Origin of the sequence: Vibrio tubiashii ATCC 19109, assembly GCF_000772105.1 — a bacterium.
In the GTDB taxonomy this organism is placed as follows: domain Bacteria; phylum Pseudomonadota; class Gammaproteobacteria; order Enterobacterales; family Vibrionaceae; genus Vibrio; species Vibrio tubiashii.
Genome location: NZ_CP009355.1, coordinates 1,209,003 through 1,670,375 on the forward strand (window position 1 = coordinate 1,209,003; position 461,373 = coordinate 1,670,375).

Genomic DNA, 461,373 nt, shown 5'->3' on the forward strand with positions numbered 1-461,373 from the left:
CAGAACTGCTCACAGCAGATATCGCGCTCACGCGCTTTATCATTCCCTGTGTCGTGTTGATCCCCCTCGTTTACAAAGCCAGAGAGGCGATCCTTGCGGTACCTAAACGCTATCTTCTCGGTATGTTTATAGGTAGCGGCTTACCTTACCTCCTGATCGCTGGTACGGGAATGAAATTCGCTCCAGTCTCTGATGGCAGTGCTCTGATCCCCGGTACACTTCCGCTTTTTGTGTCTGGAATAGCAGTATTGCTTTTTAAGCAGCCACTCAGTACTCACCGACTTTTTGGATTAGCCCTTGTGATTGGCGGCATCGTCACCTTTCTGATGCAAAGTGTTGGTAACGCTCACTCGGATTTACTGCAAGGTCAGATGCTGTTTCTTATCGGCAGTGCAATGTGGGCAACCTTTACTATTTGTGCCCGTGTCTCGAACCTAAATCCGTTAGCGGCCTCTGGACTAATCTCTCTTATGTCCATGTTAGCCCTCTGCGGTCTTGTTTTTGCGGGTGTACTCGACAGCTATCTATATCTGCACAGTCCTATGGAGTGGCCATGGAGAGAGCTAGGTGGGCACATCATGCTGCAAGGCGTTGGGGCAGGTTTAATCGCTGCTTTTACTTACCTTCATGCTATATCAGTCTTAGGGGCTGAGCGCACCGCCGCATTTGGCGCAGCAACCCCAGCGGTTGCAACTCTGCTTGCGATTCCTGTTTTCAATGAGCACCCTTCGCCATTAAGCTGGCTAGCGCTGAGTCTTATTTGTGTAGGGAGTTTAATTGCGAGCAACATACTGATGAAAAAAGACACCTCGCTTCAGTATCAGCCTCCATCATTTAAATCCGGGGCTAAGTGATCTCATTAGGTGGTTATTTTTGATGTTGCGCGGTTAACTCGGTATAGTCCTGCACTTACCTAGCTTTAGTGGAATCAGACATTGAAAACACCTTGTATCGCTGCCTGTAAAAATAACGATGGGATCTGTAGTGGATGCCATCGCACCATGGATGAAATTGTTAACTGGCGTCATCTTTCTGATCAAGAGCGCGATCAAGTAATGGCAAATCTTAGCGGTAAAACCTCCACGCATAACTGCCCTTCATGCCATCAGCCTGCTCAATGTGACATCAGCCAAGGTAAGTCGACTTGCTGGTGTTTTGAGATTGAAAAACGCGATACGTCAGATCTGCCCAAAACCGATACTTGCTTATGCCGCAAATGTTTAGCTAAGCTGCCGACTGCATAAAAGGCAGCTTTGATAGCATATAAATTTGGATAAGTTTTTCTAATCCATGATCAAAATTTTTATCTTGCTTAAGATCACACTTTTCGATTGCCAGACTCGCCAACTCACTCTAATATCTCGCGCCTAATAGTTCCCTTTGTTTACTTTAATGATTAGCTTTGTTTACTCAAAGTTAGTGTTTTTTGCGCTTTGAATTTAGGTGTTGTAGAAATGTCTGCGTCTTCTCAAGTGATTAAGTTAACCTTCCTGATCGCAATTTTGACTGCTGTTGGTCAAATGACTCAAACCATGTATGTGCCTTCTATTGGCCATATGGCGAGTGAGTTTTTGGTGACGCCTGCCGCGCTGCAAGCAGTGATGGCGTGCTACTTGATCCCTTACGGATTCTCGCAGTTTATCTATGGGCCTCTCTCAGACAGACTTGGACGTAAGCCGATCATTGTTGTTGGCCTGCTGATTTATATTGTCGGCACCATCGTTGCTTTGTTCGCTCATAGCTATGACTGGTTTCTAGCCGGTAGCTTTATCCAAGGTCTTGGCATTGGTTGCGGAGGCGCAATGTCACGTACATTGACTCGCGATCTATTTGAAGGCGCAGAGCTGCATAAAATAAACAGCCTAATCAGCATGTGTGTGATTTTCTCACCATTGATTGCACCAGTACTTGGCGGCTACCTGACCGAAGCATTTGGCTGGCGCTCTAGCTACTTGTTCTTGGCTCTGTTTGGTATTGCCGTTGTCATTACTATGATGACCAGCTTTATGGAAACATTGCCGCGTGAAAAACGTCGCTATGAAAAAGTCACTAGCAGTTATCGTTATGTTTTGTCAGATCGTCGCTTCCAAGGCTACTTGATCTGCCTGGTGGCAACCTTCTCAGGTATTGCGATTTTTGAAGCAGCCGCGGGTGTCCTACTCGGCGGGGTTTTACAACTTCCGGCAACAACAGTGAGCCTACTATTTGTACTGCCAATCCCAGGGTATTTGGTAGGTGCCGCCCTATCTAGCTATATTGCCAGCAAACGTAACGAGAAAAGCGCTCTTACGGTAGGACTAGTGGCGATCATGTTAGGGTCATTGGTCATCTTACTGCCTGGTCTGCTTGGACATACTAATGCGCTAAGCTTAATTGGCGGTGCGACCGTTTACTTCTTAGGTGCTGGTATTTTGTTTCCTGCGGCAACCACAGGTGCACTGTCTCCACTGCCTTACCACGCTGGCACAGGTGGCGCGGTACTAGGAGGAATGCAAAACCTAGGCGCAGGTATAGCGACGCTAGGTGCGTCATTAATCCCAGCGCCTGATCAAATGCCACTTGGGGTACTGATGTTAGTGATGTCGGTATTAGCATTAATTGGCTTAATTCGCGTTTACCGAAAAAAAGATCCATCCAACGAGATGCCATTGGCAATTTAAGCTAAATACAAAAAAAGGAGCTCAACGAGCTCCTTTATTGTATCTCCACATTTACCATTTCTTCATTAGTCGCCCAACTAAGTTGGGATGATACGCCCAGCTATAGTCGAACATGGCCATCAACTCTGGGTTACCATACTTAGACAAGCTAATAGCATGAAAACGGTTTTTACGCGCTTTTAATTCGTCCACTTTCGCGATCATTTCATCTGACTGCTTAGGTGCAATAAAGTCAGAAATCACCACTAGATCCGCATTCTTGTATTTATCACCACACATTAAGTCGATCGACTTCATGATCACGGGTCCAATGTCTGTACCACCGTGGAAGTTGTAGCTTAAGAAGTCACTCGCTTCGCGCAATCCGTCTTGCTTAGTCAGTTCATAAGTAATCTGTTCCGTTGAGAACAGCATAACGTAACAGTCACGGTCTTCGGCTAAAGCAATCTGCATTAGCGCGTAAGCCATCGCCTTAGCACACTGCTCAGGAAAGCCTGTCATAGAACCAGATGCGTCGACACAGATAATGAAAGGTCCCTTTTCAACCTCTGCGTCTTTGTTATCAGGCTGCTGCGCACGAACCTTACGTAACGTTCTTGATTTGCCCTGCATGCGATAGTTCATCAAGCGCTTATCGACGAGGTGTTTATAGAACACTACCTCCAGTTCAGGGTATGCCAAAAACATGGTTTCGTTCGGTAGTAGCTTGTTTAGGTCGTCGCTTTCATGAATGCCGACAATATCATCGGTCGCTTCATCGGCCTTCTCTTCCACCATTTGCGGCTCTTCAACAGGAGCGCAATTAAGATCAGGATCGTTTACTTGGCTCGCCATTCGACCTAGCTTTTCACTGATCTCTTGCAGCCCTTTGTTTTTCTTTAAGAACTCTGCATGGCGCTTCATAACAGTAAGATCAGATTGACTCAATTTCGCTGAAGCCATGTCCCAAAGGCGGCCAACACTGCCTTCGTCACCTTCTTCTGTCACTCTATCCATGCTCTTCATGGTTTCCATACGCTGATAGAGATCTTTAAGAAGCTTTTCTTTGTTCGCTTCAAGCTCAGAAACCTGAGCTTGTCGAATCGCGTCAGAGAGGCTTTGATACCATTGGTCACAGAAGTAATGCGGGAACATTGGGTTGCTCAACCCTTTGTTCTTTTCTAGCAGTCGACGTGCTTGTAGGTAAAAAGCAGAGTGCCATTCTAGTTTTCTCAGAACTTCAGGAATTTCTTCGAAAAATCGCGCTTCATCCCAGTGGATCACCTCTTGATACAAAGCGAGCTCCTGCTGAAAACGCTCTGTTTCACACACCTTGGTGATACGCTTTTTCACGCTGCCGCGCCATTTAAGCAGATGGTTTTTCACCGAGGTTTTTACTCCTCGGTTTTCTGCCATCGCCATCACTTGCGAGCGAGCCATTAGGTCATTCACTGCTGTATCAATGATTCCTGATTCAGCAATGGCTAGCGCTAAGTTTAAACCGTCTGCTCCTAACATACTGGCCCCTTAAGAGAAGAACTCGTCTAAGTGCTTAAAGCGGAAAACCGTACGTTCACATTCAGTTTTCGTCGATTCCAACACATGCTGAAGATTCTGCAAGCTCGCTTCCATCGCTCTCGGCAGTTCTTGCTCAATGAAGCCGTGCGGTAAGGCGCCGTGGAAATCAGAGCGAACTTTACGCAAGTGATGCTCAGCAAGTTCTAGCTGCGCCATTGCTTGCTCTGATTTGGTAAACCACTCTTGGAATAGTGACGCGTCTAAACCTTTGTCAGTCACGATAGACACCAACACACCACGATTAGCAATATCTTTGATCACGAGATTGTTGGCAGCATCGACATCGAATCTAAAGCGGCACATGTTGGTGTTTTGGTTAACGTAACCATAGACATCACCATGCCCCTCTTTGATGACACGCTCTAACTCATTCTTAGGAACGTAAACCCAGCGACTATCGCCCTTCTCTGATTCAGTGACAGACATATTGCTTTGCAGCAGGACAAGTTTCACAAGATCAAAGGTACTGCCGACCTTGTAGCTTTTCGCATCAGAGATGTCGTAACTATTGATTTGCTGCTTTTTCAAAAGCCCCGTCGTGGACTCCATCGACAACATCACACTCAGTTCAGATTCGAGTTCATCCTGAATGTCGCTTAACTCTTCACGGCAGAGAGTGATTTGCTGTTCTACATCTTGCTGATCAAACGCATGATTGAGAGCAAACTGCTTAATTACACTACGAACTACGTCGCGTGACTCTGGACTGTTCCACAAGCAGTCTTGCAGTAACAAAAGATCAAGCGGGTTGATGGAATCACGACCATTAAAATAGGCGCTCGCTTTAAGCAGTTTCACCGCTTTCTTCCAACGGCGGTCAGAGACATACATATCGCTGTCTTCAGCTTCGACACCGCTGGCTGCCGTAGCGGCGCTCTCTAGCAGACTCTTCAGCTCGTACAACTTTTCAAAGACTGCATCAGACAGTTCAAGCTGTTCGATTTCAGATTGCCACTGATGGTACTCTTCATCTGTAATCGCCAAGCCTTCTGGTATCTTGGCTTCTTGCGCAGTACCCACCGTCAGCATAGATTTGAAGTTCTGCTTATTTTGAATTCGGTTGACGAACACACGCACCAACATGCGGTCATATAAGGCTTCTAGACCACTATCTTCATCTGGCAACTCGTTAGATGCAGAGACCAACAGCCTCATTGGTACACGTTCAATATCGCTACCGTTTTTAAACGTCTTTTCGTTAACAACCGTTAACAGCGTATTAAGAATTGCCGGACCTGCTTTCCAGATCTCGTCAAGAAAAACCACTTGCGCCGTTGGCAAGTAGCCCTCTGTTAAACGTACATAGCGACCATTATCTTTGAGTTCTTGAATACTAAGCGGACCAAACACTTCTTCTGGTGTAGAGAAGCGGGTCATTAAGTATTCAAAGTAAGAGGAGTTATCAAAAGCTTGGATAAGACGCTTTGCAATAAGACTTTTTGCGATCCCCGGAGGACCTAATAAGAAAACACTTTCACCCGCCAAAGCAGCGAGTAAACAAAGTTTGATGGTTTCTTCGCGCTCATAGACACCGTCAGATAAGGCTTGCGCCAATTTATTGATTCGTTCTGAGAGCAACGCTTTTTGTGAGTGAGACACTCGATTTGGGCTAATCATTTCGCGCTCTCCTAAGGTTAACCTGATGGCATGTATGTATAATTTTATACATTTGTTATCACTCTGTTACAAGTGTAATTTGAAGTTTGGACAAATCTTTATATCAGATGCAGTTTTTGCGTAACTCGTTGAAAACAATGTTTGCACTTTTGAGAGTTCTATCACCTATAGCGTATGGGATTTTGTGAGGTATCGACGAGAATGCGCTTTATCTACGGGGAATGAGGCTGTAAGGTAACTCCTGTCTTAAGCTAGGACTAACAATAAGAATCAAATGGAAAACACAACTAAGACGATCCATTCATGGAAACGCATCTCTCTCATCGAAGAATCAATCCTCCTACCTAACGGTAAAAAAATCGCGCATACGACGATATCTCACCCTGGTGCAGCGGTGATTTTACCTATTGATGAAAATGGTCACATCATTGTTATCAATCAATACCGCCCTTCTCTTAAGAAGTGGTTATTGGAATTACCTGCGGGAACGTTGGAATCAGACGAGCCGATTGAGTCCTGCGCGCACCGAGAGCTTGAAGAAGAGACTGGTTACAGTGCTAAAAGCATGGTATCTCTAGGACAAGTAACGCCTCTTGCGGGTTTTTGTGACGAAATCCAATATCTGTTCGTTGCAAAACAGTTAACCCAAACCAAACGTTACCAATGCGATGAAGATGAAGTCATCGACGTACTCTCATTATCAGTAGAACAACTCGAACAAAAAATCATTGATGGTGAGATCACCGATGCGAAAACTATCGCGTGTTTAAGCAAAGCAAAGCTGTGTGGATATATATAGGAGACAAGATTATGGATTTTCGTTCAGATACGGTAACTAAGCCTACCGAGGCAATGCGCAAAGCAATGGCCGAAGCACTTGTAGGCGATGATGTGTATGGTGACGACCCAACCGTAAACGAACTAGAGCAATGGGCAGCTGAGCGACACGGGTTTGAAGCGGCGCTCTTTACGACTTCTGGCACTCAAGCCAACTTACTCGGTCTTATGGCTCACTGTGAACGCGGCGATGAATATCTATGTGGTCAACAAGCCCACAACTATAAGTACGAAGCTGGAGGCGCTGCGGTGTTAGGTTCTATCCAGCCTCAACCGATCGAAAACAACCCAGATGGCACGTTAGATTTTACGAAACTCAAAGCCGCTATTAAGCCTGACGATTCACACTTTGCCCGCACTAAGTTATTAAGCTTAGAAAACACCATTAACGGCAAGGTGCTACCACTCTCCTACTTGGCAGAAGCAAGAGAATTCGTCAATCAACATAACTTGTCACTTCACCTAGATGGCGCTCGCGTTTACAACGCCGCCGTCGCGCTTGATGTGGACGTCAAAGAGATTGCTCAGCACTTCGATTCGATGACGATTTGTTTATCAAAAGGCTTGTGTGCGCCTATCGGCTCTCTCCTTCTTGGTAGCAAAACCTTTATCGCCAAAGCTCGCAGGCTACGTAAAATGGTAGGTGGCGGTATGCGCCAAGCTGGCATTTTGGCATCAGCAGGTAAACTGGCATTGACTGAACAAGTCACGCAACTGAATGTTGACCATCAAAATGCGAAGAAGTTAGCACTAGGACTAAGCGAATTAGACGGATTCCATGTGAACCCTGATTTCGTTCAAACTAATATCGTCTTTGCTAAATTGGATGACAGTATCCAAATCAACAAGATTGCGGAACAGTTAGCTGAGGATGGAATCACTGTGTCACCGGGTAACCCGATTCGTTTCGTGACTCACAAAGACGTTTCAAGCGCTGATATCGACCTATTACTGAGTAAACTTGCGCAATACATCAAATAATCTCACTTGAGCTTCCCCCTAGGGGAAGCTTTATTCTTTTGCGTAGTCATATTGTTCGAGATGTATCTATGAAACGCACCCTTCTGCTGCTATTAGCTCTCCCTTCTGTCGCATTAGCAAACAACGATTTCGGCAATCCTGAACTTGGAAAAGTCAAAGCACCAAGTTGCGTGTTTTGCCATGGTTCTGATGGCATTGCACCCAACCCTGCTTATCCGCATCTAAAAGGCCAAAATGCCCAATATCTGTATCAATCCATGAAAGATTATCAAGATGGACATCGCTCAGGCGCGTTAGCAGATATGATGAAAGCGCAACTTTCTCGCCTCAATGACCAAGATCTTAAAGATATTGCCGCCTATTTTGCTAGTCAGTAGTACAAGCTATAAAGTCGAATAATGATGAATATCACGATTATTGATACGTTATAACATTACCAAACGATATCATTCGCATTATTACATGCAAGATAAGATGTATTTCATATAAATCCTATAATCGTAAGCCGAAGATCAAGTTTTCTTCTCATGCACTCATTTATAGGGACGAACAATGAAATATAGCCCATTGGCACTAGCCTTCCTGTCAGCAGTGGTTGCTTCAGGGTGTACAACACAAACTTCGAATGAAACGCCATTCGACCTAACGATTTTACATATCAACGATCATCACTCTCATTTAGAACCTTCCACACAGAAACTCAAACTTGCGGGTCAATCGACTTACACTGAAGTGGGTGGATTTCCGGCACTGATCACCGCGCTAAATCAGCGTACAGAAGCAAACGAGAACGTATTAAAGCTTCATGCTGGTGACGCTATCTCTGGCACGCTTTACTACGCGCTATTTAAAGGTGAAGCGGATGCGGCGATGATGAATCACGCTTGCTTTGATGCTTTTGCACTTGGTAATCATGAATTTGATGATAGTGATGCAGGGTTAGCACAGTTCTTAGATTGGATGAATGAAGGTGAGTGCTCAAAAGAGACAGAAGTGCTCGCAGCTAACGTGATTCCTAAGCAAGGCGTCTCTCCTCTCGCAATGAACTCTGCCAACGACTACTTTAAGCCATACACGGTAAAACAATATGGTGAGCATCAGATTGGTATCGTCGGTATTGATATTGCAGACAAGACCATGAACTCATCAAACCCAGACGAAACTACACAGTTCTTAAACGAAGTTGAAACGGCGCAAAAATACATCGATGAATTGGTTGCTAAAGGGGTGTCGAATATCGTTTTATTGACCCACTACCAATACTCGAACGACCTTCAGCTTGCTGAGGCTCTTACTGATGTAGACGTTATCATCGGCGGTGACTCACATACTCTATTGGGCGATTTCGCTGCTGTCGGCTTAAAGAGTGAAGGGGCTTACCCAACACTAATGAAGAACAAAGATGGCGATCAAGTATGTGTCGCTCAAGCTTGGCAATATTCACAAATTCTTGGCGAGCTATCGGTTTCATTTGATGGCAAAGGCAAGGTAGCAGCTTGTAACGGCACGCCACATCTACTGATTGGTTCCGAGTTCAAACGCAAAGACGAAAATGGTAAAAAGCAGACACTTGAAGGAGCTGAATTGGCCGCAGTGTTGGCTGATGTAGAAGCACAACCTAACCTTATTCAAGTTAAACCAGACGCTGCAACACAACAAACCTTATCCACGTTTACACAAAAGCTTGATGTAATGAAGGATCAAGAGATTGCACAATCTTCTGAGCTACTGTGTTACGAGCGTGTTCCTGGTCAGCAAAAACACAATGGCGCAGACGGCTGTGATACACACACTAACCTACACGGATCTCAAGTGGCCGACCTTGTCGCGCAAGCGTTCTTAGCCCAAACCAAACGCGCCGATGTTGCGATTCAAAACGGCGGTGGCGCACGTGCAAACATTCCTCAAGGTAAGTTCACCGTAGCGGGAGCCACAAAAGTGCTGCCATTTAGCAACACCATGGTGAACCTACAAATGACGGGAGCGGAAGTTAAGAAGGTACTTAACCAAGCCGTAGACAAAGCTTACGCAGAGTATGTTGATAACAGCGCTAAAGGCTCAGATGGTGCTTACCCTTACGCTGCCGGTATTCGATATGACGTCGACTTTAACCGACCAGAAGGGCAGCGCGTTCACAATGTAGAGGTCAAAGCTAAAGGCGATGGCAGTTGGTCTAAATTGAGCAATGACAGAGAGCTGATTGTCGTGACCAATGATTACATCGCAGGTGGTAAAGATGGCTACATTGCCTTTGGTGAAGTCTCGGCTGATAAGTCGAAATACGAAAACACATTAAAGCTCTACACAGAGACCTTTATTGACTACGTCCGTGACCTAGCAGCAAACGGTAAGAAGATTGAAGCTGTTGCCGAGCAAGACCGCAGCACTCAAGCATTCACTCCAAAAGCTAACTAAGCGCAAACAAAATGGCCAAGGTAAATACCTTGGCCATTTTTCAATCTCTAAATCAGCACAAACTGATTAGGTACGATAAAGCACTTTCACCACATGCCAACCGAATTTAGTTTTCACTAGATGAGGAACCAGTGTTTCGCCAGAGAAGCAAACTTTGTCGAACTGTGGAACCATCTGACCTTTGCGAAACTCACCTAAGTCACCACCCTTTTTGCCCGATGGGCACGTTGAGTACTTCTTGGCGAGAGTTTGAAATTTAGCGCCTTTCTTAAGCTGCTTGATAATATCTTCCGCTTGCTCTTTATGCTTTACCAGAATGTGCAGAGCGGCTGCTGTATTAGCCATGTTGGTGCCTCTAAAAATGACTGAGTTTGCGCGAATTGTACCCGATTAAAGTGAGATCTTCACCCAAGCCTTTAACTTAGTAAATGACGAATGACTATCTTATCGGCGTTTAGAAACAAATTTGATTTGCATCCATTGATCATCGGGGTAAATCCGTTACCATTTATAAAAATAGTCGCACAAACGAGAAACCCATGGCAAAACCAGTTAGTAAAGCAAATCAGTCGCAAGGCATGCTGATGTTTACTTTGACCAGCAGTAATCAGTTGTTCGCCATTGGTACTCTAAAAGTTAGAGAAATTGTGCCATTTCAACCGACGACACAAATCCCCTACTCACACCACCATGTGATTGGGACCGTCACAATTCGCGATAAAACCATCCCAGTAATTAATATGCCTGCTGCGATTGGTTTTCGTCCAATTCAGCCTGAAGAGTACGACTCGTGCTATCTAATCGTTACAGACTGCTTACGTACTGTGGTTGCTTTTATGGTGCGCTCAATTGAAAAGATCATCGAGTGTGATTGGAAGTCGATCGAATCCGCGCCTAAAAGTGCGGGTTCAAACGTGTTCGTTACCGGTATTACTCGCTTTGAAGAGCAAATCGTTCAGATGTTGGATGTCGAGTTGCTGCTATCAAAAATTTATCCGCAGTATGAATCAACTAACATTCCAATGCTTACCGATATTGAGCGCGAAAGACTTAAAGCGCTGAATATCTTACTGGTGGATGACTCTTCTATCGCCCGTAAGCAACTTTCGGATGCCCTAGACAGCATCAATATCTCGTATCAGATATGCAATAATGGTTTAGATGCGCTTGATCTGATGCGCAGTGAAGCATCAGCTAACCGTCCCGTTGATCTACTCGTTAGTGACATCGAAATGCCAGGCTTAGACGGCTATGAGCTCGCGTTCGAGACTCAAAACGATCCTGAGCTCAAAAATAGTTATGTGATTCTTCATACTTCTCTTTCAAGTGAGATCTGTGTTGACCGGGCACAACAAGTAGGTGCCCATGAAGCACTAGAAAAATTTAATGCGGGTGATTTGATCCAAGCTATGCTACGTGGAGCCGGCAAGCTAGAATCGGGAAATGTTCGAGAAGAAATGCCTGAAGGTGTCTGATTAACATCAACTTTTATGTTGTCGCACCTGCTTAAAGCTGATTGAATGTTTCACTTACAAATGTCAGCATATAATTATGATAAAGTTCATACTAATAATGAATAACTCACTCTAAAGTGATACTGGACAAACATCTAGATTAGAAATCCGCTACTCTTAATGTACAGGGTGTCGAGAAAAGAATATTCCTAAGAAATGACAGACGACGACTTCAAGAAATCGACGGCTAACCTTAAAAAAGCTGTCCCGCTAATGATGAAAAACCACGTAGCCGCCACACCGGCTAACTACGCTTTGTGGTACACCTACGTGGATAACGCGATTCCTCAGCTCAACCGTGAGTTAGATAGTGTCGTGGAAAATTATGGTGTCTGCCCACCTGCTGCCGGCGAACAACTCTACAACAACTATGTCGCGAGCCGTTCTGAGACCGATATGATGGAGCTACGCTCCAATATAGAAATATTGGTCAATGAAGTAGCTAGCTCTATGACGGACACTCTGACAGACACATCTCAATTCTCTAAGCTTATCGACAAGAGCTTTGACAATCTAGAACGTGTCGAGGGCGAGGCTGTTTCGATGGACGAAGTGATGACTGTCGTACGTCAACTTGTCGCTGAATCCAGAGAGATCAGGCATTCAACTCGCTTTCTCAATAATCAGCTAGAAACGGCAACCAAAGAGATCAACCTACTTAAGACTCAACTCGCTGAAGTACAACAAGACGCACTGTTTGATGCACTCACGAGCTTGTACAATCGCCGAGCATTCGATAACGATATCAGTACATTAACCCGCTCTGAGCAGAAAATGTGTTTGATTCTTGCTGACATTGACCACTTCAAGTCGTTTAACGATACCTACGGTCATTTGTTTGGTGATACGGTGATAAAAGGCATTGCGCGCAGGCTTCAATTAAGTTGCCGTGACGGGATACAAGCTTATCGATTTGGTGGCGAAGAGTTTGCACTGATTGTGCCAAACAAAACGCTACGTATTGCCCGCCAGTTTGGTGAGAGCTTGCGACGAGCAGTAGAGAAGCTCTCAATCAAAGATCGCCGCACCGCACAACAGGTTGGAAACATTACTATTTCAATGGGGGTTGCTGAGCTGCAACCGGGTGAATCTGCCGAGTCTCTCATCGAGCGAGCTGATAAGCTTCTTTATGAAGCAAAAGAACTAGGAAGAAATCGCGTGATGCCTATATAGGCTAAAGAGATTGATAAAAAGGCCCTTAGCACACAGTGCAAGGGCCTTTTAGTTTTAACCATCGCTAGTGATTGCACTGATTAGTTCTTGTTGGACAGCCTCTGCTTTATCATTATCAATCTGACACGTACCTGCGGCCTTATGCCCACCGCCACCGTACTTGAGCATCAACTCACCCACATTCGTTTTAGAGCTGCGATCAAAAATAGACTTCCCGGTAGCAAACACCGTGTTTTGCTTTTGAAAACCCCACATTTTATGGATAGAGATATTACATTGAGGGTAAAGCGCATAGATGATAAATCGATTACCCGCGTAGATGACCTCTTCGCCTGTTAAATCGAGAAAGATAAGATTGTCATACACCGTCGCACAACGTTGAATCTGTTCTTTAAACAGGTTTTCGTGCTCACGGTATAACTCGATACGCTCTTTGACATCAGGAAGATCGAGTAGCTCTTCAATCGTATGGCTCTTACAGTACTCAATCAAATCCATCATCAACGCATAATTGGAAATGCGAAACTCTCGAAAGCGGCCAAGGCCAGTTCGCGCATCCATCAGGAAATTCAATAGATTCCAACCCGTCGAATCCAGAACTTCATCTCGATTAAACTGAGCCGAGTCACCCTTATCGACCGCCTCCATCATATCTTCCCATTCGGCTGGAAAAAACTCTCTCCCCCCATAGTGCTCCCAAACCACCCTAGCCGCAGAAGGGGCATCTGGGTCGATAATATGATTTTCATACCTTTCTGGATTGCGCAATAATTCCGATAGGTGGTGATCAAATACAAGATGCGCCTGCTTCACATAAGGCAAGTTAGTTACAATATCATTGGAGGTTATCTCAATGACCCCATCTTGCATGTCTTTTGGGTGAACGAACTTAATGTCGTCGATAAGATCCAATTGCTTTAACAGTACTGCACACACTAGACCATCAAAGTCGCTTCGCGTAACAAGTCGATATTTTTGCTCCGACATCTGGCACTTCCTATGCTTCGTCTTTTTATTAAAGGATACGTAATACGAACGTACTAGGCTGCTACCTATAGCTTTGTTGTATAACTCCTTTTAATTTTAGACATCACTAACCTTTTAACAAACTCTAGACAGAGTTTTTCGTTCCTTGCTCTATACTCGATATGCTACTAATTGATTCAATATAGGTTTTATTATGAAGAAAACGTGTTTTGCTCTAGTTGCTGCCAGTGTTGCCGTTCTAGCAGGTTGTGCCAATGAGCCTGATGAATATGAAGTAAAAGAATACACTTCAATGGCTAATCCAGCCGCAGTGTATTGTGTGCAGCAAGGTGGTGAACTTGAGACAGTGACCGAGAATGAAGAACGTGTCACATACTGCCAACTACCAAATGGCGAACGCGTTGAAGAGTGGGATTACTACCGCCAAAACCATAAAGAGCAATAGACTGGCTCAGCGGGGAAAGAGAGACATTCTGTCGCCCTCTTTCCTCGTAATCCATAGCGCCTCAGAGCTTTGACATACCTTGCCGCTCTGGATCGTATTGTCGATTGAGGCTAGTTAAGCACTGGTCCAATATTCGTAGCTGTTCTACCACTTCCATTGGTGTTGCTGAAGGACTTGTTTTCTCCACTGCATTTTCGATCAGTGCTAAGGTTTTCAAGTCACTGTGCTCAGATAAAAGTTGTTTAAGCTCTTGAATTGCCGCCATCGCGATTTGATAAGGCTGTTGCCTGACTTGCTCCAATGGTCTGGTAAAAGTTCCGCTCTTCACACCCTCTAAATAGACCCGATAAGTCGTGAGCTCATCTAGCCGCAAGAATATTTGACCCAATGGGGTGATGTGGGGATAAGGCACACAAACATGTGCTTCTAAAGACATAGGAATATTGAGTTTCAAGCCACTCTCTGCGCAGCGACTTTTCAACGTACGAAGTAAACCCTGCTCATCCATCAAGGTTTGTATTTCGAATATCCTTTTCAGATGATAATCATTCGAGACAAACTGGACATTCACTTCCTGCCCACTCCTACATAACTGACTTGCTATCAATTTATCTGCGGCATTTTGGATGTTCTCGATAGTGTTGGTGGATGTGTCTTCAAGAATAATGTTCGGAGGCAGTTCACCCTCATAACAAAGCTTAAAGTAATCAAACATAGCCCGAGCTTCGGTTTGCGTTTGCCCATCCGTCGCCCCACCACAGAATATAATCGCGCTCTGCTCAAGCTGAAGGCTTTGGATGGCTGTCGTTAATGCTTCGACCCTTGTTCTGCCCTCAAGCGTTAGCGTATTGTTGAACAAGCGCTTACCTAGGACGAGCACCACATTAATAATGTTCATTATTTATCCATGTCTCAATTATTCCTACTGAGTTACACATAAACTGTACAAGCATTCACTTTGTCGCTAGCTTATCAGAGGTTAATATTTTGTTAACATCCCGCATGCAAGACGTTATCTCCACTTGCGTGCCATACTTGTAAATAAAAGAGCCTGAAACACAGGCCACTACAACAGGAAGTAAAGTATATGCTGTCGATATTTGATATTTTCAAAGTGGGGGTTGGGCCTTCAAGCTCTCATACCAACGGGCCGATGCTCGCAGGTTATCATTTTACGCGCCTTCTCGCTTCATCCATAACCAAAGTCAGCCGTGTCCAAGTCGATCTTTATGGTTCTCTGTCACTGACAGGCAAAGGACACCACACGGACAGAGCCGTGATCTTAGGATTACTAGGCAACAAGCCCGACACAATTAAAATGGCCAGTGCCAAACAAGCACTTGCCACCACTATACAGGAAGGTCATCTGATCCTTGCGGGTGCTCACACCATCGATTTTAGCTATGACAGCGACATCTTATTCCATAGTGATAACCTTCCTCTGCATGAAAATGGCATGACGATTACTGCCTATGACTCACTCGGCAATCAGTTAGCTTTTGAAACCTACTACTCTATTGGCGGTGGATTTATTGCTACAGCCAAAGAGCTCGAAGAAGGTGGTAACGCCAACAGCGTCGATGTTCCATTTCCATTTACAAGCGCAGACGAGATGCTAGAAATGGCCGAAACAAACGGCCTTAGCCTCGGCGGTATGATTCTAAAAAATGAAGTAAACTTTTTTAATGAAGATGAAATCACACGAAAGGCAGAACAAATCTGGAAAGTGATGTCTTTGTGTATGCAGCGTGGCTTCGAGACCGAGGGCATCTTAGAAGGTGGTCTTAACGTCACAAGGCGCGCACCTAACTTACTTAAAAAGTTGGAAGCGAATGCTGCGGTTGAAAACGATCCAATGGAAATCATGGATTGGATCAACCTGTTTGCTTTCGCTGTCAGCGAAGAGAACGCTGCCGGTGGACAAGTGGTGACCTCTCCGACCAACGGTGCAGCCGGCGTTATTCCTGCGGTGCTCATGTATTACCACCGCTTTATCAAAGAACTTGATACAAAACAGCTTAAAGACTTCCTTGCTGTCGCGGGTGCAATTGGCATTTTGTACAAAACCAATGCTTCAATCTCTGGTGCAGAGGTTGGCTGTCAGGGTGAAGTAGGTGTCTCATCATCAATGGCAGCAGCAGGCTTAACCGCGCTTCGTGGTGGTAGCAACGAGCAAATCTGTATTGCAGCAGAAATTGCGATGGAGCATTCTCTTGGCATGACGTGTGATCCAATCGGCGGTCTAGTTCAAGTTCCTTGTATCGAGCGTAATGCAATGGGTGCGATGAAAGCGATCAATGCTTCACGAATGGCGCTTAAACGTACCAGTAAGTGTCTTATCTCGCTCGATAAAGTCATCGCGACCATGTATCAAACCGGTAAAGACATGAATAAGAAGTATCGCGAAACTTCTTTAGGAGGCCTAGCGGTTATCCATATGGCTCCACCTTGCGAGTAAGCGGCGTAAGCTACTAATTATAACTGTGCCTTAACCAATCGAAAAACTCGACAGCCATTGAGTTAGATGGGTTATGGCACAGAATATAGTGGCTCGTTTCACAAGGGACCTTCCACTCTCCAACTTTTATCAGCTCGCCCTGCTTTAGTTGATCTTCGACTAACACATCTTTGACCAACAAAATACCCAAGCCGCAAACCGCAGCTTCCACAGCGAGAAGCGAGTGGTCAAAATGGAGCTTTGGTTTCACCCAGTCATCGCAATAACCGACTTGATTAAACCAGTAGGTCCAATTTTCTCTATACCCCGAGGTTGAGATCTTTTCAGCCTCAGCAATATCAGTTAACTCCATCATGCCGTGTTGCTTTAAGTAACTCGGAGAAGCGACTAGAACCCAATGCTCATCAGTGAGCCGCTCTGTAAGCTGGCTCTCTTTTGGTAACATGCCGTTGATGATTTCAATATCAGCAGTTTGACTTGTATTTGGGTAAGGATTGGATGTAGTGGCAATCTTGATCTCGAGATTTGGGTTAAGACGCTTAAACTCCGATACCCTTGGAATAAGCCACTGATGACAGAAGCTTTGAGCAACATTGAGTGTGAGTAAGTTCCGTCCCTTACGCTCAAAGAGCTGCTCTGTTCCAACCGACAGTGAGTCAAACATCTGTGTTAGAAGAGGCAGATAATATTGCGCATCATCTGTGAGTGTCAGCTTAGAGCCACTGCGTTCGAACAAGGTTGCCTCTAAGTAGTGTTCAAGCTGTTTCACCTGTTGGCTCACCGCAGCGCGAGTGACATTCAATTCTTCAGAGGCCTTGGTCAGGCTTTGCAGCCTCGCGGCAGACTCAAACGCCTTCAATGCATTAAGTGGCGGTAAAAATCGATGCGAGTGTTGTGTGGGAGCGTTATGAGACATAGAGCAAGAGGCATTGATGAGCGCTTTAATTAGACAAGCGCCCATCTTGCCAACAAAATATGACAGTAGCGTTAAGTCACCTTGTCTGCTTTACCTGCTGCTCCAGCAAACTTAGCTAACCATTTATCTAACAGCTTTGGTTTCTCTTCCCTGTCTTCGGCGTCTTCTTTCCTGCGCACCGCATTTCTCACCACCATTGCTCCCAACCAACGGATCGGCTCTGGCGGAAAGTGACCTAATGGACCTTGTGCTAAACCACATTGTGACCAAACATCTTTTCGTTCTAACACCAGAGAGGTAAGAATCTTGGCACCCACTCGGGTCTGAGTAACCCCATTGCCGGAGTAGCCGAAGCCATAGAATATGTTCTTCTGTCCGTCTAAGTTGCCAAAGAAAGGTAAGCCTGTCACAGATCGATCAGAGCCTCCTGTCCAACTGTAGGCAAATTTAGACTGGTTAAGCTCTGGAAAAAGATTAGCAAAAGAGCGCGAGAGCAAATCGACATATTGGCTTTGCTTGTTAAACATAGGGTCAACGCGATTAGCAAACGAGAACTGATTGCCCCCTTTCCCTAGCATTAAACGCCCGTCTCGGGTATCTCGGTAATAATGAACAAAGATCCTTGAATCGACGACAGCAGCCCCCTTTTTCAATCCGCTTTGTTTTAGCTGCTTTTCAATCGGATCGGTGATAACCATATCTGATGAGACGACAACAATACTGCGCTTGAATTGCTTAAAATGCTCCACCATCCAAGCATTTAAGCCCAACACGACCTTATCTGCGTAGATCTTTCCTTGCGGGGTATGCACAACCGCAGGCTCACCGAAATCAACCTTCTCCATCGCACTGTTTTCGTATACCTTGATTCCAAGCTCAATCGCCACCCGACGCAAACCTCGCACGAGCAAGGCCGGTTGCACACTGCCAGCAGCGGGAGAGAAATATCCTTCAAGGTGTTGCTTCGAGCCAGATGATGAACGCAGTTCTTGTTCTGAACAGACATTCCAACTGTTGCAAGCGAGTTGATCCAATTGCTCAACGACAGGCTTCATCTGCCCCTGCTGTGCTGAATTAGTCGCGGTATAGTAAGTACCGCTGCGATAGAGATGCGCGTCTATATTGTGCTCAAGGCAGAACTTCTCAATGTCATACACGGCCTGCTCAGACTCCTCCACCAGCCATCGCGCCTGATCTTCGCCGAATAGACGTTTGAGCGTTGGGTATTTGGTTGACCAAGTCAACATACAGCCACCATTGGCACCAGAAGCACCACTGCCACATAACCCTTTATCTATGACTACGATATCAAGCTCAGGTTGTTGCTGTTTGAGCATAATAGCAGTCCAAAGCCCTGTGTAACCTCCTCCAACGATCGCCACATCGGCTGAAATGTCCGTAGTGATAGTTTGAGTATCGAGCGGCTGCTCCATTTCTAGCGCTTGTTTGAACCAATAAGATAGATGAGATGACATGTTCATTTCCTTCATTTTGTCTCTGAAGAAAATGTATCGCGCCTTGATCCGGACGCACAGCGAGGATTTGTTACGCTGAGCGTTAGCTTTACTAACGCAAAAGGCGCGGAATTCACCGCGCCTTTATCCTAAGGTCTTTTGAGCTAATTTGAATGAATTAAATCTTATCGACCATAGCAAAGGTTGCCGTCAGTATATCGTGACCAAACTTAACGCTACGCTCTGGTGACCAACCGTAAAGCGGGTCTGGGTAATCATTATTATCCTTAAATGGCATCTCAACGGTGTAAGACAAACACTTAAATTGTTCACCCACCCAGTTAGATCCAACGGTCAAGTTCGCTTTGCCTGGTTCATCTTTATCGTAACCATGCTCATCTTGGAATTCTGGTGTAACCGTGTGAAGCACTTGCTTAAATGCTGTTTCTAGATCTGCTAAACGCTCATCATATGATGGGATACCCTCACAGCCAGCGACAAAGTTGAATGGAATCGCTTCGTCGCCATGGATATCTAGGAACATATCAACGCCTGTTTCCAGCATACGCTCTCGTACCAAATAGACTTCCGGGCTGCGTTCCATTGATGGAGATTGCCATTCACGGTTTAGGTTCACGCCAATCGCATTGCAGCGCAAATGCCCACGAATCGCACCATCTGGGTTCATATTTGGCACAACATAAAGCACTGCGTTTTCAAGAAGTGCACGAGCCGTGGTATCGTCTTCATCCAACATGCGTTGAATAAAGCCTTCCATAAACCACTCCGCCATAGTTTCACCAGGGTGCTGGCGAGCGATTAACCAGATTTTCTTTTTACCTTCTTCTGGCTCACCAAATGTCAGTAGGCTCATATCGTTACCATCTAACGTGCTACCAAGTGTTTCAAGTTGACAGTGATGAGCGCTCTGCGCCATGTGAAGCAAGTCAAGATGGCGATCATATGTATAAGGTGCAAAATAAGCGAAATAGATAGAACCACGCTCAGGGATAACGTTGAATGTTAACGTATCACCATCAAACTCGGCAGGAATACGGAACCACTCTTCACGGTCGTAAGATGCGACAACGTCATAGCCGCTCCAACCTTCTGGGTAGGCCGAGTTCTTTAGATCTAGCAATTGAATAGTATGAGATTGCTCTGCTTGAGTCTCTAGGCGAAAGTGAAACCATTGATAAAACTCTGACTGATTGTCATTGGGAATCTTGAGTTGAATCTGATCTTTGTTCTCGATGCTTACGACTTCGATGCTGCCACTATCGAAATTACTAAAAATCTTCATGCTTACATTCCTTATACATTTACGTAGCAATGCAGGAGGCTAGCACAGTTCTTGGAAGTTAAAAATCTCTTTAGAGCACTTTATCGCACGGAATATTTGCCAAAAATATCCCACGCAAACGTTTTGGATCAAACTCATTATAAAAATTTATGCGAAGTTGAGAAAAAATCGTGCATAGAAAAGTAATTCTGCGATAATTGTTTCAATTTATAACATAGCACAAATGATAAAATAATCAGATGTTAACTCTGTGTTATATCAACAAAAAGAGAATATTATGTGGAATAAACTCAATAAATCAATGATGTTCTGCCAAGCAATGTTTGGCTTATCATTCTATGGTGTGATGGTTATCTTGACCCGTTTCTTCTTAGAAGATCTAGGGTATAGCGAAGCAGACACCATGATGGTTGTCGGGGCGTTCTCATCCATCGGCCCACTTTTCGCTATCGCCGGCGGCTTTATTGTCGACAAATTTCTTGGCGCATACCGCTCACTCACCATTGCTTATGGTGCATTTGCTACCGGATACACCTTACTCGTATTGGGCGCGTCAACAACAAATATCCCAATGAGCTTAGCAGGTATCGCACTCGCAAGTTACGCACGTGGCTTAATGTCTCCTTCTTACCCAAGTCTTTACAAACGCACCTTTGCTTCAGAAGAGGACTTCGAGAATGGCTACCCAGTAAACTACTCAGTCAACAACGTTGGCGCATTGTTAGGTCAATACCTGTTCCCAATGTTCGTGCTGGTAATCGGTTTCCACGGAAGCTTCACACTATCAGCAGTCATGGCGGCCTTCGCATTTGCAGTACTTGTTATCTTCAATAAACAACTTGTTGGCGCAGCCGCTGAGATCGATCAAGAGCCAGTCAGCGCTAAAAACTGGGCGGCATTCCTAACGGTTTCAGTTGCAATGGTTGGCTTAGTATTCTTCATGTTCTCTAACATGGATATTGGTCAGAACATCGTTTACGCCATCGGTGCCGCTGCAATCTTGTACTTCATCTCGTTGATGTTTAAGTCAGGCAAGTCAGACGCGCTGAAGATGGGTACCATCCTAATCATGACAGTGCTAACGACATGTTTCTTCGTTTACTACGGTCAGATGATGACATCAATGACCATGGTAACGATCAACACAATGCGTGGTGATCTATTCAACCTAATCCCAATTGCCCCAGAAGCATCCATGGCAATGAACCCGTTATGGTGTATTGTTGCAGGTCCTGTTATTGCTATGACCTTCTCCTCTCTTGAGAAGAAAGGCATCAATTTCTCAACCGCAACTAAGATCGGTTTTGCCTTTATCTTTACAGCGATTGCGTTTGGTATCCTGACCATGGCAGTAATGAACATTGGTGAGGATGTGGTTATCCGCCCTGAAGTCTTCCTAGCGATTCACTTCTTCCAAGCATTCGCAGAAGTTATTGTCGGTAGCCTTGTGGTTGCGTTTATCCTTTCGGTAGCGCCTAAGCACATCGAAGGTTTCTCTGTATCACTATTCTCTGTTGCAATGGCACTAAGTGGTATCGTAGGTGCAGTATTCTCTACCTCTATCGCTTTAGAGAAAGGCCAAGAGATCACGCAAGAAATTGTTCAAACGGTTTATGGCGACTACTTCCAACTACTGACTGTGCTTGCTGTTGTGATGGTAGCGATTGCTCTGGTTGCTTCTGTGATTATTCGTAAGATGCTAGAAGCGGCTCGCGCTGATGAACAACCTGAAATGGTTGAAGCGGAAAGCTAATCGTCGCCACACTAAAATAAAGTAAAAACCCAAGCGTTGAGCTTGGGTTTTTTATTATTTGCTAGCAAAAACTGAAATAAAAGAATTAGTCTCTATCGCGAGCTCTAAATTCGTAACTGACATTAATTACAGGTTGGAAAGCAATTTCACCTTCACTGGTAACAATTTCATTCACTGTTACGTGTGAATTTCTCAACTCGAATGAATTAACATCAACAAGGTCATTACTTGAGTAAGACACAGCTTTACTTAGCTCATATGGAGATTTGTCGTTAATATCCATAATCATGGTTTTACCTGCTGCTAATGCTGCTTCTTTTGAACCCACTGCATCGCCATTCATGGTTTCACTTTGGATTACGGTGTTGTATGCACCACCTAAACCAGCCAAAGCCACTGAACTAAACAACATGACACTTGCTAAACTCACTACTTTAATCATAACTGACTCCTTAGCTACTTATACTTACTTACCTAATAAATGGTTCTAAAAATCGAGCTTTATTCCGCTGCCCGAGTAACCAAATAGTACGTAATAGAAGACCAGATTGAATTAGAAATAATTGCACTTGTTATTCGAATAATTTGAAATAAGTGTAATTCGCTTTCTTACATTAAAAGTGGGGTTAAATTGGTTCACAATATGCAGCTTAGAAAAAAGATATTTAACTCAACACTTTATTAGTTCGATTCGAAAACAAAGAAAGAAAGCCGAGATAACACTTTAGAGTGATTCGTTATAATACAAGTGGAAAATATCATATAAATTTAGTGAACTTTTTGGCATTAATTGGACCTTTTCTATCAGATAACTGTCAATACCAGCCCAACGAAAATCAAGAAGGTGCCTAAACTTCGGGTTAAAGCGAAGCGCTCACCTAATAAAATCACACCGAAAATCATACCAAACACAATACTTAGCTGCCTTAGCGCCACAACATAACTGACATTCTCGGTCATTGTCATCGCGTAAAGCACCAAGCCATAAGTGGTGGCCATCATAATCCCGGCCATTGCGGAAGGCTTCTTGATGCTCCAAGCCTCAGAAAACTCCTTCCATTGACGTGTTGCTAAGACATAAATGGCAATGACTAAGAATATCGTCCAGAACTGGATACCCAAATAGAAAATCGCTGAATGCAGATTAGAGATAATAGATGAGAGCTCAAGGTCAACAATCCCTAAAGCCTCTTTATCCAAAATGGAGTAGCCTGTGGTTCCTACGGCAGCAATCACCGCCCATAACACACCAACATTAAGGTAGTCACTAAAACGTAACTCTCGTAAAGAACTCAAAGGCACTAATAGACAACCAAAGGTGATTAACACGAAGCCTACCCACACAAGCGTGGTTAACTGGTATCCCAGTAAGGCGGTGCCCACGCCAACCATTAGCACTGGAAGTGCACGCGCAATGGGATAAATTACGCCGATATCACCATGCTTATAGGCATTACCTAAACCAATCAGATAGATAAACTGAGCGACACCACTCACGAGTAGCATCCACCAAAACGTTGTTGGAATATTCGTGATACCGACATAATTGAGATACCAGATTACATATGGCGCAAGTACTACCGAAGCGGCAGCACTACTGGATAAGAAAAATGCCGTACCTGAAGACTTGTTACTTTTGCTTAGAAGGTTCCACCCTGCATGCAGAAATGCCGATACGACAACCAAACATATCGCCCATACTGACATAGTCATTCCTTAAACTTAGATAGATAAAAGGCTTCTGGTTACAACGCAGAAGCCTAAATAAAGAAGTGAGATTAACGTTGAAGCTGAGCGACGGACTCAATGCTGATCGCATCATGTCGCCAGTATTCGATATCGCAGTCAATCAACTCGTCGTTTTGATTGTAGTTAACTCGCTCAACGACCATAGCTGGTGTCCCAGACGTCGCTCGCAATGCTTGTGCAGTCTCACCGAGCAATGTGCTGGTACTAATGCGGTAGCGAATCTTTTCGTAAACAACACCATAATGTTCGCGATAAATGTCAGTTAAAGACTTCGACAAATCAAAATCGAGAAGATTTGGAAACAACTCAGGACGAATATAGTTAGTAACATACACCACTGGGCGCTCTTCTAGGTATCGAACTCTATCTACTCGATACACATTAGAAAATGGCTGTAACCCAAGTAAGCTAGCCGCTTGCTTATTGGCAAGAATACCTTTTGCTGCAATCAACTCCGTCTTTGGTGTGCGCTGCTGCGCGGTCGCCATATTGGTAAAGTTGAGAGTCTGCGTCGGATCGTACTTAAGTGGCAGTGGCGAGATAAACCAACCACGTCTGTCTTCTCTATAGATTCGCCCTTCTGCTTCAAGCAAGGATAGCGCCTCTCTGAGCGTGACTCGTGTGGTGTCAAACGACTCTGCAAGCTTCCTTTCTGCTGGCAATTTCTGCCTTGGCGATAACATGCCTGATTCAATTTGCTCAACAATCGAATCTTTAATTTTTACGTACTGCACCCTTGTCCTTACCTTTTACGCCATGCTTGCGTTTTGTTTTCTAACCATTTGCCTAACGTCATGTGTGCTAACTTAGCGACAGCAGCAGAGCTCATGATCATCACTGCCATCGCTGCGGCTGCACCTGTCTGTCCTGCATCATCCATATTTAATACTGACACAGAAGCAGGGATAGTTTCCGTAGAGTAGATAAATACTACCGCAGAAGTGGTGGTTAATGCATTAATAAACAAATAGGTAGCGATATCTAGAGTCGCAGGAACGCAAACTGGTAGCGTCACCTTAAAAAACAACTTGTACTGAGGTAGCTTGACTGAAGCCGCTGTCGCTTCAATCTCACTCGGAATTTGCTTAAGCGCGGTTACCGCTGTCATATGACCTACGGTGTAATAGTGAACCACGGTGTTGATAACAAGAAACGCCATGCCGCCATATAAAACACTGAGTGGGTTATTGGCATCATTAAAATAGAAGATATACCCCAACCCCAGTACCATTCCCGGTACTGCCATTGGAACAACGCTGAGCATTTGCATGGCTTGTCGAACAGGTGCAAACGCCCGCCCTTTCTCAATACAGTACGCACCAACAAAAATAATCGCTGTACCAATAATGGCTGTCCATGTTGCGAGTGTGAGCGAGTTAAAGTATGGAGACCAACCATAGGTACTCATTTCAGCAAAGTTGTAGTTGTTCAGCGTCAGTACCTTATTCCAAGGCCAGAAGGTCACCAATGAGCCATATACTGCCATCCCAAGTACCACAATCACCGCGGCAGAAATCACCAAACAATAGGCAAAACAGATCCCGTCTCTGACTTTATTAGGCTCAGGTTGGTAAGGGACAGAGCGAGTATCAAATAGGCTTTTTTGTTTCTTTTGTACCCAGCGGTCAGCGACAAACGCGAGCAAGGCAGGCATTAACAGTAAAATACTGGTCACCGCACCCATAGAGAAGTTTTGCTGCCCGACGACTTGCTTGAAAATATCTGTCGCCAGAACGTTGTAATTTCCGCCGATCACTTTAGGCACACCAAAATCACACACAACCAGAGTGAACACGACAATCAAGGTACTGATCAGGCCGTACTTAGCAGCCGGAAGAGTGACGACAAAGAAAGTCTTGAACGGTGACGTTTTTAAAGCTCGCGCCGCTTCATACAATCTCGCATCCGAGGTTCTCAATGAGGTGGTAAGTATCATCAGGGCATGAGGGAAGGTCCAAAAGATCAGACCTAGCGAGATGCCCACCAAGCCGTAGACTGAGTGACCACCGAGCAACTCTTTAGCGATACCTTGATTGCCAAACAAAAAGATAAGACTGATTGCAGGAAGCAACGACGGTGCCAAAATAGGAGCTGTACCCAGCATGTGAAACATTCCTTTCATTGGCATGCACGATCTCGTCAGTGCGTAGGCATAACCAAAAGCGAGTACGCCTACAACGGCAGTCACCAGAAGTCCTAATGTAAATGTGTTGCCAACAGAGTACCAAAGGCTGTTATTGGCAAAATAGGTAGCAAAGTTCTCTAACCCAACAAATTCGCCACTGTTGTTCTGAACACTTTTTGTCAGCATCGCCCATAGAGGCATCACAATAAAAATTGCTAGCGCTGAAAATAGGAACGCCAATAAGCCAAATAGGACTAGGTTATCTTTACTGACCCTGTGCAAAAGGGATGAAGGACGAAATGAGCGAGAGTTAACTCCAGAGTTGTACATAGTTCTGCTTTCCATTAGTGATACCTTAAGCCGCAATTGCTTTAGTGCCATTCGGGCTTAACGTTGGGTATGCACGTACCCCCTGTTTTGAGAACTGAATGTATCGAATATCGCCAATACGCAGCTTCTGCTCGGTGACCACTTCGCCAGCGACATCGATAAAGATCGGCGCGGCTTGTTTGTCATGCTGAAGTTCACACTCAAAGCGATAAAACGCACCGAGGAACTCTCTGTCTCGGATCTTCACAGGTAGAGCATTATTAAATTGCTCGGCAAAACGGATGCTTTCTGGGCGTATTGCCAGATCAAAGCAATCCCCTCTCACTACTTGCTTGTTTTCAATAACAGGAGCGGGAATAAGCGACTCAGCGATACGTAGTTGAGTATCAGTCGCTGCGGAGGCAGAAATAAAATTCATGCTGCCAACAAACTCAGCAACAAAACGAGTAGCAGGGTGTTGATAGATCTCTTGTGGCGTGCCCACTTGCTCAATGACGCCATGATTCATCACAACGATTCTGTCAGCCATAGATAGCGCTTCATCTTGGTCATGAGTCACCATTATTGTGGTGATACCCAGTTTGCGTTGAAGTTTGCAAATCTCATCTCTAAGGTGAACACGAACTTTGGCATCAAGCGCCGAGAGAGGTTCATCAAGAAGCAATAACCCTGGGGACAAGGCTAACGCCCTCGCAAGGGCAACACGCTGCTGCTGACCACCAGACAATTGGTTAGGATACTTTTCACCAGAAGTCGGTAAACCAATCATATCAAGCCAATAATCAACCTTTTCTAAGGCTTGTTGATTGGTCATCCCTTGGTTCTTCAATCCGATGGCAATATTCTCTTGCACGGTAAGATTTGGAAATAGCGCATACGATTGAAAAACAATACCAAAATCGCGTTTTTCCGGAGGGAGGAAGGTTGTCTCTTGTCCATCTTGATAGATGCCACCTGAAGTCGGTAGGTCAAGGCCAGCGATAGCTCGTAGTAGGGTCGTTTTGCCGCAGCCAGAAGGGCCAAGAAAACAGACAAACTCGCCCTTCTCTATTGCCAGTGAAATTTGCTTTAACGCAGTGAACTGGCCAAATTGCTTCACTACATTTTCAATTTGTAAGTAAGGTTGGTTAGTTGACATAACACACTCTCCAAATGGTATATACCAACCTTAAATCTGGTTTGTTTCAGCGGCATGACAAATTTATAGAGCAAAGATGACAATAAAATGAATTCACTCGGTCAGCCTATTGTCTGTAACCGAACAATTAGCGAGGTCAATCTACGCCCTAAAGTTCACAACTCAAGAGACATTTTAAAGTATGGAATTTCCCCTTTGTAAAAGCGCTCACCTTGTTTACTCATACCGAATTTGAGATAGATACCCAGTGCTGATTCACGTGCATCACACCAAAAAAGTGTCGCCTGAAAATCTCGAATTTCGCTCAACATGGTTTCCAACATCATTGAGCCTATACCCTGTCCTTGATACTCAGGCAAAACAGCAAATTTGCGTAGTCGAGCTTCATCTTGCTCAACAAAGATCGATGCGACACCGACTAACTGATCTCCGATAAAGCCTCCGTAGTGAAAGCCAAATTCATCTTCTGCCACGCGACAAAACTCCAGACTCTTTGTCGGCCATAACACCGCATGCCTGAGCGCGAGTGTTTGTTCTGCTGTAACTCTTTCTACTCTCATGATGCTTTCCTTGCCCTCCAGTTATCCAGTTATCCAGTTATCCAGTTATCCAGTTATCCAGTTATCCAGTTATCCAGTTATCCAGTTATCCTAATTTGCCCTTAACTTCCCTGAAAAGCAAAAAGGAGAGCAACTCTGCTCTCCTTTGTTATCTCAATAACTAGGGTCTGTTGACCTTTTGCGGTTAAATTTTGTTCGAGATAAAAGCGTTTTAATCGCGGCGAGTGGCGGACGGCTAGTTGTTTGTCGCCTAGTCATTCTAAGCAAAACACCTCTCAACAAAGAGTAAAACGCTTTTAGCCGAACCCTTCGGGCAGCGTTTGTGGCTCCTTTCTGCTGTGTTATCGGCTTATCAGGTAGAGCAACTACAATTCAAAGCCTCTGCCTTGCATAAAGAACCCACAAACTGCTGCAAAAATCAGCTCAAAAGGTCAACAGACCCTAATCAGCTTATGATTTTGGCTCTGATTTAGCGTCAAATTTCGCCGACCAAGCCGCTAGGATATCCGCTCGCTTGCTGCCCATCTGAGCAAAGTCCATCTTAGCCATATTCGCTTCTACATTCGGGAAGTTAGACACAATTGCTTTCACATCTTTGTGACCAACTACTGGGTACATCTCTATATAAAGCTCATTGGCTGCTTTCGAAATAGACCAATCAACTACGCGCTTAGCTGCGTCAGACTCTTTCACTAAGCCAACCGCTTCTGATTCCCAACCAATGCCTTTAGGCGTGATCACCGCTAAAGGAGCACCTTGTGTTTTTAGCTTAGCGCCACGGCTTGCCATTGAAATACCAATCGCAACTTCACCCATGCCTGCTTGTACACATGGTTTAGAACCGGAATGCGTGTAGTGTGCAATGTTCTTATCTAGATCACGCATGTAGTTCCACGCTTTGTCTTCACCCATATTTTGCAACCAAGCTGAGACTTGCATATAGCCAGTCCCTGAAGAAGCTGGGTTAGGCATTGCGATATGACCTTTGTATACAGGTTTAGTCAGATCTTGCCAAGATGTCGGTTTTGGCAGGTTTAGCTGCTTAGCAACCGCTTCGTTAAAACAGACCGCGTTAAAGAATGCGTCGTTACCAAACCAAGCTTGGTTTGATTGCGGGTCATTCAAACTGGCATTTAGCTGATCCAGACCTTTCGGCGTGTATGGCTGTAGAAGACCTTCTTCTTTTAGTAACGCCATCGAAGAACCTGCCAAACCCCAAACAACTTCAGCACGCGGGTTGTTTTTTTCTGCCAGTAGCTTAGCAGTCATGATGCCTGTAGAATCACGAACCCATTTGATTTTGATATCAGGGTTTTCTTTTTCAAAAGCATTTTTGTACTTTGCCAGAATGTCAGTTTCGAAAGCCGTGTAAACCGTCACTTCCTGTGCTGCCATTGCGTTTGTTGCCAGCAGAGAAACAAGTGCAGCTAGCGATCCTTTCATCAAACGGTTTTTCATCATCTTCTCCAATTAAGACTATTACGTTTGTTAAACCTTGCCGAGTTAGCATTGGTCTGTACCAGTTGACGTAATACACCCTAAAAGCGCTTTATTACGATTCAATGAACAAAAAATGGCACTTTTTTAAAGAATTGACGAAAAACTGTGCGCAATTTTGCCGGCGAATTTTTCATATGAAAGTTTTATTAAATTCGACTTTCTGACCTTTACTGTTGTTTTTTCCTCTTGCTAAAGTAAATCCAAATTCTGGTGTAGACCAAAAATAGTTAAAATGGAAATCGAGATGAAAAACGAATACCTACTGCTGACTCCGGGTCCTTTATCGACATCTGAAACCGTTCGCGAAGCCATGCTTAAAGATTGGTGTACTTGGGATGATGACTACAACAAAGACATCGTAGAAGTTATCCGCACTAAGCTGGTGAAACTCGCAACAGAGCAAGATGGCTACACTAGCGTACTGATGCAAGGTAGTGGTACAGCATCTGTAGAAGCGACAATTGGCAGCGCGATTGGCAAAGATGGCAAATTGTTGGTTGTTGACAACGGCGCATACGGCGCACGTATTGCTCAAATTGCTGAGTATCTAAATATCCCATGCCATGTAGTTTCCCCAGGCGAAACATCACAGCCACACTTGAACGAGGTGGAAACTGCATTGGCATCGGATCCTACCATCACCCATGTAGCGATTGTTCACTGCGAAACCACAACAGGCATGCTTAACCCAATTGAAGCTTTTGCGTCGACGGCAAAAGCGCACGGCAAAGTGGTGATTCTCGATGCAATGTCGAGCTTTGGTGGGATTCCTATCGATATCGCAAAGCTCAATATCGACTTTATGATCAGCTCTGCAAACAAATGTATTCAAGGCGTACCGGGTTTTGGCTTTGTAATCGCAAAACAAACTGAGCTAGAAAAATGCAAAGGTCAGGCACGCTCTTTAAGCCTTGATCTATACGACCAATGGCACTGTATGGAAGCGAACCACGGTAAATGGCGTTTCACGTCTCCAACACACACGGTTCGCGCTTTCTACCAAGCTTTGTTAGAGCTTGAGCAAGAAGGCGGTGTCGAAGCGCGTCACAACCGTTACCAGACTAACCAGAAAACACTGGTTGCGGGTATGCGCTCTCTCGGCTTTGAACCACTACTAAATGATGAGCTTCATTCACCAATCATCACCTCTTTCTACTCTCCAACACACAGTGACTACCAGTTCAAAGAGTTCTACACCCGTTTGAAGGAACAAGGTTTTGTGATTTATCCGGGTAAGGTATCGAACGCAGATTGCTTCCGTATCGGCAACATTGGCGAAGTTTACCCTGCGGATATTGAGCGCCTAATCGGTGCGATTGAAAAAGCCATGTACTGGCAAGTTGCTTAAATAGCCTTCAGGAAGAGATAGCGTTATGACTGAAAATGTACAACCGACCCACTTCCGTAGCGAAGGTGATGTCAACACGACACCAGCGCGCCAAGCTTGGAATGCATCGATGGACGACGAACGCACGCAAGCATTGTTGAAGCGAGATTCCGATGTGTTTCTGCATCAGGCTATGTCGACGCCTTGTCTCGATACATTAGAAGCAGCAGAAGGCATCTACATCCAAGATTCGACGGGCAAAAAGTACATGGATTTCCATGGCAATAATGTTCACCAGTTGGGTTACGGACATCCACATGTGATTAAACGTGTGCAAGAGCAAATTGCCAAGTTGCCGTTTTCACCACGCCGTTTTACTAACCAAACTGCAATTGAATGCGCTGAGAAGCTAACGCAAATCTGTGGTGGTGCGTTGAATCGTGTGTTGTTTGCGCCGGGTGGCACATCTGCCGTTGGTATGGCACTGAAACTGGCGCGTCACATCACGGGCAACTACAAGGTCGTCTCTTTATGGGACTCTTTCCATGGTGCGTCACTGGATGCTATCTCTGTTGGTGGTGAAGCCTGCTTCCGTCAAGGTATGGGCCCACTAATGGCAGGCGTAGAACGCATACCACCAGCAGTATCTTACCGAGGCGCCCTTCCATCACCAGACGGCAGCGACGTGCATTACGCCGACTACCTTGAGTACGTGATTGAGAAAGAAGGCGGTGTCGGGGCGTTTATCGCCGAAGCAGTTCGCAACACCGATGTTCAAGTGCCAAGTAAAGCCTACTGGAAACGCATCCGTGAGATCTGTGATAAACATAATGTGATGCTGATTATCGATGACATTCCCAACGGAATGGGTCGCAGCGGCGAATGGTTTACCTATCAAGCTTACGATATTGAGCCAGACATTCTGTGTATTGGTAAAGGTTTAGGCGGAGGCTTAGTGCCTATCGCCGCTATGATCACCAAAGATAAATACAACACTGCTGAGCAAATCTCGATGGGCCATTATACCCATGAGAAAAGCCCAATCGGCTGCGCGGCGGCACTGGCAACCATGGAAGCGATAGAGCAAGACGGCTTGCTAGACAAAGCCAAAGCCGACAGCCAGTTCATGCGTGACAAGCTGCTACAAATGAAAGCCAAATACCCAGTAATTGGCGATGTGCGCGGCATCGGCATGCTTTGGGGTATTGAACTGGTCACCGACCATGAGAGCAAGCAACGCGCCTATGACGAAGCCGAAGCCGTGCTCTACCAATGCCTTAACCATGGTATGAGCTTTAAGGTGTCGCAAGGCAATGTGATCCAGCTTAGCCCACCGCTGATCATCACTCGCGAACAACTGACAGAAGCCTTAGCCATCTTCGAAGAAGCGATCGCCAAAGTGTGCAAAGACCTTAACTACTATTAATCACTCAAATTATCCAAAGTGCCGTAAAAGCAATGACTTGGCACTTTGTCAAACAAAAAGGATTCAACATGAAAAACTCACCAATTCAGGCTGTTATCTTTGACTGGGCTGGCACTATCGTCGATTTTGGCTCATTTGCACCAACTAGCATCTTTGTTGAAGCATTCAAACAAGGCTTTGATTTCGATATCGACCTTGAAGAAGCACGCGAACCAATGGGGCTAGGTAAATGGGACCACATCCAAGCCGTTGGTCGCATCCCTGCAGTAGATAAACGTTGGAATGAGAAGTTTGGTAGCTCAATGACTAGCGAAGACATTGACGCTATCTACGCGGCGTTTATGCCTTTGCAAAAAGCAAAAGTCGCAGACCACGCAGAACCAATCCTGAATGCAATTGAAGTGGTCAACGATCTCAAAGACAAGGGCATTAAGATTGGATCTTGTTCTGGATACCCTCGTCAGGTGATGGACGTACTGGTTCCTGTTGCGGCGGACTACGGCTACAAGCCCGATTATGTAGTCGCAACAGATGATCTTCCTCAGGGTGGTCGTCCTGCACCTTTTATGGCACTCAAGAACGTCATTGAGCTTAACGTGACCGATGTTAATGCCTGTATCAAGGTCGATGATGCTGCACCGGGTATCGACGAAGGTCATAACGCGGGGATGTGGACCGTAGGCCTACTGCTTTCTGGTAACGAAGCGGGGCTGACGTTTGAAGAGTACCAATCGGCAGATGAAGCAACGTTGGATGCCGCACGTGAAAAAGCGCGTGCGAAGCTTATCAAGAGCTCACCACACTACCTAATCGATACCATTGCTGACTTTCCACAAGTGGTTGCCGATATCGAGCGCAGATTAGCAGCGGGTGAACGACCGTAGCGCTGTTAACCTCAAGGTAGCAAAAAGGGCTCAACAGAGCCCTTTTTCAATGTTTGATGTTAAGCGCTATAACACTCGATATTGATAAACAAACTCATGAAGCATTATCGCCCCTTGATCAGTATTCAACCAACAATAAAACAGAATATTGAGTACCAACGTCGTCCAGAATAAGAACTTAAAGCCAATATCATGATACTTGTGATGCATAAATGACTGAGCAAACAAGGCACCAATCCATCCACCCAGTAAGTTGAGCAAATGGAAGGTTATTTCAGGGACACGCCACGTGCCTGTTAGTTTGGCATGTTTATCGAACGCATACACAGTGTAAGTAACTGTGCTAACAGCAAGGTAAAACATACAAGCGACCAAAGGAAAATCGAGAAGAACGACGCTGCCGACTAAAGCACTACAAAACCAAATTGCAATCGCCAATGAGAAGTTAAATACCACGGGCCGTTGAATTTCGATCGCTCGCATCATGCCATTGCTGTCTGCCCCCAACCTAAACACCACTGGTTCACTGACACTTGGAATCTGTGATGCATTCGCTAAATCACTAATATGAAAACGAATCTGGGTATCTTGATTCTCTACCGCAATGTAACCGTATCCTTTGTTCTGATCCCACTGAGCGATCGTTCCTTGAATGGACATAGTTTTCCTCTTCCTAGCAACAACGTTAAATGTATTGATCGTTATAAACTTTCTTTAAATACCTATAGCACACATATTCCACTATGCGCATATTTACGCTATTTTCTCGTATTTTTTTGAAGTGAAACACTCCTGACAGGTTCTGACACACCACTCTCATATTCTTAATTCGAGCCTAAACAACACAAAACAAGGAATTAAACTATGAAAAGTGTCATCGAAATCGTTCGTTTCAAATTACTAGAAAATGCAACATCAGAGCAGCTCGTTTCGGCTAGTGAACAGAGTCAGAAATTTGTATCGTCGTTAAACGGTTTTGAATATCGATCGCTAAGCTTTGACCAAGATTCAGGCACTTGGACGGACGTGGTCTACTGGGATTCGATGGATAACGCAAAAGCGGCTGGTGAGCAATTTATGGCTAGTGAGGATTGTAAACCGCTGATGGCTTTAATTGACCCAGAGTCTGTCATCATGCAACATCAGACAATTATGATGAGTGACCTAGCAGCTAAATACCAATAGCAACGAGTCATTAGTTGGGGTGCCATAGCGGCCCCCAACTTTCCTTTGTTCTACAACTTCTAATGTTAGGAAGACAAGTGAGTAAATCAGAACGGCTTTTTGAACTTCTAACTCTACTGCGCTCAAAGCGTTATGCTGTCACGGCTTCCCACCTTGCCGAGCAAATGGAAGTGAGCGAAAGAACCATCTACAGAGATATCCAATCATTACTCAACTCCGGCGTTCCGATACAAGGAGAAGCTGGTGTTGGCTATTTACTGCATGCTGATTCTCATCTGCCGCCTTTGATGTTCACTGATCAAGAAATGATAGCACTAGAGCTAGGTATGCGAATGGTGCGAGCTTGGTCCGATGATGAACTCGCCACCGCATCGAAATCGGCCTCAACCAAAATACTCTCTGTCCTTCCCGATCGACTGAAGAAACAGATTGAGAGCTTTCCGATATTCGTGCCGGAAATTCACACTTCTACAAAAGATGCGACGCGCAGCAAAATGCTCCGACATGCCACTGATGCCAAATTAAAGATAGAAGTTGATTACAGTGATCAAAACGGAAATAAAACCGTTCGTAAATTGCAGCCACTCGGGCAAATATTTTGGGGAAAGATTTGGACGCTAGTTGCTTGGTGTGAGCTAAGAGATGACTATCGTCACTTTCGAATTGATCGCATAGACAAGCTCAATATCATTGATGAAGTATTCGAGACTTCAGCAGAAAAATGCCTCGAATACTACATTAGACAACACGCTCCAGATGCTTAAATAACGTTACTTCATTAAAGTTGGAGAGATATTCAGAGCCAAACGGCAGCCATTAAGGTCCGACTCAACATCGAACTCTACCAGCTCATTGATATGAGGTTCAATGGAGGAGACCGCGATATCTCTCACGTGAAAGAACACTTTGTCGTCTTCGTTTTCCTGCTTGATAAAGCCGTAGCCATGACCTTCATCTAGATCAACTATTTTTCCCAATACCGACATCTTCACTTCCCTTAATACAAACTTTAGTACTAAGTACTGGTGTTAAGCGTTTTAGGATCACTCGCTAAGCAATCAAAATCTCTTTTAATTGATGCAACGAGCTTACCGTGTAGTGAGGCGAGATTGAATGGTCTTGTTCCATACCGTTGCTATTCAGCCAACAGGTTTCAATACCAAAGTTAAGACCACCCAAGATATCGGAATGCTGGTTATCACCCACCATCAACACCTTACTTTTACAAGGCATACCCATTTTCTCAAGGGCATGGCTAAAAATGGCGGTGTCGGGTTTCGCTACCCCAACTTCTTCAGAAATGATGACATGTTCGAAGTACTGGGTCATCCCGGTTTTTTCAAGTCTGATCGCCTGAAGATCAGTAAAACCGTTGGTGATGATGCCCATTTTTGCTTTGCCATGAATCGCTTCCATCAACTCTTTCGCGCCGGGTAGAACCGTACAAATATCCGCCATGGCTTCAAGGAATGAAGAGTTTAACTCTGACGTCGTCGTTTCTAGCTTGTCTGCCCACTCTTTGAATCGAGTATGCTTTAACTCGTGCGCAGTAATTGCGCCATTTTGATAATCGACCCACAGCGGCTTGTTGACCTTCTGATAGTGTTCAAAGTCGCCTTGCGTGAAGTCAATTCCTTTACGAGAGAACATTAGCTGCATCCCTTTAAAGGCATCAAAATGAAACAGGGTTTCGTCAGCATCAAATAAGATCCAATCGTACTTCATTATTATCTCCTCAAATTCTCGCTGCTAGTGTAAATTGTTTTCTTTTAGATGATAATACCCTCACAAAGAAACTTATTGTTTACTGGAGCTCAACCAATGCAAGCTTTTTCTGCGATTCCTATCTTTGTTTCAGTGGTTGAAAGTGGCAGTTTTTCTACCGCAGCCAGCAAGCTTAACATCACCAAATCGGCGGTAAGCAAGCGAATTACTCAATTAGAAGATGAGCTAGGCATTCGACTCATTAACCGTACCACACGCAAACTTAGCCTAACCGAAGCGGGTCAGCGCTATTACGATTATGTTGTCCAATCTCTCTCACTAGCGCAGCAAGGGATTGATGCGGTCACTGAGCTCCAAGGCAACCCAAGAGGTACACTCAAAGTAACAGCGCCGATGTCATTTGGTATATTACACATTGCCCCACTCATTTCTGACTTTTTAGCCCTCTATCCAGATGTCGAAATTGACCTTAACTTAGAAGATCGCATGGTGGATCTTGTCGCGGAGAGATTTGATGTTGGAATCCGAATCGGTGATTTACCCCTTTCTAACTTGGTTGCAAAGCGTCTAGCGCCCTGTAGAAGCGTCCTTTGCGCGGCACCCAGTTACTTATCTCTGCATGGCTTGCCGAGTAAACCTAGCGATCTCTCCAAGCACAGTTGCTTGCAATACAGCTATTATCGCGGAGGTTCTGAATGGTCACTTCACTCTGCAGGAAACGAGTTCAAAGTCATTCCTAAAGGTCGCTTGGTGGTCAACAATAGTGAAGCGATACGTCGGGCGGTTCTGGGAGGAAGTGGCATTGCAAACCTTCCCACCTTTATTGCAGGGAAAGATATTGCGGCAGGTAACTTACAAGTCGTTTTATCAGACTACGCTTTACCGAGCCACGCCGTCTATGCAGTGTTCCCAGAGAAGAAACACATGCCTCACAAGGTTAGAGCCTTTATTGATTTCATCAACCAACGATTGGGAACAGAAACACCCTATTGGGATGAAGGGTTACTACCTTAGAAAGCCAAATGTGACACTAAGCTCATAATTTTACATTGGTCGACTTTCTCAGTCAGTTAATGATGTAAGACAATTTTTAACGGCTGTCATCCGTTCAGAATAGCCATATACCTGCTGTTCTAGGAGACATTCGAAATGAAACGATTTTTCCCATCTAGTGTCATGCTTATCCCGTTCGTAGTAAAAAACTATTCTGAAGAAGATCATGAGGATAGCCCAGAATTAGAACATGAATATGAGCCAACTCCTGAACTTGAACTGGAAGATTGAGAGGCTCATCAGGTCACTAAAGAGCAATTTTTACTACCCTATTAGCGCACGTTTATAAGGGAACATAAAATGAAAAAGATTGCAGTTATTCTCAGTGGCTCGGGGGTATTCGATGGTGCAGAAATTCACGAATCCGTGCTCGCTTTACACGCAGTAGAAAAGCAAGGTGCTTCATGGCATTGCTTTGCTCCTAATATTGATCAACTCCATGTCATTAATCACAAGACAGGAGAAGAAATGGATGAGCAACGCAATGCTCTTGTCGAAGCGGCACGTATTGCACGCGGCAATATTGAAGATGTCGCGAAGCTTAATGTCGAGGAATATGATGCTTTACTGGTACCTGGTGGGTTCGGTGCAGCCAAAAACCTGACTGATTTTGCCGTGAGTGGCGCTGAGTGCAGCATCAACACCCATGTTGCTTCTGCATGTCGCGCCTTCGCTCAAGCCAACAAACCTGCTGGATACTTATGTATTGCGCCTACTATTATTCCAATGATTTACGGTCAAGGAGTGAAAGGCACGATAGGTAACGACGAAGCAACTGCAGCCGCGTTTAACGCTTTGGGTGGTGAGCACGTCAATTGCGATGTCAGCGATATTGTCGTAGACGAGCAAAACCTAGTGCTATCAACGCCTGCCTATATGCTGGCCGAGAGTATTTCGCAGGCCGCAAGTGGTATCGACAAGCTCGTTGAGCGCTTAGTAAAACTCGCATAGTTACCTTATGTTATGGCCCCTATCCATGTTCTGTGGATAGGGGCTTTTTAGTTTTCATAAAGCAATATGAATCTTATTTAACCCCAATTGCTGTTGAGAAAACGATTGCGCTAACCCACTAATATTTAACAAGTTTATATACGATAAATATGCAACTAGATTGACCTCACATTTCGCAGCCAAACCTACCCCTTTTGGGTGAGTTAATTGTCTAAGATCAAGATTTTTGATGGGATAGTTATGCGAATCTAAATGCAGTTTTTAAATCTATAAGAATATGGAGCAATCCAATGACAAGTGCATTTTTCATCCCTACAGTAAACCTAATGGGCGCAGGCTGCCTAAAAGATGCTGCTGATAGCATCCAATCTCAAGGCTTCAAAAAAGGTCTTATCGTTACAGACAAAATTCTTAGCCAAATTGGTATGGTTAAGCAAGTACAAGACATGTTGTCTGAGCGTGATGTTGAGACTGTAGTATTTGATGGCACTCAACCAAACCCAACAATCAGCAACGTAAATGATGGTTTATCACTACTTGCCGACAACGAGTGTGACTTTGTCATTTCTCTAGGCGGCGGCTCTCCACACGACTGTGCTAAAGGTATCGCTTTGGTCGCTTCAAATGGCGGAAAAATCGGTGACTACGAAGGTGTTGACCAATCAGCGAAGCCAATGCTACCACTTGTCGCAATCAACACTACCGCAGGTACTGCATCTGAAATGACGCGCTTCTGTATCATCACAGACGAAGAGCGCCACATTAAGATGGCTATTGTTGATAAGCACACAACGCCACTGATTTCGGTTAATGATCCTGAACTGATGCTGGCTAAACCTGCATCACTTACAGCCGCGACAGGTATGGACGCATTGACTCACGCTGTAGAAGCCTATGTGTCAATCGCAGCGACACCTATCACTGACGCGGTAGCGATTAAAGCGATCGAGCTAATTCAAGCACACCTACGTAAAGCCGTAGAACATGGTGACGACATCGAAGCTCGCGAACAGATGGCTTATGCCCAGTTCATGGCAGGTATGGCATTTAACAATGCTTCTCTAGGTTATGTTCACGCAATGGCGCACCAGTTAGGCGGATTCTACGACCTACCGCACGGTGTATGTAACGCAATTCTTCTTCCACACGTTCAACGCTACAACGCGCAGGTTTGCCCTGAACGTCTACGAGACGTAGCGAAAGCAATGGGCGTTGAAGTAGAGGGATTGAGCGCTGAGCAAGGAGCTGAAGCCGCTATCGATGCCATCGTGGGTCTTGCTAAAGATGTAGGTATTCCAGCAGGTATCCAAGAGTTAGGTGCTAAATCTGAAGATATTCCAGTACTAGCCGATAATGCTCTAAAAGACGCATGTGGCTTTACTAACCCTAAACAAGCAACACATGAAGAGATCTCTGCGATCTTTGAAGCTGCGATGTAATTCTACTCTTTTCCTTACAGTTCAAGCCTCCTTCGGGAGGCTTTTTTGTACCCTTTAGTTTCAATTTGCGTACTACACTTCTACGACAACGGAGGTGTTCTATGAAATCAACAATTGGGCCTATTCTTCCTTTATTTACCTGTATTGGTCAGGCAGGTGAAAGTGAAATTTACAATGTAAAAGGTAATGATTACCAGGGCTACTGAGCTAAAGTGAGTGACAACGATCCGCTAGTACTGCTTATCCATGATTGGATGGGCTTACCGAGTTCTTGGCGGCCCCTACCCTGTCAATCAAACACTTAAACGACACCTAGCACAAATCTCATCATTGATAGCTATTTAGTCTACGTTCTAATGTACATTCATTCACAGAGTTAAAAAAATTTTAAGTTCGTGTCGAAAATGGCGAAGCGAAAACGTCCTTGAGTAGGAAACAACAAACCAGAAGGAAACTTAAGATGAAATATATGCTTTTGCTTTATGCTGCACCAGATAAAGAGCCAGCATTTGGTACTCCTGAATTTGACAAGATGATGGAAGATTTTGCCCTTACCTCAGAGACGTTCGAAAAAGATGGCGTACTTGTTGGTGGCGAAGGATTGGAGGGGGTAGAAACGGCTACTTCATTGAGAATCCACTCCGGTAAGGTAGAAACCATGGACGGTCCCTTTGCAGAAACACGCGAAAACTTGGGGGGATACTATATTGTTGACGTGCCCGACTTGGACGCCGCATTGAAATGTGCAGCAATCATTCCTGTGGCTAAGTTCGGCACCATCGAGGTTCGTCCTTTGCTGAATTATAGTGAAGCAGATTAACGAATGAATAACGCCTCTTCAAAAGCTATCGCTGTCAGTCATATTATTCATGATCTCTTGCATAAGGACAGAGGACTGCTTTTGGCGGGGCTTATTTCGCGCCTTAATGATTTTCAATTAGCCGAGGATGCCCTACAGGAAGCAACAATATCGGCCTTGAAACACTGGACTCGGTCCGGGCCACCTCATAACCCTAAGGCTTGGCTAATGAGAGTCGGCTTAAATAAGGGAATAGACCAGATTCGTCGGGTACAACGAGAGCAACGTAAAACGGTGGATCTAGCTGACCATTTTACCACTGGCTTAGAGTATGACGTTCATGCAGCCATTCCGGACGAACGTTTACGGCTCATCTTTACCTGCTGTCATCCAGCCTTGGAAGAAAAGTCACGTATCGCGTTGACCCTACGTACGGTCTGCAATTTAACGACCAAGGAAATCGCCGCCGCTTTCCTAGATAACGAAAAAGCTATGGGGCAGCGACTGTATCGCGCAAAAGCCTCGCTTAAAGCCAAAAGCATTCCGTTCTCGACCCCAGATGAAGACAAATGGGATGACAGATTGGAAACGGTGCTTAAAACCATCTATTTGATATTCACCACTGGCTATGTAACAGAAGATACGAGCCCACGCTCCCTATGCCAAGAGGGTATCTTTTTGGCCAGACTTTTGATGACACTACGACCCAATGAACCAGAAGTAGAAGGTATATTGGCATTAATGCTACTTACCGATGCGAGAAACACTGCTCGAATCAATGTTAGTGGTGCTGTAGTGCCTGTTGAAGAACAGGACAGCACATTATGGCAACAAAGCAATATTGAGGAAGCTCAATCCATCCTTTCCAAGGCCATCGAAAAAAGGAGACCTGGTCCTTTTCAGATCAAAGCAGCGATTGCAGACTGTCATATGATGAAGCCCAACCCTGATTGGATTCAGATGTCTTTGCTTTATCAATCACTATGGCGTTTCGAACCTACTCCAGTTGTCGCCTTGAATTGGGCAGTAGTGCTTGCAGAAACAGAGCGTGCGGAACTTGCACTTAAAAGGTTAGACGAGCTAAAAGAAGACCTTAAGGATTACCAACCTTGGTACGCGGCACGAGCGCATATTCTCAGAAAAACAGGAGATAAATCAGAAGCTTGTACTTTTTACAAACTGGCCATTGAAATGTCGCCAAGTACGGCGACCCGCGCTTTTTTAGAGTTGAAATTAGGAGAATTGACACATTGAACGGCGCCTTGCCAATCAGGCTATTAAGTACCATAATTAGGTATTCATTGGTATTGGAGAAAGCATCATGGCCAAAAACACGAGCATTACTCTTGGCGACCACTTTGATGTATTTATAGCAAATCAAGTTCAAAGCGGTCGATACGGCTCAGCAAGCGAGGTTATTCGCTCGGCGCTACGCTTACTTGAGACTCAAGAAACTAAAATGAACACTTTAAGGCAACTACTCGTAGAAGGCGAAGAAAGTGGAACTGCTGACTATGACCTTGATTCGTTTATCAATGAGCTAGATAGCGAAGAAAGAAAGTGAGACCATTTCAACTAACCAGCAAAGCAAAGTCTGATTTGCGTGATATCGCTTTATTTACTTCACGCCGCTGGGGGCGTGAACAACGAAATGTTTATTTAAAACAATTTGATGAATCATTTTGGCTGCTAGCTGAAAACCCTGATATTGGTAAAGCTTGTGACGAAATAAGAAAAGGTTACCGGAAATTCCCACAAAGCAGCCACGTAATATTTTACCGCCAGATCGGCAGTCAAAAAATAGAGATCATCCGTATTTTACACAAAAGCATAGATGTCAACCCAATCTTTGGTGCATAACGCCTTGCTAAGGTGCAGCTAACTACCACTAAACCTAAGCAAAGATAATGTAAACACCAAACTAAACACTTGCTTTGGGAGTGAGGAGTAAAACTGAGCTATAACACTTATTCGCCGGAATTGACACAGAGCCGCCGCCCTTAAAACCTAACCCTCTATTGGGTTATCTCATGATAGTGATACAATCTGCGCATCAGAATTAACGAGAAACCCTATGTTTATCCATCATGTTAACGGCATCGACTGGCTAGTGATTACCGCTTTTGAAGAGCTGAAACCTATATTTATCGAAGACGCTGGTGCGATCCCCTCTTGCTTCTCTATCACCAGTGAATTGAGCCTGATTGATCAAGCCAAGAGTACTTATGGATATTTGCCTTCACTCAATGGCGTCATTACGGATACTGGCACGTTTCAAAGCAAGAACAACGAAGAAGATCTAAACCCTCAGCTTGCCTGCATCGTTGAGGGGCGCGGTCGGGTGTTTATCTATCATGGCGGCTATGTGGCTTTTGTGGATGACGAACAAACCTTTATCACCCGAATGGACTAACAGTTGTTCTGTAAGTTGAAATCGACGAATAGCCCGAGCAAAAAATAAATGTAAGAAGAGTCAGCTTTACGGTCTGACTCTTTTCAATAGGACAGGAGTTATCTGGGGAGAGTTTAAGGATACTGAGGTAAGCTTCGTTCGCTGATTAGCTAGGCTGATGGCCACTCTTTTTCGCAAACTTTTGCATCGCCTCGGCAAACGTTGTTGTTCTGCCTTTAGCCTGAACCTGTACTACCTTATATCCCATCTTTTCTAACGCTTGACGCTCTGCCAAAACGGCTTTGTCATCTTGCTGACTACCTTGAGCAGGTTGATGAATGTAACAACCCTCTAGTTGACCGTCTTCGACCAGTTGGTGATGTCTCAGTGCATCGATATCAAAATTCATAGTACATCTTTAAATTAAATACAGGGAGCGATTGTGGAAGGTTACATGCGCTTTAAGGGCTTAACAACGCTATCTAATCCTTCGATCTTTAGCGCTAAACATAACTTGAGGAGATCACCGAGCTCCCCATTCGGAAAGCCCTTTTTATCAAACCAAAGTAAGTACTCTTCTGGTAAGTCGATAAGCACGCGACCCGCGTACTTACCAAACGGCATTTGCATTCGTGCAAGTTTAATTAGATTTTCTTTTTCAAGCATTGCTAAGGTTTTCTATGGCTGTTCCCAGCCTTGTAGAGTAACACCTAATCGCTCTACCCAATAGTTAATCGCGTCTTTCGCATCATCAAGCGAGTCAATCATTGTAGAAAAGTCTTTGTTTCCCGCCTCTCTATCAATGGCGGCAAACAGTGGTGTACCGTCCTGCGCATCACTAACAAGCAACTCAACACTCGCACTACCCACATTGGTATGCTCGCCAGTGGTGACTTTGGAGATGGTTGAGATGGCTAAACCAAATGGCAGTACGCTGCTCGTAACCGCCAGTACTGGATTCGAAGTTTCAACATTACTCAATGCGATACTCAAACGCAGAGTATTCCCTGTCGGCTCTGAGACAACTTGTTTATGGAGGGAGATTTTCTCAATCAGACGAGCGACCATGTAATCAGTCAGCTCTTGGATTTCTTCTTTATCTAGGGTGCTTTCTTCTGTAACGACAAACACTTGGTCAATCACTACCGAATCATACTCATCCAGCTTTTCGCTTAATCGTTTTGCGTCTCTTAGGCCAATGCGAGCCCATACTAAATCGACACCGCCTTCAGGCCCTGCTCGAAAGTCTTCATAACTGGTAAATTTAGTGGCGCGTTGAACAGGCCCACCAGCACATCCAACCACGAATACGCTCACCACGATTAAAAGCAAGACCTTGAAAGATTTCATGTAAAGCACTCTAGTTTATATTTGAAACCAGAATGCTATACCATATGATATTTAGATGTCCAATTGTATTCTATTCAAATTGGTTATATTGGGATCAAGAAGAATGTACCGTGTGCGCGTACTCAACGATCACTTGATTGCCTTCAATGTAAGCATTTTGAATTTCACCATCGACACTCATGCGACTTTGTAGGTACACCACCTTTGGACCATGTTCATTGGTTTCTTTCAGGCTTGGAACCACATTTTTAGGTTCTAAATGAAGAAGTCGACAAAAATGGCTCACGAAAGACATAGTAAGCGGTGTTTCACCTCTTAAAACGCGAGAAAAGCTGAGCTGATTCATGCCAAGCTTTTTGGCAAATTCCATCTGAGTGAGTCGCATTTTCGATTTTTTCGACATCCAGATTTGGTAGAGCGCCTCTCTATCTTTGTCGGTAAATTCCATCGTGATTCCTTGTATAACATTTTGGGGTGGATTGTCGTTGTTTTGGTACTTGAGGTTGTCAGAGCTTGGTAAGTGAAAGTCAAAGCTTTGTCTGCTAAACGTCAGCTACAGACAGGACGAGACAAAAATAAATCACACCCAAATCATTCATAAAACACATCATTAACACCGCTTAGTTATTTAATTTCAATAGGTTAATAAATTAGTCAATATGTAATTAGCAAGTTAATTTGCGACAAGAAATTCAGATCGAGATTATCATTCCACATTTAAGTTTTGGGCTTAGCTTTTCTGATTGGCGTTAGCTACATTTCGCCTGCTTATACAAAACTCATTACTTTGTAATCTAACAATATATTGCGGCAAGTATAGGCTGCACTTCAGGCAAACTATCCGAAAGGTTAGGACGCAAAGCCACCGGTCTGTCGACATCTTATGTCTATGATAGCGGGGTTGCCATTTAGCGAGTCTCGCTAGATGTTTCGCGTGCCGGAGTGTCATCTTTTTTGTTATCCATAGATAAGGACAAATGATGAACAAACTCCCAAACAAATCACTCATTGCGTTAGCTCTACTTAGTGTGAGCGGTGCTAGCTTCGGCCACGGGTACGTTTCAGCGTACGAAAATGGCGTTGCTGAAGGCCGCGCGGCACTTTGTAAGTTTCCAACCAGTGACACAAACGAAAAGAACACCAACTGTGGTGCGATTCAATATGAACCGCAAAGTGTAGAAGGGCCAGATGGTTTCCCTGAAACAGGCCCACGCGATGGTAAAATTGCCAGCGCTGAAACCTCGCTAGCAGCGGCGTTGGATGAGCAAACCGCTGACCGTTGGGTTAAACGACCTATCAAATCGGGCTCTCAGTACTTTGAGTGGACTTTCACTGCCAATCACGTCACTAAAGACTGGAAATACTACATCACCAAAGCAGATTGGAACCCTAATCAGCCCCTCGCGCGCAGTTCATTTGACCTCACGCCTTTCTGTGTTGTCGATGGGGGAATGGTTCAGCCACCAAAACGTGTTAGCCACCTTTGTAACGTTCCTGAGCGAGAAGGTTATCAAGTGATCCTTGCTGTTTGGGATGTGGGCGATACGGCTGCTTCGTTCTACAATGTTATCGACGTAAAATTCGATGGTGATGGCCCAGTGATTCCTGATTGGAGTCAAGGCGGTCAAATCAACCCTACGCTCGATCTCAGTGTTGGCGATACAGTTTATACCCGTGTGTTTGACAGCAGCGGTGAGAACTCGTCTTACAGCACAGAACTCGTGATTCAAAACAGCGAACAAGGTAAAGCAAACAACTGGTCTTATGCTCTAGCGAGTAAGATTAACCAAGAGCAAAGCCAAATTCGTGCCGGACAGCTTAATGACCAAGGCGAATTTACCCCTGTTTATGGAACCAACCCAGTCTACCTAAAAGCAGGATCAGGACTCAACAGCGTTGAAATCGGCTATAAATTTGAAACACCAGAGCCAGAATACGACCTTGATGTTGTAGGGCTTCAGTCAGAGTACGTAATTGGCGAGTCACCGACAGAGCTTGACCTGACACTAACCGCCACAGGCGACTTAACGGCTGAGTTAACTGTCTACAACCACCATCGCGAACCATTAGCTTCATACTCGAAGGAGCTGAAAGACGGTGAGGTTGAAGGCACGACGATGACTCTATCTAAGTCCGAGCCAGGGCATCATATGTTAGTGGTGGTTACCAAAGACGACCAAGGTAAAGTAATTGACCAAAACACGCTAGATTTCCACCTAGTAGAAGATCAAACGCCACCACCTGGTGACTACGACTTTGTCTTCCCACAAGGCTTAGAAAGCTACACAGCGGGAACTAAAGTATTAGCCAGTGATGGTGCGGTTTATCAGTGTAAAGAGTTCCCATACTCAGGTTACTGTGTACAGTGGTCACCATCGGCGACGCAGTACGAACCAGGCGTTGGTTCTCACTGGCAATCAGCTTGGAACAAGCTGTAAGTCGTTTATATACAAAAAAGAGGATGCCCAGTGCATCCTCTTGTTTATGTTAGGTATGGTTAAAACCAACCTGAGATTAGGCGTTTAAACCAATCAAACAACTTCTTGAACAAACCACCCTCTTCAATATCCTGCTGAGCAACCAATGTTGCGCTTGCGACCTCTTCACCATCAATACTGTAGATCACCTGTCCGACAGTCTCTCCTTGGTTGATTGGTGCAACAAGCTCCCCATTGTATTCAATTTCGGCTTTAAGCTTGTTCGCACCGCCTTTTGGTAGGGTGATCAATACTTGTTTATCGACGCCAACAGGGACAAGGTCTTCACTCCCCATCCACACTTTTGCTTCTGCTAACGTGTCTGTCACTTTAGATGGAGACACAGTGTCAAAGAACCTGAAACCGTAACTCAGCAATTGCTTGCTTTCCGACTCTCGGCTTTTCGTACTGCTAGAACCCATCACGACCGAAATCAAACGCATGTCACCACTGGTCGCGGAAGTCGCTAAGCTGTATCCCGCTCCACTCGTATAACCGGTTTTCATGCCATCAACATTTAGGCTTCTGTCTCTAAGTAGGCCATTTCGATTGTATTGCGTAATTCCGTTATAAGTGTATGAAGTTTCACTATACAGCGAATAGATGTCAGGCAAATCACGAATAATAGCTTGGCTGAGCAGAGCGATATCATGTGGCGTTGAATACAATCCATCGCTATCCAAGCCATGCGGATTAGTGTATCCGGTGTTCTCAAGACCAAGTTTTTGCGACCAGCTATTCATTAAACTAACAAAAGCATCTTCACTGCCCGCTACATGCTCGGCAATAGCCACACTGGCATCATTACCGGATTGAACAATCAAACCACGGTACAAGTCGATGAGTGGGACATCTGTCCCTACTTCGATAAACATTTTTGAAGAATCAGGGAAGTTCTTCGCCCAAGCTTTACGGCTAATACGAACTTGATCGTCGAGAGAAACATTGCCGCTTTTTACTTCCTGTCCTGCAACATAAGCAGTCATCAACTTGGTTAAGCTCGCTGGATTAAGCTTCTTGTCCGCATTTTTCTCCACCAACACGGCACCAGTATGGTAATCAATCAAGATATACCCTTTGGCGCCTAATGTCGGAGGATCCGGGATAATGGTAGGTGCGGCAAATACACCAAATGAAAGAGAAAATGTCGAAAGAAGCGCGGTGAATTTTAGAAAACGCGTGGTCATGATATGCGACGTCTCACTTTAAATGATTGAGTAACGACCTCAGTATAGACAACCTTGCAATAGAATCAGCAGCTTTGACATCAATCGTTACTATTCAGTAGGAATTTTGGTAAATATTTACCCAGTCGCCAGATTTAGATACAAAAAAACCAGCGCCGAGACGCTGGTTCTGTAATCTTTTGGCTTAGTTTTCTATTAAGCAGCTTTTAGCTCTTCGCGTGCTTTCTTTCTTGCCATTAACTTCTCGCGGTAAACAAACCAAACATAGCTTGCGACAAGTGAGAAGAACAAGTACGAGAGTGAGAATACTAGTGGTGAACTAATGAGGTCTTGCGAGATTCCCCAAGATACGCCCGCAACCGTCACTGCGATTTTAGAGAATAGACCACAAAGCAATAGCAGAAGTGCTAGTTGCGGGAAACGACTACTGCGGAATGCAAACCAGTAGCAGCTACCTACCGCAAGAGTAGAAACGTAAAGACCAAGCAAGAATGAATGAATGTGATCTGCCGACGCTACACCCGCGGAAATCGACACCATGAAGATAATGAATAGTTTCATATTTTGCCTCGCTCTTAAAAACTAGAAAAAGCTTCCTTTCATTTCTGCAAACTCATTTTGCGTATATTTTCGCCCATCTAGTTTTAAATTCAAGCAGTATTTTTGTCTATTTATTACACAGATTTCATAGATAACCCAATTGTAAATAATTTGTTAAATGCATATATAATAAGGATTCTTTGTATACTTACACTTAGGGTAATAGCATAAAAGGCTAGCTTTTAAATGTTACAGACAAATAACAATTGTTACAGTTTAAATTATTTCGATATATGTGAATGAGAACACTAAATGTGCAGTCAAATTGACAAACTTATGAGTCCAAAAACTTAGTTTTCGAAAATCGACAAGATACAGGCATGAGGGATAACTTTTTTGTGTGAGCTTAACCACTGTTCACTGCATTGTGTCTCGTCTCATTAGAAGGGCTTTGGTACCTTTGCGTCACAGATTTATACGTATCACATACCATGCCTTCCCAGTACCGAATTAAGAAGATAGTCGAGATCGGCGATACCCTTCACCGCAGTGGCTGTGCGCCATACAAACTTGAGAAATACACTCAGTTTTATGCTCGTAAACATGGGGTGGATGTTATGATCCAGGCAACCCCGACGACCGTTAACTATCAGTTTCCTGATGACAATAATGCGGTAGTGATGAAGCGCCACCAGCCTGCATCAATTAACTTAAGTTTGCTTGCCAATACCATCATCAGAATCAACCAGCCAAGCAGCGAGCCCGTGCCAGAGCCTGTGGGTTACCCTAAGTGGGTCATTGCGCTGGCTAATATGGGCATCCCGCCTGCGTACCTAATGCTCGTTGGCAGCACGCTAGATGCGGTTTTGTTCTCTGTCTTGTTAGGTTTTCTAGTATGGGGCGCTCAACAGATTTGCAAAGCTCGCCGTTCGATTGCCGTTGAGTTTATTGCTGCGCTTATCACTGGGATGCTAGTTGCTTGGTTCGCAAGCACAGGTGCTGCCGTCCCCGTTTGGGCTTTGTGTATCGCTGCCATTGTTCTCTTCGTCCCCGGACTTTCCATCGCAAACTCGCTAGAGTGTCTCGCGTTTAATGATCTCGTTTCAGGCACAAGTCTGTTGGGGCAAAGTGCGCTGACGCTTATCAAGCTGTTTGTCGGTATTGTTATGGGGCTGAATATTGGTGAAGCCGTTTGGGGGCAAGCGGCATCCATTGATTACACTAATGAAGTACCGACTTGGCTGCATATTTCCGGTTTGTTCCTAATCTCAATCTCACTTGGCATCATCTTCAATGCACGCCCTACCGATATATTGCTTGGTTTGCCTGTTGCAGCTCTGGGCATGTGGGGGCCATTTTATCTAGGCTTTGAGAGTGGTTGGGTTGTTGGCACTTGGGTTACGACAGTTCTGATTACTTTGTATGGTACTTGGGTGGCTAAAAAAATGGACCTCACCGGCTCGATATACATCGTACAAGGGATCATCATTCTAGTTCCGGGGAGCCGAGTTCTGGTCAGCGCGAGTCAATCGGTGTTTGAGCAATCGGTCTTGCCCATTCCGAGTATTGGCCTTTCCGCACTGTTTATGTTCTCAGCCATCGTCGCAGGCCAAATCACCGCATACTCTATCTATTCACCTAAGATAGAAAGGTAGCTCGTCGCCAGGTAATAAAAAGCCCTATTCAAACTTCGCTTGTTAAGCGGCTTTTGAATAGGGCTCTTTACCCCTGTGTTTCATGTTGCGCTGATAACTCCCTTTGCCTTTTTTCGCTTTCTCTACCTTGGCTCTGTAGAGCTTACTGGTTACCATCGCTTTAAGGGCGTTGTCTTGCACTTGCCCTCTACCCATCTCGACATCATGGATGAGGACAACCTCTCCAATGTCACCTTTTGCTTTGTTCTTAGCCATACGGCCTCCACAATAAATGATTAAATATTAGCCAGAGAATAGTAAAACGATACAATCTACTAGCCAAACGAATGTTACACTATTTATACGCTAATCAGTAATATTTTCGAAACTATACCTAGCGCAAATTTCTAGTGAAAACACGATATTAAACTGTACAAAGCTCCTTATTTTTATTGACTTAGTTGCACTTCGCTTTAGACTGGATCGCAGCTAGAAAACGGTTCTTGTTTAATTTCGCCGTTTCGTTGGATTACTTGAATATCTACCGCAACGTCGTACGCAATAGCAATCTCCTTTTCCACGCTATCGGTGCCGTATGGCTTTTACAAGGTTTATCAAGGATATACATTATGTCTAACACTGTTACTGGTACAGTTAAATGGTTCAACGAAACTAAAGGCTTTGGTTTCATCCAGCAAGAAAACGGCCCAGACGTTTTCGCACACTTCTCAGCAATCACTGGCGACGGTTTCCGTACTCTAGTTGAAGGCCAAAAAGTTGAGTTCGTAGTATCTCAAGGTCAAAAAGGCCCACAAGCTGAGCAAATTAAAGTACTTTAATTGTCTAGTACTAAAGATTTACAATAGCCAGCATTACGCTGGCTATTTTTTTGACTATAAGTAAGGCTCATGGCTCTTAAACCCACTATTTACAAATTCCGAATTTCTCTTTCCGACACCAATCGCGACTTGTATGACTCTACACAGCTTACTGTCGCACAGCATCCATCAGAAACAGTGCCACGAATGATGGCGCGCATTTTGGCCTTCTGTGTCAAATGGCAGCCGGAACTGACTCTAACAAAAGGCTTATCAACCACTGAAGAGCCGGACCTTTGGGTCAAGTCTCTCGACGACCAAATTCAACTTTGGGTGGATATCGGAGAGCCATCCCTTGATCGCATTAAGAAGTCTTGCCGGTTGGCTAAGAAAGTGGATGTCTTTTCTTTTAACAGTAAGTCCGATGTTTGGTGGGAACAGACCAAAAATAAAGTTCACCAGTATGATGCGAGCATCTACCGCTTTGATTGGAACGGTATCGAAGCGCTGTCAGAAGTTGTCGAACGCAGTATGGATCTATCAGTGATGATCACCGGAGATAGCCTGTTTGTTGACTCAGATAAAGGATCATTTGAGATTTCTCTAGAGAGCTTACAGTCGAATGACTGATTTGGAGCAGCAACTCAAAGCGATAGGCGCTGACGCTCTGCCGTCATTGGTTGCTCTAACTAGAGCTTGGGAGCTGTTTTGTCAGACTCACTCACCTTTGTTTGAAAAAGCGCGACAAAACAAACCGGAAAGCCCAGTTTCCAATCACTTACTTGGCATTCTGACGAAGGCTCATGTCGAAGCGAGCAGTTACGTGCAATCTAACGCTGCGTCTATGCAGGCAATGCATCAAGCATTCCATGACAATTTAGGTCAAGAGCACGCGGGAAAGTTTGAAGAGCAAGGAATGGATCAACTGATCCTTTGCACTCATCTATGGCTGTATGTCCAGGGTTATTTAAGACTCGATTTTAGTCTCGCTAATGATCATGCACAAAACAGTGCTGAGCTAATATCTTCGGTTAATAAACTAGATGTTCAGTCGCTGAGAACAGAGTTTCTGTCGAGCTACTATCACGGCTCAGAGCGCTCCCCTATTCAAGCTTCGGGATCATTTAACCCTATCACTTGGCTTAAGAAGTTATTCAGCTAGTCTAACGGTGACAGCAGCGCGTAGTGATGAACCAAAATCAAAAGGCCCTTGAAATGAGGGCCTTTTTACTATTGCTCAGATTATAGGTAAGTATGAGGGCCAAACACTTCGTAGTGAATTCGGTCGCGGTCAACGCCTAACGCTTCTAGTTGACGTACCACTGATTCCATAAAGCCTACTGGGCCACATAGATAGAAATCTGCGCTGCCAAGAGGGAGCTCCTTCGCAACTAGGTTCAAATCTAGCTCACCAGAAAAGTCGGCACTTGCTTCATTTAAGTACCAAGTGAAACGCTTCCAATTGTTCTGCTGTACAAGCTGCGCAGTTTCATCTTTAAATGTGTGTTGCTTTTGGTCGTTACATGCGTACAGAACACTCACATCTTTCTTACCTTGCGAAGCGAGGGTTTGCATCATCGATTGAATCGGAGTTGCACCCACCCCCGCCGAAATAAGTACCACTGGTTGCTGCTTTTCTTGGTAATAGAAATCACCCGCTGGGGCATAAAGACTCACTTTATCGCCTTCATTGACTTCGTCATGGAGGAAGTTAGACACCAAGCCTTTATGTTCACCAACTTCGCGTTTCACCGAGATTCGGTAATCGTTGCCATTCGGCTTTTGAGACAGAGAGTACTGACGAATTTCGTTATAATCACCTTGGCTAGGCTTTAGCTCAATACCTATGTACTGACCTGGTTGGTAATCCAGTACCTCACCACCATCTTCTGGCTCTAGCACAAAGCTAGTCACTAGCTCTGATTCTGCCTTTTTCGACTTAACGACAAAGCCACGTGCGTTTTGCCACCCACCCACGGCTTGCTTACGTTGTAGATATAGTTCACCCTCGCGATCGATGAATACCTGCGCAAGGAAAAGGTACGCAGCGGTCCACGCCTCTTCCACTTCTGGAGTGAATGCTTCTGTCGCTAGTTCACGCAACGTTTCAATAAGGTGGTGACCGACAATTTGGTAGTGCTCCGCTTGGATGTTAAAACTAGTATGTTTGTGAGCAATACGTTCAACCGCAGAAGTCAGCGCCTCTAGGTTCTCAATGTTTTTTGCATAAGCCGCAACCGCTTCGAAAAGAGCCACACTTTGACGCCCTGTTTTTTGGTGGGTCATGTTAAAGATATCTTTTAGCTCTGGGCTGTGGCTAAACATTCTTTGGTAGAAATGCTGAGTCAACGCAGGGCCTGCAGACTCTAGAAGTGGAATAGTGCTCTTTACGACTTCGATATGTTGGTTGTTAAGCATTAGGACTTACTCCTCAGTAGTTATAGTTTGTTATATTTAAGTTTTTTATACCCTTTAACAGCACGAAGTGTGCCAACTTCAGAATCCCTTTAAACTGCTAGTTTTATTGCTATTTTTTGCTTAGAAAAAGTCATTACGACACTTTTTAAATAGGTCAAATTGACATTAATAGGTTGCAATACCGCATTCAGTGTGATTAATTTAGCAACATCCGATTCAAACTAGGTTTCTCCTGCCCCCGCTGTTGGTAATTTTATGCAAGATATCTCTGTTTCAACCCTCATTGATATGACGATCGGTCTCGCTCGCGGAGACAACGATCAAGATAGATTCAACAACCTACTTGATGCCATTCGTAAATCGATTCAGTGTGACAGTGTCGCGCTTTTGTCACGTCAAGGAGACACATTAGTCCCTCTGGCTCTGCAGGGTTTAACCCGTGACACATTAGGTCGTCGTTTTAAGATAGACGAACATCCACGATTTGCCCGAATCTGTGAGTCGAAAACCGCGGTAAGATTTGACGCCGATAGCGATCTTCCTGATCCGTTTGATAATTTGCTCCTCGATTACGAAGGCGATTTACCGATGCACTCGTGTATGGGCTTACCTTTACTCTATGCCGACAAACTGCTTGGCGTCTTAACTCTTGATAGCTTAACGCCAGGCGTGTTTGAGCAGTTTCCAACTCGCAGCTTAGATGCACTCTCGGCTATTGCGGCTTCTACACTAAAAGTCGCGCTCACGGTAAGCCAACTAGAACAACAGGCAAAACAAACCCAACAACGCTTTGAAGAGCTTAATGAGGACGCTTGGGATCGTGATGGTGGGGATATCATTGGTGACAGCGTCGCGATGCAAGCTTTGAAGGCCGACATTGAGGTCGTCGCTCCATCCAGTTTCAACATTTTGATTCATGGTGAAACTGGTGTAGGTAAAGAGCTTGTCGCCCGAAGCCTGCATCATCTATCACCACGTAAAAAACAGCCCTTAGTGTATGTAAACTGTGCCGCTATTCCCGAAAACTTGGTCGAGAGTGAACTGTTCGGGCACGTTAAAGGAGCCTTCACTGGCGCAGATAAATCTCGTTTAGGCAAGTTTGCGTTAGCCGATGGCGGAACGCTTTTCTTAGACGAAATAGGAGAACTCCCCCTTGCAGCACAAAGCAAGATTCTGCGTGCACTGCAAAACAATGAGATCCAACCAGTCGGGCAAGACAAGGTAGAAACGATCGACGTCCGCGTTTTAGCCGCCACTAACCGAGATCTCAAAGAAGAAGTCTCTGAAGGGCATTTCCGCTCAGACCTCTACCACCGCTTAAGCGTCTACCCGATCACCGTTCCAGCACTTCGTGAAAGAAACGGCGACATTGTTTTGCTCGCTGGCTATTTTCTGGAGCAAGCAAGACGTAAGCTCGGTATTGTCCAGATCAAGCTAGGTAAAGACGCTCAGCTTCTTCTTTCTCGCTACAACTGGCCGGGTAATGTTCGTGAACTTGAACACGTCATCAATCGTGCAGCGCTCAAAGCACGAGCTCGCGGCAAAAACGGTAAACTGATTACGGTATCAATCGAAGATATCGGTGAACTACAGTCTATTGTTTCGGGCAACGATACAGCGCTTGACTCCCCAAATACTAGCATAGAGTTAGACATCTCATTAGGACTGCGCGAAGCCACCGAAGAGTATCAACGTAAAATGATCGTTTCAGCCTTAACCGAGGCTGAGTTTAATTGGGCCAAAGCGGCACGAGCATTAAAGACAGATCGCGCCAATCTGACGCGCTTGGCTAAGCGCCTTGGTATCGAAGTCACCAAGAAACATCAGGTAAAAGTTAGCTGAGCTTTTAGGATTCAAGAATGATCACATCTCGGTTACAATGCGTAACGTAAATGTCATCTGAAGTTAGAATTATATAAATAGGATTGTTATGAAGTTTATCCGCTGGTTTTTAGGACGCGTTATCCTACTGCTCAACTTTGTCTTCTCACCAAAGGGCGTTAAGCGCTCAAGCGAAGCGCAGCAAGAGGTAGATAGCAAAGCACAGTCTCTCGCACTGTATCAGTTCGAAGCGTGTCCATTCTGTGTAAAAGTGCGCCGCGCAATGAAGCGTCAATCGGTAAAATTTGACCTTCGTGATGCAAAGAACGATCAGACGCACCGCTCAGAACTTGAAGCAGGTGGTGGAAAAGTAAAAGTCCCTTGTCTAAGAATTGAAAAAGATGGGGACGTACAATGGATGTATGAGTCTTCGGATATTGTCGCGTACTTGGAGAAAGAGTTCGCATAAACAGAAGGAGTGTCTATGTCACACGTACCATTGAATATTCGCGATATCAAAGCCATTGTTTTTGATTTGGATAATACTCTGGTGAGCTCTGACATGGACTTCCGTTGGCTAAGAGAGAAAATCGGCTGCCCGCTCGATAAAGACTTGCTCTCTTTTGTTGACCAATTGGAATGTGAGCAAACCTCTCAACAAGCCAATGCGCTTATTCTCCAACATGAGTTAGATGACGCCAATTCATCGCACCCTATGCCCGGATGCCAATCTCTGATTGAGTTTATCCATTCTAATCAACTCTTAACTGCGATTATTACTCGAAATTGCGCCCAAGCCGCAGAACAAAAAGTCTCTCACAACGAACTCAATATCCCACGTATCATCACCCGAGAGCATTTCCCACCCAAACCTGCTCCCGATTCACTGGTATCTCTCGCCGACGAGTGGAACTTAGAACGCCATCAAATCCTTTATGTCGGTGATTATCTCTACGACTTGCAAGCTGCCTTTAATGCAGACATGCCCTCTTGTCTATTAACTCATGGCAAGCCTACTGACTTCTCGGCTCACGCCTCTTTAATTGTTGAGCACCTGCACGACTTAGAGAAAGTGTTGTCGGTTCCTCTTTCGAGATAAAGCTAAACGATATGATCGCACACTCAACTGAGTTTTCCAGTTTTATGAGCGTATCTCCATATTAATTGCTGTTAGGGCTTGAAATATCACCAACGCGTAACGATGTAAGGGAAACACGTAGGCTCCTATGCAACCAATTAAAACTATAACTTGGTTGAACAACCGTAGCGAAACATGATTATGACAGCAAAGACACAAGAAACATCCCCTTCGCTGGGGCAACAGCTATTCAAAATGACCTGGCCAATGCTCTTTGGCGTGTTGTCTATTATGAGTTTCCAATTGGTAGATAGTGCGTTCATCGGTCAGTTGGGTATTCTGCCTCTTGCTGCACAAGGTTTTACCCTGCCAATTCAGATGGTGATCATCGGTATTCAGGTTGGTCTGGGTATCGCGACAACCGCTGTGATTGCCAAAGCCATTGGAGCGAATCAAGAGCGCTATGCTAAACAACTCGGTGGCCTCGTGATTGCAATGGGAAGCATTGGTGTCGCACTATTTTCAGTCATTATTTATCTACTGCGTGAACCGATTCTGTCTCTTCTTAGTGCTCCGGATAGTGTTCTTCCTATCATTGATAGCTATTGGATTTACTGGCTAGTCAGTGCTTGGGTGGGGGCCGTGCTCTATTTCCTTTACAGCGTATGTCGTGCTAACGGTAATACCATGTTGCCTGGCACCATGATGATGGTCACCAGCCTTCTCAACTTAATCCTCGATCCTATCTTTATTTTCACTCTAGATATGGGGATCAACGGAGCGGCTATTGCCACCATTCTCGCCTTTGGTATCGGTATTTTGATTGTCGCACCTAAGGTGACGCGTAAGCATTGGATGAGTTTCGATTGGAGCGATTTGAATGTGGTTAAAAGCGTGCGCTCGATTGGTAACATCATGGGCCCAGCAATGATCAGTCAATTGCTGCCGCCACTCTCATCAATGTTAGCCACAAAGCTCCTCGCTAGCTACGGCACAGCAGCCGTTGCAGCATGGGCACTCGGCTCTCGCTATGAATTCTTTGCGATTGTCTCGGTGCTTGCCCTGACCATGTCAATGCCGCCTATGGTTGGTAAGCTACTCGGTGGGAACAATTTAGCCGATATTCGCAAGCTCGTGGTGATTGCGTGTAAATTTGTTATCGGTTTTCAAGTCGTTATCGCGGCAATCACCTTACTCACCTCTGATTGGCTAGCGTTGCTAATGACCAGCGAAGCCGAAGTAGAAACCATCCTAAATTACCACCTGATGATCGTGCCATTTAGCCTGGGACCTTTGGGCATCTGTATGTTGATGGTTTCAATTTCCAACGCACTTGGAAAATCCTATACCGCCCTGACTATCTCAGCTCTGCGTCTGTTTGCCTTTTTCCTACCTTGTTTGTGGTTAGGTGCGCAGCTAGGAGGGATTCAAGGTCTGTTTTGGGGCGCATTCGGCGGTAATATCCTAGCGGGCATATGCGCTTGGTCTATGTATCAAAGAGCATTAGGCCAAATTGAAGCTAGGCTACAATCTGCATAATTTGTCGATTGCAATCTAAAGCATATGTCGATAGTCTAAAAACTCATCACTTAGGAACAATTATGAAATTTACGTTTATCTACCTTTGGCTCCTTCTCCTTAATGCCTGTAGCCGGTAGGTAACTTCCTGTCTGGCTGCGAGAAACGTAGCCAGAACACCTATTTCTCGTAGCCGCAACTCTCAAAGAAAGGATACGAGAAACATGACTGAAGAAACACACGTCGCCCCCTCATCAAGCTCATCCATCTCTCAAGTCGGGATCTTGCTTGCACTGGCAGGTTGCATTCTCTTTTCGATAAAACCCGTTTTGGTCAAAGTTGCCTACCAATATGGTGGCGATGCAACCTCTATTATGACTCTGCGTGCGTTTAGCTCTCTTCCACTCTACCTACTTATGCTCGTTTACCTTTGCAGAAAATCTGAAAACCGAAGTAAAGTTAAACAACATGGCTTTAAAGCTGCCGCTATTGGTGTGATGGGCTACTACGTGGCAAGTTTCCTTGATATTGCCGCTTTGGAGTTTATTACCGCCCAGCTAGAACGATTATTGATCTTCTTGTTTCCTACTTTTGTCGTGCTGATCAGTTGGGCTTTGTATCAACAAAAACCAAGCCGCACAGTCATCATCTCTGCGTTGATTGGTTACCTAGGGATCAGTTTTATTGTTGTGCATGACTTTAATACCCTAGGACAATCGGTGCTTCTTGGCAGCTTGCTCGCTATTGGTTCAGCACTGGTGTTCGCGTTTTATCTCGTATGGAGCAAGCCACTTATCGGTCACCTTGGCAGCTCACTGTTCACCAGTATCGGCATGGGTAGCGCCGGACTGGCTATTTTGGTTCACTTAGGGTTGAGCGGCGCTGATATTGCAACTTGGAGCCGTGAGCTAATCGTAACCGGTGTACTACTTGGCATATTCTGTACCGTGTTGCCTTCGTACTTGGTCGCCGCCGCGATGGCAAGGCTTACACCAACAACCTTGAGCCTAACAAGTAATATAGGCCCAGGAATTACCGCTGGTATGGCGGTAGTGGTACTCGATGAAGTGTTTACGATCTGGCATGCACTGGGGCTTGTTCTTGTCGTCGTGTCGGTTTACACCTTAAACAAGAAGTAATCTCGTACCAAACTTAGCTGAATCATTCGAATCATTTGTCCAATACGCTCAAATTCGTCAGGTGACCTGAGCGACATAACATCGTATGATTCAGCTTATCTATTTTTCAGACACTTATATCATGAGCACCCAAAACCACCACCCTCTTCAAGGCGCTAGTTGGATGCTAAGCGCAGGACTGGCTTTTGCCATCGTGAATAGCTTGGCTCAAGTGGCGAGTATCAATCACGGCCTTTCTTCAACGACGGTTGCCCTGATTCAATATGCAATCGCACTTGTGGTTATTCTGCCCTATTTAAAAACACTAGGTATTAGGCAGTCACTGCGTACGCAGAATCTAGGATTGCATATTTTACGCGTCTTCTTAGCGGTGATAGGGATCCAACTGTGGCTATGGGCACTTGCCTATCCTGTACCGATTTGGCAAGGCATCGCCCTACTGATGACTTCGCCATTATTTGCGACGATTGGCTCTGGCTTGATCCTTAAAGAGAAGGTGGGTGCGGCTCGCTGGGGTGCCACCCTCACTGGCTTTATTGGTGCCATGATCATTTTAGAACCTTGGGCGGACGATTTTAGTTGGGCGACGCTTCTTCCTGTCGGTGCGGCGTTCTTTTGGGCCTGTTACGCGCTGATGGTGAAAAAGCTTTCTTCACAAGACTCTCCATCAACCATGGTTGTATACCTACTCATACTCATTACACCGTTTAACATTTTGCTCGCTCTACCAGACTGGCAACTGCCAACAGGCGGAACATTATGGCTAATATTGATTGGGGCAGGCGCTATGACAGCACTGGCGCAGTGGGCTATTGTTAAAGCATATTCCGTGGCAGATGCTTCGTTTGTTCAACCCTTTGATCACGCTAAACTGCCATTAAATGTATTAGCGGGTTGGATGGTCTTCGGCTGGGTACCACCGGGGAGACTTTGGCTTGGCGCGGCGATCATTATCGCTTCTGTGGCTTTTATTACTCAATGGGAAGCAAAAAAGCCAAAAAAGTTGAAAGAAATTTCAAGCTAGACCGTTCTACTTAGTCATAGCTTTTAACGGAGAAACCTCTATGACACAACCAATCAAATTAACACTTTACCGCTGGGCTGGTAGTTGGGGACCATTCAAAGTCAACATTCCTTGTGGGGAGTGTACTCTGACCAAAGATATCCTTAAGGACACCTTCGAGAATGAACTTGCCGGTATCCCAGTAGAGCTTGAAGTCAAAGATTGGTTATCTCATTGGTGGGAGCCCTTAAAAGTAGGTGCATGGCACGCGCCAATTCTTATGGTCGAAGGCAAAGTGGTAAGCCAAGGGGAAGCGCTAAACCGTGGCGTGCTCGTGCAATCTATTATTCAAGAATGGACTAAGCGCGATACTCTAAAAGGCAACATTGTTTATGGTAAGGCGACTTGCCCTTATTGTGTCAAAGCGAAAAAGATCTTAGATGAAGCTGGCATTGAATACGAATACTACGATGTCGTTAAAGACAGCGCTGCCCTTTATCGAATGATCCCTGAAGTAAAAGCTATCATTGGTGAGAAGACGCCGGTTACCGTTCCTCAAATCTGGCTGGATGGTCATTACATTGGTGGTGCCGACAACCTCTCCGCTTGGATTGAAGAGAAAGGGCTAAGCACAGTGCCAGACAACGTGGTTTCTCTGTAAGCTCTCTACCAAGCAAAAACGACAAAGCCCCGCTGATTGTTGCGGGGCTTTGTTTTGATGAGCCAGACAGCTTCGCTCGCCTCACTCATAAAATCCTTTTCAACTACGCGCTGATTACTTTTTTCATCATACGTTTGATAAAAGAAGTTTTCTTCGCTTTAGGCTTGCCATAAAGAGCATCTTGCATGGCTTGCTTTGCGATCATCTGACCTAGATATGCGTTGCCTAATTCGTGATTCATGATTATCTCCTCAAAGTAAGGAGTGTGATTTTAATCACAATTAAACTAAAAACAAGATCTAAATCACATTAAATTTAGTAACTAAGCGCGCTTTGGCTGATGATAGGTTTTTCCAGCCACTTGGTAAGTATCTTTGCGCTTAACTTCAAACATAACATCAAAGAACCAAGCAACAAAACGAATCACATCATCGCCTTCATCCATTACATGCTCAACAAACTCTTGTTCTTCACCTTGCTCATTAGCCTGTACTGTTACGTGATAGATACGCTTAGCGCCATCGACTTCTGCCAACGCAAATTGCCCGGTTAGTGATTGAGCGGCTTCCGCCACTTCTTGGTCTTCGCTTGCTTTCAGTACTTCGAGTGCTTGCGGCAGGCTCTCTTTGTCACATAGCGACTTGACTAGCGTTTCAAAATCTTTAAGTTCCATTGATCCAGTCTCAACATAGAAATTTGCGGGCATTGTATACCCAACGCGTGATCAAGCAAACTTTTGCTGAGCGATGATAAGCTTTTTCGAAGATATAAGAACCAAACCCATCGTAGTCGCCGAGATGAGATAGAAAACTCCCATGCTCATTTGACTTTGCACCCAATGCTCGACCAAATAGCCTCCAAATGCCCCTGATAAACACATTTGTACTGCCCCTGATAGTGCAGACACTGATCCCGCTTGTCGCTTGTGTGGTTCAAGCAGCATGCTGATCGAAAGCGGTGTTGCAAGCCCTTGTGCAATTGTCAGCAAGGTAAACGCCGACACAAGATTGAACAGAGTGACTTCAGTAACCAGTAGCCAAAGGCCAGCAACCATCATCGTCGAAATAGCCAAAGATAAGATCTGCTTGGTATCTAAATAGCGGTTCACCACATTAAGCAGTAAGCTCCCCATCATTAAACCCGCTGACGGTATGATCATGACCGAGCCATATTCTGCCGCCGTGAGACCAAGCTGATGCTGCAATATAAACGGCATGACAGATAACGACACAACACTCGTTAGGTAGGTCACCCAGTTATAACTTGCACTAGAGATCACCTGCTTATTGGTCATTAAGCTGCCATAGTTCTTAATTACACTCACCAAGTTGAATCGCGTTTTTCCATAGGTCATGGTTTCAGGAAGAACGAAGTACCCCAAAGTAAAGATGGCAATTAGATAGAGCAAAACGAACATAAACACCGCTTCCCACCCCAAGTAGAAAGCAATCCAACCACCCATAACAGGCGCGATGATCGGCATAATAGAAGCCGTAATAGAAATGTAAGATAACGCTTTGGTTAACTGTGAACCTTCGTAGCTATCTCGGAGCACGCTTCGACCAAGAACGGACGCACTACCCGCCCCTAAACCCTGCAAAAATCGCCCAATAATCAGCACGGTTAGGTTATCGGTGAAAGTAACGCACATTACAGTTGCGGCTAAATAGATCCCCTGACCGAGTATAAATACGGGGCGTCGACCAATGGCGTCTGACAAAGGGCCGTAAAAGAGTTGAGATAGGCCAAAAGCGACGAGAAAAACGGTGACCAAAAGTTGTACGTCGGCTTGCCCAACATTCAGGCTGTTACTGATCATCGGCAACGAGGGAAGGTAGATACTGACACCAACTTGTCCGGTCGCGATGATCATCATTGCTAACAAAATAGGTGTTTTTTTCATAGTAGCTCCTCATTAAACCGACAATAAAGCGAGTTTAAATTAGCCACTATTCAATGATAATATACCGATATGGAAAGTGATTAATTCCCAAAAAGAAACAATAAGGTAGCGTTATGGATTGGATTCAAAGTGTGCATAGTTATATTCGTGTCGTTGACGAAGGCAGTTTTAACGGCGCGGCGAGAACGCTCAACACCACTAGCTCAGCAATCAGTAAACGCATCCATTGGTTAGAAGAGCGCATCGGTGTGCAGTTGCTAAAACGTACAACTCGCTCTGTCACGCAAACTGAAGCCGGCGCCTTATTTTATGAACGTGCCAAAGTGCAACTTGATGGCTGGCAATCGATTGTCGACGAAACACGTTCGGTATCTCAGACCCCCGCAGGATTACTGAAGATAGGTGCAACTCTGGCTGTAGGCTCAAAGTTTTTAGTTCAGTACTTGAACGACTTCTTGCAGATGTACCCTGACATTCGCATTCAACTGATCACAACCACGCCCGGTCAATTACCAACATTGAGTTTGGATCTGTTTATCAGCCGTGAAATTGAACAGCTCAACTCGCTGAGTTTTAAAGCCACTCCCCTTTTTGAGCACCGAGCCGGATTCTATGCGTCTCCAAGCTATATTGAGCAGTTTGGTGAGCCGCAAAGCTTTAAAGAGCTTACCCAACACAACATGTTGGTATGGGGAGAGAGAACCCAACGAGAGATCTCCCTGACCAATGGGCATAAGATTTTACTCAATGGCAACTTCGCTACGTCTAATCCAGAAGCTCTTTTTTATGCCGCAAAAAGTGGGATGGGACTGCTACTCACCAACGATGTAATGATCAAAGAAGATCTTAAGCTCGGGGCATTGCAACGTATTCTGCCAGACATAACTGCTGATGAAGCAACAGTTTACGCCTACTACCCAAAACTCGACTATCAACATACACGTACTAAACTGTTTTTGGACTACCTTAAAGAGCGCCTTTCCAACCAAGAGTAAACTTTTTTACAGAACGTGGAGCCTATATTTGGCATTTGCAATAATATGCGACACGTACCATATTTAATGAGTAACTAAATTGATAATTAAGTGATACAAATCACAATAACAGTGAGTTACCAATATGGTTAGGACAACGTCAGTACAGAACTCGTTAAGCGTCGAGACGATTAACGATACGCTCAGCCTCGATGGGCAAGATCTTCTCAACAAAGCTACGTTGGAGCTTCAGCAATACTCGAACTCATTTTGTACATGTATTATTGAGCTTGATCAGTTTACCAACCGTTCAACGCTCCTCGCCTCTTCTAGCGGCGTAAAACTGCAGCGCGATGATTACCTCGCGCCGCTGACTCACAGCACTTGTACTTTTGTGATTAAGTCTAATCAGGACTACATCGTCTGCGATTCGGGTGCCAAAACGCTCCACCCTAATGAGCAATATATTTCTGAACATGACATCGAGTCGTATCTGGCAATCCCCCTTAAAACTAGTAATGGTGAGGTTTTAGGGATCTTGCTGTCCGCCTATACTCACGCTTTAGACCCCAACCTCAGAGAGGAGCTGATATACAACCACAAGCTATTTGCCAATATCGTCACCCACAACCTTAAGTCGAAATGGCTAACGGCACGTTCAGAGACACTGGTTGATCAACTCAGTTATGAAGTATCCCATGACAATCTCACTGGGCTACTTAACAGAAGTTATCTTTCAGACAAGCTTGAGAGGCTAAGCCAGACGCAAAACATTCCCTTTACGCTAGCCTATTTGGACATTGATAACTTCAAATCTATTAATGACTTATATGGAAACTATATTGGCGATCAACTGATAAAGTTTGTTGCCAATACCATCAAGGAAGCAATAAAAGATGAGCAATTCGCCTTTCGAATTGCCGGGGATGAGTTCGCCTTTATTACCCAAGCTAGTGACCCCTTCAAGGTCTGCTACACCATCATTAAGAACCTAGAAAAAGGCTACCAAGATCCTTCGCACAAAATTAAGTTCACAGCGAGCATCGGCTTAGCAAAAAACATCAATCAGAGCCTATCCGCCGACCAAATCATTCTCAATGCCAGTTTAGCGCTGAAGGATTGTAAACAGTCTCGTCATGTACACGTACAATGTTACGATACCCATTTAAGTGCTCAATACTATCGTAAAGCCCTGATCATTGATGCACTCAGGACAGAACTCGCTAAAGAGTCGATTAGTGATAGCGAACTTTATGTCGCGGTGCAGCCAATTGTTGAACGTGACAATAATAATTGGGACTACTTCGAAGTACTCGCTCGTTGGCAAAGCCACGCTCTTGGGACAATTTCGCCGCTGGAGTTTATCGATGCCGCTGAGCAATCTGGGCTTATTGTCGAACTAGGTGAGCACATCGTAGAGCTGGCCTGTAAGGCGAAGCTAGCACTTGAAAAAGGGCTGGGGCATGGCGTTCGTCTGAGTCTCAATTGCTCAGCCCATGAGCTACACAATTCAAATCGTTACTTACAGCATTTACTCGACACCATAAAACACTATGGTTTTAAACCTGATGAGTTCACCATCGAACTGACAGAGACGGTGCTGTTATCTCAGACCGAGGAAGTGAAAAAGATCCTCAACAAGCTGAGATTCCTCGGTTTTAAAGTCGCGCTTGATGACTTTGGTACTGGGTATTCTAGTCTCAACTATATCCATAGTTACCCAATCGACTGCATCAAGATAGACGCGACCTTTATTCGCAATATGCATACCAATGAAACCGCCGAACGAGTGGTATGGCTTATCGTCCAACTTGCCAAACAATTGAATCTCTCTTTGGTTGCGGAAGGTGTTGAGGATCAAGAGGTGCTTGAAAAGCTCTATGACATGGGGTGCAGTCAGATTCAGGGTTACTACTTCTCAAAGCCGGATAAACCACAGAACATCATTAATCAAAGCTTTGAGCGTATAACTCAGCAGCAACAAGTATCTAACGGCTAAGTTCTAGATAGGAAAGTTAGGCTGACGCTTAGAAAGGTACTTCGACCTGCATCATGAAGTCGCCGTCATACTGTTCGTGCCAACGGTAATCGAGTCGCATGCGCGGTGTACCTGCATCCATATCGCCAAAACCGAGGCTCAGCTGCACACCATGGCTCCGGATCCAGTTTTCGGTGTTCATCTCTTTGAGCTGATCTTCCAACTCATTGGGTACCCAAACTCCAACACCAAAGTAGTTGGACGAAGCACTATTTGAAATCAGTGGGTTAGTCTCGTTGCCTAGTAGCCAATCTGACCAGTATGAGGAGTGATCGGTTTTCTCTGCAAGAGTCAGATCTACAAAAGCTTCATTTGTCACAGTGTCATCAATCTCTAGATCAAAGATTGTTGTACATGTTGGACTTGAGCCTTCAAACATTAACGAATGCGCAGACACACCCTCTTGATACAGCTCGCAAGCCGCAGCAAGTGGAGAGAACGATAACATCACACATATCATTCCACGCTTTAACATTCACACCTCAAATATATAGAACGAAGTCCTATTTAATAATACTCCTTTTCGATTAATTTGCGTAATACTTTTACCGTAACAAGATGTGAAACATCTTCGTGCTGTTTGAGGGCATTACGAATATCGGTGCTTCTCACTTTAACTTTTTCAGGGCAACATAACAGCGACCAGCGATTGACGATCTCTTCCGCTTTATAAAATTTAGCAAAGCTAAGCAGGTTATCTGGCCCCATAACAAAGGTTAATTCGCTGTCTGGGTATTTAGCCTCCAGAGCTTCAAGTACGGCATAAGTCGTTACACTGCTTTCCGGAGAATAGAGAGATTCTTCAATCGTAGATCGTTCTACGTTATCCACTTGCAAATCTTCAATAAAAGCGTCAACTAGCTCGCATCGAGCGCTGTATTCCAACATCTGTTTACCCCAAGCGTGAGCAATGCTTGGCAGCAGTAGAACTCGATCAAAATGGGTTAAAGATTCGATCACGCTTTTGTGGCCCAGACTTGGTGGGTTAAAAGCGCTTCCAAATACAGCAATTTTGCTCTTTTTATTCATTTACTCTTTATTGAAAACCGTGATCACAGTTTTCTAATTCCTTGATTGCGGTATGATATAGGCACGTGACTTTAACACGTTCACTTCAGCATAAATATGCCTTGCTGAGGTAGACCTGTTAAGGCTACCAACTTTACTACCCAATTTTAAACTACATTGCTTGCAGGAAGGAAACATAATGGAACAGTTGATTCGCGATGAAATGCGCGTTCTGCCGTCGATCGATCCTCATTTTGAGATAACACGTCGTGTCGACTTTATTAAGCGAAAACTTCAAGAAGCAGGATGCAAATCTCTGGTTCTCGGTATCAGTGGTGGTGTTGATTCAACGACCTGTGGTCGATTAGCGCAGCTAGCCGTTGATCAATTAAATGAAGAGTCTAATGGCGGCTACCAATTTATCGCAGTTCGACTGCCTTATGGCGAGCAGAAAGACGAAGATGAAGCGCAGCTTGCCCTTCAGTTTATTCAGCCGTCTCATTCGATTTCAGTAAATATTAAAGCAGGTGTCGATGGCCTTCACACGGCAAGCCATACAGCACTTGAAGGGACTGGCTTACTGCCTGAAGATAAAGCCAAAGTTGATTTTGTAAAAGGGAATGTTAAAGCCCGTGCGCGAATGGTCGCTCAATACGAAATCGCGGGGTATGTCGGTGGTTTAGTGATTGGTACTGACCATTCTGCCGAAAACATCACTGGCTTCTACACCAAATTTGGCGACGGTGCCTGTGACCTTGCCCCTCTATTTGGTCTAAGCAAACGCCAAGTGCGTGAAGTAGCTGCGACTCTAGGTGCGCCAGAGTTGTTGGTTAAGAAGGTTCCTACTGCGGATTTAGAAGAGTTAGACCCACAAAAAGCGGACGAAGACGCGCTTAACCTTACTTATGAACAGATTGATGATTTCCTAGAAGGCAAGCCGGTATCTGCTGAAGTGACCGAGCGCTTGGTTCACATCTACAAAGTGACGCAGCACAAGCGTCAACCAATCCCGACCATTTACGACTAAAGTAAAAACAAAATAGCCTCTCGATTGAGAGGCTATTTTCTATTCTTTTGCCTAAGGGCGATTCTTGACCGGATTGGCGTAACTGGCCACTAAAAATGGCTGCGCGCCTTGCGGTAATAAATTGAGTTTGTCAGCCAATGTCGCTTTCACATCTTCGCCGACGTCTTCGTTGCCTGCCGCAAGCTGATTAATTGGAAACAGCTTGTAGTTAGCATGTACTTGACGATCAATTTCTTCTGCTAGTGCTTCTGGCGTTTCGAAGTCTTGCTCTATCACATCACCAAATGCTACATGCACATGACCTTTATCGCCCACGATGCCTTGAATAATACTTTCAATATCTTCGAACTCGCCTTTCTCGTAGCTTCCTACCGAATCTTTAGCGTGCAGTTCAATCGCTTTAGCAATATCACAAGGGTCATTCTCATAAGAGATAGCAACAGGCACAATCTTCAAAGATTTAATGTACTCAGGGAATGAAAGCTTTTGTTTGCGCCCTTCCACATGAAACATTTTTAGGATCGCCGGATCAGTAAAGTCGTTGCCATCTTTCGCGCGACCTTCTTTTTGTGCAATCCAAATTGAATGACCAGTTTCTAGCGAGTGCTTGATGTAGCCAGACAATGTCCCTAGTGCCTTCATCATTTCACGAGGGCCTTTTGCCGAGCGCTTAACAATAAAGCTTTTGTTGAGCTTCATTAGCTCAGTCGCACAAGGCTTTTTCAGTAGGTTATCACCAATCGCAATGCGCACGGTTTTATGACCACTTTGGAACAGACCATAGTTAACAAGTGCAGGATCCATTGCGATATCACGGTGATTAGAAACAAAAAGATACGCCTGCTCAGGAGCTAGATTTTCTAGCCCGCTGTACGTAACACCTTTGGTGGTTGTTTTAAGCGTTTGATCAAGATACTTCTTTACTTCTAATTGAATCGTCTCAACTGAGTTCAGTTTTGACCACTTCATCTTAAGGTAGATCTTAACCATTGGAGACATTAAGGTCTTAAACCAGCCTGCATGGTTAGAAAAGCGGTGCTGTAAAATCGCACTGATGAATTCTTCATCGTTAACTAAGCGGTCAATTGCCGCTGGAATTTCGTCATCGTTATAAGGACGAATTTCAATAAATGGGTCTGTGTTTGTCGTCATTATTTTATACATTAGGTAAAAAGCGGGACTATTCTACGCATAGAAACCGTTCTTGGCAGCTATAGTTCTCTCAGATTCGTTAAGGTCAGACCAGACTAATTATTCGAATTTGCGCCATGACTTGCACAAAGTTGGCTTTTTTTCCAAGAAACGTTAATCTTAGCGCCCCGAAATTAGAGATTGCCCCCATGCACCACGCTATATCTTTTCAATCTGAACTGAACGACTTTCTGATTTGTACGCCACGTAAGAAGTCGTTAAAGCATCAACTTATCAGCGTTAAGCAAGGATTGGTGTTAATCAAACTTGGAAAGTTGGAGTATGCCGTGGAAGCAGGTCAGTCGTTCTGGCTCCCGTTTGACACACTTACCTCGCTCACTTACACGCCCAATACCATCGTTAATTCTGTCAGTGTTTCTTCTCGCGTTGTAGCACCGTTTCCTAAACAGGGTGGCTATATCCAAGCAGAGGAACTTCTATCAGCACTGTTGAACCGTTTAGAGCTCCACAATGGTCACCGCGAACGTCAAGTAGATCTGCTTAAGGTTGTACAAATCGAACTCACGACGCTAAAGCCTGAGCTAAAAGAGACTCGATACACAAAGCAGATTAATCAGTGGCGAGCCGATAAAGAGTCCGCGCTTTCCAATGAGCTCAAGTTAGTATTGCGAGTCCGCGAAGCCAACAAGCAGATGCAATCCGGTAAGAAACGCCCAATGGTTGTTGAATCTTTGTTTGAAGGCAATGATGCTTTACTGGCAAGTCTTGAACAAGCAATCCTAGGTCGTGAATTAACATAAAAGTTCTAGAATTTACTGGCTGAATACCCATTTCATAACTATAAATCTATAAGTAACTGCTTTATTTATAGAAGAGGATTGTGAAATGAAATTCAGCCATAAGATTGTGGCCGCTTCGTCTGTCTTGCTTTTAGCGACTGTCACCCTTCTAACCTTGCAACAATATCACACCGTTAAAAACGAAATTAAGACGCAAGTAACCTCAAGCGTTACAGAAATCGTAGACGGCGTTCGAAACACTACCGCCGCAGAAATCAATGGACGTAAAGCCATCGCTGAGTACGCCACCAGCATGCTAGAAGTTGACCTATCTCCCGACGCTGTCACTTCTGTCATTACCCGCCCTATCGTTAAAGACACTTTTTTATTGGCAGGTCTTGGCTTTGAGAGTGATGGTTCAAACATCAACAATGACCCTTCTTGGAATCCCGGGCCTACTTGGGACCCAAGGGTTCGACCTTGGTACATTGACGCTAAAAACTCAGGAAAGCTTGTTATTACCGCCCCTTACGCCGACTCAGCCACAGGCGAGATATTGGTTTCAATCGCCACACCAGTTCGAGAAAACGGACAGTTTATTGGTGCGATTTTTTATGATGTAAGTCTTGCTGCACTGGCTGAAGTCGTGAACAAGGTGCAATTGTTCAATGCGGGCTATGTGTTTATTGTCGCCGGAGATGGCACAACCATTGCCCACCCAACGACTGAGTTAAACGGCAAGCCTATGTCAGACTTCTTGGGCAATGCCCCCATTCAAGATGATCCGCAGCAAGCAATGATTGATGGCAAGGCTTACACGCTCGACTTTTCAAAAGTGCCAGGTGAAGATTGGTACATTGGCGTTGTTCTCGATGAAGAAGTGGCGTATCAATCTTTAGCAGACCTTCGCAACAGCTCGATTATCTACACCATCATAGCCTTGGTTATCAGTATTGTGATTCTGCTTGTACTGATTAAGACCTTGATGCGCCCACTAGATACCTTGGGTGATGCCATTCAGGATGTCGCGACAGGTCAAGGTGATTTAACCAAACGACTCGATACCAACACCGATCAAGAATTCTCGACTCTGGCTTCAGGGTTTAATGAGTTCACAGGAACCTTACAGCAACTGATCACGCAATCGAAAGCGATTGGGGAAGAGATATTACGTGGTTCAGAAATGACCTCAATGGGGCTGCAAGAGTCCGCTTCCGCAATGCAAGACCAATTGCACGAATTAGAGCAGCTCGCTACCGCCATGCATGAAATGGCTACCACCTCTGGGGATGTCGCCAATAATGCTCAAGGTGCCGCAGCAGCCGCTCGTGAAGCCGATGAGGCCACCAGTACAGGTACAGCGGTTGTGAGTGAAACCACTCACGCTATCGACAACTTATCACAAAAAATCGACGAAGCCGTTGAAGAGGTGAAGGTCTTAGAATCAGCGACCGATAATATTGAAACCATCTTGAAGGTAATCAATGATATCGCCGATCAAACCAACCTGCTCGCCCTTAACGCCGCGATTGAGGCAGCCCGTGCAGGTGAATCTGGTCGAGGGTTCGCTGTGGTTGCTGATGAGGTTCGAACCTTGGCGCAACGTACACAGGAATCTACCACTGAGATTCGCAACATGATTGAACAGCTTCAAGCTGGCGCAAGTTCAGTTTCAAATGCGATGAATATGAGCAAGAGCACTGCTACTAACGCAGTTGAGCGAGCTCAAGAGGCGAATGTCGCTTTGGAACGCATCCGTGATGCAATTCAACAGATCAGTGATATGAATATCCAAATCGCTTCTGCTGCAGAAGAGCAAAGCTTGGTTGCCGAGGAAATTAACGGTAATACAGTGAAGATCAAAGACCTTTCAACTCAAGTAGCCGATGCTGCTGAGAATGCCAATATTGCTATGCAAGCACAAACAGAAAACATTCGAGAGCAAGACTCTATCTTGAATAAATTTACCGTTTAGACCAAAGCAATAACCAAAAGGCGCACTCAATTTAAGTGCGCCTTTATTGGCTCTGCTGATCTGTTCTAGAGCTAAATGACCACTAGCATCATTGCTGTGTTTGGCTCTACCACCGCGGTACACTGCCCGTTTTGTGGCGCAAAACTATCAAGTGACAACAAATCCATCCAATCTGAGTTCGCTTTAAACTCTATGGTTTGTGAGCGTTTAGATTTGTTAATAATCACCAAACCTTCTTTGCCGCGGCTAAAGACCAATAGATCGTCTGAAGCCTCAATAATCTTCATTTGAGAGCCATGCATGCGATTGTGAAAATCGATAGCTGCAATCATTTTTTCATCTTTCCAAGCATCAACCCATCGTGGCTGCTTGTCTGAATTAACGATTCCGCTAGTATCGAGATCAGTGTATATCAGTGGTACTCCGCCATCTCTCCCGAGCAAGTAACAATACCCCAGCCACTCTTGGTTTTCACTCATGACCAAATTTGCGAAAACATCGTTGTTAGGAATATCGTGGGTGATGGCAAACGTAATTGCCCGCGATTCAGACAACGCTTGCCCGAAGCAATATGGGTCGACCAAGCTTTTTAAGCTACCATCGATTTGCAGCGCATCATGCATTGTCTGAAATAACGGGAAGTCATAGGCACCCAATCGCGTTTCAGCAAGGTAAGGCTGTAAGAACAACTCATACTCTGGTTGGGTAGCGCCACCGCTGGTAATAATTTCACCGAAGATATGAATATCTTGGCAAATATCTTCCGTCCAAACCTGTTTTAAATGCTCTAAAGTCATGTGTTTAGCGGCATCAATGCGAAACCCTTTGACTCCCATACCTTTAAGCGCTTTAAGATAAGCTTGCTGCTGCTCGATGACGTGTGAGCAAACCCTTAATGTTGGTAAGCCTGGATCAGTAGGACCACCAGTGATACGACCATTTTGCACTTGCCAGCGATCTTCCCAGTCTTCAATTCCAAACGCTTCGACGAAGTCGTCATGATCGAAAATGGGCTCACTTAAATCTCCAAACAAACGTTGGTTCTGATAATAATCAGCAGATTGTTGGTAATCGAGCATATCGGACGCATTCGGGTATTTAAGATCTGTCCTTATCGACGATTCATTTGCCATATGGTTGAACACCACATCGGCATACACACCCACACCATAAGACGATAGAGTCTCAAGCATGCTTTTAAATGTTTCAGTATTACCAAGTTGATTATCGATCACTCGATAATCTTGAGGTTGATAGCGTTGCCACCACTTGGTACCTGTTTCCCTTTTTAATGATTTCATTGGTGGTGAAACGAGTACGTACTTGTAGCCCGCTTGATGGATCTGGCGCGCTCTTTGTTCAACCATTTCATATGGCCAGTCAAACGCGTGTAAGATCACATCAGTTGCGTGAGAGCAGTTCATCACGATTTCCTTTACAAGATTCATAACACGATAACGATACCCAAATACCCTTCATTTCTACTTTTCAGTTCTTATCGCAAAGCTACTTGAGTATCTATAGTGAACACTGATTACCATCCTAACAAAGCATTCGCGCTAAGCTCTTCCCCCTTAATCCATTTTTTTGCGTAGTAGCTTTTAGGCGTAGATTATCCAAATAGTGAGGTATTTAGTAAAATCTCATTGCGGACAGCGCTATACTTTCATCTGAGTTGCACAAGGATTGATGTATGAACAAAATTCGAATTGATATTGTTTCTGATGTCGTTTGCCCATGGTGCATTATTGGCTACAAACGTTTAGAGCACGCGCTTGCCGCTCTGGCAGATGAAGTTGAAGCCGATATACAGTGGCACCCTTTTGAGCTAAATCCAGCAATGGGAGACGAAGGACAAAATCTGCGAGAGCACCTCGCTGAAAAGTATGGCACGACAACAGAAGCCAGTATCTCAGCGCGCGAAACTCTGACCAATCTAGGTAACGAGGTAGGGTTTGAGTTCAACTTCAATGACGACTCTCGAATCTATAACACGCGCAAAGCGCACCAGCTTTTAATGTGGGCACAAAGTGAAGGTAAACAGTTCGACTTAGAGCTTGCTCTGTTTCACGCCTATTTCACCGATGGTAAAGACATTAGCGACTCTCAAGTACTGATTGAATGCGCCACTGAGTTAGGGCTAGAACAAGACGTCGTCACTAGTGTTATAGAAGATGAAAGCTGGGCTGAAGCCGTGGCGTCTACCGAGCAGCAATGGCTTGAAGCGGGCATCAATGCGGTTCCTGCAATCATCATTAATCGAAAGCACCTAATTTCCGGCGCGCAAACCACCGAGTTGCTAATATCGGCCATCAATCAGATTACCCAATCTCAAGAGTAGCGCTCATTTCTCCGCATTATCGCCACAACAAAGGATGTCAAAACCAAGTCAATCTTTCACGTTCTGCAAGATAATATTTGCCTGCCCCAAATGGGCACACTATGCTGTTTGACGTTTTCTACAACCATAATGATAAAGGCAAGGTAATGCGCAGTTCTTACACTTATCCAATCGGTACCCCGGGTCAAAAATGGGGAGACGCGGAGCGAATCGCTTGGCGTGAGCAAACTACGATTAAACGTGAATATCAAAAAGAAGTGGTTCCCAAGATTCAGGCACTTTCAGAGCAGTTTGATGTTGAGCAATATGGCGCTCTCTCTTATGACCAAGAGCGTTACCCGCTTTTCTGTATTAAGTCTAATAACTGGAATGATACGAAGCCAATTGTGTTAGTCACAGGTGGCGTACATGGCTACGAAACCAGTGGTGTTCACGGCGCTTTAAAATTTGCAGCAAACGAGATGGAAAAGTACAGCGAACATTTCAACATTGTGATTGCTCCTTGTGTGAGCCCATGGGGTTATGAAGTGATCAACCGTTGGAACCCATTGGCGCTTGATCCAAACCGCTCTTTCTATCAAGACTCACCCGCTGAAGAATCTGCAAACCTAATGAAGCTCGTTGCATCATTAGGCCGCGATGTGCTAGTTCACATTGATTTGCACGAAACCACAGATAGTGACGAAACCGAATTTCGCCCTGCCCTAGCCGCCCGTGATGGTATCGAATACATTGAAGGTATGATTCCGGATGGTTTTTACACTGTGGGTGACACTGAGAACCCTCAGCCTGAGTTCCAAGCTGCGGTGATTGAGTCCGTAAATAAAGTGACGCACATCGCTCCAGCAGATGATAAAGGCGAGATTATTGGTTCAACTGTGGTTCAGCACGGCGTGATTAACTACCCAATGGTTAAGCTCGGCCTATGTGGCGGTGTAACGACATGCACCTATGGCACAACCACAGAAGTTTATCCAGATAGCCCGAAAGTGACAGATGAAGAGTGTAACGACGCTCAAGTCGCTGCCATCGTCGGTGGCTTGGATTATGTAGTGGCGCAACTACAGTAACCGCCCTTTATACTGCTCCGGGGTCTGCCCGGAGTATTTTTTGAACATGGCAATAAACGGGCTGGCTTGGTTGTAACCTAGCGTAAGCGCAACCTCTTTCACTGAGTGACCTTTGCGCAGTAATTCCATCGAGTGCAAATAGCGTACTCTTAGTCGCCATTCAGTGAAACTCATCCCGAGTTCAGCCTGACAATGCCTTGCCAGTGTTCGCTCTGTGGTGTGGACGCGTTCTGCCCAAACAGACAAGCTAGTGTTATCAATCGGGTTCTCTTCCACCGCTGCAAGAATCTTGGCCAGGTATTTATTGTCTGTAGATGGAAGAAAATGGTGTTGAGTGTCACGCGTGGCGAGTTGATCTAGCAGTACCTGAACCAATCGCTTGTCTTGCTCAGATTCGGCAACATTGATATCTCGTTGACGAAAATCATCGATAATTGCCGATACGATCGGGGTAACTTTGATCAGACTAGTGCAGTCCGGGAAGTTCTCAGTATGGGCTTGAGCAATGTTGAGTGAGCAATAGGAAAGTGGCTTGCGATTAAAGCTAGTATGCATGATCCCAGCAGGTACCCATATTGCTAAGTGAGGCGGCGCTAAAAATCGAGTGTCTTCTGCCTCCATCTCCAAAATGCCACCGCTGATCAGCTGTACCTGTCCCCATGGATGGCTATGCATCCGAGTTTCAGTATTCGAGAGAAACGCTTCGAAATTCATAAATACATCTGATGGTGCCTTATCGATTGATAACGAAGGATGAAGGTGTTTTGCTGACTTTCTCAAACTTGTCTTCCTATAACGCACAATGTCTTTTTAAAGATATATATAATTATATCGACCTGCCAGACTATCTTCTACCGATAATAATGCGATGGTGTTCACATGGTCTACCTACTTCCTTTCTTTACCGTATGCATATGGGGCGGCAACGCTATCGTAAATAAAATGGCAGCTAGCACCATAGAACCCAGTGCAATGAGCTTTTATCGTTGGTTTCTCGCCATTGTCGTACTAACACCATTTTGCTTACCGAAAGTCATTCAGCGTTGGAGTGTAATACGTCCTTACTTGGCTAAACTAGCCTTTCTGGCGATGCTAGGGATGGTTCTCAATCAGTCATTGTCCTATTACGCAGGTCTTACAACAACAGCCTCCAACATGGCGTTGATTACCTCACTGGTTCCATTGATTGCGATTTTTATGAGTGTACCGATTCTATCTAAGCCCATTTCCCCACTTAGTATCGTTGGTGGCGTGATTGCGTTAGCCGGATTGGCTTTTATGCTAGGGAAAGGTGACGTAGCCTTCTTTTTACATCAGGACATTACACCTGGCGACGGCATTATGGTCATCGCTTCTATTTGCTACGCAGCCTACTGCGTGTTGTTAAAGCGGTGGAAGATGCCGTTATCAAACTGGACCATGGTCTATATGCAAGGCTTGCTTGCTCTCATCATGCTCACGCCACTCTGGCTCACTAGCGAGCAGTTATTGCCAAGCCAAGACGCGATACCTTTGATCGCCTATGCAGGCCTCGCGGCCTCTATCGCTGCACCTTGGATGTGGGTTAAGGCGATTGATTTAATTGGCGCAGATTCGAGTGCAATGTTTATGAACTTAATGCCAGTTGTAGCCATAACTCTGGCTGCGACCATGCTGGGCGAGGCTGTACATAGCTACCATATTATGGGCGGATTACTAGTAGTCTCTGGTGTTGTTCTTTCACAGCTAAAACTCAAGCACTTCAGTAGAAAATCATTAGAAAATGTTAATCAGGTATAGGTACTTGAGGGTAAAAGGGTATATGTTTGTAGTATCCGGCTTGCATATGTAGCACACAGCATTCAGGCCAGCCCTATACATAACAACAATACAACCACGTCTTAAATTGGCTAGACCTCATTACCATGATGGAGGTCAGATGATCGAATTGGAGCATATAGAAGAGATATATAATCACGACCAATTTACGTTGCATGAAGTTGTTCTGAATGAGATTGGCTCTTACGTGTTCGTTAAGAATCGCCAAGGTGAATATCTTTATGCTAATCAACTGACCTTAGAGCTGTTTAACACCACGTTAAAAGAGCTTAAAGGTAAAACTGACTACGCATTTTTTGAACCCCACATGTTAGCCGACATACTCAAGACCGATGAGATGGTGTTTAACACCGGTCAGAAGGTGATCAACGAGGAACGCGCCTTGGCTGTGACAGATGGCAGAGTTCGTGTTTACCGAGCCATCAAGCAACCGATCATTCATTCTAAAACGAAGCAGGTCATTGGTCTTATTGGTGTTTCAACCGACATCACCGACATCGTAGAGCTAAGGGAAAAACTTGCTGAACAAGCCTACACGGATGAACTGACCAGACTCTATAACCGCCGTAAAATCTGGCAATGTTTTGAGTCTTCTTATGAAAAGGCAAGGCAACAAGATTCTGCACTATCTTGCATCATCATAGATATTGACCACTTTAAGCGCGTCAACGATTCATTTGGACACGATTTTGGCGACAATGTGATAGTGGAACTTGCCAACATCATTCACAGTAACTTAAGAAAGAGCGATCACTGTGGTCGAGTCGGAGGTGAAGAGTTCTTGATCGTGCTTAACGATACAACAGGAAAAGAAGCCCTTGATGTTGCGGAGCGATTGCGTCATCAATTTCTTGAATCAGAACTCAATATTTTAGAGTCTCCATTTTCTTTAAGCTGTGGTGTTACCCAGTTCTCTCCCAACGACAGTGAGTTTTTAGATTTGTACCGTAGAGCTGACGATGCCCTATACAAAGCCAAACACCTAGGCAGGAATCGAAGTGTCATTGAATAAAAAATGTCAGCCCCTAATTCAGGGGGGCTGATTTAATTCAAATAAAAACTTAACTAACGACTTCGATATCGGTTTCTGGTACACAACAACAAGCCAGTGCAACACCCATATGGCGCTCATGATCTTGCAGGGCTGGCACATCCGGTTGATGCACTTTTCCAGATTCCACTGTTACCTTACATGCGCCGCACAGACCCGCTCGACAACTGTTTGCAATAGGCGCACCTGCGTCTTCTGCTTGTTCAAGCAATGTCTTTTGGTTGTTACCAACAAACACATGACCGTTAACACTCAAAGTAAGCTCTTTCAATGGCTGCTGAGAAGTTTGGCTGACACCAAATGCTTCTTGGTGGTAGTTGTCTTCTGCTAGACCTTTCTTGAGCAATAAATTCTTAGCCTTCTGCATAAAGCCATCAGGCCCACAGACAAAGACTTGTCTTTGTTCAACATCGCGAATTTGCTTTAGGTGTGCGAGAGTAAGGCGACCTTTTAATCCAAACCAATCATCCGGAGCTTGAGACAAGGAAAACAGTACGGTTAAGCCATCATGTTTACGTCGCAACTCATCCAGCTCTTCCTTACATGGGATGTCTTCTACGCTGCTGCATTGATGATAGAAGACTACATCTTCGACTTGATTGTGATCTGAGAGATAACGAAGCATAGAAAGCATCGGCGTGACACCACTACCCGCAGATAATAGTAGCAATGGCTGGCCATGTTTTTCTCCCAAATGGAAACTCCCATCTGGCTGCTCGCACGTCAGAGTATCACCAATGTTAAGATTGTCGCTGAGCCAGTTTGACACACGCCCGCCGTCAATGCGTTTAACAGATATCGCTAACCGCCCAGGGCGAGATGGGCTTGAAGACAATGTGTATCGGCGGGCAACACCTTCACCATCTATCTCAATCGAAATAGGTAGATGCTGACCAGGTTGATAGACTGGCAGTTCACCATGTTGTGGTTCAAGCCAGAAAGTGACAAAATCACGGGCAATTTCTTCTCTTTCAACACACGTCATAAGCAACTGTTTCGGTGTATTGTCTGGGTAGAACTCTTTCTCTTTGTACTCCAAGACTTCAACTGTATCACCTTGATGAATCATACCTTCATTTTTAGCGACTAAGTTTTGTCCAAAGAAAACACCACCACGCTCGTTGGCACGGAACTGGGAAAGCGTATTCAGCGGCTCTTTACTCGTTCTCAACTCACCTCTTTCAACATCTACTGTCGTGAGTATGCAGCGCTCACAAGGTTTTACTGTTTCGAACTCCACCTCTCCAATACGGATGCGCTTCCAACCATCTTCACCAAAAGATTCCGTGCCAGATACGACAAGGTTAGTACGAAACTGCTCCATTGAATGAGCTTCTGGGCTACGACGGTTTAGCTCTGCTAGTGATGCTTCACTGATCACTAACACTGGATAACCATCGGCAAAACTGACGTTGTGGCCTAGCTTTTCTCGTACGCGGTTAGATTGCTCGCCACTAAACAATAGTTCCACACGTTGACCTAGTGCCTGACTGAACCAATCATCAGCTTCATCCGTTGTGGTATAAGCGACAAAGTGATCTTTCCACACTTGGGCTGGCGCTTCTTGCATCTTAAAATCGGCATAGCGGACTCTTAGCGGCGACTGGCCTTGGACGGTAAATATCACCCCATCAGGTAACAAACTTGAACGCACTTTAACCATCTGTAGATATTTTCGAGCTGTCACCATTGATCCGTCGGAAAGGGCGAGCATAAATCGACGGTCAAACATCAGACCTTGCTTTTCCACCCATGCTGTTGAAAGAGACAGTCCACCCACAGATTTCACCGGATAGACATTGATTTGAGAAAGAGTTGGAGCTGACATTGCTTATCCTAAGCTAGAATTATTGTGCAGCCATTATACTTGATTTGATTAGATTTCTTCTACAAAGCGTTAATCCATTGAGTTGTTCTCAGTTTTGATAATCTAGGCCTCTAGTCGTCAGGTTCCGCTTAATGTTAATAGATAAACCGCCGACGAATAGACATACTGGCTAGTATTAAGATAATCCGTTACCCACCATAAACTCAATTCATGCGTTCTAAGGATTCTAATTATGAACAAGCTTGTTATGATTCTTCTTTGTATCTTCCTCCCCCCTGTAGCAGTGTTTTTGGACAAAGGATTAAACAAAGACTTTCTGATTAATTTAATTCTTACATTTTTCTTTTTTATCCCAGGTTCTATCCATGCTCTCTGGTTAACTGTACGCTAAGCGTCTATTTACGCACAGATATCCGACAAATAAGGCTTTCATCAAAAAAAGTGGATGAAATACATAGCGGTTTGCTCTATCATCCTGTCGCCTAAGCGTAAGCGTTTGCCTTCACAGTTTTCGCGCCGTTTAGGCTCCAATCAGACAAACTTCTTATTATGGTGGGAGCAATAATGACAACACTTACGATCACACGTCCTGACGACTGGCATGTTCATCTACGCGATGGTGAAGTTCTAAAGGATACTGTGCGAGATATTAGCCGCTACAATGGCCGCGCGCTAATCATGCCGAATACCATCCCACCTGTTACCAATACCGAAATGGCACTCGCTTACCGCGAACGCATTATGGCAGAGAAGCCAAGCGAGCAGTTTGAACCGCTAATGGCGCTTTACCTAACGGATAACACGACTCCAGATGAAATCCGTAAAGCAAAAGAGTCTGGTGCTGTAGTAGCCGCTAAGCTTTATCCAGCAGGCGCAACTACCAACTCTGACTCAGGTGTCACCAACGCGAAGAATATCTACCACGTTCTTGAAGCAATGCAAGAAGTAGGAATGTTACTGCTGGTTCACGGTGAGGTGACTCATCACGATGTCGATATTTTTGACCGTGAAAAAGAGTTTTTAGATACCGTTCTTGCTCCTATCGTGAACGACTTCCCGAATCTAAAGATTGTTCTTGAGCACATTACCACTGCTGATGCAGCGAAATTTGTTAAAAACGCCAACGACAATGTTGCTGCAACGATTACCGCTCACCACTTACTTTATAACCGTAATCACATGTTGGTTGGTGGCATCAAACCTCATTTCTACTGTCTGCCAATTCTTAAGCGCAACACCCACCAGCAAGCGCTGATTGAAGCAGCGACGAGCGGCAGTAAGAAGTTTTTCCTAGGTACAGACTCAGCGCCGCACGCTAAAGGTATGAAAGAAGCCGCTTGTGGCTGTGCAGGTTCTTACACTGCGCACGCTGCGCTAGAGCTTTACACAGAAGTGTTTGAGCTAGAGGGTCAATTAGAAAATCTTGAAGCATTTGCAAGCCACAACGGTCCGGATTTTTACGGTGTACCTCGTAACCAAGATACAGTAACACTGACCAAAGAAGCTTGGCCTGTTGCAGAAACGATGCCGTTTGGCGGTGATGTCGTTGTGCCTATTCGCGCAGGTGAAGAGATTAAGTGGGCAGTTAAGTAAATACCTAATTTAATCCTATCGACTAACCCCAGTAACAAGATAATAGTTACTGGGGTTTTTATTTAGCATTTTATCAATATAACCTAAACTCAATGTAGCATTCATTTTGAGGTCACTATGCTGATTGAGTTAGATATTCCCACGCTGTCCGTCGTCTGCGTCATATTGTCGTTGACGTATTGTGTTGGGCTCGCTTTGATTCAAACTCTTCAGCCTCGTATTCGCGGGATCAACTTAATTGCGTTGGCACTGATGCTGCTAGGCGTTGGCTTTATGCTGATGAGCTTTGGTAATACGGTCTCTTTGTGGGTTTCCAAGATTCTGGCTAACTCCATTATATCAGTAAGCTTTATTCTTATTTTACATGGAGTCTGCCTTTTAAGGGGGTACGCTGCCTCACTCGCCAACTACGGCTACTACTCTCTCCCTGTGGTGATAACTCTACTCACCTATTGCACTTACTTTTCATCTTCAACAGACGCTCGTATCGCCATAATGGCTGGTTACACTTCCGCGCTTAGCTTTTTGACAATATACGCAAACCAACATGGTGCCAAAGAAGACATTGCCCCTTCAAAACATTTGCTGTCTTTAGGGATGCTCGTTTACGCCGCCTATGGGTTGTTCCGCCTTGGTATGCTTCCTTTTGAAGACAAAATTGATGACTTTATGGTTGCTAACTGGGTTCAGCAACTCGCTTTCCTCACCATAATTGCAATGATCATTTTTATCGGCTTTGCGATTACTTGGATGCTTACAGGAAGATTGGTTGCCACTATTTACGACTCATCACTCAAGGATGAACTCACTCGACTCTATAACCGCAGAGCACTTGAAGAGTTTGCACCCAAGGAAGTGGCACGGGCACAACGCTTTGAACACTCTCTTTCTGTCTTACTGATTGATATAGATAAATTCAAACAAATCAATGATGTGTATGGTCACCAAGCGGGAGACCATGTTCTAAGAACAATAGGCAGAATACTTAGAATAGAAACACGAAAGAATGACTTTTCATTTCGCTATGGTGGAGAGGAGTTTTTAGTATTACTTCCAGAAACCAACAAAAACCAAGCCAAAGTTGTCGCTGAAAAGCTTCGAAACGTTATTGAACGAACAACGATGTTACCCAGTAACCGCGAGTTCTGTACCGCAAGCTTTGGGGTCAGTGAGTTATTAACCAACGAGCATTGGGAGCGGTTAATAGAACGCGCCGATAGAGCACTGTACGATGCCAAAAATCAGGGAAGGAATAGAGTTGTTCTCAGCGAAAATTCATACGATGCCCAAGTATCGTTGAACCATAAATGGAAGTCTTAACGATACTCAGGCACCTATTCAATTAATTACCTTGTGAGCTAAGCTGACAGCTCTTTTCGTACAAGCTCCGCCCCGGCACTTAATGCGTTCAATTTATCGCGAGCAACTTCACGCGACAATGGCGCCATGCCGCAGTTGGTACAAGGATAAAGCTTATCTGCATCAACATACTTTAGAGCTTCACGAAGTGTCTCTGCGACTTCTTCAGCCGTTTCAATGCTATCTGTCGCAACGTCAATCGCCCCAACCATGACCTTTTTGCCGCGAATAAGCTCGAGCAGCTCAATCGGCACGCGAGAGTTATGACACTCTAACGAAATGATATCAATGTTAGACTTCTGCAGCTTTGGAAACACTTCTTCATACTGTCGCCATTCGGTGCCCAACGTCTTCTTCCAATCTGTATTTGCTTTAATGCCGTAGCCGTAACAGATGTGAACCGCCGTTTCACATTTTAGTCCTTCAATGGCTCTTTCTAGACACGCGATGCCCCAATCATTCACATCATCAAAGAAGACGTTAAATGCTGGCTCATCAAATTGGATGATATCGACACCAGCAGCCTCTAACTCTTTCGCTTCTTGATTGAGTATTTTGGCAAATTCCCACGCGAGCTTTTCACGACTCTTGTAATGATCATCATAAAGCGTATCGATCATCGTCATTGGACCTGGTAACGCCCACTTGATCGGCTTATCTGTCTGCTGACGCAAAAACTTAGCGTCTTCAACAAATACAGGCTTTTGACGACTCACAGGCCCTACAACTGTTGGTACGCTGGCATCGTAGCGATCACGAATCTTTACCGTTTGGCGATTTTCGAAGTCAACGCCACTTAAGTGCTCGATAAATGTCGTAACGAAGTGTTGGCGAGTTTGTTCACCATCGCTGACTATATCAACACCCGCATGTTGCTGTTCTTGCAAAGACAAACGAAGCGCATCTTGTTTACCATCTGTTAGTTCTTCACCTTGCAGCTTCCAAGGTGACCAAAGCGTTTCTGGCTGTGCTAACCATGAAGGTTTTGGCAGGCTTCCTGCCGTAGAAGTCGGTAATAGTGTTTTCATGCTTTTATTTCTTCTCATTATTATTAAGCGTAGCTAGCAGACCATTGCTCTAGCACAGTTTGGTATGGCTTGATGAAATGCTCTTGAGCAAATTTACCTTGCTCTATTGCCAATCGACTACGTTCTTCGCGGTCATACACAATTTGTGTTACAGAGTGATCGCTGTTTTTCAAGCTTGGTTGGTACGATTTACCCGCAACAGCATTCGCGTTGTAGATCTCTGGACGATAGATCTTTTGGAACGTTTCCATTGTGCTGATCGTGCTGATCAATTCTAAATTGGTGTAATCGTTGAGCAGATCACCAAAGAAGTAGAACGCAAAAGGAGCAACACTGTTTGGCGGCATGAAGTAACGAACTTGTAGACCCATTTTCTGGAAGTACTGTTCTGTCAGTGAAGACTCATTTGGCTCATATTCATAACCTAGCACTGGGTGTTGGTTTTCAGTGCGATGATAAGTCTTGTTATCCGATACGCTTAAACAGATAACTGGGCGTTTTTTGAAGTTCTGCTTGTAGGTTGATGAATTAACAAAATGCTTGAATAGTTTGCCATGCAGATCACCAAAACCTTCTGGGATGGTGAATTGAGGCTTATCTTTGTTGTGATCAAGGAGCAAAACGCTAAAGTCGTAATCACGAACATAAGAAGAAAAGTTGTTACCGACAATGCCTTCAATACGCTCATTCGTTTTATGATCGACAATGTACGTCTTTAAAACTTCAATCGAAGGAAAGCTTTCAGCGCCAGCTTCTATATCCATATCTACCGAAACGATTTCAAGCTCAACGGAGTAGCGGTCGCCATTAGGGTTATCCCAATGCGCGAGGGCATTGAAATTATTATCAATCATATTAAGCGCATTACGCAGGTTCTGTTGACGACTCTCACCTCTCGCTAAGTTAGCGAAGTTAGTAGTAATACGTGTGCTGTCCGACGGGCTGTAGTTCTCATCAAGGCTGAGGCTCTTGATGCTAAATGTGAATTCTTTGCTCATAACGTTCTGTATCCTATTTCCTTAGATGAAAGCTGATTTATTCCCTACTCTCTACATTTTATTTTTGATTTTTCTAGTCAGCCGTTAACTTTGGCCTTCAACAACCCTGCGATTAAATGGCTTAATTCTGTCTAGATATAAGAGTAGGTTCCTTTATAACGTTGATTCACATTTTAAGAACAATGGTTTTACTTCAAATACATTATGAGAAAAATTCATAATCAAATCTCATGATGGAAATTCATCTCCAACACGAGCACTTAAAACTGATGTGACAAAGCCATACGCGATTATTATCGCTCCCCTTTTCGGCGCTATTAAGTTTAACCGCAACAATTGTTATGTTATAACATTCGAAAAATAAGTAATTATTTTACTTGCTGTGAATCTTAATCGCAGCGCTATCAATAATATCGGGAGTACTTTTCAATGGATGCGGTTATAGCTAAGCCTACCTTAAGAAAAACAACGGAATTTGAGACTCCATGCGTTAGCTTGGGCAAGCAAGCCGCTGTACTGAGTGATATCTACCAAGACAGAGTCAATATAGCCGTCTGGCAACGACGTTTCGACCAAGGCTTTGCCAACGCCGTCAGCCAATATATGACCGCGAATCCAACCATTAGTAAATCTTTGACTGTTTCCCCTGCAAATGCATTTGAGGTTCTTGACTACGCGACTAATGGTGAAGCGCCAAAAGCCCTTCTGGAAGATATGGCTCAGCTTGTTGATATGTTCTGCTACCTGTTTGAGTTGGATGAAGTAGGATTGCGATTTGCCACATTAGGCGGAGCCATGTGTCCGCGATTCCATGTAGACCAGGTCCCTTGTCGCCTTGTGACCACCTATCATGGTGCAGCAACTGAGTGGCTAGCTAACCCGAGTTTAGATCGTTCAAAGCTGGGCCGTGGTAGTAATGGCCTATCAGATTCTCTTTCCGGTCTGTATCAACACGAATCCGATGTTCAACAACTGCATCGCGGCGACGTCGCTTTACTTAAAGGCGGTCGCTGGGAAGGCAATGAAGAGACAGGGTTAGTCCACCGCTCTCCTACCATTGATGCAGACAAGCCTCGATTTATAATGACACTCGACTTTGGTTAAAAGACGATTTAAGAAACGTATACAAAAGGGGCCAACAATGCCCCTATTGGTTTACTTTGATTACTTAATTAAAAAACACCATTTGAGTTTTGGATATCCCCACCACTAATTAATGAGTACACTCTCATTGAAAAATCCAGAGCTTGAATGGAGTCCCAGTGCTCTACAATTCGACCATCTTCAACACGCCATTTATCAATGATGTTCATTCCTTTCTGGTCGTTACCTCGATCTTCTTTGTCAAGTGTGGCATGCGAATGGAAGATGACATAATCGCCATCGACATAGATGTGCTTAACGTCATACGTATAGTCTGGATACTCTTCTACAAACTCTTGTAAGAAACCCACCAACCCAGTCACTTTGTCAGGTAGGTTGCGATTGTGTTGTACGTAAGCGCTATCGTTGTAATGTTCAAGAACATAATCAAAATTATGGTTGTTCATTAAATTTTGCACAAAATCAGTAATCAGCTCAGCATTTGCGCGCTCTTGTGCTGTCCAGTTTGGCTTTTGCAGTTTTTGTAAATCGATCGTTATCTTATCTGTTGATTGTGCGTAAGCGGTTGTACTTAATAGCAAAAGAATCGTTGTTGTCATTGCCTTTAACATAGTTCACTCCTGTTGAAGTCATCTCAAATAGGTATACATTGATAACCATAGTAATTAATAGTAACCTACACAACAAGAAGGTACCAAAAGCTACCCTAGGCACATTTTGATAACCTATGACAAGTTCTGGGAATAAAAAGGAGCAGCAAGATGTCACTTAAAGCTAAGCCAGAAAGAAGAATTTTCTACAACAATGAGGAGTGTGCTGTTCGTAACGTGGTGTCGCAAATTGGTGACAAATGGTCACTACTCATCCTATTTTCCCTAGTAGATGGAGAAGATAGGTTCAACTCATTGAAATCACGGATTGAGGGCATATCCCAAAGGATGCTAACTCAAACGTTAAGAGATTTAGAACGCGAGGGTTACGTGAATAGAACGGTCTATCCTGAAGTTCCGGTAAAAGTAGAATATAGCTTAACAAGTATGGGGCGAGAGCTAGTTAAGCCACTGTATCAGTTAGTTTCTTGGGCCGATGACCACAGACAAGAGATCGAAAGCGCCCGCAAAGCTTATGATGCGAGAAACTAATTTCTAAGTGCAACTTTGCAGATGTCCCTCACCTCACCCTACATAAATTAGAAAATTAAAACCCCTCGACAGAGTTCGGGGGGCTTTTCGTCAGCCCAATCATTATAGACATTTTGGCAACAGTGAAATGACATTTGTGATGTTTATCACATTTATAAATTTAAGCATAATCTCTCCCGTACCAAGAACAGCGGTTCTTAATAAAAACATAATAAAAGCATTCAGAGGAATAAGATTATGAAAACAGCTATCACAACTCTAATTATTGCGGCATTAACATCTACAATGGCTTCAGCAATGCCAGCAAAAGATCAGTCTATCCGAATCAAAACATTCGAAAACCAAGCAGTCGTAACTGTTCTGGAAAATGGCTCTCCCGTTAGCGATGTAAAAGTGAAAGTGAAAGGCAACGGTACCCAATACTTCACCACAGGTGAGAAAGGTACGTTTATGGCAGCAAACTTACTTGACCATGGCCGTTCATTCACATTCGAGATTGAAGACGAGAATGGTGTCGCAGTACGTGAACAACGTTACTTAACATCGTTCTAAGTAAAAAAACATGGATGTCAAAAAGCCCGACGCTCAATCGGGCTTTTGCTTTATTCAAATCAAGATTTAAAATTACGCTCCCATACAGGTGGTGTCCCAATCACCTCTCGCGTAATTTCAATAAATGATGTCGCCAATATTGACTGTTTCCTATGCGTATAAATTGCGTGAATATCACCAAATGACGCCAAGGTATAATCGGGTAGCAGTTGAACGATACCTTGCTCTTCCATGTCTTCAGCCAGCATAAATTGAGCGATTTGAGCATATCCTATTGATGCTTTCACACTGGCAAGTATCAAATCCGCCTCATTGACCCGATAACTATACTTGATCGGATAAACAGACGTTTGTCCCGACTCACGATCGACAAACTGCAGTTTATCGACAACAAAGTGTTTGTTCGCATAAATCACACCAGGCAACTCAGCGAGCTCTTCAGGCGTTTCAGGCATCCCGTATTTTTCAACAAACTCTTTAGATGCAATGATTGCGGACTTGTTCTCGGTGAGATGGCGCGCAATCATCGAAGAGTCTCTCATTGGGCCAATTCGAAAAACAAGATCGAATCCTTCGCTGACCACATCCACCAGCTCATCACTAAGCAGTAACTCAACGGTTGCTTTCGGGAATCGTTGTAAAAAACACTCGACAACTTTTTGCAAATAGGCTCGACCAAACAAAACGGAGCTTGAAACCCGCAAATGCCCAGATGGTTCACTGTGATATGAATGGGTTATGTCTACGGTTTCTTCTAAAGCTTGGCTGACTTTTTCCGCTTGCTCGACCACCCTTTTACCCACACTTGTCAGTGACATCGAACGTGTAGTGCGGTTTATCAGTTTTACACCTAAGTGATCTTCAAGCTGCTTGATTTGCTTTGACAATACCGAGCGATCAACATTGAGTTTTTCGGCTGCTTTAGCGAATGAGCCTGTTCTCGATATTTCCAAAAGAAGGTTCAATCTACTCGCTAAATCCATTCACTTACCTTTATTACCGTAATCAATACTTTAGTCTAAACCATAGCAAGAACTAAAGTTAGCTCTTAGACGCCATAAACCGAGTACATTAAATGAAGATTTCGATTGCTCGTATTGCTTGGTACAAGTGAAAACCACCGACAATATTCATAAAAAACCTAGCCTGAAGCCCAAAACCGACTCCATTCGTTTTTATATCATTAACATTCTAGCTACATTACTGGTATGACCAGCAAGGAGCGAGTTCAATGTCAGACCAACCGAGAGTTACCTGCGACATAGATAACAATAAGATTGCCACTGTTTCACTTAACCGTAGCGATAAAATGAATGCGATTGATATGGAGATGTTTAACGCTGTAAAGCGCACCATTAAACAGCTCAAAAGCAATAGAGACATTAGGGCGGTCATTGTAAAAGCCAATGGTAACGATTTTTGCTCAGGGCTTGACGTTAAATCATTGATGCACGATAAAAAAGGCGCTATCAAACTGTTGTTTAAGTGGTGGCCAACCCGTGCAAATAATGCTCAGTATTTCTCTGTCGGTTGGCGCGACATCCCCTGCCCCGTCATCTTTGCTCTCCACGGTCGCTGTTGGGGTGGCGGCTTACAGTTAGCTAGCGGTGGAGATTTTAGAATTGCCCACCCAAAGACAAAGTTTTCGATTCTCGAAGGAAAATGGGGACTAATTCCCGATATGGGTGGTGCACTAGCATTTCGTGAGTTGATGCGCCAAGACCACACTTTAGAATTGGCGATGACAGCAAAAGAAATTGATGTGAACACGGCACAACAGTATGGTCTGGTCACGAAAATCTCAGATCAGCCTTATGATGAGGCCTATAAGCTTGCATTAGAATGTGCTAACCGCTCTCCGGATGCTATCGCAGCGACGAAGAAACTCTATCACAAGACCTGGTGGTCAAGCCCTGGTTGGGCGCTGTGCCTTGAAACCTGGTATCAAATTAAAGTGATGATTGGTAAAAACCGCGTTATTGCCGCTAAAAGAGAGATGCAATCCCAGCAAGAATCTCAAACTAAAACCGATTTCGCTCCGCGCCAATTTTAGCCACCACTTTCGCTCGTGTTAGGGTCATACCGGCCCTAATCTCGCTCAGCGTAATGAGTCACTTTATCCATTAAAGGCCAAGCGTTCCCAGTAAACGTTCAACCCATGTGATCTCGCCAAACGCGATAAAATCATAGATGGTAAAAAACACCGCGCAGATAATAGCGAGCTTTAGTAAACGAACGAAGATGAACATGATTAACCCTTTTAATGATAGGCAACAAAAAAGCCGCCTGAGGCGACTTAGGAGATTGGAATAAATACGCTTAAGACCTTTCGTCTTAGTGAATTGGCGTGTCTGTTTTTGCGTAAAACTTACCAAAGTACTCTTCAAGTACTTCTGGTGTTAGCTTGCCTTCCGCTTCAAGCTTTTTCAGCTCCGCAGCAATGGCTTTTTGCTCGTCTAACGATGGTAGTGCCACTTCAGGCTCACTGCCCATCTCTTGTGACATCTGCTCTAGCTCTTTTTCGAAATCACTCATGACTTCACTTACCCTATAAATAAAAACTGGGTCTAAGTTTACCGACTTAGACCCAGTAATGCCAGTTTCTGAAGAGGCTATAGCTTGAAGCTACCTACCATAGTATCTAGACGAGCAGACAGTTCTTTAAGCTCTGCACTTGCTGCTGCTAGCTCTTCTGCTGTACCCGTGGTGACTTCATTGATCGCATTGATCTCTTCAATATTCTGATTGATGGTATGAACCACGGTTGACTGTTCTTCCGTCGCGGTAGCAACTTGAGTATTACGATCTGAGATGTCGTGAATACGCTCTGAGATATTAACCAGAACCTCTACCGCCTCATCTGAAGCTGAAACACCTTCGCTCGTGACACTCTTACCTGCTTCCATAGCGGTTACCGCATCTTTCGCATCACTCTGCAATTGATTGATCATCTTCTGAATTTCTTCAGTCGAGTCTGCGGTACGGCTCGCTAGGTTACGAACTTCATCCGCCACCACTGCAAATCCGCGGCCTTGTTCACCCGCTCGCGCAGCCTCAATCGCAGCATTCAGTGCCAGTAAGTTAGTTTGCTCTGAGATATCACGAATAACATCCAAGATAGAACCAATCTCTTGAGTTGTTGAAGCTAACTGCTCGACAACTTGGCCTGTATTCTCGATATCAAGCGCAAGACGGCTAATCGCATCTTTAGCTTGATTCACGACATTTTGACCCACTTCAGTATTATCTGATGCTTGGTTTGCTGTCTCGGCAGCTGTCGCAGCGTTGCTCGCGATCTCACTGATCGTTGCACCCATTTCGTTGATAGCCGTTACTACTTGGATAGTTTGGTCACGCTGAATCTGACTGTTGTCATGGGTGGTATTCGCTTTGCTCGATACACCATCCGCAGCAGATTGAAGGGCATTACTTGTCGAGGCGACTTCTTTCATCGAATCATGAATTTTCTCAATAAAGCCATTAAAGCCTTCTGAAAGCTGACCAATTTCATCTGTGCCTTTTATTTCAATGCGTTGTGACAAGTCACCATCACCTTTACCTAAGTCTGCAAATCGTGATGCGATCTCTCGGATAGGGCGTGCAATGCTATTCGCGAGGAAGATACCCATGAAGATGAAAAGACCGGCAACGATGATGGTGGTAAACATCATTTGCTTTGCAACAGCATTCAGATCAGCAAAGACCTCATCGACTGGGACAACGCCAACCACAAACCAATCCATAGAAGGGACATAGGTACTAGCAACAAACACGTTTTGCCCCTCATAGTCGGTACTAATCAGGTTAAAGCTTGATTTACCCAATAGCGTTGATGATTCACCACCAAAAAGTTTTGCTAACGTCGATTTTGATTTACTACTGTCACGATGAATCTGCACAGTTCCTTGAGCGTCAGATAGAAATACAAATCCAGTATCTTCAATCTTAAAGCCGTTCAAGAGTCCAACCATGTCGTCCATAGACTTAGACAAACCAGACATCGACATACCATTTAACACTTGGTAGTTCGTGAACATTTTCACATCACCATTTGCCTCTTGGAAAATACTGACCGAAGTCTCATTGCCTGATTGCGTAAAGCCAAAGAACCAACCATCTTGCTGTTGATTCAACTGACGTAAGAATCCATTCTGGTTCCAATAGTAAGCAGTATCTCTATTGGCGACCGACGCGTCGTTTAGGTCATATTGGGAACGCACATTGTTCAGTTGCTTAATCAAACGAGCTTCGTCTTCAGGAGCGATATTTGTGGTGTTTATCGCTTCTTTAATAAACTCATTGTTGGCAAGTTGCTTAGCGGCCAGTAATAGTTGGCTAACCTCGTTATCAATCTGGCTACTGATCTGTTCGAGCATTGAAGGCAGCTCAATATCAATCAGTCGGTGCTCAAGTACTTCGCGAGCTTGGCGCTGAGCCATCACTCCAACAATAATGGTCGATGCTAAAACAGCGAAGGTGATCCCTGCGACCACTTTCTGTTTTATGCTAATTGAGTTCAATTTCATTATACCTGCCTTAAAAAGCAATTGTTTATTGATAGATTGGCAAAGCGCTTACGAAAAGAGCTATGACTCCAATTAGCTTAGTATATCGGCTAATTGACAATTTTCTTTACGAATTAATCACCAGATGAATAGTTTTTATTCACCCTCTAAAAACAGTTCATGCGAGGTAAGATTTCAATATTGAAAAGTTGGATTTGAGAATTTCGTCCCCATATTTTAACTAACTGAAATTAAGGAATTTGTTTAAGTTCAATCAAACTACGTTGATGGCATTTTCATCAACCAGATAAATTACCTTTATCTCCAGTGGAACTTTTTAATCTCGCGAGCTACTAAGTGAAAAAATGAGGAGAAACAAGATCATGAATTCACACGCTCTACAACAATTGCGCGAATACCTAAATAGCCAAATCATTGGTCAGAGCGAACTGGTGAACCAACTGCTTGTTGCATTGCTCGCTGACGGTCATATTTTAGTCGAAGGTCCTCCTGGATTAGCAAAAACGCGCGCGGTTAAATCCTTAGCAGATTGCATCGAAGGCGATTTCCATCGAATCCAGTTTACACCCGACCTACTTCCAGCAGATCTGACCGGAACCGACATCTTTCGCCCAGAAACTGGCGAGTTTACCTTTCAATCCGGGCCTATTTTTAACTCATTGGTCTTAGCTGATGAGATCAACCGTGCTCCTGCAAAAGTTCAAGCGGCCATGCTTGAAGCAATGGCTGAGAAACAAATTACAGCCGGTCGCAATACCTACAAACTTCCAGAGCTGTTTTTGGTTATGGCGACACAAAACCCAATAGAGCAAGAAGGTACTTACCCTCTACCAGAAGCTCAATTAGACAGATTCTTAATCCACCTAGATGTAAGCTACCCTGACGCCGAGAGTGAGTTAGAGATTCTGCGCCTGAATAGAGGTGAAGCGAAAGGCGATTTGGGCATTACACCTCCAACCCTTTCTCAAGCCGACATCTTTGCAGCCCGCCAATCGGTGCTAGACATTCATATGGCAGAATCGATCGAGCAATATATCATTCGTTTGGTTATGGCAACCCGAAACCCGAGCCAGTACGATGATTCATTGAATCAGTGGCTTGAGATGGGAGTCAGCCCACGCGCAACGATTGCTCTCGACCGCTGCGCTCGCGCTCACGCTTGGTTAAACGGTCGAGACTTTGTCTCACCTGAAGATGTACAAGCTATGGCGTTTCCCGTTTTGCGTCATAGGCTGTTACTCAGCTATCAAGCGCAAGCGGAAGGTATTCACCCGAATCAAGTCATCAATAAGTTACTCTCGCTCGTTGGTAGTGCTTAGGCTCGTGGATATGCAAAATGCTTTGCCTCCCTATAGCGATGGCGTAGACCTAACACTGGATGAGTTGCTTTACTACAAGCAGCAATGTGTTAAATGGCTCCCACCTGCCAAGAGTTTATGGTCACAGATGCTTGGTCAACACCAAAGCAGACAGCTAGGCCGCGGTATGGATTTTAGCGAGGTGCGTCAATATCAAGCAGGCGACGATATTCGTGCTATCGATTGGCGCGTCACTGCTCGTACCGGAAAGCCGCATACTAAGCTGTTTTCTGAAGAGCGTGAAAAGCCAATCATGCTCTATCTCGACTTATCCGCCTCTATGTTATTTGGTTCTACCTTAATGCTGAAGTCTGTGCAGATGGCTCATATGGCAAGTTTGATCGCTTGGCTTAGTGTCGCTCAGCAAGACAGGATTGGCGCGGTGATCGATACGGGGCACCAACTCATTGAGCTCAAACCAACGTCGCGAAATAAAGGGGCGCTGGCTTTAACTCAGTCTCTGGTGAATTTGCATCAACAACGGTTATCTGTAAAAAAAGAGTCAGATTATGATGTGAGTCATGCCTTGCAATCGCTCGCGCGTGTTTGCCCTAAAGGTAGCGAGATCATACTCTTGAGCGATTTTTCTCGATTCACCCAAACTCATGAGTCCAAACTTAGCCGCCTAAGCCAGCACAATCGCGTTCGAATGATTCAGATTTATGACCCGCTAGAACGAGGGCAAACCGCTTATCGTGGCACTGAGCAAGTCTCCAATAAGCAACAAACTCGCTGGCTTGATTTTTCTTCTAACAAGACACGCCTCGGCATAGAACAGGCGTTCGAACAGCAGCAGACTCAACTACAACACATGGCCCTAAGGATGGGCATCAGTTTCTCTTCGCTCTCTAGCGATGCTGCTTTGACTCAACAATTACATGGATTTTAACTATGAGCTCTGAGACTCAAACATCACTTTTACCTTTAAACCCTATGCATTTACCGGAGCCACCAGCGTGGTTACCACTCGCTTGGGGATGGTGGGCTCTGATTGGTGGCATGCTAACGCTAACCTTAGCAACTTGGTTGATAATTAGATGGAACAAAAAACGCCTAGCGCCTAAGAAGACTGCCTTACGTCTGCTCGCTCAAGATCAAAAACCATCTGAAGCAATTGAGTTGGTTAGACAAGCCGCACTGTGTTACTTCCCTCGAGAAGAGATTGCCCAGTTAACTGGGAAAGATTGGTATCTGTTTCTCGACAGCCAATTGGCCACTCCGCGTTTCAGCGACAACTATGAAGCCTGGCAGCAAGCATTGTATAGCAAGCAACCTATTGCAAATTCTGCAGAGTTGATACTGGATTGCAGTGAATGGGTAAGCCAAGCATTACCACCGAAGAAAAGAAGGGGTCACTCACGTGGCTAATATTAGCTTCGTCTGGTGGTGGGCATTTTTGCTCTTGCCATTACCACTATTGATTTACTTTTTGGTGCCAGCGACGAAATCAACAGCACCAATCCAACTGCCCTATCTACCAGCGTCAGCAAGCAATACTGTCCCAAACAATCGCTTGCCTAAGCTGCTCACTTGTTTGGTATGGCTTACTCTTGTTACGGCATTCGCGCGACCTGTATGGTACGGTGAACCCGTTACGACATCGCCAAAGCACAGAGATCTTATGCTGGTACTTGATCTTTCATACTCTATGAGTCAAAAGGATATGAAAGATGGTCAAGGCGACTATATTGACCGCCTAAGCGCGGTTAAACATGTAGTGAGTGAGTTTGCCAAGCAGCGCAAGGGAGACCGACTTGGCGTGGTGCTCTTTGCTGACCATGCATACCTACAAACCCCTTTAACGCTTGACCGTAATACCATTTCTGAGCAGGTAAACTCGTTAGTATTAAGACTTATCGGCGACAAAACTGCGATTGGCGAAGGTATCGGATTAGCAACAAAAACGTTTATCGACAGCGATGCCCCGCAAAGAGTGATGGTTTTGCTCAGCGATGGTAGCAACACATCGGGTGTACTTGACCCCATTGAAGCCGCACAAATTGCTAAAAAATATAACGCGACTATCTACACCATAGGCGTTGGAGCTGGAGAGATGATGGTCAAAGAGTTCTTTATGACTCGTAAAGTAAACACGGCCCAAGACCTTGATGAGAAAACCCTCAAGGAAATTGCCAACATCACCGGAGGCCAATACTTCCGAGCTCGCAATGCAGAAGAGTTGGCAACCATCTACGACACGATAAACCACCTAGAACCAGTCACTACTGCAACTCAAACTTGGCGACCGCAAACGGAGTGGTTTAGTCTGCCCCTGACCATAGCCCTGTTGGCCTTTTCTCTACTACTCATCATCAGGAGGAATCATGTCTAGCTTTCTTTTCCTCTACCCTATGTGGTTGCTCGCTCTAGTGCCTTGGATAGGCATTGTTGTCTGGCTGTTTAAACGAAATCGTTCGCAAACTCTTATTGCTCCGCACTTAGCCAAAGCGATAGGCATCCAAGCTAAACATGTAAGCAGACTGACGCTAAACACTATTGCCATCAGTGGATTTATTGCCATTGTTGCACTCGCAGGACCAAGTTTTAGTAAGCAAGAACGACCAAGTTTTGCTAACACGACGGCTCGCGTTGTCGTGATGGATATGTCGATGTCGATGTATGCGACAGACATTAAGCCAAATCGACTAACCCAAGCAAGATATAAAGTATCTGACCTACTTGCCAGTTGGCAGGAAGGCAGCACTGGATTGGTCGCCTATGCAGGTGACGCTTATCGCATTAGCCCTATGACTAGCGACTCAAAAACTATCGCAAACCTGATCCCGAACCTTGCACCTGAACTTATGCCCTACCCCGGTGCGAATGCTGCATCGGGAGTAAAACTTGCGATTGAGATGATGACCAATATTGGCCTAGCCAAAGGCGATATTGTTCTCGTTGCGGATGACATCGACGACAAAGAACGCAGCGAAGTGGAAAACCTGCTACAAAACTCTTCTTGGCGCTTGGTTGTTCTAGGTATCGGCTCGCGCGCGGGCGCTCCTATCAAACTTGAAGACGGTACATTGATGACGAAAGACAATGGTCAGCCGGTAGTGGCAAATTCTAACTTTGACAATATGAGAGCGCTTGCCAACTCGACCAATGGTTATTTCGTTCCAATTCAAATTACCAATCAAGATGTTGAGAAGATCTCGCAAATCACATCGCACATCGACTCAACAGGCAGCGTAAGCAAAGAACAAACGATTACTGACCAAGTCAACCAAGGGTATTGGCTTTTACCTCTGCTGATTGTTCCCGCTCTATTGATGTTCCGCAAAGGGCTATTTTTTAGTGCAACATTATTGTTAATGCCATTCCTGTCTCCTAAGCCTGTTATGGCAAACCCTTGGCTTAATGATGACCAACAAGCTATGCAGTATTTTCAGAACAAAGAGTACGGCAAGGCTGCTGAGCTATTTAGTCAACCAGATTGGAAAGGGATAGCAAAGTACCAAGCACAAGATTTTGCAGGTGCTATTGAGTCTTTAAAAGAGACGACAAGTGCGGAAGGACGCTATAACTTGGCAAATGCCTATGCACAAAACCGCCAGTTTGAGAAAGCTGTTGAGCTCTACCAATCGATTCTTCAACAAGACCCGAACAACCAAGACGCTAAGCACAATCTTGATGTCGTGCGCCAAGCGCAGCAACAGCAACAGCAACAGCAACAGCAACAGCAACAGCAACAGCAACAGCAACAGCAACAGCAACAGCAACAGCAACAGCAACAGCAACAGCAACAGCAACAGCAACAAGGTGATTCGAGCGACAATCAGAGTCAACAAAAAAATGACTCTCAGCAGTCACAATCTTCCAATCAAGAAAACGCTCAATCAAGTGATGACAGTTCGGATGATGCGCAATCCGAGGCGAAGCAGCAATCTAATGAGGGAAAGGAGTCCGAACAAAACAAACCCTCTAAGCAAGGTTCAGATGAGCGGTCTAAAGACTCTGAGCAGAAATCGGAACATAAGAGCGACTCATCGAGTCTGAATGAGCAGTTTAGTGATGAATCGCAATCGCAGCAGCCTGAGTCATCCGCTTTAACATCAACCGATGACAATCAGCAACCTATTGAACCTGAGCTTAGAAAACTACAGCAAGTAGAAAGCGCACGCGATCCAAGCCGCCTATTGCGCGCGCAAATGATTCTTCAAGCTCAACAAAAACAGCCTCCACAAGATACAGGTAAGAAATGGTAATGAACAAGCAAAATAGACTGACTGTTGCCCTATTTGCTCTGCTAGTCACTTTAGTCAGCCCGCTGGCTTTGGCAACTAACGTGTTGGCCACGGTAAGTAAAAACAAAGTGGTCAAGAATGAAGTGTTTCAACTTCGCATTGTGGTGGATAAAAAGGTGTCATCGGACGCGCTAGATTTTAGCTCGCTTGAGCAAGATTTTTATCTAGGTCGCCCGAGTTTTGGTAGTTCAGTTAATATCATTAACGGCGATCGTTCTACTCGAAGTGAATGGAACATAACGCTCGCGCCCCAGCGTCTCGGTGTTGCAACTATCCCCGCTTTCACTCTAGATGGCGCATCTTCAAAACCAATTGAAATCCAAGTATCTGTAGATAGTAACGAGCCCAAAATTAGCGACTTGATTGAGGTACAAAGCCAGTTGAGCAAGTCTCAGCTCTACCCAAATGAAAGCGCGACACTGACAACGAGATTAATCGTTAAAGCGGATCCTCGTCGTCTACAGAATCCAAGTGTTATTCCGCCAAAGGCACAAGGGATTTCGCTTGTAGCGCTAGGCGAGCCAAAACAGTACCAAAGTGTGCTAGACGGCGTTGAAGTGACGGTATTGGATCAAAGTTATCGCGTCACTGCCGATGCTGCCGGAGAGTTCACGTTGAGTGGAATCGGATTTAAAGGCAGCGTAGTTTATGGCGACGACCGCACTGGGACCACTAAACTGGTATCCGCCAATACCCCTGCCAAACAGTTCACAATTAAGGTAAAGCCAATCCCCGCTGATTACAAAGGTAAATGGCTTCCTGCAGCATCACTTTCACTGTCGCAGCAATGGCAAGATTCAAATGGCGATCAAATTGATCCTTTTACCAAGTACTCAACTCGCGTTGGAGAGTCCATCACTCGTGAAATAAACCTTGATATTCAAGGTCTAGCCGCTGAGCGTTTTCCTGAAATTAAGGTGAATTACCCACGCTCTGTTAGGGTGTATCAAGAGAAGCCAAAGTTCAGTGAATTATCGAATGGCGTTACACGCATGACCATCAAGCAAGTTATTATCGCCGAGCAAGAAGGTGAGGTTAAGCTTAACGATATCAAGCTAAACTGGTGGAACAGCAACGACAGTTCTGCCCAAGAGTCCGTTTTGAGCGGATTAAGTCTTGATGTCGCCCCGGCTTCTGCACTGAATAATGAGCCAATCAGTTCACCTGCTACGCCTCAACCAACAACCAAAACCCTTACGCTTTATGATGCCGGTTACTGGCCTTATCTCACTGCGACTTTTGCTGTTTTGTGGTTAGCGACTTTTGTGCTTTTACTTAGAAAGCGTCAAAAGTCACCTCAAATTAATACTCAAGTGCCGCAAACAAGCACTACAGCAGATAGGCTTATTAACGCTCTAAAAGCAGATGACAAAGTCAAAGCCAGCTTTTTAGTGAGAACTTGGTTAGATGAGCACTCCTTTATCAGCTCTGATCTTAAGCAGAAGATAGATAAACAAGTCGCTGAGATGAACCAAAGTCAATACTCAAACTCTAGTCAAAACTGGCAATCAAGCGAGCTTATCGCGCTGATAAAACAAGCAAAAAAACGAACTGGTTCAAGTCGACATAAAGACCAGCTGCCACCTTTATAATTGATTCAAACGTAAAAAAGCCGCTTAACCAAGCGGCTTTCTATTAAAGACAAATATTTTTCAGCAAGCTAAATTAGAACTTGTATTTTAGACCGATATTAAAAGCAGTCGTGTCGTATTTGAATTCTTGATCTTCAATTTTCTTCTTGCCGTAGCCGTACATACCGTACTCTGCTGTCATGGCGATTTGTGGAGTGAAGTTCACTTCTACACCTGCTGCGTATTGTAGGCTAACATCATCAAATTTGTTTTCAGCCTTGTCAGATTGAGTCTGGTACGTAGCCGTAACATCTACTTTGTATGGAGAAGAACCAACACCTGCAAGAGCGTACACACTAAACATATCTGTAATCGGAAGAGTACCTTTACCAAATACTGCATATGAAGTTTGCGGTTTACCTTCAATTTCTAGTACCCCACCTTTGTAACCTTGTGTTGTTGTTTCAGATGAAGAAGGAATACCTAAACGACCTTCTACTGCGAAATACTGGTTAAAATCATATCCCGCAACAAGATTCAGCGTAGCTGCTGAATACTTTCCACCAACCATATTTTGGAAGTCTTGTGGTGCGGCACTAGGCACCTTTAAGTCGAAGTTACCCATTTGGAAGTTACCGCCAACGTACAGACCTTCATGAGCTTGTACTGCTGTTGCTGAAAGAGCTAGTGCTACTGCTGCTACAGAAAGAACCTTTTTCATTTTCATTACCTTCTAAGTATTAAATAAAAGTTATCAATAGTTAGCGTTCCCTCGCCTTAGTTCGATGTCGCACTATAGAGACATTTAAATCTTTGTCAAACTAAAAAACGGTGTTTTATTAAAATAATCATCGAAAAAAGCAAACGATAAACCCGACAAATTATTAGCGTTAAAACTCTAAAAATCACACTAAACAATGTCCAAAAACAGAATTTGGCCGCATTTTCCACGGAAATTGGAGGGTTTAATATCGAAAAAATATAAGAAATGAAGGATAGAAATGGAAAGGTGTAGTTATTTATCAGTGAGCACGATACTATAAGCTTTGAGAATGATTCACATCAAACCAATTAAAAAAATGAAACACAAATGGTATTACAAGGTACCTAACTCGAACGCTCATGATTGGAAGAATGGATAATTCTCAAGCAAGTCAGTAACCATATACTGTGATTGTATGCTTTGAGTTGTTCCGAACATTAAGAGGTTAGCTGATGCTTTCAAGTGTGGAGACTGTTCCAGCAACCTGATTACGTCCTTTGTTTTTAGCCTCGTACAGTGATCGGTCTGCCGAATGGTAAAGCTTATCGAAGCTAAACTCGCTTTGATTGAGCTCCATGACCGAGTAACCGATAGAGACTGTGAGTGACTTGTGTACCGTACTTTGCTCATGAGCGATGTTTTCTTGCTCAATTCTATCGCGAATGCTCTCTGACAGGCGGTGAACTTTTTCCGGCTCATGGCTGGAAACTAATAACGCAAACTCCTCTCCACCAATACGGCAGAACACTTCTCGCTCCGATTGAGCGTAACTTTGCAAGATACTACCTATCCGCATCAAAGCAATATCGCCCTGCATATGACCATACTGATTGTTGTACAGGCCAAAGTGGTCGATATCGACAAGGATCAAACCGTAGTAATTGGGTTTATCACAGCATTCAAAACAGATCTCTTCTAGCAATGACTCCAACATTCGACGGTTGCCCAGTCGCGTCAGCGGGTCAAGCTTGGCCATCCTTTCGAGCTGCTCATTGGCTTTCTGTAACTCTCTAGTTCGCGCTTTTACCTCTCGCTCAAGGTTGTCATTAAGCTCGTGGATGGCCTCTTGCGCTCGCGTTCGCAGCAGTACTTCAGTTAAGTTGGAAGAGAACATGCGAATCACTTCCCGCAACTGGTGAGTCAAAGGAGAACGCTTGATCAGATTGTCAGCCGCGATAAAAGCGATAGGTTCACCACTGTTATTGACTAGCATTGTCATCGCAGTCCAGCCGAAACCAACAATATGAAAATCGTGATAAATAGGCACTGATTCTTCAAATACCACTTCATTTGGATTGGTTTGAGCCGCTTTGACAATTGAGCGATCTACAGTTTCAGACCGGTAGTAAGATTCATCAACGATATTACCGCGAATGTCTGTTCCCCAAGTACCTTGCATATGAGTGCAATCTTTGTCTGTGAGAAACACGGCAAAGCGATCGATTCCTAAACGATTAATGGCGAACGTCACCGCCGACTTACAAACTTCACTCACTGTCATGCAACGAGAGAGCTCAACCATGCTGGCATGGAGCATACGTACGTTTTGCTCTTGACGTTTGCGAATGTAAATCTGTGAGAGTAAAGAGCCAAACGACTCTAGCATTTGGCGCTGATAGGAAGTGATAGGAGTACGGTTGATGTAGTTGTCCATCGCAATCCAGCCAATGGTTTCATCACCATCACGTAAGATAAGCATTCCATTCCAACCTTGCCCCACGACACTTCCCGCCGTATATAAAGGCGCTTCCTCTACGATGACTAGATTCTCTTTACCTTCAAGTAAGGCATCAATGTAGGTTTCCTCAAGCTGATGGAGATCATACTGGGTATGATGCTCACTGACGGTTTTGCCCTCTTCATCCGTCCCATAAGTGCCACTAAAGCAACGCTTTTTGATGTCGAGCAGCATAAACACCGCTCGGTCGAATCCTAACTTGTCCCGGATGACTTCTACCGCTAAACGATACAGTTCATCTAAATTGGCTGGATTGGAAATCTCTACCGCCACCTCTTGTACAAGCTTCATGTTGTCGATAAACAACTCTCGCTGCTTAATCACATCTAAATACTTCGCTTCTTTGATATCACGTTGCTTAAACTCTTTGGCGGCTTCAGTCTCTGCACGTACACATTGCCAACGTGATGCGATGACTTGTAAGGAATCTAAATGAAGCGTTTGGTTAAGTTCATTAAGCCTTTCGACTTTTAGGCCTTCAATGATGAGATAGGTGCGCATTTCTGGATGGTTATCGAGCATAAAGACATAGCTGTCTTTGTCCATTATCTCGGTGTATTCCCACTGACAAGTGTTCATGGCTAAAGGAATCAGACCATCTGAAGTATCAAACTGAGATACCCATGCCCAAAATGTTTCCGGATAGGAGGCAATCGTAGTTGGTATGCCACGTTTAAATAGGAATTTCTGACCGGATTCACTAGATCGCTCTGCAAACACACCAATGCTTTCAGGCTCGACCAACTCGTCCAAATATTGAAACAAGGAGTTAGCCAGAAACCGTTGATTTCTAGCCGACAAAATATCTTTGAGAAGCACTCGTGGAAGCATAACCCTAGCCTGAATATATTATTATTGCTATACGGATAAAACGTATCAGCTAGGGGTAGGCAATCAATTATATTTGCAGGCGGTTGTTAAGTGACTCGCAAATAGCTCCAACCAAGTTATCCAACTATGATACCTACTGCATTTTGTATGATCTTGTTTCCATAAATTTCATTTTCGTTACAGCCCAACTTTCGGGTAATAGTTTGAAATGATGAGATGCCAAGCCTATACGATGTGATTTACACTAGTAAAAGATGAAAGGAAAAGGACGATTCTTTTGGCAAAATGGCTTTACATACTGGGCGTTAGCCTGTGCTTTCCAGCATTTGCTGAGGTTGACTTAGTTAAGGTCGATAAGTCGAAAAGACGGATGTACTTAATCGACAATAATCAAGTCGTTAAGGAGTTTCGTATTGCTCTTGGCAAGCGTCCTAAAGGGCACAAAATTCATGAAGGTGATCAACGCACACCTGAAGGTCGATACTACCTAGACTTCATCATTGAAGACTCCGAGTTTCACCGCTCTATCCATATCAGTTATCCAAATGCGAGAGATATCGCCTATGCGAGCTCGTTGAGCTTAGACCCAGGTGGCAACATTAAGATTCATGGTTTAAAAAATGGAGAAACTCGTCCAGCCAACTATGTGCAAAGTTTTGACTGGACAGATGGCTGCATTGCTATTAGCAATCAAGAAATGGACGAATTACTAAAACTGGTCGCTCCTGGCACACCCATTGAGATTTCTTGGTAAAGCTAAGCCTACTCGGCGCGCTGAGCTTTTTCTCTGGTCACCCACCAGCACATCAAAGATCCGATAGTGACCATCACCACACCTTGTAGGAAACTCTGGGTCAGTACTAGTCCAAGAATAAAGGACGAAATCACCGTTGAGAGAACTGGTGTGAAATAAGAGAGCGTCGCAAGCAACACCATATTTCCACCAATAATGGCATAATTCCAAAGCGCATAACCGCTCCCCATGGCGATTCCTGAAATCAGTAGCAACCCACCTGATTCAAGATTAAGCGTCATTCCTGTCTCACTGCTTAACACATACTTAATCCACAGCGTTATCGCCGTCATGATGAAGAACAACGTAATGGCATTCTGCCCGTTCGAAATACGCTTGGTTAAATTACAGTAGATTGCCCATAAAAACGCGCCAACAAAGGCCATAGTATAGGTTGCTGGGTTAGTCGCCACATTCGCCGCAATTTGGGCCATTGAAAGACCTTGATCGCCAGTGATACTCCAAGCAACCCCAAAGAAAGCCAGAGCAATACTTGGGTACACCCAAACACTGGTTTTCTTACCGCTTGTTATCACCGCCAGTAGAACGGTCAACGCAGGCCATAAATAGTTAATCACCAACATTTCAATGGCTTGTTGGCGCGAGTTAGCCATTGCCAGTGCTAACGCGAGACAAATCTCATAAGCAACAAACAATCCGCCACCAATCAGCACATAACGCAACGAGTAGTTACGTACTTTCGGTACACCCATCACCATGATGAGAAATAGTGACGCGACCGTATAGATCGATGCAGCCCCGCCAATTGGACCTAGCATTTCAGTCACCGCTCTAGCAAAGCCCATCACACTACTCCAAAGAAGAATAGCGGCAACGCCAGCGATGGTGAATTTATGAGAACTGTTGAACATTTTGATTTTCTCAAACAAAAAAGCCGAGCTTAGCGCTCGGCTTAAGCAGCAAAACGGGATTTAGATAATTTCCCAACTGTGCGTCATTTCAATGCCTTTACCTAGCATTAGACACACAGAGCAATATTTCTCTAAAGAGTCAGCAGCAACCTTTGCCACCACTTCTGGAGAAAGGTTTTCGCCCGACACTTCAAAATGAATATTCACTTGTGTGAAGATTCGCGGTGCTGTTTCACGGCGCTCTGTGGTCAGTTTTGCGTTACAGGCAGTCACTACTTGACCCGCTTCTTTTAGGCCATCGACAACATCAACTGAACTACAGCCACCCGCTGCCATCAAAACCATTTCCATCGGGCTAGGAGCAGTAGCACCGCCATTGCCATCCATCACGATAGAATGCCCTGATTGCGATTGTCCTAGAAACTTGAATTCTTCAATCCACTTTACTTCCGCTTGCATCTGATTCTCTCTATTTCTTTTTCGCAAAGTTCTTCTTGTCTGTCGGAAATACCACGCCTGTTTGGCGACGAATTTCTTCGAGCAGTTTGGCTACAATTAACGAACGTTGAGTGCAGCTTGAATTCGTTGATTGTTGCTTGAATTGGGAAGCAAATTCAAGTGCTTCGTAATACATTGGGTTAAGCTCTTGTTTAACGCTAAGATCAATACCAATGTCACTACCACGGGTAAACTTAGTCAGCTTCTTCGCGGTTGATATCATTTCCATCAACAATACCCCTTCTTCACCTTGAATCTCACTTGGCAAATAAGAGTCACTCGTTTTCGAGTGCTGAAGAACCACTTCAAACCCATCGTATTCGAGAACAACGCTGCCACTGCCATCAACACCAGAATCAAGAAGCTGAGCGGCAGCTTTAACGGATTTCGGCTCGCCAAACAGCTCAACCGCAGAACTTAAACAGTAAAAGCCAATATCCATAATTGATCCATTGGCAAATTCTGGATTAAACGTATTTGGATTTTCTCCCGCCAAGTACTTTGGATAGCGCGACGAGAATTGGCAGTAAGTGATAAAACCTTTGCGGATCTGACCAATCGAAGACAGCTCATCCTTCAAGCGTTTGAAGTTAGGGATATGCGCTGACATAAAGGCTTCGAATAACAACACATTGTTCTCTTCAGCCACTTTAAACATCTGCTTAGCCAAAGCGAGATTCGATGCCATTGGTTTTTCGACAATCACATGTTTTCCCGCTTTCATCATTTGTATGGCTTGCGGCCCATGTAAGATATTAGGGCTCGCAATATAAACCGCATCAAATAGAGGCGATGCGGCCAATAGATCTAAATCATCAAACAAAGCAGGCGAAGCGTACTTTTCTGCAAATCGCTCTGCACTCTCTAACGAACGCGAATACACCGCGCTTAGTTGGTATTGACCTGTTTTTAAAGCAGCCTCAACAAATTGGTCGGTAATCCAGTTGGTACCAATGATAGCCAGTCTTATCATTCTTAATTCTCCTTTTACGACACTTTGCCAACATGAATACCCAATCTAGACCTATCACATCGAGTTTAAATTTCGAAGCGTTGGCCGTTGTTGTACAGGGAATTAAACCGTCAGAATAACGCGCACAGCAAGCAAAATTAAAACAGCACCTGACAGTCGGTCTATTAGCAAAGCTTTTGAGCGGATTTTATCAATTAATCGCGGACTGGAAAGCAAAAATGTAATCAGGGTGTACCATAAACCATCTACGACTAGCGGAGTCAAGACAATCAAGCCTTTAGCAGCAACGCTATCACCCACAGCGACAAACTGACTAAACAAGGCGATAAAGAAAAGTGCGATCTTTGGGCTAAGCAAAGAAATTAAAAAACCTTCTTTGGCAGACTGCCAGATACTCGTCTGCTCACCGGATTCAAGCCTTGCTGCTACACCGCCTTTCGAGCGCAAAGCATTGTAACCAAGATAAGCCAAATAAGCGGCACCGGCATAGCTAATGGTTTTAAACAGCAAAGGAGATTGCTGCAGCACCACCGCCAAACCAATTAAGGTGATAAACGCATAAATACCAATACCGATTGCATGTGCCCAAGCCGCGGCTAAACCATTTAGTCGCCCTCCGGCGAGGCTATGTTTTGCAACCATCGCAAGGCTCGGCCCAGGAGACATGGCTCCGAGAATACAAATAGTGAATAGAGACAACCATACCGTGAACGTCATACCAGAATCCTTTAAATCATATGTTTCATTACTAGTGAATAACAGCCACGTTAAAGCATGCGGATAATGAATTGAAATCAAAGTTAATCATGACAATCATGATATCAAATCATACCAACGGAGTATGGTGAAGTTTGCATCGCATGAAGCACTTTTTCTCGCATCCATTGATGCGCCTTATCTTGATCGTATTTCGGGTGCCACATTAGCCAATAGAGATGAGCTTCAGTGTCAAAAGGCAAAGGCTTGTATACGAGCTGGGCTTCTTTGGCTAAATTTCGCGCAATGTGTTCTGGCACAACCATAAGATAATCACTACTGTGTAATGCATTAACCGCTGCTGAGAAGAACGGCACCTTGAGCGCAATCCGGCGACGAAATCCGAGCTTATTCAGAGCAATATCTGCATTGGAGTCTTTGTCTCCTCCCCCCGTTACTTTCAAATGAGGATAAGAGACTAACTCTTCACAAGACATACTCGTTGCGGCACTAAGAGGATGCGTAGCACTCATCAAACAGACAGACTTGTCTTGTCCTATTTTTACACTACTCAGGTTTTCTGGCTTCTCTGCCAACATGGTTGAAGCCAAGTGAATGCCCGTTGATTCAAACTGGGTTAGAAAGTCGGGCTGCCATAATCGATAGGCAATATTGACTTTAGGCGCTTGCTCGACAACAACTGACACCACATCAGGTACTATGTATTGAGCGACATAATCACTGGAAGATAGCACAAACTCTTGCTGCCAAATTTGAGGGTCAAATGGCTTATCGGCAAGCAAGGCGTCAAACTCGCCAAGTAGCTCGCACAGTTTATCTTTCATCTCAAGCGCGCGGGGCGTAGGTATTAGTTGGTTCCCATCTCTAACCAATAATGGGTCACCACATATTTCTCGTAGCTGTGATAGCTGCCTGCTCATGGCAGACTGAGTGACATGCAGACGCTCTGCCGCTCGACTAACATGGCACTCTTCGAGCAATACATGCAAAGAGCGCAACAAATTAAGGTTAAGATTGTTCAGCATCATTTTGAGCGCTATGTGTTTAGCGTATTAAAGAATTCATTAAGTACAGTGTGAGTCATCAGATGACGCAACTCTGGAATCTTTTGCAATTCGTCCCGAATGGCATTCAGCCGAGTCATTGAATCAACTTCGACGTACAGCATCATGTCAGTTTCTCCGCTAATCGCATGACACCATTTTACGCCATCAATCTGATAAATCAGATCGGCATAGGTTTCGCAGTACTGAGTCGAGCTCGACATATCAAACTTAAGGGCGAGATAGGCTTTGATCAGTTCTTTGTTCTCAGTTTTCGCCACATCAGCATGATAGCCAAGGATTACTTTTTCATGTTCGAGCTTTTGAATTCTCGCCGTTACTGCCGTGCGTGACAGATTCACTTTTCTAGCGATATCACTCACACTCTCCCGAGCGTTAAGTTTTAGAATGTCTATGATTTGCCGATCAAATTTGTCCATATTTTACTTCCCAATTACGCCAACTTATCCTGTTGGTTGAATGCAATGTGACACAAAATTGCTAGAGATGAAAGCAGTCAAATTGACAGCTCTAAAACCACAAACAGACAATGTGACCGCTATCGGTGACGAATTGACTAATGCATACCTAAGCCGCTTGAGATAACCTTGTTTTAAAACTGAACACGATGCAGGGAGAGCATAATGAGTGAGCTGAAAAAAGAGATAACATTGCTATCTGGCATCGGCCAATTATCGACAACGCTGTTAGGGACAGGGCTGTTTATGGTGCCAGCAATAGCAGCAGGTATCGCGGGGCATGCGTCCCTTTGGGCATGGTTAATCCTATTTGTTGCAATCTGCCCTATTGCACTCACTTTCGCCCAGCTTGGTAAACGTTACCCGAGTGCTGGTGGTACCGCTTACTTTGTCCGTAAGGCATTTAACTCCAAACTTGAAAAAAGCGTCGCATGGTTGTTTCTTAGTGTCGTTCCGGTCGGTGTACCTGCTGCCATTGCGTTAGCGGCTGGATTTTTGCAGCAGCTGATGCCTGAAAGCATCAACTCTCCTTTATTTGCCCAATTGCTCACCGTGACTTTGCTTATTGGCGTGAATCTCGCTGGAACCAAATCTTCAGGCAGGTTACAAACCATTATTGCCTTGTCTATTTTTGCTCTTATCACGGCGTTCTGGTGGAAAGGCGACTTTAGTTCTCAGGATTTAATCTTGCCGCCTCTTAGTGGTGATAGCCTGTGGTCTGTCGGGTTAGCATTAGGTGTCATGTTTTGGTGTTTTGTTGGGATAGAAGCGTTCGCCCATATGGGAGAAGAGTTTAAGAACCCTCAAAGAGACTTCCCTATTGCGATTGTGATTGGCTGTTTTATCGCAGGGGCGACTTACTGGATATGTTCAATCATAGTGTTAAAGATGGGCGCTTACGGTTCGCCTATGTTCGATAGCACATCAATTCCTTGGATCTCTGAAAATCTGTTTGGTCCAGAGTTCAAAGCCTTAATCAGTATCGTGGGTTTTGGGGCATGCTTTGCTAGTGTAAATCTCTACACTCAAAGCTTATCTCGCATGGTATGGGCACAGGCTAAGGAATACAGCCCAAATAGCGCGCTCGCTAGACTATCGATTAAAGGTGTCCCGGCAAATGCGACCTTTGTTGTTGGCGGTGTGGCTCTGGTTTCTTGTGTCGCGGGTGAGTTGTCAGGTTTGGATTTGGAGTTCTTTCTCAAGCTCGCCAATGGAATATTTGTTTTGGTCTACCTTCTAGCGATGCTTGCAGCCTACAAGCTACTCACAGGATTGAGTCGATACCTTGCTGCGGTTTCTTTGCTTCTCTGCTCGGCTGTGTTTGTGTGCCTTGGTTGGTCGATGCTCTACGCTGTCACCGTCTTCGCGCTACTTAGTTTACCGTGGAGAAAGTCACACACGGCGAACGGCTCAAATAACATATGATGCTACTTATACTTGGCCAGTATTTCTCGTTCTCCGCCTTGCTGGCGAAATGCCAACACTTGCTCGGAAAATTCCTCAAGTATCGTGACGAACTGAGATGTTTTGGAAATACACAGCGCAAAAGGTGCTACAGTTAAAGTCACGGGAAGCTCAGTGATCAAGTTGCGTCGATCATGCTTAGATAAGAGAAATTCAGCCACGACTTTATCAACGGCTACAACATCTCCTTTTTTCTTAGCGAGCATTTGTAATGCGATAGAGAGATCTGACTCGATCACTCTAGTGTAAGAGTCTTGGGGGAAATTTTCGTTCCCCCAACCATTTCCGACATAATCTAGAATCACGAATTCCTTCAAGTCTTCAATGCGAGACACTTGCTCTAACTTATCCAGATGCGCATGATTTTTGTAGGTAAATAGGTTGATTGGCGCGCTAAATACAGGCTCTTTTGCAACATTGACGTAATTCAGCCGCTCTGGCGTCGGTACTGTGATAAACGCATCGGCTTGACCGTTGAACACCATCCTTTGCGCACGACTCCACGGATAGCCTTCGTGTGACACTTCAAGATCCATCTGTTTTTCCAGTACTTCTTTTGCTATGTCTACCAGTATCCCTTCCATCTCGCCGGCTGCATTGATATAGGAATATGGCGGGAAGGAGTCATAATAGACAATTCTCAGCGTCTCTTTCCCGTAGGAAAAAAAGCTTAGCAAACACAAAGACAAAACCCATAACCTTTGAACCATAAACTGTCTCCCGCCAGACCAAATACCTAACCAACGAATCTCACTGCTTAGGTATCTACTCTATCAATAGTAGAGCATGGTAATTTGGTCTGCTAACAATTAGCTCAAGGCCGTTCTGACTTAAATTGGCTAGGCTGTTCTGTGTTTCTCTCAATTCTCAGATTCATTGGGCAGAAACTGAACATTGCTAGCTGTTTAAATAGCGTATGAATCCACTTTGTCTAAGCAGATATTTAGAATCGTCTGAGGGCTCACTTTTTTCCATTCGGGGCTTTTTTCTAACGGCTCTGAAGCCAAAACAACATTCGCGCCATCTTGTTTGATAAAAACCGTTGGAGCTTCTTGATCTGAGCTATAACGAACTGCCCAAAACTGATTGCCATCCGAAACACAAATTGAAGCTTTTAACGGCTCCTCAATTTGCTTGTCAGTCATAAGGTTACTGATCATTGATAAAGTGTTTCTAATCGCTTCAACAGGGTTCTGCTTTAAGCCATTTTGCAACATAAGCAGAAAGATTAACTCGCTGTCTGTCGTCCCCATACGTTTCAGAAACAGCGACTCACACAGTTGACGTTCCAACTCAAATTTAACCTGCTCAAAACCTCCAATCTGACCATTGTGGAGAAACATCCAGTTTTCACTGATAAAAGGATGGCAATTAGACCGTGAGACTTGTGTGCCTGTCGATGATCGCACATGTGCCATAAAACGATGAGAACGAATATGATGAGTAAGTGAGCGAAGGTTTTCATCTCCCCATGCAGGAAGCACTTCGTGAAATTGTCCAGGCGTATCTCGCTCAGTGTACCAACCCAGCCCAAAGCCGTCAGCATTCACTCTTGTGACCGCCTTACGTGCCTCTAAACTCTGATGAACCAATGAGTGTTCCGGTTCATAAACCAACTCATCGAGATAAATTGACTCTCCTTGATAGGCTAACCATCGACACATACAAACCCTTCCTCCCTCTAGTTACACCTTAATCAATAACATCATGAATTGAAGATTTCGGCAAGGGTACGGATATTTGGCTCGATTTCATCTAGAGCAACATTACCAAAGCCCAAGACAGCGCCAGACCAATCACGTTGCATTCCGCCATCATGCTGCTCGTAATAAGAAAAAGGACGAATCACAATGCCACGAGCGGACGCACGTGCAGCCCAATCTTGTTCCGCAATATGCCCTCGCCACTTCACAGTGACATGCAGCCCTGCCGCTTGGCTGATCACCTCCAAACTCCCTTGGAAATATCGTTCTATCATCGTCAGCATCATTTGATGTTTTTGTTTGTACAAACGACGCATCTTTCGAATATGACGAATTAGGTCACCTTCGGCAATAAAATCCGCCAGAGCAGCTTGAGTGTGGCTCGGAGAGTCACCACTTAACGCATCTTTTATGCTTAGGGCTTGTTCAACCATAGATTTGGGCAACACCAGATAACCTAAGCGAAGGCCATTGAACATTACTTTACTAAGGGAACCTACGTAGATAACGTGTTGATCATGCCCTGTTTTAGCTGCTAAGCCTTGCAGACTTGGATATGGGCGGTGAGCAAACTGAAATTCACTGTCGTAATCATCCTCAATGATCCAGCCATTACGGTTTTTCGCCCATTCAATTAGCCTTAAGCGCTGATTGATATCTAAGGTCGTGCCAAGCGGATATTGGTTACTTGGGGTGACGTAAATCACCTTGCTACAACTGCCCTCAACTAAGTTCAAATCCAACCCCGATTTAGGTACAACGACCGCAGGGCTCCAATCACAATTAAGCCAGTTGAGAACTTTAGCCATCTGCGCATAACCTGGCTGCTCCATCAAAATGCTGTGATCTTCTTTAACTGTCAGCAAAGCAGCTATGGTTAGGGCTTGCTGTGCTCCCGACGTAATAACTACCCTATCTGGATCGCAGACCACAGAACGGCTCGTCGCCAAGTAGCTTGCAAGCGCTTCTCGCAAACTGCCGTCACCTTGAACATCTTGCCCACCCAGCAGGCTTACACGACTAATATGGCGAGATAATAATCTTTGCCATTTCTGGGTTGGAAACTCACCAAGATCCGGAACTCCGGGCGAAAAAGCACGACTGTAATCAGCAGCTATAACCGGGCGGCTTGGCTTAGTAGATTGATAAGCCGTTGTCACGAACTGGTCTGGCAGTTCAAGCGCAACAAAGTAGCCAGATCCAACTCGGCTCTCCAAATAACCTTCAGCATGCAACTGTTCATACGCATGGATCACCGTATTCCGACTCAGGTTAAGCTCCTCAGCCAGTTTACGTGTCGAAGGAAGCTTGAGCCCCTTTCCCCATAACTGCCCAACGATTTTATCCCTGACTGCGTTAAACAACGCATCTTGCTTAGTACGACTCTCGTTACTTAATTGAAGATCGCCAATATCGATTAACGCCATAAGTGGATCCATCCATCAAATAGAAGTGGCTCTAAATTTAGTACCAATTTAAAGATACATTTTCTGTAAATCAAATATTTGCAGGAGGCAAAGCAATGTTATCAGCAACCAAAAGAACTGAACTTAAGAAAGGGGCTCATAAAGCGGTGACCGAGCAACAAGCCTTGTACGACATTATCGACGAGTCATTAGTGGCTCACATCGCTATCTCAGACTGTGAGCAACCCTATGTCATCCCGATGTTGGCATGGCGCGTAGAAGATACCGTCTATATTCACGGAGCAAACAACAGTCGGCTGATGCGCATTTTAAAAGGTGGGGTCAATACCTGTTTAACATTCACCTTGTTCGATGGCTGGGTTTTAGCAAGAAGCGCATTCCATCATAGCGCCCACTATCGAAGTGCGGTTGTACTTGGTCATTTCACCGCGATAGATGATAAGCACGAGAAAGACCGAATACTGAATCATTTTGTTGAGCAAATAGCCCCCGGAAGAACCAATGACGTCAGACTCAGCAGCGAACGAGAGCTAAACAGCACTATGTTGCTCGCCATCCCTCTAACCGAAGCGTCGGTAAAAGTCAGCAAAGGAGACGTCAATGATGACCTAGGCGATATGGACCTAACCGCTTTTGCTGGCTTCCTACCATATCGAACCGTTGTAGGTCCTTTGAAGGCAATGCCAGATTCCAAACACAGCCAAACGCCAGACTACAGCCAAGCCTATGGTTCACGCTGGCACGACCAACAAGGCAAGTAACATCATACTTAACGCTCATCTAAGCAGTAATGCTGAACATATTGGATGGGCGTTAGTCCTCTGTTTTTCTTAAACATTCGATTGAAGCTTGCAGTGTTCTGATAGCCAAGCCGACGCGCGATCTCATCAATAGCTACACCTTTGGTCAACATTGAGACGGAAATGTTACTCAGCACATATCCGCAGACGGTCGAGAAGTTCATTCCAAGCTTACGCAGCGCTCGCTGAAACTGCTGTGTCGACATACCCAATAAGCCGCTGACGTGCTCAAGTGTCGGTAAACCATGAAAACGACTGTAGTTAAGTACTTCATAAATCACTTTAACTTCATCTTCTGGATCCGGCATATTGAGCAGCTCATCCAAGTCAGAGAAATTCATCGCGAGTCGCCCCTTACGGATACTGGACTGTTGCTTGGTGGCTAAACGAACCTCAGAGTGAAACCAAATCTCAGTACTGGAATGGCTCCAGTCAATGTCACACCCAAAGAACGCTCGATACTTCTCTATGTTCTTGCGAGTCCCTGATAAACGTACTCTTAAAGGGGAGTAATTCGAGCCAAGATAGAGCCTCATAACTTTAACCAACGCGACTGCCATGCGAACGCTATCGTGGACTTTGACTTGAGGACTGACATGTGGGTTTCGGTATGACCACTTAATGATGGATCCACTTAAAGCAGCCGATAAAAACGCACCATTTTGTAAACTATTAAGGCCATAGTTCATACGCCGTATCGTTGAAGCAAAGTCAAAACCTGACAATAACCAGTGACTGATGGCACCTATTCGCGCAATGTCATTGTCTTGCATTAGTTCAAGCACAATATCCGGATTACCCGTCTTGTGTTCAAGTTTGGCAAACCACTGATTAACTTCCGAAAGGGGGATAAGCGTCATCGGATTGTGAAAAACCTCATCCGGTATCCCAAGAGAGCCTTGCTCCAAATCATAACGCTTGTGAGCTTCTAGGTGCATGTTGTAAATACCTATCGCTCGCATAAATCTCACTTTATCCATTTACAGATCAACTCAATATCTTGCGTCATGTGATTTAATCTGTCACAACCCATCGACTTTTTCAATTCTAGATCACAATCAAGCTCTGTTATTACTTTGGAGCCTTGAATGAGTTTACTAAGTGTCCCGTTCGTCGGAACAAATGCCGATACAATTTTGCACGTTGTCGCAACGGTTGTTCTTGTTGCCACCGTTGGCGCTGCATTATTTGGATTTTGGAAATTCCACGAACTACCAATCAATAAAGCCCATAGCAAAGATCATCATCAAATAGGATTGATAACGGCACTCACATGGATTGGTTTTATCTGGCACTGGGTTTGGGTTGTCGCCGTAATTCTCGCCTTCGTTGATATGGAAAAAGCCATCATCAACCTTCGCGATACCTGGCGTCACGCCCCAAAAAGTAACAACTCTGAAGGAGAAGCGTAATGTTAGAAGGTTTAGCCGTCTGGGCATTGTTTATCTATTTGCTTCGCCTTGTTGGAATGCCTTGGAACAAAGTGACTAAGTCATTCGCTTACCTAGGTGGCGCCTCTTGGCTAATGTTTGTGTGGGTTGGCCTGATCAACTTTACCCCAATGGATCTCTCTGGTGGTTCCGTGGTTCAATCACCGCACATACAGCTGCGTCCTGACTCGCCAAATGTGACAGGTAAAGTAGACAAAATCTATATTGAGCCAAACCAACAAGTTTCAAAAGGTCAGCTCATTTACGAAATCGATCCTACCCAATACCAGATTTCGCTCAATCAAGCGCAAGTTGCAGAAGAATCAGCAGACGTGGCTTACCAAGTAGCAAAAGAAGATATCGCGATTGCTCGAGCAACGTATCAATCTATGCAACAAGAGGTGAAGACCACAGAAAGCCGTTTAGCAGCAGCAAAAGTCGATCACAAACTGCAAGTTAAAATGCTTAAGCGTTATCAAGAGCAAAACCGTGTCGTAGAAAATACCATCACCGCAAGTGATATCGACAAACAAGAGACAGCAGTCGAGAAAGCACAACACAATATTTCAACCATCGAGTCCGAACTAAATACCAGAATAGTGGATGCCGATAAAGCTAAACTCGCGATAACTAAGGCCAAGTTGACCGTAAAAAGTAAACAGGCCGATTGGAAGACGGCTCGTGAGAAGCTCGCTAAAGCACAATGGGACTTAGACAGCACCAAGGTATACGCTCCGGCTGACGGTTTCGTTACCAACTTTATACTTCGTGAAGGGCAACGTGTCTCTATGATGCCTAGACTTCAAATGTACACCGATGAAAAATATGTACTTATGCGTGTGAATCATCAGGCCATTAGAAACGTTAAACCGGGCCATGCGGCTGAGTTTGCTTCTTCTGTTTATCCGGGCAAGATCTTCTCAGCTCAGGTTGAAGGCATTGTGGAGGCAACCGGAGAATCTCAAGGAAACTTACTTGGATTTGATCAACCAGTGCGAACAACGACGGGTCAAAACCTTCAAAACAAGCATCACTTTGTTAGGTTGAAAATCGAAGAAACTGATGGCTATGACATTCCTGTTGGCTCTGTTGGCTTAGCTTGGATCAGTGGCGATAAACCGATTGGTTTTATGGCATTCCTAGATGCGATTCGCGGCATCATCATTCGTATGAAGTCCCAGCTCTACTTCTTCTATTCCATTTAAGACCTTAAGACCGCTAGCAATAGCGGTCTTTTTGTTTATTCCATCTGAACAAAGTATTGTTTTTCCGCCACTTTAGAGTACTTTGATAACCAGTTAAGCAAATTACCAAGTTTACGAGGTGCTCAGTGAGCCAGTTTCAAGACCTCTCCGTTTTAATTGAACAAATCGTACAAGCAGAAGAGAGTGAGCAAGTTGCCATTCTTAATGATCTGATCGAAGCTGGATTAGAATCTGGCTCTGTGGCGCTTATTCTCGAAGCCTTCCCTATTGAAGAGAGGGTAACGCTATGGCGAGGGCTTCCGCTTGAGCTGCATATTGAGGTACTCACAGAAGCGCGTGCCGAAGTACGTCATTCAATCATTGATGAGCTGTCTGAAACGGAACTTAAACTCACCTTAGCTAAGCTAGATAACCTCTCTTTAATCGAGTGGGCCGATTCACTGCCTGATGAGATCATTAACGAAGCGCTGCAACTGATCGAAAAAGATGAGCTAGAACTTTACGATCAGGCTAATGAATATGAAGATGATGAACTTGGGCGCTGGGCAGAAAGAAAAGTCGTGACCCTACCCTTCAATATTTCGGTGGAGAAAGCCAAAATACTTATGGAGCGCTACAGCTACGACGCTCCGCAGCACATTTACCTGATCAATAAACGTAAGCAGTTTCGTGGTTTAGTCAGTTACATTGACCTTCTTAGAGCAGAGCCGAACGAAAGACTCAAAAACATCTCAATCGAGAATGTACTGACGCTCAATGCAAAACTAACGCTGGCTGAGAGCATTGAAGCTCTGGAGCACTCCTCTTTATCGGCGATGCCAGTGACCGACGACAAGCAAGTTTTGGTCGGAGAAGTTGATTGGCACTTTGCTCTTACGACTCAAAGGGAAATCTACGAGACCCGCTTAATGGCCGGTACCGGTATGGATGAAGGGGATGACCTATTCGCACCAGTGCTCAAGAGCTCGCAAAAACGTGGCGTCTGGCTTGGTATTAATTTAATGACAGCGATTCTGGCATCAGTGACTATCGGCCTGTTTGAAGATGTGATCGCACAAGTCGTCGCTTTGGCAGTACTGATGCCAATAGTTGCGTCAATGGGAGGAATCGCAGGTAGTCAAACACTGACCTTGATGATTCGTGCCATGGCGCTTAATCAGATCACTTCAGGTAACCGCTGGGCGCTACTAAAAAACGAAATTGGAATAGGCTCTATTAATGGCTTGCTTTGGGCGCTAATCATTGGCGGTCTCGCAGGGTTATGGTTTCAATCAACTATTCTTGGTGCAACCATAGCACTTGCTATTGTGGTCAACATTATCACCGCGGCTCTATTTGGTGTCCTTATCCCTATTATTCTCGACAAACTGAAGCTCGACCCTGCGCTTGCGGGATCGGTCATTCTCACGACAGTGACGGACGTTGTAGGCTTCTTTGCCTTCCTCGGAACAGCGAGCTTAGTGATGTTATAACTTTGGTTAAGTTATTATCATATCATTAGCATTATTGTGGTTATTCGCATTTTGCAATTTCAATATGCAATTGGAATGGCAGAAATGTCCTAAAATCGATTAATTTCAGAGCAATTTGGTGCTATTAAAGTTGGCACATATAGTGCAACAGTAATAGCGACCCTTAATTAAGCCGAGGGTCACCTAGCCAACTGACGTTGTTAGTGAACCCATTTTGTTCACACTTATAGCGGCCAATCTCACTTCTTGAGGTTGGCCTTTTTGTTTTTGGAGAACTGGAGAACTGGAGAACTGGAGAACTGGAGAACTGGAGAACTGGAGAACTGGAGAACTGGAGAACTAATAAAATAGCCATTTGGTTACAATATCAAGGTTAAAGTTTAAAAATTGGCACTTTACTTAGTCTTAACATTCAAAAAAGCTCGTTTAATTATAATAAGTGAACAAAAAGCAAGCAGTTTATCTCCTAAACAAGTCCTACCATCAAACAGTACGTCATTTATATTAACTACAATCCATTAATGTCATTTATTGAAGTAAATTAAACAACTTACCCCCTATCTATCCATTCATACTGATATTTTTTGAAAGTCATAGAAATCATAACCCATTGGTTATTATGATTATTATCAAAACAGACTTGCACGCAATCGATTTAGTTATCAATAAAGCATTGACTATGTGATTTATATCACCATAATACGCGCCGTTTAACTAATTTTTACCTACAATTTGTATTGACAATCTATTTGCGGAGGTTATAAATGGCTGCGGACAATAACTACAGTCTTGGACCCGTACCGGAAACGGCAAGGAAAGGAGTCGCTTCACTTACCATGGTAATGCTTGGGCTCACTTTCTTCTCCGCAAGTATGTGGACAGGTGGTTCTCTTGGTACTGGCCTCTCCTTTAATGATTTCTTCCTCGCTGTTCTCATCGGTAACCTTATTCTCGGTATCTACACCTCTTTTCTTGGTTACATTGGCGCTTCTACTGGTCTCTCTACTCACCTTCTTGCTCGCTTCTCTTTTGGTACTAAAGGCTCATGGCTTCCTTCTGCTCTATTAGGCGGTACTCAAGTCGGTTGGTTTGGCGTCGGTGTTGCGATGTTTGCCATTCCAGTACAAAAAGCGACTGGCATTGATACCAACACATTGATTGTTGTGTCTGGTTTACTGATGACTGCCACGGTTTACTTCGGTATTAAAGCCCTAATGGTATTGTCAGCGATTGCCGTACCTGCTATTGCCATTCTTGGTAGCTACTCGGTATCTATGGCAGTAGATAGCGTTGGTGGTTTCGAACAGCTGCAACTCATTCAGCCTGAAACGCCAATGGACTTTTCTGTTGCTCTTGCCATGGTAGTGGGTTCATTTGTTAGCGCAGGTACGCTGACCGCTGACTTCGTTCGATTTGGTAAAAAACCGGCTAGCGCGGTATTAGTCACTATGGTGGCATTCTTTATTGGTAACTCGCTGATGTTTATGTTTGGCGCAGCAGGTGCCGCAGCGACAGGTCAAGCGGACATCTCTGACGTCATGATCGCTCAGGGCCTGTTACTACCAGCTATCATTGTGCTTGGCTTGAATATTTGGACAACTAACGAGAACGCGCTGTATGCCTCAGGCCTTGGACTCTCTAACATTACAGGTCGTTCTAGTACCACTATGTCGATCATGAACGGCATCATTGGCACCATCTTCGCGCTATGGCTTTACAATAACTTTGTCGGTTGGCTGACGTTTCTTTCGATGGCCATTCCACCGATTGGTGGCGTTATTATCGCAGACTTCCTAATCAACCGTAAACGTTACAAAGATTTTGCAAACGCGCAGTTCCAAACCATTAACTGGGCTGGCATTATCGCTGTCGCAATCGGCGTAGCCGCAGGTAAATTCATTCCTGGAGTAGTACCGCTAAATGCTGTACTTGGTGGAGCACTTTGCTACGCTGTCCTAAACTCAATTCTCAACAAACACGCGCTGAAAACACAAACAGCGTAAGGAAGCATCATGACAACGCTATTGATCAAAAACGCGACGCTACGCAATCAACAAGGTCTAAAACAGATCCTTATTGAGGACGGTCAATTTAAGCAAATTCTCGACAACGATGCAGACCTTGCTTTTGACGGTAATATTCTAGATGCCGAGGGCGGCTTAGCTGTCGCGCCTTTCTGTGAACCGCACATTCACTTAGATACCACTCAAACTGCAGGTGAGCCTAGCTGGAATATCTCAGGTACCTTATTTGAAGGTATCGAACGTTGGGCGGAGCGCAAAGAGCTCCTCTCAATTGAAGATGTAAAAAGCCGCGCGAAACAAACTCTAAAGTGGCAAATCGCTAACGGTATCCAACATGTTCGTACTCATGTAGACGTTTCTGATCCAACCTTAATCGCCTTAAAAGCAATGCTTGAGGTCAAAGAAGAGATGAAAGAGTGGGTCGACATTCAAATTGTCGCGTTCCCGCAAGAAGGTATTCTCTCTTACCCAAATGGCAAAGAACTGCTAGAAGAAGCGGTGCAGTTAGGCGCCGATGTGATCGGTGCGATTCCCCACTTTGAGTTCACTCGCGAGTACGGCGTCGAGTCACTTCACTATGTATTCGAACTCGCTCGTAAGTACGATCGCCTAATCGATGTTCACTGTGACGAAATTGACGATGAGCAATCGCGCTTCGTTGAGACACTGGCTGCCCTAGCACACAAATATGAAATGGGCGATCGAGTGACAGCGAGCCACACTACCGCTATGGGGTCATACAATGGTGCGTATGCGTCTCGCTTGTTCCGACTGTTAAAGATGTCAGGCATCTGCTTTGTGGCTAACCCGTTAGTGAACATTCACCTACAAGGCCGTTTTGACGATTATCCGAAACGCCGTGGCGTAACTCGTGTGAAAGAGATGCTAAACGCTGGTATCAATGTCTGCTTTGGTCATGACGACGTGTTTGACCCTTGGTATCCATTAGGTACAGCAAACATGTTACAAGTACTGCATATGGGTCTACATGTTACTCAGGTCATGGGTTACGATCAGATCAACAATGGTTTGGATTTAATCAGCACTAATTCAGCGCGCACGTTAAACATCCAAGACAAACACGGTATAGAGCAAGGCAAGCCAGGTAGCTTACTAATCCTACCGGCAGAGAATGGCTTTGATGCAGTACGTCGCCAAGTACCTGTGCGTTACTCTGTTCGTAACGGTAAGGTGATTGCTGAAACACAGCCAGCAACGACTCAAATCCATCTTGATAGCCAAGAAGAAGTGACGTTCAAACGCTAAAAGGACATTAGTGTGAAATGCATAAAGGGAAGCCGCTGCTTCCCTTTTTTATTCTAGAACAAGTCATGTTTTATCTAGACAAAAGAAAACCCCACTAAGCTCTCGCCTAGTGGGGTTCTATTCTTACTCGCAGCAATCCGGCTACTAATAGGTGCTCCCTGCATCTATTCCTTGATAGTACGCTGAATCCTTCAGCACTTTCCTTATCATCGCCATCCTAGCGGTGTCCTTGGCAATCCAGCCCGTTAGCTATCCTCGCTAACTCTCATCGCTTTATCCTTAAGCGGTGTCCCTGACTCTATCATCCTGATAGAAATTGCCTTAGTCCGTTAAGCGTCCATTGTCTATCCTTGTGTAACCATCCTAGTTACTAGCGTCCAGCCAATGTCCTTCGCTTTCCATGCCAATTACTCATCCTGAATAATCGAATCTTCGTCCTGAAGATGACCGTTCCTTGGGTCTTTCCTGTTCCGTGTCTGCTCCCTGCTGACAACTTAAGATTATGGCTTCACCATTATTTTCACAACGCTATTTTTCGCTTTTCAGCAATTTCCCGACCGTTCAAGAAACATACATAACCATTATTTTCAGACGCTTACAATGCAAACATCCAAATTTCTCAGCGTTCGTTTCTCATAATGCTCACGGCTTTGTAAGAGATCTCGCACACAGATACGGGACTATTTCCGATTTCAACTCATCAAGCACCATCAATAAAAGGTGACCAAAATCCCACTAATCTGCCACTATTTTAATGTTCACTTCTCCTACCAGCGGTTTTTTCTGGACTATACGACGTTAAACTAGGATATTATGTGGAGATCCAAATCACATAATGTATTTTTCTAGCACTACACCAGTCTTGGTCTATTTGCTAACCATCTCCTAGAGGAAGATTGAATGATTTCAAAATGGGCGCAACGCTTTTACCAAATGGCAGAACTAGTTGGCTCTTGGAGTAAAGATCCCTCCACTCAAGTCGGCGCTGTCATCACAAAACAAAACCGCATCGTTTCAGTTGGTTTTAATGGTTACCCTCACGGTATCTCAGACAGTGCAATGACCGATGATAGAGAAATGAAGTATCTAAAGACGCTTCACGCTGAAGAGAATGCGATCTTATTTGCAAAGCGCGATCTGGATGGATGTGAAATTTGGGTGACTCATTTTCCTTGCCCTAACTGTGCGGCAAAGATCATTCAAACCGGTATTTCTGCCGTTCATTGTCCTGAACAAACGCCTGATTTCTTATCTCGCTGGGGAGACAAAATCAAAGTCAGTCAAGAAATGTTCTTACAGGCGGGCGTTAAAGTTAACTGGCTTCCGTTAGATGATTTAAAAGAAATCGAACAGGCGAATTAAAGCGTCACTTTTAAACGTTCAAAAGTATCGAAAAGCTGTTGCGATTTATATGGTTTCGGAAGATACGCATCCATTCCTGCGTCGAAACAGCTTTGAATTTCTTCAGGTAATACACTCGCGGTTAACGCAATAATTGGCACTTTTTCCTTTCCTTTTTCCTGTTCCCATTGGCGGATTTCTCGCGTCGCGGTTAAACCATCCATAATTGGCATCATGCAGTCCATTAAAATTGCACAGAACCTTTCTTCGGTCTTCACTGCATTGACTGCGTCTAATCCATTGCTCGCAATCACATACTCAATACCAATTTTATTGAGAAAGAAAGAGGCGATTTTTTGGTTCATTAAGTTATCTTCGACGATTAGCACCTTTTTGACATCAAGAGGAAAAAACTCTTGCGGGGACTCACTATCACTCATGTCACTGAGCTGATTCCGACTCAACGCGTCTTCTAAGACTGACCTAAATCGGTGGCCCAATAGCGGCAGGGTAACTGAAGCACCGAGAAGTATGTCTAACTCTGGTTTTGCGTATAAGTGATGGTTCATACCGATGACCTGGGCAGAAGGGTATAAGCTTCTAATCTTAGCGACATCTTTGCGCGCGCTTCGACTGCGTTCAGTGCAATATAGAATGAACGGAACATCATTGCCGTTTGAGGACATTTCCTCAACTGAGTGGTATACCTCTAACTCCACACCGATACGTATACTTTCAGCAACAATCAGCCGTAAATATTGCGAGTCATTAGCCACTAGAACTCCGCGAGCCGATAGATCTAGCCTATCAGCTTGTTCGTCACTAATATTCAACGGCAAGGTAATTGAAAAACGGCTTCCTATCCCGGTTGTTGATTTGACCTCTATCTTTCCCCCCATGAGCTCCACAAGTTGGCTACAGATGGCTAATCCGAGGCCAGTACCTCCAAAGCGACGAGTAATACTGCCATCCTCCTGGGTGAAAGGTTTAAATATATCGCCAAGCTTATCCTCTGAAATACCGATCCCGTTATCTATCACATGACATTGTAGCTCGCCGAAATGGGTGCCCAGTTCAATGGTCACAACACCATTATGAGTAAACTTGATTGCATTGCTGAGCAGGTTCATCACCACTTGTTTGAAGCGGAAATCATCAATATCGATAGAAGCGGGCAGCGTAGGTGAATAGACAACCTGCAACTCTACTTGCTGTTTAAGCGCATTCGAAGAAACCATACTTAGCGTTTCATACACCATATCTCTTAGATCAACGCTACGAATGGATAGCGCCAAATTACCCGATTCGATTTTAGATAGGTCTAAGATGTCGTTGATGAGTAGCAATAGAGCATGAGAAGAGGTGTCCACATCAGTGAGGATCTCTCTCTGCGCCGTAGTGAGGTGACTATCTGAGAGAATCTCTGTCATGCCAATGATGCCATTAAGTGGCGTACGTATTTCATGGGACATGTTGGCAAGAAAAATACTCTTTGCTTTGTTTGCCGCTTCCGCATTCTCTTTAGCTTTGACTAAATTCTTTTTATAGTCTGATTGCTGTTCGATAATATGGTTGAGTTGGTGAGCAAATGATGAAAACTCATCTTTCCCATCTATCGGGATCTGCTCTGCACCATCTTTCTCCTTTAGCTGTCCCATAACACTGATGATCTTGGCCAATTTGGAATTGATCCGGTATATCGTGCTTGTTCCCCAAGCAAACATCACGATAAACACAGAACACCCTGCAATGGCGATTAACCACAGCCCTTGTTTGGCGCTACGAATACTCTGGTTAAGCTCCTGTCTTAATGTGTTTGAAAAAGCCATCAGTTGGCTCTCGACCACTTTATTACGTGTATTGATAATTTCAACAAACTCAGAGGGTGGTATGCGTTCTCCAGAATGATTTAGTAGCGCCTCTTTCACCACAGAACCACGTTGAAATTCTCTACTGGCAAAAATGTCGAGCAAAGCCTCTACTTGATTGGAACTTGCGCCTAAGTTAATAAACTTATCTAGGTACAACTGCTGCCTTTCTCGAATACGAAAGTACTCCTCTGCATAATCAGAATATTGCCACTCTAACCATTTAATTTCTTGTGTTAACCATGCTTCTCTTTCCATCCAAAAGTAAAGCCAACTGAGATCAGATAAGACAATATCCAGACTATGAATCAGGGGTGAAGCCTCATGACTTTCAAGACGATGAATTTCGACAAGGAGATCATGGTAAATGGTGTAGATCAACTGCCCTAGTTCGATGGTAGAAGCTTTGTCTGAAGAAAGTAGTTCAGGCAAAAGATATTGAAGCTCTTCAATGTAGCTATTTGCATGGTTCGAAGTTTGAATTCCATGGTGAACATGTTCAGAGGTATGAGCGGTCTGCGCGATCATCGACATGGTTTGTTGCGCTCTCGTCACCGCAGCGTTGGCACTTTGGCCATTCAATCGACGATTAAACGCAACATATAGGTGATGAGAAAACTCCGTCAGTAAACTTATGCTGTCATTCTTCTCACCCACCAGTTGATAACTGTGGAGCCTGCTCTGAAAGTCCCTAGCTAAATTGGCACTGAAGGCAAGAATAGCGAGCGTAGGTATCAGACACAGAATAAATAGTCTACTTTTAATAGACATATTAGTCAGTAACATCCGGACTCATTCCTTGAATCGACTTTGGCGCGTATAAGGTTTAAGTCTAGATGATCAATTAACTACAAGAGTAAGTAATTGCACGCTTCAATATTTGATGACTAGTATTCATAAAATAAAAACAAATAGTTAGTACAACAACGTCGACAAGAAAGGATATTTTGATCAGGCTAGTTCTCACTACACTTCTACTTGGGATAGCGATTCAAGCAAACGCCACTGGTTTTGCTGTGATTACTCTTAACCCAGATATGAAGGCATTGCGCTCAAATCAGGTAAAACTGCTTTATCGAGGTCGCATGTCCCACGTAAATGGTGCGCCTGTTCGTCTCCTTGATCTTCCCCGTGATTCCGAGAGTCGTGAAGACTTCTACCGTAAACTACTGAATAAGTCTCCGACTCAGATGTCTGCTATTTGGGCACGACTCTCCTTCTCTGGTAAAGCCATCGCACCTGTGGAAGTACCGGAAGAGTCTCTCGAAATCATTCTCCATTGGCTAGAGAACAACGCAAATGGCATTGCGTATGTTCCCGAAGAACTGCTTCCTGAGGACGCCTATGTCATTTATCAGCTCTCAGATTAAACGAACCCACTTGCTTTTGGCGATGGTTTCCGTGTCATGGATTCCCGCAGTAAGCAATGCACAAATTGCACTATCAGATGATTTTCAACTAAGCGGGTTTGGGACCTTTTCTGCCGCCAAAAGTAATAATTCACTGCCGATACTTTCTGGGCGAAACATTACCGATGATTGGTGCTTTGACTGTGATACCACCTTAGGTATTCAAGCTGATTGGCAGATCACACCTAAATTGCGCTCAACGGTTCAAGTTGTCAAAAGACCAGAAGACCATTTTTCTTCACCCGAATTGGAAAGAGCATTGGTGGAATACAATGCTGGGATGTTTCGCGCTAAAATAGGCCGCTTAAGAACCCCAATGTTTATTATGTCTGAGTACTACTATGTCTCTAGCGCCTACCCTTCTTTGCGCTTACCTCCTGAGGTATACGACAACAATCTTGGACTCACTTACTATGAAGGAATCGCCGCGGATTTCTTACACGAATTTGATAATGGCAATCAAATCGTCTTTTCTCCCTATATTGCCATTCCGAGAGAGGAACATTTCGAACAGTACGACTCTTCCTTTTCATTGGATATTTCAAGGGCGCTGGGTTTGAGCTCGGAACTCTTCTATGACGACAATTTACTCCGTATTGCCTACGTCAACTTGGACGCTACAATGACTGGACTGATTGCGTCACCTAAATTCTATAATCTTGATATTTACGCTTTGGGCGTAAGTCATTACTTTGGACAACTTCATGTACAAGCAGAGACCATGCTTGCTGACGAGCTAAGCTCTGATTGGTACATAAGTATTGACTATCAATTCGGCAAGATCACGCCCTATATTCAATACGGACAAGCAAGACTGACCAAGGACACAGAAAGCTACTTGTTCGGTTTTCGCTACGATTGGACACCCCAATTAAACACTTCTATCGAATGGCAACGCTTCTACGGTAGAGAAAACGTGATCAGCGGGCAGTTCACTATGCCGCAAGATCCAACTAAGCCTTTTAGTACCAAAGTCGATCTCTTCTCTATTGGTTTATCGTTTACCTTTTGAGTAGATACAGTGACGAAGATCTATCTGCTAAGACATCATCCATACCGTATTACATAACTTATGTGCTTCAAGTATTTTTCATCACAAATTAAGATTGCTTGTTTAAAAATGTCAATAGGCACTACTACCTACAATCTGCAGTGATATCCGCCATGACTGAGTGTAATAACAGCCCAAATAACCTGAATTAATTTTACTAGCAGAATAAGATGTTAGGCCTTACAATCCTGCCGCATAAAAATTACAAAATTAATACATTTCCTCTATTCACTCCCCCTACAGGTGAAATAGAGTCAGTCCCCAAAAAACGTGAAAGGTCCATACAAACAATGAGTCCAGAGAAACACCTCTTAGATTGGCAAACGAGCCAAACGATTGCGGAAACTATTTCTCCACTTCTAGGTCAACTTTACCGTCACAAAGGCGTCGAAGTTCTACTCTTTGGTAAAACACTGGTTAATGCAGCGACCATCGACATCATTAAAACTCACCGTTTAGCACGTCGCTATACAGGTACTGCTCTTACTCCAGAGCAAACTCTTCCTCTCATCAAAGCACTTGCTGAAATGGAACTTTCTCCATGTCGCATCGATATCGGTCAACTTGCTCATGAATTCTGGCAAGGTCGTGATGACTCTCATGGTGTTAAAGACTTCCTTCACACCTCTCTTCTAGGTGCAATGAATGGCGAAACAGTCTCTGAGCCACGTGACGTTGTATTGTATGGTTTTGGTCGCATCGGCCGCCTATTAACTCGTCTACTTGTTGAAAAATCTGGTCCTGGTTACCCACTTCGTCTGCGCGCTGTTGTTGTACGTGGTGGTAAGAAAGGTGACTTAGAAAAACGCGCTAGCCTGCTGCGCCGTGACTCAGTTCATGGTCAATTCAACGGTAGTATCGTCGTTGATGAAGAGCGCAAGGCGATTATTGCTAACGGTAACTACATTCAGTTTATCTACGCGAACAAACCAGAAGAAGTCGACTACACTAGCTACGGCATCAACAATGCACTGGTCGTTGACAACACAGGCGTATGGCGTGATGCAGAAGGTCTTGGTCAACACTTAGAGTGTAAAGGCGCTGAAAAAGTACTGCTGACTGCACCAGGTAAAGGTGACATCAAGAACGTGGTATTCGGTGTTAACGACAACGTTATCAAAGCCGAAGACAGCATTATTTCTGCGGCAAGCTGTACGACAAATGCAATTACCCCTGTTCTTAAAGTGATTAACGATAAGTTCGGCGTGACATCAGGCCACATTGAAACCGTTCACTCATTTACTAATGACCAAAACCTGATCGACAACTTCCACTCTGGCGAGCGTCGTGGTCGTAGTGCTTCTTTGAACATGGTACTAACCGAAACTGGCGCGGCGAAAGCGGTAGCTAAAGCCCTACCAGAGCTAGCAGGTAAGTTGACGGGTAACGCTATCCGTGTACCAACGCCAAACGTATCAATGGCGATTGCTAATCTAAACCTTAAACAAGGCACAGATAAAGAAGAGCTAAATAACTACCTACGTGAAATGGCACTGACGTCTGAGCTGTCTGCGCAAATTGACTACACAGAATCGACTGAAATTGTATCAACTGACTTAGTGGGCTCTCGCTTTGCAGGTGTTGTTGATGGTGCTGCGACTATCGCTCAAGACAGCCGCTGCGTGCTATACATCTGGTATGACAACGAGTTTGGTTACAGCTGTCAGGTTGTTCACTGTATGGAACAAATGATGGGCGTTCGTTACAAGACTTACCCAACAAAATAAGCGCAGGGATTCATTAATCTGGGTAAGCTCAGATTAATTAGCAGAATATCGCCCCGGAGTTTCCGGGGCAAAACTCCACAACACAATACCTATAATAATCCCCCGTAGTTGCCACTTTCTTTTAGAAAGTGGCTTTTTTGGTTCCACCGTATTTTGTTTACCTGTTCATGTTTGATTCATTTACCTCAGGTTAATCTAGCCATACCAATCGGGATAAATAGGTGAGCAGATAATTGCGCAGGAAAAATCGCTTAGAGCAAGGCATAGATTGCAGCTAGCTAGTTGCCCTACCTTCAAAATCTATAACGCAGCTATCAGCGATTTTAGCCAGCAAGGATGACCAAATATTTATTCTGATTGGTATTATGTCATCGAGAGGTAAAAATTATGAATAGAGTCATTTCTGGTTTTCTGGCATTGTTTATTGGTGTATTCACCCTTCTATTTAGCTTGATCATGGTGATTCCATTGACCATTGCAGCGGTCATCACAGGTAAAAAGATTGAGAAATCTCTTAAGATGAATCGCTCTGCTTCTTCGCAGCAAAATGATCGCTCGGTACTAGAGGGAGAATATGAAGACGTATCAAAATAAGAAGGAAAAACTAGAATATATGATGCGTAAAAAGACAGCTTTAGCATTTTACTTGGCAGCCGCAGCAACAGCTGTCATGGTTGGCTGTACAACCCAGACTCAAGACCCAGCGTTTGATAAAGCTCAGCACCTACCTAGCTATTCTCAAAGTAGTTTTGAACAGTATGTGGCAGAAACTAAACAGTGGCTTGAACACAACCGTCTGTTCATGACAGAAGATAAATCCACCGAACTTAACATGGTGCTACCCAAAGAGTACCGACCAGAAGCCCCCAACGGTCAGGGTGTATTGCTGGTACACGGTTTAGGTGACTCTCCCTACTCTTTCACTGACGTTGCCACCCATCTTGCCAAGCAAGGCTACTTGGTGCGAACTATCTTACTTCCTGGGCATGCGAGTAAAGTTGGCGATCTTCAACTCCCGACACTAGAAGACTGGCAAGGTGTCGTCAGTCATCACATTGCATTACTAAAGAAAGACACCAGCTCAATATGGCTGGGAGGTTATTCTACGGGTGCGAATCTAGTGACCGCCGAAGCGTTAAACGATGAGACTGTCAACGGTTTGCTACTTTTCTCCCCTGCGCTGCAACCTTACTCTGATTCCGTCAAGTATGCCGAACTGGCGAGCTATTTCATAACGTGGGCAGACCAAGATCCCGAAGACAATCCGCTCAGATATAACTCTCTGCCTATGAGTGCAGCTGCAGTTTATTACCAAACCTCCTCTGAGGTGCGCGAGCAACTGTCTACTAAAGAGTATCTGAAGCCAGTATTTATGATGATGAGTGAGGGCGATAAAGTCGTTAGTACTCAATTTGCCATCGATACTTTCAGCCAAAAAATGCCGAATCCTAAAGGACACATCGTCTGGCAGGGCGAAAGTAAGATTTCCGATCCTCGTTCAACTCAGTTATCAATGCATCTGCCAAAACAGCGTATTTCAAATGGCTCGCATATGGGACTGCTCTTCTCGCCACAAAACCCGAGTTATGGTGTAAATGGCAACAATATCATCTGTAGCAATGGTCAAGGTGAAGAGAAAGAAGCTCAATGTCACAACGGTGAGAACGTCTGGTATTCCGCTTGGGGATATACAGAGCCGAACAAAATTCACGCTCGACTCACTTACAACCCCTATTTCGAACAGAGTATGAGAATTATGGATAAAGTAATGAGTTCTCCTTCATCATGAGCACTTTTACTTTCTCCATCCTATGATTGCCCTTCTAGCGATCGTTGGTAATCCGCAGCCTATAAGTTCGCAGAACTCATAAACCACAAAGCTCGTGACTAATGCACGAGCTTTGCTGGACTATAAGATATGAACAATGGACTAGAAGTAGTAGTTAGCTTGTAACCATGTAACCGTATCCGCTTTTTGATCTACGCTACGATGGTTGTGGCTGCTCTTCTTGATCTCAGCCGTATGTTCTACTTTGAAACCAACAGACATTCGATCTGCGACCATTAAACCACCACCTACTTCGATTTGATTGGTGAAATCTCGGCTTTCTGCGTGGTAAGTCGATTTCGGGTTAGCATATAGCCAGTGTCCATCATCAAAGCCGTACATCGCGTATACACCCGCTTGTGCTAGAGCGCTGTCTTTTGCGTAAGCTGGCGCATTCTTGCCATCTTTTGAAGTGGCATAACCCGCTGATAGCATTGGGAATACCATTACATTATCAGTGACTTGGAACTTATAAATTGCACCACCAAGTACTGTTGTATTGTTAGCACCACCCAATACGTCTACAGAGTAACCAAGACCATCGGTAACATGGAAGTAGCGACCACGGTAGTTAAATGCGTCTTTTGACGATGGGCGTTGACCTAATGCGTTTTTGGTATTGTCAAAGCCTAGGTCAAGTTGGAAGATGTTAGCGCCTGCGCCATACATCATGTTCAATTGACCTTTGTCTTGTGAGCCGCTGATACCAACCGTAGAGAAGCTAGCTGTTGGATCACCATAGTTTATCTCTTCCTGAGCAGGTGTTTCATTGGCGAGTGCTCCTAAACTAACGCCAGCAAGTAGTATAGCTAATAGTGATTTTTTCATGGGTCTATCCCCGTTTGTGTTTAAGTTGGGATAATTATCTACCTAGCTTTCAATAAACTTAAATTAGTAACCATTAATATTTTCGATAGATAGAACCAAAATTAGCTACTTAAAGGTGAATTTCGAGTGGATTTTCGTATTAACTATCGAGATAAGAGATATAACAGAGTTACGGCTAGAAATAACTAAGATACAAAAAAACGCTTAGCATCCTTTCTAAGCGTTGATTTAATGAAGTTTACCATGACCCACCAAACTGGACGTGAACCGTTTCTTCTTGCGGTCCAACTGCCACATCGACGCCAGTTGTCAGCCCTAACTGACGTGCAATAAGATACCTAAATCCTGCTCCACCTGTACTATGCCATTTGGCCCTAGATAGGCCTTCATTATCTTCATAAGCGGTTCCAACACCAGTGAAACCAATCAAGGTCCAACGGTCATCAAGATCATAACCAATCTCAACTTCTGTTAACGCAGTATTACTTCCTTGAATCGACATAGCGGCAATTCCTCGCATATCCACATACGGGCGAGCATAGAAGGTGTAATCACCTTCAACCCTTTTAACATCGCCCCTAAGCGCTAAGCCCCAACGTTCTGAGAGCCTGTCATAGCGATGTAGATATGTGTGATACTTGGTATAGTGGTCTTTTGAGCTTGGTTGCCCCATACCGAAATCGACATCATGGAAATTCACCTTAACGCCAGCCTTGGTACCTTGTGTTGGTGCCAAATGATTATTACGACTGTCGTAAGTAAGCTTGAGTGCTAAATCTTGGTCTCGAATTGAATGAGCAAAACTATCCCCGACCACAGCATTCATTTGCGGCAGTGAATTGTTCGTCTGCATATACGTATACGTTCCACCTAAGAAGAAATCACTCTGTCCCAATCGAACATCAATGTCCTGAAAAAAGTACACGGCATCTGAGTTAACTTGTACTTTTACATCGTCCATAAAATTGTAGTTAAGGTTCACATCTGCTTTGAAAAGACCGCCAAGATAACGCACTCGGTCATTTAACCAGTTTCCTGAGTGGAAACCTCCATACAGCTTTGTTCCGTTGTCAGTCGCTAAACCAACCAATCCAGAAACACTTGATGGTGTATCTGCTACTTCTTCCCCCGCTTCCCTTTTCTGCTTTCTTTCCTCAGATTCATGGAAAAACAGCAGAGCACCACCGCCACCTACACCCACTGCGGGATCAGTAATCATCATAGGGATAGGTAGAAACCCTGTTGAGTTGTCTAGAATAAACTGGCTAGCGTCAATTCTTCCATCTTGAGGATCGGTAAACTGATCCATTATCGAAGCATTGGCCATGTATGTACTGCATATCGTAGCGGTGAGCAGCAATGTGCGGCTGACATTAAATGCGGCTTGTTTTTTGGTTTTCATGTGTAACCTATATGTCGGTTCGTACACGCTCCTTATGTACAGATTATTTATTTCGCTCAGCACCCTCTGTACCAAGTATTTTTATTGTTTGCTTAGATCAAAATCGATTAGCAAAACTCAGTACAACCGCATCGGTGTAGTACTTGGTATCAACACTACGCCAGTGGCTACGTGACGTTGTATACTTGATACCAAACTCCCAGTCAGGATTTACCGCATAAGAAAGCCCAGCTTCGGTTGTAGTAATGTTATTGCCACCAGCCAATTGATATTGCGCCGAGGCAAGCGCAGATAACCCACCAACCAAGTGGTATTGTGCTTTCGCTGAGACTGCTGGCATGAGTTCATAACCTTTTTCTTTGGCATAATTCCCACCACGCAGATGGTCGGCTTCAATCTCGATCAAGTGACCATACATACCTAATCCGCCTGAGAGTTTTAAGTCCTCATTCACCTGGTAATGCTTAAGATATGTCGCACCGAGGCTCCACTGTTTAAACGCCATGTATACGTCAGTGCCATCGTTATAGGTTGTATTGCCGATTGACAGGTTATTGTTGGCAACCCCATATCGACGCGTCTCATTAGGCATAAACTGCACTTCTAGTGAGCTCTGTTCATCGATTTGGTATTCATAGTGAACCGCTGAGAAAGGTTGATGACCATCTACGAGTTGTGAGTTGTCTAGTTGTCCGTCGGCATCAATATGTGCAACGGAATCCAATGTGTTAAATCCCACATCAAGTTGGAAGCGATGGCGGTTGCGCCTTTTTAGCTCCCCATTTCCACGCTCCCGACCCTGATCATAGGCAAGAGCTTGATTAGAAATAGACAGACCGAAAACCATTCCCCCGTCTCTGTTAGGTGCAACATTAAACGCAACACCTTCATTCGCATACGGCGAGACAAAATATTGATTCACTAGGAATGCGATACTCGCACCTGCTAGTACATCATCCGCATAGTGACGATTTCCATGAACACGGCTGGCCGCTACAAATGTTGCTCCGGCATAGGCAGGTAGTCCCCACGCAGCCCCATATCGAGTTTGCAGATACGCTGCTCCTGAGAAAGCGCCTGCGGCATGCCCAGAAGGAAATGACTTATAACTTGCACCCGCAAGATCTGAGTTAGGTCTAAAACGCCCGACAGTTTGTTTGGTGACTTCGGTAATGGTTTGCGCAGCAATCAAAGAGAGCGTCAACTGCTTCGCTCCCTCCCAATCATCATTAATCCATGAAGCCAGAAATCCTGCGGCTGGTATTGCAATAACTAAGTCATCCCCAGCCTCTACATACTCATCGTTGATAGATTGGTTAATCGCGTTATAGTCCTGCGCAAAACTCATTGTAGATGCTAGTAGGCTGCTTACTATCGCCCCAGCTAATAGTGTTCGTTTCATAACTCTTACCTAGATTTAGAAGTGATTAGTAACAGCGAAAACCACCGAGTCAGAACGATACTGTGCAGCTGAACTGTTCCATCGGTTGTTCGTGTGAGAATATTTCAGGTCAATATCCCACTCGGGATTGACTTGATAAGTGACTCCACCTTCAGACGAAAATACCTTATCTTTATCAAGCGCTTGATAGTCTACTCGAGCATGAGCAGACCAGTTTTGGCTCAACTGATATTCAAGTTTTGCAGTAACGGAAGGGAGGATGGGAGTAGAGCTCAACGAACTATGAGCACCGCCATTAACACGATCAACCTCTAGCTCGACATAGTATGCATGTAGCCCAACACCAGCAGTAAAATCTACGTTTTCAATAAGTTGGTATGATTTTAAGTAAGAGGCACCGATACTCCACTGACGCAAAGCCACCAATAGGCTGTCATCTTTGCTGTAGGCTTTGTCGCCCAACATAAAGTCATTAGTTGCCAATCCATATCGGCGCGTTTCATTGGGCGACAGCTGGACTTCAATCGCGGATGTTTTATCCAACTGATAGGCATAGGTCGCATTTGAAAATGGTTGATGCTCGTCTACTTGGCTCGAGCCTTTCAGTGCAGAACTCGCCCCAATGTCTCCGATAGAGTCATGAAGGTTAAAACCAATATCTAGAGTAAAAGAGTGACGTCTTACCTTTTGTGTATTCAGCTTAGATCGTTGTCGTTTCGAATCGTAATTTAAAGCGTCGTTAGTCAGACTAAAATTAAGCATCATGCCGTCTTTTAGTGGCGCAACCCCTAGATTGACACCTTCAGGCGTATATTCAGAAACGAAAAACTGATTGGTAAGAAATGCGATACCTGCACCAGCGACGACATCGTCAGCATAGTGTCGGTTGCCATGAATTCGGCTTGCACCCACGTAACTAGCCGCCAGATAAGCAGGAATGCCCCACTTAGCACCATAACGAGATTGCAAGAATGCAGCTCCAGAGAAAGCGGCAGCCGTGTGACCAGAAGGAAACGAGGCATAGTTCGATGCATTTGGCCGAACACGACCAATGGCATACTTTCCTGCTTGAACGATCCCCACTGTGGTAGCCAAAGAATATGTCAGCTGTTTAGCGCCTTCAGCGTCATCGTGGAGCCAAGCTGCAAATAACCCGGTTAAAGGCAACGCAACCTGAATATAGTCACCGGCAACGACATGATCATCGTTAACGTTATCGGTAATCGCATTTCCCGCGTAACTTAGGGAAGAGCAGAGACAGAGTCCCACAGCCATCGATACAATTGATTTTTTCATTTGAGCAACCTTTATCTAGCTCGATCAAACTCAACACTCCGTATTCACAATCTTTGTTAACCTAAAAACGTAAAAATTGTCAGGTAACAAAAGCCACCGCCCTTGGTGAATAGTTTTCTCGCTTTCATTTGTATAATTAATGGTTGTATTTATACGCTCAGGATGAACATTCTTGGAATTAGGTTCTATCGAGAATAGTGATAGGTGGTGATGTACCTATAAGGCAACAACCGTAGATCAATGAATAGATCATGCGTTTTTGAATTTGAGTAATTGAAAACTATCAAACGGCAGAAACAAAAAAGCCCCCTTGCGGGGGCGAGGCGAGGTAATCACAAGGATCACCTCGCGTGTTCGAAAACTAGAACTTGTAACCGACCGTCACTAAGCCTTGAGTCAGCATATCGCTTCCCTTGCCTTTGAACTTTATGTCTTTGTCGGTTGAATCAGTTGCTTGGATACGACCGTCAATATAAACACCATTGTCCAAAACCATGCGAGCACCCAGCGCTCCACGACCTTTAACAACTTTTTCTTCGTTGAAGAATACTTTGCTTGCCTTACTGTCGTAACGAACAGCACCAAATGCAGCATATGGTTTAATTGAAGCGCCTGAGTTTAAATCAAACGTGTAGCCTGCTTCTGCCTCAACAGCTAGCTCATAAGCAGTGCCAGCTTTATTGCCGCCTTTGCTGTTGTGATAGTCTTTGAAACCCGTCGCTGCACCTCTAACGTTAAGAGCAAAGATCTCGTTAAAGTCATAGCCTGCATCGATAACTACCGATGGGTCAGCTTCGACTTTGCCTTGTTTTAGTTGGTACTTACCAACATCTGTACCTAGACCACCACCTACGCGAAAACCAGCGTGATCAGACGCCGCGAAAGAAGATGCAGAAATAACAGCTAATGTAGAAGCTAAAATTAATTTTTTCATGTTGATTACCTCGAATATTTAAAACAAACCTCCTTATTTCTTTCGCCAGTTCCTCTGGCGCGAGGTGAAATCTACACATATTGAATAAAACTGGGAAAATAGGTCGTATGCAAATATCCGATACATAACGTGGATTTAATGGCTAGTTATAAAATGGAGACGAACCATCTAAATAATGAATGGATTCTAATTACACATCGGGAAGGCCACCTCTGATAATCACATTAAATCCGAGGAGTTGATCATGATGTCAGTTACGCAGAAGTACCCATTAATTCAGCGATGTAGATTCGCATTGGCTTATGAATTAGGCATTTTACTTGTTATATCTCCAGCTTTTATAAAGCATTGGCATGAGTTGTTCGGCTTTGATGGAAAAATCATTGCACTACTGCTTATCGCCATAATTTGGAATAGTGTATTTTCAAACCTTTTCAACCTATTTTTAAAACGATTCGATAGTATTAATATTAGATCTAAAAATTACAGGGCTTTGTACACTAGCTGTTATCTTGTGTGTTTAACTGGCATCAGTTTGCCAATCTTCTACACCTTGATTCCACTCAAAGTGCCACAACACATTATTGCCAGTTTTGGATTTAGTGTTTTGGCGTATCTCTATGCTTTTAGCACTAATACGCTATATAGAAAGCACTTGAGTTAAATAGATAAAGCAAAGAATTGAACTTCAGGTAAAAAACTCACGATGCACTTGTGAGTTTTTGCTAAATACCATTTGAAATAACAGACCGTAATCCAACATATTCTAGCCTAGTCACCAATTCCCCACATTCACTTCCTCTGATGCTTCTCAGCAAGCCTTACCGTCAATGATGTTGTTTAATCGACTTTTACCTGCTCTTATCTTGAGCTCACGTCATACGTAGTAGCCCTTCAACTGATGACACTTACCCAAACACTGAACAGCCGTATCAACCTTAAAGTAATGACTTAAGGATCTTATAAGCATGATTTTTCAGCTCTGCGAAAATGAATCCAACAGTTAAGACAAGCTAACCGCTTAGTTCAATCATTTGCCCATGCTGTATCAAGTAAATCGCAATTGAATCAAAACGCACAACAACGAGGTTAACATCATGAAAAAACAATTATTGGCAATGACAATCGCGACAGCTCTTGCTTCTTTCGGTGCATCCGCGACATTTGATCTTGATGGAGCAGACAGATACAAAACAGCGGCTGAGCTGGGTATTATGGAAGGATTAGTTGTAGACCCAGACAAGCAGGTTACCAAAGCTAACGCCTTACAAACTCCGCCATACAACCGTTGGGCATACCAAAACATGCGTATGTTCTACCCTACGGCAGACATTGAACCTGCGGAACAAGCAATAGATTTAGAGCGCAAAATCGACAAGAGCATAAAGAACATCAAGGTAGATAATGGCGCTGGCGACATGCGCACCTTCGACGAATTTATGACTGAAACTTGGGGCGATTCCATCGTCGTAATCAAAGGCGACAAAGTTGTCTATGAAGATTACCGAAACGGTATGACTAAAGACACGCCACACCAAATGATGAGCGTGACAAAATCGTTTGGCGGCTTAATGGCGCTTATGGCTATTGATGCCGGTAAAGTGAATGAGCATGCTCCAATCACTGATTACGTACCAGAACTAAAAGGCGCGACCGCTTTTGATGGTGCGACCGTTCAACAAGTACTTGATATGACAAACTCTATGGATTTCTCTGAAGTCTATGACGACCCTAAATCAGGTATTCGTACCTACGGTGCTGTTCTAGGTTGGACTGAGAAACTTGCGGATGTAAATTATCCGACAAATCTATATGGCTACCTTCAGACACTGCAAATAGACAAAGAGCATAAGCATGGTGAAATATTCCACTATCAAACTCCTAAGACGGATGTAGTGAACTGGATTACAAACCGCGCAAATGGCGAAACCTTCCAAGACGCTATGCAAGAACAGCTATGGTCAAAACTTGGCACTTCAGGAGAGACTTACGTACTACTAGACGACAACGCGACCTTGGTTGCAGGCGGTGGTCTAAATGCAACTCCCGATAACCTAGCGAAGTTTGCCACTATGATGCTGAATGATGGTGTGTTTAATGGTGAACAAGTTGTGCCTAAGGCTGTTGTTGATCAGTTGTCTGCGGGCGGTGACCGGAAAGCTTTCGGCAATGGCCCAGATGCTAGTGACAACATGCCGGCAGGCGAATGGAGTTACCGTGGTCAATGGTGGGTGAAACATACTCCAGGAGCAGAAGCGTTTATGGCTATCGGTATCCACGGCCAGTGGATCTACATCGACCGTGACCGTGATGTGGCGATTGTTAAGCAGTCTTCAGCGCCAGATTCAGTTACCGCTGCACAAGAGCTGTATGATTTAAACGGTCTTGACGCTATCGTCAAACACGTAAGTAAATAACTCTCTACGCTAATTTAGCTTCTCCCAACTTAGTTGGGGGAAGCTAGTTTAAATCCGTAACATGAGAACATTGCACAGAGTTTAGGACGCTCTCTACGAAAAACAGCCTTTTCTCTTCTCAGTCATCACCTAGCTACTCTACAAACAGCAACTCCCTAAAATACTTGCAGGCAGGGCCCAATTTAGCTCCATCTTTCCACAAGAGGTCGACACCATAATATTGATCGGCCTTCATGTAATCAGGCTTAAACTCTACTAAGGTCCCCAGCGCTACTCGCTCTTCTAACATTACCTTTGGTAAAATCGCCCAACCGATGTCTTGCTCTACCATTCGAATCATGTCGTCTTGATCATGAACTAGCCAGACTGACTGAGAAAGCGTACTAACCGGACCTAGAATTGGATGTTCGTGCATGCTGGTACAATGAATCTGCCTCTCAGTTGTCAGAAGGTCGTTGTTCACCACCTCTAGATCTGCAAATTCGCTATCAGGGCTGCATACGCATATCCACGCTACTTGAAGGACACATGCAAACTCAAAATATTCTGGAATTGCTTGCGCTGCCATGTTGAGAGCAAAATCGAGTTCATCATTACCTAACTTTTCAAATAGCTGGTCGTGTTTCTCTTTGACAATCTGAACTTGAGTAAAAGGGTACTTACGCGCGAACTTTTCTAATGCAGTTTCAATTAAGGCAAACGGGACAAGAGGGTCAATACCTATAGTAATATGGTTTTCCACTTCATCTCGAACTTCAGAACTGTAATGTTGAATTCGTTCAGCTTGTCTCATCAACACCTTAGCTTGTTGATAGAGGTGCTCACCTTCTGAAGTCAAAACTGGGTATTTCCCAGATCTATCGAAAAGCGTAATACCAAGATCGAGTTCAAGGTTGTTAATACTCACGCTGACTGTACTTTGGCTTTTGCCAATATGGCGACCTGCAGCTGAAAACGACCCTTTCTCTGCCGCAGCGACAAACGCGGCTAAATATTCTAGGTTTATCATTCGTCTACCTATTAGCTTTATTAATACTTATCAATCTAAACCAAATCGCAACAAAAGCAAAACACACGATGTAAAAGTAGACCTTGCCACTGATAGATATAAGTCATTAACGGATCAATCAGCGACAGCACATATTCGCAATTCAAACATAGTTTTAGCAACTCAAACCTGTACCTAGTTCGCTAACGTTTTTACATTGAAGTCCATCTACATTTTTCACCTCCACCCTTAAAGTTGAGCTTACATTTTTGTATTTTATTTCTACACTGTAGGTTCAAGACAATATTGGGAAGCAAAATGTTAATTACGCCTGAGCGATTGCTATATCTTATCGCGGTAACTGAGCAGGGTTCTTTCTCCGCAGCAGGCCGAAAACTTGGGGTGAGCGCTTCTGCGGTAGCACAAGTGATTCAAAACATGGAGATTGATCTCGATATCAGGCTATTTAATCGAGTCGCCGGACAATCTCCATCGTTAACTGAAGTTGGCCGCGCCATGTATTTGCAAGCTTTAGAAGTCGCACCAAGGTTACAAGCAATGGAGAAACGAGCCCAAGCTTACAGTAATGGCATTGAAGATAAGCTTGATATTGCGCTGTTTGGCTTTACTTTTTTTCCCGAGTACATCCAGGCCATCAACGCTCTCTCTCTAGAGTATCCCGAGCTTTCCGTTAACCTGATAGACGTTGAAGAGACCGAGGAGTTGTCGCCAGATGACACAAATTCGGCTGACATCATTATCTCTCCAACTCAACTAAAGCAACGCCCTGGCTATGAGTCCCATGTCATTGGGCAACTTGAATGGTTATATGTGGCTTCCCCTAGTCATCCTTTGTCAAAAATAAGGGGGGAGTTGTCACAGCACGATTTGCTCTCTCACAAGCAGTTGATTCCCGCTGTCAGCAGCTATGCTGACGAGCACCTTATTGAGTCACTGAGATTTAGCCCAAACCCATTGTATTGTTCGCGCTTTTATCACCTTCAAGCTCTGCTGCTCAGTGGAACTGGCTTTGCGATGTTCCCTCGCCCTCTGGCAGAACCTTTCATAGAGGCAGGTTCTCTAAAAGAGCTTCGCATGGATTTTGACGACCAACAAACACGTTGGCCAATGGAGATATCATGGACTCCCTCACTTGGGCCAGCCGGCCGATGGTTTATAGAGCAATTTGTTGATTTATAAACAATTTTCCTACTCATACAACCTTAAAGGTTACCTTTAAGCTTCTTGTACTCACGTTCTGAATATTTTTCTTATTATGTATTCAACGAAACGAGATAGCACAAGCAAAGGTAGGGCTACTAACTCGTAACGCTCTACCAAGCGCAACCACAAAAGGTATCCATTATGAAAAAATCAATCATCGCAACAGCAATCGCAGCAATGGCAACAGTCAGCGTAGTCAACACAGCAACAGCATGTTCAAGCGTATCAGCAATGACAGAACACGGTACTTTGGTTATGCGCTCAATGGACTGGGATCAAGACCAAAAAGTCGAGGCCATTGCTAAAGTATTTCCTGTAGGCTCAGAACTACAAGCTGACACTCCGTCTTACAAAAACGCAGCACAATGGAAAACTAAGTACCATGTGGTTTCACTCACTGATGACAACATTTTCCACGGCACAGCGTATGACTCTGCCAATGACCAAGGTCTCAACGTACATGGTCAATATCAAGAGGACAGTGGTGCATTCTTGAAGCAACACAAAAACAGTGATGATGGTGCGCCAGCCGTTAACTTAGGCATGCTTACTGTGTTCATCGCATCAAATTACGCAAACGTAGATGAAGCCATCAAAGGCTTAGAAAAGGGTGAATGGCAACCAGCATTCAGCGACCCTCTTATGGCGGGAATGGATGCGGAACACCTAGTGCCTCCACACTTTAATCTACGCGATAGTGATGGCAATGTAGCGCTAATTCAACTTAATGAAGGTGGAGAAATAAAAGTATGGCGCGGTAGTGCAAACGATGATCTTCGATTTGTGACTAACGAGCCGCTATACCAAGAGCATATTGAGTACAAAAAACAGGTAGATGTCGACAATACAGCAAACAATATGCCTGCTGATTACTCATCGCTTAACCGTTATGTCCGAGGCCTACACCATGCTGAGAACCAGTCATTTGAAGGGCTAAACTACAACCAAGCTATGGCAGCACAACGTCTCGCATTTAACAGTGCTGTGGCTATCCCACTGGATATTCAGGTAACGCAGGACCCAAGAGAATCAGGAGAAAGCTTCGGCTTATTCCCAACATTCTTCGCCACTCAGTACAACCTAAATACAGGCGACGTGGTTCATGACAACCTATACGATGGAGCACATATCAAGTTCAACATTAACGATACTAAAGGTATGACAGAAATCAGCTGTGCGAACTTAACGCAACAATCCGCCGCAGGTGAATACGTTCCAAGCTTCGCTCAATGTAACTAGATTCAGTATATCGTTTACCTCGACCGCAGTGCCGTTTCCCATAAAGAGCGGCACTGCTTTTTTAGCTATATCCGCAGGCTCTTTTAGTCTTTCTGGATATATCGAATTTGTTAATCGTTCCTAGTTACCCAACAAAAACGCTCGAGGTGATAATGGTTGCATAAAGTATTTAATGCGACGGAATTTCCATAATGAGTAACATACAATCCACACGAACCACCGCAGACCGGGTGCGTCACGCTCTATTTTTCGAGCTAGGCTTGCTCATGACCATCACCTCTATTTCTACTCTGGTATTCGACAGTAGTGCTACGACAATCGGTGGTACAGCCTTAGCCTTATCAATTCTCGCTATGGTTTGGAACGCAATTTACAACTACTTGTTCGATTCATACTTGGTTAAGTACCAGGGCCATGCAATCAAAAGTACTCAACAACGTGTTGTACACACTCTGCTTTTTGAAGCAGGTTTACTTTTCGTCACAGTACCTATTATTGCATTCGCACTTAACCTGACGTTATGGCAAGCGTTCTTGACCGATATCGGATTTGTCGTTTACGCCCTGTTCTACGCTTGGGGGTTTAACTTGGCTTATGACCGGATGTTTCCAGTGCCATTTTCAGTAGAAAAAACATCGGTCTAAAAACAAGTAGAGTAGTTTTAAAAATGGCAGACTTGGTCTGCCATTTTTTCTACACGATTCGCTTGCACCTCTACCAACTAACCTCAATTCCCCAAGTATAGAAACCACCTTGCTTAAAACCTCTTACCCAAGCTGAAACTGAATGGCACATCGATACCTGGATTAGGCAAAAACATATCCGCATTCGATAGATGACGCCAAGACCAACTTACTTCCCAATCCTTGTTCTCACCAATGTAAGCGCCAATAGTAATGTAGTCATTAAACAGGAAATGCGAGCCTTGCTCTTGATAACCTAGCTGATTTCCTGTCATCAGAGAGGGGCCTGCAGCAACACCAATGTAGGCTTGAAAGTTCTCATTTGGTTCTAAGTTATAGCGAATACTCGGCAAAACCGTCACAACATGCAGCTCGCTGTTTTGCTCAATGTTGGTCGTCAGGTAGGTGTAACCCACGCCCATTCGAAACTCTACATTTGGGTTAGATTCGAACTGTTTAGAATGGAATGTGTAGTTGATGTCGAAGTTGCTGTTCTTTTGGACATCAACGTATTTTCCCGCTTGAGGTCCGTGGCCAATCCCTATATTCAACTGGCGTATTTCATCTGATGCATTAACTTTTGATGCGAAGATACAAAACAGTAATACCGACATGGCATAATAAGTGTACTCTTTAAGAGTTGTCATCATAAGTTCCTTAACATTGATTCTCGAACCCGCACACATTCTTCAGGCGATAGAAACTGACCTGAAAGCCATAAGCTAAGGTATTACAGGGGTTCAAAAAGGAGGTGGTTCCCCCTCCGAACGAATCCAGAATATGATTCACTTAAAGGGGGATTTGCTTAGAGAGATTTATACTTTTTCGTTTTTCAGCAGGTCGTTGATCTTGTCTACCATGTCTAACAGGGCGTGTGCGTGGTTCTGAGTCACTGCTCCACCTTCTGTATCAATTGAGGACATTTGGATAATGGTGACACCTGTGTCCTTGTTGCTGTAGAAGATCTGGCCGCCATAACCCATGTGTGCGAAACCACCTTTACCATTGAACACCATCTGGTGGCTGTACTTCCATTCAGACTCAGTGCCAAACTGGTAGTTCGTTGCTTCTGAGTCACCGTCAACAACATTAGCGACATAGCCTTTTGGAAGAATTCGGTTACCGTTAATCGCGACACCATCATTGCCAATTGTTGAGTAAATCTTCGCTGCATCTCGAGCAGTAAAAGCAAGGTAACCCGAAGCGTGGCCAAAGCCGGTCTGGTCATTCAAACCAATACCGTTGTGCTCAGCACCAACATGCTTGTATAGATAATAACTCACCGCTGAGTTGTAGTTCATACCGGTGACTTCTTCAACAACCCAACCCAGTACGGAAGTCACCGCCGAATTGTAGTGCGTCATATTGCGTGGGTTGTTATGCGGGTCATCAGATTTCAAGTCAGCTAGGAATCCGCGCGCACCACGTAGATCTTTTTCACAACCCTCACCCCAACATTCTGCAACGAAAATACGCTGACCTTCTGAGTTAGGGTCTTGATAGTCTTCGCTAAAGTGCATTGGGACATCCATATTTAAGGCTTGGTGAACAGTCACACCATCAAACGCACTGCCTAATTCAGGAATAATGTCTTTGATCTTGGTTTTGAGTTTCAACTTACCTTCGTCGATTAGGTTCATGATCACCATAGCAACCATGGTTTTACTCGAGCTCATCATAGTATGTTGATCGTCTGGACCTAATTGACGTGGATAGGCTTCAAAAACAATCTTGCCACCTTTCATGACTAATAGCGCATCAGCTCGTGTGTGGTACATATAATCAGAAAGGTTAAGCTCTGGTAAATCACTCCACGGCTTGATACGGAAGTCTTTAAGTAGCTCTTCGCCATTTTCAACTGTCTCTAGCGGCACAGGCGCACCAAGACCTTTACTGATGTACGCTGGATAAGGGTGCACCTTATCAAAGTTCGCGTAAGTATAATGTCTGTTCTCTGGGCTATCCCACTGTGCTGTGGTAATTGACTCAGCATCGTAATTAAGTACTGGCTGAGAAGCTGGTGCATTCAGTAGTGGACCTGCTACCGAATCTGGGCCTAAGTCATCTGCGTTCACAGAAAGGCTACAAGTCAATGCTAGTGCCACCGCTAATACTGTCTTTTTCATAATGTTCTCTCCGAAAATTAATCTGTTTGTCTACACTACTGATGCGACGTATATCTTGCTACGATTCGCATTTCTGTGTCTGGCTATTAAATTATCATTTCAAATTTCCGATATTCAGATACAATCAGGTCATCAATTCCATAAAATGGACAGTGGCAATGGCTGAAATAGAAACAGAAGGGTTCGAATTTTTCGGCGTTGAAGAGACGATATTCCGTAAAATGGTCATCGAGCGAATTGAAGCGCTAATGGTTCAAGAAGGGCTATCTAAGAACTCACTAGCTAAAAAGGCAAATATTGGTCGTTCGGCGTTATATGAGAAGATGGATCGAGAAGCAAGAAGTCATTTCACCATTTTAGACTTTTTCCGAATTGCCAAAGCGCTCGATGTTAGCATACTGCAACTATTCCCGATGACTCAGTTAGAGCGCTTACATGGTGGCCAGCTTCCGGTTTCTGCTAGTACGCTAAAGTTTCTCGATCTTATGCTAGCGGCTCCTAAAGAGGACATTGAGTTTCTATCTAACTTTTATGCGTCTATGAAAAAGCGCGATGACGCCCTAAGTAACCAAAACTAACATCCACGATTCGTACAACCCGCCCTACTCTTTTCCGAAAAATGGAAAATCGCTCTAGTATTCTAAGCCTCATACGCGCTCACTTTGAGCAGAGATTACTGGAGGCAACCATGAAAGCCATTCATAAAGTTTTTCTAACCCCTTTACTGACATTTGCCATCTGCTCGACCGTATTGGCTGCTAAATCGCCAGAACCGACGTCTAGAGCAAACCAAACTGAGCAATATGCGATGGTCATCGCTTCAGGAAAAATGCTCAGTCTTACTCAATGGAAAGTGGAAGTGGATTTTGGTCAAGCACTTGAAATCGGCATTAAAAATAAAGACTTACTGAGAGATGAAGAAGGAAATACCATTTCTTTCAACTCTCCAATGGATGCTCTCAATTATATGAATAGCCAAGGTTGGATATTAGTATCGTCCAATTCCACTGACAATCGGTTCACTGCGGTCATTAAGCGCAAAGTTGTCGTAAACAATTCCAAATAATACCTGGTTACTATTTTTAAATACTATCTAGAGCCTCACGAAAACTTGAGCCTATTTTGGGGTGAAACTGCAGGCCCCTATTTAATCACAGACAATAAGTTAGATCTTCAAACCCAAGGCTCTCATTGCCTATTCAATGGGTACACCACTTAAAGTAGCACTCTATGAAACCAATATTGAACATTTCCTTATTCTGTCTACTCATTCTTGCAAAGCCTTCATATTCTTCCAGTGAGCATAACTGGGGAGTAGCGGCTGCCGTTAGAACAGCCGATATCCCGTTCGATACCCAACAAGAGAATGACAGCGTCAGTACTTTTATTCCGTTGATGTACTTCGAAAATGACCACATAAACTTCACAGGACAAGAGATACAGCTAAAGCTACTGGAGCACTCCAACAAAGTGCGATTAAATGCAATTTCTAAATTACGACATATTGACATCCCTCATGACTACCAAAACTACTTAGGTGGTGTGAGTTTAGATTATGGCATACAAGGCATTTACAACTTTGACAATCATATCAAGCTAAAAGTTGATGTGTTAAACGACATCGAAAATAACAAACACACTAACTTAGCATTGGAAAAAAACTATAGATTTGACAGACTAGAAGTAGAGCCATATCTATCTATTCGATTTAAAGATAGTCAGTTCAATAGCTCATATTATGGGGCAGGCCTTAGCAATCTTAGCTCAAGTCACGACTACTCATTCGGTTTCACGTCCCAATACCGAATGAGTAAATATCTCTATTTGCTCGGCAGCCTTAATCATCGAGTTTTAGATAAGACTGTTCGTAAATCGACGCCAATCAATTCAGAATCAGAAACCGAATTCTATGTGGGGTTTGGTATTTTTGAATTTAATAAGCAGAAAAATAACCAATTGAAGCGCAGCAATAGTAAGTCGTATATAAGAGTCGCTCAAGGTTTTGCTACACCTTCTGATATGTCAAATATCGTAACCTTAAACGTTAAACCGGATGAAAACAACAATCAGCTAACTTCGATTTTTTATGGTCACCATCTAACGGACAACCTTTTTGACTATCCAATTGATGTTTATATAAGCCCTGGTGTTGCCCATCACTGGAGCTCAAGTGTACAAGAAAGCTCTACTGAAATTGTCACTCTGATAAAAGCGTATTATACCCTAAACCACTCCGTCCGTATGAGATTAGGAGCTGGCAATGGATTATCGTATGTTGACAAAGTGCCTTATATAGAACATGCAGAAATGAGTAGGAAGAATAAAGAAGTGAGTCATCTGATGAACTATATCGATCTGTCATATGACTTGAACTTAGGTGATTTGTTCAACAGCAAACAATTAAAAGATGCCTGGTTTGGATACTCACTTCATCACAGAAGTGCCATTTTTGGGACGGCATCTCAGTTTGGCAGGATTACCGGTGGCAGCAACTATAATAGCTTGTATTTACAATTCCATTTCTGAGTTATAGTGCCTGCGCAGTAACCCGAAAAGGTCGTTGACATACAAAATCAGTCAATAGCTAGACTGCCACAGGAACCCACTCGGCAAGCTCTACCAACACAAACGAAACCAAACATCCTCGTTGGCGTAACGCATATCTTTCAGTTCTGAGCCCTAAAAAATAAATTAATAGCGCTAAGAAGCTGTTGTCAAAAATCAGGTTGAACGGCCTGCACGAACTCCCCCATAAAAACATTCAGCCTAGCTAACTAGCTAGGCTGAATTATTGCAACTAGATGACTTGGACTTAAACCAATTAGCTCTCACATTTACCCCAAGTCACTTCTCGTTCACCATTATTTGCTTGCTCAACAACGTCTGCGCACATCGGAGTCGTAAACTCTAACGTATCGGCAAAGTTGTAACCGATTTGTGTGCGAGTATCGTAGTTACTGAACAAGAAATCCCCATTGTCGTGGTTGTAAGTAAACTGTGTCCAAGTTGCGTATGTCTCACCATTTACTGGGTCAATAAGGTCTTGTGGTACCAAGTTTCCGGCGTTGTATGTGCTCAGTAATTTGCCTCGCGTTTGAGCCCATGATGCATCTTCTTTAAACGTAACGTGTTGTGTATTAAATAAGCCACGAAGGTTACGGTCAGCAGAGCTAATAGAGCTTGGAATATCTTTCGCTTTCAAGTCACTAAGGTCTACTTTAGCGACGTATTCTCTGTGGTCTTGCTGAAGAGGAGCATTCGCCATCACACGCAGGTCACTTGATGTATCACCACGGTGCACAACCATCTTGCCGCCTTCGTTCAGTTGCAGAAGTGCAATATCACCGGCTTTATCTTGAATAGAGATGTGTAGGCCGTGTAGAGCACCGTGAAGACCGTCAGCCCAAGCGATTTGCCACTCATTGTTGTGAAATGCTTCAACCGCCTCTTCCGTTGTAGAGTATGTTTCCGTGATGTAACGAATCACATCTAAGAAGCTCACAGCCGGTGCGCCAGTATCTTTGTAGTCTTTAATGAACTCTTTTGAATCCGCCATGTACAGTAACGATGCTGCTAGACCTTCTGAGTTAATTGCATCTGATGCAACACCATGGAACACATCCCACTCCATCTGAGAAATCGCATGGTATTTCGTTGTCCAGCTCATTGCATTCTTGTAGCTTGGCGTTTCTGATGTGTTTTTAACGTCTACTGGGTTCACTTGAGCCACGTTGCCCAACTGATCTCCCCAATCTAAAGAGCGAACCGTTGAAACACCATGGGGTGTATCTAGAGTCAAGCGAGAGCAGGCATTTGCAACGCCCGAAATAGTTGCGATTGAAGCAGCAGTGATTGCAATAGCAGCGATTTTATTCAGTTTAAAGTTTTTCATAGTGAACCCTCATCAAGTCTTGTTTGCTTAGACACCATGTGTGTCGATGAGGTTATTTTGGCTAACATGATAGTTGCCTATCCACCATACTAAGGGTGGAAATACTCCACCCTTAGTAAAAGATGAGGCTAGCATGACTCTTGACCAACTTGAAGCTTTTGTCGCGACGGTAGAACATAATGGATTTAAGCCTGCAGCGAGGGCTCTTGGTAAACATAGCTCAACCATCAGCACATTAGTGGCAACATTAGAAGATATCGTTGGCTTTGATTTGTTCGAACGCCTACCTCGCTCATTGGTTATTACAGATAAAGGGCAAGAGCTCTATAACGAAGCTAAAGCGGTACTGCGTGAAGCAGATATGTTCCAAAGTAAAGCAGATTCTTTACAGCAAGGAATTAAAGGTAAGTTGACCCTAGCAATAGATAACAGTGTAGCAGACGATAAGGTGCTTCAAAGTATTCAAACCGTTAGCGCGCAGTATCCGAGCGTTAAAATAAGACTACTCAGTGGAGACACGTTACAAGTGCGAACGTGGGTATTGAGTGGACGAGCAGACTTCGGGATTTCACTCGCAACCCACACTAACCTTGCAGGGTTAGATGTTCAACGGGCGTACAGCTTTAAAATTGCTGTCATTGTTCCTCTGAGTTGGGATTCAGACACCTATACTTCTCTAACTGCACTGCGTAGTGAATTACAGTTGTGCTATAGCTTCTTTACTGAGCTCGGTATGGAAGATGCGCATATTGTGAGTTATCGAACATTAGAATGCAACGATGGTCGTCAAATGATTGATCTTGTGGAAAAAGGCATCGGGTACGCCATTGTGCCTGAATATCTTGCACAGAAAGCCATTCAAGAGAAAAGAGTAAAGCAGCTGGAATTAGCAGAGCAAAAACCGGCTCTGTGGTATACCAATCAAATTAAGCTAACCGATTCAACACTCGATCCGGTTGGAAAGCGCTTTTTCAAAGAATTTGGGCAAATAGTAGATAAATAAACGCCGCCTGAATATCAGGCGGCGTTTGTTTTGTTTTTGCTAGTGGATACTACTGTGGGCATGCCTCTAGCTTTGGTGATTTAAAACGCTCTCGAATCGATTGGAACACCACGAAGAAGATACATGCAGCAATACAACCGAGGAAAGTCGCGGTAACAATACCGCCAAACGATGCCCAGCCGAGTGCTTGTTGTGCACCGCTACCAATCGCGTCGGCCATCATCAATGGAACCAAACCTACCGCAAAAGAGAACGCTGTCATAAATACTGCTCTTGCACGTAAGCGCATTGCTTCAACGGCTGCGGTCTTCAATGGTAAGCCTTGAACTTCACGCAACTCTTTGGCGTACTCGACAATCAAGATTGCATTTCGAACCGCCATACCAACCAGTAGCACGGCTGAGAGTTGAGTAAATATCGTCACCTCAGCGCCAAGCAATGATACTCCTCCAATAATGCCAATCACCGCTGTTGGAACCATTGCCATGATCGCTGCCGGTATTAACCAGCTCTCATATTGTCCGGCCAGTACTAAATATGTAATCAACAATGCTAGAGCGAGGATAACCACCGCTTGGCTGCCGGCCTCAATCTCCTCTTTGGCAGTACCAGTGAACTCAATGGAGTAACCTTCTGGAAGATCGAGAGCTTGCAAATCCGCGATAACTGCACCCGTTGAGCTTGATGGTAGAACATCAATCGATACCGACTGCATCGCGTTGTATCGGTTGATAAAGTTCGGTACCTTCACTTCTTCAATAGAGAACAGCTCATTGGCAGGACGACTCTGACCATTTCCATAATTGATGTAGACATTGTTCAATGCTTTTTCATTCAATCTATGCTCTGGGCTGTTTTGCATCATCACCTTGTAGTTTCTACCGTTAAGGTTGAACGTATTCACATACTGACCGCCAAAGTGAGCTTGCATACCATCAACTAAATCTGCGTAGCTAATGCCATATTCCAACATACGCTTACGGTCAATGTTTAGCTTGATAGACGGCTTGTTCACCGCGAACTGTGTCATCGCAACGGATACCGATTCCATCTCATTCAACTTTGATAAAATCGCTTGAGTGTCTTGGTTCAACTCTTCAGGAGAACGCCCTTTTTGGTCAACCAGAACAAAGTTCACACCATCGACCATACCAAGTTCAGGGATCACTGGCGGCTTGAATGCAAAGCCCTCAATCTCCATCTCTTGAAGCACTTCATTGGCTTTGTTGGTGATCTCTTCATCAGAGAGTTCACGCTCATCAATCGAATCTAGGTTTAGCAGAATCAAGAAGCTGCTCATATCTGCGTTACCATTGAGAAGGTTGAAGCCAGAAGCTGCGATAGAGTTTTTCACACCATCGATCTTTTGTAGCTCCTCAACAGCAGCTAGGGTATAACGATCTGTCACTTTGAGTGCGGTACCCGGCTCGAACCCACCCACAACAAACACGGCACTGGTATCTTCTGCTGGCAACATACCTTGAGGTAGTTCTTGCCCCTGCTCAACAGCCAACCAAACGCCACCGCCCAATAGGAGTAAAGAGATAAGAGGGAAGCGAACAAAGCATTTGGTTAAGAATGTGAATGAAGAAATCTTGTAGCCGATCATCTTCTCGACGCTTTGAGCCAATTTGCCTTTCTTCGGTGGTTTCATAAATAGAGCACACAAAGCCGGAGTTAGACTCAGAGCAACAACCGTTGACACTAGCACTGAAACACTCAGCACGATGCCAAACTCACTGTAGATAATACCTGTCATGCCACTCATAAAGATCGTAGGAGCAAACACAGAAAGAAGTACCAAAGCAGATGCGATGATCGGAGCGACCACTTTATCAAGAGCCAGTTCAACCGCCTCTTTTACCGCGATGTTAGGGTTGTTATGGAACTCATGTTCTGCCGCTTCAATCACAATGATGGCAGCATCTACCACAATACCGATGGCCATGACCAAGCCCAACATAGAGATGATGTTAATGTCGATACCCAAAGCGTACATGAAAGTGAAGGTACCAATAAGAGAAACAGGAATGGCAGTGACCGTAATCATGGTTAAACGTAGCGACTGCATGAAGATGAGTGTCACCGAGCCCACAATCAAAACGGCAAGCAACAAGGTTTCTAATACGTTATCGATCGCACCGTGAACAAAGCTCGTCGCGTCATAGACATACTCAATTTGATACTCGGTTGGTAGCTCTTTCAATAGGTCTGCTACTGCTGAGCCAACCTCAACAGCATTGGCATCTGGCGTTTTGTAGATAAATACCACCGAACCGTCATTGACTCCAGAGTAAGCATTTGCGGTGTATACCTCTGCGCCTAACTCAATTTTCGCGACATCTTTAAGGAACACTTTTCTCTGAAGAGCGCTACCACGCACAACGATATTCTCAAACTGCTCTTGAGTGGTAAGGCCGCCATCGACAGTTAAGGGATACTCAAGCAAGTCACCCACTAACGAACCCGCTGGGCTGATCTTGTTTTGAGTTGCGATAGCTTGCTGAATAGCATCAACATCAACAGAAAACTGGCGCATTTTATTGGGGTCTAACCATATACGCATCGCGTATTTTTTCTCACCCAAAACATCGATTTTCGACACACCAGAGATACGTTGCAGCGCCTCTTTAAACTCACCGCCCGCGAATGAACTGATCTCTGTATCGGTGGCTTGTCCTTTAGGATCTTGGATAGAAAGACCAATCAGCATGCCGTTCGACAGCTTTTCTACTTTCACACCATTGCGCATGACATCACCAGGCAACTCCGGTAACGCGAGATTCACCCTGTTCTGCACTAACGTCACCGCGTTATCAGCATCGGTGCCATTCTCAAACACAATCTCCAAAGAATAGGTGCCATCGGCACTAGAAGTGGACTTCATGTACTGCATACCAGCTACACCATTTACCTGCTTTTCTATTTCAGGTGCGACTGTCTTGGTGAGTACTTCTGCTGTCGCCCCATCCATCCAGGTATCAACGGCTATAGTCAGCGGCGCAACATCTGGGTATCTCCCCATAGGAGAGAGATACGCAGACACAATGCCGGCTATAGAGATGAATATGGAGATGACAATGGCAAGTTTTGGTCTTCGAATAAAGAACTTAAACATTTGGAACCCCTCGCTATCGATAGTTAGTACTGCAACGTTAAGCGATGGCAAGCAATAATACGATTTAGGTACTATTAACAATTCCGATAGGTCAAAGTTAAGCTTTATTCAACACCATAGAAGAAGAAACCAATAGATAAGTGATAAGCAACGCAATGAGCATTTCAGGCAAGACCCACCCAGGCACAAGAATCATCGGGCCTAATGCCGCACCAAAAGTTTGAGCTGCTAGCGTATAACGCACCACTACCCCACCATTTTTTCCACTCACAATAGTTCCCATCACAAGAGGGACGATCAAGTTCCAAAGCAACTGGAAAAAGAAGGTAGCGATAGTGAAAATGTAACGTTCCTGCCCCGTGAGCATTAAGGAAACCACCAAACATTGTAATCCAATGGCGAAAGGCAAAATCCATTTTTTACGCGAATAAACAGGAGCTAATGTTGCCAGCATCGCTCCCCCAATACTAAACAGGGTTCCGACAGAAAAGAGTAGCCCCTGTTCATCTAGGGTGATGTGGTGTTTTGATGCGGCGGAACCGAGCGTTGACCATACTGCAGAGTGAGTAAGAATCACCATGGCTATCGCACTCAAGCTAATAAAAACCGTATTGTAGTCAACATCGATATCTTTCTGTTCTTCGCCAGCCGAGAAGCTAGGTAACGAGCTCTGTAGGGACGTCAAACCAACCAAGGCGCCTAGGGCTATAAACATCACACTGGAATCGGTACCCTCAATTAAAAACGGCAACAATAAAAACATTCCCGCTGTCGCCGTCATCTGAATAGCTATTGCTCTACCAAACGCTGCATCTGGGTGTTTATCGGCGCTGAGTACTTCATAACACCTAACAATAACGAGACCAGCGCAAATACCCGCAAGGCCACGAACTAGGAAGAACAGAGGTAAAGCCGTGATATAGGCGCTAGCTAAATTGCAGAAACAGAGTAAGCACAACACTATGCGGTCATTAAACGCTACGCCCTTCCTCAATAGTAGAACGTTCAATCCACATGCGACCGCGAAGCCCATCAACTCAACGGTGGCTAATGCATTGACGAGTTTAGAAGAGAGTGCAAAATGCTGGGCGATAGCATTAAGGTAAGAAGGGAGGATCGAAAAAACGCTCGCAGCAATGGCAAGCTTAAAACTTGCAGATAACCAATACGGCATAGCGCCCCTTCTAAAATAAACATTTCTTTAACAATACACGATTCGAATTCCGTTCGTAACAAAGTTAATCATCTATCTAATAACCTAATAGCTACTCATTTCTACATACTGACAGCGTGCTTCAAGATCGGGTTTAGAAAAGAACCCTCACCAACACAAAGGTAACCCCATGAAGCACAGCAAAAAGCTAAGGTGGCTAGCAACCAGCCTAATGATAGTAATACCGAGCGCTAATGCAGCGTGGTTTGGCATTCTTGGCATCGAAGGCGCGAAAACCGTCCGTTCGGATTCCAAACATGACACATTCCAGACTGAAACAATATTGCAGGGGGCAGGATTGGATCTCGGCGGTCTCACGGTCGACAATATTACCGCTGCGAAATGGAACAAAGATGGAAAAATCACTGTCGCCAGAAATTGGAGTTATGGCTACTGGAATGATCACCATGGCCTATCACTTGATCTCATCAAGGGTGACTTTCTTGGTGCAGGTCCGTCTATCGGTTCCATTGGTTATGCCTACAAAGATTGCTGGGATAACTTCTGTTTAAGAGTTAACCCAGCTATTGCTTATCTCTCAAACAAGTCTGCCACCACAGGTAGTAGAGTCGAAGACCAAGGTTTTCAACTAAATACTAAGATGGATTACCGAGTAACTGACCGTCTTAGCTTCGGATTCCACCCTCAGTATGCAGGATGGCTATCGGATGAAAATGGTGGCACGCTAAAGCTAGACTTCAATGTAGGCTTAGATATTACAGGCTCTGGGGACCACAAACTGATGTTAGTCCATGAGCGGTTTGCCGTTAACAATAGAAGCACCGGAATGAAAACGCGCTTTGTTGGTGAAGGTGACCCGATAGCGGGCTATGTCGCTGGTACAGAATCAACCGTAAAACTACGTTACGTCTACAAGTTCTAAGTTCCTCACTCGAATCATACAATGGCTAAGGATAGCCCTTTGTTTAACAAATTGATTTCACAACAACAAAAGTTATCGTATTGTTATCACTTATAAAGTTTGACTCTAATTATATAAATCAAAATAAGCTAGTATTTAAAGCATAAAGCAGTACTTTAAGGCTGAGGTTGAATAGCTTGAATAGAGAGCAAAGAAAATCATGATTGTTACGACGGAAAGATTGCAATACCTGTGGGCCGTTGCTGAAACAGGCTCATTTTCTGCTGCTGGTCGAAAGCTTGGAGTATCCGCGGCTGCAGTGCAACAATCCATTCAAGCATTTGAGTTTGACCTTGAAGCCGAGCTATTTGAACGTCATTCCGGGAAAAAGCCGACCTTATCTTTATTAGGACGCCAAATTTATCTACAAGCGTTAGAAATAATCCCCAAGCTTGAAGGAATTGAAAAACAGGCGCAGGCCGTCAGCTCAGGTGAAGAGCCACAGCTACGCGTTGCCCTGCACGGTATGGTGATGTTTGACTACTTCACACAGGTATTCGTCGAGTTTAAACACAAGTATCCGACCGTAGAATTAGTGTTACTAGATAGCGAACAAGCGGCGTTAACCTGCGATCGTGTTCGTTTGAATGCAGGTAAGCATATCCAGCCTGCCGATATCACTCTGACATTAGGGCGTTTGCGCAGTAACCATGGCGGTGAAGAAGCTATGGTTGATCGTATTCAATGGTGTATTGCAGTCGCGCCTTCGCACCCATTGGCAAAAGTTCGCGGTCAGTTAACTCTCGCAGATCTCCAACCGCATGCGCAGCTCTTTCCGTTACCAGGTCTAGTTAGCACTGAAGAGCTCATAGAAGGCATTCGCTTGGGGCCAAACCTCATTCACTATTCAAGCTTCTATCAGTTACGTGAACTGTTAATTGCTGGTGTCGGTTACGCATTCTATCCGCGTCAATTGGCGACGCCTTTGGTTGAACAAGACTTGTTAACCTTACTGGATCTGGATTTCGATGATGGGAAAATGAACTGGGCCGTGGAGCTTGCTTGGAGTCATGAACTAGGACCAGCAGGACGTTGGTTAGTCGATAAAATAATCGAGGCTAAGCCATCGAACTCATGATTCGAGCAGGCTTCAGCTTACAATAGTGAAGAGAGGCGCTTTGCTCTCAAGTTTACAAATTACATTCTTATACAACTAAAATAGTAATATATATAAACAATAAAGGACTAATAGATGAGCAATGGTCAACGCGATATTACGTTACGTTTTCTAGCAGAACCGGGAGACGTAAACTTTGGGGGGAAAGTCCACGGCGGCGCTGTGATGAAGTGGATCGACTTGGCAGCCTACGCCAACGCGGCGGCGTGGAGTGGCAAATACTGTATTACCGCCTATGCAGGTGGGATTCGCTTTGTGGCACCGATTCACGTCGGTAACCTTGTCGAAGTAAGTGCTAAGGTCATCTATACCGGAAGGAGCTCAATGCATATCGCCATTGATGTTCAAGCAAGTGATCCAAAAGAGATGAACAATCGCTTAACGACTCACTGCATTGTCATTATGGTTGCGGTCGATGAGAACGGCACCCCGACCTCTGTTCCAGAGTGGATTCCAGAAACGCCAGAAGATATTGAATTACGCGACTCAGCAATCCGTCTAATGAACATGCGTAAAGAGATTGGAGAAGAAATGGAAGCGCACGTTAAGTATCTAAAATAGTGAGCTTTCTGCCAAATTGGAGGCCAAGTGCCTCCATTTAAGAATTAGTCACCGTAACGCCACATTTCTGTCATTTTTCCTTCATCTTGATTTGATTAAATCCGCTGACTAAATCAAACATTGCGTATGAAGGAACGTCTCTTGGAACTCAACGAAACCACTTTGAGTGAAACTACATTGTCAAACTTGAAAGCTGTTGAGTACCAGTGGGTTCGTACCATGTATGTTGAAGGCTATGGTGAAGATGAGATCAATCACTATATCCGCACCTGCTTCGGTGGCGACGATACCTTTGCAGACTTATTTCGAAAAGTCGCCCTCTCTCAAGAAAGCATCTATGTGCTTCTGCAATATCTTGGCTGTGCGCCTTCTAGTCGAGAGCTGTAGCTAAAACATCGTGTTGCTTCCCGCAAGTTAATGCAACAAACACCACTGTTGCAATTCAGAACTTATACCTAGTCGCACCAACTCATCCCGTTGATTTCAATCCAATCTAGGCACTTTATACTGGCTCTGTCTTAGCGTTATTCAGGCATAAAAAAACCCGGGACAAAGCCGGGTTATGGTTACAAAAACTGTTAGTAGTGAAATAGTAAGGAATCTAGCTAACAGCCAGCTATGCGTAACGCCAGTTCTGCTCTCGACTTAACTGATCGGCGGCCAAACCAAAAGTGTTAAGCTGAGAAACAAAATGGGCGACCTTGCGGTCGCCCTTATCGTTCTTATTAACCTTTCACACCACCAGCGGTCAATCCTCCGACCAACCAGCGCTGTGCAAGCAAGAATACGATGGTTATTGGTAATGCAGACAATACTGCTGCTGCTGCAAAGTCACCCCATAGATAGTTCTGAGGGTATAGATACTGCTGCATACCAACCGCTAATGTATATGAGTTTACATCAGAAAGTAGTAAAGATGCTACTGGAACTTCACCCACCACACCGATGAACGACAGAATGAACACAACAGCAAGGATAGGCACTGACAATGGTAGTAGTACCAATCTGAATGCTTGCCAAGGCGTCGCGCCATCTAGTGCTGCTGCCTCTTCTAGTGAATTATCAATCGTTTCAAAGTAGCCTTTAATCGTCCATACGTGAAGTGCGATCCCCCCCAAGTAAGAGAAAATCAGACCGCCATGCGTATTCAAACCAAGGAACGGAATGTACTGACCTAGCTTATCGAATAGGGCATAAAGTGCTACGAGCGCTAGAACCGCAGGGAACATTTGGAAAATCATCATCGCTTTAAGGATGGTGTCTTTACCTTTGAAGCGCATGCGAGCAAACGCGTATGCAGAAGTCGTAGACAGCGCAACAATAAGAATCGAGCTAATGCCTGCCACTTTCACTGAGTTCCATAACCAAGTTAATACAGGGAATGGCGGCGGCGTTACACTGCCATCTGCGTTAGTCACCGAAAATCCAAGAGCCAGTTTCCAGTGCTCTAATGACGGATTATCAGGAATAATGCTACCCGTTGCGAAGTTACCTTCACGGAACGAAATTGCGATTACCATCAACAGTGGGAAGATGATTGACGCTAGGAACACCCACATAGCAATATGCGTTGCCCATACACGGTATTTAAGTGATTTACCTTGTACCATTGCCATTGGAATCTCTCCTTAATCCTGAGACAGCTTAGTGAAACGTAGGTTGATTAGGGCAAGCGCACCAACCAATAGGAAGATAAGCGTTGCAATCGCACTTGCTAGACCGAAGTCTTGGCCACCAGCACCTTCAAACGCAATGCGGTAGGTGTAGCTTACAAGTAGGTCTGTGTAACCTGCTGGCTCGGAAGTACCAATCATGTTTGGACCACCTTGAGTCAGAAGCTGAATCAATACGAAGTTGTTAAAGTTGAATGCGAAACTTGCGATAAGCAGCGGTGTAAGCGGCTTAATCATCAAAGGCATGGTGATCTTGCGGAAGTTGTCGATGAAGTTCGCACCATCGATGGCAGATGCTTCATACAAATCTTCTGGAATCGCTTTTAGCAGACCCATACACAGAATCATCATGTAAGGGAAACCTAGCCATACGTTGACAATCAACACCATACTCTTAGCCATGATTGGGTCAGAGAACCAAGCTGGGCTAATGCCAAATAGTGCCTCTAGCATCATGTTGATCTCACCAAAGCTCTGGTTAAACAAACCTTTGAAGATCAGAATCGAGATAAACGCAGGAACCGCATAAGGAAGAATTAGTAGCACTCGGTAAATCGCACGACCTTTCAGCTCTTCCCACTGCACAACACTCGCAAGTACCAGACCGATTACAACGGTTAAACCAACAGTTAATGCAGAGAATAGTACCGTCCAGATAAAGATGCTGATAAATGGTTCTTTAATGCCATCATCTTTCCACACACGCTCAAAGTTGTGGGTACCGATATCAACGATAAAGCCAGGTGAAACGGTTGAGCCAACAAACTGACCCTGTTCGTCGACTGGTTGATAGAAGCCTACTTCCATATTAGGACGCAAGTATTCTTGAGTACGATTGTTAAAGATCGTCTCACCGTCATCTTGAAGAGTGTATAGAGGAACAACCGCAGCGAACTTACGTAGACCGCTCATGCGAATGTCTTCACCCGACGGCAGGTGCAGATCTAAGCCACCTAGCGCACTTTTGTTTTTGATGATGGTTTTGATTTTTTCTTTCTCGCCCGCTACAGAGTCGACTGGAGCTAAGTCCATATCTGACGCAGATAGAGTGGCAAGGTTGAAAGTATCGGTTGCTAGCAGTTGATCGCCTTTCTTAACAGCAAGGCGGTGGCCATTATCTGTTTTGTACAGAGTAAATGGGTAGCTATCGCCGCTTTGGAAAGTACGGTCCATTAAGACCGACTGAGCACGTTCAAAGGAAAGTTGGTTTTTCGCACTGTAGTTTGTGAAGGCAAGACCGACGGTATACGCAAGTGGGAACAGGATGAACAGAATCATGCCCGCAATGCCAGGGTAGATGTAACGGTGTGCGTAGGTCTTTTTACTACCGAAAATAAATAACGCGAGTGCGGTTAAGATTAGGGTCAGAATGGCAAAAGCCATCTCACCGCGAGAATACATAAGAATTGTGGCGTATCCATTAATGATACCCACAGAGCCCAGTAAGCCCCATTTAATGAATACACTTTTACTTGATGGCAAGCTCGTTGTTGTAGACGCCATCGCATCTGTACCTTGAACTGACTGCATAAAAGAACCTGCTAGCGATAATAAAACTTGAAAATGAAGGAGGGGTTACCCCCTCCTTAAAAGGGTAGAACTTAATTATTTAGTCATTTGTTTTTCTGCATCTGCAAGTGCTGCATCTACAGTTTGACGACCATCAACGATGTTGATGATTGCGTTTTTCGCGCTGCCCCAGAACGCGTTCATCTGAGGGATGTTTGGCATGATTTCGCCGTTCATCGCGTTATCCATTGTTGCTGCAATGCGCTTGTCTGCATCTAGCTCACGTTGGAAAGAGTTAAGCGCTACTGCACCTAGTGGCTTGTCATCGTTAACTTTGCGTAGACCGTCGTTAGTCAGTAGGTAGTTCTCGATGAACTCAACCGCTAGATCTTTGTTTGGAGAAGCTGTGCTGATACCCGCCGTTAGTACTCCAACGAATGGCTTAGAAGACTGACCGTTAAACTTAGGTAGAGTTGTTACACCGTAGTTGATACCAGATTTCTCAATGTTACCCCATGCCCAAGGGCCGTTGATTGTCATCGCAGTCTTACCTTGGTTGAACGCAGACTCAGAAACTGAGTAGTCCATGTCTGAAGAGATAACGCCTTTATCAACTAGACCTTTCACAAAGTTCATTGCATCTTTAACGCCGTCGTTTGCGATACCCGCATCTTTCACGTCGTAACCTGCTGCGCCGTATTTGAACGCGTAACCACCGTCAGCTGCCATTAGCGGCCAAGTGAAGTACGGTTCTTTTAGGTTCCACATGATTGCAGATTTACCGTCTTTCTTAAGCTGCGCGTCTAGCTCAGCAACTTCTTCCCAGCTCTTAGGTGGATTAGGCACTAGATCTTTGTTGTAGATTAGCGATAGAGATTCTACTGCTACTGGGTAACCGATAATTTTGCCATCGTATTTAACTGCGTCCCATGCGAAGTCTACAATGCCTTCTTTGATTTCTGCAGATGGCTTGATCTCAGCTAGAAGACCTGCTTCAGCGTAACCACCAAAACGGTCGTGAGCCCAGAACACAATATCAGGACCGTCACCAGTCGCTGCTGTTTGAGGGAATTTGTCTTGAAGCGCATCAGGGTGAGCAACTGTCACTTTAATACCTGTGTCTTCTTCAAATTGTTTACCTACTTCAGCAAGTCCGTTGTAGCCTTTATCGCCGTTGATCCAGATAGTTAATTGACCTTCTTCGATAGCAGCATTTGCACCAAAAGAGCCAAGAGCAACAAGTGTTCCTAGTGCTACTGTGCTTAGGGCATTTTTCATGTTCATATCCTTTTTATATTTGTGTTGTAGGGCTCCACCAGAGGTTTCGCCGTATTTCAGCACTTATTTTCAGCCAAACTGACAAAAGGCTCATCCTCCTACTCCCTACGCCCTCGCTATTATGGACTATTTTCGTGATCATCATCGTTACAGGTTGGTGACCAAAGTCTCAAAACAATCTCTTTGTGTGATCGATTTCAATGTAATCAAACGGAAATATTTGAACTCCGTCTCGCTACGCCTTCTGCGCCCTTTGGTACCTCCTCCCCTCCTACTACCCCTACAAAAAATCGGATTAGGAGGATGTAGCAGAGGGGTGAAAACAGCAAACTACAGCCATCCAAGAGTGGATGGTAAGAACCCTTTCCAGTAACACGTGTTTCATGGTGACTGGTTACAATGCCGCTAGGGTTTGCAAATGAGTGCACAAGTCACGTAGGTATTCAGGAAACTGATTCGTTCGGGGGAGAAGCTTGTGTCACACGGGGGAAAGCAAACCTGAATTTGGCTTGGTGGGTGATGTGAGGAACTCCTTCACCCATATTTTCTTACATTCTGTTATATAGAATCCATTCCTTACCAAATTCCTACTATTATTGCCTGCTCCATAATTCATATAATGATAGGCAGTAAAATATAAAAAATTGATCGAGGGCGAGCTAGATGGCGAGTGTCACGTTAAAAAATGTATGTAAAGCTTACGGTGACGTACTAATTTCCAAGAATGTTGATTTAGAAATCAAAGAAGGTGAGTTTGTTGTCTTTGTTGGTCCATCAGGTTGTGGTAAATCAACACTATTACGTTGTATTGCAGGCCTAGAAGACATCACATCCGGTGATCTCTACATTGGTGATGAGCACATGAATGACGTCGAGCCATCCAAACGTGGTGTTGGTATGGTGTTCCAATCTTACGCTCTTTACCCTCACTTAAACCTATACGACAACATGTCTTTTGGCCTTAAGCTGGCAAAAGCCGACAAAGGTGAAATCAGTAAGCGTGTTGAACATGCCGCTGAAATCCTACAATTGAGCCACCTTCTTGAGCGCCAACCTAAAGCGCTATCGGGTGGTCAGCGTCAGCGTGTTGCAATTGGTCGTACGCTGGTTTCACAACCAAATGTGTTCCTACTGGATGAGCCGCTATCCAACCTTGATGCCGCACTTCGTGTACAAATGCGTTCTGAAATCACTAAGCTTCAGCGCAAGCTTGGCTGTACCATGATTTATGTAACGCACGACCAAGTTGAAGCCATGACCATGGCAGATAAGATCGTTGTACTAGACGCAGGATTTGTCTCTCAAGTTGGTCGCCCACTAGAGCTTTACCACTACCCAGAGAACCGTTTTGTCGCTGGTTTCATTGGCTCACCAAAAATGAACTTTATGAGTGTCTTCATTGAAGCGGCTGAGAAAGATCGTGTCATGGTTCAGCTTGCGAATGGCACTGCGTTTTGGATTCCAGTTGATGGAACAACGGTTACTCGCGGTGAACGTATGTCGCTAGGTATTCGTCCAGAGCACTTGCTACCAGCAAACGAAGGTGATGCGACTATTGAAGGTGAAGTTAACATCGTTGAAAAACTAGGCAATGAAACTCAAGCCTACTTACACATCGATGCAGCCGATGCCGATATGATTTACCGCCAACCTGACACGCTAGATGTCGAACCAGGCGATAAACTGTCTGTTGGTATCCCAGCGCACCGTTGTCACCTATTCCACAGCGATGGCAAAGCATGCCGCCGTCTGTACAAAGAAGCGGGTGTTGATTTCGAATAACCGCTAACTCTGAGACAAAAAGCTCCTTTGATAGGAGCTTTTTTATTGCTCGTTTATCTCTCTTGTAACACTAACTGGTCGCTTGCCATCACACGCGCCCTTTTCAAGATCATAGAGTGGGTTACTTCCATGCAGACTCCAACGATGATCTTCCCTTGCTAGTTTCCGATACTGGGTAGGAGTCACCCCTATGTAAGTCTGGAACGTCTCATAGAATCGACTGCTTGAATTGAATCCCACTGTCAGCGCAATATCTAAGATGGTTCTATCCGTATCGCTTAGCAGTGCTCTTGCGTGATTGATCCGCATCGCTGTAATGTACTGCTTAATCGTCATCTGCATCGTGCGCTGAAAGACATTCATTGCATAGTTGGCATGTAAACCGACATGCTCTGCAATTTTTTTGGTGGTCAACGGCATATTGTGGTGGGTCGCAATAAACTCGAGCATTTGACTGACATAAAATTGTGAATGTTTTGATACCCCTTTTTTCGCCGACCTGTCGGCTTGGGTTGAAACCAACTGCTTCCAACCATCAACGCAAACTCGACGCAGCATCAACCCAATTTCATCAACGGCAAGCTGTTGACGACTTTCGGAATCATCACTCATTTCCCTAGCCCATCTAGCCAATTCAAATTCACTCACCAACGATGTAGAGTCTGACTGTAAGACGCACCCATGGGTAATTTGATTAACAAGATCTCGGCTTAAAGGCCAAGACATAAACTGATGAATAGGAATATTGATAATACCCATATTGTGGCTTTTTCCCGGTTCAGTCAGGCGATGAGGAACAGAAGCCCAAAACAGCCCTACCGCCCCGTTTTCGATGACAATTGGCGTACCATTAACGATGTACTCGACATCGTCGCCAAATGGGATGTTTACCTCAACCTGTCCATGCCAATGATAACCAGGCATGGAATGGGGAGCTCGCGCTTCAACGTCGATCTTTTCATACGATGAATACAACGAAAGCGGGCTGACAAGTACACTGTCATTTGAGTACTCATTTTGCGTAACAAGATGCGTCGCTTCAGTTTCTCGTTTATTCATCATTGATTCCGTTAAAAATGGGATAACGTAGTTTTGCAAATCTCAAACCACATTACTCAGACCTAGCTCATACCAAACCATACTCATCACACGCTGTGATGCCCTCGCTCATTGATATTCTGAATGCCGACATAATCCATCCCGCTTTGTATTCAATATCTCCCAAAAACTAAGATCTTCACTACTGCAATTAAAAATATTAGAAAATAGGAGTTTGCGGTTTTTAAGTGAGACGAATCGTCACAACATACTCGGGTAATGTTGACTCATCCAACCCAATACGTGATAGATGAGGAAAAAGATAATGAATACCCCGAAGATCACCTTCATCGGTGCAGGTTCGACCATTTTTGTTAAGAACATTCTTGGTGACGTATTCCACAAACCAGCCTTAAAGAATGCCCATATTGCACTCATGGACATTGACGGGACGCGTTTAGAAGAATCTTACCTAGTAGTGAGTAAACTGATGCAGTCTGCAGGTGCAACTGGCTCAATTAGCTGCCACTTGGACCAAAGAGAAGCAATGGAAAGTGCCGACTTTGTCGTCATCGCCTTTCAAATTGGAGGCTATGAACCATGTACTGTGACCGATTTTGAAGTGTGTAAACGACACGGATTGGAGCAGACCATCGCCGATACTCTCGGTCCGGGCGGCATCATGCGTTCTTTGCGTACAATTCCACACCTATGGAAAGTTTGTGAAGACATGAGCGAAGTGTGCCCTAATGCCACGATGCTTAACTACGTCAATCCTATGGCGATGAATACCTGGGCCATGTACGAGAAATACCCAAACATCAAACAGGTAGGTTTATGCCATTCTGTACAAGGCACGGCAGAAGAGCTGGCCCGCGATCTTAACCTCGACTACAAAGACCTACGTTACACCTGCGCGGGCATCAATCATATGGCCTACTACTTAACCCTAGAGAAGAAGACAGAACAGGGTGACTATGTCGATATTTACCCAGATCTACTCACTGCTTTTGAGAGTGGTCAAGCGCCTAAACCTGGTCTTCATCACAATGGTCGCTGCACCAACCTAGTTAGATACGAAATGTTTAAGAAGCTCGGTTATTTTGTCACTGAATCTTCTGAACATTTCTCTGAATACACCCCATATTTTATTAAGCCAAACCGCCCAGATTTGATTGAACGTTATAAAGTACCACTCGACGAATACCCAAAACGTTGTGTAGAACAAATTGCTGATTGGAAACAAGATCTAGAAGCCTTTAAGAATGCTGATGAGATTACCGTCAATGAATCTCACGAGTATGCCAGCACGATCATGAATTCCATTTGGACCGGAACGCCAAGTGTAATCTATGGCAATGTGAAAAATGAGGCTCTTATCGATAACTTGCCACAAGGCTGCTGTGTTGAGGTTGCCTGTCTGGTCGATGCTAATGGTGTTCAACCAATCAAAGCGGGCCGACTGCCTAACCATCTAGCCGCATTAATGCAGACCAACATTAATGTGCAGACACTACTGACAGAAGCGATTTTAACTGAAAACCGTGAGCGAATTTATCATGCGGCTATGCTCGACCCACACACAGCAGCTGTCTTGGGGCTAGAAGAGATTTACGCCTTAGTGGACGATCTGATTGAAGCGCACCGCGGTTGGTTACCAGATTGGGTCCATCCAAAAGTCTAACTAAAAATAACAACAGACAATTCTGATAACAAAATAACGTGAACAATATACGCCTCCTACCAAGGAGGCGTAAGGAGCACCCATGAGCATTTCAATGAACACAAAGCTGAGTTACGGCTTTGGGGCATTTGGTAAGGATTTTGCCATTACCATTGTCTATATGTACCTGATGTTTTACTACACGGATGTAGTTGGTATCTCTGCGGCAACAGTGGGGACCATCTTCCTCGTCGCACGAATATGGGATGCGGTCAATGACCCGATTATGGGTTGGATCGTCAACAATACTCGTAGCCGCTGGGGCAAATTTAAACCTTGGATATTAGTTGGTACGATTACCAACTCGATTGTGCTGTTTATGCTGTTTAGCGCCCATCATATCGAAGGCCCATGGCTTATTGCTTATGCCGCCGTCACTTACATTTTATGGGGGATGACCTACACTTTGATGGACATTCCGTTCTGGTCGTTAGTCCCTACTCTGACACTAGACAAACGAGAACGTGAAGATCTCGTCCCTTACCCTAGATTTTTCGCAAGCCTCGCATGGCTTGTTACCGCGGCCATTGCAATGCCGTTCGTTAATTATGTGGGAGGCGACGACAAGGGTTATGGCTTCCAAGTGTTTACTTTACTGCTTATTGGCTGCTTTGTTGTCTCAACTTACATCACGTTAAGAAACGTTAAAGAGCGCTATTCGACCAACAAACTCGACAGTAGTAAGCCCGAAGAGAAAGTAACACTGAACAAACTTCTTAAGCTTATCTACAAGAACGACCAGCTAACCAGTGTCTTGTGTATGGCGCTGTCTTACAACCTTGCCACCAACATCATCACCGCGTTTGCTGTTTACTACTTTACTTATGTCGTCGGCAACGAAGACCTCTTCCCTTACTACATGGCATACGCTGGTATTGCTAACCTAATCACACTAGTTCTATTCCCTAAACTCGCCCAAATGTTTTCTCGCCGAACCCTGTGGGCGTGCGCTTCAAGTTTGCCAATTTTAGGTAGTGCGGTGCTTATCTATGTAGGTATGTACGATAAACAAAGCATTTTGTTGATATCCGCCGCTGGCGTTCTGCTACAAATCGGAACGGCACTGTTTTGGGTACTGAACGTTATCATGGTAGCCGACACCGTAGACTACGGTGAATACAAGCTCGGCCAACGTTGTGAAAGTATCGCTTACTCTGTTCAAACTCTGGTTGTAAAAGCAGGCTCGGCTTTCGCCGCTTTCTTTATCGGTATTGCACTTACTGCTGTCGACTATGTTCCTAACGTCGTGCAAAGCCCAGAAACCGTGTTTGGCATGCAATGCATCATGGTCGGTTTACCCGCCTTCTTTTTTGCTATTGCATTGGTTGTTTACTTCCGCTTCTACAAGCTCAATGGTAAGTATCACCAGAATATCCAAGACCAACTCACCGAAAAGTACCAACATGTTACAGATGGTGAATCAGAGTTAAATGGCAAGCCAAGGGCCACCAACCCTGCTCAAGCTACATAGCTGTATAGCGGGCACTGCCCGCTTTTTTATGCGCAACCTTCCCTACATCCAATAAATCAATAACGAGAAGATTATGAAACGGAACCTATTAGCCTGCGCTATCGTCGGTACGATCGCTGCGTCGGGCGTTACTTATGCCAAACACAATGACAACCTCATAACAAATCCTAGCTTTGAAAATAAAGGGCTAGGCTGGGATTACTGGTTTGCCAATATCAAGAATGATTCAGCATACCAAGGTGAATACCGTGGCAGAATCGCGACAGGTACAACACATAGCATCAGCCAAACCGTAACCATTACTGAAACTGGTTATTATGACTTATCTGCTTATGTTGTCAGTCCTTCTTCAGATGCGTCTTTAATCATCACTAATCTCTATGACGAAGTCTTGTTTAGCAAGCCGGTAAAAAAGAGTAAAAAATATAAGCTAAATACACTTAAACATATTGCACTAGAGAAAGGTGAACAGATTAAAATCTCAGTTACAGGGTCTGATAAAGGGGGCGTGAGTGTCGACAATGTGAGCTTAGCTAAAAACCATAAAAGCAAGCCATTGAGCTTCAATCAAATCATCCAGTTCAATGCAGAAGAACAGTCTGGCCTAACGAACATCAATCGAGAAAATCAGCGCGTTGAGTTTCAAGTGCCATACGGCACAGATTTAACTCAAGTGACCATTGGCAACCTTAAAATATCAGACGCTAGCGCAACCTCAATCAATGAAGGAGACGTACTCGACTTTACTCATCCAATTACAGTCAAGTTAACCGCTAATGACCATAAACCAGAGCACTGGACACTCATCGCTAGAGAACAACCTAAGCAGCTAGTTGTGACCTCTTCGAACGTAAAACTACAAGACTCATTTTCGTGGGCAATGGATAAAACCGATCGGTTTGTCATGACAGGTCACCACGATCTAGTGAACCGAGATGAGAACAATAACGATGGAACGGGAACTGCCGATTACATCCCCTCATATTGGGCGGGATATTTTGACCGAACGGCTTTTTATTCACGCGATTTCCTGCATCAGGCAAGTGGCGCTAAGCTGGCAGGTCTAGACGCAGAGAACTTCTCGATGTTTAAAACCTTCGCTAAGCACTCCACAGAATCAAGAAAGTGGTACACGCTTTGGGCAGTGAACTTTGATGGCACACCTCATACGATCGACTATGTCGACGATTCTTGGTTTGTTAGAGAAGTTCCGGCCCAATTTGAATTTGTCGAAAAAGCGTGGCAGCAGTATCTATGGACCGGAGACAAGCGCTATATTGAAGATGCAGACCTTTGGCAATTCTATACAAAGTTGCTGACTGACTATATCGCTCTTCACGACGACCAAGATCCAAATGGTATCGCAGAGGGTTATGGCGGTATATTCGAAGGCTCAGCAACCTACAATGAACGTGGTGAATTTCCAATTGAAGCGGGCGACGCCATTGGCTCTCAGTATCAAGCGACTCTCGCCTACTCTAAAATGCTTGAAGCTCGTCAAGATTACAGTCAAGCCGCTGTTTGGAATGAGAAAGCACGACAGCTCAAAGATTTCTTTAATCACGAGTGGAGTATCGCAGACCCTAATGACCCGCTCGGAAACTATGTAAACATAGTACAAAAAGACGGTTTGCGTCTTAACGACTTTGGCAAAGAAAACAGCTGGTTTATGCCGATGAAACGCGTTACCAATCCGGGTGAGCGCAATGATAAATATCTCGATTTCATTGCCCAAAAGCTCGGTGATGGTATTGGATCGACTCCTGAAGCACCGAACAACATTGAAGCCTATACCTATATCCCTGAAACTTACTTCCCTTACAATCGTAACGAAGAAGCTTGGAAGTGGATGCAATACATCATGGACAAAAAAGACGAACCCCATGAGCGCCCTACTCAAGGAACCAATGGTGATTATCCTGAGCTATCTTTCACTTTTATTTCCAACACCATCGAAGGACTAATGGGCATTAAGCCTAATGCTTCTGAAGATCGTATCATTACGGCTTCACACCTAACTAATGACATTGAGTGGTTAGAGGCAAAACACTTAATCATGGGCGAACATGAGCTTACCGTGCGACATGAAGGGGTGAATAAAACGAGCTTGACCAACAACTCAACTCACTCCCTTGAGTGGGAAGCTTGGTTCTACGGTGAGTACCCGTCGCTAATAGTGGATGGACAATCAACCACGGCTAGCCACAAACAAATCAACGGACAACTGGTCAGTTACGTCATTGTGAATGTTGAAGGTCAGCAGCAGCGAACCGTGTCGAAGTAACAACCGCCATGAGGCTCTCTCGTTATAGAGAGCCTCATTTTTCATATAGGCTATTCTTTTTTGTCACCACTGCCACTCCGTTTAAACAGTCCTTCCATTAACTCCATTGGCAGTGGGAAAGCGATGGTAGAGCTTTTCTCTCCGGCAATCTCCGTCAGGGTTTGCAAGTAACGCAATAGCATCGCATTGGGTTGAGTCGCCATTTTACTTGCTGCTTCAACAAGCTTTTCAGATGCCTCCATTTCACCAGACGCGTGTATCACTTTCGCCCTTCGAGAGCGCTCTGCTTCCGCTTGTTTGGCAATCGCGCGAATCATACTTTCATTAAGATCCACGTGCTTGATTTCGACATCCGACACCTTAATTCCCCAACCATCCGAACGAGCATCAAGAATCGTCTGGATATCTGTATTGAGCATCTCTCGATTGGCAAGCATCTCATCGAGTTCATGCTGCCCTAATACAGAACGTAAGGTCGTTTGCGCCAATTGAGACGTTGCCGCTAAATAATCCTCTACGTTGATGATTGCTTTTTGTGCATCGACCACTCGAAAATAAATAACTGCATTGACTCTAACCGATACGTTGTCACGACTAATGACATCTTGACTCGGTACGTCCATCACCACTGTTCGCATATCGACTTTGACGATCTGTTGAATCATGGGAATAACAATGATCAAACCCGGCCCCTTGACCATTTGAAAACGCCCGAGGAAAAAGATGACCCCGCGCTCATATTCCCGCAACACGTGGAACATGCTGAATGCAATCAAAAGTACCAACACGACAATCAGCACTGGGGTCAGCATGCCACTAGTGATTATTTGTTCCATCATAGCCACTTCCTTGCTGTTTACTAATTTTCAAACTCAGACCATCAATGGCCTCGACTATGACAATATCTCCACGAGAGAAACTGTCATCACCATGCGCAGCCCAGCGCTCACCCGCTATATGCACATAACCTTCCGCGGTAAAGCTCTTTTCGACAACCGCTTGCTGACCAATCAGGTATTCAGCTCCACTCACCACCTGACTTTGTCTAAGCTGCAATACTCTGCGTAATACAAACACAACAAACGCTGCTGATAGCACCGCTATGGAATAGATAAGATTTAACGAAACTTGTAGCTCTGGTAGATCACTCTCAATGAGGAATATCGAACCTAAGACGAAAGCAATGACACCACCAAAGCCTAAAATGCCAAAACTTGGTATGAGCGATTCAGCCACCAAAAGACCTATGCCTAGTAGAATTAAACCCATTCCAACGTAGTTCACTGGCAGCATCTGAAAAGCATAAGTCGCAATCAGAAGACAAATCGCACCGACGACACCCGCGACGCCAAACCCAGGGCTATAGAACTCTAGCAACAAGCCATAGATACCGATCATCATTAAGATATACGCGATATTCGGATCGGTAATAGTTGAGAGAAACTGATGACGCCAATCCGGTGTCTTATACTCGACCTTTGCTTCTGCAGTTGCTAACGGTGTGCTTGTATCATTTAGGCTAACAGTTAGCCCATCCGATTGGATAAGGAGTTGTTCAGGCGTATCCGCAATGAGATTGATAACATTTTTCTCTAACGCTTCACTCGATGAAAGTGTGGCGGCTTCTCTAACCGCTTTTTCCGCCCATTCTGCATTCCTACCTCGTAGCTGCGCCAGCGATCGTATATAAGCAATAGAATCATTAAGCATTTTCTTTTCCATTGCCGACGGCTGGTTTGGCGCCTCATCGGATTTTTCTGGGCTTGCCCCACCAATGCTTACCGGAGTCGCCGCTCCCAATGTCGTCGCAGGTGCCATTGCTGCAATATGGCAAGCATACAGAATAAATGTACCGGCACTGGCAGCGCGTGCACCTTGAGGGTAGACCAAACACAAAATAGGAACTTTTGAGGCGAGGATCGATTGGTTGATCTCTCTAAGGCTGCTGACTAGGCCACCGGGAGTATCGATTGTCAGCACCAGAGCGGAGATATTCGGGGTTTGGTTTGCTAACGTAATTTCTTCAATCACGTAGTCCCCCACAGCAGGGCCGATTGCTCCGCTGATATTGATAACAGGAACCACCTTGGCCGTACTAGACGCCGGCTCACTTGAGCTAAAAACAGATGGTCCTGACAAAAATACAAAGCAAAATAAAAGTGCTTTGACAATCCGTAAGGGCATCTGACTTTCCCATTTTTCAGTCTATTATCAGTTTAGACTATTTAATTCATCACAATAGTGGCGCATTGTTCTCAACCAAAATAAAAATGGAGAGCCAAAGCTCTCCATTCAAACATTGTAGCGAGACTACTTTTTAATTGGCGTGTAGCCGTACTCTTCAATCAAAGATTTTGCTTGGCTGCTGTTTAAGTAGTGAATAAATGACTTAGAGTCTTCATCAACTTTGTCAGGGTTGTATAGAACAAGGAAAGGGCGAGATAATTCATACTGACCCGTAGCGATTGTTTTGTTGCTCGCTTCTACCCCTTCAAACTGGATTGCTTTGATCGAACTATCCACTGAGCCTGTAGAAACAAAACCAATCGCTTGTTTATTGTGGTTAACAATCGTCTTCACCATGCTGTTGCTGTTTACCACTAGGTTATCTGGGTTGATATCTGACACGAGACGACTATTGATGATTTTCGTCAATCCCATCAAGCTTTCAAAACTGTAACGTGACCCAGAAGAAGCTTCACGCGTGACTACAGCGATTTTTTGATCGTTTCCACCTAGCTGTTTCCAGTTAGTAATCTTTCCTTTATAGATATCAAACAGCTGCTCACGAGTGACATTTTCAATCGGGTTAGATTTATTCACCACCACAGCCAATCCATCAAAAGCAATTGGCTTAACCGTAAGCGATTCATCTTGCTCACTTTCTGTTAGGTAACGAGAGCTCATACCTACATCAGCGACACCTTTCTTAACCAACGTAATACCGGCTGACGAACCGATGCCCTGAACCGCTACGTAGCTGTCTGGGTGAGTGCTGTTGTAGTCTTCTGCGAGCACATCCATGACACGAGCAACCGAAGTCGAGCCTGAAACATTCACCTCTTTAGCCAACGTTGGCACTGAAAACAGTGATGTAGATAAAAGTGCAGCCAACGCAACACGAACCATAATAAACTCCCCACTAATAGATGCGATTGGTTATAACTAAACAGCGCTATGTTATTGCGGTTAGATGACATTTTTGTGAAAGCCTATGCAGACAATGAAATATCTAGTACATACTATGCTTAGGTTAGAGAAGTGTAACCTTTTACACAGATACTCATATTGTTGAAGTGAGAGCGTCATGGGGCTAGTGAGTTTACTACAACGTCAAGTAGAGAGCAGAGCGGAGCTTATCTGTAAGCAACGCAATCAAAGTACGCCTGCTGAATTGGGTAAAGCAAGCTTTGAAACCATGAACAATGGCGTCATTTTTATCAAGCAGCACTTTTTACTTGATTCGAGCCACTGCAATTACATGAATCCAATAGCGAAAGTGGCGTGGAATGGCGAACTCAATCAGTGGCAGCTGTTTATGCCACAAGAAACGGATAGTGAGCAGTGGGTGCCCTACCCATATTTAGCTCAAAGTAGCGACCTAACTGCTATCATGCGCGAAATCGATAAAGACCCGAAAGAGATGTTTTGGCAGGATTAGGAGAGCAAGTGCTCTCCTATCACTATTGTTCTAAAACTTGTAAGTCGAACCAATGTAGAAAGAGCCCATACCCAAGGTATGTTCCGTGGTTTTCTTGGTTAACGAATCTTCTACGTCCGCAGCAAACGCGTCAACTTCATAACCTGCTCTAACCGCCCAACCATCAAACATGGCAGGTGCATACTCAAGGCCGAGTCCTGCACGTACAGCAAACGTACTTGAAGATTTGTTGTTCAAATAGGCTGTCGCACCCGCATTTCGCACATCCCAGCTAACAATACCTGCACCAATTACCCCGTAAGGTCTAAGGCCGTTGTCAAAGGTATAACCTAGGTTAGCCGCCACGATTAGAGACTCACTGTCCATCGTCAGTGCTTTAGTGTTAGACAATTTGGTGTTTGCTGTGCCGTACTTTGTGTACTGAGCTTCAATCGCAGCGATCTTGTTAAACTGATAGCCACCAATCAGTTTGAATGATGCTCCATCTGTTTCAGTTGAAGTTGTGCCATTGGTAACACTTTTGCCAAATCCATCATCGTCGTAGCTCGTATCACCGATACCCGCACCAATATAAAAACCATCAACTTTCTGAGCTGCAAATGTCGGTAGCGCTACAAGCGCTGCAAGTAAAACAACCTTTTTCATAATTCTTACCTAATATTCCCTAATGAATTAAATCGGTTACAAACTATAGGAATATCGAATAAGCGTCTTTATGCGAAATGTATAGAATTGTCTGAGCTTTGTCATACACCAGTCAAATACCTAACATCATTACATTAAAACTGCGAATTGTTCTAATAAGACCAGAGCAACAAAAAAGGCGCTGTAATAGCGCCTTTGGGGTAACTTAAACGAAATGATTTGTTACTCTGCTGAGGTTTCAGCTTCTGTCGTTGTCTTCACTTCTTCAAAGATTTGTGTCGGTTTGGCGACTAGACTGCGGTTTTCCTGATTTACGTCAGTCAGAACCACCTCTAGCACATCGCCTAAGCGGTAAGTCACTTGTTTATCGATTGAAACCGTACCATTTTCACCGTTGCACTCAAGGCGCTCTTTGTTAGCTAAGATGAGGGAGCCTGGAATAAATGCCGCAGCGCCATTTTCAATCAAGCGAATACGCATGCCAGCACGGTTGATATCGAATATCTCACCGTTGAACTTGGTCTCTTTAGCAGGTTCGTCTGCAAGGGTACGTGCATATAGCCAATCACCAACATTGCGCTCAGCCATCTTGTGGTGCTTGCGATGAATCGCTAGTTCTTCACCGACACTATCGTCGGCAGTCTGCACTGGTTCTTTGCCTAAGATGTGCGCTTTAAGCATACGGTGGTTGATCATATCGCCATATTTGCGGATTGGTGATGTCCACGTCGCGTATAGGTCAAGACCCATAGCATAATGCGGTAGAGGCTGGTTACCGATTTCGCTGTATGCTTGAGCTTTGCGGATTCGGTTATCTAGGTAAGACGTTTCTTGACTACCCAACCAACGACGCAGCGCCGCAAACCCTTCTAGAGTCGCGATAGATTCAGCGGTAAACGGCAGTTCACCTTCTGGGTTTACCAGATTAATGACATCTTCAATCTTTTCCGGTTTGAAGCCCGCGTGAGTGTTAAACACACCGGAATTAAAGCTTGATTGCAGCGTTTTGCCTGCACAAATGTTTGCTGTAATCATCGCCTCTTCTACTAGGCGGTTAGCGCTACGACGCATGTCTGCATGAATAGCGACAACATCGTTATCTTCACTCAGTTCAAATCGGTAGTCTGGACGGTCAGGGAAAACGACCGCATGAGTTTCACGCCACTCAGCGCGAGCACGTGAGAAGTCATAGAGGTCACGAACGACCTCAGCGATTTCTTCACTTGGTTGCCAAGCATCTGAACTGCCATTTTCAATCCAATCGGAAACATGGTCGTAAGCCAAGCGAGCATGAGATTTAATGTTGGCAGCGAAGAACTTAATGTCATCACCGATAACACCCTCTTTCGTCACCGTCACACTACAACATAGAGCAGGGCGTGCTTCACCCTCAATCAATGAACATAAGTCATCGGCGAGGTCACGTGGAAGCATTGGAATATTTCTACCCGGTAGATAGATGGTAAAACCACGCTCGCGCGCCACTTTGTCCATATCACTATCAGGTGTGATGTAGGCCGTAGGATCGGCAATCGCAATTGTCAGTTCGAAATCACCAGATTCTGTCTTTTTAGCATGCAGCGCGTCATCCATATCTTTGGTTGACTCACCATCAATGGTCACAAACGGAATGTGTGTCATATCGGTGCGTTCAAGATCAGCGTCGTCTTTTAGCTCCCAGCTATCTAGTCCTGCTGGTTCGCTGTTTGGCAAATCATTTTGCGCCAAGGTTACCCACCAAGGTGCTATCTTGTCGTCTGCATCAGTAATTTTGTCGCTGATTTCGACAAAGAAGCCATTATCACCTTTAAGTGGATGACGAATAAGGTGTGCAATCACCCAATCACCCTCTTTAAGATCATCACTCTTGATGCCTTTACGTGTCTTAGCTTTTAAAGATAACTTTTTAAGTTGAGGATGGTCTGGCGTAACGTTCAGTTTGCCTTTGAATAGTTTAACTCGGCCAATAAAACGGTTAAGCCCTTGTTCAAGTAGCTCTTCTGGTTCAGCTTGCTCGCGATCTTTCTCTGTACGAATGATCGCTTTTACCTTGTCGCCGTGCATACATTTTTTCATGTACGGAGGTGGGATAAAGAAACTTGTCTTACTATCCACTTCAAGGAAACCAAAGCCTTTCTCTGTCGCTTTGATTGTGCCTTCTTTTTTAGGCAGGGTTTCTTGGATTTGCTGCTTAAGTTGAGCCAGTAGAGGGTTATCTTGAAACATCTATCTTGTTTTACCGAGTAAGTAACCGAAAAATTGCGCCCACTATATCACCGAGCCCTTGCCCCTGCTAGCGTAGAAGCATGACAATCTGGTGTTTAACGAACAATTCAATCAGTTAGCAATCACCTAAATTTGTGCATAAATTTCGCACCTAATGCATCTAGATGAACAAGAACTACACAAAAATTCTCATATCAGGAAAAAATTGTGATGAAATTCAATTTTTTCTAGCTTTTTTTGTGCTTTTAGGGAATAATCCGCCCCCTCATATTGGTGGCCCCCTTCTGTTCATAGAATTTTTAGATGAACGGACAGTAAATAACACCAATATCTCTTACGTCCCTAGTGGCTTGATGCGATTTACGACTTTTCCGCATCTGAACGGAATCAGCTCTCAACTGGATTGGTATTGGAATTGGTAGAGCTCGTGGGACCTTTTGTTGACATTATATAGTAGGATCCCAATGACAGATTCTGTAATTCAGTTTAGCGATCTAGCGCTTAACGACTCTATCCTTTCAGCTCTTGATGGTATGGGTTTTGTTTCACCAACTCCAATTCAGGCTGCTGCTATTCCGCACCTATTGGCTGGTAAAGACGCACTAGGTAAAGCTCAAACTGGTACTGGTAAAACTGCAGCTTTCTCTCTACCTCTTTTAAACAAGCTAGACCTTGCACAGCGTAAGCCTCAAGCAATCGTACTTGCTCCAACTCGCGAACTAGCGATCCAAGTAGCGGCTGAAGTTAAGAACTTAGGTCAAAACATCGCTGGTCTTAAAGTTCTTGAGATCTACGGTGGTGCATCGATTGTTGATCAAATGCGCGCACTGAAAAACGGTGCTCACATCGTTGTTGGTACTCCGGGCCGTGTTCAAGACCTTATCAACCGTGATCGTCTACACCTAGACGAAGTACACACATTCGTTCTTGATGAAGCGGATGAGATGCTAAACATGGGCTTCGTTGATGACGTAACTGAAATCATGGAGCACGCACCTGAATCAGCACAACGTGTACTATTCTCTGCGACTATGCCTCCGATGCTTAAGAGCATTGTTGAGCGCTTCCTACGTGATCCAGAAACAGTAGACGTTGCAGGTAAAAACCACACTGTAGACAAAGTAGAACAGCAGTTCTGGGTTGTTAAAGGTGTAGAAAAAGACGAAGCAATGTCTCGTCTTCTAGAAACTGAAGAGACTGATGCGTCAATCGTATTCGTACGTACTCGTCAAGACACTGAGCGTCTAGCCGATTGGCTATGTGCACGCGGCTTCAAAGCTTCTGCACTACACGGTGACATTCCTCAGTCTCTACGTGAACGTACTGTTGATCACATCAAACAAGGTGTTATCGACATTCTAGTTGCAACAGACGTTGTAGCACGTGGTCTTGACGTTCCACGTATCACGCACGTATTCAACTACGACATCCCATTCGATGTTGAGTCTTACATCCACCGTATCGGCCGTACAGGTCGTGCTGGACGTAAAGGTAAAGCGATCCTTCTAGTTCGCACTAACCAACTACGTATGCTTCGCACTATTGAGCGTGTAACTAAGTCATCAATGGAAGAGATCCAACTTCCACACCGTGACAAAGTTGCAGAAGCTCGCGTAGCAAAACTTGGTGCAGAGCTTGAAGCTGATAAAGAACACAAAGCGCTAGAGAAGTTCTCTGAGCTAGTTGAAAAACTACAAGAGTCTCTTGAGCTAGACGCGGCAACACTGGCTGCCATTCTTCTTAAGCGTCAGCAAGGTAAGCGCCCACTATTCTACATTGGCGAAGACCCAATGATTGAAGCGATTGAGCGTGACAAGCAGCGTCGTAAAGAGCGTCGTGAAGGCGGCCGTGATGGTCGTGGTCGTGACCGCAACTTCAACAACCAAGACTGGGATACATACCAGCTGCAAGTTGGTCGTGAGCAAGGCGTTCAGGTTAAAGACATCGTTGGCGCATTGGCAAACGAACTTGGCCTAGTTAAAGGTTCAATCGGTGCGATTAAACTAGCACAAGGCGAAACTTACGTTCAGCTACCAAAAGCAATGTCTTCAGAGACTGCTAACAAGCTACGTAAACTACGCATTCGTCAGAAAGAAGTTGGCGCGGTAGTGTGTGACTTTGATGACTTCCGTGAACCTCGTGGTCGTCGTGATGGCGGTCGCCGTGACGGTGGACGTCGCGATGGTGGCGGTTACCGTGGTAATCGTGATGGAAACCGCGAAGGCGGCTACCGTGGTAACCGTGACGGAAACCGCGAAGGTGGCTACCGTGGCAACCGTGAAGGCGGTCGTGGTAATCGCGAAGGTGGTCGTCGTGATGGTGAGCGTCGCTTTGACCGTAACCGTGGTGGCGATCACCGTGGTAACTACCGTGGCGAACGTGGCCATGGTCGTGGTAACCGCGAAGATTAATCACCTCTGCTAGCAAGCATTAAAAAAGGAGCCAAATTTGGCTCCTTTTTTTGTCCGTTGATTTTGCGCTGCTTCAACCAAACTCTTGATACAAAAAAGCCATTTGGCAGAACCAAATGGCTTTCTTAGTTTAACTCTGATTATTCGCTATCAGGTTTAGGCGGTGTTTTCTTCTTAGGAATAAACACGCTATCACCCACTGCCACATTCTGGTGGAAGCTCTTGTCACGCTTAACTGGTTTCTTAGTTGATTTCTTCGCTTGCGGCTTGGCATTCTTAGTCGCTTTGCCCTTGTTACGAAAATCAGGTTTACGCGGTTTTAAGCCTTTAAACTTGCCTTTTAACCCTTCAAGTTCAGAGAAGCTTAGGTCTTGCTGCAAATAAGCTTCAACACGCTTAAAACTATCCCAGTCTTTTGGACCTACAAGTGAAACCGCATCACCTTTATTGCCAGCACGGCCTGTACGACCTACACGGTGAACATATTCTTCCGTATGTTTTGGCATGTCGAAGTTTACAACATGGGTAACGTTAGCGATATCTAGACCACGAGAAGCGACATCCGTCGTGACCAGTATTTTGAACACAGCACGCTCAAACTGACTCATGATGGTATTGCGTTGAGTCTGGTTTAAGCTACCGCTAAGCGCGATTGCTTTGAGCTTCTTCTCGTTAAGTTTTTCTGTTAGACGCTCTGTATCAACACGCGTTGCAGTAAAGATAATCAGCTGTTTGTATTCTGCTTCTTCTAGAACGCGCTCTAAAATTGCTTCTTTATGATCAAGATGATCACACAGGTAGAACTTCTGAGTGATGTCAGTGTGCTTTTCTGTAGCTGCGCCAATTGCAATACGTTTTGGAGCATCTAACATCTCCATAGCAATATCGTTAACTTCAGCATGGTCTAATGTTGCTGAGAACATCAATGTTTGACGGCGGCGGTGTTTAGCAGCGTTGTGAATACGGCGCAGTTCAGGAGCAAAGCCAAGATCAAGCATACGGTCAGCTTCATCTAACACTAGAGTTTCGAGGCCATCTAGAAATAGAGAGCGATGCTCAAGGTGATCAGCTAAACGTCCAGGTGTAGCGACAATAAACTTAGGGTAACGACGTAGCGCTTTAACCTGATCGTTAAAGTTTTCACCACCAACAATGAGGGTCGCGTCATAAGACAATCCACCTAACATCGAACGCAACTCACCATACACTTGCTTTGCAAGCTCACGGGTAGGAGCAAGAATCACTGCGCGTGGGTCTTTTGCAGAGAATGCTTTGTTTTTTAGCGACTTGTGCAGCATAGGCAATACAAAAGCTAGTGTCTTACCAGAACCTGTCTTTGAAGACGCCAACAGATCTTTGCCAGCAATCGCGACAGGTATCGCGCGCTGCTGAATTTCTGTCGCCTTCTTAAAGTCAAAGTGCTTCAAGTTCTTTAGTAAGCGATTGTCTAAACCTAAATCTTTAAAGTGCAAAGTATTCTCCAATTGGTTACACAGCGTTGTCACCACAGCTCAAATGGCTTCGTACAACACGAATTATTCTAAAAACAGGCTATGATAACTGGATTCACTCTAAGAGGATAGAGATCACAGAAAATATTCTTTTGCCCTTACTTTTACTCTAAATGTCAGCTCTATTTCTCTTACATCTATTGCTCTCACCAATGAGACGTAGCTCAACTAATTTGATAATTACTTAAATTCTTGGGTTTTTTTGACTTTTGCTGGCTTTAGCAAGCGTAGAATTAGGGCTACACTGATTGACGTCACTATACGATAAAAAGGTATAGGACATATTATTGATACTTATTTATGCAAGGAGTTCTCTCATGAACAAAATGTTGATCGCAGCTGCAGCGTCTTCTGTTCTTCTACTAGCGGGTTGTGCGTCTGGTCCAGACGAAGCGACAACGGCGAAAATGGATGAGCTAAGCAATCAAGTAAGCCAACTAAGCCAAGATGTTCAAGCGCTACAATCTGAAGTACGTAAGTCTGGTGACTCTGCTATGGCAGCACAAGAAGAAGCGGCACGTGCAAACGAACGTATCGACAACATTGCTCAGTCTTACACTAAGTAATTTCGTCTTTTAAAAGAAAGGGTCTGCATGCAGACCCTTTCTTTTTTCTTTAATTTATTAATGTCGGAGCGACGATTTCGACTGGTACACCATTTTGCGCCAATATTGCGGCTCTCGCTTTCACATCCGATTGGTCAAACTCCTCTAACCACCAGCTAAGCTCTTGTGGCATCTCTAGCGCTTTTTTTACGCCATCACTGCGAGTTAACGGCTCGTGTGCTTCTAGGAACACACTACGATCTGGTTCAAGCGCAACCTTAATAGGCTCGTTAATCACGGTAACTTTTTCACCCAGCTTAACTTGAGGGAAAAGCCACTCGATATCCTTTGGCTCCATGCGAATACAACCCGAGCTCACTCGAAGGCCAATGCCGAAATCTTTGTTAGTACCATGAATAAGATAATCACCTGCGCCATGAGCTAATCGAAGTGCATACTCACCCAGAGGGTTTTCTGGTCCAGCTGGCACCACAGCAGGCAACTCAATCCCTTTTGCTAAATAGTCTTTACGAATCGAAGCAGGAGGAGTCCAAGTCGGATTTGGACGCTTTTGGCTGACAGAGGTTTCCATTTCAGGTGTGTCACGCCCTACTCGCCCGATACCAACTGGGAATATATGCACTTGGTTAGATTCAGGCTCGAAATAGTAAAGCCGAAGTTCCGCTAGGTTAATCACGATCCCTTCGCGCTCGACGTTCGGCAATATGATTTGAGTCGGGATCGTTAACACATAGTCCGCTTTAGGTAAAAACGGGTCGACGCCTTTATTGGCAGCCATCAAAGACAAGAAGCCGACATCATATTGCTTAGCAATGTTAGCGAGCGTCTCCCCTTCTTCTACCTGATGGTACTGAGTTCGTCCCACGATACTACTGCCTTCGACTGGTAACTCATACGTCGCAGCAAACAGAGGCGAGCTGACACAACACAAGAATGCGAGAAACTTACGCACCATTTAAACTTCCTTGGCTTCTTTATAGAGGCTTAAGGTTATCTCTCTTTCGGTCTTATGATCAACTATCGGTTCTGGATATGACAGATCTTTAGCATTGCCCCACTTATGAGGTTGATGGATGTACTTGTCTGGCACGCTCAACAACTCTGGAATCCAACGCCGAATAAAAGCGCCATCTGGGTCAAATCGCTCTCCCTGCGTAGTGGGATTAAAAATACGAAAATAGGGTTGCCCATCACAGCCTGTCGATGCACACCACTGCCAGCCACCATTATTGGCGGCGTAATCACCATCAATGAGTTTGGACATAAAATAGTGTTCACCAACACGCCAATCTACGTGAAGATCCTTAACTAGAAAGCTTGCCACTATCATTCTCAAGCGGTTGTGCATCCAACCTGTTTGGTTAAGCTGGCGCATTGCTGCGTCGACAATCGGATAACCTGTTAAACCCATTTTCCACGCATCGATAGCAGCAGTAGGATTGAGCCAAACTAAATTGTCTCCCCATGAAGTAAAACTCTTACCTTGCGACAATTTTGGTTCAAAGTAGGCTAAATGCTGATAAAACTCACGCCAAATCAATTCACTTTGCCAAACCTCACGCCCACCACTTAAAGGAAGGGATTGCTGGTACATGACACGTGCCATGCATTGTCTGACCGAGAGTGCTCCAATAGCTAAATAAGGTGAAAGAGTACTCGTGCCGTCAATCGCAGGAAAATCTCGATTGGAGTGATAACTAGTAACCTTGTCACTATCGAATTTTCTTAGCGCTTGGATTATCTGCTCAGTCTCTACCACGTATCTTTCACTCGACTCTCTCGGATAATCAAAATCACACTGACTCGAAAAATCCGCCACATGATTTGATGTCAGCTTACCTCTTATCTGCTGGGGATTTAGCTTTGTGACAGCGACTGGTTGACGATACATCGCTGCCAAGTAGGCGCGTTTAAACGGCGTAAATACCTTAAAGTAGTCACCTTGCTTGTTAACCACGCTACCGGGGTTAAGAATGCATTTATCATCAAAGCTTTTGCACTCTATACCCTCAGTTGCGAGAAGCTCGGACAGTAAGTCGTCTCTGCAGCGTTCATTGAGTTCATACTCTTTGTTGAGATAAACGCCGCTCGCACCTTCTGTCACAGCAACTTCAACTACCAATCTCGCAGCATCTTTAAAAGATTCAGTTTGAGCGTAATAGAGGGAGATGTTTTTCTTACTCAGATCGCTTTTCAGTGCCAACAGTCGGCGATAGATTAAGTCGGCTTGAATGGGAGCAAGGGCGTGCTCCTGCCAGGTTTGTGGTGTTGCAATATAAAGAGCAACCACAGACTCTCCGCTCGAACACGCGCAGTGCAAAGCGGTATTGTCTTCGACACGTAAATCTCGGCGCAACCAGACTAGATTCATCTTTAGGCCTTAGGCTTCAATTAAGTCTGAAAGTAAAACCTCGCCAGAGAAGGATGATTTTATCTTTTCAACAGTGGCAGTTTGCCCTGCGGTAAGAGGTCGCGAGCTATAAATGGCGATGGCAGCATACGCCCCCAGTCCTTCATGCTCAACCAGACCCGACAAGTCTTCAATCCCATCTATAATCACCAAGCTCTTACCCGACTCAGATAGATGTAGCGCCCAAAGGCGCGCATGGATGTTAACGCTGTCGTAATTAATAAACAGGCATTTACCCGATTTGGCAGCTTTGTTCTCTGAATCAATAATCGCATTGAGCCGAGCGACAAAGATAGACTCCATTAAGCCTTTTTGTAGCGCTCGCAGACCAATTTTGACCACAGATAACGCTTTCTCTGCTGGCTTAACAAACTGCTTTCGCACCACATCCAGTGGGTATTCTTTAAACACCGTGGCGACTATTGAATCCGCTTTCCCTTTATTCAGTTCAGCTAACGCTTGTAAGAAAGCACTCACTTCGTCCAATTGTTCACTCGCGAGGTACTCTTCGCCTTTATTAGGCTCATTGGACTCAAGTACATCTTTCACCTTGCCAATCGGAACCCCTTTGCTGAGCCACCCTTGTATCTCTCCGATTAAAGCGATGTGTTCATCGGTATACAAGCGATGGCCTTTTTCAGTCCTTTGAGGTTGCACTAAGCTATAACGTCTCTGCCATGCACGTAAGGTTACTGGTTTAACCCCTGTAATCTCAGAAATCTCACGAATCGCGTACAATTTTTTCTCATAACCCATATCTTAAACGTAACTCCTGTGGGTGAGGTTGCAGAAAAGCTTGGTCTTCCAGATAACTATCTGGATGAGCGGCTAAATAGTGCTTAATTAATGTTAATGGCGCAAGCAAAGGTAACAGCCCAACTCGATAATCCTCTATTACTTGCACCAACTCCTTCTTCTGTGAGCGACTTAGAGCGCGTTTAAAGTAACCTTGTAAATGCATCAGCACGTTAGTGTTGTTTTTTCTACTCGCTCTATGAGTCATCGCCGCCATCAAGCCTTGTCGATACAGTTTATAGAACTCTTCAATGTCATAATCTTTGACATTCGCAACGAGTTTACCTAGTTCTTTGTAAGAGGTTGGATGATGCGCCATTAAGGTCAACTTATAGCGCGAGTGAAACGCAACGATTTTCCCACGCGTCGGCTCATCGCCGATAGAATCATAAAAATCTTTAAGTGTATAAATGCGAGTAATGAAGTTCTCTTTCAAAACCGGATCGTTAAGTCGACCATCTTCTTCAACGGGCAACCAAGGCATGGCTTTTATCAATTCATTGGTGTACAAACCGACCCCAACATTCTCAGCGCTGTTCTTTTTATAGACTTTGACTCGCTCCATTCCACACGTTGGCGATTTAGCACAGACGATGTAACCACATAGCTGTTCGCGCTCAAGCTCTATCACTTTACTCTTCGAGTAATCAACGACAGCCTGCGTATGCTCTTTGGTTGGATCTTTAGTTTCCACCAAGGCAATTCTATCTTCGTTTGACATCAATCGTATGGTTGGTCTGGGTACAGGCATTCCAGAACCTACTTCTGGGCACACAGGGACAAACTCAAAGTAAGGTGTCAGCTCCTTAGTGACAAACTTGCTGATCTTATGCCCCGAGTCAAATCGAACACGCTCACCTAAAACACAAGAACTGATACCAATTTTTATCTGCTGCTGATTCATGATGAACTCCTTTGCCTAGCCGTGCTGTACAAAAACATTTCTTGTATAAGTTTTAGCACAATATTTATATCCTGTACAAAAACATTTCTTGTACAACTCATAAATAAGCTACGTGAGTAACGGCTTTTTAGTTCACTTAATGAAGCAAACGTTTTTACAAATCGATTGCTCATTCACTTTCAACAGTTTTAGTTATCAATGGACAATAAAAGCATCAAACACCCCCCTTTTGTGACATACTTCTCATGGAGCAATCTCAGATATAGCTAGTATTGCCTCAACAGATTTTTCAAAATCAACATAATTAGTAATCAGCAGTTCGAATTACTAATAATTTTTGGAGTAATAACTATGGCAACCCCACACATTAATGCACAACCAGGTGATTTCGCTGAAACAGTACTGATGCCAGGCGACCCACTACGCGCTAAATACATCGCGGAAACTTTCCTCGATGACGTGAAGCAAGTATGTGACGTTCGTAACATGTTCGGCTACACAGGTACTTACAAAGGTAAGAAAGTGTCTGTAATGGGTCACGGTATGGGTATTCCTTCATGCTGCATCTATGTTCACGAACTAATCGCTGAATACGGTGTGAAAAATGTGATTCGTGTTGGTAGCTGTGGTGCAGTACGTGACGACGTTAAACTGATGGACGTTGTTATCGGTATGGGTGCGTCAACTGACTCTAAAGTAAACCGCATTCGCTTCAACGATCACGACTTCGCAGCGATTGCTGACTTCGGTCTTCTAGAAGAGGCTGTTAACCAAGCTCGCGCTCAAGAAGTACCAGTAAAAGTGGGTAATGTATTCTCTGCAGACCTTTTCTACACTCCTGAAGCAGACATCTTTGAGAAGATGGAAAAACTTGGCATCCTAGGTGTAGACATGGAAGCGGCAGGTATCTACGGCGTAGCAGCAGATCTTGGTGCAAAAGCACTTACTATCCTAACAGTCTCTGACCACATCATCCGTGGTGAGAAACTAAGCTCTGAAGAGCGTCAGAAGTCATTCAATGACATGATGAAAGTAGCACTAGAAACTGCAATCAACATCTAATTCCAATCTTTTCGCCACCAAACCGAGTTTGGTGGCCCGAATAATCCCGAGGGGGAGATAGTGACAGCCGGCCAACTGCCAAAGGAAGCGAACGGGTTACAGCTCAACTTTTGTAAAACATTGGCGTGTGACAACTTTGGATTGAGTGATGCACATCGTTACGTTGTGCAGCATGCTAACCCTAAGCGACCTGCGATGGTATGTCGGGAATGTGGCGCTTTCCCCCCCTTACTTAATAACCAAGAAGTTCTCAATGAGCTTCATCGACTTCGTCAACTCCACAGTGACGGGCTTCCTGCTTGTCGAAACGACGATTGCGATAATTTTGGTTTATCTGTTCATACCCACAAACACCTCTACCATGCTTTTGGTTATAGCGGCGATCGCCAACGCTATCGTTGTAAATGCTGCCAATCGACCTTTGTCGACAAATGGTCTGGGGCTAACAAAAAACTACAATTCCAAGAAAACCTCCTTGGTTTACTTTTTATGGGCTATTCGGTACGCGAGATCTGCCGTAAATTAGAAATTAATCCAAAGACGTTTTATGATCACCTCGATCATATCGCGAGCCGATGCCGACGTAAGCTCGCTATGTTTGATGCCCGCTGGGTGAATCACGCTGCAAGCTATGAGCTTGCGTCTTTCTATGTTCCCTTACAGCCTAAAAGTAATAATGGCGTGTTGTGGATGGCAACAGGCGAAGCTCATAGTGGCTACATACTTTGCCAGCACGTTAACTATTCAGCGGGAGAAGAGCCAATCGGGGATGTGGATCATGACCCGTATCAGTACCCTGCGCGTTTTGTCTCAAAAGAGCACTCTTCTGAAGCGAACATGCCCGCTCCTACCCCATCGCCAGTGTTGCGAGAGCGAATTGATCAGCAGTACCAAACCATCTTAGCGAGGGGAAATGTTGAAGACCCAATGGGAAATCTCACAGTATTCAACTACCCATCTAAGGGGGCTTTGATTCGCCCACCTTACACGTCGTATGCGCACTTTTTGCATGTACTCGATTTATGCCAAGATGATCGCCAAGTATCGATCTATTTGCCACAAGATCCTGTTTTGCGTTCTGCAGCGCTAAGTGTCTGTCTGCCACGCATTTTGCGTCAAAATATCGACCTAATGTATGTAGAAGAAGATAAAGGCTGGAATGAAAACAACGCTATCGACAAAGTGGATATTGTCCATATGGGATGGTGGCGAGACCGTTGGGCGATAGCATCAAGCCATGATTCATCGAAAGGCATTTGCTATCTTGCTGGTCAAAATAATAAACCAAAACAATGGTTAAGAAGTGCTTCTATCCGACGCACCCAGTTTTATCAGCAGCGTTTTCAGACCTTGTTCGAAAGTTTTGTCAACGAACCTAGACGCAAGCTACGCCCAGGTGGTCTAATGCCTATGTTGGATATTTTCCGAGCTTGGCATAATTTGTGCTATCAAGATAAGACGGGGAAGACAGCCGCTCAGAATCTGGAACTGACTCAATCACCTTTGACACTGCGCGAGCTCCTTTCATAATTATCAGTATTGTGACGAGTACCGTTAATCGATCGGTGTTTTGGCACTTTTAGTAGAGATTAGCGCATGGCTATTCATATAATATGTTGTGTGCCTACGGTAATAGCCTTAAAGGATTGATTCATTGGATAAAAGCCAGCGACTTCTAGAGGTCGAAATAGATCAGCTAAAAAGCAAGGTCGAATCGGAGCCCGAAAAAGTTTGGGCAATCGCTGAGCAGTGTGCCGCGCGTTCTGCGCAAATCCTCTACCCCGAGGGGGAGATTCAGTGTCTTATTATCATGTCTCGTTGTGCATGGTGTACGATGGAATACCGCAAAGGGCTCAAATACATTAAGGACGCTCACGGTAAACTTAACGCCCTAGACACCGACGATCTACTCCCTGAAATTCTTCATATTCATGCCCTACATTATTGGGGACAAGCGCGATACTATTCTGCCCAACAATATTGGATTAACGCCTTAGAGCAATCCGCTTTGGTTGACGAAGTTGAAATTCAACTCGAGTCCTTGATTGGTCTTGGTAATGTCTGGCGAATTACTCACGAATATAATCTTGCTAAAACCACTCACGAGTTAGCCGTCATCGTAGCGAATAATGCTAGAATCAACTGGCTGGAAGGTAAAGCGCGTATCTTATTAGCTTGGGATCACTACCTACTCAATAACTACGTTGAAATGCTTTCGGTTCTAGATGGTGCCGCCGAAGCCCTTAATGATCATCACGACAATACATGGCAGGCAGAAGTTTGGGACTTCAGAGGCCTAGCTTTACTCGGTTTAGAGCGCGTTGAAGATGCAGAAGAAGCGACGCGTAAAGCCCATGAGCTGGCGATGCAACATGATCTTGTGTGGATGAAAGCCCACTCTTTTATCAGCCGCGCCAGAGTCGAGTTACTGCGTAAGAACCCTCAAAAAGCAGCAGAATTGCTCATACAAGCAGAGCAGTCAGCCGTGACATTTGATAACGGTGAGTTACTTTCACAAATCTGTTTTCAACAATCTCGCGTCGCTGAAGAATCTGGTGACTTCAAAACTGCGTTAGAAGCTTTCCAAAAATATCGTAAGCACTCGACCAGCATGCTCAGGGAGCAAACAGCAAGAGTCAGTAACGATAAAGCGAGAGCGTCAAAACGTCAGCTTGAACAAAGAGCACGTAAGCTCATCAATCGAATTCGTGGTCAGCATGAATTTGACCCTGAAAAGCAGCTTAGCCAAATGGTGTCTGAGACGTACTGGTGGGAACAACTGGTATTGTTCAAGACCGAGCTGAAACGCTCGAATCATGCCGTCATTGTCATCCAACATGAAGACGCCAGTTATCTAGATGTGTGTACAGAACTCGCCCACTCTCTATGTAACAAACAAGACATGTTGTCTCGACTCAGTAGCGAGCGATTAGGGATATTACTCGCTGACAAGGGAGATGAAGCGGTCAACGTTTTTCATGTATTAGCCAAGATGATCGAAATCTACCCATGGCACAGAAAAGGGCTGGACGATGCACTACCCAAAGTGATTTTCCAAGACATTCTGACTTTCCCATTTACCTTAGAACAATTAGAAGATAGCCAGCGACAGGAAGAGCAGCATGGAAGCCTTACTAAATAAAATTTCTGATTCTGGTCTAGACCCCTCTTCGGTATCTGGTGAAGAGGCGATCATCTTTTGGAATCATGTACGCCAACATGTCGCAACCTCTCCACAAGAGACAGCACAGTGCCTGATTATCAGTGCAGAGTTTCGCGTCGAATTAAAACAACTGCAAACCAGCATTGATGAGCTAAAAGAAGCCCTCGGACACCTTACGCTACCAGAAGACGCTGAACTGATCCTTGAAGTACGCAATGGCCTTGCGGATCGTTTGGTTGAAAATGGCGACTTTCATGGCGCTTTAAATGAATACATCAGTTCTTCAACCATCGCGGTCGATAATGGCTATATTGATGCGTATGTCCTTGCCGTACTTGGAATGGGAAACCTTTGTGATGCGTATGGGGACCACAATCGAGCTCTACGCTATTACCAAAAGATAGACAGTATTGACCACGCAATTAGCAGCCGTTCACTCCGCCTACGCTACAAGCTCTACATGCTCTCTTGTTACATCGAACTCAAGCGTAACACAGCAGCGAATGACCTGATTAAAGAATGTGAAGAGCTAAGCATTTTAGTCAGTGACAAAGTACTATCTGGGCAGATATTGCTCTACCAAGCAAAGCTCTACAGGCAGAACAAGCAGATGGACTTAGCCATGCAATCACTTGGCAATGTGCAGTATTCAGTGGGGAACATCCATTCTACTTGGCTCTCTAATATGATCCGCCTAGAGCTAGCCGCCTGTCTTAGTGAGCAGGATAAACCTCACATCGCTAACTGGGTGCTAGAATCAGCAAGACGTCGAATCAAACTCTATGCCTCTCCTATTCTGAACCTTAAGCTGTGTAACTCATTAGCTGAGATATGCGAACAGAAAGACGATTTTAGGGGCGCGTTAGAGTATCAAAAAAGCGCTTATCGTATCGAAAGCGATCTGATGAAAAAGATTCCAATCGGAGAGCTAGGGGCTAGCCAATTACGCCGATTATCGCGCTTTGAGCTGCAATTAAAACTGATTCTTTCAGAACAAGAAAATAGAGAGCTGAAAGAAACTACTGAGAGCCAAAAACATACCGTGGCTCAGCTTCAGCAGGATGTGTTTACCGATCCATTGACCTCACTGCATAACCGTCGTTGGCTAGATGTTAAGCTCAAAGACCTGTTACTCCACGATGTACCTTTTGCTTTGATGGTAGTAGACATTGACCACTTTAAATCGATTAACGATGAACTCAGCCATTTAGTCGGCGATAAAGCGATTGTGAATGTCTCTCACGAACTCGCCGCATATTTCAAGTTTCGTGGTGCTTCATGTGTACGTTTTGGTGGCGAGGAATTCTTGGTCATTTTAGAGCGTGCGACCTTAGAGCAAGCTGAAATGCACGCCGAAAACTATCGTGAACGCATTTTCAATTTCGGTTGGCAAAGTATTCTGGGTGAACGTGGCCTAACTGTCAGTATCGGCATTACGCTTCACCGTGAAGGCGAGAATACCCAAAGAACCTTCTACCGAGCAGATAAAGCACTTTATCGCGCCAAAGCCAATGGACGTAACCAAGTCTGTACTGAGTAGACACAATTCAATTCTTGATTAGCGCCCGTTCTCTTGTACAACGGGCGTTTTTGTTTTCTATCGTGTGCTTAACTGTTTGTCCATCTCATTAGCCCGATCAACTTCAAACAAAATTCATCTAATGTCTTGATTTTGTTTCTATACTTTAAACAGCACACCTCTATTCTGTGCAAAATACTATGACCAAGGAATGTTAGTATGTTTCTAGACTATTTCGCGTTAGGTCTTTTGATCTTCGTTGCGCTGGTTATTTTCTACGGCATTATCGTGATTCACGATATCCCTTATGAGATCGCCCGAGATCGCGAGCATCCACATCAAGATGCCATTCATTACGCAGGTTGGGTGAGTTTGTTTACACTCCATGCCATTTGGCCATTTCTTTGGATATGGGCCACTTTATGGCGCAAAGAAAGAGGTTGGGGATTCAAACGGCTTGAAGAGGAGCAGCACGATATTCATCACCGCGTAGATGAGCTCATTGACCAAGTCAGTCAGTTGCAAAAAGAAGTCGCTGAACTCAAACAGCAGAGCTACTCATCTTCAACGATACAACCTCAGTTTGATCGCAATGAGGAGGAGCAATAATGGATTTATTACTCATTCTAACCTACGCGGCGCTATGCATTACCATCTTCAAAGTCTTCAATATCCCGCTTAATAAATGGACCGTACCAACAGCGGTTCTTGGGGGGGTAGTACTTATCGGAACCCTGATTTTATTGATGAACTACAACCACCCTTTTACCCAAATTGGCAATCAAGTTTATTCCACCACTCCAATTGTCTCTGGTGTGCGAGGACGAGTCATCGATGTTCCCGTCGAAGCGAATAAACCGCTCAAGCAAGGAGAAGTGTTATTCACAATTGACCCTATACCTTATGAGGCCGAGGTAGCCAAGAAAAAAGCGCAGATCAAAGAGGCTAGCCAAGGAGCTCTGGGACTCGACTCTTCCCTTCAAGAAGCCATTGCGACCAAGAACAAGGCCATAGCAGAGCGAGACAAAGCGAAGCGAGAGTTTGACCGCTATCAGCGTGGGTTCGATAAAGGGGCGTTTACTGAGCAGCAACTCGACACTCGACGTCAAGCCTATAAAGCCGCTGAATCTTCGGTTAATGTCGCGAACGCTAAAGTCGAACAAGCCCAATTGGCACTCGATTCAGAAATAGGCGGCGAAAACACAACCGTAGCCCGTCTAATCGAAGAGCTGCGCCAAGCGGAATTCAATTTAGAGCAAACCATAGTGAGAGCGCCAACAGATGGCTTTGCTACCCAACTGGCTTTAAGACCCGGTGTGATGGCAGTTCCGCTTCCACTCGCTCCCGTTATGACCTTTGTTCATACCGAAGAGATTTTCTATACCGCTGCATTTAGGCAAAATTCTCTACAACGTTTACAGCCGGGCTTTGAAGCGGAATTTTTGTTTAGAGCACTACCGGGTAAGGTGTTTAAAGGCGAAGTAGTAGAGATTCTGCCTGCAATTGGTGAAAGCCAGTTTCAAGCTAGAGGCACTCTGTTAGGCACCGAAGCGCTAAGAACAAGTGGCAGAGTGTTCGCGAAACTCAGAATCACTGACGACCTTTCTCCGTATCACCTCCCTTTAGGTACCGCAGTAGAAGTGGCCGTTTATTCTGATCAGTTCACTCATGTTTCGATTATGCGCAAAGTACTGATTCGTATGAAAAGCTGGCAGAACTATCTCTATCTCGACCACTAGAGCCTGTTGACCTAAGCAAAATGACATCACCCGAAACGGGGTTTGCTCTCCAATTGGGTGATGTCTGTCCACCTCTTTAATTGCACTTTTCCATTTGTACACAAGGTACCCAGACGTCTAGCCCGTTATCTTTCCAAGCCATCGCTTAGGGGGTATAATCGGCGCCTCACCGTTACAAGCGTATAAAACTTAATCAAAATAACCGCTTGTGAACTAAGTTCTTTAAAGATTTCGACGAAGGGTTATCTATGAATCTTACGGCTAAAACCGTTGTTGTTATTGCAATTGGTGCTGCGTTATATGGCATTGGTGGTTTACCAATGTTCGGCATCCCAGTTTTTGCTAACACCACACTTAAACCAGCCATGGCAGTCCTAGCACTTTTTTCTGTCCTTTTTGGGCCTGTTGTTGGCTTTTTAGTTGGGTTTATTGGTCACTGGGTCACCGACCTTTTCGCAGGATGGGGCGTTTGGCTAACATGGGTACTAGGCTCAGGTATCGTCGGTCTTGTGCTAGGTTTCTTCCCAACGTTAACCCAAAATCGCCTAGCTGAAGGTCACTTTAATTTAAAAGACTTTTCGCTTTTTGTCGTCCTCGCATTGTTTGGCAATATCATCGGCTATGGATGCTCGGCCTTCCTCGATACAATTCTTTACGCTGAACCCTTCACCAAAGTGTTCACTCAGCTTTCAATCATCGCCGCAGGCAACACCGTACTCATTGCCGTAGTGGGTTACTTTATTCTTAAATCTGTTGCGAAACGCAATAAGCAAAGCCGCAATCTGACTGAGGCTTAATCATCAATGACAATTGAATTTTCTGACTTCTCTTTTAGATATGAGTCACTGGATAAACCGACATTAAAACATATCAATCTAAGGATAGAGAAAGGAGAGAAAATCGTCATTATCGGGCCAAGTGGTAGTGGTAAATCTACCCTTGGTCAATGCTTAAACGGACTGATTCCTCACGCTATCAAAGGCGAAATTTCCGGGAGCTTAACTCTAAACAGTCAAAGTATCTCAGAGCTAGACCTACACCATTACACCGAGCAAATTGGCACCGTATTGCAAGATACTGACAGCCAGTTTGTTGGGCTCAGTGTGGGCGAAGACATAGCCTTTGCCCTGGAAAACCAGCTTGCTTCCAACCTTGAGATGTACCCGCTGGTCCAATCCACTGCCAAAATGGTTGAGCTAGAACATATGCTTGACCGCTCACCTCATGATTTGTCTGGTGGTCAAAAACAACGGGTATCTTTAGCGGGCATTCTAGTTGACGATGTGGATACCTTACTGTTTGATGAGCCTCTCGCAGCTCTTGACCCTAAAACGGGGTGCAAGACAATCGAGATCATTGATCAACTGCATCAAGAGACCGGCAAAACCATCATCATCATCGAGCATCGCCTTGAAGATGTGTTGCATCGTCATGTTGACCGAGTGATCTTGATGGAGCAAGGCGAAATCGTCGCCGATATGTCACCAAACGAAATCCTCTCGTCTTCTCTATTAAACAGTCATGGCATTCGAGAGCCTTTGTATTTATCTGCGCTGAAAGCAGCTCAATGCCCAGTAGATGCAAACCATTGTGCCTCCCTGAGCACGATGCCCGTCGAATCGTACAAACCCTTATTTGCTCAGTGGCAAGCTCACCCTATCAACACAAGTTTGAGCAGCGACACTCTGTTGTCCATTCAGGGATTAACCTATTCTTACGACGGTGAAAAAAATGCGCTTGAAGATGTCTCATTTGACATCAAGCAAGGTGAGTTCGTTTCTATTTTAGGTAAGAATGGCTCAGGTAAGTCAACCATTACTAAACTCATCATGGGCGTACTGAGTCCAGACTCAGGCTCTATCTCTTTTCAAGGCCAAGACATTGCCACTTTATCCATTTTCGAACGCAGTCAGAAGATGGGTGTCGTGATGCAAAACCCGAATCATATGATCTCTCATCATATGATTTTTGACGAAGTGGCATTTGGCCTGCGTAACCAAGGCTTAACAGAGCAAGAAATCGAAAAGAAAGTTCTTGATACTCTAGAGTTATGTGGTCTCAGTAAGTACAGAAACTGGCCAATCGAGGCTCTCAGCTACGGACAGAAAAAGCGAGTTACGATTGCTTCAATTCTCGCGTTAGAACCACAATTACTGATACTGGATGAGCCAACGGCGGGTCAAGATTACCGAAACTACACCTCGATGTTGGATTTCATCGGCAAGCTCAACCAAAAATTGGGTATTACTGTCATCATCATTTCTCATGATATGCATTTAGTACTGGAGTATACCCACCGTTCGATTGTCATTTCAGACAGCAAGCTCGTGGCGGATGCTCCAATGACCGATGTGTTTACCCAACCAGAGCTATTGGATAAGGCTAACCTGACTACCACCAGCCTTTACGATTTGGCCGAAAGTTTAGAGGTGGAAAACAAAAACGCCTTTATGCAGTACTTTATCCAACAAGAGAAGAATGTCGCATGAATGCCTCTAAAATGAAGTTTGGCATTAGCTATGTCGATACCAAGTCTCCGCTGCACGCATTAAACGGAATTACCAAGTTTGCTTTATTCATGGCTTGGGTTACGGTTGTTCTTACTACCTTTGATCTACGCATGATCAGTGTGTTGATTTTAGCTGGTCTTTATCTGCTTAAACTCACTCAAGTGCCTTTTAAGGTATATAAACCTTTATTGATCGGAACGGCGAGTGTTCTACTCCTTAACGCCCTGTTTATGTTTTTGCTTGCCCCGCAACAAGGATCAGAGTTCATCGGCAGCCATAACGTTCTGCTCGCCCTACCCGGTGATTACTCGCTTACCCAAGAGACGTTGTTTTATTTAGTCACAGTAACACTCAAGTACTTCAGTATGTTCCCGATTGCTTTGGTGTTTGTTTTTACTACCCATCCAACCGAGTTTGCTGCCAGCTTAAACAGAATTGGTGTGCCATATAAGATTGCTTATGCGGTGAGTTTGACCCTGCGATACTTACCAGAAGTGAAAAATGATTTCGTCAACATCATGCATGCTCAGCAGGCTCGCGGACTCGATATCTCTAAAAGCACGCCTCTTTTCCAACGTATGCAGAATGTCGCAAAAATCCTCGGACCGTTGATTTTTTCAAGCCTTGATCGCGCCGACCAGATTTCGAATGCAATGACGTTACGAGGGTTTGGTCAACATAAAGCGCGTAGCTGGTATAGCGCTAGACCCCTGCAAAGCTCAGACAAGCTATGTCTAGTCGCAGTGGTGTTGATCGTCTTACTCGCAATCGTGAAACGCTATTTGGAAACAGAGCTTTTTTGGTATCCATTCTAAGAACAGTAACAAAGCCTAGGGTCCGCTCTAGGCTTTTGTTTAACTCAGAGCTAATGCTTTGGTCCAAATAAGCAGCAATACCATCGAAGAGGTCAGCCACACCGCTGTCGCCATCGATAAGGTTTGCACGAGTGAAAAAGTATAGCTGAAATAATAAACCGCGAGTAAATAACTAGCGTACGGCAGTAGCGAATAGAGCCCAAACAGAACAGTAACACGCAAGTCCTCCATGCTTCGCTCACTTCCCACCATATAGTGTGCAATCAATGCAAAGGTAGGAAATAGCGGTACTAATCCCGCAATATAGAAACTCTTCGACTTAGACAGCAATGCGATCATCATCACCGCAGCGGCGCCGAGCAAACACTTTAGAAATAGCGTTATCATGTCCACCCCTAGGCCAGATTCAGAAACAATTCATCGTCCGTCATGTATTTATGTTTAGTGCCTAAGTTTCTTAGGTGCATAAACATAAAGTCAGGAAAGCCAGGGGCAAGCAGGTCATTGGGTTGCCAAACAACGCCACCAACGAAGACATATCGACCTTGCTTCTCATCACTGTGTAGCGCGTTGTTAATTTCGGTAGAAAGCTCAGGACGAACACCTTCAATCACGCAGACAATCTGCCCGCGAGCGACACCAATAACACGCTTCACTAAATTGGCTTTCATCCCACACTTCCATGCTTGTCGCGTGGCCATTTCAAACCCGTGCTTTCGAATACCTTTGTGGACATTAACGATCAAGTTCATAACGTGATGTGCTTATGCTAGGTAAATAAGTTCTAGATTAGTAGTACTGCATTACGATGACGATGCCCTAGATTGGACGCTTTCTCATCAGATGAAAAAACATCGCAACATAAGATCCTAGCCATTTCCGGAAATCTAATCCTTTCTACTATTGCCTATTGAATCAGTTTGCTTCACATTGGCGTAACAAATAAGAAGGGAATAATAATGAGTACAGCAAGCTTTCTTCGCTTAATCTGCCTAGCCGCTATATGGGGTGGCTCGTTTCTATTTATGCGCATCGCCGCCAATACCTTCGGTCCTGCTTTCTTGATTGAATTAAGGGTAGGATTCGCTGCAATCAGTTTGCTGCTAGTCTCGTTGTATTTGAGACGTAAATTAGCGTTTCGCACTCATTTCAAACATTTTATGATCATTGGCCTGTTTAACACCGCGCTACCCTTCTTGCTATTTGCCTATGCGGCGCAGACGCTCAACGCCTCGACGTTGTCAGTGTTGAACTCAACTGCTGTAATATGGGGAGCCGTCATCGGTATCTTTTGGCATAAAACAGTCGTGACGCCTAAAACAAGTCTTGGAATGCTAATTGGGGTTGTAGGTGTCGTTACTTTAGTCGGAGTGGATGCAATCAATATCGGCCTAGATTCAGTCTACCCAATTCTCGCCAGTATCATGGCAACATTTAGCTATGGTATAGCGACAAACTACACTAAAACTGCGCCCAAAATTGCGGCATTTGATAACGCGCATGGCAATATGTGGGCTGCGGTTTTGATCATTCTACCGTTGCTACCTTTACTCCCAATGCGGAGTGACCCAAGCCAAGATGAGATGCTAGCTGTCTTTACTCTTGGCGTGGTTTGTACCGGTGCAGCTTATTTACTCTATTTCAGGCTAGTTGCCGACGAAGGTGCCGCCTCTGCTCTGTCTGTCACCTTCTTAATCCCTGTATTTGGTATTTTGTGGGGAACACTGATCTTAGATGAACCGATAGGCTGGAACACTATCGTTGGCACCACTTTGGTGCTAAGTGGCACCATGATGGTGACAGGGTTCTCACCTCGACAGATGTTTCAACGTCCGAAAGCGGTTGAACAGAGTTAGGGGCTCTTGCTCCTAACTATATAGTTCTAAAGTCATAAATTGACTGTTTGGATCTAGCGTGTAGTCACCAAATGGCTTGCAATAGTGAAAACCGTGCTTCGCATAGAGTGCTCTTGCGGGAGCAAAAAATCCCATTGAGCCCGTTTCCAGACTGACTCTAGTAAAGCCCTCTTGCCGTGCAAAGTCCAATGCATGCTGTAGCAAAAATGAGGCGACACCCTGATTTCTCGCCGCACTCGAAGTCCGCATGGACTTGATTTCAGCATGATTAGCGTCCAAACGTTTAATCGCGGCGCAGCCCATAAGTTTATCGGCTTTCCATCCACTCCAAAATGTTACGCTCTCATCTTGTAGCGAGCTCACATCCAACGCATGCACACTTTCAGGAGGAGATGTCGCATTCATATCGGCAAGGTGCTCTTCTAGCAACTCAAGAATTGCTGGGTGGTCTAACTGACCGGTTTTTATTTCCATGATTACTCCACTCATCATCGTTGCTAATCGCTACAGCAAGAATCAAGCCGACATAAAAACACTCTCGAAACTCGACTCACTCATCAGTGAGTCCATTGTTTGACTGGGATAATCACCCAGTGAATATCGATCATTGTCACATAAATAGAATAAACACAAATTATGATTACAAATTAGTGCGACAAGCAACTCATAATTCTTCACCTCAGACCGATAAATTTATAAACATATTTTTACAAAATGACAGATAAGCCATTTGGTATTGACGGTGTAGGAATCCTGATATGAAAGAAGTTGAATTTCGAACGATAGACCGCTTGTTTATCAAGATGTCCATCAATGACAAGATGTGGGTAATATTTGCCTTGTTCCTAATTGCAGTAGCAGCGATTGCGGGTGGCAGATATTACCAAGAGACAAATGCATTAGAGCAGCAAACAATTCAGGCGGCAGAGCACCAACTTAAAGGGATATTAAGCGTTGGCTCTCCAGAGAGTATTTTGCAACTGCCAAACGTCTCAGCGACGAGTTCGGTAAACAAACCTCAATACAATGATGGTATCGCAACAGTGACCGCGCAGGCTCCAAGCGGTCAAGCCTATCAACTTGTGCTCAACAACAAGAGCCTAGTACAAGCAGCGAAGTCACAAGCACTAACCAGTTTTGCATTAAGCTTCCTTTGGGTGATTCCGTTTGCCATTTTCTGTTATTGGGTGGCCACTTTCCTCGGTGGTGCGCTTTGGGTGCTATACACGACAACGCAACGTATTGGTGAAGGGGATTTAACCTCACGCTTAGGTTTCCATCCTGGGCGAGACGAATTCGGTACGATAGGCTGCGCGCTGGATAAAGCGATGGATACTCTGACCGAACTGGTTGTTACTGTGAAAGAGAATGCGACGACCTTAAGTGAGACTTCATCCTCTTTTGAACAAGAGATGAAACTAAGTGAAACCCAAATTAGCCAGCAATACGCGTCATTAGATTCTGTTGCCACGGCGATGGAAGAGATGACGGCTTCCGCTAAAGAGGTGTCTAACATTTCTCAGCAAGCCACTTCGCAAACAGAGAATGATGCCCAGCATATCGAACAGAGTCACACTCGTGTTCAGTCAGCGATCAGCGAAATCTCTCGACTCTCCGATTACATTGGTAAAGCTTCTGAGTCAGTGGCAAGCCTGACGGAAAATACCACACAGATTAATGAAGTAATTACCACCATTAACGCGATTTCTGAGCAGACCAACCTTCTAGCACTTAATGCAGCAATTGAAGCAGCACGTGCGGGTGAACAAGGTCGCGGGTTTGCGGTTGTAGCCGACGAAGTTCGCACCTTAGCAAGCCGTACCCAATCTGCTACGGTTGAAATTCAATCCATGATTGAAAAGCTGCAATCTGAGACTCACAGTATTGCGTCTATTACGGAACAGACTGTTAGCCAAGCGCAAACGAGCAGTGACTTAGTCGCGGATATCGGCAATGACGTACAGTCTATTTCTGAATCGGCGCGCTCTCTGATGGATATGAGCATTCAGATCTCAACCTCGGCGGAAGAACAAAGCGCTGTAGCAAACGATATTGCGACAGAGCTGAGTGATATTCGCACACAATCCAATACCATCCGCAATGTGGCTGAGCAATCCTCTGCTGGTGTCGCTAACCTAACGCAGGCTTCGGTTTCGCTTGCAGACATATTGAAAAGCTATCGAACTCAATAACTGGTGCTTTACCTAAATAAAGGGCTTCAATGCCCTTTATTTTTGCCTCAATAAAACTCTCAGCTAACTTCGACTCCCTTACCTATACTTAACTTAACTTTTTGGTGGGATAAGGACGGCGAAATGAGCACTTTATTACTGTATGTGCTGCTGTTGACCAACCCAAGCTCAGCGCAACACTCTTCATCACTTCCTCTAAAATGTAAGCTACTGCATACCGAAGACTCGTTTTGGTTCTATAAAGAGCAACTCGTCTACGAAAGCGAACAATTTATCTTGTTGCAAAACTTCAAAGGTAGAACCGTCACTCAGGTGGATATGAAAACAGGCGAACTCATACGGACAACCTACATCGGAGAGCCGTACGACCCTAAATACCAGATTTTGCTAGGAAAGTGCCTCGATGTCAGTCATACCCTAAAAATGTGGCGACTTGATGATGTGCCGTATGAGAACTAGAGAACTGGAGAACTGGAGAACTGGAGAACTGGAGAACTGGAGAACTGGAGATTTGCATCATTTGACTTAAATGAGTCAAGTATATTTGATGTGAAATCTTTTCTGATCACAATTTGATAACATCAATAACACTTTATCCTCTGTTCGATTTAGACTATTTGCTCGACATCAATGGAGAATGAACATGGAAGAGCTACTCGCCGACTACCCTATCGTCACTGAAGTACCTGTTGCATGGGGTGAAATGGATGCCCTTCAACACGTCAATAACGCGGTTTATTTTCGCTACTTCGAAACAGCACGTCTGGACTATTTCAAAAAAATCGAACTGCTGGTCGATCTCAAAACGCATCATATTGGCCCTGTACTAGGGCACACCGATTGTCGCTATAAAATACCTGTGACTTACCCTGATACCTTACTGATTGGCTCTAGAGTATCAGAGCTAAAGGATGACCGCTTTACGATGGAATACCTTGTCGTCAGCAAAAAGGTCGGCAAAGTAACCACCGTTGGAACCGCCACTTGCGTTATGTTTGATTTTAAGAACCAAACCAAAGCGACGATTCCAGAGCACATCAAGCAAGCGATTGTTGCCACGGAAGAGAAATAACACTGAATTCTGGGGGTCGTTTATCTTGGCAAATCAGTGTCACTCAAGGATCGAGTTGTTATATACTGCGCTCCATTGTCAGTTAATCACCCAATTTTCTCCATGAACAAAAGTTTACTTACCAACATCATCGCGCTCGCACTCCTAGCCGGAGGCCATCAGGCGGATAATCAAGTCGCTTTTTATGCCGGTTTATTCGCTTTCTCAGGCGCTATCACCAACTGGTTAGCCATTCATATGTTGTTCGAGAAAGTGCCCGGCTTGTATGGCTCCGGTGTGATTCCAGCTCGTTTCGAAGAGTTTAAAGCGGCGATTAAGAACCTGATGATGGAACAGTTTTTCACTCAAGAAAACATCGATAAGTTTTTGAGCAAAGAAATGGCTGGAGGTAAGTCACTTAACCTTGAGCCAGTGATCGAGAAGATCGACTTTAACCCGACATTCGACTCACTAGTTGACGTCATTGCGAACTCTCAGTTCGGCGGTATGTTGGCGATGTTTGGCGGTACAGAAGCCCTTCAGCCAATGAAGCAGCCGTTTGTCGATAAGATGAAAGAAGCTATTGTTGATATGAGCCAAAGTGACACCATCAAAGAGGCTTTAAAAGAGCAGTTTGAAGCGCCTGCAATGATGGATGAAATACGAACCAACGTGGAAAACATTATCGATCAACGCCTAAGCGAGTTAACGCCTAAACTCGTCAAAGAAATGGTGCAAAAGATGATTAAAGAGCACTTAGGCTGGCTGGTTGTCTGGGGCGGTGTCTTTGGTGGACTGATTGGTGTGGCGTCATCATTTGTCGCGTAAAACACAGTTAGATTCAATAAGGGAAGCGTCGCTTCCCTTTTTTATAGTTTGGAAATCAGGTCAGCATTAACCCCAAAGCTGGTCTTATGCTCTTCAATCACCACTTCACTTCGGGTTTGGATCACACCAGGTAAAGTGCCAAGTTTCGTCGACATAAAGTTTTGATAAGCCTTCATATCTTTAACTCTCACCTTAATCATGGTGTCAAAGTCCCCAGATAGAGAGTAACACTCCTCAATCTCAGGCATATCGGCAACAGCTTGAGCGAATTTTTCAAATATAGAGAAGCTCGTTTGATCCAGTCTGATATGAATAAAAACCTGAACGTCCAAACCCAGTTTTTCAGGGTTTAATTCGGCGTGATAGCCGGTGATATAACCTTCTTTTTCTAAACGTTTTACACGGTCGGAGCAGGGAGAAGTAGTGAGGTTTACTTGCTTAGCAAGTTCAACAATAGGTAGCCGACCTTTGAGGTTCAAGGCGCGAAGAATTTCTCGGTCGATTCGATCTAAATCCATTTATCGCTCATAGTAAGTGACAACAACGTACAGCTATTTTAAGCCAAAAGCGTTACGGCACTGATACCTAGGTGAAGTTGGGATAAAGTTTTTGTGAAGTTATGCGATTTTCACATCTGAAAAAGTTTCTTGCGAGGTAATCACTTCAGACTGGCTGTTACAAACTCGGCAAAAAGCCTGTTTTTCCATTTTGACATAGTGCGCACCTTGGAACAGAGTCGAGAAGAAACACGCCATACTTTTTACTACCGAATCATGTTGAACTTCGCAACGTTTCATCACGATCTTATGTGCTGTGCTTTTTCCGCAGCAGTGGCAGTGCATATGTGGCATTTTCTTCTCTCCTTAAAAAGTTCGCGCTATTGATAATCGACACATTGTGGAAGCGAGAGTTCATTTAATTCAAACATTAGTTTAGAAAACGTGAGGTAAGTTCAATAAATAGCCAGATTAACTGCTTCTATACGAAAAAAGCCCCGAACTTCGGGGCTTTTTACTAAAACATTCGCGAACTAGTCAAGTTCAGTCAGCTGCTTCTTAAACTTAGCGTGCTGTGCTTTCACCGACTCTTCTGGCTCACCTGTCATTAGGCTAATAGCGATAATCGCGATAGCAGAGAAGATGATTCCCGGTACGATTTCGTACACATCGAACCAACCACCTGATAGCTGTTTCCATACTACGATGGTAATACCACCAACAAGAATACCTGCTAGAGCACCATTGCGGTTCATGCGTTCCCAGTACAAGCTAAGTACAAGAGCAGGACCAAACGCAGCACCAAAACCAGCCCACGCGTAAGAAACCAGACCAAGTACAGAGCTGTCAGGTGTCATAGCAAGAACAAGTGCTACAACCGAGATACCGATAACGGCAACACGGCCAACCATGACGATCTCTTCAGAGCTCGCATCTTTCTTAAATACTTGCTTGTAGAAGTCTTCCGCTAGAGCAGACGACGAAACCAGTAGTTGTGAATCTGCGGTACTCATTACAGCCGCCAGAATCGCAGCAAGTAAGATACCGGCAATCACTGGGTGGAATAGCGAGTTAACCAGCAACATGAAGATTTTCTCGCCGTCATCAACGCTCACACCAGAGTTAGTGACATACACAAGACCAACTAGACCAACGAGCATTGCACCGACCATAGATAGCGCGGTCCAAATTACTGCAATTCGGCGTGCAGTTGTTAGATCTTTATTTGAGCGAGATGCTTTGAAACGCGCAAGGATATGAGGCTGACCAAAGTAACCTAAACCCCAAGCAACAAGCGAGATAATCGCAATTGCTGAAAGTGGCTCACCTTTTGAATCATCCCACAGTGTCAGCAGTTCAGGGTTGATCGCAGCTAAGTCATTACCTAGTTGACCAAAACCACCTTCCATCGCTGCAATCGGTACAATTAATAGCGCCGCTGCCATCAGTAGACCTTGAACCAAGTCAGTCCAAGATACCGCAAGGAAACCACCAAATAGCGTGTAAGAAACAACACACACTGTACCGATGATAACTGCCGTTGTGTAATCTAAACCAAATACTGTCTCAAACAATTTACCGCCAGCTACCAAGCCTGAGCTCGTGTAGAAAAGGAAGAATAAAAGAATGAAGAAAGCAGAAATTACCTGAATCAGTTTTGAATTATCGTTGAAACGACGAGATAGGAATTCTGGTAGTGTTAGCGCATCGGTCGTAATACTGTACGTACGTAGACGTTTTGCGTTAATTAGCCAGTTCAACCAAGTACCTACAAGTAGACCACCTGCTAGCCAGAACGCTTCGATACCCGCTGCATAAGCATAGCCTGGCAGACCAAGTAGAAGCCAACCACTCATATCAGAAGCACCTGCTGACAATGCCGCAGGCCAAGGGCCTAGTGAGCGGCCACCCAAGAAGTAATCGCTTGAGCTTTTCGTTCGCTGGTAAGCGATAACACCAATGGCCAGCATTAGTATCAGATACGCAATAAACGTGGTTGTAATAGCAAAGCTATTTTCCATGTGATTTGTCCTCTTTTAAAAGATCGCCTTCCCTGAATGCCCCCGCTAAACGGGGGCAAATCAATGAAGATTAGTGGGTTTCGCTTCCTAGTTCGAGCAAGGTCGCGTTACCACCCACTGCTGTTATATTTATTGTTCTAGTGCGCTCAGTAATAAAACGAAGCGCTAGATGGGGATCGTGTGCCACCGATAGGCTCACAAAATCCGTTTCAGACGTCAGGCTTACAATCGCACCTGAACGTTTGGCGAGTTGTCGGTTGATTGTCCTTTCAACCTCAGTGTTACCAACATAACCAATACTGCGTACATCCGATTCCAACAGTTGATGATAAGCATCAAGCGCAGCAAACTGTACTAGGTTAGTCGGCAACGAAGACTGCAGGTAAGCAGCTTCTAATGATTGACATAGCTCAGCATCATCACTGCATAAGATGATGCTGTTACCCGCGATAAGTGCTGCGCTGATTTGCGCGACTACCGCTAGCTTTGCCTGCTCTCGTGTATCGTCCTGAATCACAAGAGCTACACCACGACCTGCGGTGTACAATTCGTTGGTTTCACCTGTTGGACCAACCAATTGATGCGTCTCAGCAAGCAGTGCTGAAGCCTGTTCAATATGGTAAGAAACAACAGAAGCCAACTCAGGCTGAACTTGTTGTAAAGCCTGTTTAAAAGCGAGCAAACACTCACTCTTAGAATCAAAATTAGTTAAGTTCCAGTTTTCCCATGCAGAGAAAGCGTCAGAAAAACGAGTTACTTGATGAACCATGATTATTCTCCTTGCTCACTCAATTAAGAAAATTGTGTTTGGGTAAAACGGTACAGGTAGTGTGGACCGCCAGCTTTAGGACCCGTGCCAGATAAACCTTGACCGCCAAACGGCTGAACACCAACCACAGCACCAACTTGATCTCGGTTGATGTAACAGTTACCTACGCGAGCGTGCTTTTCGATCCAGCGATAGGTCGTTTCGTTACGACTGTGAATGCCCATCGTCAAACCAAATCCAGTGGTATTGATCTTGTCAACAATCTGGTGCAACTCACTCGCTTTAAAACGAACGATGTGCAAGATAGGTCCAAACTGCTCTTCTTCAAGACAAGAGATATCACCAATTTCAAAAGCAGTAGGAGCAACAAAGTCTCCGTGTTCATGCTCTTCAGACAACGCAAGCTGAGCGACTTTCTTTTCACTGCTGCTCATTCGCTCAATGTGCTGAAGCAGTTTCGTTTTAGCCGTCTGATCGATAACTGGACCAACATCAGTAGAATGAAGATAAGGCTTGCCTACGCTCAATTCCTGCATCGCACCTTGAATAAGGGCAACGATACGATCAGCGATATCTTCCTGAACATAGAGAACGCGCAGTGCACTACAGCGCTGACCCGCGGAAGCGAAAGCAGAACGAATAACATCACGAACCACTTGCTCTGGTAGCGCAGTACTATCAACGATCATCGCATTTTGACCACCAGTTTCAGCGATAAATGGCACTGGCGCTGCATCACGTTCGGCCAAGGTTTGGTTAATTCGCTGTGCGGTTGCGGTTGAGCCTGTAAACGCGACACCTGCAATTGCAGAGTGCGAGGTCAATGCTGAGCCAATTTCTGCGCCACGGCCAGGAAGTAGTTGGATTGTGCCTGCCGGGAAACCTGCATCTAGCATAAGTTCTACAGCGCGAGCTGCGATTAAACTGGTTTGCTCCGCAGGCTTAGCAACAACCGTGTTTCCAGAAACAAGAGCAGCGGTCACTTGTCCAAGGAAAATCGCCAACGGGAAGTTCCAAGGGCTAATACAAACAAAGACACCACGTCCTTGACGAGTAACAACGCGACTTTGACCATCAAAGCCTTTCACTGCCAGTTCGCCAAGTGCATCGACTTGTTTAGCGTAGTAACGACAGAAGTCTACCGCTTCACGAACTTCATCAATGCTGTCATGAATCGTCTTACCTGCCTCTTGATGACAGATAGCAACCAGTTCTGCTAAGTGCTCTTCAAGTAAGTCGGCTAAAGTATCCAGTTTTTCAGCACGTTGAGATTTTGGACTCGATTGCCATGCACTAAATGCTTGCTCTGCACCTTCAATGGCAGCGGAAACATGATCAAGGGTAGCAAAAGCCACCTGACCGACATGGATACGTCTGTCGTAAGGCGCCGTTACCAATTCTGTGTTGATGTTTTCCTTGATCATGCTTTCGGCAAAGAACTCGCCATTAATGATCGGCCCAGCCGTCCAGTTTTTGTTCAAGAAGCTTTCCACTTCATGCTCAAACGGCTTCGCTTCACTTTCAATATCAACGTTGATGCCAAGTGAGTTCTTGCGCTCAGGGAACACGTCAGTTGGCAGTGGGATACTGGCATTGTTTAGCGTTTCAAACGCATTTAGCATATCAACTGGATGCTGGGTCAACGTCTCTACAGGACAGCGTGCATCGACCAATCGATGTACGAAAGAGCTGTTAGCGCCGTTTTCTAGTAATCGACGTACCAGGTAAGGAAGCAGGTCTTTATGGCTACCAACTGGCGCATAAATACGAACTGACTGTTGGTAAGCTTCCATCGCGTGGTTGTACAGGGAATCCCCCATACCGTGCAGACGTTGGAATTCAAAATCTTTGTGTTCTGCCATGACCGCAATTGAAGTCACAGTCTGAGCATTGTGGCTAGCAAACTGTGGGAAGATATTACCGCGAACATTGTCGCTCAGTAGGAAGCGCGCGCAGGCTAGATATGCTACGTCTGTCGCTTCTTTACGAGTATAAACTGGATAGTTAGTGTAACCCGCTTGTTGTGACCACTTGATTTCACTGTCCCAGTAGGCACCTTTTACAAGGCGAAGTGGAATCAGGTCACCCTGTTCTTTTGCTAGACCATTGATCCAAACTAGAACAGGCAAAGCACGTTTCGAGTAGGCTTGAATCACCAGGCCAAACTTACCCCAGCCTTTAACTAGTTCGCTGCGATACACTTTTTCAAACAGTTTTAGAGAAAGCTCAAGTCGGTCAGCTTCTTCTGCATCAATGGTAATTGCAACATCAAGCTCAACCGCACGGCGAAGTAACTGCTGCAGCGTGTCATAGAGCTCAGTCAGTACGCGCTCTTCATTGGCAACTTCGTAACGTGGATGAAGTGCAGATAGCTTGATCGAAACCGATGGCGCTGGGCTAGTATCCAATCCGTAATTGTCACGCCCTACGGCTTCAATCGCCATGAGGTAATCTTTAAAGTACTTGTTAGCGTCAGCGGTTGTTAGTGCCGCTTCACCTAGCATGTCATAAGAATAGGTGAAGCCTTTGTCGCGCATTGGGCGACCATTTTTTTGCGCTTCCGCAATGCTGCGTCCAAGTACAAATTGGTGCCCCATCACTTTCATTGCCTGGTGCATCGCTTTACGGATCACAGGCTCAGACATTTTATTCACTAGACGGTTAACCGCACTCACTGGGCTCTGAGATTCGTTTTCAGAGAGACCAACAACTTTGCCTGTCAACATTAATCCCCATGTCGAGGCGTTAACAAACACAGAGTCTGAATTCTTAAGATGAGATTTCCAATCCGCAACAGTCAATTTGTCTCGAATCAGTGCGTCAGCCGTTGCTGAATCTGGGATACGCATCAACGCTTCTGCCAAACACATCAGCAAGATACCTTCTTGCGTATCAAGGCTGTATTCAAGCAGTAGAGCATCGATCATCTGAATCGACTTTTTATCCGCTCGTATCGCTTCAATAAGTTGGGTCGTCTTGGCCGCAATTTGTTCTTTTTCGCCATCGCTTGGCATTGCTAATGGCAACAATTGATTAAGCCATTGTGATTCATCCACCATGTATAGTGGAGAGATCAACGACCAAAGCTTGTTAAGCGGTTGCTCAACAAACTCAGCATTTAACACGTCAGTCGCTGTAAACATGCGTTTTCCTCAATCTCACACCTGAAATCAGTTCAGGTTTCCTACAATGGCTTGCAGTGTATTTTGAGCCCGAGAAGATTACTTGTCAAAAACTCCGAGTTTTTTGCTAAAAACTCTGATTATTAACAAAACAAATACAGAGTCACATGCAAATAAGCAAAATAATATATGGTTAAAGTTATCTTCTTTAACCAAATTGTTTCTTGTACAGAGACGGCGACATGCCTTGTAGGCGAGAAAAGGTGTGTGTGAAGGCACTTTGGCCGGAGAATCCGGTAAATTCGGCCACTTGACCTAAAGTGAGATGACCTTGCTCTATCAACTGCTTAGCCATATCAATGCGTTTGCCCAATACGTATTGATGGGGAGTGATGCCCATTTGCTCTTTAAACAACGAGTGAAACTGGCTCTCTCCAAGGAACACACTGCCAGCAAGCTGCGTGACGGAGATTTTTTGACTTAGATGTTGCTCGATATAACGATCGATCGCCTCTAAATCAAAACGCGAATCTCGTCGAATACTAGTAAACGCTGACATGTGGCGCTGCAACAGCGCAACAACCGTATCGTTACAGGCTCGGCTTAGCAGAAGGTCATCTGGGCTAGACTGCATTTCCGCTACCAGCATTTGAATCAACTTTTGAATCTGGCTGTCGAGCTGAAAGTAGGTATCCTTTTGATTCAGGTCGTTCAGCCTTTGTAACAACAAAGGATCATCGTCTTTAGGCAACGGCATATTGAGCACTAAGATATCCGATTGATCCAATACGCTACCAAAAGCATGACCCGTCCCAGAAGTCACCACACAGCCTTGACCGGGTCCCACCAAATTACCGTAGCCACTGACTTCGAACTCCGCTTTTCCTTTCAATCCAATCACCACTTGCGTGTAATTATGGTCATGACAATCCATATAAGATGGCAAAGTGACCAATTGCGCAGGCAAAGGCGACAAATCTTTGGCAGCTGATGGTTTATTTTCTGACTTAAAGGGTGAAGACATAGCGGTCCACTAGTGTATTTGGTGGCGGAATGTTCATGGTATACCAAAAGTGATTCAACTCGAAATTCCTATTGATAATTTATCAAATAGGTTGCATTTTGCTCAGTAAGGCTCGTCTCTGACTCGGTTTCCAGTTGTTGAAAAAATCATCATCCAGCCTACTGGAAGAATGATCAAGTGCACATAAATTACGGCTTATGTCACTTCTATCCATTTTACCTCTAATCGATCAAGATTCTTTACTTGCATATTTCTTCAATGCGCCCAAAATGGATTAGGTAATGGATAAGTTTATCTCGATTTATGATAAGCTTAGGTCAGACTCTCTAGAAATGGAGAGGAATAAATGGAAGAAATAGACCTTTGCAAGGCACCTTAGCAATGGACTGTCAAAAGTTTGTCTTTTTCCTATTTTAAGGTACATATCGATTCGAACATGTACTGGGTTTAAATATTTTACTTTGGTAATTTAAACGTTAATTGTTGCAGGGACTTATGATCATACGTCGCATCCCAGCGCTTTTGCTTGCGCTAAGCCCTCTTTGGGTTTCGACTTCGATTTTTGCAGATGAAAATGTACAGGCTGATCCTGTCGCTGAAATCGAGAGTAAATTAGAAAATAAAGAAGCGGAAATGGGTACTATGGCTACAGAGTTCGACTCTGAAGCTGAACGCCTCCAACAACTTCAGAATGATAAGAGTAAACTTAAGCGTAGTGAGCAAGAGCTCAACGCTAAGCGTAATCGAACCAAGTCGGCACTGGACAAACAGTATAACCGTCTTTTAGATGATCCAGACATCGACTTAGTTTCTTTCCAGAAGGCCTATCAGGACGCATGGTCTGAAGTGAAAGAAAACCAGTCTTCTCTGCTTGAGAACCAGCAAGCCATCACAGAAAGTGAAATGCGCCTTTCGCAAATTAAGCAGAAACAGGCACGACTCAACTCTGAGCTTTCTTACCTGCAAGAGCAAAAAGTGGAAGCACGTGTGAAGCGTATTGCCGCAGAGCTCCGTGAAAGCGATGTGCTAGAAACGAGTTTCAAAACGACCTGTTCTTCGACCATGACATTGGGCGAATGTACTAGCCAAGGCCAATACTTAACTAAGCAGAAAGCGGTGAAAGCGTTTAAAGCTAAGTTAATGGATCGATTAACTGAGTCGAACTTAGCCAAGCAAAATGCTAAAGGTGTTCAGCTAAACGTACATGTTCAGGAAAGCCAAATCATCCGTTCTGGTTTTGAAGGTAACAATAGTTACTTCACGCAAATGCAGTCTCAACTTCAAGCTCGACCAGAAGCTTCAGCGGCATGTAAGCTGCTCAATGTTTCTTCTCGCTACTGCTTGAAAGGCGAGCAAGCAGCAAAAACCAAAAAGAACGATAAGAACTGGGTAAACATAACCGTTCGTTCTGATCAGTACGACGATGCAGTTGTTATCAACGGTATCAATTACGGTAGCACTCCAGTAGAAGTTGTTCTTCCACGTGGCCAGCACCAAGTAACCGTATCGAAAAGTGGGTACGAAACCTACAACCGCGAAATCAGTGTGAATGCGAATGACACGGTTTGGGTTAAGCTACGTCCGAGTGGATAACGCTTGAAATTCATGCTGAATTCACAAGATTGAGCTAAAAACGCCATTTTGATCCTAAGTTATTAAAGGATAACTTAAGACAAAGTGGCGTTTTCGTTTAAAATAAGCCAATTAATCAATAATTAGATGTAGAAGAAAGACATGCGCCCAGGTTTACCAGCCCTTTTGTTAGCATTATCTCCGTGTTTGCTTCTCTCTCCTGTGGTAGCAGAAGAAGCGCCGAAGACATTGGTTCAGATTGATGACCAACTCTTCACTACACACGATGAGTTAAAAGCTGCGCTAGAAGCGAAAGAACAGCAGCAAGCGCTGCTAGATAGCAAGAAATCAGAATTGGACTCTCTTGAACAAAAGGCCAAGTCTTTGGATGACGCGTTCACTAACGCGAAAAGTAAGCTAGAAAATGCTTACCAACGCATGATTGACGATCCAAACATTGATCTTGCTGCATCACAAAAAGCTTACCAAGATGCGTGGTCGGCGGTTAAACAGAACCAAAAAGCACGCTTGTCGACTGAGCAAGAGCTGGTAGAAATACGCAATGTCTTTGCAACTCGCCAAGCTGAGCTTGAAGCTATTGAACAAAAGATCGCTAGTTTAGACGAAGACAAGATTCGTGCGAGAGTTGAGCAGCTTAGGGCTGAGCTGAAACAACCGCAGCAGATTTCCGTTAGCTTTACTAACCGATGCCAGCCTTCGCTTACGCTTTCGCAATGTGACCAGCAAACTAAAGAGCTTGCTCTGCAAAAAGCCGTCAAACAGTTTAGAGCTGAAATTGCCGAACAAACTAGCGAAAGTGGTCTGGTTAAGCGCAATATCAATGACACATCTCTTAATATCCATGTGATTAAACATGTGACTAAGCAAGCCGGTTTCTACGATGGTGTCCGTTATCGCACTATCATGGATGTTGAGCTTGAATCACGCCCTAAAGCGAGAGCAGCATGTGACTTATTGCAGGTTGACACTCAGTACTGTTTCGCACCTGGCGCGTCACGAGAGCTGCAAGCTGACCAAGAAATGGCATGGGTAACACTTGCGGTACGTTCTAATCAGTTCAACGACAGTGTTTATATCGATGGCGTTTCCTACGGTAGTACACCCGTTGAAATTATGCTGCCTATCGGTCTTCACGACATTACCGTACAAAAAGAAGGCTACAAAGCTTTTACCCAGCAAGTATCAGTAAAGTCAGACACTGCCATTCGAGCAGTTTTAAAAGAAAAGTCAAACCCACTTCGAGCGGGTAGTAAGTTTGCTGACGGTATGGCAAATGATGGTCAAGCACCTGAAATGATTGCTATTTTACAAGGAAAATACTTCACGGGGGAAAACGCTTCGAAACAAGTATTCCTTGATCATGCTTTCGGCATTGGCGCGACTCCTGTAACGGTGAGTCAATTTGCTACCTTTGTCGAGCACACCAATTACCAAACGGATGCAGAACTTAAAAACACCTGTACTGCACTTGTGAATGGTGAAGTTACTCCTGTATCTAAAGCAAGCTGGCGTGATCCTGGCTTTAAGCAGTACCCGAACTCTCCTGTGGTTTGTGTCAGCCAAAACGATGCCAAGTCGTATGCGAATTGGCTACGCAAGCAGACAGGCGCGGCTTATCGTCTACCTACTGAAGAAGAGTGGGAAGTTGCTGCACGCGCTGGTAGCCAAGATAAATATTGGTGGGGCGACGCCTTCATCTCAGGTGAAGCCAATACCGGTTGGAGTGGTACTCCGTGGTCTAACGCGAGCACATCGCCAGTCAGTGCCTTTAAGCCAAACCAACTTGGTCTCTATGATGTAGTGGGCAACGTTTGGCAATGGACAAGCAGCCCTAAAGGTATCGCAAAAGGTGGCGCTTGGAATTTTTCCCCTGAAATGGCGGCTTCTGATAAGCAACTGTTCTTATCTACCTTTGAAGCGGCAAACTACCTCGGTTTCCGCGTCGTCCGAGACATCAACTAACCAGTCTAAAGGGGGGATTTCCCCCCTTTTTTATTACTATCAAAGAGATATGACAACTAACGAGTCAGGTTGTATTACCTAACTCAGTATCTATTGATACGTCTATACTCAGTGAATCACTGAGTTCATAGAACCTCTTCTACACGTCGACAAGATTATTTCTTGTGTTTGCCAGTCATCGTATGGTGCCTGGCATTTTTTATCGTACAGAATATTTAAGTCTGATATGATATTCGTTCTGTTTTATAAGATTTATATTGATAAGTGAACGAACAACAAGCCTCTCTATTCAATCAACTCCCCGGCTATTGGGGCTGTAAAGACCTCAATTCTGTTTTTGTTTACGCCAACGATGCCTACGCTAAGCTTATCGGCTTTACGCAGTCGAGCCAGTGTAGTGGTTTGTCGGATAGCCAAATGCCAAGCCCAACCTCTCGTTGTGCTGCTGATTTCGTGCGCCAAGACCGATATGTCATAGAGAACAAGGCCCAACTTAAGATCTTAGATATTCACCCCTACCCTGATGGTAGTTGGCGTGCGCACATCTTTACTAAGACCCCTTGGCTAGACGACAGTGGGCAGGTACAAGGCACCATATTTTATGGCCAAGAGTTGTCGAACACAGCGATTTTAGAAGTGAGCCACTGGATATGTCGAGCGACTGGACTCACATCAAATGAAACGTTAGCAGGTGATACGCCACCAACCAGCACCTTAAACAGTAAACTGACCTCTAGAGAATCTGAAGCACTGTTTCTATTGTTGTATGGGAAAAAGCCAAGCTATATCGCGAAAATAATGAAGATATCGATCAAGACATTGGAAAGCTATGTCGTTAGGCTTAGGCACAAATTTGGTGCTCACTCTAAGGCTCATCTGATCGATCTGGCACTTGAGCAAGGCTACGGGTCCTACATCCCAGAAACCTTGTTAAAGACTCAGATTTCCGTTGCTCTTAATGCAGAAAACGCCGCGTAATGCGGCGTTTTGACTATGGAGCAAGGCGATCAATATGCCACGCTTCGTGATCTTTGGAAAACAAGAAACGGTCATGAAGTCGATGTTCGCCTCCTTGCCAGAATTCGATGCTTTCTGGCCTAATACGATAGCCTCCCCAGAAACTTGGTACCGGGATTTCACCTGCTTCAAACTTCTTTTTAAGCTCTAGGAACTTACCTTCTAAAACCCCACGTGCTGAAATGCGGCTGCTTTGTTTACTGGCAATCGCCGCAAGCTGACTGGATTTAGGTCTTGAAGAGAAATACTTCATATTTTCGACGGCACTGAGTTTTTCTGCAACTCCAGTAATATGGACCTGTCTTTCCAGCGGATGCCAAGGAAAATGTAAGCTCACCTTAGCATTGTGCTCGATTTGTTGCGCCTTACGACTACCCAAGTTGGTATAGAATATAAATCCTTGCTCATCGACGTTTTTTAGCAAGACTATTCGTTGGAAAGGCTGACCTGTTTCATCCACCGTTGCCACTGTCATTGCTGTTGGATCTGTTAGCTTGGCATCAATCGCTTGCTTCAACCACAAATTGAATTGAGCAACTGGGTCTGACAACAAATCTTTTCTTCGCAAACCACCTTTTGTGTATTCGCGACGAATATCATCAAGTTCCATCTTTTCTCCTCGGCGAAATTTTTTTGTCGATTGTGCGCTCTTAATGATAAGAACTCAAGCCCAAGGCAACGGATAACGCTACACTCTATAAAAACCATCGATTAAATCTAAGTTAACTATTTTACTAGAATAAATATGACAGCAAATCCTTAACATTTTGGGTCATGAGTAATAAAATCAATAGAATAACTCTATATAATAAGGACTACCCATGAGTAAGAGCGGTTATGACAAGCTTACTCCGAACGAACTGGACTATGTCGACGACAAAACAGCGGCACTCTTACTAAACACACCGAATAGTGCGCGTGTGATGCTGTGGATCATGGTGCTGTTTTTTGTGCTTGCCGCTTTATGGGCATCTTGGGCAGAAATCGACAAGGTCACGGTTGGTCAAGGTAAAGTCGTTCCTTCTTCTCAGATTCAAGTAGTACAAAACTTAGAAGGTGGTCTAGTCAAAGAGATCCTTGTCCGTGAAGGCCAAAAGGTTGAAAAAGGCCAGCAGCTATTGCTTATTGACGATACGCGTTTCCGTTCCGATTACCGTGAGCGTGAACAACAAGTCGCCAACTTAACGGCGAGTGTTTTACAGCTCTCGGCTTCCATTACGAGTGTAGAGCTCAACGAAGATTTTGATGAAACCAACTGGCAAAAGAGTGTACTACTCAACTTTAACAAGTTGGCCTTCCCCCCGATTCTCGAAGAAACACAACCTAATCTAGTCGCTCGCCAACGCGCAGAGTATCGCCAAGATTTAAATAATCTGCGTAACCAGATATCGCTACTTGATCAACAGGTAAAACAGAAGCAACAAGATCTGGTTGAAATCCAAGCTCGCGTTAGAAACTTACGCGAGAGCTATCGCTTTGCCAACAAAGAGCTTGAGATTACTAAGCCGCTTGCTGAAGAAGGTGTCGTACCAAGAATTGAACTGCTCAAACTTCAGCGTCAGGTTAACGATACTCGCCGCGAGATGACTTCTAGCGAACTCAAGGTTCCAGTCCTTAAATCTGCGATTCGCGAAGCCATGCTTAGCCGCATTGATGCGGCGCAGAAGTTCCGCTCAGAGCAACAAGAGAAGCTAAACCAAGCACAAGACAAACTCTCTTCGCTCACAGAATCAACCGTGGGTTTAGAAGACCGAGTCAACCGTACTATCGTCACCTCTCCTGTGACCGGCACGGTCAAAACCCTCAACGTCAACACTGTTGGTGGTGTTATCCAACCGGGTATGGATATTGTTGAAATTGTACCAAGCGAAGACACGCTACTTGTTGAAGCCAAAATCGCGCCTCAAGATATCGCGTTTCTGCGTCCGGACCTTCACACTATCGTTAAGTTTAGTGCTTATGACTTCACTAAATACGGTGGTTTAGAGGGAACGCTCGAACACATAAGCGCCGATACAACCACCGACGAAGAGGGAAATAGCTTCTATCTTGTGCGAGTACGGACTAAAGAGACAAGTCTAGACAAAGACAACTCGCTACCGATTATCCCGGGGATGACCGCATCGGTCGACATCATTACGGGTAAACGCACCATTTTAGAATATCTGCTTAAGCCGATTCTTAGCGCGCAGAACAATGCTCTAAAGGAATAGATTGCATGATGAACAAAGAGTCAGAGAAAACAATTTGAACGTTCGCGTGTTTGCCAACGGCCTGATTGCTTTTGCTGTACTGCTGTTAGCCACAACCACATCGTTTGCTCTTAATACCCAAGAGCAACGCTGGGTCGATGCTGTCCGAAAAACCTACGGTGATCGCGCCGGCCGCCGTGTCGAGACGTGGCGTAAAGAGATGGCGCAGTATAAGTCGATCCCTGAACGGGATAAGCTGACCAAAGTAAATAACTTCTTCAATCAACTCAATTTCGTCAACGATATTCACCTATGGGGCAAAAACGATTACTGGGCGACGCCTTTGGAGTTCCTTGGTAGTAATGCAGGGGACTGTGAAGACTTCACCATCGCTAAGTATTTTTCCCTTCTTGAACTGGGTGTATCAGATAAAAAACTCCGCTTGGTGTATGTTAAAGCCATTGAATTAAATCAGTTTCATATGGTTTTGGCCTATTACTCCAAGCCAAGTGCAGAACCGATTCTGCTCGACAACATCAACCCACAAATTAAACGTGCATCTAAACGCCGAGATCTATTACCTATATACAGTTTCAACGGTAAGAATCTATGGCTGATGAAGTCGAAACAGGGACAACTTGCAGGGAAGTCTTCGAGGCTAAGCCTATGGAATGACCTCCGTGCGCGCGAGAAATCGCTCAAACTAAATAAACCAGTAGTCAATTATGATGAGTAGGCAATATGACTTTATATAAACAACTTGTCGCAGGTATGATTGCGGTCATTTTGATGCTGTTAATCTCGGTGTTTATCATCGAATTTAACACCACTCGAAATAACCTCATTCAACAGCAGCGCTCTGAGGTGAATAACACCATCAATACGGTCGGTCTCGCGTTAGCCCCGTATTTAGAAAACAAGGACCAAGTTGCCGTGGAATCGGTCATCAATGCCTTGTTTGATGGAAGTAGTTATTCTGTGGTGCGTTTGATCTTCCTTGATACTGGAGACGAGATTCTACGCTCGTATCCAATAAAGCCAAACAATGTGCCTAAATGGTTCACTCGCCTCAACCTGTTTGAAAAGATCCACGACCGACGCGTTGTGACGAGCGGATGGATGCAGCTAGCCGAAGTCGAGATTGTCAGCCACCCTGGGGATGCCTACACCCAACTATGGCTTGCATTTGAGCGCTTGGTGATTGCTTTTTGTATAATCATGCTGATTGGTTTGTTCTCTATCTCTTTCATCCTAAAACGCGCGCTTCGCCCTTTGCAGCTTATCGTAAGCAAAATGGAGCAAGTCGCGAACAATCAGTTTGGCGAGCCACTTCCTCGACCAGCAACACAAGACTTAATCTATGTTGTTGATGGCATTAACAGCATGTCCGCCCAACTTGAGAAATCCTTCAAAGCACAAGCAAAAGAAGCTCAGCAACTTCGTGAACGTGCCTACATTGACCCAGTGTCGCAACTTGGTAACCGCGCGTACTACATGAGTCAGCTTAACTCGTGGATTGGCGAAGGTGGTATTGGCGGTGTTGCAATACTGGAAGCTAGCTTCATTCGCGAACTGTATGAAGAGAAAGGCTATGAAGCGGGTGATGGTATGGTTCGAGAGCTCGCAGATCACTTGAAGGTGTCTATGTCATCTCCAGATGTCACTCTAGCGCGTATCTCTACAGAGGAATTTGGTTTTATCTTACCAAATGTCGATGATTCTGAGCTTAAGTTGATTGCCGAGAGCATTGTTACATACGTGCAAGATATCAACGCCGATCCAACAGGTATGGCGACCGCCAACTTGTCGTTGGGTGTGGTTTTCAACAAGGCTTCGACAAACTCGACAGAACTGCTCACCATGCTTGATAACGCTTTGGCCAATGCGAAGTCAAACCCAGAACTTAACTACGGTTATGTGACTGGAGAAGACACTGACAACCTAATGGGTAAACAGCAGTGGAAAACCTTGGTGGAAGAAGCGATCAGCAATGATTGGTTTAGCTTCCGTTTTCAGGCTGCCAATAACAGTTGGGGGCAAGCTTATCACCGCGAAGTTTTCTCTGCGATTGAGAAAGATGGCGAACGCTACAGCGCCAATCAATACCTGTTTGCTTTAGAACAGCTTAATGCTAGCCACCTATTCGACGAATATGTGATTAAGGCGATTGTCGAGCGACTAGAAGCAGGCGAATTTAGTGAACCTGTTGCGATCAACATTGCGCAGAGCAGTATCTCTCAGCCAAGCTTTATCCGTTGGGTGACGCAATTGCTAAACAAACATTCGTCAGTTGCCTCACTGCTGCATTTTGAGATTCCTGAAAACTGCTTTATCAACTCGCCGCACCACACAGCGCTTTTCTGTAATGCGGTACGCGGGGCAGGCGCAGATTTTGGTGTCGATAACTATGGCCGTAACTTCCAATCTTTGGACTACATCAACGAGTTCCGTCCTGCGTATGTGAAGCTAGATTATCTCTATACTCACCACTTGGATGATGAGAAGCAGAAATTTACTCTGACCTCTATTTCGAGAACAGCGCATAACTTGGGCATCAAGACTATCGCTTCACGTGTCGAAACTCAGACTCAGTTAGATTTCTTATCTGAGCACTTTATTGAAGTCTTCCAAGGCTTCATCGTAGATAAATAATAAACAAAAGGTATAGCATGCAGGATCCGCTATTAAATTCACTTATCTACGTCAGTCGATACTACGGGTTAGCGAACTCTCCAGAGGCACTCATAAATGGCTTGCCTCTGTCAGACGGTAAGCTGACACCCTTCCTATTTCCACGTTCGGCGGAACGTGCCGGGTTAGTAGCAAAAGAGAACCGATCTGCTCTCACTGAGATTTCACAGCTTGTGTTACCCGTTGTGTTGATCTTAAAAAGCGGCGATGCCTGTGTTCTCAACAGCATTAATGACGACAAGACAGAAGCGGAAATCGTTACTGGCGAGTCAGGTTTAGTACCGATTTCACTCCCTATCGCCGAACTTGAGCAACTGTATATTGGTCGCTACTTCTTAGTAAAGAAACAGTTCCGTTACGATGAACGCTCTCCAGAAGTGCTTAAAACCCGTGAAGGGCACTGGTTCTGGGGTACGATTTGGCAATCGAAAAAGATCTACCGCGATGTACTTATCGCCTCGATCTTAATCAACCTATTTGCCGTCGCAGCGCCTATGTTTACCCGCTTAGTGTATGACAAGGTGGTGCCTAACCTTGCTTTTGAAACGCTTTGGGTACTGGCAAGTGGTATCTTTGTTATCTTCCTCTTCGACTTAACTCTCAAGTTAATGCGTAGCTACTTTATTGATGTGGCGGGCAAGAAGTCAGACATACTGATTTCATCTAAGCTGTTTAGTAAAGTCATGGGGATTCGTATGGAGGCTCGCCCTGCTTCGGTCGGTGCATTTGCACGCCATCTTCAGGAGTTTGAATCTATCCGCGAGTTCTTCACCTCTGCGACCATTGGTTCATTGATCGATTTGCCTTTTGCGATTCTGTTCTTAGTGCTGATTTGGTTAATGGCAGGTAACTTGGTCATCGTCCCTATCGTCGGTGTGCTGATTTTGGTGATCTACTCTGCCTTGATCCAAGGTCCATTAAGACACACCATCGAAGAGGGCTCACGTTTAGCGTCTCAGAAATACGCCAACCTTATTGAGAGCCTTTCAGGTCTTGAAACGGTCAAGCTTTTTGGTGCACAAAGTCAGTTCCAGTTCCGTTGGGAAGAAGCGGTTGCTCATATGGCGAACTGGAATATTAAGAGCCGCCGTATCACTGATGGTATCCAAAACACTGCGGGATTTGTTCAGCAAGCCTCTAACGTGGGTATGATTATTCTCGGTGTTTATCTGATTTCCGAAGGTGAACTGACTATGGGTGGGCTCATCGCCGCTACCATGCTCAGTGGTCGCGCAATCGGCCCTATGGTTCAGCTATCTTTACTTTCTACTCGCTACAACCAAGCAAAATCATCGATGACCATCATTGAGCAAGTGATGTCCATGCCAGACGAACAAGAGGAAGGTAAACGCTATATTCACCGCCCAATTATTCACGGTAAGATCGAGCTAGATAAGGTCACATTCCACTACCCTGACTCTCCGATTGCCTCTATTCGAGATTTAAGCCTGACGATTAACCCAGGTGAAAAAGTGGCTATTATTGGTCGTATTGGTTCAGGTAAAACCACCCTTGAGCGCTTGATCATGGGTTTATATAAGCCTACTGAGGGCCATGTCCGAATCGATGATACCGATATCGAACAATTGCACCATATTGATATTCGCAGAAACATCGGTTGTGTGCCGCAAGATAGTCAGCTCTTTTATGGCAGCATACGTGACAACATCACGCTAGGTCGTCCTCTTGCTGACGACAGAGATGTACTCGATGCCGCTAACCGAGCGGGTGTCACCGTGTTTACGCAGCAAGACCCCGCCGGACTAGAGCGCCAAGTGGGTGAAGGCGGTATGTTACTCTCTGGAGGTCAACGTCAGGCAGTGGCTATTGCTCGCTCTTTACTGGGTCGTCCGCCCGTCTTACTTTTGGATGAGCCAACTAGTGCGATGGATAACCGCTCTGAAATGCACATCAAGCAGCAGCTTTCGCAATTGAAGTCGAGTGAGACGCTGATTCTAATCACTCATAAAACATCGATGCTCGATGTGGTAGACCGCGTCATTGTGATGGAAAAAGGCTGTGTAATTGCCGATGGTCCTAAGTCTGAAGTTCTAACCAACCTCAAACAAGGCAAGGTTAGAGCGGTTAATTAGTGACTCAGTTTAAACCAATAGAAAAAGCCATTCGGATAACCCGAATGGCTTTTTGTTAGAGTTTTACATTGTAGCGAATGGTATTAGTTAGTTGGGCAATTCGCCGTACCTACTTCTTTCCACACGCCCCATTGGCCTGACTGTGATGGATTATCACCTTGAGTCCACCATTTCGCTTCCCAAACTTTACCCGCCCAAGAAACTTGCTCACCGCCGTTGTATACCGCTGTATCAACCCAAAGATTGCTACATAGCTCTCCACCTGTTGACTTCTTAGCCACGACAACGGTCGCAGAAGCCGTTGATGTTGCTTTTCCATCACTAACCGTCACAGTAAAGGCAAGTGATGTGTCCGCAGTGTATTCTGCCGCAGTAAATGTCACGCTAGACCCGTTTACTGTTGCATTAAGACCTGCTGGTACATCCCAAGTATATGTAAGTGGATCGTTGTCAGCATCCGTTGAAGCAGAGGCATCAACCACAACAACATCACCCGCATTAACATTTGCTGGCGCTGTTACTGCCGCTACCGGCGCTTGGTTCACTGGTGGAACGTCTTTCGAGTTCACGGTAACCACAACCGTATCTGAAGCTGACGCACCTTCATTGTCTGTCACTGTAAGCTTAAAGCTAAGCGTTTCTGTCTGCGTGACTTCAGCCACAGCGAAGCTTGCACTCGCACTGTTCGCTCCAGTAAGTGTCACTGGCGCTCCAGACACTTGTGTCCATTGATAACTCGCAATCGTACCATCTGAGTCTGCTGACGCACTGCCATCCAAGGTCACATTTGCTGGACCAACAACAATCACATCCGCACCAGCGCTTGCTTGAGGCGCACGGTTTACTGGTAGACCACCAGCTAAACCTTCATGCATTGCATTAAGGATATCGCCGTTATCTGCATCAATCTCCCAAGAGAACAAGCCTGCAAGACCTAGACTACGAACATAAGCCCCTTTGGCTTTTACAGAACGGTCATCATCGAATGTGATCAGCTGACCTGTAGTACGGTTCCAAACCCAAGCGGCTTCAGCTTGTGCATCATATCCATACTCAAAGCCGTTAATGCCTGTATTATCAGCACCAAGCATGAAAGACTTCACACCTTTGTAGTCGATTACACCGTCTTCCCACACGCCTTGAGCGGTTGAACCTTTAAGTTTACCGTTCCCGACACCTGTCATTGGATCAGTTGGATCCGATAAGGTGTCTGGCGTCACGCCTTCCCAGCCTCGACCATACATTGCTGCGCCTAGTACTAGCTTGCTCGCAGGTACACCTTGTGCCAATAGAAGCTGAATACCATTGTCAGACGTGTAAGCTGGACCTTTATACGGTTCTCCATTTTCGTCTACACCCGTGCCATCACACTGACCTGGACGCATGAAGCTACCACAGTAAAGCGCCGTTTGATGACCTACAACGTTGTTCCAACCTCCGTAGAAGTCGTAAGTCATAGCGAAAATGTAGTCCATATATTGAACCGCATCAGCATAGTTCACATCTTCAATCTTGTCGTAACCCACACCAATGGCAGAGGTGAGTTCATAAGTTCTGCCTGTCGATGCTTCAAGTTCATCGAGCATTGCTCTTAGCTCTTGCATCAATGCAATATAGGCTGGGCCATCATTGACTGGATCACCCAAATTAGCCGCCGCACCGCCGCCGCCAGGGAATTCCCAGTCAATGTCGACACCATCGTAAAATTTCCATGTGTTTAGGAAACGTTTAACAGAAGCAACAAAGGTGTCGCGGTTGGCTTTAGTGGTAAAATCAAAAAATGGGTCAGAAAGCGTCCACCCCCCGATTGACGGGATGATTTTTAGATCTGGGTTACGCTGCTTAAGCGCCATCAACATAGCGTAGTTGCCCTTGATAGGAGAGCTATATTCATGCCCAGCCTGAGGGAAGCTCTTCTGGTACGCTGCCCAAGGGTCATGAATAACAACTTCATAATCAGGCACTCCCTGACAAGCTGTCATCAAAGCATTGTAACTATTGCCGCCTACCGACTTAACCGATTCATTCGGTCCACAAATTGGTATAAAGCCATAAAGTATATGAGTCAGGTTGTCGGCTGGTAGATTATCGACTGTATAGTCACGGCCATAGATCCCCCACTCTACAAAGTAGGTACCAACAACTGTGTTTGGATCTGTGTTGTAAGATTTATTGTTTGGGTCGATGTTCATCGCTAATGGCTTCAAATGTGAGCCATCGGTATCAGCGACAGTCACCTCAACAGGTGCGCTAACGCTACATCCCGTTGCATCACATGCTTCAATGGTCATCTGATAAAGGCCGCCTTTACCATATTTGAAGCTTGCTGTAGTTTGACTGCCCGCAATTGGGCCTGTTGCAACTTGCACACCATCAAAGTAAACCTTGTATGTGTCACCCGTCGTGCCACTCCACTGATTAAACTTAACGGTAATATCCGCCTCATCGAAATACTTGACCATCTGGTTGTAACCAGACGTCGTCTCCATCGCCAACTGAATCTTAGAAAACTGAAGATTATTGGAGCCATATACATCAACACTTGGAGCCGTTGGTGCCGCTATTGTCGTGCCTGAGATCGCTAATGCGATACCCGCCGCGCACAATGTAATACGATTCATACCTATTTCTCTCATTCCTTGTATGTTCACTCTAAAATCAGAGCTAAATCTGTTCTTTAACGAATTAAAGAACATCACAACCAAGTATTTAAGAGACTTTTTTTTAGGAGAAAAAAATAAAGGCTATTTTCGAGTGACGATAAGAAATCATTTTGTTGTTGCTAAGTTGTTACATTCCAAAGTGGATATCGAGCCAAAATTTATAAATTCAATTCGCGTTAGCATAAATAATATATCAATCAACAATTTACAGACATCAATGCTATAAAGTCATTGATAGCCAACATAGAAAACTACCACAGCTTAGTGAAGCTATGGCAGTTTGGATAACATTTGTTAAATCAGAAAAAGCAGATTATTTGGACTTAAAACGCGCCGTGAAATGACGAAGTACAGGCGGCTCGTAATCAAATGTCAGCCCTTTTAGCTCGTGCGCACGCTCTTTCAAAGCGATGATCGCATCGGCAATATAGTCCATGTGATCATTGGTATAGACACGTCTTGGAATGGTCAGACGCATCAACTCTAGCTCTGATGCTTTTTGTTCGCCAGTTTCAGGGTCTCTACCAAGAAGCAGTGAACCTATTTCGACCGCGCGAATACCCGCCTCTAGATACAAAGCATTACACAGAACCTGCGCAGGGAACTCATCAGCTGGGATATGGGGAAGTATTTTAGCCGCATCAACAAACACTGCGTGTCCACCTGTTGGGTATTGAATTGGAATTCCACCTTCTCTTAGGCGCTCACCGAGATACTCCACCTGGCTGATTCGGTAGTGTAAGTAGTCTTCATCCGCGCCTTCGTACAAACCACGAGCAAGCGCTTCCATATCGCGCCCCGCCATACCTCCATAGGTCACAAAACCCTCCATAGGTACGCAGCGTGTCTGAACCGCTTGAAAAAGTTCTTCATGATCGCGGATACAACAGAGACCGCCGATGTTGACCATAGGGTCTTTCTTCGCTGACATAGTGAGCATGTCACCATATTGGTACATCTCGCGAATAATTTCTAAGATAGATTTATCTTGATAGCCCGCTTCGCGCTGTTTGATGAAATAGGCATTTTCGCAGTAACGCGCAGAATCAATCACAACCGGAATATCGTTTTTGGTTGCAATCTCATACACGGCACGCATGTTTTCCATTGAAACTGGCTGACCACCAGAACTATTACACGTCACGGTGGTGATAATGGCGCAGATGTTTTCTGAGCCGTGCGCCTCAATCGTTGATTGCAATTTGTCTAAATCAAAGTTGCCCTTCCAATCGTAAGGTGTTGTCGTATCAAAAGCGTGTTTATCCACCACGTTGATAGCCTTCCCGCCGTTGAGCTCAATGTGACCAGCCGTAGTGTCAAAGTGATAGTTCGAAATGAAAACTGGCTCTGTTCCCCCGCGAACGGCTTTCATTCGCTCAATGAGTGCAGGAAATAGAATTTGTTCAGCACCACGTCCTTGGTGCGCAGGCACGGTGAGTTTATAACCAAAGAAATGTTCTACCGCTGCGCATAGGTTGTAGTAGTTTCGGCTACCTGCATAAGACTCATCCCCCATCATTAAGCCAGCCCACTGATTATCACTCATCGCTCCGGTACCTGAATCGGTCAGCAAATCAATGTACACATCGTCACTTCTGAGTAAGAAAGGGTTTAATCCCGCTTCATTTAACGCGTCAACTCGATCGTCATACGTCGTCATTTTGATCGGCTCAACCATTTTGATACGGAAAGGTTCTGGAATACGTTTCATCATTAATGTCCTTTAAATAGATCTAGTCCCCCGCTGCAATTAATCGCGGGTAATATTGATTTTGATTAAGATTTTTTAGGCGCTGAAAGCACCTTAAGGTCATTAACGAAGAGTCGTTTCTTTGTTGAGCAGGGAAAGGGTGTAATCAACGTTATACCATGGCGACAACACTAGTCTGCTGTCTAACATATCGGTATATGCCATAGCGTTATCCTCCTGATTCATTGAACACCTAGTTAATATAGTCTAGTTATTATCCAGATTACCGTGAAAGATAGCTCAAATTTATAAACTGGCGTGCCACATTAACGTGAGCACTAATTAAGATTTGATGAATTTTTCAAACTTCTTACATTCGCATCTTGAAATCATGCGGCGAGCTAGGCACTCTCTTTGCAGTTTAAGTGCCTGTTTATTAGGAACCAAAAATGAAAATAAAAACAACATTACTTGCTGCAATCGCTTTAGGTACCAGTGGTCTAGCCGCTGCTGACGTTACTATCTCGATTCCAGACACTATCGACGTCTTAGTGGTGAACGATGCAAAGCCTGAGCTATCAGGCAGCTTCTTTTCATCCAAAACGCTTACGCTACCGAATGGAGAAAGCCAAATCCTGTTCACTTACCAACCGTATTTCGACCAAGGTAAAGATCGTATCATCCTCGAAAGTGATCCGATCATCGGCACATTCAATGTGGCTGACCAAGAACTGGAGTTTGACTTACCGAAGTATCGCAATGAGCACGAAGGTTCAAAGAAGATTCGTAACTTAGAATGGTCTTTAAAAGATGAAAACGGTCAAGCGATCGAGATGAAGCAAGACAAGTTGGTTAAAGACGGGATGCAAATCGGTCGTAACCACAAAATCGAATTGGCTGAGTATAATCGTCGTGGTGGTGTCGCAGCAGTTTCAACAGCGGCGGTTGTGCCAGTTACTTTACCAGCACAGGTTAACGGTAAGCCTGTGAAAGCTGGCGATAACACTGCAGAAGAAATGCTGCATTTCTGGTACAGCAAAGCAGATGCGGAAACCCAAGCTCGCTTCAAAGCATTTGTAAACCAGTAATGATCTGAGTGAGGGCCCGCTGACCTTTTGAGCTGACTTTGCAGTAAAAAGGCGCGCAAACCCTAACAAGCCAGTACTATACAAGTACTGGCTTTTTACTTTCTTGGCCTGTAGAGATCCGGTAACACTCCTGCGCATTCTCTACCAAGCAATCAAATACCTTGCGATCAAGCTGATTGCGATTAACCATCTCTTCAATGATCTTAATCGCTTCCTCTAAAGGTAGGCCTTCTCGATAAGGGCGGGATTGGGTGAGCGCTTGAAAGACATCCGTCACCGCAATTAATCGGCTTGGCTCATCTAATTGATGAGCGGCTAACCCCAACGGATAACCTGAACCATCAAGTCGCTCATGATGATTTGAAGCCCATTCAACTATCTGCTGATTGGTAAACATTCGCTGTATTGCGTGACGTGAATCTGTAGCATGACGACGAATACACGCATACTCCTCATTCGATAGCTGTGCAGGTTTATGCAGTATTGCGCTCGGTGTTTTAAGCTTTCCAATATCGTGGATCAACCCTGATAGATAGAGCATTTTTCGCGCTCGTTCAGAATAACCAAGCTTACGAGCAAAAAACTCGGCGAGCTGAGCAACATGCAATGAGTGCTGATAGGTAAATGAGCTTTTCGCATCGACAATCTGAGCAAACAACTCCGCTACTTCAATCGACTCGTCTAAGCCAATAGGATCTCGATAAAGCGGAGTGAAAGTATAAGACAGGCTCTCTATATATCTCGCTTCCATCGAAAACCAGAAGTCATCGCACTGAACCAACTCACTCATCACTCCGACTTGAGTCGGTTCAAACATAGTACCCGAGTTTGCTTGTAGCTCACCGATAATACTCTTCTTACTTGCTTCAGTGATATTGCCATACGAATCTAACGCATAATTGCCGTGTAGATAATCAAGACGATCAGCTAAAAACAGCAAGGTCGCGTACTGCTTAACATCATCACTCACAGCATGAATGCCTTTTAACTCTTGCCACCAGGTATGATGGAGTAAAACAGGCATGGCAAGCTCTGACAAAGGTCGACAAGCTTTAAGCAGCTCATAACCTTTGACACAGTGTTTGCGAGTATTCCTTGGCGCGAGTGCAGCCAGCAGTTCACCTACTTCAGCACTCTCAGATACTCCACAATCATGAATCAAACCCAATGAGAAGACAGTTTGACATCGTTCTTCATTCCAACCCATCCGCTGAGCACAGCGATAGGCGATATACGCGACTCGGTGTCCATGATAAATATCATCAACACCTACCGCATCGAGGGCATAAGCAATTTCAAATAATACGCGACGTAGATCTACGCTAACATCGTCTTGGGCCACTTCCATACTAACGCTTTAGTCATTTATAAATAATTTTTATGCAAGGCAGGTTAAACGAAAGTACTATCTATAAACCATAAATTATGAATGGTTATTAACAGAATTGTGAACCGTGCAACGTAGTGCGTATTTTTCGTGCTAGAAATCAAACTCTTTTTTCATTTAATTAATCTAGCCATCACCTTTGTAGTTTGTTAGGTTAGTTTAATTAACATATGCAAGGAATAGACTATGTTTACACAGAAAGTGGATGAAGATATTTCCATCGCACTGGTTCAAGAATCCTTTGCAGTCAAATACAGTGAACTGGTCACTGACCAAATTGACTATTTATCCCAATGGCTTGCTTGGCCACCCCATTGCACGAGTGAACAAGACTTTCGTCTATTTGTACAACGCGTGCTGCATGAATACGCAGAAGGAAAAACCATTACTTGTGCCATTGTGTATCGCGGGGAGATCGTTGGAAACTGTAGCTGTTTCAATATCAGCGATGATACTAAATGCCTAGAAATAGGCTATTGGTTATCAAAGCACCACCAAGGCAATGGAATTGTCACTCGCGTTGTCAAACATCTAATCGATTTTGCTTTTAACGAGTTAAACATGGAAAAAGTCCAACTTTCAGCGGCGGTAGAAAACCGAGCAAGTCGGAGTGTTGCTGAAAGGTCAGGGATGGCGCTGGAAGGTGTGATCACCAATCAAGAAAAAATCGGTGAACGGATTCTCGACCACGCTATCTATGGCATTCACAGAAATCGTTAGGGTTGAGTTGACGCTGAGCACAATTTTACTCGTTATCTCATAGATATAGAGTGCTATATGCTAGGATTGCGCTCGTTTTTAAACTCTCGGGATAGATGTTATGCCCAGCTATGCAAAGTTTCTTCTTATTGCCGTTGCGTTAGGTGCCGGTTTCTTTGCCAGTGATATTGTTAAGTGGTATCAATCGACAAATCAACAGGTATCTCTAGACGACTACTGCCTGCTTACGACTAGCCAGTGTCAGCAAGACTCTATCTCTGTTCAGGCGAATAAAGACATCACTCACCCACTCGTCCCTACCCAAGTGACGGTCAACTGGGAAAACGCCGACAGCGATAGTCTGATGATGACTTTAAAAGGGTATGAAATGGAGATGGGCACTGTTGTGTTTAAGATCGACAAATCTGACTCGGGAACCTTTACTGGTGAAGTCGTGTTACCTGTGTGCACAGAAGACGCGATGACTTGGTATGGCACCATCACTGACGGCAAACAATCAATCAATACATCGATAAGGATGGAACGATGAGTAAGAACTGGTCATTAATCCTAGTCGCCGCCTTTGTTCTTGGCTTTGGACTGAAAAGCTATCTCGATCATCAAAGTAGCGAAATTCCTGTCGCACAAGATACATCTAGCATTACGCTGTTTGGTGAAGACAACAAAGCGGTGCCACTTTTCGACCCTCAAGATACACGAGTTAGAGTCGTTTACTTTGGGTTTACTCGTTGTCCAGATGTATGCCCAACGTCTTTGGCCATGCTGGCAGGCGCGCTGAACCAAATTGATCAAAAAACGAAAGAACACTTCCGCCCAGTGTTTATCTCGCTGGATCCTGAACGAGATGCCGCTGCTGACTCATACAAATACGCTCAATACTTTCACCCAATGATTGAGGGGCTTTCAGCGCCTTTAGAGGTCACTACCCCACTTGCTCATCAGTATGGTGTGATTTTCCGTAAAACCGAGTTAGAAAACTCTGAATTGAAATATACGCTGGATCACAGCTCCTATTTCTATTTCCTCAAACCAGATGGCACATTAATCACAAAAGTGCCACACACGCTCACTCCAGCACCGCTGGTTGAAGCCTTTAAAACGATTACATCAAAAGGATAGTCAGGATGAAACTTAAAGCCCTTCTCTTAGCCTCTTTAGCATTAAGCCCTTTTGCTTATGCAGATTCAGATATCATGGCTCATCACACCTACGCACGTGCTACGCCACCCAATGCAGCGACCAGTGCCGTGTTTGGTGAGTTTATGAATCATAGTGATAAAGACCGTTATATCGTCTCCGCTACCACAGATGCGGCAGGTAAAGTTGAACTGCACGATGTGATCAAAGAGGGCGATGTGATGAAAATGCGCCAAGTTGAGCAAATTACCATCCCCGCAAATGGGACTGCGATACTAAAACCTGGCAGCTTACATATTATGCTTTTCAACCTGACGAAACCTTTTGCTGAAGGCGACAACATTGATGTTCAGCTCACCTTTGCCAACGGTGACCAGCAAACCATCACTGCTCCGATTAAGAAAGTAATGAGTGGTATGAAACATCATCACTAAACATTAGTTTAAGCTATTAGAGGTGGGCAAATGTTCACCTCTTTTGCTATGATAGCTGGCGTAAACACAAATAAATCCATAGGAGGATACGATGATTGTACTTAAAACCCACCCGGCAAAATTGGTGAAGTCACTTTAATAACCCACTTCTACCCTTCCTTTGCCCGGTGCTATCTAAACCGGGGTCTAAAGACCCTAGCAAATTTATATAGATACAGATATCTGTATGCTTGGGGCAACTATGAATACCAAAGCAAATACGCCAATGTCTTTAGCGACACTTGGTTGGAACAACCTATTTCAACAGCAACTAACACTAGAAGATTTAGAGCAAGAGTTCACTGCCGCTCGTATCACTGAGCACCACCGCAGTGGGTATAAGCTATTGAGCGAATCTGGTGAGTTGCCATTAGAGATCCATAAATCGCTACCCTCTATGACGGTGGGTGACTGGATTTTGATCGACAGCAATCAACACTTTGTGAAGCTTTTGGACAGACAATCCTTGTTCCATCGCAAAGCAGCAGGTAGCAAAGTCAATGAGCAGCTCATTGCTGCTAATGTCACAACCTTGTTTATTGTTTGCTCACTGAATGAGGATTTTAATCTCAGTCGAATTGAGCGTTACCTCGCGATTGCCCATGAAGCTGATGTTGAGCCTGTCATTGTCCTAACTAAAGCAGACTTAGCCAGCGATGTAGAAGACAAGAAAAGGCAAGTACAGCAGCTAGACCCATTGTTGATGATCGAAACTGTCAATGCGCTTGATAAAACACACTGTGAAAAGCTACTGCCTTGGTGTCAAAGCGGGAAAACCGTCGCCTTCATGGGCTCATCAGGTGTTGGCAAATCGACATTGGTGAACACCTTGCTGCAAGACCAAGTCCAGCTCACAGGCGGTATTAGAGAAGATGACAGTAAAGGTCGCCACACAACAACGAGTCGCTCTATGCACTTTATGCCGACAGGGGCCGTTTTAATCGACACCCCAGGAATGCGTGAATTGCAATTGATTGACTGTGCAGATGGCGTAGCTGAAACCTTCTCTGACGTGGAGTCACTAGCTGCACAATGCCGATTTTCGGATTGCCAACATCAGGACGAACCTAACTGTCGCGTGAGAGAGGCCATCGAGTCAGGTAAATTGGAAGAGAGGCGATTAACGAACTATATGAAACTACTGCGAGAGCAACGTCGCAACAGTGCAACCATTGCTGAAAAACGTGCCTCGTTTAAAAAGCAGACCAAGTTTTATAAAAAAGTTCAAAGTGCGAGCCGTAAACAGAAACACAACAACGACTATTAGGGTCATTCTCACGACTTAGTAAAAGGGGCGCTCGCCCCTTTTTTGTTACCCCATAAGCACAATATTAAAACATAAAATTCACAAAAACCGATTGTAGTTAATTTTTAATGCTAATTTTCAATTAATTCTAGACACAATGTTTCAAGTCGCTAGTATGTCTGTCTCAGTTTGCAATAACTGAAATTACTATAAATTTATAAAACTATTCATTGCAGGGATAACTATGCAACACAACTCTCTTATTGCACGCTTTGCACGTGGCAATCTGGTTTTGCAGATCCTAGCCGGCATCATTCTTGGTGTGGGTTTAGCGACCGTCTCTCCAGAGCACGCAAAAAGCGTCGGTTTACTTGGAAGTCTTTTTGTCGGAGCACTAAAAGCAGTAGCGCCTATTCTTGTTTTCATTTTGGTAGCAGCGTCGATTGCTAACCAAAAGAAAAACCAGCATACCTACATGCGTCCTATTGTGGTTCTTTACCTTTTCGGTACCTTTACTGCCGCTTTAACCGCAGTGGTACTTAGCTTCTTATTCCCAACCACGTTGACGCTTGTTTCTGGTGCTGAAGGAGCAACGCCTCCGCAAGGTATTGCGGAAGTACTTAACACACTACTGTTTAAACTTGTCGACAACCCAGTCAACGCACTAATGAGTGCGAACTACATTGGCATTCTGGCTTGGGCTATTGGTCTAGGTTTAGCACTACACCACGCCTCAGGTACAACAAAGGCAGTGTTTGAAGACTTAAGCCACGGCGTTTCTCAGATCGTACGCTTCATAATCCGCCTAGCACCATTTGGTATCTTTGGCCTTGTTGCTTCAACACTGGCAACGACGGGTTTCGAAGCACTAGCTGGTTACGCTCAATTGCTAGTGGTTCTTTTAAGCTCAATGGCGATCATCGCATTGGTTGTTAACCCAATCATTGTGTTCGTTAAAACAGGTGAGAATCCGTATCCACTGGTTTTGCAGTGTATTCGTGAAAGTGGCGTAACAGCATTCTTTACCCGTTCAAGTGCAGCAAACATCCCGGTGAATATGGCACTGTGTGAAAAGCTAAAACTGGACGAAGATACTTACTCAGTATCCATTCCGTTAGGTGCAACCATTAACATGGCAGGTGCTGCAATTACGATCACGACGCTAACACTTGCCGCTGTCCATACTATGGGCATTGAGGTTGACCTACTCACCGCTTTGCTGCTTAGTATTGTTGCTGCGGTTTCGGCGTGTGGTGCATCTGGTGTTGCGGGTGGCTCTCTACTCTTGATCCCACTTGCTTGTGGACTGTTTGGCATTCCAAATGAAATCGCGATGCAGGTTGTTGCTGTTGGCTTCATCATTGGTGTTGTGCAAGATTCAGCAGAAACCGCACTTAACAGTTCAACTGACGTAGTGTTTACTGCCGCAGTATGTAAAGCGAAGCAAAAACAAGCTCATAAGTAATTGCTAGATGATATCCAATAAAATGGCCTCGTGAGTAACGAGGCCATTTTTTTATTGCTTATCCATTGGCGACTGAGAATAGTCTACTTTGCTTGATGGCTCACTGACTTTAACTTCTTCATCCGAAGGGGAACCTGCTTCTACTTGCAATGTGTTATCTGAAGCCACTGTTCCCAAAGCATCAATATGTTCATCTGTTGGTATAGAGCGCTTATAAAGTTTATTCAGAGCTTTAATGATCGAATGTTTACCGACTTTATTGTCGCTAATCCTTTTAACCATAGGTTTCGCTAAGCTTTGTAAACCAACAACCGTGTCTACCCCGATATTCAAAGCCACCTTATCTCTGAGATTTCTTGCCGGTTCATGGCCCAATTGGCCAGCTAAGAATAGCCAAATATACGCCAAAGCATTGCCATTGGGTTTTTGATCCATCCATGCTTCACCCGCTTTATACATCGCGTCAAGGTGGCCTTTTTCTGCGGCTCGCTCAAGCCAGTAGATGCCGCGCTCAAAATTACTCACCACGCCACGCCCTTGGATATAGTTAAGCCCTAGCTTCATGCGCCCTTCATTACTGCGCAACTCTGCTGCTTTGCGGTAATAGTCTGTTGACTTACTCGGACTTTTGTCTGGGTTATTCGCCGCGATATACCAATCGCCGAGGAAAACTAAAGCATTGATATGATCTTGTGCAGCAGCAGACTCCATGACAGATAACCCTTTCGGCAAATTCACTTCGGTACCTCGACCAGTAAACAGTGCCTGAGCCATTTCAAACTGATGAGGTAAGCTGCCCTCTGAAGCTGAGATGCACACCTGCCAAAACTTTGCTTGTTCCTTAAGCACAAGGTCTTGCTTCATCTTGTTGCTAATCCGAACAACGCCGTACATGCCAGTGACATTGTCGAGTTTTGCCGCCTTTGTATACCAATAAACCGCTTCTTGAGGCCTTGTGCGCTCAGACTCTTTAGCTAGATACAAAATTGTTGGTACATGACCACCTTCGGCTTTCATGATTCTTTCATCATGCTCTTGCTTACGGTTCTTTTCCATCGCTTTACGATAAGCGAGCTCGCGTTCTTTACGCTCCTGTTCGAGACGTTTTTTACGCAAGGATAGGGCTAGCATCCACAAAAACATGCAGAGAAGCAGCAAACCTGTCGCCCCAATGGCGATCCCCATGATATTCATTTGTTGTTCTTTTACTTCCTTTAGGCGATCTACTAATAATAGTATCGGCACAAAAACCAAATGGTTGAGCGCACTATCTTAACTCAGAACACTAATCACCGTTATGTAATCGACATAAGGGTGGTATCTGCTTCACAACGTCAATCATAACTCTACTTCTATCACGCCTATATCTTATTTTAGCGACAAAAATTTTCTTCCATTCGACACCTTCGCTACTACTATTTTAGTCAACGCAATCGAATACACTGAACTCAGGCAAGAGACTTTCACAAGAAATCGAGAAAAATTGACCAAAAACAATAGCGGTGACGATGAGCTTATTTTATAATGCGAATTAATGTTTCAGAGCATCATAAATTCCAATACTAGGGGCAAAAAATGAGACTTATCCCGTTAAATCAAGCAGCACAAGTAGGTAAGTGGGCAGCGGCGCACATTGTTAAACGTATCAACGATTTCAAACCTACTGCAGAGCGTCCTTTTGTTCTAGGTCTACCAACTGGTGGTACACCTTTGGCGACTTACAAAGCGCTTATCGAACTGCATAAAGCTGGTGAAGTTAGCTTTAAGCACGTAGTAACATTTAACATGGATGAGTACATTGGCATCCCTGCGGATCACCCTGAGTCATACCGTTCATTCATGTACAATAACTTCTTCAACCACATTGATATTCAAGAAGAAAACATCAATCTTCTTGACGGTAATGCACAAAACAACGAAGAAGAATGTCAGCGTTACGAAGACAAAATTAAGTCTTACGGCAAGATCAACCTATTTATGGGTGGCGTAGGTAACGACGGTCACATCGCATTTAACGAGCCAGCATCTTCTCTATCTTCACGCACTCGTATTAAAACGCTAACGGAAGATACTCGTATCGCTAACTCTCGTTTCTTTGATGGCGATATCAACCAAGTACCAAAATACGCGCTAACCATTGGTGTAGGTACGCTTCTTGATGCTGAAGAGATCATGATCTTAGTAACAGGTCACAACAAAGCACTAGCTCTTGAAGCGGCAGTAGAAGGTAGCGTAAACCACCTATGGACGGTATCTGCACTTCAGCTACACCCTAAGTCAGTAATCGTATGTGACGAGCCTGCAACTCAAGAATTGAAAGTGAAGACTGTAAAATACTTTACTGAACTTGAAGCAGAGAACATCAAAGGTTTCTAATTCCTTTGCCCAAATTGAAAAATCCGAGCAATGCTCGGATTTTTTTATTCGGTCAATACTAGCTTTCAGGGATCTCTCCTCGCCCTTTCTGTCCTGCACTCGCAACCCAATGTTCATTCGGGTCAAACGCTTCATCACAAAGGTCTATCGAGTAACCCATCTCTAGCACTTCTTTGATGGTGAGATTGTCCGCGACTTGAGTCACTTCACCACGTTCGTTACGTAATTCCATATGCGCATTCCTCTCAATAAGATGATGTCTTCTTATTAAGTATACTCAAGAATTGAGAATTCATATGACGATTAGAGAACTGCTACAAAGTGAACTTCTGTTGCATGGAGCAGAAATTTAATCCTTCAATAAGCGCACTTACATACTCCAAGCTTTCATCTTCAAACTTAACGCCATACTTTACATAGTGGCTAGTTTTTGACACGTTTTTGACTACGGCTTTGAGTACCTCATCAACAGCAGGGCTCTCTTCATCTATACTGTGAATTTTTAGCTCCACCAATGAGCCAACTCTGTAGTTAGTTTTACCTCTATCTACAACAATAAGACATCCTTGCTGGGAAACGTCTCTAATTTGACAAAGATACTTACTGCCCGCAGGCGCAAGTATTCCATCAAGACTAATCTCTAAGCGCGCACTTTCTCTCAGACCAACAACCACTTGAGTAGCCTTCGGTAAGGTGACGAGAAGTAAATCATTTTCCCCACCACTCAAAACGTACTCAATCTTGCTCTTGAAGTAGACTCGCGCCCCTTCTCCTTTTGAAGAGATTACACAGGCTTTTAATAGGTAACCTCGCTGCATAAACTGTGACTTTTCTTTAGGAGATACCGTCGGCATTTCGAGCAGTAGGATATTGTTTGAATGAAGACCTATGTACTTGGTGCGACATTTGAGAATTTTCCCAGTTGGTGTTGTCACTATGCATGCCACCTCACATAAAGGCATCACATTGAGAAAGGCATCTTCTCCATAATGAATCGACCCAGATGGCTCTGCACTTTTATCCATTCGATCTTGAGGTTGATTTTCTGGAGAATTAGCCTGTTGTTGGGGACTATCAGATAGTTGTAACTCTTCTAAGTTTTCGTTTTTCTTTTCAGCTACGTCCACAATCAGCGACTCCTATGCAATTTATCACTTATTTATTTATAGTCGCTCAAACGTAAATTGGAAAACTAGTCTGACCCGTTATATATGCAACTATAATTCTAGCCTGGTCATCCTACTACAAAAATCAAATCTGAAACATTAGCTTCAATCAAAAACTAAGGAATCAAATATGAAATATAGTGATCTTAAAATTTACCACTCCTCATCGACTAAAGTCTAATACACTACGGAAAATATAGACTTACAGAGCGATAACCTCGTCATCACTTCAAACATCACCCTTCGCAAAACATCAAATAAGAAACAGACAGACACAAATCAATCACATAAAGACAAACAACCCTTCACAACCAAATCAAAAACAAAACCACCGCTATTTAGATAATTGTAAGTTAATCAGAAAAAACTGACTTATCTGATGTTATCGTCAGTTTATCTTCCAATAAAAAAGCTCTAGCAGAGGCTAGAGCTTTTTTGGTGTTTGAACCAGCAATGAAGAATTATGGTTGCTGCTTAGTAGGCGCTAAAGCAATTTCGCGAACACAAACGTTTTGCGGTTGGTTATAAGCAAACTCCACAGCGCGCGCCACATCATCGGCAGCCAATACACCGCCCATGTCAACTTTCCAGTCATCGTAACCATCTTTGATCTCTTGAGACGTAGTATGCGATAGCAGTTCAGTCTCCACAGCCCCTGGTGCAATGGTCGTAACGCGAACATTAGACGCGGCCACTTCTTCTCGAACGTTTTCAGAAATCGCGTGAACAGAAAATTTAGTACCACAATATGCAGCGTGATTAGGGAATGTCTTCTTACCTGCGATTGAGCTGATGTTGATAATTGTGCCGCTATTACGCGACATCATTGGCGCTAGCACTGCCTGCATACCGTTCAAAAGACCGATAACATTTACATCGAACATACGCTTCCATTCGCTAGCATCTTGCGTATCGATTTGACCAAGTAACATCACGCCTGCATTGTTCACCAAGCCATCAACTGGACCAAACTTAGCTTCCGCTTTAGCAATTGCCGCTTCAAAAGTTGCTTTATCGGTTACATCGACTTGCTCGCACATTGTGTTCGGAAGTTCTAATGCCTCTAGGCGCTCTACACGACGAGCCAACAGAAGTAGAGGATGACCTTCGTTGCTTAAACGACGAGCAATCGCTTCACCAATACCTGAACTAGCACCTGTGATTACAATAAGTTTTTTCATCTTAATATTTCCTCTGGTTTTGATTGAGATACAGCCTGTTTCGCTGCGATGGAGGTATATTAAGAAAAATGACTTTGTTGATATATATCACTTCAGTTGAAACACTGTTGCCATATTGCAACAATAAAGATTACTCAATTGATGGACTCTTATATGTTGAATCAGGTTAACCTCGCAGATGTACGCTCATTTGTTCTAATTGCTCAGCTTGGCAATTTTACCAAGGCAGCCGAAGCGCTAGATGTGTCGCGTTCGCACGTTTCACGACAAATAAGCAACCTAGAGAAGCAAATGAAGGTAACATTGCTAATCCGCACTACCCGCAGCTTAAAACTCACTGACGCAGGAAAACGATTCTATTTGCAGTGTGAGAAGGCCCTAGCGGGTATTGATCAAGCTATATTAGCCGCCGTCGATGATGTGGAGGAAGTTCAAGGTGAAATTCGGGTTAATTGTGTTGGCGGCTATCTAGGGGAAGAACTGATTGCACAGATCACTTGCGACTTCATGATGCAGTACCCAAATACACAGGTTAATCTTGACTTTAGCAGCCATAGAGTCGACTTACTGGAAGAAGATTTTGACATCGCCTTTCGTATGGGACGTTTGGATGACTCTGGCTTTGTTGCTCGAAAATTAATGACTATAGAGATGAGTACGCTCGCAAGCCCACAATACCTAGATGTTCATGGTCAACCTTCGCACCCCAAAGAGCTTACTCTGCATCAATGCCTAACCGGCTCTGTCAAACGTTGGGGATTCAACCATAAAACCACCAGAGATAAGACTGAGATCGCCATTCATGGGCATTTGCAATGTAAAAATGGACGTGTTTTGGTAAAAGGCGCGTTGAATCACCAAGGCATTATTCGAGTCCCTGCCATTTACTGTCGAGCGGAGCTAGAGAAAAGAGAACTAGTCGAAGTGTTCAATGATTGGTCTATCCCTAGTGTAGATTTCTCTGCTATTTATCATCGAGACAGATACCAACCCAAACGCTTGAGGGTTTTTATAGATTTCGTAAAGCAGCGATTTGATGCGCTGTCAATTTAGCGCAGAAGCAAGCGTCCAAGTAACGCTACAGCTAACTTACGATATTTTAGCAGCAGATAACTCCGCGGCAACCAAGTGGGGGAATAGAGGACCGTCTTGGCTTTAGAGAAAGTACGAAAGCCTTCTTCTCCGTGATATTGTCCGATCCCTGACTCACCTATTCCGCCGAATGGCGCATCCTCTGCTGCCACATGCAACAGGGTGTCATTGACCACTACACCACCACTATGAGTTTGTTCAATGGCTTGGTGCTGCAAAATTTTGTCGTTTGACATCAAGTACAAAGCCAATGGCCTTGGTCTAGCGTTAATAAAGGCAAAGACTTCGTTGAGATGGCGATAACCGATAATTGGCAATATTGGGCCAAAAATTTCTTCTTGCATAAGAAGCATCTTATCAGAAACACCTGTCACTAACTGCGGAGCCATTTGTCTAGTCTCTAGCTCTAAAAAATCGATGGTGTGAATTGTCCCACCTAGACTTTTTGCGTCGTGCAAATAGTGTTGTAATCTTTGGTATTGAGCTTCACTAACGATCGATGTTGAAGACTCTAAACTCCCTTCTTTTACATAGAGCCGATAGAAACGTTCTAAATATCGCTCAATGAACTGCAGCTCTTTGCCCTGAGGAACCAAAACATAATCAGGTGCGACACAAATTTGTCCTGCATTTATGGATTTGCCGAGTAAAATTGCATCTACCGCCTTGCCAATATCCGCATCGCTACCAACAATAACCGGAGATTTTCCTCCAAGCTCTAAAGTCACTGGCGTCAGGTTTTTAGCCGCTTCAGCAGCAACGAGCCTTCCTATCTTTGTTGATCCAGTAAAAATCAGGTGATCAAAAGGTAGCGCGCTAAAGTACCGTGCTATTTCTGCTTCTCCTTCAACTGGATACACATGCTCCCCTACTTCAGAAAATAGGTCACTCAGCACCTGGTTGGTGTTTGGCGTATGTTCACTAAGTTTCACCATTACCCGATTTCCCGCGGCAATCGCCGTCACAATAGGGGCAATACTCAGTACGATAGGGAAGTTCCAAGGCACCATTACCCCAACAACACCTAAAGGTTGATAATTAACACGGACTTTGGAAGGGAACAGTAATAAACCCGCCTTTCTTTTACTGGGCTTGAGCCACCTCTTAAGATGCTTGATGGTGTAGTTAATATGGGCAATTGCAGGCAGTAAATCACAAATCAAACTGTCAAACTCACTTCGGTATCCATAATCTTGGTGCAGCGCATCGACTAACATTTGCTTGCGCTCTAAGAGTTCATATTTGAGGGTACGAAGCAACTCTAAGCGCTGCTCCAGTTCCGGATAAGGCATACTGCTATAGCTGGCTTTTACTTCAGAAAACAGGTGCTTTAAGTCTTGCTCTGTTTTGACGTGTTCCTTCTGCCAACGATTAAGATCGACCACTTTTTCCATACGATAGCCAACAAGTTTTTCTTCAATTCTTGGTTAAGCTTAGTCATTTTCGCAGACAAAGTCGCCTTATCCGATTGTGGAAGTGAAACTCCAATTAAAAAGCAGCGCGAGCACTGCTTTTTATTCTTACTCATTACAGGTTGGGAAACTTTTGCTGAAACTTCTCTAAATCCACACCACCTGCAATTCGATGACTCTCAAGCTCGACACCTTCTGGAGAATAGAAAAAGATCGCGGGAGGACCGAATACATCCCTTTCAACAAGCCACGCCATTTGCTCCGGAGTGCTGTCAGTAACATCTAGTTTTATCGATGACCAGCTTTTTAACTTCTCTCGTACATTAGAGTCATTGAAGATCTCTTTTTCGATGACTTTGCACGAGACACACCAATCGGCATACAAATCAACCACCACTGGCTGTTGATTAGATTTGGCAGACGCCAACGCCAGATTAAGCTGCCCAATGGTATTCACTTTATTGAACGCAGTTTTAAGATCAGATTGGCTTGACGTATTATTCGCGTGTTCCAAAGGATTAAGTGGGTCTTCATTGCCGAGAAGATAACCGACAAACAAAACCAATCCATAAAATAACGAAAGAAACGCCGCAAGTTTTCGAGTCCTCGCCCATCCTGCTTCTGCTGCATCTAAGGCGCCAAAATGGATTCCTGAACCAATAGCTAACATAGACCACATGAGAATCGTTACCCAAGCAGGAATGAAACGGCTCAGCAATACAATGGCAACCCCTAGCAGTAGCACACCAAACAACTGCTTCACGACAATCATCCACGGACCACTCTTTGGAAGCAATTTTCCACCACTGACGCCAATAAGAATCAACGGAATCCCCATACCTAAAGCCATGACGAACAAGGTAATACCACCAAATACCCAATCCTGAGTAGTAGAGACATAAAGTAGTGCCCCAGCCAAAGGAGCACTTACGCATGGTGAAACAACCAAAGCAGAAATTGCTCCCATACCAAACACACTCAGTACTCGCCCTCCTCCCAACTTATCGGAGCGTGTATTGAGCTTGTTTTGTAGCGCTGACGGCAATTGCAGTTCAAAGAAACCAAACATCGCAAGAGCGAGCAAAACAAATACCCCTGCAAATAGACTCAGCAACCAAGGTTGTTGCATTGCAGCTTGTAAATTGATCCCTTTTGCAACGGTAGTCACCAAAATACCGGTAAGCGCATAGCTTGTTGCCATCCCTAACACATACGATGATGAAAGCAGCAAACCTTTACGCCCAGTCATCTGAGAGTCACCACCGATGATGCTAGACAGAATTGGCACCATAGGTAAAACGCAGGGGGTAAGCGACAGGCCTAAACCTAACAAAAAGAAGACCAACAGCGCTTGCATTCTCGAAGCACTATCAAGAAAGCTCGAAAGCCCCTTAGTATCATCAGCTAAATTGGAAAGACGTTGCCAAACTGATGTCGCACTGTCTTGAATCCGATTTGGAAGAACCACCTCGAACGTTTGAGGTAGATAACAAAGCCCTTTATTGGCGCAGCCCTGATATCTAACTTTCACTTCGCCCGCACCTTGATAGGGCAACGATATGGTTACTGGCTTATCGAATACAGTGACCTCACCAAAGTACTGATCTTTCTTGGACTTACCATTCCAAGAGAACTCTGGCGCTAATAAAGTGGCACCGTCACTAGAGGTGAATTTAAAGCGTGATTTGTATAAGTAGTAATCTGGATGAACTGCAAAATGTATCTGAAGTCCAGAATCGCTTATAGACCACTGGTAAGGGAAAGCCTGTTCGACAGGTAAAAACGTATCATCGTCAGCAGCAGTGGAAAAAGAAAACAGTAAAACAAACGCTAGTAGGAACCGTTTCATCGGGTCAAAAACTCCGTGTCCTGATGAATTTGTAGTTGATCATCAATAAAAATAACCCCTGCCCCTTGCGGCACAGGTAATAGAGGCTCAATCGTCAAGGCAGTGCTAATAGCACCCGCTTCTAACGCAGTTGGTGCAACTACCGTTACCGATAGAATTTTTGAATGCGTTCCTTGATGGGTCAGAATGTGAGAAGTCGTCTGGTCAGAAAACTCTACTTTTCGCTCGTAGTGAGCAGAAGTCGTTAAAGCGGCATCCACTAAGGGTAAGGAAAAGTATGGCTCTGATGGCTGAGCAGGATTCAGTACCGCCACATTGAACGGCAGCGAGCCTGGTTTCGTTCCTAGCGTGCGAATATCTCCACCAAAGTTAATCAAAGCTGCCGAAACACCAAAACTATCTGCAATGTTGATCGCTTGATCGATAGCAAACTCTTTAATTACGCCCCCGAAATCAAATCGTGTTTCTGAATGCGCAACCTCTAACGTCTTTCCATTTAACGTCCATGACTCCGTGCCCATGGCAGGCTTTGCACGCTGATATATCTCTTCGCGGCTGAGCTCACTATTGCTGGCAAGGAGCGACTTTACCGTCCCAACTGTTGGGTCAAACACACCATGAGTCCCATCAACAATATTACGTAGTGCATTGAAAACAATTAGAGACTCTTCATCTAGCTCTAACGAATGAGCAGAACGGCTGTTCACATATTGACTAAGCCAAGACCGGCCGGAATAGAAGTTATATTTTTGCTCTAAACGGCGAGTATTTTGTTCTATCATCAAGGCTATTTGGCTCGCGTCTTGCGAACCAAAAAGCTGAACCTCACAAGGAACCGTCATTGCCCGAAATTTATGGATAAATGGGGCGCTAGAAGGCATAACTTGCTCCTATCGCCCACCAGCGTGCTTTAAAACCATTTGATTGCTCATAGTAAGCGCCAAGCAGGTTAACACTTAGACCCTTATAAATCTTAAAGCTACCGCCAAGTTCATATGCATTGGCGGTGAAGTCGCCTAAACGTAAATCTGATGTAGCGTATCCAGTAGCTGCAAAGGTTTTATCCGCACTTTTCGGGTCACGGAAGAAATCCGCCCCATCTTGTGTATACCAGAAATAACCAGGCGCGAGCGTAAACCAATTAGTGACTTTCCAAGACAGCTTACTACCAATTTGATGAGACTTAACACCCCAATCATCTTGGAACCATTTATAACGAGGTCGGATGGTCAATGAATCCGTTATCGACCAGAAGGCTTGAATATTCACACCGCCTGATAAGCGCTTATCAGGACGAGAATCTTGGCCTAAAAACACCTCGTCAGAGCCAATTTGACCGTCATTGTTGATATCGATCTCACGTAACACTGTTAGATAGTGGTTGCTTAAGTAGCCCTGTCGATACCCCGCGTAGCCAGTGAAGACCATGTAATAGTTTGGGCTAAATACTTGTGATAGGCCCGCCTCTAGACTTCCTGTAAAGATACTTTCCCAATCTTGGGCATTGGTGTTGTTTGCAAACTTCTGAAACGCAAGCGTCTTATCAAATAGCATGGATGCGCCAACGCTATAAGAGCGGTTTTTCAAGGAATCGGCAAAAATCAGCGCTTTTCCGTTAACCCCAAGGCTTTCATAATCTTCTTCGCGAGAAAAATTTTGGCCTATGGTCCATTCATTACGGCGTTCATCTCGGTAAGTGACGCTAGCTGAGATAGACTGACGCGTATCTTCCAGTTCGTATTTCTGAATTTCGTAACCGCTCGCATGGGGATCATAACCTCTACGGATTACTTCATCCGTCTTACCCTGAGCGGCTTCAGTCGCTTTTGCACGATTTTCGGCGTCACTTGGGCCACTGATGGGCGTCGTTGGGCCCCATGAAGGAGATGCACCAGAAACACTGTCGTAACCGATTTCAGCATTTAAGGTCCAATCAAGGCCGATGCTTTTTTCAAATGAGATAACGTGATCGCCCGCTTTAACACGACCGTCGTACTCTTCGTAATTTAGGTAATGCTGTGAAATATGATCTTCTGCCAAGGCTGGATTGGCCACTGCTGCTGCACCAAGCAGCGTTAAAGGTAATTTTTTCATTTTGTTTTAATTTTAATTAGTTACAACCACAACCGCCACCACCGACGCCACTACCACCTACCGAACCTTGCTTGTAGGCGAATACTTTCTCTGAAAACAGATCAAACTCAGGTACAGGACCACCCGGCTTCATCTCTTTTTTAGCCAACGTGCCTTTTTCCCATGACTTAACCGGCTTAATACCAAGCGCCTTATCAACGAACTCAAATGCAGATTTGTTCTCTTTAACAACCTTCGGCTTTTTCAGCTGAAGTTGAGCCGTTGTCGGCCTCACAAGTTCTACATTTCGACGCATACCAATGTCAGATTGCCCACTGGTGTATACACGCGTTGAAATTACTTCTTCCTCAATCAATTCCGACTGAGTATCGACCTGCTGTACTTGCGGTGCTTTCTTGCCTAGATTACTCAGGTCAACTTTAGGAGCGGCGACCGTAACCATTGGCTGCAGAGCGGCTAAAATAACCGCTAACTTGAAGGTATTACGCGTCATAACTGAACTCCCATTTCAGCGAGATCGTCAGTAATGACTTGGCTAATGTTGTTAATTGCTCCAAAACGAACTTTGAGCACTTGTCCTTGGTAGATGTAATAAAGTGCTGGCATACCAATCGGCTTAAATTCACCAATTAGAGACTGTTCTGGGTCATTCACGACGGGAAAGTCGAGTCCAAGAGCTTTCTGAAAAGCCAAGCCAACTTCGACTTCTTCATCAACGTCAACGCCGACGACAGTAACTCCGGTACCTTCTAATTCTCCATATAACTCATTCACTTCGGGTAACTCATGACGACATGACACACACCACTCAGCAAAAAAGTCGACGATAGTGAGTTGCTCAGCATCCAGATTTAAACGCTGAGCGGCTGAATCAGTAAGTACGTCACCTTCTTGGAAGGCCATAGCCGGTATCGTCCAAATGAGAACCAGCAATACGATTATTCGATTAATCATCTTTTCTCCATAACTTATTGTTTTAATGTTTATTTATTTCCAAAATTGAGCACTGTTTCGTATTCAAGCTTTAGAATTTGTTCAAAGTACTCATTAAGCTCTTCGGTACTATTGGCTTGAAAAACCTTGCCTGAGTTAGCTGAACCACTCTGCGCACAACGTCTAAATTGTTCGAGACGAGGAGCTAGAACGTTAAAGCCAATGAAATTCAACTGGATACCAAATGTGTTTGACGCTTTATCACATAGACCTGCACTGATGAGTTGATCCAAAGTGTCATTTGAATCAGCACCGTCCGTCATCAGTACCAGCTTTCGGGTGGGGCTTGTAGAAGAGCGAGAGGTAACACCCCAGTCCTTCTGCCAATTGGGAGTTAGCTGCCTAATTCCCCATATCAATCCTTGATACGATGCCGTTCCTCCCGTCACAGCCAACCTGTCAATATGATTTGCCACGACATCTAGATCTGATGTCAGCGGTAATAATGGGGAAGTCGCGCTACAATCCGCTAACCATTGATTTGGCGCTTTGAAGTCAACACTCACTTTGTCGTGGGAGGCATCTAGGTTTGATACCGTCTCGCTCGCTGAGACGTTGCCTCCTTGCTTCGTCAACCCATCAACACAAAACACGCCTGCTTGCGGTAACCAAGGAGCGTTGCTGACTGAGACTCCATCAGCGAATGGCACAACAGAGAGTTTGATATGATCTCTGCTGTTGGCTTGCGCTTGCTGGCTTTTTAACGAAGTAAGGGCATTGTTTAATATCTGCTTCAATGCCGTAATTGAACTCGACATAGAACCAGAAATATCAAGTACCACCACCAATTCGGTTGGAGATGAAGAGACACTAGGCTCTACCCTGACCAGTTCACTTGAATTCGCACTCGCAACAAAAGAAGTGTCAGATAAAGTCAAAGAGGTGAAGATTGAGTTTAAACGATAGCCCATCTTGACCTTGCAGCCTGAAGACATGTCGGGCTCAGCCGTCACACCAACCACTTTTGGACGATAGAAATCCAAATAGCGTTGATTCATGTTCTTGTCCGCTGTCCCTGCAAAAGCACAGGCCAAACTCGCCGCATCTACAGCTTGTGTCGCACGGTTAGATAACTGAACTTGGTAACCGATAACAATAGTCGCAGCGGCCGCCACCACCATAGGAATCAACAGAGCTAAGTAGCTTAAAGATACCGAGCCTTTCTGGCGCATTATTTGGTTATTTAGCATAGTGCCTCCCAATCATGACTGCATTGCTCGATAGTTCGCTAGGTAAAACCAGACCATCAATCGCAAAACGAGAGTCTGGATTAAACGGCTCTAAAACGCATAGGTGCAATTTTATCAAGGTCGCTTCTCTACCGTAGAAAGCACTGGAAACTTGTTGGTTAACGGGAACCAAGCTCTTGGGCTTCACTTTTGACCCTGCCTCTTGGCATTGAGCACCTGCGATTACTGAGTAGATCGGTACATTTGAGGTCTCATCATAGATATCTAATACAACACCCACCTTTTGGCGTTCAAAGCCTGTTGGTAGCATTCGAGTAGCAACTTCCAGCAAGTTTTCAGCACTGTATTGACGACTGTCTGGAGTCCCATTTAGGGTTCTGGAAACAGCCTCCGCTACTACAAAAGCACTGCTGTCCATGCGAGTTTGAACGTACATCAAGCGATAGATGGAGACTAAACCAAACACGATGACCATAATGCCGAGCACGACAAAGGGGAACTCGACAACCGTTGCACCTTGTTGTGATTTGATTTTAGCGGTCATAGCTCACCACAACCGTTCGCTTCAAAGTCGTCACTTCTGAAAAGGCTTCATTCAATCGCGGAACCACTAGGAAGGCGAATCGATATGAAACACTGTACTCCCCCAAAATAGCTTGTGAGGATGACACTGGAGTTTTCTGTGCCAACTGAGCGAAGGTTTTTGCGTAGCGAGGTTGACTCACTTCAATATCCTCAGAGCGCAAAAGAGGAAACTCCGCAATACGAGCCTCAAACTTTTGGTCCGCAGCATACGAAGGGCTTAGTACTCTCACTTCACGTATCGCGCTGCTTACCGCAGACTCAAAGATCATATTGACCCACAAGAATCGGGTTAACTCGAAAATCGCCAACATCAATAGCATAAAAGGCAACGCTATCATGGCGAATTCAAGAGTTTGGCTGCCTTGTTGACGCTTCATTTAGACACACCACCAAACTTGTTCGCCACACTCTGATAAAAACGAGCATTATTCTCTAGTTCTACTTGTGACAGGTCTTGCTGAGCGACTACTTTCGCTGCTTCCGCATCCCCACTCATCGCATATGACAACGCTAAGTTAAGCCGTAGCTTACTGCTAGCCTCTCCCCTTTGATAAATGGGATACAGAATCCGAATACTCTGTTGAGGGTTGCCATCTAGCATCCATGCCAATGCCATATTGTTTCTATATTCAAGACTATCTGGTTTTAATGCGAGCGCGTCAGAGAAAGCTTTTCTTGCCAATCCATATTGATGATTGAGGGAATGAGTGACCCCAAGGCTGTTTAAAGCGACATCGTCATTAGCGTCACCCTTTACCGACTTTTCAAGTGAAGATTGAGCTTGTACCAAGTTGCCGAGAGCCAAGTGCGCACGACCAATTTCCCTCTCAAATTGATACGAAGGCGCGAGCTGATTACCCTTATTCAGATAGTGCAATGCTTCATCAAAACGAGCGGATTGATTGCATGCGGAACCGGCGAGAAACAATAGTTCAGTATCATTTGGGCTGATAACCAAGCGCTGTTTATAAATTGTCAGCGCATTATCTGCATGCCCATTTAACAAGGCTGTATTGGCTAGTTTTAAATCTTCCTGCGCGCTATTGGTTTCTGGCGCAGACTGGCAACCCACTAGCAAGCCGCAAAGCGCGATGGAAACAAGAGTTTTGATCATAATTGCCCCAATGTGTCGAATAGGCTTAAGACGATTGGCGCTACGATAATGACCACAACGGGCAACATGATGAATACGACCAATGGAAAAGACATTTTGGATGGGATCTTGCCGACCCATTCTTCGAGTTCTAGCAGATGATACTGGCGACTATCGGAGGCAATAAGCTTGAGCGCCTCTGACATAGGAGTACCAAATTTAAGTGCTTGCGACATGGTAACCACCATGTTGTTCACTTCAGGTAGAGACAAGCGCTCATCGAGGTTATCTAGAGCTTGATATGGGGAATCAAGTACTGACATTTCAGTCGCAGTTAGTAACCATTCCCGTGATAGCGCCCTTGAGATAGACTCCATCTCACCGCCAACGGTTCTGAAAGTTTCCTCTAGTGGCAAACCAGAATTCACACATACCACCATCAGATCCAAAGCATCTGGCGTAATTCGTGCAATCTCTTGACGAACGATTTCCACTCGCCAGTCGAGGACCTTATCGACCGCAATACCAACCGAAATTGCAATTGCAATACCCTGAGCAAAACCTGCCGCATTCATCTCTAGCTGCTGCGAAACCATCCACACTGAGCCACCTATGAGCATGAGTGTTAAGCGCATCAGCATAAAGACCGTCTCAGCATAACTGGCTGAATAGCCGATCATTGCAAGCTTTTTCCCGCGTTTAGGGTTCGTCGCCCATCGCCATTTGTTACCTGAAGCCTTTGGAGCGGAAACTGATGTGGCGACTTTGTTCAGCCTTTGCTTTACTGCATCTCTTTGCGATGCATAGAAATAGCTTGAAATGGCCCCGATGACTCCCATGAGCACCAGGCCAATCCCCAACATAGATATCATGAAAACCTCCAGTTTTTAGTCAGCGCTTGGAGGAGTGCAGCTCCCATTAAAATACTGATGCCGCAGTAAATTAGAACCGCTTGTCCACTTTCTGTATCAATCAATAGCGAGAACAAAGAAGGGTCCATCCAGGCAACAACGCTAAGTAAAGCAAACGGAAGAATCGACAAAAAGCGAGCCGTCATACGAGGCTCTGAAGTCAAACTTTTTACTTTTTTCTGCATGGCACGATTGTCGTGCAAAGTGCGGCTTAAGCTATGCAGGATATCTCTCAGTTGACCACCATTACTTTGGTTAAGAATCAAAGCGACCGAAAAATAGCGAAATGCTTTGTATGGAAGACGTGCGCACGCCTCATCAAGCGTACTGCGTAGGCTACGCCCCAAGGAAAGCTGATCCTGAATTAGCAGAAATTCACGGCCAAGTAATCCTGACTGAGACTGAGCAACTTGTTCAATCGCTTGAGGAACAGACAGTCCCGCAGAAACAGCACGACTGATTAAGCCAAGTACTTGCGTTATGTCTCGCTCAAATTCTTCTGACTGCTGACGCTTACGAACAATGTACAGAGCGCAACACGCCAACAATCCAGCGGTAAGACCGCTGATTATCCGCCAAGACCAAGCAACCTCTGTAACGAAATAAAAGCTCAGACATGGTAAAGCGATCATACCAAGAGTAAGGACGAGCTTATCGCCTCTGGAAAACAAGGCATCCAAACGGGCAAACAAACTTCTCACAATGCCTTTAGACGTTGCTTTCTTTATGATCGAAAGTTCAGCGTCATGCCTTGGGGATAACGCCACCGAATCGACCCGTTGCTTAACCACTTTCTTGAGCGAGTGTTGACGCAACAAGTACAAAATAGCTAACAGAAAGAAAACAACAGCAAAAACTAAAACCTGAATCATTAATCCAGCTCCATAGCACTGCGAAGTTGTGGCTCCAACTGGTAATAGCTTGCTTTGTCGGCAAATCCTGGCACGGTTTTGGCGCTTTGGAAGTGACCAAATAGGTTACCTTGAACATCCTCGCCTTGTGAGACATAACGATAGAGGTCTTGGGTAACGTACTGCTCACCTTCTAACCCAAGAATTTCAGTAATGGCAACCACGCGACGTTTGCCATCTCGCATTCGCTCTACCTGAACAACAATGTCGACCGTATCTGCCACCTGACGACGCAATGCGAATAGCGGAAGGCTAGACTGCGCCATCATCAGCATATTTTCGATTCGAACCAGAGCATCTGTTGGTGAGTTAGCATGCAAGGTAGACAAAGAACCATCGTGGCCAGTGTTCATTGCTTGCATCATTTCGAACGCTTCATCACCGCGGACTTCACCTAGAATGATTCGATCTGGTCGCATACGCAGCGCATTTTTCACTAATTCCCTCTGGCCTATAGCCGGCAAACCCTCTGCATTGGCAGGGCGAGTTTCCGCGCGAACAACATGTGGTTGCTGCAACTTAAGCTCTGCTGCATCCTCAATTGTGACAATACGTTCATTAGGCGAGATGCTAAAAGAAAGCGCATTGAGTAAGGTAGTTTTACCAGCACCCGTTCCACCCGCGACGAGTACGTTCAAGCGGCTACGGACAACGACATCAAGCAACTTAACCATTCCTTGCGACATCGCGCCGTTTTCAGCCAATTGATTCAAAGACATTTTGTCTTGGCTAAATTTACGGATGGAAATGTAAGTACCATCGAGTGCCAGAGGAGGTATCATGACGTTGACACGGCTACCATCTTCCAAGCGAGCATCAACCAAGGGTGACGTTTCATCAATTCTACGACCAATTTTTCCTACTATACGTCGAGCTAGATTGAGCAGCTGTTCTTCACTACGAAACACCACGTTGGTTTTTTGTAGTTTGCCTAACTTCTCTACATACACTTCGCGATAACCATTGACCATAATATCGGTGACGACAGGGTCATCGATTAAAGGTTGTAGCGGCCCTAGACCGCGCAACTCATCAACAAGCTGCTTCACTACCAGAGAAACATCTCGATGTCCTAGTGGTAGCTGATCCGTAGCAACAATCTCGTTGACGAGCATATGGATTCTGCCTTCAAGCTCTTTCGCTGAAAGCTTTACCACCACACTCGCCTCAATGGCATTGACGACCTGAGCATGAATGCTTTGATAATGCTCGCGTACGGGATCCGTTGCTTTCTCTTGCACCACACTACTTAACGTATGATTCGAACGCGTTTTGACTCTAGAATGACCAAACATTACGCACCTCTTCGCCAGAAGCGAGGTTTAGCGACGGCAACTTGCCCAGAAGCAAGATCAGCCAGTTGCGCGAAAGCACGATTTACTTTGCGGTTACCTTTCAAAGACGATTGACCAAGCGCGCCTTTAGCAAGGAAATGTGTCGGAGCAAATGGCATAACCACGTCCACCCCAAATCCAAGCGCTCGCTGAATGTCATGACAAGAGATAAGCGACGCTTTATCTGATTTAGTGTGGTTCGCCACTACAACATTGGTTTTACCTGACTGCGGCTGCTGTGAACTTTCTAGGGCGGAAAGGATTTGACCAGCATTTCGTATCGACGCCAGTGTCGGCTCAACTACAATAACCCTAACATCCGCATGTGCTAAGGAACTGAAACCAATCTGGTCACGCAGAGAGAACGATGGAAGGTCTAGAATAAGCTTGTCACTATGAGATAAGCAGAACTTGCGAAAATGATCTAATGCACTTTTCTCAGGCCAAAATGGACTCACATCTAGCGGTAAGTAGCCGGTAAATAAGCTTATTCCTTCCCCAACTTGAATCGCGCTGCGTTCATAAACTACCGGCTCTAAACGCTCTGGGAATTGCAGCATCTCTACTAGTGAGGTATTGCCTTGAACATCAAACTGCAAGTCAAGGTCACCGGTAGAAAAGTCCATATCAGCAACCGATATGGTGTCTCCTCTTTGGTGCAATTCTCGGGCAAGGTTAGCAGCAATGGTTGAGGCTCCAACGCCTCCTTTAGAACCGACCACAGAGATGACTTGGCCTTTACTCTCTTCTTGAAAAGAAGTCTGAAAGTCAACGTTATTTAGTGCACCAGCTTCTACGGGATTTAACACATACTCTTGTGCCCCTGCTTTCACCACTGTTCGATAAAATGCAATTTGTTCATTACTGCCAATGGCAACAATATGACATCCAGTACGAACTTTGAGCGCATGAATCAGAGCTTGCGCCTGCTCTAACGGCTGTTCAATGATATCCAAGGCAATGACTTTAAAGGCATGCTTAACAACCTGTTTGACGATTTCCTCTTCATTAATCGCCACGCTAGTCAAAGAGGTGATGCCCTGCTCCGCAAAAGCGGTGCTTAGAGCGTACGAGTCCAATAACGGGGAAGCCGCGACTAAAACAGAGATATTTTGCTTTTGCATATTAGTTAGTTCCAAACGCAGACGGTAAAGTTTGCTGAGTATCTTCAGCCCCATTGGTGGAAGGTGGTGCGATATAGCTGTCTATCGCCGATACAGCCTTAGCACCATTGGTTGGACCGAGCTCTTCACCAACAATGAGGTCTTTCGGATTTGCTACCATTTGCGCGAGTGCAGTTTGGTTAGCACAACCGAAGGATGGGTGTGTTTTAAACTGGTTTAAAAAGGTATTGCTGTATTTTTGAGGCTGACATTTCGGCACTTTGGCACGGAAAGATTCGACAAAAATTTGAATGTCACCCACTTTGGATTGTTCTATATGCGCTTGTTCTATATTGCTCAGCGACATTCCTTGCAATGCAAGGGTATTGACGATGCGTGACGCTTGAGCTTGCCCCTTCTTGGTGTGGCTAACTACTTTCGCCCTTAGTGCATACGGCGTTCCCTTACGCTCAATAAAAGTACGTACGTCTTGTCGCTGCTGCGAAGACAGAGCATTGCCTTTTAGATTGAGCGTTAGCTTATTGGTTACCGCGACAACATTAATTGTTGGCTCACGCTCAATAGGCGCAGAACTACAGCCACCTAAGATGATCAGAGCGGGAATTAAATACTTCATCATTCTCATAATTACCTCAGTAGTAGAATCCATTGTCACCGAGTAGGCGAGGTTTGCGGTTGTCTGTGTAAGTATTGCTATCTTTCACTTTTCTACCCTTAGGGCGAGGGATTGCCAGTAGACGTTCTAGATCGCTAAGTGGAACAATATTGTCGGTCGGCAATGGTAGAGAATCATTTCGCACAGGCTCTACTAGGTATGCTGTTGCAATAATGATCAGTTCTGTTTCACGACGTTGATATTCGGTAGAACGGAACAATCCTCCAAGCACAGGGATATTGGAAACACCCGGTAACTTCTGAATTTGGTCTATTTCGTGACTTTGTAGTAGTCCACCAAGAGCAAAGCTTTGCCCGCTCGCCAGTTCAATCGTGGTAGAAGCTCTTCGTGAGGTGAACGATGGGTAAACGTTACCATTCAGACTCGTCTGATTTTCGACCGTCACACTGCTCACTTCAGGTGAAACTTTAAGACTGATGCGATCTGGACCTAACACAACCGGAGTAAAGTTTAAATTGACACCAAAAGGTTTGTACTCAACTGTCGCCGTATCACCCTGAATCAATGGAATGGGTATTTCGCCACCCACTAAGAAACTCGCATCTTCACCTGACATAGCGGTTAGGTTCGGCTCGGCTAAGATAGACATAGTGCCATCTGATGCTAGGGCATCGACCAATGCACTTAATGTCGGTTTGCCCCAACTGCTTACATCCCATGGTTTGGTGTAAAGAAAGCTTCCGACACCTTGACCTACAGAGCCCCATTTAATACCTAATTTGTTCGAAACGTTACGCGACACTTCAGCAATGCGAACACGGATATTCACTTGAGTGGGCATTGTTACGACTAACTGATTTACTAGCTCGTCTTCTTTGTCGCTCTCGTTTGAACTGTTTTTGCTTGAGCTAGATGTACTCGTTGTAGAGTTGCTCGATTTTTCCTGCTGCGGGGCGACTGTCGGTGACAGATAACTTTTAGCCACACTGACAATGCTATGAGCCATTACTGGTGTTGGTACTGAACCTTTTAGCCATAGTTTTCCACCCAAAGATTCTGAGTGAACTGAAGCTTGTGGAAACTGCTCTTTAATTAACGCATCAAGCTCTTTGGTGTCATGTACTACTCTTATTTTGTTGCTATAAATCACGCGTTCTTGAGCATTCAGAATAGTGATTGTTGCCGTCCCCGCCTCTTTGCCAAACACCATGATCTTGGTATCTGTCATTGGCTGATAGTCAGCAATATGGGTATTTGAAATAAAGATCGATTTCGCATCTTGCGAAAGATTAATCATCTTTGCTTCATTGATGTTCACATCTAAGGCCGCAGCCAAAGAAGATACAGAGAAAAATAGGCTAGGAAGTAGCAATAAGCTCGACCAACGCACAAACTTGTTCATAGTTTCTATTCCTACCACTACTAGTTACTTTTGACTGAATTGGGTCTGAGCTGAATAAGGCCAACATCCGGTTCAACCTGCTGGCTGTCAGGGTTGATCAGTTTTGAAGTCACAGTGAAGGGCTGCTCTAGCGCCGAATCGACTTCATCAGCCCCGCGTAGCGATAGCGTCAACTTGCCTATTTGGTTGGCTAAAACGATTTGAGTAGCTTGATCTGGCGTTACCTCAAGAGATACAGAGCTGTTATCAGGCAAATCTGCCCCGTAGGAACTGCGCTGCTTTTGAAAATCTTCCGAACTGGATAATTCATTAAACGCCAAGACTCTCACGTCCTTTGCGATAGTGGTAACGTATAAACCTTGAACTAGGTTATCGTATTTTTTTAACTCGCTAACCTGAGAGCCAAGCATCAAGATATCGACTTTATCTCCAGGCTGAACGAAACCAGAGTTAGCGGTCACTTCATCAACAGGCACTGAAATAGCGCGATAGCCAGAGCGCACGTTGTATGCCATGGAAACGCCACCTTCAGGACGAATTAGATCTGCTGAAGACATCACCTGGCCCGACTTAATCGCAATATGTGCGATACCCGCTTTTATCGACAGTCGCGAGAACTGCTCCTCGGTGATGTAATCTAAGTAGTTAGTTAACTCTTGCTCTGATATCTCTTTCCACTTAAACATATTAAGAGTAAATGGCTGACCAACACGAATTGACTGTTTAGCGATCAGTACCTTAGTAAATTGTTCACTTGAACTTTGCGGCTGAGGTGCAACACTATTGGCTTGCCCGAGCAGTAGTATTGCGATACCGACCACCGACAAGACCAAAGACAACACCATTAGACGTTTTGCTGTCATGCTAATTCCTATAGAGCAGGCGAATTACTCGCCTGAGTCCTGTGTTTTCTCTAGTGATTCAATAACGGTTTCGTAAGCACCTGTGATGGCTTTGGTTAGCTTCCCGTCACTACCGCCAACAAGCGAAAGTAAAACTACCGACATAGCTGCTGCTAAAATTGCATATTCAATCGCGGCTGCACCGCGTTGTTTTTTCTTATTAAGCATGAATAGACTCCTGAAATAAGAGGTTCAGCCTCCCGAAAGAGGCTGGATTAATTGTTATAGTTAGAAATTGTTAGTGTTATTTTGAGATAAAGCGGAATAGGTATTTGTCATAAGAGCCTTTGTAACCCTTCTGAGACTCGCTAGACTCCATATCAAATCGTTCAACGTTGCTGTAACTCGTTGAGCCATCAGTCACGTACATATCATTGTCATAGTAAGAGCTGCTGGTAGGATTGTAATAAGGGAATACAGCCGAGTTATTTGGCACCAAACCTAGCATATTGTCAGTCGACGGCAGTACCCAGTTAGATTTGCCACATGTTCTTTGCGAATTGAAATTTGCAAGTTCAGTAACGATCTGGTCGTAGGTTTTGTATCGCTCACTTGGTGTCGCGTTTTGGAAGATCTGCCAAATCTCACCAGTACGCGGGTTTTTAGCACATTTTGCAGAAAGCCTATCGCTGGCAACTGAACCGTCAGCGGCAATAAACTCCCAAGCTATGATATCTTCCCGCATTAAACGAGCTATTGTCACAAAAGCATCGTAGCCGTCGCCCGCTACCGGGAAAGAACGTAGCTCCGGTCGCTCACTTGTGTTCGCAAATACATAAGTATTCTGTTTAGAAGAACTTGATGATGAGCTCGTCCAGTAAAAGAAGCGTGTACCTCCACGAGAGTATGTTTTATCGTACTCTGGTAGCAGACCTTTATGATTAGGGAATACACGCGCATCAATGGTTTTACTCGCCCCTTTCAAGTCGACAACCGACGCGGTCTCTAGCGACTTTATCTGATTTGGATGCGGCAATTTCCAATCATTAAAACCACAGAGATTGGCGCTATTTGTCTGTTCTAGCACGCCCCCAGAACCCAATACACTTGGAAGATCAGCTCCAGAAGCATTGTAAACAACCTCATCTTTACTACCTGGAGTGCCATATCGTAGTAATGTCCAAACTCGTTTAGCTCCCACTAACTTTGTATCAAGTACACAGCGCCACCCTTGTTGATAAGTAGCCGCTTTTGGTAGGTAGCGACCTAGAAAATCTAACTTGGCAAATTGTCCATCAATTAGAGCATCTGCTTGCGATACGACATAACCATTACTATGGGCTCGATTCAAACCATCTTTGGCAGTGGTATGCAATGTATCTAAGTTATTAAGCGCAAGCGTAGAATCTAACTGCGACAGCAATCCATTAATATTAGAAATCAGAGTTGAAAATTGGCTATCAATCTGACTCAATGCATTGTTCAGTGATAGCTTCAGTGCACTGGCAAGCATGTTGTCGTTTTCGATATCAAACAACGCAGAATAAAACGCAAGAGTTGCTTGGTGAATATCACTACCTGAATTAGCAGCAACCAAGGCAGATTGCGCCGAACTCATGGAGTCTGCGTGAATCTGTATGCTTGCTAATTTTCCTGCAACTGAAGTAGCTTCCACATACCCTAATAATGCGAGATTATTCTTGCTTAGTTGATCAAATTTGTTTTGGAACTCTGATACTTTCGAAATATAGTCAACACTTTGTGCATCTGTACGAGCTTGAGCCATTTGCGCATTGAATGCCAACTCATCTAGTCTCTCTTTTTGCTGTGATTTTTGCGTTGCCCAACTAGCTGCTATTGACTGTAAACTTTGCAGTTTCAAATTCGCTTCACTATGCAAGGTAGAATAACTCTTTTGTTTATTCTGATTCGATGCTAACCAAAGTGTTAAGAATAATTCAGCCTGCTTTAACTCATTAGATTGTTGAGATAACAAGCTATTCATCGTTGACATTTTTGAAGTAACGTCACCCAACAACACTGAACCACTTGCTAGCTGCCATTTAACAAACGGGTATTTACTCGTATATTCGGAAGTATCTTTCACGCCGTTTTTATAAGCGATTGCAGTACCCGATTCATCAACCCACGTAATTTGATAGTCACTAATCAAATACGATCGCGCAAAGCTAGGTAATGTATCTCGCTTTCGTCTGGTTAAAGGAACAGCTTCTGAAGATAGAGGCAATTTCCAATGTTTGATACCACAAGCCGTAAACTCGGATACTTTTGTAAATACATCTTCACCTTTCGAGGGTGACATTTTGACCCAAAATATGGGATCGCCTTGTCCCTGAACATCATATTCCGCGATGCAGTTGGTGTGATAGCTATTCCAGCCATGATACAAGCTGTAACCAACGGCCTGATTCCAGCTTGCCATCGGTACGTACTGAATAGGCCCAAATTGTCCAGTTAGTGACGTTGCCCATAAAATACTTCCCGAAGCATTATCTTTGCCTGTGATAGCGTTCTTCTTGATACGAAGACCAACATTACTTTTGTCGTAAGCTCTAGGTCCAATAAACTGGGGGTTGCTCGTTACTGCGTTCCAAGTAGCTCCTTGATCAACGGTAAATTCGTAATGTTCGGGTCTGTTATAATTTTCACCACTATTGACGTAATCCCAGCTAATCATATTGGGTGCTACAGAATTGTTCGCTACCTTAATTTCTCCATTGCTAGGAGCGGGAAGCAAGGGTGTTTCCGTAAATGGCAGTGGGTTAGAAGCAACCACACCTGCTGGCATACCATTTTGAGAATTGCCGCGAACGCGAATCTGAACAGCACCCTTCGATTTAGCGATATCACCAATAACAATTGGCTTAGCGAGTACCGGCGTCCAATTGGAACCGGAATCTGCTGACCATTCATAATTTGCTAATTCACTAAAACCAGCGACATTGGTCCAATCTAGCGTATTAGCATTATCATCCACCACTAGGCTTGTTGGCGCAGACGGCTTATCTGGTTGCTTAGTAAGTGCGGATTGGTTTGACAACGCGGCACCCGCCGGACGCCCATTGACTGGGTTAGCTTTTACACGTAACTGTATACTGTTTATTACATAGATACGATCTTGTAATGTAATTGGCTTACTCGCTACAGGAGACCAATCACCAGATTCAATGCTGACTTCATAATCAGCCGCAGTCTCGAAGCCCGCAACCCAACTCCAATCGAATGTGTTTGCAGCATCATTAACAATCCCCCCAGTTGGTGCCATAGGAGCATTTGGTGTCACCGTAAACGGTTTGTCATTGCAAAGTAAACTTCCCGCAGTGTTGCTTGCATTTGCTTTTACGCGAACACAAACTTTGCCAATGTTGTAGTTGTTGTCAGAAATCGATAAAGGGTTTGTCGTGACAGCTTGGAAGCTCTGACCACCATCAATAGATAACTCATACAGGTTTGGTTGTTTGTAACCGGCAACTACCGTCCATCCAAACTGGTTGTTAGCATCGTCTATTAGAGGCAATGTTGGAGCCGCGGGTTTGTCTAGCACTTTGGTGAAAGCTTGCGTAATAAGTAGCTCTTCCCCAGCAGGACGACCATCTATTGGGTTCGCTTTTACACGTACTCGAATAGTATTAGCATCGAGTTTAACGTTACCCACAACGTAAGGGTTAGAGGTCAACTCCTGCCAGCCTGAACCAAGGTTTATCTCGTAATTTTTTAAGACATCAAAGCCCATCACAAGTTGAATCTCGAACTGATCCGAGTCGTCATTGGCACGCACCAACGACGGCGCACTCGGTGAAGCTGGCGTTACCGTCATGGGTTGCGTCGATTTAGTGCTTAAACCTGTTGGACGAGCAGAACTAAAATCTTCGCGTACACGGAGTTTAAGATCCCCTGCAGCAATGGCGACATCCGCAAGCTTTTGGGGTTTTGTATTTACAAGCAGCCATGTACCACCACCATCAAGCGTGTATTCGTAGTCGCTGACCTGCGAGAATCCTGCCGAGTGTTGCCAGTCAAAAGTATTTTCCGCATCGTTTACAACTAAATTTGAAGGCGCAGGTGGAACTCGAGTTTCTGTAAATGCTTTAGCTGACTTCAGCGGCTTACCTGCTGTAATGAATTTAGCGGGTTTTGCTGCAACTCGAACCTGAACCGCACCTTTATCTATTGCAGTGGTACCGACTGAAATTGGCTTTTGTGCCACCTTGATCCAGTTAATGCCATTGTCCAATGAATATTCGTAGTCAGAGAGCGATGCAAAAGGCTTAACTAACGACCAATCAAAGGTATCCGCAGAATCATCCACTACGCCTTTTTTTGGGGCACGTGGAACGGTAGTAACAACGTCTCCCTTAATATCATCGTGGTCGATTTTTAGGTCATCACGGTAATCGCTTGCTAACTGTTCTAAAGCTTGCTCTGTGTTCTGCGCACCATGGGATAAGTTATCTGTACGCTGCTTCATCGCTGCAACATCTAAGTTTGCTAATCGATTCATAGAACCTTTGCGAGCAAACTCTTCTGTGACTCCACCATCTTTCGAAGCGTTTTGTGCAGATTGAATGACTCGGGTGATACCACGAGCAAGCATATGGATCTGTTGGCTTTCTGAGCTAGCTCCAGAGACGTAGTCAGATTTCAGTACATCTTCTGAAACGTTTAGATCGGCGGCAAGTGTGCGAGCAGCCTCATCGAAGCTTTCCCCTGTAAGGTCTGCCATACTTGCAATCATCGAAGTCATTGGGCTGACAACATCCGAGTGAGTCACAGGCGATTCAAGAGTAAAGTCTTTAGTAATCGTCTGATTAGGGTTGTCTAAATCAATGGTTTTGTTGGCAATAGCTTCAACTAAAACTCGGTAGCCTTGGGTGCTGCCTTCCACTGGCAACTCATACTTACCTTGAGAGTCCGTCTGAACAATGTTTCCATCACCACTATCACAGATTGAGTTCTTGTTTTTATCCAGGCATACGTTGGCATTTACAAGATATCCATCCATAACAACACCTGTTAGGCGGTTACTTGCAGATGGTTCAACCGATGGTGATAATTTACTGTCAGGTTCACTTCCCCCACCACATCCGATAAGGGCAACCGAAATGGCTCCTGCCCCAAGCTTTTTGACCAGTACTCCCACCGCTCGAACTCCGAATTTATAAAACAATCACAAAAATGAGCGTGAATATTAATTTAAATGATACTTGTTATCAATATCATTTGATCTTTTATTTTGTATAGTGATTAAATAGCAGGGATAAATACTAGGTATATTAGAAATAGATAAAATAATTGGTTATATATGCTCAAAAAACACACAGTATGCAATTTGGCACTCAGTATATCGAGCGCCCTTTTGCTCTCCGCATGCGGTGGTGGTTCTGGTGACTCCGGTTCCTCAGCAACAACAGCAAATGTCTACAGTTATTCAGGCTTAGCTCAGTGCGCAGACACTGACGCAGATGGCGTTTGTAGTCCTTTAGAACAGCAAATTTCCTATAGTGGGAATTACGCTAGAATCGTCAATGATAATGGAGCGATCTTAACGGCTCATAAGACCTCAGAACTAGTGTCGCCATTCACTACTTTGATCTACAGTGAAGTGCTGTTTAACCCAGCGTTAAAAGGCGACCCAACCAGTGCAGCAACTTATCTTCAGACCGCTCTCGGAGACAAGTTAGGGGTTAACTTTGCCAGCGCGGGAACCACTCATGGTCCTAAGCAACAAACAGAGACGTTGCTCAAATCCTTACGCCAAGCGCAAACTCAAGGACAGCATGATCCGATGGTGAACATCGCCCATGCTGTTGATGTTATGATTGCGAATCAAACGCTTGATTTATCAGGATTCGATCTTAGATCTCAACCAAATAGACATGTTTCGTTTGGTAGTCAGCTAATCGTTCATGGTTCGCAAGCAGACTCTGCTTTAGTCGGAGCGAAATCCGTCGCTTTCAACCCTGCAAACAACAAAATTGTCTATGTTGACGCAACTGATAACGTTAAGCAGATCGATATCACTAACTCAAACCGTGCTGTACTCGCAACGCGTACGATTGATTCGTACTCCTCCGCCTCTTCAGATGATGACGACGATGATGATGACGATCATAAACACGGCGGAAGTATTCTTGACCTGTTAGGCTACCAGCCAAAAGCTCATCAATTGACACAAGTTGTGCCTGCACTAAATAGTGTTCAATCTTACAAGCTGTACCAACCTAAAACAGGTTCAGCGGGTATGCGTAGCACAGTATGTGACGCGACAGGTTCAAGTGGCATTTTCTTAACTAGTTTACGAGACAAATCAGTCCAGTCTCGCTCCCTGACAATACAAAAAGTCGATGCTTACGCTAGTGCTTCAGGAAGTGTAATTCCTCCTGTCCCAAAACCGACACCTGTAAACCCTGACGCAAATTTATCGGCTAAACGTTGCTTCAATGATAACTTCAACTGGATTAAGCCACTCTATTCCCAAAAAGCAGTCATTGCTGAGCTTGATGATGGTTTTAGTACCCAAGATTATTTGCGTCGTCTAAATGCCGATACGCTAGCAATGGAGAGTCAGAGTTTCACCCTCAGCTCTACACAAAACCTCGTTGTCCCCTCACTGGATGAGACAGAATTGTTAGTCGTGGACGATGGAGGTAGCGCTAACGCTGTGCTGTTGAATTCGCAGACCCTAACACCAACAAACCCTAGTACAATTGGGGTGAATAATGCTTCGGCTGCTGCGTTCGCGGTAGGGAATCAACTGGTGTTTGGCTTGAAGAGCAATAAGATTGTATGGGTTGAAAAAACCGCAGCCGCCAATCAGTTAAAATCCATTGATGTCGACGGAACAGTGCGCATGCTCAAGTCCTCACCAAATGGAAAGTTTTCAGCGGCAATTACAAGTAGCTCGTTATATATTTTGAACAACAATTCACGTAGTACAGTCAAAAAGATTTCAATATCAGGCAATGACGTAAAAGAACTGATAATGCTTAACAGCAAAGCTGTCGCAGTTAAAAATAATGGTTTGGATTACGTCCAGTTTGGCAATATCTCTGGACCAAAACTCAAGGTAGCCGCGCAATTAATCACTAACTCTCTCAAAGACGAATGGGCGAATACCCCAGGGATGACTTGGAATACTTCAAACTTCGGTTACATCCTTGAAAAGACAGGCGTTGATCAGCAGATAGCCAACCAATTTGATAACATTGAAGTCACTTGGTTACCTGCCGGTGTATCTCAAGCGAGCAACGTAACCGGTGCTAACATTAGCGGCTTAGATAGAGGTCGATGGATCACTTTAAGTAAAACCATGTAGTTGTAGAAAAAAGCAGCACCAGAAAACCGTTCGTGGGGGTCAGGAGCATGTTGTCAGGTGCTGCTTAGTTTTACCAATTCATTAGTTGCAAAAGGCTGACTAGTGCCAGTCGCTCAATGAAAGAAGCTCCCTCATCAAGCTTAGAGCGGTAGTAACCACTGAGTTGCGATTCCAGTTTGTCTCTTTTCATCATTTCCTCCTCTGTTGCCACCTATTTTGCGACTTTATGAGGAACGGAAAAACTGTCAATCTAGGTTAATTTCATTCCCTATAAAGACATCAATCTGTCGATAAATGGCAAAAAAGAGTAGCAAACTGACAAAACTAGGAACAAAATCAATAAACAGATTTCTGGTTTGATGAGTATTTTTTGTGTCTGACTTAAATTTATTGCGTTATTACAGCCGTTTGGTCCCACTTGGTGTTGGCGTCGAGCATAAAACAACATTGCCAATCGTTGCCGATTCGCTATTTACCACCTCCCGTCACGCACGCAACTTGCTTAATCAAATGCTTGATTTGTCTTGGTTATCTTGGATTCCAAAAGCTGGGCGCAATCAACGTTCTACGTTGATCCTTCACCTTCATCTAGACGAACTTAAAGCACAGCTGGCTTCAAAACGAATCCTCGAAGGTAAATATGAAAAGGCGCTGTCGATACTGGATGACGACGAAGTTGCGTTTGGACGATTGCTACAAAGCACCTCTGGCGCAACAATACGTGAAGGTCTGCTGCATATTCAGCTCACCTACAAACGCCCTTTCGAACGCTTGGTGCCACATCAACTTCAGCGTTCCAGCGAGCGCTATCTGCTAAGGCAAATCTATTGCTGTATAGTATCGAGTGCTGCCAATGGAAACCTAGAGCCACAGCTTGCTCATCACTGGCACTATGATGAATCTAATCTTGAGTGGAGCTTTTACCTACGCCCAGGATTAACCTTTCACGATGGTGAAGCGATCAGTGGTGAATCCATAGTGAATCTGTTTAAAAAGCTAGCAACCTTGGCTGATTATCAGAGTGAGTTACATCATCTGATTGACGTCTTTACACCCTCACCAAACAAAATTGTTTTTAAGCTATCTAAACCTGACCTCGGCTTTGGTGGCTTGATTTCTGGCGTTAAGTATTCCATTCAGCCCATCTCGCAAATCAGTGAAGCACCGATCAAACAAGTCGTTGGCTGTGGGCCATTTGAAGTGACCGAACACTCAGAGAATAAACTCTGTTTGCAAGCCTTTGAACGCTACTACGCTTGCCGCGCGTTAACTGACCAAGTGACGATTTGGCATCTTGACGAATCTGAACTGCAAAACAAGCAAATTCAGACCAATCAGCCAGGAGCTCAGTCAAGTTCAGACTGCAATTACTACGTTTCTCACGCCGTAAGTAAGCACTTAGACCGCAATGTTCAACAGAGTCGCACTGAAGATGGCTGTATGTTTGTGCTCTTTAACCAATGCGGGGAGACTGTATTAGATGACAATCAACGTCGTTTTCTTTCTACTTATTTAACACCGCGCAAGGTGTTCGATTACCTAGAACAACATAACCTACTTTTCGGCTGTGAAGTTGCACAAAACCTACTGCCGATGTGGCACAAGATCACCCGACCCGAGATGCCCGAAGCTGCCCTGCCTAAACGGCTGACTATCGCTATCTATGATTACAGCTCATTGCGAAACTGCGCTTTAGCGGTGAAATACCTGCTGGAGCAATATGGTGTGGAAGTCGTGATTAACAGCTATAGCTATCGCCAGCTGACGACTCTGGCTGAATCTGGTCAGCTTCAAGAGTCTGTCATCATCACCAATATCAATCTTGATGACAATCGACACGCCTCCGCATTTAACAGCCTTTACCATAATCCGATTATCCAACGCTGTATTGGAGAACAATCGAAGACATGGCTACTAGATAGGCTAAATCACCTGCGTTCAGAGACGGAGCTACCGGATTACCTCGATGCTCTCGAACCTATTGCTTCCGCGTTAATCAACCAGTTTTGGCTCTCTCCCCTGTTCCACCACAGACAGACATTGCGCTTTCAAGGGGTGCTTAAAGATGTCGCACTCACCAACTGGGGGTGGCCTGATATCAAGAATGTCTGGTCTGCCGATTAGCGTCATTTTTATCGCACAGCGTTAATACTTTGAGCTCAAAATATAACACCCTCCCTTAGCTCCTTCTAGCTATAAATTTCCGTGACAACTGTGCGGTTTTTTACTGACAAATGTTTTATTTTTGTCACAAAAAACATCAACACTGGTTCACAGAGTCAACATATTAATTTGAACTCTAAATATCATTTCGCTATTTTTATAACGTATTCATTAAAAAGGAAATTACAATGAAACTAAAAACGGCTGCATTACTAACCCTAAGCGCAACCGCTTTCCATGCCCAAGCTGAAGAGTGTGGCAAGGTAACAATCGCTGATATGAACTGGAATTCCGCCACAGTGATTGCCAACGTAGATAAGTTTATTCTTGAGCACGGCTACGGCTGTGACGCTGAATTAATCCCGGGCGATACTATGCCAACGGGTACATCAATGATTGAAAAAGGCCAGCCAGACGTAGCACCTGAACTTTGGAGTAATAGCCTGAAAGATGCCTTGGATAAGGGCGTTGCAGAAAAACGTCTTCGTTACGCAGGTAAATCGCTTGTCGATGGTGGCGAAGAAGGGTTTTGGGTTCCTGCCTATCTCGTTAAGCAATATCCTGAAATAGCAACAATTGAAGGTGTTAAGAAGCACGCGAAGTTGTTTGAGCATCCTGAAGATCCTGATCACTCAGCCTTCTACAGCTGTCCAGCAGGTTGGAACTGCCAAATCAGTGCAGGTAACCTATTTAAAGCTCTAGGTTTAGAAGGCTCTGGCTTTACCATTGTTGACCCAGGCTCAAGTGCTGGTCTATCAGGTGCAATAGCAAAAGCGTATGAGCGTGAAGAAGCTTGGTTCGGTTACTACTGGGCTCCAACTGCTGTTCTTGGTAAATATGAAATGGTCAAAGTCGACTTCGGCAGTGGCGTAAACGAAAAAGAGTTCGTCGGCTGTACTACACAGGCTGAATGTGAAGCACCTAAACCAACCATGTACCCACCTTCACCTGTGCACACAATTACCACTGAAGAGTTTGCTAGCCGCGCACCACAAGCTTATGACTATTTCACTAAGCGTGGGTTTAGCAACGCAGACATGAACCAACTTCTTGCTTGGATGGAAGATAACCAAGCAGATGGTGAAGAGGCGATGTTCCACTTCCTAGAAGAGTACCCACAAATTTGGCAAGCATGGGTACCTCAAGATGTGGCAAACAAAGTGAAACAAGCACTTTAAGCCGATAAGAAACCTATAGCGCCGTTAGGCACTATGCTTTAGATGTACTCCTTCGCTACAAGGGTAGCGAAGGAGAATAAAAGGAACTTATTGATGTCTAATGACAGCTGGTTCAACAGCTTTCCCGAAATGGAACGCTCTGATCTAAGAGCAATCCGCAAAACTCTCGATGGTGCATATCGAGATTTCTCACGAGAATATGGCGACCTTATTGAATCCTTCTTCGATCCTCTACTCTCCTTTCTAATCTGGTTTGAAAAGTTATTAATTTCAACGCCCTGGATGATTGTCTTGGCGGTATGTACCGGCCTTGTCTACGCAGCTAGCCGCTCTTGGAAATTGGCTGTTGGTTGTTTTGTTTCTTTGATTCTTATTGGCTACTTTGGCATGTGGGAAGACACAATGCGCACTTTGAGCATTATCACCGTCTGTACCATGCTCTCGATAGTGTTGGGTATTCCGATTGGTATTGCCATGGCGCGATCGAATCGTGTTCAATCGGTCGTTACGCCAATGCTCGATGTGATGCAAACCATGCCAGCCTTCGTTTACTTAATTCCGGTCGTGATGCTGCTTGGTATTGGTAAAATCCCAGGACTTATCGCGGTTGTCATTTACGCCATTCCACCTGTCATTCGCCTAACCAATCTAGGCATACGTTTGGTTGATAAAGAAGTACTCGAAGCTTCAACTGCATTTGGCGCTAGTGCCAAACAACGACTGTTTGGAGTGCAACTCCCGCTTGCCATGCCCACCATTATGGCTGGAATAAACCAAACCATTATGATGGCGCTTTCTATGGTAGTTATCGCATCAATGATTGGTGTTAAAGGACTCGGTCAGCCTGTACTCAAATCGATCACTAACCAGTACTTCACGCTTGGTTTACTCAACGGCTTCGCAATCGTCGCACTGGCGATACTATTTGATAGAGCCTCTCAAGCTTACGCGAAACGCACACAGGCTCATTTAGGAGATCTAAAACATGACTAAACCACTTATTGAGATCAGTGGCTTATACAAGGTTTTTGGTCAAAAGCCTAAGTCAGTGATGGAGCGCGTCAAACAGGGTGACAGCAAGGATAAAGTCTTAGCTGAAACCGGTCATACCGTTGGTCTGAAGGAGATCAACCTGCAGATCAATCAAGGTGAGATTTTTGTCATCATGGGTCTATCTGGGTCAGGTAAATCAACCTTGATTCGCCACTTCAACCGACTAATCGATCCCACTGAAGGTCAGATTCTGGTTGAAGGTACAGATGTCATGAAGCTAAGCCAAAAAGAACTTGAAGAGTTCCGCCGTCACAAAATGTCGATGGTCTTTCAACGCTTTGGTTTATTGCCCCATAGAACCGTAGTCGACAACGTGGCTTACGGGTTAGAAATTCAGGGAATAGAAAAACCTCAACGGCTACAAAAAGCCAACCAATGGCTCGATACGGTAGGTTTGAAAGGTTACGAAAACCAATATCCTTCACAACTTTCCGGCGGTCAACAACAGCGTGTCGGTTTAGCACGCGCTCTCTGTACCGATGCGGAAATTCTGTTAATGGATGAAGCTTTTTCTGCCCTCGACCCGCTGATCCGCAGCGAGATGCAAGATCAGTTAATCGAACTGCAAGAGAAGCTACACAAAACCATTATCTTCATTACCCACGACTTAGATGAAGCACTTCGTCTTGGTGACCGTATCGCCATTCTTAAAGATGGCGAACTTGTCCAGCAGGGCACACCCGATGAGATTTTGCTTCACCCTGCTGATGACTATGTTGAAGCCTTCGTTAAAGATGTGAACCGAGCACGAGCCCTAACGGTTGAAACCGTCATGAACCCGCCTGCGTACCGAATTACAGCAAACACGATTCAAGAAGCGATTGCTCAAATGAAGGGCTTTAAGCAGGACTATGCTTACCACGTTACCGAAGAAGGCTATCAAGGCGTATTAACCAAAGAAGGCTTGCTTGATGCGGCTAAAGACACAACAACAGCCGAAGAGATTAAACAGGAGTTCTATGAAGAAGTTCCTGCTGTTTCTCCAGATGCCGCGATTGAGGAAGTATTAGTCGACACCATGTCTTGTGATTACTCACTACCCGTTGTCGATGAAGACGGTAACTTACAAGGTGAGTTAGAGCGAAGCGCTGTGGCTGAAATATTCTCCGACAGTTCAGAGGAGGAAACGTCACCAGCCCCAAAGCTGGATAAGGCCTCTTAGCTTCGGACAATACAAAAACGCCACTTGCAGTCAATGTAAGTGGCTTTTTTATTTTAACTTCTGAGTCTACGGCTCGTAATTCGGGTTCATCAAAGAGTAGCGGTATTCTTGGTCAGCCCTACCTTCAGCAAGCATTTGCAGCAGAACCAGTCCGGTAGTACTGACACCACATTTGATATCACAAGGCTCGTTGTAATCAAGTTCAACTGGCAATGAAGAGTGACTAGCAACCAAAGGGATATTACTTTCTTCAGGAACCACTAACATATCCGTCTCTTCGGCAGCTGGTAGCGAAAACAGAAACAATTCCTTTTGTGCATCAGCGGCAAACGCCACCTTTATTGCAGACAGTAGTACAACACCTAGCAGCGCAAATGTATTCAGTTTCATAATTCAGCCAAGTTTATAAATTCAACTGTATTATAGCTTTCGACTATCTATCAGCAACTAAAAAAGCTCCCGAAGGAGCTTTTGGTAATGCTTAAGGAACCGAGCATGTTACTTGTTGTTTCGACGCGCCTCTACAGCATCGGCAAGTTGGCGAAGGACTTTTTCAGTATCATCCCAACCAATACACGCATCAGTGATTGACTGACCGTAAGTTGGAGCTTGACCATCAACCAGATCTTGACGGCCTTCCACTAGGTGAGATTCAATCATTACACCGAAGATAGCCTGTTCGCCACCAGCAAGCTGACCAGCAACATCTTCAGCAACAACCATCTGACGTTGGTATTGCTTAGAACTGTTTGCGTGACTGAAATCGATCATTACTTTTTGCGGTAGACCTGATGCTTCTAGCTCTTGCTTGATAGAACCAACATGGTCAGCGCTGTAGTTTGGCTCTTTACCACCACGAAGAATGATATGACAGTCTGGGTTACCCGCAGTCTCAATGATTGCAGAGTGGCCATATTTAGTTACAGACAAGAAATGGTGCGAAGCACTTGCGCTACGGATTGCATCGGACGCAATCTTAATGTTGCCGTCGGTACCATTCTTAAAGCCAACTGGGCAAGAAATACCTGAAGCAAGCTCACGGTGAACCTGAGATTCGGTCGTACGCGCACCAATTGCACCCCAGCTAATCAAATCAGCCACATACTGTGGGGTGATCATATCTAGGAATTCACTTGCCGTTGGCATACCCATGTCTGTTAGATCTAGTAGCAGTTTACGACCCATGCGCAGACCGTCGTTGATCTTAAATGTATCGTTTAGGTATGGGTCATTAATAAGACCTTTCCAACCCACCGTTGTACGTGGTTTTTCAAAGTAAACACGCATAACAACTTCTAGGCGATCACCCAACTCATCACGCAGTACCTTAAGACGCTTGCCGTATTCGATTGCCGCTTCTGGGTCATGGATAGAACAAGGGCCGATGATCACAAGTAGACGATCATCTTCACCTTTTAAAATATTTGAAATGGCTTCACGAGAACGAAACGTAGTCGAAGAAGCAGATTCTGTTGCAGGAAACTTCTCTAAAACTGCAACTGGTGGTAATAACTCTTTGGATTTGTTAATTCGTACATCATCTGTTTGAAACATTGCTACTTCTTCCTATTACTCTTGGTTGAACGCATCACCGAAAGTGAGTGGTGAAAAAACGTTCACGCTTTCTTGTTCCTGTTCTGTGTAACTTATCTATCAAAAACCAAGGTTGCAACCACTAATTTCAATAAAAGGCAATATTTCTACTATTTTTACATTTTACATGGTGTGTAAATAATTAATTACACCCTTATAAATAGGGAGCTAGAGGAGAATTTTGCCCTCGTTTTTTATACCACCAGATGCATTATCAGTCTGATATTGCTAAGGTATTAATACAATAACAAAATCAGCAGATCAGGCATGAACGCCATAGAATTTACAAATGTCAGCAAGTGGTATGGTCAGTTCCAAGCACTCAAAAAAATAAATCTCAGCGTACGAAAAGGCGAAATTTTAGTCGTTTGTGGCCCTTCGGGATCCGGTAAATCAACCCTTATCCGAACCATAAACGGATTAGAAACCCTAGACCAAGGGGAAATAACGGTTTTAGGCCAACTCAACTCAACCCTAGCTGCGGGCAAGGTGGGAATGGTGTTTCAACACTTCAACCTCTTTCCGCACCTCACTGTTCTAGAGAACTTAACACTTTCTCCTATACGTACACTTGGGCTGACTAAAAAAGAGGCGACTCTGCGCGCGCTGCAGTTCTTAAAGCGGGTCAATATTGAAGAACAAGCCAACAAATACCCAGTGCAACTCTCTGGGGGGCAACAGCAACGCGTCGCGATCGCCCGTTCACTGTGTATGCAGCCAGAAATATTGCTCTTTGATGAGCCAACTTCCGCCCTCGATCCAGAAACTATTCAAGAAGTGTTAGATGTCATGGTCGACTTGGCGCAAGATGGCATTACTATGATTTGCGTTACTCATGAAATGGGATTTGCCAAAAAAGTCGCAGACAGAGTGATCTTTATGGACCAAGGGCAAGTACTTGAAATGTCGACACCAGAGCAGCTTTTTTCTGCTCCGACACATCCAAGAACGCAGCAGTTCTTAGCACAAATATTGAGCCACTAAGAATGAAGAAAATAATCCAACCCGTTGCGTCTGCCCTGCTCCAAATCACCTTGCTCATCCTAGCCCTTGCTTGGTTGCTTGATTCTGGTGCTAAGAGTATGGGGTACCAGTGGCAGTGGGAGCGCGTACCCGATTACATAGCCTTCTATGAAGATGGCGAATGGTGGCCAGCTGAGCTCATCGAAGGATTGCTCATTACCATCAAAATCTCTGCGATTAGCTTAGGGTTTACGCTGCTCATTGGACTGACAACTGCGCTACTTAAGCTGTCTAGCTCGTGGGTAGGACGAGGCATCGCTAATGTGTACATTGAGGCGATACGCAATACGCCTTTGCTCGTGCAGATATACTTGCTCTACTTTGTCTTTGGCCCTGCTATTGGATTAGACCGATTTGCGACGGCCGTTTTGGCACTTTCACTCTTTCAAGGCGCCTATACCGCAGAGATCTTCCGAGGTGGTTTAAACAGTATTGCCAAAGGGCAATTTGAGGCAGCGAAATCTCTCGGCCTTAGCCCGTTTTACACCTACTACGACGTGATATTGCCTCAGTTGATTCAACGTACACTTCCTCCGTTAACCAATGAGGTGGTGTCTCTGATTAAGAACTCCTCCATTGTCAGTGTTATGGCAATTTTCGATCTCACTACCGAGGGACGCAATATCGTCTCGGAAACCGCTATGCCATTTGAAATCTGGTTTACTGTGGCTGCTATCTACCTCGCCTTGACGCTGACACTGTCAGGGCTTTCTGCTTGGCTAGAACATAAACTCGGCGCTAGTTGGCGCACACAATAAAGGACATCTCTATGAAAAACATAGGAAGCAAACTCATTTCAAGGAATGGATTCAAGGCTGCAATTACGGCTCTGCTAGGTTTAGCGATTAGTCTGCCAGCGCTGGCTTCAGAAACGCCCAACTTAGACAAAATTAATGAGCGCGGAACGTTACGTGTTGGTATGTCCACCTTCGTTCCTTGGGCAATGCGGGATAAGCAAGGCGAGCTAATTGGTTTTGAAATTGATGTAGCAAAACGCTTGGCGAAAGACTCTGGTTGGCAAGTTGAGTTTGTTCCTACGGCTTGGGATGGCATTATTCCAGCTCTACTAGCGAAGAAATTTGATGTCATCATTGGCGGTATGAGTATAACTCCCGAACGTTCAAAGAGTGTGTTGTTCTCTGCTCCCTACTCTCATTCTGGTGTTCAAGTGGCGGCGAATAAAGAGCTCGCGGAAGGATTCTCTGAATTTAGTGACTTCAACTCTCGTCGAGTAAAAATTGCAGCCCGTCGCGGAGCTTTTACCGTGCAAGTTGCTCGTGAAACCTTCCCTAAAGCTAAGATTCTTCAATTTGATGATGATGCGCAAGCTTTCCAAGAAGTACTGAATGGCAATGCTCATGCCGTCATCGCGTCGAGCCCAAAACCAGAGCATGAAGCGGTTAAAAATAGCCACAAACTCTTTATTCCATTCACGGAGCGTTTGTCTAAAGGCAACGAAGCGTTTGCTGTTCGTTTAGGCGAGGCCGACAAAGAGGCTTTCTTTAACAATTGGATTCAAGCTCGTACTCAAGACGGATGGCTGGAACAACGTTATGAGTACTGGTTCTCAACGCTAGACTGGCAAGACCAGATCGCATCTGGTCAATAACTTGATTGGCGCCAACTTATCAAAGTGAGTTGGGGCCACTTTTGTGGAATAAACAAGCACGTGACTAAAAGCAACACACTAACTTCAATCGCCCCACCAGTCGTTAAGCGCTCGACTAACAAGCTCGATGTCCTTCTTTTACTGATGTTGGCGGGGTTAAGCTACTGGCTATACGACCGTTCTTCTGTCGGTATTAACTACACTTGGCGTTGGCAAGAAGCTTTCTCTTTGCTGTTTACGCCAAGAGCAGATGGCTCTCTGCCCTACTTTTTTCAGGGTTTGATCTCTACTTTGCGCCTGAGTGTTTGGGGGATGGTTCTAGCGTTGAGTTTAGGAACGGCATTGGGTGTCGCTCGCCACTCTAAAATCACTCTCTTTTCTGTACCGGCAAACATGTTCGTTCAACTTATACGAAATATCCCGCCTCTGGTATTTGTCTTTATTTTTTACTTTTTCATCTCTAACCAACTAATTCCACTTCTGGGTTTAGATAGTTTGCTAAGAGAGCACTCGGGAGAAGTAAACTGGCTACAGTCCACCTTATTTGGCCCTGCCAACCTTTGGGAAAACCTACTATCGGGCGTGTTATGTGTTGGTCTACTATCAGCGGCGTACGTTGCTGAGGTGGTTCGCTCGGGCTTATCGGGCATCCCTAAAGGGCAATGGGAAGCGGCAGATTCGTTAGGTATCGGCGGATGGACTAAATACCGCTATGTGATAGCACCACAAGTTCTCGCGGCGATAACACCCGCATTAGCAGGGCAAGCGATTTCCTTGGTCAAAGACACATCCATCGTGTCGCTGATTTCAATCCAAGAGATGACGTTTGTTGGCACTGAGATCGCCAACTCTTCAGGTTTGATTTTTGAAATCTGGTTGATAGTTGGACTTTGCTATCTTCTCATTTGCTTATCGCTATCACTGTTATTCAAACGACTAGAACAGCGAAGTTTGAAACACCTTCAGCGATAATTAAAAGCTTACCGCCATACTATTTAGGCTCGATAGGTGCTCGGTCTTTTATTCTGATTGGTATAACGGAAACTTTAGCTTCAAATAACTCACATAAAGCATGGCGCCTATTGCTACGCATACAAGATTGATACTCAGGTCGAGGAATGAAAACTCGCGTAGAGGATTAAACATTTGCAGAAACTCGTCCAAACTGACCATAGCCAACAAACCTAATACCCATGGCGACAACACCAAACGATGATAATGGTAGTAAGAGATTGGTGTTGACCACGCGGCGATAAACCCGAGTGTGGTGGCTACCGTTGCGTGAAGCACCCATGCACCACCCAGTAGCACTTCAAGCGCTCTTATTGAATCGCCATGAAAGTCAAACGACTTTGCCATCGAGGCCCCACCGCCAAGCGCCATTAGGCCAAAAAGAACAATCAATCTTTTACTAAAAAGCTGCGTAGATAGGTACATAGAGCGCTCTATTCAAAATCAAAACGCTCAGTAGACTAGCCGATGTTGATAGCAGAAAAAAGACCAACTCGGCTTCGTCTTATAATTTAGACAGTTATGTAATGATCCAGCAGCAGCAGCAAGAACAAAAACATTAGGTGATAGATGGAAAACTTAAACGTTTCAATCGCTGATTTCTCATCTGGGTTAAATTTGAGTTTCCAAGCGTGACCAATAAAGCCTAAGCTCAGAATTGTCGAACCAACCCAATACAATGTTCCCGCCATACCGACTAAAGCAGGCAGCAAACAGACTAAAGCGAGTAGCACGGTATAGAGCAAAATAGACGTTTTGGTGTATTCAACTCCGTGGGTAACAGGCAGCATTGGAATATCCGCTTTTGCGTAGTCATCTTTACGGTGAATCGCTAGCGCCCAAAAATGTGGCGGTGTCCAGATGAAGATAATCATCACTAGCAGCCAACCGTTGGCGTGCATCTCTCCAGTCACAGCTGTCCAACCTAATAGTGGTGGCATGGCACCCGCTATCCCTGCGATAACAATATTCTGCGGTGTCGCACGCTTTAAATACATGGTGTACACCACAGCATAACCAAGCAAACTCGCGAAGGTTAACCATGCCGTTAAAGCGTTTACGCCGATATAAAGAACGGCAAATCCCAATGCTCCAATAGCAACCGCGAATGCGAATACATGGCTTGAGTTTATTTCTCCTGATGGCAGTGGCCTTTTGTAAGTTCGAGCCATAATGGCATCAATGCGCTGGTCTATAAGATGATTAAACGCTGCCGCCGAACCTGCCATCAAGCCAATACCTACTAGCCCAAGCACTGTGCCTTGTAAAGGTAAAGCACCAGGGACCGCAAGACACATCCCAACTACCGCGGTCAGTAACATCAGAGCGACGACTTTAGGCTTAGTCAGGGCCAAATAGCTACGCCATAGCGCTCTCTCTTGAGCAGTAACAGATAGTGTTTTACTCATGCGCACTCTCCTTATTAATCAGAGCAGAATCCATTGCAGACTGATGACTGGTTTGCCAAATGAGATAGTTGGTTCGTAATACGATCAAGAGCAACAAAGCCGCCCCTAAATTGTGTGCCACTGCGACAACCAAAGGTAAGCTCAATAATACGTTACCGATGCCGAGTGCAATTTGAATCGCGAGCATCAGCAATAACCCTTTCGCCACTTTGGTATACGCTTGTTTTTTCTCCGCGAGCAGCATAAACACGAGTGCCGAAACAAACAGAGTAACGACAACCGCCCCCACTCGATGGGTAACATGAATCGTCATCCGCGCGCCATAATCTAACGTGCCAAACTCATAGCTTTCTTGTTTGGGTTGGATCAACTCAAAAGCGCGCCCGAAGTCGAGATAGGAAGTCCAGTTTCCTTCACATATCGGCAGTGTCGTACACATCAGCGCTGCGTAGTTAGAAGATGTCCAACCGCCTAACGCAATTTGCATTACCACAACCACAAGCGTTGAAGCGGCCAATAACTTCAACCTCTGCCTAGCCTTACTGCCATCCTTAACCAACGGAGTTTGCCTCGCTTGAAGCCCCCAGTGAGTTAAGGCGAGCAAACTGAATAAGGTAAAACCTCCCAACAAGTGACCCATTACTATGATTGGCATTAGCATCATGGTCACTGTCCACATTCCCAGTAACGCTTGAAAAATAACTACGACAGAAATTACCGAAGCCATCGGCATCGGTATTTGCCTTGTTCTAATACCAATAAAAGTAATGGCAAACACCACTAAACCCAGAGTTCCCGCAAAGTAGCGATGGATCATTTCGAGCCAAGCTTTGTCGGCTTCAACGGTAAGAGATGGGTACAGCGATTGAGCCAAAGCGATTTCATGCTGCTCATTAGGGACGGTTAGTTGACCATAGCAGCCCGGCCAATCAGGGCAGCCAAGTCCTGCATCCGCAAGTCGAGTATATGCGCCGAGCATGACAACAATGAATGTGAGGATAAGACTGAATCTGACAAGGTTTATCAACTTCATATCACGGCTCCTAGCGGGTTAACCGACACGAGATAACTTGAGCAGCTTACGCAAATCGGCCAGTAATCCCTTGCTTTGCGCTACTAACTCACCCTCTTTACTCACTTTGGGATAACGCATCACCAACTGGCCTAGCGGATCAACAATCACGTATTCAAATTGATCAACAAGCTGAGAAAAACCATCATTTACTTTTATCTGAGCATATTCTGAGTTTGCTAATACCTCGCTGCTAGGCGTAGATATCAGCACAGGTTGCACTCGTTGTTGGTACTTACCCAGTGCGATGTGGCTCTGACCAAGTAAATAGATTTGTTGCTGACAGAACTCATCGCATTGCTCCGGAACCACATAACCAAGCTGCCACTGTGTCTCTTGGTAAGGATTATCGATACCTAACGATTCCAATGTCGCCATAGGTTCAATAAGTTCGCCCTTGTTGGTCACACCCGATTGATACCAGTGCTGGCTCAATACTGTTTTTGCAATAATGGCAGGTAAAGCAAACATCACCACTAAGCTGACAAAAATGATCCTTCCTCTTAAAACTGGGTTACTCATCTTTTACTCCCTGCTTCAACGCTTTGACTAGTAAGCCGACACTTAACAGCGCAAGTACTGCCGCCATGGAAAACCACTGCACTGCATAGCCTAAGTGCTTATCTGGATTCATCGAGACTGGTTGCCAAGGCTGAATATAAGGCCAAGGCTCGACCAACGGCTGCACAACAAAAGGTTCTATTTCGATCTGCCAATGCTGTTCTAACTGAGCAAAATTAAGGTTCTGAATTCTGCTCATCTTGCCTTGCTCTAAATGCAAATCTTTGCTGAGCGGATTACTCGACTTGCGATAAAGCCTGCCTTTTAGCGCAAGCTCACTATTTAACCAATTAACCTGTGGCAGTTGTGAGCGTAAACCAGGCGCTTCAACAAAACCGCGTTCAAGCAGCAGATGTTGTCCAGATTGTGTTTTCACTAACTGCAACGCCAAGTAACCTACCTTGCCATCAACACTTTGGTTATCTAGTAACAAGTACCTACCCATCACTGGGGTCGCGCTAAGCACGACTTTTACCCCGGTTGGGTTACTGATTTGTTCCTCTGTCAGCTCAGATAAACCAACAGGTGACATTTGCGCTCTCTGTGTAACCTTTTGCTCTATTTGGCTTTTCTCTTCTGCTCTAGATAATTGCCATAAACCTAAGTTGATCAATATCGAAAAGGCGACCACAGTTATTAGACAAACAACCACAAACCTTGTGGTTTTCAGCGGAGCAAAAAAGGAACCACTCATGGTATTCATATTCAAACTTGTCCTAGTACTGCTGCTACTCTTCATCCTTGTTAACCTCGGTAGAGCGATGTTTGAAATGGTTAAAGGTCCTGAATCGGAAGATGACTCTGACCAAGATTCCCTCCCAGATGACAAACCCATGAGCTTTTATTTAGGTCGCCGCGTGTTCCTTTCTGCACTCGCTGTTGTGTTAATGGTGGCCGCCTTATTAAGCGGCCTAATTGAACCGAATATACGCCCTTACTAGGGTCTGTTTAACTTAGCGTTAAAGCACGTAAACAAAGACGAACAGACACAACCACACCACATCAACAAAGTGCCAATACCAACTGCCAGCCTGAAAGGCAAAATGGTCTTTAGGCGTAAAATGGTCTTTTGCCACTCTAGCCAGCAATATGATCAAAAATGTGGTTCCTAACAGGACATGCATGCCATGGAATCCGGTCAATAAGAAAAAGGTATTGCCATAAATTCCCGATTGAAGCGTTAAGCCCAAATCTTGATAGGCATGTGCGTACTCAACCCCTTGGTAGTACAAGAAGAAACACGCCAAAACGATGGTGATTTCAAGCCAGACAATCAAAGCCATACGCTTGTTCTGCTCTAAACTGACATGCGCTAAGTGAAGCGTAATCGAAGAAGTGAGCAGGATAATGGTGTTGATTAATGGCAACCCTTGCCAAGGCATCGCATTGGTCGTGTCTCCACCTGGAGTAGTCGTTAATGGCCATAAAGCCTCAAATGTCGGCCAGATAACCTCATGCGTCATCGCATTGTTTCCTGCCCCGCCAAGCCAAGGCACAGAGATCATACGTGCGTAGAAAAGAGCGCCGAAGAAAGCGCCGAAGAACATGACTTCGGAAAAGATAAACCAGCTCATCCCTTGCCTGTAAGAACGGGACAACTGCGCGGAATTCTTACCACTCATAGATTCTGTTATGACGTTGCTAAACCAACCCGCGAACATGTAGAGAAGAAAGATAAATCCCGCGAGCAAAATCAGCTTACCAAAGACACTTCCATCCCCGCCTTCAGCCATGTTCTGTACCGTCAAGCCTGCGCCGACAGCAATCAAAAATAGGGCAACTGCGCCAACAATTGGCCAGCTACTTTGTGCGGGCACATAATAGGATTGATGTTTTGAACTCATTGTGTTGCTCCTTGCGAAGTATCATCAGTTACCTTAGATGAAACGTTAGCTAACTCGGTTGAGGTCGTTTTATCCGTGATGTCATAGAGGGTGTATGACAACGTCAGAGTGTGAATAGAGTCTGGAATATCAGGCTCGATATAGAAAATCAGCGGCATTTCTGCTTTTCCATCGGCCTGCAAGGGCTGTTGATTAAAACAGAAACATTCAATTTTGTTGAAATAGGTAGCCCCTAGCCCAGGTGAGACCGATGGCACGGCTTGGCCGACAATATCTTTGGAAGACAAATTCTTAGCGTAGTAAGCGGTTTGAATCACTTCACCGGGATGCACTTCCATCGAAGTTTGTGCAGGTACAAAAGACCATGGAATCCCTTGATTATTGTGCGCCATAAACTCTACGCGAATAAGACGTGATGTGTCAGGAACCATACCTTGAGGTTGTAGCGCAGACTCTGTATTGGTTTTTCCGTTGATTCCTAAAGCTTCACACATCACGTCGTATAAAGGAACAAGAGCAAAACCAAAACCAAACATGGCAACAACCGCAGCGCAAAGCTTCAGCGTAAGCTTTCTATTGGATTTCGCTTGCCCGTCCATAACAGAGCCCTTAGTCCACTTTCGGTGGCGTTGAGAAAGTATGATGAGGCGCAGGACTTGGCACCGTCCATTCCAGTCCTTCAGCACGATCCCAAGGTTTCGCCGAAGCCTTTTCACCGCCTCTGATACATTTGATCACCAGCCACAAGAAGATTAACTGTGACAGGCCAAAGGCAAAGCCCCCAATTGAGACTATTTGGTTAACGTCGGCAAATTGAATCGCGTAGTCTGGGATACGCCTTGGCATACCCGCTAAGCCCAAAAAGTGCATCGGGAAGAAAAGCACATTGACTGAAATGATCGAACACCAGAAATGCCACAAACTCAATTTGTGGTCATACATGTTCCCCGTCCATTTAGGCAACCAATAGTACGCCGCCGCCATAATCGAGAACACGGCACCCGAGACCAACACATAATGGAAATGAGCCACCACAAAATAGGTATCGTGGTACTGAAAATCAGCAGGCACAATCGCGAGCATCAGCCCTGAGAAACCGCCAATGGTAAACAAGATGATAAACGCAATAGCGAACAACATCGGCGTTTCAAAGGTCATCGCCCCTCGCCACATGGTTGCTACCCAGTTAAACACCTTAACGCCCGTCGGCACCGCAATCAGCATGGTGCAATACATAAAGAAGAGTTCGGCGAATACCGGCATACCCGTGGTAAACATGTGGTGCGCCCAAACAAGGAAGGACAGAAGCGCGATACTACAAGTTGCGTACACCATCGAGTGATAACCAAACAGCTTTTTGCCACTAAAGGCTGGAATAATCGCAGAGACAATACCGAAGGAAGGCAAGATCATTATGTACACTTCAGGGTGACCGAAGAACCAGAAGATATGTTGGAACATCACGGGGTCACCGCCCCCTGCGGCATCAAAGAACGAGGTTCCAAAGTACTTATCGGTGAGCACCATGGTAACAGCCCCCGCAAGTACAGGCATCACGGCTATTAATAGGAACGCGGTGATTAGCCAAGTCCAAACAAACATTGGCATTTTGAACCATGTCATTCCCGGTGCACGCATATTAACGATGGTGACGATCACATTGATTGCCCCCATGATCGAGCTGATCCCCATAATATGAACCGAGAAGACAAACAACGCGGTACTGTCAGGTCCATAGGTCGTAGAGAGTGGCGCGTAGAAAGTCCAACCAAAGTCAGGACCCCCGCCTTCCGTAAATAGTGAAGCAATCAGAATGGCAAAAGCGAAAGGGAGAATCCAAAAGCTAAGGTTGTTCATTCTAGGCAGAGCCATATCTGGCGCGCCGATCATCATTGGGATCATCCAGTTCGCGAGCCCAGTGAAGGCTGGCATCACTGCTCCAAACACCATGATTAAGCCATGAACGGTTGTCATTTGATTGAAAAACTGCGGCTCGACCAATTGCAAACCCGGCTGGAAAAGCTCCGCACGAATGATCATTGCCATCGCACCGCCGATTAAGAACATGCTAAAACTAAACCAAAGGTAAAGCGTCCCAATGTCTTTATGGTTCGTCGAGTAGAGCCAACGTGTAATTCCCTTAGCTGGACCATGGTGGTCATGATCATCTGCTTCAACAGCAATCGTGCTATTAGCGCGGCTGATATCGGCATCAGTAGCTGGCGCTGATTTGGTTTTATCTTCTACGATCGAATCAGGTTTGGACGTTTTCATTGTCCCTCCTTAGACGCCTTAAGCTGGTTAACATCTGATGCTTGAACTAGATCACCCACACTATTGCCGAGACCATTTCGTTGGTACGTCACCACTGCCGCAATCTCTTTATCTGTCAGTTGGTTAGAGAATGCTTGCATCGCTGTACCCGAACGACCATTGACCACAATATCAATGTGCGAAGAGACATCGCCTGTTGCGACTTTACTGCCAGTAATGGCTGGGAATGCTCCCGGTATACCGGCACCGTTCGCTTGGTGGCAAACAGCGCATCGATCGAGATACACTTTCTCACCAACACTCATTAACTCATCCAGAGACAAAGAGGCGGTAAGTGAGGCTGCAGCTTCTTGCTTCGCTTTCTCTAATTCAGCTTTCTTCGCAAGCAGCCAGGCGTCGTATTTCTCTTCTTCCATTGCATGAACAACAATGGGCATAAAGCCATGAGCTCGGCCACATAACTCGGCACATTGACCGCGGTAGACACCCGGTTTGTCTATTCGAGTCCAAGCCTCGTTAATAAATCCTGGGATGGTGTCTTTCTTCACCGCAAAGTCGGGCACCCACCAAGAGTGAATAACATCATCTGCCGTCATCAAAAAACGTACTTTACGATTGATCGGTAGCACCAGCGGATTATCTACTTCCAATAGATAATGCGCGCCCTTTTCCTCAATGCCATCAATCGCTTTTTGGCTAGTTGCGAGCAAACTAAAAAACTCGACGTCTTCACCGAAATAGCTGTAATGCCACTTCCATTGCGAACCCGTGATTTTGATTGTCAGATCAGATTGAGAAGTATCTTCCATCGCGACCAAGGTTTTGGTCGCCGGAATAGCCATTAAGACGAGGATAATAATTGGAATAACCGTCCAGATAACTTCCACTTTAGTACTTTCATGGAAGTGCGCCGCCACCACACCTTTGGATTTGCGGTGATGATACATGGAGTAAAACATCACCCCAAAGACCACAACAGCAATGGCGCAGCAGATGTAAAATATCAGCATATGAAGGTCATAAACCTGCTCACTGATATTGGTGACTCCCTGAGTCATGTTGTAGGCACTTTCTTCTGCGTGTGCAAAAGCAGTGACACAAATTAACAAAACACTACTCAATCGCCACAGTAACAACTGTAAACTTTTCAAAAGACCTCTCCTCTGCCAGAGTCATCAACCGTGATGCTGGTACTTGTTCCTGCATGTCACCTGAGCCTGCAAGAAAGTACCAATCAGCCTTTGGACTTGGATAATTCCTTATAACCAGTAAATTTCATGTAATTTGTTATATTTATGTTAATAAACGTTAGTTGGCGTTTCTAAATTGTGCAAGAAAGTCCTATTAGAAATGGTGACTAGGCTGAGCATAGAAAGGTTTAGCGATTGCGCTCTCGCAAATGATAATCAATATCAATTAAAATCAAACTAAATTCAGGAAATAACATAGACTTAAGTTAGATATCAACTTGAGACATGAAGAAGGTAAAAACATCATGATGGAACAAGTGACGCGTTGGTTAGAGAAAGATCCTGACCCACATACAAGAGAAGAGCTTCAACACCTAATCGATGAAAAAGCATTTGATGAGTTAGACGATCGCTTTAGCCAACGTCTGGAATTTGGTACTGCTGGCCTACGAGGCAAAGTCGGTTGTGGTCCAAACCGAATGAACCGTTTAGTGATTCAAGAAACCGCGACGGGCCTTGGTCACTATCTTGTTCAACAAGTCAAAGATGCAAAAACACGCGGTGTTGTGATTGGTTATGATGGTCGTACAGATTCTAAGCAGTTTGCTCACGATACGGCTTCTGTTCTTACTTCTCTTGGGATTAAGGTGTTCCTAACCCACGCAGTAGCGGCAACACCAATTGTTGCATTTGGGGTAAAACACTTTGATGCAGCAGCGGCTGTTGTGGTTACAGCCAGCCACAATCCACCAGAATACAATGGCTTTAAAGTGTACTGGGAAAATGGCGCGCAAATCATCCCGCCACATGATTCAGGCATTGCAGGTGAGATTGACATTGCAGCGACCAAGCCAATACCACTTATGGCACTAGATGATGCCGAGAAGCATGGTTTACTCGTTTGGTTGAAAGAGGATTACTACGAAACTTACCGCCAAACGATGAATAACAATCCACTCTTGGCTAACCATACTGCGCCTAACGATATCGCTATCGCATATACCGCTATGCATGGTGTAGGGGCAAACATGGCGCAAACCCTACTCAACGACGCGGGATTTAACCACTTTTACAGTGTTGCAGAGCAAAGTGAACCAGACGGCTCTTTCCCTACCGTCAACTTCCCGAACCCAGAAGAAGCTGGGGCGATGGATATGGTCATGGCATTAGCTAAACAACACAACGCCGACATTGCATGTGCCAATGACCCAGACGCAGACCGATTTGCTGTCGCTGTGCGCAAGCCAGATGGTGACTATCAGATGCTGACTGGCGACCAAGTGGGAACTTTAATTGGTCATTACCTCTTGTCACAAACGGAGGCGAGTAAGCAACTTGTCGGCAATACGATTGTTTCATCCACTTTGTTAAACAAGATAGCCGATGCGCACGGTGCCACTTACTTCCAAACACTGACTGGCTTTAAATGGCTAACCAATGTAGCGATGCAAAAGCAAAGCGACGATCAGCAGTTCCTATTTGCCTATGAAGAAGCACTAGGCTACACGGTTGGGAACAAAGTCTGGGATAAAGATGGTCTATCCGCTCTGGTTGCCTTTGCGCAATTGACCGCCGAGCTAAAAAGCCATGGAAAAACCATTTGGGATCAACTAGAAGCCATCTATCGTCAGCACGGTATGTATCTGAATTCGCAACGCAGTATTGCGTTGGACCCGAAAGCACCACCTGTAGGTGATAAGCTCAGAGCTAACCCTCCGACTATGATAGCGGGTAGTAAAGTGGAAGTGACAGAAGATCTTAAATCACTCACCAAACACTTTGCTGATGGTTCAACTCAATCCATCGACCTGCCAGCAAGTGACGTACTTATCTATCACCTATCATGTGGTGCGCGAGTGATCGTCCGTCCTTCAGGAACAGAACCGAAATTGAAGTGTTACTACGAAGTGATCGAGAAGTTTGAAGATTCTGATAGCTTTGAACAAGTACTTGATAAGGCGTCAGAGTCTATGGGAATGCTGATTTCAGAGCACCAACATAGTTTGCTTTAATACAATAAAGAGCTCTATAGATAAAACCCCATACCTATAAGGGTCTGTTGATCTTTTGAGGTTAAATTTTGTTCGAGATAAAAGCGTTTTAATCGCGGCGAGAGGTTTGTCGCCTAGTCATTCTAAGCAAAACACCTCTCAACAAAGATTAAAACGCTTTTAGCCGAACCCTTCGGGCAGCGTTTGTGGCTCCTTTCTGCTGCGTTATCGGCTTATTAGGTAGAGTAACTACATTTCAAAGCCTCTGCCTTGCATAAAGAACCCACAAACTGCTGCAAAAATCAGCTCGAAAGGTCAACAGACCCTAGCATGGGGCTTTTTTCTTGGTACAGAAGCTTACAGTTGCTCTTTAACCACTTCCTCAAGTTGCTGATAAGGCACATAACCCGGTATGACTTGCTCGCCCATGATCAGTGCTGGCGTACCTCTTAAGCCTAAACCAGTAAACATGGCATAGTTGTTTTCTAACTGCGCCTTCACCTCATCACTGACATTCAGATGTTCCGTCGTCCCAGTTTTTTGCGCAATCTTCATTAAAGATGCGGCATTATGTGTGCCCGGTTTTGACACTAGTAAATCATGTACTTGCTGATATTTATCACGATCTTTTTGCCAAACGTTAAGCGCGTAAGCGGCCGAGTTCACCGAAGAGCTGCCTTCTTTAAGCGGTACATAGAGGTTCACCACTTTGATTTGCGGGTAATCTTTCACGAGCTTATCTAACTCCACGTCCAATTTCTTACAGAATGGGCAGCTGTAGTCTGTCACGTTGATGATCGTGAACTCGCCGTTTTCAGCCCCCATAAATGAGTGGTTGGGATCGTTAAGGTAGTTTTGGCTACTCTCTAGTAGGTGAGTGAACTGCTGTTGCTGCTTGATATACATTCCTAGGCTTTCATGTAATCCATCGACAACCTGCGGGTTTGCCTCAAGCATCTCTACAATCTCAGCAATCTTTTGATCTTGAGGTGCTGCCAATGCTGGAGCAGTAAAAAGAACGCTAGTAGCCAGCGCTAACGTTAATTTATTGAACATAGTAAATTCCTATTTGTTTAACCAAAGACGTGCAAGTAAGCCTGGCGGAGTCGTGATGCCAGTCGTGATTGATTCGATTTTGCCGTCTCTGACAATGAATATGGTTGGTGTCACTGAGATGCCCCACTGCTTAAACAGCTGAGAGTTCTCGTCGTTGACGTTGGTAAATTGATAATCATGTTTTTGCTTGAATGCCTCAACACGCAAGTCTGTTCCAGAGGCACCTGAGACCGCGACCACAGGGTAGTATTGACTCACCCAATCAACAGTAGGACTGACAAACTTACATACCGGACACCAAGTTGCCCAAAAATAGATAACGACCGGGGTTTGGTAGCTCATCTCGATCACATCAACTGGGTTTCCCTTTTCATCCACTGTGACTAAGTCCGGCGCCATTTCCGTCGGTACATCTTGGGCACGATAGAGATCAATAGCAGTGGTGATCACTATCGCGAAGAGCAAAAACTTTGATATTTCTTTGAGCCAGTGGAGCGGTCTTATCTTCATTAACCCGCCTCCCCACTCGCTTGCTTAAGTGCCTGTGTGACCGCTTCATCGGTTAATATCACGGGCAGTGGGATGCCTTGAGGCGCATTAGGCCCATAGACAATATTAAACGGCACACCAAATCTGCCATTGGCTCGAAGATAATCCGTGACTAGGCCATCAGGGTGAGTCCAGTCACCTTGAATAGGTGTGACATTCGGATGCTGAAGCGCCGAGTAAACGGGATCTTGCAAGATCACGCCAATCTTGTTCGCTTTACAGGTCACACACCAGTCAGCTGTCACGTTAACAAACACGGTATTGCCATTAGCTACTGACTCAGTAATGGCTTCATTCGACAGCCTTACCCACGGCAAATCTTCAGGTAAAGGCGTTGACCAATGATCCGCCGTCATACTTCCAATCACTAGCCCGCCAGCAAGCAGCACTAAAGATGCGCCACCAGAGATGACAAACGCTTTATCGCCATAAACCTTTTTGATACGCATAAGCACGGCGACCAACGCGGTAGCTGCTAGAACAATGACCCAGAACACTGGAAGGTGGTTGGCGAGCAAGTAAAGCAGCCAAACGCTGGTGAGCAGCATCATCACACCAAATAGCAGCTTCACCTTATTCATCCAAGCACCCGGCTTAGGCAGGTAAGAGGCAAGTCCAGGGAACAATGCCACCACTATCCAAGGTAAAGCCATGCCTAGCGCAAGAGCAGTAAAGATAACTAGCATATCTATGGTGCTAGCTGCTAATGCAAAGGCTACAGCCGTCCCTAAGAAAGGCGCAGAGCATGGCGTGGCAAGTAGCGTGGCAAACATACCTTGCAGATAGTGCCCTGCATAAGAGTCATCCCCTTTTGAGGCAAGCCATGTATTGGTGTTCGACGATAGCCTAATTTCAAACAAACCAAGCATATTGGCACCAAACAGGGCCGTAACCGCCACCATAAAGCCAATAAACCAAGGGCTCTGGAACTGAATACCCCAGCCAATGGCACTACCGGAGAACTTCAAAATCAGTAGAAATGCCGCCAACAGCCAGAACGAAGTCAAAATGCCTGCTGAAGAAGCAAGAAACTGCAATCGCACTTTACGACGCTCTATACCTTGGGCGCTAATAACGCCGCTCAACTTCATCCCCAACACAGGGAGTACACATGGCATCACGTTGAGTATCAGTCCGCCCAGTAAAGCAAAACCAATCATCTCAACCAAAGAGAAGCTTGGTATTGGTGCAGACACAAGACCTTTTGTCACTTGCGCGGCTTGTTCAGCGATAAAATCCGTATCCTTAATGGTCACATCGACGGACTGTTCGCTTAGATTGATGTCACCAAGCCATGTCGATACATCAAACACTGCGACAAGTTTTTCGCCCTCAACTTTAAGATGGTTGAGCGCATAACTGTAATCACTGATCGCCTCTACTCGACTATCTACAATAAGTTCGGGTGCATCCCAGCCTAATGGTTTTATCAAAGTCACTTGAAGCTGATTAGTCGAACCATCCCAAACTGCACTTTGCTCTGAAATCAAAGGGGATGCTTTAGGCACCTGACTGATCGCTTGAGCATGTTGGTACATAGCCTGCTCTGAGACGACCAACTCACTCGGTATAAAGTCCAAGCTAAATGGATAATCGGTCAATACACAGATGGTGGTACATGAAGATAACGTCAGCTTAGCATCGAGACTCACTGGCTTGTTAAAGTCTTCGACATGCAGTGTCATTGGGATCAAGGTATCCCCTTTGTAACCAAGGGTGTTGATACCAAGTAAATTGAACTGCTGTGGGTAAGGCCAATGCCAGTCAACGGATTCCAGATTAGAAGAGCCCTGCCATGAAATACTTGGCGCGATGCCTCCTTCACCGGGCGAGCGCCAGTAGGTTTTCCAGTCACCTTCTAAGGCAACTTCTAGAAAACCTTCGACAGTTTTATCTGTAGGGCTTACTTGCCCTGTCACGACAAAGCGAGTTTTTGCAGGAGGATGATCCGGATTAACCATCCACCCCGTCTCAACCTGCGCAAATGCAAGGGTCGAGAAAAGCACACTGCTCAGCATAAGAAAAAAGCTCAGCAGACTAAAAGGTGCAAATCGAGTTTGTTTTATCATTGTTGTGTCCAATTGAAACCAATCTAATAAATAGATACTCAGATATCTATTCTGGTTGGTATATGCCCCTCAATGGGGGAATAACAAATACGAGCTATCGCTGGCTATAATTCAAGCCAGTAACGAATTTGTTTACTCTCGGAACACACAAAAAGTGAGATGAAGACGGGATTTGGGGACTATAGGTTCAGTAAACTGAGGAGAAGCCTGCCTAGTGGAAACAAGCCAAGCAACAATCACCAGCAGCGCAACAAAGAAAGAAACCACGACGTGATCAAGATTAACCTTGGCACTGCCTAAAAGCTTCTCCGTTAAATCACACTGCTTGCTAATGTCCGTCGATTGTTCGGTAACATGTGTGCTATTGGCAAGAGAAGCATACTTGTACTCACACACCGTTAGCATGCCTGAATTTTGCGTAAGACAAATAGCAAACACCCAGCCAATTAGGGCTAGAGTGATTTTTGCAGATTGTGTCGTAGCAAAGTTTTTAAACATACTGTGCGAGTTACTCACGATTTTAAGCCAGAGATTATGGCAGCCCCAAACGCCAACATTGTTAGTTTAATGTGAGAAGTCTCTTAGACAATTTTCTTTTGTAAGAAAATCTTATCAACGCCCGCGGTTGGGAACCCTGTATAACGTCCAACTTCTTTAAATCCTAATTTGGCATAAAAACCCGGAGCTTGGAAACTGTAGGTATCAAGATATAAGTCTGTAACACCTAATGCTCTTGCTTCAGACTCGATGCGTTCCATCAACAATGAACCAATGCCAGACTTTCTTTCACGCTCATCCACCCAAAGAAACTCGACAAACAGCGTATTGGTAAATATTTCACCCGTTAAACCACCAGCGAAATTACCCTCATCATCTTCTATGTAGCAAGCGAGACTCTGAATCTCCTCATCAGGGAAGTGCTGCATGTTGAATGCTTTCAAACCATTGTAGATAACATCTTTAATGTTCTTTGGCGGGTTAAGTACAAACTGAACATTCATAGGCGCTCCTTCCTTGTTTCCATATAGATCAAAAAAGGCCAGCAAACGCTGACCTTTTATACCAATCTGGATAAGTAGGTGGTCAGATAATTGCGCAGGAAAAATCGCTTAGAGCAAGGCATAGATTGCAGCTAGCTAGTTGACCTACCTACACCATTCTTTGCAAACATAGCTATAACGCAGCTATCAGCGATTTTAACTAGCAAGAATGCCCAGATACTTATTTAGGTTGGTATTAAATGCGGTTAGCTCGCAAATGAGCTTAACATCCAAATCGCTAACACGACAAATATCAGCCCCATAAACTTATGCTGATATGTTCTAAATTTAGCGTTTTCGAGTAACGGTTTACCTAACGTTCCCACTAACGCCACAAGCAATAGGTTGAACAAGAGACCTAATACATTCAGTAGCAAACCCAGTGCTAACATTTGTTCGCCAGAACTTGCGGTAATATTGCTCGAAACAAATTGAGGCAAAAACATCACAAAAAACACGAGGGCTTTAGGATTGAGTAAGTTGCTTACCAAAGCTCTTTGGTAAAAGGTGGTCGCGACCTTGTTTGAGCCATCCATTTGAGGCGCATCAGCGGCACTTGCACGAATACAGTCCCAGCCCATTTTTAGCAAGTAAGCCCCACCTAATAAGTGCAACGCTTTTAACGCAATCGGACTCATTGCTATCAGTGCAGAAACACCGAGTGCAGCAAGCAGAGTTAGGATAATCCCTGAAGTGGCGTTACCTAAGCTAGCAAAGATGCCCACTTTACGACCATAGCTCATACTTGAACTGGCGATAAGCAACATATCCGGACCAGGCAACAATAAAAGTGCAACAACAGCGGTCAAATAAACCGGCAGCACAGAAATATCAATCATGGTTATAATTTTAGAAAAGCAAAAACGGCGGCATTTTAGTCCAACAAAATCCATTTATCCACCACAAACAATAAATAGAGAACAAGAAAGGTAGATTAAATGACTTTTGTGATTGTTAATAAAATGAACATCAATTTGAGCAATTTTGTACAAAAATAACTAAGGCCTATAAGCTAGACTGTGAGATCCGTAAATAGACATTAGAGCGCAAGGAAAGCTTATGGCGAAAGGCGGTAAAGAATCAGCCAGATTTCATTTAGCCAGTGAGCTAGGTGGGCTTGAATTGTTAGATGCGAAATATACGCATCAGAACTTCTCTCGTCATAGTCACGAGGGCTATACCATAGGTGTGATTGAGAAAGGGGCACAACGCTTTTATCGCACGGGAGGTAATCACATTGCCCCGCAAGACAGCATCATTTTAGTCAATGCAGATGAGGTTCATAACGGCCAAACGGCGACTGAAGGGGGATGGGAGTACAAGGCCATGTATCCATTACCTGAGCAGTTTGCTCAGCTTACGGAAGGACTCTCATCTGGCTCATCCATTCCTTACTTTCCTGAGCCCGTCGTTTATGACCCAGAGCTTGCACAGCAATTACGCTTAGTGTTTGACACTTTGGCCCAATCAGACAATAAGCTGCTTAGGGAAACATTGATCTATGGCACCTTAGTCAAACTCGTTTCGCGTCATAGCAAGTCGAAACTCGATTGGGAGCCGAAGACACGCAGCCAGCGCCAGTTGTTGTTAGTTAAAGAATTTTTGGACGATTTCCCACAAGCAGATGTCAGCCTTGAGGATTTATCCAAGCTGGCGGGACTCAGCCCTTATTATCTTACGCGTAGTTTTCAAAAAGAGTTCGGCTTACCACCACACGCCTATCAGATCCAAGCCCGGCTCAGGGTAGCAAAACAGCTTCTCCGTCAAGGACTTAAGATTTCAGACGTTGCTCAGGAAACGGGGTTTCACGATCAAAGCCATTTCCATAGGCATTTCAAGCGTGCTTTAGGTGTCACGCCCAAACAGTTTATCGGCAAAGCATAGAGCGACAAACCCAGCAATTTTGTACAAGCCGATAGTACTTCCGTGTGAGTTAATACGAACATTATCCATCACACTAAAAACAATAATTATGAATACCATGACCTTCGAACAAGACAGACAACTCAGCCACTCTCAACTCTTTTGGCAAGGTACCCTTGCAATGGTACCACTCAGTATTGCCGTTATCCCTTGGGGGCTGCTTGCAGGCTCATTTGCCATAGAATCTGGATTGACCGTTGTAGAGAGCCAAGCTTTATCAGCCATCCTCTTTGCTGGATCTGCTCAGTTGGTCGCCACAGGGATGTTTAAAGCTGGCGCAACACTTGCGACCATGCTGCTCGCGATATTTTTTATCACCTCCAGGCATTTACTCTATAGCGTCTCAATGCGAGATAAAGTAAGCCCGCTTCCACTCAGGTGGAGGCTCGGACTCGGGTTTCTTTTAACAGATGAACTGTTTGCCATTTGCGGTCAACAATCTCAAAAGCAGTTTAATCGCTGGTACGCATTGGGAGCAGGACTGAGCTTTTATTTGTGTTGGAATCTCGCCACACTCGCAGGCATTGTTGCAGGGAGCTATATCCCAGCTTTAAATGAATTAGGATTAGAGTTTGCTGTCGCAGCGACGTTTATCGCCATTGTCGTTCCCAACGTGAAATCTTCTCCGGTACTTCTTGCGGTCGCCGTTTCATTGGTCACGTCAGTCATTTGTTACGCCCAAGGAATCGAGTCAGGGCTAATGATCGCCAGCGTTGCAGGCATGCTTGCGGGCTATTTTGCCGAATCGCTAAAAGGAGATAGCCAATGATAATGCTGTCTATTCTAGCGATGACTGTGTTGGTTTTTGCGAGTCGATATCTTTTCTTAGAACCGCGCTTGCCTTTAAGGCTCAACCCTCAGGCTCAGCGACTACTGAAATACTCTAGCCCTGCCGTGTTGACCGCAATTTGGGCACCAATTGTCTTTATGCCAGAAAAACAGCTTTGGCTCTCGGCAGGTAACCCTTATTTGATTGGCGCAGTCATTGCGGCGTTTCTAGCTTGGAAAACCAAGAATGTTCTCTTAACAACCTTGGTCAGCATGGTGGTGTTTCTGTGCCTAAAACTGCTCTAGCCAAACAAGGCTGCGAGTAGGAGCAAAACAACCGCCATTATCGCCACGCACTTAAGAAGTAGACCGACATTGTTGCTTCCACCTTTAGGCGCTTGATTACAACAACCCATAATAAAAACCTCCAATTGAACTCTCAATTGGAGGTTAATCCTTGACCTAGGGGCAGAGTACAGCGTTAATTATTGAGCAACCCACTCAATCTCTATCAGCGTTTTGTCACCGGACTTTAATCGAGCTAAGAACACATCGTCGGCATGCACTTCACCTACACCTTTTGGGGTACCGGTCATAATGATGTCACCATCGCACAAGGTGGTGTAACTCTTGAGCTCTTCAACAATCACTGCTGGCGAATAAATCATTTGTTTCACCGAGCCTTTTTGAACACGGACGCAATTGATAAACAGTTCAATTTCTAATGACTCTATCTCTAACCCCACTAACGGGACAAAACGACTAAACACCGCTGAGCCATCAAAAGCTTTTGCGCGCTCCCAAGGTAAGCCCTTTTCTTTTAAACGAGATTGTAGAGCGCGCTTGGTTAAATCGAGTCCAACACCCACCGCAGACAATTTGCCTTGCTTAACGATAAAGCAGATTTCGCCTTCATAGTGGAGCCTCTCTTGATGAAAGGAGCTCAGGTTAGAGGCAATCGAGGATGGCGGTTTGGAGAACACCACCATTTGCTCAGGAACGGAATTGTTCAGCTCTTGGATATGTTCTAAATAGTTACGACCAACACATAGAATCTTGCTTGGCTCAACCAAAGCCTCTCCAAGTTTTACTGAACTCATGCCACCATCCCTGACGTAATTTAAGAAGTGAGTATTCTAAGCTAAGTGGCTAATAAAAAAACGATTTGGTTGCAAAATTAAGAACTCATACCCAATTTATTGGAGTATCACTCATCAGAATAGAAAAACGCCTATCCAATCCCGAATAGGCGTCAACACGATAGATGTGTTAAGGCAGTAGATTCTTAGTTATAGGAAGTAACGTGCACCAAATGTCCAGAAGTCTTCCTCTTTCTTTTTAATATCATTCCCTAAATCAAACTGGTATCCAGCGAATCCAACTAGATTAGGAGTGAAACTATATTCGGCTTGAAGCGCAGACTGGCTGTATTGAGTTTTCTTCGCCTTATCGTCAATTTCTGCTTCATAGTTAACGCTGAGATTTAGGCCGTTACCCAATGCATAAGCCATCAAAATCTCATATTCATCACTTTCTGCAAAGCCGTTCATGTTTTCATTCATGGCGTATACGACCGCAGAATACAAGCCATCACCGTATGAACCTGAACTAAAGGCAAATGCATGTGAATTAGCGTCAACTTTGTCTACATCACCGCCGTTGTATACATAGCCTAATTTGAAGCCGTACATACTTAGCGCTAAAGCGACTTGCCCGCGAGCATCATACTCTTGAGTTGCACGTGTAACAGTAACGGCGCCATCACCAGTAGAGCTCGTCTCAGTGGAGTCTGAGTGTTTACCCTGCCACCCGAGCCCAATACTCAAATTGGCCATATCAGCTAAATCGAAAGCATTACGATAACTCACCATACCCTCGGCACGCCCTGTACCTAGGTTGTAATGATCGTCGTATAGGAAGTCGTTGGCAAAAGCGATAGGTTGGTCAGCGACTCCGGCCACATCATAATATGGAGACCACTGCGTACCGACGACGGCTCGTCCGAACTGTTCGTGTGTGACACCAAGATAGCCTAGTCGAGTTTTAAAGGAAGTATCTCCTCCATCAAGGTAATTGAGTTGCCATTCACCTTTAGCATCAACCGTGACATCACCGACTTCTTGAGTGCCCGAAACATTGAGTCGTGGAGAAACAGAATGAACTTCTACTTCGTCACTAGATTTATACTCACCAATCCCTACATCAACATAACCACCGATTGAGAGAGTAGAGCCTTCACTGCTGTATATTTCTGCTGCGAAAGCGTTAGTACCACATGCTGCTGCCGCGATAGAGACGGCTAATAATTTAATGTTCATAACGTATGTCCGTATTGGGTTAAACCATGTCCGAATTAGTGCTCAAAGACTAAAAACTGCGCGAACACCTAAAACGTAGTAGGTAAAACTCAAAAATGAAGTGCAACTAAGCACTTATGAACAAATAAAACTTGTCACAACGTAACACTGAAAACTATCAATTAATCATAAGTATTTGTAATATCTATTATTTATCCATACATCTAAGGCATGAATCATTTGCACGATCAAGTTCACACTTTTGTAAATTTAAACGGAACTTTTCCCAAAAAGAAAAAATCCCCCGATAATTGGTTATCCAACTATTGGGGGAAATTCAATGTTTGCTAGGCAATACAGCTAAGTTACGAGTGCAATTAGAAGTCGTATTTAACGTTCAACTCTACACTTTGCTCCGCGCCAAACCAGCAGTTCGTTTTATCGAAACAGGTGTAGTACTCCTTATCAAACAAGTTATTCACAACTAGGTTTGCGTGTGCGCCAGAAAGAGCCTCACTCATGTTGCCAAGTTCATAGCCCACTGACAGATCAACCACGGTGTAAGATGGCACTTTGCCCTGTGTGTTTGATGCATCCATCTGCATTTCACCCATGTAGCGAGCACCACCACCAAGTCTCATTCCCGACAATACGCCTGAATAGACGTAGTAGTTAGTCCACAGAGTCGCACTATGATCAGGAACATAAATTGGCGTTGTTCCGACTGAGTTCTGGTCAAGTGCCTCTGTCACTTTCATATCTATGTAAGTGTATGACGCCTGAACATCCCAGTTTTCCGTTAAGTCTGCACGTCCTTCTAGCTCTAAACCTTGCGAACGCACTTTTCCAACTTGGATTTTATCTCTATATGTTGGATCAGCTGGATCGGCAACGATGCTGTCATTCTTCGTAATAGTGAAGTAAGAAGCGGTGAGGCTTTTCGACATATCTGGTGACATGTACTTAATACCCACTTCAAACTGTTCTCCCGTTTGCGGTTTAAACGAATTGCCTTTGGAATCTGTGCCTGCGGCAGGCTCAAAGCTGGTCGCAAAGCTTGCAAACGGTGATACACCGTTAGCTAACTCATACAGGGCACCAACTCGGTAAGAGAACTGATTGTGGTCAGATTTTTCGGTCCCATCACCTAGAGGATTAGAACTCACTTTTTTATCACTAGACTTAAACAAGTCATAACGACCTCCAGCAAGCAGTACTAAGTTGTCATAGCGCATTTGATCTTGGAAATAGAAACCTGTCTGAGAGTATGAAATATCATGGTTTTCTTTGTAGACCTCTTTAATCTGGCTGCGATCTAAGAGATTGTTATTTGGTTTATAGGCATTGAAGCCATAAAAACCTGCGTTTGCAGAGTACTCTTTATACAAAGAGTCACCAGTCAGATCTTGATAATCAATTCCGAGCAGTAAGTTATGTTCCCAGTCACCAGTAACAACTAAACCAGAAAGTTGGTTGTCAATCACATAGCTTTTCGAACTTTCATTTGTAGAGTAGATACTTCTTGTTAACTGACCAGTTGATGCATTAAATCCTGTGCCTCGATGATAAGTATTCTCTTGGTAGAGAGACGCATCCATATAACGTGCATTCTGTAAGAACGACCAACCATTACTAAACTCATGGTTAATTTTGTAGCCAAGCATAAACACGTCACGCTCAAACTTGCTCCAGTTCTCATCGCCCATTGACACTGACGGAGATTGCGCTTTCAGCACTTCCAATGGCATAGATGAGTTAATACCCATGGCAGGATCTTTCTGGTAGTACATGTTGAAATTAATCAATGTACGGTCAGTGACTTGCCAATCTAGTGATGGCGCAAAGACATAACGCTCCTCTTCGGCGCCATTAACTTGGCTATCTTGCTTACGCGCTAAAGCAACCAATCGGTATGAAAAATCGCTATCAGCAATCTGACCTGCTGAGTCGATAGAAGCTTCGACTAGATTACGCGATCCTGTTGCAAGGCCTACTGAAGTGCGATCTTCCACTTGTGGATTTTTGGCAATGATGTTCACCATCCCACCTGGTGGCATTGAACCGTAAAGAACAGATGTCGGCCCTTTAAACACTTCGATTTGCTGAATAGCAATTGGATCAATTTGAGGCTGTAGGTTCCAACCAGGTAAGTAAGGTAATACCAGACCATCGTAGTAACTTACGTTGTTTGTATTGAAACCTCGGATAGAGAAGTTGTCATACATGGTGACTGCCGCACCTTTTTGTTCAGTGACCACACCCGGTGCGTAACGCAATGCTTGAGAAACAGATTTAACACCACGTTGTTCGAGCAACTCCCCTTCAATGACCGTTATACCTTGCGGGGTTTCCTCAGGCTCCAAGGCCGTTTTCGTTGCGGTATTACGATAGGCTTTGCCCATTACCGTAATGGTTTCGAGTTGGGTTGTGTCTTGTTTTGTCTCGTCCGCTGCTAAAACTGGATGTGAAAAGGCGGTCAGCAGCGCCAATGAAAGGGTTGAGCGCTTAAAATAGGTTGGAGTTGTCATGATTCCCTCAAATACCAATGCTTTTTCTAATTAAGAATAAATATCATTTGCATTGTACGAATCTAATAAGAAGAAAGTTAACAATTTGGTGCATCTTTATCAGATTTACTCATTTAACTATCAACAGTAAGCAGACTGGCCTAGAGAGAATCAGCAATAGGTACCCAATACTCCATTTCTGCCTCGTCAGATAAATGGTCATATTGCGCAGGGTAACATTCCAGCTCAAAACCATCGACGCCCCTGTAACCAGAGTTAGGCAGCCAATGAATAACAAACCACTCTAGGGTTTTAGGTAGGTTAGCCACAGGCCCCTTATGTTTGATAACGGCATAGGTTTGGCTAGGGACAGAGAGGGTATCAAGTTGGTCTGATATCAATGAAGGTAACTGAGGATAAAGTGGCATTTCACCCAATTCAACACCGGCCCAATAGTGGATATTACTGCCATCAAAGTGGCTGTGGGTTACATCAATCACACCCATAGCAGGTAAACGCTCTGAGGTACTGCTAGCGACTGTCTCTTCAAGCTTGCGCCAAAGCTGCGGGACTTTCTGTTGAAAGTCAGGGGTAATCGAAAACAAGCCATGAATCTCACCATGAATACCTTTGAGTAAAAAGCTACTCTTCGACTCAACTCTTACCTCAACAAAGCTCGCAACTAGCGCACAGTTTCTCTCGGCTGGGTTTTCTATCGGCTTACGTAGTCCTGTTCTGAGTCCTAACTTACGGTAGGCTCTCGGGCTCATGCCGAATTTCTGTTTAAACGAGCGACTAAAACTGATCTCTGAACTAAAACCAAGTGATAAACCAATATCAATCACACGCTCTGAGGTATCCAGAAGCTGCTCTGCAGCGCTACTCAACTTTAACTCTCGCACATAACTAGCAACAGAAAGTCCTGTTTCAGCTTGAAAAACGCGTTGCAGTTGCCAACGAGACCAACAGCTTTGTTGGGCGAGTTCATCCAAACCTAGCGGCAAGTGTAAGTGAGAATGGATGTAAGACAGCAGTTTACTGACTCGATTAAACCCATTTGAAAATCGCTCGATACTGTTATCCATTGGATTCCCACTCTTTGCCTTTAGATGAATCACGGATAGTATCAGAAATGTTAATGAGAATTAATATCTGCGGAGTATCATAACCCTATACAACAACGCCTCGGCAATGATGGCCGAGGCGCTTGTGTTGGCGTTAATCGTTACTTATTCGGCATTGGCAAAATTTCAAACATACCATCAAAGTCATCCAAGCTGCTGGTTAGCTTTTCAACTAAGGAAGTATCCCCTGTGAGTATCGCTTTTCCAGATTGAGTAAGCTCTTGTAGAGTTACCTTTCCAAGCACCATATCCGTCATATCTGCTTTGCTGATGTCTAGCATTACGTCAGTTTCTGGCAAGGTTTCAACTTGGATATTGGCCATGTTCGAGTTTGACACTTCGCCAAAATAGTATTCATTCAAATCAGGATGATGAATACCAAAGTTGAAGTCCAACTCAGCTTGTTCAGCTTTCTCTGCATTAAGTCTTACCGCAAGGAAATCTAGGAACATACCTGTTGGTGTATTGGCAATTACGTCCGGAGAAGCCAGTTTGATAGACGGTTTAATTTCTCCTGTTCTCAGCTCTACCGCTCCTTGCAAGTACGAGTTGCGCCACGCCATGGTTTCTGACTGGTAGCCTTGCTGTTCAAAACTGTCTGCCAGAGCAAAACGATACTCGATATTGGTTGGTTCACACTGGACTAAATCATTAAATAACTGAGAGGCTTGCTGATATTGTCCATGTTCGAAATGTTTCTGCCCTGCGCTAAACAGTACATCCGCCCCCGCTGCTTCGACATAAACACAAGATTTTTCTGTCGTTTGGAGTGGATTGGTATTTACTGGGTTCATATCGTGATAGCCAAGGTAAAGGTTGACCACTGCACGAGCATTGTGACTGTATGAACCGTGATAGCCGTTGGTATGCCAAGTATCAATTTGCGACTGCGGAACAATCTTTTCGATTTCACGACCGACATCGTTAATAGTCACACCATGGTTTGCTAAGCGCATGGCTTGGTTATGGATGAAACCGTAGTTGTCACGCTGTAGCGTCATGTATTCTGAGATTTCGTTGTTCTCAGTCTCTGGATCATTCCACACAGGTGCAGAGTGAGCGGCATGAATATTATCGACCAAGCCACTATCGACATAACGCAGCTTGAGTTCAGTGAGGTATTTTGTCCAAACTAGCGCATCACGCACTTTAGCTCCGCGGAAGGTATAGATATTGTGCATCCCATCGTAAGTAAGTTCTGCAGTATTTAGTGAACGATACTCCGGAACATAAAGCACTATTTCGGCTGGCGCTTCCGCACCCGGCATGTTTATCGCGTGGAAGTCTAGACCATCAATAGTGATGACCTTTTCTCGCTCTTCTATTTCTACTGTCGGTGCAACCAGAGTAACTTCGCCACGTGAAGTGCCTAAGCCCAACGCGTTGTCTACAATGCCTTGGGTATTGTTGTCCAAGGTTGTGCCATATTGATAGTTAGCGCGACGGCTCATGGCAGTACCCGCTATCACATTTTCATCAGCTAGCTCTTTGATGAAATCGTTAGGCGCATAGATTGGCGCATCTTTAACAAAATCGCCCGACTCTATAATGCCGCGTGAACCGCCAAAATGGTCCGCGTGCATGTGTGAGTAAATCATACCGGTAATCTTATGCTCTCCATTTATTTTCGGCAGATGCATTTTGGCAAATTCCCAAGAGGCCGCAGCAGCTTGCTTGGATAACAGCGGATCATGAATCACATAGCCATTGTCAGTGCGATAAATTGTCATGTTCGAGAGATCGGCTCCTCGAATTTGGTACACGCCATCAGTCACTTGATACAAGCCTCCCGCGGCGTAATTGAGCATACCTTGACGCCAAATCGACGGGTTCACCGAAGCAGGTAACTGATCAACACTCATATCAGACATATATTCAAAACGATTCTTTAATTCACCCGCTTCGTGAGTGCCAAATTCTGCCATCAGGCCCTTTTGAGTACGTTCAAATGCGGTCACGTCTTGCCAAGGTAACTGCTTTGCTAATGCTTCATTGGCTTGCTTTGTGTGCTCTGAAGCAGGCTTTCCTTGATAGGTATCTAAGCTGGCGTAATCCGCGGCCGCTGAAAATGAAACGATAAGCGCTAGTGAAATAGCAGATGGTGCAAAACGGGTAGTCATAGTGAGCCTCGTTAGGTCTTATTGTGGGTACGTGGCTACTTTATTCGGTTGACACATCACAATATATACATCAATGTTTATTTAAAACATCACAAGTCACGATGTATTAGGGCACCTTAGATGCAAGAAAGCAGTATCGATCTGAATTTGTTGAAAGTGTTTATCTCTGTCTACGAGCATCGCTCAATTACCATCGCAGCAGAGGTGATGGGCTTGACTCAACCCGGTGTGAGCGGCGTGCTTAAGCGTTTGCAGCAACAACTAGGCGTTCAGCTTTTTATACGTTCAGGTCGAGGTATCGCACCAACCCATCAAGCCCATGAACTCGCCCGCCAAATAGAGCCTGCACTGAATCAGATTACTAACGCAATAGAAGGGATGGAGTCATTCAGCACAGCTAATTCACGTCGCTTTGTCGTTTATACATCCGAGCCAATGATGTTAATGCTGCTGCCAAAAATCGAAGCAGACCCAACACTGGGTAAGGTGCAAATTGAACTTCACCCAACGCAGTCGAATGAAGAGAAACTACTCCACAACCTAAGCCAGCAAAAGGCAGATTTGGCCATTGATTTTGCCAACTATTCCGCGCCCTCCTTTTTTTCCGAATATTTTTATACCGATGAACTGTGTGTGATTGCCCGCAAGGATCATCCTCGAATAAAAGGGGGACTGAGTTTAGAGCAGTTTTATAGCGAAAAGCATGTGACGCTAAAGCTGAGGAGGGAAGATGCCTATCTCGCCGATTATTTTACTGAAGAAGTAATCGCAGAGCGAAATGTCGCCGCAGAGTGTGACTCACTCGTGTCACAGATGACCATGATTTCCAACAGCAACTGCCTAGCCGCCATGGTAAGAAGCATTGCGGATCAATTTGCCGACAAATTAGATTTGCAGGTACTTGATGCTCCGTTTACCAATCTTCCGGTTAAATATCGAATGATGACGCATAATAGGATGAAGTTTAGCCCCGCCAATCAATGGTTAAGAGAGAAACTTAAGTCTTACTTTGAAAGCTGAAAATAGAAAGCCCCGATATCAATATCGGGGCTTTTTTATTCTGTCTTTATAACTGTATAGCGACAGATTAGTGCGCTAACTTTTCAATCACACGCATTAATAGCTTGATACGTGGCTCGATGGACTCTAGTAACAAGTACTCTTGGTCACTGTGGAAGCCCGCACCAATTGGGCCAAGGCCATCTAAAGTTGGGACGCCCAGAATAGCCGTATTGTTTGCATCAGAACCACCACCGACTTCTTTCCAGTTAATATCAACCGAAAGCTCTTGCGCGGATTGTTCAACCAAAGCCATCAAAGATTCAGTTTCAGCGCTCGGCACCATAGAAGGCTTGTAGGCTTCACGCTCAAGCTCAATCTTCACACCTTCAACAAATGGCGTAGTCGCCATTCCGTTGAGCTTTGTATCGACCTCATCGTATTCCGCATTGTTCCAGAAACGGATATCAACGATCGCCTCTGCTTGCTCAGGTACAATGTTGGCGCCAGCGCCACCTGAAACAATCCCAACATTGAGTGTCGTGCCAGATTCAAAGTTAGTCATACCATTAATGGCTAAGATCCAGTTTGCCATTTCAGTAATAGCGCTACGACCCTTCTCAGGCTCATTCCCAGCGTGCGCGGCAACGCCATTAAAGCTCAGCTTGTAACGTGCCATCCCCTTACGAGCTTTGACTAAACCACCATCAGCGCGAGCCGCTTCAGCAACCAGAACGTTTTTAGCTTGCTTAGCGACGGATTGAATCCACTCGACAGAATCTAATGATCCAGTCTCTTCGTCTGGGTTCATACAAATACAGATAGAAAGCTTGTCTAGCACCGCTTGATCAAGGTTACGCATTGCATAAACAATATTGAGTAAGCCAGACTTCATATCTGACACACCCGGACCATAGGCCTTATCTTGGTCAAGGGACATCGGCCTTAGTGCCGCAGTCCCTACCGGGAACACTGTATCCATATGGCCCACTAGCATCACATCAATCTGCTCAGCTTGAGGCTTATTGCGAATCTCTAGGCCAACGCCCGCTTTAGCGCAATCAATTCGCTCTACACTCCAGCCCGATAGCGCTTGGAACTTAGCTTCAAACTGAGAAGCGATAAACTCAATACCATCTAGCGTGTAAGTGCCGCAGTCCACGTCGATTAATGGGCGCAGTTCTTCTAAATACTCATTTAAAGAGAAATTCATCGTTAACCTCTACACAAACAAGTTCATGACAAGCATTGCACCGAATGCGTTAAGTACTGAGATAGCGATCATTACAGGAATGTAGCGACCTTCAGTGCCGATTGGGCCCATGATGCGTCCCATGTATTGAACTTGAGAACCCATCAGATAAATGGCAGGGGCAAGAATTGCGATATGTGCACCATTAAGAATGCCTTGGTCAAACAGTGTAATAACCACACCTACTGCGCCACCCATCGACATCCAAGCACCAATCAGTACTGCGGCTGCCTCTCCCGGCAGGCCAAATACCGCCATAATTGGAGAGAAAACCGTACCCATTAAATCCAGTGCACCGGTAATTTGCAGCGCTTTGATGATCACAAACGCCATCAGTACATTAGGGACAGTCGAGGTAGTCGCAATTACCCAGCCTTTCTTAGCGCCTTCAACGAAGATGTCGGTTACCATCGGCTTTTTCGCTTGTACTTCACTCATTGTGCTGTCTCCTCTTTTAGATTTTGTGCATTATCTTTGTCTTGTTTGCCTTCTTTACCTTCTGTGATGTTGAGATAAATGCGGAATAGATTCGCGCCGATAAACTTGAAGATAAACATAATTGCAACAGCGAGACCGATAGACGAAGTCACCGCTAGAGAGCCATCAGCCATAGTTAAAGTGAAGAGTACCGCTCCAGATGAGAAGAAGTTAACGATGGTTGCACCCGCTGTGAACTGGAACATGGTGAAGACATCCGTTTCACGCTTGGTGAGTCGTCCTTCGTCTTTAAGTTGACGAGTCATGGCTGCGCCAGCATCGGTACTTTGCAGAGACGCAATCAAGGCAAGACCAGAGCTGCCCGGAATGCCCATTAAAGGACGTAGTAGAGGAGATAGCAGTTTACGCGCCGCATCCAGTGCACCGTAATGCTCAAGTACGTTGATCACACCAAGTGCGAACATAACCGTTGGGATTAGCGTTAGAGCAAAAATAAAGCCATCACGCGCACCACTACCGCCTTTACCACGTAAAGAAGTAGTTGCGGCTTCAACGCCTTCGGCAGTCTCTTTGACATCATAAGCAACAGAACCAAACGAGCCGTTCAAGGTCGTAAAGTCAAGCACCCCATACCATTCGTTCGACTTCATCAAGCCAGAGAAAAACACCACTGCGAAAGCCAAGGCGGCATAGCAGCCCCATGTTACCTTTCGCTCTTTTTGAGTTGGATTAGACATAATTCACCTATGTATTCATATGTGGAACAGAACACATAGGATCATGAAGCAAAGCGCTTCGCAGTATGATGATCCGTATCAAGTAGTAATACGACTTATGTTTCCCCTTTCAATCGCGATCATATTTTGTGATTGCTCGCATAAATAGCACATCAAACCACACCAATAAATCAACATTGCACATCATAAAGATTCATAACTTGTTAATTAATCGCTGACAATTCAAGCAGATCAAACCTACTTCACATACGTGAAACTCATTCGTCTTTAGAATGGGATCATAAAACATAAAACAACAATCCGCTTTCAAAGGAGTGAAAGTATGAAATTGCAGTGGTCCATTTTTGTCGCCCTTTTTTTTCTGCCCTTTTCAACATTCGCCGCATCTTCTTCTGATCAAATACTCCCTCTTACCCAGTCAACCATAGGTTATGCCGCACTGATCATTTTCGGCATCGCTTATACCCTTGTGATGCTGGAAGAGTATCTGCAACTTAGGAAGTCAAAACCGGTTCTACTTGCAGCCGGTATCATTTGGGCAATGATTGGTTACGTGTATTCTCAGCACGATCAAATCGAGGTAGCTAAAGCGGCGCTAGAGCATAATTTGCTTGAGTATGCAGAGCTGCTCCTGTTCTTGCTCGTCGCCATGACCTACATCAGTGCGATGGAAGAAAGGCGGCTATTTGATGCCTTACAAGCTTGGATGGTGGGTAAAGGCTTTAACTTTAAAACCCTGTTTTGGCTGACCGGTATATTGGCATTTTTCATTTCACCGATTGCCGATAACCTAACCACCGCGCTACTCATGTGTGCTGTGGTGATGAAAGTGGCAGGGGACAACACCAAATTTATTAACCTTGCGTGTATCAACATTGTCATTGCAGCAAATGCCGGCGGTGCATTTAGCCCGTTCGGTGATATTACGACCTTAATGGTTTGGCAAGCAGGCCACGTCTCGTTTGCTGAGTTTATGCCGCTGTTTGTTCCGTCAGTCGTTAACTATGTTTTGCCCGCGATTATCATGTCGATGTTTGTGCCGGATGCGAGCCCAAATGTTGTCCACCAGCATGTCGAACTCAAACGTGGTGCAAGACGAATCGTTGCCCTATTTATCCTCACTATTGCAACCGCGGTGGCATTCCATGCAGCGCTGCACTTTCCGCCCGTGATTGGCATGATGATGGGCTTAGCATATTTACAGTTTTTTGGCTTCTTCCTGCGCAGAACGCTCAAAGCCTCTCTACATAAGAAATCATTGATTGCAATCGAGAACCGAGATGATATTGCGTTGAAGCGCTTAGGCTCTGTGGTGCCGTTTGATGTATTTCGACGCGTCTCCCATGCCGAGTGGGACACGCTACTCTTCTTCTACGGCGTCGTTATGTGTGTAGGCGGCTTAAGCTTACTTGGTTATCTAGGAATGATCTCAGAAGTGATGTACACCCAATGGGATCCTATTTGGGCCAATGTCATGGTTGGGATTCTTTCAGCCATCGTCGACAACATTCCGGTGATGTTTGCTGTACTCACGATGGAACCTGCAATGGATATGGGTAACTGGCTACTTGTCACTTTAACCGCTGGTGTGGGTGGTAGCTTACTTTCTATTGGTTCTGCGGCAGGTGTGGCTTTGATGGGAGCAGCACACGGTAAGTACACCTTCTTTGGTCACTTAAAATGGATGCCGGTTATTGCGATTGGTTACGCCGCGAGTATTGCGGTTCATATGATGCTCAACGGAAGCTTATTCACTTAACGGCGCCTTAGGGGGCACAAAATCTTTCTTCAACCAGATACTTGCAATGTCATACTTCGCGCAGACATTGCAAGTCAGAAGCTCACTCTGACCATGGATACGCATCACAATATCTTCACGTTTTTCCTTCGAGCTGTTGCGCATTTGAATCGTTAAATGGTCTTCATCAACCTCAAAGGGCTTGGTAAAATCAAGCCCTTCAGAGTTGATATAAGTCACTTTAGCATCTTTGAATTCAAGTAAGTCGCTATTGTAGTGATTCTCAAACACCCCTGTAAAAGAGTAGGTTTCTTTATTAAGCATGCGCTCTGCTTTTTCTTCTGTGCAGCCAAACAGAGTTACTGACACTACGCTAGAAAGTAATATCGCTATAACAGATTGCTGCTTAACCATGGCGTTACTCCATTTGTTCTAGTTCCAGAAGCTTAGATTTTCTTTCTACACCACCCGCGTATCCAGTAAGCTTGCCATTTTTGCCTATGACTCTGTGGCAAGGCACAATCACCGAGACAGGGTTCTTTCCATTGGCTAGCCCGACGGCCCTTACTGCTTTGGGGTTACCGATAGCGTTGGCCAAATCTTGATAGCTCCAAGTTTCACCGTATGGAATGGTCATCAGCGCCTTCCATACTTGCTGCTGAAACTCAGTTCCAACCGCCGAAATTGGTAAATCAAATTCCCTTCTATCGCCAGAAAAATACTCTTCTAACTGCTTGATTGCTTTAATAAGTATAGGATCATTTTCCGACAATTGACCTAACTCTTCAGGTTGTGTTGTCTGAATTTCAAACCAAACGCCAAGCAAACCTTTCTCATTGGCTTGCAGTGTAACTGTACCTAATGGTGAAACAAAGGTGGTGTAACGATTATTCATGCATGACTCCAGCAATGGAAGGTTGCGTAGCTCCCCCATGGAGAAGCCGTTGCAGCCGATAACTTAGGGAACTGATCAAGGGCTTTTCTCACCACTAAATCCCCCTCCAGAAAACAGTTTGGTTCAGACGCCCCTCGCAAACGTGCGTAGTTGACCGTCCAAGGTCCAATACCTTTCAGCTCTAGCCAACGATCTAATGGTGCTTCAAATCCTTCAATCATAAAATGTGCGAAGCGTGACAGTGTTTCTTTACGACTTTGCGGCATGCGTAAGAAGTTCAAATCAGCCACTGCGACTTCTGAAGGTGTGGGAAAATGTGTCACACACTCAGGTTGTAAAGTATTCACTAATAAGTTCAACTGACCAATCGCGGCTTTAATTGAAACTTGCTGCCCAAGAATCGCACGAACGCCTGCCTCCCAAGTACTCCAAACACCAGGAATGCGAATACCAGAGCATTTGACGAGTTGCGGTTCAATATCAGATAAGTGCTGCTCGATCTGCAATACATCACTGTCGAGATCAAACATACGCCTTAACTGATTAACCAAACTTCTCAGTAACGACATATCATCGAGTTTAAACTCGACGCGCATAATACCGGGCTTGGGGTTAGAGATAGCAAACCAGCCAGCTTGCCCTTCCAGCTCAAAGTGCCTTTGATAGTCAGTATCCGTAACTGTTTCTAGCCCTGAAATTGCTCTTAAGCGGTAGAAATCCAGCATATGCTGCCAATCCAGTGGACCGCGAAAAGCGAGATCAACATGATTAGATTCCGTTTGAATCGAACTACTTTTTCTTACCTGAGAGGGAGGCAGCTTCATGATTTGTTTAAACGCATCATTAAAACGTCGCACACTATTAAAACCACTTGCCAGAGCAACATCTGTGATCGACAAATGACTGGTATGAAGCAATTGCTTAGCAAACATCAGTTGATAATAAAGCGCATACTGCTTCGGTGACATACCAAGGTATTGATTGAAAAGCTTGCGCAGATAGCGATCGCTAATTCCTAATCGCTCAGACAGCTCAACCAAAGAGGCATGATGCAGCGCGCCGTGCTCTATAAGCTTTACCGCTCGCTGAAAGGTCACTTCCACCCCCTTCCACGCCCAAGAGCTTGGTGCGCTATCTGGCCTGCAACGCAAACAAGGACGATAACCGGCTTGCAGTGCTTGCGCTTTATCGAAGTAATATTCCACGTTCTCTTCTTTAGGTAGATTCGCTGGGCAAATAGGTCGGCAGAAGATGCCTGTCGTTTTAACGGCCACATAAAAGCGCCCATCAAACCTGCTATCGCGGGCTATTCTAGCGTTATGACAATCTTTTTGTGTCAGAGTGACAAGGCCACTGTCCATGTGCTTTTCCGATATTGTTCAAACTGTTATCCAAAGTCTAAATCTTCACACAATAAATACTAGCCATTTTCGGAACTGTATCGAATTTGCCAACTGTTTTTCTTCTTCTAAAGTTATTAATGCAGACTAGAAAATAATAAGGAAGTTGGCTATGAACCTGCACTCTTGCACTATTGTGCTCAATGACGAGCTCACCATGACGTGTGACAATGTCGAACAAACTCTCGGCATCATCGATCAACACGGCCCTACCAATATCCACCGCATCCTCATTGATGCTCATGATGGTCAATCCATTCAGAGCTATCACGAACTTAGTATCGAAGAATCGATTGAAAGTTTAATGAGTATGTAGACCCTTATTGACTAGGTGGTTTAGCGGTTGGTTCGCCACCTAGTCCAAAAAACCGTTATGCGGGAAAGCGACTGTAGATGTACTCAGCTTTCCTCTACTTCGACTCGTTCAAAAATTTTGAATATTACGCTCAAATATAAGTGGTTCCTCGAAAGTCAGCGCCTCTCTATACTCTTTTCATAAAGAGACAACAAGGTTTGAACAATTCGAACCTCTATAGATAAGAGACACTATTATGACCAAGACACTTGTACTGAAATCCAGCATTTTGGGCCCTCACTCTCAATCTAACCAACTGATTGATCACGCACTTGAAGGCAAAACTGGCATTGTTGAGCGTGATTTGGCTGCAAACCCAGTCCCAGTGCTGGATATGAGTGTGGCTACTGCATTGCGCGGTGGCGACGATCTTTCGGACGAACAACAAGCGGCACTTACTCTTTCAGATCAGTTGATTGAAGAGTTAAAAACAGCAGACCAACTGGTTATCGCAGCGCCGATGTACAACTTTATGGTCCCGACTCAGCTAAAAAACTGGTTCGATATTATCGCCCGTGCAGGGGTGACTTTCACTTATACCGAAAATGGCCCTGTGGGTTTAATCGAAAATAAGAAAGCAATTGTTGTCACAACGCGTGGTGGTCTACACAAAGACTCTCCGCGTAACTCAATTGAAAGCTACGTCACCACTATGCTTGGTTTTATTGGTATTACAGAGGTTGAGTTTGTCTACGCTGAGGCGCTTAATATGGGCGAAGAAACTGCTCAAGCTGCTCGTGAAGACGCACTAAAACAACTAGTCAGCTTGGTTTAAGAGGCTCTTTCTTTAAAAGACTGAGGGTAATCAGATACTAAACGCCTCGCTAAAAGCAAGGCGTTTTTACATCTTGTTAAAGCCAAATACTATTCGTCATCTATTGGCAAATCTGCCATTTGTTGAAGACTGTACGCCGTTACCGGATCGATAGTTTTGACTAGCTCTTCCACTTGTTTAATCGCTTCAATCGATGTGCTCGCTTTACGATAGCTCAAATAGATTGGACGATACCAGTCTTCCACCCCTTCAACCTTATGTAGCTGACCAGAAGCAAGGAAAGGTTCGACTAACGAAGCAGGTAGGTAGGCACTGCCACCCTTCTCAAGAATAAAATCTAACGCGATACGAGCTGTCGATGTACGTAAGTACGGCGCTGGGATCTTCGGATGACGCTCAGCGTGCTCTGAAGCGAATTTCGTTCCCCAATCCACATAGACATATTTGTCTTCAAACACCGATTCAAGCGAGTCTTGGTGCGTAGAAACTAAAATTAGGACTACATCGGCAACTTTTTTGCAGTTGAGTTCGTCCGCTTTGATTTGGTCAAAAGCAAACGCCATATCTAAGGTACGCTCTTGCAAACAACGAGAAAGCACTTCGCGCCCCATGATCTCAGCCATAAATCCATAGCCTTCGAACTCGTCGGTAACCAAGCTCAAACAGTTTTGTAGATACGCATCCCAAACACTAGGCGTGCCACCTAAAGTTAACTGGAGCGCCTTACCACTTTCCAACGACAGCTCTAATTTCGCTTGCTGTAAGGTACTAACCATGACCTCAGCGTAACCAATCAGTCTTTCGCCTGCCGATGTAAGTTTGATGTTGTTACGATCACGAATAAACAGCTGGGTATCAAAATAGCTTTCTAGCTGCTTGATTCGCGCGCTCACTGCAGCTTGGGTGATGTACAGGTTTTCTGCGGCTTTACCAAAGTGCCTTACTTGCGCCAGTTCTAAAAACGTTCTAAAGACTTTTACGTCCATGGGATTTCCTCTACCGACAATCTTGAAAGGTTAGCAAGAACGGTAATTTTTTATAATCTTCAAGTCACTAAAGTGTTATCTAAATTTAATAAAACTATTCGATAGTTAAGATAAAAATGTTTTGTTTTTCTTTTATGAATTTTACGCCTACTTTTCGCTCTAGTTCACCCATGTAGGTTTTTATAGAGGCTACCAAAATGTCAGACACTCAATTTCGTCATGGCAAAAAACGTTTTTACGACAACACTAAGTTTCCGCGCGGTTTCGCTAAGTCCGGCGATTTTACGCTCGCAGAAGAAGAAATCCTAACGCTTTATGGCGATACCATGCTTGGTCTTGAGTCAGGAGATCTGCAACCTGAAAATGCCGAAGAGAAACACTTCGTTAAAGTACTGGTGCACCCAGGCAAAGCAAAGTCAAAGTTAGAGCGAGTATGGTTAAAGTATGTGCAGTTAGCTCGTGGTCGTAAGCGCTTCCACACACTTAACGGACGCACTAAGCCTGATGCAAGTAGCGTTGAAGATTACTCAGATGACGTTAGTTTAGTCGAAGAAGATTAACGCTAAATATAAAAAGCCCCCAGTAATGGTTTAACCAATTAATGGGGGCATTTCAGTATCTAGGGCTTTATAACAAAAGCAGAGAGGTTATTTAGCGTTCACAGCCTTAACAAATGCTTCTTGAGCACCATCTATGTTAAGTGCTTTTGCCTCATCTAGTAAGCTTAGTGCTTTAGGTATATCTCCATTTTTGACAGCCTTCTCTATTTGTTCAATGTAGAAGTCAGAACTGTCTACGCTCGAAGGAACATACTCTGAATGCTCTCTAATACGCTTTGTCACTATGTCGTTGGCAGAGACATTTAATCTTAGAAGTCCATTCGAAGCATGAAAGACTGTTGGATCTTCAACCTGTGGTGGAACTGTACTCTTTGCCATTGCAAATAGCTTTGCAGGGTGCAATACCGTCGAAGTATTCTGGACATCGGATAATGTAGTGTAGATCAGTACACGAAGAGGCTGTAGTGAACTATCAGGGACCACAGTCAATTTAGTTTCAAACATATCAGGGTCGAGATATTTGGCATGCTTGTAATTAAATTCGTTGAAGTTTCTCTGATACAAGACGTTATCACTTGCATCAAGAATCATTATATTTGCAGCGTAAAGTGATTTCTCGTTCTGAACTAAAGTTGATAATTCAATATCTAAGCTACCTCGATTTCCAGGTAACTCAAAAGCAGCAATTGGGCCAATGCTGTTTTCATTCAAAAGCGACTGGCTCTGCTCCGATACTTTAAATTCAACAGACGCTGGAACTTCTAACTTTTGCCAATCAACATCCGCTATTCTTGTAATCTGTATCGAATCCGCCGGAGCTACCGTTGACACCGTATCAGTACTCGTGCATCCAAACAGTAGAGCAGAAAATAATAGAGGGTAAAACTTATTCATACTAATCTCCAGACATAAAGCCAAACGAAAAGCAGCCAGAATAACTCTGGCTGCATGCAACTATCAATGTGAAAGTTGTTTATTCACTTGGCTTACCACCAAGCTTCTACCTGAACACCAACCATTGTTTCAGCTTTATTGCCGTTGGTGTCGTCTTTAACTTTATCGCCAGAGTAGTTAGTTACGTATGCGCGAATAGAAGGACGAGCCCAGAAATTAGAACCTGCGTTCCACTCTTGCGCTAGCGTAACTTTAGTTAGGTCTTGCCAGTCGTTACCTTCAGTTCTCTCATTTGCGTAACCCAACTCTAGCACTGTAGCCATTGTCTCATTCCATTTATAGCCAGGGCGTACAACAAAATTGTAGAAGTCTGTTTTGCCTTTCATGAAGCTATTTTTAGAAGTTGTTTCATCAATATCTTTAGAACCATAAATTGCTGAGTAACCTAGATTCCATTGATCTTGTTCAACCACACCCCAATCGATGATACGCCAGCCGTTACCTTTCACTGCGTTCATACCTTCGCCAGCATGGTTATCGAAGCCACCAATTGCCAAGCCATCAGTACCGTACTGGAAGATTAACTTGTTAAAGCCACCGAAGAAATTACCTTGAGTGTGCTCAATTGTCGCAAGTGCACCAGTATTGTCAGTCAATGACTTGTTGCTTACTGTTTTTTCTTGCCCTTCAGAAAGAGACGCTGTACCAACAATTAATGCTAAGTCAATTGAGCCATTTTCGTTTGCTTGAATGCCAGACAGACGGAAGTCACCTTTGTATGAACGACGCCAGTCGTCACCGTGAAGGCCATTTGAGTAATCGTCTTGCCAATCTTCAGAAGACATTGTCACTGCAGCAGAAAAGTTACCGAATCCAGTATCGATGTTCTCAATACCAGCACCATAACCTGAGTTGTTTAGGTAGTAGAAATCAAGGATGTGAATGTCTTTACGTTGATAGAAGCGCTTACCACCCCAGATAGTGTAATCTGCATAGTCAGCCTTAACAAAAGCTTCGCGAAGAGAAGTGTTGCCACTATCCCAAGGACCACCATCGCCTACACGCTGCATAGAGTTGCCTTGGCGATCAACGTTTCCTTCTTTTGACGCGTAAGCAAAACGAGTGTGTACAGAAAATGCAACGTCATTCTGATTGTAAACTTCTTTACCCAGTGCGATCTCAGCATAAGTATCTACTTCATCACCAAGACGGCCTACCGCATGACCTGAACCACCATTACCATATGATGCTGCAGCACCACCATCTACGTTTGTCCCGATACCCGCACGCATGTAGCCATTGAACTGAAGCTCACTTGCGAATGCAGAACCAGCAACTAAGGCACTTACCACTGCGGCAGCCAATACACTTACTTTTTTCATTTTTAACTCCATTTAGGGTTTATTATTCTTGTTCCGCTCTGATTAAGTTTTTCCGTAAAGGCAGAAACAGAAGTCATTAAAAAGAGAGGTAAGATGGGCAAGCCCCCCGAGACTTAACCCCATTTGCTTCAACTGCAGCAAGGTTACCTAGGGAGGAGAAAAATCGACTCATCCAGATGAGAAATAGTTAGGGGGGATGAGAAAGGATGAGAAATCATACCGCACAATATTTTTATGTATTGAGTCACAAAAATTGGGCTGAGAAATAATGTTGTTAGAAAATTAGCTAGATCAAAACGCAACCTAGCTCACTATTTAACGCTTAATCATCATAATTCTGAAATAAAATTACATTTATAATTTTGTCGTAAGGCGCTTGACCAATCTCCTTCAAAACTATTTACTTAAGATTCAACAATAAATAAATACAGTAAAGTAGTGATCATGACGTGCTCCCGTCCATACCCTTTAGGCGCAACACCAGATAATAAAGGGTGTAACTTTTCTATATATTCTCCTAATGCAGACGATATCCAGTTGGCGTTATTTAATGACAACGGTGAGTTTAAAACCTACCCATTAACCAACGAATACGCTGGAATTAAGTTTACCTATATTGAAAATATCTCAGTTGGGCAAAAATACGGATACATAGTTAAGCAAGGTGATAAACCGCATTTGATTTCAGATCCATACGCCAAAGCGATAGAAAAGACGCTCCACTATTGCACGCCTTTTAATTCTGAAAAGAGTTTTCAACTGGCTAAGTGCGTTGTGGTTGAAGATACATTTGACTGGCAAGGCATCGCTAAACCTAACCGCCCTCGTGAAGATATGGTACTATTTGAAACCCATGTGAAAGGCGTAAGTAAGCTGAATTCTGCAGTCCCTGTTGAACAACGTGGTGGCTATCTTGGTTTGGTCAGTGAAGCCATGCTCAGTTTCTACAAGCAACAGAATATCAATACGCTCCAACTACTGCCTGTCGCCGCATGTATGCACGAGCCTCATCTGTTGAAGATGGATAAGGTAAACTACTGGGGCTACAACCCACATCTATTTATGGTTCCTGATCCGCGCTATGCAGCCGAAGACGCTGTCACTGAGTTAAAGACGGCAATACGAGAATTGCATCGCAATGGAATCGAAGTCATTCTTGATGTGGTATACAACCATACGGCTGAAGGGGGAGCTGAAGGTCCTGTCTTTAACCTAAAGGCACTCGACGATCGTTATTATTTCAAGCATGGCGATCAATACGCCAACTTTACTGGTTGCGGCAACACGGTTGACCTCTCCTATCAACCTGCTATGAACCTAGTCATGGACACGCTGAGGTACTGGGCAAATGAGTTCCAAGTCGATGGATTCCGCTTTGACTTAGCCGCCACGCTTGGTCGTCATGGCGAGCACTTCAGCCCAGATTCCGCCTTCTTCAAAGCGGTTGCTCAAGATCCAATCCTGCGTGAAGTCAAATTGATCGCAGAACCATGGGACATAGGCCCGAATGGCTATCAAGTCGGAAACTTTCCGTTTGGGTGGAATGAATGTAACGATAGACTACGCGATATTACACGTAGTTTCTGGCGAGGTGACCAAGGTTTCTTGAAAGAGTTTGCCACCCGAATAATGGGCTCACGTGATCTCTATAGTGCTGCTAATTGGCCTTACAAGCTCACCGTTAACTACATCACTTACCACGACGGTTTTTGTATGCAGGATCTTGTGTCATACAAGCATAAGCATAATGAAGCCAATGGAGAGCAAAACCGGGATGGGCATGGTGACAACCGCTCAGACAATTATGGCGTAGAGGGCGAAACGGTAAACCCAGCTATCATTGAGCTACGAGAAAAGCAAAAGCGTAATTTTATGGCAAGTTTGCTGTTCGCGTTTGGCATTCCGCATATTCTAACAGCAGATGTGCTTTCTCATACGCAACAAGGCAACAATAATGCTTATTGCCAAGATAATGAAACAAGCTGGTTAAACTGGCAGCCTTCAGAAAACAAAACAAAGTTTAAGTCGTGGCTGGCAGATATGGTCGCAGCCAGACAAAAGTATATGGTGCCATTTATTCGCGCGTTCAGTGGTGAAAAGCGCAATGACAACCGTATATACTGGCGACGACTTGATGGAAGCTTTATGGAGCACGACGATTGGAATCGCCTTAGCTCCGTTGCTTTGCATTTAGGAATAGGTGAAACCGGAGATGAGCTGTTCTACTGCATTAACCAAACCAACGCACCAGCTCGTTTTACTCTGCCTGAAAACGACAAAGCAGAGTGGACTATGATCTGTAATACAGACACCCACGAACTACATCAAACCATTGATCATAAACAAGTATTGGTGTCACCTCGTTCAGTAGCAATCTTTTTTGCTCGATCTTAACTTCACAACAATGAGCAGTATAGTGACATGCTGCTCATTTTTAACTCCCCAACTAGGTATAACCTAGACTTATATTCATTGATGTGCCTGTGAAATCAATTTAATATACGCCGCAAAATAATTGTACCTTCCCCATTATTATCAGTTGGCACATCATGGCGTTACCAAAATTTCTTCTTCGAACGCTCAGACCGTACGCAATTCTCTTAGTTGTAGGTATCATCTACGCGGCATATCATCAATTTCAGAAATCCGAAAAAAACGCGTACTCTCAATCATTTTCAAATTTAAAAACCGCTTCAAGCCTAATATCGTCTCAAGTCGAAGCGGCAATCAGTAAACTCTATATACTAGATGATGCGACTTCCGTAAGTGAGTTTGATACCACTGCACAGCGAATTCTCGAACATACACCTTCGTACATAGACATCATTTCCGTTAGTCACGAAACAGGCCAATTCCGTTCAAGTGTACTCGCACCAACAATTTCAGAGCGATCCACACAAATTGTTTGGCACCCGCTCGACCAAGTTTCTCCTCATATTTATGTTTCCTCAATATACGAAAAGCAACCAAGAAAATGGGTCTTTGCAGTTAAGTTTATTCAACGAAACAACGATGAAATATGGATAGAATTTGACCTTAAATCTACTACGCAAAGTTTGTTAGGTCTTCGCACTTTAGACAGTGGCTATTTGTTTGTAGTGGACAACACCAATGGACGACTAGTTTTTCATCCTACCCCACACCGTATCGGCACAAAATCGATCAGTTACCGGGCGGGAATTGATGAGAAAATTGATAGCGGACACCTCTTCGGCAAACACGAGTACTTTTACAAAGGTCACCTCAAACTATCGGTGTTTGACGGCAACAACCCATACAACTGGATTTTCATTGCTGGAACAAATCGCTCCGATGTCCTTGCCGCTACGCATCAATTTGCCTTAACAGCCGTTGTTATTATTTCTCTGTTGTTGCTCGCGATCATAGTGAACTATCTTATTTATCAGCTAAATAGACATCTAGCGGAACTCAACACCAAGGTCGAACTGGCAGATTTCAAACACTGCTTACGCGATATTTTGAATCGATTTTGCCACAACAAAGGCATTCAGATTTGTTTCTATGATGCTGACTATGAGCACTTTACGACGATTGATTATCATGGAAATAGCCATATTGTTTTGCACGATAGTGAACTGGCCAAGCGTTTCACTCCGAGTTCGATGAGCTACAAAGGTCGCCGCTACGTTGATCCTTTAGCCAAACGTTTACAAATCAACTCACGCCACTACACTCTGCCGCTATTTGATCGAGAAAACTTAATCAGTGTCATCTATATCAAAGCAACCTTTCCTGGCTTTCATAGTGTGTTAAGGATGATCCGAGACTACTCTGAAGTCGCGTTATCTAACCTCTTGATTCATAAAAGACTGCGCAGTAAAGATGTCATGACACACCTTGACAATAAGCTCACTCTTCGCGAACAAATGGAATCACACATCAACGGTGAGCATATTTATATGGCCATGCTAGATATCGACCATTTCAAACGTATCAATGACCAGCACGGACATTTGTGTGGAGACCAAGTAATCATACAAACCGCAGAGCTGATGAAAAAATGTTTCCCCAAACCTAATGCTCTCAGCCTTGCCCGATACAGCGGAGAAGAGTTCTCCCTTCTATTTAGAGCCAACGATGAGAACGATGCCTATGAACAATGTGAGCTTTTACGTTACATGGTAGAACAATCTAAAGTCGTGTTTGATGATCTTCCGGTGAAGTACTCAATCAGTATCGGGATCACGTCAATGAAAGGAAACCAAAACATGACCATAGGCCGCGCAGACAAAGCGCTCTATCAAGCCAAAGGGCTCGGGAGAAACCAAGTTGTGTTAAATACCTTTGATTAAAGACAACCATTTAAAATTGAGCAATAATGGATTTTCGGAACAAGTAGATAGCTGTGATACAAGGAAATTACGACGCTTGTCTATTAGGCGCGGCGTTTCAGTTTAAGGAGTAATCCATGGCACTCAAAGCCATTTCTGCACCACGTATTTTCGACGGTGAGCAATACCACAACGATGCCGCGTTAGTCTGGAAGGATGAACAGATCGATTCCATTGTGGCTATCGACAATCTACCGCAAGGTATCGACCTCCAGCATTTCGAAGGGGCGCTGATTGCACCTGGATTTATCGATATTCAGGTCAATGGTGGTGGCGATGTCATGTTCAACAACGACATTACTCCACAAGGCATCGAGACAATTTGCCACGCCCATAGAACTCATGGCACAGCCTATTTATTGCCGACCTTGATCAGCGCAACACCAGACAATATCCAACAAGCATTATCTGCCACCGAGAAAGGCCTCGACGCCAAGATCTCTGGACTGCTTGGGGTACATTTGGAAGGACCTTGGCTTAACAAAGAAAAGAGAGGCGCGCACGATGCCAATCTTTTTTACGCGCCAACGGTCAGCCAATTAGAGCAGTTTGAGTGGCCAACGCAGGGTAGCGTACTGGTTACCGCTGCGGTAGAAAACATCGAGCCATCTGCTCTACAGTGGATGAAAGATAAGGGGATCACCCTATCCTGTGGTCATAGTAATGCCAAAGCGGAGCAATTGACTGAAGATAAACTCTCGTTAGTGGATGGCTTTACTCATCTGTTTAATGCGATGTCGCCTTTTGAAGGTCGCGAGCCTGGAGTAGTGGGAACTGCTTTAAACAGTGACCACGCGTGGTGCTCAATAATCACTGACGGTATTCACGTCCACCCACAAAGCTTCCTTCTTGCGCACAAGGCAAAACCTCAAGGCAAGCTACTGATTGTTACCGACGCCATGGCGACTCTCGGAAGCAAAACCAATCAGTTTGAGCTCGATGGCGAAACAATTCGAGTTATCGACAACAAACTAGTCAACAGTCGAGGAAGTTTAGCTGGTGCGCACATCGGCATGGATGAATCCGTTGCCAATGTGATTCAGTGGGGAATTACAGAGGAAGAAGCGCTGAAAATGGCGTCTACCTATCCTGCCAACGCCCTATCATGCGATAATCTAGGAAAGCTCAAACCTAACTTCCGCGCAGCGGCCACGGTGTTAGATGACAACTACCGCAGCCAAGCGGTACTCGTCGATGGTCAGCTATATTAACAATTAGGAGGTGACCACCTCCTAATTGTTACGAATTAAACTTGCTATCACCAAAAGCAAACCGCTCATAAAAAGAGCTGCACCTAAGTTCTGCATAAAACCAACAGCGGATAAACCAAAACTGATCAGCAAATAATAGAGCAAGCCAAACAGTGCACCAGCGCTACCAGTCTGTGATTTATACTCTATTAGGGCTCGGCTCAATATATTTGGAATCCCTACACCAAATGAAGCAACTACCAATAGCATTGGGGCTAGCAGGGCAACTCCGTCTTGAAACAACCACACCATAATCGCCCCGAATATAGCGCCCCATGCCGACAGTTGAACCAAGAATTTTGACTCATAACCTCGGGCAAGAAGCCACTTGTTTAGCCAACTACCGGCGAAAGTTCCTACTGCTAAAATAATCCCGCTATATCCAAATTGTTTGCTGGTATATCCCATAGCATCAAATATAAATGGACCAAGCAAATAGTAGCTGAACAATAAAACATTAAAACAAGCCACCATTATCCCATCTATCCAGATGTTTCTGTTTGCTAGCATTTGCTTGGCAAGTGGAACTATGTGGATGTTACCTTTCATAGCAGGCTTGGTTTCCGGTAAACTCACTAAGCAAAGTAGGAACAAAGCTATCGCCATAATTGATAAAGAGAGAAACACGGCTTTGTGACCTCCAGTATCAGCGAGTACTCCTCCAAACATCAGCCCAATAACCGGACTCAGCGATATACCGATCCCCATCAAACCAAATACTTTGGCTAACCGTGCACCATCATAACTATCACGTAGCATAGTCTGGGTAACCACTGAACCAACCGCTGCCCCAAATGCACTAAGTGCACGCATGAGTAAAAGAGTTTCAAACTGCGAGCACTGCATAGCACCAACAGCTGTTACGCCGTAAACCACTAGCCCCAGCAACATTGAATATCTTCGCCCTAAATAATCAGCAGCCACTCCCCAAAACACGACACCTAGTGCGAAGGCACTAAAGTAAATCGATAGCGTTTGTGCAGCTGTATTACTCGCAACATTAAAAACGAGGGCAATGTGGGGTAAGGCAGGGCTGTAGATAGTCTCGACAATTTGCGGAAACATCATCAGAGCTAGCATTACCCCAACTGAAGGAGTCTTATTCATTACAATATCCCAACTAGAAAAAGTGGGCGTAGTTTAGACAAGAGTGCTAAAGTCCCAATAACGACATTGGAACAATAAACTTCAATATAAGAACAAATGGCACTGATCAATGACAAGTCCGTATTTGACGTCGATACACTAGATAACACAGTCATCGGAATCGCGGCTCGAATCGGCAAGCATGACTCAGGGATGCATATCCACAGTAAAGCTCAACTTCTCTATGCTCCAGAAGGATGTATCAGCATACAGCTAGACGATAAAAAAAGTGTCTTGCCCCCCACGCGTGCTGCTTGGATACCTGCGGGGGTGCGGCACTGTGCGACCATGAACAACGTGGTTGAATATCGTTCACTCTACTTCGAAGAAACTCTGGTTGCGTCGTTCAACGAAGTGAAAGTCATCTCTGTAAACTCACTGTTTAAGGCTCTGATCGAGCGAATGTCTTTTTGGCAATGGGACAAGCCTAAGCGAGAAATGCACGCGACGCTCCAACTGTTTCTGGAAGAGCTCCAATCTGCATCCGAATATCAACTGACACTACCTTTTCCTAGCGATCCTAGACTCAATCATTGGCTTGATTCACTTCAACAACCGGACTCTAACGTGCCAAATTTGAACAACTTAGCCAAACAGATTGGCGCTAGCAGCAAAACAATAAGTCGCATATTTTCCAACCAAGCAGGGATGCCGTACCAGTCATGGCGACAGCAATGGAGACTATTGAAATCAATAGAGCTTCTCTCACAAGGAAAACAGGTCAACGATGTCGCTTACCAATTAGACTTTTCAAGTGATAGCGCTTTCATCACCTTCTTTAAGCAACAAACAGGGACTACGCCGCTCCAATATATGCGCACAACAACTTGATTCATGGGCAGATTGCTCTAACAATGACGTATCAATGAGGGAAAGCCAATGTCCGACAAAATCTCTACAACTGCATTAGCCAAATTACGTGAACTGGAACCTAAGCAATTGTTCAACGAACTGAAATCTGCGGGTTACATTAATCGTGCTGAGGAAAGCTGGGTTTTGACCGAGATCGGCGCCAAGTTCGGTGGCGAATACGTCGAACATGCGAAGTTTGGTAAGTTCATTGTCTGGCCAGAAAACCTACTCATAGACAGTGTAGCGACCAGTGGTAAAACGATGAGTGCAACTCAAATTGGAGAACGCTTATCTCTCAATGCCAAAAAAGTGAATCAACTTTTGCAAGAGCTAGGTTGGATTGAAAGGACAGAGAAAGGCTGGACGGTAACGGAATCAGGGCTAACAGTTGGCGGTTATCAACGCGAAGATAAGGAAAGCGGCTATGGCTTTGTTGTTTGGCACGACTCTATCGTTCGTAACAAGCGCTTAAAGCAGTCTGTGATTGAGTTTTCTGGGCAAGATGCCGTGGCACATGCAACAGACAAATCCCTTTCTAGCTTTAGACAAAAATTTGAAGCGAAACATCGCACTCTAGACGGTCACTATGTGCGTTCTAAAGGTGAACTCATTATCGACAACTGGCTCTATATGAATGGAGTGGTTCACGCCTACGATCGTCAATTACCGATAGAACAAGACGTCTTGAGTGACTTCTATTTACCGACTGGAAAGGTCTATTTGCAGTATTGGGGAAGCGACGCTGGCAACACCTCAGACAAAGAACAGCAATCTATCCGCGAGTTGTATCAGCAGCATAATTTTGCGCTCATAGAGGTATTCCCCGCAGACATCGACAATCTCGATGACGTTTTACCAGCCAAACTCAAAGCCTTCGGCATCAAGGCTTACTAATAGGCTATGAAAGATAGATGTCTATTGATTGCTCTCTGCTAGCCAATCAATCAACTTAGCAACCATCGCATTACCTTGCTCGCGAAGATGTAACAGATGATAGCCATTCCCAGTGGTCACACTAAGGTCAAAGGGTTGTATTAACCTTTTAAGTTTTAAATCTTGCGCAGCCAAAGTCAGATCACCAATCGCCACTCCGAAACCTTGCTGAGCAGCATTCATCGCTTGATCTAAGGTTGCAAAGGTTTGGTTTCCCTTGCCTTTTAATCGAGTATTGCCATGACTTTCCAGCCATAACTTCCAGTCTGATTGCTCTTGATTGGCATGCAGCCAAGTAAACTGATTGAGCACGTCCTTATCGCCATTTTCCACGATTTTCTGCCATAGCTCTGGAGCGCAAACTGGCGCTAAAAACTCTTCAAACAGTAGTGTCTGATTCACCACTTTGCTTCGAGTCGGCTTACCGTAGGTAATGATCAGATCGAAGCTATCAAAATTCGGTACGGCTTCGTGTTTGGTTGTCGAAGTTAGCTCAACGTTCACGTCAGGGTATGCCTGCTGAAAATTGGCGATGCGTGACAACAGCCATGAGGTAATGCAACTCGGGGCGTTGAGTTTGATTCTATTCGCGCTGTCAGCAACCTCTCGAATCGACATCTGTAGCCGCTTAGTAATATCTTCCGCCAACGGAACAAACTTATCGCCTTCCGGTGTTAAAGACAGCCCCCTCGCCTGACGGTAAAAAAGCTGAACTCCCATGATCTCTTCAAGAGTTTGAATCTGCCGACTGATGGCACCTTGGGTCATATTCAAGGCTTCAGCAGCATGGGTAAAGTTAAGGTAATACGCCGTAGAAAGAAAAGCTTGGAGGTTTTTCGTCGAAGGCAATCTTGTATTCATCATTATCATCCATGACTTTTTTGCATAGCTAGTATGCCTTTATTTCGATTCTACACAAAGAGCATATTGACTAAATTACTACTTATTAGGAGAAAGTACCTACATAAAACCCTTTTGATTGACTAAATATTCAGTGAAGGTATATGAGATGACGTCACTCGCGGAAAAACTTGCGCCAGAGAACATAAAAAAATTAATACCATATCAATCAGCAAGACGAATCGGCGGCTCTGGTAGGCTGTGGTTGAATGCCAATGAGCTAGAACAACCTCTTCTCTTTACTGAGCACCAACCAGCACTTCATCGTTATCCTGACTTTTTGCCACACGATATCGCTGCAGCATACCAAGCGTATTGCAAAACCACGCAACCAACCATAGCAGTGCGCGGGGCCGATGAGGCGATCGATCTGTTAGTAAGAACGTTCTGCCAGCCTATGCAAGATAGCATTGCGATTTGTACCCCTACCTACGCGATGTACGAATTTTGTGCAGAGTCATTTTCAGTCAATGTTATCGACTGCCCTTTGTTAGCCCCTGACTTCTCACTGGATGTTGAAAACGTAATTAAGGCAGCAGATAGCGCTAACCTAGTGTTTCTGTGTTCACCGAACAACCCAACTGGCCAGCTGCTTAAAAGAAATGACATTGTCGCAATACTTGAAAGCACTCAAGATAAATCGCTTGTCGTCGTAGATGAGGCCTATATTGAATTTAAACTCACTGAGAGTGTTGTCGACCTGATCGAACAATACCCGAATCTGATCGTCATTCGTACTCTATCCAAAGCCTTCGGACTTGCAGCAGTACGATGTGGATTCATCATCGCTTCTTCAAGCGTTATGGCGTTTATTTCTAAACTGGTTCCTCCTTATCCAATGCCAGACAGCTCCGCTGAGATTGTGCTCAAAGCGCTGAGCCCTAAAGGACTTACTCATGTGCATGACAATACACAAGCATTGATTCGTATACGCGATAACTTTGTTCAGCAAATACAGAACCTTAGTTGGATAGAGACCATCTACCCATCTTCAACCAATTTTGTCTTGATTCGAACTCAACCTGGTATTGAGCTGTTTGAATACCTGCTTAAGCAAGGCGTCGTTACTCGCAATCAAAGTCATGAGCCTAGTCTTAAGCACTGCGTACGAATCACCATCGGCTCAGAAACCAGTATGCAGGAAGTCAGTAAAATCATTTGCAACTTTTCTGGCGCCCTGACACCATCCAATAAAAATAGGGATATTACTCATGAACAAAATGCTTAGTGCCTTTGCTTGCGCCGCAGCTCTACTATCTGCCCCTCTCATGGCTAAAGAAGTCCGTCTAGCCTCTGACTTTACCTATCCACCATTCAATTACATGGATGCAAGTGGAAATCCGGTCGGCTTTGACATCGAGATTGCCGATGCCTTGTGTACTGAAGCCAAACTCAAATGCACTTGGGTATCGCAAGGGTGGGATTCGCTAATTCCAAGCCTACTGGCAAGAAAATCAGATGTTATTATGGCTTCAATGCGTATCACTGAAGAGCGTAAAAAGCGTATCCTCTTCACGAATAAGTACTACCAAACCCCAGCGCGATTTGTAGCAAGTGAAAAGAGCAAAATTGAGCTCACTCCTCAAGGCTTAAAAGGTGCGGTCATCGGTGTCCAGAGTGGCACTATCCACGACCGATATGTCACCGACAAGTTTGGTGATGTTGCAGAAATTAAACGCTACTCTGGTCAGGATGAAGTCTACATCGATTTGCAAAATGGCCGCTTAGACCTGACGTTTGGCAACTCAGACCAATTAGCGCTGGCATTCTTGGACAAAGAGATCGGTCAAGGTTTCCAGTTCGTCGGTAAACCAGTAACAGACAAAACCTATATAGGTGAGGGCACCGCTTTGGCGCTACGTAAAAATGACAAAGCATTAGCCGAGAAGTTTAACCAGGCGATTAAAACGATTCGCGACAATGGAACTTATGACAAAATTGCAGCCAAATACTTCTCCTTCGATATCTACGGAGAAGAGCTTTAACGCAATTTAAAAGAGGCTCAAACGAGCCTCTTTTACTTTCTATTTCATCGCATTACGATACCGAACCATAATCTCGCTATCCGGTTGATACTGTTGTATTAGATCGGCAAGCTTGCCCTGATTTTTAAGCTCATCAAAACTATTGCGCAACGCTTCAACCACTTGCTGTGATGTCTTATTCCCAGTCACTAACCAGAGCTCTTTGCATAGCTTATCGACTTTCACCACCTCAACAAACTCTTTAGGATCATACCCATACTGCTCCATGCGATAGTGGTAGCTCGACGTGACCAAAGGGGCAAAATCAACTCGGTGAGCACGCAGCAACTTGATAGCCACTTTGCCATAGTTGACTGGGATGATATTGGTAAACCCTTCTTCTCGCGCCATCTCCTCAAAATTGCTCGCGGTTTGGGCAGCAAAACTGAAATTCTTTAAATCTTGAAAAGAGTTAGGAGAAACGTTAGGGCCATCAAAATGACGATAGATCGCAACTTCATAGGGTGATACTGGCCCTATCCACTGATATTCAAGTTCGCGGCTAGGCGTACGCGAAAGAGAGAAAAACAGCGTGTTTTCATTTTCTTGAGTATTGCGAATCGCACGTTTCCATGGCGCAAAGTGGACATTCGCCACTTCCATGGGAAGCGATTGTGAAGCGTGTTCGACAACTGCTTCTACGAACTTCACCACGTAACCTTCCGCTTGTTGATCAACTTGGACCTGTAGCGGTGGAAACTCTTGGGTATACAGATCCAATTGTATCGGCTCAGCAAGGCTAGTAGTCCCCCAAAGAAGCGCTATCCATCCAATCGCAATATTGCCAAACTTACCAGACTGACGAGTCATATTATTGTTCTTTATGTTTATAAAAATAGGCAGCAATTGGCTACCTACTATAAACCTCTTATTGATAGGATCAATTGGCGATTGGTCTAACCTGTTGCATAGACACTTTATAACTAAGTCTTTGATAGTAAAAAGCCCCTTTCGGGGCTCAGTGATTTACTTTACTTCGAATATCTTGCCATTGCGGCCTGCTCTTTAGGCACGACCGTCTTACCTATAGGAGCGAGTGATATATAGGCCAACTTAAGGTGCTGAAGCGCAAATGGAATGCCAATAATGGTCACAAAGCAGGCCACTGCAGACATAATATGACCAATCGCTAGCCAGATACCCGCTAGTAAAAACCAAATAACATTGCCGACCGTACCTAATGGACTGGTACCTATATCCATTTCATTGGTCAGCTCATCACGAGCGATAGCTTCGTGACCAAACGGGAAGAAAGAAAAGTTACCCATGACGAAACAAGCTCGTCCCCATGGAATCCCCACAATACTAATAAATGCAAGCAGTCCGAAGAACCACCATAGCAGTCCCATGATAACGCCACCACATAGGAACCAGATGATATTACCAAGAATTCTAAACACTTTGTTTCTCCTTATAGAAAACGATACCAATCGGGATGAGTAGCTGAAATCTACTTATCCCGATTGGTACAACCGTAGACTGATTCGTAATGTTCTACGGTTGGGAATGGGTCATAAAAATGGTGTAAAAGAGCCTTCCATTCCTGATATTCAGCAGACTGCCTAAAGCCCTGCTCATGGTCTTCTAATGTTTGCCAATTCACTAACAAGATATAGCGATTTGGTTTTTCTATACAACGTTGCAACTGATGCGAAACGTAACCCTTCATAGACGAAATTATAGCCTGCGCTTTACCGAAGTTTTGTTCAAACTCTTTCTCTAAGCTTGGCTTAACATCTAAGACAGCAACTTCCAGTATCATGGTATTTCCTTAACGTAAGATGAACAAAAGGGTATCTAGCTCAAACCTTGCCAAACGGCCGTTGCGCCGCTGATCGAGCAAAGCAAAAGGGCTCCAGTGCGAATTTTCTCTTTCGGTAAGGATTGAGTGGTCATCATCGCGAGTTTATACCCTACCCACGCGGCTGGAATAAGCGGAATACTGATCCAAAGATGATGTAAGGTTAAAAATCCTGCTGGCATTTGAATCACAAGCGAGATGATAGAGCTAAAGACAAAGAAGGCAGATAAGTTACCACGCAGTTGATTAGCTTCTTGGTGCTGAAGTAGCAGTGCCATGGGAGGCCCGCCTATCGCAGAGCTGGTGCCAAAAAAGCCAGAAAAGAAACCAGCGACGCCCATTCGCATTGGCGTTGGTTCAATTCGGAAAGGGAGTAAGCTCACCACAACCGCGAACAGCACTAGGGCACCTAACCACAATGCCAGCAGGTCGGTCGAAACCATAACCAATAACACGCCACCCGCTATCGAACCTGGGACACGCCCAACCAGTGCCATTTTAAGGCCACCAATTTCGACACTGTCTCGATGCTTTAGCGCATTGAGGATCGAAATAAACAGAGCGACTAAACAGATTGGAGCAGGCACGTAATCAGGAGAAACAAGAAACAATAAAGGCGCGGCGACAATCGCCAGACCAAAACCGATAGCTGTTTGAACAAACGAACCAAGAAATATTAAAAACGCGGCAATTAATGCCTCAGACGTCATCCATTCAGCGAACATATTATCCAGACAATTGACTAAAAAAGTACCTCACATACTACTCTTAATCCAATGATTTACCATTGAATTTTATTCCTTCTAAGGCCCTGAAAAAACGGTTAAAGCCGATCTAATTGACCAAGATATTGCGCTGCAGTTTCAAGTACCTCTTGTTGCTGATTTTGTTCAAGGTTATCCCAAGAACGATAAATGACTCCAACTCTAGGATTCTTGGTCAGCAATTCACGATTTTTAACCATAAAGCGCCAATACAAGCTGTTCACGGGACAAGCCTTCTCTCCACTTTTTATTTTCACGTTGTAGTGACACTCTTTACAGTAATCGCTCATCCTATTGATGTACGCACCGCTAGCTGCATAAGGCTTAGTACCCACGATTCCACCATCAGCAAACAGCGCCATACCTCTGGTATTAGGCATCTCAACCCATTCGATCGCGTCAACATAAATACCTAGGTACCAATCATCAACTTGGCTTGGGTGTACTTCACTAATCAAGCAAAAGTTACCTGTCACCATTAACCGTTGGATGTGATGTGCATAAGCGTAATCAAGAGACTGTTCAATCGCATTTTTCATGCACATCATTTTCGTTTTACCTGTCCAAAAGAACTCCGGCAACGCATTCTCTGCATTGAGATAATTCAGTTGTGAATAGGCCGGCATATTGATCCAATAGACCGCACGAATGTATTCACGCCACCCTAAAACTTGACGGATAAAGCCTTCAACCTGTGAGATATCGATCGCTGGATTTGCAGAATATGCAGACAAAGCGGCATTGATAACCTCCATAGGCTGGAGCATTTTTGCGTTTATAGAGAATGACAGGCGGCTGTGATACAAGCTCCATTTCGAGCTATGCTGAGAAGTCATTGAATCTTGAAATCGACCAAAGTTAGGTAAACAGACTTGGCAGAAATAGGCTAACAGGGACAAACTTTGATTGCGGTTAATTGGCCACAACAAGCGTTCAACAGTATGCCCTATCGTTTTGATACGATGTCGCTTCAACCGCTCCAGAATAGGATTAATCTGATTTTCGAACATCAAAGGCAATGGCAATTGCTCGATATCTATCGGTTTGAGCTTATTGCGGTTATTCGCGTCGTAATTCCACTTTCCTCCGACCGGTTTCCCACCTTCCATTAGAATGTTGAATCGCTTCCTCATTTTGCGATAAAAGTGTTCCATCATTACGTGCTTACCAACGGCAAAGTAATGGCTAAACTCATCGAAAGGCAGCAAGAAATGTTCACTTTCAACCATCTCGACTTGACATTCTTTGATCACTAGGCTTTCCAGCATCTGAGCCAACCGATACTCATCAGGTCGTTGGTATTGAAAACACTTAGCTTGAGTATCCTCTACATAACTGTTGAGTAAATGGCAGAGGTCATCAAAATGAGCAGTATCATCCAAAGTTAAGTGCAATACCTGATGCCCTTCTTCTTTCAACTCATGGGCAAACGTCTCCATTGCAGCGAAGAAGGCACATACCTTTTGAATGTGGTGTCGCGTGTACTCTGCTTCTTGGTGCAACTCAGCTACGATATAGAGAACTGAATCATCAACATGTTGGAACCAAGAGTGTTGACTGTTTAACTGATCGCCTACGATAAGTCTCACGGTATCAAACTTCACTGTTGCCTCCTTTGCGACTACGTCCAATCCACTTGGCGATAAAGTCACAGTTCGGATCGTACATCTGTGTTTGATATTCAAGATCAAATTGTCTGGTGGTATTTGGAGCCGCACCTATGCCCGCAATATATTGCCAGTTACCCCAGTTAGAGCTCACATCATAGTCAATCAGTTGGGTTTCAAAATAGGCCGCCCCCATACGCCAATCCAAACCTAGCTCGTAAATCAAGCAACTTGCAGCTAGCTGCCTCCCTCGATTTGACATGTACCCCGACAGTCTGAGTTGATTCATACAAGCATCCACAATCGGGTAACCTGTCGTCCCCTGCTTCCATGACTCAAAGGCTTGTATATCTCCACTCGACATTCGAGTGTCGCCCGCTTTCCTGCTATCGAAAAACAACTGCTTGCCCTGCTTTCTTCCATGCCAATAGAAGTATTCTCTCCACAGCAGTTCAAAATAAATCCAATACGTCGAGTCGTTTGCGCCATTCCTTCGCTCGTAATCACGTAGCTTGCTCACAATCAGTCGAGGCGAAATGCAACCCAGAGCAAGCCAAGGTGAGAATTTGGTTGAGAACAGCATTCCATCCAAACCATTACGTGTCTTCTTGTATTCGCTAGCCAATGAAGTTGCGAAGTAATCCTTAATATGTTCTTGCCCAGTGCTTTCTCCTCCACAAAAAACCAGTTCATCTTCGCCAGCCACTCGCGGAAATGGGCAATTATCGTGTTCGCTGTTAATACCAACGACAGGTTCTATAGATAAAGATTCAACCTGCTTTCTAAACTTGGTAAAAGTGACTGGAATCTCTGATACATCGAAAGGCAGTTGTTGTAGATTGAACAAAGTATTGACGGGCTGCTGCACAACCTGGATAGCTGGAAATTTCTGCCTCAATTGAACGAGTGTATTCTGCTCGTCACTTCCCGCACTCTGATTACAAAAAAAGTGAGTAATTTCCAACTTTTCAATAAGGTCAGTTAGAAAAACTAGCGCAGGTGTTGATTCGATTTGAAGGGTCAGATTATGCTGCATGAGAGCACTGGAAAGCGCATCTATAGACTGTTCGAGAAAGACTTGTTTTGCACAACCGAAGTGCTCTTCTCGCGAATAGTGTTTCAAAAAGGAAGTGAGGGAAGGATTACAGAATACACAATGCAAAGTATCGACTTGGTCAACAGCTCTAGCAAGCAGACAGTTGTCTGCCACTCTTAAATCATTGGTATACCAGTATAGTCCAGCGGTTTTAGACAACATCAGCTCCTCTTTTACTTTATGCAGTTTCGAACGCAATTAAATCGTTAAACCCATATACGAAAAAGAAGAGCTGAAGAATCAATCCATTAAAGAATTACGCGGTCGCCAAACGTCTAACTGGTTGATCATTGATTGGTAGATGAATCAATGCAGCCGCAAACGCGAGAACCACCGTTGACCGCCAAATTGGGTCATAAGATCCGTAGTAATCGTAGATTCGTCCACCTGCCCAAGCCCCTAGAAAACTACCGACTTGGTGGGTAAAGAACACCAGACCATATAGCGTCGACAGATACTTGGCTCCGAATATTTGGCGAACCAGTCCAGATGTCAGCGGTACGGTGCCAAGCCAGCAAAAGCCGATCGCCCCACCAAAGATTGCCGCAGTGTGCTCTGTAACAGGCAGAGTTACAAAGGCACCAATCACAACGGTTCTAACTAAATACAGTGCGGACATCACATGACGCTTGTTGAATCTGTCACCCATTACGCCCCAGAAATAGGAACCAAAGATGTTAAAGATACCCACATAAGCCAGAGCCATCGCGGCAGTTGAAGCTGGTAAATGCTTGTCAGCCAGATAACTTGGCAAGTGCGTCGCAATAAACATCACGTGAAAACCACACACAAAGAACCCAAGGTGAATTAACCAATACCCTTTGTGTGCGAAAGCTTCCTTTAACGCCTGCTTAAGCGTTTGGTTGTCATCTTCCTGATTGGCTGACGATTGATTTGTTGTTGCACGACCATTTTTCATGAATAGAGCAAACGCAATCATTAAGCTAGACAAGATGGCGAAGCCTTGAAGCGCACCTTGCCAGCCAAAGTCACTGAGCAAAGTTTGAGCGCCAGGGATCATCGCAAACATACCAAACGAACCGGCTGCTGTTGTTAGGCCAAAAGCTTTCGCTGCGTGCTGCGCGGGCACAACTTTAGCCACTGCGCCAAGTACAATCACATAGCTTGTCGCACTCAGACCTAAGCCAACCAACACACCTAAAGAGAGGTAAAGTAAGCTAGGCTCCACAGCGATTGACGTTAAGTACAAACCTGCGCCATAAGCGATCGCGCCCATGATGATGATTCTTTTCGCGCCAAAGCGATCCGCTGCCATGCCGACAAATGGCTGGAAAACGCCGAACAACAAGTTTTGCAGTGCAATAGCAAAACTGAAAAACTCTCGACCTGTCTGAAAATGGTCCGAGATAGGCATCATAAAGATACCGAAAGATTGCCTGATCCCTAGACAGATAATCAGAATGGCTATCCCAAGCCAAACTATTGGTGGAAATCGGAAAATGCTCATCGCAAAGCCTTAATGATGATGGTGGTGAGAATGGTCGTGGTCGTCGCCTGTTGTCTGATGACAACCGCTATTGATCGCCTGCTGCGCCAGTAGCTCCAACAACTTTGGAGAGTTGTGGACCGCTACCAAAGACAGGGCTAACAGCATTATCATTCGCACTAGCTGAGCAAAAAGTGATTGAGAAAACATGATTCATTATCTCAGCATGGGTTAAAAAAGAGCGCGAAGTGTAGAGCCCCTCGCGCAATGACTCAAATGACATTTAAACAAAGATTTTATGCATAATATGCATAGTCTTAGTGACTATGCCTCGACCTTCAATCAGCACTACTTTCCCACTGTCTCATCTGCTCTATCCCGGATTGCATTAGTGCCCAATCCAATAGACTAGTCTGATATCGCCCAGCCTTACCTTCTAAGCGAATACCATAACTGTTGAGGCGGTAAGCAAGCACGGCATAGAACGCATCAACAGCACCTGGTCGAGCAAACATAAAGGGAAGTTCGGCCTGTGAGAAAATAGCGTTAACTCGTTCAATCTCAAGTCGTAGTGCTTGGTTTGATAAATCTGCTGGCGGCACAGAATCTAAGGTGAAACTGCATTGAGAACGCAGGGTAATAAAGCCTGAGTGCATTTCATTACAGAGCGAACGCGCTATCGCCCTCTGGCTTTGATCTTGCGGGTACAGCGCCCCTCCAGATCGCTCATTGAGGTACTCAACGATGGCCAACGAATCATGTACTGCTAAGTTGCCATCTCTTAACACAGGCACCAAAGCAGAAGGCGACAATTGAGCCAGCTGCTGTTTTGACTCTGGATTCGAGAGATCTATGACTTGAGCATCCAACTCTAAGTTCGCCATTGTTGCGCATAACCAAACACGCAGTGACCATGTTGAGCCCGTTCCAACGATTAGCTGCATTGTGCTTCCTCCTCTGTTATCAGTTCAAATCCTTCATCTAACCAACCTGTAATACCACCAATCATCTTTTTCACTGGTCGGCCGAGCTTTGCTAGACGAATCGCCGCTTTCTCTGTGCCATTACAATGTGGCCCGGCGCAATACACCACAAATAAGGTATCAAGCGGAAACTCAGCTAAGCGCTTTTCATTGAGTCTTGGGTGGGGAATGTTGATTGCACCGTCAATGTGCCCTTGTTCAAACAAGCTTTCACCTCTGACGTCAACCAAAATGAAATCTTGCAGACCATTGCTAAGAGCATGATGCACATCCCAGCAATCGGTTTCGAATCTGAGTAGTTGTTCAAAGTGCGCTAGAGCTTGTTCACTTGCTGCGGCTTTCACACGAGATACTGCGCTGGTCATAACTTGTCCTTGTTTTGTTATTGCTTGTGTACATAGTGCAACCAATTCTCGGTGTGTTAAATTGGCTTAAAAGCCACATATCGTTAATAATAAGCCAAAGTCAAAAAATGAACTTAGTCTTCAAGGAAGAGAAATGAAACGCGTCGCGATACTCGCCCACAGCCATGCCGCGCTGTTTGAAATGTCTTGTGCTATTGAACTATTCGCCCTGCCTAGACCAGAGTTTGAGTCTTGGTATGAGACCGACGTGGTGACGTTAGAGAGCGCTGACATCCATACCACAGGGAACATCACTCTTAGCGCGCAAAAGGTCGACAGCCTTGAAGATTACGACACTCTGATAATTCCCGGATGGCCGACTTGGGATTATGCGATTCCTGAGAAAATAGAAGCGGAAGTTAGTCAATTTTCCAAACAAGGTAAGCAAGTGCTCACTTTGTGTTCAGGTGCATTTTTATTGGCTAAGCTAGGGCTACTCGATGGCAAAACGGCTACTACTCATTGGATGTACGAGCAAAGCTTTCGCTCTCAGTTTCCAAACGTGAATTATCAATCTGATGTCCTTTACGTTTTCGATGGCAATATCGGTTGCTCTGCTGGTAGTGCCGCTGCACTCGACCTTGGCTTAGCCGTTATTCGTCATGATTTTGGTTATAGCTTTGCCAATCAAGTGGCAAAAAGATTGGTGATTTCCGCCCATCGACTTGGCGGTCAAGCACAGTTTGTTGAGACTCCGATGCTAGAGGTTCCCAACAATTTTGCATCGGCACTCGACTGGGCCAACAGCCATTTAGACAGGAGTATTAGCGTTGATCTTCTTGCCGAAAAAGCCAGTATGTCACGTCGAACATTTGACCGAAAATTTCGCGCCAGTTTCAACTTGTCTCCTAAAGAATGGCTAATTCAGCAACGTATTGAGCGCGCAAAAGGTCTACTCGAAATCGAGTCTCACTCGATAGAGCGCTTAGCCAGTATGGCAGGCTTCGAGAGTGCCACGACTTTACGCCATCACTTCCGGCGTTTGGTCGGCGTCTCCCCGCAGCAATATCGTAAGCAATTTGGGGATTTAGCCTAGCTCTGCTGTCGTTTTTGACTCACATCAACCGTACGGCGTTTATACCCATAATGGCGATGTGAAAAACACATCACCTTGTTAGCATGGCGACTCTTCAAAAAGGGATCGCCAAATCATGAAAGCTAACTTGAATAAAGTCCTGTTGGATATCGCGCTCAATTTAAGTTCCAACCAAAATAGTGAAACCCAATATCAGCATCTTATTGATGGTATTGATCAGGTGTTTCCTTGCGATGCGAGCGCGTTATTTATCCTCGATCAAGATGGCTTTCTTACTCCTGTCGCGGTTAAAGGCATATCGAGTAGCATCCTAGCACGGCGATTCTTCCCTAAAACTCACCCTCGTCTACAAGCCATCATGGAGAGCAAACAACCCGTACGTTTTGGTGCCGACTGTGAACTGCCCGACCCATTTAGTGGCATCCTGCTAAGTGAAGAAGCGGAGCTTGATGTCCATGACTGTATGGGCTGTAGCTTGTATGTCGGTGGGCAGTTAGTTGGAGTGCTGACGCTAGATTCTCTAACAGTGGGAGCATTTGATAGCATCGACCCCGTGACAATCGAAACCTTCGCTGCGCTTGCTGCCGCAACCTTACGCAATATTGCTCAAGTGAAAGCCCTTAAAGCGCAAAACAAAAAGCAAAAACACGTCACGGAAACCTTGATTCAGCAAGCTCGTTCCAAGCAAGGAGAAATGGTTGGCGTTAGTCCGCAGATAGAAAAGCTACGCACCAATATAGCAACGGTCGCGCAGTCTGACTACGCCGTATTGATCACAGGGGAAACTGGGGTGGGAAAAGAGCTCGTTGCGCACAGTGTGCACGCTCAAAGTCACCGCGCCAACAAGCCGATGATCTACGTAAACTGCGCTGCGCTACCTGAAGGTCTCGCCGAAAGCGAGTTGTTTGGTCATGTTAAAGGTGCATTCACAGGTGCAAACAGTTCCAGAGCAGGTAAGTTTGAACTTGCCGATGGCGGCACCATTTTCCTAGACGAATTGGGTGAGTTGCCACTTGTGCTGCAGGCAAAACTGCTGCGTGTGATTCAACAAGGAGAGCTGCAAAGAGTCGGTAGTGACCAGCATTTGTTGGTTAATGTACGTATTATTGCGGCCACTAATCGCTCTCTAGCTCAAGAAGTTGAAAATGGACAGTTCAGAGCCGATTTATACCACCGTTTAAATGTCTTCCCTATTTCAGTGCCGCCGCTAAGAAAGCGCGAAGGTGATCTCCCGGTACTCGCGGGATACTTGCTAGAAAAAGTCCGCAGCCAGTTCAACATCCCTAACCTGCATTTGCACCCTAAAAGCCTCAACCTACTTGAGCGTCAAGCGTGGCCGGGGAATGTCCGAGAGCTTGAACACACCCTTACTAGAGCCGCCCTGCGCGCCATCCAAGATCAGCAACAGATCATTACAACTCTTCACTTTGACGGTGGTATTGAGACTACAGAGAAGCCGACAAACAACAATTATCTACCCAAACAGAGTCAAGCTATGCGTGGATTAGTTGAAGGCTATCAAAAAGATCTGATCCTACATGCACTTGAGAAATCGAATGGCACGTGGGCTAAAGCCGCTGAGTTTCTGCAAATGGATAGAGGCAATTTATACAGAATGGGTAAAAAGCTTGGGGTAGAAGTGTAATACAGTGAATCAAAAAATGAAGGCGGGAATCCCGCCTAAAAACAGCTAATTCTAAGTGTAGTGAACATGAAGACCATCGATGAGCGCGTATAACCAATAAATCATATTACAACCAAAGTTCCACTATAAAAATAAGGCCACCTTAAAATTTATTCGTCCATATCGCCCCAAAGAAACCCTCCTAGATATCCCAATAACATTATGATTAGAAACTCAAAAAAAACAGCCACAAGAAGATAACCACCGCTCAAATCACAATCAGACAAACACAAATTAACAATAAAGGTTTTACATCAAATCATTGTTCAATTATAATCTCGACCAATGATTTAAATGAAGTTAATTTTTGCTACAGAATGCAAAGATATTGGCGCAATACATTTTGAACTTGGTTACCGAGCACCGTTTCTCAAAATAGAAACTGGTCACAAGTTAATCGAATTTAATGCGCCTAACCAATGAGTTACGGTTATGATAGACACGGTGAATGTAAAGGTAGGGAGCATTTCACGCACTATCGGGAACGCTTCTGTCGTGCCATTTCTCGCTTTATCTCTATAACAACAAAGACCAACGTTGATGGTACAACTCTATGAAAAAACTTTTTTTGTCAGCGGCGATAACCACTGTTCTTGCTCAAGGAACTGCATTTGCAAACCCTACCACTAACGCGATTACCAGCAACACCGATGACGATATCGTTGTTGCTGGTGACTATATTCAAGTCGCGCTACCTCTAACAGGGCTTTTTGCCGCATGGCTACATGATGATGCTGAGGGTGCAAAACAGTTAACCTACTCGCTTGCGACGACTATCGGTATCGTACAAGCAGGAAAATATGCCGTCGGTCGTATTAGACCTAATTCTTCAAATTCAGCGTCCTTTCCTTCAGGGCATACTGCTGCTGCTTTTTCTGGTGCAGCATTTCTACAAAGCCGCTATGGTGCTAAGTGGGGCCTTCCTGCGTACGCGGCCGCGAGTTTTGTTGGCGCAAGTCGCGTCCACGGTAACCGTCACTATGCAGATGATGTGGTCGCCGGTGCCGGTATCGCCTTTTTAACCAATCAGTTTTTTGTCTCAGAGTACACGCCTGAAGGGGTGAACCTAAGTGCAGCGCCGATGAAAGATGGCATGATGGTCAACGTCAGCTTAACCAATGATGCCTTCGAGTATGACTCAGATAGAAAGCGTACAAACCCTGTTTACGCCAAGAAAAAAGTACATTCATTTACGTTAGACATCGGTTTCAACTTATACGATAGCATGGGTGATCTAGGCGCGAACCAAACGATTGAAAACTCGGCACCAGTCGATGAATACCAACCATTCTCACGCGCAATCTATGCCTACCAACTGAACGATGACAGCGCGATTGAGTTCCAACTAGCACCTAATGAAACTCGCCGTACGGGCAAAGTAAGCGGTGGCTTTGAAATCGACAACAACACCTATGCGCAAGGAGAAGATATCTTTATCGCTTTGCGTCAGTGGAGCGCAGGTGCCCTGTACCAGAAACAGTACCAAGTCAGTGATGCTGTCTCTCTTACTGCTGGTGCAGGTTTATATGCCTACTTGCTTGATATCGAAACCGATCTCATCGATGGTGGTAAGCACTCCAAATTGAGCTCTACGCCAGTCCTTCCATCCGTATCAGCAGAAATGGAATACGCATTCAATGATAAGTGGTCAGTCATGGGCCGTATGGATTACCAAATCTTCGATAGAGATCGAGTGTTTGCCTCTGAAACTGGCGTTAACTATAAGGTCAATCCAGACTGGACGGTCGCGTTGAAATACGCTTATACCAACAACAATTGGGAAATGTACCAAACAAGATATCGCTCTGAGTCAGTCTTACTGTCTGTGACTAACCGTTTTTAACCCGTTGTAGGCTCATCAATTTCGGTGAGCCTTTTTACTGCCCAATAGTCTTCGTTGTAAAAATCACATCACCCTTTAAAGCATCCACTAAGCCTGTGAATCCTCACCTGTTTTCTTGTTTGAAGTGACGCCATTTTCTCCTTTTGGCTTAAAGTATGACCTCAAAGAGTAATGACAGATTACACACTATTTTACTCAACTCCGCTTTCCGATGTCATTTACACATCACTTGCGATGTAAAATCAACATCACCACAGTCTCACAATCAACGTAAAATCCTTAAATAACAATACCTTAAATATTGGCACACAACCTGCTCTATCAGTCTCAAAAAAATCGGCGGACGATTCCGCTAACAATTATCACGACTGGAGACGCCCAATGTTCTGTATTCAATGTGAACAGACTATTCAAACCCCTACTGTAAAGGGGTGCTCATTTGCACAAGGTATGTGTGGCAAAACTTCTGAAGTTTCTGATTTACAAGACGTATTAGTCTACACCCTACAAGGCGTTTCTTACTGGGCTGAGCAAGCGCGCAAATTCGATATCATCGATACTGAAATCGACCAGTGGGCACCAAAAGCTTTCTTTTCTACGCTGACCAATGTTAACTTCGATCCAGAGCGCATTCTTGAGCTTGCTTCATTGGCTGCGCAATACAAAGCTCGCTTAAAAGAGCAAACTCTCGCGGCAGCTAAATTAGGTGATATCGAACTGGATGAAACACCATCTGTCGCTCACTTTGAGCTTCCGGCAAGTGCGGAAGAGATTTTGGCTCATGCTCCTCTTGTGGCAGTTAACCGCGGCTACCAACATCTGAGTGAAGATGTAATTGGTCTGCGCCTACTTTGCTTATATGGCCTAAAAGGTGCAGCAGCCTACATGGAGCACGCACGCGTACTAGAGCAAACCAACACAGATATTTATGCCGAGTACCACCAAATCATGGCATGGCTTGGCACCGACCCAGAAGACTTAAACGCTCTGTTAGAATGTTCGATGCAGATCGGCCTAATGAACTATAAGGTAATGGAGATGCTAGATGCGGGTGAAACGGCTACGTTCGGTCACCCTACTCCTACTGCCGTTAACGTTAAGACAGTAAAAGGCAAAGCGATTCTAGTGTCTGGTCATGACCTACATGATCTAGAAAAGATCCTGCAACAAACTGAAGGCAAAGGCATTAATGTCTACACCAATGGTGAAATGCTGCCAGCACACGGCTACCCAGAGCTAAACAAGTATCCTCATTTAGTGGGTAACTACGGCAGCGCATGGCAAAACCAGCAAAAAGAGTTTGCCAACTTCCCTGGTGCAATTGTCATGACATCGAACTGTTTGTTGAATCCAAATGTTGGCCAATACGCCGATCGCCTATTTACTCGTAGCATTGTTGGCTGGCCGGGTGTTGCACATATCGAAGGTGATGATTTCAGCCAAGTGATCGAGTGCGCTCTAGCTCAAGACGGCTTCCAACATGATGAAATCGAACAGATGATCACGGTTGGCTTCGGTCGTAATGCGCTGATGGAAGCGGCACCGGCGGTGGTTGAACAAGTTAAGGAAGGCAACATCAAGCACTTCTTCTTAGTGGGTGGTTGTGATGGCGATAAATCTGAGCGTAGTTACTACACAGACTTCACTGCGGCAGCACCTGAAGACAGCGTTATCCTGACTCTAGCTTGTGGTAAATTCCGCTTCAACAAGAATCAGTTTGGTGACATCAACGGTATCCCACGCCTACTCGATGTTGGTCAATGTAATGATGCTTACTCAGCAATCCAACTTGCACTAGCGCTATCTAAAGAGTTCGACTGTGATATCAATGAGCTTCCTCTAACCCTCGTTCTATCTTGGTTTGAACAAAAAGCGATTGTTATCTTACTTACCCTATTCGCTTTAGGTGTGAAAGGTATCTATACAGGTCCAACAGCGCCTGCTTTCTTGACTGACAATCTACTGGCAATCATTCAAGAGAAATTCGATATGCGCAGTATCGGTAATGTCGAAGACGATCTAAAAACCATCTTAGCTGCTTAATCCTCGCCAATTTGCCTAGCTCTAATTTGAGCTAGGCACTTTTTTAAGAGAAAACTATGACAAGTGAATGGCAAAACAACCTGCCAACAACTTTACGCTGCGTAGAGAAGTGGCAAGAAACCCATGATACCGTGAGCATAACGCTGGCCCCTATAGGCGATGAAGATATCGCTTTCGAATTTAAGCCCGGACAGTTTGTCTCACTCGGTTTTGAGATGGAGGGTAAAGTTGAATATAGAGCCTATTCGATTAGCTCTGTGCCTAACGAACCTCTGTTAAAACTGACTATCAAGCGCGTTGAGGGAGGGTTAATCTCAAACCACATTGTCGATACCTTCGCACCGGGTGATACTGTGTTAGCCCTTGCGCCTACAGGTCCGTTTAACAGTGTCGATTGCGCGCCAAAAGAGAAAGTCGTTATGCTTAGCGCGGGTTGCGGTATTACCCCTGTAATGTCGATGACAAAGACTTGGTTAGCTGATGACAAAGATATCGACATAGTGTTTATTCATATGGCTAAAAGCGCTCAGCAAACCATCTATTTTGATGAACTAGAGTCAATGGACAGCAGTCACAGCCACTTCCACTTTAAGTTGCTGCTAAAAGACAACTCCGGGACACGTCATCCGCAAGGTCGCTTAGATAAGGCATGGCTACAAACCCTATGTCCTGACATCGCACAGCGCACCGTTTATCTATGCGGGCCAACTCAGTTTATGCAGGATATGGAGTCTCACTCACTCGCACTTGGAGTCGAGCCTCAAGCGTTTCATCAGGAAAGCTTCACTCCAATCGAAACTCATCAAGAGTCACCTGCTGGCGGTGTGGTTCAATTTGAAGTGCCTGCTTTTGGTGTCACTGCTGAAGTTGAGCAAGGTGCGACACTTGCCGATGTCCTAGAGGACAATGGTGTACCCATCATCATCGCTTGTCGCAGCGGTATGTGTGGTTCTTGCAAATGCAAGGTGACTAAAGGAGAAGTGTCTCGTACTAGCACCGAGACTCTGACTGAAAAAGACTTAGCGGAAGGTTATACGCTCGCTTGCTCTAGCCAGATTCAGAGCGACGTTGAAGTCGAATTGATGTAGTTGTACACATTCCGAGTAAGTCTTTACTTACTCGGAATCCTTTCTATCGTACTAACTTACCAAACGCTTTAATCGGGCTTTTTTTAATGATGCAGGCTTAACGATTAATCCAATCCCAACCAAAAACAGTCCAGAGGCAATGATCTGTGCCATAGACAGCACCTCATCATACATAAAGTATCCACTCACTAAAGCAAACACTGGAACAAGTAACGTCAGTGGCGCAGTGGTACTTAACGGGTACTTAATCAGCATCAGATTCCACACCCAGTAACCAAACAGAGTGGTAGGATACGCCTGAAACACCACGGCCATCGTCGTGTTCCAATCCCACTGTTCAAACGCCTGCCAGATGATCCCTTCGCCATGCAGAGATACGGCAAATAGAACAAGAGGCAGCGGCGAAAACAACATTCCCCACACATTGAACGCAAAAGCTTGTGTCGTCTTCGACGCTTTAACAATGACTCCCATCAAGGTCCAAGAACATGCCGCGATCATAATCAATGCTACCCCCTTCAAGGTGACATTTCCGGTCGTCGCTGAAACCAGTACCGCTAAGGCACACATCGCTAATGCCGCCCCAACAATTTTGCGCAGCGGTGCCTGCTCTTTAAAAATCCAAATCCCGACCGCCATGCCGATAAGTACATTGGTTGACAGTAGAACGGAAGACATTCCAGACGAAAGTCCTGCAGTGATAGACCAAGAGGCCATTCCCCACACGCCGACCCCAAACACAATGCCGTAGCCAACTAGGTAACGCCACGCGACATTTGGCCTAGCAATAAAGAAGATCGCAGGAATCACCGCGAGTGCAAAACGTGCTGCTGTTGCCAATAAGGGGTGAACATTGGTTACCCCCATTTTGATCATCGAGAAGTTAAATCCCCATATAGCCATGACAAGCACAGCAAGCAATAAGTCATTTCTTTTCATATTCGTCCCTCTTATGTTTTGCCACAGTATCCCTTGAGCGACAAATCATATACAGATACAATTTTTCAAATAAAAACCAGTACAGTTCAGGGACAGAATGAGTATCTACCAACAGCTAGCGAATCAATTTATTGAAGAGATAGAAAGCGGCAAAAGAGTCGAAGGGGGTAAACTGCCTTCGCTTAGGCAGCTAGCCAAACAGCAATCCGTCAGCATGTCTACAGTGGTTAGCTGCTATCAAGAGCTCGAATCGCAGGGTTGGATTCACTCTAGGCCACAAGCGGGTTACTTTGTTTCACCTCGCAAGCCAGTGCACTCGACGCCAGATTGGGCTCAATTTGAAAGTAAGGTCTCTCACGTCATCAGAAGTTCACCAACCCACAGTGTGAAAAGTGGTCCATTGGGCGTGTCGAGCACCACGGCGGATGAACAGTCTGTGATTGAGCTGGAACGCAGCTTTCGCCGCGCACTGAAACGGATGGGAGACAGGCTCAATCACTATCCCGATATTCAAGGTGAGCCTTTACTACGCTGTGCTTTATCCACCCACTTTGCTAAGCTCGACTTACACTTCAATCCTGATCAGATCGTCGTCACGGCAGGGTGTATGTCTTCGATCAAAGCAGCATTGGAATCCTGTACCAAACAAGGCGACACCATAGCGATCAGCTCTCCATGCTTTAATGGTATTTTAGAACTGCTAGGCAAGATGTCGCGCAAGATCATTGAGATCCCTTCTTTGAATGATGGTATCGACCTTGAACAACTTGAAGCGCACCTCAAACACAGACGTGTCGATGCAGCGATATTTTGTACCTCGCATATGAATCCACAAGGCATCAATATGTCGGCCAACCAGAAGCAAAAGCTAGCCCAGCTCGCCAATGATTACCGTATCCCGGTGATCGAAGACGATGTCTATATGGAGCTCTCCTACTCTTCCCATACACCCTTACCGGCTAAATATTATGACAAGGAGGGTTATGTCTTATGGTGTGGCTCTGTCTCAAAAAGCCTTTCACCCAGTTACCGTTTAGGCTGGTGCCTTCCGGGAAGATACCTAGATACGTACAAAACTCAATTTGCATCGGCAAGTTATGGCGTTGCCCTGCCAACCCAACTCGCTGTGGCGGATTTTATCGAATCAGGTCAGTACGCCAAGCATGTAAAGAGAAGGCGCACCCAATTACTTAGTTTGCGGCAGCAATACCTTGAATACCTAACTCAGCATTTACCGGGTGACGTAAAAATCAGTCACCCACAAGGCGGTATGGTGCTGTGGCTTCAAATACCCAACTTGGACCAAAATGCCCTTGCGCAAAGTGTCCAACAGTATCAACTCGATGTTCGGCTTGGTCACCTATTTACCACGCTCGACCTGTATAGAGAGTGCATTCGAATCAATATGGGCTATCCATTACAGGGAGCTGTAAAAAACGAGTTAGACACCTTGATTAAGCTGATCCGAAAACACAATTCCACATATTAACGGTGAGACTTAACTCTTTCTTACAAGGAACATCAGGATTTATAAAGTATGGTTATTCCAAAGCCGATGTAGATCCAAGTACCCATTCTTCTTCAATTGTAAACCTGAAACTTGCTTCGTTTTAGTCACAACCTTTTGCCCCCAAAATAAGGGCAGCAAATGGTGATGATGTACTTTGGTGTTAATGAGATCGAGTAGTTCTTGCTCGTCGCTCAAATTGGCAACGACTTTTTGTACATTAACTCTATGTTCTTCAAATTGTTCTTGGTTGAGAGCAAACCTCAAGGAAGTGGTAGTTAAAAGCCAATCATACAAGCCATAACGACTTGGCTGCTCCAACAGCTCTTCACACAAAAGCAGATCAATCTTATCTCGATACTCATCGATCGCATCTAAGTCAGAGATCGGAAGACATCTCACTTTTAATCCCGTTTTCTCTATTGTTTCAGTTAGCCAGTTAATTAAGTGGCGTTTGTATTTGAGTCTCCATTGACTATGGCCAATGACAATCTCTCCCGACAACACCGGATATTCAGAGTATTCATGATTCAACAAACCGAAATGACTTATAATATCAATACCTTGCTGTTCCGAGTAGATTAGTCGCTGTTGTTGAATAAAAGTAAGCAGTGCTGCTAGTCCATCTTTGGTGATTGACCCTGAGTCCCTTAGCCTAATTGCTAAAGTCGAAAATGCTTGAATTGGATGCTTTTCGCTTTCGTGGTTTTCTGCTTCAAAGCTTAGGAAACTGTCCAACGACTTCCCTTCATGGCAAAGATTTATCGTGCTGAGAAGAGCTCCCGTGGCAAAGTATTGGGAGTTTCTAACCAATACCAGTTTCTTGTCATCCCAATGAGTTAAATGAAGCGGTCCGGTACCTACACGGACACGATGCTGACCCAAAACCTGATACCTTTTTGTCGCAATTGAGGCATTTGGAGTAGTTAACGCAAAAACAAAGAGAGGATTAGGATCAAAAAGATCGATAAAGATAGCATTTTGCTCGCGATCGAAGCCAACTCTAGCAACTTGCTTAAAGAGCCACTTATAAGGCCCCTCTAATGTGAAAAGTCTGTCTAGACTCTCGATGATATCTAATTTGGTAAGTGGCAAGCCATCGTGGCATAGGACATGAGGATTTATCCAAAAGCAATAACGTTTACCCTGATTCGTCACTGAGTATTCATAAGCAATATGATTGTGAATATGACCATTCTCATCAATTCGCAGCAACGTATCATACATAGCGCTGATAACCTGCATTTCTGCTGATACATAAGTCATCGCAGGATCTAGTTTATTAACTGGAGGATATTGAGTAACAGTCAACGTGCTGCTGGCTTTGTGAGCTTTTTCAGTTTCATGCATCAATAGATGTAATATTCTTGAAGCGAGAGAGCGATGAGCTTCTAGATACTTTGGTATTTGATCTAGGTTTCCTTCAGTGAGGTCGGCTTGTATACACTCATATAAGGCCTGATATAGAGATGCAACAATAGTAATTTTGCTATTTTTCCCTCTACCAACGGCTGGAGTCCAAAGTATCCAACCACACTGTTGAAGCATTTTGATAATGGTCGAAGTATTCCGCCTACTGGTAGAAAAAATTTCTTCGAGATCATCAATAGATACTTCATAGCCACGGCCATAGCTGAAATTGTTGAGTAACTGCGACAATCTACGCAAGCGTAAGTCTTTCATATTCTTATTTAGTATTGATGCCCCATTAGCTAAAATTAAAGGTACCTAGAGCTCGATAGGTGCCTTGAAAATAGTCTATTTCTCGGCATAAAGTTATTCATCCACTGTTGTTATTTTCACACACGAGAAGTCCATCATTTTTATATAAGAGCCGTAAATTTGTTTTATTTAGACACAAATTTAAATAATCATCATGTTCAACATCACAAACAAACTAAAACATCACTACCACTTCTTGGCTATCAAATTTAATAATCTCAAGTATGAGATTATTAATATTTGCAACCTTCCTTGGTTGCCAGATAGCTATCTAATCTAAATGGTTAGATAGTAGGGAATAAATAAATTTGAATTCCTCAGTTTGTTTTAACGCATGCAGAAAAACAATAGACTGACTGGTATAAGCAAGGTTCAACAATGTGCCTAAATTCGACTCATGTACCTGTTCACACATAATCGCAGCAACCATACAACCACGTACATTTTTGTCATTCACATCAATCTCTAACAACTGAGCACAACGAATTGCCTCTTGTACACGAGTCTCCATGCTACATAAACCTCACTACAGCATCACCGTTTAATATAAGTAGCATTCGAAACTCTTCCGTATGACGCATAGCGTTCGCCAATAACTTTTCTCTGAAGCTCCAGTCTTCATCTGACGCTCTAGATACATACTGTTCAAGCTCTGCAAGCGCACTCTTCTCCGATACGTCTGGAGTACTTGCAATAGAAGCTAAAATGGATTTATTTACATTAGACGACAAATCAAAGTTTCTTTTTCGGCTATCTTCTATCAATGCTTTTAGAACCTTTTTCTTTTGTGCGCGAATCATACACATTTTTAACTCATGACGATCAAATGCATAACCAATTTCATCCAGTAGTTCTGTAACTTCCTGAAACATACTTTCTCCTAACTAAAACTAAACCGATCTTCTATACATGGTTAATTCCAGCCTGACGTTATATTTCATTTTAAACTCTATCTTTAGAACGAACTTGTACATCATCCTGATAGATTGTTTTTATTAATCGGCCTTCACTAAATCTCTAAACTAGCAATAGCAGTTTTCCTAAAATCAACACGCAATGTAGAAGTTTCACGATGATCCCTTTTCTCAATAAAATGGGGAGATCAATGATTGCGAAAACAAATTAATAGTACGGCTATCAGAAAAATAAACCATGAAACAAATAGGGCATAAAACTGCATGTTTTAGTGATCGCTGTCACGTTAAAAATATTTTTAGTTAACAACAGTTATTTAAAATCAACAACTTAATGAAGGAAAATACCTAATACGTGAAGAGACCGCCCGAGAATGAGACAACAGGTCGAACCAGGACGTACAATCGCGATTCAAACATCTAACGTGACAGTTAAGCGACAGTGGAAGGCTAGTCTAGTTAGGAAAATGGTGACTAGTAGTATTAGAAGTAAGCCATATGAGGGGATCCACCTTGTTTTCCGGCAAAGTGGATCGGTTTATCAACATCAGTCTGATTTTTAGAAATAGAGCATAGATAAAACAGTAACTTAGACTCTGATGTTACTTGAGCTGAAAGAGTGAGTAACAGGCGTTGTTTCCTGTTCTTGAACTGGATCTTCGTCCGCTGATAGGAGCTCATCCCATTCATGCGCTTTCTCAAGCAAATCTGTCAGCGTTTCCTGAATCAAGCCAGAGCGATAATCAACTAACCTGACCGTAGTGAAAACAGATGCCTGTTCAGTACCTGAAAAAACACCGATACCGGGTTCGCCGCGAAGAGGTCCCATAGCGTACTCCGCAAACAACGAGAAAAGCTGTTTAGGTATCTGACTTGGAATAGTCACTGTTGTCGTTACAGAGAAGGCTAACTCCTGTAATACAGTATTGCCGACTATATTGACAACATAAGGGGGGCCCTCGGGACCTGCTGCTGAATGAACTTCAAAACAACAGACTTGGTTCTCATCAAAACTCAGCTGCTCAACGGCCAAGTCAGCAAGTATCTTTTTATATATATCCAAAGGTAATTACTCCTGTTAGCTCACTATTTACATCCCGAGCTGTAAATTTTGGTCCTTTTGTTGCTCATACGGCGCTATGAACTGAGCGTTAAATTCCGCATTCACTCTATGACTGAGGTCTTCACAGTGATTTCTTAGCTCAACCAGTTTTTTCTGGTCACCAGCTAAAGCTGGGGCTTGCTGTAAATACTCATCGGTCAGACGACTAAAAATGGCATCTTTACCAACGATAAAGCTAGAGAAGTTTTGGTTAATGAACTCTAGTGCGCCGCTATCCATATTCTCTAGGCCTAAACGAGCCTTGTTGGCATCAGTGACATCGTCGAATGTGGCTGTCGAAGGATCTGTGCCAGGCTTTAAAAACTGGGCATCATTCTTAAAATCACCGGCTGTCTGGCTAAACGCTGCTTTCACTAAATTTTGTACAGGGATGGCCTCTGTTAACTGTTTTTGCACTTCTGTTTTTATCTGAGTGGCTCTAGTCGTAAATGCACTCTCATTCTTGTTGGCAGCTCTGCTGAAAAAATCAACGACAGCGTTCTTAATTCGTCCTGCCTTTGATAAATGCCCTAAATCCCGAGTTGCAGAAACCTGCCCACTCCCATCCACGGTGATGGTGTAATCTTTACCCATACCTAAGTTAAGGTGGAATTTCTGTTCTTCACCCGTGTTTACTTTATCAAACTGTAAGTTATTGCTAACCGCATTTGTAATTGCGGGGTTAACACCACTAATCGACATCTAATTCTTCCTTACTGCGAGGTTTACCTTGATATGACATATACCTTAGCCTCAAATTAAAACGATTGTTATCAGTAACGGCCGAGCTATTTTAGAATCGATAAAAGTTAGAAAACTCCAATATAATCATATTATTAGCAATACATTCATTGTCTAAAAACAAGGTGTAGAATAGGAGAAAGGGGATAGGTGAAAAGAGGATTCTGTAAGCTTGTGAAAAAGAAAAAGCCCGACAAACAGCTATTTGTCGGGCTTTTAGGGCTGAACAGTTCAGTTCGATTAGAAGATCGCGTGTGCCACTAGAACAATAATCGGAAGCGTCACTAACGTACGTAGTAGGAAAATTGCCACCAATTCTAGGAAGTTAATTGGCACCTTACTGCTTAAGATCACCGAACCTGTTTCTGACATGAAAATCAGCTGAGTAACAGACAGCGCTGCAACAACAAACTTGGTTAAATCCGCATTCACAGATGACGCCGCAATGATTGAAGGAACATACATATCAGTGAAGCCCACCAGCATAGTTTCCGCCGCCGCCGCTGCTTCTGGCACATTAAGTAGCTCTAGTAGAGGTACAAACGGAGCACCCAGCATCGAGAACAATGGCGTCGCTTCTGCAACCACTAGGCCTAGTGTACCAATCGCCATAACAACAGGAAGAACACCAAACACCATATCTAGCGCGTTATGCACACCTTCTTTAGCCACTGAGCCTAAGCTTTTTACTTTGTCGGCACGCTTCAGTGCTAGCTCCATACCAAAGCCTAGAGTCGATTTACCTGCTGGAACCAGTTCATCATCTCGGTTCGGTGCACTACCATCAATGTAGAGATCTTTTTTGTAAGATAGTGGTGGCAGGAACTGAATTACCATCGCCGCCGCAACGCCAGACAAACAGATCGCAAAGTAAAACGGTACAAAGTAGTTTGCTAATCCAACTTGAGTCAGTACCACTAGCGAGAATGAAATACCCACAGGTGAGAACATAGTTGCAACGACCGCTGCTTCACGCGCTGTGTATTTTTTATCTTCATACTGCTTGCTAGTTAAGATAACACCGACCGTACCATCGCCTAACCATGAAGACATACAGTCAATCGCCGCTCTACCCGGTAGACGGAAAACAGGGCGCATAAACTTACTCAGTAACGTACCCAACAGCTCAAGCAAACCAAAATTAAGCAGTAGCGGAAGCAATAATCCCGCAAGGAAGAAAGTCACCAATAGCGATGGAAGCAAGTCATTTAAAACTAGACCACCCGTATTACCGTTCCAGATGATCTCTGGCCCGATTTGATGCAACGCCAGTAGCGTGAATAACGCACCTAACGAACGAATCACTAGCCAAGTTGGAGTCAGAATGAAAAGTCTTGTAAGCAGATAAGATTGCGTAACAAAAGTTGGCTTTAAAAGACTTGCAGCAAGTGATGCAAAAGCTGAAAAACAGATCACGCCAGTGACCGTCGGTAAAATAGCATCCCCTAGCAGCGCTTTAACCCCTTTAGCCATTAAAGCCAGTGGGAAGGTAAAGTTACCGTCGTAGGTTAGCGGAGCAAGGAAAAAGAATAATCCTAGCAATGATGGAATCGCAAACATCAGCAGATTCCGGTTAGTTTTGTGGTTCTCTTCAACGAGAAGTGTATCGCTCATCTGACTACTCCCTAGATGACTACAATTTCACTTAAAGTGAATAAATCTTCAATATGAGCGATTATATATCCTAAAAAATCCAACACAAGCTAAAATTGCAATTTTATTCACCATTAATAAATAAAAAGTCAAACTTAACATCTATAACAATAACTAAACAACAAAACATAACACTAGAGAATACTTCACGATTTACTGAGAGTATCTGGTGTCCCTCCTCGCGAGTTTAGCTCTGTCACTAACTCAACAAAATTATCTAGCGGTGCGTTGGGCGAGTGCGGTAACCACACCAAACCAATTGGCCACTGGGCATAGCTCCCCTTCAATGGAATAAAACGCACATGTGGATTGCTTATCGCTTGAGCGCTTTGAGGAACGATAGTAAATCCCAGTCGAGCAGAGACTAATGCGAGTAACGTTAAGATATCATCCGCTTCTTGGACAATGGATAACTCCAGTTGATTGGCTGCGAGATAGCCCTCTATTTGTCGGCTGAGTCCTGGGCCTCGATTAGTCGCCAATTTTAAATAGTTATGCCGAGCTAACGAATGCCAAAGCAATTGCTCGTCAATGTCTTCATCTCGATGAATGGCGACCACCAATTGATCATCAAACAGAGGTAAAGTTTGAAACTGACTATCGCTCGGAATGCGATTGAAGCTTACATCAAGCTCGCCACTTTGCAGTTGGTCTAGTTGGGTTTGGGAAGGAATGTCATTCAGCACAATATTGACGTCAGGGTAGCGCTGCTTGAATGCGGCCACAAAACGAGGCGCCTCGTGGTAGGTCGAAACTCCAAAGCCGATTTTCAAACTTCCGTACAACCCAGATGATACACGCTGAGACAGGGTGCCGAACTGCTCAAATTGACGCAGTAGGCGCTGAGCCTCGGGTAACAGCGACTGACCTGCAGCGGTCAAACGCGCCCCATGGCGACCACGCTCAAATAGTGGAGCACCCACTTTGGTTTCTAAACGTTGAATTTTCTTGGTAATGGCAGGTTGCGTGAGAAACAGTCTCTCCGATGCCAACCGATAGTTTTGGCTCTCAGCCAAAATACAGAACGCTTTAAGTAACTCAACTTCCATTCCAAACCCTTATTGAATAGAGAATTTATTTCATTATATGGAATGAAATAATTTTCTTAAACTCACAACCAGTTTTTATCAAGTAAGGAATCTCCGTGGAAAAGTTACGTGTCGCATCCGTTCAATTTAATCATCACCCTGGGGATAAAGCGTACAACCTTGCTGTGATTGAGCACTATGTAAAAAGCGCTCAAACGCAAGGGGTTGAGCTTATCTGCTTCCCAGAAATGTGTATCTCAGGCTACTGGCATGTTTCTAAATTGAACAAAGAGCAAATCGTTCAACTTGCCGAACCGATTCCGGCAGGCAGTTCTAGCCAGCAGATTTTGTCACTTTCCAAGCAAACGGGGATCAACATTGGCGTTGGATTGATTGAAATTGATGAGCAAGGCTGTCTCTACAATACCTTTATCCTAGCGATGCCGAACGGCAACATCACCAAGCACAGAAAACTGCATACCTTTGTCAGCCCGCATATGAGCAGCGGCGACCAATACACCGTGGTCGAAACCCCGCAAGGTTGGCGAGTGGGCATATTGATTTGTTGGGATAACAACTTAGTTGAGAACGTAAGGATGACAGCACTTAAGGGCGCAGACGTTCTGCTTGCCCCTCACCAGACAGGAGGTTGCCATTCGCGTAGCCCGAACGCGATGGGAAGGATCGAACCGCAACTTTGGCTTAACCGACATAAAGACCCGGAAGCCATTCGAACTGAAATGCAAGGGCGAAAAGGGCGCGCTTGGCTAATGCGTTGGCTGCCTTCCCGAGCGCACGACAATGGGCTGTTTCTGATATTTAGCAATGGTGTTGGCGTTGATATGGATGAAGTGAGAACAGGCAATGCGATGATCTTAAACCCTTACGGTGAGACCATGGTTGAAACTGACGCAATAGACAACGCGATGATCATTGCCGACCTTGATCCCAACGAGCTTGATATGTGTACCGGTAGGCGTTGGATAAGGGGGCGTAGACCAGAACTGTATCGTGAGCTTGCCCAGCGACAAGGCTATGAGCTTGACCCTTATCATGCCCGGTTTAACGAAAAATAGTTCACCACTATCTGACCTTAGAGCTAGCCTCTAAGGTCACTTAACAATGGGGATCTGAAAAGAGAAAGTGACACCGCCCACTTCTGTCAGCTCTATATAACGTATCATTTCGACAAAAAAGCCGTCTTCATCAATCTCAAGATTCTTCTTCAGAGCAATATCAAACAAAGCTTCAAGCGCGGCACTGTAACCAGCATCAGAGACTAGGTAAACATCACTGCATAAGTAGTAACCTTCCGGCAGAGTAAAATCATACTTTTGTTCTTCAACTTGCCAGTCGCCAATATAGGTATCGATTTGATCCCAACTTTGCTCTAGTTGATTAACCGGGGTTGCCCCCATCAAACGAACCGATTTCTCACCATAGATTTCCATCACGCTGTCCCAATCTGGGTCAACCATAGAGAGCTTTTTCATCCCCCGTTTCGGATACCAGATCAGCTCTGTCGGCATAGACTGAGCCAATTCGTTTTCTAGAGGGATATCTTTCCCCGGATGGCCGAGTTGACGGATAAATGCAGCAGATTCTCGCGGCGTTAATTCACAACCCATTTTACGTACTTGTTTAGCCGTCACACCGAGCTCTCGCTTAAGTGCTTTACCCAGAGCTTGAGAAGAAGAAAACCCACAATATTGAGCAATCTCTGTCACGCTCCAAGGATCATTGTTCATCAGTAGGCTAACCGACACCTGCAACCTTAAGCGACTTAAATATTGCCCGGGCGTCTCGTTAAACAGCTCGGTAAATTGGCGGTGAAAATGATAGGGCGAAATCGCACTGGCCGTCGCGATTTGCTCCCAAGTTCTGTGCTCATCAAGTTCTTTATGCATTAAGTACAAGGCGTGTGAAAATCGCTTGCGCAGATGCTCAGGCAGCGGCTCTAGCAAGGCTATCTCGGGAACCAGCAAGAAGGGCTGCTTTTCATTTTCTGCCATTGCACTCGGTCCTTTTAGATCAATAAAATCACTATCGCCCGCTTGATCGATTAAATCAAATACCTTGCTCATTACACTGCGTCCATCACCAATTGTTCTTCCGTCTGTTTTGCCTGCTTACGACTGGTCAGTCCGAGTAAAATCGGAATCAATAATAAAGTAACCGCGGTAGCAAATAACTCGCCAAACACCAATGATACTGCGGCAGGTTTAAGGTATTGGGCTTGCTCTGCCGTCTCACTCAACAATGGCAGCAAGCCGCAAACCGTCGTAATCGTGGTCAAGAAAATAGCTCTCAGGCGACTCGTACCTGCTGTCACCAATGCTTGCTTAAGAGGCATGCCATTACGGTATTCATGATTGAAACGAGTAATCAAAACCAATGAATCGTTAATCACGATCCCTGTCATCGCCATCATGCCGAACATAGATAACAAACTGATGGGCAAATCCATAATGTAGTGACCAAATATCGCCCCAGCAAAACCAAAAGGAATCACTGCCATAATGATAAACGATTGCCAATAAGACTTAAGAGGAAGCGCTAACAAGATGTAAATCAATAAGATGGTCAGAATCATTGCCGATTTAAATCCATCGGAGACTTCACTGATCTCCTCAAACTCTCCACCCGCTTTTATTTTCACGCCAGGGTATTGAAGTTCAAGTTGTTCAATCCGCTGTGTCAGTTGAGTCATAGTCTGCTCGGGAGCCTGTATATCTCGATTTTGCTTCCAATAGAGATTCACCACCTGCTCTCGATTTCTACGATACAAGATTTGAGGTTGCTGCTCATGCTGAAACTCAGCGATATCGCCTAACAGAACGGTTTTTCCGCCTGCTAACATTACCTGTGATTGCTCTAACTGCGCCAAGGTCTTACGCGCATCCCTTGGGTATTTAAGCAATACTTTCGTTTCTTGGCCTTGTTCTAAAAGACGGTGAATTTCACGCTCGCCATAGGCTTCACCCGCCAGTTTAGCCAACTTGTCCTGCGTTAGGCCAAGCTGGTGACCAAACTCATTAAGCACCAAGCGAACCTGTGGCTGACCCCCTTTACCATCATCGAAGACATCGGCAACACCCGGTAGCACTGACAAGGTATCACCCAGTTCAATCGCCACGCGTTTTGCTAACTCTCTATCGCGGGATGATATAGAAATAAACGTGCCACCAGCGGGCGCTTCTGCAGCACTAAACTCAACAGAGTAAGCCCCTTCAATCGCGCCGACTTGTTGTCGCCAACTGTCAGTCAATAGGTTGCCAGGGAGTATGCTAAGAGACTCACTGGTCAACTCTGCCGTTACCTCAATCTCGCCATATCCATCAGACCATGCTAACAGGTTAACGATCGGTGGTTTGCTAAGTGAGTAATCGGCTTGAAGCTGTTGCTCGACAGTGAGCATCGACTGCTCAATCTTATCCAATGCTTGCTTTTGCAAAGGTAGCGGAGCGCCATCTTCCAACGCCACTTTAGCGGTAATGTAACGCCCTGGAATTTCAGGAAAAATCGCACTGCGGATTGTTCCAGTCGACCACATTCCGTAGGCCAACACGATCATGGCAACAAAGCCCATCAAGCTAGCAAGTTTGTACTCCAGTACTGCCTCTAGCGCAGGTTTATAAACACGTTGATTAAACCAAGTCAGCCCGCCTTGTGCAGTGGATTGAATCTTAGCTATTATCCCCTTTTCTCGCTTATGCGTAGAAAGCTGCGCCAAATGCGATGGCAGAATGAACTTACTTTCAATCAAAGAGAAAATTAGGGCGAAAATCACCACTGCCGAAAAACCAGCCAGTATTTTGGCAAAGTCATTATTGATCCACAGCATAGGAGAGAACGCGGCTATGGTGGTCAAGACGCCAAAGACAGTCGCCACAGACACAGAGTGGACACCGTGCCACGCCGCTTCTTTACCACTCTTGTATTGAGAGCGCTTTTCATGAATGGCTTCACCGACAACAACGGCATCATCGACCAAAATACCCAGCACTAAGATAAAGCCAAATAGCGTGATATCGTTGATGCTGTAATTGGCTATTTGCATTGCCCCTAACGTACCTGCTAGTGCAACTGGGATCCCTACCGCGACCCAAAAAGCCAGTTTAAGCTCTAAAAAGATTCCCAGTAAAACGACGACAATCAATAGGCCTTGCCATGCATTATCCCCGAGTCGAAATAGCTGCTCCTCAATGTAAGGCGCCATATCAGCCATCACATTGAGCTCGATATCGTTAGGGAGAATTCGCTGTTGCTCAGCTAGCGTCTCTTCAATCGCTGAGCTCACTTTAAGTAGATTATCGGTTTGGCTAGTGCTGACCAACAAAGCAATGGCATTAGAACCATTGTTTCTTACGATTGCGCCGCTTGTCTCGTAATCTCGAGTAAGTGTGGCTATATCACCTAAATAAACCGTACCTGATGGCCTAGACACCACCACCAGTTGCTTAAGTTTCTGTAAGTCATCGGCGTAACCGTCACCACGAATCACCATTCTTCCTTTATCACTGACTAACTCGCCAGTTCGTGACTCCAGTGACATTTGGTTAATCGTGTTGGCAAGATCGTCTAAGGTCATGCCGAGCTTTTTTAACTCATCAGGACGAGGCTCAATAATCAGCTGAGGAGCACGTGAGCCCCAGTTACTAACTTTTGAGATCCGTGGATTGCTCTTTAATGCTTGCTCGACTTGACGCGCAATTGGCTGAAGCTGCTCATCACTGCGGTCACCCGACACCACGACGAAAGCCGCTAAATTGGTAAACTCATTGCGCACCACTTGTGGTCTTTCTGCTTGAGCAGGGAAGCCATTGATGGCATTGACGCGATTGCGTACGTCATCCAAGAGTTTGTTCAAATCCGTGCTACTGGTTTTGCGCACCACAACACTCGACTGACCCGCGCTAGATTGACTGGTGATCTGCTTGATTCCCGCAATACCGCTGATGGACTCTTCGATACGCTGGGTGATGCTTTCGTCTATTTGCTTAGCGCTTCCTCCGGGGTAAGCCACTGTAATAGATATAGAAGATGGAGCAATCTGCGGAAATGACTCAACGCGTAACTGTCCAAATGCCATCACGCCACTTGCGATGATGGCAAGCATCAGCAAGTTAGCGCCGACAGAGTTGTTAATAAACCACTTGGTTAACCAGTTCATTATTCACTCCCCAATTTGGCCGTCATTTCAGTCATGCTGTGAGGTGCCATTTGCGTACCAACCAACATCGAAATCAAAGGATAAACCACCACTCGACGAGACTGTTCACTTTGCTTGTCAAAACGAACGAACACTTGATCTTGCTGTTGACCAACCAGCGTTACCCACTCTTTCTGTAATCTATCTTGGTTATCTAAAGTCCAAACAAAGCCATCACGTGTTAAGGCGCTAAGCGGCAAGGTCACAATGCTCTGCTGATTACCTAAACTCACCTCAACTTTAACTTGCTGATTAGGAAGCAATTTTTCCTTTTCTGCATAAGGCTCGCTTACTGCTAACACAACCTGACGTTGACGAGTGTTGGCATCGGCCTGAGGGGCAACATAGCGAACCTTAGCAGGCCAATGCTGCCCTGCTCTGTTTGATACCGAGATTTCTGGTTTGCTCAGCGCACCTTGTACTTTCTGCCAGTGGAGATCCGAAACGGGCAGCGCCACATCGACGGAATCACTCGCCGCCAACTCAAACAACACTTGCCCTGACTCTAACCACTCACCTGGGCTAATCATGCGTCGTAATATAATCGCGTCAAATGGCGCCACTATATTGGCTTCACTTAGCAGTTTGTTGGCGCTCTGCAGCGCTTGCTGTGCTCTGTCTAACTCCGCTTTCGCTGCCGCCACTTGCGGCTCTCTGCGTGCAAAAGGTGAGCTGGTTTTGGCTGACAACATTTTCAATGCCACTGTCTGTTCGTGTTTCGCCTGCTTGAGATTAAGCTCAGCTTGCGTTACTTGGCTTTTCGCTTGCGCCAAATTAGACGCTAACGCACTGGTCTCTAGCTTGGCGAGTAGATCACCTTTCGACACCGTCATCCCCGGCTCTAATTGAGAATCTAACCAAGCAAGTTGGGCGGTGCTCGATGCCTTAAGTTGAATCGGCCACCTTGCAGTTGTGGTGGCAAGTAAAGTCAAAGACGACTTATGCGCTTGCGGCGTCACCTCAATAATTGAAACAGGCGCTTTCAGCTCCGCCTTCTCTTTAATTGGAGTAGGCTGTGGCTCTAAGTAATCAACCATAACCAAGGCAGCGAAGATAGCGCTTACGCCTAACGCAACAGCTAAGATAGATTTAACCTTCATAAGAAATCTCCTGTTGGTTAGGGGTTTCGGCCTCAGCCTTTGATGAAACATTGAGACGTTGAGTGATCTCTGCTAATCGAGACAATGTTTGTAGTGTGATAGGCAAAACGATCGCAGCCTGTACAAATTCAATAGAGTAAGTAACGATGGAAAACACCGTTCCAACGCTTGGCTCGACCAACACACTGACCATCCATAAATTGATCAGCACTGCACTTAGTAAGACAATAAAAATCAATCCATAAGCAATAGCTTCGGTATCAGACAATTTTATTTCACAACTCATAAGGCGTTTGAAATGACCGCGTATGGTAGCAAACCTGCCGCTGTTCAACGCCGTAACCTGAAGTTCAAGCTGATCGTTTAGCGCACCATTTAAGCGAGTGAAAGTGCCATGAAACAAGCCGTAGATAATCAAGATGCCGACACCCGAGGCCAAGACACTCAGAGCAAGATAGAGGTGGAATGCAGCGAGGATAACAACGGTAGCAACAAGCTGTACCACTGCCGTCATTAACGCCGGCAAATCATCTTCTAAGAAGTCCACCAGCTCACGAGACATGGTTAAGCGCGCACTACGGACTGACACTGGCGCGTGTTCTAAGTTACGCTCAACCAATCTGGCTAACTTAAAGCGAATACGGCCATAAACTCGGGTATCATAAAAACGACGCAGAACACCAACAGCTACGACGAACAGCAGCAAAAAAGCAAAGTGAACTAAGGGTTGCATGTCATGATTTAATACACCATCAATCGCGTAGCCTATCGCAAGTGGCAGTAATATCAGCATCACGTTTTCCACTAGCACCATGAACCAAGTAAGCGCTACTTTGAAGGGCTCTAAGCCAATGGTGGATTTAAGTGTTACTTGGAAGCGGTCAGACATCATTGTTCCTGTGAATGAATTTGGCGTTAGTATTGCCAATTCATCTCAAGAAAAAGTGTCCCAGATTGCTGTTTTGATCATTTGAGTGTCGATAACCTTTTGTTAACGCCTACCCACTTACACTCCTACCATAATCAATAAATCACACTTAGGTATGTGTTTAACCTAGGTATGGAGTCAGCATGAAATTATTCGCATCCATCGCCACCACCGCCTTAATTACTGGCTCAATCTGGGGGCTTGTCTTAGCTCAACCTGCCGTAGCCGAAGATGTCAGTGGCACAAAATCGTCAGCAGCACCCGTTGTCGATAACAAGCCCAACAACTACTTGCGCGGCGTCACTCAGACCACCGCATTACAAGGCGTGCCAAACTTATGGGATAAGTTCTACGCCAGAATCGATGAGGCTAACCCTCTAACTCAGAAGGTTGATCGCATCGTCGTGTTGTACCAAGCATTTAATGCAGATTTCTCTGAAGCAGAGGTGACAATTGGTTACCCGACCACTGCGGGCGCAATAGCAAGTGACCTGACCAAACTACCAGACATAGCCGATGCAAAACTTCTGCTCAAGGAAGGAAAGCACAATGAAGCTGAGCTCACAGAGGCATGGCAGAAAATAGACTTTGCTAAAAAGCCTTATGCGGTGGTCGAAACTCACTACCTCAACCAACACGGCTTACCTGAAGCGAACCAAATGTCCGTCTACTATAAGCAATAGAGTGAGAGGAGATAACTATGTTTGAGTCTATGTCTCAAGTGTTCTCGGAAAGCACTATCATATTTACCGAAAGCTGGGTGGATGATAATTTCCTGCTTATTGCTGTCGCTATCTTCTTAATCGAACTTATCCGCTATGCGTTTAAAAAGAAGCTTAGCTGGAACATGATAGGAGATAGTGCGACCAACTTTGTCACGCTATTTTTCCTACTGATTACACTGTTTGTTATCGGTCTAGCTTATGTGGGCGCGTTTGTTTTTGCCTACGAAAACTTTAGCCTAACTCAGTTACCGATCACGGGGTGGACAATTCTTGGCTGTTTGATTCTTGCAGATTTAGCTTACTACTGGGAGCACCGATTTTTACACAGTAATGGAATCGCTTGGGGAACGCACTCCGTTCACCATAGCTCGCCCTACTTCAATATATCGGTGGCATACAGATTTGGACCTTTGGACTGGTTTTTCCCGTTCTTTTTCCATTTGCCTTTGATTTTACTCGGCTTCAATCCGTTTGTTGTTTTGATGTGTGAAACCTTCGTTCAGTTGTTTCAAACCCTTCTTCATACTGAAGCGGTGCGAAAGTTTCCTCGTCCGATTGAGGCCATATTCAATACGCCGTCGCATCACAGGGTTCATCATGCAACCAATAAACAGTACCTCGATAAAAACTATGCCGGAATACTGATTATTTGGGATCGCATGTTTGGTACCTTTGCCCGAGAAGAGGAAGAAGTAAAATATGGCGTTTACCCACGGATTAACTCCGTCAATCCATTTAAAGTATACTTCAATGGATATATGAAGCTTTTCAGCCAGATATGGCATGCGCCGGAGTGGAGCGTCAAGTTCAAACTACTGGTTAAACCGCCTATCTGGGCTTGGCAGCAAGAACAAAAAAGGAAGTAAAGGTTCAATGACGATTAGTGCCCTGTTAATTGAAGACGATAAAGATCTCGCCGAAGCAATCAGTGATTACATGGAACTAGACGGAGTCGAATTTGACTTTGCCTACAACGGATTATCAGGGCTTAACTTCGCGTTAAGTAACAGCTACGATATCATTCTTACCGACCTGAACATGCCTAAGATGGATGGCATTGATGTCTGCCAATCCTTGCGAGAGAAAGGAGTCAGTACACCGATCTTGATGCTCACTGCCCGAGATACCTTGGACGATAAGCTGACTGGCTTTGCCGCGGGTTCTGATGATTATCTGGTCAAGCCGTTTGCGATGGAAGAACTCAAGGTTCGCGTGCTCGCACTGGTACGCAGAGCTAAAGGGGCGGTGACCTCACTTTCAGTTGGCGATCTCAAGGTCGACCTCGATCAGCACCAAGTGAGTCGCGCAGGTCAAGCAATTAAACTTCCTCCTGTGTGCTGGAAGATGTTGGTATGTCTGATTCAAAATAGCCCTAACGTTGTCAGTAAATCCAAGCTAGAAGAAGAAGTATGGGGCGATGAGCTACCCAATGCTGACAGTTTGAAAGTGCATTTGTTTAAGCTAAGACAAGCGATTGATGCGCCGTTCGAAAACAAGCTGATTCACACCCTCCACGGTGTAGGTATTGCGATCAGAGAGGAAGAGTAAGTGAAGCGCGTTAGTATTAAGCGAGATATCTACCTTTACTTGTTTGGCTTGGTGATCAGTTTAACCGCTATCTATGGCTTGATGATCAGCCAAAGTTACCAGATTGGCCTCAACGAATCGGCCAAATATGGCTTTCTCTACGAGCTGAAACTTGCTGAGACTGAGTTTCTCGCTACTGGCAAAATCCCTCAATCTCAAAGTAGTACCCTGCAAGTTTACTCAGACTTCAATCAAATCCCAGCAAAGTTTCTCCAACAGTTCGATTGGGAGACGTTTGAAAACGATGTGATTTACGAAGACTATATCGCCAATGCCAGTGGCGGTTATGGTGAGTACCTTTACGCTGCTCTTCACTATGTCGAAGCAAAAAACAGCTATTTGTACGTCGTTTCCCAATATGACGAAGCCGTCTATACCGAGCTATTTAGCCAGAGCCCACCAGAATCCGTCAGCAAATTTAACTCCGCTTTCTTGATCGTCGGCGCATTGCTGCTGTTCGTCTTTCTTCTGATTCGATTACTGATTCATAGGCTCACCAAACCGATTATTACCTTGTCTCAATGGTCACAGACTCTCAACTTACAAGAGACCAACAAGCTAGAGAAGTTTCGCTACACCGAGGTCGACCTGTTAGCAAAACAGCTAGTAGAGAGCGTTAAACAACAGCGTGAGGCAATTGAAAGGGAGGAGTTCTTTCTCCGCGCCGCTAGCCACGAGTTAAGAACGCCCGTATCTATTATTTCCGCCAGTGGTGAGATGTTAACCCGCCTTTCAGATTCTATGACCAAAGGCGGTCAACGCGCAGTCGCTAGGATCAATCGCTCCGTGGTAACGATGCAAAACCTTATCACTACCCTACTTTGGATGAGCAGAAACCAACTTGATGATCTCGAAATTAAAGAGGTCGATTTAGAACAATTGGTACAGACTATCTTAACCAACCATCAATACCTGCAAGATGGAAAACAAGTCGCTATCAAAGTGAATGCAAGCCCGCAAAATTCGCCCGTAACACTGCCAAGTATCTTGGTTGAAATTGTCCTAACGAATCTTATCCGTAACGCTTTACAGCATACCAAGCAAGGAGCAATAAATATCGAACTCTCGGGCTCTGATGTTCAAGTCACTAATTCATTGGAAGACTCAGAATCAAGCAGCTCTGAGGTTTCATTTGGTATCGGCCTCATTCTAATCGAGCGATTATGTCGCCACCAAGAGTGGAAGTTTGAATATCATCAAGAGACAGAGTTTATCGCCAGAGTAAGTTTTCAATCCCATCGCTCGCAATCAGAGTGATAACCAAATCTTAACCCTCGTTCACCTAAACTTACTCGTATAGTGAATTTTAGGAGTCTATCAATGGGTACTTGGATTTTAGAAACTCTACTTTGGGCAATTGTCACCGTTGCTGTCTGTGTAGCAATTTGGGGCTTCAACCTACCCAATATTCTCATCGCATTGGGTATTTCCGTCGGGGTTTCTCTACTGCTGGGGAATAGCTGGCGAAGCTAGGTAAACTTCGCCTACCTATCGAGCAATTTTTCATTCACGTTTCTCTCCTTTTTGAATAGCACACTTACAACACAATTCCGCTACAAGCCATTTACAAACCTCTTGTAAATGGCTCTTTTTTGCCTTTAAATCAAAGCTATGACTTTAACGGCGACGCTAAGACCACTCACCCTACTTTTTATCAGCTCGTTTTTGCTGATGAGCAGTCATGGCTTAAGTGGCATCCTCCTTCCTGTGAAACTAGCTGATGAGCAAGTCGGAGTGCAATCAATTGGTTTTGTACTTTCGATGTACTCGGTCGGATTTCTGCTTGGCGCGATTATTGGTAAGCGAGTACTGCGTCAAATTGGCTTAGTCAGAACCTTTGCCATGTGTGGTAGCTTAGGTGCTAGCGCCATCTTAATCATGGGGCTTAGCTCGGAAATTTGGCTTTGGGCCATAATGCGTGCTGTGATGGGATTCTGTATCGCTTGTGCAACCGCAACACTCGATACATGGTTCAACAGCGTGTCGACCGAGTCTAATCGTGGCAAGATCTTAGCCGTCAACCAAGTGGTGATCTTGAGTGCGATAACCTTGGGTCAATTTGGCTTAGCTCTCGCGCCACCCAGTGAAACCACGCTGTTTATTCTATGTGGGGTGCTTTTTAGTATTTCGGTCTCACCTGTTGTGTTCGTTTCTCACTTTGAGCCACAAATCGAGCAGACCGAATCGATTCCGCTCAGAGAAATCTATACTTTATCACCACTGGGTTTTATGACCTGTTTTGTGTGTGGCATTCTCTATTCAACCATCGCGAACATGCTACCTGTCTATGCAGATGGTCAAGGTATTACTGGCTTCCAGTTGTCTGTTTTTATGGGTGCAGCGACAGCGGGCGGTATCATTCTCCAACTGCCAATGGGCTATTTATCCGATAAATTTGAACGGCGTAAAGTTATCTTATCTGGGTGCTTTGTTCTTGCTATCGTCAGTTTCGCGTTACCCGTTTCAATGCAGTATCAATGGCAAGTAGCACCGCTCATCTTGGTTGCACTAACTATGGGATTAATCGCCTGTTTATATCCACTCAGTATTTCAGAGACCTTTGATAGAGCGCTCAAAGCTCAGTTGGTCCCAGTCTTGTCAGGCCTACTGTGTATCTATGCTATAGGTTCGGTCATTGGTCCCTATTCAGCGGCACTTATCATGGAGCGCTTTAATGGTAGTGCTCTATTTGGCTTTTTAATATTTGTCGATCTCGGCTTGATTGTCTTTACCATCTACCGAATGTCGGTCAGACAAGCGCTCCCTGTGGAAGAACAAGAAAGCTTCGTTATGCATACTCCAGCGTCAATTCATGAAGAGCTTGATCCACGTACTGAGTATCAAGACTATTCACTCTATGTTGATGAAGCTTGGGAGCAGGTTGAGTCGTTAGCCAAAGATCACCCAAGCAAGGCAATTGCATTGATACGCGGGCTATCAAATAAAAACCCAGAATGGGCCGCATCTTTAGCAGAGAAAGCCGCCCAACTAGATAATATCGATACAGTGGTGCTGTTTCGCTCTCTTACCCTGACCAACCCAGACTTGTCGATTGAGATCGCGAAAAAGCTCGCAGAGTCAGAGCAAGAACAGGTCGATGAGATTGTTGAATGGCTGATTGAAAAAGAACCTGAGAATACCATGCAGATCTTGGTGACTATCAGTGATGCCATGGAAGAACAACCAAACAACTTGGTTGAAACACTCGCAGAACAATCCCCAGAGAAGTTGGCCGAATTCAGTCAGGAATTGGTCGCCAATATGGTTGAAACCAACCAAAACCTAAGGCTTGCGGACCGAGAAGAGAATGATATTAATGAATCGGTCGAAGAGTTTATTAGTACGATTGCGGAATCCGCTCCCGAGCAAGTAGAAGAGATTACTCAGCTAGTTGAGCAATCGATTCAAGAACACGAAGAGCAGACTAACCCCGACACGCCATAGTTGTCGGGTTTACTTTATCAATCGAACCACTAGCGAACCCGGAGCGCGAACCGATTCCACGTTATGGCTGATAACGGTTCCGCTTGTAGGTGAGTAGTAGGTTTGGATCTCATCACCAAAGCTATTGTATTGCGTAGCAAGTTTTTGCCCCTGTTCGACATTTTCCAACAGCTCAACATGACAAATCACAAAGCCACCTTGCTCTGCCCTCACACTGGTGATGGTATTTCCCTCAACGCATTGCTCTTGTGTCGTCTGTACCTCTCCAGCAAGCATCTCGTAAGAGCGCAGTACATTCAAAACACCCAGCGTTGCTCTATCAACCATCTCTAAATCGGTATAACGACCCACACCCACTTCAATAGTGATGGACGGAATATCAGCGCGATTATAAACCGTTTCAAGAATTCCTGGATCGCCCGGGTCATTAAGAATCACATCAGGGTTGATCAGCCTCGCCATCCGAATCGCATCGTCAATTCGGTAATCGGCAAACGCATAAAGTGGATACGCACTGCCGCTAGTTTGAGAGTGGAGATCAATCGCAAGATCAGCATTGGGCTTGAGCAAATTCTCCCATAAGCTATAGGCATAGCGACTGGCATCATCGCCATTAGGGCTACCTGGGAATATACGATTAAGGTTCGCAGATGAACTGTCTGGCGCAGCGGAGTGAAAATCGCGACTGTGGCGAGCAATGCCCGATAAGTTAACCGCCGGAACGATAGTAACGCAGCCAGATATCGCTTTGCCCTCTAGCTCTCGGGCAAGCTTTTGCGCCGTTAAAATACCATTTTGCTCATCGCCATGTACACCCGCCGTAATCACAATGCGTTTTCCGGGCTTAGCCCCTTTAAACACTCTAACGGGCAAAGTTTGCGGATGACCAATCGCGTCTGTTGCCACCGCAAACCAGAATTTATGCTCTCCCGCCTCAAGCGCGTTGACGTCTAGCGCTTGAATAGTTGGGTACATTGGCACAATACATTCATTGAGTGGCTTGGTCATTTTATTCTCCATCTGCATAAAGCCTCTAGCAAGTTACACTCGGGCAACCAATTTTTGCAATAAACGAATCAGCTCATCACGCTCTTGTGGATCAAGTGCACTGAGGATTTTTTGATTAATCCCTAAAGGAATGGGGATGAGTTGCTCTCTAAGCGCACGCCCTTCATCCGTCAGATAAATTCGGAAAGAACGGCGGCTGTTGGGATCCGCTTGTCTTTCAACCAGCCCGAGATTTTCAAGTTTATCGAGTGTTCTAGTTGTGGTTGAGTTTTCCACCTTAGATTTCTGCGCAATCTCGCGTTGGGTCACGCCCTCTTCTTCCCATAAACACATCAACGTAGGCCACAGAGCAATTGTCAGGCCATGTTTTTTTAGTTCCGTATCGAATGTTTTCGCGGCGTCATTAGCCACAACATTAATCAGCCAACCAAAACTACGTTGTCTATCGAATTCTTCACTCATTTACAACTTACTCACTATGAGAATGCAACTATTGCCATGGTAACTGATGTTGCTACAACTAGCACTAATAATGCGCGCCATTGAGAGACTAGCAATACACTCCCTGATTGATTTAAAAAGGTTTGCTTACCAGTTACCATTGCCCAAGTCAGTGGTTTGGAGCACAACTTGTAGAACACAATTGCACCAACATGTAGAGCCACTAACGCAGGTAGAAGATTTGCCAGCAGTAAGTGCGCACTTTCCAATAGAGAGAATACAGAATCCGTTAGCCAGACTTCAGCATACGGCAAATTATCAAGCAATCCCGCCAAGGCCATTCCTGAAATACATTGAACAAGTAAAGCGCAAAGCAAGGTTAGCACCATCCATCCACCCGCTGGGTTATGACCTGGTCGCGATGGCTCCCCGCCCAATAGGTAGTTGAATACACTCTTTGGTGAACGCAGAAACTGCCTAAAACGACTCGTTTCACTGCCAACAAATCCCCAAACTATACGCCATATGATCAAGGTCGTAATAGCTAAACCCAACTGGACGTGCGGACCATTACCGGAAAAACCACTCGCCAATAGCGCCATAAAAAGTCCTGCTTGAGCCCAATGATATAGGCGTGTAGATAGATCCCATACTTTCATTTGATACCTCTTCAATTGTTTGGTTGTTCATTTCATTTGCATTAATTTACACAGCAACAGTTGCAATTGCAACTATTGCTGTGTAAATTAACTCCCAACAACACGCCATGATCGAAAATGATCAAACGAAAAGAAGAGACGACCAATATGAACAAAGTCATTGTCAGCCTACTGTGCTCAACCCCTTTACTGGTTCACGCGCAAGATTACTCGCAGCAAATTGAACAAAGACAGCATGCTTTTGAACAGGTAGAAACGTTGGTTAAGAGTGCGAGCCGCACCCTAGATGGTTCAAATACGGAGTGGGATAAGCTTGGTTCTACCAGTTCACAGTTAAAAAACCATAGCCAAAGCCTATTAGCTCTGTTTCCAACTGGCAGCCAACAAGACAGTAAAGCGAAAGAGAATATATGGAGCAAACCCGAGAAATTTAATCAACTGTTGCTGCAAATGGATAAAGGTTTTGAACAGCTTTATCAGGCTAGTCAGCAACAAAACCTATCCCTTGCAGAGTCTAGCTTAGACTCCGCGCAAAAAACCTGTAAAAGCTGCCACCGAAGCTACCGCTCGCGCTGGTAATCAACCACAAACGATAACTTATCCAAATTATATAGAGGAACATGACATGAAAGCATTAACTACCGCAGCACTCATCACATCACTTTTCGCTTCAACTTTTACAATCGCGGCCGACTTCGGTGTCTCACTCGAATGGAACACCGACAATGCAGAAGAAGTTCTTAACACTATGCCAGAGCAAAAAGCAGCCTTTGGCAAACTCGTGGAACAAGGCGAAATCAAAGATATGTTCGTGTCTCGTAGCCAGATTGATAACCGCTCAGTACAGATGCTGCGCTTTGTTATCGAAGCAGACAACCCTGCACAGGTAGAACAAAAACTTAAGGATTTACCACTCTACAAAAAGGAGCTGGTCAAAATAGCAAACATTCAGCCTATGGGTTCAAAATGGTTAGACAATACACCTGTTTACAACAACTATGGAGTAACAATCACATGGAAAAAAGGTATAGAAGCACTAGAGATGGATCGTGTACTAGGCATCGACTTGCAACGTGTCATCAGTCTAAATCAGGCGGGGCTCGTCACGTCATCTTACCTCGATACACAAGAACTTAACGACGGAATTGTACGTCCAATTTACTCAGTTGCCTTTCTTGCTAAAGACGCACAACATGCTCAAGAGCTGAGCAAACAGTTTGAAGCCGTGATGCTTGGCTACGCGACGATTCAGGTTCAGCACTTGGGCCACAAGCTTGATTTAAAACGCTAAATCAGTGATTTAAATCCAGCGATTCCATATATGAAAATTAAATTTATTAATTTTATCAACGAATTAGGAACTATCATGTATGTGGGAGGGATTCTTTCTCACATCGTGATTGGTGCAACACTAGGCCATGAAAGCCCGATAACGGCTTATCATGTGGGAATATATAAGGAGTTAAGTGCATATATTCTAATACTACCTGGGCTAGGGCTGAAGGTGCTTGCAGACCTGTACCTTTACCGCCAATTCGATTACAAGCCAAATTGGTTAAGAATAAAACTATTACTTTTAAGTTTTCTCGCAGTCAACGCGTTTGTATTCTTAGTCCCAATGATGCCGGAAATGGTCGAACTAGCTAAAGCTTCACTCAACAAAGATACTCTCGATCCAGAGTATTTTGAAAAAGCTAAAATCGAGCAGCTTATAGGTATGTCTAATGCTATACCGTTATTCTTAGAGTTAGTGCTTGGTTCCTTCAAACCTAAGTTGTTTGGTGAACGCCCCAAGCCAACGTTCACCGATTGACGTAGAAAGTCGGGTCTTTATTGACCCGATTTTTAGCTCTCTTTCGTTGAGGTGACAATAACACTAAACAGAATCAGTGCCCCACCAACCACCTGTAACAAGCTCAATGACTCCTGCAGCCATACCATAGCGAATATCGCACCAAATAAAGGCTCACTGCCCATCAGCAAAGAAACTCGTGTCGGTGACGTTCTGCGCACCGCATAGTTTTGAACATAGAAGGCAAACAAAGTACAAAACAACACTAGGTAAGCCACTGTAATCCAAAACTCGGTACTGGTTGGGATAACAAATTCAGATGCAGGTAAGTACGCCATAGCAGCGAATATCGCAACACCAGCGACCACCAGCGATTGGAGTGACGTAAGCGTACTTGTGGTAATTTCTTTTCCTTCGGTAAAACGCTTAGTTAGCGTCACCATTAAGGCTCTGAGCAATGCCGCCCCTAGGATAAAATAGTCACCGGTATTGAGTGACAATTCGATACCTTGGTTACTGGTTAGCAATAAGACGCCTACCACACTGCACAGAGTTAAACCCCATAAAGTATTGCTGACTCGTTTCTTATTGATTATTAACTCGGCAAAGGCCGTCAGTATCACCGATAAGCTAATCAAGAACGCCGCATTTGATGCTGAGGTTTGAGAAACCCCGAACACTTCGCAGAAAAAAATCGCCGATAGGATAAAACCAGTCGGTATGGCAATCTTCCAGTCTTTATTGAGCCCACGGCGAAAGTCTCGAATCACTACAGGTAGCATACATAGAAAAGTGATCGAGAAACGAATCGAAATGAAAACTAAAACGCTAGTGTAAACAAGAGCACTCTTGGTCAGTCCATAACTTGTGCCCCAAAAAACTGCGACGAGTAGCAACAATGATTCGGTTAACGGAAACTTAAAACTTCCTTTTTTTAATTGACCCGTAGCCGTTGTCATCTTATTCCTCCATTTTTGTAAAAGCGATAACGAGTACATCCCTGTACGCGTATTTATCTAAACTGTTTGGTGTGATGGCAGTCACCTCATGCATGGTTTTTTCATCATTGGCTAACACCACATCAAATGTTTTATCCAGCGTCAGGGATTCCAAAGTATTCCCCTTGTCATCTGTGATCGTAGTTTCACCGCCAGACACATTGATCTTATTGATCATCAGTGACGCAATATAGGTCACGCCGTCACGATGCAAACCCTCTGGAGTTGGCTCACCTTGTTCAGCTTCATCAGCGATGATTCGATAGGGGTGTAAGCGAATGTTCCAATCCGTTGCCTGTTCTTCTGCCAAGTCATACACATCGCTCAGCAACAGCAAAAGTCTCTCTAGAATTGGTGATGTGACAAAACGATCCGTTAAAGGCTCAAAGTGGCGCTCAATGTCACCATTCAATGAATTGATGTAAGAAGGCTGCACATAAGGTTCATGGGGCAGCATTGAAATCTGCTTACCACCTTTTGCTTTTAGGAACTGACCATATCGACGGTAACGATACGCCCCGCCATCTGCCATATAGCGATCACGCTCTAGGTGATTCCAGCAGTTTTTAAATCGAATCACCTCGTCTACGTTGGTTGTCAGCAAATTGGTCATCTGCTTGCCACTGACAAAAACATAACTATTTTGACTGAGTATCTGAGCAATAACCGAAGCATGACGCTCGATAGGCTTTTTCACCGTTTCCATATAGGCCACCTCGCAACTACACCGTTTGTTGTTGTTTTTTTAATGATGAGGGAGAGAGTGTTCGCAAACTTCTTTTATGAGCGGTTTGCACCTCCCATGCATCTCTATCACGAAGATACTTAGGCTCGTCTGCAACTATGCCAGTTGCTAGAACATGTCCTCGTGATAGTGAGAATAAAACACTGCCAGAGACGTGCTCGGCAGTGTGAGCGATGAACGCATAGCTTGAGCTCTGCAACATGCTTCCCCAACGGCCTTCAACCGCTTCTTGAGTCCACATTTCGTTGTGCATCGCTTTCGCTTTGAGAACATCGGTAGGTAAAGTTGCTGTTTCCAACAACTTATATGCTTTCATAAGGATGTGAGCAGCGGGTGCTTCGCGCACCTCTAAGACTTTTTCATCCTCATCTAGGTGGTCGAAACCTACATATCGACCGATTTCATACGCGCCAACGTGGTTGTTAATGAAAGCAATTAACTCTTTAAGGTTTATCGGTAAATCGTTGATGGTTACTGGGTACCCCTTACGAAATCCTATTTTGATTTGATGGTTATCAAGCTGCTTAGCTGGATTCCATTTTGACCAGCTAAACAGAGACTCTGAGACAGTAAAGGATTCTGGGTCATCCAAAACACCAGACTCAAATTCACGGCACCAAAGATTGGCATCACCGCTAACATTGCGAGATTTAAATCCGACTAAACCAGAATGAAATAGCTCTGCCGTTTTCTGTTCGCGAGTCAGAGCGGAGTACTCATAAGGCGAGCCGTAATACCCCTGATAGCCACTCGCTTCAATCGCGCCATTGAGGCGTCTGAGACTATTTTGAGATTGATTAGCAGTGTGGAGAATAGCTTCACACTTGAGCTTTTGCGCCACTTGCACCGCTTTTTTAACGATGATTGGACGTGACAATGAAGAACTAACAGGGTAATCGCCAAGATAAAGAGCTTGTGCTTGTATTGCAGAAACCAAACTGTGTTCAACGAACTCCTGTTTCGCGTCTAGGATCATCAGATCCACACCATAGTGATCAGCAATCAGGTTTAAATTAGACTCATCAACACCTTCGCCAAGATCAACCACCAATGCGGTCACCTTCACTTTTTGCTCTTTAAGTATCTCAAGGAGGTATGTGCTATCCAAACCACCACTAAACAGAGTTAAAACATGCTTAACCGTACTTGAGATGGTACGAATATCTTCAATACTTCTTAACTTCTTCACGATGTCCTTCCTGCCTTCCCTGCTGTCAATTGACTTAATTAGTATCCATAAGTAACTTAAACGAAACAATACAGCGAATACGCAAAGGATTTTTGCACCATGGACACAAATAGGCTTATTCCACTGTTATCTGAAATGGCAATCTTCGTTAACGTTGTCGACTCTGGCAGCTTTTCCAATACGGCCAAAAAGCTCGGGGTTTCACCTTCATCAGTTAGCCGTTCAATCACTCGCTTAGAAAATGCGTTAGAAGAGAAGCTGCTTGAGAGAACCACAAGGCAAATGCGCCTTAGCTCCACTGGTCAGGAAGTCTATAGCCTGTGCAGCGATATGATTAACTCAGCAAAGATGGCAGTCTCAGCGGCTCAAGCGGACAAAACCGAAGTATCGGGTGTACTGCGCGTCGCAGCGCCTAAAGCCCTCTCGAGACAAGTTCTGATGCCGATGGTGCTAGATTTTATTGATGCCTTCCCTAACGTGGCGCTGCAACTCAAAGTCGCCGATCACTATATAGATCCTATTGGTGATGAAGTCGATGTCATTATTCATATCACTGACAAACCTACGGAAGGGCTAATCGCCAAAACGTTAACCCAGTGCCGCCTAGTCATGTGCGCCAGTCCTGATTATCTTGAACAACATGGCATCCCAATCCATCCGGAAGATATCTCATCCCACAACTGCCTTTGTCTTGGTGAAAACCCCCGCGATCGCGTTTGGGACTTTACCAATAATCACAAGAAAGTATCGATTAACGTTAATGGCTCATTTGCCGTCAACCACAGTGAGATTCGTCGTGAGGCCGTGTTACGAGGAGTCGGAATTTCGGTATTTCCAGAGTTTGCTATTCAAGACTATGTGGAGTCAGGCGAGGTAATTGAAATTCTGCGCGACTGGCATGTAGGTGGCAATTACCAAGGCAAGGTCATTGCTCAGTATGCTCAGTCAAAGTTCATCCCGGGGCAGATAAAAACCTTTGTCGATTATCTACAGAAAAGGTTTCAATCTAAATAGACGAAGCTAAAGAGGGCTCTCCAACCGGAGTTAGCCCTCTAGTCTTGAGTCACCCATAACTCACTCAGTGGACACCAACCGAACCCATCCACTTTACTACCTTGAAGGCGTTCGGAAACTTCAAGTTGGAAGTACTCACGCTTTAGCTCAGTCAAAATCTGCCGCTCATCTAGCCACGCTTTTAAGTCACTCAACAACTGCCAAGACGCCTTAATATCAGGCTCGCTACGAATGGAATCAAGCTGAGATTGAATAGCAAACAAGGTTTCATCGGAAAGATTCAACGCTTCAAATGGTAAACGTAACAAGAAGCTCAACCACGCGGCGTAGCGATCATTTTCCTCGATAATACTGCATAACATCGCATCTGCTGTTTGTGAATACTCACCATAACCAATCGCGAAAGTGGTATCACCACTCTTAGCCACTTTTCCAAGTAGCTCCTGCGCGTTAGACGTATCTTCTACAGCAATAAGACGTGTGTCTTGCATCCGTATTTCATTCGAGAGCAACATAAAAATTGCCGGGTAATGACTGCCAACTTCTGTCGTACTCTCTGGCATTTGTAAACGTATCTGGTTATGAGAGCATTGCTTGCTTACAGCCCAATCAGGGTAAAACCATATTTCTACCCGGTCTAAAATCGGCACTTGATGGCTGTAGAGTGGATTTCGATTTAAACGCAGCATATTCGTCGAGAAAACATCAACCGAAAACGCACCTGAGCCGACAAGTTTATCCGGTGATGCTTTACGAAAAATCGAGGCTTCAGCTCTGGCAAGCAATCTAGGTAAATGCCTGTCAGGTCTATTCAATTTAACTTCAACGACAGAATCAGAAACCTTACGAACAGCCTCCACATGCTGATAGCAACCGGACCAACACTGGTGAGAGGCCAACCCTTGTAGACTTCTGACAATATCTTGCGCAAGTAACGGATAACCGTCATGGAATTGAACATGGCTCCTTACGTGGAATCGCCAAACTGTTCCTTCCGTATTCGTAGTCCAGTGATACGCTACGTCTCCCTTTAGCTCATTATTTTCCACTTGAGTTAAGCGTTGGTATGCATGCATCACCAGAAAACGCTCTGTTCTGCGTTGTACATTATGTGGATGGAGCGGTTCAATGGCACGATGAAAAGGAATATAAGCGCTCTGTTTTGCAGTATGGTTGGTGCCATTTAAAACCATCTGCAGCTCTTTTCCTGCATCGCGGCCACCAAAGCTCAATAGACTCAGTAACTCATCGACCTGACCGTCATCGGCCAACCGCTGGGCTTCGGCATAACAAGCATCTATGGGTTCAATCAGACAGGATAACGACGCCTTCTTACTCCGTCCTGAGTTAGCCTGCCAGCTTATCCAGCCACTGTCTTCCATGGTTCTAACCAAGGTAAATACATGCCTTTCCGTGACGTTCCATAGGGACGCAAGCTGGCTTACCTGACATCGTGACTCTCCTGGGCCAAAGGCGCAAAAGACCTGTTCGTAGAGTTCGAGTTTGCGCTTAGTATTTTTCACCGCTCTTCAATCGTCTCCTAACCAGTTAAATGAGAAAATCCATTCTCTTTTAATGCTTCTTCCATTGTCGTAAGTACTCGTTCGGTGACCTGATGCAACAGCACATCTGACTCCATTTCCTTATGACTGACTAGCCATGAGAAATGATCAATTTCAAACTCAAAACCATTGCCAGCAGCGAGCGACTCAATCATTGTTACCTTTCCTTTGTGCTCAATCTCGATCACCTGCGGGTTCCACCACTTATCTTTTATGGTAATAATGAAGTCATTCCCTTTTAGAATAGCGACTCGGGAGAGAGCGGTTGTGATTGACGACGATATCTTACCTTTAATCGCCCCATCAAATTTAAAGAAAGCATCGGTATCAACATGACATTGATCTAATGTACCCAACATTTCAACGAACGGCTTTGAGACTTCAACGTTCATAAAATGGCAAAGATCGTAGTAAAGCCACAAACTATAAACACCCACGTCCAGTGTTGATCCGCCAGAAAGCTTGTCATTAAAAATGAACACCTCTGGATCGTATTGATTTCGATTTCCAAACCCAGCTTCAATAGACGTAAGCTGAAGTTGATGTTGTTTAATGTATGCTTTCAGCTCTCGATAAGCTGGGAATGTCACCGTTTTCATTGCCTCTAAAAGCAAGACGCCCTGCTGCTTGGCAAGAGCCTTCATTTCTAGCCAATCACTCAGGTTCGTAAAGGCTGGTTTTTCAACTAGAACATGTTTTTGGCGGCTTAGGAATAACTCAGCTAACGCTTTATGATAAGGATGAACCGTCGCAATGTAGACCGCCTCTAGTTCAGAATCTTCCGCCATCTCTTGGTAGCTTCCATAATGCTCATTAGCACTAAACTGTTCGCCAAAGCTTTTTGCACGCTCGAAATCTCTTGCTGCCACCGCGTGCAGCTCACCATGTTGACTATATTGGGTCAGCGCTGTAGCAAAACGTTGCGCGATGTTTCCTAGCCCTGCGATACCCCATTTAACTTTTTTCACCTGAATTTCATACTCTTCATTTTTAAGGATAGATTAATCATACCCAGAGGTTAGAAAACAAAATAGCGCACAAAAAATCGTTTCTGTTCATGGTTTAATGCCCAGTAGCCGAACTCCAATCTAAAAAAGCAGTAACCAAAAAATAAAGGCGTATTGTGAATCAATACGCCTTTATTTAAACATAGCTATGTTACCAAGCAATTAAGTCCATTTAAGCACTCGAACTTCATTACCCTCTTCAGGTAATCTCGGAATATTGAGAGGCAATAACAAAGAAACCAACGCCATACCTGCACCAATGTAGAAAACATGCCTCAAATCCATTTCAAAGGCCTGTAGGCGACACCTAAAAAAGGGAGCCTCGGCCCCCTTTCAACTATGTACCAATTAACGTCTACTCTAGCGCCACAAATCAACCCTGATCATCGGCAAGAACAGAAAATATCTTAAATCACGTAGACAGCACCGGCTTCAGGCCAAGAACTATCACTCCAATCAAGAAGAGGATCCGATGGATGCATAGGAGCACCTATCGCAAGCTTGTGAGAGCCAGGTTTAAACTCAAGCGACTCACCAAAAGCTTCATCCACGCCTGGCACGCTATCACCAGTAATTACTCCTTCATAAGCACGGTCTCTATCTCCATAATTCGTCAGGTGATATATATATACAGCGCCATCACCGTCACCTCCAAGCTCTAAAGTATCAGCATTTGTATGAAGACCAAAGCCACGCCAAGGAGCATTTTCTGCTGTAACTGCAAGATAACCATCATCACTTAGAGCAATTCGCGAACCAAATCTTTGACCTTTGGAAGATTTAACAGGATCGATTGTATCAACCGCATTCTGGTACCAATAACCTCTTTGACTGTCATACCTATAAATTAGGACTTCATCAATACCTGGAGCTCCCACTGCAAGTAAGTCTCCTGAACTATTCAATTTTACAATTTCACCAAATCCGCTTCCTTCGACCGCACTGACTCCTGGTAGAGTTAGCGTCGCATCTAATCGCCACAAATCATCTGCATTTTTGGGGTTAGATGCTCTGCGGTAAATATAGACAGCTCCACTATGCTTTATCTCACTAGAAGACTGTTTGCGAACTGAATCCATTGGAGCACCAACAACTAGCACTTCATCATTGGCGACTGATACACTGGCACCGAATCTTGCATCATGAGACAAATCGCTAGGTTTTTGAATCTCCCCCTTCAGAGTTGAGCCACCAACTTTCATGTACTCAACTTTTCCACTGCCATCATGTTGTGGAGAGCCATAAATGACCATTTCTCCATTGTATTCAGATATTGCAATTGCGGAGGCAAAGCCATTATTGTCTGCAAGTGTTCTGTCAGGCATCTTATGGCCCTGCGGGGAAATTAGGCCTACATGAAGCTCGGTAGTATCACCTGATGAAAATCGTCTAGTGCCTGCATAAATAATACCCCCTGATTGGTCAGTAATATCAGCGAGTATAGAGCCTGTACCATAACCAAAATTCGCGCCAACATTAAACTGATGAGTATATACATACTGACCGCTATCTTGTTGTTTATAAATATCTGCTAAATCTTCACCTGAATTGACCAGAAGATGTCCATCTAGCCACGTTAATGCTTGCCCAAAATGAGGGACATTCGTTTCGTTTCCATGAACAACATGTGTTTTTAGCTTAGTGACATACTGGTCTAAGTTTTGTAATTCAAATCTAGGTGTTTGGATAGGACATACTCCATTATCTCTACATCCAAGCAATTCATACTGTGCTGTCATGCCATCGATATCAACTAAGTCTAACTCAATGTTTACTGAGGTACCTTTGATATTAGTAGCCACCACTTCACTATTTAGATATTGATTGGTCGCTCTGTAACGAAGTAATTTGTAATAACTAGCTCCATTTAATTTGTTCCATTCGAGTACAACGTCACCACTCTTAGGGCTAGCTTGAGTCACAGCAAGAGACTGAGAGCTCAAATCAGCTTGAGGAAGTGAGTAACTACCACTATCGCTACCACTACCGCAAGCAGATAGTCCAAGAGCAAGACAAACTGGCAATAATTTTTTTACCGTCATAATGAACCTTTTCGGCTGAATGATATGAGAACAGCAATATTTCGTTTAACTAGACTTCCTCTAAAGAGCTGTTTGAAAAGTTAAATAGAGGAAAAATAGGTGTTAAAACCAATACAGTTATTTGAATCTTATTTTCGCCGCGGATGTTACTCGCATGAAAAAAAGTCTCCAGACTCAATATCGAAACATTACATTGCAAAAACTCAACATCATTAACTTTGTTTACAACATAAACAAACATAAAAATCTGATTTAGAATGAAAATAAAAATAACTAACCACCAAGTGACAACAGTCCGGATAGATGAAGTAATTGCCTCATCGATAAAATAAAACTAGCTCCATTTTAAAATTCGAACTTCATTACCCTCTTCAGGTAATCTCGGAATATTGAGAGACAATAACAAAGAAACCAACGCCATACCTGCACCAATGTAGAAGACTGCGGCTGGCGAGACCAACCAGATAAAGCCGAACGTCACTGGAATAAACACAGCTGCAATATGGTTGATAGTGAAAGAGACACCGGCGGTAGACGCCATATCAGCAGGGTCGGCGATTTTTTGGAAATAGGTTTTGATTGCCAGCGCTAGAGCAAAAAACAGGTGATCGATAACATAGAGTGCCGCAGCCCATTCTGCTGTCTCTACCAAAGCGTAACCGACAAAGACCCCAATCAAGCCAACGTATTCAAACATTAGAGCTTTACGCTCACCGACTTGACCAATGAAGCGGCCGATACGTTTGGCGAATAAGAAGTTAAACACGTAGTTGATGATAAACAGTAGCGTGACATCTGCAGCAGAGTAACCAAAGCGCTCCACCATTAAGAAACCTGCAAACACGGTAAAAATCTGTCGGCGTGCGCCACTCATAAAGGTCAGGGCGTAGTAAAGCCAGTAACGTTTTCTCAAGACCAGCTTCTTGTTTTGCTGCACCTTGGTTTCAAACTGAGGAAAGGCGAACGCCATCCACACCACAAGCAAGAATCCAACACCGCCAAAGGTTAAGTAAACCCATTGGAAGTCCATCTTGAAGACTTCTAGACAAACCCAAAGCGAGCCATAGGTCACCAACGAGGCGAGCGCACCAACAGAGATAAACTTGCCCAGCATTTCTGGCGCTTCATCTTTAGAGAGCCATTGCAGTGATAAAGACTGTTTCAGCGTTTCAAAATAATGAAAGCCGGTAGACATAAGAAGAGTCGTAAACAGCAATCCAAAAAGTGAAGGAAAAAATCCGGTGATTGCAGTGCCTAATGTCAAAGCAGCGAGGGAAAGTATCATAAAACGCTGCTCTCGAATAAACAGCAACACAAACACTGCGGTAAAAGCAAGAAAGCCCGGTATTTCACGCACGCTCTGCAACAAACCTATATCTGAACCATCAAAGTTTGCTCGCTCAATAACGAAGTTGTTAAGCAACGCCATCCAACTTGAGAAAGCAATAGGGACGACGATTGAAATAAGCATGAGGAAGTTTTGCGGAGTTTTCCAACTCGCGGAATGATTCATGAGTAATTCCTTATGTGAACAAGCTGTTACATTAGATCGCCTTCGCTATAGAAACAAACGAATTTACAAACTATACCAATCTAATGCCTTCGAACATCGAAACACTGCACCAACAACAATACTGCCGAAAAATAACTTTAAAACAATACTTTAACAATCCAAATTTTCTAGTTATGGTGGAGCAATGTTTAACCAGTCGAAAAGGCAAATAAGATGGAAATAATAATACGTCCGACTCAAGTCAGCGATGCCGCCGCATTGTGTGAAGTTTACTCACAACCTAAAGCGCAGCGTGAGACACTCCAACTCCCAAAACCTTCGGTGAGTATGTGGACAACCCGACTGGAAAACATGCCTGCTGGTGTCTATAGCTTTGTCGCCGAAGTTGACGGTAAAGTGGTCGGCAATATTGGCTTCGAACATTCGCAACGTCCACGTACCGCTCACTGTGCAAGCTTTGGTATCGGTGTTCACGATGATTACCACGAGCTAGGCATAGGCAGTAAGTTGATAGAGACTGTGCTTGATTTAGCCGACAACTGGCTGCAAGTAAAAAGAGTACAAATCGAAGTCAACGCCGACAATGACCAAGCGATTGCCTGTTATAAGAAATTTGGTTTTGAGATAGAAGGTGAGTCCAAGTTTGGCTCTTACCGAGATGGCGAGTACATCAATACCTACTACATGGCACGTATAAAATTGTAGTCAAAATAGGGCTTACCTAAGGGTAAGCCTTTAACATTTCTAGAGCGCGATCTTTCAAACGCTCGGTGTAGTCATTGATTTTCCAATGTTCTGGGCTCCAACCTTTCACAAATCGCTGAAAATCCGCCCAAGCAATAGCAAACAGAGGTCGCCAAGCCGCTTCAACCTCTTCGGCAGACAAATGGGGTTGATGTGTCTGCAAGGCCAGTCGTAGAGCAGCGAAATACTCATCCAGAATCCAAGCTTCCATTTCAGCACACTGCTGTGGCTCTACCGCACTGCTCATAAACAGCGCGACATCTTTCATCGCACACCCTTTACCTATGTACTGAAAATCAACCGCTGCTGCGTTTTTGCCATCAGGAGAGAAGCAGAAGTTTGCTAATTTCGCATCGCCATGCACCAGCGTTGTAAAAAGAGCATTTTGAAGCACACTATCTATCTGCTCAGCTCTAGCCTTCAACCCCACATCACTCAATGCTTGTAACTCATCAGCTCGTGTAGCCAAATGCCAATAGGTACCAACTTCCCACAGTCCCTCGCCTTGATGACCGATATGCTGAGCATGAAAGTCGGCAAGCCAACCAAGGCAGGCTCTTAAGTGATGCTGACTTGGCGTTGTAACGACTTCGGTAAAACCCACTTGCTTGAGATCTTCCATCACCAACAACAGCTCTTGTTCCGGTTGCTTAACCATCAACGTCGTCGGGACTTTGGCGTGACATCGCTTCGCTGCAAATTGATACCAGTTCAGTTCGACTTGATACGAACGAAGTTTACGTTGGTGCGAGACATCAGTGTTCCAGCCTTTTGGATGATGCTTGGGTTTTGGCAGCAGAACATGCTTAACGATAACGCTCGTATTATCGACATAAAGGCGAACAAGTTCGCCATAGCCACCCCATAAGGTTTGCAGAACATCTAATGAATGCAGCGTTGAGTAGCCAAGCTCTGAAACAAGCGGTTGATAATTGTACTGCATTGTTAGTCTGCTTTGAGATGAGACCACTGAGCATTACGATTCAAGTAATGCACAACATAGCTGCAAATCGGCTCTACCTTTACACCAAGTTGTTCGATTTTCGGTAAAACCGCTTCCATCATCACTTTCCCGTAACCTTTACCTTGAAGCACCTCTGGTACCTTGGTCGAGGTGATCGCGTACACGTCACCTTTGTCTTCAAACTTCACGATTGCGTAGTGATCTCCCTCAAGATGAACACGAAACTGTGAGTTTACTTCATCCAAAATTACCTTATGAGACATGTTGACTCCTGAAAATGATACTTAGCTCAAGTTTATTGAGTGATTTGATGTTTGAACATACCGCCAAGCAAACATAGAATTGAAATTATCCAAATGTCTATAATTGTCATGAGGATGTCATATATTCACCTGCCTCAAAAACAATAACATGGTGGGAACAACGGAGGCTAGATGAATACCCAAGCAGCAGCAATTAAAGAGCAACCGACTCGCTCTGCAAGTGATAGAAATGTTTCTACTTTAAATAGTACTGATGCACTCGCTATGATTGAACATGGTGGGGAGCTGACTATTGGCATTACAACACCCGTAGGAACAACGTTTCGCTGTAAAACGTCTTTTATTGGTACTCACTCTGGCAATGTTATTTTGGCCGAATTACCAAAGCTTTCAGAAGACGACTTGAACTTTTTCTTCCAAGAAGGGTTTTGGGCAACCATTCGAGCGATTTCACCAAGAGGTGAAGGCGCTATTGTTCACTTTCGAGGGCAGCTACAGCATGTGTTAAAAGCGCCAGTACCTATTTTCACGCTGTCCGTTCCTCAAACGATGCAAGTTACCCAACTGCGTAAAGAGCCTCGCTTTGATGTAAATCTAGCCGCTAGAGTGATTGCAGAGACTCATAAGCTCGATTGTGAAATTCGTGACCTGTCGAAAAGTGGTTGTCGCTTTATCACTGCACCATTGAGTCGCCCATTTCAAATTGGTGATGAAATCGCTTTAAACGTTCAGCTAAGCTCGCAAAAAGGGGCTGAGTTCGCTCCTCTGTATGGCAAAGTGTGCAACTTACAGCGCTCATTACATTATGCTCGCTATGGTGTTGCGTTTACTGACGACGGAAAAGAGAATGCCAAAGTGCTACTCGGTCATTTAAAATTTGATGGCACTAAGCTTACGCTAAGATAACCAGGCGAATAAAAAAACGCCCTGCAAATTTGCAGGGCGTTTTCATATCTAGCCACTCATTAACCAATAAATGAAATGTAGCCTTGTAGGATAATCAAGTTAACAATGTCGATGAAAAATGCGCCGACAATTGGCACCACCATAAATGCTTGTGGTGACGGACCAAACTTATTCACCAATGACCCCATATTCATTACTGCTGTCGGTGTAGCACCTAGGCCAAAGCCACAGTGACCACCAGCAATAACAGCCGCGTCGTAGTTTGAACCCATCACTTTGAACGTGACAAAGTACGAGAAAACACCTAACACAACAGATTGCACAGCCAGAATGATTAAAAACGGAATTGCTAAGTCAAAGATGTTCCAAAGCTTCAAGCTCATCAGAGCCATTGCCAAGAACAAGGACAAAGAAACCGTACCTAATATATCCACGGTCTCTGCGTCCACTTTATGTGTCTTAGTCACTTCCAATAGGTTGGTAATGAACACACCAATGAACAACGCATAGACGAAGTCAGGGATCATCAGCCAACTGATTTCAAAACTGCTGACCCACTGCTCTAGGTATTTAGCACCCGTCACACAGATGAGAAGGATAAACAAAATCTCGATAACCTTTTTTGCGGTTACTTTGTCTTCTTCATATTCATTGTAAGTCACGAGTTCTGGAAAACGTTCATGGGTTTGTGTACCCGTGCCGTACTCAGATTCAAAGCCATTCTTGTTGATCAGCTTTTGCGCGACTGGACTACCAATAATACCGCCGATGATCAAACCAAATGTGGCCGATGCCATGGCAATTTCAAGCGTGTTAGATAAGCCGAAACTATCAGCAAATGTCTGCGACCAAGCCGCGCCAGTACCATGCCCACCAGAAAGCGTAATAGAGCCTGCAATCAAGCCCATTAAAGGATCAAGCCCCAAAGCGGTCGCCATAGAGACACCCACACCGTTTTGGATAATGATATAAAAAGACGCAACGGCTAAGAAGATAAAGACTTTAGCACCCCCTTTCATCAACTGGGTGTAGTTAGCCGCAAGGCCAACAGTACTAAAGAACATCAACATAAACACTTCTTGCAGCGGTAGAGAGAACTCTAAGTCTATGCCTTTGAAATGCATTAATGTGATGATGACAGCTACGATAAGACCACCGACAATCGGCTCAGGGATATTGAACTTCTTTAAGACAGGAAGTTTAGAGTTGACGAAGTGCCCTAAGAATAAAACGCTAATAGCGATTAAGAAAGATTCTAGTGGTCCAACTGAAATTATCTGATTCATATAACCTCTTTTTTTGATTCACTCATCTTCCCTAACGAGTCCAGAGTCCTCATTGACCCTGTGGAGCTATGCTCATTGATTCAATTTTTCTATTGAAATTTGTCCTTATACAAACAGCCTCAAGATGCTCGTTTCAACAGTTAACCCTACAAATATTAGTCTGGGTTGCGAAAAGAAAGCGGGCATTATTAATAAACTTGCGCCCATTTGTCGAGTATTGACTTTAAAAACACTACTTAAGAGGGTGTAAACGTGCGCTAGATATTAGCTTTACACACTCAGACGAGATAAAGATTGACAAGGTTTTAGGCAAAAAAATAGCCAACCGCAATGTTGCGATTGGCTTATATATAGTGTGAACAAATTACATTCACTAACAACGTCAGTTGGCTAGGTGACCCTCGGCTTAATAAGGGTCACTTTTAGTAATGCAGTTAGCGTGCCAACTTTAAAACCACGTTATTTTTGTCTTACACCGCATTTTTTGGGCGGTTTTACTTCCCAAAATGCAATATGAAAATTGCATTTTGCAATTATTTGCAAAAACATATTAAACCATGTTCCTATAAACACATTTATCAACGTTGATTTTTCATACTTTTTCTACATAAGAGTCGGTATACTCTTGGCACCTAAATTTAGTTATCACGAAGAATGAACTACTTAACTACTTTTCTTAAAGGCATGGCCATGGGCGCAGCAGACGTTGTACCTGGGGTGTCAGGCGGGACCATCGCATTTATTACTGGTATTTACGACACCTTGCTTGAAAGTATTCGTCGTATTAACCCGAGTGTTATTGGCATCTGGAAGCGCGACGGTTTCAAAGCGGCATTTGCGCATATCAATGGCTTATTTCTCATTGCCCTGTTTGGTGGTGTGCTTACCAGTATCGCGACCCTCGCTAAACTGATCTCATGGCTACTGGTCACTCATCCGATTCCGCTGTGGTCGTTTTTCTTCGGACTGATTCTGGTGTCTGTGTTCCATATGCTTAAGCAAATTGAACAAAGAAGCTTAAGTCGACTCGTCTTCTTACTACTCGGGGTAGCGTTCGCTTACAGCATTACGGTGCTTAATCCACTCCAACTTGAGCCAACCAGCATCAATGTGCTGCTCGCGGGCGGCATCGCAATTTGTGCGATGATCCTACCAGGCATCTCCGGCAGCTTCATTTTGTTATTGATTGGTATGTACACCCCAGTATTAGGAGCGGTAAAATCCTTTGACCTTCCTATCCTTGCTTTATTCCTAACAGGCTGCGTTTTGGGCTTACTGAGCTTTTCTCACGTTCTTTCTTGGCTTCTAAAGCGCTTCAGAGATCTTACTCTCGTCTTTCTGACTGGTTTAATGCTCGGTACTTTACCTAAAATCTGGCCGTGGAAAGAGACCATCAGTTGGCGTACAAATTCAAGCGGTGAGCAAGTTCCTCTGATTCAGCACAACTTATCACCTTCAGCCTTTGAAGCATTGAATTCTCAACCGTCTCAACTCGGCATTGCTATTGTCTTAATGCTGTGTGCAATCGGCTTAGTCTTAGGCTTAGAGAAGTTCGCTGAAAATCGAGATCTATAATCATTCACTTTGAAAAAACGGCTTCTATTGAAGCCGTTTTTTATTACCACTAGAAACTTTCGTAATGATAATCAATTGTAATAAAGGTTGGATTTATTTATTCTTGGCTCACTGATTTAACGGAATAAGTACAACAATATGAGTGGCCATTCGTTCTTTGAGCACCTTTTCGAACACTCACAGCAAGTCACCCCTTATCTAAACGGCGCAATAAAACCTCTAGCTGAGGTCAATGCCGAGCATCCGCTCATTCATATCGATCGCTCCAGTTCAGAACATATTCGTGAACTGTACGAAAGACTGCAACTAGAGCATCCCGAAGCCGGGGCACCGTACTGGCTGGCTCGTACTTGGACACTGCTTTGTTGGCAGCCTATTTATGTCGCTTTTATTGCTATCTACTCTTGCCAAGGTTTACCTAAGCTGTCAGCGATTGGTCAGCAAGTTCAGCCAAACTTTATCAGCGGTTATCAGTTTGATAGTGAAGACTACTTTCAGGGGACTGAACAAGAACTGATTGAACATGCGGGCAAAGAGCTCAATGCTCTATTTGATTATTTCCGCCAAGAGATGAGTATTTGGACCCGCATCCGACCTGGATTTACTAATCACTTGTTTGCTGATGGGGTACTCGGTTGTTTAGTTAAGTTAAGTCAATTTGCTCCCGACCTTCCCGGAGAGTATTTGATTGGTCAAGCTCGACAATGGTTAACCGCCTGCAATCTTCCTGAAAAACTCATGGCCTCACTTAGCTACGACGAAGCATCAAAGCAACTCGTCTTCGTGCGAACTTCTTGCTGCTTAGTCTATAAGTGCCAAGGACGGGAACTCTGTACTGACTGCCCTCGGCACCCGGACAATAAACGTTAAGACAGCTCGGAAACGTCTTTAGAGGGGCTCTTGGTAACCAAATAAGCGGTTGCGACTATCAGCACCGAAAACGCGATACACAAATAAATAGGATACAAAGCGTTAATGGTTGCGGTGAACGCCAGTAACGACGCTAATCCATAGCCAATAGTATGTGACATAGCGATGTAACCCGCCACGGAGCCTGGGGCATCACTATGCTTTTCAGTCGCCTCAGAAGTATAGGCGGGAACAAGTAGAGCAGCTCCGCACGCGGCAATTGCCATCGCTAAAGCGTACAGCCAGATATTGGGTAAGAGGAAAAGTACCAAGCCACACAGCAAGCCCAACGCTCCGAGTCGATACATTTTCACTGGCGTGATTTTTCTGTTTTTAACAACTAGCAGCTGAACGGTAAACGTGCACGCGGCGCTAATCGTCAACAGCACCCCAATCCCGTCACTGATTTGAGCCGTCGACCAACTGGTTACCGAACTCATCAGCGGGGTGAAGCTGTACTGTAACAGCGCTATCGCCGTGCAAAGTAGCAAACCACTCACTAGATAAGGCATGAAAGATTTATTCGGCAACCAAGATAAAGCCTCAGCCGATTTCTTACTCTCTAAACCATGTTGAGGCTTTGGCTGAAAAAGCACCGCGAGGAGCGCGATAAGAGGAAGCGCGATCATTAGCATCAATGGTGCATAGGGAGAAAACTTTAAAGCGACTATCGCGACCAATGGCCCAACAAGCCTGCCCACGCTCAACCCAATACTGATACTCGTGATGGCTTGTAATCGATTCTCTGCACCACACAAAAGGATTGCCCAATGTTGGCAAGCGGGAACCATTCCCGATACAGTGCAACCGTATATAATCCGAGCGAGTATCAAGCCGACTAACCAAAGCATTACCATATGAGGCTGATGCTCACTTAAGATGGAAAATAGAAACAAGAGCACGAAACTGATCGCCATTCCACATAACGCTTGGACAACCACATTTCTCGGACCACGTTTGTCGCTATACCTCCCCCAGTAAGGTGCCGAGGGCAAAAACAGAAAGCTGCCAATCGCGATAAGAATCGACCAAGTAGGTAAACTGAATGCGGAGCGCTCAACTAAGAAAGGGAGCGAGACGAGCAAGCCATTTTGACCAATACCCATGAGTGCTGCTGCTAAACTGATTGCCCACAGTTGAGCTTTTTTGCTGTGTAAAACCGACATATTTGTAATTCATTGTAGTTGTTATAAAAGTCAGCAATGAGCAATCCATATAATTAATGATAGAGTTATTGATTGTGAAAATAATTCTCATTGCTTTTTTGGCGTGATAAAGTTAGCGGCTTAAAGCCAATAACTCAACTTCATATTTTACTTATGTATCAACTTGTCGATGCGTCGTTCGAAATCGACGGTAAAGTTATCCTATCTCCCACTACGCTCGATTTTGCTCCGGGGAAGGTGACAACACTTCTTGGTCACAATGGTTGTGGTAAATCGACCTTAGTTAAACTTCTTAGTCGTCAAAATGCGCCAACTCATGGGCAAGTTTTGTTTAACCAACAACTCGTCTCTTCGTTTTCAAGTTTAGAGTTCGCTCATAAAGTGGCTTATTTACCTCAACATCCACCGATCACTGACGGTGTCACCGTTCGCGAGTTGGTCTGTTTTGGACGCTACCCGTGGAAAGGGGCATTTGGTCGTTACGGAAAAGAAGATTACGCCATTGTCGACCAAGCGATTGAGAAAGTTGGCTTAACACCATTTGCAGAGCGATTTGTCGCTACCTTATCAGGTGGTGAAAGGCAAAGAGCTTGGGTCGCTATGCTGCTCGCTCAACAAAGCCAATGTATTTTGCTTGATGAACCGACTTCGGCTTTGGATGTCGCCCACCAACATGAACTATTAGCCTTAATCCGAGAGCTCAACCAATCGATGGGTTTAACGGTGATCATGGTACTGCATGATGTCAACATGGCTGCTAAGTTTAGCGATCATCTGGTCGCCCTCCACTCTGGAAAAGTCATTGCCGCTGGCTCTCCTCAAGAACTAATGACGCCAGAGACGTTAATGAAAATATACGGTATGGAGCTCGCGTTGTTCGAACACCCTAAGACGGGTAAACCGATCAGCTACATCCCTTAAACAAGAAGGAACCTGTTGTGAAAAAACTCATAGTAATGCTCTCTGCAGCATTGGCATTCAATAGCTACGCGCTCGATATTACCCACGAAATGGGAACAGCTTCCTTTGAAAAGACACCGAAGAAAGTCGTGGCACTAGATTGGGTACTGACCGAAACGGTACTCAGCCTTGGCGTTGACCTCGAAGGTGTCGCCGATACCAACGGCTATCAGCAATGGGTTGTTGAGCCAAGCCTAGATTTTGATGTGATCGATGTCGGCTCGCGCCGCGAACCTAATTTAGAGTTACTCACGGATATCAAACCCGATGTCATCTTAATCAGCAAGCATATGGCCGCTGCCTATGAGCAGTTGAATAAGATTGCACCAGTTCTCGTTTACAGTGTTTATAGTGAAGAAAAGCAACCATTAGCGTCAGCAAAATCTATTACGACCTCTTTGGGTAAACTGTTCGACAAAGAGCAACGTGCCAAGCAAGTGATCGAGCAAACGGACCAACGCCTTGCGAACAACGGAGAAAAAGTTGTATCAGCCGGAAAGGCAGACAAGCCACTACTGTTTGCGCGATTCATTAACGATAAAACACTGCGTATTCACAGCCAAGGTTCTCTGGCGCAAGACACTATCAGCGCGATGGGGCTAAAGAATGATTGGCAAGAGCAAACCAATCTATGGGGTTTCACCACAACAGGAACAGAAAAACTGGCCGAACATCAAAAGGCCAACGTCATGATTTTTGGTCCTTTGAAACAAGAAGAACGTCAGCAACTTACGAAGTCTCCTCTTTGGCAAGCGATGGAGTTCACTCGTACAGATTCTGTTTACGAGCTTCCTGCAATTTGGACTTTTGGTGGACTGATCGCAGCACAAAGATTTAGTGACCACATTACCGAGCAACTCATCCAACAATAATGAATACCTTAAAGATCGCAAACCAAGCTAACGGTCGATTAAGTTTTAAAACAGCAGCGTTATTCAGCGCTGCTGTTTTGATCATTGGCTCTCTGCTGCAAATAACCGCTCCCTATTCACAAGGTATTGGCCTCATTTGGGACACCATTTTTCATTTTGACTCTGCCAATTATCAGCATCTCATCACCCATTTAACCTATTTGCCGAGACTGGCTGTCGCGATCATTTGTGGGTTTGCACTCGCCGTTGCCGGTTGTGTTATGCAGTTTGTCTTGCGCAATCCGATCGCTTCTCCAACAACATTAGGCGTCGCGGCAGGTGCTGAACTGGGCATGGTGCTGGGTATTTTGTTAATCCCTGCCAACCTTGTCATCCCTGCTTTTGTTCCAGCATTTATTGGTGGCTGCCTCGCAACCGGACTGGTGTTTGTTTTAAGTTCCGCTAGAGGCTTTTCACCACTGCATATGGTGCTTGCAGGTATGGTGGTGAGCCTCTTTTTAGGCTCACTCAACACCATGTTATTAATGCTCCATGAGCAGCGACTTACCAGTATTTTTGTCTGGGGAGCGGGCGTGCTGAATCAGAATGACTGGTCGAGTACTCAAATGCTGTTGCCTTTGGTTCTCTTACCTACCAGCTTGCTCTTAGTCTTACAGCGCCCATTATCCGCACTCCAATTTGGTGACAATGTCGCTACATCGTTGGGCGTGAATATCAAACAGATCAAACTGCTCTGCTTATCGTTAGCCATCTTCATTACCGCTGCAGTGGTCAGTGAAGTGGGCTTAATTGGCTTTGTCGGTATCGTTGCGCCAGCTATCGCCAGAATGCTTGGCGTTAGAGCCCTTGCCAAACAAATTCTAGCCAGTGGCGCTATTGGTAGTGGTATCTTGCTCACTGTTGATCTAGTGATCCAACCTTTCTCTGGTGTCGGTGGAGAGCTGTTACCGACAGGCGCGATGACAGCCTTAATTGGCGCGCCTTTTTTGTTGTGGCTACTACAACGAACTAAGCTGCAATCCGACCTTAAAGCACGCTCTGAACATGTCGAGCATTACAAATTAGTCAGCACTCGCAATATTTTGGCTGCACTGACCGTTGCACTCATCGCGATTTCTCTCTTCGCGATTATGGTCGGTAAGAATCAGTTTGGTTGGAGTCTTGGTTTCAACCAAGCAATGTTTGAACTGCGAGCACCACGCGTACTTGTCGCGCTGATTGCGGGAATAGGTTTAGCATTTGCAGGAACGATAATTCAGCGTATCTCTAACAACCCAATGGCTAGCCCAGAAGTGCTAGGGATTAGTTCGGGTGCAGCGCTCGCACTGGTTCTCGGCACCTTGTTTGGTATCGCAGTGGGCAGAGAACAACAAATGTTGCTCGGTACGCTTGGCGCGGTTTCGGTAACCGCAGTGGTATGGTTAATGGGTAGAAAACACAATTTTGCCCCAACACAAACCCTACTGACGGGTATAGCCTTAAGTGCAGGTTTAGATGCCTTACTCAGAATCGCAATGAGCTCAGGCCATGATAACGCGTCTGCACTGCTCACTTGGCTATCTGGATCGACTTACTTAGTGGCAAACAGTGACGTTGTACTACTCGCGATTGGTGTCACCTTCGTTGGTGCGATTGCGCTATCTCTCAATCGTTGGATTGAGTTGATTGGCTTGGGTGAAGTCACGGCGAATAGTATTGGTATGAACGCCACAGTGGTTAGGTTGGTGCTTCTGTTACTGGTTGCTGCCTTAACGACACTGTGCACCATAGTGATTGGCCCACTCAGCTTTATTGGCCTACTGGCTCCGCACATGGCGCGTTCACTTCACCAATATCGAGCAACTCCGCAAATGCTCACCGCAGCCTTACTCGGGGCAACCATCATGGTATTGGCGGATTGGATAGGACGAACACTTTGGTTCCCTTGGCAGTTCCCTGCTGGACTGCTTGCGTCCTTGATTGGTGGCGGCTACTTCCTCTACCTAATGAGACGTTAGCCTCTAGAACCACAACTCGCCATAGGAGGCTAATGTATTGGTCTTCTGTGGCAACTCCTCCTCTCTATTGAAACGCCCTATCTATTTGTTACTTATTCCAAATTCATTAAATTGTATTTTGGCTGCAAAAATACAATTAATGGTAATGAGATGAATTTATGATTACTATGGGGGCAAGAACACTACAAATTGTCACTCATGGAAAAGACAGCAATTACTAAACTTCAGCAAGATTTATTCAATAAAGTCATCAGCAAGCTCAAAGCGGAGCATGCAAAAGTTGGCGACAGCCTGAACGAATCTTCGTTAGCCCAACAGTTTGAAGTCTCAAGAACGCCGATGCGCGCTGTGCTCACTTATATGACTGCTTTAGGTATCGCGAAAGCAGTTCCCTATAAAGGCTTTGTCTTACAGCTTGATGCGCAAGCCATCAAATCTGATGATGCCTCCGATAAAGAAGAATCTCGTCAGGAGAAGCTTTACCTGAGACTACTCATGGATCTGTTCTTCGGTGATATCGACGCGGCATTTTCCGAGAAAGAGCTTCAAGAGCGCTACAACGCCAACCGAGGTGAAATACAAAGTGTACTCCGCCTACTAGAAAGTGATGGCATCTTGCGCCGCAGTCCCGGCTATAAATGGCATCTAGATGGCGTACTCAACACGCTTGAACGACACACCGAGAGCTACCGATGTCGACTTATCTTCGAACCTGCCGGCCTTCTTGAGCCGAGTTGGTCACTCGACCGCCACGCGCTAGAGGAGTGTCGCGACCATCACCTTAAAGCGATTCAAGATCCTGATGCAGTGAGCGCAAGTGATTTATTTAACTTAAGTGCACAATTTCATGAGCGGCTTGCCGCATGTTCTGGTAATCGCTTCTTGCTTGGCAATATGCAGCAACATAATCGAATGCGTAAAGCGACCGATCTCGTGTCTATGCATATTCAATCTTCTGTCACCAAGTCTTGTCAACGCCGCCTGGATATCATCGAGCTTGTATTGGCAGGCGACAACCAAGGCGCGTCAGTTAAACTCACTCAACTATTAGAAAATGATATTCGCGTCATGCAGCGTACCTATAGCAATGTAGTCAACCTTTCGCTATCAGAACGAGAAAAGCTCGTAACCAGTATTGCTGACATAGACATCTAATCAAATCGGCAGCCCAATTACAGCTGCCTTGTTTTTCTATCCCACCCCAAATCTGTTTTTACTCATAAACCCGCGCTGAAGTCACCATACACTTCAGCGCTACCGACTCTTTTGTCCTCTACAAGCTGCCGTTCTTAACCCGTTATTGAGCTAAAAGAAAATAATTCGCATTGGCATATTGCACTTTCGCTGCAGAAATACAATAATAATGATTCTTATTTAGAAATAACAAAACAGTCTTGCCGCCAAATACTAATTTGCGCAGCTTTGTATTGATAAACATAGAGAAAATAATGAAAGCGAGTAAAGGGAAGTTCCCTCTATCCACTGTTGCGCTAGCGATCGCCGCAGCAAGCACAGTGTTTACAGCCCAAGCACAAGAATACACAACTGAAGGCAAAATGGTGGTTGTCTCCAGTCGTACGCCTAAAGCGATCAGCGATATTCCTGGTACGGTTTGGTATATCGATTCAGAGAAAATTGAACAAGAATACCGCGGTGGTAAGACTCTTGGTGATATTCTAGCTTCGGCAATTCCATCTTTGGATGTCAGCAGCGGTGCCCGTACTAATCTAGGTCAAAACCTTCGCGGACGTAAGATGCTCGTGATGATCGACGGAGTTTCTCTGCAATCTTCGCGCTCTATCAGCCGCCATCTAGATTCAATCGACCCATTCAATATTGATCGTATCGAAGTGCTTTCCGGTTCTACGTCAATATATGGTGCTGGCGCTTCAGGCGGTGTGATTAACATCATCACCAAAAAAGCGCAAAGCGAAGAGTTAGAGTTTGAATCCTATGTAGGTGGTACATCTGATCTTAACTCAAGTGAAGACTTTGACTACAAACTTGCACAGTCTATTTCGGGCGGCAATGAAAAAGTTCAAGCACGTACTTCTGTCGTATACACAGAGACCCAGGGCTTCTTCGATGCCAATGGCACCATCGTTACTCCAGATATCTCACAGGGCTCGCTACAGTTTAATCAGACTGTAGATTTTCTAACAACAGTAGGTGTTAATGTTTCAGACACCAAAAAGCTGAATCTTCTTGCGCAGTACTATGATAGCCAACAAGACTCGCCATATGGTCTGTATATTGTCGGTAGCGACTTTGTAGATGTACGTAAAGGTTTTGATTCTGATCGTGAACACGGTACGGAGCGCATTATGCTTAGCGCCTCTTACGTGGATGAGCAATTCCTTGGCCATCAGCTCATCGCAGAAGCGTCATACCGCAAAGAAGACCAGACTTACACTCCTTATTTCCAGTCTTCTGGTCAACAGATTACAGATGTCATTTCACTTAAAGCAGCGCTCGCGAAAAACTTCGATAAATTTAACATTGTTTATGGTGTCGATGCTTATCAAGACAAGTTGGAAAGTAACCAAGCACTGTATGATCCAACCATTGCCAATAATTCTGGCAACCTAATCAATAAGACTTATGCCCAAGTTGGTCGTTACCCGGGAGTTGAAGTCAGCTCAGTTGCCGCTTTTGCTCAAGCAGACTACTCAATCACTGAAGATTGGACAGTCGAAGGTGGTGTACGCTACCAATACATGTCAAACAAGATTGATGATTTTGTTGGTTATACTCAACAGAAAAAAATTGCCGCAGGTAGTGGTACTTCAGCAGATGCAGTTCCTGGTGGTAAAACAGATTACGGCGTCGCGCTATTTAACTTGGGAACAATTTATCACCTAAACAGTGACTCTCAAGTATGGGCAAACTTCTCACAAGGCTTTGATCTTGCTGATCCTGCTAAGTACTACGGACAAGGTAACTACACACTGGTTGGAGATCATTGGCAACTAAATGACAGCATTAACGTCAACGAATCAAAAATGTCAGGGATTAAGACCAACAGTTTTGAGTTAGGTTACCGCTTAGATACAGGCGATCTAAACTTACAAACTGCGGCTTACTATTCTCAATCAGACAAGAATGTTAAGTACAATAAAACAACACTGCTTATCGAAGAAATCGAAGATAAGAAACGTGTCTACGGTTTAGAAGCAATGGCGTCTTACTGGGTTCATGACAATATTCAGTTGGGTGCTTCCGGTCACTATGTAGTATCTGAAGTGAAAGGCGATAATGGCTGGGAAGACTACGATGCTGGCTATGCAAGTACTTCTAAGGCCAATGCTTGGGCAGGTTGGTACGACGCAGATCTTGCGGTAAAACTGCAAAGCCAAACCATGTTTGACTATGAAGATGCTTCAAACAACAAGCTAGATGGCTATACCTTATTTGATCTGGTCGGTAGCTACCAGCTTCCAGTAGGTAGCCTAGGTTTTGGTATTCAAAACCTATTTGATAAAGACTACACCACAGCTTGGGGTCAACGTGCGCAAATCATCTACTCTACGCACTATGAATCAGCGGCTTATGATTACAAAGGTCGTGGACGTACCTACACTCTTAACTACCAAGTTAAGTTCTAAACAAAGCCGCCAATACAACAAAACCGCCCTATTCGGCGGTTTTGTTTTATCTACTAGGTCCTGTTGACCTAGTGATTTATGCGTACTGCATTAAGTGTTTTTTCACTTCATCAGAAGCAAAAGACTGTTCAACACTCGCTGTATAGATCTGTTTGTAATCTTCAGCGGTAAGTTCAAACTGCTCCATCACCTTTTGCACTTCATCGGTCATCGTCGTGTTTGATACAGTGCGATTGTCTGTGTTAATCGTGACTGCTAGACCGTCGTTGTGGAACTCTTTCAGTGGATGCTGCTTAAGCTCTGGAATCGCTTTGGTTTGAACATTACTGCTTGGACAAGCTTCAAGGCCAACCACATCTTCTTTAACGCGTTTGTAAGCCTCTGCATGATCTTTGATTGCTACACCGTGACCAATACGCTCTGCACCTAGCAGCTCGATGGCATCATAAACGTTTTGACCACAGCCTTGCTCACCCGCGTGAATGGTGATGCGGTAGCCTTTATCACGCGCATACTGTGTGTACTCAACATATTCATGAGCAAAGTTGTCTAGCTCAGCACCCGCTAAGTCAAACGCAGCAACGCCTTTACCTAACAAAGGAGCGCCGGCGTCAATAATGTCGTTAACTGAATCGATGGGTAGTAGTTTCACCAATGACAGAATGTAGTTACCTTTAATATCGTACTGCGCTTCAGCACGTTTCATGCCTTTGACCGCACTCTCAATGATTTCTGCGTAAGTCAGCCCTTGTTGGGTATGCAGCTGAGGACCAAAACGTACTTCAAGGTACTTCACGTTCTCTTTTGCAGCATCTTCGAACAGCTCGAAAGAAATACGTTCAATGCTGTCTGCGGTTTGCATCACTTTAATTGGCAGTGCAAAACGGTCTAAGTATTCTTGCAGGTTAGGACAAGTTTCCGGCGCAATCATCATTGTTTTGATCTCTTCGGCATTCTGGCTAGGCAGCTCAATGTTATTTTCAGCGGCTAAATCAAGCACAGTTTGCGGGCGAAGGCTGCCATCTAGGTGACAATGAAGATCGATTTTAGGGAGATCAAAGTAGTTCATCTGTTTTTGTCCTAACTTTCCTGCTTATTGAGTAAGCGTAGCTCAACACACCAAAGTGGCGGTAATGACACTTAATCATTTGTTTTGATAACGATAAAACTCATGGTATATGATTAACGATGATATATAACACGACAATTGTCCGGTCGCACGCCAAAATAGCCAAATCAATGTTAAGCAAAGCAAATTCACTATGGATAAGAATAAGATTTTAAGTGACGGGTTGAATAAGATCCGCCAACTAGTGAAACGTGAACAGTACAAAACCTTGCACGTCAGCAAAGGCGATTTCATCATTCGCCAACATAGCGAAGTCAATGAAGTGTATTGGACAGAAGCGGCGCAGTTTTCAGTGCTGCACACCGCAGAGAATGGGAAAACTCTCAGCTTAGGGGACTACTATCTGGAAGATAACTTCTTTGGTGAGATGGAGTTCTTCTCTGATAAGCCCAGCCCATTTAGTGTCATTGCAACACAAGATGCTCAGCTGACCGTGATCCCAAAAGAGCGCTTTGCTGAGTTCCTGCTTGAAGATGCACAGGTGGCCTTTTGGATGAGCCACCGCATGTCGAACATCTACCTAAATACCATGCATATTGCGATGGAACGTTCTCTCTATCCGCTAAAGTTCAATATCATCAAGGATATGATCAGTCGATATACCTCTGGTACTCACACTAGGGGACACAGTTATATGTACCAAGAAGCACAAAGGTTCGGCTGCACGGAAAGAGCCTATACACGCATTATCCACGAACTGATTAAGGAAGGATTGGTCAAGAAAGGCGTAGATAGCTCTGAGATAGTGCCCGTTGATATCGACAAGCTAACCGACTATCTAGGACAGTACTATCAATAGCACTAAACCTAAAATGGGCACCGATGAGGTGCCCATTTGGTTTTTAAATTCGCTTGAAGCTTATAGGTTGTTGGTACGTGTTGGTAAGAACACTTCACCTAACATACAACGAACGCTACCACCGCCAATGTTTTCAATCGTTTTAACGTTAAATGGCAGCAACTTACCATGGCTCGACAGTTGAGCACGTTGAGCTGGAGAAAACGCATCAAACGCTGATTGAGACATCGCAATCACTTTTTCACCGTTAACCGTTTCAAGCTGTAAAATGTTGCCGCAGAACTGATTCATCTGTTCTAGTGAAATCGAAATCACCTGCTTGTCCTTCGCTAATGACTTGATGACAAAGCGACGCTCAAATTCAGGGATGACCTCATCACAAATAACGCAGAAGCTTTCACCAATCGCCATCATCACATTAGTGTGATAAATCGGCTTACCTGACGGCAATGCAGTCTGGAACGAAACCACTCGATCGTAACCAATACGCTCAGCATAATCTTCCAGTACTTCACGATCACAACGTTGAGAAAGCGCAGCGTAGACGGTTCTATTGACATGATCTTTTACCATCACGCCTGTACTTTCAAGATGCGCATCTTGCTCTAGATATGACAGAAGACTGTCTTGAGATTGCACCGGGCGACCTGCACTTTCAAGCGTTTCGACTAATGCATCGACTTTAACTTCTTGCTGGCGGTTTTTACACGCCATCGGGAAGGTGTATAGCTCACCACTGGCAGTCGTACTAAACCAGTTATTTGGGAACACTGCATCAGGTGTTTCTACCTCACCCAATGGGTAATCATAGACCACCACTTGAACACCCACTTGACGCAACTCCGCCACCATGGCGTTAAACTCTTGCATCGCACTTTGGCGTACTTCGCTGGTAGACAGAGAAACTTGGTGTTGGAATTCATTGTCCTGCGCCGTTTCGGCATTAAACGCAAACTCTTTTGGTGGCACCATCACCACACAATTAGCGTTTTGTACTGTTGATTGATTCTTCTGTAGTAGGGTTTTCTGTTTCAACATTGTGACAGACTCAATTAATCTCACTCATTACTGCCAATTGTAGGCATAATGTTAAATGAAATATTACTGAATTAACCTGATAATTCACCCACAACACAGCAATAAGCACTGTATATTGTTTATTTGTCAGTAATTTTTATTGTCGCCATGACTTTTTATTATCTTTGATTGAATATTATGCAAAGGAAAGAATAATAAACTGGTTACATTTCCCCCACTAAGGGTATACCATTGCTGTACCAAGCTAGATAGGTGACTAGATTGGTGTTTCACCCTTCCTATTAATGGACGTACGCATCTGCCACATAGGCAACTTTCTATCTTTGCGTGTTTAGGAATTTATTTATGTTTAAAAAGTTTGAAGGCTTTACTAAGCCTTTCCCCGAGCAGGAGCCGACACAGCCTCCTTCGGGTATTTTTGCGTTTTGTCGCCACTACACCCGCGGGTTCGAAATCCCGTTGATCATCATGTCTGTAATGGCAACTATTGTCGCAATTGTTGAAGTTTCTCTATTTGGAGCAATGGGTAACTTGGTCGATTGGTTGTCGAACAGTAACCCAGAAACGTTTTGGCAAGATAATCAGAGTGATCTGATTTTCTACGGCATCCTTTTGCTAGTTGTAATGCCTGTTCTTGTGGTTGGTTACTCGCTACTCGTTCATCAGACATTACTTGGTAACTACCCAATGTCGATTCGTTGGTTAGCTCACCGCTACTTACTGAAACAAAGCCTGAACTTTTATCAGGATGACTTTGCTGGTCGTGTCGCGACTAAAGTAATGCAAACCTCGCTGGCGGTGCGCGAAACCGTGATGAAGACGATGGACGTGTTTGTTTACGTTTCTGTCTACTTTACCTCGATTGTCGTGCTATTAGCTCAGGCCGACTGGCGCCTGATGATCCCAATGATCATTTGGCTATTCTGCTACGTCGGTATTCAGCTTTACTTTGTACCTAAGCTAAAACAGGTAGCTTCTGAACAAGCGGATGCTCGTTCAACCATGACGGGTCGTATCGTCGATAGCTACACTAACATTGCAACCGTGAAGCTGTTCTCGCATAGCAGACGTGAGACGGAGTACGCCGAAGAAGGCATGAATGGCTTCTTGGGTACGGTTTACCGTCAAATGCGTTTGGTAACAGGGTTCGATGTCGCGGTCGAGATTACTAACTACGTTTTGGTTTTCTCAATCAGCGCGCTTTCTATCTACCTGTGGATGGATAACTCGATCAGTATCGGTGCTATTGCAATTGCGATTGCCCTAGCACTGCGTATCAACGGTATGTCGATGTGGATCATGTGGGAAGTCGGTGCTCTGTTCGAGAACATGGGTACCGTAGTTGATGGCATGAAAACCATGTCTAAACCCATTGATATTCAAGACAAACCAGATGCGAAACCTCTAGTAGTCAATCAAGGCGGTATCGAGTTTGACGATGTTAGCTTCCACTATGGTGACAAAACCAAAGGCGTTATTAGTAACCTTAACCTGAACATCAAGCCAGGTGAAAAAGTGGGGCTAGTCGGTCGCTCTGGCGCGGGTAAATCTACTTTGGTTAACCTGCTTCTTCGTTTCCATGATGTTGAAAGCGGTAAGATCAAGATCGATGGTCAGGTTATCTCTGATGTCACTCAAGACTCACTGCGCAGTAACATCGGTATGGTAACGCAAGATACGTCACTACTGCACCGCTCTATCCGCGATAACATCTTGTATGGCAACCCTGATGCGAGCGAAGAAGAGTTACACCGTGCAACGAAACAGGCGCACGCACATGAGTTCATCGAAACACTGAACGACCCGTTTGGTAACGTAGGCTACGACGCTCAAGTTGGCGAACGTGGTGTGAAGCTTTCTGGTGGTCAACGTCAGCGTATTGCGATTTCACGTGTACTACTGAAAGACGCTCCGCTTCTGATTCTTGATGAAGCAACCTCAGCTCTAGATTCAGAGGTTGAGGCGGCCATTCAAGAGAGCCTGAATGAGTTGATGCAAGGTAAAACGGTTATTGCCATTGCGCACCGACTCTCAACCATCGCCGCAATGGATCGATTGATCGTTCTCGATAAAGGCGAAGTCGTTGAGCAAGGCACTCACCAAGAGTTAGTTCAAAGTGGCGGAATCTACGCTCAGCTTTGGGCACACCAAACAGGTGGATTCATCGGTGATGAAGAGGCTGAAAAGCAAAGTGCTTAAATCAGATGTTAAATAGACAAAAAGGAAGCTTCGGCTTCCTTTTTTATTGCTGCTCAATCAACAAAGTGGGATTGATAAAACTTAGGAGTAACGGCAATTTTCTTTTTAAACTGACGCTGAAAATGCGCTTGGTCAGAAAAACCAAGCTCTTGAGCCACCTTGGCGATCTCCTGACCGGATTTAAGCATCACCTTGGCCCGTTTGATTTTCTCATCCATCAAATAGGCATGAGGTGGAAGACCATAGTAATGCTTAAACGCTCTGAGGAGCTGGTAACGGCTCATCTGTGCTTCTTGCGCTAAATGATCCAATTGATGAGTTTGACTAACGTCATCGAGCAGTTTTTCTTGCACCCTTTTCAATGATGAAGAGGGGGATGGTTTAACCTCCATTGAGCTCTGTACGTGAACAGCTTCAATAAAGTCATACAGTCGAGTTTGTACCTGTAATTGACTCGCTTCTGACTGGAGATCATTAAACAGAGCCAAATAGTGATTTTTGATTGACTCACTGCGCTCAAATGCGTGACGAAATGGTGTGTAGTCTGCACTATACCCAGCATGAGATTGACCAAGAATTTCCTGCTGAATAGCCCCCATCTGTTTGGTATCAACAAACAGCATGCTATAAGACCAAGTTCCCGCTTCCGGGTTACAAGAGTGAACATCGGCGGGATTAATCGTCACTATGTCACCGCGACCAATATGATGCGTCGAGCTGTGATTGCGATAGTCAGCTTTGCCTTGTTGAATAATCCCAAATGAAAACTCATCGTGAGAATGCGCTGCATAACAAGCGGTGCTTTGGCTTGCGATTCTCATCTCAATCCAAGGCAATACCGTACTTTGCTTAAAGTTCGCGCTGTTATCTTTTTTCATGCGCAGCTCCTTGCGCTGTATAGGTTTGCAAAACTATAACCAAATCATGCTAACAGAAGCGGCCAAGGTTATCGCCATCATTCGATTAAAAATGCGCTGCTTATGTGGCTGAGATAAGTAACTAGATAAAGCACGCCCACTCGCCGCCCATAAGCCGACACCCACTAAGCAACAAACTAACGACACCAGAGTAAACACCCAAAGCCAGTAATCTGTGTTGCCCTGCCCTACCACATACAAACTGACTCCAGACATCGCCACCAACCAAGCTTTGGGATTAAGCAATTGGGTAAGCGATCCTATCCACCAGCCTGAGGTCAGCGTCGTTTGCCCTTGTAACTCAGCCACAGGTGCAGTAAATATCTGGTATGCGAGGTAGAGTAAAAATGCGCTGCCTACCCACTTCAATGTGGCTTCCAACAAGGGTAAAAACTCAACCAGCTCATGCATTACACTGCCAGAGATGAGCACAACTAAAGCATAAGCAAATGACGCCCCTAGCACCAATTTACTGGCTTCTCGACTACCTCGTTGGGCGGCTGTGGCCGTCGCCAAAAGATTCACCGGCCCGGGTGTGGCAGCACCCACAAATGCAAACGCCAACATCGCAATAATTAAACTATTCATTTTGTTCTCCTTCACTAGACCTTAACGTTAGCTAAAGCAGAGCAAGAGTTATTGAACGATATTGCAGGCGTGTAAAAACGAAAAAAGCCACACGCTAAGGTGTGGCAAAACAAAAAGAACTGGCAGTGAATAGTTCGCTTTGCGTTAATTGAAGTTCAAGATGAACTCTTAAAGTTGTTTAGTAAGTTTCAAACACACCGGAATTGTAATCCTGTATGGTTTGATTTATCTCATCCATTGTATTCATGACAAATGGGCCGTAATGAACGACCGGCTCATCAATGGGTTCGCCAGCGAAAATTAACACGCCACTTTGCCCAAGCGCTTGCAAGTCGACTCGCTCACCTTTACTTAGCATTGCAAGTTCACCCTGCTTGAGTGTGTAATCACCAACTTGAACCTTACCTTGATAGTTTAAGATCATCATGTTGAATTGCTCAGGTACTGACACACTCACTTGCTGGTCAATTTCGGCGCGCCAATCAGACACGCTAAGCTCAACACCCGTCTTACTTAACGGACCTTTAAGCTGCATTTCATTGGCATTGATCGTTCCGGCCAGTACGCGGACTAGACCAAGTTGCTCGTCACTATGTTCAGTGATTGTCTCTGGCTGAAAATCGACATATTGAGCTGGCTTCATTTTGTCTCGCGCAGGTTGATTTATCCAAATTTGGAAACCATGTAAATCACCTTCTTCCATAATAGGCATTTCACTATGGATAACCCCTCGGCCAGCTGCCATCCACTGAGCCCCACCACTTCTCAGCTCGCCAACATTGCCCATATGATCTTTGTGTTGAAAATGACCTTTGAGCATATAGGTTAGCGTTTCGATTCCGCGGTGAGGATGAGGAGGAAAGCCGCCAACGTAATCTGAACGTTGGTCTGATTTAAGCTCATCAACCATTAGAAATGGAGAAAACTGCGCATTATTAAACCCAGCCACGCGCTGTATCTTAACCCCATCACCATCAGAGGTAGGATGAACTTGGATTACTTGATTAACTTGTCTGGTTACACTCATGCTGTCTCCCCTTAGTTTGGCTCCGTGAAGGAATGAAGACAGTTTACTGACCTTGAAGAGTAAATTGAGCGGGGAGATTAGAGCCTGTCGTTCGAATAATTCGAACGACAATGAGATTTAAGCGGGTACCAGTGTTTTCAAAGAGGTGGGTACTATCAGCTTGTGTACTGGGGCCACAAAAAACATATACACTTTGCCGAACGTGTTCTTAACATCAACAACCGTTGTTGCATGCAAGGTCATTGTGTCGCCATCAGGAACAATAAGAAAAGAGAGCCTAACATTGAGGTGCTTATCGCAATCCTCCACCAGCAGTTCGTTGTCACTTAAACTCACAATCGAAAATATACCCACTTGATCGCCAACTCGATACTCGCTTATCGGCTTGTTTTCATCCAGATCCGCCATACGCCCTAGGTGTTTCAACCCTAGTTTTGAAACAATGCGATTGCGTAAATCCATTAGCGCATTAACCCAGCGGGGTGTCTTATTCACCATCGCAAAGTAGACTTCGAGTGCGGATTCACCGTTACAAGGCAACTCTATGTTGTGTGTATCAGCGAAGTAGGCCCCTTGCAAATAGGGGTGAATGTTAGAGTGACTGGGCAGTTCCATAGCAAAACCTTGTTGGGTGAGTAATCCTTCAATTTATACCAATCGGGATAAATAGCTGATCAGATAATTGCGCAGGAAAAATCGCTTAGAGCAAGGCATAGATTTTGTAGCTAGTTGACCTACCTACAAAATCTATAACGCAGCTATCAGCGATTTTAACCAGCAAGAATGACCAGAAATTTATTCTGGTTGGTATTATGACCTTAAAGGTGACCATAGATAAAACAAAGGCACGGAAGTGAATATCTGTGCCTTGTCTCAATTTTAACCAGTGACGTGTTGCTGCCAATAGCGATACAACCCATCCACATCACCCGAGCAGAGTAATGACATTGCGCCTTTAAGCTGCTCGTCACGCCACTGCCACCACTGCATTTCATTTAGCTTCTCTCGCTCACTTTCTGAGAAACGATACTTAATATGCTTTGCAGGATTTGATCCCACGACCTCATAGGGTGCGACATCCTTGGTCACCACAGCGCGACTGGCAATAATAGCGCCGTCTCCTATGGTTACCCCCGCCATAATCATCGCTTCAGAACCTATCCACACATCATTTCCGACCACTGTATTTCCTGAGCGAGCGAATCCATCTTGCGCATCAGCGAAGTTCTCATCCTCTTGATAGAAAAAAGGAAAGGTCGAGATCCAGTCGCTGCGGTGCCCTTGATTCCCTGCCATCATAAATACAGCGCCCGAGCCTATCGAGCAAAAACTGCCGATGATCAGTTTATCGACATCGTCTCTATCCGGATTTAAGTAACGCGCGCAATCATCAAAGCCATGACCATGATAATAACCGGAGTAATAGCTATGACGACCAACAATAATATTGGGGTTGGTTACCTGCTCAGTCAGGGGTTTACCTGCAAATGGAGAGTCAAAAACATTCATAATTTCATTCTTTTGGTTATCTATGATTTAGTCCAAGCTTAGGATAAGGGTAAAGATGACTCAGGTCACTGAGATTTATCATTGCCATCGCTCAGCCCACACTAACTCAAACTGGCATTGGTATCCGCATGGCAACACGATAAAATACCGCATCTCAACGTCACGGATGTACTAACTATTATGAATACCGCTCAGCAATTTATTGATGCAGGAGTAAAATACACTCCGCATTACTTTCAAGTCCCTTTAAATTACTCAGACAATACGCAAGGCGAAATTTCCGTTTTTGCTCGCGAGCTATCCTTGGTTTCAGATGGTGACAGCGCAAAGCCTTGGTTGGTCTACTTTCAAGGCGGCCCAGGCTTTCCCTCACCTCGTCAAAATGGCAATAGCGGATGGGTAAAACGCGCGCTGCAAGATTACCGTGTTTTACTGTTAGACCAACGCGGAACGGGCAATAGTTCAGTGATCTCTCACCAAACTCTGGCGCATCTGACACCTGAAGAGCAAGCGGAGTATTTAAGCTACTTTCGTGCTGACAACATCGTTCGCGATGCCGAGTTTATTCGCAAGCAATTTGGGGTTGAGCAGTGGTCCATTCTCGGTCAAAGCTTCGGTGGTTTCTGCTCACTCACCTATCTATCGCTTTTTCCTCAGAGTTTGTCTCGCAGCTTCATTACTGGCGGTGTCCCGTCGATTTCTCGTCACCCAGACGATGTGTATCAGGCGACGTTTAAACGAACGATGGAGAAGAACCAAGCTTTCTTCCAGCAGTTCCCTAAAGCTCAAGAGCTGTGTAAACAGATTGCCGATCACTTGATCGATAACGAAGAATACCTACCCAACGGTCAACGATTTACCGTTGAGCAATTCCAGCAGATTGGAATTAACTTTGGTATGAGTGACACTTTCTTGCCAACCTATTACGCACTAGAAAATGCCCTTATCGAGGTTAATGGCAAAACCGAACTGCGCTATGAATTTTTAAGCAGCATGCTGATGGAGCAAGGTTTCCAGACGAATCCGATCTATGCCATTTTGCATGAATCAATCTACTGCCAAGGCTTTGCTTCAAACTGGAGTGCTCATAGAGTTCGTCAGCAAAACACAGCGTTTAACTACGACAAAGATAAACCTTTCTACTTTACTGGCGAGATGGTCTTCTCTTGGATGTTTGATCAATACAAGAACTTGCAACCACTTAAACCTGCCGCTGAGTTACTCGCAGCAAAACAAGATTGGCAACCGTTATACGATGCGAAGCAGTTAGCAAGCAATAAAGTACCAGTAAGCTGCGCTGTCTATGCCGATGACATGTTTGTTGAGATGGATATCAGCCGAGAAACGCTGGCAGAGATGCCGAATGCAAAAGCTTGGATTACCAATGAATATGAGCACAACGGTTTACGTGCTGATGGCGAGAAGATCTTAGATACTCTGATTGCAATGGGTGACCAAACCGCAGCGACACTTATCTAACCATTGAGCCCCCCGCATACAGCTTGGGGGGCTCAACTTAAAATGTGTAATCGACGTTATTCCATCGAGTGAAGGCCAATCATATTGCCTTCAGTGTCTGAGACCATAGAGATAAAGCCGTGTGGGCCAATAGCAAATTTAGGGTGAACCACCTTACCACCAGCGCCTTCTACTCTTGACTGCTCATTAGCGCAATCTTGGCAAGAAAAGTAGACCAGTGTGCTATTGCCACCTGGAGAAACCCCTTCCATTTTTGCTAACGCACCCGCTGCCCCGTACTGTTCCATAGAGGATGGAAAAAGCCACATTTCTATTTCCATCTTAGCGTCACCATCAAGTTTCTCTAACGACGTTTCAAACACCGCTTCATAGAACGCTTTCGCACGCGACATATCGTCGACATAGATTTCAAACCAACCAACCGGATTCATTTGCATGTTCCTCCTAGACCTGAGCGAATGACTCTTTAAAACTAGCGCAGGACTTCGACAATTCCAGTCAGTACAGCGCCCTTTCAAGTTTCAATTGTTGGAATATAGGCAAATAAGCCATCAATCTAAATATGTAAATCATAAAAAATCACAGCCATATCTAATATTCCTCTCGCCCATAAGCACTATAAACTCCTCGCAATTAAATAATAAAAAACATACCAAGATTATTAGTGAGGTAAAGGTGTAGTAATGGATATCTATCAAGAGAGTATTAGTTTTTTAGGCAATAATGTTGAATTCGATGACAACGGATTATTTCAGTGTGAGTTATCACCAGAAAGCGGCATTCATGACGAAGCTCTTTTTCTTACTATTTTCAAAAATGAAGCCACAATCAACCTACATGTTTCTATTACTAGCCCTATTGAGCTACCTATTCCCATGCCAGATCAACTAGCTGTTGCTTTAGGCGAGCAGGCGCTAGAGCCTTTTCGAGGCGGGTTCGGTGTTGGTCTCATACCCGATAGCCGTCGTTTAAGCATTTACAAGATAATAGCCCTATCCAACAAACCTCAAGGCTATGTCCAAAACACACTTCAGCAGTTGCTCGATAAAGTCGAACAATGGCATCAGTTCATTGAACAAGTTGAAACATTTACTGAGTCTATAGAAAGACCGAACTCAGGCATTTTCATTTAATTGTTTTCCATTATTAAATCAAGAGCGGAAGAAAATCATGTCAACCATTCATATTAATAGTCAGCATAGAGGTAATTTAGATCTTGCTGATATTCACAGATTAAAAAATGAAGCCAAACAAGGTGATACCGTTAAATTTGGCTCTATTTTTGGCAAAGAATATAGCGTTACTAAAAATAGCGATGGAGAAATAAGCTTAAAACAGAAAGAGAACAAAAGCTTCTTTAGCCATTTTTTCAACAAGTCTGATGCAACAAAAAACAATGACTTGAAGCTCAATCAGATGAATCAACAGCTACACAACAAAGGAAGAATCGGTGAAGCGAAAGTACTCACCGTTACCTACAATCAGGCAAACCAAAAAATGCCGGAAGAAACAAAAAACTATTTCCAGAACCTAATCAAAAGTGGTGACTATGATGTCGTACTGTTTGCTGAGCAAGAATCTAAACTGCTTGCCAAAGATCTAGAGCTTGAGGGCATGAACCTACTCAGCCAAAACAAGATGAAGGTTATGACCAAAGGACTTGGTGAAGGCGTCAGCTACACGTCTATGTCTGTATTTGCCAAAGATGGTGCCGACGTTAAAGTAAAAGGAGAGTCTGAATACCGACACGGTTGGGGAGGCAAGAATATGGAGTTCTTGTTAGGCATTACTGGCAATAAAGGGGGCGTTAAAACTTCCTTAGAGGTCAATGGACAAGATATTACCGCTATTTCCGCACACCTAGACTCCAACAAAGAGGCCAAGCGTGAATTAGAAGGCAACAAACTTATGGCTGGAATTAAATCCAATGAGGAAGTTCTAATTACCGGTGACTTGAATGAGCGTGAAAAGCTATTAGACGATGGAACCATGTATGATCCTGTATCACACGATGACACTCATTTGGCGAAGCACGGGTTTAAGTTTGAGGCTCTCAACAGCCATACCTACATGCAGTTAGATTCAACAGGCAAGATCAAGCATAAAGAAGGCCGAGATCGTCCAGACTTTGGCGAACTAGACAACACTGGATTGACCAACAAAACTGGGAATCTTAAAGACTTGCAAACTAAGGTCTTAGATGAAGGATTTGACAACGTGAGTGACCATAAGCCTGTAGCCTCAACCTTTACAGTAAGAGGTTAAAGAAGATTTAGTAGACCCTCTCGACTATCAGAGGGTCTTGTAACTATCGCTGACGCAGGTAGCGACTTTGCACAATCGCATCGAGATAGACTTTGCTTTCTAGCATTTTGTATTTTTGCAATCCATCCAGTTCACCGAACAATTTTACGCCACCACCCAAAACGACTGGAATAGTGGTGATAGCAAGTTCATCAATCAGATCTAGCTTTAAGAAGTTTTGAATTGTCACTCCACCGTCGATATACAAATCCTGATAGCCTTGAGCATTAAGATCCTTAACGATGTCAGGCAAATTTCCACTGACTAAAAACACCTTGTCTTGATAGCCACTTGGAACTTCTTTTAGGGTATTACTCAGCACAAAAACAGGCTTGCTGTAAGGCCAATCAACGTCAAAGCTCAATACGGCTTCAAGGGTATTTCTGCCCATCACCAACGCATCGACACGCTCAAGCAAGGGCACAAATCCCATATCAATATTGTCTGGGTTAGGTATCGAATGCAGCCAATCGAGTCCCCCATCCTTGTCTGCGATATAACCGTCAAGACTGGTTGCAATAAATACGATATTTGCCATGGTCAGGTTCTCCGATAAACGAGTTTGGACAAAGTATAAAACTGAGTTACAATTAATTCTACACTGTAGAATTAATATTAGATTAATGAGATCCTAAGATGTCTGTCAAGCAAAAACGCAGAGGGCGCCCTCAAGCCCAAACAAGCCAATTGGATGCTGAACGCATTCTTAGCAAAGCAAAAGAGTTGATGCTTAGAGACAATAAAATGCCAAGTGTCAGAGGGTTAGCCATCGAGTTATCCGTTGACGCAATGGCGATATATCACTACTTCCGTAACAAGAATGCATTGCAAGAATCTATCGTCATTTCTCTGATTGAAGACATCTACCAGCCTGACGCGAGTGAAGATTGGCAAACTCAATTATCACAGCTCTGCATCAGCTACGTATCACTTTTGCATCGCTACCCTGGATTACTTGAAACGCTACTCAAAATGGACTCCGTCAGCCCTGCCAATGTATTTATCGAACGCTATGAAACGATCGTAGAACCGCTTGGAGTCCCCCCAGAAACCACTAAAAACGCTATCGACCTCCTTGCCGATTACTTGCACGGTTTCGCTTTGGCACTCAACTGCCAGCCTAGCAGTGAGCTCACATTAGATATGTTAGCGGGTCCACTAAACTTGTACTACCAGTTGCTCGAGGTTGAGGGCTAAATAAGTGAGATGTAATGGATGGTGAAAAAGCCGTTGGGGTCAACGCAAATGGCTTATAATATCTGGTCCAAAAGCCACTTAGTTGTTATTGATAAGTACCCGAAAAAATACTGTTAAGATGAACAACTCTACCGTCTTTCAGGGTAAATGAACCTCGGCGATCAGTAATTAAAAATGCCTGATGATCACTCACCTTTTTAATGAACAGTTTTCTTACCGCAAAACCATGGGTATGCACATCATCTGAATCGTCGGTCGTTAGCAGCAAATAGTGATTGCCATAGCGAAGAAATAAGCCATGCATGTCATAAGAAATAGTACGAGTCGTTTTCACTGCTCTAGAAACGAAGTGTGCTTTAGCTTGCCCATGTTTAAGTGTAATAGTGAGTGTTTCATTAGAGATATCAGGATGAGAGGTCTTAAGGCTATACCTATCCTCTGTTAACAAAGCCGATACAATGCCCCAAAGCAAACAAGCCATGAGAGTAAACAATATACCTTTCAAGAAATACGAAATAGACTTATTTATCACGGCATTCACCTAATGACTCTTCCACAAACTCTGAATCAGAATAGCTCACCACTTGATAGCAATTTACTGAACCGCCTTTAGGATATACAAGCATCAACGCTTTTGGCGATGTTTGACTAGGTAGTACATCAGGTTTAATGGGAAAACCATCATAGTAAACGTCCACTCCATCCACTTCGGTGATTTCAACCAGTTCGATGTACATGAAAAGAGTATAAAAGGTCACCAATGCACCCAATACGAACGCCAACCCGAAAAATAGATACTGTTTTGACTTAATCAGCTCATCACCATTTAAGCCAGCCTCATCAATCGCTTCTAACGGCTTTGACTCTATTGCGGCAGAGCGCTCATCACTTCGTAGTAAGTAGCCTTTACCTGGGTCAGTTGTGATAAGACTATCACCACCTAACTTTTCAAATGCTTGGCGCAAATTTTTTACCGCAACATTTAACGAGCTTTGTGTAACGATACGTCCAGGCCAACATTGAACCAGCAATGTCTCTCTCGATATGGTTTTTCCAGGAGCCGCTACCAGTGTCTGTAGAAGAAGTGTCTCGGAGTGAGAAAGGCGAACAGTTTCACCATTGCCGACTCGGCAAAGAGTCCTTGAGCTGAGGTTAAGCTCATAACCAGAGAAGGTCAGTGTTTGTGTTTTTTCACTCATGGACAAATACTACGCTGCAAAACGTCGGCAAGTCTATCTAATATCTCCCAACTGGTAAAGATACGCAGAAACCTGCCAAACAGTCGGCAGGTTTCGCATACTAATATCAGAAAGAATAGCGCACACCAACCTGACCCGCGACTTCCGTCGTAGTGGTGTGCTGAGTCTCAAATGCTCGGTGCAATGCATTAAGCTCTAGAGACAAATTGTTTGTCACCGAAAAAGCATTGTTCAAGCGCAGTTCATACATTGCGAAGTCGTAGTTAGCATGACGAATCGCTGGCTCAATTTGCCAGAAGTCAAACAACTCAACTCTCGCACCCACTTCTAAACTAAGGCCCGACATGTTGTAGCTTAGTTTAGTGTTTGGAGCTAGGTTTGGCGCTTCTGCTGCTAATTCTAAATCTGAATAACCAACAGTGCCGTACAAAGACCAAGCCGGGCTAATTGGGTAGTAGTAACCTAGTGCATACAAGTTTTGGTCAAGCGTCCAATCACTTTCAACCAATGAGCCCGAATGCGTGTAATAGGTACGATCTTTGCGAACTTCAGCGAAAAAATTGTCATAAAAGTTGAAGCTGCCGCGAAGATAAAAACCTTTTGCGTCTATGTCGGCGTTTGATGAGCTAGAACCGTAATAAAGCGACTGGCTGTAATTTGACTGTTGATAACCACCCGATAAAAAGTTGTAGTTATCGCTCATACCTTCAGCACGTACCGCACCACACGCCAATACAGCCATAACTGCTGCACTGTAGATTGTCTTTTTCATTGTTGCTCTCATTAGATTTGGAAAGAGCTCGAAGTCTATGTGAACGCTATTAGATAGGTGAATAGTCCAACTCGTTAATTCATCTTAATTATCAATATAAAGCTCATTAACGCTCTCCAGACTTCCCTAATATGTTTTTGCTGAACGCAAAGATCACCTTTCCCTTACTTACATCTAAAAAAAGATAAAAAACCAAACATATCATAATCTTAAAGACAGAACGCTTTCTAAAAAGCACTCATTCACAGCATTAATTCATATGAAAAACACCTCCCTAACATTGAGAAGACATACATCACTCCATACTATTCTGCTCCTGCAAAGCGCACTAACGTGAGGCAGCCTTTAGGACAATGGCTAAATAATTTACGGCAGGGAGGCGATACAAAGGTTTTCCGTATGTTTCAATCTTTCTACTCCCAGCGACCTAAAGCAGAGGTTTCAGGCTTCTTCTTACTTTCTATTCTTAGCCTTTGGGGCTGTGGTGGCGGCTCGGGTGATACCCCTGCTCTTAGGGAATCAATGACTCCAGAAACGACCAATATAGAGCCATATATATCAATACAACATGGCGATCCCGAGCAAATGCCAACCGTCTTACTCTATTCTGACGGAGGGCCACTATCGTATGCCGATGACGACACATTTGGCTTCATTAGTCAGATTGATGATGAGAATGGTGAGAAAATCGACTTTACCAATATCGCCTTTGTCTATGTGAAACAAAGCCAGATGATACAAACGCAAAATTATGCTCAGACCCGAGCCTATAACTTAATCGAGCAAGACGCCCAACAGTCGGCAGATATTCTTTATCAAGTGGCGAAATACTATAAATCACAAGGCAAAACAGTCTATGTACAAGGCGCATCACACGGTGGGTTTGTCGTGCTCGCAATGCTGGCTAAATACGGTCCCCAAGCGGCGGACGCTTTCCTTGTTCAGTCATCTCGCCTCAATACACCTGAAGCGCTGATAGATGCATTTAAATCAAACCAACGTGCGGGTTTCGTCTATGACAACAGTGCATTCCAAGAAGGTGAGTTAATCATTCACACCGACTATTGGCTTGAGTCCTGTCAGCCGCGCCAAGATATCGCTTTAGATAGTTGTGCATCAAACAGTGAGCGAAGTATCGTTGAGTTACAGCAGAACATGGACAAACTAAACGCTGCCATTGCGACTCCACGCTATGTCTCTATCCTTGACCAATATGACGACCTAAGTAACCTAGGGTTCACATTCGCTAACAATGATGAACAGCTCGGTGGGTTATCAGCTGAAGAAAGCACATTTTTGACCCAAAAAGGAGCGATACTGTTTGAAGTAGAAGGTGGTGGACATGTCGGCGGTGCATTAACCAAGCAAGTGGCCGCGATGAGAGAAGTGTTCTTGATGCCGAGTCAGTAACATCCTCGCCAAAAGGGGGGATAGATAGCCGTCAACCTACTATGAACCCCATTTGTTTTGCTCGATCGTTACTCGTATGCCAAAAATTCGGCGAGAACCTGCTATAAAACCATGGCGAAGCGCTTCAGTCAGGCTACAATGACTCTTCATAGCCTAAATCACATGTACTGAATGCTTAAGATATCCAACAACGTCACCCTACAAGCTTGGGAGATCCAACTCACAGCAATACGAGCTCAAGGGGCGGGCGGGCAGAATGTCAACAAGGTCTCGAGTGCTATTCATCTTCAGTTTGATGTTAAGCACTCTAGCTTACCTAGCATTTATAAAGAACGAATTCTTGCCCTGCGTGACTCTCGTATTTCAAAAGATGGTGTCATCACAATAAAAGCTCAGCAATTTCGAACTCAAGAGCAAAACAAAGAAGATGCGCTAAACAGGCTCGCTGAACTGATCACTTCAGCGATGGTGGTGCAAAAGAAACGTCGAGAGACAAAACCAACCCGCGCTTCCAAAGAAAGGCGGCTGAAAAGTAAAAACATCAAATCGCAGACCAAGTCTCTTCGTGGCCGAATTAAGCATTAAGCTCAGTGTCATATAGACTAAACAAGGATGGTCAGGAATTAGGTAATATAATGACAAACTTAGGGAAAAGTATTTGTATCTTCAGTTTAATCGCCTCAAGCGCTGTATGGGCAAAACCAGTTGCTAGCTGGAAGTTTGAAAGCGACAGTGACGGCATAACCATCTACTCTCGTGAGCATAGTGATGGGCTAGTCGAGATTAGAGCCAGAATGTTCGCTCCAACCAGCTACGGCGCGTTTTTGTTGTTGCTGGAAGATACCGCTAATGTGCCGAACTGGATTGATAACGTCAGCCTAAGCCGCGTTATAAAGCAAATCTCATCCAACGAAAACATTGTCTACACACAATTTGCCGCACCTTGGCCTGCGAAAGACCGCGATATGGTCACTTACTCAAAATATTCCGTCGATGAGATAGGTTTTACACTCAACATCAAAGACGCCCCTCCAGCCAGTTTGCCTGAGCAAGAGGATTACATCCGCATTACCTCAGTAAAAGCCACATGGACGCTGCAAAAACTCACCAATGGTAGTGCTCTTATCGAATACGTTGCTTTCGCTGATCCTGGCGGTGCTCTGCCTGATTGGCTAGCCAACAAACTCGCTAAAGAAAGCGCTCGCAATACCTTTATGGGACTGCGAGAACAACTTCCTAACTACCAAGGCAGTGCGCACCCCAATATCAAAGAGTGAAGGAGAAACCGTGAAATTAGAATGCAAAGCTTGGGGTATTAAAGCCGAAATGTTCAAGTTGCTGCGGTGACATGTAATAGATTCCCTCTGCAGACGCCGCATGCATAGTAAACCAATAGAACTCTTCTGGTTTGCTTAGCCCAATATCTTGGTAGTACTCAATATAGGGCTGATGCTCCGGACTGCTTTTGGGTAGGTTCACGCCACCCACCACTTTTCCATTATCATCTTCGAAAGCCCACGAGTGAACGCCAATTTTAGCGCCTTTTTCCGCCCTTCTGGTCACTCCCGAAAGAAACAGATCCGTCCCACCTGACTCCACAATACCTTTATCGCCTAAGTAAGTACTGATCCCCATTTGATGAATCTTCTTCGATAAACGAAGGTTGGTTTCATCGTCGACAGAGCCAGGGATCTCCTTTAATCGCAGTAGCTTTACTTTCGGGTACTGTTTAGTCATTTGTTCAAATGCGGTGTACGACCCCGAGCAGATAACACCATTCACTCGCGCCTGCTCAAATGAGGAGTCAACAGTAAAAGTCAGAGGCTCAAAATCATACTCATCCGCTTCTTGGCACTGAGACTGAAAGACATAGGGAGCAAGATTATCTTTTGAAGACTGACAACCTGAGAGTGCGGTAACGGCGATAAATAGCGGGATTAAGGGTTTCAATTTCAGCTCCAAAACCATTCATTATTGTTATGGATAGTTTATTGAGCCATTGATTATTAATGTATATGGATGTTGTAAGGCTTTGTCATCAAATGTCAGAGCTAAAAAAGCCCAGTTTTCACTGGGCTAGTTTGGTTAGGCTAACTTATAGAAGACTGTCGCTAACGGCGGCAATCGAAGGTGAATCGACTGCTCTAAGCCCTCGCTTGCTACCTCTTCGCTCGTCACCGAGTTTAGTACTTCAAATCCACTTCCGTGGTATTTGTTGTCATCGGTGTTAAGCAGCATTTGATATGTTCCTTCATGTGGTACACCCAATCTAAACTCTTCGTGCGGGACAGGAGTAAAGTTGGTCACGACAAGAATACGCTCTCCACTATCGCTCAAACGTTCATGAGCCAAAATTGACGCTTCAGCGGCATCTTGCAATCGCCACTCAAAGCCACGCGGTTCGCAGTCTAGCTCATGCATCGCTTTCTCGCTGCTGTAAAGCTTATTGAGATCGCGAGTCAACGCCTGAACCCCTTGATGGCGTTCAAAATCAAGCAGGAACCATTGCAGTTGATCGTCATGGTTCCATTCCGCAGTCTGACCAAACTCTGCGCCCATAAAGTTAAGCTTTTTACCCGGTTGCGCGTACATGTAACCAAGGTACGCACGCAAGTTGGCTGTTTGCTGCCACTCATCGCCAGGCATCTTATTGTGAATAGAACCTTTACCGTAAACCACTTCATCGTGTGATAGCGACAATACATAGTTCTCACTATGGGCATAAACCAATGGGAAGGTAATCGTATTGTGATGGTATTGACGGTGAATTGGGTCTTCTTGAATGTAAGACAAAGAGTCGTGCATCCAGCCCATATTCCACTTAAATCCAAAGCCTAAACCGCCCATAAAGGTAGGTGCTGACACTCCCGGGAATGCGGTCGATTCTTCCGCAATTGTCATTGCGTTCGGGAAGTATTTGTACACTTCCTCATTCATCCATTTCAGCGTGGCAATCGCATCGTAGTTTTCATTACCACCATCAACATTTGGAATCCATTGGTCATGGCTACGTGAGTAATCGAGGTATAACATAGACGCCACTGCATCGACTCGAATGCCATCAATGTGGAACTGTTCAAACCAATACAATGCGTTAGAAACTAAGAAACGTCTTACATGTTCTCGGCCTAGATCGTAGATGTATGAGTTCCAATCTTGGTGCCAACCGCGACGAGGGTCTGGGTCGTGGAATAAAGGCGTACCATCAAAATTCGCTAAGCCGTGATCATCTGATGGGAAGTGCGCTGGCACCCAATCAAGTACCACACCTAGACCAGCTTGGTGGCATTGGTCAACAAAGAACTTAAAGTCATCTGGTGTTCCAAAACGGCTGGTTGGCGCAAATAAGCCCACTGGCTGATAGCCCCAAGAGCCATAGAATGGGTGCTCTGACACAGGCATCAATTCGATGTGGGTGTAGCCCATATCGACAAGATAAGGGATTAGCTGCTCAGCCAATTCACGGTAGTTTAGGAAGTCACCATTCGCGCCACGACGCCAAGAGCCCGCATGCAGCTCATAGAACGAGAGCGCTTCTTTGCGCTTTTCCGTCACCGGACGATTTTGCCACTGATCATCTTGCCATTGGTAACGGCTATGATCATAAGTCACTGAAGAAAAAGAAGGGTACTGCTCCGCAAATGCGCCCCAAGGATCAGCCTTATGAGGTAAGCCTTCACCATTTGGCCCTTTTAACTCAAACTTGTATTGAGTGCCTTCAGGGAGATTTGGAATAAAGATACCCCAGATACCATAATCGAGACGCTGCATAGGCGTGCGACGTCCATCCCACTGGTTGAACTCGCCCACCAAACTACACGCAGAAGCATGCGGTGCGTATACCAAGAAACGGATACCTGAAATCTGTTTGCCACCACGCTCAAGCGTCATAAACTGCGCGCCCATATGCTTGTACATTTCTTTAGGCGTATGCAGATCATCATATTCAGCGTAGATGTTGTGATACTGATAAGGATCATCCACCAGTTGCTCGGTGCCATTCCAATCGACAGCAAGCAAGTAGTGCGTTAAATGCAAATCTTGCTCTTGTTTAAGGATAAAGCCAGAGGCATCTTCCCTTTCAAGTTCTACTCGCTGATCATCGATCACTAATTCAACTTTATCAGCGCCTGGCATCCATACACGCAAAGCGCCGTGCTCTGGATCGATAAAAGGCCCGATAAACGAAAATGGGTCAGCGAATGTCGCGTGTGAAAGCCGGTTATAAATCTTTGTTGCCTTATCTAACGTTGTTGTTTTCAAGTTACTTCTCTCCCTAACCTAACTTTCATAATCCAAATAAGATTAGTTGTCGTATTGACAGGTCAAATGACCCAAAAAGCCCGCTATGCAGCGGGCTTAATTAGCGTTATGACAGTTTACCGAATTCCGGCTCTACATAGAGTGATACAACCTAAAATTTTCTATGTATGAACTGCAATTAGACGACTATTTGCTTACTTTCGCTCGAACTTCAGTGAGCTTGTGAGCAATGCGATTAACCCCTTCATGCGCGAATACTTCGTCGAGATTCATCGACAGTTTACGACGCCAGTTTGGATACTCATCGACCGTGCCAGGAATGTTAACTGGCTTGTCCATTTCAAGCCAATCTTCCAGCTGGACACTGAGCAGTGTCGAAGAGCCTGCTGCAACATGAAGTTGAAGTGCTTCCGCTAGGTAAGAATCCATTGGCACATATTGCGCATCACGTCCCACACCTTCTGGTAGGTAACCATGCCATGCCACTGAATCAAGGATTCCTTGCTTACACTCTAGACGGTCAGCGAACAGACCTTTGAGCTGCTCTGCGTCAGGATATAGGCCAAGTTCTTCACCCATTTTAAGGTCTTCACAATGCCAGAAACCACGTAGCGTTGGCATATCGTGAGTACACAAAGCAGACATAGATTGCTCTGCGTAATGAGCAGGTGAAATAAAGCCGCCGTCATCTTCTGAAGTTTCAAAGAAGAATACCTTGTATGAGTGAACGCCAGCGTCGCGTAGAATCTCGACGATTTCATCAGGCACAGTACCTAAATCTTCGCCAATCACACTACATTGATAGCGATGCGACTCTAACGCCAGAATCGCTAGCATGTCTTCCACTGGGTAGTAAATGTAAGCGCCTTTAGTTGCGTTTTCACCTTTAGGAATCCACCATAAACGTAGCAGGCCTAACACATGGTCAATACGCAGTGCGCCACAGTGCTTCATGTTCGCGCGTAGAAGCTTGATGTATGCATCATACCCAGTCGCTTGCAGCACTTGTGGATTCAGCGGAGGTAGTCCCCAGTTTTGACCAAGTGGTCCAAGGATATCTGGTGGAGCACCGATGCTTGCATCCATGATTAGGTTGCCATCATCCGCCCAAGTTTCTGAGCCTGAATCCGCCACACCCACAGCCAAGTCGCGGTATAAGCCCACTGACATGCCTTTCTCTTCAGCCAAAGCTTGCGCTTCTTTAATCTGAGTATCGGCAACCCACTGTAGGTACATATAAAGATGAACTTGATCTTGGTTTTGTTCGATAAAGCTTTGCACCGCACTGTTTTCAAACTTACGGTACTCTTCAGGGAATACAGGCCAGCCCCAAACATTAGAATCTTCAGCGTGCAGTTTAGCGTGAAGCGCATCAAACGCCGCTTGATGAACTAAGCTCTCGCCACCCTCTTCAACGAAAGCCAAGAAAGTTTGCGCTCGCTCTGAATTTTTATCTAAGTGACGCTTCTTAAACTCAGTAAATAGCTGAGGAAGAACACTCATTTTCAGATCAGAAACTTCGGTGTAGTTCACCCAGTGTGACTCGCGTGCTTTTTGCAGACGTTGTTGGAACTCTGCACTGCCCACTTTTTGCTGCGCTTCAATGCTTAGCGCGAACTCAGGTACAGAACTAACGTCAATGTACATGATGTTTAGCCAGCGGCGCGAAGACGGGCTGTATGGGCTCGCCCCTTCTGGGTTTGCCGGGAACAATGAATGAATTGGGTTTAAGCCAACAAAATCACCACCGCGTGACGCGATATCGGCAACCAGCTGTTTAAGGTCACCAAAATCACCAATACCCCAGTTATGCTGAGTGCGAAGAGTGTAAAGCTGAACACTTGGCCCCCACATTTTCTTGCCGTTTAAGATGCCATCTTGTTTGAAACACGCTTTCGGCGTCACAATCAATGTCATCTCATAAGGGGCTTTACGACGTTTACGAGTGATAGTCAGCTTGTGATAACCCCAAGCGATATCTCTCGGTAATGCAAACACTAAAGGGCCACCCTCTTTGCGCTCATCGCGTACGATTTGCGATTGAAGATAGCCTTCAAGTACCTCTCCCTGCTCAGTATCTAAGCGCCAGCTAAACTCACTTTCACGAGCACTCGTTCCTAGATTCAGTGCCACTTCGACAGGTTCACCATCGCGGACAACCAGTACTGGGTCTAGCACATCTTTCTTGTGCTTTTTCTCTGCTGATTTCAGAAGAGTTTCATCATTTGTCGTGTCATAGCCTAAAGACGCAAGTAAGTGACGAATGGTTTCGTCTTCAACTTTAGCTTCATCTCCCCACGCGCTAACGTAGCTGTCGGCAATTCTCGCCATTTCAGCGACTTGTTTTAATGCGTTATCTTGTTTCATCGCTCTCTCCGAAGGACTGCTAATACCTTCAAAATGTAGGGTTATTAATCATTATAAAAAGAGTAGAGCCAAGGCACATGGCCTTGGCTTTTTTAATCAATTAGCGCTTAACAGCTTCTAATTTCCAAATATTGTTCACGTAGTCTCTAATTGAACGGTCAGAGGTGAACTTACCAACCAAGGCGGTGTTCAATATGGCTTTCTTCGCCCAACCCGCTTGGTCTTTGTATTGTTTGCCCATATCTTCGTGTGCTTGAACATAAGAAGCAAAGTCAGCTAAACATAGGTATGGGTCACCGCCATCTAGTAAGCTATCGAATGTAGCGCGAAGTAGACCAGGTTGACCTGGGGTAAACTCTTCGCCCGCAAGTAGGTCAAGCGATGCTTTCAGTAGAGGGTCTGCGTGGTAGTAGTCGTAAGGGTTGTAACCTTGCGCTTTCACCGCTTGCACACCTTCAACGTCTAGACCGAAGATGTAGATGTTTTCGTCGCCAACTTCTTCACGAATCTCTACGTTCGCACCATCCATAGTACCGATAGTTAGTGCACCGTTTAGCGCCATCTTCATGTTACCCGTACCTGATGCTTCTTTACCCGCTAGCGAGATTTGTTGCGAAACGTCAGCCGCTGGAATGATGATTTCAGCCATGCTTACGCGGTAGTCTGGGATGAATACCACTTTCAGCTTGTTGCCAATGCGCGGATCATTGTTGATCTTCTCAGCAACCTTGTTCACTGCGAAGATGATCTCTTTCGCTAGGTGGTAGCCTGGCGCTGCTTTCGCTGCAAAGAAACACACGCGTGGCGTGCATTCAAAACCAGGTTCATTGATGATGCGGTGGTACAGAGACAAGATGTGTAGCAAGTCTAGATGCTGACGCTTGTACTCGTGCAGACGTTTGATTTGAACATCAAAGATAGCATTTGTATCTAGCTCGATACCCATGTTCTCTTGAACCCAATCAGCAAGGCGCTGTTTGTTTTGCTTCTTAACTGCCATGAATTCTTGTTGGAACTTAGCGTCAGTTGCAAACTTAGCAATACCTTCTAACTGCTCAAGTTTTGCTGGCCACTCGCTACCAATTTTATCAGTGATCAGCTGAGACAGACCTGGGTTACAGAACTTCAACCAACGACGAGGTGTTACACCGTTTGTTACGTTAGTCAGTTTACCTGGGAAGATTTCGTTAAACTCAGGGAATAGGTCTTTCTTCACTAGCTCTGAGTGAAGCGCTGCTACGCCGTTGACTTTGTAAGAACCGATAACACAAAGGTTAGCCATGCGAACCATGCGGTTGAAACCTTCTTGGATGATAGACAGCTTCGCTTGCTTCTCACCATCACCAGGCCACATCTTACGTACTTCTTGTAGGAAGCGGTGGTTGATTTCAAAGATGATTTCCATATGACGAGGTAGTAGGCGCTGAATCAGCGACTCTGGCCACGTTTCTAGTGCTTCTGGTAGTAGCGTGTGGTTAGTGTAGGCAAAAGTATTTGCACTGATGTCCCACGCTTTATCCCAAGATAGACCTTTCTCGTCGATCAGGATGCGCATTAGCTCTGGGATAGCAATTGTTGGGTGCGTATCGTTAAGTTGAATTGTCTCTTGCTTAGGAAGATCAGCCAGCGCAAAACCTGCTTCTTCATGACGACGTAGAATGTCGCGTACCGATGCTGCCGAGTGGAAGTACTGCTGCATTAGACGCAGAGTTTTACCTTTCTCGTGGTTATCATTCGGGTACAGAACTTTAGTAATGTTGCCCGCATCAATCAGAGCGTGCTGCGCTTCAAAGTAGTCGCCGTTGTTAAAGCTCGCTAGTGAGAATGGTGCAATTGCCTGACATTCCCAAAGACGTAGCGGATAAACCGTATCTGACTCGTAACCCACGATTGGTAGATCCCAAGGCATTGCTTTTACGCTCATACCCGGTACCCATTTACGAACTTCTTTACCGTTCTCATGTGTTACTTCGACATGACCATAGAAGCCAATTTCTTGCGCAAGTTTAGGACGCGCGACTTCCCAAGGGTAGCCTTCAACACCGCGCCATGCGTCTGGTGCTTCTTGCTGACGACCTTCTTCGAACGATTGTTTAAACAGACCGTATTCGTAGTGTAGGCCGTAACCTACTGTTGGATATTCTTGTGCAGCACACGAATCCATAAAACACGCTGCCAAGCGGCCTAGACCACCGTTACCCAGTGAAGGATCACGCTCTTCTTCAAGTAGATCCGTTAGGTTTTGACCTAGCTCCGCCATCGCATCAGTGATTTGGTCGTATAGGCCCATGCTGATCAGGTTGTTACCTGTTAGACGACCAATTAGGAATTCTAGAGATAAGTAGTTAACACTTTTTGCGTTTTTGATTTTTGGATCTTGCTCGGTCTTAAGCAAGTCAAACGTTGTTAGTTCAGCAAGCGCTTTGCCCATGGCTAAGTACCACTCACGCGCTGTCGCTGTCTCTTCAGTCTTAGCGTAAGTTGCTGAAAGGTGCTTTTTCACATCAGCTTGGAAAGTCGCTTTATCAAAATTTTTCTGTTGCGTAGGTTTCATTAGAGAAATCTCACTTATTGGTTCTAATCCATCTGTGCCATATCGTGCATTGACATGAACAGCAAAACATCCTCCTACAACACGGCAATTTGGGAGGAGGACGAAGGGCGTAGAGGGCGTATTACCAAGGGCTCAGTGATCTAACTCTCATTTAAATTCAACATCGTCTGAGCTCTGGTGATAGGGATCACACCATCAACGCATTTAACCTATAACTGATGTATTAAAGATATGTGTAGAGGAACATAGTCAATTGAACAATATGCATACTCGGTCACAATAAGATTTGCTAGACGATGCAAATTACATGCTTTTTGGTGCAAGTGGGTGATCAAATCCCATTATCCACCCCACCAATAAGTGACAAGAATCACAAAAATAGGGCGTAGTTAGCATCAAAATGTGAATTACGCGAAAAACCCGCCGTCGATCAATAACTGTAGCGATTATTCTCAAGTAACATCCTTGCCAATAAGCTTAATTGCACAATATTTGCTCAATTACGTACCAAGCTGATTGGAATTACGTGATTCTCTAAATATAGGGCACGGCATAGGGACAAAAAGATGTGGATTCCTTCGAAATTAACTCGCCCGGCTCGCTTACATAATGCGATTGTCCGACCACGAGTACTAGACCTTCTTCAACAAGCTCCATTTTACAAACTGGTCTTGTTTAGATCTCCTGCTGGCTATGGAAAAACCACGATGGCCGCCCAATGGCTATCAGATAAGTCACACGTAGGCTGGTACAGTATTGATGAGAGCGATAACGATTCATTCCGCTTCATCAACTACCTGCTACAAGCGCTCAATAAAGCGACGGATGGCAGTTGCCCGAATTCACAAAAGCTAGCGGAAAAGCGTCAATTCTCGTCGCTTCACTCATTGTTTGGCGAAGTCTTCACGGAAATGTCGAACTTCCATCAAGAGTGTTACTTGGTGCTAGACGACTACCACCTAATTTCAGAAGATGAAATTCACGAAGCGATGCGCTTCTTCCTCAAACATATGCCAGATAACGTCACTTTGGTTGTAACCAGCCGAGCAGCTCCACCACTTGGCACCGCTAACCTTCGTGTTCGCGATCTGATGATCGAAATTGGCGACGAGTTACTCGCGTTTGATACGGAAGAGACCACTCGATTCTTTAACCAACGAGTCGCGGACGGCATTGACGATGCGACGGCAAGTAATCTAAGAAACTATGTTGAAGGCTGGCCATCAGCATTGCAACTTATCGCTCTGCAAGCCCAGCACCAGCATAAAACCTTAGCTCAATCAGCGGAATCCTTCTCTCAGTTTAATCACGCTCATCTATGGGATTACTTGGTTGAAGAGGTGTTTGATCTTCTCGACAAAGAAACGCGTCAATTCTTACTTCAATGTTCGGTATTGGATCATTTCAATGATCAGTTGGTATGTGAGCTGACAGAACGTGAAGATGCCCTTAGCATGATTGAATCACTAAACCGATTCGGCTTGTTTATTCACCCACTAGAGGGCGAGCAAAACTGGTATCGCTTCCACAACCTGTTTGCAGAATTCCTAGCTCACGAGCGTACCGCGCGTATTCCTCAACAAGAGAAACAACTTCATCAGACAGCAGCAAAAGCATGGTTGAAACTCTCATCACCTCATCAAGCATTGCGTCATGCTCAAGAAGCCAATAACAGCCAACTGACAGCGGATATCTTAAGCCAGTATGGTTGGAAGATGTTTAACGGCGGTGAGCTAATTACGCTAGAAAAGGCGATCAATACCCTCACACCTGAGCAACTTTATAGCGAGCCTAAACTCTGCATGCTGCAAGCTTGGTTGGCTCAGAGTCAGCATAGATATAACGACGTCGGTGACTTATTGTCGAAAGCCGATGAGCAAATGAAGCAACTAAACATCGTTTTAAGTGCTAAGGAGCAGGGAGAGTTCAATGCTCTGCGCGCTCAGGTTGCGATCAACCAAGATGAGCCTGAGAAAGCGCTTGAACTTGCTGAGCTGGCACTTAGCCAAGTAGACAGTACGGTTTATCGCAGCCGCATCGTTGCTACCTCTGTGGTTGGTGAAGTTAACCATGTACTCGGGCATCTAAGCCGCGCCCTGCCTATGATGCAGCAAACCGAAAAACTGGCTCGCCAATATCAGGTCTATCACCAAGCCTTGTGGGCAATGCTTCAACAGAGTGAAATTCTGATTGCTCAAGGCTATGTTCAAGCGGCGTACGAAGTTCAAGATAACGCTTTCAAGCTGATCGAAGAACACCAATTACAGCAAGTGCCTCTGCATGAGTTTTTGCTTCGCGTCCGAGCGCAAATTCTGTGGTGTTGGAACCGCTTAGATGAGGCAGAAGAGTGTGCCTACAAGGGTTTACATGTTCTAGGCGACCACAGTCCAAGTAAGCACTTACATAGCTACTCAATGTTGGCGCGTATCGCGATTGGTCGTGGTGAACTCGATAAAGCGGGTAAGTTTATCGAGCAGATTGCTCACTTACTTAAACAATCTACTTACCATGTTGACTGGACCGCCAACGCATCACTTTCGCTGATTCTGTTCTGGCAAGCTCGTGGCGATCTAGACTCCATTCAACAATGGCTTGAAACCACAGTACGTCCTGAAACGGCATGCAATCACTTCACTCAACTGCAGTGGCGCAATATCGCTCGCGCGCAAATCTCGCTAGAGCAATATGCAGATGCGGGCAAAACACTTGAATTCTTACAGCAACAAGCGCAAGAAAACGAGTTGTTGACTGATACCAATCGAAACTTGATTGTTGAAGCGGTACTTGCCGTTTCTCAAGATGATGAAGAAACTGCACGTGAACACCTAAAACGCGCGTTGGAGTTAACCAATCAAACCGGTATGTTGGGCAATTTCCTCGTTGATGGCGCCAAGATTGGCCATATCTTAGAGAAACTTAACCAAAAAAGTGAACTCGGCGACTTAGAGCGCCATCGCGCACAACAGTTGCTTAAAGATATTTCGACTACTCAGCGCAGCAGCTCCGTTCACTTTGATGAAGAGTTTGTTGAGAAACTCGTTAATCACCCAAATATCCCAGAACTTGTTCGTACGAGTCCGCTTACTCAGCGAGAGTGGCAGGTGCTTGGGCTGATCTACTCTGGGTTTAGCAACGAGCAGATTGCTCAAGAGCTCGATGTCGCTGGCACTACAATTAAAACGCATATTCGTAACTTATATCAGAAACTCAATATTGCGAACCGTAAGGAAGCGATTAGAACCGCTGAAAATTTACTGCAATTGATGGGGTATTAGATAAATTCAATTCCCAAAGACGGGTCATAATGTTCAAAAAAGCCAACAGCATTTGCTGTTGGCTTTTTTAGTTATAAGGACTTAGCCTCTATTTCAATCTTCGCATTCCACGACGGTTCATTGCGATCTTTTTTGACTATGCCTTTATTGATCAGCCAAGTCACTGCCGTATCGGTCTTATTCGCTCCCGGGAAATTCGTTTTGCTGATCAATTTACATGTATCAAACGTACCTGCTGGAACAGTGACTCTCTCTTTCCCAAGATATGTTTCACTGTAATCAAATACTGACTTATGCCACGCATCCGTTATCGCACTCAGCGCTATTTCGGTATCTGCTGTACGCAATCCGTGAGTAACCAGTTGAGCCGGAACTGTACTAGTATCAAATACGGCAGTTAATGGCGCATTAATTGCCCTTGCATGCGCTTTTTCAACTCCAAGCTGTTTAGTCTTGTGAGCAACCGCCGTTGGCAAACCAACCTTAGCGATGCCATGTATTCGTTCATCGTGTTGGTTAAAGCCTTCTTGTCCTAGGTAGTGTTCAGGTGTGCTATACGCATACTCGTATCCTACTAGCGCACCCTGTAAGTCAAGTTCACTCACTTTAGTTTTTTCTAACCTGCCCGCCCAATCTGAAATCCAACTTGGCAGCCCTGTGACATTGGTAACATCATCGAGCCATGAGAAATTATTACCGAGATACTCCGAATGAAATTGCAATGAAGTTGGTACGCCACCTGTAAAGGTGCGTGAGACATCATAAACAATTTTGTCGCCTATCGTTTTTTCATAACCAGCGTCTGCTAATGAATCTAAACAAGCTTGTAAGTTTAACGGCTGAGAAGATCTATCTAAGATGAACTGCTGTGTTGTACTATCAAAAACGTACTCTTCTCGTGTTGAGGCTGAAGGAATGTACCAAGTATTACGTACAAAGCCTTCCGCCACTGATAGATAAGACTTACGGTCTTTTGGGTTCACCGCAACCTGACTTGCAACATCAATGATCGTTGCCGGCATAGACACTTCGCGAAGTTGGACACCATTGACAACAATATCACGCCACTGTCCAGCCTCAGGCAATAGTTCTAAAGGTTCGTTATACCAAGAGTAGAAGTAGTATTTTACCTCACCTCCATCAAGCAATTGGGCTCGGATACCTCCTCGCTTCATCGCCCCGAATGGAACCAACCCGTCAACATTAAACGTACCACTCCTGTCTGATTGATCCACTACTTTAGTTTGCTCAAGACTGGTGAGCCACTTTTCTTGATTGTCTTTAAATACAGAAAAACCGTTGCAAGAATTATTCAGTTCAACATAGCGGTCTTCGCCTTTACAGCCTTTTCCTTTGTAAAATGAGTAGTAACCTTCAATACTCTTGGTTAGAGACTGTTTGTACATCACCGTATTGTCAGGGAACACTAGATCGGCAGGCAAAGTATTTGACCAAGCACCACTACTATCAACCTGCTTCACTATTGAGCGAACATTAACGCCGCTTACATCGATTTTCATTATGCTAACAATATCGCTCAAGACGGAATCAGCCGAAGTCAGTTTGATTTTGTGATTGTCCAGCACCTCAATCTTTTCGATAGCAGCATTTTCACTTTGCCAACCATTGTTCGCCAATACCATTTGTAAACTCGGTAGCTTCTCTGCCGCTAATACAAAATCACCAACTGTATAGTCATAGACTTTGCTACTTTCTTGAATACCGCCATCACTTCTAAACTGCACCGAACCAAACTGCAATGTCATCGGTTTATCTGCGTGAGTTGTACCGGCTAGCCAATGAATTCCTTCCTCGTACAACTCCTTGGCGTGGTTGATTATGACTCCTTTTTTCTTAGCTTCATTTTCTTTGATTTTGTCACTTAAGTTGTTTTTATCGAGATCGATATTCTCTCGTTCGATCTCAGTAGCAATTGTCTTAGCATCAAACTGACCTGCATTGTTCGATATATCTGCGACAACATTTTCAAGTACCATGGTCACTTCTTCGACAATCAATGAAATCAGTTCATGCTCACTGATTCCTGCCCCAGCGCTGACCTCTTTTAGTGAATCAGTTTTCGACGCCATAATACTCGCCGTAACTTGGGCGATCTTATGCAACTTCTCATAGACTGCTTTATCTGTACTACTCAACTCAACCGAGTTTTTTGCAGCAATATAGTCTTTGGTTACGTCAATACTCGTACCAATTTTTTGCTGAACTTTGGACTTAGCCTCTTCTATTGAACTGCCTTTTTCCATCTCATTTTGGAGCATAGTTGTCAGTGGACTAATAAAATCTGATCCAGGTGGTGCGGTCAAATTATAGCCTTGGGTTAAAACCACTCCTGGATTGTCTGAGTCGATTGTTTGTCCTGCGACCACCTCGATCAATAGTACGCCTTTTGCAATTTGCTCAGCGGAAAGCCCGGTAAGCGTAAATTCACCATTGTCTCCTGTGACGGCATTCGGTTCTGAAGATTCACAAACTTTATTATTATTTAAGTCTAAGCAGGCATTGGCGCCAATAAGATAGCCATCCGCTGCACGTGCGGTCAATGACGAGGAGTTGGCAGAGCTAGACGTAGAACTGGTACTAGCCGAGCCTGAATCTGAACCTCCGCATGCCGTTAATACAACGGCTATAGCAAGAGCGATCGAAGAGTGCTTTAAGACCATAAACTGTCTCCAAATGTTGCGTATTTATCCATAAAAAGCAGCAACTCACAGCTAACATTACAAAAATGTGCATTTGAGTTATTGCAAATACGCGCACAACGTATCAGTTCACAACCTGAATAAATGCCAGATATCTCATAACTTGATGCGATAATTTTCTTAGAGAATTAACTCTATTTCATAAATGCGAGCCATGGTAAAAGCAGCCAAGAAACTAACTAGAAATGTCTTAATAAATAGACAATAAGATCAGTACAATATGTAACAACACATTAAAAAATATGACTTTTTTCACTTCTCATCTTAAAGCTTCGCGATTAGATTAACTGTTTTAGTAGTCTAAGCTGATAATAAGATAACGGGAGGCTCATGTGACAATTCCAGAAATTGCATTCAACCACCGTAAGGCAAACAACGCGGAGTTAGAGATCTTTGAACTAGAGAGCCTCTACCAGAGAGAAGGACTACGTCACGATCCAACTGAACCTCACCGTGTCTCATTTTTTGCTTTGATTTTTGTTCAAAAAGGCACTGGTATTCACCATATCGACTTTAAACCATACCCTTTTAAACCAGGTTCAATTCTGTTCGTCCAACGTGAACAAGTTCAGGCTTTCGATTTTAGTCAACAACCGAAAGGCAAAATGCTGATTTTCACTCAAGCATTTCTCGACCAAGTCCATATCAATATGCGCTTGCCTAATTACACGCCCACACATTTAAATCCACACCACTCTCCTCTGCTCGATCTCGACGCAAATAGTAAAAGCCGAATAGATATATTGGTAGAACAGATGCAACTAGAAATGGGGCAGCCTAAACCTGATCCATTAATCGTTATGTATTTGTTTTCGGCCCTCGCGCTCATTTTACATCGGTTAAGACCTGAAGTACCTCAGGATAAGTTGTCTGACGAACAAAGCGCTAAGTTTGCGCGTTTTTTCGAACAACTTCAGGCCAACTTCCACAAAACACGTGACGCCAACTGGTACGCGCTTCAACTAGGAACAACCTACAAAACGCTCAACCTCACCTGCAAATCAGCAACGAACTTAACGGTAAAGCAATTAATCGACGCATTTGTCATTGTCGAAATTAAACGTCGGTTAGTGGTGAACCAAGCTACATCTCAAAACCTTGCCTATGAATTTGGCTTTGAAGATGCAAGCAACTTCGTAAAGTTCTTTAAGAAGCACAGTCAAATGACACCGAGTCAATTTGCTAAGTACCACACGACTCCAAAATTGTGACCGCATAAACTCGCGGGTTCGATATCTACCATTTTTTATCCAAAATGCACAATGCTTTGCTATTTCGATATCCCTAACATGTTTCTCGAGCCAACATTGAGGTATATCAGAATGAAATTGTTAACAACATTAAAAACAACCACATTTGTTGCAGCAGCAATGAGTTTAAGTGCCTGCGCAACACAACCCGAGATAACCGAGCCAAGCCAGACGCAAAAAGCCGTTGCGGTTATCTCCAGCATTGAAACTGGTGACCAAGCTGCAATTAGCTACATCAACCAAAACAAATACATCCAACATAACCTGGCTGTAGGTGATGGTTTAGCTGGGTTTGGCGAAGTAATGGCAGCGTTACCCAAAGGCAGTGCGAAAGCTAATGTAGTCAGAGCTTTCGAAGATGGTGACTACGCTGTCACCCATACCGAATACAACTTTTTTGGCCCTAAAGTTGGCTTTGATGTGTTCCGCTTCGAAGATGGGAAAATCGTCGAACATTGGGATAACTTACAAAGCATTATGCCAATGAACCCAAGTGGTCGTACTCAACTCGATGGACCGACACAAGTACTAGATATTGAGAAAACAGAACAGAATAAGCAACTCGTCACCGATTTTGTTCAGACCATCTTGATCGATGGCGATATGGCAAAAATCAATCAGTTTATCGATAACGAAGAGAGTGCCTATATCCAACACAATGCTATGGTTGCTGATGGTTTGAGTGGCTTGGGTAAAGCACTAACTGCGCTCGCAAAAGCTGGTACTCCAATGATTTACAATGTAAACCACAAGATTCTTGGACAAGGGAATTTCGTGCTATCCATCAGCGAAGGAGAATTCTTGGGCAAACATACCTCATTCTACGACCTGTTTAGAGTTGAGAATGACAAGATTGTAGAGCACTGGGACGTTATCGAAGCTATCGCTCCTCAATCTCAGTGGAAGAACCAAAATGGTAAGTTTGGTTTCTAACAAAAAAGCCCGACCTGAGGTCGGGCAATAGACAGACGATCATCATTCCATGACAATCAAATAGGACTTATTAGAAGTTATAGATTAGAGCAAGTTCGACTCGCATTGCGTCTTTACTATCGGTGCTAACTACGTCACGAGTGTAATCACTTGCTAATGCATAGTAGGTGTTCACTTCCGTTTTCAGGTTACCCGTAATGTAGTTATGGAACTGTAGATAGAACTGGGTGTAGGCGTATTTCTCATCCGAGTCTGCACCGAACAACACGTCTTGGTTTAGGGTGTAGATGGCATCATCCGTATTGGCACGCCACGTCGACATAAAGCCCGTAATAATGGTTTGCTTTGGAGAGTATTCAATCACTGAGTAGCCACCAAACTGCATGGCGTTACCGTAAGCGCCATCATGAGCAAAGCCAAGTGGGTCACCCGTCCAAAGTGGGTTAAAGGTATTCACCTCATCACTGTTCTTATCCGAGCCAGAAGCATAGTGAAGGTTCATACCCACACGGTAGTTCCAATCCGCTTTCCAGTTGTAGTTAAGGTCTGCATAACCCATGTAAGCCGAGATATCTTTACCTGCGTGATCACCAAACTGGTATACGCCGTCTAACATGTAACCAAAGCCTTCACTGACGAAGTTATGCGCATGTAAGCCTAACACTTGGATATCCACGTCGCCGTCTGGTGCATTGACAAAGCTTGAGTTAGTTAGCTGATTGCTCATCACATAAGCTTGCATTACACCAAAGCTTGTTCCCCAGTTAGCGAATAAGCCCGTTGATTTCTTGCCGTTGGTTTTATCATCCCAGTTACCGCCAAAGCTGCCATCTTTAAACAGCGGGAAGATCTCTTCACCATAGTAGGCATCAAAGTTAATGCCCTTCACGCTGTACTTAGCGCTAACCGCATTCCAACTTGATTGAACTGGAGTGGGTTCGCGGTTCATCATTTGCCACTCATTGAGATAGATCTCTTGGCGACCTAGACGAGTACTTAAATACTGCTCTCCATCATCAAGTAGCTTGAATTCAGTAAAGAATTGATGGAAATCCGTACCCGCATCATCGACAGGCCCCGGAGCATCTAAGTTGGTATAGTTGGTACGAATCTCACCAAACACACGCATCCAATCTTGATAAGTCACATCCGCTGAAAAGTGCATTCGTGAGCGAAGCTCGTTGTGTTTACGTACATCAGGGTCGTACATATGATTCCAGCGATTATCAAACGCCAGTTTCACGTTACCAGCAAACGAGACCTTCCACTCACCATCGTCCGTAATATCAAGACGTTTGAGTTTTTCAGAGAAGCTCTTGTCGCTCTCTTTCAGATTATCAACATAGCTCCAATCTTCGTTAGCGCGGTCGCCCCAGAACACAATTGGGCTACGCTCTGGCCAAGAGGGAGTTTCTGCTTCACTGGCATGTAAGGCGCCGGAAATACTCAATGCAATTAAGGTCAGCGAACATTTTGTTATGGTTTTCACTATTCAATTTCCATATTTTGGGCACAAGGAATCCTGCCTGTGGCCCATCAGCCACAGGAGGAGTTTGTTGTTATTGGTATTTATTTTTTTAGTTAGGAATCCACGCCAAGCGCTTCTTTAATGCCTGAAGCTATGGTGATCACATTGGCACCGTAGATAACTTGGATACCTTTCGGCATACGGACAACACCAATGGCATTGAGCTCTTTCTTCCAGAAGTCATCGCTTGCGGCCAAGGTTTCGTCATGGAGTGAAACACGCAGTCGAGTCGCACAGTTAGAAACGTTTTCAATGTTCTCTGCGCCACCAAGTGCTTTGATGATCTCTACTGGCAGCCCTGCGGTGTTTTGCTTCTGCTTCTTCTTGAAATCTTCTTTGCTATACAGCGCGATATCACCTTCATCAGCGTCTTCACGACCCGGCGTTTTCGAATCAAACTTCAAGATAAAGAACTTAAAGGTGTAGAAGTAAATCACGAAGTAAAGCGGAATGATCCACAGCAGTGCCCATGCGTGTACTTTCTCAGGTTGCAGTAAGTTTGGCACCATAAACAGTAGCTGGTTACCATGGATAGATACGCCCATCATCTCAGTAATGACATACGCAAGGCCATTTAAAGGCACGTGCACAGCAAAGAACAGGAATGGCTGAACGAATAGGAAGGTGTACTCTAGCGGCTCTGTAATACCGATAACCGCGGCAGTAAATACCGCTGGGACCATGATCGCTGCTACTTTCTTGCGGTTTTCCGTTTTCGCCGTAACGTACATAGCGTATGCAGCACCTGTTAGACCACCAATTTGGATTGGAATACGACCACTGGTGAAGTTATGCGTAATGTAGCCAGTCGCATCAGGTGAGCTCATTTGGCCGTTCATGATGTTACGAACACCTTCGTAGATCACGCCATCAATTTCCATCACACCGCCGACGCGAGTGTATTCGATTGGGAACGCAATCAGATGGTGAAGACCAAACGGCAATAAGCCCTTATCGAACACACCAAACAAGAAAGAACCAAAAATGCCAGAGCTCGTAATCAGAGTAGTAATAGACTGCAAACCGCCAGCAATTGGTGGCCACGCGTAGTAAGTAATTAATCCCACTGGCATGATCGCCATGTAAGAGAAGATCACTACCGCACGAGGGCCAGAGAAGAAGCTCAGCATTGCAGGCATTTCAAATTTGTAGAAACGGTTGTGTAGCCATGCCGTTAAACAGCCGACGATGATACCGCTGAAGATCCCCATGTTGTATGAGAATACCCCTAGGTTTTCACCCCATAGCGAGTTAAAGTTTTGCGCGGCAACCATCTCGTAACCGAGTTCATTCACTAGGTAGTCGACGCTTGTTGTTTCTGGTGTCCAACCGTTGAAAGCGGCGATAGAGCCAACGGCAACGTTGAAACACATAAACATGGTGAAGCCAGTGAACGCCGCCCAGCCTTTTTCTGATTTAGAAAGGGCGAACGCCAAACCAATGGCAAAGAATGGTGGTAGGTTACGCATTACCATCAAGCCGAGATCCAACATCAGCTTGAAGAATGCCCAGATAACCGAGTCTTGGCTGGACATTTGGTTGACAACGCCCGCACCAATACCAATGTAAATACCTGCAATTACCAACACGATGATAGACACCATCATGCCGCCAGCAAGTGCTTGAACCTTATCTCTCATAATTTACTCCTGAAGTGATATGAGAACTTTCACGTATATTGTTATTGCTTTTCTCAATGACTCGAGGCTGAGCTGTTCATTGGGCTCATGCACATGAGTCACATCACCTGGAAAAGTAGGTCCGAATGCCACACCATTGCTTAACGCACGCGCGTACGATGCCGCGCCTTTGCTAAAGCATTGAGATTCCATTCCCGTAACTTCGGAATACGCTTTTCCCATCGCTTGGATAAGGGCACTTTCGGGTGAGAGGTAAGATAGAGGTAGGTACTGTTGCTCGTTGAAACTCACTCCATACTTTTGGGATAAGTGTTGGAGTTGGGTACGGGTCTCTTCGATGCTCAGTCCTTTAGGAAACCGAAAATCAAAATCCAAGTTGTATCCATGTTCGTTAAGGTTGAGAGAAGAGACGCAGCAGCTGGTGCTACCCATTTCCTCATCGTGATACGCAAGCCCTAATTTCGCTCCATCAATCGACTCTGAAAAACAAGAATCGAGCAATTCAATCAAGCTTTTTGAGTTTGCGTCTAACCCTTCTACATGGCGCATCACAGTCATAAACTTGTCCAAACAATTTGGGACGCGATGCGGGTTGCGAGATTTCTCCCACGGCGTTGTCAACACAACGCGATACAGCTCCTTCTGCTGAGTTACTTCGGCAACACTGTCAAAGTGTTGTGCCACTCTTGCTGCCTGTTGTCCTGAAAACCAAACCGAAAGGTGGTGACACGTTGAAGTACGGTCTCGCTCACTTTCAATCCGGTGAATCTGGCAACATCCTAAGTCACGTAAAGGTGGGAATTCTTTTTGTAACTCGGCATACAAGATACCTTTCTCTCCATTGACGATTGGGAAGTCGCCATCCGGAGAAAAGCCAACAGCCGGTTGCGGCTGATGACGAAAATAATGCTCTACACATTCCCAAGTTGTCTCTTCAGCCCCACCGATAATGACGCGAATTTTCCGCTTCATCGGTACATTGAGCTGCTTAAACATCTTGAGGATGTACAGCGAAGCCATAAGAGGCCCCTTGTTATCCGTTACACCTCGGCCAAACACCAAAGCGCCCTGTTGGTGAAGTTCAAACGGAGGCGTTTTCCAACGGCTTGCGTCCCCTGCAGGGACGACATCGACGTGATGTAAAATGCCGATTTCTTCTTCACCTTGACCATAGCTAATGTCCATTGCATAGCCTTGGTGATCGCGTACTTCTAACCCTTCTCTTTTGGCAAAATTAATAAGGTAATCAAATGCTTCTCTAATACTTTTACCAAACGGCGCATGGTGAGGTTTGGTGCTCTCATCACGCACTGACGGAATAGCAATTAATCCAGATAAGTCGCTGAGTAATTCATCAGTACGGTGTTCAAAATACTCTATCGCTAGGTTGGAAAAATTGCGTTCCGTCATCTTTTGTTCCTAATTTATTTACTGTTGATAAAGATATAATTAGAGTTGTTACGCAAGTCTCAATTTCTCGCTAACCAGTGCACGCCACCCTGATCTGAAAACGCCATAAAATCCGCTTTCCTGCGTGCAAAAATGCCATTTTCGACCACGCCTGGAATGCTGTTTAACGCCGCTTCTGTTGATTCTGGCTCACTAATATCAAGGCCTGCGCAGTCAAGGATGAGATTGCCGTTATCAGTGATGCAATTTTCTCGTCTGATAGGCGTTCCACCTAAGCTCTGCAAGGCGCGGCTAACGGCAGTCTCAGCGGCAGGCAACACTTCAATCGGCAGTGGAAATGCGCCTAATGTGAGTTTTAGTCGCCCGCTATCAGCGATGGTGATAAAGCTCATTGCCAATGTGGCGAGCACTTTTTCGCGCGCTAGGGCAGCGCCTCCACCTTTCACCGTCACGCCACTACTTAAGCCTTCATCGATACCATCTACGTAAACGTCAATCCGCTCACATAAGCGGATAGGTTGCTCTGCCAATCCTGCTTCGCTCAATGCTTTACTCGAACGCTCCGAGCTTGAAACGCAGTGAGAAAACTCAGCGCCACTTTGCTTGAGCAAATGAATAAATATTTCAACCGTCGCTCCAGTTCCAATACCAATCACTGATGAAGGAGTTAGCACACTCAATACTTGCTCTAAGGCCACTTTCGCAGCCTTAGTTCGCAGGCAATCGGTGCTTTGCATTTCAATAAAGCGCTTTGCCATGCCCATAATTACTGCTCCAACAATGCGTTAGCTTTTGACACTACCTTGTCGACGGTAAAACCATACATTTCAAATAGCTGCTCTGCTGGTGCCGATTCACCAAAGGTTGTCATACCGATGATGTCACCATTCAGGCCTGTGTACTTAAACCAGTAATCGGCAATACCCGCTTCAATCGCGATACGTTTAGTGACAGAGCTCGGTAGTACCTTTTGACGATAGTCAGCACTTTGAGATTCGAACAAGTCTGTCGACGGCATTGAAACGACGCGGCAACGCACATTAGAAAGCGCCTGTTTCGCTTGCATTGCGAGCGCTACTTCGGAGCCTGTCGCAATCAAGATAAGTTCTGGCTCACCAACACAATCAGACAAGATATAACCGCCTTTCGCGACATCGTTTAATGTGGCTTGATCACGTTCGAACTGAACCAGATTCTGACGCGAGAAAATCAGTGACGTAGGACCTTCTTTGCGCTCTATCGCCGACTTCCATGCCACCGCTGTTTCCACTTGGTCACAAGGACGCCAAGTGCTCATATTTGGTGTTAGGCGCAGCGACGCAATTTGTTCTACAGGTTGGTGCGTTGGGCCATCTTCACCTAAGCCAATGGAATCATGGGTATAGACGAAAATGCTGCGCTGTTTCATTAGCGCCGCCATACGCAGAGCGTTACGCGCATACTCCATAAACATCAAGAAGGTGCCACCATACGGGATAAATCCACCATGCAAGGCAATACCATTCATCATGGCTGACATGGCAAATTCACGTACGCCGTAGCTTAGATAGTTACCCGACGCATCTTGAGCGCTAATCGCTTTTGAGCCAGACCAGTTAGTGAGGTTCGATGGGGTTAAGTCCGCAGAACCGCCCAAGAACTCAGGCAAATGTGCGCCAAAAGCTTCAAGCGCGTTTTGGGACGCTTTACGTGTCGCAATCGTAGCTGGGTTGGCTTGCAGCGTAGCAATCACATCTTGGCTGATTTTCTGCCAGTTATCCGGTAAGTCACCCTCGACTCTGCGCTTGAATTCTGCGGCTAGTTCAGGAAATGCTTGTTGATACTCGTTAAATCGACTTTGCCATTGAGCTTCAGCATCTTTACCCGACTCTTTGCCATCCCATTCAGCGTAGATTTCCGCTGGGATTTCAAATGGTGCGTAGTCCCAACCTAAGTTAAGACGTACTAAAGCGACTTCATCGTCACCAAGTGGCGCACCATGGCAGTCATGGCTGGCAGACTTGTTCGGCGAACCAAAACCAATGATTGTTTTGCAGCAGATTAGGGTTGGCTTGCCTTTTTCCTGCTGCGCTTCAACGATCGCTTGATGAATCGCCTCAGAATTATGTCCATCAACGTCAGAAATAACGTGCCAGCCATAAGCTTCAAAACGCTTCGGCGTATCGTCAGAGAACCAGCCATCCACTTCGCCATCAATGGAAATACCATTGTCATCCCAAAACGCGATCAGCTTACCCAAGCCAAGCGTACCCGCGAGCGAACATGCCTCGTGGGAAATGCCTTCCATCATGCAACCATCACCCATAAACACATAAGTGAAGTGGTCCACAATGTCATGCCCAGGGCGGTTAAACTGTTCACCCAGTACCTTCTCAGCCAACGCCATGCCGACACCATTAGTAATGCCTTGGCCTAAAGGACCTGTCGTCGTTTCAATACCCGGAGCATAACCATACTCAGGGTGGCCCGCCGTTTTGGCGTGTAGCTGACGAAAAGATTTAATATCTTCCATCGTTAAGTCATAACCGCTTAGGTGCAATAAGCTGTAGATCAGCATTGAACCGTGACCATTGGACAAGATGAATCGATCGCGATCGGCCCAGCTCGGATTGGTCGGATTGTGCTTTAAAAAGCTGCGCCACAAAACTTCGGCAATATCTGCCATACCCATTGGCGCGCCTGGGTGACCTGAGCCCGCTTTTTGCACCGCATCCATGCTTAATACACGAATTGTATCTGCGAGTTTAGAACGTGAAATCATAGTCAAACTCCTTACAGACGCGCTTCAATCATGGCTTCTAGCTTGCCCTGATCGACCGCAAAGTTGCGGATACCTTCAGACAGCTTCTCTGTTGCCATTGGATCTTGGTTCATTTCCCAGCGGAACTCAGCTTCAGACATCGCAACAGGTGCTGATTTCACCTCATCGCGCGCAGCAAACAGTGTCGGTTCAACGTCACCCTCTTGCGCCGCCAATTGGTCTAGAATGGCTGGGCCAATGGTCAAGCGGTCACACCCCGCCAGCGCTAGCACTTCTTCTGCATTGCGGAAGCTTGCACCCATCACTACCGTGTTATAGCCGTGGTCTTTGTAGTAGTTATAGATTTTAGAAACCGACACAACGCCCGGATCTTCAAACGGTAGATACTCTTTCTTATCGGTATTGGTTTTGTACCAATCGAGAATACGACCGACAAATGGCGAAATTAAGTAAGCGCCCGCTTCGGCACACGCTTTTGCCTGCGCAAAATTAAACAGTAAAGTTAGGTTACAGTTGATGCCCTCTTGTTCTAGCACTTGTGCCGCGCGAATGCCTTCCCAAGTAGAGGCTAGCTTGATCAAAATGCGCTCTTTCTCAATGCCTGCTTCTTGGTACATGGCAATCAATTTACGTGCTTTTACAAGACTCGCTTGTTTATCAAAAGATAAGCGTGCATCGACTTCCGTTGAAATACGTCCCGGTACGGATTTTAGAATTTCGACGCCAATATTAACTGCCAACTTGTCACTTGCATCAATCACCTGTTGCGCTTTGTCAGCACTTTGTTGCTGCGCCCATGCAACAGCATCAACAATCAAATGATCGTACTGAGTCATTTCTGCCGCTTTAAGAACGAGCGATGGGTTAGTCGTTGCATCTTGAGGCTGAAAGGCAGCAATAGCATCAATGTCACCGGTATCGGCAACAACGGTGGTGTATTTTTTCAGTTGTTGTAATTTGTTCATGGTTCTATCTCGATAAATGTTCAATCAAATTTGCTAGCGATAACTGGCTCATAGATGACAACACCACATTGGCGTGCGACACATCCAAATGCCGGGTTAACAGGTTGGTTACCGCAACCGTAGAAATATCTGCTGATCGAGCCGCTGTGACTCCGGGTGGAGAATCTTCAAAGGCAATGGCTTGATGGGCAGAGACTCCCAATTTAGCGAGGCTAGTTAGATACACATCAGGACATGGTTTTCTTCGCTGAGGTGAGATTTCTTCTGCGCCAGTGAAGCAGTCGAAGTAACCGTCTAGCCCTAATCGTTGTAAGATTGGCATGTAGTGCTCGCGCTCTGAACTTGTTGCCAACGCAAGCTTAAGCCGCTTTTGTTTGGCAAAATTAAGATAGTCGCGTACACCCTCACGCTCTGGTATGGATTCGATTTTTTGATAGGCAAGTTCTAACACTTGCTCGCGAATTTGCTGATCGGAATAGGTCAGACCGGAATGACGGCGATAAAGATGATAAAGGGCGGTTGCTGGCGCTGAGCTCCCAACTAGTCCAGCAACCTGGAGAGGCGAAACGTCAACACCGTATGGCTTCATCAAAGCTTCCCAAGCTCTGAACATACAGCTTTCCGTATCGACTAAAAGACCATCGAAGTCAAATATCAGTGCTTGAAAACGACCACAACTCATGTCCTCTCTTTCCACATTCGTCTGGTTTGTTTTTGTCACACTCATTTTGCCTTCCATGCTCTAAACTCCTATTTTCTCTATGCTAAACTGGCATGAAGAATCGACTTCATCTCTTCACCCGTCGTCAGTGGTAAGTCAAAGCAGAATGCTGGCTCTAACGCCTCTACATCTTGCTTATTTACCCCAACTTGCGTGAGGTTCGACTCCAAGCCAATGTCTTGTAAGAAACTCACCAAGTGGCCTGCCAAAGATTGTGCTTTCTCTTCAGTGCTTCCCACGGCACCAAACAGTTCGGCAACTTGTGCGTATCGCTCTGGCTGCTTACGCCATTGCAGTTGGACATAGGCGGGATAAACAACCGCTAATGTCAAACCATGTGGCAAATTGGTTTTCTGGCTGCCGAGAATCTCACCCAGTGGATGAGGTGCCCCTGCACCACCATTAGCCAGCGAAATACCACCTAATGTGTCAGCCGTGGCAAGCTCGCAGCGACCTTGAATATCAGAGCCGTCTGCCACCACTTTTGGTAGGTTATCCACCACCAGCTTCATTGCACGCAACGCAAGTTGGTCAACAAATGGCGAAGGTCGAGTGCCCGTGAATGATTCAAATGCATGTGAAAATGCATCAAAGCCAGTCATCGCAGTCATTCTCGGTGGAAGTGTTAGCATTAACTCTGGGTCAATCACCGCTTCAACAGGGAAAAACTGCGGATGGAAAAGTGTCAACTTGGCGTGTTGCTCAACATCAGTGATGACCGCTGCTTGAGTTACCTGTGAACCAGTACCCGAAGTTGTTGGCACCGCAATTAACGGCACAACGGATGCTGGTAGGGCTGCAATGTCACCAAATGGAGAATCATAGGTTTTAAACCAATGCGTCCAATCGATGTCAGGTGCTTTGATGGTTGCAGCGATGATTTTCGCGGTATCTATTGATGAGCCGCCGCCCACCGCAAGCACAACATCACACTCCGCCGCTTGAGCAACTTGACGGCCTAATTCGACAACCGTGGTTGGAGGGTTAGGAACCACACCATCAAAGTGTGTCACTGTAATCCCTTCACTTGCCAACAGCGCAAAGATGCGATCATAAGCAGGTTTGACGGCATCAAAGATCGGCTCTGAGACAACAAGGCAGCGTTTCCCGTACTGAGCGACTAGCTGACCAATTTTTGAAATTTCACCCGCGCCAAACAGTAATTTGGTCGGCTGATAATGTTGAAATTGTGTCATGATAAAATCCTTGGTAGAGGTGCCAAGCCGGAGCATATCGGGGGAACATCAGCCCGGCACCAAATTCTTTAACGGGCAATTAAGCCGGTTCTACTTCAGCTGCGACGTTTTTCTCTGCTTGGTCCAATGCAGTGCGGAAGTCATGCACACCTGCTGTAATACCTTTCTCATGACCAAAGATATTGGTTGAAGCAACCATCACGTCGATGTCTTCTTTCAGCAGAGCTTCTAGGTTGTGGTTACGGATACCGCCATCGACACACAATTCACAATTAGGGTTACGTTCGTTAATAAGCTGGCGAGCTTCGCGAATCATTTCGATTGCTGATTCACGCCATAACCACTCATCGTTGTTCACACCGTGGATAACAATGTGCAAGCGATCTAGGTAGTAAATTGCTTCTTTAACGAAAGAAACCGGGGTGAAACAACCGACAGTCAAACCAAATTTCATGTTGTAGTCGCGGCAGTACTTCATCATGTACGCGAGTGGTGCGCCCAAAAAGTTTTCTGCTGGAAGGATCAGCATGTCTGCCCCTGCCGCTGCGATTTTTTCAACGAATAGACGATCGCAATCTTTAAAGTACGCGTGTACTTCAATTGGCTTGTCAGTGTACTGACGAATACCTTCAACAATTTGATGCCCGCCCATTAGCTGCATATTTTTTAAATCATGCATATCTGCTGCATCGCAGTGGATGTAGTCTGCACCTGCATCTGAAACTTCTTTTACGATGTCAGCCATATGACCGTAATCAACGTGCGCTAGACCTGCAGCAATTTTTACTTTTTTCATGAGATTTCCTTAGTAGCTAAATGAGTGTTGGCATGTGTGTTGGCCTTCACGAACGATCAGTCGTAAATACTGGCCAATGCCGCAACCGTTGTTATCTGTGATAATGAGATTCGCGATTCCTCGAAGTGCCGGACTCGCATTGTCCATCGCAACGGGTTCACCGACGGCTTTAAACAACTCGATGTCGTTGTCTCCGTCGCCAAATGCGATGGTTTGAATTGGATTTAAATTGTTGTTTGTGAGCCACTTCAGTGCAGAGTGACCTTTGTTGGCACCGATAGCGGTAATATCCAACTTATTCGGAGCCGATAAATCGGCTTGCAGTGTGTGTTGTAGCGCGCTTCGCAACTCGCTTAACGCCTGTTTGTCACTGCTCGAAACCAGCACCTTATAGGCATCACCACATCTTTCTTGCAGTTGATGTAGCGATGGAATGACTTCCATATTAACCTTCACGCCCAAGCTGTTAGCTTGCGCCTCAAGACCATTGAAATGCTCAGAAGGCTTAGCGCTGAAGATGCCTCTCTTAGTGTAAAGAGTGAAATCAAAGTGACCGAAGTTCAGTGTGGCAAGCAGCTCTGTGAGTTGATTTTTTTCAAACGGTTTAGCATCAACAATGGCTCTCTTGTTCATGTCATAGTGGTATGCGCCGTTGCAACAGATCATCACCGTTGAAATGCCAAGCTGCTCGGCATAAGGCAACATCAGATCATGTGGACGCCCACTCGCCAATGTCACCACTATCCCCTCTTTCTGTGCTTGCTGAATCGCTTCAACATTATTCGCACTGATCTGGTTGCGATCATTTAGTAGGGTTCCATCTAAATCGATAATGACAGCTTGATAGTTCACTTTGGCCTCCGTTGACTCTTTGTGACGCAATATGAATATAAACCGTCAAATTCGGTCATGTAAAGTCAACAATGACTTTACATGACGTTTATTTTGCTAAAGATCACAAAATAACGCCATTTAATATTCAAAATGCGTCAAATTCAAATTTAAATTGCTCAAAACGTCATAATCGGTCAAAATGATTCAAAATAAGAATCAGGATGTAACAGATATGAATGAAGCCCAACGTCATAGAAGGTTGTTAGACTATTTAGAAAGCCATACTTTTATTACCACCAACGATTACGTCGCTATGTTGGACATTTCTCTTTCTACGGCTCGTCGAGACATCACTAAGCTGGCTGAAGATGGGAAACTGAAGAAGATTCGTAATGGTGCTGAAACACTGAGATCAGAAACTGGCACTCACCACACTCCTTCCAGCTTTATCCCCCATGAAGGTGATATTGAAAATGTTGAGGCAAAAAAACGAATCGCTCATGCGGCGGCACAGCTTTGTGATGAACATGACAGCATTATTGTTAGTGGCAGTAACTCAACCTTTCTAATGGGTCAGTATTTAGCGGGGCGTGATGTTCAAGTCGTGACTAACTTTATGCCGTTAGCTCACAGCCTGATCACACAAGATCATCAGAGCATCATTATTCTCGGAGGTCAGTATCTGCCAGAGCGTCAAATCACCATCTCGCCTGATGAAGAAGCATCGGATGATCACAAAAGCCGCTTTGTGTTCTTCACAGGAACTGGCGTCACTGCAGCAGGTATCCATACCTCAGATTTGCTAGTGTATATGGCAGAGAAAAAACTCTTAGAGTATGGCGCTCGTTTGATTGCTCTCGTCGACGGAAGCAAAATTGGTAAGCATGGCGGTAAGCTACTGGCGACGACAAACCAGCTAGATACCTTAATTACCGATGAAGCGGCAGACGGTACCGTTCTAGACTCATTGCGCAATCAAGGCGTTAATGTCGTTGTTGTGTAAATCTCACAGGCACAAAAAAAGCGCCATTGCGGCGCTTTTTTAATATCTCAAATCCCGATTAGAATTTTTTCGGTGCGTAACCCGTCATCACCTTAAGCTGTAGCTCTTTACCCAACTTGGTCATTGGGTGAACCACAACTAATCCCTTAACCGACTTCTTCAACTTACCCATATCCGCTTGCTCTGCTTTGGTGATCTCGCGAGAAAATGGCATATCCAACAAGCTCTTACGCTCTTTGTTCATATCGTAACTCTGCTTATGCTTCATAGAGTTCGCTTTTTTCGTCAGCTTGTCGATATCGTTGGTAAATTTGGTGATCATTTCTTGGTCACCACGGCCTTTGGCTGCCTCTAGTTTACGTTTGCAGTTATCTAGACGGTTGTGGATGTTTTGTAGTTCTTGCTTAAGGCTCATGGTTACACTCTTATAGAAACGGAAAAGGGCGGCGAGTGTAGCACAAGCCCACTAACTGCCCTAATTATAATCTTTCAAATCTACTTGTCGTGCTTTTGATCGTACTGATTTACCGCACCTTCAAGCATTCCAAAATCAGCTTGGGTCAAATAACTTTGCAGTGCCGAGAACTTCTCTTCTGGCCATTGATAGATTTCCATCGCAAGCAGCTTTGTTATCTTCTCAGGCTCAAATCGATACTTGATGTGCTTAGCCGGATTACCACCAACCATCGCATAAGGCTCAACATCTTTAGTCACCACGCTATTAGCAGCGATAACCGCGCCTTCACCAATAGTTACACCTGGCATGATCATCGCTCTCATACCAATCCAAACACCATCGTGAATGATTGTGTCACCTTTACTTTGATACGAGCGCTCGACATCTTCAAGGAATGGGTACAGACAAAACCAATCGACACGATGGTTATGGTTGCCCCCCATTAAGATAACCACTTCAGCCGCGATACAAACATAATCGCCGATGTAAAGTTGGTCAATCTCCCATCTTGGTTCCCATTGTCTGCTTACCTCATCCCCATGTAAGTAACGGACAACGGACTCTTCAAACCCATTATCCCAACAATCACTGTAATAGCTGTGTGTACCTTTTATATGGATGTTCTCGTTACTGACAACTTCGTGAAGTAACTGAAATTTAGACCAATGTTTTTTAGTCATGACAAATTCCTCTGATTATTTAGGTTTGCCACGGAACGAATTTTCGTGGCGTTGTTTACACGTTCAAACTAAACAACGCCATTTGCACTCTAGGTTGCTTTAATAATGGTTGAGTTTTCATATTAAGACTCCTTTGAGCGTGAACTATAAGCCAAAGCTTAGAATTTGTGTCAGTATTAAGTGAGTTTATTGATGTAAAAAAAACAATAAGGAATGTTTATGCTTTTGCGCCTAGTGCTGCTGCCGATGCTCGCTTTCTCGACTCACGCTTTTTCCGCTGCAGATAACATCATCATCCGTTACCTTCAGCCGGACAATAACGCGGAAGCTAAATTAAAATTAGAGATTGAGCAAAGTGGTGTTAATCAAACTCTCATTGATCTCTCAAACGAACTGTTTCCCTTTAACAAGACACTTACCGTAGAGTATGGCAGCGAAGATGGGCCACTGTACGATCCGGAAAAACATGTTGTACAGATGCCGTATCACTTTTATCAAGAGGCATTGGACTACTTCAAAAAGAACAAATATGACGAAAAGTACGGGAAGTCTGCCGAACTTGGGGCGATGGATACCGTGCTCCACACCTTGCTTCATGAAGCTGGGCACGCCTATATTGCCGATCAGAACATCCCTATTTTAGGCAAAGAAGAAGACGCCGTAGACAATTTTGCCGCAGTGATGATGATTGAGTATGTAGAGAACGGCGAAGATGCTGCCATTAGCGCTGCGGATATGTTTGCTTTTGAGTCAGAAGATAAACCCGATTACTACGAGTTTGGCGAGTACATTGATGAACACAGCTTCGACTTGCAACGCTATTTTTCAACGCTTTGTTTAGTTTACGGCAGCAATCCAGACAAACATCAGAACTTACTCGATGAAGTAGAAAATGACTACCTTACTGATCGTAAAGACTTCTGTGTATTCCAATACCAGAACGTCGCCCAAAATTGGCACAACTACTTAAATGTAGAAGTGGTTGATCAATAAGTTAGAGAACGTCGTAGAAAGCTAAAAAGGAGCCCATATGCCAACACTCACTCTCTTCTACGACGGTCACTGCCCACTTTGCGTTGAAGAAATGAACAAACTCAAAGGATACGACACTTATAGTCAACTGCTTCTCGTCGATACTCACTCACCGATGTTCAACGACTATCCTGATATTGATGCACAAAAAGCCGCAAAAATATTGCACGCAGTAGACGATAAAGACACGCTACTTTTAGGGCTCGACGCCATTCACTACGCATGGAAGCTAGTTGGAAAAGGCTGGCTTTACGCTCCACTAAGGTGGCCATTGATTAGGCCCATTGCAGACTGGGCTTACATTAAATTCGCTAACAATCGATACCAAATATCTAAGTTATTGACCAGAAAGGCTAAGTGCGACAGCGGTCAATGTTTTCGCTAGATTCTACTAACGTCTAACTCATAAGACCTATAAACCCTTCAAGAATCACAGCCATTTGCCGATAAATTGGCTAACCTTATATTTATAAACTTTTGGTCTATAAGCATGATTCCAATAACCAAGCTCTCGTCTTAGATGATAAAACACAACGTTTTGTCTCTGAGTTGGGAAGCCATTATTACTAAAACAGGATGTTTGTATGAGTCTTACTATTCGTAGCCGCCTCTACATTTTGGCACTGGTCCCGCTGCTAGTCATTGCATTAGGTATGCTGAGTTTTACCTATATGAAAACCACTGAGCTAAATCAGCAGCAAATAGAAGTTACCCGCACTAACATGATGAACATGAAAAAAGCGGAACTTCGAAACTACCTACAAATGGCAAAATCTGCCGTTCAACCTTTCCTCGACCGAGGAGCAAGCTTAGAAGAAGCCTACCCTACTTTAAAAACACTTGAGTACGGAAAAACAGGTTATGTGTTTGGCTACGACTCTAAAGGTATCCGTCGTGTCCAAGGTAGCAGCGAAAAAGGGATTGGTGAAAGCTACTGGAATCTGCAAGATAAGCAAGGCAACTATCTGATTCAAGATCTTATTCGCAACGCTAAAACGGGCGAGTTCACCACCTATTATTTCCCTAAGCCCGGAGAAACGGTCGCTCTACCTAAGCTGAGCTACTCGATCTTTATCCCTGAATGGGATCTGATGATAGGGACAGGTTTCTATACCGATGACATTGATGCGATTATCGCTGAAATGGAAAATGCGACCACCAGCGCACTGCAAACCACACTTTCAGCCATTATTGTGTTCTGTTTGGTGATTGCGGGTATTGTTGCTGTCTTCGCTGTTGCAGTGAACCGCACCATCATGAAACCACTTGAAATGTTTGATGAGTCGATTAGCTCGTTCGCAAGTGGTGACGCAGATTTAACCGCGCGTATGGATGATTTCAAAGCGCCTGAATTCTCCCAGCTCAGTAAGAACTTTAATGCCTTCGTTGCAAGCCTACAAACCATTATCAGTAGCGTGAGTAATGTGGGACAACAAGTGGTTTCCGAGACCAACAACATGTCGCTGCGCGCTGCAAAAGTTGATGAACTAGCAACAGGGCAACGTGAAGAGACAGAGCAAGTTGCTACCGCGATGACAGAGATGACAACCACCGCTGGTGAAATCTCAAACAACGCTAGCCAAGCTGCCGATTCAGCTAAAGAGGCTGACGATAATGCGAAAGAAGCGCAAGGTATCGTTAACTCAGCAGCTCAGTCTGTTGAAGCACTAGCGGAAGAAGTCTCGCAAGCAAGTGGAGTAATTTCTCGCTTAGAGGGTGACGTACAAAACATTTCGTCTTCTCTTGAGGTGATTCAAGATATTGCCGAGCAAACTAACCTGCTAGCACTGAACGCGGCGATTGAGGCAGCTCGTGCAGGCGAACAAGGTCGAGGCTTTGCTGTCGTTGCTGATGAAGTACGTAAGCTAGCAAGTCGCACACAAGACAGTACTGGTGAAATCCATAAAATGATTGAGCAGTTAAAAGCCGCCTCTGATGACGCAGTAAAAGCCATGGAATCAAGTCAGAGACGTGGCGCTAGCACAGTGGAAGAAGCCAATGCCGCTGCTCAAGCGCTGATTCAAATCCAAGAATCTATCGGCACTATCATGGATATGAACTCGCTGATTGCAACCGCGACAGAGGAACAGAGCTTAGTTGGCCAAGAAATCTCACAACGTATTGTAGTTATCTCAGATCAAAGCTCTCAATCGGCTGAACTGGCGAATGAAAACCGTTCGGGTAGCCAAGAGCTCAACCATAGAGCGAACGAACTCTACGAGTTGGTTGACCGCTTTACCGTTTAAAAACAAACCACAAAAAAACGCCCTAAACCAAACGGTTAGGGCGTTTTTTGTATCTCAATTAGTCGCTTTTAATTGCCACCAAAGCAGAGGTATTTCACATCCATATACTCGTCAATCCCCTGCTTGGCACCTTCTCTACCAATCCCTGATTGCTTAACGCCACCGAACGGAGCGGCTTCTGTCGAAATAATCCCTTCATTGATACCCACCATCCCATATTGCAACGCTTCAGCTATTTTCCAGACTCGGTGAATGTTCTGACTGTAGAAGTAAGCAGCCAATCCATAGATAGTATCGTTAGCCATCTCTATCAACTGTTCGTCACTGTCAAAAGAAATCACCGGGGCGACAGGCCCAAAGATTTCTTGATGCACGATATCCATATTATGCGAGACACCTTTTAACACCAGTGGCTGCATAAACAGCCCATCTAACGACTGCAATGGAGTCACAGGGATCGCACCTTGTTCAATCGCCCCATCTATCAAGGTTTGGATGTTCTGTTTTGCTGCTTCACTGATGACTGGGCCTATAGTGACTCCAGACTCTAAACCATTGCCTACCGTTAGTTTTTGAACCTCTGCATCAAACTTAGCAACAAACTGCTCATACACATTGTTATGTACATAGAAGCGGTTCGCACACACACAAGTTTGACCTGCATTGCGAAACTTAGATGCCATTGCCCCTGCGACTGCAGCGTCAATATCGGCATCTTCAAAGACAATAAATGGCGCATTACCTCCTAGCTCCATTGAAGTGCGCTTAACATCATGAGCACTCTGCTGCATCAAAATACTACCGACCTGAGTTGAACCAGTAAAAGAGAGCTTACGAATCAAAGGGTGAGAGGTAAAGATCGCTCCCACTGCTTTAGGGTCAGAACCAAGCACAACTTGCAACACATCGCGTGGAATTCCCGCTTGATATGCTAACTCTACCACCGCAAACGCACACAAAGGTGTTAGCTCTGAAGGCTTAACAATAAAACTGCAACCTGCCGCTAAAGCAGGGGCAGCTTTACGTGTGATCATTGCGATTGGAAAGTTCCAAGGTGTAATTGCGCAAGCTACACCTACTGGCTGCTTGATGGTCACTAGGCGCTTGTCTTGACTAGGCGCAGGAATCGTCTCACCGTAAGTACGTTTCGCTTCTTCTGCAAACCATTCGACGAAGCTCGCACCATATAGCACTTCACCTTGGGCCTCAGTAATAGGCTTACCTTGCTCCAAAGTCATTAATCTTGCTAAATCATCTTTGTTATCTAACAGCAATCGGAACCACTGTTGCAGCAAATTCGAGCGAGCCTTAGCAGGTAGCATCGCCCACTCTTTTTGAGCGCTATGTGCTCTCTCTATACCGGCAACTATATCTTGCTCAGTGGATATAGGTGCAAAGCCTAAACTTTCACCCGTAGCAGGGTTTGTGACCTCAAGACCTTGGTCATTATTTGCTGCCATGAATGAGACAAGGCTCTGATTAGTGAGTAACGGCATGGTAATTCCTTATGGATAAGCGCGTAGTCCTTACTATCTATCATACTGCACTTGGCTTTTACGTCAGCTAAACGTAAATAGCATTTACTGTTTTTGATAATATAAATTGCGTAAAAAGCCCTATCAGATATTGATAGGGCAGATCTTTTACTCGTGCACGGTTTTTATTACGGAAGGTCTCTGTGCATTCAACGCTGTATTTATTAAATACTGGCTCCCGGTAAGTTGGGGTAATCGGTATAGCCAACTTCATTTCCACCAAATAGGGTTGAACCATCGAGCTCTGCTAGCGGCTGCCTGTGTTTTAAGCGTTCAACCAAATCCGGATTAGAGACAAACGGACGCCCAAATGCGACCAGATCGGCATAACCTTTCTCAAGCACTTCATTGGCGCGTTCTAGGGTATAACTTCCCGCGACGATAATGGTATTGGTGAAATACTCGCGTAGCTCAATGCGGAAACTTTCTGGTATCACAGGGGCATCATCCCAATCCGCTTCCGATAAATGTAAATAGGCAATGTTTCTTTCTTGAAGCTGTTTCGACGCCTGCAAAATTGTTGGCACAATATCTGGGCAGTTCATATCTTTAAAAGTGATAAAGGGAGCAAGCCTCACGCCAACGCGACTTGCGCCAATAGCAGCACTAACTGCATCGACAACATCGAATAAAAAACGCAGGCGATTTTCTCTGCTACCTCCATAGTTGTCTGTACGATGATTGGAGTTGGTTCGCAAGAACTGGTCGATAAGATAGCCATTGCCGCCATGAATTTCGACACCATCAAAGCCTGCTTCAACAGCCCGCTTCGCCGCATTGGCAAAATCTTGAACCACGCGATCAATATCCTTTTGCGTCATAGCTCTTGGCTCAACACACTCCACCATATTGCCATTGCCCTGCTCATCGGCAATCCAGACTTGTGTTTCAACTGGCTTTAATGCTGAAGGTGCTATTGGCAACTCACCGTTTTGAAACACAGGGTGTGAGACTCGACCAACATGCCATAGCTGGCAAAACATTGCAGTGCCTTGCTGCTTAACACCTTGAGTGATTTGCTTCCAACCAGCGACTTGCTCATCGGTATAAACCCCTGGGGTGAATGAGTAACCTTGCGAGTCATCTGAGATTTGAGTCGCTTCAGAGATGATCAGTCCAGCGCTGGCTCGTTGTTTATAGTAAGTCGCCATCATCTGATTAGGAATATTGCCTGGCTGACTGGTTCGCGCCCGAGTCATTGGTGCCATTACAACACGATTTTTCAAGTTAAAGGATTGAAGCTGGGCTGGTTGAAAGAGTTTACTCATAATGAGCTCCTTATCATTGGGACAGCCAGACAACTGTTCTGGCTGCGAATACTGAGGGGATTAGTCGGATTAATTAGTGACACTAACGGACTGTGGATTCTCTCCACGGTTGGCTTTGGCAATAAACAGCAAACCGATCAGTGGAACAATGATGGCGGCATAAGGAATCATGCTTGCTCCCAATTGACTATCAAGAACCATCCCTCCTAAGAATCCGCCAAATGCATTAGCTAAGTTGAAAGCAGAGATATTGGCTGTTGCAGCCAGTTCTTGGCCCTCACCACCGTGATTCATTACTCGAAGCTGCATTGCAGGTACATTGGCGAACGAAGCGATACCAAACACAAAGGCTGTTGCAACAAACAATACTTTACTTTCGACAGCCACACCCACTAGCAGCAGGGATACAATCATGGCTACTGCCCAAAACATTGAGGCTTTTTGTAAGTTCTTATCTGACGAACGACCGCCCATGGTGTTACCGACAATCAAACCCACACCGACAATGACCAGAATCCAAGTCACTGCGCTCTCACCGAACCCTGCGATGTGCATCGCGATAGGAGCTAGGTAACCATACAGAGTCATAAAGCCAGACCAAGCAAACACTGTGATAGCTAAGCTAATAATGAGCATAGGATTTTTGAATGCAGCTAGCTGCGCCTTCACATCCTTCGCTTCACCGTGACCTGTCGACTTAATGACAGAAGTGATGAAGAACAGTGCGACTAATCCAAATGCAGCCACGGTCAGGAATGTGGTGTGCCAGCCGAACTGTAAGCCAATCCAAGTCCCTCCAGGAACACCTAGCACGTTTGCCAAAGTTAAGCCTGCAAACATCTGTCCAACTGCTCGCCCTGCCATTTTCTCTGAAACCAGATTCGTCGCAACGACTGCACCTATCCCATAGAAAGGACCTTGGACCAGACCAGTAATAACCCGGCTAATCATCAGAGTTAGATAATTCGGCGCAAAAGCTGACAACACGTTGCCCGCGATAAACAGAACCATAAGCCCTGCGAGTACCATTTTCTTGTTGAATCTGGCGAGATAAATGGTTAGCAATGGCCCACCAAATACAATTGCGAGCGCGTATGCACTAATCAGGTAACCAGCTTGCCCCTCAGAAATGGATAGCGAATGTGCGACCTGAGGCAGGATGCCAGCAATAACAAACTCGGCAGTGCCGATAGCAAAAGCTGCAAGTGTTAAGATCCATACCTGCAGCGGCATTTTTTCTTTATTCATTGGAATATCTCTATTTAAATCTAATATGGAACATAGGCACCAACGACTCTTAGTGGCTGATACCTAGTACTCGCGGAATGAATCAACCCAGCAACGCGCCGCCATCGACATCAAGCACGGCACCTGTCATGTAGGTGTTTTGAATCGCAAACTGGTAAACCGCCGCTACATCGCTCGCGTCTCCGACCTTGCCAACAGGCAGGTTCTGTTGTGTTCTTTCGTACATAGCATTTCTATCTGCTTCAGCCATGCCTTGATATGCCTCAGTTTTCGTTAATCCTGGGCTGACAACATTGACCCGAATCGGAGCCAGTTCTTTCGCTAGTACTTTTGCCGTCGCTTCCATTGCTGCATTGATCGCGGTTTTTACATAGGTATTGGCGACGACTTTGCGCGACAACATACCAGAAGTAAGGGTGATAGAGCCGCCTTTCTTAACATAACGAGCACCGTGCTTTGCCGCATTTATTGCTCCCCAGAATTTAGTATCAAACGCGTACTTGGCTTGGGAAACCTCAACGTCTACTACCTTGCCTGCCGGAGCATAAGATCCCGCAGTGACGATCAGATGGTCAAAAGCGCCTATCGTTTCGAAGTAGTGGTAAACCGCCTGCTCATCGCTAATATCTAGTCCTGTTTTTCGACTGGCTACATGTACGATGCTGTTATCACTGGCTAATTGTTTAGCGAGCTCCGCACCAATACCTGATGTTCCACCGAGGACAACGTATACCGTTTTGTCTGTTTTCATGACTTCTTGCTCCAATCTTGTTTCGATGGGGTCAGTATATTGATTGGACTGAATTTGATAATTGAGTAATATTTAAATTGATTATTCAGCTTTACCGAATAATAAGGAGAGAAAGGTGGACAAGTTTTCCGATATGACACTGTTTGTCAGCATTATCAAAAATCAGGGGCTAGCGGCCGCTGGGAGAGAGCTCGGCCTATCACCAGCAACGGTGACGGCAAGACTGCAAGCATTAGAAGATCGTTATGGCGTTAAACTGCTCAATCGAAGTACTCGGCACATCTCATTGACTGATTCGGGCGCTATGTATCATCAGGCTTGCCTTGAAATCATCGACAGCGTCAAGGAAACAGAAAACCTGCTGCAAACAGGTATCAAAGAAGTACGAGGAACATTAAAGATTTCAGCACCCAGAGATATAGGTAAACAATACATCTCACCGCTGTTATCTGAGTTTAGTGAGCTGTATCCAGAAGTGATTCCCTACCTCTACCTGAACGATAACTTGTCTAACTTGGCGGAGTCTGGATTGGATATCGTGATTCGTTACGGAGAACTTGCAGATAGCAATCTTATTTCTCGCAAGCTAGCGCCAAGTCGACGAGTACTATGTGCCTCTCCAACCTACTTAGCGAAGAAAGGGACGCCAATTACCCCACAAGATTTAGCCCATCACGACTGTTTAGCTATGGTGCGAAGTAATGAAGAGCTCAAAACGTGGCACTTTCAAGACGAAGACAAACATAATGCGATTACTGTAGTACCAAAACGCTTTTCTGATGATGGTGAAGTCATTCGTCAGTGGGCACTTGATGGAGCAGGTATTGCGCTGAAATCGATTCTTGATGTGCAAGAAGACATCAAACAGCAACGTTTAGTGACGCTGTTGAACGGCTATATGAAGAACTTCAATGCCTCAACCTCTTCGGCTGGCGCAGACTTAAATGTTATCTACCTAAGTAGGCAGTACCAACCAAAACGAATCCGACTGTTTATTGATTTTTTGATTGAGAAATTTCAGCCTTCTAGCTAGTTGTCTTAAGGCGACGACTTAGCTCACCTGGGGTGGTTAACAAAAAAGCCTTAAACTCTCTGGTCATATGCGCTTGATCCGAGAAACCATGTTCAAATGCGAAATCTACAAGCGAGACATCTGGGTTTTCTCTCAGTTTACTCAAGCTGGAATGGACTCTACGCAACCTTTGAAAATATTTGGGGCTCATTCCGAGCCACTGGCGAAACCTGCGCTCGACTTGCCTTTGATTGTATGGAAACTGCTCTCCAATTTTCCCTTGTGTCGCTAACTTGATTAGCATCGCTCGCTTAGCAAAATCCGCGTCCAAAGGAAGTATTTGCTGTTCACACCATCGGTAAAGTGTCGTGAGATTTCTACTTTGATTTTGCTCGGACATTTGCTCATGAAGTGCCATAAGTACAGACATAATCTGCGTATCATTGTTAATTAATGACGGTAACATCATCCCTGGCTGAAAACGAATTCCACATAGCAGGGCGCCATGAGAAAGCTCAATAATTTGAGTTCTGTGATTGTATTTTTGAACAATAATTGGATCACTTATCGGTGTATTTGATAGGCAAACTTCACCTCTCAACAGCAAGGTCAATCCCGATCCGCCATCACAATACAATGGTTTCTTCACAACGCCACCCTGCCCACCCGTGACGTTTATCGACCATATCGCTTGAATATGGTCGGATAACTTGCCACACGGTTTAAAAATCCGAAAATCCATTTCGTTGTTAAATTCTCCTTAGCCAGACTGTTACTTTGACAGGCTGCCTACTTCTGGCTTGAATGTTTTAGCCACGCGATTCCAGCTATTGATAGCATTAATCGCTAGTGTTAAAACCACTAGGCCTTGCTCACCAAAGACTGCTAATGTCGACGCAAAATCGTCATCAGATATCGCTTTATTACTACTGACCATTTCAGCCCAATGTAGCGCAACTTTCTCATCGTCGCTATATATAGGCATCTCTCGCCATGCAGTTAATCCAATCAAGCGATGCTCAGACTCTCCACTACTCAACGCCTCTTTACTATGCATATCGACACAAAAAGCGCACTGATTAAGCTGAGACACTCTTAATTTAACCAACTCCCATAGAGCCAATGAGAGCGTTGGTCGCTGCTCAAACTGCGCTCTTAAATAGTTTTCTTGACCTAGTAGAATCTGAATCCCTTCTGGCGCAGCATTAAAATAGTCTAATCTTTGAGTCATAGTATTATCTCCTTTAATAGATACGCTCAGATTATTGCTTTCCCTTACTCTATGATTGAAGATTTTCGACACCCATCCAGTCTTCCTAGCCGTGCTCAGTCATGGCAATTTAAAATGTTATGATATAACATATCCAAAACAAGCAAAGTTCACTGGATTGAATGCAAGATATCGAAAAGACCATTAAGCACGTTGAGCAAAGCTGTAACTTGAAATCAGTTGTGTGTGCGATGACTGCGCGAAAAAGGAATCCGACGATTAAAGCAATCACCTCTCAAGCCAATCCCTACAACTCATTCCCACTTAGTTTTAAAACAAGGAGACTTCAAAGACTATGTCTGCCACGCTCATTAAAAATGCCCAAATCGTCAATGAAGGCACTGTTATCGAAGCCGATTTACGCATTGTCGGCCAAAGAATAGAAAGAGTTGAACGGAATATTTCCGCCCAGTCGACTGACACCATCGTAGAGGCCAATGGCAAATACCTTATTCCCGGAATGATTGATGATCAGGTTCACTTCAGAGAACCAGGGCTGACACATAAAGGCTCTATCGCATCTGAGTCCCGAGCAGCAGTCGCTGGCGGCATCACTAGTTATATGGAAATGCCTAACGTTAACCCTGCAACCACAACTGTTGAAGCTCTCGAACGTAAATTTGATATTGCCTCGACTAGCTCATTGGCTAACTACTCCTTCTATCTCGGTGCGACAGAGGACAATCTAGAGGAGATTAAGCGCCTTGAGCCTCAGAGACACTGCGGCGTTAAAGTGTTTATGGGGGCTTCTACTGGTGATCTTTTGGTTGAGGCACCGCATGCACTCGATGCTATCTTCCGTGACTCTCCCGTTCTGATTGTTACCCACTGTGAGAGTGGTCCGGTTATCGCACAAAACAAACAACGTCTTTTGCAACACAAATCGGAACTCACCATTGAAGATCATCCTCTTCTCAGAGACGACGAAGCCTGTTTCGCCTCTTCCTCTTACGCGGTTGAGCTAGCGAAAAAGCATGGAAGCCAATTGCATGTTTTGCACATTACGACGGAAAAGGAACTCGCTCTGCTTGAATCAGGCCCAATCGCAAACAAAAAGATTACCGCGGAAGCCTGTGTCCATCATTTGTGGTTTAGTAACCAAGATTATGCAACCTTAGGTAACCAGATCAAATGTAACCCGGCAATCAAGTTTCCTAGTGACAGAGACGCGCTGCTCAACGCGCTGAAAACAGGCCAAATTGATATTATTGCCACCGATCACGCCCCTCATACATGGCAAGAAAAACAGGTCGCCTATGAGCAAGCCCCTGCGGGTTTGCCTTTAGTGCAACATGCGCTACTGACCCTGTTTGATCAGGTCAAATCGGGGCACCTGACCATGGCACAGGTTGTTGAAAAGACTGCGCATAACCCTGCCATTCGTTACGCAATCAAGGAACGCGGATTTATCCGTGAAGGCTATTTTGCTGACTTAGTTCTGGTCGATCCTCAATCAACGACAAGAGTGAGCAACGAAAATAGTTTATACCACTGCGGTTGGTCGCCGTTTTCCGGTCATACCTTTTCTAGCCAAATCCAAAGTACCTGGGTCAATGGCAACTTGATCTATACAAATCAGCAAGTGATTGATTCATCGAGGCCAGCAATGCGCTTGTCATTCAATCGATAACCCCTAATCACTCTAAGTCAGTTTATAGGAGAGTAACTAATGAGCGCTCATGCTTTTACTGACTTACTGAAACTAAGCGTTTCTCTGCCAAAGCCATCGCAATGTTGGCTTTGCTATAAGCACTTTCATTGATGAAATGTGGGTAGATATCTTGTGCCTTCTCCCAAAGAATGTCATGACCTAAAAACGTTGCTAGTAGTGGCTCACCTTGCTTAACCACTTCAAAGTCTCGTCCGCATACCATCGGATGAACCATAGCACTGCGCATTCCATCTTGATCGAGCAGAATCGGCACCTCTTCCGTGTAGAAAAACGCGCTGTAGTCTTGCAAGTTATCTATCTGATTGAGATTGTGCTTTTCTACGTAATCAAGCACCGCCGTGAGCATTTGTTTCATCAACTCAAGTGTTTCCGACTTCAGCGAGCCATGAGCTTGAGCCCCGACTTCAATCATCACGCCATACTCGCCTGTAGAGCACAAATAAGGTTGCTCTGACCATGGCTTTCTATCTTCGAACAAGATGTTTGCTTTTGGCATGCGCTGTTTTACGTAGGCTCCCATCTTACGGTAGAAGCGATCCGTAGAGAGTAGAATGAGTGTCGCGCCCATGTTGCTGGTCGTGTTATGTAAATCAACGATGAGCTGATTTTTGCTGGCGGCATATTTAGCAGCGAATGCATCAGCGACTTTACTCTCATGCGATACACGCTCTTTCTCGTTACCAAGCTCAGCAAACTCTCGATTTAAGTCTGTCTCTAAATAGCGCACATTCTGTTTTACCGCTTCTGAGTTAGCGATCACCGAAGAGGTAGCAAATGTTGAACGTTCAGCGGAGTAAAGCCTGTCTTTAATCAGCTTATGCAAATAAATACCTGAAAGCTCATTACCATGTGTCCCCGCAACAATCAGCGCGCTATTGATCTTGTCCATTATATTTCTATTCCAAGGTTTTAAACTATACAAATGTTATAACATAACAAAACATGCAAAATAAACTTTCTAGGGTTTGAAATAAGCGCAACAAAAAAGCCTACCGAAGTAGGTAGGCTTAAGGGAGTTTAGGCATCAAGCTAGGTAGTGGCTAGGTCCAAAAGCTCAAAGCGATAAACGTGAGCACACCGATACAAGCAATGTTAAGAATAATACCAACTCGCATCATCTCACTCTGTTTAATGTGTCCAGATCCAAACACAATCGCATTCGGAGGCGTCGCAACTGGCAACATAAAGGCACAGGATGCCGCAACCGCTATCAGAACAGACAGGATGACAGGCGACATGCCAAATGCTTCTGCAACACTTGCAAACACAGGGATTAACAAAGCCGCACTCGCCGTATTACTGGCAAATTCCGTTAAGAACACAACAAAAACCGCAATGATAGCGATGATGAAGAAGATCCCCCAGTGAGCAATCATCTCACTCAGGGTATTGGCAAGAAAGACACTCGTTCCCGTTGCCTTTAGAACATTACTCAAACAGATACCGCCACCGAAAAGAAGCAAAACGCCCCAATCTGCGGTCTTCTCAATATCTTTCCAGTGTACAACTCGGGCAAAGCTAACTGCGATAATGGCCGCTAGCGCCACAAGCGTATCAAACTTAGCGTAACCACCGAGCATGGCATTAATCGGCTTGCTGAAGATCCATAAGCAGACGGTAGCGCCGAAAATAGCCAAAGTCACAACCTTACCTTTATCCCAGTTGATCGCGTCACGATTTAACTCGAACTCTCCAGATAAGTTTGGCTTTAGAGTCGCGTAAAGAACAGCTATCGCAACAGGCAATAAAATTAGCGAAGTTGGTACACCAAAGCTCATCCACTCAGTAAAAGTTAAACCAACTTCCGCAGCGGCGATAGCATTCGGTGGGCTACCAACAATCGTTGCAATACCACCAATACTTGCGCTGTAGGCGATGCCGAGCAGAACAAACACATAGGTCTTATGACCACTTTCAGAATTCACTTTGCTTAACACGCCGAGTACCAAAGGCAGCATCATCGCCGTGGTCGCAGTGTTACTGATCCACATTGATAGCGCAGCGGTAACACCAAACAGCATGAACACTGCCACACTCATTTTACCTTTGGCGAGGATCAGCACTTTATCGGCGATAACTTTATCCAACCCCTGACGGTGCATAGCCGCGGCTAAGGCGAAACCACCCAAGAATAAGAAGATAATTGAGTTAGCAAAATTGTTCAGCGCAGTTTGGGTGTCAAATACACCAAACAAAACCGCCATAATTGGAACTAAAATGGCCGTTACGGTCACATGTAATGCCTCTGTCAGCCAAAGAATCGCGACAAAGGTGAGCATACTAATACCCAGCACCACTTGAGGGTCAAAAGGCAAGGTAAAGTACAAGGTGAGAAACAGAGCAACGTCTGCGAGGATAATCAGACTATTGCGGTTGAAAAACCATTCTCTAGTGTTGTTGGGCAAAGGGACACTATCATTTCTATTCATTATTATTTTTTCCTTATTAGGGCCTTGTGGCATAGCAAATGATCCCACATAAACGCCATTTGGAAATATTTTTCATTGCGAATTTGTTAACCATATCAACAACAAGGTTATGGATGTTAACAATATGAATAGATTGAACATTCAACCATCATAACCACTACACGTATGCTTGTTATTCATATAAATTAATAATGCTAGAGCGCTATCCAAGCTTGTAGCTCTAGGTACGACCTTTCCGTAAACATCCACATTAACTTTAGCCTCTCTTAGAGCGTAAAAAGGGGAAGCAAGTCCCCCTTCTCATATAACCTTTACGCGATTAACTGATCAAAGCTGTCCATTACTTCACTGCACTTCATCACTCGGCCATGACCTTGCCCTTGGGTTGCCACCAGCGTAACATTTTCCATTTCTTGAGCTGCCTTCTGCGACACCTCAAACTTAGTAAACTTGTCACCTTGATCGTGGACGATAATGGTTTGTGCACCGCGTAACTTGAGCTTGTTATATGGGTCGACAGATTGAATTGGGTAGTGGTACTGATCTTCAACCTCAGAAACGACAGCATTGAACAAACGCATTGAGTAGCCTGAGCGAGCAACGCTACCAAATAAGTTGTCGAGATAATCCAATACAGGCGCAATCAACAAGAATGGTTTATCGACCAACTTCTGATGATGACACTCGATTGAAGACGCCGTTCCCATGCTATGACCAACAAGCCCAGCCACATCAGCAACACTATCTAAAATCGCTTCTAAGCCATGAACAAATGCCGGAATATGCCCGTACAGGCCGCCACTTTGACCGTGGCCCGGGTGATCATACGCCAATGCGGTAAAGCCTCGGCTAGCAATGTGCTCCATCAAGGGGTAAAACTGACTTGCACTCCCCGACCAACCATGGGTCAGCACCCACACTGGGCCTGTGCCTAATTGGTACGTTTTGAGTACGCCTTCCTTCGATTCTACTTCACCTTTAATCAATCCGGTTGGCTCAACATTTTTAGGCTTGGTACGCGCAGGGGTCAGCAGCAATTTACGCGCGGTATTCTTCGCATGGTTAGGTGCGAGAGTGTGATGAAGCCGAGTAGTTATGTTAACCAAGCTCTTCTTTACACTGAACTTTTGCGAGGTATTAAAGTAAATCTTCTCACTCATGGTTATATCCTTTTGGTGCCAGTCTCTACTTCTCGCCCAAAAGCGAACGACCGTGCTATTTTTGGTTAAATAATTAGCTAAGTGAACTTCACTTAGCTTAAATTCGTCCTACTTCCAGTCAGCTAACAGGCGTTTAACGCCCTGCCAGAAGTGCTCGTTGCTCGCCTGCTCTCCGTGTATCGAATAAAACAGGTGAGCACTTAAATACAAGCCATACAATTCAAACGTGGCCTGCCTAGGTTCGAGATCTTGGCGAAATTCACCATTCTCAATCCCTTTCGCAACCTGAATTCGTAAGTACTCTATCCAAGTCGCGATGGTTTTCTTTAGTACTTGCTGGGTAGGGGCCGATTCTGCGCTCGTCTCTTTCCAAGCGTCTAAGAACATACAGCTGCCTTGAAAAGAGTGGTTCCACCCTAACCAGCTATCGAGCAGCAGTGTGAGTTTTTCTTCGATAGTGATCGAAGTTCGCTCCCTCGCGGGCGCAATCACGCGCTGAGTAAAGATCAGGTTGGCATAATCCAAAACCGCTATTTGCAAGTTATCTTTGGAGTTAAAGTGAGCAAACAAGCCACTCTTTGACATCCCGCATTGCTTGGCTAATTCCCCAATGGTTAAGCTCTCAAGCCCATTTTCACTCGCTAGCTCAAATGCCTTGCTTAAGATATTTTCTCGGGTAACTTTGCCTTTACTCATACTGCTCTCTCGTTACTGTTAATGCTATTTTTAGCACACTCGTTCTTTTTTGCAAATTTTATCTCACTTGCTACTGAATGAAATCACAAAGTCTAATCCGTAAATGTAACAATTCTTAGGGTTAGATTTCACTCTCAAATTACTGTGGTAACTGATAGTAGCCTCAGCATAATTTGATTTAGATTCATTCCTTGAGGCTGATTTATTGATATACCCTGAACACTTTTAATGGTTTTGATGTCGTTATGGAAAGTAAGAAAATTCAAAGTATTGAGCTAGGCCGAGTGATAGCGATATTAGCGATTGCCGCCATGCACTGTCAGATGTTTCTCAGCTATTGGCAAATTAATGAGACACCGTGGGTTGGATATGTGTTTAACCAAGCAACACGCTTTGCCGTCCCTTTGTTCTTTTTGATTTCAGGTTATTTGATCCAACCCAAGCTAACCGTTGACCCAATCGCGACGCTTAAGCGCTACATAACTCCTTTGCTGCGCATTTTTATTGTCTGGAGTGTGATATGCCTTATTATGCCTTTTAACTGGGCGACTGTGGCTGAGCATGGGTATCTCGCAGAGCGTCAAGGATATTGGGGTTACCTTGGTCAAGCACCACTTAACTCGCTGCTAGAAGGCGGTCTCGTCCACTTATGGTTTATTCCCGCACTGATTTTTGCTGCTGCGATTGGTGCTGGATTGCAAAAGTTTAAGCAAATAGAGCTTTTTGTCCCGCTTGGCATCGCACTGTATGTTTACGGTGTTCTTGCAGGCAGCTATCAGGGTCTGACTGAGTTCTGGTCTCCATTCTTTACCCGAAACGGCCCGTTTTTTAGTACCTTGTTGTTTGCGATAGGTTTCTCGATTCGTCAGCAAACGATAAATGCCACTTCCCGCCAGGCCTTGCTGCTGGCGTTAGTCGGTATGCTTTTACATTTCGTTGAAGCCTTTATCCTCAATAATTATCAGCAACCTTTCAATGGCAATGACTTCCTGTTTGGCACTGTGCTGTGGGGAACGGGCTGCTTTATGTGGTTACTATCAAAACCAGCACTCGGAACTCATTATTGGCTAACCAAGCAATCTAAGTATGTGCTGCCTCTCTACGTGGCTCATCTACCTATGATTATTGTGATGATGAACGTTTCTGGAGTATTGGGCCTGACTGGATTTGCCAAAGATATGACCGTACTGTTTGGCGCGATAGTGATAACCTTTGGATTGATTAAAGGGTTAGAGAAAACACCCCTCTATCGACTGCTATTTAGGTAGCTATGTTCGAGGATTGTAGAGGTTAATGTTTAGGGGATTATTTAGGTAACCACCGAACAGAAAACAAAGCGATGGGTAATCCATCGCTTTGTCGTCAATTGGGCTTACGAGCCAAGTCTCTGGCAAGAATCAAAGCTAAACCAAACACCTGTAGAAACAAGCCAATGTTCTTGTACCAAGCGATCCTTTCATTAAGCGTTGTCATCAGCTCAGAGATGGAAAGATTCTCTAGATAAAAATCATCAATCTGGTTTCGATACGACTGCTGGGCTTGGTTTATCAGCATCATCAATTGCGGAAGCTTGTCTAAGCTAATCTCTGGTATTGGCTGATTAACCCACTGGCTCAATTGACCCTGTATCGTCGCTTGCAGTTGTTGTTGAACTTCACCCTCATGAGCGATATGCAGGAGCAGCATTTCACGCTTGCGTTCGAGCATTTCAACACTGTTCCACGCGAGCTGAATTGAATAGATGTTTTCGTCTTTTTGCTCAGATAGCTGACCAATCTCCCCACTCAACTTGTCGAGCACAATACTCGACATCAAAAGCGCTAAAACATTGAGGACTAACCCCGTCAGTACTAGCGCCCATGCAGGAGGAGCACGAAACATCATTACCACATCCTATCAAATGGTAGGTAAGTAATATTAAGTACAATCAGAACCGCCATCACTAAGAAGGTCATCTTCATCCCCGAAATGCGGCCTTTTAGTCTGTCTGCAAGGATACCTTTCGCATGTAATATACGGCCCAGAACAAACACAATACCACACGCATGGATCATCCAAGGGCTTGCACCGTTGTACTCCACCATAGCCATCAGAATCAGGGTAATTGGGATGTAATCCACCGCATTGCCCTGTGCACTTCGGGCAATCGTCAGGGCATCTACCCCGCCATCCGCATATTTAACCTGAGCTTTGCGGCGCTGCTTAATCACCTGAATAGAGAGCCAAATCATTAGTGCAGCAAGAATTGCAGCGTAAAGCGCTGTAACCATCAACATTCTCCTTGTGATTCAGGTTTCTAACACCTGATATTTTCCTCATCTCTAAGTATTACTAATTAAGCATAAAAAAGCCCCGCTGAATAGCGGGGCTGAATATTTAAGCCCAGATACGGAAATTTCTGTCGCCCTATCAAAGCGTTTCAATAAAGGGATCTATCACTCTGAAGCGCTCAATAGAGAGGTTTAAGGCTAACAACTCCCACACTGTTTTGATTTTGCTTCACAGTCAACAAGGTTGCCGTGTTTATCGAGTTGGAAGGTGCAGCATGCCTCGAACAGTTTTTTAAGTTCAACACGGCCTTTCTGCACGCGCGATTTTAACGTTGAGTAGCTGACGCCGACTTTCTCAGCGATCTGCTTTTGGCTTTCACCGTTTAGCTCAACAGCTTCTAGCAGTTGAGATTGTTCCGCAGGCAAAGCATTAACAAAGGGCTTAATACACTCTGCCATTTCTTGCTCCATGCTTGTTTCTTGCTCCTCAAACCACAAGTCATCTGCTTGGAGTTCGCCATCACGCTGCTGGCGAGCGCGCTTGCGGTAAAAGTCGATGATAGTGCGATTCGCCAGTTGAAACAGCCAAGCTTTGACACTGCTGACATCCGCGATGGTAGATAAGTTCTGATAGGTTTTGAGTAAGATCTCTTGCTGCAAATCTTCCACATCATCTGGGTTACTAACCTTAGAGTGAAGGAAAGACTTTAAAGCCTGCTGATACTCTGCCCACACTTGCTCTAAGCTAAGGGCTTGGCTAGCAGTTCTCATCAGCACAACATTCATCTTGCAAGAAACCAATAACGCCTTCTAAACATTGGTAATCGGTAACACAGTATAGCGTTCGCCCTTCTCGACGTTGGCTAATTAAACCTGCAGACGCAAGACTAGAAATATGGTGAGATAGCGTTGAGCCTGGAATACCTAGCTTCTCTTGCAAGCTCCCTACTGCAATACCTTGATAACCGGCTTTGACTACACTTTTGTATATCGAAAGACGAGTTGGGTGACCAAGCTCTTTAAGTGCTTTGGCAACGACTTCAAGTTCCATTACAGACTCCACATAAGATGATATATTTCCAAAATAATCGAAATATCTCCAAGATGCAATAGTTAACAGCCCCACTTTCTAGACAAGCATAAAATGATGATTTCACCATCCATATTTAGTTAATCTAATGTTGCATATTTAACAGCTGTAAAACATTTGGGATAAGGCTAATGTTTCTTGTACGTGCTACAGGAGTGAGCGAGAAATCAATGAAAGTACTGATCCAATACACACAAACAGGAAAATATAAAGATCGAGTATGGGAGTCCCTGACGCTTAAAGCAAAGGGGGAAGTTCAGGCAGTGACGCCTTCTTCAGCTGTTCGATTAATAGAGCAGAACAAAGCCGTTTTATTTACTACGGAAGAAGATGAGATTGTTTTTCAAAGCTAGTTGCTGGCAACCGATTTCGACTTAAGGGTTCGTTTGCGCCTCCCCAAATCGCCAAACGCATACCCACCACCGGGACCAATCTATTCCCTCCAATAGCTTGCTGTTCCGGTTTTTCTTTCCTCATTATCCATTGCTATCGGTCTTTCATTTCTATAACTTAGCCAAGTTGCATGGATGTTATTCGAGGTAGATTGTGAAAAAGCTATTGATAGTCAATGTTGGCTCAGCGCCTGAAAGCCAACTGAACAAATTTGGTGATTTTGAACTGTGGGCAAAGCAAGCCATTGGCTCCACCACGCTTGAGATCGAGTTTCACGACGGAATCGCTAACCCACTGCCAAAACCGCAAGTTCTCGCGGGCGTTATCATCATGGGTTCACTGTCCATGGTGACAGAAGAAACCAACTGGATGAAACGGCTTGCAGCAGAGATTGTGCAGCTCGCAGAACATCGTATTCCAACCTTAGGCATTTGCTTTGGTCACCAACTTATTAGCTACGCTTTTGGTGGCGACATCGACTTCAACCCAAATGGGTTGGAAGTCGGTACAGTCAATATCTCCCGTTTGGAAAATAGCGACGACGACCCGTTGCTTAGCCAACTACCCGAACACTTCCACGCTCAAGCCGTCCATTTTCAATCTGTACTTACATTACCAAAGCAAGCTGTCCGGTTGGCACAAAGCAATATGGACCAGCACCATGCGTTTCGTGCCGGCGACTGCACATGGGGTGTCCAGTTTCACCCAGAGTTTACCACCGACATCATGCTAGATGTACTTGAGAACTTTCAGGAAGAGTTGGGGGAAGATGTTGTTAACCGTAAAATACAACAGGTTGTGCCTGCTGATGAGGCACAACGCGTATTAGTGAATTTCGCTCGACTATGTGAAGAGCGAAAGGACTAGCGGCTGTTTGGTTCACCCTGTGACTTAATCAAGGCTGTGGCACTTTGTTCACCTTTCACTAAGCTATCAAACTCAGAGATACGCGCTAAAAATGCCTGCTTATCTTGTTTTGAAATGGAGCTAGCGAGCGGAAGATTGGCTTTCATTGGATCTACCGCGCGATTGCGCACTAAAACTTCGAAATGCAAATGTGGCCCTGTGATCCTGCCCGTAGCACCCGCAATCGCAATCTTTTGGCCACGTTTAACATGCTGACCTTTCTTAACCAGAAAACGGTGCAGATGAAGGTAACGCGTCTTGTAAACACTGTTGTGTTCAATCACTAGATACTTACCCGCATATTTGTGGTTACGTACCGCAATCACTTTACCATCACCGGTTGAGTAGACAGGCGCTCCGACAGGAGTGGCGAAGTCTGTGCCGTTATGCGGAGTAACACGCCCCGTCACCGGATGCTTGCGTCGTGGATTGAATGGAGACGTGATGCGGCGATATTGTTTTGCTACTGGGTAGCGATCAAACGCTTGCTCTAGACTATTACCTTGCCTGTCGTAAAAGCGGCCATCTTCAGCCAAGAATGCTGCGACTTCTCTGCCGCGTAGATAAATCGCAATGCCTTGAATTTCGGTATTCCCCGTCAGATGAGTACCTAAATATTGCTCTTTAACCAACACATTAAAACGATCCCCAGCACGCAATTCTTTAGCGAAATCAACTTTGTCACGCAAGACTCGGGTAATGTTAGCGATCTGATTAGGCGTTAAGCCCGCACGGTAAGCCGATAGCGAAAAGCTCCCCTGAATATCGCCCGCATAGAGCTTTTCCTGCCATTCACCCGCTTCTTCGACAAAACGATAGCTAAAGCTATTGTCTTCCTCACGACTAAACACTGCCCTTTCGACCAAACTTTGATGATAAATCAAGTTCTTGAGCTGTTTAGTATCACTATCAAGCACGAGTTCTAGGTGATCCCCCGGCTTAATGGTATCTAACTTCAGCGATTCTAGGTCGGCCTCTAAAATACTTTGCAGCGTGTCGTAAGGTATGTTCCATGCCGAAAATATCGTGCTTAAGGTATCCCCCACTTTAACAAAATAGTGAGCGCGAATTTCAGACGACTGCAAAGGTGCGGGAGTCGCATTTTCTTGCGGCTGATAGGCCGTCACTTTGATCGGAGTAGGCTCACGCTTCGACTCAGACTTGAAAGTCAGCACAGCAGAGAGAGAAAAGGCGGTGATCGCAACCGCAACTAATATGGGACGAAGGAGCTTCATAAAACAGACAAATCAGAACTTAATGTTATGTTATAACACTTATGGAATGGTAATAACATGCGATCTTTGCCACCGAGTATTGACCAACAATAGCGCCAAAGTTTCACAAACGAACTTGCAACCTAAAATAGCGCAAACTAAGCATAAACAAAATCATATTTATATCAAATCAGTTACAAAAATGGAGTTCATGACTACATAGAGAGTTTAACTCGGTCACAAATTAATCATTTTTGGTCTTGAAATTAAAATCCGTTGATTAAATTTAGTTCCGTTTAGCTCACTGAGACTTATCTATCTGATAAACAATAGCTTTATATTTTATTTCGATATTTATGGAAATATTTATTGATCTTTTCTTTCTCACTTCTATAATTCGAGAAAAATCGAAATGAATTTTGGAGTCTATTACGATGAATAACGAATTTATGACCATGGCGAGCGAAGCGCTCGATATGTTTGCGTTTTTAGCCACCGAACTGATCATCCTGTTCTTAGCCATTAGCTACATTGTTGGTGTGTTGCAAGAGTTTTTAACCCCAGAGAAGATCCAATCGATCCTAAGTTCGCGCAACGGTAAAGGTTATGTTGTCGCTGCACTACTTGGTGCTATCACACCATTTTGCTCGTGTTCCACAATACCTTTCTTAAAAGGTCTACTCAGAGCCAGAGCAGGGTTTGGCCCAATGATGGTGTTCTTATTTGGTAGCCCACTACTTAACCCGGTCATCATCGGCTTGTTCGTCGTGACCTTTGGTTGGAAAGTCGCGCTGTTTTACTTTGCTATTGCTATGTTGGTGTCAGTGCTTGCGGGCTATTCGCTAGAAAAACTTGGTTTTGAACGCTATGTAAAACCAGAAGCATACCAAGCAGCACAACCTTCAAGTTGTGGCACAAGCTGTGGTGAGAGTAAACCTGAAGTAAAATCAGTATCGTCATGTGCGACAACGAGTTGCGGTGAGACGGCACCGGTTGCAGCAAAAGAAGCGGCTTGTGGCAGCGAAACCAAAGTTGAAGTGTCATGCTGCTCTTCTGACGGCACAGCGACAGCGACTGTAGTTGAGAACAAAGAACCAAGCCGTTGGGCAAAAATTTGGTACTCAACATGGAAAGATTTTAAACAAGTCTTCCCTTACCTAATGCTAGGTATTGCTATTGGTTCGTTTATCTACGGCTTTATTCCTACTGAGTTGATTGCACAGTACGCTGGGGCAGGAAAATGGTACGCAATACCAGTCGCAGCTATTATCGGTATACCTTTGTACATTCGCGCCGAAGCAGTCATTCCACTTAGTGCAGCATTAGTACAAAAAGGCATGGCATTAGGCTCAGTCATGGCACTCATCATAGGTAGTGCAGGTGCAAG

Annotated in this window: 428 protein-coding genes, 1 pseudogene and 1 riboswitch (2 of these 430 running past the window's edge); of the genes and pseudogenes, 198 read left to right on the forward strand and 231 right to left on the reverse strand. The window is 44.7% G+C overall.

From position 1 onward, the window contains the following. The 3 genes from IX91_RS20580 to emrD form a co-directional block, all read left to right on the forward strand. Positions 1-854 carry the 3' portion of a DMT family transporter gene (locus IX91_RS20580; RefSeq protein ID WP_174329864.1) on the forward strand. The gene continues 82 nt to the left of window position 1, outside the view, so the window shows 854 of its 936 coding nt (coding positions 83-936); the start codon falls outside the window, past its left edge; it ends in the stop codon at positions 852-854. An 81-nt stretch (positions 855-935) separates the two neighbouring features. After that, positions 936-1,244: a cysteine-rich CWC family protein gene (locus IX91_RS20585; protein ID WP_071881325.1), complete on the forward strand. Its 309-nt coding sequence runs from the start codon at positions 936-938 to the stop codon at positions 1,242-1,244. Between the two features lie 210 nt (positions 1,245-1,454). Next, positions 1,455-2,660 carry a multidrug efflux MFS transporter EmrD gene (emrD, locus tag IX91_RS20590; protein ID WP_004745659.1) on the forward strand — a complete coding sequence of 402 codons (1,206 nt, stop codon included), beginning with the start codon at positions 1,455-1,457 and terminating at the stop codon, positions 2,658-2,660. A 51-nt stretch (positions 2,661-2,711) separates the two neighbouring features. Here emrD and viaA read toward each other — a convergent pair whose 3' ends face one another. Both viaA and IX91_RS20600 read right to left on the reverse strand, forming a co-directional pair. Beyond that, positions 2,712-4,157 (reverse strand): ATPase RavA stimulator ViaA, encoded by a 1,446-nt coding sequence (gene viaA, locus IX91_RS20595; RefSeq protein ID WP_004745658.1) that lies wholly within the window; start codon positions 4,155-4,157, stop codon positions 2,712-2,714. Positions 4,158-4,166: 9 nt separating this feature from the next. Continuing rightward, on the reverse strand, positions 4,167-5,834 hold the full coding sequence (locus IX91_RS20600) for an ATPase RavA domain-containing protein (protein ID WP_004745657.1): 1,668 nt from the start codon (positions 5,832-5,834) through the stop codon (positions 4,167-4,169). A 274-nt stretch (positions 5,835-6,108) separates the two neighbouring features. Here IX91_RS20600 and IX91_RS20605 point away from each other — a divergent pair, with 274 nt between their 5' ends. The 4 genes from IX91_RS20605 (at position 6,109) to IX91_RS20620 (ending at position 10,067) form a co-directional block, all read left to right on the forward strand. Then, complete coding sequence (locus tag IX91_RS20605) at positions 6,109-6,633, forward strand: NUDIX hydrolase (protein WP_004745656.1); 525 nt, start codon at positions 6,109-6,111, stop codon at positions 6,631-6,633. 11 nt (positions 6,634-6,644) lie between these two features. After that, complete coding sequence (gene ltaE, locus IX91_RS20610) at positions 6,645-7,652, forward strand: low-specificity L-threonine aldolase (RefSeq protein WP_004745655.1); 1,008 nt, start codon at positions 6,645-6,647, stop codon at positions 7,650-7,652. Between the two features lie 68 nt (positions 7,653-7,720). Further along, positions 7,721-8,029: a c-type cytochrome gene (locus IX91_RS20615; RefSeq protein WP_004745654.1), complete on the forward strand. Its 309-nt coding sequence runs from the start codon at positions 7,721-7,723 to the stop codon at positions 8,027-8,029. A 175-nt stretch (positions 8,030-8,204) separates the two neighbouring features. After that, on the forward strand, positions 8,205-10,067 hold the full coding sequence (locus tag IX91_RS20620) for a 5'-nucleotidase C-terminal domain-containing protein (protein WP_004745653.1): 1,863 nt from the start codon (positions 8,205-8,207) through the stop codon (positions 10,065-10,067). 66 nt (positions 10,068-10,133) lie between these two features. Here the strand turns inward: IX91_RS20620 and ppiC are convergent, their stop codons facing one another. Then, positions 10,134-10,412 (reverse strand): peptidylprolyl isomerase PpiC, encoded by a 279-nt coding sequence (gene ppiC / locus IX91_RS20625; RefSeq protein WP_004745652.1) that lies wholly within the window; start codon positions 10,410-10,412, stop codon positions 10,134-10,136. Positions 10,413-10,606: 194 nt separating this feature from the next. Between ppiC and IX91_RS20630 the strand changes: the two genes are divergently transcribed. After that, positions 10,607-11,542, forward strand: a complete 936-nt coding sequence (locus IX91_RS20630; protein ID WP_004745651.1) for a chemotaxis protein — start codon at positions 10,607-10,609, stop codon at positions 11,540-11,542. Between the two features lie 195 nt (positions 11,543-11,737). Next, positions 11,738-12,754 carry a GGDEF domain-containing protein gene (locus tag IX91_RS20635; protein ID WP_004745650.1) on the forward strand — a complete coding sequence of 339 codons (1,017 nt, stop codon included), beginning with the start codon at positions 11,738-11,740 and terminating at the stop codon, positions 12,752-12,754. 54 nt (positions 12,755-12,808) lie between these two features. Here IX91_RS20635 and IX91_RS20640 read toward each other — a convergent pair whose 3' ends face one another. Next, positions 12,809-13,741 carry a DHH family phosphoesterase gene (locus tag IX91_RS20640; RefSeq protein ID WP_004745649.1) on the reverse strand — a complete coding sequence of 311 codons (933 nt, stop codon included), beginning with the start codon at positions 13,739-13,741 and terminating at the stop codon, positions 12,809-12,811. Positions 13,742-13,934: 193 nt separating this feature from the next. On the opposite strand from IX91_RS20640, the gene IX91_RS20645 reads away from it, so the two are divergent. Continuing rightward, positions 13,935-14,186, forward strand: coding sequence for a putative hemolysin (locus IX91_RS20645; RefSeq protein ID WP_004745648.1), 252 nt, complete (start codon positions 13,935-13,937; stop codon positions 14,184-14,186). Between the two features lie 61 nt (positions 14,187-14,247). Here IX91_RS20645 and IX91_RS20650 read toward each other — a convergent pair whose 3' ends face one another. Then, the gene (locus IX91_RS20650; RefSeq protein ID WP_004745647.1) at positions 14,248-15,084 is read right to left on the reverse strand and encodes a YdcF family protein; all 837 of its coding nucleotides are present in this window, start codon (positions 15,082-15,084) and stop codon (positions 14,248-14,250) included. Positions 15,085-15,273: 189 nt separating this feature from the next. Between IX91_RS20650 and IX91_RS20655 the strand changes: the two genes are divergently transcribed. Beyond that, on the forward strand, positions 15,274-16,644 hold the full coding sequence (locus IX91_RS20655; protein ID WP_004745646.1) for an L-serine ammonia-lyase: 1,371 nt from the start codon (positions 15,274-15,276) through the stop codon (positions 16,642-16,644). A 13-nt stretch (positions 16,645-16,657) separates the two neighbouring features. On the opposite strand, the gene IX91_RS20660 is transcribed toward IX91_RS20655, so the two are convergent. From IX91_RS20660 to IX91_RS20670, 3 genes are all read right to left on the reverse strand, one after another. Beyond that, on the reverse strand, positions 16,658-17,560 hold the full coding sequence (locus tag IX91_RS20660) for a LysR substrate-binding domain-containing protein (protein WP_236642921.1): 903 nt from the start codon (positions 17,558-17,560) through the stop codon (positions 16,658-16,660). Positions 17,561-17,631: 71 nt separating this feature from the next. Further along, entirely contained in the window at positions 17,632-19,035 is a 1,404-nt protein-coding gene (locus tag IX91_RS20665; RefSeq protein WP_004745644.1) for an FAD-dependent oxidoreductase, read from the reverse strand. 157 nt (positions 19,036-19,192) lie between these two features. Then, the gene (locus tag IX91_RS20670) at positions 19,193-20,317 is read right to left on the reverse strand and encodes a M14 family metallopeptidase (RefSeq protein WP_004745643.1); all 1,125 of its coding nucleotides are present in this window, start codon (positions 20,315-20,317) and stop codon (positions 19,193-19,195) included. A 277-nt stretch (positions 20,318-20,594) separates the two neighbouring features. Between IX91_RS20670 and IX91_RS20675 the strand changes: the two genes are divergently transcribed. Then, complete coding sequence (locus IX91_RS20675) at positions 20,595-22,070, forward strand: peptide MFS transporter (RefSeq protein ID WP_004745642.1); 1,476 nt, start codon at positions 20,595-20,597, stop codon at positions 22,068-22,070. 85 nt (positions 22,071-22,155) lie between these two features. Here the strand turns inward: IX91_RS20675 and IX91_RS20680 are convergent, their stop codons facing one another. The 7 genes from IX91_RS20680 to IX91_RS20710 all read right to left on the reverse strand — a co-directional run bounded on the left by IX91_RS20680 (position 22,156) and on the right by IX91_RS20710 (position 29,433). Beyond that, positions 22,156-22,512 (reverse strand): DUF3316 domain-containing protein, encoded by a 357-nt coding sequence (locus tag IX91_RS20680; RefSeq protein WP_004745641.1) that lies wholly within the window; start codon positions 22,510-22,512, stop codon positions 22,156-22,158. Between the two features lie 362 nt (positions 22,513-22,874). Next, a complete protein-coding gene (locus IX91_RS20685) occupies positions 22,875-23,777 on the reverse strand; it encodes an EamA family transporter (protein ID WP_004745639.1) in 903 nt (300 codons plus the stop codon). 71 nt (positions 23,778-23,848) lie between these two features. Next, positions 23,849-24,553, reverse strand: coding sequence for a phosphonate utilization transcriptional regulator PhnR (phnR, locus tag IX91_RS20690; protein WP_004745637.1), 705 nt, complete (start codon positions 24,551-24,553; stop codon positions 23,849-23,851). An 8-nt stretch (positions 24,554-24,561) separates the two neighbouring features. Then, positions 24,562-26,274 (reverse strand): putative 2-aminoethylphosphonate ABC transporter permease subunit, encoded by a 1,713-nt coding sequence (locus IX91_RS20695; RefSeq protein ID WP_004749627.1) that lies wholly within the window; start codon positions 26,272-26,274, stop codon positions 24,562-24,564. A 25-nt stretch (positions 26,275-26,299) separates the two neighbouring features. Beyond that, positions 26,300-27,412, reverse strand: a complete 1,113-nt coding sequence (locus tag IX91_RS20700; protein WP_004749625.1) for a putative 2-aminoethylphosphonate ABC transporter ATP-binding protein — start codon at positions 27,410-27,412, stop codon at positions 26,300-26,302. Positions 27,413-27,567: 155 nt separating this feature from the next. Next, positions 27,568-27,972: a GNAT family N-acetyltransferase gene (locus IX91_RS20705; protein ID WP_004743958.1), complete on the reverse strand. Its 405-nt coding sequence runs from the start codon at positions 27,970-27,972 to the stop codon at positions 27,568-27,570. Between the two features lie 450 nt (positions 27,973-28,422). Then, positions 28,423-29,433, reverse strand: a complete 1,011-nt coding sequence (locus IX91_RS20710) for a putative 2-aminoethylphosphonate ABC transporter substrate-binding protein (protein WP_004743957.1) — start codon at positions 29,431-29,433, stop codon at positions 28,423-28,425. A gap of 283 nt (positions 29,434-29,716) precedes the next feature. Between IX91_RS20710 and phnW the strand changes: the two genes are divergently transcribed. From phnW to phnX, 3 genes are all read left to right on the forward strand, one after another. Beyond that, complete coding sequence (phnW, locus tag IX91_RS20715; RefSeq protein ID WP_004749659.1) at positions 29,717-30,820, forward strand: 2-aminoethylphosphonate--pyruvate transaminase; 1,104 nt, start codon at positions 29,717-29,719, stop codon at positions 30,818-30,820. A gap of 25 nt (positions 30,821-30,845) precedes the next feature. Beyond that, positions 30,846-32,225, forward strand: coding sequence for an aspartate aminotransferase family protein (locus IX91_RS20720; RefSeq protein WP_004748733.1), 1,380 nt, complete (start codon positions 30,846-30,848; stop codon positions 32,223-32,225). Positions 32,226-32,293: 68 nt separating this feature from the next. Next, positions 32,294-33,109, forward strand: coding sequence for a phosphonoacetaldehyde hydrolase (gene phnX, locus IX91_RS20725; RefSeq protein WP_004748734.1), 816 nt, complete (start codon positions 32,294-32,296; stop codon positions 33,107-33,109). A 66-nt stretch (positions 33,110-33,175) separates the two neighbouring features. Here phnX and IX91_RS20730 read toward each other — a convergent pair whose 3' ends face one another. Continuing rightward, positions 33,176-33,769 carry a DUF1294 domain-containing protein gene (locus IX91_RS20730; protein ID WP_004748735.1) on the reverse strand — a complete coding sequence of 198 codons (594 nt, stop codon included), beginning with the start codon at positions 33,767-33,769 and terminating at the stop codon, positions 33,176-33,178. A 204-nt stretch (positions 33,770-33,973) separates the two neighbouring features. On the opposite strand from IX91_RS20730, the gene IX91_RS20735 reads away from it, so the two are divergent. Both IX91_RS20735 and IX91_RS20740 read left to right on the forward strand, forming a co-directional pair. Then, positions 33,974-34,294 carry a hypothetical protein gene (locus tag IX91_RS20735; RefSeq protein WP_004748736.1) on the forward strand — a complete coding sequence of 107 codons (321 nt, stop codon included), beginning with the start codon at positions 33,974-33,976 and terminating at the stop codon, positions 34,292-34,294. A gap of 77 nt (positions 34,295-34,371) precedes the next feature. Beyond that, a complete protein-coding gene (locus IX91_RS20740; RefSeq protein WP_004748737.1) occupies positions 34,372-35,058 on the forward strand; it encodes a helix-turn-helix transcriptional regulator in 687 nt (228 codons plus the stop codon). Positions 35,059-35,064: 6 nt separating this feature from the next. Here the strand turns inward: IX91_RS20740 and IX91_RS20745 are convergent, their stop codons facing one another. Next, positions 35,065-35,280: a cold shock domain-containing protein gene (locus IX91_RS20745; RefSeq protein ID WP_004748738.1), complete on the reverse strand. Its 216-nt coding sequence runs from the start codon at positions 35,278-35,280 to the stop codon at positions 35,065-35,067. 64 nt (positions 35,281-35,344) lie between these two features. Beyond that, the gene (gene yjjG / locus IX91_RS20750; protein WP_004748739.1) at positions 35,345-36,019 is read right to left on the reverse strand and encodes a pyrimidine 5'-nucleotidase; all 675 of its coding nucleotides are present in this window, start codon (positions 36,017-36,019) and stop codon (positions 35,345-35,347) included. Positions 36,020-36,115: 96 nt separating this feature from the next. Between yjjG and IX91_RS20755 the strand changes: the two genes are divergently transcribed. The 9 genes from IX91_RS20755 (at position 36,116) to IX91_RS20790 (ending at position 42,674) form a co-directional block, all read left to right on the forward strand. After that, positions 36,116-37,033: a LysR family transcriptional regulator gene (locus IX91_RS20755; RefSeq protein ID WP_004748740.1), complete on the forward strand. Its 918-nt coding sequence runs from the start codon at positions 36,116-36,118 to the stop codon at positions 37,031-37,033. A gap of 135 nt (positions 37,034-37,168) precedes the next feature. Next, the gene (locus IX91_RS26960) at positions 37,169-37,303 is read left to right on the forward strand and encodes a hypothetical protein (protein WP_004748741.1); all 135 of its coding nucleotides are present in this window, start codon (positions 37,169-37,171) and stop codon (positions 37,301-37,303) included. A 69-nt stretch (positions 37,304-37,372) separates the two neighbouring features. Continuing rightward, positions 37,373-38,023 carry an isoprenoid biosynthesis glyoxalase ElbB gene (gene elbB / locus IX91_RS20760; protein WP_004748742.1) on the forward strand — a complete coding sequence of 217 codons (651 nt, stop codon included), beginning with the start codon at positions 37,373-37,375 and terminating at the stop codon, positions 38,021-38,023. 290 nt (positions 38,024-38,313) lie between these two features. After that, positions 38,314-39,462 carry an L-threonine dehydrogenase gene (yiaY, locus tag IX91_RS20765; protein ID WP_004748743.1) on the forward strand — a complete coding sequence of 383 codons (1,149 nt, stop codon included), beginning with the start codon at positions 38,314-38,316 and terminating at the stop codon, positions 39,460-39,462. 460 nt (positions 39,463-39,922) lie between these two features. Further along, the gene (locus IX91_RS20770; RefSeq protein ID WP_004748745.1) at positions 39,923-40,282 is read left to right on the forward strand and encodes a YciI family protein; all 360 of its coding nucleotides are present in this window, start codon (positions 39,923-39,925) and stop codon (positions 40,280-40,282) included. 3 nt (positions 40,283-40,285) lie between these two features. Beyond that, positions 40,286-41,515 (forward strand): RNA polymerase sigma factor, encoded by a 1,230-nt coding sequence (locus IX91_RS20775; RefSeq protein WP_004748746.1) that lies wholly within the window; start codon positions 40,286-40,288, stop codon positions 41,513-41,515. Positions 41,516-41,582: 67 nt separating this feature from the next. After that, a complete protein-coding gene (locus IX91_RS20780) occupies positions 41,583-41,825 on the forward strand; it encodes a type II toxin-antitoxin system ParD family antitoxin (RefSeq protein WP_004748747.1) in 243 nt (80 codons plus the stop codon). Continuing rightward, positions 41,822-42,121, forward strand: a complete 300-nt coding sequence (locus IX91_RS20785; protein WP_004748748.1) for a type II toxin-antitoxin system RelE/ParE family toxin — start codon at positions 41,822-41,824, stop codon at positions 42,119-42,121. Before IX91_RS20780 ends, IX91_RS20785 begins: the two co-directional genes overlap by 4 nt. A gap of 214 nt (positions 42,122-42,335) precedes the next feature. After that, on the forward strand, positions 42,336-42,674 hold the full coding sequence (locus IX91_RS20790) for a hypothetical protein (protein ID WP_004748749.1): 339 nt from the start codon (positions 42,336-42,338) through the stop codon (positions 42,672-42,674). 145 nt (positions 42,675-42,819) lie between these two features. Here the strand turns inward: IX91_RS20790 and IX91_RS20795 are convergent, their stop codons facing one another. The 4 genes from IX91_RS20795 to IX91_RS20810 form a co-directional block, all read right to left on the reverse strand. Beyond that, positions 42,820-43,062, reverse strand: a complete 243-nt coding sequence (locus IX91_RS20795; protein WP_004748750.1) for a hypothetical protein — start codon at positions 43,060-43,062, stop codon at positions 42,820-42,822. 41 nt (positions 43,063-43,103) lie between these two features. Further along, positions 43,104-43,319 carry a DUF3820 family protein gene (locus IX91_RS20800; RefSeq protein ID WP_004748751.1) on the reverse strand — a complete coding sequence of 72 codons (216 nt, stop codon included), beginning with the start codon at positions 43,317-43,319 and terminating at the stop codon, positions 43,104-43,106. Positions 43,320-43,331: 12 nt separating this feature from the next. Next, a complete protein-coding gene (locus tag IX91_RS20805) occupies positions 43,332-44,003 on the reverse strand; it encodes a DUF3313 domain-containing protein (protein ID WP_004748752.1) in 672 nt (223 codons plus the stop codon). 94 nt (positions 44,004-44,097) lie between these two features. Next, positions 44,098-44,451, reverse strand: coding sequence for a helix-turn-helix domain-containing protein (locus IX91_RS20810; protein ID WP_004748753.1), 354 nt, complete (start codon positions 44,449-44,451; stop codon positions 44,098-44,100). A 373-nt stretch (positions 44,452-44,824) separates the two neighbouring features. Beyond that, positions 44,825-44,912: riboswitch (cyclic di-GMP riboswitch) on the forward strand. A 71-nt stretch (positions 44,913-44,983) separates the two neighbouring features. Here IX91_RS20810 and gbpA point away from each other — a divergent pair. After that, positions 44,984-46,441 carry an N-acetylglucosamine-binding protein GbpA gene (gene gbpA, locus IX91_RS20815; protein WP_004748754.1) on the forward strand — a complete coding sequence of 486 codons (1,458 nt, stop codon included), beginning with the start codon at positions 44,984-44,986 and terminating at the stop codon, positions 46,439-46,441. 59 nt (positions 46,442-46,500) lie between these two features. Here the strand turns inward: gbpA and IX91_RS20820 are convergent, their stop codons facing one another. After that, positions 46,501-47,667 carry a D-alanyl-D-alanine carboxypeptidase family protein gene (locus tag IX91_RS20820; protein ID WP_004748755.1) on the reverse strand — a complete coding sequence of 389 codons (1,167 nt, stop codon included), beginning with the start codon at positions 47,665-47,667 and terminating at the stop codon, positions 46,501-46,503. 195 nt (positions 47,668-47,862) lie between these two features. Further along, positions 47,863-48,228: a hypothetical protein gene (locus IX91_RS20825; RefSeq protein WP_004748756.1), complete on the reverse strand. Its 366-nt coding sequence runs from the start codon at positions 48,226-48,228 to the stop codon at positions 47,863-47,865. A gap of 470 nt (positions 48,229-48,698) precedes the next feature. Here IX91_RS20825 and IX91_RS20830 point away from each other — a divergent pair, with 470 nt between their 5' ends. Further along, on the forward strand, positions 48,699-49,862 hold the full coding sequence (locus IX91_RS20830; protein ID WP_004749661.1) for a threonine/serine exporter family protein: 1,164 nt from the start codon (positions 48,699-48,701) through the stop codon (positions 49,860-49,862). 42 nt (positions 49,863-49,904) lie between these two features. On the opposite strand, the gene IX91_RS20835 is transcribed toward IX91_RS20830, so the two are convergent. Then, complete coding sequence (locus IX91_RS20835; protein ID WP_004745418.1) at positions 49,905-50,117, reverse strand: alternative ribosome-rescue factor A; 213 nt, start codon at positions 50,115-50,117, stop codon at positions 49,905-49,907. 353 nt (positions 50,118-50,470) lie between these two features. Here IX91_RS20835 and IX91_RS20840 point away from each other — a divergent pair, with 353 nt between their 5' ends. The 3 genes from IX91_RS20840 to IX91_RS20850 all read left to right on the forward strand — a co-directional run bounded on the left by IX91_RS20840 (position 50,471) and on the right by IX91_RS20850 (position 51,821). Next, positions 50,471-50,680, forward strand: coding sequence for a cold-shock protein (locus IX91_RS20840; protein ID WP_004745419.1), 210 nt, complete (start codon positions 50,471-50,473; stop codon positions 50,678-50,680). Between the two features lie 69 nt (positions 50,681-50,749). After that, positions 50,750-51,289 (forward strand): YaeQ family protein, encoded by a 540-nt coding sequence (locus IX91_RS20845; RefSeq protein WP_004745421.1) that lies wholly within the window; start codon positions 50,750-50,752, stop codon positions 51,287-51,289. Next, positions 51,282-51,821: a hypothetical protein gene (locus tag IX91_RS20850; RefSeq protein WP_004745422.1), complete on the forward strand. Its 540-nt coding sequence runs from the start codon at positions 51,282-51,284 to the stop codon at positions 51,819-51,821. Before IX91_RS20845 ends, IX91_RS20850 begins: the two co-directional genes overlap by 8 nt. 80 nt (positions 51,822-51,901) lie before the next feature. On the opposite strand, the gene hmpA is transcribed toward IX91_RS20850, so the two are convergent. Next, a complete protein-coding gene (gene hmpA, locus IX91_RS20855) occupies positions 51,902-53,077 on the reverse strand; it encodes an NO-inducible flavohemoprotein (RefSeq protein WP_004745423.1) in 1,176 nt (391 codons plus the stop codon). A 255-nt stretch (positions 53,078-53,332) separates the two neighbouring features. Here hmpA and norR (IX91_RS20860) point away from each other — a divergent pair, with 255 nt between their 5' ends. The 7 genes from norR (IX91_RS20860) (at position 53,333) to IX91_RS20890 (ending at position 60,297) form a co-directional block, all read left to right on the forward strand. After that, complete coding sequence (gene norR / locus IX91_RS20860; protein WP_004745425.1) at positions 53,333-54,919, forward strand: nitric oxide reductase transcriptional regulator NorR; 1,587 nt, start codon at positions 53,333-53,335, stop codon at positions 54,917-54,919. Positions 54,920-55,007: 88 nt separating this feature from the next. After that, positions 55,008-55,367 (forward strand): glutaredoxin family protein, encoded by a 360-nt coding sequence (locus tag IX91_RS20865; RefSeq protein WP_004745426.1) that lies wholly within the window; start codon positions 55,008-55,010, stop codon positions 55,365-55,367. Between the two features lie 15 nt (positions 55,368-55,382). Further along, complete coding sequence (locus IX91_RS20870) at positions 55,383-55,997, forward strand: HAD family hydrolase (protein WP_004745427.1); 615 nt, start codon at positions 55,383-55,385, stop codon at positions 55,995-55,997. 180 nt (positions 55,998-56,177) lie between these two features. Next, positions 56,178-57,515, forward strand: coding sequence for an MATE family efflux transporter (locus tag IX91_RS20875; RefSeq protein WP_004745428.1), 1,338 nt, complete (start codon positions 56,178-56,180; stop codon positions 57,513-57,515). Positions 57,516-57,718: 203 nt separating this feature from the next. Further along, positions 57,719-58,633, forward strand: a complete 915-nt coding sequence (locus IX91_RS20880; protein WP_004745429.1) for a DMT family transporter — start codon at positions 57,719-57,721, stop codon at positions 58,631-58,633. Positions 58,634-58,754: 121 nt separating this feature from the next. Next, positions 58,755-59,657 carry a DMT family transporter gene (locus tag IX91_RS20885; RefSeq protein WP_038197767.1) on the forward strand — a complete coding sequence of 301 codons (903 nt, stop codon included), beginning with the start codon at positions 58,755-58,757 and terminating at the stop codon, positions 59,655-59,657. A gap of 40 nt (positions 59,658-59,697) precedes the next feature. Next, complete coding sequence (locus tag IX91_RS20890; protein ID WP_004745432.1) at positions 59,698-60,297, forward strand: glutaredoxin; 600 nt, start codon at positions 59,698-59,700, stop codon at positions 60,295-60,297. Positions 60,298-60,400: 103 nt separating this feature from the next. Here IX91_RS20890 and IX91_RS26710 read toward each other — a convergent pair whose 3' ends face one another. The 3 genes from IX91_RS26710 to IX91_RS20900 form a co-directional block, all read right to left on the reverse strand. After that, on the reverse strand, positions 60,401-60,538 hold the full coding sequence (locus IX91_RS26710) for a hypothetical protein (RefSeq protein ID WP_004745434.1): 138 nt from the start codon (positions 60,536-60,538) through the stop codon (positions 60,401-60,403). 81 nt (positions 60,539-60,619) lie between these two features. Next, positions 60,620-60,970, reverse strand: coding sequence for a hypothetical protein (locus tag IX91_RS20895; RefSeq protein WP_004745435.1), 351 nt, complete (start codon positions 60,968-60,970; stop codon positions 60,620-60,622). Positions 60,971-61,021: 51 nt separating this feature from the next. Then, positions 61,022-62,200, reverse strand: a complete 1,179-nt coding sequence (locus IX91_RS20900) for a multidrug effflux MFS transporter (protein WP_004745437.1) — start codon at positions 62,198-62,200, stop codon at positions 61,022-61,024. Positions 62,201-62,313: 113 nt separating this feature from the next. Here IX91_RS20900 and IX91_RS20905 point away from each other — a divergent pair, with 113 nt between their 5' ends. Both IX91_RS20905 and IX91_RS20910 read left to right on the forward strand, forming a co-directional pair. Further along, positions 62,314-63,195, forward strand: coding sequence for a LysR family transcriptional regulator (locus IX91_RS20905; RefSeq protein WP_004745438.1), 882 nt, complete (start codon positions 62,314-62,316; stop codon positions 63,193-63,195). Positions 63,196-63,319: 124 nt separating this feature from the next. Then, positions 63,320-65,173: a sensor domain-containing phosphodiesterase gene (locus IX91_RS20910; protein WP_004745440.1), complete on the forward strand. Its 1,854-nt coding sequence runs from the start codon at positions 63,320-63,322 to the stop codon at positions 65,171-65,173. A 28-nt stretch (positions 65,174-65,201) separates the two neighbouring features. Here the strand turns inward: IX91_RS20910 and IX91_RS20915 are convergent, their stop codons facing one another. Further along, positions 65,202-65,660, reverse strand: a complete 459-nt coding sequence (locus IX91_RS20915; protein ID WP_004745442.1) for a hypothetical protein — start codon at positions 65,658-65,660, stop codon at positions 65,202-65,204. Positions 65,661-65,719: 59 nt separating this feature from the next. After that, a complete protein-coding gene (locus IX91_RS20920; protein WP_004745444.1) occupies positions 65,720-66,241 on the reverse strand; it encodes a nicotinate-nicotinamide nucleotide adenylyltransferase in 522 nt (173 codons plus the stop codon). Between the two features lie 178 nt (positions 66,242-66,419). On the opposite strand from IX91_RS20920, the gene nadE reads away from it, so the two are divergent. Beyond that, positions 66,420-67,247 carry an ammonia-dependent NAD(+) synthetase gene (gene nadE, locus IX91_RS20925; RefSeq protein ID WP_004745445.1) on the forward strand — a complete coding sequence of 276 codons (828 nt, stop codon included), beginning with the start codon at positions 66,420-66,422 and terminating at the stop codon, positions 67,245-67,247. 51 nt (positions 67,248-67,298) lie between these two features. Here nadE and IX91_RS20930 read toward each other — a convergent pair whose 3' ends face one another. Continuing rightward, positions 67,299-68,399 carry a 1-acyl-sn-glycerol-3-phosphate acyltransferase gene (locus IX91_RS20930; protein ID WP_004745447.1) on the reverse strand — a complete coding sequence of 367 codons (1,101 nt, stop codon included), beginning with the start codon at positions 68,397-68,399 and terminating at the stop codon, positions 67,299-67,301. A gap of 188 nt (positions 68,400-68,587) precedes the next feature. Here IX91_RS20930 and IX91_RS20935 point away from each other — a divergent pair, with 188 nt between their 5' ends. Together IX91_RS20935 and IX91_RS20940 are read left to right on the forward strand one after the other, a co-directional pair. Next, positions 68,588-69,199 (forward strand): hypothetical protein, encoded by a 612-nt coding sequence (locus IX91_RS20935; RefSeq protein ID WP_004745450.1) that lies wholly within the window; start codon positions 68,588-68,590, stop codon positions 69,197-69,199. Between the two features lie 85 nt (positions 69,200-69,284). Then, positions 69,285-71,153, forward strand: coding sequence for a methyl-accepting chemotaxis protein (locus tag IX91_RS20940; RefSeq protein WP_004745452.1), 1,869 nt, complete (start codon positions 69,285-69,287; stop codon positions 71,151-71,153). A 71-nt stretch (positions 71,154-71,224) separates the two neighbouring features. Here the strand turns inward: IX91_RS20940 and IX91_RS20945 are convergent, their stop codons facing one another. Then, on the reverse strand, positions 71,225-72,577 hold the full coding sequence (locus tag IX91_RS20945) for an alpha-amylase family protein (RefSeq protein WP_004745454.1): 1,353 nt from the start codon (positions 72,575-72,577) through the stop codon (positions 71,225-71,227). A 269-nt stretch (positions 72,578-72,846) separates the two neighbouring features. Here IX91_RS20945 and IX91_RS20950 point away from each other — a divergent pair, with 269 nt between their 5' ends. Together IX91_RS20950 and IX91_RS20955 are read left to right on the forward strand one after the other, a co-directional pair. After that, positions 72,847-73,494: a DsbA family oxidoreductase gene (locus IX91_RS20950; RefSeq protein WP_004745456.1), complete on the forward strand. Its 648-nt coding sequence runs from the start codon at positions 72,847-72,849 to the stop codon at positions 73,492-73,494. Between the two features lie 146 nt (positions 73,495-73,640). Then, positions 73,641-74,564: a M14 family metallopeptidase gene (locus IX91_RS20955; RefSeq protein WP_004745458.1), complete on the forward strand. Its 924-nt coding sequence runs from the start codon at positions 73,641-73,643 to the stop codon at positions 74,562-74,564. Here the strand turns inward: IX91_RS20955 and IX91_RS20960 are convergent. Further along, complete coding sequence (locus tag IX91_RS20960) at positions 74,556-75,344, reverse strand: AraC family transcriptional regulator (RefSeq protein WP_004745459.1); 789 nt, start codon at positions 75,342-75,344, stop codon at positions 74,556-74,558. The two genes, IX91_RS20955 and IX91_RS20960, sit on opposite strands and share 9 nt — an antisense overlap. 99 nt (positions 75,345-75,443) lie before the next feature. Here IX91_RS20960 and IX91_RS20965 point away from each other — a divergent pair, with 99 nt between their 5' ends. Then, positions 75,444-76,343 (forward strand): DMT family transporter, encoded by a 900-nt coding sequence (locus tag IX91_RS20965; protein ID WP_004745460.1) that lies wholly within the window; start codon positions 75,444-75,446, stop codon positions 76,341-76,343. Between the two features lie 139 nt (positions 76,344-76,482). After that, positions 76,483-77,394, forward strand: coding sequence for a sensor domain-containing diguanylate cyclase (locus tag IX91_RS20970; protein WP_004745462.1), 912 nt, complete (start codon positions 76,483-76,485; stop codon positions 77,392-77,394). A 49-nt stretch (positions 77,395-77,443) separates the two neighbouring features. Here the strand turns inward: IX91_RS20970 and IX91_RS20975 are convergent, their stop codons facing one another. Next, positions 77,444-79,261, reverse strand: coding sequence for a hybrid-cluster NAD(P)-dependent oxidoreductase (locus IX91_RS20975; protein ID WP_004745463.1), 1,818 nt, complete (start codon positions 79,259-79,261; stop codon positions 77,444-77,446). Between the two features lie 232 nt (positions 79,262-79,493). On the opposite strand from IX91_RS20975, the gene IX91_RS25665 reads away from it, so the two are divergent. The 3 genes from IX91_RS25665 to IX91_RS20990 all read left to right on the forward strand — a co-directional run bounded on the left by IX91_RS25665 (position 79,494) and on the right by IX91_RS20990 (position 82,174). Then, a complete protein-coding gene (locus IX91_RS25665; RefSeq protein ID WP_004745465.1) occupies positions 79,494-79,652 on the forward strand; it encodes a YqaE/Pmp3 family membrane protein in 159 nt (52 codons plus the stop codon). Positions 79,653-79,825: 173 nt separating this feature from the next. Beyond that, positions 79,826-80,854, forward strand: a complete 1,029-nt coding sequence (gene pyrC, locus IX91_RS20985; RefSeq protein ID WP_004745467.1) for a dihydroorotase — start codon at positions 79,826-79,828, stop codon at positions 80,852-80,854. A gap of 117 nt (positions 80,855-80,971) precedes the next feature. Further along, positions 80,972-82,174, forward strand: coding sequence for a GGDEF domain-containing protein (locus IX91_RS20990; protein ID WP_004745468.1), 1,203 nt, complete (start codon positions 80,972-80,974; stop codon positions 82,172-82,174). A gap of 38 nt (positions 82,175-82,212) precedes the next feature. On the opposite strand, the gene IX91_RS20995 is transcribed toward IX91_RS20990, so the two are convergent. Further along, on the reverse strand, positions 82,213-83,241 hold the full coding sequence (locus IX91_RS20995; protein ID WP_004745469.1) for a methionine synthase: 1,029 nt from the start codon (positions 83,239-83,241) through the stop codon (positions 82,213-82,215). A gap of 23 nt (positions 83,242-83,264) precedes the next feature. Next, positions 83,265-84,239 carry a DUF1852 domain-containing protein gene (locus tag IX91_RS21000; RefSeq protein WP_004745470.1) on the reverse strand — a complete coding sequence of 325 codons (975 nt, stop codon included), beginning with the start codon at positions 84,237-84,239 and terminating at the stop codon, positions 83,265-83,267. Positions 84,240-84,668: 429 nt separating this feature from the next. On the opposite strand from IX91_RS21000, the gene IX91_RS21005 reads away from it, so the two are divergent. Continuing rightward, entirely contained in the window at positions 84,669-85,343 is a 675-nt protein-coding gene (locus IX91_RS21005; RefSeq protein WP_004745472.1) for a DUF1826 domain-containing protein, read from the forward strand. A 68-nt stretch (positions 85,344-85,411) separates the two neighbouring features. On the opposite strand, the gene IX91_RS21010 is transcribed toward IX91_RS21005, so the two are convergent. Next, entirely contained in the window at positions 85,412-85,954 is a 543-nt protein-coding gene (locus IX91_RS21010; RefSeq protein WP_004745473.1) for a nuclear transport factor 2 family protein, read from the reverse strand. A gap of 150 nt (positions 85,955-86,104) precedes the next feature. On the opposite strand from IX91_RS21010, the gene IX91_RS21015 reads away from it, so the two are divergent. Both IX91_RS21015 and IX91_RS21020 read left to right on the forward strand, forming a co-directional pair. Further along, positions 86,105-86,485, forward strand: a complete 381-nt coding sequence (locus IX91_RS21015; protein ID WP_004745475.1) for a winged helix-turn-helix transcriptional regulator — start codon at positions 86,105-86,107, stop codon at positions 86,483-86,485. A 237-nt stretch (positions 86,486-86,722) separates the two neighbouring features. Next, positions 86,723-87,037, forward strand: coding sequence for a hypothetical protein (locus tag IX91_RS21020; protein ID WP_004745476.1), 315 nt, complete (start codon positions 86,723-86,725; stop codon positions 87,035-87,037). Between the two features lie 59 nt (positions 87,038-87,096). On the opposite strand, the gene IX91_RS21025 is transcribed toward IX91_RS21020, so the two are convergent. Further along, a complete protein-coding gene (locus IX91_RS21025; protein ID WP_004745477.1) occupies positions 87,097-88,020 on the reverse strand; it encodes a LysR family transcriptional regulator in 924 nt (307 codons plus the stop codon). Positions 88,021-88,268: 248 nt separating this feature from the next. Here IX91_RS21025 and IX91_RS21030 point away from each other — a divergent pair, with 248 nt between their 5' ends. Then, positions 88,269-89,090 (forward strand): crotonase/enoyl-CoA hydratase family protein, encoded by an 822-nt coding sequence (locus IX91_RS21030; protein WP_004745478.1) that lies wholly within the window; start codon positions 88,269-88,271, stop codon positions 89,088-89,090. A gap of 70 nt (positions 89,091-89,160) precedes the next feature. On the opposite strand, the gene IX91_RS26965 is transcribed toward IX91_RS21030, so the two are convergent. From IX91_RS26965 to IX91_RS21045, 3 genes are all read right to left on the reverse strand, one after another. Further along, positions 89,161-89,286 carry a hypothetical protein gene (locus IX91_RS26965; RefSeq protein WP_004745479.1) on the reverse strand — a complete coding sequence of 42 codons (126 nt, stop codon included), beginning with the start codon at positions 89,284-89,286 and terminating at the stop codon, positions 89,161-89,163. 85 nt (positions 89,287-89,371) lie between these two features. Next, positions 89,372-89,572, reverse strand: a complete 201-nt coding sequence (locus IX91_RS21040; RefSeq protein WP_004745480.1) for a hypothetical protein — start codon at positions 89,570-89,572, stop codon at positions 89,372-89,374. Positions 89,573-89,649: 77 nt separating this feature from the next. Continuing rightward, positions 89,650-91,563 carry a methyl-accepting chemotaxis protein gene (locus IX91_RS21045; RefSeq protein WP_004745481.1) on the reverse strand — a complete coding sequence of 638 codons (1,914 nt, stop codon included), beginning with the start codon at positions 91,561-91,563 and terminating at the stop codon, positions 89,650-89,652. Between the two features lie 362 nt (positions 91,564-91,925). Between IX91_RS21045 and IX91_RS21050 the strand changes: the two genes are divergently transcribed. From IX91_RS21050 to IX91_RS21075, 6 genes are read left to right on the forward strand one after another with little or no spacing between them, the layout of a single operon-like run. Next, positions 91,926-92,882, forward strand: coding sequence for an AAA family ATPase (locus tag IX91_RS21050; protein WP_004745482.1), 957 nt, complete (start codon positions 91,926-91,928; stop codon positions 92,880-92,882). Between the two features lie 10 nt (positions 92,883-92,892). Beyond that, positions 92,893-93,810, forward strand: a complete 918-nt coding sequence (locus tag IX91_RS21055) for a DUF58 domain-containing protein (protein WP_004745483.1) — start codon at positions 92,893-92,895, stop codon at positions 93,808-93,810. Positions 93,811-93,812: 2 nt separating this feature from the next. Then, entirely contained in the window at positions 93,813-94,289 is a 477-nt protein-coding gene (locus tag IX91_RS21060; protein ID WP_004745484.1) for a DUF4381 domain-containing protein, read from the forward strand. Then, the gene (locus tag IX91_RS21065; RefSeq protein WP_004745485.1) at positions 94,282-95,253 is read left to right on the forward strand and encodes a vWA domain-containing protein; all 972 of its coding nucleotides are present in this window, start codon (positions 94,282-94,284) and stop codon (positions 95,251-95,253) included. The genes IX91_RS21060 and IX91_RS21065 overlap by 8 nt, the downstream gene beginning before the upstream one ends. After that, the gene (locus tag IX91_RS21070) at positions 95,246-97,129 is read left to right on the forward strand and encodes a vWA domain-containing protein (protein WP_041944796.1); all 1,884 of its coding nucleotides are present in this window, start codon (positions 95,246-95,248) and stop codon (positions 97,127-97,129) included. The genes IX91_RS21065 and IX91_RS21070 overlap by 8 nt, the downstream gene beginning before the upstream one ends. Then, positions 97,129-98,760, forward strand: coding sequence for a BatD family protein (locus IX91_RS21075; RefSeq protein WP_004745128.1), 1,632 nt, complete (start codon positions 97,129-97,131; stop codon positions 98,758-98,760). The genes IX91_RS21070 and IX91_RS21075 overlap by 1 nt, the downstream gene beginning before the upstream one ends. A gap of 73 nt (positions 98,761-98,833) precedes the next feature. Here the strand turns inward: IX91_RS21075 and IX91_RS21080 are convergent, their stop codons facing one another. Together IX91_RS21080 and IX91_RS21085 are read right to left on the reverse strand one after the other, a co-directional pair. Beyond that, the gene (locus IX91_RS21080; protein WP_004745123.1) at positions 98,834-99,460 is read right to left on the reverse strand and encodes a porin family protein; all 627 of its coding nucleotides are present in this window, start codon (positions 99,458-99,460) and stop codon (positions 98,834-98,836) included. A 487-nt stretch (positions 99,461-99,947) separates the two neighbouring features. Then, positions 99,948-102,071, reverse strand: coding sequence for a sensor domain-containing diguanylate cyclase (locus IX91_RS21085; protein ID WP_004745121.1), 2,124 nt, complete (start codon positions 102,069-102,071; stop codon positions 99,948-99,950). A gap of 277 nt (positions 102,072-102,348) precedes the next feature. Between IX91_RS21085 and IX91_RS21090 the strand changes: the two genes are divergently transcribed. Next, the gene (locus tag IX91_RS21090; protein ID WP_004745120.1) at positions 102,349-102,825 is read left to right on the forward strand and encodes a L,D-transpeptidase family protein; all 477 of its coding nucleotides are present in this window, start codon (positions 102,349-102,351) and stop codon (positions 102,823-102,825) included. A gap of 8 nt (positions 102,826-102,833) precedes the next feature. Here IX91_RS21090 and yddG read toward each other — a convergent pair whose 3' ends face one another. The 6 genes from yddG to IX91_RS21120 form a co-directional block, all read right to left on the reverse strand. After that, positions 102,834-103,736 (reverse strand): aromatic amino acid DMT transporter YddG, encoded by a 903-nt coding sequence (gene yddG / locus IX91_RS21095; RefSeq protein ID WP_004745118.1) that lies wholly within the window; start codon positions 103,734-103,736, stop codon positions 102,834-102,836. A 60-nt stretch (positions 103,737-103,796) separates the two neighbouring features. Beyond that, the gene (locus IX91_RS21100) at positions 103,797-104,195 is read right to left on the reverse strand and encodes an OsmC family protein (protein WP_004745116.1); all 399 of its coding nucleotides are present in this window, start codon (positions 104,193-104,195) and stop codon (positions 103,797-103,799) included. 10 nt (positions 104,196-104,205) lie between these two features. Continuing rightward, a complete protein-coding gene (locus tag IX91_RS21105) occupies positions 104,206-105,207 on the reverse strand; it encodes a Gfo/Idh/MocA family protein (protein WP_004745115.1) in 1,002 nt (333 codons plus the stop codon). A gap of 102 nt (positions 105,208-105,309) precedes the next feature. Beyond that, positions 105,310-105,924 carry a LysE family translocator gene (locus tag IX91_RS21110; protein ID WP_004745114.1) on the reverse strand — a complete coding sequence of 205 codons (615 nt, stop codon included), beginning with the start codon at positions 105,922-105,924 and terminating at the stop codon, positions 105,310-105,312. Between the two features lie 104 nt (positions 105,925-106,028). Then, entirely contained in the window at positions 106,029-106,949 is a 921-nt protein-coding gene (locus IX91_RS21115; protein WP_038197770.1) for a LysR family transcriptional regulator, read from the reverse strand. A gap of 11 nt (positions 106,950-106,960) precedes the next feature. Then, entirely contained in the window at positions 106,961-107,407 is a 447-nt protein-coding gene (locus IX91_RS21120) for an Lrp/AsnC family transcriptional regulator (protein WP_004745111.1), read from the reverse strand. 204 nt (positions 107,408-107,611) lie between these two features. On the opposite strand from IX91_RS21120, the gene yjeH reads away from it, so the two are divergent. Beyond that, on the forward strand, positions 107,612-108,871 hold the full coding sequence (gene yjeH, locus IX91_RS21125) for an L-methionine/branched-chain amino acid transporter (RefSeq protein ID WP_004745109.1): 1,260 nt from the start codon (positions 107,612-107,614) through the stop codon (positions 108,869-108,871). Between the two features lie 2 nt (positions 108,872-108,873). Here the strand turns inward: yjeH and IX91_RS21130 are convergent, their stop codons facing one another. From IX91_RS21130 to pdxR, 3 genes are all read right to left on the reverse strand, one after another. Next, positions 108,874-109,620 carry a substrate-binding periplasmic protein gene (locus IX91_RS21130; protein ID WP_004745108.1) on the reverse strand — a complete coding sequence of 249 codons (747 nt, stop codon included), beginning with the start codon at positions 109,618-109,620 and terminating at the stop codon, positions 108,874-108,876. 195 nt (positions 109,621-109,815) lie between these two features. Then, entirely contained in the window at positions 109,816-110,574 is a 759-nt protein-coding gene (locus tag IX91_RS21135) for a class II glutamine amidotransferase (protein WP_004745106.1), read from the reverse strand. Positions 110,575-110,615: 41 nt separating this feature from the next. Continuing rightward, complete coding sequence (gene pdxR, locus IX91_RS21140) at positions 110,616-112,040, reverse strand: MocR-like pyridoxine biosynthesis transcription factor PdxR (protein WP_004745105.1); 1,425 nt, start codon at positions 112,038-112,040, stop codon at positions 110,616-110,618. A gap of 95 nt (positions 112,041-112,135) precedes the next feature. Between pdxR and IX91_RS21145 the strand changes: the two genes are divergently transcribed. Continuing rightward, a complete protein-coding gene (locus tag IX91_RS21145; protein WP_004745103.1) occupies positions 112,136-112,801 on the forward strand; it encodes a pyridoxamine 5'-phosphate oxidase family protein in 666 nt (221 codons plus the stop codon). An 8-nt stretch (positions 112,802-112,809) separates the two neighbouring features. Here IX91_RS21145 and IX91_RS21150 read toward each other — a convergent pair whose 3' ends face one another. Further along, the gene (locus IX91_RS21150; RefSeq protein ID WP_004745101.1) at positions 112,810-113,802 is read right to left on the reverse strand and encodes an AraC family transcriptional regulator; all 993 of its coding nucleotides are present in this window, start codon (positions 113,800-113,802) and stop codon (positions 112,810-112,812) included. A gap of 126 nt (positions 113,803-113,928) precedes the next feature. Between IX91_RS21150 and IX91_RS21155 the strand changes: the two genes are divergently transcribed. From IX91_RS21155 to IX91_RS21180, 6 genes are all read left to right on the forward strand, one after another. After that, on the forward strand, positions 113,929-114,252 hold the full coding sequence (locus IX91_RS21155) for a hypothetical protein (protein WP_038197763.1): 324 nt from the start codon (positions 113,929-113,931) through the stop codon (positions 114,250-114,252). Further along, positions 114,252-115,475, forward strand: coding sequence for an HlyD family secretion protein (locus IX91_RS21160; RefSeq protein WP_004745097.1), 1,224 nt, complete (start codon positions 114,252-114,254; stop codon positions 115,473-115,475). Before IX91_RS21155 ends, IX91_RS21160 begins: the two co-directional genes overlap by 1 nt. A gap of 125 nt (positions 115,476-115,600) precedes the next feature. Then, positions 115,601-116,947: a magnesium transporter gene (locus IX91_RS21165; RefSeq protein ID WP_004745096.1), complete on the forward strand. Its 1,347-nt coding sequence runs from the start codon at positions 115,601-115,603 to the stop codon at positions 116,945-116,947. A 764-nt stretch (positions 116,948-117,711) separates the two neighbouring features. Beyond that, complete coding sequence (gene codB, locus IX91_RS21170; protein WP_004745095.1) at positions 117,712-118,950, forward strand: cytosine permease; 1,239 nt, start codon at positions 117,712-117,714, stop codon at positions 118,948-118,950. A 9-nt stretch (positions 118,951-118,959) separates the two neighbouring features. Next, a complete protein-coding gene (locus IX91_RS21175) occupies positions 118,960-120,237 on the forward strand; it encodes a cytosine deaminase (protein ID WP_004745094.1) in 1,278 nt (425 codons plus the stop codon). Positions 120,238-121,137: 900 nt separating this feature from the next. Then, on the forward strand, positions 121,138-121,599 hold the full coding sequence (locus IX91_RS21180) for a dCMP deaminase family protein (protein WP_004745093.1): 462 nt from the start codon (positions 121,138-121,140) through the stop codon (positions 121,597-121,599). Here IX91_RS21180 and IX91_RS21185 read toward each other — a convergent pair. Beyond that, entirely contained in the window at positions 121,596-124,232 is a 2,637-nt protein-coding gene (locus IX91_RS21185; RefSeq protein ID WP_004745092.1) for a hybrid sensor histidine kinase/response regulator, read from the reverse strand. The two genes, IX91_RS21180 and IX91_RS21185, sit on opposite strands and share 4 nt — an antisense overlap. Positions 124,233-124,393: 161 nt before the next feature. Between IX91_RS21185 and IX91_RS21190 the strand changes: the two genes are divergently transcribed. The 5 genes from IX91_RS21190 to IX91_RS21210 all read left to right on the forward strand — a co-directional run bounded on the left by IX91_RS21190 (position 124,394) and on the right by IX91_RS21210 (position 129,422). Further along, the gene (locus IX91_RS21190) at positions 124,394-124,816 is read left to right on the forward strand and encodes a hypothetical protein (protein WP_004745091.1); all 423 of its coding nucleotides are present in this window, start codon (positions 124,394-124,396) and stop codon (positions 124,814-124,816) included. Continuing rightward, positions 124,791-125,867 (forward strand): hypothetical protein, encoded by a 1,077-nt coding sequence (locus IX91_RS21195; protein ID WP_004745090.1) that lies wholly within the window; start codon positions 124,791-124,793, stop codon positions 125,865-125,867. Before IX91_RS21190 ends, IX91_RS21195 begins: the two co-directional genes overlap by 26 nt. A 329-nt stretch (positions 125,868-126,196) precedes the next feature. Continuing rightward, positions 126,197-127,633 (forward strand): glyceraldehyde-3-phosphate dehydrogenase, encoded by a 1,437-nt coding sequence (locus tag IX91_RS21200; protein ID WP_004745089.1) that lies wholly within the window; start codon positions 126,197-126,199, stop codon positions 127,631-127,633. Between the two features lie 387 nt (positions 127,634-128,020). Beyond that, positions 128,021-128,227, forward strand: coding sequence for a hypothetical protein (locus tag IX91_RS21205; RefSeq protein WP_004745088.1), 207 nt, complete (start codon positions 128,021-128,023; stop codon positions 128,225-128,227). A gap of 22 nt (positions 128,228-128,249) precedes the next feature. Continuing rightward, positions 128,250-129,422 (forward strand): alpha/beta hydrolase, encoded by a 1,173-nt coding sequence (locus IX91_RS21210; RefSeq protein ID WP_038197793.1) that lies wholly within the window; start codon positions 128,250-128,252, stop codon positions 129,420-129,422. Positions 129,423-129,563: 141 nt separating this feature from the next. Here the strand turns inward: IX91_RS21210 and IX91_RS21215 are convergent, their stop codons facing one another. The 5 genes from IX91_RS21215 to IX91_RS21235 all read right to left on the reverse strand — a co-directional run bounded on the left by IX91_RS21215 (position 129,564) and on the right by IX91_RS21235 (position 135,323). Continuing rightward, positions 129,564-130,289 (reverse strand): hypothetical protein, encoded by a 726-nt coding sequence (locus IX91_RS21215; protein WP_004745086.1) that lies wholly within the window; start codon positions 130,287-130,289, stop codon positions 129,564-129,566. Positions 130,290-130,527: 238 nt separating this feature from the next. Next, entirely contained in the window at positions 130,528-131,691 is a 1,164-nt protein-coding gene (locus IX91_RS21220) for a BamA/TamA family outer membrane protein (RefSeq protein ID WP_236642925.1), read from the reverse strand. Between the two features lie 97 nt (positions 131,692-131,788). After that, a complete protein-coding gene (locus IX91_RS21225; protein WP_004745084.1) occupies positions 131,789-133,093 on the reverse strand; it encodes a phosphatase PAP2 family protein in 1,305 nt (434 codons plus the stop codon). A 15-nt stretch (positions 133,094-133,108) separates the two neighbouring features. Beyond that, positions 133,109-134,389: a phosphatase PAP2 family protein gene (locus tag IX91_RS21230; RefSeq protein ID WP_004745083.1), complete on the reverse strand. Its 1,281-nt coding sequence runs from the start codon at positions 134,387-134,389 to the stop codon at positions 133,109-133,111. A 361-nt stretch (positions 134,390-134,750) separates the two neighbouring features. Beyond that, on the reverse strand, positions 134,751-135,323 hold the full coding sequence (locus IX91_RS21235; protein WP_004745082.1) for a porin family protein: 573 nt from the start codon (positions 135,321-135,323) through the stop codon (positions 134,751-134,753). A 244-nt stretch (positions 135,324-135,567) separates the two neighbouring features. On the opposite strand from IX91_RS21235, the gene IX91_RS21240 reads away from it, so the two are divergent. Continuing rightward, positions 135,568-135,987: a hypothetical protein gene (locus IX91_RS21240; protein WP_004745081.1), complete on the forward strand. Its 420-nt coding sequence runs from the start codon at positions 135,568-135,570 to the stop codon at positions 135,985-135,987. Between the two features lie 433 nt (positions 135,988-136,420). Then, complete coding sequence (locus IX91_RS21245; RefSeq protein ID WP_004745080.1) at positions 136,421-137,740, forward strand: serine hydrolase domain-containing protein; 1,320 nt, start codon at positions 136,421-136,423, stop codon at positions 137,738-137,740. Positions 137,741-137,873: 133 nt separating this feature from the next. Here IX91_RS21245 and IX91_RS21250 read toward each other — a convergent pair whose 3' ends face one another. Beyond that, positions 137,874-138,749 carry a LysR family transcriptional regulator gene (locus IX91_RS21250; RefSeq protein ID WP_004745079.1) on the reverse strand — a complete coding sequence of 292 codons (876 nt, stop codon included), beginning with the start codon at positions 138,747-138,749 and terminating at the stop codon, positions 137,874-137,876. A gap of 297 nt (positions 138,750-139,046) precedes the next feature. Between IX91_RS21250 and IX91_RS21255 the strand changes: the two genes are divergently transcribed. The 3 genes from IX91_RS21255 (at position 139,047) to IX91_RS21265 (ending at position 141,835) form a co-directional block, all read left to right on the forward strand. Further along, complete coding sequence (locus IX91_RS21255) at positions 139,047-139,928, forward strand: LysR family transcriptional regulator (RefSeq protein WP_004745078.1); 882 nt, start codon at positions 139,047-139,049, stop codon at positions 139,926-139,928. Positions 139,929-140,093: 165 nt separating this feature from the next. Beyond that, entirely contained in the window at positions 140,094-141,191 is a 1,098-nt protein-coding gene (locus IX91_RS21260) for a linear amide C-N hydrolase (protein WP_004745076.1), read from the forward strand. Between the two features lie 191 nt (positions 141,192-141,382). Next, positions 141,383-141,835, forward strand: a complete 453-nt coding sequence (locus IX91_RS21265) for a PACE efflux transporter (RefSeq protein ID WP_004745074.1) — start codon at positions 141,383-141,385, stop codon at positions 141,833-141,835. 113 nt (positions 141,836-141,948) lie between these two features. Here IX91_RS21265 and IX91_RS21270 read toward each other — a convergent pair whose 3' ends face one another. Both IX91_RS21270 and IX91_RS21275 read right to left on the reverse strand, forming a co-directional pair. Next, positions 141,949-142,524: an acyloxyacyl hydrolase gene (locus IX91_RS21270; RefSeq protein ID WP_236642926.1), complete on the reverse strand. Its 576-nt coding sequence runs from the start codon at positions 142,522-142,524 to the stop codon at positions 141,949-141,951. A 165-nt stretch (positions 142,525-142,689) separates the two neighbouring features. Further along, positions 142,690-144,000 (reverse strand): serine hydrolase domain-containing protein, encoded by a 1,311-nt coding sequence (locus IX91_RS21275; RefSeq protein ID WP_004745072.1) that lies wholly within the window; start codon positions 143,998-144,000, stop codon positions 142,690-142,692. Between the two features lie 158 nt (positions 144,001-144,158). Between IX91_RS21275 and IX91_RS21280 the strand changes: the two genes are divergently transcribed. The 3 genes from IX91_RS21280 to IX91_RS21290 all read left to right on the forward strand — a co-directional run bounded on the left by IX91_RS21280 (position 144,159) and on the right by IX91_RS21290 (position 146,526). Continuing rightward, entirely contained in the window at positions 144,159-144,578 is a 420-nt protein-coding gene (locus IX91_RS21280; RefSeq protein WP_004745071.1) for a helix-turn-helix domain-containing protein, read from the forward strand. A 110-nt stretch (positions 144,579-144,688) separates the two neighbouring features. Further along, positions 144,689-145,066 (forward strand): hypothetical protein, encoded by a 378-nt coding sequence (locus IX91_RS21285; protein ID WP_004745070.1) that lies wholly within the window; start codon positions 144,689-144,691, stop codon positions 145,064-145,066. A 164-nt stretch (positions 145,067-145,230) separates the two neighbouring features. Further along, a complete protein-coding gene (locus IX91_RS21290; RefSeq protein WP_004745069.1) occupies positions 145,231-146,526 on the forward strand; it encodes a MipA/OmpV family protein in 1,296 nt (431 codons plus the stop codon). 295 nt (positions 146,527-146,821) lie between these two features. Here the strand turns inward: IX91_RS21290 and IX91_RS21295 are convergent, their stop codons facing one another. Beyond that, complete coding sequence (locus IX91_RS21295; RefSeq protein ID WP_004749663.1) at positions 146,822-147,892, reverse strand: linear amide C-N hydrolase; 1,071 nt, start codon at positions 147,890-147,892, stop codon at positions 146,822-146,824. 133 nt (positions 147,893-148,025) lie between these two features. On the opposite strand from IX91_RS21295, the gene IX91_RS21300 reads away from it, so the two are divergent. Beyond that, entirely contained in the window at positions 148,026-148,895 is an 870-nt protein-coding gene (locus tag IX91_RS21300) for a LysR family transcriptional regulator (protein WP_004744602.1), read from the forward strand. A 49-nt stretch (positions 148,896-148,944) separates the two neighbouring features. Here the strand turns inward: IX91_RS21300 and IX91_RS21305 are convergent, their stop codons facing one another. Beyond that, positions 148,945-152,013, reverse strand: a complete 3,069-nt coding sequence (locus IX91_RS21305) for an efflux RND transporter permease subunit (protein ID WP_004744601.1) — start codon at positions 152,011-152,013, stop codon at positions 148,945-148,947. A gap of 97 nt (positions 152,014-152,110) precedes the next feature. Beyond that, on the reverse strand, positions 152,111-153,187 hold the full coding sequence (locus tag IX91_RS21310) for a hypothetical protein (protein ID WP_004744600.1): 1,077 nt from the start codon (positions 153,185-153,187) through the stop codon (positions 152,111-152,113). A 169-nt stretch (positions 153,188-153,356) separates the two neighbouring features. Between IX91_RS21310 and IX91_RS21315 the strand changes: the two genes are divergently transcribed. From IX91_RS21315 to IX91_RS21330, 4 genes are all read left to right on the forward strand, one after another. Continuing rightward, complete coding sequence (locus IX91_RS21315) at positions 153,357-154,109, forward strand: hypothetical protein (RefSeq protein ID WP_004744599.1); 753 nt, start codon at positions 153,357-153,359, stop codon at positions 154,107-154,109. Positions 154,110-154,308: 199 nt separating this feature from the next. Next, complete coding sequence (locus IX91_RS21320; protein ID WP_004744598.1) at positions 154,309-155,226, forward strand: LysR family transcriptional regulator; 918 nt, start codon at positions 154,309-154,311, stop codon at positions 155,224-155,226. 114 nt (positions 155,227-155,340) lie between these two features. Further along, a complete protein-coding gene (locus IX91_RS21325) occupies positions 155,341-155,826 on the forward strand; it encodes an acyl-CoA thioesterase (protein ID WP_004744597.1) in 486 nt (161 codons plus the stop codon). Positions 155,827-155,967: 141 nt separating this feature from the next. Continuing rightward, entirely contained in the window at positions 155,968-156,213 is a 246-nt protein-coding gene (locus IX91_RS21330; protein WP_004744596.1) for a hypothetical protein, read from the forward strand. Between the two features lie 338 nt (positions 156,214-156,551). Here IX91_RS21330 and malG read toward each other — a convergent pair whose 3' ends face one another. The 3 genes from malG to malE all read right to left on the reverse strand — a co-directional run bounded on the left by malG (position 156,552) and on the right by malE (position 160,286). Next, the gene (malG, locus tag IX91_RS21335) at positions 156,552-157,442 is read right to left on the reverse strand and encodes a maltose ABC transporter permease MalG (RefSeq protein WP_004744595.1); all 891 of its coding nucleotides are present in this window, start codon (positions 157,440-157,442) and stop codon (positions 156,552-156,554) included. Positions 157,443-157,454: 12 nt separating this feature from the next. Next, a complete protein-coding gene (gene malF / locus IX91_RS21340; protein WP_004744594.1) occupies positions 157,455-159,029 on the reverse strand; it encodes a maltose ABC transporter permease MalF in 1,575 nt (524 codons plus the stop codon). Between the two features lie 75 nt (positions 159,030-159,104). Next, a complete protein-coding gene (gene malE, locus IX91_RS21345) occupies positions 159,105-160,286 on the reverse strand; it encodes a maltose/maltodextrin ABC transporter substrate-binding protein MalE (protein ID WP_038197783.1) in 1,182 nt (393 codons plus the stop codon). A gap of 663 nt (positions 160,287-160,949) precedes the next feature. On the opposite strand from malE, the gene malK reads away from it, so the two are divergent. Continuing rightward, the gene (gene malK / locus IX91_RS21350) at positions 160,950-162,068 is read left to right on the forward strand and encodes a maltose/maltodextrin ABC transporter ATP-binding protein MalK (RefSeq protein WP_004744592.1); all 1,119 of its coding nucleotides are present in this window, start codon (positions 160,950-160,952) and stop codon (positions 162,066-162,068) included. Positions 162,069-162,110: 42 nt separating this feature from the next. On the opposite strand, the gene melR is transcribed toward malK, so the two are convergent. Beyond that, on the reverse strand, positions 162,111-163,127 hold the full coding sequence (gene melR / locus IX91_RS21355) for a transcriptional regulator MelR (RefSeq protein ID WP_004744591.1): 1,017 nt from the start codon (positions 163,125-163,127) through the stop codon (positions 162,111-162,113). A 304-nt stretch (positions 163,128-163,431) separates the two neighbouring features. Between melR and melA the strand changes: the two genes are divergently transcribed. The 3 genes from melA (at position 163,432) to IX91_RS21370 (ending at position 168,584) form a co-directional block, all read left to right on the forward strand. Beyond that, entirely contained in the window at positions 163,432-164,790 is a 1,359-nt protein-coding gene (melA, locus tag IX91_RS21360; RefSeq protein WP_004744590.1) for an alpha-glucosidase/alpha-galactosidase, read from the forward strand. A gap of 82 nt (positions 164,791-164,872) precedes the next feature. Continuing rightward, complete coding sequence (gene melB, locus IX91_RS21365) at positions 164,873-166,300, forward strand: melibiose:sodium transporter MelB (protein ID WP_004744589.1); 1,428 nt, start codon at positions 164,873-164,875, stop codon at positions 166,298-166,300. A 73-nt stretch (positions 166,301-166,373) separates the two neighbouring features. Beyond that, positions 166,374-168,584 (forward strand): hypothetical protein, encoded by a 2,211-nt coding sequence (locus IX91_RS21370; RefSeq protein ID WP_004744588.1) that lies wholly within the window; start codon positions 166,374-166,376, stop codon positions 168,582-168,584. A 50-nt stretch (positions 168,585-168,634) separates the two neighbouring features. Here the strand turns inward: IX91_RS21370 and IX91_RS21375 are convergent, their stop codons facing one another. The 3 genes from IX91_RS21375 to IX91_RS21385 all read right to left on the reverse strand — a co-directional run bounded on the left by IX91_RS21375 (position 168,635) and on the right by IX91_RS21385 (position 171,713). Then, complete coding sequence (locus IX91_RS21375) at positions 168,635-169,423, reverse strand: slipin family protein (RefSeq protein ID WP_004744587.1); 789 nt, start codon at positions 169,421-169,423, stop codon at positions 168,635-168,637. Further along, positions 169,401-170,768, reverse strand: coding sequence for an NfeD family protein (locus tag IX91_RS21380; RefSeq protein WP_004744586.1), 1,368 nt, complete (start codon positions 170,766-170,768; stop codon positions 169,401-169,403). Before IX91_RS21380 ends, IX91_RS21375 begins: the two co-directional genes overlap by 23 nt. Positions 170,769-170,894: 126 nt before the next feature. After that, positions 170,895-171,713 (reverse strand): phosphate ABC transporter substrate-binding protein, encoded by an 819-nt coding sequence (locus IX91_RS21385; protein ID WP_004744585.1) that lies wholly within the window; start codon positions 171,711-171,713, stop codon positions 170,895-170,897. A gap of 178 nt (positions 171,714-171,891) precedes the next feature. On the opposite strand from IX91_RS21385, the gene IX91_RS21390 reads away from it, so the two are divergent. Next, entirely contained in the window at positions 171,892-172,245 is a 354-nt protein-coding gene (locus IX91_RS21390) for a DUF3024 domain-containing protein (protein WP_004744584.1), read from the forward strand. Between the two features lie 30 nt (positions 172,246-172,275). On the opposite strand, the gene IX91_RS21395 is transcribed toward IX91_RS21390, so the two are convergent. Next, the gene (locus IX91_RS21395; protein ID WP_004744583.1) at positions 172,276-172,890 is read right to left on the reverse strand and encodes a porin family protein; all 615 of its coding nucleotides are present in this window, start codon (positions 172,888-172,890) and stop codon (positions 172,276-172,278) included. Positions 172,891-173,112: 222 nt separating this feature from the next. Continuing rightward, on the reverse strand, positions 173,113-175,116 hold the full coding sequence (gene rnb / locus IX91_RS21400; RefSeq protein ID WP_004744582.1) for an exoribonuclease II: 2,004 nt from the start codon (positions 175,114-175,116) through the stop codon (positions 173,113-173,115). A 464-nt stretch (positions 175,117-175,580) separates the two neighbouring features. Here rnb and IX91_RS21410 point away from each other — a divergent pair, with 464 nt between their 5' ends. Further along, complete coding sequence (locus IX91_RS21410) at positions 175,581-177,527, forward strand: DEAD/DEAH box helicase (RefSeq protein WP_004744581.1); 1,947 nt, start codon at positions 175,581-175,583, stop codon at positions 177,525-177,527. 140 nt (positions 177,528-177,667) lie between these two features. Here IX91_RS21410 and IX91_RS21415 read toward each other — a convergent pair whose 3' ends face one another. Next, positions 177,668-179,011 carry a DEAD/DEAH box helicase gene (locus tag IX91_RS21415; protein ID WP_004744580.1) on the reverse strand — a complete coding sequence of 448 codons (1,344 nt, stop codon included), beginning with the start codon at positions 179,009-179,011 and terminating at the stop codon, positions 177,668-177,670. 344 nt (positions 179,012-179,355) lie between these two features. Between IX91_RS21415 and IX91_RS21420 the strand changes: the two genes are divergently transcribed. Continuing rightward, entirely contained in the window at positions 179,356-179,604 is a 249-nt protein-coding gene (locus IX91_RS21420; protein WP_004744579.1) for an Lpp/OprI family alanine-zipper lipoprotein, read from the forward strand. Between the two features lie 49 nt (positions 179,605-179,653). Here IX91_RS21420 and IX91_RS21425 read toward each other — a convergent pair whose 3' ends face one another. The 4 genes from IX91_RS21425 to IX91_RS21440 are packed head-to-tail and all read right to left on the reverse strand — an operon-like array spanning position 179,654 to position 183,713. Beyond that, a complete protein-coding gene (locus IX91_RS21425; RefSeq protein ID WP_004744578.1) occupies positions 179,654-180,559 on the reverse strand; it encodes a L,D-transpeptidase family protein in 906 nt (301 codons plus the stop codon). Then, a complete protein-coding gene (gene phrB, locus IX91_RS21430; protein WP_004744577.1) occupies positions 180,560-181,975 on the reverse strand; it encodes a deoxyribodipyrimidine photo-lyase in 1,416 nt (471 codons plus the stop codon). It lies immediately after the preceding gene. Between the two features lie 9 nt (positions 181,976-181,984). Beyond that, entirely contained in the window at positions 181,985-182,770 is a 786-nt protein-coding gene (locus IX91_RS21435) for a MerR family transcriptional regulator (protein ID WP_004744576.1), read from the reverse strand. Beyond that, positions 182,760-183,713, reverse strand: coding sequence for a YbgA family protein (locus IX91_RS21440; protein WP_004744575.1), 954 nt, complete (start codon positions 183,711-183,713; stop codon positions 182,760-182,762). Before IX91_RS21440 ends, IX91_RS21435 begins: the two co-directional genes overlap by 11 nt. A gap of 351 nt (positions 183,714-184,064) precedes the next feature. On the opposite strand from IX91_RS21440, the gene deoD reads away from it, so the two are divergent. The 9 genes from deoD to IX91_RS21485 all read left to right on the forward strand — a co-directional run bounded on the left by deoD (position 184,065) and on the right by IX91_RS21485 (position 194,521). Beyond that, positions 184,065-184,775, forward strand: coding sequence for a purine-nucleoside phosphorylase (deoD, locus tag IX91_RS21445; RefSeq protein ID WP_004744574.1), 711 nt, complete (start codon positions 184,065-184,067; stop codon positions 184,773-184,775). A 60-nt stretch (positions 184,776-184,835) separates the two neighbouring features. Then, positions 184,836-186,305, forward strand: coding sequence for a hypothetical protein (locus tag IX91_RS21450; protein WP_004744573.1), 1,470 nt, complete (start codon positions 184,836-184,838; stop codon positions 186,303-186,305). A 124-nt stretch (positions 186,306-186,429) separates the two neighbouring features. Next, the gene (locus tag IX91_RS21455) at positions 186,430-187,917 is read left to right on the forward strand and encodes a tetratricopeptide repeat protein (protein ID WP_004744572.1); all 1,488 of its coding nucleotides are present in this window, start codon (positions 186,430-186,432) and stop codon (positions 187,915-187,917) included. Then, the gene (locus IX91_RS21460) at positions 187,898-189,478 is read left to right on the forward strand and encodes a GGDEF domain-containing protein (RefSeq protein ID WP_004744571.1); all 1,581 of its coding nucleotides are present in this window, start codon (positions 187,898-187,900) and stop codon (positions 189,476-189,478) included. The genes IX91_RS21455 and IX91_RS21460 overlap by 20 nt, the downstream gene beginning before the upstream one ends. 198 nt (positions 189,479-189,676) lie before the next feature. Beyond that, on the forward strand, positions 189,677-190,066 hold the full coding sequence (locus tag IX91_RS21465; protein ID WP_004744570.1) for a DUF3302 domain-containing protein: 390 nt from the start codon (positions 189,677-189,679) through the stop codon (positions 190,064-190,066). Beyond that, positions 190,066-191,196 (forward strand): HlyD family secretion protein, encoded by a 1,131-nt coding sequence (locus tag IX91_RS21470; protein ID WP_004744569.1) that lies wholly within the window; start codon positions 190,066-190,068, stop codon positions 191,194-191,196. Before IX91_RS21465 ends, IX91_RS21470 begins: the two co-directional genes overlap by 1 nt. A 248-nt stretch (positions 191,197-191,444) precedes the next feature. Next, positions 191,445-191,993: an ECF-type riboflavin transporter substrate-binding protein gene (locus IX91_RS21475; RefSeq protein WP_004744568.1), complete on the forward strand. Its 549-nt coding sequence runs from the start codon at positions 191,445-191,447 to the stop codon at positions 191,991-191,993. A 6-nt stretch (positions 191,994-191,999) separates the two neighbouring features. Further along, positions 192,000-193,685 (forward strand): ABC transporter ATP-binding protein, encoded by a 1,686-nt coding sequence (locus tag IX91_RS21480; protein WP_004744567.1) that lies wholly within the window; start codon positions 192,000-192,002, stop codon positions 193,683-193,685. Next, on the forward strand, positions 193,682-194,521 hold the full coding sequence (locus IX91_RS21485) for an energy-coupling factor transporter transmembrane component T family protein (RefSeq protein WP_004744566.1): 840 nt from the start codon (positions 193,682-193,684) through the stop codon (positions 194,519-194,521). Before IX91_RS21480 ends, IX91_RS21485 begins: the two co-directional genes overlap by 4 nt. Before the next feature lie 39 nt (positions 194,522-194,560). Here IX91_RS21485 and IX91_RS21490 read toward each other — a convergent pair whose 3' ends face one another. Beyond that, positions 194,561-194,908 (reverse strand): GlpM family protein, encoded by a 348-nt coding sequence (locus IX91_RS21490; protein WP_004744565.1) that lies wholly within the window; start codon positions 194,906-194,908, stop codon positions 194,561-194,563. A gap of 8 nt (positions 194,909-194,916) precedes the next feature. Next, entirely contained in the window at positions 194,917-195,273 is a 357-nt protein-coding gene (locus tag IX91_RS21495; RefSeq protein WP_004744564.1) for a hypothetical protein, read from the reverse strand. A 207-nt stretch (positions 195,274-195,480) separates the two neighbouring features. Here IX91_RS21495 and IX91_RS21500 point away from each other — a divergent pair, with 207 nt between their 5' ends. After that, on the forward strand, positions 195,481-196,377 hold the full coding sequence (locus tag IX91_RS21500) for a DMT family transporter (RefSeq protein ID WP_004744563.1): 897 nt from the start codon (positions 195,481-195,483) through the stop codon (positions 196,375-196,377). Positions 196,378-196,389: 12 nt separating this feature from the next. On the opposite strand, the gene IX91_RS21505 is transcribed toward IX91_RS21500, so the two are convergent. Continuing rightward, entirely contained in the window at positions 196,390-196,851 is a 462-nt protein-coding gene (locus IX91_RS21505) for a GNAT family N-acetyltransferase (RefSeq protein ID WP_004744562.1), read from the reverse strand. Positions 196,852-197,135: 284 nt separating this feature from the next. Between IX91_RS21505 and IX91_RS21510 the strand changes: the two genes are divergently transcribed. From IX91_RS21510 to IX91_RS21525, 4 genes are all read left to right on the forward strand, one after another. Next, positions 197,136-198,569: a methyl-accepting chemotaxis protein gene (locus IX91_RS21510; RefSeq protein ID WP_004744561.1), complete on the forward strand. Its 1,434-nt coding sequence runs from the start codon at positions 197,136-197,138 to the stop codon at positions 198,567-198,569. Positions 198,570-198,692: 123 nt separating this feature from the next. Next, entirely contained in the window at positions 198,693-199,028 is a 336-nt protein-coding gene (locus tag IX91_RS21515; protein WP_004744560.1) for a hypothetical protein, read from the forward strand. 184 nt (positions 199,029-199,212) lie between these two features. Then, positions 199,213-199,641 (forward strand): acyl-CoA thioesterase, encoded by a 429-nt coding sequence (locus tag IX91_RS21520; protein ID WP_004744559.1) that lies wholly within the window; start codon positions 199,213-199,215, stop codon positions 199,639-199,641. A 102-nt stretch (positions 199,642-199,743) separates the two neighbouring features. Then, positions 199,744-200,448, forward strand: a complete 705-nt coding sequence (locus IX91_RS21525) for a DUF445 domain-containing protein (RefSeq protein WP_004744558.1) — start codon at positions 199,744-199,746, stop codon at positions 200,446-200,448. Positions 200,449-200,489: 41 nt separating this feature from the next. Here IX91_RS21525 and IX91_RS21530 read toward each other — a convergent pair whose 3' ends face one another. From IX91_RS21530 to IX91_RS21555, 6 genes are all read right to left on the reverse strand, one after another. After that, on the reverse strand, positions 200,490-200,966 hold the full coding sequence (locus IX91_RS21530; protein WP_004744557.1) for an Lrp/AsnC family transcriptional regulator: 477 nt from the start codon (positions 200,964-200,966) through the stop codon (positions 200,490-200,492). Positions 200,967-201,065: 99 nt separating this feature from the next. Next, positions 201,066-201,299 (reverse strand): hypothetical protein, encoded by a 234-nt coding sequence (locus tag IX91_RS21535; protein ID WP_004749665.1) that lies wholly within the window; start codon positions 201,297-201,299, stop codon positions 201,066-201,068. 179 nt (positions 201,300-201,478) lie between these two features. After that, on the reverse strand, positions 201,479-202,966 hold the full coding sequence (gene putP, locus IX91_RS21540) for a sodium/proline symporter PutP (protein WP_004744556.1): 1,488 nt from the start codon (positions 202,964-202,966) through the stop codon (positions 201,479-201,481). A 70-nt stretch (positions 202,967-203,036) separates the two neighbouring features. Next, positions 203,037-203,735 (reverse strand): hypothetical protein, encoded by a 699-nt coding sequence (locus IX91_RS21545; RefSeq protein ID WP_004744555.1) that lies wholly within the window; start codon positions 203,733-203,735, stop codon positions 203,037-203,039. 23 nt (positions 203,736-203,758) lie between these two features. Continuing rightward, positions 203,759-206,878 (reverse strand): bifunctional proline dehydrogenase/L-glutamate gamma-semialdehyde dehydrogenase PutA, encoded by a 3,120-nt coding sequence (gene putA, locus IX91_RS21550; protein ID WP_004749666.1) that lies wholly within the window; start codon positions 206,876-206,878, stop codon positions 203,759-203,761. A 187-nt stretch (positions 206,879-207,065) separates the two neighbouring features. Then, positions 207,066-207,881: an AraC family transcriptional regulator gene (locus IX91_RS21555; protein ID WP_004745804.1), complete on the reverse strand. Its 816-nt coding sequence runs from the start codon at positions 207,879-207,881 to the stop codon at positions 207,066-207,068. A 495-nt stretch (positions 207,882-208,376) separates the two neighbouring features. Here IX91_RS21555 and IX91_RS21560 point away from each other — a divergent pair, with 495 nt between their 5' ends. The 3 genes from IX91_RS21560 (at position 208,377) to IX91_RS21570 (ending at position 212,414) form a co-directional block, all read left to right on the forward strand. Then, complete coding sequence (locus IX91_RS21560) at positions 208,377-209,474, forward strand: PEGA domain-containing protein (protein WP_004749667.1); 1,098 nt, start codon at positions 208,377-208,379, stop codon at positions 209,472-209,474. Positions 209,475-209,615: 141 nt separating this feature from the next. Then, entirely contained in the window at positions 209,616-211,436 is a 1,821-nt protein-coding gene (locus IX91_RS21565; RefSeq protein WP_004745802.1) for an SUMF1/EgtB/PvdO family nonheme iron enzyme, read from the forward strand. A gap of 264 nt (positions 211,437-211,700) precedes the next feature. Further along, complete coding sequence (locus tag IX91_RS21570; RefSeq protein WP_004745801.1) at positions 211,701-212,414, forward strand: helix-turn-helix transcriptional regulator; 714 nt, start codon at positions 211,701-211,703, stop codon at positions 212,412-212,414. A 13-nt stretch (positions 212,415-212,427) separates the two neighbouring features. On the opposite strand, the gene pdxH is transcribed toward IX91_RS21570, so the two are convergent. Next, the gene (gene pdxH / locus IX91_RS21575; protein WP_004745800.1) at positions 212,428-213,063 is read right to left on the reverse strand and encodes a pyridoxamine 5'-phosphate oxidase; all 636 of its coding nucleotides are present in this window, start codon (positions 213,061-213,063) and stop codon (positions 212,428-212,430) included. Between the two features lie 211 nt (positions 213,064-213,274). Between pdxH and IX91_RS21580 the strand changes: the two genes are divergently transcribed. The 4 genes from IX91_RS21580 to IX91_RS21595 all read left to right on the forward strand — a co-directional run bounded on the left by IX91_RS21580 (position 213,275) and on the right by IX91_RS21595 (position 219,429). Further along, positions 213,275-214,666 carry an HlyD family type I secretion periplasmic adaptor subunit gene (locus IX91_RS21580; RefSeq protein WP_004745799.1) on the forward strand — a complete coding sequence of 464 codons (1,392 nt, stop codon included), beginning with the start codon at positions 213,275-213,277 and terminating at the stop codon, positions 214,664-214,666. A gap of 61 nt (positions 214,667-214,727) precedes the next feature. Beyond that, positions 214,728-215,381 (forward strand): transglutaminase-like cysteine peptidase, encoded by a 654-nt coding sequence (locus IX91_RS21585; protein WP_038197796.1) that lies wholly within the window; start codon positions 214,728-214,730, stop codon positions 215,379-215,381. 5 nt (positions 215,382-215,386) lie between these two features. Further along, positions 215,387-217,297, forward strand: a complete 1,911-nt coding sequence (locus IX91_RS21590) for a bifunctional diguanylate cyclase/phosphodiesterase (RefSeq protein ID WP_004745797.1) — start codon at positions 215,387-215,389, stop codon at positions 217,295-217,297. A gap of 17 nt (positions 217,298-217,314) precedes the next feature. After that, positions 217,315-219,429 carry a type I secretion system permease/ATPase gene (locus IX91_RS21595; protein ID WP_004745796.1) on the forward strand — a complete coding sequence of 705 codons (2,115 nt, stop codon included), beginning with the start codon at positions 217,315-217,317 and terminating at the stop codon, positions 219,427-219,429. Positions 219,430-219,512: 83 nt separating this feature from the next. Here the strand turns inward: IX91_RS21595 and IX91_RS21600 are convergent, their stop codons facing one another. Both IX91_RS21600 and IX91_RS21605 read right to left on the reverse strand, forming a co-directional pair. Continuing rightward, positions 219,513-222,050 carry a glycosyl hydrolase family 18 protein gene (locus tag IX91_RS21600; protein ID WP_004745795.1) on the reverse strand — a complete coding sequence of 846 codons (2,538 nt, stop codon included), beginning with the start codon at positions 222,048-222,050 and terminating at the stop codon, positions 219,513-219,515. Between the two features lie 355 nt (positions 222,051-222,405). Beyond that, positions 222,406-223,803 (reverse strand): tryptophanase, encoded by a 1,398-nt coding sequence (locus IX91_RS21605; protein WP_004745794.1) that lies wholly within the window; start codon positions 223,801-223,803, stop codon positions 222,406-222,408. A gap of 428 nt (positions 223,804-224,231) precedes the next feature. Between IX91_RS21605 and IX91_RS21610 the strand changes: the two genes are divergently transcribed. After that, entirely contained in the window at positions 224,232-224,870 is a 639-nt protein-coding gene (locus IX91_RS21610) for a DUF2057 family protein (RefSeq protein ID WP_004745793.1), read from the forward strand. A 76-nt stretch (positions 224,871-224,946) separates the two neighbouring features. On the opposite strand, the gene IX91_RS21615 is transcribed toward IX91_RS21610, so the two are convergent. Beyond that, positions 224,947-226,218, reverse strand: coding sequence for an HD-GYP domain-containing protein (locus IX91_RS21615; RefSeq protein ID WP_004745792.1), 1,272 nt, complete (start codon positions 226,216-226,218; stop codon positions 224,947-224,949). Positions 226,219-226,443: 225 nt separating this feature from the next. Between IX91_RS21615 and IX91_RS21620 the strand changes: the two genes are divergently transcribed. The 6 genes from IX91_RS21620 to sstT all read left to right on the forward strand — a co-directional run bounded on the left by IX91_RS21620 (position 226,444) and on the right by sstT (position 231,298). Next, positions 226,444-226,977: a GNAT family N-acetyltransferase gene (locus IX91_RS21620; RefSeq protein ID WP_004745791.1), complete on the forward strand. Its 534-nt coding sequence runs from the start codon at positions 226,444-226,446 to the stop codon at positions 226,975-226,977. 100 nt (positions 226,978-227,077) lie between these two features. Next, a complete protein-coding gene (locus tag IX91_RS21625) occupies positions 227,078-227,506 on the forward strand; it encodes a hypothetical protein (RefSeq protein WP_004745790.1) in 429 nt (142 codons plus the stop codon). Then, positions 227,503-228,096 (forward strand): SCO family protein, encoded by a 594-nt coding sequence (locus IX91_RS21630; RefSeq protein WP_004745789.1) that lies wholly within the window; start codon positions 227,503-227,505, stop codon positions 228,094-228,096. Before IX91_RS21625 ends, IX91_RS21630 begins: the two co-directional genes overlap by 4 nt. 5 nt (positions 228,097-228,101) lie before the next feature. Further along, on the forward strand, positions 228,102-228,548 hold the full coding sequence (locus IX91_RS21635) for a copper chaperone PCu(A)C (protein WP_004745788.1): 447 nt from the start codon (positions 228,102-228,104) through the stop codon (positions 228,546-228,548). A 241-nt stretch (positions 228,549-228,789) separates the two neighbouring features. Next, positions 228,790-229,854 carry a ribosome small subunit-dependent GTPase A gene (gene rsgA, locus IX91_RS21640; protein WP_038197797.1) on the forward strand — a complete coding sequence of 355 codons (1,065 nt, stop codon included), beginning with the start codon at positions 228,790-228,792 and terminating at the stop codon, positions 229,852-229,854. A gap of 223 nt (positions 229,855-230,077) precedes the next feature. After that, a complete protein-coding gene (sstT, locus tag IX91_RS21645) occupies positions 230,078-231,298 on the forward strand; it encodes a serine/threonine transporter SstT (RefSeq protein ID WP_004745786.1) in 1,221 nt (406 codons plus the stop codon). A gap of 51 nt (positions 231,299-231,349) precedes the next feature. Here sstT and IX91_RS21650 read toward each other — a convergent pair whose 3' ends face one another. Then, positions 231,350-232,492 carry a tetratricopeptide repeat protein gene (locus IX91_RS21650; RefSeq protein ID WP_004745785.1) on the reverse strand — a complete coding sequence of 381 codons (1,143 nt, stop codon included), beginning with the start codon at positions 232,490-232,492 and terminating at the stop codon, positions 231,350-231,352. Positions 232,493-232,873: 381 nt separating this feature from the next. On the opposite strand from IX91_RS21650, the gene nagB reads away from it, so the two are divergent. Beyond that, positions 232,874-233,674 (forward strand): glucosamine-6-phosphate deaminase, encoded by an 801-nt coding sequence (nagB, locus tag IX91_RS21655; protein ID WP_004745784.1) that lies wholly within the window; start codon positions 232,874-232,876, stop codon positions 233,672-233,674. Between the two features lie 58 nt (positions 233,675-233,732). Here nagB and IX91_RS26715 read toward each other — a convergent pair whose 3' ends face one another. From IX91_RS26715 to IX91_RS21665, 3 genes are all read right to left on the reverse strand, one after another. After that, positions 233,733-233,906: a hypothetical protein gene (locus IX91_RS26715; protein ID WP_004745783.1), complete on the reverse strand. Its 174-nt coding sequence runs from the start codon at positions 233,904-233,906 to the stop codon at positions 233,733-233,735. Between the two features lie 82 nt (positions 233,907-233,988). Continuing rightward, positions 233,989-234,801 (reverse strand): PilZ domain-containing protein, encoded by an 813-nt coding sequence (locus IX91_RS21660; protein WP_004745782.1) that lies wholly within the window; start codon positions 234,799-234,801, stop codon positions 233,989-233,991. A gap of 500 nt (positions 234,802-235,301) precedes the next feature. Further along, positions 235,302-236,021: an SDR family oxidoreductase gene (locus IX91_RS21665; RefSeq protein ID WP_004745781.1), complete on the reverse strand. Its 720-nt coding sequence runs from the start codon at positions 236,019-236,021 to the stop codon at positions 235,302-235,304. 153 nt (positions 236,022-236,174) lie between these two features. Between IX91_RS21665 and IX91_RS21670 the strand changes: the two genes are divergently transcribed. Continuing rightward, a complete protein-coding gene (locus IX91_RS21670; RefSeq protein WP_004745780.1) occupies positions 236,175-237,074 on the forward strand; it encodes a LysR family transcriptional regulator in 900 nt (299 codons plus the stop codon). Here the strand turns inward: IX91_RS21670 and IX91_RS21675 are convergent. The 19 genes from IX91_RS21675 to IX91_RS21765 all read right to left on the reverse strand — a co-directional run bounded on the left by IX91_RS21675 (position 237,071) and on the right by IX91_RS21765 (position 258,630). After that, positions 237,071-238,507, reverse strand: a complete 1,437-nt coding sequence (locus tag IX91_RS21675; protein WP_004745779.1) for a coniferyl aldehyde dehydrogenase — start codon at positions 238,505-238,507, stop codon at positions 237,071-237,073. The genes IX91_RS21670 and IX91_RS21675 overlap by 4 nt on opposite strands. A 133-nt stretch (positions 238,508-238,640) precedes the next feature. Further along, positions 238,641-240,374, reverse strand: a complete 1,734-nt coding sequence (gene dsbD, locus IX91_RS21680) for a protein-disulfide reductase DsbD (RefSeq protein WP_004745778.1) — start codon at positions 240,372-240,374, stop codon at positions 238,641-238,643. Then, the gene (locus tag IX91_RS21685; protein ID WP_004745777.1) at positions 240,371-241,255 is read right to left on the reverse strand and encodes an FAD:protein FMN transferase; all 885 of its coding nucleotides are present in this window, start codon (positions 241,253-241,255) and stop codon (positions 240,371-240,373) included. Before IX91_RS21685 ends, dsbD begins: the two co-directional genes overlap by 4 nt. Beyond that, positions 241,245-242,468, reverse strand: coding sequence for a DUF3570 domain-containing protein (locus tag IX91_RS21690; protein WP_004745776.1), 1,224 nt, complete (start codon positions 242,466-242,468; stop codon positions 241,245-241,247). The genes IX91_RS21685 and IX91_RS21690 overlap by 11 nt, the downstream gene beginning before the upstream one ends. A 16-nt stretch (positions 242,469-242,484) precedes the next feature. Then, complete coding sequence (locus IX91_RS21695) at positions 242,485-242,961, reverse strand: DUF4266 domain-containing protein (protein WP_004745775.1); 477 nt, start codon at positions 242,959-242,961, stop codon at positions 242,485-242,487. After that, complete coding sequence (locus tag IX91_RS21700) at positions 242,958-243,422, reverse strand: TlpA family protein disulfide reductase (RefSeq protein WP_004745774.1); 465 nt, start codon at positions 243,420-243,422, stop codon at positions 242,958-242,960. Before IX91_RS21700 ends, IX91_RS21695 begins: the two co-directional genes overlap by 4 nt. A 29-nt stretch (positions 243,423-243,451) precedes the next feature. Further along, entirely contained in the window at positions 243,452-244,651 is a 1,200-nt protein-coding gene (locus IX91_RS21705) for a vWA domain-containing protein (RefSeq protein ID WP_004745773.1), read from the reverse strand. Further along, positions 244,641-245,195, reverse strand: a complete 555-nt coding sequence (gene tadF, locus IX91_RS21710) for a tight adherence pilus pseudopilin TadF (RefSeq protein ID WP_004745772.1) — start codon at positions 245,193-245,195, stop codon at positions 244,641-244,643. Before tadF ends, IX91_RS21705 begins: the two co-directional genes overlap by 11 nt. Further along, positions 245,185-245,613 (reverse strand): TadE/TadG family type IV pilus assembly protein, encoded by a 429-nt coding sequence (locus tag IX91_RS21715; protein WP_004745771.1) that lies wholly within the window; start codon positions 245,611-245,613, stop codon positions 245,185-245,187. The genes tadF and IX91_RS21715 overlap by 11 nt, the downstream gene beginning before the upstream one ends. Then, a complete protein-coding gene (locus tag IX91_RS21720) occupies positions 245,610-246,350 on the reverse strand; it encodes a tetratricopeptide repeat protein (RefSeq protein ID WP_004745770.1) in 741 nt (246 codons plus the stop codon). The genes IX91_RS21715 and IX91_RS21720 overlap by 4 nt, the downstream gene beginning before the upstream one ends. Continuing rightward, positions 246,347-247,201, reverse strand: coding sequence for a type II secretion system F family protein (locus tag IX91_RS21725; RefSeq protein WP_004745769.1), 855 nt, complete (start codon positions 247,199-247,201; stop codon positions 246,347-246,349). Before IX91_RS21725 ends, IX91_RS21720 begins: the two co-directional genes overlap by 4 nt. Then, on the reverse strand, positions 247,198-248,112 hold the full coding sequence (locus tag IX91_RS21730; protein WP_004745768.1) for a type II secretion system F family protein: 915 nt from the start codon (positions 248,110-248,112) through the stop codon (positions 247,198-247,200). The genes IX91_RS21725 and IX91_RS21730 overlap by 4 nt, the downstream gene beginning before the upstream one ends. Then, on the reverse strand, positions 248,112-249,446 hold the full coding sequence (locus IX91_RS21735; protein WP_004745767.1) for a CpaF family protein: 1,335 nt from the start codon (positions 249,444-249,446) through the stop codon (positions 248,112-248,114). The genes IX91_RS21730 and IX91_RS21735 overlap by 1 nt, the downstream gene beginning before the upstream one ends. Next, complete coding sequence (locus IX91_RS21740; protein ID WP_004745766.1) at positions 249,446-250,609, reverse strand: P-loop NTPase; 1,164 nt, start codon at positions 250,607-250,609, stop codon at positions 249,446-249,448. The genes IX91_RS21735 and IX91_RS21740 overlap by 1 nt, the downstream gene beginning before the upstream one ends. 1 nt (position 250,610) lies before the next feature. Continuing rightward, positions 250,611-251,228 (reverse strand): CpaD family pilus assembly lipoprotein, encoded by a 618-nt coding sequence (locus IX91_RS21745; protein ID WP_004749668.1) that lies wholly within the window; start codon positions 251,226-251,228, stop codon positions 250,611-250,613. 13 nt (positions 251,229-251,241) lie between these two features. Continuing rightward, positions 251,242-252,627 (reverse strand): type II and III secretion system protein family protein, encoded by a 1,386-nt coding sequence (locus IX91_RS21750; protein WP_004745764.1) that lies wholly within the window; start codon positions 252,625-252,627, stop codon positions 251,242-251,244. A gap of 20 nt (positions 252,628-252,647) precedes the next feature. Then, complete coding sequence (gene cpaB / locus IX91_RS21755) at positions 252,648-253,490, reverse strand: Flp pilus assembly protein CpaB (protein ID WP_004745763.1); 843 nt, start codon at positions 253,488-253,490, stop codon at positions 252,648-252,650. Positions 253,491-253,514: 24 nt separating this feature from the next. Next, positions 253,515-253,697 (reverse strand): Flp family type IVb pilin, encoded by a 183-nt coding sequence (locus tag IX91_RS21760; RefSeq protein WP_004745762.1) that lies wholly within the window; start codon positions 253,695-253,697, stop codon positions 253,515-253,517. 76 nt (positions 253,698-253,773) lie between these two features. Further along, positions 253,774-258,630, reverse strand: a complete 4,857-nt coding sequence (locus IX91_RS21765) for a DUF1566 domain-containing protein (protein ID WP_004745761.1) — start codon at positions 258,628-258,630, stop codon at positions 253,774-253,776. Positions 258,631-258,819: 189 nt separating this feature from the next. On the opposite strand from IX91_RS21765, the gene IX91_RS21770 reads away from it, so the two are divergent. Then, complete coding sequence (locus IX91_RS21770; protein WP_236642928.1) at positions 258,820-260,805, forward strand: hypothetical protein; 1,986 nt, start codon at positions 258,820-258,822, stop codon at positions 260,803-260,805. Between the two features lie 70 nt (positions 260,806-260,875). Here IX91_RS21770 and IX91_RS26970 read toward each other — a convergent pair whose 3' ends face one another. Beyond that, positions 260,876-260,998 (reverse strand): hypothetical protein, encoded by a 123-nt coding sequence (locus IX91_RS26970; protein WP_269083062.1) that lies wholly within the window; start codon positions 260,996-260,998, stop codon positions 260,876-260,878. A 179-nt stretch (positions 260,999-261,177) separates the two neighbouring features. Here IX91_RS26970 and IX91_RS21775 point away from each other — a divergent pair, with 179 nt between their 5' ends. From IX91_RS21775 to IX91_RS21790, 4 genes are all read left to right on the forward strand, one after another. After that, positions 261,178-262,929 carry an SgrR family transcriptional regulator gene (locus IX91_RS21775; RefSeq protein ID WP_004745758.1) on the forward strand — a complete coding sequence of 584 codons (1,752 nt, stop codon included), beginning with the start codon at positions 261,178-261,180 and terminating at the stop codon, positions 262,927-262,929. Between the two features lie 227 nt (positions 262,930-263,156). Beyond that, complete coding sequence (locus IX91_RS21780; RefSeq protein WP_004745757.1) at positions 263,157-264,146, forward strand: ABC transporter substrate-binding protein; 990 nt, start codon at positions 263,157-263,159, stop codon at positions 264,144-264,146. Between the two features lie 93 nt (positions 264,147-264,239). Beyond that, positions 264,240-265,139, forward strand: a complete 900-nt coding sequence (locus tag IX91_RS21785; protein WP_004745756.1) for an ABC transporter permease — start codon at positions 264,240-264,242, stop codon at positions 265,137-265,139. Beyond that, on the forward strand, positions 265,132-266,361 hold the full coding sequence (locus IX91_RS21790) for a quaternary amine ABC transporter ATP-binding protein (RefSeq protein ID WP_004745755.1): 1,230 nt from the start codon (positions 265,132-265,134) through the stop codon (positions 266,359-266,361). Before IX91_RS21785 ends, IX91_RS21790 begins: the two co-directional genes overlap by 8 nt. A 66-nt stretch (positions 266,362-266,427) precedes the next feature. On the opposite strand, the gene IX91_RS21795 is transcribed toward IX91_RS21790, so the two are convergent. Both IX91_RS21795 and aroG read right to left on the reverse strand, forming a co-directional pair. Further along, entirely contained in the window at positions 266,428-266,751 is a 324-nt protein-coding gene (locus IX91_RS21795) for a hypothetical protein (protein WP_004745754.1), read from the reverse strand. A gap of 108 nt (positions 266,752-266,859) precedes the next feature. Beyond that, complete coding sequence (gene aroG / locus IX91_RS21800) at positions 266,860-267,915, reverse strand: 3-deoxy-7-phosphoheptulonate synthase AroG (RefSeq protein WP_004745753.1); 1,056 nt, start codon at positions 267,913-267,915, stop codon at positions 266,860-266,862. A gap of 306 nt (positions 267,916-268,221) precedes the next feature. Here aroG and IX91_RS21805 point away from each other — a divergent pair, with 306 nt between their 5' ends. Genes IX91_RS21805 through IX91_RS21820 form a run of 4 tightly spaced genes read left to right on the forward strand, consistent with a single transcriptional unit; the run spans position 268,222 to position 271,558 of the window. Beyond that, on the forward strand, positions 268,222-268,938 hold the full coding sequence (locus IX91_RS21805) for an amino acid ABC transporter ATP-binding protein (protein ID WP_004745752.1): 717 nt from the start codon (positions 268,222-268,224) through the stop codon (positions 268,936-268,938). Between the two features lie 2 nt (positions 268,939-268,940). Beyond that, positions 268,941-269,735: an amino acid ABC transporter permease gene (locus IX91_RS21810; protein ID WP_004749670.1), complete on the forward strand. Its 795-nt coding sequence runs from the start codon at positions 268,941-268,943 to the stop codon at positions 269,733-269,735. 11 nt (positions 269,736-269,746) lie between these two features. Continuing rightward, the gene (locus IX91_RS21815) at positions 269,747-270,586 is read left to right on the forward strand and encodes a transporter substrate-binding domain-containing protein (RefSeq protein WP_004745750.1); all 840 of its coding nucleotides are present in this window, start codon (positions 269,747-269,749) and stop codon (positions 270,584-270,586) included. 60 nt (positions 270,587-270,646) lie between these two features. Continuing rightward, positions 270,647-271,558 carry an amino acid ABC transporter permease gene (locus IX91_RS21820; RefSeq protein WP_004745749.1) on the forward strand — a complete coding sequence of 304 codons (912 nt, stop codon included), beginning with the start codon at positions 270,647-270,649 and terminating at the stop codon, positions 271,556-271,558. Positions 271,559-271,606: 48 nt separating this feature from the next. Here the strand turns inward: IX91_RS21820 and IX91_RS21825 are convergent, their stop codons facing one another. From IX91_RS21825 to IX91_RS21845, 5 genes are all read right to left on the reverse strand, one after another. Then, entirely contained in the window at positions 271,607-272,023 is a 417-nt protein-coding gene (locus IX91_RS21825) for a VanZ family protein (RefSeq protein WP_004745748.1), read from the reverse strand. A gap of 86 nt (positions 272,024-272,109) precedes the next feature. Next, positions 272,110-273,006: a heme o synthase gene (cyoE, locus tag IX91_RS21830; RefSeq protein WP_004745747.1), complete on the reverse strand. Its 897-nt coding sequence runs from the start codon at positions 273,004-273,006 to the stop codon at positions 272,110-272,112. Beyond that, positions 272,999-274,039 (reverse strand): COX15/CtaA family protein, encoded by a 1,041-nt coding sequence (locus IX91_RS21835; protein ID WP_004745746.1) that lies wholly within the window; start codon positions 274,037-274,039, stop codon positions 272,999-273,001. The genes cyoE and IX91_RS21835 overlap by 8 nt, the downstream gene beginning before the upstream one ends. A gap of 18 nt (positions 274,040-274,057) precedes the next feature. Continuing rightward, positions 274,058-274,600 (reverse strand): hypothetical protein, encoded by a 543-nt coding sequence (locus IX91_RS21840; protein WP_004745745.1) that lies wholly within the window; start codon positions 274,598-274,600, stop codon positions 274,058-274,060. Next, on the reverse strand, positions 274,593-275,342 hold the full coding sequence (locus tag IX91_RS21845; protein WP_004745744.1) for an SURF1 family protein: 750 nt from the start codon (positions 275,340-275,342) through the stop codon (positions 274,593-274,595). The genes IX91_RS21840 and IX91_RS21845 overlap by 8 nt, the downstream gene beginning before the upstream one ends. Between IX91_RS21845 and IX91_RS21850 the strand changes: the two genes are divergently transcribed. Continuing rightward, complete coding sequence (locus IX91_RS21850) at positions 275,332-275,580, forward strand: DUF2909 family protein (protein ID WP_004745743.1); 249 nt, start codon at positions 275,332-275,334, stop codon at positions 275,578-275,580. The genes IX91_RS21845 and IX91_RS21850 overlap by 11 nt on opposite strands. An 18-nt stretch (positions 275,581-275,598) precedes the next feature. Here IX91_RS21850 and IX91_RS21855 read toward each other — a convergent pair whose 3' ends face one another. From IX91_RS21855 to coxB, 4 genes are read right to left on the reverse strand one after another with little or no spacing between them, the layout of a single operon-like run. Further along, a complete protein-coding gene (locus tag IX91_RS21855; RefSeq protein WP_004745742.1) occupies positions 275,599-276,483 on the reverse strand; it encodes a cytochrome c oxidase subunit 3 in 885 nt (294 codons plus the stop codon). Then, on the reverse strand, positions 276,480-277,082 hold the full coding sequence (locus IX91_RS21860; protein WP_004745741.1) for a cytochrome c oxidase assembly protein: 603 nt from the start codon (positions 277,080-277,082) through the stop codon (positions 276,480-276,482). Before IX91_RS21860 ends, IX91_RS21855 begins: the two co-directional genes overlap by 4 nt. A 10-nt stretch (positions 277,083-277,092) precedes the next feature. Further along, positions 277,093-278,757 carry a cytochrome c oxidase subunit I gene (gene ctaD / locus IX91_RS21865; protein ID WP_004745740.1) on the reverse strand — a complete coding sequence of 555 codons (1,665 nt, stop codon included), beginning with the start codon at positions 278,755-278,757 and terminating at the stop codon, positions 277,093-277,095. Next, complete coding sequence (coxB, locus tag IX91_RS21870) at positions 278,754-279,878, reverse strand: cytochrome c oxidase subunit II (RefSeq protein ID WP_415668814.1); 1,125 nt, start codon at positions 279,876-279,878, stop codon at positions 278,754-278,756. The genes ctaD and coxB overlap by 4 nt, the downstream gene beginning before the upstream one ends. A gap of 374 nt (positions 279,879-280,252) precedes the next feature. Between coxB and IX91_RS21875 the strand changes: the two genes are divergently transcribed. Continuing rightward, positions 280,253-281,959 carry a phospho-sugar mutase gene (locus IX91_RS21875; RefSeq protein ID WP_004745738.1) on the forward strand — a complete coding sequence of 569 codons (1,707 nt, stop codon included), beginning with the start codon at positions 280,253-280,255 and terminating at the stop codon, positions 281,957-281,959. Between the two features lie 336 nt (positions 281,960-282,295). Here the strand turns inward: IX91_RS21875 and IX91_RS21880 are convergent, their stop codons facing one another. The 6 genes from IX91_RS21880 to IX91_RS21905 all read right to left on the reverse strand — a co-directional run bounded on the left by IX91_RS21880 (position 282,296) and on the right by IX91_RS21905 (position 287,491). Next, the gene (locus IX91_RS21880; protein ID WP_004745737.1) at positions 282,296-282,994 is read right to left on the reverse strand and encodes a DsbA family protein; all 699 of its coding nucleotides are present in this window, start codon (positions 282,992-282,994) and stop codon (positions 282,296-282,298) included. Positions 282,995-283,003: 9 nt separating this feature from the next. Further along, the gene (locus tag IX91_RS21885; protein WP_004745736.1) at positions 283,004-283,504 is read right to left on the reverse strand and encodes a protein disulfide oxidoreductase; all 501 of its coding nucleotides are present in this window, start codon (positions 283,502-283,504) and stop codon (positions 283,004-283,006) included. Continuing rightward, the gene (locus IX91_RS21890; RefSeq protein ID WP_004745735.1) at positions 283,504-285,612 is read right to left on the reverse strand and encodes a protein-disulfide reductase DsbD family protein; all 2,109 of its coding nucleotides are present in this window, start codon (positions 285,610-285,612) and stop codon (positions 283,504-283,506) included. Before IX91_RS21890 ends, IX91_RS21885 begins: the two co-directional genes overlap by 1 nt. A gap of 132 nt (positions 285,613-285,744) precedes the next feature. Beyond that, positions 285,745-286,110 (reverse strand): hypothetical protein, encoded by a 366-nt coding sequence (locus tag IX91_RS21895; protein ID WP_004745733.1) that lies wholly within the window; start codon positions 286,108-286,110, stop codon positions 285,745-285,747. 83 nt (positions 286,111-286,193) lie between these two features. Continuing rightward, positions 286,194-286,613, reverse strand: coding sequence for a GNAT family N-acetyltransferase (locus tag IX91_RS21900; RefSeq protein ID WP_004745732.1), 420 nt, complete (start codon positions 286,611-286,613; stop codon positions 286,194-286,196). Positions 286,614-286,858: 245 nt separating this feature from the next. Then, positions 286,859-287,491 carry a LysE family translocator gene (locus IX91_RS21905; protein ID WP_004749145.1) on the reverse strand — a complete coding sequence of 211 codons (633 nt, stop codon included), beginning with the start codon at positions 287,489-287,491 and terminating at the stop codon, positions 286,859-286,861. A gap of 220 nt (positions 287,492-287,711) precedes the next feature. Between IX91_RS21905 and IX91_RS21910 the strand changes: the two genes are divergently transcribed. The 3 genes from IX91_RS21910 (at position 287,712) to IX91_RS21920 (ending at position 289,649) form a co-directional block, all read left to right on the forward strand. Then, entirely contained in the window at positions 287,712-288,536 is an 825-nt protein-coding gene (locus IX91_RS21910) for an AraC family transcriptional regulator (protein WP_004745730.1), read from the forward strand. A gap of 88 nt (positions 288,537-288,624) precedes the next feature. Continuing rightward, positions 288,625-289,344 (forward strand): AzlC family ABC transporter permease, encoded by a 720-nt coding sequence (locus IX91_RS21915; RefSeq protein WP_004745729.1) that lies wholly within the window; start codon positions 288,625-288,627, stop codon positions 289,342-289,344. Next, positions 289,341-289,649: an AzlD domain-containing protein gene (locus tag IX91_RS21920; RefSeq protein WP_004745728.1), complete on the forward strand. Its 309-nt coding sequence runs from the start codon at positions 289,341-289,343 to the stop codon at positions 289,647-289,649. Before IX91_RS21915 ends, IX91_RS21920 begins: the two co-directional genes overlap by 4 nt. A gap of 179 nt (positions 289,650-289,828) precedes the next feature. Here IX91_RS21920 and IX91_RS21925 read toward each other — a convergent pair whose 3' ends face one another. From IX91_RS21925 to IX91_RS21945, 5 genes are all read right to left on the reverse strand, one after another. Next, positions 289,829-290,443 carry a fumarylacetoacetate hydrolase family protein gene (locus IX91_RS21925; protein ID WP_004745726.1) on the reverse strand — a complete coding sequence of 205 codons (615 nt, stop codon included), beginning with the start codon at positions 290,441-290,443 and terminating at the stop codon, positions 289,829-289,831. Between the two features lie 189 nt (positions 290,444-290,632). Beyond that, positions 290,633-291,661, reverse strand: coding sequence for a porin (locus IX91_RS21930; protein ID WP_004745725.1), 1,029 nt, complete (start codon positions 291,659-291,661; stop codon positions 290,633-290,635). A 356-nt stretch (positions 291,662-292,017) separates the two neighbouring features. After that, complete coding sequence (locus tag IX91_RS21935; RefSeq protein ID WP_004745724.1) at positions 292,018-294,168, reverse strand: TonB-dependent siderophore receptor; 2,151 nt, start codon at positions 294,166-294,168, stop codon at positions 292,018-292,020. A 140-nt stretch (positions 294,169-294,308) separates the two neighbouring features. Next, positions 294,309-295,232, reverse strand: coding sequence for an AraC family transcriptional regulator (locus tag IX91_RS21940; protein ID WP_004745723.1), 924 nt, complete (start codon positions 295,230-295,232; stop codon positions 294,309-294,311). A gap of 140 nt (positions 295,233-295,372) precedes the next feature. Then, the gene (locus IX91_RS21945) at positions 295,373-297,391 is read right to left on the reverse strand and encodes an alkyl/aryl-sulfatase (protein WP_004745722.1); all 2,019 of its coding nucleotides are present in this window, start codon (positions 297,389-297,391) and stop codon (positions 295,373-295,375) included. 120 nt (positions 297,392-297,511) lie between these two features. Between IX91_RS21945 and IX91_RS21950 the strand changes: the two genes are divergently transcribed. After that, on the forward strand, positions 297,512-298,411 hold the full coding sequence (locus tag IX91_RS21950; RefSeq protein WP_004745721.1) for a LysR family transcriptional regulator: 900 nt from the start codon (positions 297,512-297,514) through the stop codon (positions 298,409-298,411). Between the two features lie 67 nt (positions 298,412-298,478). On the opposite strand, the gene IX91_RS21955 is transcribed toward IX91_RS21950, so the two are convergent. The 3 genes from IX91_RS21955 to IX91_RS21965 are packed head-to-tail and all read right to left on the reverse strand — an operon-like array spanning position 298,479 to position 300,817. After that, positions 298,479-299,603 carry a M20 family metallopeptidase gene (locus tag IX91_RS21955; RefSeq protein WP_004745720.1) on the reverse strand — a complete coding sequence of 375 codons (1,125 nt, stop codon included), beginning with the start codon at positions 299,601-299,603 and terminating at the stop codon, positions 298,479-298,481. A 9-nt stretch (positions 299,604-299,612) separates the two neighbouring features. Then, on the reverse strand, positions 299,613-300,080 hold the full coding sequence (locus IX91_RS21960) for a YjiG family protein (protein WP_004745719.1): 468 nt from the start codon (positions 300,078-300,080) through the stop codon (positions 299,613-299,615). Next, the gene (locus IX91_RS21965) at positions 300,077-300,817 is read right to left on the reverse strand and encodes a nucleoside recognition domain-containing protein (RefSeq protein ID WP_004745718.1); all 741 of its coding nucleotides are present in this window, start codon (positions 300,815-300,817) and stop codon (positions 300,077-300,079) included. Before IX91_RS21965 ends, IX91_RS21960 begins: the two co-directional genes overlap by 4 nt. A 322-nt stretch (positions 300,818-301,139) precedes the next feature. Here IX91_RS21965 and nhaD point away from each other — a divergent pair, with 322 nt between their 5' ends. Beyond that, positions 301,140-302,576 (forward strand): sodium:proton antiporter NhaD, encoded by a 1,437-nt coding sequence (nhaD, locus tag IX91_RS21970; RefSeq protein WP_004745717.1) that lies wholly within the window; start codon positions 301,140-301,142, stop codon positions 302,574-302,576. Here the strand turns inward: nhaD and IX91_RS21975 are convergent. Genes IX91_RS21975 through IX91_RS21985 form a run of 3 tightly spaced genes read right to left on the reverse strand, consistent with a single transcriptional unit; the run spans position 302,565 to position 304,811 of the window. Beyond that, on the reverse strand, positions 302,565-302,969 hold the full coding sequence (locus tag IX91_RS21975) for a hypothetical protein (RefSeq protein ID WP_004745716.1): 405 nt from the start codon (positions 302,967-302,969) through the stop codon (positions 302,565-302,567). The genes nhaD and IX91_RS21975 overlap by 12 nt on opposite strands. Positions 302,970-302,973: 4 nt before the next feature. Continuing rightward, a complete protein-coding gene (locus IX91_RS21980) occupies positions 302,974-303,450 on the reverse strand; it encodes a methylated-DNA--[protein]-cysteine S-methyltransferase (protein WP_004745715.1) in 477 nt (158 codons plus the stop codon). Continuing rightward, a complete protein-coding gene (locus IX91_RS21985) occupies positions 303,447-304,811 on the reverse strand; it encodes a DNA-3-methyladenine glycosylase 2 family protein (protein WP_004745714.1) in 1,365 nt (454 codons plus the stop codon). Before IX91_RS21985 ends, IX91_RS21980 begins: the two co-directional genes overlap by 4 nt. 151 nt (positions 304,812-304,962) lie before the next feature. Between IX91_RS21985 and IX91_RS21990 the strand changes: the two genes are divergently transcribed. Both IX91_RS21990 and IX91_RS21995 read left to right on the forward strand, forming a co-directional pair. Continuing rightward, the gene (locus tag IX91_RS21990) at positions 304,963-305,166 is read left to right on the forward strand and encodes a hypothetical protein (protein WP_004745713.1); all 204 of its coding nucleotides are present in this window, start codon (positions 304,963-304,965) and stop codon (positions 305,164-305,166) included. A gap of 235 nt (positions 305,167-305,401) precedes the next feature. After that, positions 305,402-305,980: an FMN-dependent NADH-azoreductase gene (locus IX91_RS21995; RefSeq protein ID WP_004745712.1), complete on the forward strand. Its 579-nt coding sequence runs from the start codon at positions 305,402-305,404 to the stop codon at positions 305,978-305,980. Between the two features lie 89 nt (positions 305,981-306,069). On the opposite strand, the gene IX91_RS22000 is transcribed toward IX91_RS21995, so the two are convergent. Further along, a complete protein-coding gene (locus IX91_RS22000) occupies positions 306,070-306,966 on the reverse strand; it encodes a LysR family transcriptional regulator (RefSeq protein WP_004745711.1) in 897 nt (298 codons plus the stop codon). A 197-nt stretch (positions 306,967-307,163) separates the two neighbouring features. On the opposite strand from IX91_RS22000, the gene IX91_RS22005 reads away from it, so the two are divergent. After that, a complete protein-coding gene (locus IX91_RS22005; RefSeq protein ID WP_004745710.1) occupies positions 307,164-307,526 on the forward strand; it encodes a DUF413 domain-containing protein in 363 nt (120 codons plus the stop codon). Positions 307,527-307,613: 87 nt separating this feature from the next. Here IX91_RS22005 and IX91_RS22010 read toward each other — a convergent pair whose 3' ends face one another. Together IX91_RS22010 and IX91_RS22015 are read right to left on the reverse strand one after the other, a co-directional pair. Continuing rightward, positions 307,614-308,420 (reverse strand): MalM family protein, encoded by an 807-nt coding sequence (locus IX91_RS22010; RefSeq protein WP_004745709.1) that lies wholly within the window; start codon positions 308,418-308,420, stop codon positions 307,614-307,616. 92 nt (positions 308,421-308,512) lie between these two features. Further along, positions 308,513-309,802, reverse strand: coding sequence for a maltoporin (locus tag IX91_RS22015; protein ID WP_004745708.1), 1,290 nt, complete (start codon positions 309,800-309,802; stop codon positions 308,513-308,515). Positions 309,803-310,246: 444 nt separating this feature from the next. Between IX91_RS22015 and glgX the strand changes: the two genes are divergently transcribed. The 3 genes from glgX (at position 310,247) to nagA (ending at position 315,365) form a co-directional block, all read left to right on the forward strand. Continuing rightward, positions 310,247-312,196, forward strand: coding sequence for a glycogen debranching protein GlgX (gene glgX / locus IX91_RS22020; RefSeq protein ID WP_004745707.1), 1,950 nt, complete (start codon positions 310,247-310,249; stop codon positions 312,194-312,196). Between the two features lie 155 nt (positions 312,197-312,351). After that, the gene (locus IX91_RS22025; protein ID WP_004745706.1) at positions 312,352-314,115 is read left to right on the forward strand and encodes a diguanylate cyclase domain-containing protein; all 1,764 of its coding nucleotides are present in this window, start codon (positions 312,352-312,354) and stop codon (positions 314,113-314,115) included. A 116-nt stretch (positions 314,116-314,231) separates the two neighbouring features. Further along, positions 314,232-315,365, forward strand: a complete 1,134-nt coding sequence (nagA, locus tag IX91_RS22030; RefSeq protein WP_004745705.1) for an N-acetylglucosamine-6-phosphate deacetylase — start codon at positions 314,232-314,234, stop codon at positions 315,363-315,365. Between the two features lie 21 nt (positions 315,366-315,386). On the opposite strand, the gene IX91_RS22035 is transcribed toward nagA, so the two are convergent. Next, complete coding sequence (locus tag IX91_RS22035; protein WP_004745704.1) at positions 315,387-316,511, reverse strand: multidrug effflux MFS transporter; 1,125 nt, start codon at positions 316,509-316,511, stop codon at positions 315,387-315,389. Between the two features lie 96 nt (positions 316,512-316,607). Between IX91_RS22035 and IX91_RS22040 the strand changes: the two genes are divergently transcribed. Continuing rightward, positions 316,608-317,381: an AraC family transcriptional regulator gene (locus IX91_RS22040; protein ID WP_004745703.1), complete on the forward strand. Its 774-nt coding sequence runs from the start codon at positions 316,608-316,610 to the stop codon at positions 317,379-317,381. A gap of 48 nt (positions 317,382-317,429) precedes the next feature. Continuing rightward, positions 317,430-318,296: a hypothetical protein gene (locus tag IX91_RS22045; RefSeq protein WP_004745702.1), complete on the forward strand. Its 867-nt coding sequence runs from the start codon at positions 317,430-317,432 to the stop codon at positions 318,294-318,296. Positions 318,297-318,317: 21 nt separating this feature from the next. On the opposite strand, the gene IX91_RS22050 is transcribed toward IX91_RS22045, so the two are convergent. Further along, positions 318,318-319,196, reverse strand: coding sequence for a LysR substrate-binding domain-containing protein (locus IX91_RS22050; protein WP_004745701.1), 879 nt, complete (start codon positions 319,194-319,196; stop codon positions 318,318-318,320). 148 nt (positions 319,197-319,344) lie between these two features. Here IX91_RS22050 and hisC point away from each other — a divergent pair, with 148 nt between their 5' ends. Both hisC and IX91_RS22060 read left to right on the forward strand, forming a co-directional pair. Continuing rightward, on the forward strand, positions 319,345-320,463 hold the full coding sequence (hisC, locus tag IX91_RS22055) for a histidinol-phosphate transaminase (protein ID WP_004745700.1): 1,119 nt from the start codon (positions 319,345-319,347) through the stop codon (positions 320,461-320,463). Beyond that, positions 320,447-321,220 (forward strand): ABC transporter substrate-binding protein, encoded by a 774-nt coding sequence (locus IX91_RS22060; protein ID WP_004745699.1) that lies wholly within the window; start codon positions 320,447-320,449, stop codon positions 321,218-321,220. Before hisC ends, IX91_RS22060 begins: the two co-directional genes overlap by 17 nt. A gap of 39 nt (positions 321,221-321,259) precedes the next feature. Here IX91_RS22060 and IX91_RS22065 read toward each other — a convergent pair whose 3' ends face one another. From IX91_RS22065 to IX91_RS22110, 10 genes are all read right to left on the reverse strand, one after another. Then, positions 321,260-322,069 (reverse strand): substrate-binding periplasmic protein, encoded by an 810-nt coding sequence (locus IX91_RS22065; RefSeq protein WP_004745698.1) that lies wholly within the window; start codon positions 322,067-322,069, stop codon positions 321,260-321,262. Between the two features lie 161 nt (positions 322,070-322,230). After that, a complete protein-coding gene (locus IX91_RS22070; RefSeq protein ID WP_236642991.1) occupies positions 322,231-322,608 on the reverse strand; it encodes a YccF domain-containing protein in 378 nt (125 codons plus the stop codon). Between the two features lie 101 nt (positions 322,609-322,709). Then, the gene (locus IX91_RS22075; protein ID WP_004745696.1) at positions 322,710-323,021 is read right to left on the reverse strand and encodes an antibiotic biosynthesis monooxygenase family protein; all 312 of its coding nucleotides are present in this window, start codon (positions 323,019-323,021) and stop codon (positions 322,710-322,712) included. A gap of 35 nt (positions 323,022-323,056) precedes the next feature. Beyond that, the gene (locus IX91_RS22080) at positions 323,057-323,785 is read right to left on the reverse strand and encodes a sulfite exporter TauE/SafE family protein (RefSeq protein WP_004745695.1); all 729 of its coding nucleotides are present in this window, start codon (positions 323,783-323,785) and stop codon (positions 323,057-323,059) included. Positions 323,786-323,883: 98 nt separating this feature from the next. Beyond that, positions 323,884-325,428 (reverse strand): cryptochrome/photolyase family protein, encoded by a 1,545-nt coding sequence (locus tag IX91_RS22085; RefSeq protein WP_004745694.1) that lies wholly within the window; start codon positions 325,426-325,428, stop codon positions 323,884-323,886. Then, positions 325,418-326,689, reverse strand: coding sequence for a DASH family cryptochrome (locus IX91_RS22090; protein WP_004745693.1), 1,272 nt, complete (start codon positions 326,687-326,689; stop codon positions 325,418-325,420). Before IX91_RS22090 ends, IX91_RS22085 begins: the two co-directional genes overlap by 11 nt. 94 nt (positions 326,690-326,783) lie before the next feature. Continuing rightward, positions 326,784-327,995: an MFS transporter gene (locus IX91_RS22095; protein ID WP_004745692.1), complete on the reverse strand. Its 1,212-nt coding sequence runs from the start codon at positions 327,993-327,995 to the stop codon at positions 326,784-326,786. A 9-nt stretch (positions 327,996-328,004) separates the two neighbouring features. Beyond that, the gene (locus tag IX91_RS22100; RefSeq protein ID WP_004745691.1) at positions 328,005-328,184 is read right to left on the reverse strand and encodes a hypothetical protein; all 180 of its coding nucleotides are present in this window, start codon (positions 328,182-328,184) and stop codon (positions 328,005-328,007) included. Between the two features lie 128 nt (positions 328,185-328,312). After that, positions 328,313-328,918: a glutathione S-transferase N-terminal domain-containing protein gene (locus IX91_RS22105; RefSeq protein ID WP_004745690.1), complete on the reverse strand. Its 606-nt coding sequence runs from the start codon at positions 328,916-328,918 to the stop codon at positions 328,313-328,315. Beyond that, positions 328,909-329,322 carry a rhodanese-like domain-containing protein gene (locus tag IX91_RS22110; RefSeq protein WP_004745689.1) on the reverse strand — a complete coding sequence of 138 codons (414 nt, stop codon included), beginning with the start codon at positions 329,320-329,322 and terminating at the stop codon, positions 328,909-328,911. Before IX91_RS22110 ends, IX91_RS22105 begins: the two co-directional genes overlap by 10 nt. Before the next feature lie 133 nt (positions 329,323-329,455). Here IX91_RS22110 and IX91_RS22115 point away from each other — a divergent pair, with 133 nt between their 5' ends. From IX91_RS22115 to IX91_RS22135, 5 genes are all read left to right on the forward strand, one after another. Beyond that, the gene (locus IX91_RS22115) at positions 329,456-330,397 is read left to right on the forward strand and encodes a helix-turn-helix domain-containing protein (protein ID WP_004745688.1); all 942 of its coding nucleotides are present in this window, start codon (positions 329,456-329,458) and stop codon (positions 330,395-330,397) included. A 115-nt stretch (positions 330,398-330,512) separates the two neighbouring features. Continuing rightward, positions 330,513-332,042 (forward strand): nitric oxide reductase transcriptional regulator NorR, encoded by a 1,530-nt coding sequence (gene norR / locus IX91_RS22120; protein ID WP_004745687.1) that lies wholly within the window; start codon positions 330,513-330,515, stop codon positions 332,040-332,042. 592 nt (positions 332,043-332,634) lie between these two features. After that, the gene (locus tag IX91_RS22125; RefSeq protein ID WP_004745685.1) at positions 332,635-333,924 is read left to right on the forward strand and encodes a phosphatase PAP2 family protein; all 1,290 of its coding nucleotides are present in this window, start codon (positions 332,635-332,637) and stop codon (positions 333,922-333,924) included. A 381-nt stretch (positions 333,925-334,305) separates the two neighbouring features. Then, positions 334,306-335,967 carry a hydroxylamine reductase gene (gene hcp / locus IX91_RS22130; protein ID WP_004745684.1) on the forward strand — a complete coding sequence of 554 codons (1,662 nt, stop codon included), beginning with the start codon at positions 334,306-334,308 and terminating at the stop codon, positions 335,965-335,967. 56 nt (positions 335,968-336,023) lie between these two features. Further along, positions 336,024-337,055, forward strand: coding sequence for a hybrid-cluster NAD(P)-dependent oxidoreductase (locus IX91_RS22135; RefSeq protein WP_004745683.1), 1,032 nt, complete (start codon positions 336,024-336,026; stop codon positions 337,053-337,055). 51 nt (positions 337,056-337,106) lie between these two features. Here the strand turns inward: IX91_RS22135 and IX91_RS22140 are convergent, their stop codons facing one another. Beyond that, complete coding sequence (locus IX91_RS22140; RefSeq protein ID WP_004745682.1) at positions 337,107-337,994, reverse strand: EamA family transporter; 888 nt, start codon at positions 337,992-337,994, stop codon at positions 337,107-337,109. 97 nt (positions 337,995-338,091) lie between these two features. Here IX91_RS22140 and IX91_RS22145 point away from each other — a divergent pair, with 97 nt between their 5' ends. Beyond that, complete coding sequence (locus IX91_RS22145; protein WP_004745681.1) at positions 338,092-339,483, forward strand: aminotransferase-like domain-containing protein; 1,392 nt, start codon at positions 338,092-338,094, stop codon at positions 339,481-339,483. Between the two features lie 39 nt (positions 339,484-339,522). Here the strand turns inward: IX91_RS22145 and IX91_RS22150 are convergent, their stop codons facing one another. The 7 genes from IX91_RS22150 to IX91_RS22185 form a co-directional block, all read right to left on the reverse strand. Beyond that, positions 339,523-341,184, reverse strand: a complete 1,662-nt coding sequence (locus IX91_RS22150; RefSeq protein WP_004745680.1) for an SgrR family transcriptional regulator — start codon at positions 341,182-341,184, stop codon at positions 339,523-339,525. A gap of 310 nt (positions 341,185-341,494) precedes the next feature. Continuing rightward, entirely contained in the window at positions 341,495-341,734 is a 240-nt protein-coding gene (locus IX91_RS22155) for a hypothetical protein (protein ID WP_004745679.1), read from the reverse strand. A gap of 1 nt (position 341,735) precedes the next feature. Beyond that, the gene (locus IX91_RS22160) at positions 341,736-342,095 is read right to left on the reverse strand and encodes a hypothetical protein (protein ID WP_004745678.1); all 360 of its coding nucleotides are present in this window, start codon (positions 342,093-342,095) and stop codon (positions 341,736-341,738) included. A gap of 631 nt (positions 342,096-342,726) precedes the next feature. Further along, positions 342,727-343,200 carry a hypothetical protein gene (locus tag IX91_RS22170; RefSeq protein WP_004745677.1) on the reverse strand — a complete coding sequence of 158 codons (474 nt, stop codon included), beginning with the start codon at positions 343,198-343,200 and terminating at the stop codon, positions 342,727-342,729. 27 nt (positions 343,201-343,227) lie between these two features. Further along, positions 343,228-343,941, reverse strand: coding sequence for a hypothetical protein (locus IX91_RS22175; protein WP_004749148.1), 714 nt, complete (start codon positions 343,939-343,941; stop codon positions 343,228-343,230). A gap of 279 nt (positions 343,942-344,220) precedes the next feature. Then, a complete protein-coding gene (locus IX91_RS22180) occupies positions 344,221-345,594 on the reverse strand; it encodes a YjiH family protein (protein ID WP_004743877.1) in 1,374 nt (457 codons plus the stop codon). A 185-nt stretch (positions 345,595-345,779) separates the two neighbouring features. Beyond that, positions 345,780-346,682 (reverse strand): LysR family transcriptional regulator, encoded by a 903-nt coding sequence (locus tag IX91_RS22185; RefSeq protein ID WP_004743878.1) that lies wholly within the window; start codon positions 346,680-346,682, stop codon positions 345,780-345,782. A gap of 95 nt (positions 346,683-346,777) precedes the next feature. Between IX91_RS22185 and IX91_RS22190 the strand changes: the two genes are divergently transcribed. Continuing rightward, positions 346,778-347,737: a nitrilase family protein gene (locus IX91_RS22190; RefSeq protein WP_004743879.1), complete on the forward strand. Its 960-nt coding sequence runs from the start codon at positions 346,778-346,780 to the stop codon at positions 347,735-347,737. Between the two features lie 36 nt (positions 347,738-347,773). Here IX91_RS22190 and IX91_RS22195 read toward each other — a convergent pair whose 3' ends face one another. Genes IX91_RS22195 through IX91_RS22210 form a run of 4 tightly spaced genes read right to left on the reverse strand, consistent with a single transcriptional unit; the run spans position 347,774 to position 353,862 of the window. After that, positions 347,774-348,745, reverse strand: coding sequence for a helix-turn-helix domain-containing protein (locus IX91_RS22195; RefSeq protein WP_004743880.1), 972 nt, complete (start codon positions 348,743-348,745; stop codon positions 347,774-347,776). Beyond that, complete coding sequence (locus tag IX91_RS22200) at positions 348,745-351,834, reverse strand: efflux RND transporter permease subunit (RefSeq protein WP_004743882.1); 3,090 nt, start codon at positions 351,832-351,834, stop codon at positions 348,745-348,747. Before IX91_RS22200 ends, IX91_RS22195 begins: the two co-directional genes overlap by 1 nt. Beyond that, the gene (locus IX91_RS22205) at positions 351,834-352,973 is read right to left on the reverse strand and encodes an efflux RND transporter periplasmic adaptor subunit (protein WP_004743883.1); all 1,140 of its coding nucleotides are present in this window, start codon (positions 352,971-352,973) and stop codon (positions 351,834-351,836) included. The genes IX91_RS22200 and IX91_RS22205 overlap by 1 nt, the downstream gene beginning before the upstream one ends. Next, positions 352,963-353,862, reverse strand: coding sequence for an ABC transporter six-transmembrane domain-containing protein (locus IX91_RS22210; protein ID WP_004743885.1), 900 nt, complete (start codon positions 353,860-353,862; stop codon positions 352,963-352,965). The genes IX91_RS22205 and IX91_RS22210 overlap by 11 nt, the downstream gene beginning before the upstream one ends. Before the next feature lie 182 nt (positions 353,863-354,044). Between IX91_RS22210 and IX91_RS22215 the strand changes: the two genes are divergently transcribed. The 6 genes from IX91_RS22215 (at position 354,045) to IX91_RS22235 (ending at position 359,657) form a co-directional block, all read left to right on the forward strand. Beyond that, positions 354,045-354,584, forward strand: a complete 540-nt coding sequence (locus IX91_RS22215; protein ID WP_004743887.1) for a hypothetical protein — start codon at positions 354,045-354,047, stop codon at positions 354,582-354,584. Positions 354,585-354,601: 17 nt separating this feature from the next. Next, positions 354,602-355,492 (forward strand): sterol desaturase family protein, encoded by an 891-nt coding sequence (locus tag IX91_RS22220; protein ID WP_004743889.1) that lies wholly within the window; start codon positions 354,602-354,604, stop codon positions 355,490-355,492. 7 nt (positions 355,493-355,499) lie between these two features. After that, positions 355,500-356,174, forward strand: coding sequence for a response regulator transcription factor (locus IX91_RS22225; protein WP_004743891.1), 675 nt, complete (start codon positions 355,500-355,502; stop codon positions 356,172-356,174). After that, positions 356,175-357,470 carry a sensor histidine kinase gene (locus tag IX91_RS22230; protein WP_004743892.1) on the forward strand — a complete coding sequence of 432 codons (1,296 nt, stop codon included), beginning with the start codon at positions 356,175-356,177 and terminating at the stop codon, positions 357,468-357,470. It abuts the gene before it with no gap. A 63-nt stretch (positions 357,471-357,533) separates the two neighbouring features. Then, complete coding sequence (locus IX91_RS26720) at positions 357,534-357,686, forward strand: hypothetical protein (protein ID WP_004743893.1); 153 nt, start codon at positions 357,534-357,536, stop codon at positions 357,684-357,686. A gap of 138 nt (positions 357,687-357,824) precedes the next feature. Further along, entirely contained in the window at positions 357,825-359,657 is a 1,833-nt protein-coding gene (locus IX91_RS22235; RefSeq protein ID WP_004743894.1) for an MFS transporter, read from the forward strand. Positions 359,658-359,666: 9 nt separating this feature from the next. Here the strand turns inward: IX91_RS22235 and IX91_RS22240 are convergent, their stop codons facing one another. The 3 genes from IX91_RS22240 to IX91_RS22250 are packed head-to-tail and all read right to left on the reverse strand — an operon-like array spanning position 359,667 to position 361,765. Then, positions 359,667-360,665: a succinylglutamate desuccinylase/aspartoacylase family protein gene (locus IX91_RS22240; protein WP_004743895.1), complete on the reverse strand. Its 999-nt coding sequence runs from the start codon at positions 360,663-360,665 to the stop codon at positions 359,667-359,669. Between the two features lie 33 nt (positions 360,666-360,698). After that, positions 360,699-361,127 (reverse strand): MarR family winged helix-turn-helix transcriptional regulator, encoded by a 429-nt coding sequence (locus IX91_RS22245; RefSeq protein WP_004743896.1) that lies wholly within the window; start codon positions 361,125-361,127, stop codon positions 360,699-360,701. A gap of 14 nt (positions 361,128-361,141) precedes the next feature. Next, positions 361,142-361,765, reverse strand: a complete 624-nt coding sequence (locus IX91_RS22250; protein ID WP_004743897.1) for a cytochrome b/b6 domain-containing protein — start codon at positions 361,763-361,765, stop codon at positions 361,142-361,144. Between the two features lie 117 nt (positions 361,766-361,882). Here IX91_RS22250 and IX91_RS22255 point away from each other — a divergent pair, with 117 nt between their 5' ends. From IX91_RS22255 to IX91_RS22265, 3 genes are read left to right on the forward strand one after another with little or no spacing between them, the layout of a single operon-like run. Next, the gene (locus IX91_RS22255; RefSeq protein WP_004743898.1) at positions 361,883-362,344 is read left to right on the forward strand and encodes a c-type cytochrome; all 462 of its coding nucleotides are present in this window, start codon (positions 361,883-361,885) and stop codon (positions 362,342-362,344) included. Positions 362,345-362,390: 46 nt separating this feature from the next. After that, positions 362,391-363,056, forward strand: a complete 666-nt coding sequence (locus IX91_RS22260; RefSeq protein WP_004743899.1) for a PH domain-containing protein — start codon at positions 362,391-362,393, stop codon at positions 363,054-363,056. Between the two features lie 30 nt (positions 363,057-363,086). After that, positions 363,087-363,578 (forward strand): hypothetical protein, encoded by a 492-nt coding sequence (locus tag IX91_RS22265; protein WP_004743900.1) that lies wholly within the window; start codon positions 363,087-363,089, stop codon positions 363,576-363,578. A gap of 32 nt (positions 363,579-363,610) precedes the next feature. On the opposite strand, the gene IX91_RS22270 is transcribed toward IX91_RS22265, so the two are convergent. Genes IX91_RS22270 through IX91_RS22280 form a run of 3 tightly spaced genes read right to left on the reverse strand, consistent with a single transcriptional unit; the run spans position 363,611 to position 366,489 of the window. Continuing rightward, positions 363,611-364,516, reverse strand: a complete 906-nt coding sequence (locus IX91_RS22270; RefSeq protein WP_004749152.1) for a DMT family transporter — start codon at positions 364,514-364,516, stop codon at positions 363,611-363,613. A gap of 1 nt (position 364,517) precedes the next feature. Beyond that, positions 364,518-365,261, reverse strand: a complete 744-nt coding sequence (locus tag IX91_RS22275) for a 2OG-Fe dioxygenase family protein (protein WP_004749154.1) — start codon at positions 365,259-365,261, stop codon at positions 364,518-364,520. 16 nt (positions 365,262-365,277) lie between these two features. Further along, positions 365,278-366,489, reverse strand: a complete 1,212-nt coding sequence (locus tag IX91_RS22280) for an argininosuccinate synthase-related protein (protein WP_004743903.1) — start codon at positions 366,487-366,489, stop codon at positions 365,278-365,280. A 99-nt stretch (positions 366,490-366,588) separates the two neighbouring features. On the opposite strand from IX91_RS22280, the gene IX91_RS22285 reads away from it, so the two are divergent. Next, positions 366,589-367,503, forward strand: a complete 915-nt coding sequence (locus tag IX91_RS22285; protein ID WP_004743904.1) for a LysR family transcriptional regulator — start codon at positions 366,589-366,591, stop codon at positions 367,501-367,503. 38 nt (positions 367,504-367,541) lie between these two features. On the opposite strand, the gene IX91_RS22290 is transcribed toward IX91_RS22285, so the two are convergent. The 5 genes from IX91_RS22290 to IX91_RS22305 form a co-directional block, all read right to left on the reverse strand. Further along, positions 367,542-369,026, reverse strand: coding sequence for an ABC transporter substrate-binding protein (locus IX91_RS22290; protein ID WP_038197345.1), 1,485 nt, complete (start codon positions 369,024-369,026; stop codon positions 367,542-367,544). Positions 369,027-369,043: 17 nt separating this feature from the next. Continuing rightward, positions 369,044-370,033: a Gfo/Idh/MocA family protein gene (locus tag IX91_RS22295; RefSeq protein WP_004743906.1), complete on the reverse strand. Its 990-nt coding sequence runs from the start codon at positions 370,031-370,033 to the stop codon at positions 369,044-369,046. A 201-nt stretch (positions 370,034-370,234) separates the two neighbouring features. Further along, on the reverse strand, positions 370,235-370,357 hold the full coding sequence (locus tag IX91_RS26975) for a hypothetical protein (RefSeq protein ID WP_269083063.1): 123 nt from the start codon (positions 370,355-370,357) through the stop codon (positions 370,235-370,237). A gap of 122 nt (positions 370,358-370,479) precedes the next feature. Continuing rightward, on the reverse strand, positions 370,480-372,114 hold the full coding sequence (locus tag IX91_RS22300; protein ID WP_004743907.1) for a hypothetical protein: 1,635 nt from the start codon (positions 372,112-372,114) through the stop codon (positions 370,480-370,482). 334 nt (positions 372,115-372,448) lie between these two features. Beyond that, on the reverse strand, positions 372,449-373,627 hold the full coding sequence (locus tag IX91_RS22305; RefSeq protein ID WP_004743908.1) for an MFS transporter: 1,179 nt from the start codon (positions 373,625-373,627) through the stop codon (positions 372,449-372,451). A 213-nt stretch (positions 373,628-373,840) separates the two neighbouring features. Between IX91_RS22305 and IX91_RS22310 the strand changes: the two genes are divergently transcribed. Beyond that, a complete protein-coding gene (locus IX91_RS22310; RefSeq protein WP_004743909.1) occupies positions 373,841-374,332 on the forward strand; it encodes a GNAT family N-acetyltransferase in 492 nt (163 codons plus the stop codon). A gap of 16 nt (positions 374,333-374,348) precedes the next feature. Here IX91_RS22310 and IX91_RS22315 read toward each other — a convergent pair whose 3' ends face one another. Beyond that, on the reverse strand, positions 374,349-375,314 hold the full coding sequence (locus IX91_RS22315) for an aminoglycoside phosphotransferase family protein (RefSeq protein ID WP_004743910.1): 966 nt from the start codon (positions 375,312-375,314) through the stop codon (positions 374,349-374,351). Positions 375,315-375,316: 2 nt separating this feature from the next. Further along, positions 375,317-375,598 carry a GNAT family N-acetyltransferase gene (locus tag IX91_RS22320; RefSeq protein ID WP_004743911.1) on the reverse strand — a complete coding sequence of 94 codons (282 nt, stop codon included), beginning with the start codon at positions 375,596-375,598 and terminating at the stop codon, positions 375,317-375,319. Positions 375,599-375,769: 171 nt separating this feature from the next. On the opposite strand from IX91_RS22320, the gene IX91_RS22325 reads away from it, so the two are divergent. Then, a complete protein-coding gene (locus IX91_RS22325) occupies positions 375,770-376,504 on the forward strand; it encodes a flagellar brake protein (protein ID WP_004743912.1) in 735 nt (244 codons plus the stop codon). Positions 376,505-376,563: 59 nt separating this feature from the next. Here the strand turns inward: IX91_RS22325 and gltS are convergent, their stop codons facing one another. Then, a complete protein-coding gene (gene gltS, locus IX91_RS22330; protein WP_004743913.1) occupies positions 376,564-377,790 on the reverse strand; it encodes a sodium/glutamate symporter in 1,227 nt (408 codons plus the stop codon). Between the two features lie 654 nt (positions 377,791-378,444). Here gltS and IX91_RS22335 point away from each other — a divergent pair. Both IX91_RS22335 and IX91_RS22340 read left to right on the forward strand, forming a co-directional pair. After that, on the forward strand, positions 378,445-379,365 hold the full coding sequence (locus IX91_RS22335) for a DUF368 domain-containing protein (protein ID WP_004743914.1): 921 nt from the start codon (positions 378,445-378,447) through the stop codon (positions 379,363-379,365). Between the two features lie 138 nt (positions 379,366-379,503). Further along, positions 379,504-380,235 carry a siderophore ferric iron reductase gene (locus tag IX91_RS22340; protein WP_004743915.1) on the forward strand — a complete coding sequence of 244 codons (732 nt, stop codon included), beginning with the start codon at positions 379,504-379,506 and terminating at the stop codon, positions 380,233-380,235. Here the strand turns inward: IX91_RS22340 and IX91_RS22345 are convergent. Continuing rightward, positions 380,232-381,440 (reverse strand): MFS transporter, encoded by a 1,209-nt coding sequence (locus IX91_RS22345; protein ID WP_004743916.1) that lies wholly within the window; start codon positions 381,438-381,440, stop codon positions 380,232-380,234. The genes IX91_RS22340 and IX91_RS22345 overlap by 4 nt on opposite strands. 153 nt (positions 381,441-381,593) lie before the next feature. Between IX91_RS22345 and IX91_RS22350 the strand changes: the two genes are divergently transcribed. From IX91_RS22350 to IX91_RS22370, 5 genes are all read left to right on the forward strand, one after another. Beyond that, positions 381,594-382,361, forward strand: coding sequence for an ABC transporter ATP-binding protein (locus IX91_RS22350; RefSeq protein ID WP_004743917.1), 768 nt, complete (start codon positions 381,594-381,596; stop codon positions 382,359-382,361). Positions 382,362-382,378: 17 nt separating this feature from the next. Next, the gene (locus tag IX91_RS22355; protein WP_004743918.1) at positions 382,379-383,272 is read left to right on the forward strand and encodes an iron-siderophore ABC transporter substrate-binding protein; all 894 of its coding nucleotides are present in this window, start codon (positions 382,379-382,381) and stop codon (positions 383,270-383,272) included. Then, positions 383,272-385,269, forward strand: a complete 1,998-nt coding sequence (gene fhuB / locus IX91_RS22360; RefSeq protein WP_004743919.1) for a Fe(3+)-hydroxamate ABC transporter permease FhuB — start codon at positions 383,272-383,274, stop codon at positions 385,267-385,269. The genes IX91_RS22355 and fhuB overlap by 1 nt, the downstream gene beginning before the upstream one ends. 198 nt (positions 385,270-385,467) lie before the next feature. After that, complete coding sequence (locus tag IX91_RS22365) at positions 385,468-386,424, forward strand: GntR family transcriptional regulator (protein ID WP_004743920.1); 957 nt, start codon at positions 385,468-385,470, stop codon at positions 386,422-386,424. Positions 386,425-386,717: 293 nt separating this feature from the next. Then, on the forward strand, positions 386,718-388,874 hold the full coding sequence (locus tag IX91_RS22370; RefSeq protein WP_004743922.1) for a TonB-dependent receptor: 2,157 nt from the start codon (positions 386,718-386,720) through the stop codon (positions 388,872-388,874). Between the two features lie 76 nt (positions 388,875-388,950). Here IX91_RS22370 and add read toward each other — a convergent pair whose 3' ends face one another. Further along, positions 388,951-389,943 carry an adenosine deaminase gene (gene add / locus IX91_RS22375; protein ID WP_004743923.1) on the reverse strand — a complete coding sequence of 331 codons (993 nt, stop codon included), beginning with the start codon at positions 389,941-389,943 and terminating at the stop codon, positions 388,951-388,953. A 193-nt stretch (positions 389,944-390,136) separates the two neighbouring features. Between add and IX91_RS22380 the strand changes: the two genes are divergently transcribed. Continuing rightward, complete coding sequence (locus IX91_RS22380; RefSeq protein WP_004743924.1) at positions 390,137-390,802, forward strand: Crp/Fnr family transcriptional regulator; 666 nt, start codon at positions 390,137-390,139, stop codon at positions 390,800-390,802. A gap of 60 nt (positions 390,803-390,862) precedes the next feature. On the opposite strand, the gene IX91_RS22385 is transcribed toward IX91_RS22380, so the two are convergent. Beyond that, a complete protein-coding gene (locus tag IX91_RS22385; RefSeq protein WP_004743925.1) occupies positions 390,863-391,840 on the reverse strand; it encodes an arginine deiminase-related protein in 978 nt (325 codons plus the stop codon). A gap of 345 nt (positions 391,841-392,185) precedes the next feature. On the opposite strand from IX91_RS22385, the gene IX91_RS22390 reads away from it, so the two are divergent. Then, positions 392,186-394,039: an ABC transporter ATP-binding protein gene (locus IX91_RS22390; protein WP_004743926.1), complete on the forward strand. Its 1,854-nt coding sequence runs from the start codon at positions 392,186-392,188 to the stop codon at positions 394,037-394,039. A gap of 53 nt (positions 394,040-394,092) precedes the next feature. On the opposite strand, the gene IX91_RS22395 is transcribed toward IX91_RS22390, so the two are convergent. The 5 genes from IX91_RS22395 to catB all read right to left on the reverse strand — a co-directional run bounded on the left by IX91_RS22395 (position 394,093) and on the right by catB (position 398,083). Further along, entirely contained in the window at positions 394,093-394,917 is an 825-nt protein-coding gene (locus IX91_RS22395; RefSeq protein WP_004743927.1) for an AraC family transcriptional regulator, read from the reverse strand. Positions 394,918-394,950: 33 nt separating this feature from the next. After that, positions 394,951-395,544 carry a LysE family translocator gene (locus tag IX91_RS22400; RefSeq protein WP_004743928.1) on the reverse strand — a complete coding sequence of 198 codons (594 nt, stop codon included), beginning with the start codon at positions 395,542-395,544 and terminating at the stop codon, positions 394,951-394,953. A gap of 178 nt (positions 395,545-395,722) precedes the next feature. After that, complete coding sequence (locus IX91_RS22405) at positions 395,723-396,571, reverse strand: pirin family protein (protein ID WP_004743929.1); 849 nt, start codon at positions 396,569-396,571, stop codon at positions 395,723-395,725. A 117-nt stretch (positions 396,572-396,688) separates the two neighbouring features. After that, positions 396,689-397,186 carry a DUF2867 domain-containing protein gene (locus IX91_RS22410; RefSeq protein ID WP_004743930.1) on the reverse strand — a complete coding sequence of 166 codons (498 nt, stop codon included), beginning with the start codon at positions 397,184-397,186 and terminating at the stop codon, positions 396,689-396,691. A 264-nt stretch (positions 397,187-397,450) separates the two neighbouring features. Beyond that, on the reverse strand, positions 397,451-398,083 hold the full coding sequence (gene catB, locus IX91_RS22415; protein WP_065814753.1) for a type B chloramphenicol O-acetyltransferase: 633 nt from the start codon (positions 398,081-398,083) through the stop codon (positions 397,451-397,453). 177 nt (positions 398,084-398,260) lie between these two features. Between catB and IX91_RS22420 the strand changes: the two genes are divergently transcribed. After that, entirely contained in the window at positions 398,261-399,559 is a 1,299-nt protein-coding gene (locus tag IX91_RS22420) for an alpha/beta fold hydrolase (RefSeq protein WP_004743932.1), read from the forward strand. 56 nt (positions 399,560-399,615) lie between these two features. Here the strand turns inward: IX91_RS22420 and IX91_RS22425 are convergent, their stop codons facing one another. Beyond that, positions 399,616-399,996 (reverse strand): VOC family protein, encoded by a 381-nt coding sequence (locus IX91_RS22425; protein ID WP_004749157.1) that lies wholly within the window; start codon positions 399,994-399,996, stop codon positions 399,616-399,618. 246 nt (positions 399,997-400,242) lie between these two features. Here IX91_RS22425 and IX91_RS22430 point away from each other — a divergent pair, with 246 nt between their 5' ends. Together IX91_RS22430 and IX91_RS22435 are read left to right on the forward strand one after the other, a co-directional pair. Next, the gene (locus tag IX91_RS22430) at positions 400,243-400,692 is read left to right on the forward strand and encodes a hypothetical protein (RefSeq protein ID WP_004743934.1); all 450 of its coding nucleotides are present in this window, start codon (positions 400,243-400,245) and stop codon (positions 400,690-400,692) included. Between the two features lie 37 nt (positions 400,693-400,729). Next, positions 400,730-401,818: pseudogene (locus IX91_RS22435) on the forward strand (hypothetical protein); the annotation flags it as partial. A gap of 49 nt (positions 401,819-401,867) precedes the next feature. On the opposite strand, the gene IX91_RS22440 reads toward IX91_RS22435, so the two are convergent. Beyond that, on the reverse strand, positions 401,868-402,401 hold the full coding sequence (locus tag IX91_RS22440) for a dihydrofolate reductase family protein (RefSeq protein ID WP_004743936.1): 534 nt from the start codon (positions 402,399-402,401) through the stop codon (positions 401,868-401,870). Between the two features lie 98 nt (positions 402,402-402,499). On the opposite strand from IX91_RS22440, the gene IX91_RS22445 reads away from it, so the two are divergent. Beyond that, positions 402,500-403,060 (forward strand): TetR/AcrR family transcriptional regulator, encoded by a 561-nt coding sequence (locus tag IX91_RS22445; RefSeq protein WP_004743937.1) that lies wholly within the window; start codon positions 402,500-402,502, stop codon positions 403,058-403,060. Positions 403,061-403,145: 85 nt separating this feature from the next. Here IX91_RS22445 and IX91_RS22450 read toward each other — a convergent pair whose 3' ends face one another. From IX91_RS22450 to IX91_RS22460, 3 genes are all read right to left on the reverse strand, one after another. Continuing rightward, positions 403,146-403,592: a hypothetical protein gene (locus IX91_RS22450; protein ID WP_236642931.1), complete on the reverse strand. Its 447-nt coding sequence runs from the start codon at positions 403,590-403,592 to the stop codon at positions 403,146-403,148. Beyond that, entirely contained in the window at positions 403,582-404,259 is a 678-nt protein-coding gene (locus IX91_RS22455) for a winged helix-turn-helix domain-containing protein (protein WP_004743939.1), read from the reverse strand. The genes IX91_RS22450 and IX91_RS22455 overlap by 11 nt, the downstream gene beginning before the upstream one ends. Before the next feature lie 106 nt (positions 404,260-404,365). Next, positions 404,366-405,031 carry an outer membrane beta-barrel protein gene (locus tag IX91_RS22460; RefSeq protein WP_004743940.1) on the reverse strand — a complete coding sequence of 222 codons (666 nt, stop codon included), beginning with the start codon at positions 405,029-405,031 and terminating at the stop codon, positions 404,366-404,368. A gap of 399 nt (positions 405,032-405,430) precedes the next feature. Between IX91_RS22460 and IX91_RS22465 the strand changes: the two genes are divergently transcribed. From IX91_RS22465 to IX91_RS22475, 3 genes are all read left to right on the forward strand, one after another. Further along, complete coding sequence (locus IX91_RS22465; protein WP_004743941.1) at positions 405,431-406,441, forward strand: hypothetical protein; 1,011 nt, start codon at positions 405,431-405,433, stop codon at positions 406,439-406,441. 171 nt (positions 406,442-406,612) lie between these two features. Next, positions 406,613-407,026 (forward strand): alternative ribosome rescue aminoacyl-tRNA hydrolase ArfB, encoded by a 414-nt coding sequence (gene arfB, locus IX91_RS22470; protein WP_004743942.1) that lies wholly within the window; start codon positions 406,613-406,615, stop codon positions 407,024-407,026. A gap of 50 nt (positions 407,027-407,076) precedes the next feature. After that, a complete protein-coding gene (locus IX91_RS22475) occupies positions 407,077-407,718 on the forward strand; it encodes an START domain-containing protein (protein WP_004743943.1) in 642 nt (213 codons plus the stop codon). A gap of 16 nt (positions 407,719-407,734) precedes the next feature. Here the strand turns inward: IX91_RS22475 and IX91_RS22480 are convergent, their stop codons facing one another. The 4 genes from IX91_RS22480 to IX91_RS22495 form a co-directional block, all read right to left on the reverse strand. Then, positions 407,735-408,391 (reverse strand): hypothetical protein, encoded by a 657-nt coding sequence (locus IX91_RS22480; RefSeq protein WP_236642932.1) that lies wholly within the window; start codon positions 408,389-408,391, stop codon positions 407,735-407,737. Between the two features lie 135 nt (positions 408,392-408,526). Continuing rightward, complete coding sequence (gene glgB / locus IX91_RS22485; protein WP_004743945.1) at positions 408,527-410,704, reverse strand: 1,4-alpha-glucan branching protein GlgB; 2,178 nt, start codon at positions 410,702-410,704, stop codon at positions 408,527-408,529. A 186-nt stretch (positions 410,705-410,890) separates the two neighbouring features. Continuing rightward, a complete protein-coding gene (gene malQ / locus IX91_RS22490) occupies positions 410,891-413,071 on the reverse strand; it encodes a 4-alpha-glucanotransferase (RefSeq protein WP_004743946.1) in 2,181 nt (726 codons plus the stop codon). A 100-nt stretch (positions 413,072-413,171) separates the two neighbouring features. Further along, on the reverse strand, positions 413,172-415,625 hold the full coding sequence (locus tag IX91_RS22495) for a glycogen/starch/alpha-glucan phosphorylase (RefSeq protein WP_004743947.1): 2,454 nt from the start codon (positions 415,623-415,625) through the stop codon (positions 413,172-413,174). A 566-nt stretch (positions 415,626-416,191) separates the two neighbouring features. Between IX91_RS22495 and malT the strand changes: the two genes are divergently transcribed. Continuing rightward, the gene (malT, locus tag IX91_RS22500; protein ID WP_004743948.1) at positions 416,192-418,900 is read left to right on the forward strand and encodes an HTH-type transcriptional regulator MalT; all 2,709 of its coding nucleotides are present in this window, start codon (positions 416,192-416,194) and stop codon (positions 418,898-418,900) included. 71 nt (positions 418,901-418,971) lie between these two features. On the opposite strand, the gene IX91_RS22505 is transcribed toward malT, so the two are convergent. Next, complete coding sequence (locus IX91_RS22505; protein ID WP_004743021.1) at positions 418,972-421,581, reverse strand: hypothetical protein; 2,610 nt, start codon at positions 421,579-421,581, stop codon at positions 418,972-418,974. A gap of 371 nt (positions 421,582-421,952) precedes the next feature. Here IX91_RS22505 and IX91_RS22510 point away from each other — a divergent pair, with 371 nt between their 5' ends. Continuing rightward, entirely contained in the window at positions 421,953-422,831 is an 879-nt protein-coding gene (locus IX91_RS22510; RefSeq protein ID WP_004749158.1) for an AraC family transcriptional regulator, read from the forward strand. A gap of 111 nt (positions 422,832-422,942) precedes the next feature. Continuing rightward, complete coding sequence (locus tag IX91_RS22515) at positions 422,943-423,803, forward strand: nuclear transport factor 2 family protein (RefSeq protein WP_004743022.1); 861 nt, start codon at positions 422,943-422,945, stop codon at positions 423,801-423,803. A gap of 70 nt (positions 423,804-423,873) precedes the next feature. Here IX91_RS22515 and IX91_RS22520 read toward each other — a convergent pair whose 3' ends face one another. The 10 genes from IX91_RS22520 to IX91_RS22565 all read right to left on the reverse strand — a co-directional run bounded on the left by IX91_RS22520 (position 423,874) and on the right by IX91_RS22565 (position 435,672). Further along, entirely contained in the window at positions 423,874-425,292 is a 1,419-nt protein-coding gene (locus IX91_RS22520) for an alginate export family protein (RefSeq protein ID WP_004743023.1), read from the reverse strand. Between the two features lie 92 nt (positions 425,293-425,384). Beyond that, entirely contained in the window at positions 425,385-426,971 is a 1,587-nt protein-coding gene (locus IX91_RS22525; RefSeq protein WP_004743024.1) for a PTS transporter subunit EIIC, read from the reverse strand. Between the two features lie 3 nt (positions 426,972-426,974). After that, a complete protein-coding gene (locus IX91_RS22530) occupies positions 426,975-428,381 on the reverse strand; it encodes a Sapep family Mn(2+)-dependent dipeptidase (protein WP_004743025.1) in 1,407 nt (468 codons plus the stop codon). A gap of 59 nt (positions 428,382-428,440) precedes the next feature. Beyond that, complete coding sequence (gene rpiA / locus IX91_RS22535) at positions 428,441-429,145, reverse strand: ribose-5-phosphate isomerase RpiA (protein ID WP_004743026.1); 705 nt, start codon at positions 429,143-429,145, stop codon at positions 428,441-428,443. Between the two features lie 2 nt (positions 429,146-429,147). Further along, the gene (gene tkt / locus IX91_RS22540) at positions 429,148-431,142 is read right to left on the reverse strand and encodes a transketolase (RefSeq protein WP_004749159.1); all 1,995 of its coding nucleotides are present in this window, start codon (positions 431,140-431,142) and stop codon (positions 429,148-429,150) included. A gap of 11 nt (positions 431,143-431,153) precedes the next feature. Further along, a complete protein-coding gene (gene tal, locus IX91_RS22545) occupies positions 431,154-432,107 on the reverse strand; it encodes a transaldolase (protein ID WP_004743019.1) in 954 nt (317 codons plus the stop codon). A gap of 4 nt (positions 432,108-432,111) precedes the next feature. After that, positions 432,112-432,846, reverse strand: coding sequence for an HAD family hydrolase (locus IX91_RS22550; protein ID WP_004743018.1), 735 nt, complete (start codon positions 432,844-432,846; stop codon positions 432,112-432,114). 20 nt (positions 432,847-432,866) lie between these two features. Then, entirely contained in the window at positions 432,867-434,024 is a 1,158-nt protein-coding gene (locus IX91_RS22555; protein WP_004743017.1) for an iron-containing alcohol dehydrogenase, read from the reverse strand. Positions 434,025-434,103: 79 nt separating this feature from the next. Then, entirely contained in the window at positions 434,104-434,820 is a 717-nt protein-coding gene (locus IX91_RS22560) for a ribulose-phosphate 3-epimerase (RefSeq protein ID WP_004743016.1), read from the reverse strand. A gap of 9 nt (positions 434,821-434,829) precedes the next feature. Then, positions 434,830-435,672, reverse strand: coding sequence for a Cof-type HAD-IIB family hydrolase (locus tag IX91_RS22565; protein ID WP_004743015.1), 843 nt, complete (start codon positions 435,670-435,672; stop codon positions 434,830-434,832). A gap of 214 nt (positions 435,673-435,886) precedes the next feature. Here IX91_RS22565 and ulaR point away from each other — a divergent pair, with 214 nt between their 5' ends. Then, positions 435,887-436,657 carry an HTH-type transcriptional regulator UlaR gene (ulaR, locus tag IX91_RS22570; protein ID WP_004743014.1) on the forward strand — a complete coding sequence of 257 codons (771 nt, stop codon included), beginning with the start codon at positions 435,887-435,889 and terminating at the stop codon, positions 436,655-436,657. A gap of 58 nt (positions 436,658-436,715) precedes the next feature. Here the strand turns inward: ulaR and IX91_RS22575 are convergent, their stop codons facing one another. Continuing rightward, a complete protein-coding gene (locus tag IX91_RS22575; protein WP_004743013.1) occupies positions 436,716-437,072 on the reverse strand; it encodes a YibL family ribosome-associated protein in 357 nt (118 codons plus the stop codon). An 80-nt stretch (positions 437,073-437,152) separates the two neighbouring features. Next, complete coding sequence (locus tag IX91_RS22580) at positions 437,153-437,794, reverse strand: CatB-related O-acetyltransferase (RefSeq protein ID WP_004743012.1); 642 nt, start codon at positions 437,792-437,794, stop codon at positions 437,153-437,155. Between the two features lie 219 nt (positions 437,795-438,013). Here IX91_RS22580 and IX91_RS22585 point away from each other — a divergent pair, with 219 nt between their 5' ends. From IX91_RS22585 to IX91_RS22595, 3 genes are all read left to right on the forward strand, one after another. Then, a complete protein-coding gene (locus IX91_RS22585; protein WP_004743011.1) occupies positions 438,014-438,787 on the forward strand; it encodes a DUF4344 domain-containing metallopeptidase in 774 nt (257 codons plus the stop codon). A 37-nt stretch (positions 438,788-438,824) separates the two neighbouring features. Beyond that, a complete protein-coding gene (locus tag IX91_RS22590; protein ID WP_004743010.1) occupies positions 438,825-439,211 on the forward strand; it encodes a thiol-disulfide oxidoreductase DCC family protein in 387 nt (128 codons plus the stop codon). A 199-nt stretch (positions 439,212-439,410) separates the two neighbouring features. Further along, the gene (locus tag IX91_RS22595; RefSeq protein WP_004743009.1) at positions 439,411-441,072 is read left to right on the forward strand and encodes a methyl-accepting chemotaxis protein; all 1,662 of its coding nucleotides are present in this window, start codon (positions 439,411-439,413) and stop codon (positions 441,070-441,072) included. Positions 441,073-441,140: 68 nt separating this feature from the next. Here IX91_RS22595 and IX91_RS22600 read toward each other — a convergent pair whose 3' ends face one another. The 4 genes from IX91_RS22600 to IX91_RS22615 form a co-directional block, all read right to left on the reverse strand. Further along, entirely contained in the window at positions 441,141-442,568 is a 1,428-nt protein-coding gene (locus tag IX91_RS22600) for an NAD-dependent succinate-semialdehyde dehydrogenase (RefSeq protein WP_004747357.1), read from the reverse strand. Positions 442,569-442,771: 203 nt separating this feature from the next. Then, a complete protein-coding gene (locus IX91_RS22605; RefSeq protein ID WP_004747355.1) occupies positions 442,772-443,875 on the reverse strand; it encodes an alkene reductase in 1,104 nt (367 codons plus the stop codon). 69 nt (positions 443,876-443,944) lie between these two features. Next, positions 443,945-445,123, reverse strand: a complete 1,179-nt coding sequence (locus tag IX91_RS22610) for an MFS transporter (protein WP_004747353.1) — start codon at positions 445,121-445,123, stop codon at positions 443,945-443,947. Between the two features lie 82 nt (positions 445,124-445,205). Further along, positions 445,206-445,874, reverse strand: coding sequence for an SDR family oxidoreductase (locus tag IX91_RS22615; RefSeq protein ID WP_004747351.1), 669 nt, complete (start codon positions 445,872-445,874; stop codon positions 445,206-445,208). Between the two features lie 115 nt (positions 445,875-445,989). On the opposite strand from IX91_RS22615, the gene IX91_RS22620 reads away from it, so the two are divergent. Beyond that, entirely contained in the window at positions 445,990-446,907 is a 918-nt protein-coding gene (locus IX91_RS22620; RefSeq protein WP_004747350.1) for a LysR family transcriptional regulator, read from the forward strand. On the opposite strand, the gene IX91_RS22625 is transcribed toward IX91_RS22620, so the two are convergent. Then, on the reverse strand, positions 446,900-447,628 hold the full coding sequence (locus IX91_RS22625; protein ID WP_004747349.1) for an AraC family transcriptional regulator: 729 nt from the start codon (positions 447,626-447,628) through the stop codon (positions 446,900-446,902). The genes IX91_RS22620 and IX91_RS22625 overlap by 8 nt on opposite strands. A gap of 30 nt (positions 447,629-447,658) precedes the next feature. Beyond that, positions 447,659-448,117: a carboxymuconolactone decarboxylase family protein gene (locus IX91_RS22630; protein ID WP_004747348.1), complete on the reverse strand. Its 459-nt coding sequence runs from the start codon at positions 448,115-448,117 to the stop codon at positions 447,659-447,661. A gap of 334 nt (positions 448,118-448,451) precedes the next feature. On the opposite strand from IX91_RS22630, the gene IX91_RS22635 reads away from it, so the two are divergent. Beyond that, positions 448,452-449,786: a dihydroorotase gene (locus IX91_RS22635; protein ID WP_004747347.1), complete on the forward strand. Its 1,335-nt coding sequence runs from the start codon at positions 448,452-448,454 to the stop codon at positions 449,784-449,786. Positions 449,787-449,841: 55 nt separating this feature from the next. Here IX91_RS22635 and IX91_RS22640 read toward each other — a convergent pair whose 3' ends face one another. From IX91_RS22640 to IX91_RS22655, 4 genes are all read right to left on the reverse strand, one after another. After that, on the reverse strand, positions 449,842-450,717 hold the full coding sequence (locus IX91_RS22640; RefSeq protein ID WP_004747346.1) for an aspartoacylase: 876 nt from the start codon (positions 450,715-450,717) through the stop codon (positions 449,842-449,844). A gap of 151 nt (positions 450,718-450,868) precedes the next feature. Continuing rightward, the gene (locus IX91_RS22645) at positions 450,869-452,257 is read right to left on the reverse strand and encodes an SLC13 family permease (RefSeq protein ID WP_004747345.1); all 1,389 of its coding nucleotides are present in this window, start codon (positions 452,255-452,257) and stop codon (positions 450,869-450,871) included. A gap of 311 nt (positions 452,258-452,568) precedes the next feature. Further along, complete coding sequence (locus tag IX91_RS22650) at positions 452,569-453,417, reverse strand: alpha/beta hydrolase (RefSeq protein WP_004747343.1); 849 nt, start codon at positions 453,415-453,417, stop codon at positions 452,569-452,571. Between the two features lie 108 nt (positions 453,418-453,525). Beyond that, the gene (locus IX91_RS22655; protein WP_004747342.1) at positions 453,526-454,113 is read right to left on the reverse strand and encodes a TetR/AcrR family transcriptional regulator; all 588 of its coding nucleotides are present in this window, start codon (positions 454,111-454,113) and stop codon (positions 453,526-453,528) included. 245 nt (positions 454,114-454,358) lie between these two features. On the opposite strand from IX91_RS22655, the gene IX91_RS22660 reads away from it, so the two are divergent. Next, positions 454,359-455,381: an acyltransferase gene (locus tag IX91_RS22660; RefSeq protein ID WP_004747339.1), complete on the forward strand. Its 1,023-nt coding sequence runs from the start codon at positions 454,359-454,361 to the stop codon at positions 455,379-455,381. A gap of 94 nt (positions 455,382-455,475) precedes the next feature. Here the strand turns inward: IX91_RS22660 and IX91_RS22665 are convergent, their stop codons facing one another. The 4 genes from IX91_RS22665 to IX91_RS22680 form a co-directional block, all read right to left on the reverse strand. Next, positions 455,476-455,997 (reverse strand): hypothetical protein, encoded by a 522-nt coding sequence (locus IX91_RS22665; RefSeq protein ID WP_004747338.1) that lies wholly within the window; start codon positions 455,995-455,997, stop codon positions 455,476-455,478. Continuing rightward, positions 455,997-456,383, reverse strand: a complete 387-nt coding sequence (locus tag IX91_RS22670; RefSeq protein WP_004747337.1) for an MAPEG family protein — start codon at positions 456,381-456,383, stop codon at positions 455,997-455,999. The genes IX91_RS22665 and IX91_RS22670 overlap by 1 nt, the downstream gene beginning before the upstream one ends. Positions 456,384-456,581: 198 nt before the next feature. Beyond that, positions 456,582-457,154, reverse strand: coding sequence for an RNA polymerase sigma factor SigZ (sigZ, locus tag IX91_RS22675; protein ID WP_038197348.1), 573 nt, complete (start codon positions 457,152-457,154; stop codon positions 456,582-456,584). Continuing rightward, entirely contained in the window at positions 457,141-457,434 is a 294-nt protein-coding gene (locus IX91_RS22680; protein WP_004747330.1) for an ArsR/SmtB family transcription factor, read from the reverse strand. Before IX91_RS22680 ends, sigZ begins: the two co-directional genes overlap by 14 nt. Before the next feature lie 209 nt (positions 457,435-457,643). Here IX91_RS22680 and IX91_RS22685 point away from each other — a divergent pair, with 209 nt between their 5' ends. Next, positions 457,644-457,826: a hypothetical protein gene (locus IX91_RS22685; RefSeq protein ID WP_004749160.1), complete on the forward strand. Its 183-nt coding sequence runs from the start codon at positions 457,644-457,646 to the stop codon at positions 457,824-457,826. A gap of 193 nt (positions 457,827-458,019) precedes the next feature. Beyond that, entirely contained in the window at positions 458,020-458,733 is a 714-nt protein-coding gene (locus tag IX91_RS22690; protein ID WP_004747325.1) for a glutamine amidotransferase, read from the forward strand. On the opposite strand, the gene IX91_RS22695 is transcribed toward IX91_RS22690, so the two are convergent. After that, positions 458,730-460,007, reverse strand: coding sequence for a peptidoglycan DD-metalloendopeptidase family protein (locus tag IX91_RS22695; RefSeq protein ID WP_004747324.1), 1,278 nt, complete (start codon positions 460,005-460,007; stop codon positions 458,730-458,732). The two genes, IX91_RS22690 and IX91_RS22695, sit on opposite strands and share 4 nt — an antisense overlap. 413 nt (positions 460,008-460,420) lie before the next feature. Between IX91_RS22695 and IX91_RS22700 the strand changes: the two genes are divergently transcribed. Further along, a protein-coding gene (locus tag IX91_RS22700; RefSeq protein WP_004747322.1) for a permease crosses the window boundary here: on the forward strand, positions 460,421-461,373 show its 5' portion. It continues 121 nt past the right edge of the window; only the first 953 of its 1,074 coding nucleotides appear in the window; the start codon lies at positions 460,421-460,423; its stop codon lies off the right edge, out of view.

Bases quoted from the DNA above. Each gene is read 5' to 3' on its own strand.
- IX91_RS22010 (WP_004745709.1), bottom strand. From the start codon at position 308,420: ATGAATAAGTTTTACCCTCTATTATTTTCTGCTCTACTGTTTGGATGC.
- nadE (WP_004745445.1), top strand. From the start codon at position 66,420: ATGGAACAGTTGATTCGCGATGAAATGCGCGTTCTGCCGTCGATCGAT.
- IX91_RS22305 (WP_004743908.1), bottom strand. From the start codon at position 373,627: ATGAATCATTCCGCGAGTTGGAAAACTCCGCAAAACTTCCTCATGCTT.
- IX91_RS26720 (WP_004743893.1), top strand. From the start codon at position 357,534: ATGGGTACTTGGATTTTAGAAACTCTACTTTGGGCAATTGTCACCGTT.
- IX91_RS20900 (WP_004745437.1), bottom strand. From the start codon at position 62,200: ATGAAAAAAACACCTATTTTGTTAGCAATGATGATCATCGCGACCGGA.
- IX91_RS21705 (WP_004745773.1), bottom strand. From the start codon at position 244,651: ATGCTAAATAACCAAATAATGCGCCAGAAAGGCTCGGTATCTTTAAGC.
- IX91_RS21985 (WP_004745714.1), bottom strand. From the start codon at position 304,811: ATGGACAGTGGCCTTGTCACTCTGACACAAAAAGATTGTCATAACGCT.
- IX91_RS20720 (WP_004748733.1), top strand. From the start codon at position 30,846: ATGACTGAAAATGTACAACCGACCCACTTCCGTAGCGAAGGTGATGTC.
- fhuB (WP_004743919.1), top strand. From the start codon at position 383,272: ATGAATACCTTAAAGATCGCAAACCAAGCTAACGGTCGATTAAGTTTT.
- IX91_RS20705 (WP_004743958.1), bottom strand. From the start codon at position 27,972: ATGAGAGTAGAAAGAGTTACAGCAGAACAAACACTCGCGCTCAGGCAT.
- IX91_RS21885 (WP_004745736.1), bottom strand. From the start codon at position 283,504: ATGAAGATAAGACCGCTCCACTGGCTCAAAGAAATATCAAAGTTTTTG.
- malT (WP_004743948.1), top strand. From the start codon at position 416,192: ATGTGGATTCCTTCGAAATTAACTCGCCCGGCTCGCTTACATAATGCG.
- putP (WP_004744556.1), bottom strand. From the start codon at position 202,966: ATGGAAAATAGCTTTGCTATTACAACCACGTTTATTGCGTATCTGATA.
- IX91_RS21440 (WP_004744575.1), bottom strand. From the start codon at position 183,713: ATGAATCAGCAGCAGATAAAAATTGGTATCAGTTCTTGTGTTTTAGGT.
- IX91_RS21425 (WP_004744578.1), bottom strand. From the start codon at position 180,559: ATGGTGCGTAAGTTTCTCGCATTCTTGTGTTGTGTCAGCTCGCCTCTG.
- viaA (WP_004745658.1), bottom strand. From the start codon at position 4,157: ATGTTAGGAGCAGACGGTTTAAACTTAGCGCTAGCCATTGCTGAATCA.
- IX91_RS21715 (WP_004745771.1), bottom strand. From the start codon at position 245,613: ATGAAGCGTCAACAAGGCAGCCAAACTCTTGAATTCGCCATGATAGCG.
- hcp (WP_004745684.1), top strand. From the start codon at position 334,306: ATGTTCTGTATTCAATGTGAACAGACTATTCAAACCCCTACTGTAAAG.
- IX91_RS22175 (WP_004749148.1), bottom strand. From the start codon at position 343,941: ATGTCGATTAGTGGTGTTAACCCCGCAATTACAAATGCGGTTAGCAAT.
- codB (WP_004745095.1), top strand. From the start codon at position 117,712: ATGGCTGCGGACAATAACTACAGTCTTGGACCCGTACCGGAAACGGCA.
- IX91_RS22625 (WP_004747349.1), bottom strand. From the start codon at position 447,628: ATGGATTTTCGGATTTTTAAACCGTGTGGCAAGTTATCCGACCATATT.
- IX91_RS20655 (WP_004745646.1), top strand. From the start codon at position 15,274: ATGCTGTCGATATTTGATATTTTCAAAGTGGGGGTTGGGCCTTCAAGC.
- IX91_RS21015 (WP_004745475.1), top strand. From the start codon at position 86,105: ATGTCACTTAAAGCTAAGCCAGAAAGAAGAATTTTCTACAACAATGAG.
- IX91_RS21375 (WP_004744587.1), bottom strand. From the start codon at position 169,423: ATGATGGAACAAATAATCACTAGTGGCATGCTGACCCCAGTGCTGATT.
- IX91_RS21810 (WP_004749670.1), top strand. From the start codon at position 268,941: ATGAAGAAAATAATCCAACCCGTTGCGTCTGCCCTGCTCCAAATCACC.
- IX91_RS21980 (WP_004745715.1), bottom strand. From the start codon at position 303,450: ATGAATAATCGTTACACCACCTTTGTTTCACCATTAGGTACAGTTACA.
- IX91_RS21275 (WP_004745072.1), bottom strand. From the start codon at position 144,000: ATGAAAAAGACAGTATTAGCGGTGGCACTAGCATTGACTTGTAGCCTT.
- IX91_RS21370 (WP_004744588.1), top strand. From the start codon at position 166,374: ATGAAACGGAACCTATTAGCCTGCGCTATCGTCGGTACGATCGCTGCG.
- IX91_RS22240 (WP_004743895.1), bottom strand. From the start codon at position 360,665: ATGACCAAGCCACTCAATGAATGTATTGTGCCAATGTACCCAACTATT.
- IX91_RS21915 (WP_004745729.1), top strand. From the start codon at position 288,625: ATGAATACCATGACCTTCGAACAAGACAGACAACTCAGCCACTCTCAA.
- IX91_RS21270 (WP_236642926.1), bottom strand. From the start codon at position 142,524: ATGATGACAACTCTTAAAGAGTACACTTATTATGCCATGTCGGTATTA.
- IX91_RS20605 (WP_004745656.1), top strand. From the start codon at position 6,109: ATGGAAAACACAACTAAGACGATCCATTCATGGAAACGCATCTCTCTC.
- IX91_RS21115 (WP_038197770.1), bottom strand. From the start codon at position 106,949: ATGCTGAACAATCTTAACCTTAATTTGTTGCGCTCTTTGCATGTATTG.
- IX91_RS22005 (WP_004745710.1), top strand. From the start codon at position 307,164: ATGTCAGACACTCAATTTCGTCATGGCAAAAAACGTTTTTACGACAAC.
- IX91_RS21560 (WP_004749667.1), top strand. From the start codon at position 208,377: ATGATCATACGTCGCATCCCAGCGCTTTTGCTTGCGCTAAGCCCTCTT.
- aroG (WP_004745753.1), bottom strand. From the start codon at position 267,915: ATGTTTCAAACAGATGATGTACGAATTAACAAATCCAAAGAGTTATTA.
- IX91_RS20710 (WP_004743957.1), bottom strand. From the start codon at position 29,433: ATGATGAAAAACCGTTTGATGAAAGGATCGCTAGCTGCACTTGTTTCT.
- IX91_RS21225 (WP_004745084.1), bottom strand. From the start codon at position 133,093: ATGAAACGAACACTATTAGCTGGGGCGATAGTAAGCAGCCTACTAGCA.
- IX91_RS21085 (WP_004745121.1), bottom strand. From the start codon at position 102,071: ATGCTTCCACGAGTGCTTCTCAAAGATATTTTGTCGGCTAGAAATCAA.
- IX91_RS21255 (WP_004745078.1), top strand. From the start codon at position 139,047: ATGTTAATTACGCCTGAGCGATTGCTATATCTTATCGCGGTAACTGAG.
- elbB (WP_004748742.1), top strand. From the start codon at position 37,373: ATGAAAAAGATTGCAGTTATTCTCAGTGGCTCGGGGGTATTCGATGGT.
- IX91_RS22320 (WP_004743911.1), bottom strand. From the start codon at position 375,598: ATGTCTCATAAGGTAATTTTGGATGAAGTAAACTCACAGTTTCGTGTT.
- IX91_RS21310 (WP_004744600.1), bottom strand. From the start codon at position 153,187: ATGCCGTATTGGTTATCTGCAAGTTTTAAGCTTGCCATTGCTGCGAGC.
- IX91_RS21935 (WP_004745724.1), bottom strand. From the start codon at position 294,168: ATGACAACTCCAACCTATTTTAAGCGCTCAACCCTTTCATTGGCGCTG.
- IX91_RS21460 (WP_004744571.1), top strand. From the start codon at position 187,898: ATGGAAGCCTTACTAAATAAAATTTCTGATTCTGGTCTAGACCCCTCT.
- IX91_RS22425 (WP_004749157.1), bottom strand. From the start codon at position 399,996: ATGCAAATGAATCCGGTTGGTTGGTTTGAAATCTATGTCGACGATATG.
- IX91_RS22260 (WP_004743899.1), top strand. From the start codon at position 362,391: ATGAAAGCATTAACTACCGCAGCACTCATCACATCACTTTTCGCTTCA.
- IX91_RS22345 (WP_004743916.1), bottom strand. From the start codon at position 381,440: ATGTCGGTTTTACACAGCAAAAAAGCTCAACTGTGGGCAATCAGTTTA.
- dsbD (WP_004745778.1), bottom strand. From the start codon at position 240,374: ATGAAACGGTTCCTACTAGCGTTTGTTTTACTGTTTTCTTTTTCCACT.
- IX91_RS22585 (WP_004743011.1), top strand. From the start codon at position 438,014: ATGCTTTTGCGCCTAGTGCTGCTGCCGATGCTCGCTTTCTCGACTCAC.
- IX91_RS22630 (WP_004747348.1), bottom strand. From the start codon at position 448,117: ATGACTCAAAGATTAGACTATTTTAATGCTGCGCCAGAAGGGATTCAG.
- IX91_RS22220 (WP_004743889.1), top strand. From the start codon at position 354,602: ATGTTTGAGTCTATGTCTCAAGTGTTCTCGGAAAGCACTATCATATTT.
- IX91_RS21435 (WP_004744576.1), bottom strand. From the start codon at position 182,770: ATGGGTTATGAGAAAAAATTGTACGCGATTCGTGAGATTTCTGAGATT.
- IX91_RS20775 (WP_004748746.1), top strand. From the start codon at position 40,286: ATGAATAACGCCTCTTCAAAAGCTATCGCTGTCAGTCATATTATTCAT.
- IX91_RS22195 (WP_004743880.1), bottom strand. From the start codon at position 348,745: ATGAGCAAGGTATTTGATTTAATCGATCAAGCGGGCGATAGTGATTTT.
- IX91_RS26960 (WP_004748741.1), top strand. From the start codon at position 37,169: ATGAAACGATTTTTCCCATCTAGTGTCATGCTTATCCCGTTCGTAGTA.
- IX91_RS22160 (WP_004745678.1), bottom strand. From the start codon at position 342,095: ATGTTTCAGGAAGTTACAGAACTACTGGATGAAATTGGTTATGCATTT.
- IX91_RS21990 (WP_004745713.1), top strand. From the start codon at position 304,963: ATGAACCTGCACTCTTGCACTATTGTGCTCAATGACGAGCTCACCATG.
- IX91_RS21030 (WP_004745478.1), top strand. From the start codon at position 88,269: ATGTCAGACCAACCGAGAGTTACCTGCGACATAGATAACAATAAGATT.
- IX91_RS20700 (WP_004749625.1), bottom strand. From the start codon at position 27,412: ATGTCAACTAACCAACCTTACTTACAAATTGAAAATGTAGTGAAGCAA.
- IX91_RS21150 (WP_004745101.1), bottom strand. From the start codon at position 113,802: ATGCGAGCGATAGGTATTTACAACATGCACCTAGAAGCTCACAAGCGT.
- IX91_RS21250 (WP_004745079.1), bottom strand. From the start codon at position 138,749: ATGATAAACCTAGAATATTTAGCCGCGTTTGTCGCTGCGGCAGAGAAA.
- IX91_RS22645 (WP_004747345.1), bottom strand. From the start codon at position 452,257: ATGAATAGAAATGATAGTGTCCCTTTGCCCAACAACACTAGAGAATGG.
- nhaD (WP_004745717.1), top strand. From the start codon at position 301,140: ATGAAATTGCAGTGGTCCATTTTTGTCGCCCTTTTTTTTCTGCCCTTT.
- IX91_RS22155 (WP_004745679.1), bottom strand. From the start codon at position 341,734: ATGGAGACTCGTGTACAAGAGGCAATTCGTTGTGCTCAGTTGTTAGAG.
- IX91_RS21750 (WP_004745764.1), bottom strand. From the start codon at position 252,627: ATGAACAAGTTTGTGCGTTGGTCGAGCTTATTGCTACTTCCTAGCCTA.
- IX91_RS20990 (WP_004745468.1), top strand. From the start codon at position 80,972: ATGCTGATTGAGTTAGATATTCCCACGCTGTCCGTCGTCTGCGTCATA.
- yjjG (WP_004748739.1), bottom strand. From the start codon at position 36,019: ATGAAGTACGATTGGATCTTATTTGATGCTGACGAAACCCTGTTTCAT.
- nagA (WP_004745705.1), top strand. From the start codon at position 314,232: ATGGCACTCAAAGCCATTTCTGCACCACGTATTTTCGACGGTGAGCAA.
- IX91_RS26965 (WP_004745479.1), bottom strand. From the start codon at position 89,286: ATGTTCATCTTCGTTCGTTTACTAAAGCTCGCTATTATCTGCGCGGTG.
- ctaD (WP_004745740.1), bottom strand. From the start codon at position 278,757: ATGAAAACGTCCAAACCTGATTCGATCGTAGAAGATAAAACCAAATCA.
- IX91_RS21855 (WP_004745742.1), bottom strand. From the start codon at position 276,483: ATGAGTTCAAAACATCAATCCTATTATGTGCCCGCACAAAGTAGCTGG.
- IX91_RS22365 (WP_004743920.1), top strand. From the start codon at position 385,468: ATGGAAAAGACAGCAATTACTAAACTTCAGCAAGATTTATTCAATAAA.
- IX91_RS21950 (WP_004745721.1), top strand. From the start codon at position 297,512: ATGCAAGAAAGCAGTATCGATCTGAATTTGTTGAAAGTGTTTATCTCT.
- IX91_RS20865 (WP_004745426.1), top strand. From the start codon at position 55,008: ATGAAGTTTATCCGCTGGTTTTTAGGACGCGTTATCCTACTGCTCAAC.
- deoD (WP_004744574.1), top strand. From the start codon at position 184,065: ATGGCAACCCCACACATTAATGCACAACCAGGTGATTTCGCTGAAACA.
- IX91_RS21495 (WP_004744564.1), bottom strand. From the start codon at position 195,273: ATGAACTTGATCGTTAATGTCCACAAAGGTATTCGAAAGCACGGGTTT.
- IX91_RS20635 (WP_004745650.1), top strand. From the start codon at position 11,738: ATGACAGACGACGACTTCAAGAAATCGACGGCTAACCTTAAAAAAGCT.
- IX91_RS20650 (WP_004745647.1), bottom strand. From the start codon at position 15,084: ATGAACATTATTAATGTGGTGCTCGTCCTAGGTAAGCGCTTGTTCAAC.
- IX91_RS21605 (WP_004745794.1), bottom strand. From the start codon at position 223,803: ATGAAACGTATTCCAGAACCTTTCCGTATCAAAATGGTTGAGCCGATC.
- IX91_RS22555 (WP_004743017.1), bottom strand. From the start codon at position 434,024: ATGACACAATTTCAACATTATCAGCCGACCAAATTACTGTTTGGCGCG.
- IX91_RS21320 (WP_004744598.1), top strand. From the start codon at position 154,309: ATGATTGTTACGACGGAAAGATTGCAATACCTGTGGGCCGTTGCTGAA.
- IX91_RS21040 (WP_004745480.1), bottom strand. From the start codon at position 89,572: ATGAGTGATTTCGAAAAAGAGCTAGAGCAGATGTCACAAGAGATGGGC.
- sigZ (WP_038197348.1), bottom strand. From the start codon at position 457,154: ATGAGAACTGCTAGCCAAGCCCTTAGCTTAGAGCAAGTGTGGGCAGAG.
- malQ (WP_004743946.1), bottom strand. From the start codon at position 413,071: ATGAAACAAGATAACGCATTAAAACAAGTCGCTGAAATGGCGAGAATT.
- IX91_RS22200 (WP_004743882.1), bottom strand. From the start codon at position 351,834: ATGAACTGGTTAACCAAGTGGTTTATTAACAACTCTGTCGGCGCTAAC.
- IX91_RS20920 (WP_004745444.1), bottom strand. From the start codon at position 66,241: ATGAATAAAAAGAGCAAAATTGCTGTATTTGGAAGCGCTTTTAACCCA.
- IX91_RS21145 (WP_004745103.1), top strand. From the start codon at position 112,136: ATGTTATCAGCAACCAAAAGAACTGAACTTAAGAAAGGGGCTCATAAA.
- IX91_RS21475 (WP_004744568.1), top strand. From the start codon at position 191,445: ATGAATCTTACGGCTAAAACCGTTGTTGTTATTGCAATTGGTGCTGCG.
- IX91_RS20630 (WP_004745651.1), top strand. From the start codon at position 10,607: ATGGCAAAACCAGTTAGTAAAGCAAATCAGTCGCAAGGCATGCTGATG.
- tal (WP_004743019.1), bottom strand. From the start codon at position 432,107: ATGAACAAATTACAACAACTGAAAAAATACACCACCGTTGTTGCCGAT.
- IX91_RS20890 (WP_004745432.1), top strand. From the start codon at position 59,698: ATGACACAACCAATCAAATTAACACTTTACCGCTGGGCTGGTAGTTGG.
- IX91_RS20945 (WP_004745454.1), bottom strand. From the start codon at position 72,577: ATGAACTGCTCTCACGCAACTGATGTGATCTTACACGCGTTTGACTGG.
- IX91_RS22405 (WP_004743929.1), bottom strand. From the start codon at position 396,571: ATGAGTGTAACCAGACAAGTTAATCAAGTAATCCAAGTTCATCCTACC.
- IX91_RS21280 (WP_004745071.1), top strand. From the start codon at position 144,159: ATGGCTGAAATAGAAACAGAAGGGTTCGAATTTTTCGGCGTTGAAGAG.
- IX91_RS22265 (WP_004743900.1), top strand. From the start codon at position 363,087: ATGAAAATTAAATTTATTAATTTTATCAACGAATTAGGAACTATCATG.
- add (WP_004743923.1), bottom strand. From the start codon at position 389,943: ATGAACTACTTTGATCTCCCTAAAATCGATCTTCATTGTCACCTAGAT.
- IX91_RS22465 (WP_004743941.1), top strand. From the start codon at position 405,431: ATGTTTCAATCTTTCTACTCCCAGCGACCTAAAGCAGAGGTTTCAGGC.
- IX91_RS20675 (WP_004745642.1), top strand. From the start codon at position 20,595: ATGTGGAATAAACTCAATAAATCAATGATGTTCTGCCAAGCAATGTTT.
- IX91_RS20825 (WP_004748756.1), bottom strand. From the start codon at position 48,228: ATGAAACTATTCATTATCTTCATGGTGTCGATTTCCGCGGGTGTAGCG.
- IX91_RS20915 (WP_004745442.1), bottom strand. From the start codon at position 65,660: ATGTTATCGTTCTCTCCACTTGCTGCGGCTTGCGAGCTGTATCAAGAG.
- IX91_RS20970 (WP_004745462.1), top strand. From the start codon at position 76,483: ATGATCGAATTGGAGCATATAGAAGAGATATATAATCACGACCAATTT.
- malK (WP_004744592.1), top strand. From the start codon at position 160,950: ATGGCGAGTGTCACGTTAAAAAATGTATGTAAAGCTTACGGTGACGTA.
- IX91_RS21315 (WP_004744599.1), top strand. From the start codon at position 153,357: ATGAAGCACAGCAAAAAGCTAAGGTGGCTAGCAACCAGCCTAATGATA.
- IX91_RS21545 (WP_004744555.1), bottom strand. From the start codon at position 203,735: ATGGTTCATCAAGTAACTCGTTTTTCTGACGCTTTCTCTGCATGGGAA.
- IX91_RS21285 (WP_004745070.1), top strand. From the start codon at position 144,689: ATGAAAGCCATTCATAAAGTTTTTCTAACCCCTTTACTGACATTTGCC.
- IX91_RS21390 (WP_004744584.1), top strand. From the start codon at position 171,892: ATGGGGCTAGTGAGTTTACTACAACGTCAAGTAGAGAGCAGAGCGGAG.
- IX91_RS21700 (WP_004745774.1), bottom strand. From the start codon at position 243,422: ATGATTAATCGAATAATCGTATTGCTGGTTCTCATTTGGACGATACCG.
- IX91_RS20660 (WP_236642921.1), bottom strand. From the start codon at position 17,560: ATGTCTCATAACGCTCCCACACAACACTCGCATCGATTTTTACCGCCA.
- gbpA (WP_004748754.1), top strand. From the start codon at position 44,984: ATGAACAAACTCCCAAACAAATCACTCATTGCGTTAGCTCTACTTAGT.
- IX91_RS22080 (WP_004745695.1), bottom strand. From the start codon at position 323,785: ATGTTCGCTGAATGGATGACGTCTGAGGCATTAATTGCCGCGTTTTTA.
- IX91_RS21510 (WP_004744561.1), top strand. From the start codon at position 197,136: ATGAAAGAAGTTGAATTTCGAACGATAGACCGCTTGTTTATCAAGATG.
- IX91_RS20640 (WP_004745649.1), bottom strand. From the start codon at position 13,741: ATGTCGGAGCAAAAATATCGACTTGTTACGCGAAGCGACTTTGATGGT.
- IX91_RS22410 (WP_004743930.1), bottom strand. From the start codon at position 397,186: ATGGAACTGCCCAGTCACTCTAACATTCACCCCTATTTGCAAGGGGCC.
- IX91_RS22310 (WP_004743909.1), top strand. From the start codon at position 373,841: ATGGAAATAATAATACGTCCGACTCAAGTCAGCGATGCCGCCGCATTG.
- IX91_RS21670 (WP_004745780.1), top strand. From the start codon at position 236,175: ATGTTGAATCAGGTTAACCTCGCAGATGTACGCTCATTTGTTCTAATT.
- IX91_RS21630 (WP_004745789.1), top strand. From the start codon at position 227,503: ATGAGTAAGAACTGGTCATTAATCCTAGTCGCCGCCTTTGTTCTTGGC.
- IX91_RS22225 (WP_004743891.1), top strand. From the start codon at position 355,500: ATGACGATTAGTGCCCTGTTAATTGAAGACGATAAAGATCTCGCCGAA.
- rnb (WP_004744582.1), bottom strand. From the start codon at position 175,116: ATGTTTCAAGATAACCCTCTACTGGCTCAACTTAAGCAGCAAATCCAA.
- IX91_RS20755 (WP_004748740.1), top strand. From the start codon at position 36,116: ATGCAAGCTTTTTCTGCGATTCCTATCTTTGTTTCAGTGGTTGAAAGT.
- phnW (WP_004749659.1), top strand. From the start codon at position 29,717: ATGAAAAACGAATACCTACTGCTGACTCCGGGTCCTTTATCGACATCT.
- IX91_RS22115 (WP_004745688.1), top strand. From the start codon at position 329,456: ATGAAACGCGTCGCGATACTCGCCCACAGCCATGCCGCGCTGTTTGAA.
- IX91_RS21005 (WP_004745472.1), top strand. From the start codon at position 84,669: ATGGATGCGGTTATAGCTAAGCCTACCTTAAGAAAAACAACGGAATTT.
- IX91_RS20895 (WP_004745435.1), bottom strand. From the start codon at position 60,970: ATGGAACTTAAAGATTTTGAAACGCTAGTCAAGTCGCTATGTGACAAA.
- IX91_RS22605 (WP_004747355.1), bottom strand. From the start codon at position 443,875: ATGAGTAAACTCTTTCAACCAGCCCAGCTTCAATCCTTTAACTTGAAA.
- IX91_RS20975 (WP_004745463.1), bottom strand. From the start codon at position 79,261: ATGTCAGCTCCAACTCTTTCTCAAATCAATGTCTATCCGGTGAAATCT.
- IX91_RS21920 (WP_004745728.1), top strand. From the start codon at position 289,341: ATGATAATGCTGTCTATTCTAGCGATGACTGTGTTGGTTTTTGCGAGT.
- IX91_RS21080 (WP_004745123.1), bottom strand. From the start codon at position 99,460: ATGAAAAAGGTTCTTTCTGTAGCAGCAGTAGCACTAGCTCTTTCAGCA.
- IX91_RS22655 (WP_004747342.1), bottom strand. From the start codon at position 454,113: ATGAGTAAAGGCAAAGTTACCCGAGAAAATATCTTAAGCAAGGCATTT.
- IX91_RS21120 (WP_004745111.1), bottom strand. From the start codon at position 107,407: ATGGACAAATTTGATCGGCAAATCATAGACATTCTAAAACTTAACGCT.
- IX91_RS22400 (WP_004743928.1), bottom strand. From the start codon at position 395,544: ATGAATAGTTTAATTATTGCGATGTTGGCGTTTGCATTTGTGGGTGCT.
- tadF (WP_004745772.1), bottom strand. From the start codon at position 245,195: ATGACCGCTAAAATCAAATCACAACAAGGTGCAACGGTTGTCGAGTTC.
- IX91_RS21230 (WP_004745083.1), bottom strand. From the start codon at position 134,389: ATGAAAAAATCAATTGTATCGATGGCTGTGGGACTCTGTCTCTGCTCT.
- malF (WP_004744594.1), bottom strand. From the start codon at position 159,029: ATGCAGTCAGTTCAAGGTACAGATGCGATGGCGTCTACAACAACGAGC.
- IX91_RS21730 (WP_004745768.1), bottom strand. From the start codon at position 248,112: ATGATTCAGGTTTTAGTTTTTGCTGTTGTTTTCTTTCTGTTAGCTATT.
- IX91_RS22610 (WP_004747353.1), bottom strand. From the start codon at position 445,123: ATGAATAAAGAAAAAATGCCGCTGCAGGTATGGATCTTAACACTTGCA.
- IX91_RS22370 (WP_004743922.1), top strand. From the start codon at position 386,718: ATGAAAGCGAGTAAAGGGAAGTTCCCTCTATCCACTGTTGCGCTAGCG.
- IX91_RS22515 (WP_004743022.1), top strand. From the start codon at position 422,943: ATGAAATTGTTAACAACATTAAAAACAACCACATTTGTTGCAGCAGCA.
- IX91_RS21805 (WP_004745752.1), top strand. From the start codon at position 268,222: ATGAACGCCATAGAATTTACAAATGTCAGCAAGTGGTATGGTCAGTTC.
- IX91_RS21465 (WP_004744570.1), top strand. From the start codon at position 189,677: ATGTTTCTAGACTATTTCGCGTTAGGTCTTTTGATCTTCGTTGCGCTG.
- IX91_RS22000 (WP_004745711.1), bottom strand. From the start codon at position 306,966: ATGGACGTAAAAGTCTTTAGAACGTTTTTAGAACTGGCGCAAGTAAGG.
- cpaB (WP_004745763.1), bottom strand. From the start codon at position 253,490: ATGACAGCAAAACGTCTAATGGTGTTGTCTTTGGTCTTGTCGGTGGTC.
- IX91_RS22070 (WP_236642991.1), bottom strand. From the start codon at position 322,608: ATGGGACTGCTATGGTGGTTCTTCGGACTGCTTGCATTTATTAGTATT.
- norR (WP_004745687.1), top strand. From the start codon at position 330,513: ATGAAAGCTAACTTGAATAAAGTCCTGTTGGATATCGCGCTCAATTTA.
- IX91_RS20685 (WP_004745639.1), bottom strand. From the start codon at position 23,777: ATGTCAGTATGGGCGATATGTTTGGTTGTCGTATCGGCATTTCTGCAT.
- IX91_RS21410 (WP_004744581.1), top strand. From the start codon at position 175,581: ATGACAGATTCTGTAATTCAGTTTAGCGATCTAGCGCTTAACGACTCT.
- IX91_RS20805 (WP_004748752.1), bottom strand. From the start codon at position 44,003: ATGAAATCTTTCAAGGTCTTGCTTTTAATCGTGGTGAGCGTATTCGTG.
- IX91_RS21515 (WP_004744560.1), top strand. From the start codon at position 198,693: ATGAGCACTTTATTACTGTATGTGCTGCTGTTGACCAACCCAAGCTCA.
- IX91_RS21535 (WP_004749665.1), bottom strand. From the start codon at position 201,299: ATGCCACATATGCACTGCCACTGCTGCGGAAAAAGCACAGCACATAAG.
- IX91_RS21795 (WP_004745754.1), bottom strand. From the start codon at position 266,751: ATGAAACTGAATACATTTGCGCTGCTAGGTGTTGTACTACTGTCTGCA.
- IX91_RS21490 (WP_004744565.1), bottom strand. From the start codon at position 194,908: ATGATAACGCTATTTCTAAAGTGTTTGCTCGGCGCCGCTGCGGTGATG.
- IX91_RS21305 (WP_004744601.1), bottom strand. From the start codon at position 152,013: ATGTTTAAGTTCTTTATTCGAAGACCAAAACTTGCCATTGTCATCTCC.
- IX91_RS21195 (WP_004745090.1), top strand. From the start codon at position 124,791: ATGTCATTTATCAGCTCTCAGATTAAACGAACCCACTTGCTTTTGGCG.
- IX91_RS20905 (WP_004745438.1), top strand. From the start codon at position 62,314: ATGGATTGGATTCAAAGTGTGCATAGTTATATTCGTGTCGTTGACGAA.
- IX91_RS22460 (WP_004743940.1), bottom strand. From the start codon at position 405,031: ATGAAAAAGACAATCTACAGTGCAGCAGTTATGGCTGTATTGGCGTGT.
- IX91_RS22215 (WP_004743887.1), top strand. From the start codon at position 354,045: ATGAAATTATTCGCATCCATCGCCACCACCGCCTTAATTACTGGCTCA.
- putA (WP_004749666.1), bottom strand. From the start codon at position 206,878: ATGTTTACAGCGACTGACGTGTTAAATGCTGAGTTTGTTGAGCAACCG.
- IX91_RS21260 (WP_004745076.1), top strand. From the start codon at position 140,094: ATGAAAAAATCAATCATCGCAACAGCAATCGCAGCAATGGCAACAGTC.
- IX91_RS20885 (WP_038197767.1), top strand. From the start codon at position 58,755: ATGAGCACCCAAAACCACCACCCTCTTCAAGGCGCTAGTTGGATGCTA.
- IX91_RS21685 (WP_004745777.1), bottom strand. From the start codon at position 241,255: ATGCCTTCTAGCGCCCCATTTATCCATAAATTTCGGGCAATGACGGTT.
- IX91_RS22100 (WP_004745691.1), bottom strand. From the start codon at position 328,184: ATGTTTTCTCAATCACTTTTTGCTCAGCTAGTGCGAATGATAATGCTG.
- IX91_RS22580 (WP_004743012.1), bottom strand. From the start codon at position 437,794: ATGACTAAAAAACATTGGTCTAAATTTCAGTTACTTCACGAAGTTGTC.
- IX91_RS22125 (WP_004745685.1), top strand. From the start codon at position 332,635: ATGAAAAAACTTTTTTTGTCAGCGGCGATAACCACTGTTCTTGCTCAA.
- yjeH (WP_004745109.1), top strand. From the start codon at position 107,612: ATGAGTGAGCTGAAAAAAGAGATAACATTGCTATCTGGCATCGGCCAA.
- IX91_RS22530 (WP_004743025.1), bottom strand. From the start codon at position 428,381: ATGACGGAACGCAATTTTTCCAACCTAGCGATAGAGTATTTTGAACAC.
- hmpA (WP_004745423.1), bottom strand. From the start codon at position 53,077: ATGCTTAACAACCAACATATCGAAGTCGTAAAGAGCACTATTCCACTT.
- IX91_RS22025 (WP_004745706.1), top strand. From the start codon at position 312,352: ATGGCGTTACCAAAATTTCTTCTTCGAACGCTCAGACCGTACGCAATT.
- nagB (WP_004745784.1), top strand. From the start codon at position 232,874: ATGAGACTTATCCCGTTAAATCAAGCAGCACAAGTAGGTAAGTGGGCA.
- IX91_RS22075 (WP_004745696.1), bottom strand. From the start codon at position 323,021: ATGATACTGGAAGTTGCTGTCTTAGATGTTAAGCCAAGCTTAGAGAAA.
- IX91_RS22615 (WP_004747351.1), bottom strand. From the start codon at position 445,874: ATGAAAACAGACAAAACGGTATACGTTGTCCTCGGTGGAACATCAGGT.
- gltS (WP_004743913.1), bottom strand. From the start codon at position 377,790: ATGAATCAGATAATTTCAGTTGGACCACTAGAATCTTTCTTAATCGCT.
- IX91_RS21070 (WP_041944796.1), top strand. From the start codon at position 95,246: ATGTCTAGCTTTCTTTTCCTCTACCCTATGTGGTTGCTCGCTCTAGTG.
- pdxR (WP_004745105.1), bottom strand. From the start codon at position 112,040: ATGGCGTTAATCGATATTGGCGATCTTCAATTAAGTAACGAGAGTCGT.
- IX91_RS21210 (WP_038197793.1), top strand. From the start codon at position 128,250: ATGCGTAAAAAGACAGCTTTAGCATTTTACTTGGCAGCCGCAGCAACA.
- IX91_RS22640 (WP_004747346.1), bottom strand. From the start codon at position 450,717: ATGGACAAGATCAATAGCGCGCTGATTGTTGCGGGGACACATGGTAAT.
- IX91_RS21790 (WP_004745755.1), top strand. From the start codon at position 265,132: ATGACTAAACCACTTATTGAGATCAGTGGCTTATACAAGGTTTTTGGT.
- IX91_RS22385 (WP_004743925.1), bottom strand. From the start codon at position 391,840: ATGTTGAAACAGAAAACCCTACTACAGAAGAATCAATCAACAGTACAA.
- IX91_RS21690 (WP_004745776.1), bottom strand. From the start codon at position 242,468: ATGAAAAAATTACCTTTAACGCTGCTTGGTGCAGCAGCAGTGGCCAAT.
- IX91_RS22340 (WP_004743915.1), top strand. From the start codon at position 379,504: ATGAGTGGCCATTCGTTCTTTGAGCACCTTTTCGAACACTCACAGCAA.
- IX91_RS21380 (WP_004744586.1), bottom strand. From the start codon at position 170,768: ATGCCCTTACGGATTGTCAAAGCACTTTTATTTTGCTTTGTATTTTTG.
- IX91_RS21890 (WP_004745735.1), bottom strand. From the start codon at position 285,612: ATGATAAAACAAACTCGATTTGCACCTTTTAGTCTGCTGAGCTTTTTT.
- IX91_RS22060 (WP_004745699.1), top strand. From the start codon at position 320,447: ATGAACAAAATGCTTAGTGCCTTTGCTTGCGCCGCAGCTCTACTATCT.
- IX91_RS21325 (WP_004744597.1), top strand. From the start codon at position 155,341: ATGAGCAATGGTCAACGCGATATTACGTTACGTTTTCTAGCAGAACCG.
- IX91_RS22350 (WP_004743917.1), top strand. From the start codon at position 381,594: ATGTATCAACTTGTCGATGCGTCGTTCGAAATCGACGGTAAAGTTATC.
- IX91_RS20670 (WP_004745643.1), bottom strand. From the start codon at position 20,317: ATGAAGATTTTTAGTAATTTCGATAGTGGCAGCATCGAAGTCGTAAGC.
- tkt (WP_004749159.1), bottom strand. From the start codon at position 431,142: ATGATTTCACGTTCTAAACTCGCAGATACAATTCGTGTATTAAGCATG.
- IX91_RS21695 (WP_004745775.1), bottom strand. From the start codon at position 242,961: ATGACGCGTAATACCTTCAAGTTAGCGGTTATTTTAGCCGCTCTGCAG.
- IX91_RS22205 (WP_004743883.1), bottom strand. From the start codon at position 352,973: ATGAAGGTTAAATCTATCTTAGCTGTTGCGTTAGGCGTAAGCGCTATC.
- IX91_RS21945 (WP_004745722.1), bottom strand. From the start codon at position 297,391: ATGACTACCCGTTTTGCACCATCTGCTATTTCACTAGCGCTTATCGTT.
- IX91_RS22300 (WP_004743907.1), bottom strand. From the start codon at position 372,114: ATGACGGTAAAAAAATTATTGCCAGTTTGTCTTGCTCTTGGACTATCT.
- arfB (WP_004743942.1), top strand. From the start codon at position 406,613: ATGCTTAAGATATCCAACAACGTCACCCTACAAGCTTGGGAGATCCAA.
- IX91_RS22650 (WP_004747343.1), bottom strand. From the start codon at position 453,417: ATGAGTGAGAAGATTTACTTTAATACCTCGCAAAAGTTCAGTGTAAAG.
- IX91_RS20965 (WP_004745460.1), top strand. From the start codon at position 75,444: ATGGTCTACCTACTTCCTTTCTTTACCGTATGCATATGGGGCGGCAAC.
- IX91_RS22145 (WP_004745681.1), top strand. From the start codon at position 338,092: ATGAGTATCTACCAACAGCTAGCGAATCAATTTATTGAAGAGATAGAA.
- IX91_RS21185 (WP_004745092.1), bottom strand. From the start codon at position 124,232: ATGTTACTGACTAATATGTCTATTAAAAGTAGACTATTTATTCTGTGT.
- IX91_RS21235 (WP_004745082.1), bottom strand. From the start codon at position 135,323: ATGAAAAAATTAATTTTAGCTTCTACATTAGCTGTTATTTCTGCATCT.
- IX91_RS20835 (WP_004745418.1), bottom strand. From the start codon at position 50,117: ATGGCTAAGAACAAAGCAAAAGGTGACATTGGAGAGGTTGTCCTCATC.
- IX91_RS21010 (WP_004745473.1), bottom strand. From the start codon at position 85,954: ATGTTAAAGGCAATGACAACAACGATTCTTTTGCTATTAAGTACAACC.
- IX91_RS22420 (WP_004743932.1), top strand. From the start codon at position 398,261: ATGAATACCGCTCAGCAATTTATTGATGCAGGAGTAAAATACACTCCG.
- IX91_RS20880 (WP_004745429.1), top strand. From the start codon at position 57,719: ATGACTGAAGAAACACACGTCGCCCCCTCATCAAGCTCATCCATCTCT.
- IX91_RS21265 (WP_004745074.1), top strand. From the start codon at position 141,383: ATGAGTAACATACAATCCACACGAACCACCGCAGACCGGGTGCGTCAC.
- IX91_RS21845 (WP_004745744.1), bottom strand. From the start codon at position 275,342: ATGAATACCATGAGTGGTTCCTTTTTTGCTCCGCTGAAAACCACAAGG.
- IX91_RS21960 (WP_004745719.1), bottom strand. From the start codon at position 300,080: ATGAGTGAAGTACAAGCGAAAAAGCCGATGGTAACCGACATCTTCGTT.
- IX91_RS26975 (WP_269083063.1), bottom strand. From the start codon at position 370,357: ATGGATTTGAGGCATGTTTTCTACATTGGTGCAGGTATGGCGTTGGTT.
- IX91_RS22140 (WP_004745682.1), bottom strand. From the start codon at position 337,994: ATGAAAAGAAATGACTTATTGCTTGCTGTGCTTGTCATGGCTATATGG.
- IX91_RS22600 (WP_004747357.1), bottom strand. From the start codon at position 442,568: ATGCCGTTACTCACTAATCAGAGCCTTGTCTCATTCATGGCAGCAAAT.
- hisC (WP_004745700.1), top strand. From the start codon at position 319,345: ATGACGTCACTCGCGGAAAAACTTGCGCCAGAGAACATAAAAAAATTA.
- IX91_RS21650 (WP_004745785.1), bottom strand. From the start codon at position 232,492: ATGAATATCATGGGGATCGCCATTGGGGCGACAGGTTTGCTGCTTCTC.
- pyrC (WP_004745467.1), top strand. From the start codon at position 79,826: ATGACAACACTTACGATCACACGTCCTGACGACTGGCATGTTCATCTA.
- IX91_RS22065 (WP_004745698.1), bottom strand. From the start codon at position 322,069: ATGACTCGTCAGTCTGGTAAGTTTGGCAATATTGCGATTGGATGGATA.
- IX91_RS22235 (WP_004743894.1), top strand. From the start codon at position 357,825: ATGACTTTAACGGCGACGCTAAGACCACTCACCCTACTTTTTATCAGC.
- IX91_RS25665 (WP_004745465.1), top strand. From the start codon at position 79,494: ATGAACAAGCTTGTTATGATTCTTCTTTGTATCTTCCTCCCCCCTGTA.
- IX91_RS20800 (WP_004748751.1), bottom strand. From the start codon at position 43,319: ATGCTTGAAAAAGAAAATCTAATTAAACTTGCACGAATGCAAATGCCG.
- IX91_RS21740 (WP_004745766.1), bottom strand. From the start codon at position 250,609: ATGCAAAAGCAAAATATCTCTGTTTTAGTCGCGGCTTCCCCGTTATTG.
- IX91_RS21745 (WP_004749668.1), bottom strand. From the start codon at position 251,228: ATGATGAAGTATTTAATTCCCGCTCTGATCATCTTAGGTGGCTGTAGT.
- IX91_RS22550 (WP_004743018.1), bottom strand. From the start codon at position 432,846: ATGGAAGGCAAAATGAGTGTGACAAAAACAAACCAGACGAATGTGGAA.
- IX91_RS22455 (WP_004743939.1), bottom strand. From the start codon at position 404,259: ATGAGTGAAAAAACACAAACACTGACCTTCTCTGGTTATGAGCTTAAC.
- IX91_RS21875 (WP_004745738.1), top strand. From the start codon at position 280,253: ATGATGGAACAAGTGACGCGTTGGTTAGAGAAAGATCCTGACCCACAT.
- IX91_RS21760 (WP_004745762.1), bottom strand. From the start codon at position 253,697: ATGCTTAATAAGAAAAAACAACGCGGTGCAGCCGCGATTGAATATGCA.
- IX91_RS21625 (WP_004745790.1), top strand. From the start codon at position 227,078: ATGCCCAGCTATGCAAAGTTTCTTCTTATTGCCGTTGCGTTAGGTGCC.
- IX91_RS21895 (WP_004745733.1), bottom strand. From the start codon at position 286,110: ATGTTTAAAAACTTTGCTACGACACAATCTGCAAAAATCACTCTAGCC.
- emrD (WP_004745659.1), top strand. From the start codon at position 1,455: ATGTCTGCGTCTTCTCAAGTGATTAAGTTAACCTTCCTGATCGCAATT.
- IX91_RS20620 (WP_004745653.1), top strand. From the start codon at position 8,205: ATGAAATATAGCCCATTGGCACTAGCCTTCCTGTCAGCAGTGGTTGCT.
- IX91_RS21480 (WP_004744567.1), top strand. From the start codon at position 192,000: ATGACAATTGAATTTTCTGACTTCTCTTTTAGATATGAGTCACTGGAT.
- IX91_RS20850 (WP_004745422.1), top strand. From the start codon at position 51,282: ATGACTGATTTGGAGCAGCAACTCAAAGCGATAGGCGCTGACGCTCTG.
- IX91_RS21045 (WP_004745481.1), bottom strand. From the start codon at position 91,563: ATGAAATTGAACTCAATTAGCATAAAACAGAAAGTGGTCGCAGGGATC.
- IX91_RS22660 (WP_004747339.1), top strand. From the start codon at position 454,359: ATGGAAAGTAAGAAAATTCAAAGTATTGAGCTAGGCCGAGTGATAGCG.
- melB (WP_004744589.1), top strand. From the start codon at position 164,873: ATGAGCATTTCAATGAACACAAAGCTGAGTTACGGCTTTGGGGCATTT.
- IX91_RS20730 (WP_004748735.1), bottom strand. From the start codon at position 33,769: ATGTCCATTCAAGGAACGATCGCTCAGTGGGATCAGAACAAAGGATAC.
- IX91_RS21290 (WP_004745069.1), top strand. From the start codon at position 145,231: ATGAAACCAATATTGAACATTTCCTTATTCTGTCTACTCATTCTTGCA.
- IX91_RS22045 (WP_004745702.1), top strand. From the start codon at position 317,430: ATGTCCGACAAAATCTCTACAACTGCATTAGCCAAATTACGTGAACTG.
- IX91_RS21860 (WP_004745741.1), bottom strand. From the start codon at position 277,082: ATGGACGGGCAAGCGAAATCCAATAGAAAGCTTACGCTGAAGCTTTGC.
- cyoE (WP_004745747.1), bottom strand. From the start codon at position 273,006: ATGAGTAAAACACTATCTGTTACTGCTCAAGAGAGAGCGCTATGGCGT.
- IX91_RS21500 (WP_004744563.1), top strand. From the start codon at position 195,481: ATGAGTACAGCAAGCTTTCTTCGCTTAATCTGCCTAGCCGCTATATGG.
- IX91_RS20695 (WP_004749627.1), bottom strand. From the start codon at position 26,274: ATGTACAACTCTGGAGTTAACTCTCGCTCATTTCGTCCTTCATCCCTT.
- IX91_RS22495 (WP_004743947.1), bottom strand. From the start codon at position 415,625: ATGAAACCTACGCAACAGAAAAATTTTGATAAAGCGACTTTCCAAGCT.
- IX91_RS22040 (WP_004745703.1), top strand. From the start codon at position 316,608: ATGGCACTGATCAATGACAAGTCCGTATTTGACGTCGATACACTAGAT.
- IX91_RS22475 (WP_004743943.1), top strand. From the start codon at position 407,077: ATGACAAACTTAGGGAAAAGTATTTGTATCTTCAGTTTAATCGCCTCA.
- rpiA (WP_004743026.1), bottom strand. From the start codon at position 429,145: ATGGGCATGGCAAAGCGCTTTATTGAAATGCAAAGCACCGATTGCCTG.
- IX91_RS21840 (WP_004745745.1), bottom strand. From the start codon at position 274,600: ATGAGTAACCCAGTTTTAAGAGGAAGGATCATTTTTGTCAGCTTAGTG.
- IX91_RS22135 (WP_004745683.1), top strand. From the start codon at position 336,024: ATGACAAGTGAATGGCAAAACAACCTGCCAACAACTTTACGCTGCGTA.
- IX91_RS22325 (WP_004743912.1), top strand. From the start codon at position 375,770: ATGAATACCCAAGCAGCAGCAATTAAAGAGCAACCGACTCGCTCTGCA.
- rsgA (WP_038197797.1), top strand. From the start codon at position 228,790: ATGAATACCAAAGCAAATACGCCAATGTCTTTAGCGACACTTGGTTGG.
- IX91_RS21220 (WP_236642925.1), bottom strand. From the start codon at position 131,691: ATGAAAACCAAAAAACAAGCCGCATTTAATGTCAGCCGCACATTGCTG.
- IX91_RS22395 (WP_004743927.1), bottom strand. From the start codon at position 394,917: ATGAAAAAAGATAACAGCGCGAACTTTAAGCAAAGTACGGTATTGCCT.
- IX91_RS22335 (WP_004743914.1), top strand. From the start codon at position 378,445: ATGAACTACTTAACTACTTTTCTTAAAGGCATGGCCATGGGCGCAGCA.
- IX91_RS22150 (WP_004745680.1), bottom strand. From the start codon at position 341,184: ATGAAAGACTTACGCTTGCGTAGATTGTCGCAGTTACTCAACAATTTC.
- IX91_RS21850 (WP_004745743.1), top strand. From the start codon at position 275,332: ATGGTATTCATATTCAAACTTGTCCTAGTACTGCTGCTACTCTTCATC.
- IX91_RS21155 (WP_038197763.1), top strand. From the start codon at position 113,929: ATGAGTTTACTAAGTGTCCCGTTCGTCGGAACAAATGCCGATACAATT.
- IX91_RS21590 (WP_004745797.1), top strand. From the start codon at position 215,387: ATGACTTTATATAAACAACTTGTCGCAGGTATGATTGCGGTCATTTTG.
- IX91_RS22430 (WP_004743934.1), top strand. From the start codon at position 400,243: ATGGATATCTATCAAGAGAGTATTAGTTTTTTAGGCAATAATGTTGAA.
- IX91_RS22680 (WP_004747330.1), bottom strand. From the start codon at position 457,434: ATGGAACTTGAAGTCGTTGCCAAAGCACTTAAAGAGCTTGGTCACCCA.
- IX91_RS22210 (WP_004743885.1), bottom strand. From the start codon at position 353,862: ATGTCTGACCGCTTCCAAGTAACACTTAAATCCACCATTGGCTTAGAG.
- IX91_RS22105 (WP_004745690.1), bottom strand. From the start codon at position 328,918: ATGCAGCTAATCGTTGGAACGGGCTCAACATGGTCACTGCGTGTTTGG.
- IX91_RS21395 (WP_004744583.1), bottom strand. From the start codon at position 172,890: ATGAAAAAGGTTGTTTTACTTGCAGCGCTTGTAGCGCTACCGACATTT.
- IX91_RS21385 (WP_004744585.1), bottom strand. From the start codon at position 171,713: ATGGTTCGTGTTGCGTTGGCTGCACTTTTATCTACATCACTGTTTTCA.
- IX91_RS21725 (WP_004745769.1), bottom strand. From the start codon at position 247,201: ATGATATCTATGTTGGGGATTGGCCTGGTGCTCATGGGAGTCATCGGG.
- malE (WP_038197783.1), bottom strand. From the start codon at position 160,286: ATGAAAAATGCCCTAAGCACAGTAGCACTAGGAACACTTGTTGCTCTT.
- IX91_RS20840 (WP_004745419.1), top strand. From the start codon at position 50,471: ATGTCTAACACTGTTACTGGTACAGTTAAATGGTTCAACGAAACTAAA.
- IX91_RS22390 (WP_004743926.1), top strand. From the start codon at position 392,186: ATGTTTAAAAAGTTTGAAGGCTTTACTAAGCCTTTCCCCGAGCAGGAG.
- sstT (WP_004745786.1), top strand. From the start codon at position 230,078: ATGCAACACAACTCTCTTATTGCACGCTTTGCACGTGGCAATCTGGTT.
- IX91_RS21925 (WP_004745726.1), bottom strand. From the start codon at position 290,443: ATGAGTTCAGTAAAACTTGGAGAGGCTTTGGTTGAGCCAAGCAAGATT.
- IX91_RS20870 (WP_004745427.1), top strand. From the start codon at position 55,383: ATGTCACACGTACCATTGAATATTCGCGATATCAAAGCCATTGTTTTT.
- IX91_RS22575 (WP_004743013.1), bottom strand. From the start codon at position 437,072: ATGAGCCTTAAGCAAGAACTACAAAACATCCACAACCGTCTAGATAAC.
- IX91_RS21020 (WP_004745476.1), top strand. From the start codon at position 86,723: ATGAAAACAGCTATCACAACTCTAATTATTGCGGCATTAACATCTACA.
- ltaE (WP_004745655.1), top strand. From the start codon at position 6,645: ATGGATTTTCGTTCAGATACGGTAACTAAGCCTACCGAGGCAATGCGC.
- IX91_RS20790 (WP_004748749.1), top strand. From the start codon at position 42,336: ATGTTTATCCATCATGTTAACGGCATCGACTGGCTAGTGATTACCGCT.
- IX91_RS20665 (WP_004745644.1), bottom strand. From the start codon at position 19,035: ATGTCATCTCATCTATCTTATTGGTTCAAACAAGCGCTAGAAATGGAG.
- IX91_RS21075 (WP_004745128.1), top strand. From the start codon at position 97,129: ATGAACAAGCAAAATAGACTGACTGTTGCCCTATTTGCTCTGCTAGTC.
- IX91_RS21160 (WP_004745097.1), top strand. From the start codon at position 114,252: ATGTTAGAAGGTTTAGCCGTCTGGGCATTGTTTATCTATTTGCTTCGC.
- IX91_RS21975 (WP_004745716.1), bottom strand. From the start codon at position 302,969: ATGGTTAAGCAGCAATCTGTTATAGCGATATTACTTTCTAGCGTAGTG.
- IX91_RS20875 (WP_004745428.1), top strand. From the start codon at position 56,178: ATGACAGCAAAGACACAAGAAACATCCCCTTCGCTGGGGCAACAGCTA.
- IX91_RS22590 (WP_004743010.1), top strand. From the start codon at position 438,825: ATGCCAACACTCACTCTCTTCTACGACGGTCACTGCCCACTTTGCGTT.
- IX91_RS21055 (WP_004745483.1), top strand. From the start codon at position 92,893: ATGCAAAATGCTTTGCCTCCCTATAGCGATGGCGTAGACCTAACACTG.
- IX91_RS20995 (WP_004745469.1), bottom strand. From the start codon at position 83,241: ATGAAAACACTATTACCGACTTCTACGGCAGGAAGCCTGCCAAAACCT.
- IX91_RS21930 (WP_004745725.1), bottom strand. From the start codon at position 291,661: ATGAACATTAAATTATTAGCCGTCTCTATCGCGGCAGCAGCATGTGGT.
- IX91_RS20930 (WP_004745447.1), bottom strand. From the start codon at position 68,399: ATGACGACAAACACAGACCCATTTATTGAAATTCGTCCTTATAACGAT.
- IX91_RS20810 (WP_004748753.1), bottom strand. From the start codon at position 44,451: ATGGAATTTACCGACAAAGATAGAGAGGCGCTCTACCAAATCTGGATG.
- IX91_RS20615 (WP_004745654.1), top strand. From the start codon at position 7,721: ATGAAACGCACCCTTCTGCTGCTATTAGCTCTCCCTTCTGTCGCATTA.
- IX91_RS22560 (WP_004743016.1), bottom strand. From the start codon at position 434,820: ATGAAAAAAGTAAAAATTGCTGCAGGTCTAGCGCACGTTGATTACGGT.
- IX91_RS21835 (WP_004745746.1), bottom strand. From the start codon at position 274,039: ATGAAGTTGATAAACCTTGTCAGATTCAGTCTTATCCTCACATTCATT.
- IX91_RS22595 (WP_004743009.1), top strand. From the start codon at position 439,411: ATGAGTCTTACTATTCGTAGCCGCCTCTACATTTTGGCACTGGTCCCG.
- IX91_RS22665 (WP_004747338.1), bottom strand. From the start codon at position 455,997: ATGATGTTTCGTGCTCCTCCTGCATGGGCGCTAGTACTGACGGGGTTA.
- ppiC (WP_004745652.1), bottom strand. From the start codon at position 10,412: ATGGCTAATACAGCAGCCGCTCTGCACATTCTGGTAAAGCATAAAGAG.
- IX91_RS21780 (WP_004745757.1), top strand. From the start codon at position 263,157: ATGAAACTAAAAACGGCTGCATTACTAACCCTAAGCGCAACCGCTTTC.
- IX91_RS22285 (WP_004743904.1), top strand. From the start codon at position 366,589: ATGGACACAAATAGGCTTATTCCACTGTTATCTGAAATGGCAATCTTC.
- IX91_RS22270 (WP_004749152.1), bottom strand. From the start codon at position 364,516: ATGACAACGGCTACGGGTCAATTAAAAAAAGGAAGTTTTAAGTTTCCG.
- IX91_RS21785 (WP_004745756.1), top strand. From the start codon at position 264,240: ATGTCTAATGACAGCTGGTTCAACAGCTTTCCCGAAATGGAACGCTCT.
- IX91_RS21205 (WP_004745088.1), top strand. From the start codon at position 128,021: ATGAATAGAGTCATTTCTGGTTTTCTGGCATTGTTTATTGGTGTATTC.
- IX91_RS21420 (WP_004744579.1), top strand. From the start codon at position 179,356: ATGAACAAAATGTTGATCGCAGCTGCAGCGTCTTCTGTTCTTCTACTA.
- norR (WP_004745425.1), top strand. From the start codon at position 53,333: ATGCAAGATATCTCTGTTTCAACCCTCATTGATATGACGATCGGTCTC.
- yddG (WP_004745118.1), bottom strand. From the start codon at position 103,736: ATGTTCAACAGTTCTCATAAATTCACCATCGCTGGCGTTGCCGCTATT.
- IX91_RS21110 (WP_004745114.1), bottom strand. From the start codon at position 105,924: ATGACGTTCACGGTATGGTTGTCTCTATTCACTATTTGTATTCTCGGA.
- IX91_RS26970 (WP_269083062.1), bottom strand. From the start codon at position 260,998: ATGATGAAAAGAGACAAACTGGAATCGCAACTCAGTGGTTACTACCGC.
- IX91_RS22275 (WP_004749154.1), bottom strand. From the start codon at position 365,261: ATGGAAACGGTGAAAAAGCCTATCGAGCGTCATGCTTCGGTTATTGCT.
- IX91_RS22695 (WP_004747324.1), bottom strand. From the start codon at position 460,007: ATGAAGCTCCTTCGTCCCATATTAGTTGCGGTTGCGATCACCGCCTTT.
- IX91_RS20950 (WP_004745456.1), top strand. From the start codon at position 72,847: ATGAACAAAATTCGAATTGATATTGTTTCTGATGTCGTTTGCCCATGG.
- IX91_RS21635 (WP_004745788.1), top strand. From the start codon at position 228,102: ATGAAACTTAAAGCCCTTCTCTTAGCCTCTTTAGCATTAAGCCCTTTT.
- IX91_RS21995 (WP_004745712.1), top strand. From the start codon at position 305,402: ATGACCAAGACACTTGTACTGAAATCCAGCATTTTGGGCCCTCACTCT.
- IX91_RS22095 (WP_004745692.1), bottom strand. From the start codon at position 327,995: ATGAGCATTTTCCGATTTCCACCAATAGTTTGGCTTGGGATAGCCATT.
- IX91_RS22440 (WP_004743936.1), bottom strand. From the start codon at position 402,401: ATGGCAAATATCGTATTTATTGCAACCAGTCTTGACGGTTATATCGCA.
- yiaY (WP_004748743.1), top strand. From the start codon at position 38,314: ATGACAAGTGCATTTTTCATCCCTACAGTAAACCTAATGGGCGCAGGC.
- IX91_RS21105 (WP_004745115.1), bottom strand. From the start codon at position 105,207: ATGATAAGACTGGCTATCATTGGTACCAACTGGATTACCGACCAATTT.
- IX91_RS21600 (WP_004745795.1), bottom strand. From the start codon at position 222,050: ATGAATCGTATTACATTGTGCGCGGCGGGTATCGCATTAGCGATCTCA.
- IX91_RS21735 (WP_004745767.1), bottom strand. From the start codon at position 249,446: ATGTTTGGTCATTCTAGAGTCAAAACGCGTTCGAATCATACGTTAAGT.
- IX91_RS20600 (WP_004745657.1), bottom strand. From the start codon at position 5,834: ATGATTAGCCCAAATCGAGTGTCTCACTCACAAAAAGCGTTGCTCTCA.
- IX91_RS21905 (WP_004749145.1), bottom strand. From the start codon at position 287,491: ATGATTGATATTTCTGTGCTGCCGGTTTATTTGACCGCTGTTGTTGCA.
- IX91_RS20680 (WP_004745641.1), bottom strand. From the start codon at position 22,512: ATGATTAAAGTAGTGAGTTTAGCAAGTGTCATGTTGTTTAGTTCAGTG.
- IX91_RS22315 (WP_004743910.1), bottom strand. From the start codon at position 375,314: ATGCAGTACAATTATCAACCGCTTGTTTCAGAGCTTGGCTACTCAACG.
- IX91_RS21910 (WP_004745730.1), top strand. From the start codon at position 287,712: ATGGCGAAAGGCGGTAAAGAATCAGCCAGATTTCATTTAGCCAGTGAG.
- ulaR (WP_004743014.1), top strand. From the start codon at position 435,887: ATGAATGAAGCCCAACGTCATAGAAGGTTGTTAGACTATTTAGAAAGC.
- IX91_RS21595 (WP_004745796.1), top strand. From the start codon at position 217,315: ATGCAGGATCCGCTATTAAATTCACTTATCTACGTCAGTCGATACTAC.
- IX91_RS21665 (WP_004745781.1), bottom strand. From the start codon at position 236,021: ATGAAAAAACTTATTGTAATCACAGGTGCTAGTTCAGGTATTGGTGAA.
- IX91_RS22015 (WP_004745708.1), bottom strand. From the start codon at position 309,802: ATGAAAAAAGTAAGTGTATTGGCTGCCGCAGTGGTAAGTGCCTTAGTT.
- IX91_RS21520 (WP_004744559.1), top strand. From the start codon at position 199,213: ATGGAAGAGCTACTCGCCGACTACCCTATCGTCACTGAAGTACCTGTT.
- IX91_RS21880 (WP_004745737.1), bottom strand. From the start codon at position 282,994: ATGTTCAATAAATTAACGTTAGCGCTGGCTACTAGCGTTCTTTTTACT.
- IX91_RS21100 (WP_004745116.1), bottom strand. From the start codon at position 104,195: ATGCAAGCGGAAGTAAAGTGGATTGAAGAATTCAAGTTTCTAGGACAA.
- IX91_RS20795 (WP_004748750.1), bottom strand. From the start codon at position 43,062: ATGAATTTTGATATCGATGCACTGAGACATCACCAACTGGTCGAAGAC.
- IX91_RS21580 (WP_004745799.1), top strand. From the start codon at position 213,275: ATGAGTAAGAGCGGTTATGACAAGCTTACTCCGAACGAACTGGACTAT.
- IX91_RS22525 (WP_004743024.1), bottom strand. From the start codon at position 426,971: ATGAGAGATAAGGTTCAAGCACTTGCTGGCGGCATGATGGTGTCTATC.
- IX91_RS21295 (WP_004749663.1), bottom strand. From the start codon at position 147,892: ATGAAAAACTTTAAACTGAATAAAATCGCTGCTATTGCAATCACTGCT.
- IX91_RS26710 (WP_004745434.1), bottom strand. From the start codon at position 60,538: ATGAATCACGAATTAGGCAACGCATATCTAGGTCAGATGATCGCAAAG.
- IX91_RS21610 (WP_004745793.1), top strand. From the start codon at position 224,232: ATGAAAATAAAAACAACATTACTTGCTGCAATCGCTTTAGGTACCAGT.
- IX91_RS21485 (WP_004744566.1), top strand. From the start codon at position 193,682: ATGAATGCCTCTAAAATGAAGTTTGGCATTAGCTATGTCGATACCAAG.
- IX91_RS26715 (WP_004745783.1), bottom strand. From the start codon at position 233,906: ATGGAATTACGTAACGAACGTGGTGAAGTGACTCAAGTCGCGGACAAT.
- IX91_RS21130 (WP_004745108.1), bottom strand. From the start codon at position 109,620: ATGGTTCAAAGGTTATGGGTTTTGTCTTTGTGTTTGCTAAGCTTTTTT.
- malG (WP_004744595.1), bottom strand. From the start codon at position 157,442: ATGGCAATGGTACAAGGTAAATCACTTAAATACCGTGTATGGGCAACG.
- IX91_RS21135 (WP_004745106.1), bottom strand. From the start codon at position 110,574: ATGTGTCGATGGTTAGCCTATCAAGGAGAGTCAATTTATCTCGATGAG.
- IX91_RS22635 (WP_004747347.1), top strand. From the start codon at position 448,452: ATGTCTGCCACGCTCATTAAAAATGCCCAAATCGTCAATGAAGGCACT.
- IX91_RS20770 (WP_004748745.1), top strand. From the start codon at position 39,923: ATGAAATATATGCTTTTGCTTTATGCTGCACCAGATAAAGAGCCAGCA.
- IX91_RS20735 (WP_004748736.1), top strand. From the start codon at position 33,974: ATGAAAAGTGTCATCGAAATCGTTCGTTTCAAATTACTAGAAAATGCA.
- IX91_RS20820 (WP_004748755.1), bottom strand. From the start codon at position 47,667: ATGACCACGCGTTTTCTAAAATTCACCGCGCTTCTTTCGACATTTTCT.
- IX91_RS21175 (WP_004745094.1), top strand. From the start codon at position 118,960: ATGACAACGCTATTGATCAAAAACGCGACGCTACGCAATCAACAAGGT.
- IX91_RS22035 (WP_004745704.1), bottom strand. From the start codon at position 316,511: ATGAATAAGACTCCTTCAGTTGGGGTAATGCTAGCTCTGATGATGTTT.
- IX91_RS22685 (WP_004749160.1), top strand. From the start codon at position 457,644: ATGAAAGTACTGATCCAATACACACAAACAGGAAAATATAAAGATCGA.
- IX91_RS22250 (WP_004743897.1), bottom strand. From the start codon at position 361,765: ATGAAAGTATGGGATCTATCTACACGCCTATATCATTGGGCTCAAGCA.
- IX91_RS21825 (WP_004745748.1), bottom strand. From the start codon at position 272,023: ATGTACCTATCTACGCAGCTTTTTAGTAAAAGATTGATTGTTCTTTTT.
- IX91_RS22110 (WP_004745689.1), bottom strand. From the start codon at position 329,322: ATGACCAGCGCAGTATCTCGTGTGAAAGCCGCAGCAAGTGAACAAGCT.
- IX91_RS21470 (WP_004744569.1), top strand. From the start codon at position 190,066: ATGGATTTATTACTCATTCTAACCTACGCGGCGCTATGCATTACCATC.
- IX91_RS22445 (WP_004743937.1), top strand. From the start codon at position 402,500: ATGTCTGTCAAGCAAAAACGCAGAGGGCGCCCTCAAGCCCAAACAAGC.
- IX91_RS22255 (WP_004743898.1), top strand. From the start codon at position 361,883: ATGATCAAACGAAAAGAAGAGACGACCAATATGAACAAAGTCATTGTC.
- glgX (WP_004745707.1), top strand. From the start codon at position 310,247: ATGACGTGCTCCCGTCCATACCCTTTAGGCGCAACACCAGATAATAAA.
- IX91_RS21050 (WP_004745482.1), top strand. From the start codon at position 91,926: ATGAATTCACACGCTCTACAACAATTGCGCGAATACCTAAATAGCCAA.
- IX91_RS20645 (WP_004745648.1), top strand. From the start codon at position 13,935: ATGAAGAAAACGTGTTTTGCTCTAGTTGCTGCCAGTGTTGCCGTTCTA.
- IX91_RS21240 (WP_004745081.1), top strand. From the start codon at position 135,568: ATGATGTCAGTTACGCAGAAGTACCCATTAATTCAGCGATGTAGATTC.
- melA (WP_004744590.1), top strand. From the start codon at position 163,432: ATGAATACCCCGAAGATCACCTTCATCGGTGCAGGTTCGACCATTTTT.
- IX91_RS21720 (WP_004745770.1), bottom strand. From the start codon at position 246,350: ATGATCAAAACTCTTGTTTCCATCGCGCTTTGCGGCTTGCTAGTGGGT.
- IX91_RS20940 (WP_004745452.1), top strand. From the start codon at position 69,285: ATGAAATTCAGCCATAAGATTGTGGCCGCTTCGTCTGTCTTGCTTTTA.
- melR (WP_004744591.1), bottom strand. From the start codon at position 163,127: ATGAATAAACGAGAAACTGAAGCGACGCATCTTGTTACGCAAAATGAG.
- IX91_RS22180 (WP_004743877.1), bottom strand. From the start codon at position 345,594: ATGAGCGATACACTTCTCGTTGAAGAGAACCACAAAACTAACCGGAAT.
- IX91_RS21000 (WP_004745470.1), bottom strand. From the start codon at position 84,239: ATGAGCAAAGAATTCACATTTAGCATCAAGAGCCTCAGCCTTGATGAG.
- IX91_RS22185 (WP_004743878.1), bottom strand. From the start codon at position 346,682: ATGGAAGTTGAGTTACTTAAAGCGTTCTGTATTTTGGCTGAGAGCCAA.
- IX91_RS20745 (WP_004748738.1), bottom strand. From the start codon at position 35,280: ATGTCGGTATTGGGAAAAATAGTTGATCTAGATGAAGGTCATGGCTAC.
- IX91_RS20910 (WP_004745440.1), top strand. From the start codon at position 63,320: ATGGTTAGGACAACGTCAGTACAGAACTCGTTAAGCGTCGAGACGATT.
- IX91_RS22090 (WP_004745693.1), bottom strand. From the start codon at position 326,689: ATGTTGTCTAAAACCGCTGGACTATACTGGTATACCAATGATTTAAGA.
- IX91_RS21215 (WP_004745086.1), bottom strand. From the start codon at position 130,289: ATGAAAAAATCACTATTAGCTATACTACTTGCTGGCGTTAGTTTAGGA.
- IX91_RS21615 (WP_004745792.1), bottom strand. From the start codon at position 226,218: ATGGAAGTGGCCCAAGACGATGTTAGCGTAGATCTACGTCGCGTATTA.
- IX91_RS20935 (WP_004745450.1), top strand. From the start codon at position 68,588: ATGCACCACGCTATATCTTTTCAATCTGAACTGAACGACTTTCTGATT.
- IX91_RS21200 (WP_004745089.1), top strand. From the start codon at position 126,197: ATGAGTCCAGAGAAACACCTCTTAGATTGGCAAACGAGCCAAACGATT.
- IX91_RS20955 (WP_004745458.1), top strand. From the start codon at position 73,641: ATGCGCAGTTCTTACACTTATCCAATCGGTACCCCGGGTCAAAAATGG.
- IX91_RS22245 (WP_004743896.1), bottom strand. From the start codon at position 361,127: ATGAGTGAAGAATTCGATAGACAACGTAGTTTTGGTTGGCTGATTAAT.
- IX91_RS21900 (WP_004745732.1), bottom strand. From the start codon at position 286,613: ATGAATGTTCAGTTTGTACTTAACCCGCCAAAGAACATTAAAGATGTT.
- IX91_RS21555 (WP_004745804.1), bottom strand. From the start codon at position 207,881: ATGTCTTCACCCTTTAAGTCAGAAAATAAACCATCAGCTGCCAAAGAT.
- IX91_RS21300 (WP_004744602.1), top strand. From the start codon at position 148,026: ATGACTCTTGACCAACTTGAAGCTTTTGTCGCGACGGTAGAACATAAT.
- IX91_RS21245 (WP_004745080.1), top strand. From the start codon at position 136,421: ATGAAAAAACAATTATTGGCAATGACAATCGCGACAGCTCTTGCTTCT.
- IX91_RS22380 (WP_004743924.1), top strand. From the start codon at position 390,137: ATGGATAAGAATAAGATTTTAAGTGACGGGTTGAATAAGATCCGCCAA.
- phrB (WP_004744577.1), bottom strand. From the start codon at position 181,975: ATGAATCTAGTCTGGTTGCGCCGAGATTTACGTGTCGAAGACAATACC.
- IX91_RS20830 (WP_004749661.1), top strand. From the start codon at position 48,699: ATGCCTTCCCAGTACCGAATTAAGAAGATAGTCGAGATCGGCGATACC.
- IX91_RS21060 (WP_004745484.1), top strand. From the start codon at position 93,813: ATGAGCTCTGAGACTCAAACATCACTTTTACCTTTAAACCCTATGCAT.
- IX91_RS21505 (WP_004744562.1), bottom strand. From the start codon at position 196,851: ATGGAAATAAAAACCGGTCAGTTAGACCACCCAGCAATTCTTGAGTTG.
- pdxH (WP_004745800.1), bottom strand. From the start codon at position 213,063: ATGGAACTTGATGATATTCGTCGCGAATACACAAAAGGTGGTTTGCGA.
- IX91_RS21955 (WP_004745720.1), bottom strand. From the start codon at position 299,603: ATGAATTTCTCTTTAAATGAGTATTTAGAAGAACTGCGCCCATTAATC.
- IX91_RS22505 (WP_004743021.1), bottom strand. From the start codon at position 421,581: ATGGTCTTAAAGCACTCTTCGATCGCTCTTGCTATAGCCGTTGTATTA.
- IX91_RS21815 (WP_004745750.1), top strand. From the start codon at position 269,747: ATGAAAAACATAGGAAGCAAACTCATTTCAAGGAATGGATTCAAGGCT.
- IX91_RS21025 (WP_004745477.1), bottom strand. From the start codon at position 88,020: ATGGATTTAGCGAGTAGATTGAACCTTCTTTTGGAAATATCGAGAACA.
- IX91_RS20780 (WP_004748747.1), top strand. From the start codon at position 41,583: ATGGCCAAAAACACGAGCATTACTCTTGGCGACCACTTTGATGTATTT.
- IX91_RS21940 (WP_004745723.1), bottom strand. From the start codon at position 295,232: ATGGATAACAGTATCGAGCGATTTTCAAATGGGTTTAATCGAGTCAGT.
- IX91_RS21525 (WP_004744558.1), top strand. From the start codon at position 199,744: ATGAACAAAAGTTTACTTACCAACATCATCGCGCTCGCACTCCTAGCC.
- IX91_RS22670 (WP_004747337.1), bottom strand. From the start codon at position 456,383: ATGGTTACAGCGCTTTACGCTGCAATTCTTGCTGCACTAATGATTTGG.
- IX91_RS21620 (WP_004745791.1), top strand. From the start codon at position 226,444: ATGTTTACACAGAAAGTGGATGAAGATATTTCCATCGCACTGGTTCAA.
- IX91_RS21565 (WP_004745802.1), top strand. From the start codon at position 209,616: ATGCGCCCAGGTTTACCAGCCCTTTTGTTAGCATTATCTCCGTGTTTG.
- IX91_RS21965 (WP_004745718.1), bottom strand. From the start codon at position 300,817: ATGTCTAATCCAACTCAAAAAGAGCGAAAGGTAACATGGGGCTGCTAT.
- IX91_RS21180 (WP_004745093.1), top strand. From the start codon at position 121,138: ATGATTTCAAAATGGGCGCAACGCTTTTACCAAATGGCAGAACTAGTT.
- IX91_RS22050 (WP_004745701.1), bottom strand. From the start codon at position 319,196: ATGAATACAAGATTGCCTTCGACGAAAAACCTCCAAGCTTTTCTTTCT.
- IX91_RS21530 (WP_004744557.1), bottom strand. From the start codon at position 200,966: ATGGATTTAGATCGAATCGACCGAGAAATTCTTCGCGCCTTGAACCTC.
- IX91_RS20845 (WP_004745421.1), top strand. From the start codon at position 50,750: ATGGCTCTTAAACCCACTATTTACAAATTCCGAATTTCTCTTTCCGAC.
- IX91_RS21675 (WP_004745779.1), bottom strand. From the start codon at position 238,507: ATGGAAAAAGTGGTCGATCTTAATCGTTGGCAGAAGGAACACGTCAAA.
- phnX (WP_004748734.1), top strand. From the start codon at position 32,294: ATGAAAAACTCACCAATTCAGGCTGTTATCTTTGACTGGGCTGGCACT.